Origin of the sequence: Xanthomonas arboricola pv. juglandis (assembly GCF_905367715.1) — a bacterium.
Taxonomy (GTDB): domain Bacteria; phylum Pseudomonadota; class Gammaproteobacteria; order Xanthomonadales; family Xanthomonadaceae; genus Xanthomonas; species Xanthomonas arboricola.
This window is the reverse complement of sequence record NZ_HG999362.1, coordinates 2,920,406-3,373,151: the sequence shown is the minus strand read 5'-3', so window position 1 is coordinate 3,373,151 and position 452,746 is coordinate 2,920,406. Positions and strand designations below refer to the sequence as shown.

Genomic DNA, 452,746 nt, shown 5'->3' with positions numbered 1-452,746 from the left:
GGTAGTTCAGCGGCTTGCCGGCGGCCAGGTCGCGGGTAATCGCCAGGTTGATCAGCAGCGCATCCATGTCGCCGGGCTGCAACTTCACCGGGCCACGGCGGTCCGGCTTGATGTCGCCGCCCCAGGTGGCCTGGCTGGTTTTCCAGTCGTAATTGGCGGTGACGTTGCGGCGCTTGACCATCATCGACGAGGTGTCGTTGCTGCTGACCGGACGCAGTTGTCCGTTGCTCTCTTCGAACACCGTGCTCTGGGTCAGGTTGGCCAGCTGGTTCTGGATGGTGAGCGTATAGCGCCACTGATTGGCGCCGGCGGCGGCCAGGGTCATGGTGCCGTTGGCCTGCATGCCCATGTAGTTGGCCGAATAATCGGCCTGGAACGGCTGCATGGCGAACGCGGGCAGGCTGGCCACGGCCAGTGCGGCAGCGGCAATCAGCGAACAGGTGCGGGAAACGGTGTGCATGGGTCAGGCTCCTTGATATTCGACCAGGCGTAGATCGACCTGATCCTCACCTTTGTCACGTTGCAGGATGCGCACCGGCGTGGGAACGCCGTTGGCGATCCAGAGGATGGTTTCGTTGTCGCCGCTGTTGACGCGGTACACGCGCAACGCGTCGTAGCTCAGGTCGCCGACCTGCACCACCTCGGTGGCATCGGCGACCTTGTAGTCGTACTTGCGCACCCGGCCGACATCGACGTAGCGATAGCTCAGGCTGCGTCCGGGTTGCGCGTCGCGCATCAGCGACAGGTTCAGCGACAGCGCGCTCTGGTCGCCGCGCTGCAGGGGAATCGCCTGCTGGCGCTCCTTCTTCAGATCGCCGTCCCACTGGGCGCTGGCGGTTTGCCAGTTGTAGACGCCAGTGACCTTCTTGCCGAAGAACATCGCCTTGCGCACCGTGCTCTGGCTCAACGGTACATAGGTGTCGCCATCGACACGGAAGACCGTGCTCTGTTCCAGATTGAGTCCCAGGATGCTGGCAAAGCCCTTGCGGCCGCGCACCGACATGTCGATACGCCACTGGCTGCCTTCGCCGTTGCTGACCTGCATGGTGGCATCGCCGGCTTCCTTGCCGCGGTAGAACGCCTGGTAGGTGGCCACGAAGGGTTGCAGTGGCGGCGGCGTCCAGGTGCTGGCAGGCAGGGCCGCTGCAGAGGCCGGCGCCGCTGGTGGCACCGCAGCTGGAGCAGGGGCCGCTGGCGCGGGCACGGCAGGCGCCTGTTGCGCACGGCCGGCACCGGCCGGGGCGAGCAGGGCGGTGGTCAACAGCGCGGTCGCGATCGGGAGGAGTTTCATGCGCTGGAAGGGAGGCACGGGGCCGCCAGGATGTCCGAGACAGGATGAGGAGGGCGTATCCGCATTCAGGCGAGTGCGGTGTCAGCGGACTCTAGTCGCAGTGGCGTAAACAGGCACTGACCGTCGATATGGACGCCATCGCCACGCACCTCCACACGCCCACTGGCGAGCAGGTCCAGCATGGCCAGCAGCAGCGGGTGCTCGCGCGCCAGCACACGCGCGGCCAGCTGCTCGGGGCTGTCGTCGGGCAGCACCGGCACGCGCGCCTGCGCGATCACCGTGCCGGCGTCCAGTTCCGGCACCACCAGGTGCACGCTGGCGCCATGTTCGGTATCGCCGGCTTCCAGTGCGCGGGCATGGGTATGCAGGCCGCGGTATTTGGGCAGCAGCGAGGGGTGGATGTTGAGCATGCGCCCGGCAAAGCGGCGCACCAGCGGCTCGCCGAGGATGCGCATGTAGCCGGCGCAGATCACCCAGTCCGGCTGCGCGGCGGCGATCGCATCGCCCAGCGCAGCGTCGAAGGCCGCACGGTCGGCAAAGTCGCGCGGACTGGCGCTCCAGCGCAATGCCTCATCGACCTTGTGCAGTGCCGGCGCCTGTGGGCGGTCGGAAAACACGCCGACGACCTCGGCCGGCAGCCGGCCGCTGGCGATGGCATCAAGAATGGCCTGCAGGTTGCTACCACGGCCGGAGGCCAGGACGGCCAGACGCAGGCTCATGGGGTTGGATTCGCTGAAGTCATGGGGCAGTGCGCTTCACGCGGCGGTGGCGGTCGGAGCGAACAAGGCCTTGACCTGTGGGCGCAGCAGCACCACCAGCGTAAACACGCCGACGACGGTACCGAATGGCATGAAGGAGCAGGAAATGCCGGCCACGATCAGGCACAGCAGATGCCGTCTGCGCTGGGCGATGCAGCGGCCCGCGTAGGCCATGAACGCCGCCAGCGTCAGGCCGCAGCCAATGAACACAGCCGCGAACACCACGAAGAACCAGCCGAACAATCGCGGATCCATCAATGGTGCGTCCGCACTGGCATGTGTCATGGGCAGGTGCCCGGTGATGATTGCAATGCCCATGAACAGATGGATCAACGGGAAAAGCGAAAACAGCGCAGTGATCGCGGCCAGCACATAGTGAAAGACCGACAGCAGTTTCAGGTGCTGGAGATCGTCAGCGCTGGCCGATGCCGGCAGTGCGCGTGGGGAAGCGTCCATGCAGCTCTCCTCGATCAACCGATCCGCACGCGCTCGTCGCCCTGCGCCGGGACCACCTGGCCGATGCGCCAATGCGCCAGCGACTGCGCATCCAGCGCCTGTTCCAGCGCGGCAGCCTGCTCGGGGGCGGCGATCAGCACGAAGCCGATGCCGCAGTTGAAGGTGCGCCACATTTCGGCATCGGCCACCGCGCCTTCGCGCTGCAGCCAGGCGAATACCGGCGGCAGCGTCCAGGCCTTGGCGTCGATGTCCAGGCCCAGGCCGTCGGGGATCACCCGGATGATGTTTTCGGTCAGCCCGCCGCCGGTGATGTGCGCCATGGCGTGGATCGTCTCGCCGTGCGACTTGAGCAGCGCCAGGATCGGCTTGACGTACAGCGCGGTCGGCGCCATCAGCGCATCGATCAGCTTGACGCCGTCGTCCAGCACCAACTCGGCGGGTGAGCCGGCACGTTCGTAGATCTTGCGGATCAGCGAGTAGCCATTGGAATGCGGGCCGGACGAGGCGATGCCGATCAGCACGTCGCCCGCGCGCACCTGCGCACCGTCCAGCAGCTGCGATTTTTCCACCGCGCCGACGGTGAAGCCGGCCAGGTCGTACTCGCCCGGCGGATACATGTCGGGCATCTCGGCGGTTTCGCCGCCGATCAGGGCGCAGCCGGACAGCTCGCAGCCGCGCGCAATGCCGCCGACCACCGCCGCGGCGGTGTCCACGTCCAGCTTGCCGGTGGCGAAATAATCCAGGAAGAACAACGGCTCGGCGCCCTGCACCAGCACGTCGTTGACGCACATGCCGACCAGGTCGATGCCGATGGTGTCGTGTCGGCCCAGCTGCTGCGCCAGCTTGAGCTTGGTACCGACGCCGTCGGTGCCGGACACCAGCACCGGCTCGCGGTACTTGCCGGACAGGTCGAACAAGGCGCCAAAACCGCCCAGGCCACCCATCACCTCCGGCCGGAAGCTGCGCTTGACCAGCGGCTTGATACGTTCGACCAATGCATTGCCGGCATCGATGTCGACACCTGCCTCACGGTAGGTCATGGGCGAGGGATTGGAAGGCGTTGGGCTGGTCACGGGCGGGGAGGGCTCGGCTGTAAAGGCGGCGATTTTAGCAGCCACGTTGGCGCTGGCGTCCCATTCGGGCAACAATTCACCCGGATACGCTTACGTCATGGAACCGTCGATGCGCCGCAGTCTCGCTTTCTTTCTCGCCCTCGTGGTCGCCATGCCCCTCGCGCCAGCCTTTGCGCAGGCCGATCTACGCACCGAAGGCGACGTCGCCAAGGCGCAAAGTGCCTACGAGGCCGAAGTGCCGGTCAACAGCCAGAGCGAGTCCGATCGCCCCGGTGCGCTGGCGCGCGCGCTGGGCGCGGTGCTGGGCAAGGTCTCCGGCGACCGCGGCGTGATGAGCCGCCCCGGCGTCTCGCAGGCATTGCGCGGCGCGCCGGGCTATGTCGAAAACTACGATTACCGTCAGGACCAGGGCACCTCGCGCACCGGCGCGCCGACTTTCCGCACCGTGCTGGTGGCGCGCTTCCGGCAATCGGACGTGGATGGCCTGATCGCCGCGCTGGGTCTGCCGGTGTGGCCGCTGCCGCGGCCCAAGCCGGTGCTGTGGCTGGCCATCGACGACGGAAGCGGCCCGCGCCTGGTCGGCGTGGCGCAGGCCAATGCCGCGCGCAGCGTGCTGGACCGGGCGATCGAGCGCGGCTACCGGCTCGGCCTGCCTGGCGGTGCCGCCGCCGAGCAGGTGCTGGCCGGCGCGATCTGGCGCAAGGACACCGCCGCAGTGGCACGCGCCTCGGCCAAGTACAGCCCGCCGATGCAGTTGATCGGCAAGCTCTACCGCAATGACGCCGGCTGGACCGCCGATTGGGTCTTCGTCGACAACGGCAACGTGCTGTCCAGCTGGACCAGCAGCGACGCCGACGCGCGTCGCGCGATGGCTGCCGGTGCCGATGGCGCCGCCGATGCGCTGGTCAAGCGCTACGCCAAGCGCGTGGATTCGGGTGTGCCCGGGGTCTACCGCGCGGTGATCACCGGCATCAGCAGCGCCGACGATTACCTGCGTGTCTCTGCCGCACTGCAGGGCGTCTCGGTGGTGCGTAGCATCCGCCCGGTCAGCGCCAATGGCGACCGCATGGAAGTGGATCTGGAATTGCTCACGGGCATTTCCGGCCTCAACCGTATGCTCGGCGACAACAGCCCGTTGGTGCCCGTTTCGGTACCGACCGAGGGCCCGATCATTCTCGAAAACGAGCACGCCGAGTACCGCCTGAAATGACTTTGACTCCCGAAGCCGAGATCGCCCTGTTTCTGCGTCGCCTGAAATGGGTGGCGGTGACCGTCGGCGTGTTGTGGGTGGTATCGCTGCTGTCGCCGATCCTGACGCCGTTCGTGCTGGCGCTGCTGCTGGCCTGGTTGGGCGACCCGCTGGTGGACCGCATCGAGCGCGCCGGCCGCTCGCGCAACATCGCGGTGGTGCTGGTATTCGTGCTGGCGCTGCTGTTATTCGTGCTGGCGCTGATGATCCTGGTGCCGATGATCGAGCGCCAGATCATGACCCTGATCGACGCGCTGCCGCAGATGCGTGCCTGGGCCATCAGTACCGCGATCCCGTGGCTGGAAGCCAAGACCGGCGTGGAGCTGATGGGCTGGCTGGACCCGGAGCGCCTGATCGACTGGATCCGCAGCCACTGGGAGCAGGCCGGTGGCGCCGCCAAGACCTTCTTCGGCTACGTGCAGCGGTCGGGCTTTGCGATGGTGACATGGGTGATCAACCTGGCATTGCTGCCGATCCTGGCGTTCTATTTCCTGCGCGACTGGGACCGCCTGGTCGAGCGTGTGGCCGCGGTCATTCCGCGCGCCTACATCGGCACCGTGAGCCGGCTGGCGCAGGAATCCAACGACGTGCTGGGTGGCTTCATCCGCGGCCAGTTCCTGGTGATGCTGGCGCTGGGGGCGATCTACGCCGCCGGCCTGTCCATCATCGGGCTCAATCTGGGCCTGTTGATCGGCATCATCGCCGGCCTGATCAGCTTCATTCCGTATCTGGGCGCCACCACCGGCATTGTGCTCGCCCTGCTGGCGGCGGTGGTGCAGGCGCAGGGCTTCGACCTGAAGCTGCTGATCGGCGTCGGGGTAGTGTTCACCGTCGGCCAGCTGCTGGAAAGCTATGTGCTGACGCCGCGCATCGTCGGCGACAAGATCGGCCTGCATCCGGTAGCAGTGATCTTCGCGGTGATGGCGGGCGGCCAGTTGTTCGGCTTCCTCGGCATGCTGCTGGCGCTGCCGGTGGCGGCGGTGGCCAATGTACTGCTGCGCTATGCGCATGAGCAGTACACGCGCAGTGATCTGTATGCGGGCGAACGTGCCGGCATCGTGCTGCAGTCCACCAACGAGCGCAGCGTGATCATCGACCCAGGCAAGGACACCGATCGGCTGTGAGCGTTCCGCAGTTGCCACTGGCGCTACGCGCGCCGCCCGATCAGCGATTCGATAGTTACATCGCCGCGCCCGACGGCCTGCTGTCGCAACTGCAGGCGTTGGCGGTCGGACAGGTGAGCGACTGGCTGTATCTGGCCGGCCCCGCCGGCACCGGCAAGACGCATCTGGCGTTGTCGTTGTGCGCGGCCGCCGAGCAGGCCGGGCGCGCCCCGGCGTACCTGCCTCTGCACGCCGCCACTGGCCGGTTGCGCGATGCGCTGGAAGCGCTGGAAGGGCGCAGCCTGGTCGCACTGGACGGCGTGGAAAGCATTGCCGGACAGCGCGACGACGAAGTGGCGCTGTTCGATTTCCACAACCGCGCGCGCGCTGCCGGCACCACCTTGCTGTACACCGCGCGGCACATGCCCGACGGCCTGGCCTTGGTGTTGCCGGATCTGCGCTCGCGGCTGTCGCAATGCGTCCGCATCAGCCTGCCGGTACTCGATGACGCAGGGCGCGCGGCGGTGTTGCGCGATCGTGCGCAACGGCGCGGACTGGCACTGGACGAGGCGGCAATCGACTGGCTGCTGACCCATAGCGAACGCGAACTGGCAGGGCTGGTGGCATTGCTGGACCGGCTGGATCGCGAATCGCTGGCTGCCAAGCGCCGCATCACCGTGCCGTTCCTGCGGCGGGTGCTGGAGGATCGCGGCTCTTAGGGCGGCTGACGGAAGTACTGCGCTCAGCGCCAGGTAGGCGCAGGTTGCTTCGTGCTTCCCTTCAGGCACATCTAAAGCAGTGTCCGGACATTCGAGGCACATCGACTGAAGCTTGTAGAGCAGCTGATCTGCGCGTTGGCTGCATGGCCCTTGCCCGCCCACCGTCGCGGGACACGCCGCAAGTACGTCCTTGTAGGCTCTTACGCGGCATCCATGCCGCGTAAGGTCCCGCGACGGTAGGCGGGCAAGGACCTGTCGGGATGGTCGGTGCGCATGGACAAGAGCAGGAGCGGCGCCGGTGGGTTGGCTGCAAGCCCGTCGAGATGGTCGGTGTTCGTGGTTCGAGCAATGCGAGACGCGCGGCTGGATATTTGCAGCGGCGTGGTTGCGATCAGCCGCCGTCGTGCAGCAACCGGGCATCCAGCTCCGCCAATCGCTGCGGCGTGCCGACATCGGTCCAGCGCCCGGCGTGGTGGATGCCATCGATCAGGCCTGCTGCCATCTGCGCGCGCAGGATCGGCGCCAGCGCGAAGCGTGGTGCCGTGCCGGTGTGCTCCGGGAGCTGGCCGATGACCGATTGCCAATCGCGCAGCAACGCCGGTCGATACATGCCGATGCCGGCGTAGGTCAGGGTCGCGGGTAGATCTGCACGCACCTTGCCATCGGCATCCAGCGCAAAGTCTGCGCGCGCCGCATAGGCGGGTTGATCGACCAGCACCAGCTGGGCCAAACCTGTCGGCGCACTCGACAGCCGCGCAAAATCGAAATCGGTCCAGATATCGCCGTTGACCAGCAGGAACGGGGCATCGCCCAGCAACGGCAACGCGTGCAGCATGCCGCCGCCGGTTTCCAGCGGGCTGTCGCCCTCGAAGGAGTACGTCAACCGCAGCCCGAACGCGCTGCCATCGCCCAGTCCCTGCGGAAACTGCTCGGCCAGCCACGAGGTATTGATCACCACCTCGTCCACGCCCAGCGCGGCCAGCTTACGCAGATGCCAGACGATCAGCGGTGTGCCGCCGACCGACAGCAGCGGCTTGGGCGTGCGCTCGGTCAACGGACGCATGCGCTCGCCGAAACCGGCGGCGAAGATCAGTGCCTTCATGCGCCGGCCTGCGCGGAGTGTGCCGCCAGGGCAGGTTTGACCAGGTCTTCCAGCAGGCCGATCAGCGGCGCAAGTTCCGGATGACGCGGCAACACCTCGTCCAGATAGACAATGAAACGCGGCACGTTATCCAGATACCAGTGCTTGCCGTCGCGATGGCTCAGGCGCGAGAAGATGCCGAGATTCTTCAGGTGCCGCTGCACGCCCATCCAGTCCGCATCGCGCAGGAATTGCGCCAGCGGCGGCACCGGCAATCCGGCCGCTGCGGCACGCGCGTGGTAGCGCTCCAGCCAGCCATCCACGCGCGCCAGCGGCCAACTCACCGAGGTGTCCTTGAACAGACTGATCGGGTCGTAGGCGATCGGCCCGATCACGCAATCCTGGAAATCCAGCACCGCCGGCCCGTCGCCGACCGGCATCAGATTGCGCGGCATGAAATCGCGGTGGGTAAAGACGCGCGGCTGCGCCAGTGCATTGTCCATCAAGCGGCGCTGCACCAACTGCAGCTGCTCGGCCTGGCCGCAATCCAGCTGCAGGCCCAGGTGGCGGCCAAGAAACCATTCTTCGAACAGTCCGGCGTCGCGTTGCAGCAGCGCCTCGCCGAACACGCCGCTGTCGGCAGGCGGCGCAATGCGCTGCAGCAGCAGCAACTGGCTGATCGCAGCATCCAGCAGCGCGTCGGCATTGGCGTCGGTCAGCACCTGCGCCAGGGTCGGCACGCCCAGGTCTTCCAGCAGCAGGAAGCCGGTTTCAAGATCCTGCGCAAGCACCTGCGGTACGCGCACGCCGTGGGTGCCGAGCAGGGCATGCATGCGCAACCAGGGCGCCACGTTTTCCAGTGCAGGTGGCGCATCCATCAGGATGCGGTCCACGCCGCGTCCTTGGGTACGCCAGTAACTGCGGAATCCCGCATCGACCGAGGCACGTTGCAGCGTGACCTCAGGGTCGTTCAACGCCTGCCGCGCCCATTGCAGGCGGAGCGCAGCGCGCGCGGTATCGGGAGTCAACGATGACGTCATGGGTAAATGCTGTGTCGTGAAGTGAGGCGCAGCCAGGTCGGCAGCGACGCCGGGTCGATCAACGCTTGCTGCCGCTGAACAGCCGGAGCAGCGCCAGGATCGCGATCGCACCCAGCAACGCGCCGAGGAAACCGGCCGGTTCGCCGGCGTGGTACCAGCCCATGTAGCGGCCGAACCAGCTGGCCACCAATGCGCCGGCGATGCCCAGGACGATGGTCAGCAGGCAACCCAGTCGCTGCGTGCCGGGCGTAATGAAACGGGCAAGCAGCCCGACCACGAAGCCGACCAGAATGATGTAAAGCCAGCTGTCGCTACCGAAGAGATTGTTCATCGCAGGCACTGAGGGAAGTGGGATCGGCAGACTAGCATTCGCTGCCGTGGCAACCACATGTGCAGCGCCGACTGCGACGAAGGCGTTGGGGTTATGTCCATGCGCGTGCCGCAGCGCACCGCAATGCCATTGGACCGCCCCGGCATGCGCGGGGCGGTCCAGGGGTCAATCAGCAGCAGCCATGCCCACCATGACGGGTTCCGCTATCGGCCGCCACCGGCGAGCCGCTGGTCTCGCCGCGCAGGCAGGCGGCGTGGTGCTCGGCGATCACCTTGGACACGCAGGCCGTGACCCGCTTGCCCATCGGAATATGCAGGAACTCGTTGGGGCCATGCGCATTGGAATGCGGGCCGAGCACGCCGGTGATCATGAACTGCGCGCCGGGGAACTTCTCGCCCAGCATGCCCATGAACGGGATCGAGCCGCCTTCGCCCATGTACATCGCCGGCTTGTCGAAGAATGCCAGGCTGGCGTCGTCGATGGCCTTTGCCAGCCATGGCGCCATCTCGGGCGCATTCCAGCCCGATGATGCCTTTTCCAGTTCCAGCGTCACCTGTGCGCCGTTCGGTGTGTCGCGCAGCAAGGCCTCTTTCAGCAGTTCGCCACAGGCCTTGCCGTCGGCGGTCGGCGGCAGGCGCAGCGACAGCTTCACCGCGGTCTGCGGACGCAGCACGTTGCCGGCCGACGCCAGCGGCGGCATGCCATCCACACCGGTGATCGACAGCGCCGGGCGCCAGGTGCGGTTCAACACCAGCTCGGTGAGGTCGTCATGCATCGGCACCAGGCCCTCGACCATCGGAAACTTGTCGAAGATGGCGGTATCCAGCGTCGCCGCCGCGGCCTTGGCCTGCGCCAGCCGTTCGGCCGGCACCTGCACATGCAATCCGTCCAGCAGGATGCGGCCGCTGGCTTCGTCCTCGATCCGCGACAGCAACTGGCGCAGCAGGCGGAAGCTGGACGGCACCACGCCGGAGGCATCGCCCGAATGCACGCCTTCCTCCAGCACCTTTACGCTCAGGTTGCCGCCGGTCAGCCCGCGCAGCGAGGTGGTGCACCACAACTGCTCATAGTTGCCGCAGCCCGAATCCAGGCACACCACCAGCGATGGCTTGCCGATGCGTGCGGCCAGATGGTCAACATAGGCCGGCAGGTCGTAGCTGCCGGATTCCTCGCAGGCCTCGATCAGCACCACGCAGCGCGCATGCGGCAGGCCCTGGGTGCGCAGCGCCAGTACCGCCGCCAGCGAACCGAAGATCGCATAGCCATCGTCGGCGCCACCGCGCCCGTACAACTTGTCGTCGCGCAGCACCGGCTCCCATGGGCCGAGGTCGGCATCCCAGCCGGTCATTTCCGGCTGCTTGTCCAGGTGGCCGTACAGCAGCACGGTGTCGTCGCCCGATTCGGCGCCGGTTGCCGGAATCTCGATGAAGATCAACGGCGTGCGGCCTTCCAGGCGCACCACCTCCACCTGCATGCCCTCGATGGCCTGCGCGCGCGCCCAGGTTTCCATCAGGGTGACCGCCTGCTCCATATAGCCGTGCGCGACCCAGTCGGCATCGAACATCGGCGATTTATTGGGGATGCGGATGTAATCGACCAATTGCGGGACGATCTCGCGGTCCCAGGTTTCGCTGATGAATTGGTCGATCTTGGCGCTGTCCATGGAGACTCCGAATACGTGACGTAACGGCACATTCTACGCCCGTGCCTGGGGGTAGGTATTTCCCTACAAGGCGGCGCGCAGTTCACCGGCTGTGTGAAAAGTTCGTTGGCGATAGGATTGCTGCATGTGGCGCGGGACACTGGCTCCGCCGGCAGGAATGCTGGCTAGGACCATCACCCAAGCCACAAGGAGCGTTGCAATGAAGTCATTTACCGTAGCCCTGAAGTCCCTGCTACTGGCGTTGCTGTTGTCCTCGAATGCGTATGCACTCGACAAGGTCGATATCAACACCGCGTCTGCTGAGGAATTGGACAAGGTGCTGACGAACGTCGGGCGATCAAAAGCCGAGGCAATCGTCGAGCACCGTCAGGCAAACGGTCCCTTCAAAAGTGCCGAGGAACTGGCACTGGTCAAGGGCATCGGACTCAAGACGGTCGAACGGAATCGAGACCTGATCGAAGTAGGAGCCACGATGGCTCCCGCCAAGAAGGCTGCCAAGGGGGCGGCGGTGAAACCGGTGGGACGGCGTTAATGGGAAAGGATCCGAGATACGGTTCGACGCGAGGATGCGTGGCCGCAACCTAACTGGACAGGATGTCCGGGGGATGGCTGGATGCCGACAAGGACGTGGAATCGCCCGGTGTTGCACTTGGATGTGCAGCCGGGCGTTTTTCGTTTTGGGCCCGCGTGGGTCGCGAGCGCACGCAAGCGTTTGTAACTGCGGGAAAGCAGTGCTCGCCGCATGAAGCGCTACTTACTTCGTGAGGCACCAACCGCTTCGTGGGTCTCGGCCACACCCTCCAGTTGAGGCTTGGCATTGAGCCTAGGGCACATCAGCAGCCCTGAAGCACCGCATGACGGCTTGGCGCTGCGCTTGCGGCACAATGCGCCCATGCAGCTGACAGACCTGAGCAGCCGGGTGATTCCGGCCACCGAGTACCGCCGTGAGCGGTGGCGCAATCAATTGGGCTGGACGCGCGAGATCCTGCGTCTCGGCGACGCCGATGCGTGGTCGCTACGCCTGTCGATTGCCGAGATCGAGCAGGACGCGGCGTTTTCCGCATTCCCGGGCATCGATCGCGAGCTGGTGCTGTTGCACGGCAATGGCATGCGGCTGCAGTTTGGCGATGCTGCCAGCGGTATGGGCAGCGATACCAGCACTGACACCGGCACCCGCACAGGCACCGGTGCAGGCATTGGCATCGGCACGGCTACTAGCGGCGGCGTCAGCAAAAGCGATAGTGGCAGTGGCAACGGCAATGGCAATAAGGGCAGTGGCGCTGACCAGGGCGTCCATGACGCCAGCGCCGGCGCCGGTGGCGATGTTCCTGGCAGCAGTCATCGCAGTTGCGAATTGCTGCCGCCACACCAGCGCGTCCGATTTGCAGGCGAGGAAACGGTACATGCGACCCTGCTCGACGGGCCGACCCAGGATTTCAACCTGATGTGGCGGCGCGATCTGGTGCAGACCGAACTGCTGCACCGGCCGCTGGTCGGCACCATGCTGTTTTTCGCCGACCCGGGCAGCGCCTGGGCGATCCACCTGCTAGCAGGCCAGGCCAGCTTTGGGCGCGAGAGTGACCTGCCACCATTGGCTGCCGGCGATACCGCATGGCTGAGTGCCTCCACGCGCAGCCGCTATGTGCTCGATGGCGGCGGCGAGCTGCTGGCGATCCGGGTGAGCCCGGTCTAGGGCGTTTCACGTATCTGCGAGCAGGGCGCGCCCCACTCGGCACGCGTCCGGATGCGTTCGTGTCAACGCGGACAAGCGACGGCATCGCTGTGCCACCTGGCTAGGGAACAGTGCATGGGCCGGGAGTGGTTCCGGCAATTCCAGGGGGAAATCAATGAGTACCATCAGCTCGGTCGGAGCCGGCTATGCCGCCTACCCGGCCTATGCAAGCCGCAGCGCGAGCACCGGCAACAGCGCATCCGACGCGCAGGCGGAAAAAACCAATCCACTGACACAGTTGTTCAAATCCATCGATAGCGACAGCGATGGCAGCCTGACCGCGTCCGAGCTGTCGACCGCGCTGTCGTCCAATAGCGATGACGACAGCAAGATCGACATCGATGGGCTGCTGAGCATGCTCGATCAGGATGGTGGCGGCACCGTCAGCGAGAGCGAACTGGCGCAGGCCTTGCCGCCGCCTCCGCCGCCGCCGGGTGAGCAAGGAGAGGATATGCAGTCGTTGTTTGCCGGCCTGGACAGCGATGGCGACGACAGTGTCAGCAGCGGTGAATTGAGCACGCTGGTCAATGGCGACAGTGCGTCGAGCACGCAGCTGCTGGACCTGCTCGACAGCGACAAGAGCGGGGCGCTGAGTCTGCAGGAGCTGCAGGAGGCGATGCAGCCGCGCGATCCACCGCCGCGACCGCCGTCATCGGCCGATGCATCCGGCAGCGACGGGACGCAGCAGGCCTATGCAGCGTTGGTGCAGATGGCCGTGGGGCAGTACCGCAGCATTGGCGGCAGCGCGACAACGAGCAATCTGGTCGATCTGGCAGCGTAATGCGGTGATCGAGAGATAACGGTGACGCCGGAGCGGTAGCGGTGTATCCAGCGCGCGGTGCAGCGATGGTGCTGCGTGCCCTGTCGATGCAGCACTGCGTCAGCGGGGAATTTCGTCGCGGAAGGCGTTGGACCAAAGACTGCTTCTCGCATCGCGGATGCATCACTGGATGCGCCCTCTGTGAAGTTTGGGCTGTGAACTACTGCTTTCTTCTTGGGGCAATCCGGCTGTGAACTCTGGGCAATGCGATTGCTTTCTTCTTCGCCATTGGCCGCCTGACAAATGCCACAAGCAGTTGTCGGCGGCCGATAACGGTCGGGAGCATAGGGAAGAGCAGATGGCTGCAGCAACGGCGCGCAGCGTTGGATCAGCCGGTGCGGTTGACGGGCAGCCACCGCAAGCAGGGATGTTGCGGATTTCAGCAGCAGACGCGCTGCGGGCACCTGCGTAATCGTTTTGTTGATCGCTTTGGCAGTGCCGCACGCGATGGTTCAGTACACGTCGCGGCGATAGCGACCGTTGCGTAGCAGTTGCTGTCTGACATCGGCTCCGAGGATGCAATCCAGCGTGTGGTCGAGTTCGGGCGCCATACCACGCAGGCTGCCGCAGACGTAGATGCAGGCATCTTGATCGATCCAATGACGCAGGCGGTCGGAGGCTGCGGCCAGTGCGTGTTGGACGTAATGCGGGGGCTGCTGCTGATCGCGCGAGTAGACAAGATCCAAGCGCTCGATCCAGCCATCCTGATGCCACTGCTGCAGCTCGTCGGCATACAGCGCGTCGTGCGCGGCATTGCGTTCGCCGAACAGCAGCCAGTTGCGATGCGCACCGGCTGCGATGCGTGCACGCAGATGCGCGCGCAGACCGGCGATGCCGGTGCCGTTGCCGATCAGCAGCATTGGTTGTTCGGGTGCAGGCGGGTGGAAGCCGGGGTTGCTGCGCAAGCGCAGCGCGATGGCTGCGCCGATCGGTGCATGGACGCAGAGCCAGCCGCTACCCAGCCCCAGGTTGCCGTCGGCGTGCCGATGCTCGCGCACCAGCAGTTCGGCATGGCCTTCCTCGGGGATGGAGGCAAGCGAATAGTCGCGATGGGGCAGGGCGGCCAAACTTCGCACCAACGCATCTGCGTCCAGTGGTGAAGTTGTGCCTGTGGCTGTTCCCGTAGCTGTATCAGTGCCTTTACCTATATCCGTGATTGGGTCGATTCTGGCTTCGGCTTCGGCATCGGCGCCAGCACCAGCACTATCGCCGAGGCTGGCACCGGCACCCACATCGATACCGAAAGCGGCATCGGCATCGACGGGAAGTTGCGCGCCGCCGAGCCAGTCGCGCAGGGGGCGGCCGTCGATCTGCTGCGCGCCATCGTAGTGGTTGCGCCGCAGCCAGGACTCCACCGCATCCGGGGCGTGACGCGGTGCGATCTCCCCGATATCGCCTGCGCTCCACTGCGGCAATGCGCCGTCGCATGGCGTCAGGCGCAGTCGGTAAATCGGCGCACCCGCGCTGCCGGGATTGACGTGGACACGTTCGCGTAGCTGCCAGGTGGTGTAGGTCGGCAGGCTCCAGTCGGGTTGCGTCGCGAGTGCGGGCGCCAGTTCCGCCAGACGGCGTTGCCAGTGCTGCAGGGCGTTCGGGTCAGCGTTATCGACCTCGACGCGTTCGAACAGGCGAGTGGCGCCGCGCGCCTGCAGGCGATCGTCGAGGCGTCGGCCGAACGCGCAGTAGTGCGTGTAACCACGGTCGCCGAGCGCCAGCACTGCGTACTGCACGGCGGTCAGATCCTGCGCGTGGTCGGCACGCCAGGCGCGCTCGGCGGCCTGCGCATGGTCGGGCGCATCACCCTCGCCGGTGGTGCTGACGATGCACAGCAGCCGCGGCACGCGTGCGAGTTGATCGCTGTCGACGGCTTCGATCGGCAGCGCGTGCGCGCCGACGCCTGCCGATTGCAACGCGGCAACGCTGCGTTGCGCCAGTTCACGCGCAAATCCGGTCTGGCTTGCCCAGACGATCAACACGCCGCTGGCGTCTGCGCGTTGTGCGCCGACGCGCTTGCGAGCACGCAGCAGCACGACCGCACACAGGCCCAGATACAGCGCCAGGCCGTGTGTGGCCAGTTGCCAACGATGCGGCGTGGGTGCGCTCCACCATGCGCCCTCATGCAGGCCGGCCAGCCAGCCGACGATGACCGCAAGCGCCAGCAGAACCAGCCCGTTGCCCAGCCACACGCGTGAGGTGGCGCTGCTCATGACGCGGACAGGTGGCGTTCGAATGCCGGGCTCATGGATTCGAGCAGGATGCCGTCCTTGCGTGCCAGGAATCGCACGGCCAGTTCCGCCTTGCGTGCATGGGCAAGACCGGCATCGGCGCCAAGCACGGTCATCGCGGTGGCCCAGGCGTCGGCCCGCATCGCATCAGGTGCGAGTACGGTGACCGCCGCAGGGGCATGCGGAACGGGCGCGCCGGTGCGTGGGTCGAAGGTGTGCGTGTAGCGCGTGCCATCGGCATCGAAGCGGTGCCAGCGATCGCCGGAGGTGGCGACCGCCAGGCCATCCAGCGCCAGCACGCGTGGTGGCAGCGCGCTGCCGGCGTCTTCGTCGGGGGCGGATTCGACCAGCACGCGCCAAGCGCTGCCGTCGGGTTTGCGTCCGTAGCCGAACAATTCGCCGCCGACCTCGATCAATGCACTGTCGATACCCGACTGCAGCAATGCGCGATGCACGCAGTCCACACCGAAGCCCTTGGCGATGCCGGACAGATCCAGCGCCGCTGCGCCAGGCTGCAGCACACGCCTGCCATTCAGCTGCAGGCGTTGCCAGCCGCAACGCAGGCTCGCCAATGCGATCGCCTGCGCTTCCGGCACGCGCTGGCGCGTGTCCGCCGCGCCGAAGCCCCATAGCTCGACCATCGGGCCGACGGTGGGGTCGAAGGCACCCTCGCTGGCCTGTGCGATCTCCAATGCTGCGCTCAGCACTGCGTGGAATTCGTCCGGCAGGTGGTGCCAGCTGCCCGCCGGTGCGCGGTTGTAACGGCTGATATCCGAATCGGCCTCCCAGGTACTCATCTGCGCGACCACACGATTCAGCGCGGTCTGGATGCACGCATGCAAGGGGTGCAGATCGCGCCCGCGCGGCGCCACCAGCTTCACGCTCCAGGTGGTGCCCATGCTGCGGCCGCCGAGCGTGGCAATGGCGTGGTCGGCGGAAGACGATGCGGACATGGACGGATCTTATGAAGATGGGGCGGCAGGGTGCACGCTGCGTGCGCTCCTGCCGCGTGCCGGCAGATTACTGCGGCAACACTTCCAGGGTGGCGACATAGCCCAGGCGGCGCTGCTTGGCCTGCGGCAGCGAGGTCTTGGTGTCTTCGGTGGTGGTTTCCAGCCAGTACATGCCCGGCTCCGGCCAGGTCACGCTGAAGCCGCCCTTGGCATCGGTTTTGAGCTTGATCTCGTTCTGCGCATCGCGATAGCGAGTGCCGCCGCGCACGATCTCGATCTCCAGCCCGGCCGCCGGTTTGCCATCCAGCTGCAGCGTGAATTGCGCCGCTTCACCGGCGACCAGATCGTTGGGATGGGTCACCGGAACCAACTCGATGCCCTTGCCGGCGGGCTTGAAGACCGTGGTGGTCGGCGCACCGCGGGTGACGAAGGTCTCCACCCGGTTGAAGGACTGCGAGACCTGCAGATCCTGCGCGTTCTTCGGCACCTCGGTGGCGAAGCGGGTTTCGTCGCCACGCCAGCGCTTGGGCTTGCCGTCTTCCTTCCAGCTGGCGAACAGGCCGGCGTTGACGATGCTCAGCTTGTAGGTGCCGGGCTGGGTGAGCTGCAGGTCGAACACGCTGCGGTACTTGCCGGTGGCCGGATTTTCCGGCTTGAGCGCGGTGCCATCGGGCGCGGTGATGCTCAGGTTGTCCAGGCGCAGCGGCACGTGGTTGAAGTAGAACAGGTCGTTGGACACCGCTGCATCCACGGTGATCCACGGCGCCTCACCGGCGATGACGGTCTGCGACGGCAGCAACCAGGCCTTGTGGGCGAGTGCGCTGAGCGGCAGTGCGGCGAGCATGGCGATCAGGACGAGCGAACGTTTCATGACAACTCCTTGAAGGACGATGAGGACGGTGGGTCACGTGTCTGATCAGCGCGTAGGTATGGCGCTGCGTGGATGCGTGGGAAGCGAATGTGTCTGGCAACGCGATGCACTGCGCAGCTGCGCCGTGGCCGGCCGCGGATGCTGCGCGCGGCCGCCACCAGCAGGCAATGCTCAGGGTTTGGCGACCAGGCTGACGGCGCCGAGCTCGCTGCTGCCGCTGGCCTTGGCGGTCTGCGCAGACTTTGCTGGCCAGGTAAAGGGCACCTTGACCAGTTCGCGGCCGCCGACCTCGCGCGCGGCTTCCACCACCAGCGTGTACTGGCCGGGCGGCAGCGACTTCAACGCGCCCTTGGTGTCGGAGAACGACAGCGCATGCGCGCCGGCCGGACGGGTGGGGCCGGTGACGCCGTCGACCGGCACCTCGAGGGTGCGCCCGCTCTTGCGCCACCACTGGCGCAGGTCCGGCAGCCACTTGGTGCCGTGGCCTTCGGCGGTGTCCTTGGATTGATACCAGACCGCCAGATTGGCGGCGACCTTCTGGTCCGCACCTTCCAGCCAGATCGCCACGTACGGGCGGTGATATTCGGCGACGTTGAGCTTGGGGATCTCGACGTTGATGTCGAGCGTGGCGGCGTATGCCGGCATGGCGAGCAGGCCGCTCAGGGCGATGGTCAGGGTGGCGCGCATGATCGTCTCCGGTAGGAAAAAGTCAGTGGATCAACAGCAGGGCGAGCAGCAACGGAATCAGCAGACCCAGGCCGACCAATGGCCAGGTCATGCGGCGCTGGCGCGCATGCAGATGCAGCAGGAACAGCCCGGTGATGCAGAACACCAGGCAGGCGATGGCGAACACGTCGATGAACCAGCCCCAGGCTGGCCCGGCATTGCGTCCCTTGTGCAGATCGTTGAGATAGGCGATGGCACCGCGCCCGGTACGCTCGTATTCGATCGCGCCGGTGCTGCGGTCCAGGCTCAGCCAGGCATCGCCACCAGGACGCGGCAGCGCCAGATACACCTCGTCGGCCGACCATTCGCCGGCACGGTTACCGATGCTGATGTCCAGCTCACGCCCCAGCCACTGCGCCACGCGCGGCGGCAGTGGGGCCTCGCCGTCTTCGCGGCTGCCCAGGGACTTGAGCAGGGCCGGCGGCAGCGTGAGCGTGCGGTGTTCGGTCGAGGGGCTGGCTTCGATGCGCGCGGCATGGTTCAAGGTCAGCCCGGTGATGGTGAACAGCAGCATGCCGATCAGGCACAGCGCCGAACTGATCCAATGCCACTGATGCAGCATGCGCAGCCAGAAACCGCGGCGTTGCTGGGTGGCGGCAAGAGTGTTGTTGGAGGTCGCCATGGCGCGCTCAGGCCACATCCACTGCGAGCGACGGCTGCAGGTGCGATTGCCGCGCGGCCACTTCGCTCAGCAAGGCGCGCAGACGTGGCTGCGTTGCACCCGCAAGCAACGGGGTAAGTTGTTGCAGGAAGCCGGCATGCCCGCCGGCGATCGCACGGCGCATCCATCGCTCGGCCTGATCGATGTCGCCGGCGTCCGCGAGCAAGGTGGCGTAACCGGCCTGGCCGCGAAAATCGCCTGCTTCGGCAGAGCGGCGGTACCAGTGGCGCGCGGCGATCGGATCGGCAGCGCAGGCCAGGCCCTGGTCGAGATAGCGCGCCACGAAGTTCATCGACTTGGCATGCCCGCGTTCGGCGGCGGTGCGATACAGCGTCAACGCCTGCGCGTGGTCCTGCGCCACGCCGCGGCCGGAGCCGTACAGATGCGCGAGGTTGTACATGCCCCAATCCAGCCCATGCTCGGCGGCGCGGCGGTACCACAGCGCCGCCAGCACCGCGTTGCACGCGGTGCCGAAGCCCAGTTCGTGGCAGCGCCCCAGCTGGTTCATCGCTTCCGCATGCCCGGCATTGGCGGCGACCTCGTACCACAGCATCGCCATGGCCGGATCGGCGGGGATGCCGCGGCCTTCGGCGTAGAGCTGGGCGAGCAGCAGTTGCGCGGTCAGATCCTGGCGCTCGGCGGCCTTGCGCAGCAGCGCTACCGCGCGATCGGGCTGCGTGTGCAACAGCTCGATCAGCTGCGCCGGGTCCAGTGCGGGCTCAGACATCGGCCCATTGCCGCAACAGGTTGTGATACACGCCAGTGAGCTGGATCAGCGACGGATGGCCGGGGGTGTCCTGGGTGAGCCGCCGGATCGACACATCTAGTTCGAACAGCAGGCGACGCTGCGCATCGTCGCGCAGCATGCTTTGCGTCCAGAAGAAACAGGCGACACGGGCGCCGCGGGTCACCGGCATCACCCGATGCAGGCTGGTGCCGGGATAGATCACCAGGTGCCCGGCCGGCAGCTTCACCGACTGCGTGCCGTAGGTGTCTTCGATCACCAGCTCTCCGCCGTCGTAGCTGTCCGGGTCGCTGAGAAACAAGGTGGCCGAAACATCGGTGCGCACGGGATCGGCGCCGCCGCGACTGCGGTCGTAGCGGATCGCATTGTCGATGTGGTAACCGAACGATTGCCCGCCGCTGTAGCGATTGAACAGCGGCGGATAGATGCGCCGCGGCAAGACCGCCGAAAAGAACGTAGCGCTGCGCGAGAGTGCGTCCAGCACCAGCGCGCTGGCCTCGCGTGCGACGGCGCTGTCTTCGGGCAGTTGTGCGTTGTCCTTGGCCTGCGCCGACTGATGGCCGGCGGTGATGCGGCCGTCCGCCCAGTCGGCCGCGTCCAGCCGCGCGCGCAGCTCGGCGAGCTGGGCGGGGCTTAGCACATCGGGAATGGGCAGCAACATGCGGTGGTCTCCACGCCGCCCGCGTTGTGCGGGCGGCGTGTCAGTGGGTCAGAAACTGAAGGTGGCGCTCAACACCGCCGAGCGGCCTTCGCCCGGAAGTGCCCAGCCACTGCCGGCGGTGACGGTGCCGGCCGCATTGACGGTGAGGTTGTTGCGCACGCTGGTGTAGTACTCCTCGTCGAACAGGTTGTTGACGTTCAACTGCAGGCTGAGCCAGTCGTTGACGCGCAGGCCGACCATCGCGCGGTGCACCCAGTAGTCGTCGGTCTTGCGATAGGCCGCGGCCGAGGCGTTGTTGGGATAGAAACCGCCCTGATAGGTGACGCCGTAGCCGAAGGTCCACTGATTGAGCGTGTAGGTCGTCCAGATGTTGCCGGCATTGCGCGGGGTCTGCACCAGGTCGCGTCCGGCCACCGGGTCGCCGGTGAGGCTCTCGGTGCGGTTGGACACGCTCTGCAGCACTTCGCTGTCCAGGAAGGTGTAGTTGGCGAAGATCGACCAGCGGTCGGTCAGGTAACCGGCGGCGCCGAGCGCGATGCCATCCACGCGTGCCTTGCCATCCAGCACCTGCTCGGGGATCAGCGGATCGCCGCTGTTGACCTTGTAGTTTTCGCGCTCGTTGCGGAACAGCGCAGCGGTCAGTGCCAGACGCTGGTCCAGCACGTCCCACTTGCCGCCCAGTTCGATGTTGACCGCCGTCTCCGGCTCGACATTGCAGTTGGCACCGGCGGTGGCTGTGGCGATCGGCGTGCACGAGCCGTTGACCGAGGCCTTGGACGGGGTCTTGCTGTTGGCGTAGGACAGATACAGGCTGGCGTTCTCGGCCGGCTTGAACACCAGGCCGGCGCGATACGAGAACAGGTCCTCTTCGCTGCCGGCCGGGAAGCCCGCGCTCACACCGGTGACGTTGCCGGCGGCGTTGACGGTGTAGGTGGTGCTGTCGCCTTCGTTGTGCTCGTAGCGGCCGCCCAGGTTGAGCATCCACTGTTCGTTGAACTGTAGCGTGTCGAACAGGTAGACCGCCTGATTGGTCAGGCTGCCCTTGCTGCGCCCGGTGCGGAAATAATTCTGCGGGCCGGTCCAGATGTTGTACGGATTGTCGAATGACTGCACCGGATAGGTGATGCCGGTGGTGGAGCCATCGGCATTGCGGAAGGTGGTGCCGCTATTGAGTTCGAAGTCTTCCTTGCTGAAGGCCACGCCTGCGACCACGCGGTGCTCGATGGCGCCGGTGTGCAGGGTGGCGGTCAGGTCGGTCTGGCTGTGCGCGATGAAGTTTTCCGTCTCGCGGACCAGGCCGCGCGGGCCGCTGTTGGGGTTCCAGCTGGCCGCTGGCTGGCCGACGCAGGCGCGGCCGGTGTACGGGTCGGTGCCGTTGGGCAGGCACCAGGTGCCCTGCGGTGCGGTGGCATTGGTGGTCTGGTCGACGCGCTGCACGCGCGCCAGGCTGCGCAGTTTGACGTTGTCGTCGAAATCCATTTCCAGCACGCCGGTCAGCATGTCCACGTCGATTTCCTGACGCGAGGTGTTGCGGTAACCGAAGAAGGTTTCCGGGTCCACGCCCGGCAGCGGGCCGTCGTTGAACGGGCTGAGTGCGAACGGCACGCCGTACTGCGGCAGGTTGTTGTCGTGCTGGTGCAGGTAGCTCAGGGTGAAGCGGGTATCCGAGCCCAGGCCAAACGCCACCGACGGCGCAAAGCCCCAGCGATGACGGAACTCCTCATCGCGCCCCGGCACGTCCTGGGTGTGGCCCATCGCGTTCAGGCGCACCGCGGTGCCGTTTTCGAAGTCGTAATTGCTGTCGGCAGTCAGCCGGCCATAGCGGTCGCTGCCGCCACCGACCACGACGTTGGTGAAGTCGCCCTGGCCGGCGGTCTTGGTGACCAGATTGATGTTGCCGCCAACCGAGCCGGCGCCGGACATCGCCGAGTTGGCGCCGTTGATCAGCTCCACCGCTTCCAGGTTGAAGGTGTCGCTGCGGCTGTACTGCGCGCTGTCGCGCACGCCATCGGTGGTGATGTCGCTGCTGGCGGTGAAGCCGCGCAGGTTGATGCTGTCGCCATAGCCACCGCCGCCTTCGCCGGCGCCGAAGGTGATGCCGGGCAGGGTGCTGAGCACATCGCGCAGCGACAGCAGGTTCTGCTGGTCCATGGTCTGCTTGGTGACCACGGTGATCGTCTGCGGCGTGTCGCGCAGCACCTCGGTGTACTTGGGCGAGGACGGCTTCTGCGCGCGTTCCTGCTGCACCCGGATGGCGTCCAGATCGACCGCGCCCGGAGGCGCCGACGCATCGCCAGGCTGGGCGAAGGCAGGAGCGGACAACGTCAGCAGCACGGCCGAGGTGAGCGGGGAAATCCTGGGAGTCATGAGGCGTCTCGAAGAGGAAAGCGAGGCTCCGGCCTGGCGATGGCTCGGCGGATGCGGGAAGGGAAGCGGATCGGGGAATGCGCGCCCGCTAGCCCGAGGCGGCCAGTCGGCCCGACCAGTCTCCGGACACGCACAGGCGCTGCGCAGCAAGGCGCATGCGGGGCAGGATCGGGAAAAAAGTGTCGAACAGAGCTGGGCGCATGGGATCGCAGGGCAGGCCAGTTGTTAAGAAGGCCTGAAGGGCTGCGATCTTAAATGCAAATCATTCTTCTTTGCAATCTTTGTCGACTGGCGCCATGCACCGGGCAATCGCGCTGGCTGAGGTGTCAGGCCATTGCGGCGATCGATGCGGGCTTGCATGGGGAACCGCGCGGGTTTGCGCCTGCTGGCGGGCCGAGGTGTCGCTTGCACGACTGGTCGCGCTCGCTGGCGTGGCAGCGCGTCCTTTTCCTGCGGGGCGCGGATCTGCGCAAGCCCGGGCACGCGCCGGACGGGACCGAGACTGCGGATCAGCGTCCTGAGCGGTCTGCGCTCATGGCGACCGTGTCACCCACGGGTCCGGCTGGTGTCAGCGGTCGTCGCGGGTCCAGATGCCGCCGTGTTCGCGCTTGACCGGGAACTTGGGCACCGCGGTGTAGGCTGGTGCGCACAGCGGGCGGCCGTCGCGGATGTCGAAGCGGGCGCTGTGCAGCAGGCACTCGATGCTGCCTTCCGCCGGGTCGAACGTGCCCGGCGACAATTCGTAGTCTTCGTGGCTGCAGCGGTCTTCCAGCGCGTACAGCTCGCCGTCGAGGTTGAAGATGACGATCGGGGTGTCGGTCACCTCATCCCAGACGGTCTGCAGCTCGCCGGGCAGCAGCGCCTCGCTGGCGCAGACAAAGGTCCAGGTGTCGCTCACGGCGCTGCGCCGCCAAGCGGTTTTTCCAGCACCTCGAAGCGCAGGTCCTGGCGCAGCGGCACACCGAAACGCGCGTCGCCATACGGGAACGGTTTGAAGACGCCGGTGCGGCGATACCCGCGTCGCTCGTAGAACGCGATCAGCTCGTCGCGGATGTCGATCACCGTCATGCGCATCACCGGCAGCTGCCACTCGGTGTAGGCGATACGCTCGGCCTCGGCCAGCAGCGTCTTGCCCAGCCCGCTGCCCTGCAGCGAGGGATCCACCGCAAACATGCCGAAGTAGCCGGCACCGTGGTCGTCGGCGATATGCGCGCAGGCCAGCAGGCGCCCGTCCTGTTCGACCAGCAGCACCAGGCTGCGGTCGCGCAACAGGTCCTCGCGCAGCACCCCAGGATCGATCCGCGCGCCGTCGAGAAAATCGGCCTCGGTGGTCCAGCCAACGCGGCTGACATCGCCGCGATAGGCCGAGGTCACCAGCGACACAAGGGCGTCGATGTCGTCGACGGTGGCGGTACGGAAGGTGGTGGTCTGCATGGGTGCAGTTTAGCGGGAGTCGGGAGTCGGGATTGGGGAATCGGGATTGGGGAATCGGGAATCGGGAATCGGGAATCGGGAATCGGGAATCGGGAATCGGGAATCGGGAATCGGGAATAGCGTTGCGCCGCTCGATGAGCTACTTCCAACGTGTCGAACTGCATCAGTATGCGGGAGAGCCGCTTTTCCGATTCTCCATTCCCGATTCCCGATTCCAATCAACCCAGCAGGCGACGCACCTTCACCAACGCAGCAACGAAGCGCTCGATCTCGTCATGCGTGTTGTAGAACGCCAGCGAGGCGCGGCAGGTGGCGGCGACGCCGTAGTACTGCAGCAGCGGGTGCGCGCAGTGCTGGCCCGAGCGGACCGCGACGCCTTCCAGGTCGAGCAGGGTGGCCAGGTCGTGCGCATGCGCGCCCTCGATCAGGAACGACACAACAGCGGCCTTGTCCGGCGTGGTGCCGAAGATGCGCAGGCCGTCGATGCGCTGCAGTTCTTCGGTGAAATGCGCCAGCAGCTCGGCCTCGCGCGCTTCCACGTGCGCCAGCCCGACCGACTCCAGGTAATCGACTGCCGCGCCCAGGCCGATGAAACCGGCGATGTTGGGCGTGCCGGCTTCGAACTTGTGCGGGGCATCGTTGAACACCGTGCCCTCGAAACTGACTTCCTTGATCATCTCGCCGCCGCCCAGGAACGGCGGCATCGCCTGCAGGTGTTCGCGCCGTGCCCACAGCGCGCCGGTGCCGGTGGGCCCGCACATCTTGTGGCCGGTGATGGCGTAGAAATCGCAGCCGATGCCGGCCACGTCGATACGCCGATGCGGCGCGGCCTGCGAGCCGTCCACCACGGTGACGATGCCGCGCTTGCGCGCCTCGCGGCAGATCTCGCGCACCGGATTGACCGTGCCCAGCACATTGGACACATGCGTGATCGCCAGCAGCTTGACCTCCGGCGTCATCGCCTTGCGCAAGGCATCCAGATCCAGCGCGCCGTCCGGGGTGATCTCGGCCACGCGGATGCTCGCGCCGGTGCGTTGCGCCACCAGTTGCCACGGCACGATGTTGGCGTGGTGCTCCATGCGCGAAATCAGGATCACATCGCCAGCGCCCAGGCGCGGCAGCGCCCAGGAATAGGCCACCAGATTGATTGCAAAGGTCGTGCCGCTGCACAGCACCAGTTCGTCGGCGCGCACGTTGAGAAAGCGGGCGAGCTTGCTGCGCGCGCCTTCGAAGGCGTCGGTGGCCTCGGTGCCCAGCGCATGCACCGCGCGGCTCACATTGGCGTTCTGGCGACGATAGAACTCGTCGGTCGCGGCGATGACCTGCAGCGGCTTCTGCCCGGTGTTGGCGTTGTCGAAATAGATCAGCGGCTTGCCATGCACCTGCCGCATCAGCAGCGGAAAATCCGAGCGCACGCGCTCCCAGTCCGGCGCGGCCAGTTGCGTGGCGGCGGGCGCGTTCATGCCACGCCTGCCGAGGCCAGTGCGCGGTCTAGCTGCAGCGCCAGCACCGCACTCAGCGCGGCGGGGAGCACGCGCAGCGGCTCGTGGCAGAACGCCGCGCTCAACAAACGCTGCGCCTCGGCCTGCGGCAGACCGCGCGAGCGCAGATAGAACAAGGCGTTGTCGTCGAGCTGGCCGACGGTGGCGCCATGCGCGGCCTGCACTTCCTCGGCATCGATCACCAGCACCGGCTGGGTGTCGATCTCGGCATTGGCCGACAGCAGCAGGTTCTTGTTCGACAGTCGCGCGTCGGTGCCATCGGCGCCCGGACGGATGTTGATGCCGCCGTGGAAGACCACCCGGCTGCGATCGGCGCCCACGCCGCGCCAGACCAGCTCGCAGGTGGTGTCGCGTGCGATGTGCGCGATGCCCAGCCGTGTATCGACATGGCGGCGGCCGTTGCCGAGCAGCACGCCATTGGCGGTGAGCTGGGCATTATTGCCTTCCAGGCGCACGTTGAGCTCGTGGCGCGACAGGTTGGCACCCAGTTCCAGGTCCACTCGCTGGTAGCGCGCATTGCGCGCCAGCACCGCATCGGTGCGCAGCAGCGACGTTGCGTGCGCGCTGTCGGCCTGCATGCGGGCATGCGACAGCACCGCATCCTGGGCCAGATGCACATGCATCAGGCTGTTGTGCAGATGCGCGGCATCGCCGACATGCAGGTGGTGCTCGACCACGTTCAGTGCCGCGCCGGCGCGTAGTTCGATCAGATGGCGGTGGTGCCAGGACAGGTCGTGCTCGCCGGCCACGCCGATGAAGACCAGATGCAGCGGCGCCTCGATCTGCGCGCCGTCCTGCACGCGCACCAGCACGCCTTCGTCGGCAAGTGCGGCGTTGAGACGCGCAAAGATTTCATCGCTGCCGTCGAAACGGCGGCCGAGCAACTGCTGCGCCTCGTCGCCGGCGGCCAGCGACGCAGACAAGGTGTCCAGCTGCACGCCATCCGGCAGCGTCGACAGGTCGCTCAATGCGTCAGACGGGCGGCCGTTGACGAACACCAGCCGCGGCGACGGGATCTCGTCCAGCAGCGCGGCGTCGATCAGCGTCGGCACCAGCGGCGCGGGCTGGAAGCTGCGCCGCTCCAGCTGCCGCAGCGAGGTGTATTTCCAGGCTTCGGCGCGCGGGCCGGGCAGGCCGGCCTGCAGCGCGGCATCGAGTTCGACCCGGCGCGCATCGTTACCGCTGAAGCCGCGGGCGAGGGATTCCAGCAGGGCGCTCATCAGGCAGCCGCCTCGGGCACCACGCGGTCCTTCAGGAAGTGGTAGCCGTGCTTTTCCAGCTCCAGCGCCAGTTCCGGGCCGCCGCTCTGCACGATGCGGCCTTCGGCCAGCACATGCACCACGTCCGGGGTGATGTAGTCGAGCAGGCGCTGATAATGGGTGATCACCAGGAACGAACGCTCCGGCGAGCGCAGCGCGTTGACGCCGTCGGCCACGCTCTTGAGCGCATCGATGTCCAGGCCCGAATCGGTCTCGTCCAGGATGGCGAGCTTGGGCTCGAGCACGGCCAGCTGGAAGATCTCGTTGCGCTTCTTTTCGCCACCGGAGAAGCCTTCGTTGACGCCGCGATGCAGCAGCTCATCCTTCAGATGCAGCACGGCCAGTTTCTGCCGCACCAGCTTGAGGAACTGCATCGAATCCAGCTCGTCCTCGCCACGTGCCTTGCGCTGTGCATTGAGTGCGGCGCGCAGGAAATAGGTGTTGTTGACGCCGGGGATTTCCACCGGGTACTGGAAGGCCAGGAACAGGCCGGCGGCGGCGCGTTCTTCCGGCGGCAGCTCGAGCAGGTCCTTGCCTTCGAACTGCACTGTGCCGGCGCTGACTTCATAGCCGTCGCGCCCGGCCAGCACGTTGCCCAGCGTGGATTTGCCCGCGCCATTGGGCCCCATGATGGCGTGCACCTGGCCCGGCTGGATGTCCAGCGACAGGCCCTTGAGGATGTCTTTGCCGGCGATGCTGGCGTGGAGGTTGTTGATCGTAAGCATGGGAATAGGGAATCGAGAATAGGGAATGGGTAATGCGTAATGCGAGACGTTGGCGCGGCAAGGAGCAGGAAAGAGAACCGATACCGATTCTCCATTCCCCACTCCCGATTCCGTTGGCGTCAGCCGACGCTGCCTTCCAGCGAGACTTCCAGCAGCTTCTTGGCTTCCACCGCGAACTCCATCGGCAGCTCGCGGAACACCTGCTTGCAGAAGCCGTCGACGATCAGCGACACCGCGTCTTCCTGGCTGATGCCGCGCGCGCGGCAATAGAACAGCTGGTCGTCGCTGATCTTGGAGGTGGTGGCCTCGTGCTCGACGGTGGCGCCGGGATTCTTCACCTCGATATAGGGGAAGGTGTGCGCGCCGCACTGCTTGCCGATCAACAACGAGTCGCACTGGGTGTAGTTGCGCGCGCCGTCGGCATTGCGGTCCACCTTGACCAGACCGCGATAGGTGTTCTGCCCGCGGCCTGCACTGATGCCCTTGCTCACGATCTTGCTCTTGGTGCGCTTGCCGATGTGGATCATCTTGGTGCCGGTGTCGGCCTGCTGACGGTGATGGGTCAGCGCCACCGAGTGGAACTCGCCGACCGAGTCGTCGCCGAGCAGCACGCAGGACGGATACTTCCAGGTGATCGCCGAGCCGGTTTCGACCTGGGTCCAGGTGACCTTGCTGCGCGCGCCACGGCATTCGGCACGCTTGGTGACGAAGTTGTAGATGCCGCCGCGGCCTTCCTCGTCGCCCGGGTACCAGTTCTGCACGGTCGAATACTTGATCTCGGCATCTTCCAGCGCCACCAGCTCGACCACCGCCGCGTGCAGCTGGTTTTCGTCGCGCATTGGTGCGGTGCAGCCTTCCAGATACGACACATAGGCCTTGTCCTCGCACACGATCAGGGTGCGCTCGAACTGCCCGGTATGGCCGGCGTTGATGCGGAAGTAGGTGCTCAGTTCCATCGGGCAACGCACGCCCGCAGGAATGAACACGAAGCTGCCGTCGGAGAACACCGCCGAGTTGAGCGCGGCGAAATAGTTGTCGCCGACCGGCACCACGCTGCCCAGATACTGTTTGACGATCTCCGGATGTTCCTTGATCGCCTCGGACATCGAGCAGAAGATCACGCCCTTTTCGGCCAGTTCCTTGCGGAAGGTGGTGCCGACCGAGACCGAGTCGAACACCGCATCCACCGCCACGCCGGCCAGCCGGGCGCGCTCGTGCAACGGCACGCCGAGCTTGTCGTAGGTGTCGAGCAGTTCCTTGGGCACGTCGTCCAGCGAGGCGTACTTCGGGCCCTTGGGCGCGGAGTAATAGCTCAGCGCCTGGAAGTCGATCGGCGAGACCTTCAGCTTCGCCCATTCCGGCATCGGCATCTTCAGCCAGTGGCGGTACGCCTCAAGACGCCAGTCGGTCATCCATTGCGGCTCGTCCTTCTTGGCCGACAAGGCACGGATGACGTCCTCGTCCAGGCCGGGCGGGAGCGAGTCCGATTCGATCTCGGTGATGAAGCCGGCGTCGTAGCGTCGGCCCAGCCGTTCGATAATTTCGGCATTCTGCGGGGGTGCAAGTTCGGTGGCCATCGGGCTGCCTACAGGGTCAGGTGGTCGCGACGCGTGCGGCGATGGAACGCCGACGGCTGTCGCCAGGGAGAGAGAGGGGCTGCAACATCTGTGCGAGCGTGACGCGACGCAATGCATCGCCGACCACGTCGTTGATCAGGCGCCAGTTGGAACGCACCCCGCATGTCTGCGCGATGCCGCACTGGCTGTGGTCCTGGCTGCATTCGGTGATCGCCAGCGGGCCTTCCATCGCCTCGACGATTTCCACCAGCGTGATCTCGCTGGCCGCGCGCGCCAGCCGGTAGCCGCCGTGCACGCCGCGCAGCCCTTCGACCAGGCCCGCCTGCGACAGCGGCTTGAGGATCTTGCTCACGGTCGGCGCTTCCAGGCCGGCCTGCTCGGCAAGTTCGCTGGCGCTGAGCACCTGGCCGCAGCGCGCTGCCAGGACGGTCAACACGACGGTGGCGTAATCGGTGAGTTTGGTGACGCGCAACATGAGGAAGGCGATAAATCCGAAAGCGGACCGAAATTGTACGCTTTTAGCCGGGGCAGGGCCACCTGCCTGGTTCAGCCGCCGGCAAGCAGCAGCCGTTGCGGGTACTGCTGCGCTTGTGCTTGGCGCATCGTCGCGCTGCAGTCACAATGAGCGGCCCCATCACTGGACCCCTTCATGTCGCGCAAAGTTGCCGCCCGCAAGTCACGTATCCACGGCAATGGCATGTTCGCCCTCGCCGCGCTCCGCAAGGGCGAGCGCATCATCCAGTACAAGGGGCGCCTGCGCACGCACGCGGAAGTGGATGCCGATGACACCGGCGATGTGGAGAGTGGCCATACCTTCCTGTTCACGCTCAGCGACGACTATGTGCTGGATGCCAATTACGAAGGCAATGTCGCGCGTTGGATCAACCACAGCTGCAATCCCAATTGCGAAGCGGTGATCGAAGAGGCCGAAGGCGACGACCGCAGCAAGGACAAGATCTTCATCGAGGCCAAGCGCGCGATCAAGGCCGGCGAAGAGCTCACCTACAACTACGGCATCACCCTGGCCGAGCGGCATACGCCGCGTTTGAAGAAGATCTGGGCATGCCGCTGCGGGTCGAAGAACTGCACCGGCACGATGCTGCAGCCCAAGCGCTGAGTACCGGTGTTCCAGCGTCGCACTGACGCGGCGCACACATCGATTCACTCATGCGCAACAGGCGCACGCCTAGCGTGCGGGCTTCTTTTCAGTAAGGAGTCCCCGCATGTCGTATTCGCTCTCCGGCAAGACCATCGCAGTGCTGGCCACCGATGGCTTCGAACAATCCGAACTCATTGAGCCCAAGCGCCTGCTGGAATCCTGGGGCGCCAAGGTCGACGTGATTGCGCCCGGCGACGCTGCGCAGATCCGCGCCTGGAACAAGAACGACTGGGGCGATTCGGTGCCGGTGGACCAGCGCCTGGATCAGGCCAAGGTCGACAACTACGATGCGCTGGTGCTGCCTGGCGGGGTGCTCAACCCCGATACCTTGCGCGGCGACGCCAAGGCGATCGCATTCATCCAGGCCTTTGCCAGCGCCGACAAGCCGGTTGCCGCGATCTGCCACGGCCCGTGGCTGCTGGTGGAAAGCGAGCTGGTTCGCGACCGTGACGTCACCTCGTGGTCGTCGGTCAAGACCGACCTGCGCAATGCCGGCGCACGCTGGCAGGATGCGGAGGTAGTTGTCGACGGGTCGCTGATCACCAGCCGCAAGCCCGACGATATCCCGGCCTTCACCGCTGCAGTGGCCAAGGCCCTGGTGGCCTGATCGGTCCCTTGCAACGTTGAGATGAAAACAAAGGCCCAGCGTGTGACGCCGGGCCTTTGTCTTGATTCGATGGCCGTTCGCGCAGGTTAGAGCGACGGCATGACGGCGCGTTTCAAGTCTTGCGTCGCAACTGGCGCGTCAACCTATTTCCCGGACAGTGCAGCGGCCGGCACCAGTTGCTCGATGTTCTGGTTGAAATTCACCGCGACGCGGCCGTTCTGGATGCCGACCGACTCCACCTGCACATTGCCCATCACCGCCGCGATGGCCGGGTCGATACGATAGATCGGCTCCTTGCGCGCGTAATCGGCGAGCCAGGCATTGAGCAGCTGGCGGGTGCTGTGGTCGAGTTTTGCACCGGCGTTGGCCGGGCGGAAATCATCGATGGTGGGTTGGTCGAGATAAAAGCCCTGCTTGGCCGTGTCGTAGCGCAGTGCGCTGGTCAGGGTCACATTGCCGACCGGCGCAGGCGCGCCGCCGGCAGTGGCGAGCGCCAGGTCGAAGGCCATCTTGAGCCGGTCGCCCGGCGGCAGCGACAGTGCCGGATTGCTGACCGTCATCTCCACCAGGCCGCCCAGCGCATCGTGCGTCTGCGGGAAGCGGCCACCCAGGAATTGCTGCAGGTCGCTGCCCTGTACGCTGATCTGGTGTCCCTGGATCTGCGGCGTTGCCCACGCGCTGGTCGTGGGTAGCGCCAGAGCGAGGGCAAGCATGGATCCGGCAAGCGAACGCAGTTTCATCGGGTGACTCCGGCAACAGGTGCGATCACATTAGTCGTTGCCGGTGAACCGTGGGTTAGCGCAATACCGGGTGCAGGGTGGCCGAGTAGATCTCCCAGTCGTCGCTGCCGCTGCGCGGCTGCAGCCGGTAGGCGCCGACCAGGCGTTGGGTGCCGGTGTCGGTGCGCACGATCAGTTGCACCGGCACTTCGATCCGGCGCGGGGGCTGTTCCTGATCCAGTGCGATGGGCGCGTCGTTGTTGATACGCATCGACTGGATATTGCCGATACCGCGCAGCGCCGCATCGTCCGGCACCGGCGCAGGGCGACCGCCGCTCCACAGTGCATCGGCATCGCCACGTGCCGCACCTGGCAACGCGCCCAGGTATCGCTGCACGGTCGCGCTTGCTTTGGCGAAGTTGGCGCGCGCAACCGCATCCTCAGGGGTGGCATCGCTTGTGGGTCGCGCGGGCGTGTTGTCTGTGGTGGCGGCACCCGGCGTTTGCGTCGCCGCGGCAACGTGCGAGGACGCTGCCGCGTTGCTCGTTTCTTCGTCAGCGCTGCGATGGCAACTGCAACCGGCGATTGCCGTTGCCAGCATGACAATCCCCAACCCACGCATGGCGCATCTCCCGTCCCCGATGCGCGCAGTGTAGCGGTCGCCGCGACGCCGGTCTCAGGTGCCGGCGGCCGGCTGCACGCGTTGCAGGCGTTCCAGCAGCAACTGCAGTCTTGGCCGCAAGGCCTCCAGTGCATCGCTTGGCTGCGCGCGCGGGCGGGCGGCCAGGTCTTCCAGCAGCTGCGAGCCGACCGTCAGCGCCGCGCATTCGTCGCTGCTCAGATCGCGTCTCAGATGCAGCTCCTCGAGCAGCCGCATCCAGTCGGCCCGCGAGCGCTGTTCGAATTCGATGGTGCAGCGATCGCTGCAGGGGCGGCCATCGCTCTCGATGGGCGTGACCGTAATGCGATAGCGTTTTCGGGACATGGAGGGGGGGCGTCGTTCCTTGGGCTGACTCCACCATAGGCGTAGCCAGCAACGGCCTCGATAGCTCAGGCCATGACGCAGTGTTCCAGCATGCTCACTGTGCAGGCTGTGGCACGGGTTTGCGCAGCAGCGGCAGTGGATCGTACGCACCGTTGCGCCCATAGACACCATAGTGCAGATGCGGCGGCGTGCCGCGCGCGTTGCCGGTGGTGCCGACCATGCCGAGCGGTGTGCCGGGCTCGACGACATCGCCAACGGCAAGCCCGGCGGCCCAATCGTCCAGGTGCGCGTAGTAATGGCGTTCCATCGCCGGCCCGAGCACCCAGACCTGCTTGCCGCCCAGGCCTTGATCGCGGATGGCGCTGACCACCCCGCGTGTCGAGGACAGCACCGGCGTGCCGCGCGGCGCGAAGATATCCAGGCCGGCATGGCGTCGGTCGCGACCGCGCGGTGCGCCGAAGGTGTCGGCGATGCGGCGCGCCTGCACGCCTTCGACCGGAACCGACAATCGCACGGGTGGCGGCATGCGCGACAGCTCCCAACTGGTACGCAGTTGTTCGGCAATCGGCAACTGCCATGCCCAGCGTGCGGCCACACCCAGGGCGCACAGCAGCGCGATCGACACCAGCAGCCGGCGCACCCGGCGCGCGGGGCTGCGGGTTGCCGATGACGGCGGTGTGGCTGGGCGAGGAGACGACGGATCGGTCACATGCACCTGCTGCGTTGCAAATCAGCGTGCAGGGTAGGCAAGCGGCGATGAGCGGCATGTGGGGAGTGATGCGGGCGGTCACGCGCGCGCAAAAAAAAGACGGCCCGCAGGCCGCCTTCGTGACAACGCAGGCGTGCTCGATTAGAGCGCGGCGTCCTTCAACTTCTTCAGCAGGCGAGCCTTGACCTTGAAGCTGGCCGGCTTCGCTGCAAAAGTCTGCTCTTCCTTGGTGAACGGGTTGATGCCCTTGCGCTTCGGCTTGGCCGGCACATGGACGCTGGTCAGCTTCAGCATGCCCGGCAGGGTGAACGAGCCGGCGCCCTTCTTGCTCAGCGACGAATGAGCGGCCGATTCCAGCGTAGCCAGAACGGCGCGGACGTCCTTCGGAGCCAGCTGGGTGGATTCGGCAATGTGCGCGACCAGGCCGGTCTTGCTCAGCGCTTCCTTGATCGGCTTCGGCGCAGCGGACTTGGCAGCAGCGGCCTTGGCCGGCTTTGCGGTCTTGGTCGCGGCGACCTTTTTCACTGCCTTCTTGGGGGCAGCCTTCTTAGCGGCGGTTTTTGCCATGAGTTATGTGTTCCGTGATCGTTGGTGGTGTTGGGTCTGCCGACCCAGTCGGCAACGCGAAATGTAGGGCAACTGCTGCGCGCCGCCAATAGGGAAACGATGAAACAACCGAAAAAAAGCGTCTTTTGACGGGGATTCGTTCACCGGCGGCAGAAAACCTCCGCGAAAGCGCTGTCGACACGGCTGCGATGCGCAGGGCGATGCGGTGTCTGACGCATAGCAGCAGATCGTTTGCGCGAAGCCATGTGTGCGTTTTGCATCATGCTCGGCGCTGAGGATTGGCTACGGCGTGCAGCTGGCGGTGGCGTTCGCTGCCGCGATCAGCGTTGCTGCGTGGCTACGCGTTGCAGGAGACGTCTGGCGTCGCTGGCTGTTGGTGCGTGATTCCTGAGGCCTTGTTTTGACCCGACGAGCCGCTGCGTTTGTCTCGCTGCTGCCGTGTGCGCCCGTCGCGTGCGCCGGGTTTTTTCGCGCCTGACAGGCGCCGACGCGCTGTATGTGGTGACGGCTTAACTACGCAACTGCAGCTGCACTCCCGCGAGCGGCACGGCCGGCCGCTGCAAGACATTTCTGCTTTGGACGATGTCCTATCAACGGTCGACTAATCATTGGCCGCAGACAGGCTGCGGCCGCGCTCGGTCGCTGCGGCAATCGCCTTGGCGGTGAGCGCTTCGAACTGGCCGGCCTGAAATGTCTCGATTGCCGCCTGCGTGGTGCCGTTGGGCGAGGTCACCCGGCGGCGGAGCAGCGCCGGTGCTTCGCCCGATTCGGTCAGCATGCGCGAGGCACCGAGCAGGGTCTGCAGCACCAGCGTGCGTGCGGTGTCGGCTGGCAGGCCTTGCGCCTGTGCGGCGGCTTCCATCGCTTCGGCCAGCAGAAACACATAGGCCGGCCCGCTGCCGGAGACCGCGGTCACCGCATCCATCTGCGCCTCGTCGTCGATCCAGACGGTGACGCCGGCGCTCTCCAGCAGGCCGGTTGCCTGCGCGCGTTGCGCGTCAGAGACGCGTGGATTGGCATACAAGCCGGTGACGCCGGCACCGAGCAGGGCGGGTGTGTTGGGCATTGCACGCACCACCGCAAGCTCGCCGCCGGACCAGCGCTCCAGCTGCGGAGCGGTGATGCCGGCGGCGATGGACAGCAGCAGCGGCTGCTGCGCCTGCGCAAGATCGGCCAGCTGCGCGCAAACCGCTGGCAGCACCTGCGGCTTGACTGCCAACACCCAGATGGCTGCGCCGTCCACGGCGCTGCGCGCCTGCTCCACCGCATGCACGCCGAAGTCGCGCGACAGCGCATCGCGCAGTTCGGCCACCGGCTCGGCGACGCGGATGCTGGCCGCGGGCACACCTTGGCGGATCAGCCCGGCAATCAGGCTGCGCGCCATGTTGCCGCCGCCGACGAATGCGGTGATTGCAGCAGAAGGCGCGGGCGAGGAGGGCAGAGTCATTGCGACACCTTAAGTAAGAGGAAACGGCGATGTGCTACGCGAGGCCGATCGGAATCGAGGGTCAGGACGCCGCGGCAGCCGACGAGCCGCGTTCGCCGAACAACGCAGTCCCGACCCGCACCATGGTCGCGCCGGCCGCGATCGCTTCGGCAAAATCCGAGCTCATGCCCATCGACAAGGTATCTACCTGCGGGTAGCGGCGCTTGAGCTCTTCGAACAGTGCCTGCATGCGGGTAAACGCCGCCATGCGGCGCGCCTGCTCGGGAAACGGCGCGGGGATCGCCATCAGGCCGCGCAATTGCAGCCGCGGCTGCAGCGCGATTGCCGCGGCCAGGCCGTCGACCGCCTCCGGCGCGCAACCATGCTTGCTGTCCTCGTCGTCGATGTTGACCTGGATCAGCACATTCAACGGTGCGCGACCGGCCGGCCGGTGGTTGGCCAGCGGCGCGATCAGCTTGGCGCGGTCCACGGTCTGCACCCAGTCGAACCACTGGCTGGCCAGTTCGGCCTTGTTGGATTGCAGGTGGCCGATCAGATGCCACTCCAGTCCCAGCGTCTGTAGTTGGGCGATCTTGGTTTGCGCTTCCTGCACGTAGTTTTCGCCGAATGCGCGCTGGCCCTGCGCCGCCAGCGTGGCAACCGCGTCTGCCGGCCGGGTCTTGGACACCGCCAGCAGGCGCACATCGGCGCGTGCGTGCCGAGCCGCGGCGGCGTGGATGGCATCGAGAATCTGCTGCAGCGACGAAGCCGGCACGTGGCAATCCAGGCGGGAAAGGAACGCTATAGTGCCGCCCCCGGCTGCGTCCTTCCAGCCGGCGCGTCGGATCGGGCTGGCCGATGACGCTGCAATGGCGCCAGCCCGCGCCGAACCCGCCCACAGGCGGGGCGTGCTGGCGATTGGCACGCAGCTGGCCCAGGCAAGGACCGTGCCCGCACCGCGGCCGCAAACCAACGCCTTCAGGCGCGCCCGACGGCGCCGGCCTGAACCGGCCGCGCGCCGCTTCCCGCCAGCACCCAGAACGCTATACTGCCGCTCGGGGAGTACCTTCCAATCGCAGCCTAGGGGAAAAGCAGCGCATGGATATCGCTGAACTATTGGCGTTTTCCGTCAAAAACAAGGCATCGGACCTGCATCTGTCGGCCGGCTTGCCGCCGATGATCCGTGTCGATGGCGATGTCCGTCGCATCAATATTCCGGCCCTGGACCACAAGCAGGTGCACGCGCTGGTCTACGACATCATGTCGGACAAGCAGCGTCGCGATTACGAGGAATTCCTCGAGGTCGACTTCTCGTTCGAGATTCCGTCGCTGGCACGCTTCCGCGTCAACGCGTTCAACCAGAACCGCGGCGCCGGTGCGGTGTTCCGCACCATTCCTTCCGAAGTGCTGACGCTGGAAGACCTGGGCTGCCCGCCGATCTTCCGCCAGTTGATCGACCAGCCGCAGGGCCTGATCCTGGTCACCGGCCCGACCGGTTCGGGCAAGTCGACCACGCTCGCCGGCATGATCGACTACATCAACAAGAACGAATACGGCCACATCCTCACCGTCGAGGATCCGATCGAATTCGTGCATACCTCGCAGAAGTGCCTGATCAACCAGCGCGAAGTGCACCGCGATACGCACGGCTTCAACGAGGCGCTGCGCTCGGCGCTGCGCGAAGATCCGGACATCATCCTGGTCGGCGAATTGCGCGACCTGGAGACCATCCGTCTGGCGTTGACCGCCGCCGAAACCGGCCACCTGGTGTTCGGCACCCTGCACACCAGCTCGGCGGCCAAGACCATCGACCGCATCATCGACGTGTTCCCGGCCGGCGAAAAGCCGATGGTGCGCTCGATGCTGTCCGAGTCGCTGCGCGCGGTGATTTCGCAGGCGCTGCTGAAGAAGGTCGGCGGCGGACGCACCGCCGCCTGGGAAATCATGGTCGGCACTCCGGCCATCCGCAACCTGATCCGCGAGGACAAGGTGGCGCAGATGTATTCCTCGATCCAGACCGGCCAGCAATACGGCATGCAGACGCTGGACCAGCATCTGCAGGACCTGGTCAAGCGCAGCCTGATCACGCGCAACCAGGCACGCGAGTACGCCAAGGACAAGCGGATATTCGAGTGATTCGGGAATAGGGAATCGGGAAAGGGGAATCGCGAAAGCACGCACCCCTGACCGGTCCCGGCTCCCGGCTTTTCCAATTCCCGATTCTCGATTCCCCATTTCCGGCTCCGAAGGAGCACGCCATGAGCACCATCGACTTCACCTCCTTCCTCAAGCTGATGGCGCACCAGAAGGCGTCGGATCTGTTCATCACCTCGGGGATGCCGCCGGCGATCAAGGTGCACGGCAAGATCAGTCCGATCACCCAGACCCCGCTGACCGCGCAACAGAGTCGCGATCTGGTGTTGAACGTGATGACGCCGTCGCAGCGCGAAGAATTCGAAAAGACCCACGAGTGCAATTTCGCCATCGGCGTGTCCGGGGTCGGGCGCTTTCGCGTGAGCTGCTTCTACCAGCGCAACCAGGTCGGCATGGTGCTGCGCCGGATCGAAACGCGCATCCCCACGGTGGAAGAGTTGAGCCTGCCGCCGGTGATCAAGACGCTGGCGATGACCAAACGCGGCATCATCATCTTCGTCGGCGCCACCGGCACCGGCAAGTCCACCTCGCTGGCGGCGATGATCGGTTACCGCAACCAGAATTCCACCGGGCACATCATCACCATCGAAGACCCGATCGAATTCGTGCACAAGCACGAGGGCTGCATCATCACCCAGCGCGAAGTCGGCATCGATACCGACAGCTGGGAAAACGCGCTGAAAAACACCCTGCGCCAGGCGCCGGACGTGATCATGATCGGCGAGGTGCGCACCCGTGAAGGCATGGATCATGCTGTGGCCTTCGCCGAAACCGGCCATCTGGTGCTGTGCACCCTGCACGCCAACAACGCCAACCAGGCGATGGACCGCATCATCAACTTCTTCCCGGAAGACCGCCGCAACCAGTTGCTGATGGATCTGTCGCTCAATCTCAAGGGCGTGGTCGCGCAGCAGTTGATTCCGACCCCGGATGGCCGCGGCCGCCGCGTGGCGATGGAGATCATGCTGGGCACACCGCTGGTGCAGGACTACATCCGCGACGGCGAGATCCACAAGCTCAAGGAGATCATGAAGGAGTCCACCAACCTGGGCATGCGCACCTTCGACCAGAGCCTGTTCGAGCTGTACCAGGCCGGTGAGATCAGCTACGAAGACGCGCTGCGCTACGCCGACTCGCAGAACGAGGTGCGCCTGCGCATCAAGCTGTCGCAGGGCGGCGACGCCAAGACCCTGGCGCAGGGCCTGGATGGCGTGGAGATCGCCGAGGTTCGCTGAGCGCCTGCAGGAGCGCTGCACGCCGTGGCGGATGGCCAGGCGTGCATGGAAGGAAGCGGGATGGTCTGCGCTGAATCCGATCCAGCGTGCTGCTTGCAGCTGTTTCGCACGCGATGCCGGCGGCGGGCGCCGCCATGGCCGATGACCGTGCAACGTCGCAACGCACACGTGGGGTGATGTTTCAGATGTAACCAGGCGGGCCGATAGTGTCTAATATCCGCACCCCACCGCAGTGCCCAGCCCGTGAGCCTTCCCGATTCCGATCTCCGTCCGGAGCAACAGCCGTTGCCCGACGACGGCACAGTGATGACTTCCGGTCCGTTGACGCCGCCACCGGATTCGGCCGGCACCCCGGCTGACGACCACGCGTTTCACCACTCGGTGGCCGAGGACGTGCAGGGCATGGTGCTGGCGACGCTGGTGGCTTCGCTGGGCCTGGCGATCTTCGCCAAGGGCGGCCTGATGATCGGCGGCATGGCCGGCGTGGCGTTTTTGCTGCATTACGCGCTGCACTGGAACTTCGGCCTGGTGTTCGTGCTGGTCAACCTGCCGTTCTATTGGCTGAGCGTGCGCCGCATGGGCTGGGAATTCACCCTGAAGACCTTTGCCGCGGTGGGCGCCTGCGGTGCGCTCACCGACCTGCTGCCGCGCTGGGCCGATTACGCGCACATCAACACGCTGTTTTCGGCGATCGTCGGCGGCGCGCTGGCGGGCCTGGGCATCCTGTTCTTCATCCGCCATCGCGGCAGCCTGGGCGGCATCGGCATCCTGGCGGTGTACCTGCAGCGCGAGCGCGGCTGGAGCGCCGGCAAGGTGCAGATGAGTTTTGATGCGATGCTGATGCTGGTCGCCTTCAGCGTCCTCACCCCGGACAAGGTGCTGTACTCGGCGCTGGGTGCGTTGATGCTGAGCCTGGTGCTGATGTTCAATCACCGCCCGCATCGTTATATGGGCGTTTGATTCAACGCGCCGTTGGTGACGCTGCGATCGGCAGCGGCACCCATCACGCCGAAGCGGTATATGCGCATGCCCGCGGCAGCTGCGGCAGGGCAACTGCCTGCCGGCGTCTGCGCGCTGATGCCGCCGTTAGGCCTTGCCGTGCTGCAGCCACGGCGGCGACAGCGCCTGGATGCGTTTAAACACCGGGCAATCGGCATGGTGCGCGCCGGGCAGGTAGCCCAGGCTCATCAGGAACTCGCCGGTGATCTCGCCGCCGGTGAAGCGGAAGGTCTTCTTGAACAGCTTGACCCAGGCGGCTTTGTCGAGCGGATGCTGTGCATCCAGCCATTGCGCGAAACTGCCGTGCGAGGCGCGTAACTGCTGGATGACCTGCGCATTGTGGATGGTCGCCAGCACCTTCAACCGGTTGCGGATGATGCCGGCGTCGCCGAGCAGCCGCGCAATGTCGCTCTCGCCATAGGCGGCCACCGTGTCCACGTCGAAGCCGTCGTAGGCGCGCTGGAAGTTGCTGCGCTTGCGCAGGATGGTTTCCCAACTCAGCCCGGCCTGATTGATCTCCAGCACCAGGCGCTCGAACAGCTCGCGCTCCTCGCGCTGCGGAAAGCCGTATTCGTGGTCGTGGTAGTGCCCGTGGACCGGATGCCCGGGGGCGATGCTGCAGTAGCCGCTCATGAGATGCCTGTTGTAGGTGGAGCAGGTGTAGGTGGACCAGCGGCCGGCGCGATGGCCGGGAGTCCGGCCCGCCACGATAGCGACCAAACAGCGACGCGTGGGTGCACGCATCGACTGCGGTGCCGTAGCAGATCGATCGCAGCACGGCGCAGCCTCGAGGTCCGCGCCGCGCAGCCGCCAGCAATCTGAACGGGCCGGCCTTGCCTGCCGGCTGCCATCGGTGGTGTCTGCAGGGCCGCTGTCCATCGGCGGCATCGGCAGTCCGGTGCCGCCGGCGTGCAGCAAGTATGGCAGCGGCTCTGCGCGCGGCGAAGCGAACGGCTAGAATGCGGCCATGTCTGTTTTGCCCACGCCTCTGGCCAACCAACTGCTGATCGCGCTTCCGGCGCTGTCCGACCCCACCTTTTCGCGCAGCGTCGCGCTGATCTGCCAGCACGACGAGAACGGCGCCATGGGCGTGCTGGTGAACCGGCCCTCCGAATACACGCTGGGCGAGGTCCTGTCGCAAATGGGCATCGATACCGTCGACGAGCACCTGCGCGAGCAGATCGTGCTCAGCGGCGGGCCGGTGCACCCGGAGCGCGGTTTTGTCATCCACGACGATGCGCGCGACTGGGATTCCAGCCTGGAAGTGGGGCAGGGTGTCTACCTGACCACCTCGCGCGACATTCTCGAAGCCATGGCGGCCGGCGAAGGCCCGCGCAATGCGCTGGTGGCGCTGGGCTGTGCCGGCTGGGGGGCGGGCCAGCTGGAATTCGAACTGGGCGAGAACAGCTGGCTGACCGCGCCGTCGGATGCCAATGTGCTGTTCGCCACCGCGCTGGAAGATCGCTGGCAGACCGCTGCCGGGCGCATCGGCGTGGACCTGTTCCGGCTGACGGATTATTCCGGGCATGCCTGAGGCGGGCGCGATCCGCCCGGATGGCACGGTGCTGGGCTTCGACGTGGGATCGCGCCGCATCGGCGTGGCCATCGGCACTGCGCTCGGCGCCGGTGCGCGTGCAGTTGCCGTCATCAATGTGCATGCCAATGGCCCGGACTGGGTCGCGCTGGATCGCGTGCACAAGCAATGGCGCCCCGACGGCCTGGTGGTCGGCGACCCGCTGACCCTGGACGACAAGGACCAACCCGCACGCAAGCGTGCGCATGCCTTCGCCCGCCAACTGCGCGAGCGCTATGCGCTGCCGGTGGTGCTGATCGACGAGCGCTCCAGTTCGGTCGAAGCCGCGCAGCGCTTCGCGCGCGAGCGCGCCGACGGGCGCAAGCGCCGCCGCGATGCCGAGGCGCTGGACGCGATGGCGGCCGCGGTGATCGTCGAACGCTGGTTGGCCGCGCCCGACCAAGCCACTCTTCTTCCCTGACACTCCCGACCTGCGATGACCACCATGCAACTCGATTCGGACGGACGCCTGCGCCACCTGCTCACCCTGGAAGGACTGCCGCGCACCACGCTGCTGCAGCTGCTTGATCGTGCCGGCCAGATCCGCGATGCGGCGGTAGGGCGCGTGGGCAAGCGCAGCGTGCTCGCTGGCACCGCGGTGTGCACGCTGTTCTTTGAACCGTCCACGCGCACGCGCAGCTCGTTTCATCTGGCTGCGCAGCGACTCGGCGCGGACGTGCTCAACTTCGATGCCTCCACCTCGTCCACCCGCAAGGGCGAGACCGCGCGCGACACGCTGAAGAACCTCGAGGCGATGGGCGTACGCGGCTTTGTGGTGCGCCATCCCGACGACGGTGCGGTGGAAGCGCTGGCCGCGGCCGCAGGCGAGGGCACTGCCTTGATCAACGCCGGTGACGGACGCAGTTCGCATCCCACCCAGGGCCTGCTCGACATGCTCACCTTGCGTCAGGCCAAGGGCACCGATTTTTCCAAGCTCAAGGTGGTGATTGTCGGTGATGTGAAGCACTCACGCGTTGCGCGCTCGGACCTGCATGCGCTGCGCACGCTGGGCGCCGGCGAGATCCGCGTCTGCGGTCCGGCCAGCCTGCTGCCCGACGACGACATGCTGGATGGTTGCGTGGTCGGCCAGGACTTCGACGCGATGCTGGAAGGTGCCGGCGCCTTGATGATGCTGCGCCTGCAGCGCGAGCGCATGGAAGAGGGCCTGGTGCCGTCGCTGGAGCAGTACCACGCCGACTACGGGCTGACCCGCGAGCGCCTGGCACGCGCCGGCCGCGACGCCGCCGTGCTGCATCCGGGCCCGATCAACCGCGGTGTGGAAATCACCGACGAAGTCGCCGACGGCGCGCAATCGTGCGTGCTGCGCCAGGTCGCCAACGGCGTGGCGGTGCGCATGGCCGTACTGGAAACCCTGCTGGGTTGAGCGAGCCCGGCGACGCGACCGCGCACCCACAATGCGGTCGCGGTCGCCGCCGGCCGAGCGTCTTCGCGCAGACGCTCGCAAAACCCTTGCCATCAGAACGCGCACACGGCCTGCTCTTACGATTCCTGATTCCTGATTCCTGATTCCTGATTCCCGATTCCCGATTCCCGATTCCCGATTCCCGAATCCAGGCACCACGCCATAACATCCACTCGCCTATCGTGGCCGCTCCTTTCATCGCAGGAGATCGCAATGGGTATTTCGCGTCACGCCACCGCTCACTGGGAAGGCGACCTCAAGACCGGCAAGGGCCAGCTCAGCACGCCGCAAAGCGGGCTGATGGACAAGACCCGCTACGCCTTCAGCAGCCGCTTCGGCGACGAGAAGGGCACCAACCCGGAAGAGCTGATTGCCGCCGCGCACGCCGGCTGCTTCACCATGGCACTGTCGGCACAACTGAGCGAAGCGGGTTTTCCGCCGACCTCGCTGGATACGCGCGCAGACGTGGATCTGTCGATGGAAGGCGGCCCGCAGCTGTCGCAGATCCGCCTCAAGCTCAAGGCCGTGGTGCCGGGGATTGACGAAGCCAAGTTCCGCGAGCTGGCCGACACCGCGAAGAAGAACTGCCCGGTGTCCAAGGCGCTGAGCGCCGTGCCGATCAGTCTGGAAAGCGAATTTTCCAACCAGGCGTGATCCCCTTGCGTGCGCCGGCGATGGCTGTCGGCGCACGCAGCTGGCGGCGACCTGAATAGGGCGTTGCAAGGGCGGTTTGGTTCAGGGCGGTTTCACTGGCGCAGGCCGAGCATCGGCAGCGTGTCCTCCCTGTGAAGCTGCTGCAATGAAAACTCTTGTGCTTGGTGCTCTGGTGATGGGTCTGGCAGTTGCAGGCAATGCAACGGCGCAGCGCTATGACAGCGGCTACAACGGACGTGGCAGCTATGAGGATGGTCGTTACGAATATGCGCGGGTAGTGCGCGTGGACCCGATCATCGTGACCGATTCGTACAACGAGCGCAGCAGCGAACGCTGCTACAACCGCCCGGCCGATGGCTACTACACCCGCAACGACGGCTACTACCGCGATGGCGGCAGCTATGGCCAGGCCGGTGTATCCAACCGTGGCGTGGCCAGCGTGATCGGCGGTATTGCCGGTGCGGTACTTGGTAGCCAGGTCGGTGGTGGCAATGGCCGCCTGGTCGGCACCGCGGTCGGCACCATGGCAGGCGTCGCAGCGGGCCGCTCGATCTACGAAGCCAATAATCGCAACTACCAGGGCAATGTCAGCGTCTGCGAGCCGGTGTCCTACCGGCGCGAACGCGATCGTGTCGATGGCTATGACGTGACCTACGAATACGCGGGCCGCACCTATCACACGCGTAGCGACTACAACCCCGGCGACCGCATCCGCGTGCGCGTGGACGTGCGCCCGGACTGACCGCTGCGGTGCCGCACGCTGCGGTCAGGCGATCGACATGGCCGGTTGAATGACGAAAACGCTGCGGGCGACCGCAGCGTTTCTTGTTTCCGCGCAGGCACTCTTCAGCCTGCGGGATCAGGTGCGATCACGCCCAATCCAGCGTGCCGCGGATCACCGTCTGCACCTGGCCGCCAGACCACACATCGCCATTGGCGTCGATGCGCAATTCCAGCAAGGCGTCGAAGCCGATCTCGCGGCCCTGGCTGACCACGTAGCGACGTTCTTTGCCAGGCAATGCCTGGCGGCCGTCCAGCCAGGCGGCGAGCACTGCATTGGCCGCGCCGGAGGCGGCATCTTCGAAGCGCCGGCCATTGCCGACGAAGGCGCGTACCGCCAGATCGTAGGCACCGGGCGCTGCGGCGCGGGCATAGGCGAACACGCCCATGCTGCCGGTGGATTCGGCCAGCGCGGCGATCGCGTCCCAATCCGGCTGCAGGCCGCGCAGCGCCGCTTCGCTGGCCAGTTCCACCACCCACCAGGTGCGGCCGCCGTCCATCAAGGCGGGCGGCAGGCTGCCGAGTGGCCAGCCGCGCACCGCATCGCGCAGGCGCGGGTCGTCGGCCTCCACCTGCTCGGCCACGCGCGCACGCGGGGTGCGGATGGCGATGCTGCGATGGCCCGCGATCTGCTCCACGCGCAGCGGCAACTGGCCGGCGATGCCATCCTGGATCAGCACGCCGTCGTCGGGCGCGGCCAGGCCGGCTTCCAGCACCGCGTGGGCGGTGCCGACGCTGGGGTGGCCGGCAAACGGCACTTCCTTTTGTGGCGAGAACATCCGCAGCCGATAGCTGCTGTGCGCATCCGGCGCCGCAAACACGAAGGTGGTTTCCGGCAGCTTGGTCCAGCGTGCGATGGCCTGCATCGCGGCATCGTCCAGGCCTTGGGCATCCAGCACCACTGCCAGCGGGTTGCCGCTGCCGGGGCGGGCGGAGAACACATCCAGTTGCAGGAAACGGCGGGTGGTCATGGTGGCGGGTCCGCGAACAGGGCGCGGCAGCTTACCAATCGATGCGGCCTTCGATCACTTGCCTGGTCGTTCCGCCGATCCAGACTTCGCCTTCGTGATCCACCTCCACGTGCACACGGCCGTCGCGGCCGACTTCGCGCCCCTGGCTGGCGACATAGCGCGACACCTGGCCCGGCACGCGGCCTTCGCCGTGCAGGCGCGCGGCAATGCAGGCATTGGCGCTGCCGGTGACCGGATCTTCCGGGATGCCGTCGCCGGGGCAGAAGGCGCGCACCACGAGGTCCGCATCGCCATTGGCCTGCGGGGCGTAGATGGCCAGGCCGGTGGCTGCGCTGGCCTGGGTCAGGCGGCTGATCGCCGCCAGATCGGGCATCGCCTGGCGTACCGCCTGCGCGTCGGCCAGTTCCAGCAGCCACCAGCCGGGGCCGTTGTTCCACAGTGCGGCCGGGCGTTCGGCCATGCGCAGGCCGGCGCAGGCCTCGTGCAATGCCGCAACATGCGCATCGCCGGTTTCGACTGCTTGCGCACGCGGTGCCCGCAGCCGCACCAGCAGGGCGCCATGCCGGTCGATCACCTCTACGGGCAGTACGCCGGCGGCGCATTGCTGGCGCATCCGGCCATCAGGCTTGAACGCCACCAGCCCGTGCGTTGCCGCCGCCCACGCCGCACCCACGCTGGGATTGCCGGCGAACGGCAGCTCGGCGCGTGGCGTGAAGATACGGATGTGGTAATCCGCATCGGGCGCGCTGACCGGCAGGAAAAAGATCGTCTCCGACAGGTTCAGCCAGGCGGCCATCTGCTGCATCTGCTCTGACAACAACGTCTGTGCATTAAAGACCACGCCCAACGGATTGCCGTGGCCATCCTGGCCGCCGAACACATCCAGTTGCAGGTAGCGGTGCTTGCTCATGGGGAATGGATCTCGGTCGATGGAAGGCGCGTCGATGGTTGCAGCGCAAACCGTTGCGGTGATGGCCGTGGCTGCCGGCAGGCTGTGACCGTACACGGGGTCATGCGGGCGGCATTGGCAGTAGAATCGGAGGTTCCGCCCGGCGTACCGGGCGTCTTCCCCCTCATCCTAAACGCCTATCTCCATGTCAGCTCCCCACTCTACCGATCGTTGGATCGTCCTCAAGTTCGGCGGCACCTCGGTGTCGCGTCGTCATCGCTGGGACACGATTGGAAAACTGGCGAGCAAACGGGCCAACGAGACCGGCGGCCGCGTGCTGGTGGTGGTGTCCGCGCTGTCGGGCGTGACCAACGAACTCACCGCGATTGCCGATGGCGCCGCCGACAGCGCGCAGCGCGTGGCGGCGCTGGAGCAGCGCCATCGCGAGTTCCTGGCCGAGCTGGAACTGGATGCCGATGCAGTGCTGGGCGAGCGTCTTGCCGCGCTGCATGCATTGATCGGCGATGCGCGCGCGGCAACGCGCACGCTGGACTGGCAGGCCGAGGTGCTGGGGCAGGGCGAGTTGCTGTCTTCCACCATCGGTGCGGCGTATCTGCACGCCAGCGGCCTGGACATGGGCTGGCTGGATGCGCGCCAGTGGCTGTCGGCGCTGCCGCCGCAGCCCAATCAGAGCGAATGGTCCAAGCGCCTGTCGGTGTCCTGCCAGTGGCAGTCCGACGCCGACTGGCGCACGCGTTTCGATGCGCAGCCCACGCACCTGTTGATCACCCAGGGCTTCATTTCGCGGCACGCCGATGGCGGCACCGCGATCCTGGGGCGTGGCGGTTCGGATACCTCGGCGGCGTATTTCGGTGCGCTGCTCGGCGCCAGCCGGGTGGAAATCTGGACCGATGTGCCCGGCATGTTCAGCGCCAACCCCAAGGACGTGCCGGACGCGCGGCTGCTGACCCGCCTGGACTATTACGAGGCGCAGGAAATCGCCACCACCGGTGCCAAGGTGCTGCATCCGCGGTCGATCAAGCCATGCCGCGATTCCGGCGTGCCGATGGCGATCCTGGATACCGAGCGCCCCGATCTGCCGGGCACCAGCATCGACGGTAATGCCGAGCCGGTGCCGGGCGTCAAGGCGATCAGCCGGCGCAACGGCATCGTGCTGGTGTCGATGGAAGGCATCGGCATGTGGCAGCAGGTGGGCTTCCTGGCCGATGTGTTTACGCTGTTCAAGAAACATGGCCTGTCGGTGGACCTGATCGGTTCGGCCGAGACCAATGTCACCGTGTCGCTGGACCCGTCCGAGAACCTGGTCAACACCGATGTGCTGGCGGCGTTGTCGGCCGATCTGTCGCAGATCTGCAAGGTCAAGATCATCGTGCCGTGCGCGGCGATCACCCTGGTCGGGCGCGGCATGCGCTCGCTGCTGCACAAGCTCTCCGACGTGTGGGCCACGTTCGGGCAGGAGCGCGTGCACATGATCTCGCAGTCGTCCAACGACCTGAATCTGACCTTCGTCATCGACGAAGCCGATGCCGATGGCCTGCTGCCGATCCTGCATGCGGAATTGATCGACAGTGGCGCGATGCCGGTGAGCGAAGGCGAGGTGTTCGGGCCGCGCTGGCGCGAGATCATCGGCTCGGTGCGCCCGCGGCCCACGCCGTGGTGGCACGCCGAGCGCGCGCACCTGCTGACACTGTCCAAGGCCGGCACGCCGCGTTACGTCTATCACCTGCCCACGGTGCGTGCGCGGGCGCAGGCGCTGGCGCAGATCGCGGCAGTGGATCAACGCTATTACGCGATCAAGGCCAATGCGCATCCGGCGATCCTGATGGCGCTGGAACAGGCCGGGTTCGGGCTGGAATGCGTTTCGCACGGCGAGCTGCGCCGCGTGTTCGATACCTTGCCCGAGCTGTCGCCGCGACGCGTGCTGTTCACCCCGAGTTTCGCGCCCAAGGCCGAATACGAAGCCGGATTTGCGCTGGGCGTGACCGTCACTGTGGACAACGTCGAAGCATTGCGGCGCTGGCCGGAGGTGTTCCGTGGCCGCAACGTGTGGCTGCGCATCGACCTGGGGCACGGCGACGGCCATCACGAGAAGGTCAACACCGGCGGCAAGGCGTCCAAGTTCGGCTTGTCGTCCACGCGCGTGGATGAGTTCGTGGAAGTGGCGCGCACGCTGGAGGTCACCATCACCGGCGTGCATGCGCACCTGGGCAGTGGCGTGGAGACCGGCGAACACTGGCGGATGATGTACGACGAACTGGCCGGCTTCGCGCGCCGCATCGGCACGGTGGAGACCATCGATATCGGTGGCGGCCTGCCGATTCCGTACAGCGCCGAAGACGAACCGTTCGATCTGGAGCTGTGGGCCAAGGGCCTGGCCGAGGTCAAGGCGGTGCATCCGGGCTACCGGCTGGCGATCGAGCCGGGCCGTTACCTGGTGGCCGAAGCCGGCGTGCTGCTGGCGCAGGTGACCCAGGTGATCGAGAAGGACGGCGTGCAGCGCGTGGGCCTGGATGCAGGCATGAACACGCTGATCCGCCCCGCGCTGTACGACGCCTGGCACGACATCGAAAACCTCAGCCAGCTCGACACGCCGGCCGATGGCAGCTTCGATATCGTCGGGCCGATCTGCGAATCCTCCGATGTGTTCGGCAAGCGCCGTCGTCTGCCTGCCGCCACCGCGCCGGGTGATGTGATGCTGCTGGCCGATGCCGGTGCCTACGGTTACTCGATGGCCAGCACTTACAACCAGCGCGAATTGCCGCGCGAAGAGGTGATCGATGCGCCCGCAGGCTGAGTTCATTGCACTCAGTACGCTGGCCGGTGGCGCTGCGATCGTGTTCGCCACCGCGCTGCAGCAACTGAGTTTGGGCATGCCGTGGAGCGACACCTTCAAATGGGCGCTGCCCGCGCTGGTCGCCGCCGGTATCGGCGCATGGTTGGCTGGGCGTTGGCAACGTCGGCGCGATGCGCGCGGTCCCACGCGTCGCAGTGGCGGGATGGCGGTGCGCACGGTGCTGTTGAGCGCGCTGAGTTATGTGCCGGTGGTGGCGCTGTATGTCGCCATCGCCTTCGCGGTGTCCGGCGATGCAGCGGCTGCACGTCCGGATGTGCTGTTGCTGGCGGTGCTGTTCGGTTGCCTGCCGCTGCTGTGGGCTGCGGTGCCGTTTTCCATGATTGAATATGTCCTGTGCCGGCGTTATCTGCGTCGCGTACGTGTTCCTGCAGGTAGTCCATGAGCGCTTTCGACAAACACCAGATTTCCACCTTCCGTTTCGTGCGTTGCGCACTCGACGCGCAGACCGGCGTGGCGACGCTGGTGTATGCCTTCGATCAGGGGCCGGAACTTGTGGAAACCGTTGCCGTGCCCGGCGCGCCATTCGTGCTGGACGGCACGCGTGCCGCCGCCGTGCAGCAGGCCTTGCAGTTGCTGCACCTCATCGCGGGCGTGAGTTACTACAAGGCCGCAGTGCCGCCGACCATTGCCATCGACAGCTACAGCATCGATGCCGATACCGCTGCGCTGGTGGAAAGCGTCTACCTGCACGGCCTGGGCGAGTTCGCCTATCGCAATGGCTTGAACCTGCACGGCAAGATCCACTTGCCGGTGGCTGCACCGGCTGCCGGCGATGCGCCGGCGTTGGGCTTGCGCGAGCACGCCCTGGTTGCGATCGGTGGCGGCAAGGATTCGCTGGTCAGCATCGAAGCGCTGCGGCATGCCGGCATCGACCAGACCGTCAGCTGGATCGGCGGCTCGCAGCTGATCCGGGCCTGCGCCGAGCGCACCGGTCTGCCGGTGCTCAATATCGGCCGCGTGCTGGCGCCGGAATTGTTCGAGCTCAATCGCCAGGGCGCCTGGAACGGGCATATCCCGGTCACTGCGGTGAACTCGGCCATCCTGGTGTTGTCGGCCTTGTTCAATGGCGTGGACCAGGTGGTGTTTTCCAACGAGCGTTCGGCCAGTTACGGCAGCCAGATTCCCGGCACCGGCGAGGTCAATCACCAGTGGTCCAAGGGCTGGGCGTTCGAGCAGGCGTTCGGCGATTACGTGCAGCGGCACGTGGCGGCCGACCTGCGGTACTACTCGTTGCTGCGGCCGTTGTCGGAGCTGGCGGTGGCGCGCCAGTTCGCCAAGACCGATCACTACGACGCGCATTTTTCCAGCTGCAACCGCAACTTCCACATCATGGGCGAGCGCCCGGTGCATCGCTGGTGCGGGGTCTGCCCGAAGTGCCATTTCGTGTTCCTGGCATTGGCACCCTTCATGCCCAAGACGCGGCTGGTCAAGATCTTCGGGCGCAATCTGCTCGACGATGCAACCCAGGCCGGCGGCTACGATGCGCTGCTGGAATTCCAGGACCACAAGCCGTTCGAATGCGTCGGTGAAGGGCGCGAATCGCGCGCGGCAATGGCGGTGCTGGCCAGCCGTGCCGAATGGAAGGAGGACGCGCTGGTGCTGCGTTTCATCCGCGAGATCCAGCCACAGCTGGACCAGCAGGCGCTGCAGCTGGAGCCGTTGCTGGCCATCGACGGCGAGCACCGGATTCCGTCGGCGCTGTGGGAGCGCGTGCGTGCGAATTTCGCAGCTTGAGGGCAAGGCGGTTGCGTTATGGGGCTGGGGGCGCGAAGGACGCGCCGCGTATCGCGCACTGCGCGCCGCGTTGCCGACGCAAACGCTGACGGTGTTCTGCAACGCCGACGAAGCGCGCGAGCTCGAGACGCTGGCCGATGCTGCGTTGCACGTGGAAACCGACGCCAGCGCGCAGGCGCTGGGCCGGTTCGAGGTGGTGGTGAAATCGCCCGGCATCAGCCCGTATCGCCCCGAGGCGCACACCGCCGCAACCGAGCACGGCACGCAATTCATCGGCGGCACCGCGTTGTGGTTTGCCGAGCATGCGCAGCCTGACGGCTATGTGCCTGGCGCCATCTGCGTCACCGGCACCAAGGGCAAGAGCACCACCACCGCGCTGCTGGCGCATCTGCTGCGCGCGGCCGGCCATCGCACCGCCCTGGTCGGCAATATCGGCCAACCCTTGCTGGAAGTGCTGGCGCCGCAACCGCCGCCGGGCTATTGGGCGATCGAGTTGTCCAGCTATCAGACCGGCGAAGTGGGGCGCAGCGGCGCGCGTCCGGAATTGGCGCTGGTGCTGAACCTGTTTCCCGAGCATCTGGACTGGCATGGCGACGAGGCGCGCTACGTGCGCGACAAACTGGCGCTGGTCACCGAAGGCCGCCCGCGCATTGCCTTGCTCAATGCTGCCGATCCGCATCTGACCCAACTGCAGTTGCCCGACAGCGAGGTGCGCTGGTTTAACCATCCCGATGGCTGGCATCTGCGCGGCGATGTGGTGTATCGCGGCGAGCAGCCGGTGTTCGACACCGCCAACGTGCCGCTGCCCGGCGAACACAATCGGCGGAACCTGTGCGCGGTGCTGGCAGCGCTGGAAGCCCTGGGGCTGGACGCGGCGGCGCTGGCGCCGGCCGCAGCGAGCTTCCGCCCGTTGCCGAACCGCCTGCAGCTGCTCGGCAGCGTGGACGGCATCAGCTACGTCAACGACTCCATCAGCACCACCCCGCATGCCTCACTGGCGGCGCTGGCCTGCTTTGCGCAACGCCGCGTGGCCTTGCTGGTCGGTGGCCACGATCGCGGGCTGGACTGGCAGGATTTTGCCGCGCAGATGGCGCAGCAGGCGCCGCTGGAAATCGTCACCATGGGTGCGAACGGGCCGCGGATCCATGCGTTGCTGGCTCCGCTGGCCGCGAGCGGTCGTTTCGGCCTGCATGCCGCCGCCGACCTGGAACACGCGATGCGGCTGGCGCGCCAGGCGCTGGGCGAGCAGGGCGGTGTGGTGCTGCTGTCGCCGGGTGCGCCCAGCTTCGGCGCCTATAGCGATTACGTTGCGCGCGGCCGCCATTTCGCCCAGCTGGCCGGGTTCGATCCGGCGGCGATCAGCGCGATTCCCGGCTTGGGCGTGCAGTAGCGCTGCGTTGCGCGCACGCGGAGCGACGGCGCCATCCGCCACGGGGTTTTTCGACGGCCGTGGCAGAACGTCGACGCGATCGGTCCGTCGGCGTCCACGCTGACCCGGTGTGCACGGCGGCAGCGCCTACACTCGCCGGACCTTCCCGGGAGCAGGCACATGCACAAGCAATGGAGATGGCGTGGCGTTGGGTTGTTCGGTGTCTTGGCGTCGCTGGCGTTGCCCGCCGCCGCAGCGATGCAGGCCAAACCGCTGGAATGGACGGTCGGCAAGGACACCTTCAGCGGCGTGCTGGTCTACGACGACGCCGGTACCGCCAAGCGCCCAGGGCTGGTGATGGTGCCGAACTGGCGCGGCGTCAACGATTCGGCGGTCACCAAGGCCAAGCAACTGGCCGGCGACGACTACGTGGTGCTGGTTGCCGACGTCTACGGCAAGGGCAAGCGTCCGGCCAACGACAGCGAGGCCGGGCAGTTTGCCGGCGCGCTGAAGAAGGACCCGCCGACGTTGCGCGCCCGCGCGCTGAAGGCGGTGGATGTACTCAAGGCGCAGGCCGGCAAGGCGCCGCTGGATGCATCGCGCATCGGTGCGGTGGGGTTCTGCTTCGGCGGCACCACGGTGCTGGAGCTGGTGCGCGCCGGTGCGCAGCTGGCCGGTGTGGTCAGCCTGCACGGTGGCATCGCCACGCCCAGCCCGGCGACGGCCGGTTCGGCCAGGACGCCGCTGCTGGTGCTCAATGGCGCCGACGACAAGAGCGTGAGCAAGGCGGACATCGCCGCCTTCGAAACCGAGATGAATGCGGCCGGCGCGGACTGGCAGTTCGTCAATTTCAGCGGTGCGGTGCATTGCTTTGCCGAAGCCGATGCCAACAGCCCGCCAGGCTGCCTGTACAACCCGCGTGCGGCGAAACGTGCCTACCGCATGCTCGGCGATTTCTTTGACGAACGCTTTGGCGATTGACGAGGTGGCCAGAGGCGGCTGACCGCCGCACTGGCAGTCGTCGGATGTGGCGGGTGGCGTGCGGACACGCGGTGCGGGAGCGAGATGCCGATCCCGTATATGGATCGGATCGCGCACGCAGCGTCGGTGTGTGATGCGTTCAGAGGCCGTGTGACAAGGCGCCGCAGTCCCGGCATGGGTTGCGGCAGCGTTTCCGCCGGAAAGGCGAGGGTGACCGTCGGCTGTCAGCCCCTTCAGTGAGCGCGGCAGGCGAACCTGCCGCCACCCGGCTCAATGCGTGCGTTGCACCGCATACCGCGCCAGGCCGCGCAATGCGGCAACTGCGGGGCTGGGCGGCAACGTGTCCAGCGCCTGTTCGGCGGCGGCAGCATATTCGGCGGCACGCTGGCGGCTGTAATCCAGGCCGCCGGTGGCATGAATCGCCGCCAGCACTTCGGGCATTGCGCTCGCATCGCCTTGTTCGACGATCTGGCGCAGGCGCTCCCGGGTGCTCGCATCCGAGTGCGCCATGGCGTGGATCAGCGGCAGGGTCGCCTTGCCTTCGGCCAGGTCGTCGCCAAGGTTCTTGCCCAGGTCCGCGGCATCGGCAGCGTAGTCGAGCACGTCGTCGGCAATCTGGAAGGCAAAGCCCAACTGCATGCCGTAGTCGTACAGGCGCTGCTGCACCTGCGCATCCGCGCCCGAGGCCAGCGCGCCCAGGCGCGTGCCGGCGGCGAACAGCACCGCGGTCTTGCGCTCGATCACGCGCAGGTAGGCGGCTTCGTCGGTGTCGGGGTTGTGCACGTGCAGCAGCTGCAGTACCTCGCCCTCGGCGATGCGGTTGGTGGTATCGGCCAGGATCTGCATGACTTCCATGCGATCCAGCTCCACCATCAACTGGAAGCTGCGCGAATACAGGAAATCGCCGACCAGCACGCTGGGCGCATTGCCCCATAGCGCATTGGCAGTGCTGCGCCCGCGGCGCAGGTCCGATTCGTCCACCACGTCGTCGTGCAGCAGGGTGGAGGTGTGGATGAACTCGATGATCGCCGCCAGTTGATGGTGCTCCGGGCCGGAGCCGCCAGCGGCGTGGCCGGCCAGCATCACCAGCATCGGACGCAGGCGTTTGCCGCCGGCGGAGATGATGTGATCGGCGATCTGGTTGATCAGCACGACGTCCGAGGCCAGACGGCGGCGGATCAGCGCGTCGACCGCGGCCATGTCGGGCGCGGCGAGGGACTGGATCTGGGGCAGGCCCAGGACGGTGGGGAGGTCTTCGGCGATGGTCATGCGCAGGCGTTCGTGATGTGCGCCGATTATAGGTGTCTGGGCCAGATCCGTCCCGCTGGCCGTGTCCAAAGGCCTCCGGCGTGGCCGCAAACCCTTGCGGCACCAGCGTCGGGCCTGTCGGCGAGCGCCCGGATTCCGACCTGCCGGCGCGGCATTTCCCCGCCCGGCGCTGCGGCGATCCGCCGGGACCGTGGCCGGCAGGTGCGGTAACATTGGCACCAAGACATTCACCGCCGCGCCCATTGGCGCCGGCGCACCATCTCGGAAGCATCTATGGCCCGCGGCATCAACAAAGTCATCCTCGTCGGCAACCTCGGCAACGATCCCGACACCAAGTACACCCAGGCCGGCATGGCGATCACGCGCGTGAGTCTGGCCACCACCAGCATGCGCAAGGACCGCGATGGCAACAACCAGGAGCGCACCGAGTGGCACCGCGTGGTGTTCTTCGGCAAGTTGGGCGAGATCGCCGGCGAGTACCTGCGCAAGGGCTCGCAGGTGTACGTCGAAGGCGAACTGCGCTACGACAAGTACACCGGCCAGGACGGCGTGGAGAAGTACAGCACCGACATCGTCGCCAATGAGATGCAGATGCTCGGCGGCCGTGGCGAAGGCGGCGGTGGCGGCATGGGCGGCGATCGCCCGCAGCGCAGCCAGGCGCCGCGCCAGCAGCAAGGCGGTGGCGGTGGTGGTCAGGGTGGCGGTCAGGATTACGCCCCGCGTCGTCAGCAGCCAGCCCAGCAGCAGTCGGCACCGCCGATGGACGATTTTGCCGACGACGATATCCCGTTCTGATCGGCAGCCAGCCTGTTTGTCATTCAGAAGGCCCGCATCGCGCGGGCCTTTTGCTTGCGGGTTGCTGATTGCATCGACGCAGGCCGGGCTGTTCCGAAGCTCCCTGGACGTGCAGACCTGGCCAGTACGACGGCGCCGCTCACCAATCTCGACCAAACGTTGCTAACAGCATCTCGCGCGCAATCGTCAGGTGGCTGAGAACGCCGCGCATCCATGGTGTGTCTGCCTGACACACACCGATTCCGGACATAGGCCGCGCCCGCCTGGCGTTGCGCTCAGTTTTTACTGCCAGTTGCGCTACGCCGACGTCCGGTCGCGGCCGTTCTGCTTGGCGCGATACAAGGCCGAGTCGGCGTCGTGCACGAAGGCATCCGGGGTGCGTGGCGTTTCGCCCGGTTCGAACGTCGCTACGCCGACGCTGACGGTGACGTGCGCGCTGGTCGGGCTGGACAGGTGCATCAGCCCGAGCCCGGCGACGGCGCTGCGGATTGCGTCGGCCAGCCGCAGTGCGCCGGCGGCATCTGTCTGCGGCAGGATCATGCCGAACTCTTCGCCGCCGTAGCGCGCGGCAACGTCTTCGCTGCGCCGTGAGCAACCGGCAATCGCGCCTGCGACCAGGCGCAGGCAGGCGTCACCGTTAACGTGGCCGTAGGTGTCGTTGTAGAGCTTGAAATGATCGACATCGATCATCAGCACCGACAGCGGTGCCTGTCGATGCACAGCCTGCTGCAAGGCACGCGAGAGCCGGTGGTCGAACGCACGGCGGTTGGCAATGCCGGTGAGTGCATCGATCCAGGCTTCGGAGCTGAGCTTGTCCTCGTTGCGATGCATGCGGCGCAACTGCAGATCCAGCCAGATGCCGACGCCCAGCAGCAACGCGCATCCCAGTGTGGCGATCACGATCCGCTGGCGCACGGATTGCCGCCAGTTGGCCAATGCATCATCGACCGCGACCCCGGTCAATACGGTCAATGGATAGGCCTGCGCTGGCGCGAAACTGGAAATGCGCTCCACGCCGTCGATCGGCGAACGATAGGTGGCCGTGCCGTGCCTGCGCGCGCGCATGGTGACGTAGATCGAGGTGCCTGCGATCGAGGTGCCGATCACGCCCGGTTTGTCGGGCCGGCGTACCAGCACGATGCCGTCGTCATTGGTCATGCCGATGGTGCCGTTCGGGCCGACCTCGAAGGTGCTGTAGTAGTTCTGGAAATACTTCAGTTGCAGCGTGACCAGGACCACGCCGGCAAATTCGCCGCGGGGGGTGTTTAGGCGCCGGCTCAAGGTGAGCACCCAACTGCCATCGGAACGGCTCTGCACCGGCGGCCCGACCAGCGACAAGGCGTCGCGATGGTCGCGGTGATATTTGAAATAAGCGCGGTCGGCGTTGTTGTGCTTCCTGGGCGTGCTGTCCAGTGACGAACTCACCCAGTCGCCGTCGGCCGCATAGATGAAGATGCCATGCAGCCGGTCCGAGCGACGCGCTTCATGCACCAGGAAGTCATGCATGACCAGTCGCGCGCTGGCCGAGCCCTGGTCGTGCTCCACCCGCGAAACCAGCCCCGACAGCACGGCGTCGGCGATCGTCAGGGTGTCGCTGGCATGCTGCGCCAGCGAATTGGCGAGGTTCAACGATTGCGCTTCGGCGGTACGCAGCGCACTCGTGCGCTCGTCGTGGATGGACCAGTATTCCGAACCAAGCAGCAACAGGCACGAAATGCTCAGCACAAAGTGCAATGCGATGCGTTGTGCTCGTTGCCGTCGCCGCTTGCCGGGTGATGTCACGGGAGTTACCTGTCTGGACATCAGGACGTTGCAACCGCCGTGCCAGCTTAGCTGTGGGCGCCGCGTGGAATCGTTTGCATCATGTGGCGCAATGCCGATCTGTGATTGATGCCTCACGCGTTGCACCGCAGTTTGCCCGGCGTGCGACTGCGCTGCTGTCCAGCCTGCTGTCGTTACGCGCTTGATGCTGCGACGAAATCGCCATCCCACAACAGAGCCGAAAGCCAGCTCGACTGCATGCGGATAACGCCCGGCGTGTTATCCCGAAGATCGATCACAGCAAGGAGCGCCCCATGCGCGCGATTCGTTTAGCTCAGCCTGCAGGCCTGAATGCATTACATGGTGTTGCCTTGCCCGACCCCGGGCAGCCGGCACGCGGTCAGATCAGGGTGCGGCTGTATGCAAGCTCGTTGAATTTCCACGACCTTGGCGTGGTGTCGGGGCAGATGCCGACCGCTGACGGCCGCATCCCCATGTCCGACGGTGCCGGCGTGGTCGAGGCCGTTGGGCCTGAGGTGGATGAGTTCGCCGTTGGCGATCATGTGGTGTCCACCTTCTTCCCCGAGTGGCTGGACGGCGAGCCGCTGCATGCCGGCTTTGCCACCACACCCGGCGATGGCGTCGATGGCTATGCACGCTCTGCGGTGGTGGCCGCCGCCCATGCGTTCACCCATGCCCCGGCCGGCTACAGCCATGCCGAAGCGGCGACCCTGACCACGGCCGGCGTTACCGCATGGCGCGCCCTAGTGGTCAACGGCGGACTCAAGGCCGGCGATAGCGTGCTGGTGCTCGGCACCGGCGGTGTATCGATCTTTGCATTGCAGTTCGCCAAGGCGATGGGTGCCACCGTCATCGCGACATCGTCGTCCGACGAAAAACTGGCCAAGGCGCGCGCGCTGGGCGCAGACCATGTCATCAACTATCGGCAGCATGCCGAGTGGTCGGCGCAGGTGCTGGAGATCACCAATGGCCGTGGCGTGGATCACGTGGTCGAGGTCGGTGGGCCGGGCACGTTGGCGCAATCGATCCGCGCTGCGCGGGTCGGCGGGCATATCGCTTTGATCGGCGTATTGACCGGTGCCGCAGGCCCGGTGCCGACTGCGGAAATGATGGGCCGGCAGCAGCGCCTGCAGGGGCTGGTGGTCGGCAGCCGCACGCATCAACAGCAGCTGGTGCGTGCACTAGATGCCTTGCCGCTGCGGCCGGTGATCGATCGTGCCTTCGCGCTCGACGATATCGCTGACGCCTTCGCGCTGCAGCAGGCGGGCGGCCATCTGGGCAAGATCGTGCTGGAATTCTAGGAGCAGTTGAAAACGTGCCGCGCTTGCCGTGAGGCGGGCGCGGCCGCTGCGTGGGATCGGCAGGTGTCACTCGCACACACTGCAATTCCACGCTATCCACACTCGGCTGACGGCGATCGCCACGCGCTGGCGGCCGCTCAAGAGTTGTCGTTCGCATCCGGATGTTCTCGATACAGCGCATCCGGATTCGGAAGACAAGCATCGCGTGGCGGAGACCGAAGCAAGTACGCTGGCGCAGATGACATCGTCGTTGTCAGCACATGTAAAGGTCTCGAACCACTTCAAGAACCTGAGGCGCGCTGCAAAACGCGAGCTGCCAGCAGCACACACGATCGTTGTGCAGCGAGTACGCAACCCATTCCAGCAATGATGAGCGCGTTTCATAGGCGCATGCAGTCCATGCCGTCAATGCCCGCCTGCAGCGCCTCTAGAATCGGGCCATACCGCCGATTCGCGCCCGCACACACTCGCCGCATGCTCACGCGATTGTGACCGGCCGCGCTGCACATTATTTAAGAACTGTATAAGCCAGCATTGTTGGAGATGCCAGCCATGAGAGATATCAAGATGACCCGTCGCGAGGTACTGATCGCTGGCACGGCGTCGGCAGCCAGCGTTGCCGCAACCCAGTCGATGGCCGCCACTGCAGCCAATGCGATGTCGCAGCGGCAGGCAGTCGAGCCTGCCAACGCATCGAGCCAGGTCGCATTCGAAGTCAACGGCAAGCCGGTGACGCTGACCCTGGACAATCGCACCACCTTGCTGGATGCCCTGCGCGAGCATCTGCATCTGACCGGCACCAAGAAAGGCTGCGACCATGGCCAATGCGGTGCCTGCACAGTGATCGTCGATGGGCAGCGGATGAATTCCTGCCTGTCGCTGGCGGTGATGCATCAGGGCGGCAAGATCACCACCATCGAAGGCCTGGGCACGCCGGACAAGCTGCATCCGATGCAGGCGGCCTTCGTCAAACACGATGGATACCAGTGCGGCTATTGCACGCCCGGGCAGATCTGTTCGGCGGTAGCGGTGCTGGACGAAGTCAAGCGCGGCATTCCCAGCCATGTCACCGACGATCTGACTGCCAAGACCAAGCTCACCACGCCGGAATTGCAGGAGCGCATGAGCGGCAACATCTGCCGCTGCGGTGCGTATTCCAACATCGTCGACGCGATCAATGATGTTGCGGGAGAGCGCGCATGAAGGCGTTTAGCTATGAGCGTGCGACCTCACCCGCCGACGCTGCGGCCAAGGCGGCACGCCAGCCGGGTGCCAAGTTCATCGCCGGCGGAACAAACCTGCTCGATCTAATGAAACTGCAGATCGAGACACCCTCGCACCTGATCGATGTCAACGGGCTGAGCCTGGACACCATCGAAGAGACACCGGATGGTGGCCTGCGCATCGGCGCCCTGGTGCGTAATACCGATCTGGCAGCCGATGCCCGTGTGCGTCGCGATTACGCCGTGCTGTCGCGCGCATTGCTGGCAGGTGCGTCGGGGCAGTTGCGCAATCGCGCCACCACCGCAGGCAATCTGCTGCAACGTACGCGTTGCCCGTATTTCTATGACACCAATCAGCCATGCAACAAGCGCCTGCCGGGCAGCGGTTGCGCGGCGATCGGTGGCTTCAACCGGCAGTTGGCAGTGATCGGCGTGAGCGATGAGTGCATCGCCACCCATCCCAGCGACATGGCCATTGCCATGCGCGTGCTGGACGCGGTGGTCGAAACGGTGCGTCCGGATGGACAGACGCGTGCGGTGCCGTTGTCCGAGTTCTACCGTGCACCCGGCAAGACGCCGCACCTGGAAACCGTGCTGGAACGCGGCGAGCTGATCACCGCGGTGAGCCTGCCCAAACCGCTCGGCGGCATGCATGTCTACCGCAAGGTGCGCGATCGTGCCTCCTACGCATTCGCCCTGGTGTCGGTTGCAGCGGTCGTGCAACGCGACGGCAGCGTGCGGGTCGGCGTCGGCGGTGTCGCCCACAAGCCGTGGCGCAGCGAGGCGGCCGAAGCACAGTCGCGCCAGGGCGCACGTGCGATTGCCTCCGTGCTGCTCGACGGCGCACAACCTACCGAACACAACGCCTTCAAGCTGCCGCTGGTTGAGCGCACCTTGACCGCGATCCTGGCCGACACGAGGGCCTGATATGAAATTCGACACTCCCGCCAGTACCAATCCCATCGACCAGCTCAAGGTGGTCGGCAAGCCGGTCGATCGTATCGACGGTCCGCTTAAGACCACCGGGCAGGCGCCGTATGCGTACGAGCATCACGATCTGCCTGGCCGCGCCGCCTATGGCCATATCGTTGGCGCCGGCATCTCCAAAGGCAGCATTCGCAGCATCGATCTGAGCGCCGCGCGCAATGCACCGGGCGTGCTCGGCATCGTGACTGCGCAAAACGCGGGCAAGTTGCAGAAAGGCAAATACAACACGGCCAAACTGCTCGGCGGCCCGGAGATCCAGCACTACCACCAGGCCATTGCGGTGGTGGTTGCTGAGACCTTCGAGCAGGCACGTGCCGCAGGCCAGCTGATCAAGGTCGACTACGGTCGCCACGTCGGCGCCTACGATCTGGAAAAGGCCCGCGACGGCGCCAAGGTCACCAAGGAGGGCGGGGCGCCGAATAGTGCGGTCGGCAATTTCGATAGCGCCTTCGTGGCAGCGCCGGTGCAGCTGGATGCCGAATACACCACGCCCGATCATTCGCACGCGATGATGGAGCCGCACGCATCGATCGCGATGTGGGAAGGCGACAAGCTGAGCGTGTGGACCTCCAATCAGATGATCGACTGGAGCGCTGGCGATCTGGCCAAGACGCTGGGCATCCCGCGCGAAAACGTGCGTCTGATGTCGCCGTACATCGGTGGTGGCTTCGGTGGCAAATTGTTCCTGCGTGCCGATGCAGTGCTCGCGTCGCTGGCCGCGCGCCAGGTCGGACGCCCGGTCAAGGTGATGCTGCCGCGGCCGCTGATCTTCAACAACACCACGCATCGCCCGGCCACCGTGCAGCGTATCCGCATTGGTGCACAGCGCGATGGCAAGATCACCGCGATCGCGCACGAGAGCTGGTCCGGCGACCTGCCCGAGGGCGGCCCGGAAATCGCGGCCGCGCAGACCCAGTTGCTGTACGCCGGTGCCAATCGGCTGATTTCCACGCGCCTGGCGGTGCTCGATCTGCCCGAAGGCAACGCGATGCGTGCGCCGGGCGAAGCGCCGGGTCTGATGGCGCTGGAAGTGGCCATGGACGAGATGGCCGAGAAACTGGAGATGGATCCGGTCAAGTTCCGTATCGTCAACGATACCCAGGTGGATCCGGAAAACCCGCAGCGTCCGTTCTCGCAGCGTCAGTTGGTCAAGTGCCTGGAAGATGGCGCAAAGCGTTTCGACTGGTCCAAGCGCAAGGCCAAGCCGGCCAGCAGCCGCGATGGGCGCTGGCTGGTCGGGATGGGCGTGGCGGCCGCGTTCCGCAACGCGCCGGTGATGACCTCCGGCGCACGCATGCGGCTGGAGCAGGGCGGCCGGGTGGTGGTGGAAACCGACATGACCGATATCGGTACCGGCTCCTACACCATCATTGCGCAGACCGCTGCGGAGATGATGGGCGTGCCGCTGGATTGGGTAGATGTGCGCCTGGGCGATTCCAGCTTTCCTGCCTCGGCTGGCTCCGGCGGCCAGTGGGGTGCGAACAGTTCAACAGCCGGTGTGTATGCCGCGGCAGTGAAACTGCGCGAAGCCGTCGCCAAGCAGCTGGGGCTGGACCCGGCCAAGGCCGAATTCGCCGACAGCTATGTGCGTGCTGGCGGCAAGCGCATTGCGCTGGGTGATGCCGCGGCCAATGGCGCGTTGGTGGTGGAGGACAAGATCGAGTTCGGTGAGCTTTCCAAGACGCATCAGCTATCCACCTTCGGCGCGCACTTTGTCGAAGTCGGCGTGGATGTCGCCACCGCCGAGGTGCGCATCCGTCGCATGCTGGCGGTGTGCGCGGCCGGACGCATCCTCAACCCCAAGTCTGCGCGTAGCCAGGTCATCGGCGGCATGACCATGGGCGCGGGTGCGGCGCTGATGGAAGAGCTGGCGGTGGACAAGCGGCTGGGCTTCTTCGTCAATCACGACCTGGCCGGTTATGAAGTGCCGGTGCATGCGGACATCCCGCATCAGGAAGTGGTCTTCCTGGAAGAAAGCGACCCGATGTCGTCGCCGATGAAGGCCAAGGGGGTCGGCGAGCTGGGCATCTGCGGCGTGGCGGCGGCGATCGCCAATGCGGTCTACAACGCCACCGGCGTGCGCGTCCGCGATTACCCGGTGACGCTGGACAAGCTACTGCCGCATCTGCCCGAGTTGCTGCGCGCGTGAGTGCGGTGGTGGCCCCGGTCACGCATGCAGCGCCGGCCGAGCCGGCGTGGCCGGCATGGCCGAGCTATGCCCTGCACGATGACCTGCTGCCGACGCTGACCGCCTGGCATCGGGCGGGACAGCGCGTCGCCATTGCCACGCTGATCGACGTGCAAGGCTCCTCGCCGCGCCCGTTGGGGAGCGAGATGGCCATCAGTGCCGACGGCCGGGTGGCCGGCTACGTCTCCGGCGGCTGCGTGGAAGCAGCAGTGGCGCACGAAGCCATCGCCGCCTTGCGCGACGGCATGCCGCGCTGGCTGGACTACGGCGAAGGCAGCCAGGTGCTGGACATCCAGCTCAGCTGCGGCGGCCGTATCGGCGTGCTGGTCTGGCCGGTGCAGGACCTGGGCGAGCATCTGGCACGCTGGCGCAATGCGCGCCAGCATCGTCGCCCGTTCCATGTCGCGCTGGATCGGATCACGGGCGCCGTCCGTTACCCGGTCAGCCCGCAGGACCTGCGTCCCGATGAATTCCTGCGCACACATCGGCCACCACTGCGGCTGGTGCTGGTCGGTGCCGATCCTGCGCTGCTGGTGCTGGTGTCGCTGGCCAGCCAGATGGGTATCGAGGTGCGTGTGCTGCGGCCGCATGGTCCCAGCGAACCACCGCCCGGCCTGGCCGCCGACCATTACGATCGCCGCGCGTTGGGCGAAGGGCTACAGGACCTGCATCTGGATGCGGACACGGCGCTGTACAGCCTGGCGCACGACGGCGACAGCGACCTGCAGGTCGCCTCGCGCGGGCTTGCTTCCAGGGTCGCCTGTATCGGCATCCTGGGCAGCCGCCAGAAGCGGGAGGCACGCCTGCAGGCGCTGCGTGCGCTCGGGCATGACGATGCCGCGCTGGCCAGATTGCGGTTGCCGGCAGGCTGGCGCATGGGGCGCTCCTCCCCGCACACGATTGCACTGGGCATCATTGCCGAAGCCACCCAGGCGGTCGCCGATGGGCAGGCAGCTGCGGCGTTGGCTGGCTAAGAACGGCCATCAAGACGACTGCGCGCACCGCCGTGCGGGCGCGGCCAATAGTCGTATGTACCACTCTTACACTGCGATTGCTCCGCGCCATCTGCACTCGCTTGGCGACTGCTCGCTACATTCCGTTAGCCACTCCAAGCCGTACCGCCGTGAGAACGGGCAGGGCACTGCAATCGCGCGTTTGCATTAACTTCGATATGAATTTCGATGCAGTCGCCAGCAGGGTGGATGCATGGTTGCCGATGAAGTTTCTGGTGCTGAAAAGTAGCAATCTGGAGAATAAGTAATTTTTGATATGCCTTTTAAGGCATGCGCTTGTGATCCGCGCTTCTGCCGGTAACTGCGCCATCCAACGCGGGCAATCAGTCGCTGCCATCCTGATCGCAGCGCTACCGCAGCTCCGCATGTTTCTTCGTCATGCTGGCGCAGCAGTGCAATGCACGCCGGTCGGTTGGTAGACGTGGGAAAGCGTCATTATCTAGATTGGGGAATGCGCTGCATTTAGTCACTCCGCGCGCACAGTTACCTCTTTAGGCTGGCGCATCCCCAATATGCACGCCACGTCGCCATGACCGAGTTACTTGATCACTACGACGACGTCTCCTGCGACGCAGCTCGATTGCTGTCGCGTTTTATCGCCGGTCATTTCGGCCAGGCCCTGAGCAGTGCGCTTGTTGATGCGTGCCCGATGCTGCGCACATCGCGCCATTGTTCGCCGCGCGCGATGGCATTGGACGCATGAGCAGCGATCACGTTGCGCTGCTGCTCGCCGCGGGCGCAGGACGTCGGCTGGGGCGTTCCAAACAATTGCTGCTGCGCGACGGCGAACCGTTGTTGCGGCGTTTCGCACGCGTCGCGCTGCAGACGGCGCCGCGCCGCTGCGTGGTGGTGCTGGGCGCCGATGCCGACGCATTGAGCGAAGTCCTGCAAGGCCTGGAGGTGGAAGTGCTACGTCACGCCGACTGGGCCGCCGGCATGGGCTCCAGCGTGGCGGCGCTGCGCCAGCATGTGCAGGACGATACGTCGCTAAGGCGCAGCCTGATCCTCGGGTGCGACCAGCCCGCGCTGGATACACCGCATCTGCGCGCCTTGCTGGAGGAAGCGGACCGGGCCGAATCCGGATGTGCCACCAGCGGGTACGCCGGTGTGCGTGGCATCCCGGCGGTGGTCACCCACGCGGCCTGGGCCGACGTGCCGCTCCACGGCGACAGCGGCCTGCGCGGCTTGTTCGCCGGCCTGGACGTGCAGACCTTGGGTTGCGTCAGCGCCCCGGCGCTCGCGCTGGACGTGGACACGCCCGCCGACCTGGTCGCAGCGCAACAGCGTGGCTGGGTGGATGCGGATTGAGACACCGTGACGGGTGCTTGACGCGCTATCCGGCAGCCTGGGGGCTAGGTTGTCTTACGACCACAGCACGAGCGCTTCCCTGATCACCAGGACATAGCCCACCACCATTGCGGTCTTGACCGGAAACTGGAACTTCCTGAGCAGATGCATGCGACCCCTCCCCCGAGGCATCTTCAAGAGCGACGAATTCCCCCGCGCCGTCTGCGCCCGTTGACGGCCAGCCGCGACGTCTGTTCGCCGCTCGAGCGCGAATTTAGCGCCAGCTTCGATCGGTGTCACGTAAGAATTTTCCTACCTTCATGCCAGTGTCCGCCCGACGGCGTTGGCATTAGCAAAAAGACATGCTGGCTATGCCGGACGCGGGGCCCTAGGCCACTCTCCCGCGGCCCCTTGAGTAAGGGCGCGCCGGCATCCCGAACGGGACCCCGGCACTCCCATCGCTGGTGCGCTGCGCCATTGCGCGCTGCCCACTTCCGTCGTTGTACCGCTGCATCTGCCGGCCGGAGGCCCTGATGGACGAGTCCCGTTATGTTGTGCGTATTCATCCCGAACAGGGCGGTTGGTGGGTGACCCGGCCGCAGTGGTCGCCGCTGCGTTATCTGCGCGAGCAGGGCGCGCTGGAAAATGCCGAATTGATGGCCAAGCTGCATTGCATGACCACCGGTCAGCCCAGCGGCGTGGTGTTGAAGACCGCCGAAGGCGAGCGCGTGGTGCGTCGCTACGGCTGACCGAACCGGCCGCTTGCAGAAAGCGCAAGGAAGACGCTGACGATCCTGCCCGGGCAGGGTGGCCGACCACACGCACCCGGCAACCCTATCGCAGTGCGCCAGCCGGCGGCCTTGCAGTCACGCCGGTGCTCGCCCGCAGATCCAGTCGACTGGACACGACCGATCGGCCATTCTTGCTGCGATCCGCACCTTGGCGGCCCCTAGTCGAGAATGTCACCCCTAGTGAATGCCGCCGGTTCTGCCTTGATCCAAAACGATATCGTGGTCTTCGGCCTGATCGCCGCCACGTTGGGGGCGGTGTTCTGGACCTCCTCGCGCGAGCAGGGGCTGTGGCGACGCTTCTACGCCGTGGTGCCGGCGCTGCTGCTGTGTTACCTGCTGCCAGGCATCTACAATACCGTTGGCCTGATCGACGGTGCCAATACCCGCCTGTACAACCCGATCGCGCGCGACGTGCTGCTGCCGGCCGCGCTGATCCTGCTCACGCTGAGCATCGACCTGCGCGCCATCCTGGGGCTGGGGCCCAAGCTGGTTGCCATGTACCTGGGCGCGTCACTGAGCATCATGCTGGGCGCGGTGGTGGCGTTCTGGGTGATGGGCTGGGTGCATCCGGCCACGGTGGCCGGCGATACCTGGGCCGGCATGGCCGCGCTGGCGGGCAGCTGGATCGGCGGTGGGGCCAATATGCTGGCGATGCGCGAGGTGTTCGATGTGGATGCCACCACCTTCGGGCAGTTTGCAGTGGTGGATGTGGGCGTCGGTTATGTGTGGATGGCGGCGCTGATCTTCCTGGCCGGGCGCGCGCGCAGCATCGATGCGCGCAGCGGCGCCGATACCCGCGCGCTGGATGCCCTGCAGGAGCGCATGGCGCGGTTCCAGGCCGAACACGCGCGCATTCCCAGCCTGGCCGACCTGATGGTGATCGTGGCGGTGGCATTCGGCGGGGTCGGACTGGCGCACGCGCTGGCCAATCCACTGGCCGCATGGTGCAAGGCCAATCTGCGCTGGTCCAGCCAGTTCAGCCTGGACACGCCGTTCGTGTGGGTGGTGGTGCTGGCGACCAGTATCGGCTTGCTGCTGAGCTTCACCCGCGCGCGCACGCTGGAAGGGGCCGGGGCCTCCAAGGTCGGTTCACTGCTGCTGTATTTCCTGATCGCCTGCATCGGCATGCAGATGGATCTGCTGGCGCTGCTGGACCGGCCCTGGCTGTTCCTGCTCGGGCTGATCTGGATCGCGGTGCATATCGGGTTGCTGTGGGGCCTGGGCCGCCTGTTGCGGGTGCCGTTCTTCTATTTCGCGATCGGCTCGCAATCCAATATCGGTGGGCCGGCCTCGGCGCCGGTGGTGGCCGCTGCGTTCCACCCGGCCCTGGCGCCGGTTGGCGTGCTGCTGGGCACGATGGGCTACGCCACCGGCACGTACCTGGCCTATCTGGTCGGCATCACCTTGCGCGCGATGGCGGGAGCGGGCTGACCGGACCGTCGCAAGGTCGGTGTAGTCGTCGGGAAGGTGTGGCAGGACGTGCCGGGGTTGCCTGGCGGTATCACACATTGGCGCAGTGCCGGATGTACTGGCTACATCCCTTCGGCGAGCGCTTGCGAGGTGTTGTCCGCCACCTCGAGGCGGGCGCTGGCCAGCGCCAGTGCCCGGTCATGATTACTGCTGCAGGCCGCGCCGCTGTGCTTCCTGCTGCGTGCTTTGCTGCGACTGCTGCTGATTGTGCTGCTGCAGCTGATCGACATTGCTGTGCGCCGGCTCGTTGGCCGCAGAGGCGGTCTGCACATGGCTGCGCAAATGCGCCGGGTCGTCCATCCGGCCTTGCACCGCGATCAGGCTGTCGCCGTCGCGGTTGGGCACCAGGTGGTCGATTCGCTGCAGGCCGTCGCTGCTTGCACGCGCGGCCACGCTGGCGGCGGTGTTGAGAAACGCGGTGTCGTCGCGCAGACCCAGGCGTTCGCGCTGGCCATCCAGGCGCACCACCGCGTCGTTGAACAACTGGCTGCCTGCACCTTGCGCCTGCCCGGGCGATTGCATCTCCTGCGCCTTCATCACCGAGTCCATGCCGTGGAGGTCCATGCGGTGCATCAACATTCTGCCCGGCACCAGGCGCTGCCCGAACGACAACGGGTCCGGTTCCGGCAGCTCGATCTGGTGGCCGGCCGCATTGGGCATCGCCCATTTCAGCGGGATGCTGTCTTCCTGCAGATGGGTGAGGATCTCGTTCTTGACGTGGTATCCGCGGATCAACTCGCTGCTGGCGTAGTCCTTGGCCGCCGAGGCATCCAGGCCCTGGCGTTCCAGCGTGCGGTCGTTGACGCCGGCGGCGTTGTAGGTCACGGCGGGGATGTCGTTGACCATCGCCGAAGCGGCCGCCAGGCCGCCGCCGAGCGAATGCCCGGAGATCACTACCTGGTCGCCGAACGCCTGCTTGGCCTGGCTGCCGAGCTGGATGGCAGACGCGTATTGCGCGTCGTCGAAGCCCAGGCCCTGGCCAAGGTTGTGCTTCCAGTCCTTGCCTTCGTCGGTGCCGCAGAAGCCGAGCACCACCTGGCCCTGTTCGTTGCGGTAGAACGCGGCATCGAAACCGCTCTTGGCATCGTGCAGCAGGCCCGGGTCGATGCCCGCCCGTTGCAGGGTGCTGTCATCCATGCGCGTCCAGCCGTTGGGCAGGGGCGCAAAGATTTCGGCGCTGCCTTCGCGTCGCTGCGAGGCAGTGGCGTAGAGGTCTTGCAGCACCGCCGGGAACTGGCGGTCTTCCGGCTGCGGTTGCTGTCCACGCATCGACTCTGCGAATGGGGTGGACGAGGAATTTGACGGGCTCATGCGCGGCTCCTTGCGTTCGTCGTGCGAAAAGCCCGCTTAGCGGCTGCTTTCCACGGGAATGTTGTGGGCGCTCAACCATGCGCGCACGTCCGACCTGGCCTGCTGGCCGGCGGGATTGAGCAGGCGGTCCGGGGTGGTGAAGAAATACGCCTGGAAGGTTTTCTGTTGCGCGTTGCGCAGCGTGGGATCCACCCCGGCCTTGAGCAATTGCAGCACTGCCGGGCTTGCCGCGCCGCTTTGTGCGGCCAGATGCAGCACGCTGTTGCCGGTATTGTCGACGCGCTGTAGATCGGCGCCTGCCTGGATCAACGACGCGATCTGCGCATCGCGCTTGCTCTGCACGGCGCGGAACAACGGCGTCCACCCGGCGCGCGCGCTGACCACATCGACCGGCGCCTTGTGCTGCAACAGGATGTTCAGGTATTCCGCATCCTTCGCCATGGCCGCCATATGCACGACCGTTTCCTGGTCCATGCCCGGCAACGACGGATCTGCGCCGGCATCGAGCAAGGCGGCCAGGGCGCGGGGTTGTTCGTTCCAGATCGCCCACTCGAGCAAGGTGACGTTCTGATCGCCGTGTGCGGCGAGATCGACTGTCGGTGCGAGTGCGCGGATTCGGGCGACATCACCGTGCGCGATGGCGTTGGCGATGTCGGTCAGGCCGGGGTCGCGGAAGGCGACGGTGTGGTCCTGCAGCGTAGCTGACATGGTGGTTTGCTCCTTGGCACCGGGCGAGGCGGTGCATGAGACCGCGAAAAACGAGGTCGCAAGAACGAGCAGGGTGGGGAATCGCGTCTGCATCGAAATCTCCTTCTCCTGATCGCATTCCTGGTGGCACTGCGGTGTGTCCTTCCGCAGCCCGGCCGATCCTAACAGCTGCCTGGACGACGCGCGGTAAGATTTTGTGACATGCCGGCGCCGCAGGTTTCAGTTGTTGAGGCCGTTTGTCGTCGTGGTGTCGGCATGTTGCCGATGCATCACGACGAGTCTCACGCGCGCATGCACTCCGCCACAGCCAACGGTCACAAGACGGCCGGCATAATGGTGCTTTGCGAGCAGATGGGTGCAATGGTCTACGAATTACTGATCAGCGATTGCGATGGCGTGCTTGTCGACAGCGAAATACTAGCCGATCGGGTAATGCGCGAGGCGCTGGCGGCCTTCGTGCCGGCCGAAGCGTTGGAGCAGTTGCTCGGCACAATGTTCGGGCAGACCACGCGTGAGGTATTGCTGCGCGTGCAGGAACAATTCGCAGTAAGGCTGCCAGAGACTTTGCTGGCACAGATCCAGGCGCGTAGCGAAGCCTTGATCAAGGCCGAGGTGCAGCCGATTGCCGGCGTGCGCGATGCATTGGAGCAGATTCCGTTGCCGCTGGCGGTGGCCTCCAACAGCCGCCGTCATAACGTGATCGCCTCGGTCGAACGGGTGGGGCTTACCGCACGCGCGGCGGGGCACATCTTCAGTGCAGACATGGTGGAGCGGCCCAAGCCGGCGCCGGATGTCTATCTGTTGGCCGCACGCACCCTCGGCGTTGCGCCGGAGCGCTGCCTGGTGATCGAAGACAGCCCCACCGGTGCGACTGCCGCATTGGCGGCCGGCATGCAGGTGCTGGGATTTACCGGCGCCAGCCATATTCCGCAGGGCCACGCCGACACCCTGCGTCGCATCGGTGTGCTGGGGGTGTTCGACGATATGCGCGAGCTGCCTGCGTTGTTCGAGCGGCTGGCGCAAAAACGCGCTAGCTGAGAGCTGCCGGCAGTACGTCTTGGACGCAGTGTCGATGGTGGCGCAATCGCAGGCCTCTCGTTTTGCAACCGACCGGGCCGGACCGTGCAATCGGCCTGCAATGACAGAGCTGTTGCGTCGTAGCGTGGCTTGGAGACCGTCAAAAGCTTGGTCCGTCGAGCGCGCGGTGCCGTCACCACTTGCGGGTCACGCCGCAAGTACGTCCGCGGCATTCATGCCGCCACACGGTCCGGCAACCGGCAAGGGCACCGCACCAGAAAGTGGTCGGTTGCTTTTTTGAGAGCTTGTTGCTCGGCTTGGGTGGCAGAATCGGGAATGCCGCAGCACAGGCGTGCGGTCTAGATCAGGCGCCGCTAGCGAGACGTTTGTGGGTTGCGTGCTGAAAGCCCGTCCACCGCTCGGCTCGCGATGGGGTGGTGAGACGCTGGTCGACGCACACCGATCCGACCAATGCACCTCATGCACTGCTTGCAACCACGCACACCGACCCTCTCGACTGGTCCTTGCCCGCCCACCGTCGCGGGACCTTACGCGGCAAGGATGCCGCGTAAGAGCCTACAGGGACGTACTTGCGGCGTGTCCTGCGACGGTGGGCGGGCAAGGGCCCTGTAGCGAAGCCGCAGATCAGCCGCTCTGTCTTGCGGCGCGTCCCGCGATGGTGAGCGGGCAAGAATCCTGCCACCAACCCCAAGCCATCAACGCAACAGGGCGCGATTCGCATCGCGCCCTGTTGCGTTCCGACTCGCCACCTATCCGATCATCCGGTCAGCAGCAGCGAAACCCGCTCTTGCCGCCGTAACGCGCGTCCTGGCGCTCGCGGAAGAAGGTGGGGTAGTCCATCACCGGTTTGTCGGGGTGCTTTTCCAGCATGTGGCGCACGTAGTTGTCGTAATCGGGAATGCCGCAGCACAGGCGTGCGGTCTGGATCAGGCGCCGCCAGATGCGGCGATGCACCTGGTATTGGCTGGCGAGAACGAGTTGGGTGCCCATTACAGGTCCGCCATCTGGTGTGGCTGCAAGGCCACGTACGGGGTTTCGCGATCGCTACGCTGCGGATTGCGGCGCGCAGTCAGGATCGTCTTAATCGCGTAGATCAGGATCGAACCCACCACGAACAGGAACAGCACCGTCAGCCCGGTATTGACGTAGGCATTGGTGACGATCTGCTGCATCTGCGCCACCGTCTTGGCCGGCGCGGTGATGGTGTTGCTGGCGATGGCGTCCTGGTACTTGTGTGCCTGCGCCAGGAAACCCTGCGCCGGGTTGCTGTCGAAGATCTTGATCAGCCCCGCATAAGTGGTGCAGATCAGCAGCCACAGCGCCGGCACCAGGGTGACCCAGGCGTAGCGGTCGCGCTTCATCTTGAACAGCACCACCGTGCCCAGCATCAGCGCGATTCCGGCCAGCATCTGGTTGGAGATGCCGAACAACGGCCACAGGGTCTGGATGCCGCCGAACGGATCGATCACGCCGGTGTAGAGCAGGTAGCCCCACAACGCCACGCAACCGGCGGTGGCGATGATGTTGGCCGCCCACGATTCGGTTTTCTTCAGCGCCGGGATGAAGTTGCCCAGCAAGTCCTGCAGCATGAAGCGGCCCGCACGCGTCCCCGCATCCACGGCGGTCAGGATGAACAGCGCTTCGAACAGGATCGCGAAGTGGTACCAGAATGCCATGGTGTCTTCGCCCGGCAGCAGCTGGTGCAGGATCTGCGCAATGCCCACCGCCAGGGTGGGCGCACCACCGGCGCGTGCCAGGATGCTGTGCTCGCCGATGTCGCGTGCCGTGGCTTCCAGCACGTCCGGGGTGATCGCAAAGCCCCATTCGGACACCTTGGCCGCCACCGCCACCGTGTCGCTGCCGACCAGCGAAGCGGGGCTGTTCATGGCGAAGTAGATGCCCGGCTCGATGATCGATGCGGCCACCAGCGCCATCACCGCCACGAACGATTCCATCAACATGCCGCCGTAGCCGATGTAGCGCATGTGGCCTTCATTGGCGAGCAGCTTGGGGGTGGTGCCCGAAGCAATCAGCGCATGGAAACCGGAGACCGCGCCGCAGGCGATGGTGATGAACAGGAACGGAAAGATGCCGCCCTTCCAGACCGGGCCGTCGCCGGTGGACGCGAACTGGGTCAGTGCCGGCATCTTCAGATCCGGCATGACCACCAGGATGCCGATCGCCAGCGCCAGGATCGTGCCGATCTTGAGGAAGGTGGACAGGTAATCGCGCGGCGCCAGCAGCAGCCACACCGGCAACACCGACGCGACGAAGCCGTAGCCGATCAGCATCCAAGTGATCTGCTTGGCGGTGAAGGTGAACGCCGGGCCCCAGCTCGGATCCGCCGCGACCTTGCCGCCCAGCCAGATCGCGCCCAGCAGCAGGATCAGGCCGACCACCGAGATCTCGCCGATCTTGCCGACCCGGATGTAGCGCATGTACACGCCCATCATCAGCGCGATCGGCATCGTGGCGATGACGGTGAACATGCCCCACGGGCTTTCCGCCAGCGCCTTGACCACCACCATCGCCAGCACCGCCAGGATGATGATCATGATCAGGAAGGCACCGAACAAGGCGATGGTGCCGGGCACCTGGCCCATTTCCTCGCGCACCAGATCGCCCAGCGAACGGCCGTTGCGGCGGCTGGACAGGAACAGGACCACGAAGTCCTGCACCGCGCCGGCAAACACCACGCCGACCACCAGCCACAGCAGGCCGGGCAGGTAGCCCATCTGTGCGGCAAGCACCGGGCCGACCAATGGCCCGGCACCGGCGATCGCGGCGAAATGATGGCCGAACAGTACGTGCTTGTTGGTGGGCACGTAGTCCAGGCCGTCGTTGTTGGCCACCGCGGGCGTGGCGCGGGTGACGTCCAGCTGCATCACCTTGTCGGCGATGAACAGGCTGTAGAACCGGTAGGCGATCAGATAGATCGACACCGCCGCCACCACGATCCACAACGCGTTGATGTGTTCGCCGCGGCGCAGTGCCACGGTGCCCAGACAGAACGCGGCCAGCAGCGCCAGCGCGCCCCAGGCCAGCTTCGAGAACCCTTTCATGCATGCCCCTCAGGAACGATTCACCCAAGGGTCACCCTCTGCCCGCCCGGGGTCAATGGCGCCGTTCCGGGCCGGGGTAAAACTTTAGTTGTAGAGCGTCTTGGCGCCGCCTGCCGGATCGCGCGGCGGTGCCGGCGGGTTTTGGAACGATCGGTTGCGCCGGTCGCGGTTGGGCCGCGTGCCGGCTGCATCCATTATTCGAGCCAGTCATTCACGCAGGGAGAGGTCGATGAGCACCACCACCACCGCAGCGGCACATGTGCTGCGCACCATCCGTGGCATGCCCACCTCCGACGGTGCCGGAGTCAAGCTGACCCGCGTGATCGGCACCCAGCAGCTGCCGGACCTGGACCCGTTCCTGATGCTGGACGAGTTCGGCACCGACAAGGCCGAGGATTACCTGGCCGGGTTTCCCAGCCATCCGCACCGCGGCTTCGAGACGGTGACCTACATGCTGGACGGGCGCATGCGCCACAAGGACAACCACGGCAACGAGGGCCTGCTGACCCCGGGCAGCGTGCAGTGGATGACCGCCGGGCGCGGGCTGATCCACTCGGAAATGCCCGAGCAGGAATCCGGGCGCATGCGCGGCTTTCAGCTGTGGGTGAACCTGCCGGCGCGCGACAAGATGACCGACCCCAAATACCAGGAGTACGCCCCGGAACGCATTCCGGTCGCCCAGCCGGCACCTGGCGTCACGGTCAAGGTGATCGCCGGCGCGGTGGGCGAGGTGCGCGGCCCGATCGTGCAACCGGCCACCGAACCGGTGTACCTGGATATCGCACTGGCACCGGATGCGGCCTGGGACTATGTGCTGCCCAGCGGCCATAACGCGTTTGCCTATGCGTTCGAAGGCGCAGTGACGGTAGGTGAGGGCGACGCCGCGCGTGCGCTGCCGGCGCAGGAACTGGCGGTGCTCGGCGGCGGCGAGCGCTTGACGCTACGGGCCGGTGCGCACGGTGCGCAGCTGATCCTGGTGGCGGGCCGCCCGCTCAACGAGCCGGTGATGCGGCACGGCCCGTTCGTGATGAACACCAAGCAGGAATTGATGCAGGCCTTCGTCGATTTTCAGGAAGGCCGGTTTTGAGCCGGCGCGCTGCAGCCACCGCGGGGTTAGCGGCATGAGTGACCGGCCCGTCAGTGTCAGCACCGGCGCGGTGCCGTACACCGTGAGCATCCACGATGGTCGGCACAGCTGGAGCGGCGACACCCAGCCGGCCAATGGCGGCGCCGACGCCGGGCCGGATCCGGAGTCGCAGGTGTTGGGCGCCCTGGGTGCCTGCACCGCGATCACGGTGTCGATGGTGGCCGCGCGCAAGCAGTGGCCGTTGACGGCGGTGCATGTGCATCTGCATTACACCCAGCGCGGCGCTGCAGGCACGCGGATCACGCGGCAGATCGAACTGGAAGGCACGCTGGATGATGCGCAGCGTGCACGACTGTTGGAGGTGGCCGACAAGTGCCCGATCCATCGCCTGCTCACCGGCGAGGTGCGGATCGAGACGGCATTGCAGGGCAACGGCGACGCGTCAGGTGCGGCGGCGGGCATTTGAGAGCGCAGGCGAGCCGCATGCGGGTGCTCCGCCGGCTCGCCTGAAAGACCGCGTTAGGTCGGCATGCACTGGCGCGTCACGACCGCTTGCCTCAGCGCTGCAGTGCCAAGCTGGCCGGCTGCAAATCCATGTTCTGCACCAGCGACTGCATCGAGGCCAGTTCCTCGGTATTGGCGCCGTCGATCCATAGCTGCGCGTAGCGCTTCTTGCCCAGCTCGACCACGGTGACCCGGCGCGATTCCATGCCCGGCAGCTCGCGGCCGCCCAGGTCGAGCTTGTACCAGTAGAACTCCTCCTGCTGGATCTGGCCTTTCTCCGCGCGTCGGTCGCGCGCCAGCGTCATCGCCGGGTCGCGCGTGGTCAGCATTACGCCGACCACTTGGCGACCGTCGGCGGTCATGGCCTTGCAGACCAGATAGTCCGCGCCTGCAAGCTCGCTCCACTGCAGCCCGGAGGCTGGCGGTAGCGGCGGGCAGACCGGTGAGGTTTGGGCGTGAACGGTGGCGGCGGCCAACAGCAGGCTCAGGCCGACAAGGCAGGATGCGGACTTCATTCAAGTGTTCCCCGGCGTTGGATGTCTGCGCAGGGACAGCGTCGTCGCGCGTGTCGCCGCATCAGCCTGTGCGCTCCCCGCCCGGCTGTGCCCGCACGCAACCTGTCCCCAACCTATGGGGACATCACTACCACAGATGTGGCTGCAAGCTCAAGCGCAATTCGCAGGCCGGGCTGCAATCGGTCGTGCGCACCGGCACTCCCGTTTCGAGACCTGGGTGGGTTGCGCGGCGCTTGCGCGCGGCAGCCGGTGATCAGGGGTAGTTGACCGGCCTGGGCGCCGGGGTTTCCGGCAGCGGGATGAATTCCTTGTCGTCGCCGGGAATGCTGCCGAAGCGACCGGCCTGCCAGTCGTCCTTGGCCTGCTCGATGCGCTCCTTGGAGCTGGAGACGAAGTTCCACCACAGGTGGCGCGGGCCATCCAGCGGCTCGCCGCCGAGCAGCATCGCCTTGAGCGGCGTCCTGGCGCGCAGGCGCCCGCGGCTGCCGGGTGAGGGCACGATCAGATGGCGCGCGGGCACATCGGTGCCATCCAGCTGCGCCTCGCCTTCCAGGATGTAGAGCGCACGTTCGGCGTGGCCGGTGTCCAGGTCGATCTCCGCGTCCGGCTGCAGATCCAGTGCGACATTGAGCGTGCCGCTAAACACCTGCACCGGCGATTCCTCGCCATACGCACGGCCGGCGATCACGCGTAGCCAGACGCCATCGCGGCGTTGCTGCGGCAGGCTGGCGGCGGCGTGGTGATGGAAGGCGGGCGCGGTTTCTTCGGCCGAGCGCGGCAGTGCGATCCAGGTCTGCATGCCGTGCAGCGCATGCGTGCGAGCGCGCTCGGGGCCGGGCGTGCGTTCGGAGTGGGCGATACCGCGGCCGGCGGTCATCCAGTTGACGTCGCCGGGGCGGATCACCTGGTCCGAGCCCAAGGTGTCGCGGTGGCCGATCTCGCCGGCCCACAGGAAGGTGACGGTGGCCAGGCCGATATGCGGATGCGGACGCACGTCGATGCCGTGATCCGGCTCCAGCACCGCCGGGCCCATATGGTCGACGAACACGAATGGGCCGACGCTGCGCGCCTGCAGCGTGGGCACGGCGCGGCGGACTTCCAGCCCGCCGATGTCGTGCACGCGGGGAGCGATCAAGGTGGTCATGGCGGCGGCTCGCGGTGGCTGGAGTGGTCGCCAGCTTTGCATGCGCGCACGCGGCCGGGCGAGCGCTCCACCAAGACAGATCGTCCCGGAGGCAGTGTCACGTACGAGGCAGGCGACGTGTTTTTCAATGGCGAGCGGCGCATGCCGCGCGATGGCAGTCGAGCCGCGTGCAGCGATGTGCCGCAGCGACAGCAGGAATGAAATCTTTCGCGACGATGACGTGTGTTGTTGCAGCAAGCATCGCCGGTCGACTGCGAGAGAGTTCGCGCCGGTATCGCTAGCGCCGATGCGCGCCGGGCCTGGATGCCGCGTACTGGAACGTCGTTGCATGGCGCGCCGGCAGCCGGCACGAGCACGCCGGACTCGTTCATCGCGGACGACGGCTGCAGGCACGCAGCAGGTCGATCGCGATTGACTGCCGCGCGCTAGAACAGTTGTGCGGGCGCCGCGGTGTCCAGGGCGATCTCGCCGCGCCGCGAGGCCAGCCGATCGGCCAGGCGCGTGGGCTCGGGCAGGCGGTAGGCGCGCAGGGTACGCAGCGTCCAGTCGAGCGCGCCTTGCATCGAGACGCGATGGCCCGGCGAGACGATCAGCGGATTGCAGCGCAGCTTGCTGCGTAGCGCCCAGCCGATCTGCGTGCCGCCCAGCAGGATCGGGCTATGGTCGCCGCGCTCGGGTCCCGGCTCGACAAAGCTGCCTGCCAGGCGTTGCTTGGCTACGCCGATGCTGGGCAAGCCGGTCACCACGCCAAAGTGCGCGGCGATGCCGAGCTTGCGCGGATGCGCAATGCCCTGGCCGTCGATGAAGACCAGATCCGGCGGGCGCGAGAGCAGTGCCAGCGCCTGCAGCAAGGCCGGCAGCTCGCGAAAGCTGAGCAACCCCGGTACGTACGGCATCGAGGTGGGCACGCGCGCGACATGCGTTTCCAGCGGCAGCAGCATGTCTGCATCCAGCAGCACCGCGGCCGCGCGCGTGGTCTGGCCGTCGTCTTCGAAGCCGACGTCGAAGCCGGCGAGCAGCTGCGGTGTTGCGCCGGCCTGGTCCTGCAGCACCACGCGGTGTGCCAGTTGCTGTTGCAACTGTCGCGCCTGGATGACGCTGCCATCCCAACCGGCAAAGACGGGATCGATCGTTTGCATGGCTGCAGCATCGCGCGCTGGCCGTGGCGGTGCCGTGCACGCCTGCGATGCGCTGGCTGCCGTTACAATCGCAGGCTGATCGGCCCCCAATCGGAGAACCGTAGTGACCCGCAAACTCGTACTGCTGCGCCATGGCCAGAGCCAATGGAACCTGGACAACCGTTTCACCGGCTGGGTGGATGTGGAACTCACCGAGCAAGGCCGCCAGGAAGCCGCTGCGGCCGGCAAGCTGATGAAGGACGAAGGCCTGCAGTTCGATGTGGCGCACACCTCGGTGCTCAAGCGCGCCATCCACACGCTGCAGGGCGCGTTGAAGGAACTCGACCAGGACTGGTTGCCGGTGTCCAAGAGCTGGCGCCTCAACGAGCGCCACTACGGTGGCCTGCAGGGGCTGGACAAGGCCGAGACGGCAGCCAAGCACGGCGAGGAACAGGTCAAGATCTGGCGCCGTTCCTACGACATTCCGCCGCCGGCGATGGACGTCAACGATCCAGGGCATCCGTGTCACGACCGTCGCTACGCCACGCTGGACCGCAATGCATTGCCGGGTACCGAGTCGCTGGCGACCACGCTGGTGCGCGTGCTGCCGTACTGGCACGACGCGATCGCACCGCAGTTGAAGGCCGGGCAGACCGTGCTGGTGACCGCGCACGGCAACTCGCTGCGCGCGCTGTACAAATACCTCAACGACGTCTCCAACGAGCAGATCCTGGAGCTCAACATCCCGACCGGCATCCCGTTGCTGTTCGAGCTGGACGACAACCTGCAGGTGCAAAGCTTCCGCTATCTGGGCGACCCGGAAGCGGCCAAGCGTGCCGCCGAAGCGGTGGCCAACCAGGGCAAGGCGAAGTAATCGCCGCATCCGCTGGCCACGCTGCGTGCACGGCGCGCAGCGTGGCGTGGGTTTCGCAGCGCGCGTTCGAGTGAGGCGTGCGGGTTTGACACACGGGCGGCGTCTGTTCGCGGATCGAACGGGTACCGCAGGACCGCATGCGTGTGTTCTTGCAGGGGAGACATGATGTCCAGCAAGCGTAAAAGGCAACAGATGAGTGCCACCTACTGCCGCGCGTATCTGGTGACGTTGGGTTTGCTGTTGGGCGGTGGCAGCGCTGCGTTCGCGGTGCTGGCCTGGGGCAGCGTGTCCGCTTCGGCGATCGGCGTGGCGCTGCTGATCTGCGTCATGGGTGTGGCGCTGCTGATGTTTGGTTTTTTGGGGCCGTCGCGGCAGATGGAATCCTGGGCGGAGGCAGCGTCCGGGCATGAGGTCGCGCTGGTGCTGATGGCGCTGGCGTATCCGGTGTATCTGCTGATGGCGCCGATGTACGCACGCAAATGACCGCAGTCGATGGCGCGCTGCTGCGCCGGACTGCTGGGTGGTTTCCGCGGCGGTAGATGGCGCTGGCACGCGCGTGCCCAGCTGACGCGCAGTGTCTTGTCGGTCGTTGTGCGTTCTTCGATAAGGCGCGGCACCGGACGTCAGGGCGTTGCGGTGCCGTTGCGATGATGGTGTGGTTGGTGTGTCTGCGCTGATTGCCTACTTTTTTGACTGCGTCCGACGCGGTCGTCTGCCTTGGAGAATGGAAAGATGTTGAGCAAATTCGCGCCACTGTCGCTTGCGGTGGCCATCGCGGTGACGCTCGCGGCGTGTGGCAGTTCCGACGACAGCGCCAAGCCGGCACCGGCCGCAACGCCGGCCGCACCGACCAGGGTGGATGTGTCCAAGCTCGATGCACCGATCGTGGCCTTCGGCATCAACGATCTGGATCCGGCCATCGACGCGTGCCAGGACCTCAACGGCTTCCTCAACGCCAAGTGGCTCAAGGCCAATCCGGTGCCATCGGACCGCACCAGCTGGGGCAGTTTCGAAGTGCTGGCCGAGCGTTCGCTGACCATCCAGCACGCGCTGGTGGAGCAACTGGCGCGCGGCAACCTGTCGGCCGGTTCGGTGGATGCCAAGATCGCCGACCTGTGGCGCACCGGCTCGGACGAAGCGGCGATCGACAAGGCCGGCATCACGCCGCTGCAGCCGCAGCTGAAGGCGATCGATGCGCTGACCGATGCACCGTCCATCGCCGCGTGGTTGCGCGACAGCTATGCCAAGGGCCAGGGCTTCATGTTCTCGTTCGGCGCCAATGCCGACTACAAGAATTCCGAGCAGATGATCGCCTACGCAGGCCAGGGCGGTCTGGGACTGCCGGAAAAGGGCTATTACACCGATCCGGCGCAGGCCAAGATCCGTGAGCAGTACGTGGCCTACATCGCGCGCGTGCTGGAATTGTCCGGCGTTGCGCCAGCGCAGGCGGCAACCCAGGCCAAGGCGGTGATGGCGTTCGAAACGCGCCTGGCCAATGCCTCGCTGTCGCGCATCGAGCTGCGCGACCCGGCCAAGCGCTACAACCCGGTCGATGTGGCCGGTGCCAATGCGGTCACCCCGCATTTCGACTGGCAGGCGTTCTTCAGCGCGCTCAAGGTGCCGGCCGGGACGTTCTCGCTGAGCCAGCCGGGTTACTTCGCCGAGCTCGATGCGATGCTGGCCGACACGCCGGTGGACACCTGGAAGGCCTACCTGCGTTTCCACAGCGTGGATGAAGCAGCGCCGTATCTGGCCAAACCGTTCGAGCAGGCCAACTTCGATTTCTATGCCAAGACGCTGCGTGGCCAGCAGGACATGCTGCCGCGCTGGAAGCGCACCTTGAACGCGGTCAACGAGGCGATGGGCGAGGCCCTGGGCCAGTTGTACGTGCAGTCCGCGTTCCCGGCCGAGTCCAAGCAGCAGATGCAGCAACTGGTGCAGAACCTCTCGGCGGCGCTGAAGGCGCGGCTGGAAAAACTCGACTGGATGAGCGCGGAAACCAAGCAGCGCGCGCTGGAGAAGTGGGCCAGCTTCACGCCCAAGATCGGCTACCCGGATCAATGGCGCGACTGGTCGGGCCTGGAGACACGTGGCGATGGCTTCCTGGCCAACATGCAGGCTGCGCAGGCATTCAACTATCGCTACATGCTGGACAAGATCGGCAAGCCGGTCGACAAGCGCGAGTGGCATATGACCCCGCAGACGGTCAATGCGTACTACAACGCCACGCGCAACGAGATCGTGTTTCCGGCCGCGATCCTGCAGCCGCCGTTCTTCGACCCCAAGGCCGACCCGGCGTTGAACTACGGCGGTATCGGCGCTGTGATCGGGCACGAGATGATGCATGGCTACGACGACTCGGGCAGCCAGTTCGATGCCAAGGGCAACTTCGATACTTGGTGGACCGATGCGGACCGCAAGCTGTTCACCCAGCGCACCGACCAGCTGGTGGCGCAGTTCGACGGCTATGAGGCGATTCCCGGCGTACACGTCAAAGGCAAGCTGACCCTGGGCGAGAACATCGGCGACCTGGGCGGCCTCACCGTGGCCTACGACGCGCTGCAGATGGCGTTGCAGGAACAACCCGACGCCGGCAAGGACATCGACGGTTATACCCAGGACCAGCGCTTCTTCATGAACTGGGCCACGGTGTGGCGCCGCAACTTCACCGACGGCGAACTGCGCGTGCGCCTGAACACCGATCCGCATGCGCCGGCCAATTTCCGCGCCAATGGCGCGCCGTCGAACATGCCGGCATTCGCGCAGGCATTCCAGTGCAAGCCCGGCGATGCGATGGTGCGTGGGGACAAGGAGCGCGTTGCAATCTGGTGATCGGCGCAACTGCAGCACGCGCGGTTGCGACCGCGCGTGCTGCAAATGCCTTGTTTTGGCGGCTTTGTAGAGCCTGCTTGCGGCTGCGTCTGCACATCGGGCTGCCGGTGCAGCGTCTAGACTGCCGCGCTCCGAATGGCAGGGAGCGGCAGTGACAAGGCGAAAGATCTTCAAGGCGATCGGGATCGGTGCGCTGATCCTGGTGCTGGGCAGCGTGCTGTCGTTGTACGGTTACGGGCGCTTTGCCGATCGTCAGCGCGGTGCGGTGAGCCATGCGTTGCCTGCCACGGCGATTGCCACGCCGATCGACCGGGTCGTCGCGCCGCTGCAGCGGGCACATGCCGGCCAGACCGGCATGGTGATCCTGCCCGACAACGTCGATGCGTTTGCGGTGCGCGCGCTCACCGCGCGTGCGGCCGGGCGTAGCCTGGATCTGCAGTACTACATCTGGCATGCGGACTTCACCGGCAACCTGCTGCACAACGAGCTGCTGCATGCGGCCGATCGCGGCGTGCGCGTGCGCCTGCTGCTGGACGACATGAACATCCATGGCAGCGATTCGGTGCTGGCGGCGCTGGACAGCCACCCGCTGATCGAGATCCGGTTGTTCAATCCCACCCGTGCGCGCGAAGGCACGCTGATGCGCGGCGTGGAGATGGTGCTGCGCATGTTCAGCATCAATCGGCGCATGCACAACAAGGCCTGGATTGCCGATGGCCGGATGGCGGTGGTGGGCGGCCGCAATGTCGGCGACGAGTATTTCGATGCGGCGCGCGACACCAACTTCATGGACATGGACGCGGCATTGATGGGGCCGGCCGTGGGCCAGGCCGAGCAGGTCTTCGATGCGTACTGGAACAGCCCCAACGCCTTGCCGCTGGCCGCGCTGGTGACCGCACAGCCGCAGGCACTGGATGCGTTGCGCGGCAGTCTGGACGCCGGCCTGGCATCGGCACGCGCGCATCCCTACGTGGAGCGGCTGCGCCAGTCGCCGAGCGTGCAGGCCCTGACGAAGGGCCAGCGCCAGGTGCACTGGCTGGAGCAGGCGCGCATCGTCTCCGACCCGCCGGAAAAGGCCGAGGGCGCACCGCCGCAGGCCGACTGGATGACGCCAATCCTGATCGGCGAGATGGCGCGTGCGCAGCGCGAGCTGAAGGTGATCTCACCGTACTTCGTGCCGGGCGAGGAAGGCATGCGCTGGATCGGCCAGTTGCGTCGGCGCAATGTGCGCGTCAGCGTGTTGACCAATTCGCTGGCGGCAAACGACGTGGTCGCCGTCCACAGCGGCTATGCCGGTTACCGCGTGCCCTTGCTTACCCAGGGCGTGCGCCTGTACGAGCTCAAGCCGATGGGCAAGCCGGACGGCAGCCTGTTCGGGTCCAGCGGGGCCAGCCTGCACACCAAGGCTTTCGTGGTGGACGACAGCAGCGGCTTCATCGGCTCGTTCAATCTGGATCCGCGCTCGATGAACCTCAATACCGAGATGGGCCTGCTGTTCAACGATCGCGCAGTGGCCGCGCAACTGGAACAGGTCTACAACCGCAAGATCGGTGCGCCGGTGAGTTACCGCGTGACTCTGGAGCACGGCGAGTTGCGCTGGCACGACGATGCGGCGCAACCGCCCGAGGTGTGGTCGCAGGAGCCGGCAGCCAGCGTGTGGCGGCGTGGCGCGGCGACGGTGATGGGCTGGTTGCCGCTGGAGTCGCAGTTGTAGTTCCGCCGCATGCGCGTGCAGCGCGCTACTGCAGCTGTGTCACGATCTCGCGCGCCATCGCGCCCAGCGGCAGGATGCGGTCGGCGCCGCCGCGTTTGATCGCTTCCTTGGGCATGCCGAACACGATGCTGGTGTGCTCGTCCTGCGCCACCGTGCGCGCGCCGGCCTGACGCATTTCCAGCAGCCCGGCGGCGCCGTCGTCGCCCATGCCGGTCATGATGATGCCCAGCGCATTGCTGCCGGCCGCACGTGCGGCCGAGCGGAACAGCACATCCACCGACGGACGATGCCGGTTGACCGGTGGGCCTTCCATCACTTCGACAAAGTATTGCGCGCCACTGCGGCGCAGCAGCAGATGCTTGCCGCCGGGCGCGATCAATGCGCGGCCCGGCATCACCCGGTCGTTGTTGGCCGCTTCCTTCACCGCGATCTGGCACAGGCCGTTGAGGCGCGCGGCGAAGGCGGCGGTGAATTTCTCCGGCATGTGCTGCACGATCACGATGCCGGGGCAGACGCGCGGCAAGGCGGTCAGCACTTCTTCCAGCGCCTGGGTGCCGCCGGTGGAGGTGCCGATGGCAACGATGCGCTCGGTGGTCTGCGCCAGCGCGCGCCCGCTTTGCGCAGGCAGGATCACATCGGCGGTGTGCTTGACCTCCGCTTCCAGCGGCGCTGCGGCAACCCGCGCGGCCAGCCGTTTGACGTTGGCGCGTGCGGCGCTGCGCACCGTATTGACCAGTTCCTCGGCCGAGTCGGTGAGGAACTGCTTGAGCCCCAGTCGCGGCTTGGTCACCACGGCCACCGCACCAGCGGCCAGGGCATCCATGGTGACGCGTGCGCCTTTTTCGGTGAGCGTCGAACAGATCACCACCGGGGTGGGGCGCTCGCTCATGATCTTGCGCAGGAAGGTGATGCCATCCATGCGCGGCATTTCCACATCCAGCACGATCACGTCCGGCCATTGCTTGCGCATCTTCTCGATCGCCAGCAACGGGTCGGCCGCGGTGGCGATGACCTCGATGTCGGCCGCGTCGTTGAGCACGCCCACCAGCACCTGGCGCACCACCGCCGAGTCGTCGACGACCATGGCCTTGATGGGACTGGGGCTGGCGGCAGGGCGGTTGAGGGCTATCGACACGGCGGATCCTTGGCTCAGGCCTTGCGGAAGATCGAGGGTGCCACCTGGACCAGATCGATGTCGAGTTCGCTCAGGCTTTCCGAATGACCGATGCAGAAATATCCGCCCGACTTGAGGTTGGACAGCACGCGCAGGATGACCTCGCGCTTGGTCTGGCCATTGAAATAGATCATCACATTGCGCAGGAAGATCGCATCGAAGCTGCCCAGCATCGGCAAGGCCGTGTTGAGGTTGGCATGCACGAACTTGACCCGGTCGCGCAGGCGGCGCTCCACCAGCAAAGTGCCGTCGTACTCGCCCTGACCACGCAGGCAATAGCGCTTCAGATACGCCTGCGGAATGCCGTCGATGCGTTGCAGCGCGTAGTGCCCGGTGCGCGCCTTGGCCAGCACGCGGGTGCTGATGTCGCTGCCGACCACTTCGAACGGCCGCCCCTGCAAGGCGTCGTCCAGCACCATCGCCATGCTGTAGGCCTCTTCGCCGCTGGAGCTGGCCGCGCTCCAGCAGCGGAACGGCAGGCCGCCGCGATGTTCGCCGGCCAGCTTGCGCAGCAATTCGAAGTGCTTGGGCTCGCGGAAGAAGTAGGTTTCGTTGGTGGTCAGCAGATCGATTGCGGTCTGGATCTCGGCGCGGTCCTGGCGGCTTTCCAGCAACTGCAGGTACTGCGTGTAATTGCTGAACTGATGTTCGCGCAGGCGCTTGCCCAGGCGGCCGCACAACATGGCCTTCTTGCCCGAGGAAATGCTGATGCCGGCCGCTTCGAAGATGAAGCGCTGGAAGCGGCCGAATTCCTGTTCGGTGATGGCGGTGGACGTGCTCATGTCAGGCGACATCCGCATCGCTGGGCAGTGCGTTGCCGCACAGGCGGGCGATGCGCACGGCGTGTTCGCGCCACCATTCCGACAGCATCGGCCCGGGCATCGGTGAGCCCATCAGGTAGCCTTGCGCCAGGTCGCAGCCCAGCTCGCGCAGCAGGCGCCAGTCGTCCGGGGTTTCCACCCCTTCGGCCACGGCGGTTAGGTCGAGCCGGTGCGCCAGTTCCAGCGTGGATTCGAGCACGGTGCGCTGGCTGCGGCTGCGATGGGCGGCATGCACGAAGCTGCGATCCAGCTTGAGTTCGGTGAAGGGAATGCTGGCCAGGCGCTGCAGCGAGGAAAACCCCGTGCCGTAGTCGTCGATCGACAGGCCGAAGCCATGCAGGCGCAGGCGCGCCAGCATGCTCAGGGCATTGGCCGGCTCGACGATGGCGCTTTCGGTGAGTTCCAGCACCAGATCGGCAGGGCTCAGGCCGTTGTCGCTCAGCTTGCCGCATAGCTGTTCGAGAAAGCCCTGCTCACTGAGCAGGTTGGGCGACAGGTTCAAGGCCAGGCTCAGCTCGAAGCCTTCCGCGCGCCAGTCCACCAGTTGCGCAACCGCCAGGTCGATCACCTGCTGGGTCAAGGCATGGATCAGGCCTTCGCGTTCGGCCAGCGGAATGAAGCGCTCCGGCCCGATCATGTCGCCTTGCGGGCGGCGCCAGCGCGCGAGTGCTTCCACACCGCGCAGGCGGCCATCCCTGAGATCGAGCTTGGGTTGGTAGGCCACGCGGATTTCGCCGCGGCGCATGGCCCGGTCCAGCCGCGATGCCGCCGCGCCACCGCTGGACATCAGCGGCGATATCGCCGGCTGTGCAAACGCAGGCGCGTTCGTGGCCAGTCCCGGTTCGCACTCCAGCACGTTGGCCAGGTCCTGCAGATGCATCGGCTTTTCGATGCCGCCAAGCACGCGCACGCCGGCGCTGCGGCTGAGCTGCATCACCGCATCGATCAGGGCGCCGCCGCGCTGCGAGACCACCACCACCGGCACGCTGTACTTGCCGCGTGCCAGCGCATCGAGCAGCTGCACGCCGTCCATGCCCGGCATTTCTAGATCGATCAGCAGCAGCGATGGTGCAATTGCACTGCCCAGCCAGGCCAGCGCGGCGTGACCGTCGACCGCGCCGTCGACCGCGACGGCGCCGAGCTGGCGGCACAGCGCCATCGCGTGTTCGCGCTGGACCACGCTGTCGTCGACGACCAACACGGGGCCGTCCAGCGCGCAGCTGCAGGAGAGAAGGGTGGGGCGCATGGGAGTCCTTGCGTGCATGCTGGACATGTCAGGCTGCCAGCTCGGCGACAGGCAGCTGGGCGAGTGCGTCGTTGCCCAGCACCGCGTCGGCGTCGAGCAGGATCACGAAGCGTTCGCCGATCCTGGCCATCGCATGGATGCATTCGCGTGCGATGCCGGCGCCAAAACTGGGCGCGCCGGCGATGGTGTCGGGTGCGATCTCCAGCACTTCGCTCACCGCGTCCACCAGCAGGCCGAGCACCTGATGCGTCTGGCCATGGGCAATCTCCACGATCACGATGCAACTGCGCTTGGTGATCGCGCTGGCATTGCGGCCGAAGCGTTGCTGCAGATCCACCACCGGCACCACCGCGCCGCGCAGGTTGATCACGCCGCGCAGCGCCGGCGGCATCATCGGCACGTCGGTGGGGGCGCGGTATTCGATGATTTCCTTGATGCCGAGGATGCCCAGGCCGAACATCTCCGTGCCCAGCAGAAAGGTCAGGTATTGCTGCGGTGCCGTCGATGACGGCGCAACGGTGCGTGTGGTGGTGATGGCTGCGCTGTGCGGTTGCATCGTCGTTTCCTCAGAAGCTGGCGAACTGCGATTCGTCGATCGCATCGGCGGTGGTCGCCACCGCGCTGATCTGGCGCACGTTGCTGCGACGCGGCGGCGTGCTGACCGCGGTGCTGCTGCCATGCGTTGCGATCCGGCGCGGGCCAGGCTTGTTGCTGGGCGATGCCACTGCACGCCCGCTGTTGCCGAGCCGGAAGAAGCCCATCAACTGCTGCAGCTGTTCGGCCTGCGCGCTCATTTCCTCCGAGGTGGCGGCCAGTTCTTCGGCATTGGCCGCGGCCGACTGCGTGGTCTGGTTCAACTGCCCGACGGCGGTGTTGATCTGGCTGACGCCGGCGGTCTGTTCTTCAGAGGCGGCGGCGATTTCCTGCACCAGGTCGGAGGTGCGGCGGATCGAGGGCACCATCTCGCCGAGCACGCGGCCGGCGCTTTCGGCCAGGTCCACGCTGGAGCCGGCCACCTCGCCGATCTCCTGCGCGGCGATCTGGCTGCGCTCGGCCAGCTTGCGCACTTCCGCTGCCACCACCGCAAAGCCCTTGCCGTGTTCGCCGGCACGCGCGGCCTCGATGGCGGCATTGAGCGCCAGCAGATTGGTCTGGTAGGCGATGTCGTCGATGATGCCGATCTTCTTGGCGATGTCCTTCATCGCCACCACGGTGGCGCGCACGGTGTCGCCGCCGTCGGCCGCTTCGCTGGCGGCCTTGGCGGCCATGCTGTCGGTGACGCGCGCGTTCTCGGTGTTCTGCGCGATGGAGGCGGTCATCTGTTCCAGCGAGGCGCTGGTCTCTTCCACGCCGGCAGCCTGTTCGCTGGCGGCCTGGGCCAGCGCCTGCGCGGTGGCGCTGACCTGTTCGGAGGCGCTGGCCAGGTTCTCGGCGTTGCGGTTGACCTCATCGACGATCTCGGTCAGCCGGCTCATGGTGGTGTTGACGTAGCGCTGCATGTCGGCGAACGCGCCTTCGTAGCGGCCTTCCACGGTGTGGGTGAGGTCGCCGTCGGCCATTGCGCCCATCACCTGGATCACCTCGGAAATGCTGCGCAGGTTGCCGCGCGCACGCTCCACGGTGTCGTTGATGAAGGCCTTCTTGCCCGGCAGTTGCGCCAGCGGTGCCTCGAAGTTGCCGCGGCCGAATTCGGCCACCACGCCCATCGCCAGTTTCTTGACCGCGATATGCGCGCCCACCATCTGGTTGATGCCGGTAGCCATGCTGCGGAAATCGCCGTCGAAGCGACTGCTGTCGATCACCACGTCGATGTCGCCGGCCTCGTGCTCGGCCGACATGTGGTTGATCTCGGCGATCAGGCCGGTGAGGTTGCCGCGCACCTGTTCCAGGGTTTCGTTGATGAAGCGCTTCTTGCCCGGCAGCAACGGCAGCTGCGCGGTGAAGTTGCCGCGGCCGAATTCGGCCACGCAGGCGATGGCCTGCTTCTTGACCGCGATGTGGCTGGCCACCATCGCATTGATGCCTTCGGCCATGCGGCGAAAATCGCCGCTGAAACGCTGGCTGTCGATGACCACGTCGATATCGCCGGCATCGTGCTCGGCCGCCATGCGGTTAACCTCGGCGACCATGCCGGTGAGGTTGCCGCGGATCTGCTCGACGATCTCGTTGATGAAGGCCTTCTTGCCCGGCAGGCGTTCCAGCTCGGCGGAGAAGTTGCCGCGGCCGAACTCGGCCACGCACGCCATGGCCTGCTTCTTGACCGCGATGTGGCTGGCGACCATGCGGTTGATGCCTTCGCCCATGGTGCGGAAGTCGCCGTCGAAACGCGCCACGTCGATGCGTGCATCGATCTCGCCGGCATCGTGTTCCTGCGAGACGCGGTTGATCTCCTCGTTGACGTGGGCGATGTTACCTTGCACCTTGCGCAGCGCACGCAGCACCTCGCAGGCCTGCTCATCGCGCAGCTGCGGCAGGGCGACAGCGAAGTTGCCGCGCGCAAAGGCATCCAGCGTGGTGGTGGCAAGCTGCAGCGAGCCGGTCGCGCTGCGGATCGCATGGAGCAGCAGCGCACCGCTGACGAGTGCGGCCAGGACGCTGGCGGCGAGCAGGGCGCCGTGCGACAGCGTCAGCGCAAAGCCGGCGACCACCACCACGACGGGCAAGGCGAGGGCGAGGGCGGCGGTGAACCACAACTGCGTGGCGATCGGGAGACGATGTGACATGGCGGCAGCTTCCTGGGCTCAGGGAACAACGAATGGCGCGGTGATGTGGGGAGTGCTGGTGTGGTGACTCAGGCCGCCAGGGCGTCCTGGTTTGGATGCAATTGCTGCAGCAGGCTGGGCACATCGAGAATCAGCGCGACATCGCCGCTGCCCAGGATGCTCGAGCCACTGATGCCCTTGACCTGCGCGAAGACCTTGGACAACGGCTTGATCACGGTCTGCCATTCGCCCAGCAAGGTGTCCACGACCAGGCCGAAGCGCTGGGCGCCCTGGCGGATCACCACGATGCTTTCGCGCGCCGGCGTCCTGCCGCCGAGCGCGAACAGCTCGCGCAGGCGCACATACGGCAGCACGCTGCCACGCAGGTCGATGTAGTCGCTGGCGTAGTCGGGGGTGAATTCCACGCATTCCTCCACCACGTCCAGCGGCACCACGAACACCGACTTGCCGACACCGACCTGGAAGCCGTTGATGATGGCCAGCGTCAGCGGCAGCCGCACCGAGATGGTGGTGCCCACGCCGGCGCTGCTGTCGATCTCCACGGTGCCGCGCAGCGCGGTGATGTTGCGCTTGACCACGTCCATGCCGACGCCGCGCCCGGACAGGTTGGTGACCTTTTCGGCGGTGGAGAACCCCGGCTCGAAGATCATCGCGAACACCTCGCGGTCGCTGAGCTGGCGGCCCGGTTCGATCAGGCCGCGTTCCAGTGCCTTGGCCAGGATGCGGTCGCGGTTCAGGCCGCCGCCGTCGTCGGTAATCTGGATGACGATGCTGCCGGAGTCGTGATACGCATTGAGGCCAACGGTGCCGCGTGCGGGCTTGCCGCGCGCCACGCGCACGTCCGCCGGTTCGATGCCGTGGTCCATGGCATTGCGCACCAGATGGGTGAGCGGGTCGCCGATCTTTTCCACCACCGACTTGTCCAGCTCGGTGTCCTCGCCGGCCACCACCAGCGCGATGTCCTTGCCGAGTTCGCGCGCCACATCGTGCACCACGCGCTGGAAGCGGCTGAAGGTGCCGCCGATCTTGACCATGCGCAGTTGCAGGGCGCTTTCGCGCACCTCTTCCACCAGGCCGGCCAGGATCGAGGCCGATTCCAGCAACTGCGCGTCGCCGGTGCGCTGTGCGTTGGCATTGGTGCCGGCCACCGCGATGATGAGTTCGCCGACCAGATCGATCATGCGATCGAGCTTGTCGGCGTCGACGCGGATCGAGCGCGCGTCGGTGTTGCGTGCGCCGGTGTCCTGCGGCGCGCGTGCCGGCGCTGCGGCCGGGACGGCAGCCAGCGTGCCGACGACCGGCGCGGCAGCCGCGACCGGCTCGCTGGCAGGCACCGCGCTGGCGTCCATCGGTGCCGGCACCGAGAGGATCTCCAGGTCGCAGTCTTCGCGCACGAACTCGAACACGTCCTCGATCGCGGCACGGTCGGCATCGCTGCGCAGCAGGATCTGGAAGCCCAGATAATTGGCTTCCGGATCGAGCGCTTCGAAGCTCGGCAGCTGGCTGACATCGGTGCTGATCGACTCGACCGAGCCCAGCCCGCGCAGGTTGCGGATCAGCTTGAGCGGCGAGTTGCCGTAGCGCAGTGCGTCGGCGAACAGTTTCAGCGTGATGCGCCAGTAACCGCTCTGTTTTTCCGGGGTGCTGTGCTGGAGGGCGGTGGCGGTGACACCGCATGCGCTGGCCTGCAGGTAGGTCTGCAGTTGTGCCAGCAGGGGTTCGGCCTCTGCCGCCAGTGCGTCGGCATCGGCGTGAGCGGGGTCGGCGGCGGTTTCCACCAGGGCATGGATGTGGTCGCAGCACACCAGCAGCAGCGCGATCAGTTCCGAGCTCAGCGTCAGCGCGTCGTCGCGCACCAGGTCCAGCACGCTTTCCACGACATGGGTGAAGCCGACCAGCTGCGGCAGATCGAACAGGCCGCCCGAGCCCTTGATGGTGTGCGCCGCACGGAAGATCGCGTTGACCGCATCCGGCGAGGACTCGCCACGCTCGGCTTCGAGCAGGTGACGTTCCATGTCTTCGAGCAGGTCCCGGCTCTCGGCCAGGAAGGTCTGCATCAGCTGGTTCATATCCATACGCGTTGCCGGTCCGTTAGTGAATGCGTTCGCCGATACCCGCAACCGCGTGCGGGTACAGCGCTTCGAGCAGGCCGAGCAGTTCGATCACATCGACCACCGCGCGGCTGGAATCGGTCAGCGAAAATGGCCGGCCGTCGGCCTGGATCGCCTGCTTGGTCGCCAGCAGCAACTGCAGGCCGGTGGTGTCGATCTCGCTGACCGCGCCCAGGTCCAGGTGCAATCCGCCCGGATGCAGCAAGGCCGGCTGCAGCAGCGGCTTGAGTTCGGCAGCGCGACGGATGGTCATCTCGCCTTCCAGGGCGAGCGTCAGCGGCGCGGGTAGATCGGACAGTGGCGTGTTCATTGATGCCTCAAGCGATGCGATGGCGCACGGATGCGTGCCATGACGCGGAAGAAGGTCGCTCCGGCGTGGCTTGCGTGGGCAGCTCTGCACACGCGGACATGCCGGTCCATGCAGGTATCGGCGCGTGACAGGAATATTTAGGCCAAATTCAGTGCAGTGACGGATTTGAGAAATCCATCACTGCCTGGGCATTAATTGCTCAGCTTTGTCGCAAGCAGGCTCAGGAAACCAATGTCCTGGACAGTCCTGCAGGACAGATAGCCGCCTTTCAGCCGACTTCTTTAATGCGTGCAGGATGGATCTGTGCACGGCCACTGCCGCGAAAACGCATGAAACAGGCGGCATGCGTCACGGACCGGCGTCGCATGGGCGAAGGGCGTTAGTGGAAATGCCGCACCGGACCGGATTGACTTCGCGCCGCGATCGCAACGCGCCCGACGCCTGCTTGCGTCCTGCACAGTCGAGAGCGCTGCATAAAGCAGGCGCAACCGACCGGGCAGCGCGCTTATCTCGGCGCCAGCATCGTCAGCAGCCCGCGTGCGGCATTGAAGCGGTCCGCGCCTTCCGGCAGCGGCAGCTTGATGCGCAGTTTGTCCGGGCCGTCCATGGTGTAGATCTTGGGCTGCTTCTGGATCATCTGGATCACCGCGACCGGGTCGATCGCCGGTTTTGCCTCGAAGACCAGCCGGCCGCCGTTCTCGCCCAGGTCCAGCTTACGCACACCCAGCGCATTGGCCTGCAGCTTGAGCTCGGCAATCGCGAACAGGTGCTTGACCGGGTCCGGCAGCAGGCCGAAGCGGTCGATCATCTCCACCTGCAATTCGCGCAGCGCATCGGCGTCGCGGGCGCTGGAGATGCGCTTGTACAGCGTCAAGCGCGTATGTACGTCGGGCAGGTAATCCTCGGGAATCAGCGCGGCCACATGCAGCTCGACCTCGGCGCCGCGGACCTCCTCGCCCGCATCCAGATCCGGCAGCTTGCCCTGGCGGATGCTGCGCACCGCGCGTTCCAGCAGCTCGGTGTACAGGCTGAAACCGACCTCGGCCATCTGCCCGCTCTGATCTTCGCCCAGCAGCTCGCCGGCACCGCGGATTTCCAGATCGTGGGTGGCCAGGGTAAAGCCGGCGCCGAGCTCGTCCATGGAGGCGATCGCCTCCAGGCGCTTTTCCGCGTCGGAGGTCATCGAGCGACGATCCGGCACCACCAGGTACGCATAGGCGCGGTGATGCGAGCGGCCGACGCGGCCGCGCAGCTGGTGCAACTGCGCCAGGCCGAAGCGGTCGGCGCGGTTGATGATGATGGTGTTGGCATTGGGGATGTCGATACCCGACTCGATGATCGTGGTCGACAGCAACACGTTGAAGCGCTGCTTCTGGAAATCCAGCATCACCCGCTCCAGTTCGCGCTCGGGCATCTGCCCATGCGCGATACCGATGCGCGCTTCCGGCACCAGTTCGGACAGCTCGCGCTGCATGCGCACGATGCTTTCCACGTCGTTGTGCAGGAAGTACAGCTGCCCGCCGCGACTGAGCTCGCGCTGGAAGGCCTCGCGCAGCAGCGCGTTGTCCCAGGCGGTGATGAAGGTCTGCACCGCCAGCCGGTTCGGCGGCGGGGTGGCGATGATCGACAGGTCGCGCAACCCGGCCATGGCCATATTGAGCGTGCGCGGGATGGGGGTCGCGGTGAGCGTGAGCAGATGCACGTTGGCGCGCATTGCCTTGAGCGCTTCCTTCTGCCGCACGCCGAAGCGCTGCTCTTCGTCGACCACGACCAGGCCCAGGTCCTTGAACTTGACGTCCGGCTGCAGCAGCCGGTGCGTGCCGATGATGACGTCGATCTCGCCGCTGGCGACCTTCTCCAGCTCGGCCTTGATCTCCTTGGTGCTCTTGAAGCGCGACAGCACTTCCACCTTCATCGGGTAATCGGCGAAGCGGTCGCGGAAGTTGCGGTAATGCTGCTCGGCCAGCAGTGTGGTCGGCACCAGCACCGCGACCTGCTTGCCGGCGCTGGCGGCGGCAAATGCGGCGCGCACGGCCACCTCGGTCTTGCCGAAGCCGACATCGCCGCAGACCACGCGGTCCATCGGCTGGCTGCTGCCCAGATCGCGCAGCGTCGCATCGATGGCCGCCAGCTGGTCGGCGGTTTCCTCGAACGGAAAGCCGGCCGCGAACGGTTCGTACATCGCCCGGTCCACCTGCAGCGCCAGACCGGCACGCGCACGTCGGCGGGCCTGGATTTCCAGCAATTCGGCCGCCACGTCGCGGACCTTTTCGGCCGCCTTGCGCTTTGCCTTGGTCCATTGCTCGCCGCCCAGCGAATGCAGTGGCGCGGTCTCGGCCGAGGCGCCGGAATAGCGGCTGATCAGATGCAGCTGCGCCACCGGCACATACAGCCGGTCGCCCTTGGCGTACTCGATTTCCAGGAACTCGCCGGGCATGCCGCCGGCGTCGAGCACGATCAGGCCGCGGTAGCGGCCCACACCGTGGTCCTCGTGCACGATCGGCGCGCCTTCGGACAGCTCGCCCAGATCGCGGATGATCGCTTCCGGCTCACGCCCGACCCGGCGGCTGCGGCGCGGCTGGTTGGCGCGCTCGGGAAACAGCTGGCGCTCGGTCAGCACCGCAATCTGCGGGGCGTCCAGCGCAAAGCCGTCTTCCAGCGGCGCCACGGTGATGCCGAAGCGCAGCTTGGGCGCCGCCAGGAAGGCGGGCAGGTCGGCGACGACCTCCGGCTTCAGCTGCGCGGCGGCCAGCACTTCCATCAAGGCTTCGCGCCGGCCGGCGGTATCGGCGGCCACCAGCACGCGGCCGGGGTAATGGCCCAGGAACGAGGCCAGCGCCTGACCAGCCGGGGCGTCTTTTGCCGCCACCGGCAGCGGCGGCAACGGCTGGTCGCCCAGCGCGGCGGCCTCGTCGATGCGCGGATGGTCGCTGGCCCAGACTTCGATGCGCGCCAGCTTGTTGAGCCGCTCGCGCAGTGCGTCCGGCGACTGATACAACTCGTCCGGCGTCAGCAGCGGGCGTTCCACATCGTGGCGGCGTTGCTCGTAGCGGTCCTGCGCCTGCGCCCAGAACGTGTCGGCCGCATTGGAGACGCCGGTGGCGACCAGCGGCAGCACGCGCTTGTCCAGATAATCGAACAAGGTGGCGGTCTTGCTGAAGAACATCGGCAGGTAATACTCCACCCCCGACGGCGCCAGCCCCGACTTCAGATCCTGATACAGCGCGCTGCGTCGGGTATCCACGTCGAAACGCTCGCGCAGGCAGGCCAGCACACGTTCGACGCTTGCATCGTCCATCGGCACTTCACGGCCGGGCAGCAGCTTGACGGCCTCGACCTTGTCCAGCGAGCGCTGCGATTCCGGGTCGAAGGCGCGGATCGAGTCGATATCCTCGTCCAGCAACTCGATCCGCAACGGCGTGGCTTCGCCCATCGGGAACACGTCGAGCAGGCCGCCGCGCACTGCAAAATCGCCCGGGTCCATCACCTGCGGCACGTTGCGGTAGCCGGCGCTTTCCAGACGGCGTTTTTCCGCATCCAGATCCAGCCGCTGGCCGACCTTGAGATCGAAACTACCGCCGACGATGTAGCTCAGCGGTGCCAATTGCTGCATCAGCGTCTGCACCGGCACGATCACCACGCCACGGGTCAGTGTGGGCAGCCGATGCAGTGCGGCCAGGCGTTGGCTGATGATCTCCGGGTGCGGGCTGAACTGGTCGTAGGGCAGGGTTTCCCAATCGGGAAACGGCACCACCGGCAGCGTCGCGTGCTCGCCGAGCAAGGCATGCAGATCCGCCTCGATCTGATGCGCGCTCTGGTTGTCGCGGGCGATCACCAGCAGCGGGCCGGCATGCGCCTCGGCGGCACGTGCGATCGACCAGGCCAGCGCAGTCGGCGAAGACGGAGCGCGCCAATAGGCGCGGAGCTGGCCGGACTTGGGCAGCGGCGGAGAGGGGAAGGTGGTTGGTGACGGCATCAGCCGGCAATTTTACCAGAGCCCCTACCGCGGCCGGTCCATCCGGCGTGAAAGCCGGCGCCGGGCCACCTGCGCCGCGGTGGTCGGATGTGCGGCGCTCTCGCCATCGACATACCGACCATCCCGACAGGTCCTTGCCCGCTCACCGTCGCGGGACCTTACGCGGCATGGATGCCGCGTAAGAGCCTACAGGGACGTACTTGCGGCGTGTCCTGCGATGGTGGGCGGGCGAGGGCCTTGCAGCCAAGCGACAGATCAACAATTAAAAGCCAGGTGAGTCGGGGGTGCGGCGTCCTCACCGCTCGCGGGACACGCCGTGAATCCGTCCGTGGAGGCTCGGTGGCGGCATCCGTGCCGCCACACGGTCCCGCAATCGGCGAGGACACCGCCCCAGACAGTTGCCGGTTGTTTTGTTGAAAACCATACACACCGACCATCCCGACAGGTCCTTGCCCGCTCACCGTCGCGGGACCTTACGCGGCATGGATGCCGCGTAAGAGCCTACAAGGACGTACTTGCGGCGTTTCCTGCGAGGGTGGGCGGGCAAGGGCCCTGCAGCCAAGCGACACATCAACAACCAAAGCCAGGTGAGTCAAGGGCGCGGCGGCCTTCTCAATCCCGAATCCCCAATCCCGAATCCCGAATCCCAGCCCCTCAGGCATCCAGCTCGAGCACCATCCGCACCAGCTCCGGCGAATCCGGATGCGGCTGCGGCTTGAAGCCCAGCGACTCGGCCAGCTGCAGCATCGGCACATTGCTTTGCAGCACGTCGCCGAACAGGCAATCCAGGTATTTGCGCCGCGCCCACTTGACCAGCTTGCGCATCAGCTGCCGTCCCAGCCCCTGGCCGGCGACGAAGCTGCTGACCAGGATGGTGTACTCGGCCTGGCGGGTGCCCGGCACCAGTGCCGCGCGCGCCACCGCGCCCACCAGCGCCTCGCCCGGCGGCAGCTGTTCGGCGGCCACCAGGACGATCTCGCTCTTGGGATTGGGATGGGTCAGGCGCTGCACCATCTCCGGGGTGATTTCGGCGGAGGAACGCACGAAGCGCGCGCGGATTTCCTCCGGTCCCAACAGGCTGAAGGCGCCCTGCAGCGGCGGACCGTCCTCGGGACGGATCGGGCGGAGCAGGAGCGTGCGGCCATTGGGCAGGCTGAAGTTTTCATGCCAGGGAGGCATGCGATTGCGAATGGCCATGACCGGTGTTCCTTAAAGATCGGAAGATTCTGGCACCAGCCCAGCGCACAACCGTGAATGAATCCGGTGCGCCGCTGGGGGCCGTCAGGGGGTGGCAGTGCTTCCCTCATCACTGTACCGAGCGATACCGTGATCCAGTCGTGAGTATGCAGCCGCGTTCGCCAGCGCGAGCAGGCGTCTGGTACCGGCGACTCAGGCGTCCTGGCGCAGCCACTCCAACCGGGTCGATGCACCTGCCTCGCCCAGGTGCTGCTTCAGCACCGGCAGCGCGGGTGCCAGCACCTGGTCGAACTGCCACGGCGCATTGACGATCAGCAGCCCGCTGCCGGTCAGGCGCAGCGGCGAGTCGTCCGGGCGCACCTGCAGCTCGGCCACCAGCACCGACTTGGCCGGCAGCGTGGCCGCCTTGCGCATGAACGGCTGCAGGCTGCGGCGCAGCTTGATCGGGTACCACACCATGCAGATCGCCTGTGGCCAGCGCGCCAGGGTCTCGCGCACGCTGTGGATGACCTGCGGGTACTCGGCTTCCTGCGCCTCGTAGGGCGGGTCGATGAGCACCAGCCCGCGGCCGATCTTGGTCTCGCCCGCACGCGGCGGCACGAAGGCGCGAATCGCCTCGTAGCCATCGCCGGCATGCACGCGCACGCGGCTGTCCCTGGCGAACAGGCGCTTGAGCGCCTCGGCCTCTTCCGGCTGCAACTCGCAGAACGCCATGCGGTCCTGTTCGCGCAGCGCCTGCGCCGCCAGCAACGGCGAGCCGGGGTAATGGTTGATCTGGATGCCGGCGGTGGGGCGCGCCGGCTTCTGGCCGGGCGTGGCCGGGCGGGCGACGGTGTGGTTGTCGGCCTGCACCGCGCGCAGATAGCGTTCGACCACCTCGGGCAGGGTCGATTCGGCCATCAGCCGCATCACCCCGGCATCGGCCTCGTTGGTCTTGCGGCTTTCCTCGCCGCCGAGCTGGTAACGCCCGCGTCCGGCATGGGTGTCGAGCACGAAGAACGGCGTGTCCTTGCGCTTGAGGGTGTCGATCAGCGCCAGCAAGGCGATGTGCTTGAGCACGTCGGCATGGTTGCCGGCATGGAAGGCGTGGCGATAGTTCATCGCGGCAGTGTACGGGCCGCGCCAGCATGCGGCTATGCTGCGCGCCATGTCCGAGTCCCCCGCCCGCGTGCTCGTCGTCGAAGACGAGGCCGCCATTGCCGATACCGTGCTGTACGCGCTGCGCAGCGAAGGCTATGCGCCCGAACACTGCCTGCTGGGCCGTGACGCATTGGTGCGCCTGCGTGCCGACCCGGTCGACGTGGTGGTGCTGGACGTGGGCCTGCCGGATATCAACGGCTTCGAGGTGTGCCGCGCGCTGCGCGGTTTCAGCGACGTGCCGGTGATCTTCCTGACCGCGCGCAACGACGAGATCGACCGCGTGCTCGGCTTCGAACTGGGCGCCGACGACTACATGGCCAAGCCGTTCTCCCCGCGCGAGCTGGTGGCGCGGGTGCGTGCGCGGCTGCGTCGTCGCAATGTGGCCGCCGTGGCGGAGCCGGGCTGGCAGCCGCATGGCGCGTTTGCGATCGACCGCGAGGGCAGCCGCATCCGCTACGGCGATGCGCTGCTGCCGCTGACCCGCTACGAGTACGCGCTGCTGTCGGCGCTGTTGCAGCGCCCCGGCGCGATCCTGAGCCGCGCACAGCTGATGGACCGCGGCTGGGACGCCAGCGCCGACAGCGCAGACCGCACCGTGGACACCCATATCAAGACGCTGCGCGGCAAGCTGCGCCAGGCCGGCGTGCCGGCCGACCCGATCCGCACCCACCGTGGCCTCGGCTACGCGCTGGAGCTGTAGCCATGGCCGCGCGCAGGCATCGTGGTGTTCTTCGGGCCGGGGCCTGAGATGCGGCTCGGTCTCAAGCTGTTCCTGGGCTTCTTCCTGATCGTCGGGCTGGCCGCGTTCTTCGTGATGCGGGTGTTCGTCAACGAGGTCAAGCCGGGCGTACGCCAGGCGATGGAATCCACGCTGGTGGACGCGGCCAATGTGCTGGCGGAAATGGCCAGCGGCGAGCTGGCTGCCGGCACCATCGCCAGCGGCAGCTTTGCGCGCAACGTGGCGCAGGCGCAGCGGCGCGACCCCAAGGCCTGGGTGTGGCGGTTCCGCAAGAACAACGTGGCCTACCGCGTCACCGTCACCGATGCGCGCGGCGTGGTGGTGTTCGACTCGCTGGGCCGCGATGTGGGCCGTGACAACTCGCGCTGGAACGATGTCTATCGCACCTTGCGCGGCGAATACGGCGCGCGTTCCAGCCCCGAGGTCGATGGCGACCCGACCGCCACGGTGATGCATGTGGCCGCACCGATCTACGCGCCGAATGACCCGGCCAAGTTGATCGGCGTGCTGACGCTGGCGCAGCCCAATCGCAGCATCGACCCGTTCATCGAGGCCAGCCAGCGCAACATCCTGCAACGCGGTGCCTGGCTGATCGGCATCTCTGCGCTGATCGGCATCTGGATGACCTGGTGGCTGATGCGCGGCATCGGCCGGCTCAATCGCTACGCACAGGCGGTGAGCGCGGGCGTGCCGGTGCCGCCGCCGGAGCCGCGCGGCGATGAAATCGGCGACCTGGGCCAGGCGCTGGAAAGCATGCGGCGCAAGCTGGAAGGCAAGGCCTACGTCGAGCACTACGTGCAGTCGCTGACGCATGAGATGAAGAGCCCGCTGGCGGCAATCCGGGGTGCGTCCGAACTGTTGAGCGAGCCACTGCCGGAAGCCGATCGCCAGCACTTTGTCGCCAGCATCCGCGCGCAGGAGCTGCGCCTGACCGAAACCATCGACAAGCTGCTGGCGCTGGCCGAGGTGGAGCAGCACGGCTGGCTGCAGACGCGCGAGCGCATCGCGGTGGCTGGCCTGCTGCAGGCGGCCGTGGATGCCGTGCTGCCGCGCGCGGCAGCGGCCGGCGTGCTGCTGGAACGCGATGCCGCATCCGACACCGCGCGCGGGCAGTACGTGCTGGGCGATGAATTCCTGCTGCGCCAGGCGCTGATCAACCTGCTGGAAAATGCCATCGCGTTTTCACCGCAGGGCAGCACCATCCAGCTGCGTGCGCAGGTGCTGAAGGAACAGGTGCAGCTGGTGGTAGAAGACCGTGGCAGCGGCGTGCCGGACTACGCACTGGAACGGGTGTTCGAGCGTTTCTATTCGCTGGCCCGCCCGCAGACCGGGCAACGCAGCTCCGGCCTCGGCCTGCCGTTCGTACGTGAAGTCGCGCGCCTGCATGGTGGCGAGGCCGCGCTGGGCAACCGCGAGGGCGGCGGTGCGATCGCCACCCTGCGCCTGCCCATCGGCTAAGCGCGGCTAACAAACCGTAGCGCGCAGTCGTAGGTTGGGTGCGGAGCAACCGGAGTGTGAGTGGTACCTGCCGATTCCGCGCACCGGCCGCGCCCGCCTGGCGGCTGTGTAGCAGGTTTGTCGGCGGCTCTGAACCGCATTGCGTGCCGTCAGTGCACAGGCCGGCGGCCGACGGCGGCGGTATCGCGGTGGCACGCAAGCGGCATGCGCCAGGCACATGCCGCATCCGTGTCAGCCGCGCCTCACCACGCGCAGCCGCTGTGTGCTAATGCACCACGTCGGCCCCGATGACGTCCTTGGCGACCACCGACCAGGACAGCTTGCCAAAGCCCTTGTTGCCCCACTCGGTGCCCCAGCTGTTTTCGACGAGCAGCCCTTCGCTGTCGTAGCCCAGCGCGATCACCGCGTGCCCGCCCAGGATCGGCGTCTTGGTGTCGTAGTCGACCTGGTTTTTTGGCGTGAGGTCTTCGAACCCCTGGCGGACATAAAAGCCGATGGCCACCGGCGTGGACGAGGCCAGCGCAAGTTTGATCTGTTCGATCAGGGCCCGCCCGCCATTGCCGTCGCCCGAATACAGCACGGTGTACTTGCGGTACGGCGTGAGGTTCTTGGCGGCGTTGGCGCGGTCGGCCGCGGTGGGTGGGTTCTTCCAGTTGTAGTTGCCCCACGAATAATGCTGCTCGGTGTCGATGCCTTGGGCCAGCGCGACGTCCAGCGGCGCTTCCAGCGTGGAGCCCTCATCGACGCCACCGTTGACCTGACTGTAGAGATACATCGGGGCGAAGCGGGTTTGCGCCTGCTTGTTGGCGTTGGCATACCAACCGGTCAGGGTGTGGGCGGTTGCCCATGACGCACACGACCCCACCTGGCCCTGGTCGCCCGGGGTAATTGCCCAGGCCGTCAGGTCGACCGTGGCGGGCAGGGGTTTGGCGGCGCTGGCAATGCCGAACAACGGAGTGACCGGCTGCATCAACGACGAGGGTTTCAGGCCCATCCCGTGCATTGCCGCCTGTGCGGCGGCGGAGGACAGGCTCAGGGCAGCGAGCAGGCAGAGCGTGAGCGAACGTTGCTTGGTCATGAAGGCAAACTCCAGGCGAGAGAGGGATGCAGTCGTGCGCGTTTCTGGAACCACGGCCTGCAAGCGGGCATGCGTGTGCGGCACCGCCGCTGCGGCGCGTAACGTTGAATGCGGATGCCGCGGAACCACGGAACTGCAACGCCGTGATCAACGCAGACTCGAGAAAAGCAATGACCCCCGTGATGCGCAACTGCACTGGCATCGTTGCGCCTGGCGGCGAAGCGCGCGGCGGTGATGCGAAGCCTTGGCGATGCAACGGAAGCGTGTCCTGGGCCTCTGTTGCATTTTTGATGGGCAAAACCTGCATTTCCTAACGGGATCACAGTGCCGGTCGCCGAGCCTGCCGACCGCCCACTTCACATTCGCTTCAAATTCGCCTCAAACCCCCGACACCGGCGCAACGCACCCTGGCGACCTCCCAGACTGAGGAAGGTCGATGAAATCCCTGAAACTGTTGTTGCGCTTCGCCACCATTGGCGGATTGATCCTGTTGCTGCTGATTCCATTGCTGCTGATCCGCGGCACGGTGCAGGACCGTGCGCGTTACCGCGACGAGGCGGTGGAGCGGGTGGCGCAGAGCAAGGCCGGTGAGCAGCAGTTCATCGCGCCGGTGCGGGTGCTGCCGTTTACCGAGGACGTACAGGTCACCGAGCCGGACGAGCAAGGCAACCCGCGCAAGGTCTGGCGCAAGCGCGACGGCCAGTTGCTGCAGACCCCGCGCACGCTCACCCTGAGTGGCGAGCTGACCCCGTCCGAGCGCAAGATCGGCCTGTTCCGCGTGCAGGTGTATTCGTGGAAGGCCAGGCTCAAGGCCGAGTTCGATCCGTTCGAGTATCCGGCCGTGGCCGGTCGCCGCTATGGCCGGCCGCATCTGGCGGTAGGCATTTCCGATGTGCGCGGCCTGGTCGGCACGCCGAGCCTGCGGGTGGACGGCCGCAGCTTGCCGCTGGAGAGCGGGGCCGGCGGCCTGGTGGGGCGCTCGGCCGGTATTCATGCCGATCTGCAGCCGCTGGGCGATGCGCTGGCCGGCACGCTGGGTGATGGCAAGCTGGTGGAGATGTCGTTCGTGCTAGACGGCACCCGCAGCCTGGCGATCGCACCGATTGCCGACAACAACGACATCGCCTTGCGCTCGGCCTGGCCGCATCCGCTGTTCGGCGGGCGCTTCCTGCCGAATGCGCCGACGATCGGTGCGCGCGGTTTCGATGCGAGCTGGTCGTTGTCGTCGCTGGCCACCGGTGCACAGAGCCAGCTGCAGTCCAGCCAGTCGTCGCTGGATACGCTGGAGGTGCGGCTGGTCGATCCGGTCGACGTGTATACCCAGGCCGACCGCGCCAGCAAGTACGGCATCCTGTTCGTGTTGCTGACCTTTGTGGCGTTCGTGTTGTTCGAGTTGATCAAGCGTCTGCCGATCCATCCGCTGCAGTACCTGCTGGTGGGTCTGGCGCTGGCGATCTTCTTCCTGCTGCTGCTGAGCCTGTCCGAGCACATCGCGTTCTGGCAGGCGTATCTGGTCTCTGCCGCGGCATGTATCGGCCTGCAGTTCTTCTATCTGTCCGGAGTGTTGCGCAGCTGGGCGCGTGCAGCCGGATTCTCGGCGATGCTCACGGCGTTGTACGGGGTGCTCTACAGCCTGTTGATCTCCGAAGACAACTCGCTGCTGATGGGATCGTTGCTGCTGTTCGGCATCCTGGCCAGCATCATGTGGGTGACCCGCAAGCTCGACTGGTACGAGCTTGGCAACAGCCTGCGCTGAGGCCGACATGCGCACGCACGCACAGTTGCACCGGCGGGCGCAGCGTTTGCTGCCCGCCGGGATCGACACGGTGGCGCTGCTTCCCGCAGCGCTGCCGCAGTATTGGGACGCTTCGCCGTTGTCGGCCTTGCCCTTGCGCCGCGACGGACGCCGCGGCGTGATCGGCCTGCGGCTGCATGCAGGCACCGCGCAGGCATTGCGCCTGGGCGGCAGCGGCTTCCTGCAGGCGGCGCAGCGGCAGGACGCGGCGGCAGACAACGCGCGTCCGCGCCGCTACGGGCCGTGGCAGCGGTTTAGCAACGGCAGCTACTGGGCGCGCAGCACCGATGCACTGCTCGGTGTGCTGCTGGCCAGCGAGGAGGCGGCGGTGTGGTTGCTGTGGCAGCAGCCGGCTGCGGCGGCTCCGGGCAATGGCGGCTGGCTGCGCTGACGTGCGGCGGCGCAGCTGCGCCAGGCTGGCTTACCATGGCCGGCATGAGCGGCTCCTCCCTGATCGTTGAAACGGTGCGCGGCACGCAGGTGCTGCCGCATCTGGCTGCGGTGGCGCAACTGCGCATCGCGGTGTTCCGCGCCTGGCCATACCTGTACGAAGGCGACGCCGATTACGAGCGCGGCTATCTGGCCGCCTACGCGGCCTCGCCGGACAGCGTGTTCGTGCTGGCACGCGATGGCGATGCGGTGATCGGCGCCTCCACCGGGCTGCCGCTGCTCGACGACAGCGAAGCCTTCCATGCGCCGTTCCGTGCAGCCGGCATTGACCCGGCCAGCGTGTTCTATTTCGGCGAATCGGTGCTGCTGCCGGACTATCGCGGGCAGGGAATCGGTCACGCATTTTTCGACCAGCGCGAGGCGCATGCACGTGCACTGGGCCGCTTCGCGCTCACTGCGTTCTGCGCGGTGGAACGCGCAGAAAACGATCCGCGCAAGCCGGCCGACTATCGATCCAACGACGTGTTCTGGCGCAAACGTGGCTATGCACCGCAAGCGGACATGCGCGTGCAATTGGCGTGGGCGGAGTTGCAACACGGCGAGATCGACCACAGTCTGCGGGTATGGACGCGGCCACTGCCGCCGTGACCGGGTCACCTCTTACGCCATCGATCAACCGCAACCAGGCCCGTAGATGAAAATTGCCGTCGCCAAATATCCGATCGGCAAACCTGCCGACTTTGCCGCGTTCGCCGCACGCCAGTCCGCGCTGGTGGGCGAGGCTGCCGCCGCCGGCGCACGTCTGCTGGTACTTCCGGAGTATCTGTCGCTGGAGCTGGGCGCGACCTTCGGTACGCAGATTTCTGCCGGCTTGCCGGAGTCGCTGGCGGCGATCCAGGCGCTGCGTGCGCCGTGGCTGGAGCTGTTTGCCGGCCTGGCGCGCCAGCACCAGCTGCATCTGGTGGCCGGCAGCTTTCTGCTCGACCTGGGCCAGGGCCGTTACCGCAACCGCAGCGACTGGTTCACGCCCGACGGCCGGCATGGCTGGCAGGACAAGCTGCAGCTGACCGGCTTCGAAAAGGCCACCGGGCTGATCGAGCCGGGCGATGCGCTGAAGGTGTTCGACCTGGATGGCGTGCGTGCGGCGATCGCGATCTGCTACGACAGCGAGTTCCCGCTGCCGGTGCGCGCGCAGTACGAGGCCGGCGCGCGGCTGTTGATCGTGCCCAGTTGCACCGACACCGCCGCCGGGGCGATGCGGGTACGGGTCGGCTGCCTGGCGCGCGCGCTGGAAAACCGTGTGTTCGTCGCGCAATCGGTCACGGCCGGGCAAGCGCCGTGGAGCCCGGCGCTGGACGTCAATACCGGCGAAGCGGCGGTGTTCGCACCCATGGATGTCGGCTTCCCGGCCGATGGCGTGCTGGCGCAGACCCAGGGCACTGCCGTGTGGGCGTATGCGGAGCTGGATTTCGCCGCCTTCGAGGCCAGCCGCGCGCAGGCGCAGGTCGCCAACGATCGCGATTGGGTCGGTCAATTGGGCGCTCACGTTGTGCGTGCCAGGCTGGCCACGTTCGACTGATAAAGCGCGGCCAGCCACTGCGCGCAGCATCAGGCGAGCGCAGTCGGTGTCTGCGACCAATCGTGCCGACCGTTCCGCGCCGGCCATCACTCTCATTCCTAGCACCATCCAGCAGGTTCCCATGGCCAAGAAAACCCTGATTCCGCACAGCGTCCGTCTCGAGTTCGCGCCTGGCGCGCTGGTGCACAGCAATCTGTCCGGTGCGGCCTTCACCGACGACTGGCTGTGGGTGGCCGGTGACGAGGCCTGCGCGGTGGATCGCCTGCGCAGGCTCGACCCCGTGCAGCGCGAGACGCTGCGCTTCGGCCAGGGGCAGAGCTTTGCGTTGGCCGAGTTGCTGGACCTGCCCGGCGAGGCGGCCGAGGAGGCGGATCTGGAAGGCATGGCGCTGTCGGAGGGATTGCTTTGGGTGATCGGCTCGCATGGGCTCAAGCGCAAGAACGCCAAGCGCAGTCGCGACGATGCCGAAAACGCCAAACGCCTGACCAAGCTCAAGCTCGACGCCAACCGCCGCCTGCTGGCCTGCCTGCCGATCGAGCGCGATGCCGACGGCACCCCGCGCCTAGTGCGCGAAGCCGCCGACGGCCGTCGCGCGCTGCGGCTCAAGGGTGACGCGAAGCACAACCAGCTCACCGAGCTGCTGGCCGACGATCCGCACTTCGGCCCGTTCCTGAAGATTCCCGGCAAGGACAACGGCTTCGATATCGAGGGCATCGTGGTGGACGGCGAGCGCCTGCTGCTGGGCCTGCGCGGGCCGGTGCTGCGCGGCTGGTCGGCGCTGCTGGAGATCCGGGTGCAGGCGCATGGCGACCACCTGCGCCTGGCGCCGCTGGACGAGGACGGCACGCTGCTGCGCAAGCACTTCCTGCAATTGGGCGGGCTGGGCATCCGCGACCTGCATTATTCCGGCGACGACCTGTACCTGCTGGCCGGCCCGACCATGGTGCTGAACGGCGAAATCCGCCTGTTCAAATGGCCGGGCGCGCGTGCGGTGCTGGCCGCCAACCAGGCGCCGGTGCGCTTTCAGCACGAGCTGCTGGAATCGGCGGTGTTGCCGCACGGCACCGACAGCGACCGCGCCGAGGCGATCTGCAACCTTCCCAGCCACCTGGCCGGCGACACGCCCAGCTGGCTGGTGCTGTACGACGCGCCCGGCCCGGCGCGCAGCGGCGGCGATGACGTGGTCTACGGCGACCTGTTGCGCAACCGCTGAGCCGCGCGCGGGCAGGTCTGCGCTGGTCAAGGTAAAATCGGCCGACTCCCGTTTTGCCGAGCGCTCCATGACCTGCCGCACCCGTTTTGCCCCCAGCCCCACCGGTTACCTGCACATCGGCGGCGCCCGCACCGCCCTGTATTGCTGGCTGGAGGCACGCCGCCGCGGCGGGCAGTTCGTGCTGCGCATCGAGGACACCGACCGTGAGCGCAGCACCCAGGCCGCGATCGACGCCATCCTGGAGGCGATGGAATGGCTGGGCCTGGGTTATGACGAAGGCCCGATCTACCAGACCCAGCGCGTCGCCCGCTACCAGGAGGTCGCCGAGCAACTGCTGGCCCAGGGCAAGGCCTATTACGCCTACGAAACCCGCGAAGAACTCGACGCCATGCGCGAGGCCGCGATGGCCAGGCAGGAAAAGCCGCGCTACAACGGCGCCGCCCGCGAGCAGAACCTGCCGTACCGCGACGACCCCAACCGGGTCATCCGCTTCAAGAATCCGGTCGGCGGCACGGTGGTGTTCGACGACCTGATCAAGGGTGTCATCGAGATCGCCAACAGCGAGCTCGACGACATGGTGATCTTCCGCCCGGACGGCTTCCCCACCTACAACTTCGCGGTGGTGGTGGACGATTGGGACATGGGCATCACCGAGGTGATTCGCGGCGACGACCATATCAACAACACGCCGCGCCAGATCAACATCTATGAGGCGCTGGGCGCCCCGGTGCCGAAGTTCGCGCACATGCCGATGATCCTGGACGAGCAGGGCGCCAAGCTGTCCAAGCGCACCGGTGCGGCCGACGTGATGCAGTACAAGGACGCCGGCTATCTGCCGCATGCGCTGATCAACTACCTGGCCCGTCTGGGCTGGTCGCACGGCGACCAGGAGTTGTTCAGTCGCCAGGAATTGCTCGACCTGTTCGACGTCAAGGACGTCAATTCCAAGGCCGCGCGGCTGGACATGGCCAAGCTGGGCTGGGTCAACCAGCATTACCTCAAGACCGACGACCCGGCCAGCATCGCCCCGCAGCTGGAATACCAGCTCGCCAGGCTGGGCATCGATGTCGCCGCCGGCCCGGCCGCCGCCGATGTGGTGGTGGCGCTGCGCGAGCGCGTGCAGACCTTGAAGGAAATGGCCGAAAAAGCCGTGGTCTGGTACCAGCCGCTGGAAACCTACGACGAGGCGGCGGTGATGAAGCACCTCAAGCTGGGCGCAGAAGTGCCGCTGGGCAAGGCGCGCGAACTGCTGGCGGCACAGAGCGAATGGAGCGTGGAGACCGTCTCGGCCGCGCTGCACGACGCGGCTGCCGCGCTGGAGCTGGGCATGGGCAAGGTGGCCCAGCCGCTGCGGGTGGCCATCACCGGCACCCAGGTCAGCCCGGACATTTCGCAGACGGTGTACCTGGCCGGACGCGAGGGCGCCTTGAAACGCATCGATGCGGCACTCATCAAGATAGGGGCGGGCTGACCGCCGGAGCCTGTGATGAAAATCAACGAACACGCCTGCACTGCACCGCATCACCATGTCGACGACGCCAACGGCTTCGTGCGCGCGGTGGAGCGCGCCTGCAGCGAGCGCGGCCTGCGGCTGACGCCGATCCGCGCCAACGTGCTGCGGCTGATCGCCGACGCCGGCAAGCCGGTCAAGGCCTACGAACTGCTGGACTGGGTGCGCGAAGGCAAGGGCGTCGGCGCCGACGCCCCGCCCACGGTGTACCGCGCGCTGGATTTCCTGATGGCCAATGGCTTCGTGCACAAGCTCGAGTCGGTCAACGCCTTCGTCGCCTGCCACCACCCCAACAGCGCCCAGCACTCGGTGCCGTTCCTGATCTGCGATCGCTGCCATAGCGCGGTGGAACTGGAAGACCGCGAGGTGGTGGCGCAACTGGAAGCGCGCGCCAAGGCGCTGGGCTTCCAGCCGCAGGCGCAGACGCTGGAAGTGCACGGCCTGTGCGCCAAGTGCGCGGTGGCCGAGTAAGCATCGCAAGGCAAACCCAGGGCGGTTCACTTGGAGCAGCTAAAAAACCGTCGCGGGCACCTATGCGGCATGGATGCCGTTCAAGAGCTTGCAGGGACGTACTTGCAGCGTGTCCCGCGTCTTTAGGCGGGCAAGGACCCTGCAGCCAGGCAGCAGATCAGCTGGCGTGACAGAGTTTTGTTGGCCGCTCTATAAGTTGCCGGCAGTGCGCAGACCCAGCCATCTGCTGCAGACAAATGCGCTGTTGTTGTCACAGCAACCAAGCTTCGAACATCACACGCGTGCGCGAGTGCCATGCACGCGCATCAGTGGGGTCGCCAGCGACTCATCGCTTACTCAAGCTATCAGACACCATCACTCATCACGCCGCCGCAGCGGTCTTGCATCCATAGCCCGCCAGAAACAGGGCGACCGCGCGCTGCGTCGCTTCACGCAGATACTCGGGCGAGGGATCCTTCAGCGCGCCGAACAGGCAGGGCATCAGGGTTTCCGCCTCCAGCAGCCCGCCGAACTGCCTTGACGCGATCAGGACGTCGGCGCAGCGGATCACGCCGCGATCCATCTGCGTCTGCAGATAGTCGGCCATGCGTTGCATGCCTTCTTCCGGGCCTGCATTGAAGAACAGCGCGCCCACGTCCGACCGCCCCGACACACCGATGATGGTCTGCCAGATGGTGATCGAGCTGGGCTGGCACAGGAAGCCGAGGATGTCCTCGCCGAAGCGCTGCAGCGTCTCGGCGACCGGGCCGCTGCTTTGCGAAAGCGCGTCCAGCAGCGGGTCGATGTAGCGGTCGGACATGTCCTTGGCAAACGCCACGAACAACTCCTCCTTGGACGGGAAATAGCCGTAGAGCGTGCGCTTGGAGCCGCCGACGCGGGCGGCGATCTGCGACATCGAGGCGCCTTCGAAGCCCAGTTCGAGGAACACCTCGCTGGCCGCCTGCACGATGGCGTCGCGTTTTTCTTCGGTTCTGACCCGCATCAACTGACTCCCTTGGGGACTTAAGTATACCGACTGGGCAGGAATGTTTGACGGCCACGGATGCGCTTATTAGGATACCGAACAGTACCGTTTAGATTTAACCATTCTGCGTCCTGTCGGAGACCTCCTCGTGCGTCCTCATGCTTCGTTTCGCCTGCCCCTGCTCGCTGCTGCCGTTGCTGCCACCGTCCTGCTCAGTGCCTGCGGCAGCCCGCCGGGCGGCCCGCCGCCGGAGGAGGGCATGCCCGAAATGGGCGTACTGACCGTCAAGCCGCAGCCGGTGACCCTGACCACCGAGCTGCCTGGACGCACGGTTCCCTACCTGATCGCCGAAGTTCGCCCGCAGGTGGGCGGCATCGTGCAGTCGCGCCAGTTCACCGAGGGCGGTGACGTCAAGGCCGGGCAGACGCTGTACCAGATCGATCCGGCGACCTACCGCGCCAGCTATGCCAGCGCCCAGGCCACCCTGGCCAAGGCGCAGGCCAACCTGCGCACCGCCAGGCTCAAGGCCGAGCGCTACACCGAACTGGTGCAGATCAAGGCGATCAGCCAGCAGGACGGCGACGACACCGCCGCCGCGCTGGGCCAGGCCGAGGCCGACGTGGCCGCCGGCAAGGCCAGCGTGGAAACCGCGCGCATCAACCTGGCCTTCGCGCGCCTGGACGCGCCGATCTCTGGCCGCATCGGCCGCTCCAGCGTCACCCCGGGTGCCCTGGTGACCGCCAACCAGGCCACCGCACTGACCACCATCCAGCAACTGGACCCGATCTATATCGACGTCACCCAGCCCAGCGCGGCCTTGCTACGCCTCAAGCAGGCGATGGCGCGCGGCGAGCTGGAAAAGGCCGGCGACGACGCGGCCAAGGTGTCGCTGCTGCTGGAAGACGGCAGCACCTATCCGCTGCAGGGCCACCTGGCGTTCTCCGATGTCACCGTCGACCAGAACACCGGCTCGATCACCCTGCGCGCGGTGTTCCCGAACCCGAATGCGGAGTTGTTGCCGGGCATGTATGTGCGCGCGGTGCTGCAGGAGGGCATCAAGGAGCAGGGCGTGCTGGTGCCGCAGCAGGCGGTCTCGCGCAATGGCGCCGGCAAGCCGACCGCCTTCGTGGTCGGCGCCGATCACAAGCTGCACCTGCGCGTGCTGGAAACCGACCGCGAAGTCGGCGACCAATGGCTGGTGCGCAGCGGCCTGAAGCCCGGCGAGCAACTGGTGGTCGAAGGCGTCTCGCGCGCCCGCGACGGCATCGAGGTCAAGACCGTGCCGTGGCAGCCCAAGGGCAGGCCGGCTGCCGGTGCCGGCAATGCAGCCGCCGGCACTCCTTCCGCCCCGACCGCACCGCGTGCGGCCAACTGAGGCGGGATCACACGTCATGGCACGCTTCTTTATCGATCGTCCGATCTTCGCCTGGGTGTTGGCCATCATCGTGATGCTGGCCGGCATCCTGTCCATCGCCACCTTGCCGATCGCGCAATACCCCAGCATCGCGCCGCCGGCCGTCGCCATCACCGCCAACTATCCGGGCGCCTCGGCGCAGACCCTGGAAGACACCGTCACCCAGGTCATCGAGCAGAAGATGAAGGGGCTGGACCACCTCAGCTACATGGCCTCCACCAGCGAATCCAGCGGTGCGGTGACCATCACGCTGACCTTCGACAACGGCACCGACCCGGACACCGCGCAGGTGCAGGTGCAGAACAAGTTGTCGCTGGCCACGCCGTTGTTGCCGCAGGAAGTGCAGCAGCAGGGCGTGACGGTGACCAAGTCGGCCACCAACTTCCTCAACGTGCTGGCCTTCACTTCCGAAGACGGCAGCATGAGCGATTCGGACCTGTCCGATTACGTGGCGGCCAACGTGCAGGAAACCATCAGCCGCGTCGAAGGCGTGGGCGACACCACCTTGTTCGGCTCGCAGTATGCGATGCGGATATGGATGGACCCGAACAAGTTGAACAACTTCAGCCTGACCCCGGTGGATGTGCGCACCGCGATCCAGGCGCAGAACGCGCAGGTTTCCGCCGGCCAGCTGGGCGCGTTGCCGGCGGTGCCCAACCAGCAACTCAATGCCACCATCACCGCGCAGACCCGGCTGAAGACCGCCGAGGAGTTCGAGAATATTTTGCTGCGCACGCAGTCCGATGGCTCGCAGGTGCGCCTGCGCGATGTGGCACGCATCGAACTGGGCAGCGAGAGCTACAACACGGTGGGCCGCTATAACGGCAAGCCGGCCGCCGGTCTGGCGATCAAGCTGGCCACCGGCGCCAATGCGCTGGATACGGTGCGCGCGATCGACAAGAGCCTGGAGGAGCAGGAGAAATTCTTCCCGCCCGGCATGAAGGTGCAAAAGCCGTACGACACCACGCCGTTCGTGCGCATCTCCATCGAGCAGGTGGTGCATACGCTGATCGAAGCGGTGGTGCTGGTGTTTCTGGTGATGTACCTGTTCCTGCAGAATTTCCGCGCGACCTTGATCCCGACCATCGCGGTGCCGGTGGTGTTGCTGGGCACCTTCGGCGTGCTGGCGGCGTTCGGTTTCACCATCAACACGCTGACCATGTTCGCGATGGTGCTGGCGATCGGCCTGCTGGTGGACGATGCCATCGTGGTGGTGGAAAACGTCGAACGCGTGATGGGCGAGGAGCAGTTGTCGCCCAAGGACGCCACGCGCAAGTCGATGGACCAGATCTCCGGCGCGCTGGTCGGCGTGGCCCTGGTGCTGGCCGCGGTGTTCGTGCCGATGGCGTTCTTCGGCGGTTCCACCGGCGTGATCTACCGGCAGTTCTCGATCACGATCGTCTCGGCCATGACCTTGTCGGTGCTGGTGGCGATGATCCTGACCCCGGCCCTGTGCGCCACCTTGCTCAAGCCGGTGGAGAAGGGCCATGGTCTGGCGACCACCGGGTTCTTCGGCTGGTTCAACCGCGTGTTCGATCGCGGCAACAACGGCTATCAGGGCGTGGTGCGGCACTTGCTGGGCAAGGGCTGGCGCTACATGCTGGCCTACGCGGTGTTGCTGGCGTTGGTGGTGTTCGGCTTCATGAAGCTGCCGGTGGGCTTCCTGCCGGACGAGGACCAGGGCACGCTGTTCGTGCTGGTGCAGTTGCCGCCCGGTGCCACCGATGCGCGCACCGGCGAGGTGCTCAAGCAGGTGGAGCATCACTTCCTGGTCGATCAGAAGGACTCGGTTGCCGGCATCTTTGCGGTCTCCGGTTTCAGCTTTGCCGGTACCGGCCAGAACGTGGGCTTTGCCTTCGTCAAGTTGCGCCCGTGGGACGAGCGCACCGGCAAGGGCCAGAGCGTCACCGACGTGGCGGGCAAGGCCGGTGCGTTCTTCAGCACCATTCGCGATGCCAAGGTGTTTGCATTCGCACCGCCGGCGGTGTCGGAGCTGGGCAATGCGACCGGCTTCGACCTGATGCTGCAGGACCGCGCCAACCTCGGCCACGAGGCCTTGATGCAGGCGCGCAACCAGCTGCTGGCCGAGCTGTCGCAGGACAAGCGGCTGGTGGCGGTGCGCCCGAACGGGCAGGAGGACACGCCCGAGTTCAAGCTGGAAATCGATTTGCACAAGGCGCAGGCCATGGGCGTGTCGATTGCCGATATCAACAACACCTTCTCCAGCGCCTGGGGCAGTACCTACGTCAACGACTTCATCGACAAGGGCCGCGTCAAGAAGGTGATGCTGCAGGCCGATGCGGTGTACCGCATGAATCCGCAGGACATCGACCGCTGGTTCGTGCGCAACAGCGCCGGCACGATGGTGCCGTTCAACGCCTTCGCCACTGCCAGCTGGAGTTCCGGCTCGCCCCGTCTTGAGCGCTACAACAGCGTTCCGTCGGTGGAGATCCTGGGCATGGCGATGCCGGGTGCTGCGTCCAGTGGCGAGGCGATGCAGATCGTCGAAGCGGCGGCGGCCAAGTTGCCCCCGGGCATCGGCTACGAGTGGACCGGGCTGTCGCGGCAGGAGAAATCCTCGACCGGCCAGACCGGCCTGTTGTACGGGTTATCGATCCTGATCGTGTTCCTGTGTCTGGCCGCGTTGTACGAAAGCTGGGCGATTCCGTTCTCGGTGATCCTGGTGGTGCCGCTGGGCGTGTTCGGCACGCTGCTGGGCGCAATGCTGACCTGGAAAATGAACGATGTGTACTTCCAGGTGGGCCTGCTCACCACGATTGGCCTGGCATCGAAAAACGCGATCCTGATCGTGGAATTTGCCAAGGAACTGCATGAAAGCGGCAAGAGCCTGATCGAGTCCGCATTGGAGGCAGCACGCATGCGCTTGCGGCCGATCCTGATGACATCGCTGGCCTTCATCCTGGGCGTGGTGCCGCTGGTGCTCGGCAGTGGTGCCGGTGCAGGCGCGCAGCATGCGTTGGGTACTGCGGTGATCGGCGGCATGTTGTCCGGCACGATCCTGGCGATCTTCTTCGTGCCGTTGTTCTTCGTGCTCATCAGCGGCTTGTTCAAGCGTCGCGCACAGCCTACTTCGCCCGCACCGCAACCGGCAGGACACTGAGATGACACCGATCCGCATGACATTGACCGCGATCGCGGTGGCCGGCGTGCTGTCCGGATGCACACTGATGCCGCGCTATGCACGGCCCGACGCACCGGTGCCCGAACGCTTTGCCGGCACCGAGCTCTCGACGGCATCCACTACCACCGATACGGCCAGCCCCGGGCAGGCGATCGATATCGCCAACATCGGCTGGCGGCAGGTGTTCACCGACCCGGCGCTACAGCAGGTGATCGCGCTGGCATTGGAGAACAATCGCGACCTGCGCGTGGCCGCGCTCAACATCGAGGTGGCACGTGCGCAGTACCGGGTGGAGCGCGCTGCGCTGCTGCCCGCCGTGCAGGGCACCGGCACCGCCAACAACGCGCGCACGCCGTCGGAGCTGGCCATTCCCGGCCAGCCGCAGGTGTTCCGGACCTACAGCGCCAACATCGGCGTCAGTGCGTACGAGCTGGATCTGTTCGGGCGTGTGCGCAGCCTCAAGGAACAGGCGCTGCAGCAGTTCCTGTCCACCGCCGAGGCACGCCGCAGCACCCATATCAGCCTGGTGGCCGAAGTGGCCACCGCCTATCTGACGCTGGCGGCCGATCAGCAGTTGCTGCAGTTGGCGCAGTCCACCTTGAGCAGCCAGGGCGACAGCTATCGCCTGCAGCAACGCAGCTTCGAGCTGGGTGTGGCCTCGCAGCTCAGCTTGCGCCAGGCGCAGACCACGGTGGAATCCGCGCGTGTGGATGTGGAGCGTTACACCGCGCAAGTGGCGCAGGACCGCAATGCATTGGTGCTGCTGGTCGGCACGCAGGTGCCGGCGGAGCTGTTGCCGCAGGCCTTGCCCGACGGCGCCAGCGTGGACGGCAACGTGCTGGCCAGCGTGCCGGCCGGGTTGCCGTCGCAGTTGCTGCAGCGCCGCCCGGACATCCTGGAGGCCGAGCGCAACCTGCGTGCGGCCAATGCCAACATCGGTGCGGCACGCGCGGCGTTCTTCCCCAGCATCAGCCTGACCGCATCGACCGGCTCGTCCAGCAGCAGTCTGTCCAACCTGTTCGATTCCGGCACCCGCGCCTGGAGCTTCGTGCCCACGCTGACGCTGCCGATCTTCAACGCCGGGCGTAACCGCGCCAACCTGGACATGGCCAAGGCCAACCGCGATATCGAAGTGGCGCAGTACGAAAAGGCGATCCAGAGCGCGTTCCGCGAGGTTTCCGATGCGCTCGCGCAACGCGAGACCCTGGGCCGGCAGTTGCAGGCGCAACAGGCCCTGGTCGATGCCACCGCCGACAGCTACCGGCTGTCGCAAGCGCGCTTCGAACGCGGCGTGGACAGCTACCTGCAGGCGCTGGATGCGCAGCGCGCGCTGTACAGCGCGCAGCAGAACTTGATCACCACGCAGCTGTCGCGCTTCACCAATCTGGCGACGTTCTACAAGGCGATGGGCGGCGGTTGGCTGCAATCGGCCGACCCGGCGGTGGCCACGACCGCGACGGGGCAGCCACGTGGATGACGCCGCTGCCGAGGCCCCGGCGCCCAGGCGCGCACCGCACGACAAGCGTGGCGCGATCCTGCGCGCGGCAGCCGAGCTGTTTCCACGCCAGGGCTTCGACAAGACCAGCATGGACAGCATCGCCGAGCGCGCAATGGTGTCCAAGGCCACGGTGTATGCGCACTTCGCGTCCAAGGAGGTGCTGTTCCGCACCACCCTGGAGGCGCTGGCGCACCAGTCGCCCAATCCCTGGGAGGCACTGTTGAACATGCGCGGGCCGTTGCCCGTGCGTCTGCTCGCCATCGCCGATGCGGTCGTGCGCATGGCGGCCAGCAATGCACTGGGCGATGCCGCCTACGGCCTGGTGCGGCCGCCGGCACTGCCCAGCCAGATACGCGAGGAGATGTGGACGCTGGGCTTCGAACGCTACGACACCACGATGCGTGCGGTGTTGGCGCGCGAAGTGGAGCAGGGCAGCCTGGTCATCGACAATCTGCCGGATGCCTCGGTGCATTTCTTCGGATTGATGACCGGCATGCCGGCCAATGCGGCGCTGCATGGCAGCACGTTGCCAGCACCGGCCGCCACGCAGCACGGGTATGTCGCCAGTGCAGTGGCGCTGTTCCTGCGCGCGTATCGGCCGCAACCGCCCGCGGTGACAGCGGAAGGTAAACGCGAGGTGCCGAGCGGGTTCTAGCGGCGGCGGCAGGGCAGCGCGATGGATAGGTAGTCGGTGGCACGTTGCCTGCGTTCGCATACGCAGAGTTAGCCCGGCAGTGCAGGCGCTGCGCGCGTTGATGAGGCTCGCTCATAAGCGTTAGCGCCGCCTGCTGTGCAATGTGCCTGCGGCCCAGGACTATCGTGGCGCATCGGTGCTGCAGCGGTATTGCCGCCTGCGGCCGACTCATTCGATGCGGCCGTTGCCGCGGGAGCACATGATGCAAACACGACAGTTGGGAAACAGCGGGCTGCAGGTGTCCGCGCTGGGCCTGGGCTGCATGGGCCTGAGCTATGGCTACGGGCCGGCGACCGCGCGCAAGGAGGCCGTTGGCTTGCTGCATGCGGCAGTGGAGCGCGGCGTCACCTTCTTCGACACGGCCGAGGCCTACGGGCCGTTCGCCAACGAGGCATTGCTGGGCGAGGCGCTGGCGGCGCACCGCGACCAGCTGGTGATTGCGACCAAGTTCGGCTTCAAGGACGGACATGCCGACGCCGGGCTCGACAGTCGTCCAGAGCGGATCCGTGCGGTGGCCGAGGCCAGCCTGACGCGCCTGAAGACCGACCGCATCGACCTGTTCTATCAACATCGCGTGGACCCGGCGGTGCCGATCGAAGAGGTGGCCGGCACGGTCAAGGACTTGATCGCCGAAGGCAAGGTCAAGCACTTCGGCCTGTCCGAAGCCGGTGCCGATACCATCCGGCGCGCGCACGCGGTGCAGCCGGTGACGGCGGTGCAGAGCGAATACTCGCTGTGGTGGCGCGAGCCGGAAACCAGCGTCTTGCCAACGCTGGAAGCACTCGGGATCGGCTTCGTGCCGTTCAGCCCGCTCGGCAAGGGCTTTTTGACCGGCGCCATCCAGGCCGACACGCAATTTTCTGCCGACGATTTCCGTAATCAGGTGCCGCGCTTCGCTGCCGAGGCGCGTCAGGCCAACCAGGCGCTGGTCGAACGCATCCAGGCCATCGCTGCCGACAAGGGCGCCACCCCTGCGCAGGTCGCGCTGGCATGGTTGCTGTCGCGCAAGCCGTGGATCGTGCCGATTCCCGGCACCACCAAGCTGCATCGCCTGGAAGAAAACCTGGGCGGCGCCGCCTTGACCTTGAACAACGAGGATCTTGCGCGCATCCAGCAGGAGCTGGATGCGGTAGCGATCGTCGGCGAGCGTTACAGCCCGGAGCGACAGAAGCTGGTCGATCAATAACCCAGCAATCAGCCCGCCAAACCGATGCTGTCGTAGGAGCGCGCTTGCGCGCGATGGGCGTTATCGACAAAGGCCTCGTCGCGCGCAGGCACGCTCCTACACGGGCGCGTCAGCGCACCAGGTTGTGCCGGAAGGCATTGATCACCCCCTTCAACCCGGCCGCAAGCCGACGCTGTCGTAGGAGCGTGCCCGCGCGCGATGGGGCGTTACCGACAAAGGCCTCGTCGCGAGCAAGCGCGCTCCTACACAAGCGTGTCAGCGCGCCAGATCGTGTCGCAATGCGTTGATCACCCCTTAAAACCCGCCGCAAACCGACGCTGTTGTAGGGGCGCGCCCGGGCGCGATGGGGCGTTACCGACAAAGGCCTCGTCGCGCGCAAGCGCGCTCCTACACAAGCGTGTCACCGCACCGGATCGTGTCGCAATGCGTTGATCACTCCTTCAAACCCGCCGCAAACCGACGCTGTCGTAGGAGCGCGCTCGCGCGCGATGGGCGTTATCGGTAACGCGTCGTCGCGCGCAGGCACGCTCCTACAGGGGCGCGTCAGCGCGCCAGGTCGTGTCGCAATGCGTCGATCACTACCGTGAGTGCGCGCGAGGATTGGCGGCGGCTGGGGTAGTAGGCGTAATAGCCGTCGAACGGCTCGCACCAGTCCTCCAGCACGCGGCGTAGCCGGCCGGCGGCGATGTGCTCCAGCACCATGGTTTCCGGCAAGAACGCGAGTCCGCCGCCGGCCAACGCGGCACGCAGGATGGCGCTGCTGCCGTTGAAGGTCCATTGCCCGTCCACGCGTACCTTGACCTCGCGGCCGTCCTTTTCGAAATCCCAGGGCAGCAGGCCGCCATGGGTGGGCAGGCGCAAGCCGATGCAGTTGTGCCGGGCCAGCTCGGCCGGCGAGGCGGGGATGGTGTGGTGCACGAAGTAGCCCGGCACCGCCACCACCGCCATGCGCTGCATCGGACTGATCGGCACCGCGATCATGTCCTTGGCGACCTGGTCGCCCAGCCGGATGCCGATGTCGTAGCGCTCGGCAACGATGTCGGCCAGCCCGTAATCGACGGTGACCTCGATCTTGAGGTCGGGATAGTCGGGCAGTACGTTCGACAACGCCGGCCAGATATAGGCATCGGCAGCGTGGCCGGCGGTGGTGATACGGATGGTGCCGGCCGGCTTGTCGCGGAAGTCGGTGAGCGCGGACAGCTCGTCGTCGATCTCTTCCAGGCGTGGCGCCACGGTGTCGAACAGGCGTGCGCCGGCTTCGGTCATCGACACGCTGCGCGTGGTGCGGGTCAACAGACGGATGCCCAGGCGTGTTTCCAGCGCGCGCACAGTATGGCTCAGCGCCGACTGCGAGACGCCCAGCTGCGCGGCGGCACGGGTGAAGCTGCCCTCGCGCGCCACGGTGACGAAGACCTGCAGATCGTTGAGATTTTCCCGCGCCATTGCTTGCGACGGCCGACTCCAGCGCATGCCATTCATGCCGCTGCATCATGCGCGATGCTGCGTGATGGCTTCAAATCCGAGGTGTCACTGCCGCATTGATGCGCTGTGTTTCTAGGTGCATGCGCGGTTGCCTGGGTAGTGCCGGCGCGCATGCGCGCTACAGTGCAGGCACTTGGATCGAGGAGCACTGCCATGAATCTGTTCGCAACTGCGATGTCGCTGTCGATGATGGCCGCCGTCACGCCCGGTGGTGAGGAGCAACAAGCGATCAGGGTGAGCAAGGCCGGTGGCGCCGCATCTTCAGCCGGCCCGGCCGACTATTTCACCGGCAAGGTGCGCATCGATGCGCCCTTCCAGGCCGATGCGCCGGCGCGGGTGGGCGGCGCCACGGTGACCTTCGAGCCGGGCGCGCGCACCGCCTGGCACACCCACCCATTGGGGCAGACGTTGATCGTCACCGCCGGTGCCGGGCGCGTACAGGAATGGGGCAAGCCGGCGCAGCAGATCCGCCCGGGCGACATCGTGTGGATTCCGCCGGGCGTCAAGCACTGGCACGGCGCCAACGCCACCGTGGCGATGTCGCATATCGCCATCGCCGAAGCGCAGGACGGCTCGCCGGTGACCTGGCTGGAGCAGGTCAGCGAGGCGCAGTACGCGGCCGAGTGACACGGCGCTCAACGATGACGTGGTGCGGTCTGCCGCCTCATCGTTGGCGATGCATGTCGCTTAGTGAGGGGGGGCGTGACTGCGCTCCACTGCGTAACTGCGCACGAATTGGCTTATGCCGCTTGTGTCGCAGCCTGTGCCCCGGCACGCAACCGTTGGGCGTCACGTGCGGGCGGCGCGCCGAGAATGCGTGCGTAGTCACGACTGAATTGCGAGGCGCTCTCGTAGCCGACGCGGAAGCCGGCATCGGCAGCATTCAGCGCTTCGGCCAGCATCAGCCGGCGCGCTTCGTGCACGCGCAGATGCGAGCGATATTCCAGCGGCGTCATCGAGGTGACCGCCTTGAAATGCGCATGAAAGGTGGAGCGGCTCATTGCCGACAGATCGGCGATCTGCTCGATGCGGAAGCGCTGTGCGTAATGCTCGCGCAGCCAGACAATGGCTTTGGAAATCTGGTTGAGCCGGCTGTCGGCGATGGCCATCTGGCGCACCACCGCATTGGCCGGATCGGCCATCAGGCGATAGAGCACTTCGCGCAGGACCAGCGGCGCCAGCGCGGCGATCTCCTGCGGTTGATCGAGCAGACGCGCCAGCCGCACTGCAGCGTCCTGCAATGGCGGCGTGCTGTGGTTGAGCAACAAGCCCGCCTGCGCCGCATCGCGTTGCGGCTCGACCAGCTCCGGGTGGCTGACGGCCAGGTCGCTCAGCACGGAGGTGTCCAGATCCAGGCAGAAACACAGATACGGTTGCGCGGCACTGGCCTCGATCACCGAACCGACGATCGGCAGATCCACTGAGGCCACCAGATACATCTGCGGGTGATAGAGATACGCCGCCGCGCCCAGCATCGCCTGCTTGCGGCCTTGCGCCACCAGGCACAGCATCGGCGTATAGACCATGGGCACCGACACGGTGGGCGAGGCGCTGCGCATGATCTGCAGCCCGGCAATCCGGGTGGCATGCATGCCGTCGCCGGGGGCATGGCGCAGCAGGATGTCGGTCATCTCGGTCAAGGCGGACATGCAGGACTCGGCAATGGCACCAGGCGGCGTGGCCGCGATGCCGTCGATCCTACAAGACCCACTGTCATGGAGCCGGCATGCCTGCCACAGCAGCGGGTAGGGGTAGCGCCGATTGGCGCCGGCACAGACGGTCAGGCCCACGCGCCCGGTGCCTCGAAACGGCAGGCCAGCCACGATCTGGCGCTCACATATGCGCCGTATCATGGGTGTCTGTTTCCGTGACCGCCCAGTCCCATGCCCGCAAAACGTTCGACCATCGCCGCACCGGCAAGCCCGGCCGACTGGAAGGCGCTCGAGGCCGCCGCTACGGCCGAACTTGCGCGCCGCACGGCGCAAGCGCATCAGCAGATCCTGGGATTGTTGAACACGCATGGGCATCTGCTCAGCGAAGCGCAGCGGCGTGGGTTGCACCGGCGCTTGCTGCGTGCGGGACGCTAAACGAGGGCGCTAGGGCGCCAGCGACATCCTTGACGCTAGAGCGACGGTGCCAACGCTCCGGCCGCACGCGCATTGTTGATTGGTGAGTAGAGTGTGCGGTGCCCTCACCACTTGCGGGACACGCCGTGAATCCGTCCGTGGAGGCTCCTTGGCGGCATGCATGCCGTCACGGGTCCCGCAAGCGGCGAGGACACCGCACCAGAAAGGTGGTCGGCGCTCGCATAAAAGCTGCTTGTCGCGCGATGTGCATTGGTCGTTGACTGTTGGGCCGCGCAGGTACATCGCTATCCAAATGCACATGACGCACTGCTTTTGCCCATGCGCACCGACCATCCGACTGGTTGTCGCTGGAGATGCATCAGGCATTGAGCTGGCGCATCGGCATCAAACAACGCGCAGCAGGCAATGTTCGTAATTGTGCACACCGACCATCCCGACAGGTCCTTGCCCGCTCACCGTCGCGGGACCTTACGCGGCATGGATGCCGCGTAAGAGCCTACACGGACGTACTTGCGGCGTGTCCTGCGATGGTGGGCGGGCAAGGGCCCTGCAGCCAAGCGGCAGATCGGCCGCTCTATAGCTGATCTATCCGCGCTATCCAGGCCCTTGGAGTACGGCACATACTTCGCACTGTGGTGTTGTTTGGGGCGCGACTAGATGCTTAAGTCAAAAGCTTGGTCAGTCGAGTGCGCGGTGCCCTCACCACTTGCGGGACACGCCGTGAATCCGTCCGTGGAGGCTCCTTGGCGGCATCCATGCCGCCAAGGGTCCCGCAAGCGGCGAGGGCACCGCACCAGAAAGATGGTCGGTGCTCGCATAAGAGCTGCTTATCGCGCGAAGTGCATTGGTCGTTTGGACGTTGAGCCGACGCATTAGTATCGAACAACTGATTTTCGAACAACGTGCATCGCGCGCTGTTTGCACATGCACACCGACAATCCCGATAGGTCCTTGCCCGCCTACCGTCGTGGGACCTTACGCGGCATGGATGCCGCGTAAGAGCCTACAGGGACGTACTTGCGGCGTGTCCCGCGATGGTGGGCGGGCAAGGGCCCTGCAGCCAAGCGGCAGATCGCCTGCTTTACAGCCGATCTGTCCGCAAAGGCGTAGATCGCCCGCTCTGCCTTGCGGCATGTGCTGCGATGGTGGGCGTGCAAGGGCCCTGCAGCAAACTCGCAGATCGCCGCCACCAGTGATCCAACAGCGCGACTCGACCGAATCCAGCCACTAACCAACCAAGATGTTGATTAGCAGCCACGCATCGATCCACGTCCAGCAAGGACCGGCAGACGCAAGCAACGCGCTCGCGTTCAACCGCCAAGCTCCCACGGCGGCACTTCGCCCAGGCGTTCCTGCAGAAAATCCACGAATGCACGCACACGCGGCGGCTGCAGCTGGCGCGCCGGCATCACCGCGTTGATCTGCGAGGTTGGCGGCGGGTAATCGGCGAGTACCTCGACCAACCGGCCGTTGCGCAGTTCTTCTGCGATATGCCAGTACGAATGCAGCGCAATGCCTTGGCCGGCGACGGCTGCATCGCGGATCAACTCACCGAAATTGCTTTCGAAGCGGCTCTGCATGCGCACGCGCACCAGGCCGCCCTCCGGTGTTTGCAACTGCCAGACATCCTGGCGGCCGTCGCGGCCCATCAGCAGCACGCCGACATGCCCGGCCAGGTCGTCCGGCGTGCGCGGGGTGCCATGGCGCTGCAGATAGTCGGGCGAGGCGGCGAGGGTGCGGCGGTTGTCGGCGATGCGCCGCGCCACCAGCCCGGAGTCGTCCAGCGGGCCGATGCGGATCGCCAGATCGAAGCCTTGCCTGACCAGGTCCACCAGGTCGTCGCTCAGGTGCGCACTGATGTGCACGCGTGGATGACGGGCCTGGAATTCCGGCAGCAAGGGCGAGACGTATTGCCGCCCGAACGAGGCCGACATGGTCATGCGCAGGATGCCGCCGACCGCGTGTGCGCTCTCGCGCAGATCGTCGGCCAGCGCGTCCAGATCCTGCACCAGCACGCGGCCACGCTCGGCCAGGCGCTGTCCTTCGGGGGTGGGGTGCAGCCGGCGTGTGGTCCGGTGCAGCAGGCGCACGCCCAGGTCGCGCTCCAGCCGCTTCAGGCGCTGGCTTGCGACCGCTACCGACAGGTCCAGGCTGCGCGCACCGGCAGTGATCGAGCCGGAATCGAGCACGCGCAGGAACAGCGCGATATCGCCGAGGCGGTCCATGCGATTCTCAATGATTGCTTGATAGTGAATCAGGATAACAGGGGTTTTTGCTTAGGACGCCGGAGCGCAGGCTGTGGGTTGTCTTCCCTGGTCCATGCCCATGTCCGCTTCCGCGCGTTCTTCCCGTTTTCCGCCAGCGCTGCTGGCGCTGACCATCGGTGCCTTCGGCATCGGTACCACCGAGTTCGTGATCATGGGCCTGCTGCAGCAGGTGGCCACCGACCTGGGCGTGTCGCTCAGCGCCGCCGGCCTGCTGATCAGCGGCTATGCACTGGGCGTGTTCGTCGGGGCGCCGGTGCTGACCTTGGCGAGTGCGCGGCTGCCGCGCAAGGCGGTGCTGGTCGGCTTGATGGCGATCTTCGCCCTGGGCAACGTGGCCTGCGCGCTGGCGCCGGATTACACCAGTCTGATGGTTGCGCGTGTGCTGACCTCGCTGGCGCACGGCACCTTCTTCGGCGTGGGCGCGGTGGTGGCGACCTCGCTGGTCCCGGCCGAGCGCCGTGCCTCGGCGATCTCGCTGATGTTTGCCGGGCTGACCGTGGCCACCCTGCTGGGCGTGCCGGCCGGCGCCTGGCTGGGTCTGCAGCTGGGCTGGCGGGCGACGTTTTGGGCGGTTGCGGTCGTCGGCGTGCTGGCCACGGCCGCGGTGGCGCTGTGGGTGCCGGCGAACGCAGGCGCGGCCGCGCCGGTGTCGTGGCGTCAGGAAGTGGCGGTGCTGGGGCGCGGGCAGGTGCTGCTGGCCCTGGCGATCACGGTGGTGGGCTATGCCGGCGTATTCGCGGTATTCACCTATATCCAGCCGTTGCTGGTGGACGTGAGCGGTTTTGCGCAGACGGCGGTATCGCCGGTGTTGTTGGTCTTCGGCGTCGGCATGATCGTGGGCAATCTGCTGGGCGGGCGTCTGGCCGACCGGCGTCCCACCGCCGCGTTGCTGGGCAGCCTGGCGGCATTGGTGGTGGTGCTGGCCGCGATGGGCCTGGTCCTGCACAACAAGACCGCGATGGTGGTGTTCGTCGGGTTGCTGGGCGTGGCCGCCTTCGCCACCGTGGCGCCGCTGCAGTTGCGCGTGCTCGAGCATGCACGCGGTGCCGGCCAGAACCTGGCCTCCAGTCTCAATATCGCCGCGTTCAATCTGGGCAATGCGCTGGGCGCCTGGTTGGGTGGTGTGGTGATCGCCACGCATGCCGGCCTGGTCGCCACGCCGTGGGTCGCCGCGCTGTTGAGCGCGCTCGGCCTGGGCATCGCGTTGTGGAGCGTGCAACTGCAACGCCGGCGTGCCGCCGCGCCGGGCGTGTGTGCGCAGGCGGGTTGATTCGTTTTTAGGCACGAGCGCAGTGACCGCGCAACCGGCGGCCCTGCGCGCTCGCGCGGGTGATCGGCGAGCGGAGCGTGGCGCCTGGCATCGCGCGTGGCCGGATCGACCGACATCGCGCGGATTTTCTTTCGGTTTCAAGGAGCATTGCGATGGAGACACGTTTTCTCGGCCGTTCCGGTTTCAAGGTGCCGGTGCTCGGTCTGGGTGCCGGTACCTTTGGCGGCAAGGGGCCGCTGTTTTCTGCATGGGGCCATACCGATGTGGCGCAGGCGCAGCGCATGATCGACCTGTGCCTGGAGGCGGGCCTGAACCTGTTCGACACCGCCGATGTGTATTCGGACGGTGCCTCTGAAGAGATCCTCGGCCAGGCGCTGCAGGGCCGCCGCGATCAGGTGATCCTCTCGACCAAGACCGGCCTGCGCCTGGGCGATGGGCCCAACGACGCCGGTGCCTCGCGCTTCCGCCTGTTGCGTGCGGTGGATGCCTCGTTGCGACGCCTGCGCACCGACTATATCGATCTGCTGCAGCTGCATGCCTTCGACGCGATGACGCCGATGGAAGAAACCCTGTCCACGCTGGATGCGCTGGTCCGCGCCGGCAAGGTGCGCTACCTGGGCGCGTCCAATTACGCCGGCTGGCAGCTGATGAAGTCGTTGGCGGTGGCCGATGCACAGGGCTGGAGCCGCTTTGTCGCCAACCAGACCTATTACTCGCTGGCCGGGCGCGATTACGAATGGGAGCTGATGCCGCTGGGCATCGACCAGGGCGTGGGCGCGGTGGTGTGGAGTCCGCTGGGCTGGGGGCGCCTGACCGGCAAGCTGCGCCGCGGCCAGGCATTGCCCGAACACAGTCGCCTGCATGCCACCGCTGCCGCCGGGCCGGCGATCAGCGACGAGCGCCTGTTCGACATCGTCGATGTGCTCGGCGCGATTGCCACAGAGACCGGCCGCAGCGTGCCGCAGATCGCCATCAACTGGCTGCTGCAACGGCCCACCGTGAGCACGGTGCTGATCGGCGCACGCGACGAAGCGCAGTTGCGCCAGAACCTGGGTGCGGTGGGCTGGTCGCTGACGGACGCGCAACGCGCGCGCCTGGATGCGGTGAGCGCGGTGGAGCCGCCGTATCCGTACTACCCGTACTGGCGCGGGCACTTTGCCGAACGCAGCCCGCTGCCGGTATGACGCGGGCTGCGCCATCGCGCCACGCTGCTGTCGGTTGGCGGCAGCGTGGCATCCCTTACCGTTGTCGCCTCACAACGGCCGTGCCGCGCGCGGAATCACCTCGGGTATGATCGCGCCCACGCCCTTGCTGCCTTGCAGCTGTTTGCAGTTGTCCAGTGCGGTGGCCACCGAGTCGTAGCCGATCATCGCGCTGCCATCGATGGCCGAGGCATAGATCAGTGTGCCGCCGGTACGTGAGGCCAATCCACCGGCGATGGCTGGGGTGGTATTGAACAGCTTGATCGAGGAGCCCAGCAGGATCAGTTGGCCGCTGCGCGTTTCGAGCGCTGCGGCCACGCGCGGGGCTTGCCCGGCCGGAACCACGGCGGCCGTGCGTGCGGCCGTGCCGGCATCGAGATAGATCGCGTAGCGGTCGAAGCGTGCAACCGGGGCGTCTGTGCTGCTTTGCGACGACGGCACCGCGCGTGCGGCGGTCGTTGCAGGCGCGCCGTCGGCCAGCCTGACCACTGCGCCGGGAATCAGCCGGAAGCTGCTGCGTCCCGCAGCGATGGTCGGCCCGGTCGCCGCAGCGTGCAGGCGTTTGCTGTCGACCAGCTGCGCCGACGCGGGAGCGCAGACGCCGGCTGCAACGACAACGAGCAGCGTCAGTAAGGATGTCTTCATGTCAGTGGCCCACCACGCGCATTTCGAATTCCTCCAGTTGTTCCTTGCCCTGGTCGGCGAGCATGTCGTCGACCTCCAGCGTCCAGCGCCCGGCCGAGGGTTCGTCCAGGAAGGCGTTGCTCGATGTCAGCCAGACCACGGTGCCGTCGGGGGCCTGATCGAGTGTGGAAAACGGCGTCATCACCGTGCTGCGCGTGCCGCTGGGCGACACCAGCACCACCCGCAGGTGACTTGGGTCCTTATGGGTGGCCGAGAAATACAGTTGCACGCCTTCCACCTTGAAGGATTGGGTGATGTTCAATGACAACCTGGCCGGTGCCGCGACACCCCCGATGGTGCTGCTGTTGCCTTCATACACTTTCCAGCTCGTGTCCTGCAGGGCGGGCAGCGAGGTGAAGTGCATTGCACGTTCCACAGCCGCGGCGGCGTCGACCAGCCCGAAGCCATACCAGTTGCTGAAACGATGGCCCGCCGCATTGGTGACCCAACCCGGGTCGATCACGGTGCCGTTGTAGAGGGCCTTGGGTTGAGTTGGGTCGACCTGGGTCGCGGTGGTTGCCAGGATGTATTTGACATCTCGCAGGGTCAGCTGCGGATTGGCGCCCAACATCAAGGCCGCCACGCCCGCCACGGTAGGCGATGCCGCCGAGGTGCCGTTCATGCGCGCGGTGTAGTTGCACGATGCATCGATCCTGGAGCGGCTGCTGTCGAGCGCGTTCTGCATCTGGCGGGTGCGATCACGGTTGTTGCCCGCTGCACAGCCGCTGAGGTCGGTGGTGACGATTGCGGCCTTATAGAAGCGCCGCAGCGGCAGAAGGTTGGTGAGCCCATAAGAGGGCCGGGCCGTTTCCGGGTGCGGATCGAAGGCGCGCTGAAACCCATACTCGCCCCCCAGCCCGGAGACCCACAGTGCAGAGCCTGGAGATGAGTACGACGCCCGCACGCCATCGGCGTTGACGGCACCGGCCACGATCGTGGTGATCAGGTTGTTGAACTGGTCGGTGTTGGCCAGTGCGCAGCCGACACCGAGCTTGCGGGTCTGGTCTGCGCAGCGATCCACCGGATTGCCCTGTGCATCGTTCTCGATAAGGGCAAAGAAGTCATTGCCGGCAGCTTTGACATACACCCCGCCTTTCCCGCCGCGCTGCGCCTGCATCAGTCTTTCGAGCGACTGTTGTCCGTCGACTTCGGTGTAGGGATACACGCGCGACGAACCACCCCAACTGTTGTTGAACACCTCCATGGCGCGCCCTTCCGGCCCGTCGCCCCAGGCGTAGCGAATGTCGACGTACTGCTTGCTGCCATCCGGCTCTGCAATTGCATTGAAGCCAGCCAGCCTGGCCTCCGGTGCAACGCCACGTCCGCCGATCCCGTTCCATCCGCGCTCGGCAATGATGCCCGCAACTGCGGTGCCGTGGTCGCTATCGATCTCGCTCGCCGGTGGCGTCGGGTCGTTGGAGCCGGTCAGGAAATTGCGCGAGCCGTTGGCGACGACATTGTCGACCAGGTCCGGGTGTGCGATCTCCAGGCCGTCATCTATCACCGCAACCTTGACGCCCGCGCCGCGGATGCCCAGCGCGTGCAGGATATCCACGTCCAGGTCCACGCCGGGCAGCGGGCGTCCATCGCCGAACACTGGCTGGCCCTGATTGAGCAGATGCCATTGGTAGCGGAACAGTGGGTCGTCGCCTTGCTGTGTTGCGGCGTTGGCCGCTGCGCTGAACACCTGGGCATCCCCGTGCTGGCTGGCATCCGCCAGGCCGCATGCGGCGAAGCAGGCAAGTGACGCCGAAGTAAGCATCATGTATTTCATGTCAGTGCCCCAGGATGCGAAGCTTGAAGTCTTGCAGCGCCGCAGTAATCGCCGGCTCGGTCATGTCGGTCACTTCCAGCGTCCACACGCCTTGCGCCTTTTCGTCCAGGAAGGCATTGCTGGACGTCAGGTCGATATAGAAGCCGGTATTCGCGTACGCCGAAGCATCGAGCGCTGAAAAGGGCGTGAGCACATAGCTGCGTGTGCCGCTGGGAGATTCCAGGACCACGCGCAGATCGGTCGGGTTGCGATGCGATGTGGCAAGCGACAGTTGCACGCCTTCCACCTTCATTGCTTGCGTGATGCGAATGCGCTGCTTGGCCGGCCGCGCCGGTCCGCCAATCTGGCTTGGGGCGGCAGTGGACGCAATCCATTGAGAATCTCGCACTGGAGGAAGCGGCGTGAAGTCGCCAGCTTTGTAGACCGCCTCGGCACCATCGACCAGGCCGAATCCATACCAGTTGCTGAAGCGATGTCCGGCCGCATTGGTGATCCAGCCCGGATCGATCACGCTGCCCTGATATGTGGCGCGCGGTTGTTGTGGGTCGACCTGGCGCGCGGTGGTGGCCAGGATGTATTTCACGTCCCGGGCGCTGAGGCCGGGATTGACGCCCAGCATGAGGGCGGCGACGCCGGACACGGTTGGCGCGGCGGCGGAGGTGCCGTTGAAGCGGGCCGTGTAGTTGCAGCGGGGGTCGATCTTCGAACTGCTGGTATCCAGCGCATTGGCCGGATCAAGACCGCGATCCTGGTTGTAGCCTGCCGAACAACTGCTCAGGTCGGTCGTCACCAGCGCGGGGCCATACGCAAAGGGCGCTGCATCGGGGGGCAGGCGTTCGCCCGGGTCAGGGACGAAGGCGCGTTGCATTCCTATCAGCCCGCCAAGACCAGACACCCATAGCGCGGAACCGGGCGAAGAATACGCTGCGCGTTTGCCGCTGGCATCGACGCTTGCGACGGTGATGGTGTCAAACAGGTTGTTGAGTGGGTCCAGATTGGCCAGTCCGCAGCCGACCCCTGCCGCGCGGGCGCGCGGGCCACAGAGATCGCGCATGTTCCCGTCCTGATCTGGCATCTGCAGACTGAGGAAATCGTTACCCCCGATCTTGACGTAAACCGCTCCCAGTCCACCGCGGGTCGAGCGCATCAATGCCGCCCATGACGCTTGCTCCTGTTGCGGGAAATCCAGGTAGAACGAGGCCGGCTGGCCCCAGCTGTTGTTGAAGATATCGATGTTTCGACCTTCCGGCCCATCGCCCCAGGCATAGCGCACGCTGGCCAGGTTCCTGGACGAGTCGCGGGCGTCGAAATCGAACCCCGCAAGCCTGGCTTCGGGCGCCACGCCGCGGCCACCACGCCCGTTCCAGCCAACGGCCGCGACAATGCCCGCGACCGCAGTGCCATGAGACAGGAAAGGGTCGATAGGCGTCACGTCATGGGAGCCGGTCTCGAAGTTGTACGAGCCGTTCAGAATGATGTTGTCGGCCAGATCTTCATGACCCAGTTCCAATCCGTCATCCACCACGCCGACGCGGATGCCTTTGCCACGAATCCCAAGGGAATGCAGGACATCCACATCCATATCCACGCCCGCAACCGGGCGGATGTCGCCGATGACCTGCTGTCCCTGATTGGAGATGTGCCACTGATACCGCACCAGCGGGTCGTCGGCAGCCGTACGCAAGGCGGTGGCCGGAGCGGCGGCCACCGCCGTGTACAGTGGGGCGCCGATCAGCAGCGCGCCAACCATGGCGCTGCGGTGATGCTTGCGAACACAGCTCATGCTGTTCTCCGATCGATGGTCGAATGCGTGGGAGGGAGCAAGGCAGCGATGGCAGGTACGCCTTCGCTCGATTGCCGCGTTGTCGATGGATGCGTCCGCGGAGCGGCCCGCCGCGCGCGCGCTCGACGGTCGCCCGGAGGTCTGCTACATCGGCTGCATGACCGACTGTTGCACCACCAGCGCCGCCTGCGTGCCGGGCGTGCTGGCGCGCAGACGGGTCAAGGCCTGCTGCGTTTGTTCGATCGACGGATAGGCGATCACTGCGCTGTTGTCGATCGTCGAGGCGTAGACGACGCGCCCGCCGGAGCTGCGTGCCAGTGCACTGACAGCGCTTGGCGTGGTGTCGGTCAGCTTCAGCTGTGGCTGGACCAGTACGACGCGTCCATTGCGTTCGTTCACCGCTGCGGCGATGGCGCGTTCTGCCGAGCCCTTAGATGTGGACGCAAGCCTGGACGCGCCACGTGCAGCGCTGGTTGACGGAAGGACGATGGCATAGGGGCCGATTCGTGCGGCAACCTTGCCATCGATTGCTGCTGCGCTGCTTGCGCGCGCCTTGGCGGCAGATGCGGGAGCGGCGTTTAAGCGGTCGTTCGGCAGTGGCTCGGAGACCACCACGCCGGGCAGCATGCGATAGGTATCGTTTCCGGATTTGAATTGCTCGCCGGTGGCCGCTGCGCTGAGCGCCTGGGCGTCCATGTACTGGCCGGCATGCGCGAACCCGCACGCGGCCAAGGAAGCAACGAGGACCGAAGTAAGGAGGATGCTTTTCATGTCAGTGCCCCAGGATGCGAAGTTTGAAATTCTGCAGCGCCGCGGTGGTTCGCGGCTCGGTCATGTCGGTGACTTCCAGCGTCCACACGCCTTGCGCTCGCTCATCGAGAAAAGCGTTGGTGGAGGTGAGATCGATATAGAACCCGGTCTTCGCGTACTCGGCCGGATCCAGTACCGAGAACGGGGTGACGACGTAGCTACGCGTTCCGCTGGGCGACTCCAGCACCACGCGCAGATTGGCCGGATTGCGGTGCGAGGTGGCCAATGACAGCTGCACGCCTTCCACCTTCATTGCCTGGGTGATGCGAATGCGTTGTTTGGCTGGTCGTGCAGGTCCACCGATCTGACTTGCAGCAGCGGTGGATGCAACCCATTGCGTGTCGCGTACCGGAGGCAGGGGCTTGAAATAGGTCGCCTCGTAGACGGCTGCGGCGCCGTCGGCCAGGCCGAAGCCATACCAGTTGCTGAAACGATGGCCGGCGGCATTGGTGATCCAGCCCGGGTCGATCACGCTGCCCTGGTAGACCGCGCGCGGCTGCCACGGATCGATCTGGCGCGCGGTCTTGGCCAGGATGTACTTGACATCGCGCGCGGTCAGGCCGGGGTTGGAGCTTAGAATCAGCGCTGTGACACCTGAGACGGTGGGCGCAGCGGCAGATGTGCCGTTCATCAACGCGCTGTAGTTGCAGGATGCGTCGATCCTGGAGGTGCTGCCGGCAAGCGCGTTTTCGACCGTCGCGCCATCCACATTGTCGCCAGCGCTGCAGCCGCTGAGATCGGTGGTGACAATGGCCGGATCGTAGACGAACGGCGCGGTCTCGGGGGAGGCGGTCTGTGCCGCGTTGGGAGAGAACCTGCGCTGGTATCCAAACTCTCCGCCCAGGCCGGAGATCCACAACGCCGAACCGGACGACGAGTAGGAGGCGCGCTTGCCGGTGGCGTCCACGCTGGCGACCACGATGGTAGCGGGAACATTGTTGAGTGGATCGACATTGGCGAGCACGCATCCGACATTCAAGGTGCGCGAAAGTTCGCTGCAAGCATTGACGATGTTGCCCTCTGCATCGCGGATGCGAAAACGCCTGAAGCTGTTGCCGGCTGACTTGATGTAGATGCCACCCAGCCCGCCGCGTGTCGAACGCATCAACGCTTCCCAGGACTGACGCTCTTCCAGCGGAAAGTCGGGGTAGCTGGCCTGGGTCGAACCCCAGCTGTTGTTGAAGATATCGATGGTGCGTGCTTCGGGACCAACGCCCCAGGAATAACTGACTTCTGCGCCGCTGCCGGCCGAGTCGCTCCCCAAAAAATCGAAGCCGGCAAGCAAGGCTTCGGGCGCAACGCCGCGACCGCCACGGCCATTCCATCCAACCGCAGCGATGATGCCAGCGACCGAGGTGCCGTGACCAAAATCCGGGTCGGTCGGGGTGGGGTCGTGCGACCCGTTGCCGAAATTGTGCGAGCCATTCGGGAGGATGTTGTCGCGCAGATCTTCGTGGCCGATCTCCAGGCCGTCGTCCACCACGCCGACGCGGACGCCACGGCCGCGAATGCCCAATGCATGCAGCAGATCCACATCCATATCGACCCCGGGCAGCGGACGGCTGTCGCCGATCACGGCCTGTCCCTGGTTGGACATGTGCCATTGGTAGCGCAGCAATGGATCGCTGCCCTGTGCGCTGGCCTTGGAGCTGGCGGCGGGAGCGGTCACTGGCGTGTCGGCCAGTGCCGAGAGTGGCGCGCTTGTGATCAGTAGGGCAGCGATCAACAGCGCGAGAGGGCACCTGCGATAAGGGTTCATTCCGTTTGAGTCCAGTCAAGGGTAGGCACGATCGATACGACGCAGTTCCCCGTCCGGCCGCTCAGGCGATCGGCCAGCGCAACTGCTTCAACAGAGTCAGGCCGTGCCTATCGAGCCCGAATCAGACGCGTCAGCAAGCGTAGAAAGTGAATCCATACGGCAGCGGCCGCGGCGAGCAAAACCGATCAGGCAGCGCCGAACAGATGCGCTTGGCCGTGCCAGCACGCCGTCAACCTCAGGTGGAATTGAATCGTGCGTGCAGGAGAACCACGCGAAGAGGCAGCAACAGGGTGCATGTCCGTGTATCCCGAAAGAGCCAGTGATACGCATCGGTCCCACACGCTGGACGGATGCGGCCGGGTCATCAGTCGGCTCCCCCGTGCGCGTCCGCGCCGCCGACGCTGGCAATGCGAACGCATTGCCAGCGATCCGATTAGAGATGGCGCAATCCGCGCTCGCAACCCGAGCGCCAGATGACCAGCGCGTGATCCGTTGCGCACTTCATGCAGGACATGCCGATTCACGCTCGCGATGCGACGTTTTTCGCACAGCATTGGCCGCGATCTGTTGCGGTCTATCAATTTTTCATTGACAGAACGCATCGCGATGCGCGGATTTGCTTCGCATCCGGCGCGGGGCAGCACGCGAATTGCGGCGGTGCTGCGCAGGGGGCGCAGTCATGCGATGCCATACGATTCAGCACTGAGATGCTGTGTACGGGCGTGCGGGCGGCATCGCCTGTGCCGCGCCAATAACCCGCATCGTTAACTGCACAGTGGCACAGCTGTTCCTGTACACACATGTGCTGTGGCAACAAAAAGGCGCCGATCCCACATGTGTCCAGGATCGACGCCGTAGTGCCTCGCTGGCTTGATCCTGCCACCTACCAGCGATACGCCACCGACATCTGGTACTGCCGTCCGGCGATCGGCCGGCCCATGAACACGCCACCGGTCGCTGCACCCGGCACACGCACATTGCCTTCGGTCAGGCCCAGCGTGTCGGTGACGTTGCTGCCGCTGGCGGTTACTTCCCAGTGCTCGCCCACATGCAGGTTGGCGCCGATGTCGAGCATGTCGTAGGACGGCAGCCGCTGGCTGTTGGCCAGGTCCGCAAAGCGGTCGCCGATGTAGGAATAGGTGGCAAACACCTTGAGGTCGCCGAACGGCAGCATCCAGTAATAGCTGGGCGTGATGCGGAACTGGCGCTTGGGCTGGCGCATCACCTGGTTGCCGGTGAACTCGCGGTAGTTGCGGTACTTGGCATCCAGCCACACCCCGGTGCCGGCCAGCTCGAAGCCGCCGAACGGGCGGATGGCGCCTTCCACTTCCAGCCCGCGCGCACGCGAGTCGCCCACGGTGGTGAAGTTCTCACCATTGGCCAGGAACGCCTGGAACGGCGAGTTCTTGAAGGTGTTGTAGAACGCGGTCAGGTACAGGTCGTAGCTACTGGCACCGGACTTGAGCCCGAGTTCGTACTGATCCACTTCCTGCACGCGATTCTGGCCATCGCGCAGATTGTCGAAGCCTGGAAACTTCACCCCCGAGTTGACGCGTGCGAACAGGCTGTTGTGCGTATCGAGCGTGAAGTTCAGCCCCGCCGTCCAGGAGAACGCCTCATCGTCCTGGTCGATGCGGCGCGTGCTGGCCAGTGCCAGCGAGGTGGCGTTGTCGTACAGCGTGGCCGGGTTGCCGTCCAGATCGACGGTGGCGGTGTCGTGCACATCGCCGGTGACGCTCTGGCGTTCGTAGCGGGCGCCCAGGTCCAGGCGCAGCCGCGCGTTGAGCTCCCATTCGTCGGCGACGAAGGCGGCGATGTTCTCGCCATCGTAGTTGGCGCGCAGGTTGAAGAACGCGGTACTGGTGAAACCCTGGCGCGTGGCCTGCTGGCCGTTGTCCAGCGCCAGATCGATCCGGCGCGCGTTGTTCTGCGCGGTGAGCAGCATGGTGTTGCCCAGGTACCAGGTGTCTGCCGAGGAATATTTGGCGTAGTACGCGCCCACGGTGAGCGTGTTGCCCTTAAACAATTCGCGGCTCAGGCGCAAATCGTTGGTGACCGAATTCAGGCGCTTGTCCACCGACCACCAGCCGGCTTCCAGCACCTGCTGATTCGGATCGACGACGCCGCCGCCATTGGTGAAGCTACCGCTGCCGGTAGTGCCGTAACTGGCGATGAAATCGCTCAATCGCACCGGTGCATCGCCAGTAAACAACGCATAGGTCGGCGCGCTGCCGCTCATCACGTTGAAGCGGTCGGCAATGGTCCAGTCGCCGGTCTCCCAGTTCAGTTCGCCGCCGAATACATCGATGTTGACGCCGCGGCCGTCGGCCAGATCGCGGCGGATGGTCTGTCCATCCGGCCCGACCAGCAGGTCGACATTGCGGAAGTCGCGGCCGAGCAGGGTGCCGGTCTGCGCATTCAAACCGGGGAAGCTGGACAGGTCGTTGCCGTTGTTGCGCGACAGCAGCGGAATGGCGGTATAGAAGGCATTGTTGTCGTCGGTATGCCGCGCGTAGAACGACAGCTCGCCGCTGTCCCAGCGCTTGCTCAAGGTGGCGCTGAACTGGCCACCCTTGTCGGCGGAAAACTGCGGGTCGCGCACGCCGTCGGTTTCGCGAAAGAAACCGCCCACGCTGTAGTACCAGCCGTTGCCCATCGGCCCGCTGTTGAAGACATCGATGCGGCGCAGCGCGTTGTTGCCGCCGGTCAGGCGTACGCTGCCTTCGGGCTCGTCCTGGCCTTTTTTCTGGATGAAGTTGACCGTCAGGCCCGGTTGACCGTTGGAGAAGATCGGGCTGGAGCCGCCACGCAACACCTCCATGCGCTCGACCGTGTCGTCGACGCGGAACAGCGTGGAATTTTCCAGGAACGACAGGGTCGGCGGCGGAAACAGCGGCGAGCCATCCAGTTGCATGGTCACGAACGGCGCATCGCCTTCGGATGGCATGCCGCGCACGAAGATATTGGCGCCGGTGCCGCCGCCGCTGGGCTCGGCCCATACGCCGGGCACGATCTTCAGCAGGTCCGCAGTGCTCTGCGGCACGGCCTGCTGGATCTGCTCCGGGCTGGCGGTGGTGATCGAGAAGCTGGCATCGCGCTTGGCCAGGCCCTTGAAGCGCGCGGTGCCGCTGACGATCACTGCATCCAGCGTGGTGGCCTCGCTGCGCGGCTCGGCGGTGGACGTCTGCGCATGCGCGGCAGGCGCAAGCAGGGCGCCGATGGCAAGGGACAGGGCATAGCGGGGCATCGATGCGGTCATGAAAGCTCTCCTGGGATGACGTCGCAGCTGGCGGCAATGCGCGCAATCGTGCACGCGCCGCCAAAGGGTGACCGGCAGCACGTCACAGTGGCCGGTCGCGCAACGCAGCGACACACGTCGCGCTGTTGTTCTAACGGAGTTGCCGGCAAAAGCTGTTGTGCGCTGCGGCACTCGGCGCAGGCGATATGCTCGCCATCGATCAATGCGGCAAGGCGCCGGACCGCGCGTGCGCAGTGCACGTGTGTCGCTATCGGACCGCGTGTGGGTCGTTTCAACGCGCACCATAGCGGCAGCCGATGCGAACCATCGCGGCGGCACGATGACCCTTGCGCATGTGCTGCCAGGGACCGTGCAATGGCGCAGCGATGTCGCTGCGGGCATGCGCGCGCTTGCGCCCGTTTTACGCTGCTGCGCGTACCGGCGCGGCTTCGCGGATCGGCAGGTTGATCAGTGCGGCGATGACTGCCAGCAGCATGTCGGCGTACCACATCCAGCTGTAATCGCCGAAGCGCTCCAGCGCCAGCCCGCCCAGCCACGCCCCGAAGAAGCCGCCGATCTGGTGCGACAACAAGGTCAGGCCGAACAAGGTGCCCAGGTAGCGCGGGCCGAACAGTTTGCCGATCAAGCCCGCCGTCGGCGGCACCGTGCCCAGCCAGGTAAAGCCCAGTGCCGCGGCGAACAGGTAGAAGGTCAGTGGCGTCGGCGGCGCGATCAGGTACAAACCGATCAGCACCGCGCGGCTGGCATACAAGGCGCACAGCAGCCACTTCATGCGGATGCGTTCGCCGAGCTTGCCGGCGACCAGGCTGCCGGCCACGTTGAACAGGCCGATCAACGCGATCGACACCGCCGACACGCTGGCGGGCAGGCCGCACAGCGCGATCTCGCCGGGCAGGTGCGTGACCAGAAACGCGATATGCACCCCACAAGTGAAAAAGCCCAGATGCAGGCACCAGTAACTGCGGTCGCGCATGGCAACCTGCAGTTGCGCACGCAAGCCGATGTCGTCGTTTGCGATCGGCGTGTGCGTGCCCGGCGGCGGCGATCTGCGTCGCAGCGGCCAGGCCAGCGGCAAGGTCAGCAAGGAGATCATCGCCAGGCCGGTCATCGCCCTGGCCCAGCCGGCGGCGCCGATCATCAGCTGCACCAGTGGCGCAAACACGAACTGGCCGAGCGAGCCGCCGGCATTGATCAGCCCGGCTGCGAACGAACGCCGCTCCGGTGCGAGCCGGCTGGCAGTGGCGCCGATCAGCACCGAAAAACTGCCGGCGCCCGCACCGGCGGCGGCCAGGATGCCGAGCGAGACGATCAGGCCCCACTCGCTGGCCAGCCACGGGCTCAGTCCCAGGCCCAGCGACAACAGCACGCCGCCAAACAGCAGCACCGGCAGTGGCCCGCGCGCATCGGCGATCGCGCCGAATACCGGCTGCACCGCGCCCCAGACCAGTTGCCCCACCGCCAGCGCGAAGCTGATCGACGCGATGCCGATCCCGGTCTGGCGATGGATCGGCTCCACGAACAGGCCGGTGGTCTGGCGTGCGCCCATCGTCAGCATCAGCATGGCCGAGGCGGTGAGCAGCAGTCCCCACTGCGCGCCGGTGCGGGCGCTCGCAGAGGTGCTCATGCCGCTGCCTCCGCGTCCAGGGCCGCATCCAGTTGCATCAGGGTGGCGTGCAGCTGCGCGGTGGAAGCGCTGCCGAACAGCGTTTCCAGCTGCGTCTGTGCGCGTTGCCAATGCGGCAACGCGCGCACCAGCAGCCCGCGCCCACTGCGGCTCAGTACCACCACTTTCTGGCGTGCATCCTCGCCGCGACGTGCCTGCACCCAGCCCGCCGCCACCAGCGGCTTGAGATTGCGGGTCAGCGTGGTGCGATCCATGCCCAGCGAGTGCGCCAACGCGCCCAACGGCTGTGCGCTGACCAGCCGGCGCAGGATCGAGTACTCGTTGAGGCTCAGGCCCACCTGCGCCAGAGCATGGTCGTACAGCTGCGAGGTACGCCGTGCGGCGCGGCGCAGCTGGAAGCAGGTGCAGGGGCCGGTCCCGGACATGGCGATGCTCCACGAGGATGTTCGCACTTTGCGTGCATATGCACCTATTGGCAAGCGCGTGGCGAATGTGGGGCGCCTGTTCGTCGAAGCAGGATCGATTGAATCCGCGCGGCAAGACCGCCCGACCCGCGCCAATGACGGCACGGGTACATACGCTGGTGCGCACCGGCAGCCTTGCTATCGGCCAACGCCGGCAAGCGGCCTCGGTGTGATCGGTCAGCGGGGCGTCGAGCCAGCCAGTGCAATGCATTGCATCGGCTCGTTACAGGGAGCGATGTGGCGCAGAACAACCATTGCCACGCGAATGCGCGCAGCATTGCAGAACGCCGAGACCGGCAGCCCCGCCGCCGGACATGACGAGGCCGCCCGAAGGCGGCCTCGCTTATGACGGCGGGAGAGAGGTACCGTCAGAAGAACAGGCGCACGCCGAACGAGGCGCTGCGGCCGGGAAGCATCACATCGTCCTTGAGGAAGGAGGTGTGCACACGTGCGTCCTGGTTGGTCAGGTTGTTGCCGTCCAGGAACACTTCCCACGCGTTGCTGCCACGGTCCACGTGGTAAGCCAGATGCGCATCGACGAAGGTATAGCCATCGGTCGGGATTTCGTTCACCGCCACCTTGTCCTGCTTCATGGTGCGGGTGGCGCCGAGCGAGGCGCGCCATGCATCGGCGTTCCAGCGCATCTGCGCGCCGACGCGGCCCGGTGCGATGCGCGGCAGGTTGCCGCCATCCTTCAGGCGCGCACGCACGGTGTCGCCGAACACGCGCAGATCCCACGCGCCGGTGTCGTTGTCGGCCAGATGGAAGGTGGCCTCGCCCTCGAAGCCGTGGAAGACCGCATCGTTCTGCGTCCACTGGCGGATCGGCAGGAAGTCGTTGTCTTCTTCGTTGAACCACTGGCCGCCGGTATCGACGATGTAGACGAAGTCGTTGTAGCGGTTGTAGTACGCGGCGATCTTGGCATCCACCCATGTGTTCTGGAAGTTCAGGCCCAGCTCGGCCTGATTGGCCTTTTCGGTCTTCAGATCCGCATCGCCGATCTCGTAGGCGAGGGTGGCGATATGCGGGCCGTTGGCGAACAGCTCTTCCTCGGCCGGTGCGCGTTCGGCGTGGTCGAGGTTGGCGGTCAGGCGCCACTGTTCGTTGAAACGGAAGCCGCCGCTGGCCGAGAAGCTGGTCGGGGTGAAGTCGCGGTCCACGCCGATGTCGGTGCGGTACTTGACCTTGTCCACGCGCGCGCCGACTTCGGCGGTGACACGCTCCCAGCTGTTGCGCGCAACGCCGAACACGCCGAGCGAGCGGGTGTCGGTCTTGGGCACGAAGGATTCCTCGCCGATCGCCTGGAAGGTGGTGTCGCTGCCCTGCAGGCCGAACGCGGTCTGCCAGCCGCCGCCGAAGGTGAAGGAGGCTTCCACACGGCCTTCGTTGGCACGCTTGGTGAACACGGTGCCGACTTCGGCGCCTTCGAACTCGGTGTGCGCGTAATCGGTGTGGCCGAAGCTGTAGCGCAGCGCGCTGCCTTCGCCCCAGGGATCGGTCAGCCCGCCCTTGAGGTCGTAGCGGTCCTGCTGCAGCTTCAACGACACCCCGCGCTCGCCGATCGTCGGGTCGCCCGGCTCGCCGGGGTTGCCGTAGTTGTCGCGGAAGCGCGAGGCCGACAGGCCGACGAAACCCCAGTCGCCGGACAGCGAGGCACCGACCGAGCCGACCTTGGAGTCGATCCAGCTGTTGAGCTGGCGCCCCTGCGGGGTGTCGTAATCGTTCTGGTTGCGGTACACGCCGTCGGCGTGGATCGACAGGCCGCTGCCATTGCCGGCATCGACGCGGAACATGTCGGTGTTGCCGTCCTTGTCGCCGCCATCGAAGCGCACTTCAGCGCGGCCGCTGAAGCCGTCCACCGGGGTTTCGGCAATGCGCCCGTCGACCACGTTGACCACGCCGCCGATCGCGCCGGAGCCGTACAGCAGCGTGGACGGGCCCTTGAGCACCTCGATCTGGTTGGCCAGGAACGGCTCGATCGCCGGCGAGTGGTCCTGGCTGACCGTGGACACGTCCTGGGTCGACAGGCCATCGCGCAGCACCGCCACGCGCGGGCCGTCCAGGCCACGGATGATCGGCCGGCCGACGCCGGGGCCGAAGTTGGAACTCTGCACGCCGGGCAGGCTGGCCACGGTCTCGCCCAGGCTGGAGCTGCGTACCTCGTCCAGACGCTCGCCGGCCAGCACCTCGACCGGGCGGCTCAACTCGCCGGCCGCATCGCGCAGCGGGCTGGCAGTGACCACGACCTTGTCCAGGTCCTTGATATGGCGGCCACTGGAAGCGGTGGCGTCGTGGCGCGTATCCGAGCTGGGCGGGGTCTGCGGGTCGGCAGCTGCCGGTGCGTCCTCGGCCAGGGCCAGGGCGGGCGTCAGCAGGCTGGTCAGCGCCAGCGAGAGCGTGGAGCGGCGGAACGAGGAAGCGAGGCGAGGGTGCATGGCGGGCCGGACTCTGTGATTGTTACTGTATATCAATGATAAGGCGCAGCTTGGCTGCTGTGCCGACGGCAGGACCCGCTCACCTGCGCGATGCAGCGGTGCGGGTCTGGAACAAGGAAGATGTTATATTATTCCACGTCGCCGCGAGCCCCTGCTGGAAGTCATGCCTCTACCGTCCCTTCGCCATGTGCTCGACCGCTTCGGTGCGACCGGTTCGCTGCTGTGTGCCGTGCATTGCGCGGTACTGCCGCTGGTACTGGCCCTGGCCCCGTCGTTGGGCCTGTCGTTCTGGCTGGGCGATGGGGTCGAACTGGCCATCGTGGTGTTCGTGACGCTGCTGGGGCTGTTCAGCCTGGTGCTGGGCTATCGCCGCCACAAGGCGCTGCACGCGCTGGCGCTGTTGCTGCCGGGCTTGCTGTTGTTGTGGGCCGGCCTGCTCTATGACCCCTTGCACCACGCGGTGGTGCCGCATGCGGTGGTGATGACGCTCGGTGGCGCGCTGGTCGGCATCGCCCACCTGGTCAATCTGCGTCTGAACCACGGGCATGCCCACGTCCACGACGCCAGCTGCGCGCACTAGCCCGGGCTGCGCGGGCAGGGCCTACGTGGTAGGCTTGCCGGCCTTGCGCGAGGGCGCCGCCGGCGTAAACCTCGCCAGACCCGTGTTCAGCGCGGGGATTTTGTATTCAGTATTCACATTCAGGAGTCGACGAACATGGGTAAGGGTGACCGCAAGACCGCCAAGGGCAAGCGCTACAATTCCAGCTACGGCAATTCGCGTTCGCACGCGGTGAGCAAGGTTGTCGTGGGTGCAGCTGCCCCGGTTGCCAAGAAGGGCGTGGTCAAGGCTCCGGCCAAGAAGGCTGTCGCCAAGAAGACCGTTGCCAAGGCCGGCTGATCCTTAGCCCGCTTCGCGACACCAGAACGCGGCGCTTGCGCCGCGTTTTTTTATGCCCGGCATCGGCGCAGACGCGCGCTGCAGCGCTCGCCCGAGCAGCCATTCCGCTACCGGCCTGCGTCGAAGCGGCGACGTGCGCGCCGCTGGCGTCGGTTCGCGCATGGCACGGCAGCGCCGGCCGCAGTGCGCGGCGGTCATGGCCGGCATCTGCACACTGCGGTCGGTCGGTCCTGCGTCGCTCTCCCGCCTGGGATGTTCAGTGCGTCGTTGCCGTAGCCGGCGAGGTGCGGGACGGCGTCGGCGCCAGCAACTGTTCGGCCAGGCCGCGATAGATCGGCGTCTTGCACACCAGCCCGGACATTGCGCGCGCGATCAGCACGGTGGCCAGGATCGGCAGCAGCATCTGGCTGGTGTCGGTCAGTTCCAGCGAGATCACCGCCGAGGTCAACGGCGCCTGGGTCACGCCGGTCAGGTATGCGCACATGCCCAGCAGCACGAAGGTGCGCGGGTCCACACCCGGCATCAGCACCGACAGGTTGTGGCCGATGCCGGCACCCACCGCCAGCGCCGGTGAGAACAGCCCGCCCGGAATGCCGGCCAGGTAGGAGACCAGGTTGGCCAGCAGCTTCATCAGCCCGAATTCGTGGCCGACCACTGCATGGCCTTGCACCAGGCTGCGCGCCTGCTCGTAGCCGGTGCCGAACGCGCCTTGCCCGAACACCAGCGCCAAGCCGACCAGCGCCACCCCGCACAGCGCGGCCAGCAGCACCGGATGGCGCTGGCGCAGCGTTGCCAGCCAGCGCGGTTTGCCGCTGACGCTGGCCAGCACCAGGCGCGCGAAGATGCCGCCGAGCAGGCCGGCCACGCTGCCGCATAGCGCGATCGCCAGCCAGGCCTGGCCCAGCGGCAAGGCCACCGCCACCTTGCCGAAGTAGGTGTAGTTGCCCAACAGGCCCAGCGACACCACGCCACCGACGATCACCGCGGTCAGCAAGGTGCCGGAGAAGCGGTGCTCGAAGCGCCCGCTCAATTCCTCGATCGCAAACACCACCCCGGCCAGCGGCGTGTTGAACGCCGCGGCGATACCGGCCGCGCCGCCGGCAAGCAGGAAATGCGAGAGCTCGCGCGGATCGTGAAACCCGAACCAGCGCCCGAACACATGCATCAGGCTGGCGCCGACATGCACGGTGGGGCCTTCGCGTCCGACCGAGGCGCCACCGAGCAGCGACAAGGTGGTCAGGGCAAGCTTGCCGATCGACACGCGCAGCGACAGATTGGTCTGGCGAAATGCCGCGTCGTCATGCTCCAGCGCCGCGATGACCTGCGGGATGCCGCTGCCACGCGTGGGCCGCATCGCGCCGGAGGTGAGCCAGGCCAGCAGGGCGAAGATGCCCGGCGTCAGCAGCAGTGCCCACCAGATCGAATGCGCGGTGATGCGCTGGAACAACTGGAAGGCGGCGTCGCTGGCCTTGGCGAACACGATCGCCACCAGTGCTACTGCAATTGCGCCACCCCAGAGTGCGGCGCGACGACGCCAGCCTTGGCTGGACAACAACGGCCGCAGCCGAAGCCGGCGCGGCGAGGGATCAGGAGCAGACATGGCGCCATTGTCGCATCCGCGCAGCGCGGCCGCGACGCGTCACTCAGCGGCCGGCGGCCGGCGGCACGCGCAGGGCCGGCAGCAGCGTGGCGGGATTTCCATCATTGGGCGCGGCAGGAATGCCCAGCAGCCGGGTCATCAGCGCATACACATCGACGTTGTCGAAACCCGGCAAGCGCTTGCCCTGCGCCAGATCCGGGCCCTGCGCCAGGAACACCGCGCGCATCGACGGCAGCGCCGGATCGAAACCGTGCGAGCCGCGCATCTGATCGCGCGGGCGCTTGGCCAGCTTGTCCGGGAACAGTGCATCCCAGCCTTCGTGCATCTGGCACACGATCGGCGGAATGCGCGGGTGCGTGCCGTAGTGCCAGCGCGCAGGCAGCTCCGTCTTGCGCCAGCAGTCGTACTGCGCATGCGCACCGAGCAGGCCGGCTTCGGCGCGGGCCTGCTGTCCCGGCAATGGCGCAAAGCCGATCACCTGCCCGTCGGTCACGGCAGTGGCGATGTCCGGGCGCGCCATGTCTTCCACGCTGATCGCATGCCCGGGCGCCACCTCGGCCATGCCGTGGTCGGAGACCACGACGATATTGGTGCGCTCGCGCGTGCCGTCGCGCTGCATGCCGGCCAGCAGCCGGCCGATCGCGCCATCCACCGCACGCACGTTGTCGGCGTATTCGCGCGACTCCGGGCCGTGGTCGTGGCCGGCTTCGTCCACGTGTTCGAAATACAGCGTGACCAGGCGGTTGCGGTCGGCTCCGGAAGCGGCCAGCCAGCCCCGCACTTCGTCCACGCGCGCGTCCAGGCTGGTGCCTTCTTCGTAATGGCGCCAACGCGTGGGGCGCACGCCGCCGATCGGCGCCTCGCTGCCCGGCCACGACCAGGTTGCGGCATGCAGGCCGTGCGTTTCCGCGCCCACCCACAGCGGCTCGCCGCCCCACCAGCGCGCATCGCCGACCGCGTCCTGCTTGCTCAGCCAGAAGCCGCCCAGCGTCGCATCGCGCATGCTGTTATGCACGATGCCGTGGTGATCCGGGCGCAGGCCGGTGACCAGCGTGTAGTGATTGGGAAAGGTCAGCGACGGGTATGACGGCGTCATCCAGCGTGCACGTACGCCGTCGTGTGCGAGCTGCGACAGCGTCGGGGTGATGCCGCGATCGAGCATGTCCGCGCGCAGCCCGTCGATGGAGATCAGCAGCACGCTGTGCGCTGAATCGCTGTGCGGTGCGCCGGCCGGCGCGGGCGCTGGCGTACTGCGCGAAGGGGCGTGGGAACTGCAGGCCGCGAGCAGTGCGAGCGCGGCAAACACAAAACGTCGATCGATCATCGCGCCAGTTTACGGCCTGGCAATGACGTCGCGAAGTCAGCGCATGCCGGTGGCGGATGCGGCGAACAGGTCGTCGGACGCTGCGCTCTGGCGCGGCGACCAGCCTTCCAGCTGCAACAAGGCCTGCTTGGTCGGCAGGCCGCCACCGAAGCCGGTCAGCGCACCATTGGCGCCGATCACGCGGTGGCAGGGCAGCACGATCGGCAATGGATTGCGCCCATTGGCAGCGCCGACCGCGCGGCTGGCGGCCGGGCGTCCCACCGCATGCGCGAGTTGCGCATAGCTCCAGGTCTGTCCGAACGGAATCTGCGCCAGCGTATGCCAGACCTGCAGCTGGAACGGCGTGCCGGTCGGGGCCAGTGGCAGGTCGAAGCTGCGCCGCCCGCCATACAGATAGTCGAGCAACTGCTCGCGTGCCTCGCGCACCAGCGGCGCATCGGGGTCGTGCTGCCAACGCGCGCGGCCGACCGCGTCGTAGCGGTTCTGCGCGAACAGGATGTGGTGCACGCCGGCAGCATCGGCCGCCACGCTGAGTGCGCCGATCGGCGAGGGAAAGGTGTCGTAATACAACGTGCTCATGGGCGGGTGTCCTTGCGATCGACAGCGAGATGCCACAGGTGCAATACGGCGTAGGCGCGCCACGGCCGCCAGGCCTGCGAGCGCGCTTCGGTGGCACGCTCGCTCAGGCGCTCGGGCGTGCCGAGCACCTGCTGCAGGATCAGGTCGCCGGCCGGAAACGCGTCCGGATGCGACAGCGCACGCATGGCGACGTAATGCGCGGTCCACGGCCCGATGCCGGGCAACGCAGTGCAGGCGGCGACGAACTCCGACAGGCGCTGGCCGGCGCCGAAATGCAGCTGCCCTTGCGCGCAGGCCGAGGCCAATGCACGCAGCGTGGCGGCGCGCGCGCGCGGCAGGCCAAGTTGTTCCAGCGGCGCCTCGGCCAGCTGTGCCGGAGTCGGAAAGATGCGGTCCAGGCCGGGCGGCATCTCCAGATGATGGCCGCCATGCCGATCGACCAGCCGCGCCGCTAGCGTTGCCGCGCCGGCGACGCTGATCTGCTGGCCCAGCACGGCGCGCACGGCCACTTCAAAGCCGTCCCAGCCACCCGGCACGCGCAGCCCGGGGCGGCGCGCGATTGCCTCGGCCAGCAGCGGCTCGGTCGCCAGCGTGGCGTGCACCGCCTGCAGGTCTGCATCCAGATCGAACAGCCGGCGCACCCGCCGCACGATCTGCGGAATCTGCCGCGGGTCGGTGGCGCCGATGCGCAGCAGCAACTCCGCACGCTGCGGCGCCGCGCTGACCTCGATCAGGGTTGCGTTGCCCGGCGTGCCGATCACGCGCCGGTAGCCGCTGGCGTCGACCTGTTCGAGGCCGGGAATCGCGCGCCGCTGCAGAAATGCCAGCATCGCCGGCAGATCCAGCGGCGGGCGATAGCCCAGGCGCAGGGTCAACTCGCCACCCGGGACCTCGGCACGCTGCTTGCGTAGCGCCGATGGCGGCATCCCGCAGCCTTCCAGGAACGCGGCATTGAAGCGACGCAGGCTGTTGAAGCCGGCCGCCAGTGCGACCTCGGTGACCGGCAATGCGGTCTCGGTCAGCAGTTGCTTGGCCAGCAGCAGCCGGCGCGTGCCATGCACTTGGATCGGGGTGGCACCGAGCTGCTGCACGAACTGCCGCTGCAGCTGGCGTGCGCTCAGGCCCACCGCGTCGGCCAGGGTCTGCACCGGCTGCTCCTGCAGGGCACCGTCGGCAATCATTGCCAGTGCGCGTTGCACGCTCTCTTCGCCCAGATGCTGCTGCGCCTGCGGCGACAGCTCGGGGCGGCAGCGCAGGCAGGGCCGGTAGCCGGCGGCACTGGCTGCCGCCGCGCTGGGGTAATAGCTGATGTTGCCCGGCTTGGGCGGCGGCGCCGGACAGACCGGCCGGCAGTAGATGCCGGTGCTGCGCACCGCGGTGAAGAACAAGCCGTCGAAGCGTGCATCGCGCGCCAGCCGGGCGCGGTCGCATTGGAGTCGGTCGGGCGTGGCGGTTTGCATGGCGCCAGTCTATGCGCTCGCCCCGGCTCCGGCTGGCCGTTTTCGGACAGGGTTGCAGCGGGCTGCTGCGTTCATGGCAGGGTCAAACGCTTCGCCCATTCAGCCATAGACTGAGGGTGATCTTCGTCGCGGTCCGTTGCCTGACATCATGCTGAAACTGCTCTGCCTGTCCCTTTCATGCGTGCTGGCGCTGGCGGCCTGCGACCGCACCAGTGCCTCGGCCGATGCCGCCGCGACGCAGCAGAGCGGTGCGGGGCAGGGCGATGGCGACCATATGGTGTCGGTGGATACGCCCGAGCCGGTGGCGCCGCCGCCGCGGCCGCGTGCACAGGCCGGCGAAGCCGGCTGGCCGCAGGCGGAGCTGGACGCGGGCAAGGCCTGGATCAGTTGCGCCACCGATTACAGCAGCGAAGCCGGCGACGGCACGCTGCTGCCGGCGCTGGACCGCGCCAGTGTTGAGGCGGCGCTGGCGCCGTGTCGCGACACTGGCCTGCTGCGGGTGCGCTACGCCGGCAAGATCAACGCCGGCTTCGCTGCGTTGGTGTGGCGGCTGGCCGCGGTAGCCGAGCAACTGCGGCTGCCGCATCGTATCCTGGACCTGGATTCCAGCGGCGGGCAGGTGGAAGCGGCGATTCGCGCCGGCGATGTCATCGGCGAATCCAACTGGACCATCTGGGTGCGCGAAGGCTCGATCTGCCACAGCGCCTGCGTGTTCGTGCTGGCCGCCGGCGACAACCGACTGGTGGCCGGCAAGGTCGGCATCCACCGCATGATGCGGATCAGTTCCAAGGCCACCTCGCGCGCGGAACTCAATCGCGAATTGCGCGAGGTCTACGGCAACGTCAAGGATTATCTGGAGCGCAACGGCGTGGCGGTGGCGGTGGCCGACCTGATGATGACCGTGCCCAACCGCAGCCTGCGCCTGCTGACGATGGACGAGCTGCGCGAGTACGGGCTGGATGGCACCAACGCGGTGCAGGACGACCTGGAGCGCATCCGCCAGATGCGCAAGTGCGGCGATGCCTTCGTGCGCCGCAAGGACGCGTTTCTGGTTGCCTTCGACCAGAAGTGCAAGGGCGAGGGCGCCGATCTGGAGGCGGTCAATGCCTGCGGCCTGGCCTTGAAGCAGCGCTTCGGCTTCCCGGATGCGGCCTGCCCGGAAGAAAGCCCGCTGGCCGAAACCGATGCCGCTGCGCTGCCGGCCACCGCCGCAGCGCAGGCCGCGCCGGCGGCCGACGTAGAGGCAGGAGCGCCAACTGCGGCACCTGCCGCAGAGTCGGCTGCCGAACCCGCGCCGGACCCCGCCCAGGGCGAGGGCTGAGCTTCACACCCACCGCACTGCCGGCTGCCTATGGTCGCGGCATACCACGGAGCCGGGGGGCGACATGCTTGGAAAGACGAAAGGCGTTGCGCTGGCATATCTGCCATCGGCGCTGCTGGTGCTGGCCGGATTTGGCGTGGCCGAACTGCTGCAGGTGATCGCTGCGGCCAGCCAGGTGCAGTGGCCGGCGACGCTGGCGGTGTGGTTGAGCCTGGCGGCCCTGATCGCGGCCATCGCGCGCGCGCTGTGGGTCAGTTGGCGACTGTGGCGGCCGCGTGGTGTCGCGGCGGTTCCGCCGGGCGGCGACATCTGATTTTTGAGTCAAGGCGTGCGTTCCCGGCACCCGGCTCGCGCGTCGCTTGCACACTCACCTCACCATGCAGCGCAGGTCGTAAACTGCCGCACCCGCCGCGAACCCTGCGGCGGTTTCCATCCGTTTGCTACGCACAAGGTCATCTGCCCCATGTTCCGTCCTCGTCTGCTTGCTGCACTGCTGTTGGCTCCCTCGCTGGTCCTGGCACAACAGCCGCAGACTGCTGCACGTCCGGCCGCCGCTCCCCAGGCGGCGCCCGCGGCCAGCCCGGCGCAGCAGGCGCAGCTGACCAAACAGAACACCGAGATGACCCAGGCGGCACTGCGGGTGGCGCAGATGGTGGATGCCAACCAGGTGGCCTCGCTATGGGATGGCGCCTCCAGCGTCGCCAAGACCGCGGTCAAGCGCGATGTCTTCGTGAGCCAGATCGGTGCCGAACGTGCACGCCTGGGGTCAGTGGTCGGACGCGGACAGGGCTCGGTGACGCGGGTCAAATACGCTGCCGGCGCGCAGGTGCCCGAAGGCCTGTACGTCAACGTCAGCTTCCCGACCCGGTTTGCCAAGGCCCAGCAGCCGGTGCGCGAGCTGGTGTCGTTCCGCCTGGACGAGGACAAGACCTGGCGGCTTGCCGGCTACAGCCTGCGCGCGTCGATCAAGTGATCTTGCAGCTCATCGGGAGACCCGCGTGGAATTGACCATCGAACTACAGATGCTGGGCTGGGCCATGGTGCTCGGCCTGGTGCAACTACTGGCCGCCTCGGCCAGCATGACCGCCCAGCGCGGGACCAAATGGAACGCCAGCGCCCGCGATGGCGACGCCAAGCCCTTGACCGGCGTCGCGGCGCGGCTGGATCGCGCCTTCCGCAATTATCAGGAGACGTTCCCGATCTTCGCTGCTGCGGTACTGGCGGTGAGCGTTGCCGGCCGTACCAATGCAGATACCGCGTTGGGCGTGCAGCTGTACCTGTGGGCGCGCGTGGCTTACGTGCCGGCGTATGCGGCAGGCATTCCCTATCTGCGCAGCGCAATCTGGGTGGTGTCGTTCTGGGGCATCGTCAAACTGGTGCGGGCGTTGCTGGGCTGGTGACGCAGGCCAGGCTGCGTGCGCGCAGCCTGTGGTTATTGGCTGAGAAAACGCAGCGATAAATCGTGCGCCTGCGACTGTGGTGGGCTGCCTGGTTCGGTTCCTGCTTGATCCTGATCAACGCCGGCTAGCACCACTGCCGTTAAACTGAGAGCCGCTACCAAGACGGCTGCGCTCACCGCCAGGCGTGCGTGCCCGGCGCGGCAGGTGCCACGCGGACATGCCGGTTGCTCTGCGCCGACCGCATCCAGCTGACCACTGCACGCGAGGTCTTGTTAGCTCCTCTGGGTCTCGGTGGTGAAGGAGCGCGGCATGCAATCGGTGGATATCGCAGTCATTGGTGCCGGACCGGTCGGCCTGAGTTTTGCGCGGTCGTTGGCCGGCAGTGGCCTGTCGGTGCTGGTGGTCGACCAGCAGCCACGCGCGCAGCTGGCCGAGCCGGCCTTCGACGGACGCGAAATCGCGCTGACCCATGCCTCGCGTGCGTTGCTGGAGCAACTGGGCATCTGGCCGCAATTTCCCGCCGATGCGATCTCGCCGCTGCGCGACGCCCGCGTCATGGACGGGCATTCGCATTTCGCGCTGACCTTCGCCGCCTCCGCGCGTGGTGCCGGCGATCTGGGCTGGCTGGTGCCCAATCATCTGATCCGTCGCGCGGCCTGGCAGGCGGTGCAGGCGCAAGCTGCGTTGGAGATGCGCTGCTCTTGCACGCTGCAGGCCGTGCAGCAGCAGCGCGACCGCGTGGGGCTGCAGTTATCCGATGGGGAAACGGTGTCGGCGCGCCTGCTGGTGGCAGCCGATAGCCGTTTTTCCAGTACCCGGCGCCTGCTCGGCATCGGTGCGCAGCTGCGTGATTTCGGCAAGACCATGCTGGTGTGCCGCATGCAGCATGCGCTGCCGCATCGGCACGCCGCGTGGGAGTGGTTCGGCTACGGCAAGACGCTGGCGTTGTTGCCGCTGCAGGGCAACCGCGCTGGCGCAGTGCTGACGCTGCCGCCGCGGCAGATAGAGGCTTTGCTGGCGATGAATGAGACCGACTTCAGCGCAGCGGTCACCGAAGCATTCGAACATCGGCTCGGCCCGATGCAGCAGGACGGCAGCCGGCATGCCTATCCGCTGGTGGCGGCGTATGCGCAGCGTTTCGTGGCCGAGCGTGCCGCGTTGATCGGCGATGCGGCAGTGGGCATGCACCCGGTCACCGCGCACGGCTTCAATTTCGGATTGCAGAGCCAGGCGCGCCTGGCCGAGCGTGTGTGCGCCGCTGCCGCCGCTGGGCGCGACATCGGGGCTGCGGCCCTGCTGCAGGGCTACGAGCGGGCGCACCGGCTGGCGACGCGGCCGCTGTATGAAGCGACCAACGCATTGGCCGCGCTGTATACCGACGACCGTGCGCCGGCCCGCCTGCTGCGACGTGGTGCCTTGCGTGCGGCGCATGCGGTGGCGCCGTTCAAGCAGGCGATTGCAGCGCATCTGACCCAGCGCAGCGTTTGACGTATCGAAGTGGGGGCGGGGAGACGCAGTGCGTGCAGCGCTGCGTTGTGGTCCTCATGCGCAGCGGCTTGCAACGGTGTTCGACGCGCGCGGGCAATGCGGTCATCCGCCCGTTAGCACGTGCTCTTGCGGCAATCCGGCGGGCTCGGTCAGCTCGGCTGTCATCAGGCGCGCCGCAGTCGGGCAGCAGCCATCAGGCCGGCGTGCTGACCCGCGCAAGAATCGCATCGATCGCGGTGCGCGCATCGCCGCTGCGCAAGGCGTCTTCCAGCAGTGGAATCACCCAGGCGCAGCCGGCCTTGGTCACGTCTGCGCGCCAGCCGCCGGGCCAGGCTTCCAGCTCGTGCAAGGCCAGCATGCTGCAACCGCCGCGCTCGGCGTGACCGCCACGGATCGACTGCTCGAACCAGAACGGCGTGGGTGAATCGGCGTCGATCGAGAAAATATAGACATCGTGGTCCGGGTCTTCAGCCGAGGGCGCGTTGTTGCGCCAGCTGACCTGCACCACGCTCATTCTGCCGGCTCCGCATCGGGGTCCAGCGCCAGCACGCGGATCTCCACATCGTCCAGTTGCACGCACTGGCCGGGGCGGATCTTGGCGGTCTTGCGCAGTTCCTGCACGCCATCGACGCTGACCGCGCCGCTGGCGACGATCGCCTTGCCCTGCCCACCGCTGTCGGCAATACCCGCCAGCTTGAGTAACTGGTTGAGTTCGATGTACTCGCCGTCCAGGTCGAATTCCAGAAATTGCATGGTGCGCTCGGTGACAGGAAGACGGCGATTATCCGCCCGTCGCAGCCGGCAACACCACCGTGCCGAGCGCAGCGCCGGCAGGTGGAGTCGGGGCAACAACGCAACGCAGACGCGCCAGCGGCGTACACGACGCCGGAGGCGCGGTGCGGGGCGGCACGCTTATTCGCGCCGAAAACGTGCAATCTCGTCCAGCATGCTTTCGGCACGCACGACGCCGGACCCGGCATGCGCGTTGTCGATGCGCTCCAGCCACGGATGGCGTTTGCGCTGCAGCCGTCGATAGCCGAGCCAGGTGCCGATACCGCCGAATACACCTACCAACAGATTGAGCAGCAGCCAGTCGTGCGGCAGGGTCAGGCCGGTCAGCCCGCGCCAGCCGGCGTCGGCCACGGCCACCCACAGCACCCAGAACGCCACGCCCAGCCACGGGGCCACCCGCGTGCGCCAGCGCCGCAGCTGCGCGAGCGCGCGCTGCGTCGGCAGCAGCGGTCCGGCAAAGTCCAGCTGCGCCAGCAGCTGCAGCTGCCGTAGTGCGGAGATCGCCAGTGCAATGCTCCACAGCTGCAGCAGCACGCCGCCGATGATGGCTGCAGCCTGATCGGTGTGGGCAAGCCAGCTGCGCGCGATCACGATGTGCAGCGTCACGGCGCACAGCAATTGCACGGATTGGCTCAGCCACAGCGGGCGCAGGCTGGTGCGCGCCGCGTGGCCACGCACCTGGCTCACGATGTGGCCGATCTGCGTGCTGTGCTGATCCAGGCGGTGTTCCATCGCGTGCCAGGCGCGTTGCATGTCGTCGAGTTCCATCGAATGTTCCTTGGGCGAAGTGGGTGGTCAGAGTTCGGCGCGGATGCGCGCCTTGAGGCGGCTGAGTTTCGTGGCGACGTTGGTTTCGCTGATGCCGAGCACCTCGCCGATCTCGCGGTAGCTGTGCGCGTCCAGGTACAGCAGCATCAAGGCGCGTTCCAGCGGCGGCAGGTGGGCGATGAAGCCGTGGAGCGCGGCGACCTGCTGCGCGTGTGCCGGGTCGCGCGTCAGCGGGTCGGCGATGCTGTCGGCCACCGCCTCCAGCGGGAGCGGGTCCTGCGGCGCGCGGCTGCGGCCGCGCAGATCGCTGATCGCCACGTTCAAGGCAATGCGATACATCCAGGTGGAAAAGCGCCGGCCGGCGTCGTAGCCGGGGAATGCCCGCCATAACTGCACGGTGATGTCTTGCGCCAGCTCGGCGCGGTCGTCCGGGTTCCAGCAATAGCTGGCCGCGACCTTCAGGACGATGCCGCGGTGCTGCTGCAGCAAGGCATTGAAGCGGGTGTGCAGGTCTGTTTCCAGGGACATGGCTCCGGCCGGGTGGGTGGATGACGAGGGTCGAGGAGATGATTCGCCGCAGCGGGCGAATCCTCACAAGCTGAACGGACTGTCACGGAAATTTCGACAGCAGGGGGCCTGAGGGCGCACACTATGCTGCTTTGCGCCTGCCGGCTCCGTGCGGCGCCTCCGGAGTTACCCAATGACCCAAGAATCTCCCGCGCCGCTGCTGTTTGCAGACCTCGGCCTCTCAGACGCTGTGATGAAGGCGGTTGCCGCCGTCGGCTACGAGTCGCCGTCGCCGATCCAGGCCGCCACCATCCCCGCGCTGCTGGCCGGCCGCGACGTGCTAGGCCAGGCGCAGACCGGCACCGGCAAGACCGCCGCGTTCGCGCTGCCGGTGCTGTCCAATGCCGACCTCAACCAGCTCAAGCCGCAGGCGCTGGTGCTGGCCCCAACCCGCGAGCTGGCTATCCAGGTCGCCGAGGCGTTCCAGAAATATGCCGAAGCCATTCCCGGCTTCCGCGTGCTGCCGGTCTACGGCGGCCAGCCCTACGCGCAGCAGCTGAGCGCGCTCAAGCGCGGCGTGCATGTGGTGGTCGGCACCCCTGGCCGCGTGATCGATCACCTGGACCGCGGCACGCTGGACCTGTCCCAGCTCAAGACGCTGGTGCTGGACGAAGCCGACGAAATGCTGCGCATGGGCTTCATCGACGACGTCGAAGCGGTGCTGAAGAAGTTGCCGGAGAAGCGCCAGGTGGCGTTGTTCTCGGCGACCATGCCGCCGGCGATCCGCCGCATCGCGCAGACCTATCTGAAGGACCCGGCCGAAGTCACCATCGCGGCCAAGACCACCACCTCGGCCAATATCCGCCAGCGCTACTGGTGGGTGAGCGGCCTGCACAAGCTGGACGCGCTGACCCGCATCCTGGAGGTCGAGCCGTTCGACGGCATGATCATCTTCGCGCGCACCAAGGCCGCCACCGAAGAGCTGGCGCAGAAGCTGCAGGCACGCGGCATGGCCGCGGCGGCCATCAACGGCGACATGCAGCAGGCCGCCCGCGAGAAGACAATTGCCCAGCTCAAGGACGGCAAGCTCGACATTCTGGTCGCCACCGACGTGGCCGCGCGCGGCCTGGACGTGGAGCGCGTCAGCCATGTGCTGAACTACGACATCCCGTACGACACCGAGAGCTACGTGCACCGCATCGGCCGTACCGGCCGTGCCGGCCGCAATGGCGACGCGATCCTGTTCGTCACCCCGCGCGAGAAGGGCATGCTGCGTTCGATCGAGCGCGCCACCCGCCAGCCGATCGAAGAAATGCAGCTGCCGAGCGTGGATGCGGTCAACGACACCCGCGTGGCACGTTTCATGACCCGCATCACCGAGACCCTGGCCGGTGGCCAGATCGACATGTATCGCGATCTGCTGCAGCGCTACGAGAGCGAGAACAACGTGCCGGCGATCGACATCGCCGCGGCGATGGCCAAGTTGCTGCAGGGCGATGCGCCGTTCCTGCTGACCCCGCCGGTGCGCGGTGCACGCGAGGAATTTGCACCGCGCGAGCGCAACGATCGCGGCGACCGCAGTGATCGCGGCGAGCGTCCGCGCTTCGAGCCGAAGTTCGAGCGTGGCCCGCGTGCCGATGGCGAGCGCGCGGCACGCCCGCCGCGTGCGGAACGTCCGGCATTCGCCAGTGATGGTGCGGGCGCCGAGCGTCCACGTCGCGATCCGGTCGCGCCGCGTGGCGAGCCGGAGTTCGGCATGGAGAGCTACCGCATCGAAGTGGGCCACACCCACGGCGTGAAGCCGGCCAACATCGTCGGCGCGATCGCCAACGAAGCCGGCCTGGAAAGCCGCTACATCGGCCGTATCGACATCCAGGACGATTATTCGATCCTGGACCTGCCGGCCGACATGCCGCGCGAGCTGCTGACGCACCTGAAGAAGGTCTGGGTGTCCGGCCAGCAGCTCAACATGCGCAAGCTGGAAGAAGGCGAGGCGGCCGCGTCGCCGTCCAAGCCGCGCTTCCCGCGCGGCGGCAAGCCGTCCGGTCGCCCGAATGGCCCGAACCGTCCGATGGACCGCGCCGGCGCGCCGCATCGCAAGGGCCCGCCCAAGCCGCGCGGCGAGTAAGCACCGCTGACAACCCGGCGGCGTGCGGCTGCCCGGCCCACCCGGCTGGTCGCCGCAGTCACTATGTTGGTTGATGCATACCGGTGTGCAGGCGTCCTGCGCCGATACCGCGGAGATTACCGGCGGCATCCTGTTAGCCATGCTAAGTTCCGCGCCGACCGTAGCCGGGCGGGCGCAGCCATACAGACTGCGCCGTTGCGGCCGCTACTGCCTTCAGGCGCCCACTGGGCGCCTGAATCGCATGGGCAGCGGCAGTGGGGGCGAGGATGACAATGGCGCAGATGGCGGGCGGCACGAGCGGTGGGCGGACCATGCACCTGATGCGCGGCTGGCTGACGCTTCCCTTGGCCTTGTTGATCGGCATGGCCGTCAGCATGGCGGTGCTCTCGGCGCTGGTGATCGAGATCCAGTCCGGGGCAATGGCCTGGATCGTCGGCCAGAGCCACTGGTCCAATGCCCAGCAGGAGTCGGTGTACTGGCTGGAGCGCTACCTGGGCAGCGGCGATCCGGCCGACCTGCAGGCCGCCTGTCGGGCGCTGGAAGTGCCGCTCGGCGACCGCGCGGCACGCGAGGCGGTCGAGCAGCCGGTGATCGACTGGGCTGCGGTCCATGCCGGGCTGGCCGCCGGCCGCAATGCCCGTGAGGACATGCCGCAAATGGTGCGGCTTTATCGCTACGGCCATGTCTTTCCGTATCTGGGCGACGCCATCGCGATGTGGAAACACACCGACGCCGACCTGCTGCAGCTGAGCACCCTGGCCGACCGGGCCGCCTCCGTGCAGGCCGCCAGCCGCCCGGATCCGCGCGCGCTGCAGGCCTTGCGCGACGAGCTGCACCTGCTCGACGGCCGCATGCGCGGCGATACCGCGCAGTTCCAGGCGCTGCTGGTCCGCTGTGCGCGGCTGCTGCACGATGTGATGGTGGTCTGCAGCCTGGCGACCCTGTTGCTGGTGCTGATCACCTGCGTGCTGGCGATGCGCCGCATCCGCAATTATCTGCTCTCGCACGAAGGCCGCTTCCGCACCGCGTTTCAGCAGGCGGCGCTGGGCATGGTCAAGTTCGACCTGCGCGGCCGCGTGCTCGATGCCAATGCTGCGATGGCCAACATCCTGCGCTACCGGCCGGAGGAACTGCAGGCCTGCACGCTGGCCGAGGTGCTGCATCCGGACCATATCGCACTGGACAGCCGCGGCCTGATCGACTGGCCGACACTGCTGCAGTCGGGCGAGCGGCGCTTGCTGCGCGCCGACGGCGGGGTGATGTGGGGGCGCTGGAGCGCGTCGCTGGTGGAGCCCGGCCCGGAGGAGCCGACCCTGGTGCTGGCAGTGATCGAAGACGTCTCGCATGCGCACGAGCTGGCCGATGAAGTCGCCTTCCATGCGCGCCACGATGCCTTGACCGGCCTGATCAACCGCCGCGAGATCGAACGCCGGCTGCTGCGCCTGATCGAGCCGCCGCAATCGCCGCAGCCCTGCCATGCGCTGTGCTTCGTCGACCTGGATCACTTCAAGCTGGTCAACGACACCTTCGGGCATGCGGTGGGCGACAAGTTCCTGTGCCACTTCGCCGACGTGATCACCATGCAGTTGCGCCCCGGCGACTGGCTGGGGCGGCTGGGTGGCGACGAGTTTGCGATCCTGCTGGCCAATACCGATCTGGCACAGGCGCAGTCCTTGCTGGAGCGCATGCATGCGGTGCTGGGTCAGCCGTGGAGCCACCAGGGCGGACGGCCGCTGACGCCGAGCTGCAGTTTCGGCGTGGTGGAAATCCGCCAGGGCGCCAGCGACGTCAATGCCTTGATGACCGCCGCCGATCTGGCCTGCCATGCGGCCAAGGAAGAAGGGCGCAACCGCATTCGCTGCTTCGGCGAAAACGATCTGGCGCTGGCGCGGCGGCGCCACGACGGCGGCTGGATCAGCGCGGTGCAGCAGGCGATCGCCGAGGACCGGCTGCTGCTGTATGCACAGAAGATCCAGGTGTTGAGCGATCCGGAACGCCTGCAGTACGAAGTGCTGGTGCGCATGCGCGCGCGCGACGGGCGGGTGCTGAGCCCGGGCGAATTCCTGCCCGCCGTGGAGCGCTACGGCTTGGGGCGCATGGTCGACGTGCATGTGCTGGAAACGCTGTGCGCGCAGCTGGCGGCCAGTCCGATGCATGTGGCCACGCTGGACCTGTGCCACGTCAATCTGTCCGCACAGTCGATCGCGCAGCCGGATTTTCTCGATTTCGTGTGGTCCTTGTTCGAGCGCTACCCGAGCCTGGTGCCCAAGCTGTGCATGGAGATCACCGAGACCGCGGTCATCGGCGATCTGGAGCACGCGCAGCGCTTCGTGCAGAGCGTGCGTGCGCGCGGCTGCCATGTGGCGCTGGACGATTTCGGCAACGGCCTGGCCTCGTTCGGCTATCTCAAGCAGTTCACCGTGGATGTCCTCAAGATCGATTGCGGCTTCGTGCGCAACTACGCGCATGACGCGGTGGACCGCGCGGCAGTGCACTCGATCGCGCAGGTGGGCCTGGCGCTGGGGATCGAAGTGGTGGCCGAGGGCGTGGAGTCGGAGGCGGACATTCCCGGCCTGCGCGAGGCCGGTGTCGGCCAGGTGCAGGGTTTCAGCCTGCATCGTCCATGCCCGCTGGACGAGCTGCTGCATGCCGGGCAGCCGCTGTTGGCGCTGTCCTGATCGCAGATTGGTGCACGCGCGCCGCTCCAAATCGCCGATAATCGGCCGATGACGACCCGACTCAACAAATACATCGCCGAAACCGGCTTCTGCTCCCGCCGCGAGGCCGATCGCCTGATCGGCGAACGCCGGGTCACCGTCAATGGCGTGGCTGCCGGCACCGGTGCGGTGGTGGGCGAGGACGACACCGTACTGGTGGACGGCCAGCCGCTGCGCACGCGCGCCGCCAGCAAGCCCGGTGGCCGCAAGCATGTCTATATCGCGCTCAACAAGCCGGTGGGCATCACCTGCACCACCGAAAGTTCGGTCAAGGGCAACATCGTCGAATTCGTCGGCCACGAGCAGCGCATCTTCCCGGTCGGCCGGCTCGACAAGGAGTCAGAAGGTCTGATCCTGATGACCAGCAACGGCAACATCGTCAACGAGATCCTGCGCGCGGAAAATCGCCACCAGAAGGAATATCTGGTGGCGGTCAACAAGCCGGTCACCGATGAATTCCTGCGCGGCATGGCGCGCGGCGTGCGCATCCACAACGAGACCACGTTGCCGTGCCGCACCGCGCGCATTGCCAAGTTCGGCTTCCGCATCGTGCTGGAGCAGGGCTTGAACCGGCAGATCCGCCTGATGTCCGCCGAATTCGGCTACCGCGTAACCCAGCTGCGCCGGGTGCGCATCGACAACATCAAATTGGCCGCGCTCAAGCCTGGACAGTGGCGCAACCTCAGTGATGCGGAGTTGCGCGGACTGCTGCCGCAACGCACCGACTGGTGAGCTTTTCAGGCGCGCTGGACTGAACCGCAACAGCGCGGTGCATCGGCTGTGCAGGCGCAACCCGATGGCCGCGCATGACCGGCTCGGTCATACTTCCGCCGCCGACAGCCAGCTGGGGAGCGGGCAGAGTGATCAAACCGACATTGCCGGACAACGAAGCCGAGCGGCTTGCAGCGCTGCGTCAGTACGAGGTGTTGGACTCGCCGCCCGAGCGTGCCTTCGACGACCTCACCATGATTGCGTCCACGCTGTGCGAGACGCAGATGGCGGCCGTGGTGCTGGTTGACGAACAGCGGCAATGGTTCAAGTCCGCACATGGCGCGCCGCGCAGCGAAGCATCGCGCGACATCTCGTTCTGCGCGCATGCGATCCTGCGCCCGGATGAAGTGATGATGGTCGACGATACCTTGCTCGACCCGCGCTTCCACGACAATCCGATGGTGACCGGCAGCTCTGCGGTGCGCTTCTATGCTGGCGCGCCGTTGGTGACCAGCGAGGGCATGGCGCTGGGCTCGCTCTGCGTCTTCGACCAGACCCCGGCGCATCTGCGCGAAGAGCAGCGCGCCGCCCTGCAGGCATTGTCGCGGCAGGCCGCGCATCTGCTGGAACTGCGCCTGGCCGGCAAGCGCCTGCGCCAGCAACTGCACGAGCGCGAATGGTACGAGCAGCAGCTGGCCGGCTATTACGCGCAAATGGATGCGCTGAATGCCGATCTGGTCGAGCAGACCCGCACCGATCCGCTGACCGGCTTGCCCAATCGACGCGCGTTTGCAGTGGCCTTGGCCGCGGCCATGGAACAGACGCGTGCGGCAGGCCAGCCATTGTCGGTGGCGTTGCTGGACGTGGACCACTTCAAGACCGTCAACGACGTGCATGGGCACGACCAGGGCGATGTGGTGCTGCGCGAACTGTCGGCGTTGTTGCGCGCGCATGTGGCCGGTGCCGGCACCATTGCGCGTTATGGCGGCGAGGAGTTCGTGCTGCTGCTGCCCAACGTGGATCTGCTGCAGGCGCGTGTGCAGTGCGAATACCTGCGCCAGAGCGTGGCGGTGATGACGATCGCGCTGCCGGTGACGGTGAGTATCGGCGTGGCCACGCTGCATCCGCAGGAGAGCGTGGAGGCGGTGATCAAGCGCGCCGACCAGGCCCTGTATGCGGCCAAGCGTGGCGGGCGCGATCAGGTGGTGGCGTTGGGGTAGGTGGCGTGCGCACGCGGGTGCGTCATCGACAAGGCCGGTCGCGGCCTGGGCCGCTGCGACGGTGGCGTTTGTTGGTTGCGCCGTGCGGTCAGTCGACGATGTTCTTCGCCTCGGCAGTGCCGAGCAGCTCCGGGTGCACGATCTTGCGCCGGCGTTCCAGCACCGGATGCAGGAACACCGCGCCGAGAATGATCGCCACGCCGAGATAGAACTGCAGGGTCAGCTCGCGTTGCTCGCCGAGCAGGGCGATCGCCAGCACGATGGCATAGACCGGTTCCAGGTTGGTCACCAGTTGCACCGAGTAGGCGCTGAGATGGCGCAGCGCCACCAGTGCCAGCGCAAACGGCAGCAGCGTGCAGGCCAGCGACAGCACCAGCAGCAGGACGCCGTCGTGCAGGCTGGGGATGATCATCAGGTCGCCATGCAGCGACGGCAGCAGCAACGGCATGGCCGGCGCCAGCACGGTCAGGGTCAAGGTGCCGGCGCCGAGCTCCAGTGCGGTGACGGTGAGCGGGTCGGCATGCGCGACCATGCGCTTGTTGAGCGAGCCGAACAGGCCGACGAATACCGCCGAAATCGCGCCGACCACCACGCCGGCGCGCATGCCATCCGGCACCCCGCCGACCACCAGCGCCACCCCAGGCAGCACCGCCAGGCCGAACAGCAATTCGCGCGGGCGGAAGGGGCGCTGCGTCACCCATGGCTCGATCACGGCGGTGAACACCGGCGCCAGTGCAATGCAGGTCGCCGCCACCGAGGCATTGGCCAGCTTGATCGCGCCGTAGAAGGTCAGCCAGTGCAGGGCCACCAAGGCGCCGATGCCGCAGTAGCCCAGCACCACGCGGCCGGACAGCCCGCGCAGTCCGCGCCACACCCGCGGCAACAGCGCCAGCGCCACCACCACGATCAACATGCGCCACCACACCAGTGGCAACGCGGGCAGCGTGATCAGCTTGCCCAGGATCGCGGTGATGCCCCAGAGCAGGACGCAGAAATGGATTTGCAGTTGCGCCTTGCGCAGGTCGGTCGTGGGCATGCGCCATTGTCGCCGAAGACGCGACGCAACGCCCCTGTCAGCGCGCCCCCAACGCCTGCAGCAACGCCATTGCCGCCGCCGGATTGCGCTCCTTGGCGGCACTGATGAAAAACACGAACACCTCGCGCGGCGTGGCTGCGGCGTGCGTCGATGCGTCGATATGCGGCAGGTCCGCCACATCGTCGCCGCGCCGCCAGGCCTGGATGCGCTCGGCCCAGCGCCCCAGTGCCGGCGCCGGGTAGCCGGCATGCAGGCGCGCCTGGCTGCGCATCAGCCGCGCATAGACAAAGTCGGTGGACAGATCGGCAAAGGACGGGTGCTCGTCCGAATCGGTGAACACCGTGGCCACCCCATGCCGGCGCACCAATGCCAGCAGCGAGGCATCCACTGCATCGTGGTCGCGGATTTCCAGCACATGGCGCAGCACGCGCTTGCCGGCACGTTTGGGCAGCAACGACAGGAAGGCGTCCAGGTCGTCGGCCTGCAGCCGATGCCCTTGTTCGAACTGCCACACCAGCGGCCCCAGCGTATCGCCGAGCTCGACGATACCGCCGATGAAGTCGTCCACCTGCGCCTGGGTGCCGGCCAGGTTGCGCGACTGGGTGATGCGGCGCGGTGCCTTGGCCGAGAAGACGAACCCGGGCGGCACCTGGTCGCGCCACTTCGCGTAAGTGGCCGGTTTCTGCGTCCCGTAATACGTGCCGTTGATCTCGATGGCGGTGACGTGGCGGCTTGCGTATTCCAGCTCGCGGCGCTGCACCAGCCCTTGCGGATAGAACATCCCCTCCCGCCATGGCGCATACACCCAGCCGCCGATACCGACGTGGATGCCATCGAGCGCGGGCGGGGTGGCGGCGAACAGGTCGGTCATGACAGATTCCACGTTGGCGTGAGCGCGCGCCTGGCATGTTCGCAGACGCACAGATGTGGCAAGCCGCCCAGATGATAGCCCCGCCGGCTCCGCGGCGAAGCAGCGCGGCCCCAAACGCTTGCGCGCACTGCCAGACAGGCGCGGCCGTTGGCGCGGGGCGGCATGCAGGCGTTGTGCACTCGATGCAGGCACCGCCCGGCCAGCCGGCGGGGCGATCGGCGGCTTACGCGGACGCGGCCATGCCGCTACCATCGCAGATCGCCACTTTCGGACCGCAGCGATGACCTGGACCACGCCCGATCTGTGTGACCGCTTTCCCGAGGTGAGCATCGCCGAACCGCTGTTCCGCTCCTATGGCGGACGTGCGGCATTCTCCGGGCCGATCGTCACCGTGCGCTGTTTCGAGGACAACTCGCGGGTGCGCGAGCTGGCCTCCACGCCTGGCGACGGCCGCGTGCTGGTGGTGGACGGGCAGGGTTCGTTGAAGCACGCGCTGCTGGGCGACCAGATCGCGATGCAGGCGGTCGCCAACGGCTGGGCCGGCGTGTTGATCCACGGCTGCGTGCGCGATGTGGAGATCCTGGCCACGCTGCCGCTGGGCGTGCTGGCGTTGGGCGCCTGCCCGCGCCGCACCGAGCGCCGCGATCTGGGTGATGTGGATGTGCCGGTGAATTTTGCCGGCGTGGCCTTCGTGCCCGGCCATTGGCTGTATGCCGATGGCAACGGCGTGTTGGTGGCACCGCTGCCGCTGTCGCTGGACAGTGCCGGCGGATCGACCTGAGCGAACGAGAGGACGTGCGACAGTGACCGTGAACCGATGGCTGAGTGGAGGCGTGCTGATGCTGGCAAGCTTGGTGACGACGACGCAGGCGGCCGAGCTTCCCGCCGGCATGCAGCAGTTCGACGCGCAGATGGAACGCGTGCGCAAGCAGTTCGATGTGCCCGGCATTGCGGTTGCCATCGTCAAGGACGGGCAGGTAGTGCTGGAGCGCGGCTACGGCGTACGCGAGATCGGCAAGCCTGCGCCGGTGCAGCCCGACACGCTGTTTGCGATCGCCTCCAACACCAAGGCCTTCACTGCCGCATCGCTGTCGATCCTGGCCGACGAGGGCAAGCTCTCGCTCGACGACAAGGTCATCGACCACCTGCCGTGGTTCCGCATGTCCGACCCGTACGTCAGCGGCGAGATGCGTGTGCGCGATCTGCTCGCGCACCGCAGCGGTTTGAGCCTGGGCGCGGGCGATCTGTTGTTCTGGCCGACCACCAGCTACAGCACCGACGAAGTGGTGCAGCGCCTGTCCAAGGTGCCGTTGAAGGGTGGTTTCCGCGATCGCTACGCCTACGACAACATCCTGTACGCGGTGGCGCAGAAGGTGATCGAGCAGGTCTCCGGGCAGACCTATGCGGCGTTTCTGCAGCAACGCATCTTCGCCCCGGTGGGCATGCGCAGTACGCGCTTCAATGCCGACCATCTGCAACCGGGCGACAACGCGGCAGTGGGCCATGCCAAGTACGACTTCACCGAGTTGCGCACGGTCGCGCCGCTGACCTGGTCCAACAACTCCGGTGCCGGCGGCATCTATTCCAGCGCGCACGACATGGCGTTGTGGATGAAGGTGCAACTGGCCGGCGGCGTTCTGCCCGATGGCACGCCGCTGTTCAGTGCCAAACGGCAGCAGGAGATGTGGTCGATGATCACACCGATCGCGATTGCCGACCCAGCCGTGCCGGAGCTGGCGGCAGCACGGCCCAATTTTTCCGGCTACGGTGAGGGCTGGAGCCTGAGCGACTACCGCGGCCATCGGCTGGTGTGGCACACCGGCGGCTGGCCGGGCATGGTGTCGCGGTTGACGCTGGTGCCCGACCAGCAGCTGGGCGTGGTGGTGCTGACCAATCAGGAGATCGGTGCGGCCTTCAATGCGGTGACCCTGCAGGTGCTGGATGCGTTCTTGCAGGTGCCGGCCACCGATTGGACCGCTGCCTATGCCCAGGCGGTGGCCAAGGCCGACGGCGATGCGGACACCAGCTGGAAGAAGCATCAGGACGCACGCGCAGCGCGCTCCACGCCGTCGTTGCCGTTGCGCAGCTATGCGGCGACCTATCGCGACCCGTGGTACGGCGACGTGGTGATCCGCCAGGACGGCAAGCGCCTGCGTCTGCAGTTTTCCAAGACCGCGCAGCTCGTTGGAACGCTGGAGCATTGGCAGCACGACAGCTTCATCGTGCGCTGGGACGATCGCAGCCTGAATGCCGATGCCTTCGTCAATTTCGCGCTGACCCCGGATGGCGCGGTGCGCGAGATGCGGATGGAGGCGATCTCGCCGCTGACCGATTTCAGCTTCGATTTCCAGGACCTGGTGTTGACGCCGGTGGCAGCGGAGCACGCGGGGCACAAGTGACACATCACTCGTCCTGCAAGCGGGGCACGGTCACTGCACGGAGCGTGTAGTGGCCGGCGACCAATGCAGTATCGGTGTGTCGTCCACGCCATCCCCAACCGGTTGCAGGGCTTTCGGGTGTCATCTGCGCCGCGATGTGGGCTGCAGGATGCATTGATCGTGGCGCGTGCCGGCAACCGGGCTCGGCGGGCATGCGTCACGTGGTCGGGCCTGCCGGTGCAGGCAGGCGTGCCGACGCCCGACGGCGCGTTGGCGCCAGCTGCATGATGCTATCGCCGGCCGGCACGGCTCGTTATGATCCGCGCACTTCTCAGGGATGTTGCCCAACGCATGACCACTCCGCAGATGTCGGTGTATTTCTTCTTGCAGGCTGCGGTGATCCTGCTGATCTGTCGTCTGGTGGGATTGCTGGCTAAGCGGGTGGGGCAGCCGCAGGTAGTCGGCGAGATGATTGCCGGCGTGGCGTTGGGTCCGTCGCTGTTCGGCATGGTGCTGCCGGATATGCAGGCGGCGCTGTTTCCCAAGCAGACGCTGGACGTGCTGTATGTGCTGGCCCAGTTCGGCGTGGGCCTGTACATGTTCCTGGTCGGCACCGACTTCCGCAGCGATCATTTCCGCGCACGCTATCGCAGCGCGATGAGCGTGTCGCTGGCCGGGATCGCGGTGCCGTTCGCATTGGCCTTTGCGATGTGTCCGTGGCTGATCAACGTAGAGGGCTTGTTCTCGGAAAAAGCCAAGTTGATGGAGGCCTCGCTGTTCCTGGGCGCGGCCATTGCGATTACCGCTTTCCCGATGCTGGCGCGCATCATCCACGAGCGCGGGCTGACCAATAGCCCGTTGGGCACGCTGGCACTCACTGCAGGTGCGTTCGACGATGCGGCGGCGTGGTGCATTCTTGCCGTGGTGCTGGCCAGCTTCGGCGGCAGCTGGGGCAGCGCCTATCTGGCCATCGGCGGCGGCGTTGCGTATGCGGCGTTCATGATCTTTGTCGGCCGGCATTTGCTGCGTCGTCTCGAGCGTTACGTGGTGCAGGACCAACCGCTGAGCAATGGCGTGTTGGCGGTCATCCTGATGCTGTTCTGCCTCAGCGCCTGGGCGATGGATGCGATCGGCATCCATGCAGTCTTCGGCGGCTTCCTGCTCGGCGTCTGCCTGCCCAGGGGCGCGTTGACCGAAAAATTGCGCGAGATGATGCAGCCGTTCGTGGTGGTGTTCCTGCTGCCGATGTTCTTCACCTATTCCGGCTTGAAGACGCAGCTGAGCGTGTTGCTGCAGCCGCAGATCATGCTGGCTGGCGTGGCGATTCTGGCCGCATCGTTCATCGGCAAGGGACTGGCCTGCTGGGCCGCCGCACGCATCACCGGCGAGAACAACCGCGATGCGATGGCGATCGGCTCGCTGATGAATGCACGCGGTTTGATGGAACTGATCATCATCAACATCGGGTTGCAGGCCGGTGTGATCGAACAAGGCCTGTTCTCGGTGCTGGTGCTGATGGCGATCCTCTCCACGCTGATGGCCACGCCGCTGTTTAACTGGATCATGCGTCGCCATGCCGACGTGACCGCTGCGGTGCCGAGCCTGCAGCAGCGTTGATGCTCGCAGCGGCCTGGTATGCCAGGCAGCTGCGAGCGCGGCGGCGCAACCGCGCGAACGCCTCAGCGCGACAACGGCAGCTGCACGCTGGCCAACAACCCGCCGCCGGCGCGATTGCCCAGGATCAAGCGGCCATCGTGCGCCTGGCAGATGGCCGAGGCGATCGCCAGGCCCAGGCCGCTGCCACCGGAATGGCGCGCGCGTGAACTGTCCGCGCGCCAGAAGCGGTCCAGCAAGTGCGGCAGCTGCGCAGGCTCAACGCCGGGGCCACGGTCGCCGAGCGTGACCAGCACATGCGCACCATCGCGGCGCAACTCGATATCCAGCACCTTGCCTGCGGCGGCGTAGCGCAGTGCGTTGTCGATCAGGATGGAAAACACCTGGCCCAGGCGATGGCGGTCGGCGTAGACGCGTAGCCCGGAAGGTGCCGGCGCAGTGACCGTCGTGTGCAACGCGCGGATTGTCGGGCCTGCCCATTCCACCCGCTCGACAATCAGCTCATGCAGATCGAAACTGTCCGGCTCCAGCACCAGCTGGCCGGCACGTGCCAGCGACACCAGATGCAGGTCGCCGATCAGCCGGTTGATCTGTTCCAGCTGGCGATGGACCAGGCGCAATTGCTCGGGATTGCGCGGGAAGACCTCGTCCAGCATGCCCTGTACGCGGCCCATCGCTGCGTTGAGCGGGGTGCGCAGTTCGTGTGCCAGCATTGCGCTGGACTCGCGCAGTTCGCGTTCGTACTGCTGCAGTTTGCCGCTCATGGCGTTGAAGTCGTCGGCCAGCGCCGTAAGCTCGTCCGGTGCGCCTGCCACCACCAGCGCGCGTGCGCCGAAGTCGCCATCGCTGACCCGATGCGCGGCCCTGGCCACCTGGGAAAATTGCCGCGACAACGGACGCGATGCAAGCAGCCCGCAGACCAGGATCACCGGGATGGAGAGGGCGACCATGGCCCACAGCATCCACCAGTCAGGGTTGGCCAGCCCGGGCAGAAAATTTTCCACATCGTAGTACTGCTGCAGCAGTTGCCACAGACGTGCCTCGTTGGCGACCGGCTGTTCGCGCAGTTGTTCGATTTCGGTGCGGGCCGCCGCCGGCAGCTTGCCCAGGATCAGGCTGTCGCGCAGGTTGAAGTAGCACCACATGCCAAAGGCGATCACCACCACGGTCACCACTGCCAGTGCGCTCATCCGCAAGCCCACCCACATCCACAGCGGCGCTTGCCGGCGCCAGGCGTTGAAGCGCCGCAGGGCATTCATTGGAAGCGGTATCCCACCGCGCGCACGGTGACCAGCACGCCGGTGATGCCGTGCACCTCCAGCTTGCGGCGCAGGTTGTGGATGTGCGAATCCACCACCCGTTCCAGTGCATCGCTGTCGGGCAGGCAGGCATCGAGCAGTTCGCTGCGGGTGAATGCCTTGAACGGCGTCTTGAGCAGGATGGCGAGCAGGTTGAACTCGGTCGGGGTCAGGTCCAGTGCCAGCTGAGCCCCGGCCGGGTCCTGCACGGTGGCCACCACCGCGGCCAGGTCCACACTCAGGCGGCCATGCCGCAGCGGCTCGCCCGGCGCACGCACCGCCACGCTTCGGCGCAGCACTGCATGGACGCGCGCCACCACTTCCTTGGGGCTGTACGGCTTGACCACGTAATCGTCGGCGCCATAGCGCAGTGCGCCCAGCTTCTCCGGCTCGTCGCCGATGGCGGTGACCATGATGACCGGGGTATCGCTGGCGCGGCGGATCGCCGACAGCACCTCGATACCGCTGAGCCTGGGCAGCATCACGTCCAGCAGCACCAAATCCGGCGCCCACTGACGATGCAGGTGAATCGCCCGCTCGCCGTCTCCGGCAATGGCAACGTCGAAGCCGTCGCGACGCAGATAGGCGTCCAGGATGCTGGCGCTGTCTGCATCGTCTTCCACCAGCAGAACCTTTTTGCCTGTCATGGCGTGTTGCCCTGTCGTCTCGATCAAATCTGGATAATTCCCGCAAACAACCTGGACGCTGCAGGTCGAGGATGTCGGTCGAGATTGGCTCGTGTGCTCCGACATCATGATTCCACAACTGACCGCGCCTCGTTGTTTCCGCGCCCTGCGTAATGCGGCAATCGCCATGTTGCTGGGCGGCTGTTCATTGACGCCGACTTACCAGCGACCGGCGGTGACCGTGCCGGGCACCTTCGGCAGCCAGCAGGCGGTGGCCGCTGTGGGACCGAGCGAGCCGGTGGGGATCGAGCTGAATCTGCAGGAACGCGCGTTTGTGCAGGCGTTCGCACCGGATCGCGATCTGCGCCCGTTGCTGCAACGCGCGCTTGCGCACAACAGCGACTTCCGTCGCGCCGCCTTGCAGGTGGAGCAGGCACGGGCGCAGTACCGTATCGAGCGCGCCGCGCGCGTGCCAAGCATCGGCGTGGGTGCACAACAGGTGCGGCAGCGCTTCGACGATCCGGCCCTGGACGCGCGCTACGCGCAGGATCTGGTCGTTGCCAACGTCGGCATCGGCAATCTCGAGCTGGACTTCTTCGGCAAGCTGCAGGCCATGTCCGAGGCGGCGCGGCAGCGCTATCTGGCCAGCACCCATGGGCGCGATGCGGCACGGGGCGCGCTGGTTGCCGAGGTGCTGCGCGCCTACACCACCGAACGCGCAAGCAGCCAGGCGCTGCAGCAGCTGCAAGCAGCCGATGCCGACAGTGCTGCGCTGCTGGCCATCGCACAGCGGCAGTACCGGATCGGGCTGATCGCGCGCGACCAGCGCGATGGCCAGCAGCATCAGGCCGATCAGGCCCATGCAGCGGCCTTGCAGGGCGCCGACGACCACGCTGCGGCATTGCGCGCGCTGCAACTGCTGGTTGGCTACGACAGCTTGCCGGTGCCGGGCGACCTGCGGCGCCTGATTGCCGCAGATACACCCAGCACGGCGTGGCGTGCGCTTGATTCCTCGTTGTTGCTGCAACGCCCGGACATCCAGCAGGCGGAGCTGGAACTGCGCGCGGCAAACGCCGACATCGGCGCAGCACGCGCCGCGTTCTTTCCATCGATCACCCTGAGCAGCAGCGTGGGCACCGCCAGCGATGGCTTGAACGGGCTGTTTTCCGCCGGCCACGGCATGTGGAGCTTCAGCCCGCAATTGAACCTGCCGTTGTTCGACGGCGGCCGCAACCGCGCCAATCTCGCCCTGGCGCAGCTGCGCCAGCGCGCCGATGTCGCGGCCTACGAACAGGCGATCCAGTCCGCCTTCCGCGAGGTCGCCGATGCGCTCGACGCGCACGCCACCCTGGCCGACTCCGAACCGCGTGCACGTGCGCAGGCCGAGCGTGAGCAATCGCGCATGACACGGCTCAGCAGGCGCGTGGAGGCAGGCCTGGAAGATCGCACCACGCTGCTGACCGAGCGCCTGCGCGCCACGCAGGTGCAACTGGATTACCTGACCACCGCACGCCAACGCCTGTTGAGCCGGATTGCCCTGTTTCAGGCGTTCTACGGCGTTTGCCTGCCATCCCTTTCCTGATCGCTGACGGAGATTTTCATGGCCATCCTGTTTTCCATGCAGCTGCCTCGTGACACCACACTGCGTGCCTGGCCGTTCGTTGCCAGCCTGCTGCTGCCATGCCTCGCGCACGCGCAGACCGATCTGACCGGCAGCTCGCGGCTGTTGGGCGACCACACCGATCTCACCGCGGGCGCGGCAGCGGTTGCGGCACCGCGGTATGCCGGCGCCGAGCGCGCGCGCGTGCAGGCCAACCCGGTGTTGGTGGTCCAGCGCGGCATACTGTTCTTCGACACCGCGCGTGGCGCGGGTCTGCAGTTCCAGAGCGATTCCGGCTTCTATCTGTCGCAGTCGCTGTATTACGACCTGGGCCGCCTGCAACGCGACAGCGACTGGCGTCCGGGTTCGCGCGTGCTGGCCGGCATGGGCGATGTACCGGGGTCGGTCACCGCACGCACACTGGTGATGCAGCGGATCACGCCGTACATGAACGTCAACGCGGAAGCTGAATTCGCGCTCAAACAGGACGCACGGCGCAACCGCTATCGCGCCGGCGTGGAGTTCACCCTGCTGCATGGCGCCAGCGACACGGTGACGCTGGATCTGGATGTGCATGCCGGCGATCGTCGCTTCAATCAGGCCTATTTCGGGGTCACCGACGCGCAGGCGGCGCGGACGCGCTGGCAGGCCTTCAGTGCCGGATCCGGCGTGTACGCCGCTGCGGTAGGCAGCAGCTGGACGCATGCGCTGGGCGATCACTGGGCCACCACCGTGAGCGTGACCGGCACCCGCTATGCGGACAACGCCACGGACAGCCCGCTGGTTGCACGCCGCAGTTTTGTCGGCGGCACGGTTGCAGTGACCTACAGCCGCTGAGCGGCACATGGCAGGGGATAGCGTGATGACGGATGTTCTTCGCACCATGGCGTGTTGCGGTCTGTTGCTGGTGCTGGCCGGCTGCAGCCGGCCGGATGCGCCGGCGGCCGAGACCCCGCGGGCGGTCAAGCTGGAGCGCTTCGGGTCCGGCCGCGATGGATGGCTGCAGGTGCCGGCAGTGGCGCGTCAGCAACAACGGGCCGAGTTGGCGTTCGAGAGCGGCGGACGCATCGCCGCCGTGCTGGTGGATGTGGGCGACCGCGTACAGAAAGGGCAGGTGCTGGCACGCCTGGATGCCGAGCCGCTGCAATTGCGCCAGCAGCAGGCCGACGCCAACCTGCGCGCGGCGATGGCGCAGTCCGGCGAGCGGCAGCTGCAACTGCGCCAGCAGCACGCGATGTTCGACGATGGTGCCAGCTCCGCGGCGACGCTGACCGCCGCCCGCGCGGCGGCGGATGCGGCAACCGCGCAACTGCAGGTGGCAAAGGCCGACCTGGCGCTGGCGCGGCGTGTATCGCGTCTTGGCGAGCTGCGCGCACCCTTCGATGGCGCCGTGGTCGCACGCCTGCAGCAACCGCAGGCCGATGTGGGGTCGGGGCAGGGCGTGTTGCAGCTGGAAGGGCAGGCGCATCTGCAATTGCTCGCCAATCTGCCGCCTGTTGCTGCCGCCGGGCTGACGCCTGGGCAGACTGTGCAGGCCACGCTGGCCGACGAGCCTGCGGTGCCGCTGACATTGCGCCTGCGCAGCCTGTCCAGCCGGCTGGATAACGGTGCCACTGCGCTGGCGATTCTGGAGGTGGTGCGCGCGCCGCACGCGATGCGCAGTGGCGACAGTGTGCTGCTGCGGTTGCCCGCGCAGGCTGCGAGCACGCCCAGTGTGCCACTGTCTGCGGTACTGCCCAGGCTCAATCGCCAACGGGCCAGCGTGTTCGTGTATCAGCCGGCACAGCGGATCGTGCGCGAGCGCGCAGTCGAGCTCGGGTCGATCGTCGGCGGCCGCATCCAGGTCCGGCGCGGGCTGCAGGCCGGCGATCAGGTGGTCAGCGCAGGCGTGGGCTTCTTGATCGATGGCCAGCCGGTGGCGCCGTTGCAGATGCAGACGCAGCTGAGCGGAGGGCAGGCGCCATGATGCTGACCCGGATGGCGATGAGGTCGAGCCGGCTGACCTTGTTCGCGGCAGTGATGATCCTGCTCGGCGGCATCGTGGCGTTCGTCGGTTTTCCCTCGCAGGAAGAACCCTCGGTCACCGTGCGCGACACCATTGTGTCGGTGGCGTTTCCGGGCATGCCCAGCGAGCAGGTGGAAACCCTGTTGGCGCGCCCCCTCGAAGAGCGCCTGCGCGAACTGGCCGGCATCAAGCGCATCGTGAGCATGGTGCGGCCAGGCAGCGCGATCGTGCAGCTGACCGCCTACGACGATGTGCAGGATCTGCCGGCGTTGTGGCAGCGCGTGCGGGCCAAGGCCGCCGAGGCGGGTGCGCAACTGCCTGCGGGCACGCAGGGACCGTTGGTCGACGATGACTTCGGACGGGTGTCGGTGGCATCGATCGCAGTCACCGCACCAGGCTATTCGATGAGCGAGATGCGTGGGCCGCTGCGGCGCCTGCGCGAGCAGCTGTATACCCTGCCTGGCGTGGAGCAGGTGGCGTTGTACGGGCTGCAGGACGAGCGCGTGTATGTGGCATTCGATCGCGCGCGGCTGCTGGCGACCGGACTGAGCCCTGCCAGCGTGATGGCGCAGTTGCGCTCGCAGAATGTGGTGGCCTCCGGCGGGCTGGCGACGGTGTCCGGGCTGGCGATGACGGTTGCGACTTCCGGGGAGATACGCTCGCCTGCGCAGTTGCGGAACCTGTTGCTGACCTTGCCGACACCCAATGCCAATGGCGTGCGCCAAGTGGCGTTGGGCGAGCTGGCGCAGGTACAGGTGATGCCTGCCGATCCGCCGGAAAACGCTGCCGTCTACCAGGGCCAGCCGGCGGTGGTGGTGTCGGTCTCGATGAAGCCCGGCAGCAATATCGCCGACTTCGGTAAAACGCTGCGCGCCAAGCTGGACCAGACCGCGCAGGAATTGCCCGCAGGTTTTGCGCAGCACGTGGTCACCTTCCAGGCCGACGTGGTCGAGCGCGAGATGGGCAAGATGCACCACGTCATGGGCGAGACCATCGTCATCGTCATGGCGGTGGTGATGCTCTTCCTGGGCTGGCGCACCGGCCTGATCGTCGGCGCGATCGTGCCGTTGACCATCTTCGCCTCGCTGATCGTCATGCGCGTGCTGAGCGTGGAGCTGCAGACGGTGTCGATCGCGGCGATCATCCTGGCGCTCGGCCTGCTGGTGGACAACGGCATTGTCATTGCCGAAGACATCGAACGCCGCCTGGTTGCCGGAGAACAGCGCCGTCAGGCCTGCATCGACGCCGGCCGCTCACTGGCCACCCCGTTGCTGACCTCATCGTTGGTGATCGTGCTGGCGTTCTCGCCGTTCTTCTTCGGCCAGACCAGCACCAACGAATATCTGCGCTCGCTGGCTACCGTGCTCGGGGTGACCTTGCTGGGCTCGTGGCTGCTCAGCATCACGGTGACGCCGCTGTTGTGCATGTATTTCGCCAAGGCACATGTCGCACACGGCAGCGAACAGGAACCGTCGCGCTTTTATCGTGGCTACCGCCGCCTCATCGAGCGCGTGCTGATGCACAAGGCGCTGTTTATCGCCGGCATGGTGGCGATGCTGGCGGTGGCGGTCGCGGTGCTGGTGTCGATTCCCTACGATTTTCTGCCCAAGTCCGATCGTTTGCAGTTCCAGATGCCGGTGACCTTGCAGGCAGGCAGCGATACGCGTGAAACCCTGCGCACGGTGCGCGCGCTGAGCCGCTGGTTGGCCGATCGGCGCGCCAACCCGGAGGTGGTGGACAGCATCGGCTATGTCGCCGATGGCGGACCGCGCATCGTGCTGGGCCTCAATCCTCCGCTGCCGGCGGCCAACATGGCGTACTTCACCGTGAGCGTGCGCCTGGGCACCGATCTCGATGCGGTGATAGCGCGGGCACGTGCGCATGTCCGCAGCCACTTCCCCACGGTGCGCGCCGAGCCGAAGCGGTTTTCGCTGGGCGCGACCGAAGCCGGCATGGCGGTGTATCGCGTGGTCGGCCCCGACGAGACAGTACTGCGCAGCGCCGCCGCTGCGATTGCAAAGGCGCTGCGCGCGTTGCCGGGCACCGTGGATGTGCAGGACGACTGGCAGGCGCGCATTCCGCGCTACGTGGTGCAGGTGGACCAGCTCAGGGCGCGGCGTGCCGGGGTGAGCAGCGAGGACATTGCGCAGGCGCTACAGGCGCGCTACAGCGGCGTGGATGCCTCGTTGTTGCGCGACGATGGCAGCTCGGTGGCCGTGGTGTGGCGTGGCAGTGCGCAGGAACGCGCCGCCGACGGCACACCTGGCGACACCCTGGTGTACCCGCGAGCCGGCGGTGCGCCGGTGCCGCTGGCGGCGGTCGCCACGGTGCTGCACGACAGCGAGCCGTCGGCGATCCAGCGGCGCAACCTGAGCCGTGCGATCACCGTAACCGCACGCAACCCGCAGTTGACCGCGACCGAGATCGTCGAGCGCCTGTCGGTGCCGATAGCCGCGCTCAAGCTGCCGCCCGGTTATCGGCTGGAGATCGGTGGCGAGCTAGAGGATTCTGCCGAGGCCAACCAGGCCCTGCTCCAATACATGCCGCACGCACTGGGCGCGATCCTGTTGCTGTTCGTGTGGCAGTTCAACTCGTTCCGAAAGCTGCTGATCGTGTTGTCGGCAGTCCCGTTCGTGCTGATCGGTGCGGCACTGGCCCTGGTGATTACCGGCTATCCGTTCGGTTTCATGGCGACCTTCGGCTTGCTGGCGCTGGCCGGCATCATCGTCAACAACGCGGTGCTGCTGCTGGAACGCATCGAAGCCGAGCTTGCCGATGGCCTGCCACGCCGCGAAGCGGTGATCGCCGCGGCGGTCAAGCGCCTGCGCCCGATCGTGATGACCAAGCTCACCTGCATCGTCGGCTTGATTCCGCTGATGCTGTTTGCCGGGCCGCTGTGGACCGGAATGGCCATCACCATGATCGGTGGCCTGGCGCTGGGCACGCTGGTGACGCTGGGCTTGATCCCGATCCTGTATGACCTGTTGTTCGGCCTGCGACTGCCGGCGCGTGCAGCGGGTGTGGCGTAAATCCGGGCGGGCGAGGGCGGCGGCGCAATGATGCTGGCGTGACGGTGGGCGGCATCGTCGATGCGTGATCGCGCGACATGCTGCACATCGCACATCGCACATCGCACATCGCACACCGCACACCGCACACCGCACACCGCACACCGCATGGTGCAGCGCTGACGGGGCGGGCCATGCAGGCGTGGGCCGCTGCCGCCATACTGGCGACTGAGAGACACGACCAAGACCCGATGACCAAGGCCAAGAAGAAAGTTGCACAGCAGGCGGTACCCACGCCTGCGCCGGTATATCAGCTGCATGTTTCGCTGCTGGACAGCGCGCCGTTGATCTGGCGCCGCGTGCTGGTAGCCGGAGCGCTGCGCCTGGCCACGTTGCATCGTGTGTTGCAACCGGTGATGGGCTGGAGCGGTGCGCATCCGTACGAATTCGACCTGGGCGGCGGCCGCTACGGCGAGTCCGGGCTGGATGTGCCGGAGCGGCCACGGCTCAAGCATGCCGCCCGGGTCAGCATCGAAAGCGCGGTGGGCGAGCTGGAGCGGTTCGACTATTTCTACGGTGCCGGCGCGGGTTGGCAGCACCGCGTCCAGGTCGAGGCGATCCTGCCGCCGGATGCGAGCCTGCGCGCGGCCCGTTGCGTGGACGGCGCCAATGCCTGCCCGCCGGAGAGCAGCAAAGGAATCGACAGCTACCAGGCCTTGCTGCGGATCATCGCCGACCCGCAGCATGCGCAACATGTGCAGGAGCTGGCCACCCTGGGCGGGCGCTTCGATCCGGGCCATTTCGATCTGGTCGAGGTCAACCGCCTGCTCGCACGTGTCCGCGAGTGAGCGCGACCGACGCCGCATGACCTGGGCCATCGGAACCGATGCGACGGGACCGGTTGCCTGCCGCGCACAGCGCAGCCTGCCGTGCAGGTGATGCTGCAGCAACCCGACGCCAGCGCCACTGCAGCTTGACGCGCGATCAGCTAGCCTGATCTCCCGGTTTTTCCCGAAAGTGTCTGCGATGTTCCGCTGGTTCGAATCCCTGATCGATGTCTTCCCGCCAATCGAGCGGGAAATGCCGCCGCGCAGCGTGTGGCGGTTCTATCTGCATTATCTGCGGCCTTTGTGGCCGATCCTGCTGGCCACGCTGATCGCCGGTCTGCTGCTGGCCCTGGTGGAAGTGGCGATGTTCGACTTCCTCGGGCGCATCGTCGACATGCTGGCCGAGCGACCGGGAGCGGACTTCTTCCGCCGTCATGCCGGTGAATTGCTCTGGATGGCGGCTATCACGCTGGTGGCACGCCCGCTGTTCACCGGGCTGCACAACCTGCTGGTCAACCAGGCAATCGTGCCGGGCCTGAGCAACCGCTCGCGCTGGCTGATGCACAACTACGTGGTACGGCAGAGCCTGGGCTTCTTCAACAACGATTTCGCCGGCCGGATCGCCAACCGGGTGATGCAGACCGGGACCTCGCTGCGCGAATCGGCGGTGCAGATGGTCGATGCGCTCTGGTACATCGTGGTCTATACCGGCAGCGCGCTGTGGCTGTTTGCGCAGGCCGACCCCTGGCTGATGCTGCCGCTGCTGATCTGGCTGGTGGTGTATGTCGCGCTGATGGCGTTCTTCGTGCCGCGCATGAAGGCACGCGCGTGGATCGCATCGGATGCACGCTCCAAGGCCACCGGGCGCATCGTCGACGGTTACACCAATATCTCCACGCTCAAGCTGTTCGCCCATGCCGGCCGCGAACAGGCCTATGTGCGCGATGCGATCGACGAGCTGGCGGTGAAGCATCGCGGGCAGACGCGCGTGACCACCACGATGGATACCGCTATTGCGGTGGCCAACGGCTTCCTGATCGTGGGCACCTGCGGGCTGGCGTTGTGGCTGTGGAGCCGCGGCCAGATCAGCGTGGGCGCGATCACGCTGGCCACCGGCCTGGTGATCCGCATCCACAACATGTCCGGCTGGATCATGTGGACGGTCAACGGCATCTTCGAAGACATCGGCAGCGTGCAGGACGGCATGCAGACCATCTCGCAGCCGGTGCTGGTGCAGGACGCGCCCGACGCCGTGCCGCTGCAGGTGACACACGGCCAGGTGCAGTTCGAGCACATCCATTTCCATTACGGCAAGCGCGGCGGGGTGATCGCCGGGCTGGACCTGCAGGTGCGCGCCGGCGAGAAGATCGGCCTGGTCGGGCCGTCGGGCGCGGGCAAGTCGACCCTGGTCAACGTGCTGCTGCGGCTGTACGACCTGGAGCAGGGGCGCATCCTCATCGACGGGCAGGACATTGCCCAGGTCACCCAGGAAAGCCTGCGCGGGCAGATCGGCCTGGTCACCCAGGACACCTCGCTCCTGCATCGTTCGATCCGCGACAACCTGCTGTATGGCAGGCCGCAGGCCAGCGACGCGCAGATGCTGGAAGCGGTGCGCAAGGCACGCGCGGAAGGTTTCATCGACACGCTGGTCGATGGCGAAGGCCGGCGCGGATTCGATGCCTATGTGGGCGAACGCGGGGTCAAGCTGTCGGGCGGTCAACGGCAGCGCATCGCGATTGCGCGCGTGCTGCTGAAGGATGCGCCGATCCTGATCCTGGACGAGGCCACCTCGGCGCTGGACTCGGAAGTGGAAGCGGCGATCCAGGACAGCCTGGACGCGTTGATGGGCAACAAGACCGTCATCGCGATTGCGCACCGTCTTTCCACCATCGCGCGCATGGACCGGCTGGTGGTGATGGATGCCGGACGCATCGTCGAGACCGGCACGCATGCGCAACTGATCGCGCAGGGCGGCCTGTATGCACGCCTGTGGGCGCGGCAGACCGGCGGGTTTGTTGCGGCGGATGGGTGAGAGGGCTTTAGTGGGTTGCACAAACGTGCAACCACCGCAGCAACAAGCCCCTCTCCTGCCGTGTCTTGGAGCGCCCGCGCCGCAAGCGCGGGCCGGGGCTTGGGGTGAGGGTACGGGGCGAAGCCACTCGCTGATTTCGGCCACACCAGGCTTCGCCCGTACCCTCATCCGCCCCTTTGGGGCACCTTCTCCCGAGGGGAGAAGGTTCACTTGTTCTCCCCTCGGGAGAAGGATCAATCACTCGATCGGCTGGTCCAGCATCAACTCGCGTGCAAAGCGCACCGGCGGGGCGCCGTAGGACAGCATCTGGTCGTGGTACGCCTTCAGGTTGAAGTCCTTGCCCAGCTTGTCCTGCACCGCCTTGCGCGTGTCCAGATGTTCCTGCACGCCGACGAAGTAGGTCGGCAGCTGCGCGGACGACAGCTGCGCTCGCACCCACTTGCCCGCCGCTTCGCTTTCCTGCTGGAAGGTGTCGTGGGTCATCAGGTGCATCGCCTTGTCGCGTTCCCAGCCATCCACATGCACGCCTTGATCGAGGATGGCGTTGGCAATGGTGCGCAGGTAGAACTTGAGCTGCACCAGGTGGAACAGCGGGTCGTTATCCAGATAGCCCTGTTCCTGCATCATGCGTTCGGTGTACACCGCCCAGCCTTCGGCGAACATGCCCGAGCGCAGCACCGCGCGCAGCGTGGAGGGGAACTTGGCCGAATGCCAGCCTTCCAGGTAATGGCCCGGGGTGCCTTCGTGGATGCTGAGCAGGTGGATCATGCGGCTGTTGTATTCGCGCAGGAACGAATCGACCTGCTGGTCGTTCCAGTCGTCGGGAATCGGCGAGACCGCATAGAAGGTCTTGAGGTTCTTGTCGAGCGGGCCGGGCGAATCGCAGTACGCCACCGCCACGCCGCGCTGGAATTCCGGCATCAGGATGATGTCCACCGGCGAATCGGGCAGCGTCATCAGATCCTTCTGGCGTACGAACTCGGTGGACTGCGTCAGGGCGGCCTTGGCGTCGTCGACCACCTTGTCGCGTGCCGGCTTGTCGGCATAGGCCAGTTCCAGCGCCGCCTCGATCGCGGCCTGCTGCTGGTCGTCGTTGGGCGTCTCGGGCAGTTTGGGTGCACCGGGCTTGTCCTTGAGCACCGTGCGGGCAATGCCGTACATCTCGCTGCGGACGCGCTTGAGCTCGGACTCGGCGCGCTGCTTGATCTCGGCGCGCGACAACGACGACAGCAGCGCGAATTTCAGCTTCTGGTCGTAGATCTGCGCACCGACGCGGAAGTCGCCCTTGGCATTGGGCACCAGCACGGTATCCAGCCAGGTCTGCTGCTCGGCCACGGCCTTGCGCAGATCGTCGATGGCGGCTTGCGCGCGGGCCGCTTCGATCGGGCCGAGCTGGCCGATATTGGGCGCGATGAAGGTGTCGACGATGCTGAGGATGCCCTTGTTCTGCTTGGCCACCGTTTCGGCATGGATCTTCGGCACGCGGGCCGGGTCCAGGTTTTCGCGCGCCTGCGCAAAGATGCCGGGAATCTTCTCCATGCGCTGCGTGGCGGAGCTCAGGCGTTCGGACAGCGGCGCGAAGTCGCGCGCCATCAGGCCATACAGCGCGCTGCCGGCCAGGCCGTTGTAGACCTGCGGGTCCCAGGCCCAGCTCTGCAGCACCTCGGTGTTCCAGATTTCCGATTGCAGCTGGTTGCGCAAAATGGCCGCATCGACCTGGTTCTCGCGCGACAGCTTGGCCACCTCGATGGCATCCAGCTCACTCAATAGCTTCTTGCCGGCCTCCAGGCTGCGCTGGCGGCCGGCGGTGCTGAGATCGTCGATCTGCGTGTCGAAGCGGTGATCGCCGGTCTGGGTGGCGGTGACCGGCGACAGCTGCATCCAGGTGTCGAGCGCGCGCTTGGACAGCGCCGCAAAGCGCGCATCCGGCGTCTGCGCAGCCTGCGTCGCGGCATCGGGGGTGCCGGCGCGCGGCGATTCGGGCTGCTGCTGGCAGGCGCTGAGGCCGGCGAGCAGGGCGAGGACAAGCAGACGTTGACGCATGGTGGATTCCGATGGAAGCAATCCGCCAGCATAGGCATGTGCGCGCTTGTCCGCATCCGCCATTGGTTTAGAGTGGCCGCTTTCAAGGAGGATCACCATGCACGACGCCGACAGCTGTCATTGCGGACGCATCGCGTTCGACCCGCACACCGATGCGCCTATCACCGAGGCGTACGAGCGTAATTGTGCGTCATACCGTCGCCGTGGCGGCATGCTGCGGCCCGGCATGCGCGCGCCATTGCACCTGCAGGCGGCGCCCGATATGCCGGGAGTCCATCGCTTCAACCGGCAGCATGCCGATTACCAGCACTGCCCGCGGCGCGGCAGTGCGCCTTTCAGTACGGGCGTGCGTTGCAGGACTGGCGAGGCCAGTGTGGCGGTCAAGCTGCGCGGTGTGTCCGCGCCGGGTCTGGCCGCGCAGAGCATGCACGCGGCCGATGGAGTCAGCCGATGAGGCGCCGGATGCAGTGGTACGCGGTCGGCTTGCTGCTGGGCTGGGCGCTGAGCGGGTGTGCCAGGCCGTCTGGTGAGATGGCGGCAGACGGCAGCGCGCCGGCGCCGGCACCGCCCGCCGCGCAAGGCAATGCGCTGGCGTATGAGCACGATGTACGCATCGAGCTGCCGGCCGATCAGATCGATCAACGCATCGCCGCGGTACGCACCGCCTGCCAGTCGGCGCAGTTCGGCGACTGCGCGCTGCTGGCGGTGGAACAAACCGGTGGGCGCGACCCCAGCGGCAGCGTCAGCGTGCGGTTAGCTCCGGACGGCATCGAGCCGATGGTGCAACTGGCCGGCCAGCATGGCGATGTCGCCGCGCGCAGCACGCGTGCCGAGGATCTGGCGCAGCAGATCGCCGATACCGGGCTGGCACAGGCGCGCCTGCAAAAGGAACATGCGCGCCTGCTCGAACTGCAGCAACGCCGCGACCTGGCCGTGACCGATCTGCTGGCCCTGTCCAAGCGGCTTGCCGAGATCGAGGCCGAAGCGCAGCAGACCCAGCAGAACGCCGCCCAGCAGCAACGGCGCGTGCGCACGCAGTTGCTGACGCTCAATTTCCGCGGCACCGGAGGCGAGCAGGGCAGGGGCGAGATTGCCGAGGCGGCAGCCGAGTTCGGCCAGGTCTTCGCATCCAGCGTGGCCTTCGTGATCCGCGCAGTGGCAGCGTTGCTGCCGGTGCTGGTGCTGGGGTTGCTCGTCGGCTGGCTGCTGCTGCAGGCATGGCGCTGGCGTGCGCGGCGGCGCCGGATGTCCTGATCCACTGCGTAGCTGGTCGGCGATGCCGCATTAGCTGCGCATGTTGTAGAAAGGGCGCTTATGTCAGGCAGTTACTCGACGCGTTGCGTGGTAGCACGTCGATCCCGCTTGCGCTGTTTGCACGCGATCCGCGATCGCGGTACAGCGCGTGGTGTGCAACATCTCCAGACACCGACTGCGCGCAAGCGCAGCGCAGTCGGTACGGAGCGGGCTCAGCCTTCGTCGAATTCGTACTCGACAAACACATCCAGCTGCAGGGCCAGTTCCTGCACAGCGTCGCGCACCTTCTGCGCAGTGGCATCGTTGCCGGCTTCCACTTCGAACTCGTGGCTGCCCGGACCTTCATCGTCGGACAGGCCGGCCGAGCTGGAATCGTCGTCGTCCAGGTGTGGCATCAGGTCGTCGACTTCTTCCACGTGCTCGATGCCTTCGATGCTCTGCAGCAGGTTGGCGATGGCACGCGCGTCGTCGTCGGTGCCGGTGATACGCATGCGAAGGGTAGGCATGGGTGTGTCCTGGGGATTGGGGAGCTAAAGCCTAGGCACCGACAGGACAAAACGAGGTGATGGTGCGCGTTGCCTGCTCCATCGAGTAGGTAAGCCGTCGAGCGCTCTTGCCGCCCGCGATAGGCCCCTTTCCGGTGGGGTGACTAAAGCAACGCTTGTGCGCCACTGACGCGCGCGTCTTCAAATCCCCCGGCGCAAGTAAAAAGCCCCTCTCCTGCGGGAGAGGGGTTGCGGTGAGGGTACGAGGCGAAGCCACACTTGCCCTCAAACTCCGCCAAGCTTCGCTAGTACCCTCATCCGCCGCATCGGGGCGCTTCTCCCGGAAGCAACAACAACAGCCGCTCCAGGCTTCGCTGCTACCTCTTCGTACACCTTCTCTCCGTGAAGGAGGACGATGTCCCGGAGGCAGAGATGCAGAGGTAATGCTCGCGCAGGGGGGTAAGGACGATTGCTGCGCAACCTCATTCCGTTGCCGACGTTTTGCGTGATCGTCGATGCGCGCGCGGCGTACTCGACGTCTCGCTTGCCGGCAACGCCACCAGCTCCGCCGGCAGTGCCGGCATCGGGGTGCGCTCGTCCAGCGCCTCGCGCTTGAGCCAATCGATAAACGCCATTGCCGCAGGGCCGGGGACGCGGTGGCTGGGGTGCACGATGTAGTAGGCGTAGCGTGCCTTGAGGGTGGGGCCGGGCAGGCGTACCAGCTCGTAACGCTGCAGATACGGTTGGGCGATGTGCTTGCGCGCCAGGACCGCGCCCAGGCCATAGACGGCCGCGCGCATCGCGTCGGTGCTGTCGTTGAAGGTGTGCATCGGCGGCAGCGTGGTGCCGCGCACCTGGGCGGCACGGAACCAGTCGCGCCAGCCCTGCGGCGACATGTCGGTGAGCAGCGGCAATTGCGCGATCTGCGCCGGCGTGCGTAGCGCAGCGACCTCCGGCAGTGACGGTGAGGCCACCGGAAACAGTTCGTCGTCCATCAGATGATGCGAGGTCAATCCGGGCCAGGCGCCCTGGCCATAGCGGATGCCGAGATCCGGGCCGCCTTCTTCGAAGCGCGAAAACGCCGCGTCCGATTGCAGATCCATGCGGATATGCGGATGCGCGCGACAGAAGCGCGGCAGCCGCGGCAACAGCCAGCAGTACGACAGCGAGCGCAAGGTGGTCACGCGCAGCGGGATGGCATCTTCGCGCGGATGCAGGTTGCCGGCCACCGAAGCGATCTCGGCCAACGCAGCGGTAGCGGCGTCAGCCAGCTGGCGGCCCTCGGCGGTGAGCTTGACCCCGCGCGGCAAGCGCTGGAACAGGGTCACGCCAAGCAGCGCTTCGAGCTTGCGCACATGGTGGCTGACCGCACTGGCGGTCAGATGCAGTTCTTCGGCGGCATGCGCGAAGTTCTGGTGGCGCGCGGCGGCGGCGAACACGCCCAGCGCGGGCAGCAGGGTGGGGCGCAGGTTCATCGAGGCATGAGTGAGATTTGTGGCTCGCCTCGATACTACGCGCTTGTCGCGCCTGCGGTTGCAACCGATGCTGCAGTACCCCATCGCGATGATCGTGCCATGTCCGTCTGCCTGCCTCATGTTGTCTCTTGCGGTTTCAGCACATCACGGCAGCGTGCGCAGGTGCGGCCATGAGCGCGCAACCGGCGACGCAACCGGCGGTTGCGGCACGCGAATGGCGCACCCCGCTGGAGCTGGGGTTTCTCGGCATTGTCTGGGGCTGCTCGTTCCTGTTCATGCGTGTGGCCGCACCCAGGTTCGGCACCGTGGCGCTGGTGGAAATCCGCCTGGCGCTCGGTGCGTTGGTGCTGTTGCCGTTCCTGTGGCTGGCGCGCGAGCGCTTCCCGCTGCGTCGCTGGCCGATGCTGGCGGCGATCGGCGTGCTCAACTCCGCGTTGCCGTTCCTGCTGTTCGCCTGGGGCGCGCAACATGCGCCGGCCGCGGTCGGTGCGATCTGCAATGCGATGACGGTGCTGTTCACCGCATTGATCGCCTTCCTGTTCTTCGGCGAGAAGATCGGCACGCGTCGCGCGCTGGCCTTGCTGATCGGTTTCATCGGCGTGCTGGTGCTGGCCACCGGCAAGTCGGCCGGGTTGAGCGTGGGGCCGGCGGCACTGGCGGGCGCCACCGCGTCGCTGCTGTACGGCATCGGCTACAACCTGGTGAAGCGCCACATGGGCGATTTGCCGCCGGCCGCATCGGCGGCGTCCACGTTGGGTTGCAGCGCGTTGTTGCTGGCACCGCTGGCCTGGTTGCAGTGGCCAACCACGCCGGTGCCGGCTGTGGCGTGGGCCTGCGCCACCGCGCTGGGCGTGGTGTGCACCGGGTTGGCGTTCCTGATGTATTACCGCCTAATCCAGCGCATCGGCCCGGCGCGCGCCTCCACGGTGACCTATCTGGTGCCGGTGTTCGGCGCACTGCTGGCATGGTCACTGCTGGGCGAGCCGCTGACCTGGACCATGCTGGTGGCCGCGGTGCTGATCCTGGGCAGCGTCGCCTTCAGCCAGCGTGCCCGCTAAGCACGCGCACCCGCTTTTACGAATCCCCAATCCCCCACCTCCCAATCCCGAACTAGCCAGCCGGCGGCGTCCGCACCGGCAACGGCACATTGCACAGATCGATATGCCCGGCCGGGCGCTTGTAGAAATCGTCCTTGCGATTGCGGCGCGCTTCTGCCACATCGCGGAAGGTCTGGCTGTCGGTGCGCAGTAACTGCAGTGGCGTGCGTTCGGGCATGGGCACCTCGCTGGCCAGGCGAATGGCGCGAATCGGCGAGCGCTGCGCGGGGTCTTCGTAGAAACCCATCGGGTCCGGGCCGCGCGGGATCACGCTGAGCAACTCCATGCCCTTGACCACGCGGCCGACCACGGTGATGTTGCGGTCCAGCTGGCGCGGCGATTGCCCGGTGACCACATACAACTCGGCGCCGATGCTGCTGTCTTCGTCGTTGTTGCGGCCGGCGCCCAGGGTGCCGTAGCAATGCGCCAGCCAGGTCTTGCCGCTGGCGCTGTCGCGCCCGACCGGGAAGCCGTCGACAAAGCCCACCTGCGCCGCCCAGCCATCGCTGTCGGGCAGGCGCTGGAAATCCAGGCCCTGCGACGGGCGTTCGAATTCGGCCGGCAGGTGCGTCTTCGCCGAGCCCAGCGACTTGGCCTTGGCCGGCGTCTCGCCATCCGGATCGCCGAACTGCACCACGAAGTTGTCCTGCGAACGGTAGATGCTGAGCCCGTCCCAGAAGCGCTCGTGCGCCAGGGTGCGGATGTTGCCCACGTGCGCGGGCGCAAACTGCGGCGCCAGCTCGATGATCACCCGTCCGCCATCCAGCTCCAGGTACAGCGTGCGCTCGGGGTCGAGCACGCGCCACGCGCTGGCCGGCGAGGCATCCAGGATCTGCTGCGGGCTGCGATAGGCCGCGTTGGCGGCAGCGGGTAACACCAGGGCAAGCAGGCAGGCGGAAGCAACAGTGCGCAGAAGCATGAAGGCAGCCAGCGGGAGGGATGCCCGATTCTTGCCGACCGCGCGCCCGGACGCAAAGCGTCTGGACGCAAAGTGCATGTACGCATAGCACGACGCCGGCGGAATGCGCCGGCGTCGTGCTGTCACGCGCATGCCTGCTGCAGCTGTGCGCTTACGGGTTGTTGCGCACGTGCGGGCTAGTGTGGTGAACGTTGGCGCCATGGTCGTTGCGGAACAGCGGGACCAGCTGCCACAACGCAGAGATGCCGACCAGCGTGTAGACCACACGCGACAGCAGGGCATCCTGGCCGCCGAACAGCGTGGCGACCAGATCGAACTGGAACAGGCCGACCAGGCCCCAGTTCAAGCCGCCGACGATAAGAAGCACCAGGGTGATGACGTTGAGCGTTTTCATGAAGACAGACCGTGTGGGTTGGGAGACCCCAGAGTCCGCATGCCGCGCGCAACACCTCGTGAGCGTACGCGAGGGCATGACGGGCTTGCGCACGCCACGATCACGTCCAGCCGACGCGCGTGAAACCCATGCAGCGTGTTGAACATCCGGCAGCACGCCGAACGCCCAGTGTCAGCGTGCCGGTTTGCGCCTGACGTACAACTGCTTGCGCACCCGTGCCACCACCTCGCCCTGGCGGTTGTGCACCACGTTTTCGAACCAGCGCAGATGTTTTTCGCCACTGGCGGTGGCGGCGCGCAACTCGGCCAGCACGCTGTCGTCGATGACGAACTCCGCGCTCACCGTGCCGCGCCCGGGTTTGACGAACTCGATGCTGCCGGCCTTGTCCCACACGTAGTAGTCGCGCCCCAGGTTCTGCATGGTCAGCAGCATCCAGAACGGGTCGGTCATCGCGAACAGGCTGCCGCCGAAATGGGTGCCAACGTAATTGCGATTCCACGGCCGCTGGCGCAGTTCCACGCGTGCGTAGCGGTAGTCGGCTGACAACGCGGTGACATGGATCCCGGCGAACAGGTACGGCGGCCACAGGTTGATACCGAGCTTGAACAGTGAAGCACGCATGCGGCCAGGGTCCATGGCGGGGCGGGCCCGTAGCATACCATTCGCATGCGTATGGAAGCTGTGGCGGTGACGGCAGCGCCCGGCCGGCTTGCAGACCGGGCGCCGTGGTGCCGGCGGTGCTTAGAACACCAGCGACGACATCTTGCGGCGGTAGCGGCCGACCAGGTCTTCGTCCTCGATCACCCGGAACGCATCGATCAGGCTACGCCGCGGCAGGTTGTCGTCGAAGGCGCGGTCCTGCCGCAGCATTTCCAGGAACTGCTCCAGCGCGGCCTCGTCGTGGCCGTCGAGCAGGTGGCGCACGCCAAGCAGATGGCGCGCGCGCAGGTCGGCGCCGTTGGCGGCAACGGCGGCCTGCAGTGCGTCGGCGTCCGGCGCGTCCTTGAGCACATTGGCAAAGCTCAGCCGGGCCTTGGCGCGCACCGCACGGTCGTCGGTGGCCAGGTTGGCGGGCAGGGCGTCGATCAACTGCTCGGCCTCGGCGGTGTCGCCGGTCTTGAGCAGCGCCAGCGCCAGGTCCAGCTTGAGTTCGTCCTTGTCCGGCTCGGCGGCGATCGCCTCACGCAGCGCGGCGATCTGATCCTGCGGATCGAGCGGGGCCGGCGGCAGTGCTTCGGCGACCTGCGGCTCGGCCGGCAGCACGCCGTGCTGGGTCAGGAATTCGCGCACCTGGCCTTCCGGCATCGCGCCCGGGAAGCCGTCGACCAGCTCGCCGCCCTTGACCAGGAACACCGTCGGCACCGAGCGGATCTGGAACGCGGCGGCGATCTGCTGCTCCTTGTCCACATCGACCTTGGCCAGCTCGAAGGCACCGTTGTAGTCATCGGCGAGCTTTTCCAGGATCGGCGTCAACGACTTGCAGGGGCCGCACCAGGTGGCCCAGAAGTCCACCAGCACCGGTGTCGTCAACGATTTCTGCAGGACCTCGGCCTCGAAGGTGTCGGTGGTGGCATCGAATACGTGCGGCTTGTCGGACATGGGCTTCCAGAAGTGATTGCGGCAACAGTGGGAGGTAATGGTGGCAAACCGGGCCGACACAAGGCTGGCCGGCCCGGGCGCATGGCGCGTGGCCGGCCGTCACGCCGGCAGGGGTTCACGCCACGCGCGCCCGGCACGACAATGTCGCGTCCTGGTGGCGCAGCCTGCGCCCCGCGTTGGAGCAAGGCAATGACACGCATCGATGGCACCCAGCGCTACCTGGGCCTGGTCGCCGCAACCGTATTCGTGCTGGCGGTGGCCGGCTTCGGCGTGGCACTGCCCGGTTACCTGCAGGCCAGTCACCCGGTGGCATTGCTCGGTGCCAACGGGGTGCCGCATGCGCTGGGCTTCAACCTGCTGGCGTTCGTGCTGGTCGGTGCGCTCGGCATGGCCACCGGAGTCAGCCTGCTGGCGCGCATGCCGGCCAGGTCCAGCTGGAGCCTGCGCGTGGGCGGGCAGTTGATCGTGCTGGCCGGGCTGGCCTTTCTCGGCATGGGCGCCTTGCCCCTGGATCCCACCGATCTGGACGGGCGCGCCAGCCAGGCCCATGCCACCGCCTGGCTGTTGTGGGCGGTGGCGTTCGTGCCGGGCATGTTGCTGCTTGCTGCGGCGCTGCTCAACCAGCCCGGCACCCGCGCACTGGCATGGCTGAGCCTGGGCGCGGGGCTGCTGGTGGCGGTGCTGGCGTTCGGCCCGCCGGGCCTGCTGCGGCAGGCGATCGCCCAGCGCCTGGCGTTCCTGGCCTGGGTCGGCTGGCTCGCCGTGGCAGCCTGGCGCTGGCCGGCCAGACCCGCCACCTGAGGCAAGCGTTTGGAGCACCTGCTGCACTGCGGTACCCTGTGCCGCTTTGCACCGCCCGAGCATCCGCTCCCAATGTCCACCGTCGAACCGAACGCCTACGACCCGCAGCAGGTCGAAACCTCCGCCCAGCAGTTCTGGGATGCCACCCACGCCTTCCAGGTCGACGAAACTTCGGACAAGCCGAAGTTCTATTGCCTGTCGATGCTGCCGTACCCGTCCGGTGCGCTGCACATGGGCCATGTGCGCAACTACACCATCTCCGATGTGGTCAGCCGCTACAAGCGCATGACCGGCCACAACGTGATGCAGCCGATGGGCTGGGACGCGTTCGGATTGCCTGCGGAAAACGCGGCGATCAAGAACAAGACCGCACCGGCCAAGTGGACCTACGCCAACATCGACCACATGCGCGGCCAGCTCAAATCGCTGGGCTATGCGATCGATTGGTCGCGCGAGTTCGCCACCTGCACGGCCGAGTACTACGTGCACGAGCAGCGCATGTTCACCCGGCTGATGCGCAAGGGCCTGGCCTATCGCCGCAACGCAGTGGTGAACTGGGACCCGATCGATCAGACCGTGCTGGCCAACGAGCAGGTCATCGACGGCCGCGGCTGGCGCTCCGGCGCGCTGGTGGAAAAACGCGAGATCCCGCAGTGGTTCCTGCGCATCACCGACTACGCGCAGGAACTGCTCGACGGCCTGGACCAGCTGGACGGCTGGCCGGATTCGGTCAAGACCATGCAGCGCAACTGGATCGGCCGCTCGGAAGGGCTGGAGATCCAGTTCGACGTGCGCGACACCGATGGCGCTGCACTGGACCCGCTGCGCGTGTTCACCACCCGCCCAGACACGCTGATGGGCGTGACCTTCGTGTCGATCGCCGCCGAGCATCCGCTGGCGTTGCATGCGGCCAAATCCAATCCGGAGCTGGCCGCGCTGCTGGAAACGCTCAAGCACGGCGGCGTCTCCGAAGCCGAGCTGGAAACCCAGGAAAAACGCGGCATGGCCACCGGCCTGACCGCGGTGCATCCGATCAGCGGCGAGCAGGTGCCGGTGTGGGTGGCCAACTTCGTGCTGATGGGCTACGGCACCGGCGCGGTGATGGCGGTGCCCGGCCACGACCAGCGTGATTTCGAGTTCGCCAACAAGTACAAGCTGCCGATCGTGCAGGTGGTCAAGCTGCGCGAGCCGCGCAACGACGACGAGCAGCGCTGGGACGCCAGCCAGTGGCGCGACTGGTACACCGACAAGAGCCGCCCGCTGGAGCTGATCAATTCGGCCGAGTTCGACGGCCTGGATTTCGGCGGCGCCTTCGAGGCACTGGCCGAGCGTTTCGAGCGCAAGGGCCAGGGCCAGCGCCGGGTCAATTACCGCCTGCGCGACTGGGGCGTGAGCCGCCAGCGCTATTGGGGCTGCCCGATCCCGGTGATCTATTGCGCCAAGTGCGGCGCGGTGCCGGTGCCGGAAGACCAGTTGCCGGTGGTGCTGCCCGAGAACGTGGAATTTGCCGGTACCGGTTCGCCGATCAAGACCGACCCGACCTGGCGCCAGACCACCTGCCCGGACTGCGGCGGCCCGGCTGAGCGCGAGACCGACACCTTCGACACCTTCATGGAGTCGAGCTGGTACGTGGCGCGCTACACCAGCCCCAACGCACGCGACATGGTCGACCGCCGCGCCAACTACTGGATGCCGGCCGACCTGTACGTGGGCGGCATCGAGCACGCGATCCTGCACCTGATGTACTTCCGCTTCTATCACAAGCTCATGCGCGACGCGCGGCTGGTGGACAGCGACGAGCCGGTGACCAACCTGCTCACCCAGGGCATGGTCATCGCCGACACCTTCTATCGCGATGCCGATAACGGCGGCAAGGACTGGATCAATCCGGCCGACGTGGAGATCCAGCGCGACGAGCGCGGCCGCGTCACCGGCGCGGTGCTGATCGCCGACGGCCAGCCGGTGCACATCGGCGGCACCGAGAAGATGTCCAAGTCCAAGAACAACGGCGTGGACCCGCAGTCGATGGTGGCCAAGTACGGCGCCGACACGGTGCGGCTGTTCTCGATGTTCGCCGCCCCGCCGGAGCAGTCGCTGGAGTGGAACGAGGCCGGCGTCGATGGCATGGCGCGCTTCATGCGCCGGCTGTGGGTGCAGGTGCACAAGCATGTGGGCGAGGGCGCTGCCGCCGCACTGGACGCCGCCGCACTGAGCGCCGAGCAGAAGGCGATCCGCCGCAAGACCCACGAAACCATCGGCAAGGTCAGCGACGACTATGGCCGCCGCCACAGCTTCAACACCGCGATCGCCGCGGTGATGGAACTGTCCAACGCGTTGGCCAAGTTCGACGACGCCAGTGCGCAGGGCCGTGCGGTGCGCCAGGAAGCCCTGGAAGCGATGGTGCTGCTGCTCAACCCGATCACCCCGCACGCCAGCCACACCCTGTGGCAGGTGCTGGGCCACGGCGAGACGCTGCTGGAAGATGTCGCGTTTCCGCAGGTCGATGCCGCCGCGTTGGTGCGCGACGCGCTGACCCTGGCGGTGCAGGTCAACGGCAAGTTGCGCGGCACCATCGAGGTGGCCGCCGATGTCGGACGCGAGCAGATCGAAGCGCTGGCCCAGGCCGAGCCGAACGCGGCCAAGTTCCTGGAAGGGCTGAGCGTGCGCAAGATCATCATCGTGCCCGGCAAGATCGTGAATATCGTGGCGGGCTGATCGTTGCCGATCGCCGGTCCGGGCAGTGTCGCGGACCGGTGTGGCGACGCGCAGTTGAGATTGCCGCAGTGGCGTGTGGTCATTCATTTCACTGGCGCGTGACGACGCGTTTTGTCATTCCCGGGCGCCGCGTTTTTCGCGGCGCCCTCTCAAGCCCCGTTCACGCGGTGTCGGGCAGGCTAGCCGCCTGTTGCCGCCGCCGGGGCGCTCATCCAGACTGTGCCCATGATTCGATTTCCTACTGCCTTCGCTGCGTCCCTCGTGCTGGTCTCGAGCCTCACCGCCTGCGGCTTCCATCTGCGCAACTCGCTGGCGCTGCCGCCGGACACGCCCGCGGTGAAGGTGCAGTCCGCGGTGCAGTACAGCGAGCTGGCCAAGTTGCTGCGGCGTGGCCTCAAGGCCGCCGGCGCCACCCTGGCCGATGAAGATGCCAAGACTGGCTTTGCGCAGGTGCAGGTGTTGTCCGAGCGTTGGGGCGATCTGCCGATCGCCATCGACAGCCAGGGCCGCGCGCAGGAATACAGCCTGCGCTATGCGGCCATCTTCACCGTCACCACCGCCAACGGCTCGGTGCTGGTGCCGCAGCAGGTGATCGAGCTGTCACGCGACTACGTGTCGCCACCGGTGGATGCCACCGGCACCGCGACCGAGCGCGAGATCCTCGCCAACGAATTGCGCAAGGACATGTCGGCCTCGATCCTGCGTCGCATCGACAGCGTCGTGCGCGCGCGTGTGGAGCGCGGCGAGACGCTGGAAAGCACGCCCAGCGCGCCGCTGCAGCCGGCCACCACACCGCCGGTGCAGCCGTCCACGCCGGAATCGAGCGTGCCGGCTTCGCTGCCGCCCGCGTCTTCGTCGAATAACTGAGCAGCTGGTGATCATCCCGTCCGCGCATCTGCCGGGCAACCGCGCACGGTGTGCGGAGTTGGCTTGCGCCAGGCGCATGTCGCGCTTGCTGCGCGGTGAGCATGCCCCGACGATCGCTGCCGACGCTGTCTTGTGCGTGACGGTGCAGTGGCGTGTGCCTTCGTAGTGATGGAACTTAGGTAGTCATGGAACTTCGCCCAGAACAGCTCGCCGGCCAGTCCAATCAGCCGCTGCAGCCGGTCTACCTGATCGCCGGTCCGGAGACCTTGCGCGTGCTGGAGGCAGCCGATGCGGTGCGCGCGCGCGCGCGCGCCGAAGGCATCAGCGAGCGCGAGGTCTTCGATGCCGATGGCCGGGAGTTCGACTGGAACCAGCTGGATGCGACCTTCAACGCGCCCAGCCTGTTCAGTCCGCGCCGGCTGGTGGAAGTGCGCCTGCCCAGCGGCAAGCCGGGCAAGGACGGCGCCGAGGTCATCACCCGCTTTTGCGCCAACCCGCCGCCGGATGTGGTGCTGTTGATCACCGCCAACGACTGGAGCAAGGCGCACCAGGGCAAATGGGCCGATGCGATCGGCCGCATCGGCACCATTTCGGTGGCCTGGGCGATCAAGCCGCACGAGCTGTCGGACTGGATCGAGCGCCGCCTGCGTAGCCACGGCCTGCGTGCCGACGCTGCGGCGGTGCAGCGCCTGAGCGAGCGGGTGGAAGGCAACCTGCTGGCCGCCGCGCAGGAAATCGACAAGCTGGTGCTGCTGGCCGATGGCAAGGTGCTGGACCTGGAGGCGATGGAGTCGCTGGTCGCCGATGCCGCGCGCTACGACGTGTTCCGCCTGGCCGAAACCACGTTCTCCGGGCAGCCGGCCGCAGCGATCCGCATGCTCGCCGGCCTGCGCGCCGAGGGCGAAGCGGTGGCCGCGCTGATGCCGATCCTGATCAAGGAACTGCTGCGCACTGCGTCCTTGGCCAAGGTGCAGGCCAACGGCGGCAACCTCGCTGCCGAAATGAAGGCGCAGGGCCTGTGGGAATCACGCCAGGCGCCGTTCAAGCGCGCGCTGCAACGGCACCCCGAACCGCGCCGCTGGGAGCGCTTCGTCGCCGAAGCCTCGCGAGTCGATCGCATGGCCAAGGGCCGTGCCGACGGCGACCCCTGGGTCGGCCTGGAACGCCTGCTGGTGGCCGTGGCCGAATCCCGCGCGGTGAGATTGCTGGCGTGAAAGCCGGCGATGCCGCCAACGGCGATGCGCGACCCGCCTCCCCACGCAGCGCAACCCCCGACCAGGCCGCAGCTGCGGCCCCCACCTCTCCGCCCACCGATTCCCACCCGGCAGCGCCGAACCCACGCTCTTCCGATTCCCGAATCCCGATTCCCCAATCCCCGCTCCACCTGTACTACGGCGGCACCTTCGATCCGGTCCACCTGGGCCACCTCGCCATCGCCTGCGCCGCGCGCGACGAACTGGGCGCGTTGGTGCACCTGGTACCGGCCGCCGACCCGCCGCACCGTCCCGCACCCGGCGCCACCGCAGCGCAGCGCGCGCGCATGCTGGAGCTGGCGCTGGCCGACACCCCCGGGCTGGCGCTGGACACCCGCGAGCTGCAACGCGCCAGCCGCGACCGTGCGCCGTCCTACACCGTCGACACCTTGCGCGCGCTGCGCGCCGAGCTCGGCCCCACGACACCGATCGCCTGGCTGCTCGGTGCCGATGCCTTCATGGGGCTGAGCAGCTGGCATCAGTGGGAAGACTTGTTCGAACTGGCGCACTTCGTCATTGCCGCGCGTCCGGGCACGACGCTGGACCTGGCCGATGCGCCGCAGCTCGTCGCGGCAGTGCAGGGCCGCTGGGCCGCCAGGGCGGGCGAACTGGGCATCTCGCCGGCCGGCCGCCTGTGGTCGCTGCAGCAGCCGTTGCGCGGTGAATCGGCCAGCGCGGTGCGCTTGCGCATCACCGCCGGCGGTGACTGGCAGGCGCTGGTACCGACGTCGGTGGCGGCATTTATCGCGCACGAAGGCCTCTATGGCTTAGTCCCGCCGACTAGCTGAACACGCAGCCGGCCGGACCGGCCTATAATTCACGCCAATTCCATCGAGTTGCCCGCTTTGACCACCCAAGCCCAAGTCATCAAGACCTCCATCCCGAATCCGCCGCCGTCCGTGCCGGCCCTGCTGGCCACCGTGCGCGAGGCCGTGGAGGAGCTGAAAGCCAAGGACGTGGTCGAGATCGATGTGCGCGGCAAGTCCAGCGTCTGCGATTACATGGTGGTCGCCTCGGGTACCTCGACCCGCCATGTGAAGTCGATCGCCGAAGAAGTGGTCAAGTTCGCCAAGCGGCTGGACGTGATGCCGCTGGGCGTGGAAGGCGAGCGCGAGGCCGAGTGGGTGCTGGTGGACCTGGGCGACGTGGTGGTGCATGTGATGCTGCCGCGCGTGCGCGAGTTCTACGCGCTGGAGCGTCTGTGGACGGTGGGCGACCAGCGTCCGGACGACGCGGAAGCCGATCCCGAAGAGTGAGTGAGCCGGGCATGCCACGCAATGCCCGACCCCCGACCGATGCGCCTGCCTCGCAGGCGCTGCAACAACTGCGCAGCCAGGGCGCGCACGCCTCCGGCGCGCCGCTGTCGCCGGCACGCAAGCGCTTCGACCGATTGCTGCGCGACCTGGAATGGCATCGTGCCGACCTGCAGGCCTGGCAGCTTGCACTGTCGCAGTGGCGCGAGCGTTACCACGCCGAATTGCAGCCCTTGCTCGACCACCGCCGCGCTGCCGACATCGCCCTGGTCGAAGAGCTGGACCATGCGTATGCCACGGTCAAGCTGGGCAAGGCCGACCGCGCCTTCCTGTCCGAGTTGCTGTGCGATATCGCCGCCCCGCTGATCGAGGCCGGCCACGCGTCACTGCGGCCGATCTACGACCGCCACAGCGCAGCCGGTTACGACCAGGAAGTCGCCGAATCCGATGCGCTGATGAAGCAGATCCTCGGCCAGGCCTATGGGCTGGATGCCGACGAGCTGGATGGCATCGATTCGCCCGAGCAGCTCTACGAGCGCGTCAGCGAGCGCCTGCAGCAGGAGCGTGCGCAGCAACAGCAACGCCACACGCAACGGCGCAAGCGTGCCGAGCACAAGGCAGTTGGGGAGAATGCCGAGCCGCCTCCGTTGCGCGAGCTGTATCGCAAGCTGGCCGGCAATCTGCACCCGGACCGCGCAAAGGGCGCCGACGACCATGCCGCGCGCACCATCCTGATGCAGCGGCTCAACGCGGCCTACAAGGCCGGTGATCTGCTGGGTCTGCTCGAACTGCAGGCCGAGATCGGCCTGATGGACGCCCAAGGCGTGGATGCGATGAGCGCCGCGCGCCTGCAGGACTACAACCGCGAGCTGGATCGGCAGTGCAGGCAGCTGCAGCAGCAGGTGCAGCAGCAGTCGGACGAGTTTTGCGCCGAATACGGGCTGGAGCTGCCGTCGCGCCCCAAGCCGGAGCGACTGGGCCGCTTGATGGCCCAACTCAAGCGCGAGGTCGAAGACGACCTGCTGGACGCGCGCCGTGGCCTGCGCGAGCTGGAAGACCCGCAATCGTTCAAGCGCTGGTTGAAGCGGCAGCGCGCCATGGCGGGCGCGCCCGACGCGCCCTGGTTCTGATCCCGGCCTTTATGGTGGTTGTCGGCTTGCACACCCGCCACCGCGGGCGCGCGTGCGTGCGGCGCGCAGCCTCGGCTGGACACGCAGCCAGCCATGCAATCGGAACGCGTGCATGCGCGGCGTCGTGCCGGCGGCCGGAGCAACGCTGCCGAACGGAGGCCGGTCCGTTCGGCAGCGCTGGCCGTTGCCCTGTGCCTAAGACAGCCAGCTCAGGGCCGCAGGCTCACAACGGCCCGCGCTCCCACGGCCCGGTGATCGCCAGGGTGATACCCGGGGTCTGGATGTTGACGAACAGGGTGCGCGCCAGCGGATCCCAACAGGCGCCGCAGAACTCGGTATCGCGGTAGTCGCCCTCGGCAATGGTCTTGCCGGCATCGGCGATCTGCTGCGAGGTGAGCTGCACATTGTTCTTGGCCAGATAGAACGATTCGCCGCCGCGGGTCAGCCCGAGCAGCCGCGCGCCGGGGCCGTATTCGTCCGGGCTTTCGCCGCCGTCTTCGCACAGCACCACGCCGCCGCGCGCGCTGACGGTGACGTTGTCCGGGTTGTGCGCGGCCAGCTGATTGCCGCTGACGAACAGGGCGCTCAGGCGCTGGGTGAACAGGTCCAGCACCCACACCGCGCCGTTGCCGTAACCGCGGCGGCCCTGCGCATCCACGCCGGTGCTGGTGTCGACGATGAAGAGCTTGCCGTAGCTGTACCAGATGCCTTCGCCACGGCTCATGCGCAGCGCGCCGTCTGCCCAGGCCTGCGCAAATGGCCCGCTCAGGGTGTCGTTGGCGCCGATGTCGGCAAAGCCGGCCGGCGCCGCGATGCTGTCCAGATCCGGCTCTTCGATGTCCACCCATTCCAGCTGGAACTGCTGGCCGATGCTGGCCACGGTGAGATCGGCATTGCGCCGCCCGCGCACGCGTGCGGCCTGCAGCCGGCCACCGTTTTACAGCGAGCCATTGCGCCCACGGCGGTCGTTGGGAATGAAGCGGTACAGCCCGGCCTTGTTGCGATCGTCCTCGGTGAGATAGACGATGCCGGTGCGCGGATCGATCGCCACTGCCTCGTGGCTGAAGCGGCCCAGCCCGACCAACGGGCGACCAGTGGTGCGCTGGCTGTCCGGGTCCACTTCGAACACGTAGCCGTGCTTGCGGCCGGTGCTGGACACCGCATTGGTCTTGATCTCCTCGCAGCTCAGCCAGGTGCCCCACGGGGTCGGGCCGCCGGCGCAGTTGACCAGGGTGCCGCCCAGGCTGGGCTCGAGGCTGCCCCAGCCGCGGCGGCCGTAACTCAGCGTGGTGGTGCCGCCGCCGGCCAGTTGGGTGCCGCTGACGATGCCGGTGTCGTACATCGCCGGTGCGCGGAACGGGGTGGTCGCACCGCGTTCGTGGTTGCGGATCAGCACGTATTCCAGGCCGCGCAACGGGTCGCTGCCCGGACGCCAGTCGGGCCGACGCAGGCAGACCACGGCCATGCCGTCATGGCGGTCGGGGCAGGGCTGGCCATCGTCCATGCGGTCGCCGCTCCAGCCGAACGAGCGGTAGCTGAAACCGCGCGGCAGCTGTAGCAGTGGCAGTCCGGTGCTCTGGTCGGCGACCGGTGCGAGCGGGCCATACCGGCTGGGCACCGGGGCAAGTTGCAGCGGCGGCGAGGAACTGTTGGCGGCCTGGGCCTGGCGCGACTGCAGCGCACTCAAACTGCCAAGCGCACCGGCGGCCATCACGGCAGCGCTGCCCTTGAGCACCTGGCGGCGGGCGGGATCGAAAATCGGCATCGAACGACTCCTGCGGGCTGGGTAGTGCGCCGACCCTAGAAGCCCGCTGTAACCGCACCATGACACCGGTGTGATCGACCCGGTTCCGATGCCCAGGCTGTGACGCGGATATCATGTCGTCATGAAATGCCGACTTATCGCTACCGGCGAGCGCGCACCGGCCTGGGTGGCGCAGGGCTTTGCCGAATATCAGAAACGTCTCTCGCACTGGATGCCGCTGGAGCTGGTCGAGATCGAACCCGGCCTGCGCGGCAAGGGCCGCGATGCACAACGCGCCATCGACGACGAAGGCCGCCGCGTGCTCGCCGCGCTGCCCAAGAACGCCTACGTGGTTGCGCTGGACATCCCGGGCCGCCCGCTCAGTTCGGAACAGCTGGCCCAGCGCATGGAACACTGGCGCGGGCAGGGCCGCGATCTGGCGTTCCTGATCGGCGGCCCCGAAGGTCATGCCGCCGAGGTGCTGAAAACCGCCAGCGAAAGCTGGTCGATCGGCCCGCTGACCCTGCCGCACATGCTGGTGCGCCTGATCGTCGCCGAGCAGCTGTACCGTGCTGCGGCGATGCTGGCCAATCACCCGTATCACCGCGCCTAAGCGGCATGCGCGAGGGCAGTATGCCGCGTCTCGCCGCTGCGCTTTCGAGATGGGTGTGCGGGCGAGTAGACGCGCGCATCCTCAATCCGATCCGCGAGACCGCACGTCGTCGCGTGCACGCAAGGCGCACTGCAACGATGCGCATGCAACAGCTGAAACCGTGGCCTTGCAGCAGTTGGCTGCGCAACGCCAGACCATGCGGCGACCGGGCGTCCGGGTCGCCGCAGGTGATGACGCATCAGTTCAACGAAAAACTCACCGGCACCAGGCCGTAGGCCTGCACGGCCTGGCCGTTCTGCATCGCCGGCTGGAAGCGCCAGTTGCGCAGCACCTGGCTACGAGCCGCCAGATCGAGCGCGCGATGACCGCTGCTGGTCTGCACGCTCACCTCGGCCGGGCGCCCATCGGTGCCGACCAACACGCGCAGCAGCACCGTGCCCTGCTGCCCGGCACGCAGTGCCGCCACCGGGTAACTCGGCGCCGGTGAACTCAGATACTGCAACTGGCCCGCCTCGACCGGGCCGCTGGGCGCGGCAATCGCCGGCGTGCTGTCAGACACCGCCTCCGAGACCGCAGCTAAGGCGAACGTTGCGTTGTCGACCACCGCGGGCTGACTGATCACCGGGGTCTGCACCTGCACCGGCACCGGGGTCGGCGATGTATGCGTTGCCTTCGGCTTGAACTTCACCTCGATCGGAAACACCGGTGGCGGCGGCGTCTCGATGGTGATGGGCATGACCCAGCGTTCTTTCGGTGCGGGCTGCTGCGGAATTGCCCGGTACGAGAGCGGTATCAACAACAACCCGCCGGCGAGTAGATGCAAGGCCACCGCCGTGCTCATCGCCAGAACGCGCGAGGTGTCGATGCCGGTGGATCGGGAAGAAACCTGCGATTGCGTGCGAACCATCATCCACCTCCAGAACGGAACTGCGGAAAGGACCAGCGCGACCCGGACGCACTACACCATCCGGTAGCGTAGGTTTACCGCGAGCCTTGCGCGGGCACAAGCGATTTCGACGCGCTGGAGGTCGGCTGGTCGATTCGCCCCGGTCGCATCGATCCGCACACATTTGGCACGTCTGACTCGTGTCGGAAGCGGGGCAGGTGTCCTCGCAAGGCGAGGCAACACAACTTTTGGCGTGCCCAATAAAAAACTGCCCTCGAGGAGGGCAGTCTGGAAAGCAAACCGAACGCGGTTGCGGTCAGGTCAATGACCCAACTCGAACGTCACGTCCAGGTTGATCGATAAGGTGCTCTCGCCCGGGGCGACCTGGGTGTCCATCTCGGCCTTGGCCGAGCGCATCGAGGCGGCCATCATCATCGGACGCACGCCGCCGCCGCTGCGGCCTTCGGAGATGCTGACGATGCGGCGCACCTTCAGGCCCAGCGACTTGGCGTAGGTGTCGGCGCGGGCCTGGGCCTTCTTCAGCGCGGCCACGCGGGCCTCGTCGTAGGCCGGTTCGGGCTGGTCGACCGAGAAGCTGGGGCCGTTGATGTCGTTGGCGCCCTGGGCGACCAGCGCGTCCAGCACCTTGCCCAGGCGCGAGATGTCGCGGACCTTGAGGCTGACCGTGTTGCTGGCCTGGTAGCCGTTGATCTTGGGCGCCTCGTTTTCCTTGTAGGTGTACTGCGGGCTGAGGTTGATGCCGGTGGTCTGCACGTCCTTGTCGGCGATGCCGGCGGTCTTGATCGCGGCCATGACCTTGCTCATCTGTTCGGCGTTCTGGCGCATGGCGGCGTTGCCGTCGGCGGCCTGGGTGACCACGCCTGCAGACAGCGTGGCGATGTCCGGTATGCGCTTGGCGTCCGCTTCGGCCGACACGTTGAGCAGGGTGCCGTCGTTGGGAATGGTGTAGCTCGGAGCGGTCTGGGCGTGGGCGGTCATGGCGGTTCCGGCAGCGATGGACAGGGCCAGCAACAACGGTTTGAGGGTGGTACGCATGAGATCTCCTTGTCTGTAGGGGAAGCGTGTTGCCGGTTCGATGAACATGTTGTGAGTCGAACGCGACCACTGCCGCCCGGATCGGCAAGCGGGTGGGGAGGGGCAACAGGTATGCTGGACGGATGCTCTATCTCGCCTCCCGGTCGCCGCGCCGGCAAGAACTGCTGCAACGCTTGGATGTGCCTTTCCAGACCCTGCAACTGGACGTGCCCGAACTGCGCGCGCCCGACGAATCGCCTGCGCAATACGTGCAGCGCGTCGCGCTGGACAAGGCGCGTGCCGGCCTGGCGCAGGTGCAGGCCAGCGACCCCGATGCGATCGTGCTCGGCTCCGATACCGAGGTGGTGCTGGGCGAACGGGTATTCGGTAAGCCGGCCGATGCGGACGATGCGATCGCCATGCTGAGCCTGCTGTCCGGGCGTACCCACCAGGTGCTCACGGCCGTGGTTCTAGTCTGCGCGCAACGCGCCCCGGTGCAGACGCTGGTGGTGTCGGAGGTGACCTTCGCGTCACTCGATGCTGCGCAGATCGCCGCGTACGTGGCGTGCGGCGAGCCGATGGGCAAGGCCGGCGCGTATGCGATCCAAGGCCGCGCCGAACGTTTTATCAGCCATCTGTCCGGCAGCTATTCCGGCGTGATGGGATTGCCGCTGTTTCACACCTCGCAGTTGCTCACAGCCCTCGGAGCGCATTGATGTCGGAAGAGATCTTGGTCAACGTCACCCCGCGCGAAACCCGCGTCGCGGTGATCGAGAACGGCATGCTGCAGGAGCTGCATATCGAGCGCGGCTGGCGCCGGGGCGTGGTCGGCAATATCTACAAGGGCAAGGTGCAACGGGTGATGCCGGGCATGCAGGCGGCATTTGTCGAGCTGGGTCTGGAGCGCGCCGCGTTCCTGCACGCCAACGACGTGGTGCGCCCGGCGCCGGCACCGGCCAGCGTGGTCGATACCGAAGAGACCCCGATCCCGCCGCCGCCGGCGGCCGCGGTGCCGATCGTGGAACTGCTGCGCGACGGCCAGGACATCGTGGTGCAGGTGGTCAAGGACCCGATCGGCACCAAGGGCGCGCGGCTGACCACGCAGATCAGCATTCCTTCGCGCTACCTGGTGCTGCTGCCGCAATCCAAGATCGTCGGGGTGTCGGCGCGGATCGAGGACGAGGCAGAGCGGCTGCGTCTGAAGACCATCGTCAGCGAGGTCTCGGCCCAGCACGGCGGTTTCGGCTACATCATCCGCACCAACGCCGAAGGCCAGCCGGCCGAAGCGCTGGCCGAGGACATCGCCTACCTGTCGCGGGTCTGGAACGTGGTCGAGCGGCGCGGCCGCGAGGCGCCGCCGTGCAGCATCATCTACGAAGACCTGAGCCTGCCGTTGCGTGCGGTGCGCGATCTGATCCGCCGCGACGTGGAAAAGGTCAAGGTCGACTCCAACGAGACCTTCGTGCAGTTGCAGGCCTTCGTGGCCAAGTACATGCCGGTGCTGGCCGAGCGGCTGGAGCTGTATACCGGCGACCGGCCGATCTTCGACCTGTACGGGGTCGAGGACGAGATCGGGCGCGCGCTGAACAAGCAGGTGCCGCTCAAGTCCGGTGGCTACCTGGTGATCGACCAGACCGAGGCGATGACCACCATCGACGTCAACACCGGTTCGTTCGTCGGCCAGCGCAATCTCGAGGAAACCGTGTTCCGCACCAACCTGGAGGCCGCGCAGGCGGTGGCGCGGCAGCTGCGGCTGCGCAACCTGGGCGGCATCATCATCATCGACTTCATCGACATGGACGATGCCGAGCACCGCCGCCAGGTGCTGCGCACGCTAGAGAAAGCGCTGGCGCGCGATCACGCCAAGACCACCGTGTACGAATTCTCGCCGCTGGGCCTGGTCGAGATGACCCGCAAGCGCACCGTCGAAAGCCTGGAGCGGCAGCTATCCGAAACCTGCGGCCAGTGCAGCGGGCGCGGCACCATCAAGACCGCCGAGACGGTGACTTACGAGATCTTCCGCGAGATCACCCGCGCGGTACGCCAGTTCGATGCCGCGCGGCTGCTGGTGATCGCCTCGTCGAAGGTCGTCGCCCGCATCACCGACGAAGAGTCGGCCGCGGTGGCCGAGCTGGAGGAATTCCTCGGCAAGAGCATCCGCTTCCAGTCCGACGACCAGTATCTGCAGGAGCAGTTTGATGTGGTGCTGCTGTGAGCCGGGGAATGGAGAGTCGGGAATCGGGAATGGGGGTGGAGCGAAAGGCGCTCTGCGGGGTAACGGTGACATCTTTAGAATGGCGTCGCGCGCGGATGGATGATCGTGTGCGCGGCGCGGTTTGTGCTCCTGCGATTCCCTATTCCCTATTCACCATTCCCCGCCGTTAATGCCCACCCCGCTGCGCCGCCGTCTCCGTCTGTTTCGCCGCTATGCGATCACTGCCACTGCGCTTGCGCTGGTGGCGATCGCGTTGCTGGTGGGTGCGGCCAGCCAGGCGTTGCCGTTGGCCGAGCAGCGGCCGCAGCAGATCGCCGCGTGGCTGAGCGAGCGCGCCGGCCAGCCAATCGCGTTCGATCGCCTGCAGACCGAATGGACCCGGCGCGGCCCGTTGCTGCGGCTGGATGGCCTGCGGATCGGCCCGCATGGCGAGGTGCGCGTGGGCCAGGCCGAAATCCTGCTGGCGATGTACGCCGGCCTGTTGCCCGGCCACTCGCTGACCGAGGTGCGTCTGCGTGGCCTGGCGCTGACGCTGCAACGTAGCGACGATGGCGTGTGGTCGGTGCAGGGCCTGCCGGCCGGGCGGCGTTCGGACCCGTTGGAAGCGTTGCGCCGGCTCGGCGAGATCCAGGTGGCCGAGGCGCGCCTGCGCGTGGCCGCGCCGTCGATCGGCGTGGACACCACGCTGCCGCGCATCGACCTGCGCCTGCGCGTCAACGGCTCGACGGTGAAGGTCGGCAGCCGCGCCTGGATCGACCTGCAGCGCGCACCGCTGACCACGGTGATCGCGTTCGATCGCGACAGCGGCGACGGCAGCGCCTATGCACAAGCCGACCCGGCCGATCTGGCCGCCTGGGCGGCGTTGCTGCAGTTCGGCGGCATGCGCGTGGACGGCGGCGGCGGACGCCTGCAGGCCTGGGCGCAGTTGCGCGCGCGCCGGATCACTGCAGTCACCGTGGATGCCGATCTGCAGCAACTGCGATTGTCCGGGGCGGCATTGCCCGAGCAGACCGCACGCCGCACGTTGGTGTGGGAGCGGCTGCAGGCGCGCGCGCGCTGGCAGACCATCGACGGCGGCTGGCGCATGGATGCGCCGCTGCTGCGCTTGGGCCAGGCGGCCAGGCTGCAGCGGCTGGACGGGCTGAGCGTTGCCGGCGGGCGCCGTTATGCGGTGGTGGGCAAACACCTCGATGTCTCGGGCCTGATCGCGGCGGCCGCCTTGAGCGAGCAACTGTCGCCTGGCCTGCGGCGCTGGCTGAGCCTGTCCCGGCCGCAGTTGCGCCTGGCCGATCTGCAGATCGCAGGCGAGCAGGGCGGAGCGGTGCGCGCGCAGGGCCGGATCGAGGAACTGGGCTTTCTGCCGGTGGGCAATGCGCCGGGCATCAGCGGCCTGCGCGGCCGGATCGATGGCGATGCGCAGGCGATCCAGCTCGACCCCGCGCCGGATGCCACGCTGCGCTTCGACTGGCCGACCGGGTTCGGAGTGGTGCACGAGTTGCAGCTGGCCGGCAGCATCGTGGGCTGGCGCGACGGTGCCGGCTGGCAGGTCGCCACGCCGGCGTTGCGCGTGCAGGCCAGGGACTATGGTGCCAGCGTGCGCGGCGGGCTGTGGTTCCAGAACGATGGCAGCCGCCCGCGCATCCAGCTGGCCACGCAACTGGACGATGTTGCCTTGCCGGTGGCGCGCAAGTTCTGGATCCGCTCCAAGATGAGCAAGGCGGCCATCGACTGGCTGGACACGGCGGTTGCCGGTGGCGTGATCACCGGCGGCACCGGCCTGGTCAGCGGCGATCTGGACGACTGGCCGTTCGACAACAACGACGGCCGGTTCGAGGCGTTCGGCCAGATCCGCGACGGCGTGATCCCGTTCAATCCGGACTGGCCGGCGATGGAGCAGGTGCAGGCCGATCTTCGCTTTATCGGCAACGGATTTTCCCTGCAGGGCAAGGGCGAGCTGGCCGGCGCGCCGATCGCGTCGCTGGAGGCGGGCATTCCCAGCTTCGCCACCTCCGAGCTCTACGTGCGCGCCTCCACCCGGGCCGATGCCGCGCAGCTGCTGGGCATGTTGCGCAAGAGCCCGCTGGAGCAGCGCTACGGGGATACTTTGCGCAACCTCACGGTGTCCGGCCCGGCAGCGGTGAGCTTCGACCTGCTGCGTCCCCTGCGCACCGGCGGTGTGGGCGGCCATCTGCAGGGCACGGTCGCGCTGCAAGGCGCCAGGCTGGGCGATGCGCGCTGGAACTTGGCTTTCGACCAGGTCAGCGGACAGGCCGAGTACCGCGACAGCGGCTTTGCCGCCGAGCGCCTGAGCGTGCAGCACCAGGGCCGCGGTGGCGAGTTGTCGTTGCGTGCCGGTGGCTTCGTGCAGGACCCCAAGCAGGCCTTCGAGGCGCGCTTTGGCGCCACCCTGGATGCGAAAGAGCTGTTCGACCGCGCGCCGCAGATGGAATGGTTGCGCCCGTACGTGCATGGCAGCGCACCGTGGCAGGTTGGCGTGGACGTGCCGCTGACCTTGCCGGGGCAGGCCGACGCGCAGGCGTTGCTGACGCTGCGCTCGCAGCTGGTCGGCACCACCCTGGATCTGCCCGCACCCCTGGACAAGGCGGCCACGCAGCCGCTGGACACGCAGGTCAGGGTGGCCTTGCCGGTGGGCGATGGCGACATCGACGTGGCCTTCGGCAAGCTGGTCGCGCTCAAGGCCAGCAGCCAGGGCAGCCAGACCGGCGTGCGCGTGGTCATGGGCACCGACACGGTCACCGAGCGGCCGCCCGCCAACGGCCTGGTGGTCACCGGCCGCACTGCCTCGCTGGATGCGATCGACTGGATCAGCCTGGCGCGCGGCAGCAGCGAGCCGGATATGCCGCCACTGCCGGGCCAGCCGGCAGCACCGAAACAGGACGCCGTGCCATTGCAGCAGGTGGATGTGCAGGCCGACCGGTTGCTGATGATCGGCGGCGTGTTCCCGCAGACGCGCCTGCGCCTGCGGCCGACCCGCGACGCGGTGGCGGTGACCCTGGACGGCCCGTCGCTGGCCGGCCAGCTCAGCGTGCCCAATGCCGATGGCGCCGCCGTGCAGGGCAAGCTGAGCACGGTGCACTGGCAGCCGGTGGCCGCACCGGCCGAGCCGGCCGCACCCGAGCCGGGCGATCCGCTGGCCGGGGCCTTGCCGGAACCGGCGCGCCGTGCGGTGGCCGAGTTCGACCCGGTCTCGATCCCGCCGCTGTCGCTGGATATCGACGACCTGCAGGTCGGCAAGATGACCCTGGGCGCGGCCACCCTGCGCAGCAGCCGATTGACCGACGGCATGCAGGTGGACCAGCTGCAACTGCGCTCCAACGACCAGAACATCGGCCTGACCGGCGCCTGGCGCGGCAAGGGCGATTCCGCCAGCACCCGGCTGTCGGCACGGGTGGACAGCCGCAATCTCGGCAACCTGCTGCAGAACCTCACCCTGGGCGGCCAGCTGCGCGGCGGCGAAGGCCAGCTGGAACTCAATGCCGGCTGGCAGGGCTCGCCGACCGGGTTTGCGCTCGGTTCGCTGGATGGCGATCTCAAGATCGACGTGCGCAATGGCCAGCTGCTGGAAGTGGACCCCGGTGCCGGCCGCGTGCTCGGCCTGCTCAGCGTGGCGCAGCTGCCGCGCCGGCTGATGTTCGACTTCCGCGATTTCTTCTCCAAGGGGCTGGCCTTCAACAAGCTGGACGGCCAGGTGCGCTTCGGCGAGGGCTTCGCGCGCACCGATGCAATCCGCATCGAAGGCCCGGCCGCCGACATCGCCATCCGGGGGCAGACCGACCTGCGCGCGCAGACCTTCGACCAGACCGTGGACGTGAACCCCAAGGCCGGCAATCTGCTCACCGTGGTTGGCGCCGTGGCCGGCGGCCCGGTCGGGGCGGCGGTGGGCGCGGCCGCCAATGCGGTGCTCGGCAAACCGCTGGGGGCGATCGGTGCCAAGACCTATCACGTCACCGGGCCGTGGAAGGATCCGCAGGTGGACGTGGTGGAACGCGAAGTGCGCGAGCGTGCGCCTGGCAAGCCGCCGGCAGAAGGCGCGCCCACGGCAACGCCAGGCGCGCCCGGTCGGTCGCCACGCTGACGCGCCCGATTGCGGGCGCGCTGGCGTGTGCTGGTGCTGAGTCGTCGCGGGCACTCAGGCATTGCGGCAAGTCGATCGAACGCGGCACGCGCGTCAGCGGGCACGTCCCGCGCGCCGATGCAGCGATGCACTCAGTCGAGCGGACTGTCGCCCTCGCAATCGGCGCGCACGAACATCGGCAGACGCAGGCGCGAACGGTGGCCCTGCACCGGCGCCTGATCGGCATCGGCGACGCCACGGAAATAGCCGCGTTGCCATTTCTCGCGCGCGGCGGCCGACTGCGCATCCGGCAGTTCCTGCAGAAACTGCGTGCGGCTGCGCGTCCAGTCGGCATGCTGCTGGGCCAGTTGCGGCGCCTCGGACAAGGGCTTCCACTGCGGCTGCACCTGTTCGATCAGTTGGCGCGGCAGCGGGAACAGATGGCAGAACGGCTCGCCGGCCTCGAAGCGCACTTGCCCGGGCCGGGTGAACTTCCAGTTCATGGTGAAGGTGTACGGGCTCCAGTCGGTTTCGACCATGCCGCTCAGCGCGCCGATGCCGTCCTTGGGCCGGTTCAATGGCCCGGTGACGAACAGATCCATGCCGGCATCGGTGCGAAACAGGCAGGGCACGTGGAAGGTCAGCACGCCGTAGCCGAAGTGGCTGAGCGCCGGTGAAGCGGCGCCGGCATCGGCATCGATCCGGATCGCATCCAGGCCGTCGCGCCCGTCCCAATTCGCCTCGAAACCGGCCTGGCACAGCAGCTCCCAGCCATGCGCATTGGCGATCGCCAGCGGCAGGCAGCGGTAGGCATAGCGCTGGTCGGTGGCGTCCATCCAGTCGCGCTCGTGCGGGGCAGGGCGGATGTCCAGCGTATGGCCATCCAGGACGTGGGCGGTGAGCTTCATGCGCGGGCGTCGGCGTGGCGATGGACCCGCGATGATAGCCGTGCCGCATGTTCAGCCGAACGACTTGTCTCCCCGGCGCGCGGGCCCCATCCTGACTACATGACCGATAACGCTCTCACTCTGGCCGAAACCCGGCTGCTGCTTCCTTCCGGCCTGGACACCGGCCATCTCGACCGCACCTTTGGCGCCCTGCTGGGCCCGGGCATCGACTTCGGCGACCTGTACTTCCAGCATTCGCGACGCGAGAGCTGGAGCGTGGAAGACGGCATCGTCAAGGACGGTGCGCATTCCATCGAACAGGGCGTGGGGGTGCGCGCGATTGCCGGCGAGAAGACCGGCTTCGCCTATTCCGATGACATCCAGCGCGACGCCTTGCTGGAGGCGGCGCAGTCCGCACGAGCAATCTCGCGCGAGGGCGGTGCGCAATCCATCCGCTCGCTGGTGCGCGGCAACGGCCGTGCGCTGTACCCGGCCACCGACCCGATCGACGACATGGACAGCGCGACCAAGGTCGATCTGCTGCGCCGTATCGACCAGTACGTGCGCGCCGCCGACCCGCGCGTCAAGCAGGTGATGGTGAGCCTGTCCGGCGGGGTGGACACGGTGCTGATCGCGCGCAGCGACGGCGTGCTTGCCGCCGACGTGCGCCCGCTGGTGCGGCTGAACGTGCAGGTGATCGTCGAGCAGGGCGGGCGGCGCGAGTCCGGTTACTCCGGCGGCGGTGGCCGTTACGGCTATGCCGAACTGTTCGCCGATGGCCGCCCGGAAGGCTTCGCCCGCGAAGCGCTGCGTCAGGCGCTGGTCAACCTGGATGCGATTCCGGCGCCGGCCGGCGTGATGCCGGTGGTGCTCGGCCCGGGTTGGCCCGGCGTGCTGCTGCACGAGGCGGTGGGGCATGGCCTGGAAGGCGACTTCAACCGCAAGGGCACCAGCGTCTACGCCGGCCGTATCGGCGAGCGCGTGGCCTCGCCGGGCGTGACCATCGTCGATGACGGCACCCTGGATGGCCGCCGCGGCTCGCTCAATATCGACGACGAGGGCACGTCGACCCAGTGCACCACGTTGATCGAAGATGGCGTGCTGGTCGGCTACATGCAGGACACCCACAACGCGCGCCTGATGGGCGTGGCGCCGACCGGCAACGGCCGGCGTGAATCGTTCGCGCACCTGACCATGCCGCGCATGACCAACACCTACATGCGCGCCGGCCAGCACGATCCGCAGGAAATGATCCGCTCGGTGAAAAAGGGCATCTACGCGGTCAACTTCGGCGGCGGCCAGGTCGACATCACCAGCGGCAAGTACGTGTTCTCGGCCACCGAGGCCTATCTGATCGAAGACGGCAAGGTCACCGCGCCGGTCAAGGGCGCCACGCTGATCGGCAACGGCCCGGAGACCATGCAGAAGGTGCGCATGATCGGCAACGACCTGGCGCTGGACGAAGGCGTGGGCGTGTGCGGCAAGGACGGGCAGAGCGTGCCGGTCGGCGTCGGCCAGCCGTCGCTGCTGATCGACGGCATCACCGTTGGTGGAACGCAGGCCTGAGATGCGGGGATTTGGGAATCGGGATTCGGGATTCGGGATTCGCAACAGCAGGAAGCGCCACGCGTGGCGGGTTCCGCTTGGGTGGATCCGGGAGCCGGGATCTGGGATTGGCAACGGCCGGGATGGCCGTTGCGGGGCTGGGTGGATTGGGCGGAGGCTTACTCGTCGGCGTCCGACGCCGGTTCGTCGTCTTCCAATCCCGATTCCCCACTCTCCAATCCCTGCTCCTGAGACAGCTCGCGCAGCACCTGGAACAGCTCGCGGTAGGCGCGCGGCGGTTTGTTCTTGGCCCGCTCGTGGATGGCATTGCGCACCAGCTGGCGCAGTTGTTGACGGTCGGCGGCCGGGTAGGTTTCCAGCAGTTCGGCCAGCGCCACGTCGCCTTCGGCGAGCAGGCGCTCGCGCCAGCGCTCGACGCGGTGGATCGCGGCCACTTCGCGGCGCGCGGTGTCGCTGTTGGCATCCAGTGCATCGCGGATTGCGGCCAGCGTTTCGTCGTCCTCGCGGCGCATGTGCTTGGCCAGAAACGCCAGCTGGCGCTTGTGCGCGATATGCGAGGTGATGCGCTTGCTCTCCTCGATATGCGGGATCAGCGATTCGGGCACCGGCAATTTGGCCAGCTGCGCCGGAGTGAGCGCCACCAGCTTTTCGCCCAGGTCGAAGATTTCCAGCGCCTCGCGCCGCTGCTGGCTGCGGCTGGCGCCGCGGAATTCACCGGTGTCTTCGTCGCGTCCGCGCATTGCCATCCATCCGAAACAAGAAGTTATTCATCATTGAGACTAGGATAAAGCATTGAACGCACTCTCCTCTGAAACACGTGTCCAGGACGACAGCCTGCAGCGCCTGGACGCGCTCACCGACATCGCGCAGCGCCTGCTCGAGCGCGCCCGTGCCGCCGGCGCCACCCAGGCCGAAGTGAGCTGCAGCGAAGAGCGCGGGCTGGACGTCAACGTGCGCCTGGGCGATGTGGAAACGGTGGAATCCACCCGCGACCGCGGCATTGCGGTCACCGTGTACTTCGGCAAGCGCAAGGGCAGCGCCAGCACCGCCGATCTGCAGGATTCCAGCCTGGAATCTACCGTAGCCCAGGCCTGCGCGATCGCCCGTTACACCGAAGACGACGTGGCTGCCGGCCTGGCCGATCCGGAACTGATGGCGCGCGACTTCCCCGAGCTGGACAGCTGGCACCCCTGGGCGCTGGACGCCGACACCGCGGTGGACTTGGCGCTGGCCTGCGAGAGCGCCGGGCGCGATGCCGATGCGCGGATCAGCAACTCCGACGGAGCCTCGGCCAGCACCGGGCTCAGCCTGTCGGTCTACGCCAACTCGCATGGCTTCATCGGCCGCGAGCGCGGCACCCATCATTCGATCAGCTGCGCGCTGATTGCCGGCCAGGGCGACGGCATGCAGCGCGATGGCTGGTACAGCAGCGCGCTGGCGCGCGAAGACCTGGAGGCGCCGGAAGCGATCGGCCGCCACGCCGCCGAACGTACCCTGGCGCGGCTGCAGCCACGCTCGCTGCCGACCGGCCAGTTGCCGGTGCTGTTCGCGCCGGAAGTGGCGCGCTCGCTGGTCGGGCATCTGCTCGGCGCGGTCTCCGGCGGCGCGCTGTATCGCCGCGCCAGCTTCCTGCTCGACAGTGTCGGCAGCAAACTGTTCCCGGACTGGTTCAACATCGAAGAACTGCCGCACCTGCGCCGCGGCCTGCGCTCGGCCGCCTTCGATGGCGAAGGCGTGGCGACGCGGCGTTCGGCATTGATCAGCGACGGCGTGCTGCAGCGCTATGTGCTGGGCAGCTACTCGGCACGCAAGCTGGGCCTGCAGACCACCGCCAACGCCGGCGGCGTGCACAACCTGCAGGTCACCGCCAACGCCGGCGACCTGGCTTCGCTGGTTGCCGGCATGTCGCGCGGCCTGCTGATCACCGAGCTGATGGGCAACGGCGTCAATCCGGTGACCGGTGATTATTCGCGCGGCGCCGGTGGCTTCTGGATCGAGAACGGCGTGATCGCCTATCCGGTCGACGGCCTGACCATCGCCGGCAATCTGCGCGAGATGTTCGCCGGCATCGAGGCGGTCGGCAACGACGTCGATCCGCGCTCGCACGTCAAGATCGGCTCGGTGCTGCTCAACCGCATGACGGTGGCAGGCGATAGCTGAGCGCGGCCGAGCAGGGCTGCTGCGCCAACTGCACAGCGCCCGGCGCGCGCGCGTCTTGCCGCTCTGCCTGGCGGTAGCCGCCGTGCACCGCCGAGACCATGTCTTCCCGCACTGGTGGCTGGCTGAATCGTTGCTATAGTCCGCCGCACCACAACCATGCATGGGGAGACATGATGAGCGAATTCGAGTCACACGCCGTACCGCCGCCGCCGCCGATCGGGACCAACACGCCGTCGGAGGAGCGCACCCTGGCGCTGGCCGCGCATTTGCTCGGCATCCTGACGTCCTTCATCGGCGCGCTGGTGATCTGGCTGATCAGCAAGGATGCCAGCCCGTCCAAGCCGTTCGCCACCGATCAGGCCAAGGAGGCGTTGAACTTCCAGATCACCGTGATCATTGCCTATGTGGCTGCGGTGATCCTGACCATCGTGTCGTTCGGCATCCTGTTCTTCGTGCCGACGCTGGTGTGGATCGCCAACCTGGTGCTGTGCATCCTGGCCGCGGTCAAGGCCAACAACGGCGAACACTACCGTTATCCGTTCACGCTGCGCCTGATCAAGTAATCCGGCGCGGTACGAATGACAAAGGCCCGGCAGCGATGCCGGGCCTTTGTCGTTTCAGGCGATGATGCGATCAGTTCTGCGCCGGGGTGTTCTCGGCGAAGTACTCGTGGCTGTCGGCATTGGTGATCGCCTGGGCCGGGTTGCTGATCGCCAGGCTGCGCGCGCCGGACTGCCCGTAGACACGGTCCTGGGTGCCGGCGACGACCGTGAAGTGGCTGGTCTCGTGCACCAGCGTGCCGGCCTTGGAGTCGGTGCCGGTTGTCGACGCACTCCAGAACGCATTGCAGACATGGATCTCGTACGGCTGGTTCGGATAGACGTAGGCGAAGGCGTCCGCCAGATCCGCTTCGCAGCTGCAGTTGATCGTCAGCTGGCCGTTGTTCTGGTCCAGCGCGTTGTCGATGTTGACGAAGTTCGAGCTGACCCGGCTGTAGCGCGAGGCGTTGTAGGCGCCGAACCAAGTGGTGTAGCGCGCGCCGGTGCTGCCGGCATTGAGGTAGTTGCGCGCGTTCTGCGAGTAAGTACGCGCGGCAGTGACGGCACTGGCGGCCTGGTTGGTGCGGGTGGTGCTGCAGTTGAGGTAGTTGATGCCATTAACCACGGCGGTCGGACCGATTGCGAGCTGGCGTTGCACGCCGCGACGCGCGCCATCCAGCCAGACGGTGAGCGGTGTGCTGGTGGCCACGGCCGGCTGGCCGTTGGCCGCCTTCATCAGACTGCCGTCGGACAGCGAGGCGTATTGCAGCGACGAACGGACCTGGATGGTGTAGTTGCCACTGGTCGACAGATCGTAGGCGCCGGCCAGATCGACCTCGCCCTTGACGCTCTGGCCGGGCTTAAGGATGGTGAAGTCGGCCGCCTTGGGCAGGCCGCGCTTGACCAGGCGTCCGGTGTAGGCCACCGGCGCGCCATCGCGGCTCACTTCCAGGATGCCGTTGTCCAGCGTCTGCAGCGGTAGTTGATAGGTGGGCACGCGGGCGATCTGGCTGCCGTTGTTGGTGACGGTCACCGCGATCTTGCCCTGATGTCGCCCGGCCTGATCGGCGACCGGTGCCAGTTCGATGGTCAACGGGACCGGGCCGCGCACGGACTGCGCCTGCGCCGAACCGAGCACGCCAACAACGGCCAACGTACCTGCTGCAAACGATGCGAGAAAAACGTTCTTCACCAGTGACTCTCCATGTGGTCGGGGGATGTCCGCGGACGCGGGCAGGTCAACCTAGGCAGAGCGAGCAGACGCAACAAGAGAATCGATTGCTGCCGTTTTTGGCCTGCTGGTGGCTACGCAATGACAAATATGGACATCGATGGCGACAATTCAGCGGAGAATTGCGGATCGGTTCACGCTTTTCGGCCGGTTTGCGGAAATTTACATGTGAAAAATGTATGGAAAGAGAATTTACGTTCTGTGACACAGCGCAGCACTTGCAGGGCGGTGCGCTGCAACCGCACCGTGCGCTGGCGCACGGTGTGCGCAAAGGCCGGTGCGACCGGCTGATCACTGCGGGCTGCTGGAGTCGAACGTGCTGCCGTAATCGCAGTGCGTGGTGACATTGCAGCCGCTGCAGTGGCCTGCTCACCCTGCGCATTGGCGGTGCCGGTGCTCTGTTGCCAGACATCAACACGCGGGGCGCGGCGCGGCTGCACGGCCGCTCGAACGAACGCAGCGCGCTAGTGCGCGCGGTCCACCGCAAACCGGCCCAGCGTCGCCAGCGTGTCGCCGGGCGCACCGTAGGGCTGCAGGATGTCGTGCATGCGGGTGGCCAGTTCGGCCAGCTTGGCCTTGGCGCCGTCCATTCCGAGCAGGGCAGGATAGGTGGACTTGGCCTGCGCGGCGTCCTTTCCGGCGGTCTTGCCCAGCTGCGCCGAGCTCGATTCCACATCCAGGATGTCGTCGCGAACCTGGAACGCCAGGCCCAGCGCATCGGCAAACGCATCCAGGCGTTGCTGGTCGTCGGCTGCGGCGGCGCCGGTCAGCGCGCCCATGCGCACCGCGGCGCGGATCAGCGCGCCGGTCTTGAGGGCGTGCATGCGCTCGAGATCGCGCAGCGATTGCAACTGGCCGGTGGCATCGATATCCAGCGCCTGGCCGCCGCACATGCCGGCAGCGCCTGCGGCGGTGGCCAGACTCTGCAGCCAGCCGACCCGCAGCTCCGCGCTGACCGGGGCCGCAGCCAGCAGCTCGAAGGCGCGCGTCTGCAGCGCGTCGCCGGCCAGGATCGCCGTGGCTTCGTCGAAGGCGATGTGCACGGTGGGCTGGCCACGGCGCAAGGCGTCGTCGTCCATTGCCGGCAAGTCGTCGTGCACCAGCGAATAGGCGTGGATCAGCTCCACCGCCACTGCGGGCGTGTCCAGGCGGTCCTCGTCGGCGCCGAACAGCGCGCCGGTCGCATACACCAGCAGCGGACGCATGCGCTTGCCGCCGCCCAGCACCGCGTGCCGCATCGCGGCGTGCAGTCGCTGCGGCGCCAGGGTGGGGCTGGGCAGACTGGCCTCCAGGCTGCGTTCGGTGCGGCCGATCCAGTGCTCGAACAACGCCGAACTCACCTCAGCCGCCGTCCTGCGACGGCGCCTGGAAGTCTTCGGCCAGATCGGGGCGCGCGGGGTCGGTCAGCATGCGCACGCGCAGTTCGGCCTGTTCCAGTGCCTGCTGGCAGTCGCGGTACAGGCCGATGCCGCGCTCGTAGGCGGTGAGCGATTGCTCCAGGCTCTGGTCGCCGACTTCCATCTTCTGCACCAGTTGCTCGAGTTCTTCCAGCGACTGTTCGAAGCGGGCGACCGGGGATGTTTCGTTCAAGGATTTTTTGACCATCGTCAAAGTGTGCGGCGCGCAGGCAGGCGGGTCAATTCGCAGTGGCGTGGTCGCGCCATCGCAGGGATGCGCCATGCGCACACAGCCAGTCGCTCAATGCCGCCGAGACGATGCAGTCGCCGGCTGCCAGCACCTGGCCATCGGCCCACAGGACCGGCAGGCGCGCGCGTTGCCAGGGCGGTAGATTCAGCGCCTGCAGCAGGTGCTTGAGCCGGTGCGAGTGCGCGCGCTGTGGCAGCACAATGCGTTCGCCACCCTGGCGTGCGCGCACCAGCAGCGGTTGCGCGAAGCGCAGGCCGGGTGCGCCGTGCAACTGCAGTTGCGCGCCATCCGGCAGTGGCAGCGGGGTCGTGCCATCCCAGCAGGCCTGCCATGACGCCGGCCACGCGCTGTGAGGACGCAGCAGATACAGGCACTGGCGCCAGCGCCGCACCTGCACCTGTTGCCAGGCAAAGCAGGCCTGCCGATCCGGCGCGGCGTCGTAGATTTCCTGCTCCAGGGCGGCAACGCCGTGCGCAGGCAGCGGTGGCACCTGCGCTGCAGCCACCCAGGCGCGCAGCAGCCGCGGCCGACGTGTTGCCGGCTGCGCACGCAAGGCCTGCAGATCCAGTGCGCCGGCGGCGGTCAGCAGGCCGGGCAGCAGCGCGGTGTCCTCCTGCAGCAGCAGGTCGCTGGCATCGGCGCTCAGCTGCGCGCTGCGTGCCAGTGCCTCGGCGGCCTGCGGCCAACGCTGCTGCAGTACGGGCATCAGCTGGGTACGCAGGAAGTTGCGGTCGTGGCGGGCATCGGCATTGCTGGGGTCTTCGATCCACTGCAGGCGATGTGCCTGCGCATACGCCAGCACCTCGGCGCGCGCGTGCGCCAGCAGGGGGCGCCACAGCATGCCGGCGGCGAAGGGACGCTGCGCGCGCATCGCCGCCAAGCCGTCCGGGCCGGAAGCGCGCAGTGCGCGCAGCAGGAAGGTTTCGGCCTGATCACCGCGATGGTGCGCCAGCGCCAGCCATTCGCCGGGCGCCAATGCCGCGGCAAACGCGGCGTGGCGTGCATGGCGTGCCGCCGCTTCCAGCCCCAGGCCGCTGTCGCGCGCGACCTGCACGTGCGCGATCTGCAGGGGGACGTGCAGGGCGTCGCATTGGCGCTGGCAATGCGCGGCCCAGGCGTCGGCATCGGCATGCAGGCCATGATGCACGTGCACTGCACGCAGCCCCGTGTCGCGATAACGCGGCGTCGCTGCCAGCAGGTGCAGCAAGACGCTCGAATCCACGCCGCCGCTGTAGGCGACCAGCACCGGGCCGGGCGGCACTGCGGGTGGCAGCAATCCGGTCATCGATGCAGGTGGCGTGCTGCGACGCTGCATCCGCACGCGGGCGGCGGGGTATGCCGCGCCACCACCGTCCGCGCTGCGCGCAGCCTGCCCATCAGCGCTTGGCCGCAGTCTCGAACGTGGCCGACTGCGGCAACTCCACCGGCACGCCGGCGCTGTCGCAGGTACCGGCCTTGCACAGGCGCTCGCGCAGGCGCGGGGTGGCCTGGACGATGACGTGGTAGATCACGTTCTCCTCCAGCGTGCCGCGGAAGGCGGCGCTGCCCGGGCCGGTGGCCCAGATGCCGACGTCTTCGCCGCCATGGCTTTCGGACTTGGTCGGCACCAGCGATTCCTGCATGTAGCTGGGCGCCTCGGTATCGACATGGGTCAGGTCCGGGCGGCCGGCGGCCGGCTCGCTGTTGCTGGGTTCGTGCGGGTACTTCTTGGGGCCGGCCGGCTGTGCGTTGCTGGCGCCGGTGTAGCCGGGGCCGTTGGCATAGCTCAGCGTGGTGTAGGGCTGGCCGGCCAGGTCGGTGGCCAGCTGGCTGCGGTCGCCTTCTTCGCCGCCGGTGCCGCGTACCTTGCCCAGGATCGGGTTGCCGCGCACCGGGTAGCCGACGAAGTTGAGCGTATGCGAATGGTCGGCGGTGACGATGATCAGCGTGTCCGGCGGCGCGGTCTGCACGGCAGTGCGTACTGCATCGGACAGCGAGACGGTTTCGTCGAGCGCGCGGTAGGCATTGCCGGCGTGGTTGGCGTGATCGATGCGGCCGCCTTCGACCATCAGCACGAAGCCGTTCGGGTCGCGCGACAGCGACTGGATCGCGGTGCGGGTCATCTCGGTCAGGCTGGGCTCGCCCTGCGGGGTGCGATTGCGGTCGTGATCGAACTGCATGTGATCCGGCTCGAACAGGCCCAGCAGTGCGGGCGCGCCGGTGGCCGCCTGCAACTGTTGTTCGTTCCACACATAGGCGCCCTGCGGGTGTGCCTGCTTCCACTCGGCGACCAGGTCGCGGCCGTCCAGGCGCAGGCCGACCTTGTCGTCGTATTCCGGATCGCGTTCCTGCACGGTCTGGAACTGGCTACGTCCGCCGCCCAGCACCACTTGCGGGCCACGCCCGAAGCGCGCGCTGGACAGTAGTTGCTGGGCGATGTCCTGGCAGCCGGCAGTGCGGGCGGACTCGGGCAGGTCGGTATCGTTTTCCCAGTTGCGGTCCGGCGAATGTGCATAGGTCGCCGCCGGGGTGGCGTGGGTGAGGCGGGTGGTGGTGACGATGCCGGTGGCCATGCCGGCGCTGTCGGCCAACTGCAGCCAGCTCAACAAGCCCTTGCCCAGGCTGTCGGCGCAGTCGCTGCGGTTGCCGCTGCTGACGCCGATCGCACCCATATGCGTTTTCACCCCGGTGGTGATCGCGGTCATGGTGCCGGCCGAATCCGGCGTCTGCGAATCGGTGTTGTAGGTCTTGCTGAAGGCGGTGGCCGGGAACTGCTCCCACGACAGCAGGTTCTCCTCGCCCGGCCCGCCCTTGCGCTGGCCATCCAGGATGCGTGCTGCCGCCACCGTGGTCAGGCTCATGCCGTCGCCCAGGAACAGGATCACGTTGCGCGCGCGCCCGGCCATCGCGCCATTGCCGGCTGCGCGCGCGGCGCCCGAGCGGTACCACCATTGCGGCGTCTCGCCGGCGGGATGCGCCACCTGCGGCACCTCCACGCGCACGGCGGCGGGCGCGGATGCGCTGGTGCCGGCGCTGGAGGCGCAGGCGGCGACACACACGGTGGTCAGGGCGGCGAGGGCAGGCAGGCGGTAACGCATCGGCATCGAACTCGTGACTGAATCAGCGCGCATTATGCCGGGATGCCTGGTGTCACACAGATGACACGCCGCTGTTCCAGTCGTGGCCTCGCGGGCGGCGCGGGCCTGGGCTATGGTGCATGCACTCTCCCCCCGGATGATTCGACGCATGACATTGGTCTCGGCCTGGTTGCGCATTCCGTTCTGGCAACGCGTGGTGGCCGGCTTCGTGCTCGGCGCGCTGGCCGGCTGGGCCATGGGGCCGGCGGCCGATGTGTGGTTCGGCCCGCTCGGCGATCTGTACGTCACCCTGATCAAGATGATCGCGATCCCGCTGGTGTTCTTTGCGGTGATCAATGCGATCTCCTCGCTGCACGGGCAAAAATCCGTCGCCGCGCTCGGTGGGCGCACCTTCCTGTGGTTCGTCATCACCGCTGCGCTGGCGGTGGGCGTGGGCCTGGCGGTGGGCACGTTGATGCAACCCGGCGCCGGCCATTTCAGCCTGAGCGTGGATTCGGCCTGGAAACCGCGCGATGTGCCCAGCCCGATCAAGGTGCTGCTGGACGTGGTGCCCTCCAACCCGTTCTACGCACTGACCGGCATCGGCACCAAGACCAATGCGGCCGGCGAAACGGTACTGGCTGCCGGGCGCGGATCGATCCTGCCGGTGATCTTCTTCGCCGCGCTGCTGGGCTTTGCGATGGTCAAGCTCGGCGAACGCGTGGCCGAGGCACGCAAGCTCACCGCGCAGTTGAGCGACATCATGATCCAGGTCACTCGCTTCGTGCTGGAGATGACCCCGCTCGGCACCTTCGGGCTGATCGCCAGCCTGGTCGGCAGCTATGGCTTCGAGAAACTGCTGCCGTTCGGCAACTTCGTGCTGGCGCTGTATGTGGCCTGCGCGATCCATATCGTGGTGGTCTACAGCAGCCTGTTGTTGCTGCATGGATTGAATCCGTGGAAGTTCTTCCGCGGCGCGGCGCCGGGTATGCAGGTGGCCTTCGTCAGCTCGTCGAGCTTTGCCGCGATGCCGGTGGCGATGCGCTCGATCACGCACAACCTGGGCGTCAGCAAGGACTACGCCGCGTTCGCAGTGCCGCTGGGTGCCAGCATCAAGATGGATGGCTGCGGTGCGATCTTCCCAGCCCTGTGCGCGGTGTTCATCGCCCAATACACCGGCGTGCCGCTGACCGCCAACCAGTACTTCGTGGTGTTGATCGCCTCGGTGCTGGGCAGCTTCGGCACCGCCGGCGTACCCGGCACCGCAGTGATCATGGCCACGGTGGTGTTGAGCGCGGCCAATCTGCCGCTGGAAGTGATCGGCTACCTGTACGCGATCGACCGCATCCTCGACATGATGCGCACCATGACCAACGTGACCGGGCAGATGCTGGTGCCGGTGCTGGTGGCCAAGGAAACCGGCCTGCTCGACAAGGCGGTCTACGAGTCGGCCTCGACCAATGTGGGGCTGGAAGATCCGCTGACCGATCGCGCGCCGACGCAGCGCTGACCGCCGCCGATGCGCGCTGGATTTCCCACGCTGCGTGATCGCCTGCAGCAGTTGCCCGAGTTGCACTGCGTCGAGGGCGTGTTGGTGCAGCGGTCGTTGGCCGATGACCCGTTCGAGCAGCAGTATCTGCAGGTTCGGCGCAAGGAAGGCCGGCTCTACACCGATGCACAGGTGCGCAGCCTGCCGCGTCCCGGCGGCAAACTCGGCACGAGTCTGGAATGGCAGGTGCGCGCGCTGTCCAGCGCCTTGCTGGTCCAACACCTGCGCGCGCAGGCAGGCGAGGGCGCCATTGCCGAACTGGGCTGCGGCAACGGCTGGCTGTCGCAGCTGCTGGCGCAGTCGCTGCAGCGCGACGTCTGCGGCATCGACGTCAACCGCACCGAGCTGAACCAGGCCGCGCGCGTGTTCGGCCACGACCAGCGCCTGAGTTTCATCGCCGCCGACATCCAGACCCTGGCGCTGCCACGCGATCTCTTCGATGTCATCGTGATCCCGGCCTGCATCCAGTATTTCGCCGACCCTGCGGCATTGGTCGTGCGCCTGCTCGCTCAACTACGCGACGGCGGCGAGCTGCACATCCTCGACAGCCCGCTGTATGCAGATGCGCAAGCCGCCAACGCAAGCGCCGCGCGCAGCCTGCGTTATTTCACCGAACTGGGCGTTCCGGCGCTGGCCGCGCACTACCACCAGCACACCTACGCCAGCTTCGAGCGCTTTGTGGTGCAGCGACTGTTCGACCCGCGCCGCCCGGGTGCGCGCCTGCGAAGAATGCTCAGAATGAAACAACCCCACTTTCCGTGGCTGTGCCTGCGCAGGCAGGACAACCTGGATGCGCTGCGTTCCTGAGTGAAGCGTCGGTCCTGCCGGACGCGGCGTCAGGCGTTTGGCCCGGGCGCGCTGACCTCCCACCCGCATGGCACACTGCCAGCTCATCCATTGACGGGGGCGGGCGGTGATTGGCCAACAGCGTGATCTGACATTTCGTTTTCTGGCCGAGCCCAGCGACGTCAACTTCGGCGGCAAGGTGCATGGCGGCGTGGTGATGAAGTGGATCGACCAGGTCGGCTTTGCCGCGGCCAGTGGCTGGAGCGGGCATTACTGCGTCACCGTGGCGGTGGGCGGCATTCGCTTCGTGGCGCCGGTGCGGATCGGCGATCTGGTCGCGGTGTCGGCCAAGCTGGTCTACACCGGCCGCACCAGCATGCACTTCGCCATCGATGTGCGAGCGCGCAGCCCGATGGGCGGCGACTCGCGGCTCTGCACGCATTGCATCATCGTGTTCGTGGCGATGGACCCGGATGGTGTCACGCCGGTGGAAGTGCCTTCCTGGCGGCCGGACACGCCAGAGGATCAGCGCCTGGCCGAATACGCGCTCAAGGTGATGGAGCTGAGCAAGGGCATCGAGGACACCATGGCGCATTACCAGGCCGATGCCGCGCGCTGATCGCGGTGGCAAGGTGCGCGGTGCTGCGTACGTGACCCGGATGCGTGCGCGGCGACGGCAGGGAGCTTCCGCGCAAAGACCGTTCACCACGCAAAAGGCCGCGGGATCTCCGCGGCCTTTCTGTCGTGCAGTGGATCAGGTGCTCGGGATCACAGCACCCGACGTGCCTGGATGAACTTCTCGCTCCAGTAACCGCTGGCCAGCGAATCCACCCGCACGTCCTTGCCGCGGCTGGGCGCGTGCAGGAACTTGCCATCGCCGACCACCAGGCCCACATGGTCGATGCGGCCACGCCTGCCGAAGAACACCAGATCGCCTGCCTTGAGCGCGTTGGGGTCCTTGATCAGCTCAGCAGACTCGTCGCGCGCGATGTCGCGTGACACGCGCGGCAGGTCGATGCCTAGGGCGGTCTTGAACACATAGCCGACCAGGCCGCTGCAGTCGAAACCTTCGGTGGACTCGCCGCCCCAGACGTACGGGGTGCCGAGCAGGGCCATGGCGCGTTGCAGGATCACCTGCACACGGCTGTCGGCCACGGCGTTCTGGGCAGCATTGGCTGCGCTCTGGGAGACGTCGTAATTGGCCAGCAGGCGGCTGAGGTCACCGGCGAACATCGCCGAGCGGTCCATCAGCGGAATGGCGTCGTTGGCGGCCAGGTGCGGAAGCAGGGCGGCCAGTGTTGCGGTGGCAGCGGCGTCGGCGCGGCTGCGGGTTGCGGCTTTCTCGGCGGCGACGGCGCTGTCTGGCGTGGTCGTCTGCGGAGCGGATGCGGTGCCGTTGGCGGTCTGGGCCAGGGCGGGTAGGGCTGCGAGCCAAAGAGCAGTGGCGCATAGCAGGCGGAGCGGTTTCCGGGGCGGAAGCGGTGCGGCGCCAGTGTTGATCTGTTCGTCGTTCGTCACGCGGGAATCACAATTCTGCTGTCGATGCGGGATGATGCCTTGGTGAAAGAATCGTTACGTTCAAAAAAGGTTAAATTTCCGTTTTATAAAATGTGATGCACGTCACATATCAGGGCAAAACCCGCTTTGAGCCTGAATAATGGTCACGCCAGTAGGCGCCATCCAGGAAATCCAAGCGGACGGTACCGCCGGTGTTCGGGGCATGTACGAAGCGGCCTTCACCGACATAAATGCCGACATGGGTCACGTTGCCGCTGGAGCCGAAGAAGACCAGGTCGCCGGTGGTCAACTGCTCCGGTGGAATGCGCGGGCCCTGCACCGCGGCCAGCTCACGCGAGGTGCGTGGCAGCGATAGCGCCAGCACATCCTTGTAGACATAGGTGACCAGCCCGCTGCAGTCGAAGCCGGTTTCCGGCGTATTGCCGCCAAAGCGATATGGCGTGCCGACCAGGCCCAGCGCACGCATCAGGATGTTGTTGGCGGCGGCCGGGTTGGACGGCGGCACCTGCGGCCAGACACGCGGTGCCGGTGGCGGGGTGGCGGCCGGTCGACGGACCGGCGCCTGTGCGCAACCGCCCAGCAGCACGAGCAGGCCCAGCAACGAACTGGCCGCGGCGCGGCGGGCGCGGGCGGCGAAAACTGGCGTGATATGCATGGAGCCGGGATAATGGGCGGTTCGAAAGGTCGCCATGATGGCGGCGCACCCGGCGGCCGACAAGCCGTCCTCCACCGTCTGCCACCGGGCAGCCTATCCAGAGCCAGGCATGAAGATCGAAAAAGACAGCGTCGTCCGCTTCCACTACACCGTTTCCGAGCTCGGCCAGGAGCCGATCGAGAGCTCCAAGGAGCGTGACCCGTTGGCGATCATGATCGGCCACGGCAACATCATTCCGGGCCTGGAAGCGGCCATGATGGACAAGGAAGCCGGCGACAGCTTCGGCGTGGACGTCAAGGCCACCGAAGCGTACGGCGAATACCGCGAAGGCCTGAGCCAGCGCGTGCCCAAGAAGCACTTCGGCGCCACCAAGCTAGTCCCGGGCACCCAGGTGGTGCTGCAGACCAACTTCGGCCCGCGCGCAGTGACGGTGCAGAAGGTCGGCATGAGCGTGGTCGACGTCGATCTCAATCACCCGATGGCCGGCAAGGACCTGCACTTCGACGTGGAGATCATCGAGGTGCGCGAAGCCACCCAGGAAGAGCGCGACCACGGGCATGTGCATGGCGAAGGCGGCCATCACCACTGAGCGCAGTCGTCACACGGCCTGTGTGGCAGGCGGACCGATGCGGGCTATCTGCAGGATCGGCATGCACCGCACGGTGATGCTGGCTTGCACGCGCCGATCGTGTCCGTGTGACCAGCGTTGGCTGGATGTGTTCCCGCGGCCCGCCATCTCGGCGGGCTGTTTGCATGTTGCGCGCCGCGATCGCCGCGCCGCGCTGCCAGCGCCGAGATGACTCCGCGCGATCCCCTGCTGCCCATCGCAACCAGCGAGCGAATCGCGGTGCTCGACGTGCTGCGCGGTTTTGCGCTGCTGGGCATCCTGCTGATGAATATCGAAGCCTTCGTCGGTCCGCTCGATCTGGCGGTCACCGGCGTGGAGCCGCATTGGCACGGCGCCGACCGGGTTGCCGATGCGCTGGTGTACCTGTTGGTGCAGGGCAAGTTCTACACGCTGTTCTCGCTGCTGTTCGGCATGGGCTTTGCGGTGATGGCGCAACGCGCCGCGCAGGCCGGGCGCGGGTTGTTGGGCACCTATCTGCGTCGTACCGTCGGGCTGCTGGTGATCGGCCTGCTGCATGCGTTGCTGCTGTGGTCCGGCGATGTGCTGGTCACCTACGCCTTGCTGGCCTTGTTGCTGCTGGCCACACGCTCGGTGCCGACGGTGACGCTGCCGTGGTTTGCCGCGCTGGTCTACTGTTGCGCGCCCGCGTTGATGCTGCTGTACGGCGTCGCAGGCACCTTGATGCAGCTCGACCCGGCGGCTGCCGTTGAATGGAAGGCCGCGGTGGCCGATGCGGCGCAACAGGCGGCAGCGAACGTGCAGGCACAGCGCGCCGCCTTCGGGAGCGGCAGCTATGCGCAAGCGACGCTGCAGCGCTGGCACGACCTGCGGCAGGCGATGACCGGGCTGAGCATCAATGGCCCGGCGATGCTCGGTATGTTCCTGCTGGGCAGCTGGTTTGTGCGCAGTGGCGCGATCGCCGCGCCCGAGCACTTCCCGCGCCTGTTTCGGGCCCTGCGCTACGGCGTGCTGCCGCTCGGGCTGGGCGTGATGGGGGTGAGTTACGCGCTGGAGCCGTGGATCGATCCGGCGCGGCTGGATCTGCGCCTGTCAGGTGCATTCGCGTTGTCGTTGATTGCCGGCCCGCTGATGAGCCTGGGCTATGCGGCGTGGGTGGTGCGCCTGGCGCCGCGCCTGGCATGGCTTGCGCCCGCCGGGCGCATGGCGCTGACCAATTACCTGATGCAGTCGCTGGTGTGCACGTGGATCTTCTACGGTTATGGGCTGGGCTATTTCGAGCAGCTGCCGCGCGTATGGCAGCTGCCGTTCGCGCTGGCGCTGTTTGCGCTGCAGGTGGTGCTGAGCCAGCTGTGGTTGCGCTGGTTCCGCTTCGGGCCGATGGAATGGCTATGGCGCAGCGTGACCTATCTGCGTGTGCCGCCGATGCGTCGCAGCGACGCGCGCGTGGGGTAGTGCGCACATGAGCGCCGCGCCTGTCGATGTGGTGGTGGTCGGTGCCGGCGCCATTGGGCTGGCGACTGCGCTGGCACTGGTCGAAGCGGGCCGGCAGGTGCACGTGCTCGATGCCGGTGCGGTGGGGGCGGCGACGTCGTACGGCAACTGCGGCACCATCACGCCGAGCCATGCGCCGCCGCTGGCAGCGCAGGGCATGATCGCGCAGGCGCTGAAGTGGATGCTGACGCCGGACGCGCCGCTGTATATCCGGCCACGTTTGGACCCGGCGCTGTGGCGCTGGTTGCTGCAGTTCGCGCAGCGCTGCAATACGCGTCACTGGCAGGCCAGCGCGCAGGCGCGCGCGGCGTTGCTGGGCGATGCGCGGCAACGCTTCGACGACTGGGTCGAGCGCTATGCGCTGGACTGCGAATTTCGCAGCGATGGGCTGGACTACGTGTTTGCCGATGCGCGCCGCTTTGCGCACTATCGCCACGAGTGCGGCGTGCTTGCGCAGTGGGGTATCCAGGCCGAAATGATCGACGGTGCCGACTACGTGCGGCAGGATCCGGCATTCCGCGCCGGCATTGCCGGTGCGATCCATTTCCCCGGCGATGCGCATCTGCGCCCGGAGCGTTACACCGCAGAACTGGCAAGAGTGCTGCGCGCGCGTGGTGCGGTGATCCAGGCGCAGTGCCGCGTCGATGCGGTGGTGCCGGACGCACGTGGCGCGTGCGTGCACACCACGCGCGGGCGACTGCAGGCGCGCGAGGTGGTCATCGCTACCGGCCCATGGTCGCCGCTGCTGGCGGCGCAACTGGGATTGCGTCTGCCGGTGCAGGCCGGCAAGGGTTATTCGATCACCTATAGCGCCCCGGCGCTGATGCCGCGTCGCCCGGTGGTGCTGAAGGACCGGTGGGTGTTCGTGGTGCCGTGGCGCGATCGCCTGCGGATCGGTAGCACGATGGAATTCTCCGGGCACGACACCCACCTCAATCCCACGCGCCTGGCGGCACTGGAGCGCGCAGCGGCCGATTATCTGCATGCGCCGGCCGGTCCGGCGGTGATCGAGCGCTGGTATGGATGGCGGCCGATGACCTGGGACGACGTGCCGGTGCTGGGCGCGGTGCCGTGCCGTCCTCACGTCTGGCTCGCAGCCGGACATGGCATGCTCGGCATCAGCATGAGCACTGCAAGCGGACAATTGATGGCCGACCTGATCACGGGCCGCGCACCTGCGCTGGACCCGCATCCCTACCGGGCGGAGCGCTTCGCATGAGTGCCCGGTACGACTACGACGTGGTGATTCTGGGGGGCGGCTCCGGTGGACTGGCCGCTGCGTTTCGCGCAGCCAAGTATGGCGCGCGCGTGGCGATGATGGAGCCGAACGAATTGGGCGGCACCTGCGTCAATCTCGGCTGCGTGCCGAAGAAGGCGATGTGGCTGGCGGCCGATCTGGCCGGCAAGATCGAGTTGGCCGGGGCGCTGGGTTTCGATGTGCCGCGACCGACCCTGGCGTGGCAGGAACTGGTCACGCACCGGCAGGGCTATATCGGCAACATCCACGCCAGTTATCGGCGCCGCCTCAACGAAGATGGCGTGGTCATGATTCCGCAGCGCGGTGTGTTGCAGGATCGCCATACCATCATGGGCGGTGACGGCGTGCCGGTGACCGCCGAGCACATCGTGATCGCCACCGGCGCGCATCCGCTGCGCCCGGACATCGAAGGTGCCGAGCACGGTGAGGTGTCCGACGATTTCTTCAATCTCTGTCATGCACCCGCGCAGGTAGCGATCATCGGCGGCGGCTATATCGCGGTGGAAATCGCCGGCCTGCTGCAAGCGCTGGGCAGCCGTGTGCATCTGTTCGTGCAGGGCGAGCGGTTGCTGGAACGCTTCGATGCCGAGCTGACCCTGCAACTGGCCGACAACCTGCGGCATCTGGGCGTGCGCCTGCATTTCGGTTTTTCCACCACCGGCCTGGAGCGCGATGCAGAAGGCAAGCTGCGCGTGCATGGGCATCCCGCGCACCCCAGCGAGCAGGGCAACGACGTCTTCGACAAGGTGTTTTTCGCCACCGGCCGGCGTGCCAACACGGCAGGGCTGGGTCTGGAAGAGGTCGGCGTGCGCCTGGGCGACAAAGGCGAGGTGGTGGTGGACGAAGGCCAGACCACCAGCGTGCCGAACATCCATGCCATCGGCGATGTCGGCGGCAAGGTCGGACTGACGCCGGTGGCGATCACCGCGGGGCGCAAGTTGATGGATCGCCTGTTCGGCAAGCAGCCGGATGCGCGCATGGACTACGAAGGCGTGCCGAGCGTGGTGTTCTCGCATCCGCCGCTCGGGCAGGTCGGGTTGACCGAGGAGCAGGCACGCGCGCGGCACGGCAGCGCGGTACGCATCTACCGCAGCAACTTCCGCCCGATGTTGCACGCGCTGGCCGACGCGCCGCAGCGCAGCCTGTTCAAGCTGGTCTGCGTGGGCGAACAAGAGCGCGTGGTCGGCGTGCATCTGCTGGGCGAGAGCGCCGACGAAATGCTGCAGGGCTTTGCGGTGGCAGTGAAGATGGGTGCGACCAAGCGCGACTTCGACGAGACCGTGGCGATCCATCCCACCTCGTCGGAAGAGATCGTGTTGATGCACTGATGCACTGATGCATTGGTGCGGCAGTTGTGACCGGGCCGACGAGGGCATCAGCGCTCTGCCGGATGCAGGGACTGACGTCGGCCCCTGCGTGTCACAACTTGCGGCAGCCCCGCGTGACACTGCACACCACTCCTGCACCCGACGTAAGTGCGCTTGACGCAGGTCAGGCCCCCGCAAGCAAACGGATCAAAGCCCCTCTCCCCTCGGGAAAGGGGTGAGGGTCCGGCACGTTCGATGCATCACTCAGCTGCCGATCTGCCGTCCCAGCCGGCCATGCCTCATCCGGCCATGCGTGGAAGTTGACCGCGCTGATTGTCCGCCGTGCCTCGTGCCGCCCGAACCCTCACCTCAATCCCGCTTCGCGCTGTCGGCCAAGGCGCGTCAAGACACGCGCAGCGACAGCGCGCAAACACTGCCTCCTCGCTCGGACGGAAGAGGGATTTCAATCCCATAGCTGGCATCCTTGCGCGATGTCCAAGCTCCGCAAGCCAACGAGTCGTCGATCCGCCAATCCATCTGCGCGCGCCGCCTCCAACGCCGAGCCGCTCTCCGGCGAACAGGCGCGACTGCGCATTCTTGCAGCGATTCGGGCAATACCTTCCGGCCAGGTTGCCGGCTATGGCGAGGTCGCACTGCGCGCCGGCCTGCCCGGGCGGGCGCGGCTGGTGGCGCGCGTGCTCAGCGGCAATGATGATCCGCAGCTGCCCTGGCACCGGGTGCTGCGCAGCGATGGCCGGATCGCGTTGCCGGAAGGCTCGTCCGGCTACCGTGAGCAATGCCGGCGGCTGCGTGCCGAAGGCGTGGTGGTCGAGCAGGGCCGGGTGCGCCGTGCGAGTGCCGCGCAGCGGCTGGACGCCGCCGTGTGGGGACCTTCATAAGCCTGCCGTTATGATGGTTGGCATTCCGAAGGATGCCGTCATGCCCCAACTGCCGCCCGTCACCAAAGCGTTGTTGATCGCCAATATTGGCTTGTTCCTGCTGCAATGGGCACTGGGCGACCTGGGCGCCGGCGTGCTGCCCTCCGATGCGGCGCTGTCCTCGTTGATGCTATGGCCGATTTCCAACGGCTTCGATGCGTTCTCGCCCGGCGCCAGCTTCATGCCGTGGCAGTTGCTGACCTATGCGTTCCTGCATGGCGGTTTCAACCATCTGTTCTTCAACATGCTGGCGCTTTTCATGTTCGGCGCGGCGCTGGAGCAGACCTGGGGGCAGAAGCGCTTTCTGACCTATTACCTGGTGTGCGTGGCCGGTGCCGGCGTGTGCCAGTTGCTGATGGCCTGGTTCACCCAGAGCGGGGCGCCGGTGGTGGGGGCGTCGGGTGGTGTGTTCGGTCTGTTGCTGGCCTACGGCATGCTGTTCCCCAATCAGCGGGTAATGCTGCTGTTTCCGCCGATTCCGATGAAGGCGCGCACCTTTGTGATCGTGTTCGGTGCAATTGAACTATTCCTGGGTGCGACCGGCTGGCAGCCGGGCGTTGCCCACTTCGCGCATCTGGGCGGCATGCTGTTCGGCTGGCTGATGATCCGTTACTGGCGCGGGCAGTCGCCGTTTGGCGGCAGTGGCGGCAAAAAGGGCGGTGGCAAGGGACGCAAGCCGCCGCTGCGTGTGGTGCGCTGAGGCGTGGCAACACCCTGATTCGTAGGAGCGGCCCTGGCCGCGATGGGGCGTTACCGGTAAAGCTTCATCGCGGCCGGGGCCGCTCCTACCAAGCGTGCGCTGTCATAGATGAAATGCCAGGCACAAAAAAAGAGCGCGGAGTCCGCGCTCTTTTTTATTGCCTGCCACTGCGTGTTGATTGCCAGTGACTTCCTGGCGCTTGAATCAGCGCCAGATCTTCAACTGCTCGGCGTCAACGCGCTGCATCGGCTGGCCGGCCTTGCAGCTGAACGCCGCACCGAACTCCGGCAGGTTGGACAGCGGGCCGTTGGTGCGCCACTGGCCCGGCGCCCGGATGTCGGCGCTGGCGCGCTGCACCGCTTCGTTCGGCGACAGCTGCTGGGCCCACAAGCCGGCCCAGGCAGTGAAGAACGCCTGCTTGTCGGCCTCGGTGGCCGCGGGCTGTGCCTTGCTGAAGGCCTGCCAGGCCAGTTCGATGCCGGCCAGGTCGGCCAGGTTTTCTTCGGCGGTCTGCGCACCGTTGACCTTGACGTTGGGCACGCCCGGGTACGGGTAGGCACCAAACTGGCTGGCCACCTTGTCGGTCAGCAGGGTCCAGCTGGTCTTCTCGGCCGGCGTCCACCAGCTGCGCAACTCGCCCTTGGCATCCACCAGCGAGCCCTTGGCGTCGATGGCGCGGGTGATTTCGTGGGCGACCAGCGCGCCGTAAGCGCCGTACTGCGCGGCCGGCGTGCTGCCGGCGGTGAGCACCGGCGGCTGCAGCACGGCGGCGGTGATGATCAGGCGGTTCTGCGCAATGTCGTAGGCCACTGCCGGCTGCTGCGGCAGCACGTCCCAGCGCCGGTCGGCGTTGCCCTTGCCGATGCGCTTCATCTCCTCGCGGTGACGCCAGGTCGAGGCAATCAGCATGTTGCCGCCAAAGCTGCCGCGGCCCATCGGCTGCACGGTGTAATCCAGATCACGACGCGGCGCGCCGACTTCGATCTTCATCGCCGCCAGCTTGGCCTTGGCTTCGGCGATCACCTCACCGTTGCCCCAGCCGGTGCGCTCCAGCGCGGCCAGCTGCGCGTCGCGCACCTGGTCGGCGATGGCTTCGGCCTGGCGGCGCGTGTCGCTGCTCAGGTAACGCGCCACGTATTCGCGGCCGAGCATCGGGCCGGCGGCGATATTGATCGCGTCCAGCACCTGCTGCCAGCGCTGCGGCGGCAGCGCATCGCCACGCAGCAGACGGCCGCGGAACTGGTACTCGGCATCGTGGAAGCTCTTGGACAGGTACGGCGCCATCGCATCGCCCACGCGCCAGCGCAGATAGGCCTTCCACTGCTCCGGCTTGATGCTGACGATCATGCTGTCGAGCTGCTTGAACATGGCCGGGTCGGCCATCGACACCAGGTCGTCCTTGACGCCCTGCGCTTCCAGGAAGTCGGCCAGGCGCAGATTCTTGTACTGCTTGGTCAGCTCCTTGGTGGCGATCGGGGCGTAGTTGTTGAACGGGTTGTTGATGCCCTGCACCGACTGCGCGCTGCGCGCCAGCGCGGTCTCGATCTGCAGCACCGAGGCGGCATCGGCGTCGAGCCGGTCGGCCGGGGTGCCGGTCAGCGCCAGGATCTGCTTGACGTAGGCGCGGTAGCGGCCCATCAGCGCCTGGGTGTCGGCATCGGTGCGGGTGTAGAACGCCGGGTCCGGCAAGCCCATGCCGCCCTGCATGAAATACCCGATGTGGCGATCCAGCGCCTTCAGGTCCACGTCGGGGCCGAAGTTGAAGCCGACCGGGATGCCGACCTGATGCAATGCTGCGATGGAAGCGGGCACATCCTTGGCCTTCTTGATCGCGTCGATGCGCGACAGCAAGGGGGCGATAGGGTTGGAGCCGTCCTTTTCGACGGATGCTTCGTCCAGGCCGCTGGCCCAGAAGTCGCCGAGCAGCTTCTGCACATTGCCCTGCGGCGTCTTCATCGATGCATCCAGCAACTCGCGTTGCTGCTGCAGCGCGCGCTCGGACAGCTGGCCCAGCGCGGTGACGGCACCGGCCTGCGGCACCGGGTTGGCCTTGAGCCAGCCGGCATTGGCGTAATCGTAGAAATTGGTGCAGGCCGCCGACACGGCCGGCGCCTTGGGAGCAGCTTTCTTCTTGCGAGCGGCGTCGGCGTCGGGGGCGGACAGCAGCGTGATCAGGCTGAAGCCAAGAGCGAGGGCAAGCGGACGAATGGTGGGCATCGAGAAGAAGGGTGGCCAGATTGAAGTCGGCGGAGTTTAGCAAGGCTGCGCCCCGTGCAGGCGGGCGCGAGCTGCCGTCGACCCTCGGTGCCGGCCGCTTGCATGAACGCGACAGGCCCGCGGGTGCGGGCCTGTACGTGTTGCGTTGCTGCTGGAAGCGATTGCAGGCGGCACCTGCACCGAATTACCAGATCACCACGCGGTCTTTCTCCGGGCGCACCATTGCATCGCCCGGCTTGCAGGCGAAGGCGGTGGCGAACTGCGGCATGTTTGACGGTGATGCGATGGCGCGCAGGTTGTCCGGTGAGTGCGGGTCGCTCGCCAGGTAGACCAGTTGTTGCTGCTCGCGCGTCTGTCCGCGCCAGTTGCGCGCAAAGCCCAGGAAAAACCGCTGCTCGGGGCTGTAACCGTCGATGCGCGCGACCCGCTCGGGATGCTGGCGCAATGCAGTCTGCAGGGCGTCGTAGGCAATATTGATACCGCCCAGGTCGGCAATGTTCTCGCCGAGGGTGAGCTTGCCGTTGACATGCAGCTTGGGGTGGCTGGGCAGCGGAACATAGGCATCGAACTGCTTTACCAGGGTATCGGCACGCTGTTCGAATGCCTTGCGATCCTGCGCCGTCCACCAATTGACGTTGTTGCCCGCACCATCGAACTGGCTGCCTTGATCGTCGAAGCCATGCGTGGCTTCGTGCCCGATCACCGCGCCAATGGCGCCATAATTCAGGGCATCGTCGGCATTGGCATCGAAGAACGGCGGTTGCAGAATGCCGGCCGGGAAATTGATGGTGTTGGTGCTGGGGCTGTAGTACGCGTTGACCGTCTGGGGCGTCATCGACCAACGCTTGCGATCGGTGGGCTTGCCGATTTGAGCGATGTCATAGCGGTAGTTGAACTTGGCAGCCGCCTGCAGATTGCGGTAATACGCCCCCGGCACGATGTCCAGCCCCGACCAGTCTCGCCAGGTATCGGGGTAGCCGATGTTGGGCAGGAACGCGTTCCACTTGGCGAGCGCCTTTGCCTTGGTTTCGGCGCTCATCCAATCCACGTTTTCGATGCGCGTCTTGAGCGCGGCGCGGACGTTGTCGACCAGTTCGGCTGCGCGTTGCTTGGCTTCGGGCGTGAAGACTTTGGCGACGTAGAGCTGGCCAAGGCCTTCGCCCATGGCGGAGTCGAGCGCGCGCAGGACGCGTTTCCAGCGTGGGCGTTGCTCCGGCTGCCCGGACAGAGCCTTGCCGTAGAAAGCGAAGTTGTTGTCGACAAAGGCCTTGCTGAGATGTTTGGATGCATCGTCGATGGTGTGGAAGCGTAGATACGCCTGCCACTGTGCAATCGGCGCACTCGCCAACTGGTGGTCGAACGCAGCGAAGAAGCGCGGTTGCGACAGCGAGAAGCCGGCACCGACATCCACGCCTTGCGCGGCAAAGAAATCTTTCCACGAAAAGTGCGGGGTGAGCGCGTCTGCCTCGGCAACGCTGACGAAGTTGTACTGGTTCTTGGGTTGGCGTGCGTCGGTCGGCGAAAGCGACGCAGCAGCCAGGCGCGATTCCAGCGCCATCACGTCCTTGGCCTGTGCCTTGGCCGCATCGGCATTGCTGCCGGTGAGCTCGAACGATTTGGCGATGTAGGCCAGATAGGCTTCCCGGATGGGGGCGTACTCGGCGGCGGTGTAGTAGTCCTTCGTTGGCAGGCCGAGGCCGCCTTCGTTGGCGAAGGCGATTTGCTGGTCTGCCTTGTGGAAGTCCGCGCTCGCGCCGAACTGGAAAACCTGGCCGTCGCCCTCCGCGTAGCGGCTCGCGATGTATTTGGCGACATCGCCCGGGGATTTCAGCGCCCCAATCGTCTCCAGCAACGGACGGATGGGTTGGTCTCCCGCTGCCTCGATTGCGGCCTCGTCCATGCCCGAGGCATAGAGCAGGCCAAGCTTGCGTGTGAGCGGGTCGGTCTGCGTATCTACCTGCTTCGCGGCGCTTTCAACAATCTCACGCTGCGTCGTCAGGCTCTTTTCTGTCAGCTCGTCGAACATGCCCCAACTGGTGCGGTCGGCCGGAATCGGATTGGCCTTGGCCCAGGCGCCATTGACGAAGTCGTCCAGGTTTTGGCACGCGCTGGCTGCCGGGCCCAGCTCGCTGATATCGAATGCGGGTTTGCTGGCTGTCGTGGCCGGCGGCGCGGCAGGCGCCGAAGTGGCCGCTGATGCCGGGGCGCCATCTGCATCGGAGGCGCGCTTGCAGCCAGGCAGGGCGACCAGCAGGGCCAGGGCAAGGGTGGAGGTCTTGAGCAAGGGCATATCTGGCATCGGCGAGGAAATGGACTCCGAGCATAAGCGGACGCCGCCTTGCGAGCGCCGGGTTTGAGGTTTGTTGAGCTTGGCCTGGAGACACCGGTTCACGAAGCGCATCCGTTCACCGGGTGCAGCCACGGCAATCCAGGCCGGCGCTGCACAAGCGCTTGTCTCCGGCGTGCCTGCTAAAGCGCTCCCGGGCGAATGGCAGCCTGCTTGGTTGCCGGAATGGCGTGTCGATTTCCGGTTGGGGCACAGGCGCTGCCAGTACGGACGAAAGAGGTTTACGCACCCGCCAACGGCGCCACGGCGCACACAAAAAAAGCGGCGATCCGAAGATCGCCGCTCGCTCTTACCAATGTCGCGTAATTACCAGATCACGACCTGCTGATCGCCTTGACGCACCATCGCATCGCCGGCCTTGCACGAGAATGCGGCGGCAAACGCCGGCATGTTCGACGGCGCGCCGATGGCGCGGAAGTTGGCCGGCGCATGCGGATCGGTCTTCAGGCGCACCACCAGTTCTTCCGGAGTGAAGTTGCGGCGCCACACTGTTGCCCAGTTGAGGAAGAAGCGCTGGTCACGGGTGATGCCGTCGGTCTTGGGATCGTCCTTGCCGGCGGTGGCGGTCTTCATCGCGTCGTAGGCGGTGTTGAGGCCGCCCAGGTCGGCGATGTTTTCGCCCAGGGTCAGGTCGCCCTTGACCTTGTCGCCGGCCGGGGTGCGATAGCCATCGAACTGCGCCACAAGCTTGCCGGTGCGCGCCTTGAACGCGTCCAGATCCTTCTGCGTCCACCAACCCGGATCGGCGATGAAGTTGCCATCGGCACCGAAGCGGCTGCCCTGGTCGTCGTAGCCGTGGGTCATCTCATGCCCGATCACCGCACCGATGCCGCCGTAGTTCATTTCCTCCGGCGCATTCGGGTCGAAGAACGGCGGCTGCAGGATCGCGGCCGGGAACACGATCTCGTTCTGCAACGGGTTGTAGTAGGCGTTGACGGTCTGCGGGCTCATGCCCCATTCGGTCTTGTCCACCGGCTTGCCGATCTTGGACAGGTTCCACTTGTAGTTGTACTCGGACGCGGCCATCACGTTGCCCAGGTAGCTGTCGCGGCTGGTGTTCAAGCCGTTCCACTCGCGCCACTTTTCCGGGTAGCCGATCTTGGGCGTGAAGCTCTCCCACTTGGCGATCGCCTTGGTCTTGGTCTCCGGGCTCATCCAGTCCAGCTTTTCGATGCGGGCCTTCAGCGCGGTGCGCAGATTGGTCACCAGGGTTTCCATCTTGGCCTTGGAATCGGCCGGGAAGGCGACCTTGACGTACATCTGGCCCAGCGCTTCGCCGGTCTGGCCATTGATGGTCGCCAGCACACGCTTCCAGCGCGGCTTGATCTGCTTCTGCCCGCGCAGGGTCTGGTTGTAGAACGCGAAGTTCTCATCCACAAACGGCTGGCTGAGGAACGGCGAGGCACCATCGACGGTGTGGAAGCGCAGGTAGGCGCGCCAGATCGCCGGATCGGTGTCGGCGATCATCTTGCTCACTTCCTGGTGGAAGGCCGGGATCGCCAGCGAGAACATCTCCGGCGTGGCCACGCCCTGCGACTTGAAGAACTCGGTCCACGACCAGTTGGGGGTCAGCTTGTCGGCATCGGCCGGCGAGATCGGGTTGTAGGCCAGCGAGGCATCGCGCGACATCTGGGTGCTGGTCTTGGAGACCTTGGCCAGACGGGTCTCGAACGCGACCACCTGCTTGGCCTGCGCGGCAGCATCGGCCGCGGCCACGCCGGACAGTTCCAGCACCTTGGCCACGTGCGCCTGGTAGGCCTCCAGCTTGGCCTTGTTGGCGGCGCTGGTGTAGTACTCCGGATCCGGCAGACCCAGGCCGCCCTGCATGGCATAGGCGATGTTCTGGCTGGATTTCTTGAAGTCGGCCTCGGCGCCGAAGCTGAAGAGCTCGTTGTTGCCCTTGGCGGCGCTGCTGCGCAGATAGTCGACCAGCTTGGCCTGGTCGTTGATGGCGTCGATCGCGGCCAGTTCCGGCTTCAGCGGCTCAATGCCCTGGGCGTTGATCTTGGCCTCGTCCATGCCGGTGGACCACAGGTCGCCGACGATCTTTTCCACGCCGGTGGCGCTGGTGTCGGCCGCGGCCTGTTCGACCAACTGCTGCTGGATCGCATTGGAGCGCTCGTCGAGCATCTCGAACGCGCCCCAGCTGGTGCGATCGCTCGGTACCGGGTTGGCGGCCAGGAACTTGGCGTTGGCGTACGCATTCAAATCCGTGCAGGCGTTGCCGTTGGTATCCAGGTCGGCGGCGGTGAACTGGTTCACGGCCGGCAGCTTGCTCTGGTCCAGGGTCAGCGTCTTGGGAGCCGCCGGGGTGGTTGCGGCGGTGTCGGCCGCGGGCGCGGCCGGCGCGGCGTCTTCGGATTTCTTGCAACCGCTCAGCGCGGCGGCCACGGCCAGGGACAGGGTCAACAAATGAGGTGTACGAATCACAAAGGGCTCCAGGAGCAGATGTGGGAAGCCCCGTCGCCGGGGCTGTGGCCGGCACTCTACGCCTGCCCAGCCGATAGGCATGGTGTCGAAGGTCATGGGTGCGGGGGGAGGCCACCGATGCACGCTGGCTTTGTTACGTTTCGCTGCCGCCCAGACCAAAAAAAAAACGGCCCCTTGCGGGGCCGTGGAGAACATGCAGCACAATGCCTGCTGACGCCTTGCTCAGTGCTCAGAAGTCATACGATGCCGACAGGCGGACAAAGCGTGGCGGGTTGAAATACGTACCCATGCCATAAGTATTGGAAACCGTGTAGCGATCGTCCCCATAAACGGCTTCGGTACGGGTCTCGTCACGATCGTTGATGACGTTGAACATCTGTAATCCGATGGCGAGCTTATGGTCAGCAAACGCCGGGCGATAGGTCACGCCCAAATCCAGATTGGTCAGCCAGGGAGTCCGGCCTGCATCGCCTGGACGGGATGGTGTCCCTGCGCAGTAGTGGTAGCCGGATTCATAGCCGATGGGATCCTGTTCGCCCTGGCCGAAATAGCCCAGGCAGGACTTGGGCGTTCCCGACAGAACTCGAACCGTTGCCGATGCCATCCACTCGGGCGTGAACTGATACGCGCCGAACGCCTTGAGCTGGTGACGGCGATCGTTGGCCAGGCTGCCGCCTGCGTAGTACATCAACTCTGCCGAATCCCAGTCCTGGGTCTTCGAAACGTCCGCTTGGCCCAGATCGGATTTCACCTGGCCTTCGGTATTGCCGTACAGGTGCGACCAGGTGTAGTCGACGCGAGCGAACCATTTCTCATCGAAGGGATGCTCCAGGAACAGGTCGACCGACACATAGTTGCGTTTGGCGCCGCTGGTGAAGCCCCAGTCGTCCTGGGACATGCGCACCTGGGTCCGACCGGAACCATCGTTATTGGCCAGGTTATAGGTGTTGGTTTCGCCCGGATTGAACATCACGCAACCGGGAATGGCCACCGACGAGGAGTCGATGCCACTCGCTTCCAGCTTGTCTGCCATCTTGCCGGTATCGCACACGTCGTCGATAGCTGTCTGCAACTTGCGGTAGGTCACCTTCGCGCCGGAATTCCACTTTTCGCCAAGGGTCTTTTCGAAGCCAACCAGGAACTCATCCTGGTACTGCGACTTGAGATCGCTGGGCGCGAAGGAGTTGGGATCAGGCGTCTGCCCATACTCTCCATTGGAGGAGACCGGTCCGGGACCCAGGGCTCTCAGGCCGGTCGGCTCGCCGTTGGCATCCAGGCCGCTGTAGGCGAAATATTCATCGGTGTAGGTGGAGGCCGATGCGCCACGGACGGCAACGCTATTGGGCAGGGCCAGGTAGTAGCGCCCTGCGTTTGCATACAGTTTCAACGACGAGTCGCCGAACACGTCCCAGCTCACGCCCAGCCGCGGGGCCCACTGGTCGCCACTGTCGACATACGGCGCGCCTGCGCTGTTGAAGTTGGTGAACTTGTCGTTGCGGATGCCGAGCAGTACCAACCAGTTGTCGCTCACCTGCCAGCGATCTTCCAGATAGTACGCCTTCTGTTCCACGGCCATGCTGGTGGTGGTGGTGAAGATGCGCCGCTGCGCGTAGTAACCGTCGCCACCGGAGGGGCCAACACCCAGGCTTGGGCGGATATCGATGTTGGGATTGGACTGGCGGGCAAACAGCCACTGGTATCCCGGGCCAGTGGTCCGCACGCCTTCGTCGGAGGCATTGAAGTACATGTTGTCCACACCGGCGGTCAGGTCATGATCGCCAAGCCGGTATTCAAGTTCAAGCCGCAGGCTGCGCGTCTTGTTCTGCGGGCGATCGGCCTTGGTGCGGTTGCTGGCCTGGTCGTTGGTGATGGGTGTGCCGCCGGTCAGCGCCGGGTTCTGATTGGTCACATTCTGCAGATAAGGCAGTTCCGACACATACGGATTGGCTTGCAGATTGTCCTGCCGGCTACGACCCCAGGTGGCATTCAAGGTCAGGTCATCCGTCAGGTACCCGGTGTACTTGAAGATGTCGTAGCGGTCCTTGATCTTGTAAGTGTCGGCAAAAGTGCCGCTACGGCCGCCACCGGACAAGGTGTCGTAATCGAAATCGGTGTAGTAACCGCCGCGGCGATCGGTGCTCTCGATGCGCGTGTACTCGAGGATATTGCTGTCGTTGATGTTCCAGTCGATCTTGCCGTAGAACTTGGGTGCGCTGTAGGCGTAGTTGTTACGTCCCAACACGCTGGCCGCGCTCGAGTTGGTGGACACGCCATCGGTCTTGTCCGATTCGCCCGCGACGAAGACGAATAATTTGTCCTCGATCAACGGGCCGCCCGCGTAGGCGCTGTAGACGGTACGAGTGGCACCATCGTCCTTGCGGCTGCGATACAACGTGCCGGGCTGGTCGGGATTGGTGTACTCAAATCCGTCCGGGAGCGTGTTATTGGGGAAACGCACGTTCTCAGGCGAGCTGGCCAGCGACTTGGGTTCCCAGACGGCCTGTGCGCCAAAATGCCATTCGTTGGTGCCGCGCTTGCCGACCTGGTTAATCACACCGCCGGTGGAGCGGCCGTAACGGGCGCTGTAGCCACCGGTATAGGTTTCCTGCTGGTCGATCGCACCATAGGGAAGGCTGACACCGCCGAGATTGCTGAGCGGATTGCTGACATTGAAGCCGTTGATGTAGTACGCGTTTTCGGTCACACCTGCGCCACCGAACGAAACAACCGAGCGCGAGCCGTTGTCAAATGCTCCGCTACCCGCGACAGCACCAGGCGCCAGCAGTGCGATTGCCTCTGCGCTGCGGCCGAGCGGCAGCACTGCGAGCTGTTGGGAGGTGATCACCGAGCGCGCGCTAGTCGAACTCACGTCAATTTTTGGCGCGTTCGCGGCGGTGACCGTGATGGCGCCAAGTGTGGTCGCATCTGCGTTGCCTGCTCCAGCGTTTGCGCCAGCAAACGACACCTCGGTCCCGGATCCGACGCGCAACTGCACGTTCTTGCGGGTGTCGACGACCTGATCGCCACGCTTCAAGGTGACGGTGTAAGCGCCGACCGGCAAAGAGCCGAGGTTGTAACGACCATTGGCGTCGACGGTGATCGTCCGGCTGAGGCCGGTGTCGCTTTGAACGACGATGGTGCTGCCGGCTTCCGAGGGAGCGCTACCGTAGATGCTGCCGGTCGTGCTTTGTGCATAGACCGCGCCATTGGCGAGACAGGCGCCGAGCACAACTGCCAGAGCGGTGCGCTTGAGGGCATGGCGACGAAATTGATTGCTCATTCCTAACCTTTCAGCTGGGTATCGGGAGAAGTGGCGGTCATCGAAGAGTCAGATGGCCTTAACCCGAACGTAATGAATCTGTGTGCAGTGTCGCAAGCCTTTTGAATGATTCGTTAATGAAAAGGGCAAGATCCGCATCAAATGTGCGGATCTGTGCACAAATTGTCGGGTGTGCGAACAAGGGCGTACTTTGCTTGCCCGGGCATTCATTTTTGTCAGTGCGCACGATGCGGCGTGAAATTAGGCGCGATCAACCGAACGCTACTTGGTAAATGTACCTGCGGTCAGTTGTCGAGCCTGGTTAAATGGTTTCATCTGCAATATCAATTAAAAAAAGACCCCGTCGAACGGGGTCTTTTCGATGCATCGTCAACAGGCCTCAGAATCGGACAGTGGTGCCCAGATAGAAGAACCGGCCGATGTTGTCGTACAACGCGGAGGTGAAGTCCGAACCGAAGTAGTTGCGCGGCGGATCCTTGTCGAAGGCGTTATCGATGCCGAGGTAGACGTCAATCTTCGAGCCGGGGAACTGATAGCCGAACTGGAAGTTGTGGTAGGTGTACGAGCCGTTCTTGATCGGGCTGGCCGAGCCCGGATTGCTGTTGTAGCTCTCCGGCGTCACGCGCAAGTTGCCGTCCACATAGTTCATGTCCCACGAGGCACGCCATTCGTTCCAGTTGTACTTGGTTTGGAACTGCGCGCGCCAGCGCGGGTCGGTCACGTAGGTCACGTACTCGTCGTATTCGGCCGGGAAGTCCTGGAACACCCATTCGCGCGACTGGATCAGGCGCGTACCGACAAGGCGCAGCACGGTGTTGCCTTCGCCGAGCTGGAAGCGGTAGTCCATTTCCAGATCCACGCCCACACGCCGCGAGCGTGACAGGTTTTCGTTGAGCGCCTGCCAGCCGATGATGCTGTGCTCGGGATAGATGCGGCCCTGCGGGTCGGTGAATCCACCCAGCGGGGCGCGCTGCACGAAGCCGCAGAAGCTGTTGTTGATGCCGCCTGGATTGTCCACGCAGCGCGTGGCATTGGTCTCCGCGGTCACGGTGCCGATCGCGTCCTGCAGGTCGATGCGCCAGTAGTCGATCGACATGCCGAAGCCGTCGAAGAACTCCGGTTGCCACACCAGCCCATAGGACAGGCTGCGCGCGCGCTCCGGCTTCAGTTCCGGGTTGCCGCCGCTCACGCCGGGGCGAGTGGAGGTGAAGGTATCGATCCAGCCCACCGGCACGCCCAGCGCACTGCAGTTGGCCTGGCGTAATGCCACATCGCCCGCGGTGCCCGGGCGGTTGGTGTTGGTCGGCAGGTAGTTGCAGGGATCGTTGATGGTGGCGAAGTTTTCGCTCTGCGAGTCGTACAGCTCACCGATGCTGGGCGCGCGCACTGCCTGTGCCACGGTGCCGCGCAGACGCAGCGACGGGATGATGGTCCAGTCCAGGCCCACGTTCCAGGTCTTGGTCGAGCCGATGCTGTCGTAGTCCGAATAACGCCCTGCCACATCCAGCGCCAACCGGTCCACGCCCGGCAGGCCGGCAAGCAACGGAATGGTGCTCTCGACGAAGATTTCCTTGACGGTGTATTCGCCACCGCTGTTCGGAATGGCGTTGAGGAAAGTCGCGCCCGAAGCCGCCAGCGGATCGGTGATTTCCTCGCTCTGTTCCTTGCGGTATTCCACGCCACCGGCAAACCCGATGTCACCGGCCGGCAGCGACAGCAGGTTGCTGTTGGCCACCGATGCGCTGAACACGGTCTGCTGGATCTTGGCCTGCGAGCGCGCGGTGGTGTTGAACCATGCGGCTGCTTCCGGGGTCACTGCGCCATTGCCGAACACACTGAACGGCACGCAGCCTTCGCGCGCCAGCGCCGAATAGACGCGGTTGGTGTGGGGATTGATTGCGTTCGGATCCAGCGTGGTGCGGCAGACGATGTTGCCGCTGGCATCACGTGCGGCATCGATACCGGCTTGCCAGCGCTCGTTGATGCGGTTGTTGAGATTCAAGCGGTCGACCGTGGTCTTGCCGTAGTTGGCGGACACGTCGTAGGTCCAGTTGTCGGTGAAGTTGCCTTCGGCACCGAGCACTGCGCGATAGGTCTTGCGTTCGATGTTCTCGCCGCGACGGCCGGCATCGACATTGAAGCGGTTCATCAGGATCTGCGTGGCACCGCGCGAATCCATCAGCGCACCGAGTTCGGGGCTGACATACGGATTCTGGCGGCGCACGCGCAGCGAGCTGTCGAAGGCCGGCTGGCCGAAGAAGTCCGAATCGGTCTCGCTGTACTTGCCTTCGAAGAACAGGCGATGGTTCTCGCTGACCTCGAAGTTGATCATGGTATTGACGCTCTTGCGATCGAAGCCGGGCTGCAGGTCGGCGACCGCATTCAGATCGACGAAATCGCAATCCACGCACGAGGTGTTGCTGACCACCGTGCCGTTGTAGCGGTTGCGGCGGAAGCTGCCGTCCTGGTTGAACAAGTAGCGGTTGCCATAGCTGGCCGGGTTGCGGAAATCGAAGGTGCCCAGGTTGAAGGTGCCGCCGTAGGACGTGGAATGATTGCCGCCCGGGCCGCTGAGCACGTTCTGCGGATTGCGCTCGCTCGGCGGTTGGCCCGGATCGAACGCGGGGTTCGGAACCGACACCAGGTACTCGCGGCCGATGGCGCGGTTGCCGCGACCGAAGCGGTCCTGCTTGCTGTATTCGCCCGACACCGCGATGTTGCCACGGCCGTCCGCAAAGTCGCTGCCTGCCGAGAAGCTGGCGAAGGAGCGGTTGTAGTTGCCCTCATCGGCCAGGCCGGTCTGCGCGCGCGTCTCGAATCCGGTGAAGGTCTTCTTGAGGATGAAGTTGACCACGCCGGCGACTGCGTCGGCACCGTAGACGGCCGAGGCACCACCGGTGATGACTTCGACGCGTTCCACCCATTCCACCGGAATCGTGTTGACGTCCACCGCAGTCGAGCCCGGGCTGGAACCCACGTGGCGACGGCCGTTGACCAGTACCAGGGTGCGGTCCACGCCCATGCCGCGCAGGTCGAGCAGGCCCAGGCCGGCGGTGCCGATGAAGCGGGTGGAATTGCCCAGCGTGTAGCTCGGTGCCAGCGCCGGCATGCGCGCCATCAGGTCGCTGATGGTGGTCGCGCCGGTGGCGCGGATTTCCTCGGCACTGATCGCGGTGACCGGCGAGGGCGTGACAAAGCCGGTACGCGCAATGCGCGAGCCGGTGACAGTGACCTTGTCCAGATCGGTGGTCCCGGGTCCCCCCCCGTTTTCTGATTGCGCGGCAGCCTGGCCGGCAGAAGCGGCCAGCACGGCAAACAACGCGGTGCTCAAACGATGACGCGGGGTGTGTTGCGGAAGACGGCTCGACATGACCTTGCGGATTCCTCGCTGGGATTTTGCGAAACAGCTGTGCTCGCTGAGCGCTGGCTGAACTGAATCCCGAACGTAACAATTCCTTAATCATGTGTCCACATTTGTGAAATTTGTCGCTATTTGACACATGTGTGAGCGCGAAGCGCCGATGTCCGGTAGTGGCTTGAAACGCATCTGCCTGTGGCCGAGCCGGTAAACTGCCGGTCTTCCCATGCGCTGCGCCTGGCGATGCAGCCATCGCTGTGTTGGCAGCGCACGACGAATCAGGCAGGCAATGACGACGATGGTGCAATACGCTTCAAGCAGGGCGATCGACCCCTCCCGGAGCGCACGCGCATGAGCGGCGAGCGCAGAATCCCCGCGCATGCGGTGCAGGGGGAGCTGGCGCCGCATCCACGCATCCGCAATGTGATCGCGGTGGGCTCCGGCAAGGGTGGGGTGGGTAAATCCACCACCGCGGTAAATCTGGCGCTGGCCTTGCGTCAGCAGGGCGCGCGCGTCGGCATACTGGACGCGGACATCTACGGGCCGAGCGTGCCGGCGATGCTGGGCCTGAGCGGGCGGCCGGACAGCCCGGACAACAAGTCGATCGAGCCCTTGCGCGCCTTCGGGATCGAGGCGATGTCGATCGGCTTGCTAGTCGATCAGGACACGCCGATGATCTGGCGCGGGCCGATGGCGACCTCGGCACTGACCCAGCTGTTCAACGACACCTTGTGGGACGACCTGGATTACCTGCTGATCGACCTCCCGCCAGGCACCGGCGACATCCAGCTGACCTTGTCGCAGAAGATCCCGGTGGCCGGCGCGGTCATCGTCACCACGCCGCAGGACATCGCCACACTGGATGCGCGCAAGGCCTTGAAGATGTTCGAAAAGGTCGAGGTGCCGGTGCTCGGCATCGTCGAGAACATGGCGGTGCACACCTGCAGCCAGTGCGGCCACCGCGAACACCTGTTCGGCGAAGGCGGCGGCGAGCGCATGGCCGCCCAGTACGGCGTGCCCTTGCTGGGGTCGTTGCCGCTGGCGATCGCGATCCGCGAGCAGGGCGATGCGGGCCAGCCGATCGTGGTGGCCGCGCCGGAGTCGGCGGCAGCGCAGGCCTATCTGGCCGCTGCCGCGCGTCTGTCCGAGGAGCTGGGCAAGCGGCCGCGCGCCAGCATCCCGATTTCGGCTTCGCTGCTGTAGCGCGCAGGCCGGCGCTGGTGCCGGTCGCTTGCTAGAATTCGCTGCCTTTCGCGCGGGCCGCTCGGTCTGCCGCCTTCCGTCTTCAAGGAACACCGCATGAGCATCAAGAGCGACCGCTGGATCAAGCGCATGGCCGAACAGCACGCGATGATCGAGCCGTTCGAACCCGGCCAGATCAAGCACGACGCCGCCGGCCAGCGCATCGTCAGCTTCGGCACTTCGAGCTACGGGTACGACGTGCGCTGCTCGCGCGAGTTCAAGATCTTCACCAACATCAACTCGACCATTGTCGACCCGAAGCACTTCGATCCGGGCAGCTTTGTCGATATCGAATCGGATGTGTGCATCATCCCGCCCAACAGCTTCGCGCTGGCACGCACGGTGGAATACTTCCGCATCCCGCGCGACACCCTGGTGGTGTGCCTGGGCAAGAGCACCTATGCGCGCTGCGGCATCATCGTCAACGTGACCCCGCTGGAGCCGGAGTGGGAAGGCCACGTCACGCTGGAATTCAGCAACACCACGCCGCTGCCGGCGCGTATCTACGCCAACGAAGGCGTGGCGCAGATGCTGTTCTTCCAGTCCGACGAAGTCTGCGAGACCTCGTACAAGGACCGCGGCGGCAAGTACCAGGGCCAGACCGGCGTGACCCTGCCGCGCACCTGATGCAGTGGAGCAGCCGCGGCCTTCAGCAGGTCGCGGTGGCCCGCTCGCGGTAGCGCAGCAGTTGGCGCACGACGGCGGCGATCAGCAGTGCCGGCCACCAGGTCGACACCAGGTTGCCCAGGTCGATACGGGCCAGCCCGAGGTTGTCCAGCAGAAACAGCGTGCCTAGCGTGATCAGGAACAGGGCGGGAATCAGGCGATAGTGCATGGCAATGTCCTCGGTAGGTGTGCGCCCATGCTGCGCGCAACACGCCGGCCGATCAGGTGCCGGAAGTCAACACTTGCGGATGACAGATGTCATGTCGGCCAGGTCATGGCTGCATTGGTGGCCGTGTCGTGTTCGCTGGCAGTCTCGGGGATACAGGAGCCTGGCTTTGTAGGGGTGCAGTCGGCTAGCGCATGAGGCTTCGCGCGTCCCCTCATCCGCCCCTTCGGGGCACCCTCTCCCGATGGGAGAAGGGATGTCGGCGCTCTGACCAGGCGCTGGGGCTGATCGACTGCTGGAATCGCTCCATTCCATATTCATGGGCGCTAACGCCCATCACGCGCACGGGCGAGAGCCGCGCCTCAAGGCGCATTGCCGCATTCAATCAGTGACAGATCAGCAGCTACGGCCGGGTAGTTCGGGAATCAACAGCGCCAGAAGCGCGCTCTCACGATTCCCCAATCCCGATTCCCGATTCCCGGCTATTTGCCGCGCCCAAACAACATCCCGACACCGCAGGCGACCAACGCCGCCGGCCACCATGTGGCGATCAGCCGGCCAAGACTGACATTGGTCCAGCCCAGGTTGTTGGCCAGGAACAGCAGGCCGACGAGGATCAGGATCAGCGCGGCGACGACATTGGATTTCATGCGGACAGGTGGTTGTGAGACGGGCGCCTATCGTAGCCGCTGCGCCCACGCAGCGACATGCTGGGACAGCGCATCGGCCTCGAAGCGCTGCGCGCTGCCGCTGCCCCAGACCGGGCCAGGCCAGGCCGCATCGCCCGGATGCCGGCCGACCAGATGCACGTGCAGCTGCCGCACGATGTTGCCCAGCGCGCCGATATTGAGCTTGGCGACCCCGGGCTCGACCCGCAGCAACTGCGAGAGCTGATTGATCTCGGCCAGCAACAGACGCTGCTGGCCGCCATCCAGATCGATCCACTCGCTGACATCGGCGACCCGCGGCACCAGCACCAGCCACGGGAAGCGGCTGTCGTCCATCAGCCGCACCTGCGACAGCGGTCCGTCGGCGACGAACACGCTGTCTGCGGCCAGCCGCGCATCGAGCTGGAAGCCGCTCGCCCCGGACGTGCCGGCTGCAGTCCCGCTCATCCCAGATGCGCTTCGAAAAAGCCCAGGGTGCGCTCCAGCGCGCGCTCGGCGCTGTCGGCGTCGTAGTGGGTGGGGTCGATGCTGCGGTTGAAAGCGTGGCCGGTCGGATACACGAAGGTTTCCATCTGCGGCAGCTTCTCGCGGTGGGCCTGGATCGCCTCGGGCGGAATGCTGGTGTCCTGCTCGCCGAAGTGGAACATCACCGGCGCCTTCGGAGTTTCGTCCAGCAGCTGGGTGTTGCGGCCGCCGTAGTAGCTCACCGAGGGCAGGCCCAGGCGGATCGCCGACAGCAGCGCCACCGAGCCGCCCCAGCAATAGCCCACGGTGCCGACCTTGCCGGCGCGGCCGAGCAGGGTGGCGGCGGATTTGACCACCTCCACCGCGCGCTCCAGGCCGACCGCATTGGCCAGTGCCAGGCCGCGCTGCAGGCTCTCCTGGTCGTAGGGCAGCTGCACGTCCTTCTCTTCCAGGTCGAAGAAGGCCGGCGCCAGCACTTCGTAGCCGCGTGCGGCGTAGTCGTCGGCCACCGCGCGGATATGTTCGTTGACGCCGAAGATCTCCTGGATCACCACCAGGCCGCCGCGCGGGCTGGAGGTCGGGGTGGCGTGCCAGGCGGCGACCTGGCCGTCGGGGGTGTCGAGCGTGGTCCAGTGACCCATGGGAACTCCTGCTGCGGTAGGGGAAGGCGCGCATTATCGACCGGATCGGCGGCGCTGCAGGTGAGGGTCTCGCTAAGATGACCTTGCCTGCCCGCAGCGCGGTTCAGAGCGCTGCCCGCGCGCCGCTATAATTGCTCCACTCAGGCCCCAGGCCGCTCCGTTCCCAGGCTCCTGCTTCCATGTCCCAGCTGAACCCCAAAGTCGGCTTCGTCAGCCTTGGCTGCCCGAAGGCGCTCGTCGACTCCGAACGCATCCTCACCCAGTTGCGCGTGGAGGGCTACGACATCGTGCCCAGTTACGACGCTGCCGACGTGGTGGTGGTCAACACCTGTGGCTTCATCGACTCGGCGGTGACCGAGTCGCTGGACGCGATCGGCGAGGCGATGAACGCCAACGGCAAGGTGATCGTCACCGGCTGCCTGGGCAAGCGCCCGGAACAGATCCGCGAGGCCTACCCGCAGGTGCTGGCGGTGTCCGGCCCGCAGGACTACCAGAGCGTGATGGAGGCGGTGCACGCCGCATTGCCGCCGCGCCACGACCCGTTCGTGGATCTGGTGCCCGACTACGGCATCAAGCTGACCCCGCGGCATTACGCGTATCTGAAGATCTCCGAAGGCTGCAACCACCGTTGCAGCTTCTGCATCATTCCCTCGATGCGCGGCGATCTGGCCTCGCGTCCGGTCGATGAGGTGCTGCGCGAAGCCGAACGCCTGGTCCGTGGCGGGGTCAAGGAACTGCTGGTGGTCTCGCAGGACACCTCGGCCTACGGCGTGGACCTGAAATATGCCGAGCGCCCGTGGCGCGATCGCATGTACCAGACCCGCATGAAGGCGCTGTGCGAAGGCCTGTCGGAACTGGGCGTGTGGACGCGGCTGCACTACGTGTATCCGTACCCGCACGTGGACGATGTGATTCCGCTGATGGCCGAAGGCAAGCTGCTGCCGTACCTGGACATCCCGTTCCAGCACGCCAGCCCGCGCATCCTCAAGCTGATGAAGCGGCCCGGTGCGGTGGAAAAAACCCTCGAGCGCGTGCAGCGCTGGAAGGCGATGTGCCCGGAGATCACGGTGCGCTCCACCTTCATCGTCGGCTTCCCCGGCGAGACCGATGCCGAATTCGAATCCATGCTCGACTTCCTGGATCAGGCCCAGCTCGATCGCGTCGGCGCGTTTGCGTATTCGCCGGTGGAAGGTGCCAGCGCCAACGCGTTGCCGGACCCGGTGCCGGAAGAAGTGAAGCAGGAGCGTCTGGCGCGCTTCATGGCCAGGCAGGCGGAGATTTCCGCCGCGCGGCTGGAGGCCAAGATCGGCAGCGTGCAGCAGTGCCTGGTCGACCTGATCGAGGACGATATCGCGGTGGCGCGCTCACGCGCGGACGCCCCGGAAATCGACGGCTTGGTGCATATCCAGAACGGCGGCGAGCGCGGCTTGAAGGTCGGCGACCTGGTCGATGTGGAAATCACCGACAGCGACGAGCACGATCTGTTCGGCGATGCATTGCCGGCCAATGTCGCAATCCAGCAGGGACGTCCGTTGAATCTGCAGATGGTGTAACTGGACGCTGGTTCTTACACATCTGTCCGTAGGAGCGCACTTGTGCGCGATGGGGCTTTATCGATGACGCCCCATCGCGCGCAAGTGCGCTCCTACATGCAGGTCAGCAGAGTGCGATCACTCGCCTACTGAGTGGCGTAATCCACCGACACCACCACGAAGGTGTGCTTGCCCGACGGCAACTGAGCTTCGAACTCGTCGTCCACGCGTTTTTTCAGCAGGGCGCGCGCCAAGGGCGAGTCGATGCTGATCCAGCCGCGTCCAGCGTCGGTTTCGTCCGGGCCGACGATGCGGTAGTGCAGCAGCTCGCCGCTGTCGGCGTCCTCCAGTTCGACCTGTGCGCCGAAGAACACCGCGCGCGGATCGGTCGGTGCGGTATCCACCACGCGTAGCGCTTCCAGCCGCTTGCTCAGATAACGCACGCGGCGGTCGATCTCGCCGAGCTGCTTCTTGCGATAGGTGTACTCGGCGTTCTCCGAGCGGTCGCCTTCTGCCGCGGCGGCAGCCAGCGCACGCACCACCTCCGGCCGACGCACGCGCCACAGCTCTTCCAGCTCGGCCTTGAGCCGGGCGTGGCCCTCGGGCGTGATCAGTGCGGTGCTTTTTTCGGCGGGCGGGCGCCAGCGGCTCATGGGCGGTGTATCCGACAGCGGGGCCGCGATGCTAGCGCGCATGGCCGGCTTGCGCATCTGCCGCCGCACGGCGAAGCTTTGCGCTTTCTGGGACACGGACGTTGTCATGTTGCTGATGCCGCTGCACAAACCCTGGTCGCGCCAGAACATTCCCTGGGTGACCCTGCTGCTGGTGTTGTTCAATGTGGTGGTCTACCTGGGCTATCAGCGCAAGGACGATGCGCTGGTCGAAAACGCGGTGCGCTACTACGTCGAGTCCGGCCTCGGTGCAGTGGAGGCGCAAGCCCACGAGCGCTATCTGCAGCAAACCGACGACACCAAGTTGCGCGCTGCGCGCCAGGGCAAGCTGGGCAGCGTGCCTGCGCGGCAACGCCTTGCGTATCTGGCGCACCTGACGATGCACGACCTGGCCTTTACAGAGGCATTGCGCAGTGGCGCATTGTTCAAGGACGAGCAGCGTCTGCGCGAATGGCGCACATTGCGCGCGCCCTACGATGCGCGCCTGTCCAAGGTGTTCACGCTGCGGCATCTGCAGCGTAGCTCCGAGTGGTCACCTGCGAGGATGCTGACGGCCACCTTCCTGCATGGCAGCTTCGATCATTTGCTGGGCAACATGCTGTTTCTGCTGGCGCTGGGCACCTTGCTGGAAGGCGCGATTGGCAGCGGCTGGTTCCTGCTGCTGTATCTGCTCGGCGGGTTCGGCGCCAGCGCGGCCAGCTTGTGGTGGCGCTGGGGCGCGCCGGGCGGCGGCCTGGGCGCCTCCGGTGCGATCGCTGCCTTGATGGGCGCGTTCTGCGTAGTCTGGGGCAGGCGCAAGGTGCGCTTCTTCTATTGGTTCTTTGTGGTATTCGATTACGTACGCGGGCCGGCGATCCTGCTGCTGCCGCTGTGGCTGGGCTGGGAGCTGTACAGCCTGCTATGGAGCGACAACGGCAGCGTCGCCTTTGAGGCACACGCCGGTGGGCTGGTCAGTGGCGCGCTGCTCGGTGTCGTACTGGTGCTGTTGCGGCGCACGCGCCCGTCCTTCATGCAGGAGAGCGAGGCAGTGCTGGTGGACGATCGCTGGGAGCGCGCGCAGCGGCACCTGGGACGCATGGAGAACGTGGAAGCCGAGCGACTGTTGGCGGAGCTGGCCAGCGAACAACCGCATAACCTGGACGTGGCGCTGGCGCGCTACCGCACCGCGCGCAATGCCGGCCGCAACCAGGACAGCCTGCAGCACGCGCAGACGCTGTTGCAACTGCACACGCACCACGTCGAGCAGACGCGCATCCAGCTGACAGTCGCTGCCGAACTGGGCAAGGCCGGGATCGGGTACGCGCCATCGGCGCGCACGGCACTGATCGGCGCATGCCTGCGCACGGGATTGTTGGCCGATGCCGAACGTCTGTTGAAGGAAGGCGAGTCGGGGATGCCGCGCGCCGAGCTGGCGCACCACTGGTTCGTACTGGCCCTGCGGCACGGCGAGCTGCAGGACGGCGCACAGCGTACGCGCTTGCTGCGTCAGCTGCTGGAGCAGTTTCCCGAGCAGGCACAGGCCAGCAAGGCGCGCTTTTTGCTCGAGAACGGGTGAGTGGTTTCTGATTGATCCGTGTTGCCAACGCAAGCGGTGAGGGCGCCGCGCGCTCGACTCACCGAGTTTTTGACCTGGCATTTGACTGCACTTGAAAGACACTGCTACGCGAGGGCCGGGTTGCTGTTGTGTCTTCTGCCTCGAGCAGAATTATCTAGCGCGGATGGATGAGTTGCAGAGCGGTGGATCTGCAGCCTAGCTGCAGGGCCCTTACCCGCCCACCATCGCAGGACACGCCGCAAGTACGTCCGTGTAGGCTCTTACGCGGCATCCATGCCGCGTAAGGTCCCGCGACGGTGGGCGGGCAAGGACCAGTCGAGATGCTCGGTGTGCAGGGCTGCGAGCAGTGCATGTCGCAAGATGCGCCAATTTTGGGGATTTACCTGTCGCCTTTAAAATTTTGTTGGCTGTTCAAGCTGGTTGAATCGCCACCGCTTTCAGCGCGGCTTCCAGCTTCGTGCGCAGTGCATCGTCGTCGCATTGAGTCAGTGCGTTTTGCAGCACTGCGCGCGCCTGCTCATCGCGGCCGAACCGTTCGCCCAACAGCAGGCCGGCATCCAGCGACCAGGCCGGCATCATCCGATCGCGCGGCCATGCGGCGATTGCCGCAAGCAAGCCGTCGGTCGCCAGCTGGAATTGCCCGGCCATCTTGGCGCGCTCGGCCAGCAAGGTGGCGTGCTCTGGCGTCAGCGGGGTAAACGTGGAGTCACCGTCCAGCGCTTCGCGCTGCAGTGCGAGCGCGCGACGCTCCTGTTTTTCCTGCAGCAGGCGGTTGATGTACTGGCGGGTGTGCTCGCGCAGTTCATCGTTGCGATGGTGTTGACGCAGCAGGCGTTGATACAGCTCGTGCACCGCCAGGCTCACCGCACGCGAACGCACCGCCCCGCGCAGGGCCTGGAATGCCTCGTCGGAGTGTCCGTCGCGCAGGTATTGTTCGGCTTCGTCGAGCAGGCGTTGATCGGGGTCTTCGCGCTCGAACGTCGCATCGCCGCTGGGCACGTAGCCGAGTTCTTCGTGGTACTGGTAGACCAGATACCCCATCAGGTGGAAGCTGGCGAACAGGCTCCAGATCGAGGCGATCACCATCGTCGCCTCGCGCACGATCGGCGGCAGATACTTCACCGCGATGAAGATCGCCGCAGTGGCGCTGCCCTGGATCACGTACAGCAAACCGTATGCAGCCAGGTACGGCCAGCCGATGCGCACTGCCATGTCGATCGACACGGCCGGATTGAGGGCGCGGCGCAGGCTGCCGTCGATGGCCAGCGCAATCATCATGCCCGGCAGCAGCAACTGGGCTGCAAGATAGGCGATGGTCAGGCCAGGCTTGCCCGCCAGTACGCCCGCCGCACCAATGACGATGCCCAGCGCAAGCGCCAGCAGGACCAGCCGCAGCACCGCGCTGTCGAAGCTGTTGTAGCCCAGCCGGGGAGCGTCGGCTTGCCCGTCGGCGGTATGGCGCAGGATGTCGAAGGCATAGGTGTAGGTCGCCATGCCCAGCACGCCGGCGACCACCAGTTTCAGGATGCCGGGCAGCACCAGCAGCGCGCTACACAGCGTCAGCGCAATCAATGCGTACAGCGCCGAGCCGCGCAGCGGATAGGTGGCAATGGCGGGAATGCGGGTCCAGAACGGTGCCGGCGCGGCCTGCGCGGCAACCTTGCGTGCGCGAAAACGGTCTTCCATGACGCTCCCCAGGCGTGTGATGTGACCGGATTGTGCGGTGGCGTGCGCCGTCACGCAATTGGGGGAGGGCAAGCCAATTAAACCTGGAATGGGCACAGGCCGGCGACATGTCGCCGGCACGGTCTGGATATTGCTGGCCATGCGTCAGTGGCAGCACTGCATTGGAGCTCGCTGTGTCCGATAGCATCGGACGCGCATCGACAGACCGCCGATGCATTGCGTGCGTGATCTGTCTGACGCACCGGGAGAGCGATAGGTAAAATAATAGCCCGCCGCAATCTCGCGGCCAGTACGAGCGACCGGGCGCGCCGCGCCCCTGGCATTGCCGTCGCTCGCATCACAAGGAGTGTCGCTTGAATCCCTCTGCCACTGGCAACCCGCAGGTCCGCATTCGCAGCATTGATGTGCTCTCGGACAATTGGTATGTGCTGCGCAAGGTCACGTTCGATTTCCAGCGCAAGGACGGCCGCTGGCAGACCCTGTCGCGCGAGGCCTACGATCGTGGCAATGGCGCCACCATCCTGCTGTATAGCCGCGCCAAGCAGACGGTGATGCTCACCCGCCAGTTCCGCCTGCCCACACTGCTCAACGGCAATCCCGACGGCATGCTGATCGAAGCCTGCGCCGGCCTGCTCGACCGGGACGATGCGCTGACCTGCATTCGCAAGGAAACCGAAGAAGAAACCGGCTACCGCATCGACAACGTGCGCAAGGTGTTCGAGGCCTTCATGAGCCCTGGCTCGGTCACCGAACGCCTGTACTTCTTCGTCGGTGAATACTTCGACGGCGACAAGGTCAGCGAGGGCGGCGGACTCGAAGAAGACGGCGAAGAGATCGAGGTACTGGAACTGTCGCTGGATACGGCGCTGGCGATGATCGGCTCAGGCGAAATCGCCGATGCCAAGACCATCATGCTGCTGCAGTACGCCAAGTTGCAGGGTGTGCTGACTTAACTCGAGCATGAGCTTTGCTGGAGCACGGGCGTTGCCAGGCGGCGGAGATATCGCGTCGGAGTTTTGCAATGACTGCAAAGTTGCGCTTCTAGCGCGTCAGTGCCCGTGGTACGTAGAAGCAGAACTGTAGATAGCCAGCCTATTGAAAAAGACTGGCCTTTACTGGCCACAGTCCTTCGCGCAAACCAGGGTGTGCCGTTGTCAGCGCACCCTTCTGAGCACCTTGTCGTCGTATTCCGGTGATCTGCCGCTGTGGCAGTTATGGCCGTCTTGAGCGAGAACGTAGATGGGGTGCTTGTGGTCCGAGGGGAGAAGATCCTCTTCGACGGCAAACCCGTAGATGTTCGGTCCGACCATCGGATCGTCGACGTCCATGAAGTTGAGCACCAGACAGCTACCGATCGCCTCGTCCATGTCCCAGGCGCCGGTAATCGTTCGGGGTGGGCCGTTCAGCTGGTTGCCAGCGATGCATGTGGTTTTTAACGTGTAACGCTGCATGTTTCCGCTCGGAGTCGGCATCGAAAGAAAAAGCTCGGCGCGGACAGTCTGGCAGTCTTGCGTGTAGGAGGTGAGTTGCCCTGTGTAGGTGCCAGTCAGTACCTGCTGCCGCTTTAGAGGCCAAAGGTCACTCTGATCTTTCTGTTCAGCTGAGGCCGTGCTGACGACGACAAGCACGATGGCAATCGTGCAGGCCAGCAGGGTCTTCTTGGCCTCCTTGCTCATGGTGCCTCCTCATTGGATGTCTGGGTTCAGCGCTTCCCGCCAAAAATACTACCGAAGATGCCGCGCACGATTTGCTGGCCGATCCTGTTGCCGATCGTACGCGAGGTCTGCTTGGCCATCGTCTCAAGCATGCCCTGGCGGCGGCTGGTGCCGAACACCGCGTCCTTGACCACCTTGCCGAAGCCGCTGTCGTGCGCATCGTCGTCTTCGCGGGTGCGTGCCGGCGGTGCTGCGTTGTTTTCGGCGACCTGTTCGACGCGGCGCGCCAGCAGTTCGGCAGCAGATTCTCGGTTGATCGCGGTGTCGTAGCGGGTGCCGACCGGGCTGGCAGCGCGCACCTGCGCGCGTTCGGTCTCGCTGATGGCGCCCATGCGGCAGCGTGGCGGGGCGATGAGCGTTTGCTGCACCGGTGCCGGCACGCCCTTGCCTTGCAGCGGCGACACCAGCGCTTCGCCGGTGCCCAGGCTGGAGATCGCCGTGGCCACATCGAGTTTGGGATTGGCCACGAAGGTCTGCGCCGCGGTCTTGACCGCCTTCTGGTCGCGCGGGGTGAACGCGCGCAGGGCATGCTGCACGCGGTTTCCGAGCTGGCCGAGGATGTTGTCCGGAATGTCGTCGGGAAACTGCGAGCAGAAATACACGCCCACGCCCTTGGAGCGGATCAGCCGTACCACCTGCTCGATCCGCTGCACCAGCGCAGCCGGCGCATCGTCGAACAGCAGATGCGCTTCGTCGAATACGAACACCAGCTTGGGGTGTTCCAGGTCGCCCACCTCGGGCAGACGCTCGAACAGTTCCGACAGCAGCCATAGCAGGAAGGTGGAATACAGCTTCGGCTTGAGCACCAGTTGATTGGCCGCCAGGATGCCGATCACGCCGCGGCCGTCCGCAGACACGCGCATCAGGTCAGCCAGCTCCAGCGCCGGCTCGCCGAAGAAGTGCTCGCCGCCGTCCTGCGCCAGCCGCAGCAGGGCGCGCTGGATCGCGGCCACCGACTGGCTGGAGACCAGCCCGTAACTGGTGGACAGTTCCTTGCGTTCTTCCACCACCAATCCAAGCAATGCACGCAGGTCGTCCAGGTCCAGCAACAGCAGGCCGCGGTCGTCGGCCAGCTTGAACACGATGTCGAGCACGCCGGACTGGGTGTCGTTGAGTTCCAGAATGCGCGCGAGCAGGGTAGGGCCCATCTCGCTGACGGTGGTGCGCACCGAGTGGCCGAGCTGGCCGTACAGATCCCAGAACACCACCGGGCTGGCGGCCGGCGCGTAGTCGGCGATGCCGATCTCCGTGGCGCGCTGCAGCACGCCGGCGGCGCCATCGCCTGCCACCGCCAGGCCAGCGACATCGCCTTTCACGTCGGCCAGGAACACCGGTACACCCATGCGCGAGAAGCCTTCGGCCAGGGTCATCAAGGTCACGGTCTTGCCGGTGCCGGTGGCGCCGGCCACCAGTCCGTGGCGATTGCCGAAACGCCCTTCCAGCACGACCGGGATGTCGTCGGTGACGCCTTTGCCGAGCAGGAACGAGGCCATAGCGTAGATCCGGTGGGAAACGCCGGATTCTAGCGGGCAATCCGGCCGGGCAGACCGGGCGGGGCTTGGCCCCGGATTTCGACCGCGCTGTCCAGCCACCAGCCGCCCACAGGCAGTGCAATGACACAGCCGGTGTGCCCGCGGCTTGCCGCCCTTCCCCAAGGCATTCCAGGCCCGCTGCGCCACTGCCAAGCTAACGGCCCACTGACCCTGCCGGCCCCGCCGCCTTGCCCCGGTGTCGTCCCGGCGGCTACCCTGCCTGCCTTTCCGCTGTACTGCCTACGATGCCGCTCGCTCATTTTGGTTTGCGCCCATGGCCGGTTCTGGTCGTGGTGGCGCTGATGTCTGTCGTCCCCGCTGCCCACGCCATTTCCAAACGCGACACGGAGAAGGCCGCCGTGCTCGATGCCCGCATGGCCGCCGCCGAAAAGCGTTACCGCGATGCGCTGGTGCTGGTGAACAACTCCGACCCCAAGGGCACCGCCGAAGGCGATGCCGCGCTGGAGGACATGGAAGACGTCATCGACGCCTGCATCAAGCAGCGCGGCTGCCTGGTCGCCAATCAGCTGGCCACCTACAAGCGCCTGCTGAAGGCGCGCGCCGATGCCGAAGCGCCGGCCGCCGAAGATCCGCAGGACGACGACACCCTGCTGCAGGCCGACCCGGACCACCTCGGCCCGGCGGCGAACGGCGTGCCCGAGGCGGCGCGTGCTGCCACGCTGCTCAACGACCAGCGCCACGATTTCGACAAGATGGTGCAGTACAACCCTGCGGTGCAGGCCGGCATCCGCCGCTGGCTGACCGACATGCGCCCGGCGCTGCTGACCAGCTACGAGAACTACAGCAACCTGCGCGGGGTGATGTGGCCGGAATGGCAGAAGCGCGGCCTGCCCGAGGCGCTGCTGTTCGGCATCATGGCCAAGGAATCCAACGGCAAGGTGCACGCCAGCTCGCGTGCCGGCGCGGCCGGGTTGATGCAGTTCATGCCGGCCACCGGGCGTCGCTTCGGGCTGGGCCCGGACGGCACCGGCTTCGACACGCGCTTCGATGCACGCAGCGCCGCCGAAGCCAGCGCCGCCTACCTCAACGAGCGCATGGCCGGGCTCAACCGCAACATCGAACTGGCGCTGGCCGCCTACAACGGTGGCGAAGGCCGTGCCGCGCGCGTGTTCTCGCAGAGCGGCGGGCGCGGGTTCTGGGAGCAGGACGTCTACAACCAGTTCCCGGCCGAAACCAAGGACTACGTGCCGATGGTGATCGCTGCGGCTTGGATCTTCCTGCACCCGCGCCAGTACGGCGTGGACTTCGCCAAGCTCGACGCGCAGCCGGCCACGCTGAAGCTGGCCAAGTCGACCACCATCTACGAACTCACCATCTGCCTGGGCAGCATGGGCACGCGCGACGGCTACATGCGCGCATTGCGCAACCTCAACCCGCGCTATGAATCCGATGGCTGGATCCCGGCCGGCACCGTCATCAACGCCACCAACCGCATCGTCAGCCTGTACACGCGATACTGCGTCAACGGCCCGCGCGCGGATCTGGCGCGCACGCTGATCACCGCCGATCTCAACAGCGCAATCGTGCGCAGCAGCAGCGCCCCCGAGTACGTGCCCAGCGTGGCGGTGGGCGATGTCAGCCCGATGGCCGGCGTGCCGACCACCGTGGCCACCGGCCAGCCGGCGATCGCCAAGCCCAAGGCCAAGCAGGCGCGCAGCTACACCATCGCCAGGGGCGACACGCTCGGCCGCGTCGCGCAGAAGTACCAGTGCGAGATCAAGGAGCTGGCCAAGGCCAATGGCCTGAAGGCGCCGTCGTATGCGCTCAAGCCAGGGCAGAGCATCAAGCTGGCCGGCTGCGATCGCTGAGCAGCGCTTGCAGTACCACGTCAGTTAGAACACGGCCAGCTGCTTCGGCAAGCTGCGCCGGGCCGCGCTCCGTTAGAAGCGGTCGGGCGCCCCGTAGGAGCGGACCTGGCCGCGACAAAGCAGCCCCGGTAGCTCCAGCACAGGCAAGGCAGTTCCGAATCGGGGGCTGGAGTGCCAAAGGCGCAAGCCCCCAGCCTCACTGCGCATGCCATGTCGCGGTCGGGCCCGCTCCTACACCCGCATCGTCTTGTTGGGAGCCGGAGTGGGCAGCAGTCCTGTAGCGAGCGAGCCTGAGTGCGATGCCGCTGTCATGGTGGCGTTTCGCCGTGGACAAGTGTTCTTGCTCGGAACAGGCCGTCGAGCTGATCAGCGGGATCATTGGCCAGTGCGGGCGTACCGCATCGGGGCACTGCGCCGGGCTGCGCCGTTGTAGGAGCGGACCTGGCAGCGACGAACCAGTCCGGCTAGTTCCAGCGCAAGCGAGGACGCTCTACATCGAAGACTGGGAGTGCGACATGCGTCTGCGCATTGAACGTCGTCGAGAAGGCCCTGTCGCGGTCAGGCCCGCTCCTACGAGGGCGTCGCTGCGTTGCATCACTTGCGCGCAGAGGCGGGCAATCGTAGGTGCGCGGCGGTGATCAGCCCGCCTGGCGACGGGCGAGCGCTTGCCCCAGGCGCACCGATGTCTCCGCGGCAAGTCCGCCATCGAGCTTTGCGACACCGGGCGGCAGCAGCACGATCACGGTCGAGCCGTAATTGAAGCGCGCCATCTCCGCAAACCGCTCCAGCACGATGCCCTTGCCGCGATAGTCCTTGCGCGTGATGCGGTCGCCGTAGCGCGGGATCTCCACGCCGCTCCACACCGTTTCCACGCCCGACACCAGCAGCGCGCCCACCATCACCGAGACCATCGGGCCGAAGTCGGTGTCGAAGTGGCAGACCAGGCGCTCGTTGCGCGCGAACAGCCGCGGCACGTTGCGCACCGCATCCGGGCCGACGCTGAACAAGCGGCCGGGCACGTGCACGGTCTCGCGCAGGGTGCCGGTCCACGGCATATGCACGCGATGGTAGTCCTTGGGCGAGAGGTAGACGGTGGCGAACAGGCCGTCGTTGAACGGCAACGCCGCTTCGGCGTCGCCGAGCAACTCGGCGGCAGTGAACGACTGCCCCTTGGCCTGGAAAATGCGGCCGTTCTCGATCGGGCCGAGCTGGCTGATGCGGCCGTCGGCGGGCATCAGCAGCGCCGCAGGATCGGCGTCGGGCACGCGTGCGCCCGGCTTCAAGGCGCGGGTGAAGAATGCATTGAAGGTGGGATAGGCGCGCGGGTCCGGTTCCAGTGCCTCGCCCAGGTCCACGCCGAACTTGCGCGTGACCGTGTCGATCAACCATTGCTTGGTGGACGGCGTATCGGAATAGGCCAGCGCGCGCGCCAGCGAGGACAGCAACCGGTGCGGCAGCACGTAGGTCAGGGAGGTGACGAGACTCACGGAGCGGTTACCTTGGTCAGTTGCTGGAGGTCGGCGGCGATCGCCTTGGGGTCGAGCGGGGGACGGATCAGGCCGGCCAGGCGGCCCTGCGGGTCGAGCACGGCGATGCCGGCCGAGTGATCCATGCTGTAGTCGTTGGGATTGTCCGCAAAGCCCTTGCCCGGCACTTTCTGGAACACGAAGCCCAGCGCGGTGGCGAAGCGCTGCAGCGCCGGCACCTCGGCGGTGGCGGCCAGGGTGTCCTTGTGGAAGGCATGCGCATATTCGCCCAGGCGCGCCGGCGGGTCGCGCTGCGGGTCTACCGACACGAACAGCACGCGCGGGCGCAGGCCATCGGGGATGCTTTCCCACTGCTGCTGCGCCACCGCCAGATCGGTCAGCGTGGTCGGGCAGACGTCCGGGCAAAAGGTGAAGCCCAGGAACACCAGCGTCCAATGTCCCTGCAGCTCACCGGGTACCAGCTGGGTGCCGTCGGACTGGCGCAGGCTGAACTGCGGCAGCGTGCGTGGCTGCGGATAAAAGGTGATGGTGCGGGTGGGCGGCCAGGGCGAGCTGGGCGCGGCGCCGAGAAACTTCTGGCCCAGCAACAGCCCCAGGCCGGCGGCCAGCGCCACCAGCAGCACGATGCCGGTATTGCGATTGAACATGGCGGTTTCCAGTGCAACGGACGCTCATGATACCGATCCGACCTCTATAATCGTGGGCCGATTCCTCTTTAGTTGTTGCCATGACTGCCGCCGCGGCCGACGAACTGCACACCATCATCGACCTGATCCGCTACGGCACCAGCCGTTTCAATGCAGCCGGTCTGACCTTCGGCCATAGCTACGACAATGCGCTGGACGAGGCCACCCAACTGGTCCTGCACAGCCTGCATCTGCCGCACGATCTGGGCCCGGCCTATGGCCAGGCGCGCCTGCTGCGCTCGGAAAAGGAGCAGGTGCTGGGCCTGTTCGAGCGCCGCATCAACGAGCGCGTGCCGGCGGCATACCTGACCGGCGAGGCCTGGTTCGCCGGGCTGAGCTTTAAGAGCGATGCGCGTGCGCTGGTGCCGCGGTCGCCGATCGCCGAGCTGATCGAGGCCGGCTTCGAACCCTGGCTGGGCGGACGCGAAGTCACTCGCGCGCTGGACCTGTGCACCGGTTCGGGCTGCATCGCGATCGCCATGGGCCACTACAACCCGCAGTGGGACGTGGACGGCGTGGACATCAGCGACGACGCGCTGGCACTGGCCGCCGAAAACAAGGCGCGCCTGCATGCCGACAATGTCACCCTGCTCAAGTCGGACCTATTCGCCGGGCTGGGTGGCCGCCAGTACGACCTGATCGTCACCAATCCGCCGTATGTCACCAACGACGAAACCGACGCGCTGCCGCAGGAGTATTCCTACGAGCCGGAGCTGGGTCTGCGTGCGGGCGACGACGGCCTGGATCTGGTGCTGAAGATCCTGCGCGATGCGCCGCAGCACCTCAGCGAAGATGGCCTGCTGATCTGCGAAGTGGGCGAGTCCGAGCAGCACCTGATCAAGCTGTTGCCGGAAGTGGATCTGGCCTGGGTCGAGTTCAAGGTGGGGCAGATGGGCATCTTCGCGGTCGAATGCCGCGAGCTAATCGCGCACGGCGCGCGCATCGCCGAGCTGGCCAGTGCGCGCTGAATCGTCCATCGCGCGGCCGCAGCTGAGCGATCTGCTGTTGCTGGTGCCGGTGTCCATCTTCGGCGTCGGCATTCCGCTCAGTTTGATCGACGTGGTGTACCGCCTGTTCGACCCGATGTACGGCGGTCCCTTGCCACAGCGCTTGTTGAGGGCGGGGGCGGAGATCGGCTTCGGCCTGATGGCGTTTTTCGGCCTGGTGTCGGCGTGGATCGTGGTGGTCAGTTCGGATGCGGCCTTGCGTGCGCATCGGCGCCGCACGCTCATTGTGGCACTCGGCCTGCTGGTCGGAACTGGCGTTGCGCTGCACCTGCTCGCCGATTGGCTGCTGAGTGGGCGCATTAAGCTGGATGTCTTTGCGCTGGTGTTCAGCGGCCTGTTCGCGGTGGCACCGATGCTGGTGGCGGCACGTCACCTGCCGCGCATCCTGCGCGCCACGCCACCTGCTGCAATGTTGAGAGGATGCCGTCATGGGCAGTAACAGTTTCGGCCGCCTGTTGACGGTCACCACCTTCGGCGAGTCGCACGGGCCGGCGATCGGCTGCGTGGTCGACGGTTGCCCGCCGGGCCTGGAGATCGCACCGGAAGAATTCACCCGCGATCTGCAGCGGCGTGCATCCGGCAAGAGCCGGCACACCTCGGCACGCCGCGAAGCCGACGAGATCGAGATCCTGTCCGGCGTCTATGAAGGCCGCACCACCGGCACGCCGATCGGCCTGCTGATCCGCAACACCGATCAGCGCAGCAAGGACTACAGCAACATCGCCCAGCAGTTCCGTCCCGGGCACGCCGACTACACCTATTGGCAGAAGTACGGCATCCGCGATCCGCGCGGCGGCGGGCGTTCGTCCGCGCGCGAGACCACCATGCGTGTGGCCGCCGGGGTGATCGCCAAGAAGTGGCTCAAGCAGCGCTACGGCGTGCTGGTGCGCGGATTTCTATCGCAGCTGGGCGAGATCCGCCCGACCGGTTTCGACTGGAATGCGGTCGAGGACAACCCGTTTTTCTGGCCGCATGCCGAGCAGGTACCGGAGCTGGAGACCTACATGGACGCGCTGCGCAAGTCCGGCGACTCGGTCGGCGCGCGCGTGGACGTGGTGGCCGGTGGCGTGCCGGCGGGCTGGGGCGAGCCGATCTACGGCAAGCTCGATGCCGAACTGGCCGCCGCCTTGATGAGCATCAATGCGGTCAAGGGCGTGGAAATCGGCGACGGCTTCGCCAGCGCCGCGCAGAAGGGCACCGAACACCGCGACCTGATCACCCCGGAAGGCTTTCTCAGCAATCATGCCGGCGGCATCCTGGGCGGCATTTCCACCGGCCAGGCGATCACCGCCTCGATGGTGCTCAAGCCGACCTCCAGCCTGCGCCTGCCCGGCGCGACCGTGGACGCGGACGGCGCGGTGGTCGATGTGATCACCACCGGCCGCCACGACCCCTGCGTCGGTATCCGCGCCACCCCGATCGCCGAGGCGATGATGGCGCTGGTGCTGATGGACCAGGCCTTGCGTCATCGCGCCCAGTGCGGCGATGTCGGCGAGGTGGCGCCACGCATTCCCGGTCAGGCCGATGTCTGAGTCGCCCCGCGCCAAGGTGTGGGTCAGCCAGCCGCTGTTCGACGATGTCGTCGCGCAGCTGGGCGAGCATTTCGAGCTGACCACCACCGCGCGCGTCACCGCGTATTCGCCGGCCGAGCTGGCTGCGCGGCTGGCATCGCTGGACGGTGCGCTGATCACCCTCAACGAGCGTATCGGCGCGGCGGAAATCGCCTCTGCACCGCAACTACGCGCGATCGCCAACGTCGGCGTGGGCTACAACAACCTGGATCTGGATGTGCTCAGCGCAGCCGGCATCCTGGCCAGCAATACCCCGGATGTACTGACCGAGACCACGGCCGATCTCGGCTTTGCCTTGCTGATGGCCACCGCGCGCCGCATCACCGAAGCCGAGCGCTGGCTGCGCGACGGGCAGTGGGGGCAATGGTCGTTCAAGACCATGCTCGGTGCCGATATCCACGGCAGCACGCTGGGCATCCTGGGCATGGGCCGGATCGGGCAGGGCATCGCCCGCCGCGGCGCGCATGGCTTCGGCATGCGCGTGCTGTACCACAACCGCAGCCAGCTGCCGGCCACCACCGAACAGGCGCTCGGCGCGCAGTACGTGGACCGCGATACGTTGCTGGCGCAGTCCGATCACCTGGTGCTGGTGCTGCCGTACACCAAGGACTCGCACCACATCATCGATGCCGCGGCGCTGGGCAAGATGCGCCCCACCGCCACGCTGGTGAACATCGCGCGCGGCGGCCTGGTCGATGAAATCGCGCTGGCCGATGCGCTCGCCAACGGGCGCCTGGCCGGCGCCGGCCTGGATGTCTACGAAGGCGAGCCGTCCGTCCGTCCCGAGCTGCTGGCCCTGCGCAACGTCGTGCTCACCCCGCATATCGGCAGCGCCAGCCTGGCCACGCGCCGCGCGATGGTGCAGCTGGCGGTGGACAACCTGATTGCCGCGCTGGGCAAAGGCGCCAATGCCGGCCATCCGCCGAGCGCGCTGAATGCCGATGCGGTGGCTGCTGCCAAACAGGGCGGCGCGCGCGCTGGCGTAGCGACCATCACCGGCACCGGCAAAACCATCACGACCAAACGATAGGGAACCTCCGCGGCCAGCTTTGGAGGTTCCCCGAACCCACTGCGCAAGCGCGTTCCCCACTTTCCTTATTCGATAAAGACAATCTCATGAGCAACGAAAACCGTCGTTTTAACGTCGCGGTCGTGGGCGCCACCGGCGCTGTCGGCGAGACCATGCTGAGCATCCTAGCCGAGCGCAACTTCCCGGTCGCCACCCTGTACGCGCTGGCCTCGGCGCGCTCGGCCGGCGGGCGGGTGGAGTTCAGTGGCGGCAAGGTCGATGTGCTGGACCTGGCCGACTTCAATCCCGCCGGCGTGGACATCGCGCTGTTCTCCGCAGGCGGCAGCGTGTCCAAGGAGTACGGCCCCAAGTTCGCCGCCGCCGGCGCGGTGGTGATCGATAATTCCTCCGCGTTCCGCTACGACGACGACGTGCCGCTGGTGGTGTCGGAGGTCAATCCCGAAGCGCTGAAGCAGCGCCCGCGCGGCATTGTCGCCAACCCCAATTGCTCGACCATGCAGATGCTGGTCGCGCTCGGCCCGATCCACCGCAAGTACGGCATCGAGCGCATCAATGTGGCGACCTACCAGTCGGTCTCCGGCGGCGGGCGTTCGGCGATGGAAGAACTGGGCAAGCAGACCAGCGAGCTGCTGAGCTTCCAGCAGATCGACCCGCAGCGTTTCCCGGTGCAGATCGCCTTCAACCTGATTCCGCACATCGACGACTTCCAGGACAACGGCTACACCAAGGAAGAGATGAAGCTGGTCTGGGAGACGCGCAAGATCCTCGGCGACGACTCCATCCAGGTGAATCCCACCGCGGTGCGCGTGCCGGTGTTCTACGGTCACTCCGAAGCGGTGGCGATCGAAACCCGCGACAAGATCAGCGTCGAAGACGCGCGCGCGCTGCTGGCCGCATCGCCCGGCGTGGAAGTGGTGGACGAGCGCAAGCCTGGCGGCTACCCGACGCCGGTCACGCATGCCTCCGGCAAGGACGCGGTGTTCGTCGGCCGTATCCGTGAGGACCTGTCGCATCCGCGCGGCCTGAATCTGTGGATCGTCTCGGACAACATCCGCAAGGGCGCCGCGCTCAATGCCGTGCAGCTGGCCGAGCTGGTCGCACAGGAAGGCTGACGCGGTAGTTCCGTAGGAGCGCGCTGGCGCGCGATGAAGCTCTCCCAGTGAAGCCTCATCGCGCACAAGTGCGCTCCTACCCATGCACTGTCGATGGCCTGCAGCATGCATGTCGCATCGCGGCATCGCGGCGGCATCTGCGCTCTGCGTCGGGTCGCCGACTTTTTCGCTCATGCAGCGGCTATATTGATGCCCATGAAACATAGGGGCGGGGGCGCGATGCGTCCGATACAAGGGATAGGTGCGCTGCTGCTGATGGCCTGCAGTGGCGCTGCCATGGCGTTGGGCTTGGGCGATATCCGGGTGCTGTCCAGGCCCGGGCAGCCGTTGGTGGCCGAGATTCCGGTCATCTCCAACGAGCCGGGCGAACTCGACAACGCACGCGTGGCGCTGGCATCGGCCACCACGTTTGCACGGGTCGGCCTGGAGCGCCCGCAGGGCCTGGTCAGCAACCTGCAATTCCAGTTCGCGCAGGACGCGCGCGGGCGTGCGGTGATCCGTGTGACCAGCAGCCAGGCAGTGGAGCAGCCGGCGATCAACTTCCTGATCGAGGTGGAGTGGGGCCAGGGCCGGCTGGTGCGCGAGTATTCCGCATTGGTCGATGCGCCCAACACCGCCGCGGCGATCGCCGAGCCAGGCATTGAGGCGCCGCGCGCCGGGGCCAGCAACGCCATCGCACGCGCACCGGCCGCCGCGCCCGCAGCCGCTGCCGAACGCGCCGGGCAGGCCGCCGACGCGGCGGCGCCCGGCGCACGTTCCAGCACGCGTGCTGCCGCGCCGGTGCCGGCCGGCGATGCGTTGCCGGCGGTGCGCTCGGGCCAGACCTTGTCGGAGATCGCTGCCGCGGTGGCCCGTTCCAGCGGGCATTCGCTCGACCAGACCATGCTGGCGCTGCTGCGTACCAACCCGGACGCCTTCATCGGCGGCAACATCAACCGATTGAAGCAGGGCGCAGTGCTGCGCACCCCGCAGGAGGATGCGCTGGCGCAGGTCGGCGCCGCCGAAGCGGCGGTGATGGTGCGCGAGCAGGCCGCGCAGTGGCGTCAGGCGCGCTCGGCGGTTCCGCAGCCGGCCGAGGCCGGCGCTGCCGCTGCAACACCCGCGCCTGCCGCAGCGGCGGCCTCGGCAGGTGCCGGCGCGCGGCTCGAGATCGCCCCTGCTGTGGCGAGTCAGACCAATACCGCCGGCGCCACGTCCGGCACCAGTGCCGAAGGCGAGGGCGACATGGCGGCCAACCAACAGTTGCAACAGGCCAGGGAAGACATCGCCACCCGCGATGCGGAATTGCAGGATCTGCGCACCCGCGTGGCCGATCTGGAAAAGCTCAAGCAGCAACAGCAAGCCTTGATCGCCATGAAGGACACCGACTTGGCGGCCGCGCAGAAGCGGCTGTCGGAGACGCCCGCTGCGGCACAGCAGGGCAGCGGGTTCCCGCTGTGGCTGATCGGTGGCCTGGTATTGATCGTCGCGGCGGTCGTCGCCTGGCTGGCGGCGCGCCGGCGCAAACCCTCGCCGCTGCCGCCGTTGCCGCGGCGTCAGTTCGATTTCGTGCCGGTCGGTGCCGCGGCAGACGCCGCCGAGCCGCAGGACGATGCGCAGGCCACCGTGCCCAGCGAGCACGATGTGCTGCACGACCCCGAATTCGAGCAGGCCGATCTGCGCGAAGAAGAACGCGCCCAGCAGACGCAGCAACCGCTGTCCGATGTGCTGCGCCGCGAGCCGCTGTTGTCCGAGCCTGCCGCCGCGCCGCCGGTGGTCGCCAGCGAGGACTGGCGCTCGCTGCGCGCAACGCCGCCAGCGCCGCCGGTAGAGCAGCCTGCGTTCGTCGCGCCCGAGGACGCGGTGCCGGAGCCGCCAAGCTCCGCGCACGCGCAACCGGAAGACGGCCAGCTGCCGTACGGTGACGTTGCGCATGCCAGCAATGATCTGGCGCTGGGCATGCCGTCCGCGTCGGTCGCCACGCAGGACCGCCTGGATGTCGATCCGGCCCCCATCGCGCCGGCCGCTGCGTCCAGCGCGGTGAACAGCAGGGAATTCGTCTCGGCAGGGCGCGATCGTCTGGAGCTGGCCGTGGCCTACATGGACCTTGGCGACAGGGACACCGCGCGCGGCCTGTTGCTGGAAGTCGCGGCAACCGGCGACGAGGCCAGCCGCGCCGAGGCCGCCGAACTGCTGGAACGCCTGGCATGAGCCCGGCGCTGGACAGCATGGCCGCCGCACGCGAGCGCCGCATCGATTACGTGGAATTCGCCTCGCTCGATCTGGAGGCCAGTCGCGCCTTTTTCGAAGCCGTGTTCGGCTGGCAGTTTCAGGCCTATGGCCCGGATTATCTGGCCTTCAACGACGGTCGTCTGGACGGCGGTTTCTATCGCGTCACCGCCGCAGCGCCGGCAGACGCTGGCCCATTGGTCGTGCTGTATGCCGACGCGCTGGAGCCCATGGCCGAGCAGATCCTTGCCGCCGGTGGCGAGATCGTCAAGCCGGTGTTCGGCTTTCCCGGCGGCAGCCGCTTTCATTTCCGCGAGCCGGGCGGTAACACGCTGGCAGTGTGGTCCGAGCGCGCGGTCGGCTAGTCCGCGCGCTCCATCGATTCGATAACAGGCAGGTTCCGATGCGTTACGCGCTGGGCGTGGAGTACGACGGCAGCGAGTTTCAGGGCTGGCAGCAGTTGGGGGAACATGGCGGGCCGAGCGTACAGGCCAGCCTGCAGGCGGCGCTGTCCTCGGTGGCCGATGCCCCGGTGCAGGTGGTGTGCGCAGGCCGCACCGATGCCGGCGTGCACGGCGAATGCCAGGTGGTGCATTTCGACAGCGATGCGCGCCGCGCGCCGCGTGGCTGGATGCTGGGCACCACCGCGCGCCTGCCGCCCTCGATCGCGGTGCGCTGGTGCGTGCCGGCCGCCGCCGACTTCCATGCGCGGTTTTCCGCACGCGCACGCCGCTACCGGTATCGCCTGCTGAATCGGCAGATACGCCCGGCGCTGTATCGCCAGACCTTGAGCTGGGAACGGCGCCCGCTGGATGCCGATGCCATGCACGCAGCCGCGCAGGCCTTGCTGGGCGAGAACGACTTCAGCGCATTTCGCAGCGTGCAGTGCCAGGCTCTGCATGCACGCCGCAACCTGCAGGCCATCAGCGTGCAACGCATCGGCGAGGTGGTGGAGGTGCAGGTCCAGGCCAATGCATTCCTTCATCACATGGTGCGGAATATTGTTGGCTCGCTGATCCTGATCGGAACCGGGGAACAACCGGGCGACTGGATCGCGACGTTGCTGGCCGGCCGCGACCGCACGGTGGCCGGGCCGACAGCGCCGCCACAAGGCCTGGTCTTCGTCGGGCCGCTGTATCCCGCAGAGTGGCATCTGCCCGCTGAGGTAACCCAATGAATCGATCGTTGTACCGCACCCGTATCAAGTTCTGTGGCATGACCCGCGCCGGTGATATTCGACTGGCCGGCGAGCTGGGTGTGGACGCGGTAGGTTTCATCTTTGCGCATGGCAGCCCGCGCCGCGTGGCGCCGGCCGAAGCCCGCGCGATGCGCCAGGCCACTGCGCCGATGGTCGATGTGGTGGCGCTGTTCCGCAACAACTCCAAGGAAGAAGTGCGCGAGGTGGTGCGCACCGTACGTCCGACCTTGCTGCAGTTCCATGGCGAGGAAGACGACGCGTTCTGCCGCAGCTTCAACCTGCCGTATCTGAAGGCGGTGCCGATGGGCAGCGGCGGGATGAATGGCGAGGACGCCAACGCGCGAACCTTGCAGCTCGCCTTCCCCAATACCGCCGGTTTCCTGTTCGACAGCCATGCGCCCGGCGCAGGCGGCGGTACCGGCAAGACCTTCGATTGGTCGCGCCTGCCGACCGGCCTGCATCGCCCGTTTCTGCTGGCCGGCGGCATCACCGCCGACAACGTATTCGATGCGATCGTGGCAACGCTGCCGTGGGGCGTGGATGTGTCCAGCGGCGTGGAGCTGGCGCCCGGAATCAAGGACGGCCACATGATGCGCAAGTTCGTCGAAGAAGTGCGCCGGGCCGATTGTCACGAGATGGGGTGAGTTGGGGAATCGGGAATCGGGATTGGGGAATCGGAGTAGGCAGTCTGCTTCGTCGTTTTGATTGCCCTAGATTTTTCGTGTCCTCCGATGATTGCTTAGTCGTAGTCTCTCCGATCACTGAGCGTTCCAATCAGACGCTTGCGGCATCCGTGGTGCGCTGCTGATCTTCTGAAAGTGCGCTACGCAACCAGCCGGCGAGCTGGTCGATGCGCGGGTCCGGGTTGCGCCTTGCGGCGCACAGCACCCAGCGGCCGCGGGTTGGCGTGAAGCCCCAGGGCGCCAGCAGGCGTCCGGCGGCCAGGTCCGCGGCAACCAGCGGTTGCGGTGCGATCGCCACGCCCAGGCCGGCGGCGGCGGCTTCCAGCAGGTAGACCAGATGTTCGAATTCGGTGCCGAAGCGCAGCGCTTCGGCTGCCACGCCGTGGCTTTGTGCCCATTCCGGCCAGGCCTGCGGGCGCGAGCGGGTGTGCAGCAAGGCGTGATCGAGCAGGGCGGCAGGCGCTCTGCCAGCGAGCTGTGTCGCCGATGCGAGCTGCGGACTCAGCACCGGACCGATCCACTCCACCCCCAGCTCGTGCACCTGCCAGTCGCCCGGCCAGGGCGGGGTGTCCAGCAGCAGTGCCGCATCTAGCCCGTCCAGATCCGGGCCGGGCGCCTGCTCGTTGGCCGACAGGTGCAGGCGCACCTGCGGCAGATCCCGCTGCAGCCGGCCCAGCCGCGGGATGACCCAGCGCGCGAGCAGGCTGCCCGAGCAGCCCAGTACCAGCGGCGCCTCGCTAGTGGGGCGCCGCAATGCCGCCCAGGTGTCGCCGATCAGCGCAAAGCCCTCACCGGTCGCATCACGCAGCCGGGCGCCGGCAGGCGTCAGCACCAGGCCACGGCCCTGGCGGGTGAACAGCGCCGCGCCCAGGGCCTGTTCCAGCGAGCGCACGTGCCGGCTGATGGCGCCATGGGTCACGTGCAACTCCTGCGCGGCCCGGCTGACGCTCTGCAGACGCGCGGCGGATTCGAACGCGCGTAGCGCTGCCAGCGGTGGAAGCAGGATGCTCATATGTGAGTCCAGGTCACAGGTTGCGGCAATCTTATCGATTTATCGCGCGCCGTGGCTGCGCTACAGTAATGCTTCTTGTATGACCGCATCGCTGCAGAGGATTCCCATGTCGGCCCAGCCCATCAGTGACTTTCACGCCTATCCGGACGCTGCCGGCCACTTCGGCAAGTTCGGTGGCCGGTTCGTCGCCGAGACCTTGATCGGCCCGTTGCAGGAACTGGCTGCCGCCTACGACCAGGCGCGCCAGGATCCGGCCTTCATTGCCGAGTACGACAAGGACCTCAAGCATTACGTCGGCCGGCCCAGCCCGATTTACCACGCCGAGCGCCTGAGCCGCGAAGTGGGCGGCGCGCAGATCCTGCTCAAGCGCGAGGACCTGAACCACACCGGCGCGCACAAGATCAACAACACCATCGGCCAGGCCCTGCTGGCCAGCCGCATGGGCAAGACCCGCATCATCGCCGAGACCGGCGCCGGCCAGCATGGCGTGGCCAGCGCCACGGTCGCCGCGCGGCTCGGCCTGGAGTGCGTGGTCTACATGGGTGCCACCGACATCGAGCGGCAGAAGATCAACGTCTACCGCATGAAATTGCTGGGTGCCACGGTGATCCCGGTGACCTCCGGCTCGGCCACGCTCAAGGATGCGCTCAACGAGGCGATGCGCGACTGGGTCACCAACGTGCAGGACACCTTCTACATCATCGGCACCGTGGCCGGCCCGGATCCGTATCCGCGCATGGTGCGTGACTTCAATGCGATTGTCGGCCGCGAAGCGCGCGTGCAGATGCTGGAAGACTTCGGCCGCTTGCCGGATGCGATCAGCGCCTGCGTCGGCGGCGGCAGCAATGCGATCGGCCTGTTCCATGCCTTCCTCAACGACCCGGGCGTCAAGATCTACGGCGCCGAAGCGGCCGGCGACGGCATCGCCAGCGGCCGTCATGCGGCGTCGATCGCGGCCGGGCGCCCCGGTGTGCTGCATGGCAACCGCACCTATGTGATCTGCGACGACGACGGCCAGATCACCGAAACCCATTCGATCTCCGCCGGGCTGGATTACCCGGGCGTGGGCCCGGAGCATTCGTTCCTGTCCGACAGCGGCCGCGCGGTCTATCAGGGCATCACCGACGACGAAGCGATGGCCGCCTTCCATCTGCTGGCGCATACCGAAGGCATCCTGGCCGCGCTCGAATCCAGCCACGCGGTGGCGCAGTCGATCAAGCTCGCGCGCGAGATGCCCAAGGACGCATTGATCCTGTGCAACCTGTCCGGCCGCGGCGACAAGGACGTGCACACCATCGCTGCGCGCGAAGGCGTGCAGGTCTGATGCCACTGCGGCGCGTCACGGTGACCGCGCTGGCCGACCAACCGGGCGAGCAGGAGCTGCTGTTCGCCTGGCTCGACCACTGGGCGCCGCAGATCCGCAGCTGCTCGGAGAACAGCGGCTGCGGCTGCTGCCTGGACAGTTTCGACCTCGAGGTCGAGGCCCAGGCATTGGCCGAACTGCCGCCTGCCATGTACCAGGACATCCATTGAAGCGGTCGCACCGCTTCTAAACTTTTGCAAGGTCTTTCAATGCGTCGTATCGACGAAACCTTCCAGCGCCTGCGCGCCGATGGCCGCAAGGCGCTCATCCCCTTCATCACCGCCGGCGACCCGTCGCTGGAAGCCACCGTGCCGGTCATGCACGCGCTGGTGCGTGCCGGTGCCGACGTCATCGAACTGGGCGTGCCGTTTTCCGACCCGATGGCCGACGGCCCCACCATCCAGCGCAGCTCCGAGCGCGCGCTGGGCCGTGGTGCCGGCCTGGCCTATGTGCTGGAGGCGGTGCAGGAATTCCGCCGCGAAGACGCCACCACACCGGTGGTGTTGATGGGTTACCTCAACCCGATCGAGATCCACGGCACCCGGCGCTTCGCCGAAGCCGCCGTCGCTGCCGGTGTGGATGGCCTGCTCCTGGTCGATCTGCCGCCCGAAGAAGCGGCCGAGACCCGCACCATCTTCACCGAGGTCGGCCTGGCCCTGATCGCGCTGGCCTCGCCGACCACCAGCGAGCAGCGTCTGGACATGTTGTGCAGCAGCGCCCAGGGCTATCTGTACTACGTCAGCTTCGCCGGCGTCACCGGCGCCTCGAATCTGCTCGACACCCATGCCGCCAGCGACCGCCTGCGCCAGCTGCGTCGGCGTGCCGGCGCTCCGGTGGTGGCCGGCTTCGGCATCAAGGACGCCGCCAGCGCCGCCGCGATGGCCGTCGACGCCGAAGGTGTGGTGGTTGGTAGCGCCCTGGTCGCCGCGCTGGCCGAAGCCACCGACGTCCGCAGCGCCCGCGAACGCGCCGAAGCCTTCCTGGCCCCACTGCGCCAGGCGCTCGACCAGGCCTGAAACCAACGCCGCGTTCTCCTGCAGGGGGAGACGGCGCGGCCTGCGCGCCACTGGTGCGCAGGCCTTTAAGCGCCCGCGCGGCAGGCACGGGCCGGGCCCGCCGGCCCTGCATTTAGCCTCCGCGCTACCTCGGCTTTCCCGCGGCGCGTTAGACTGTCACCCCTCTGCGGCCCGCATGGCCGCCCTGCATGGATTGTCATACACGCATGAGCTGGCTCAGCAAATTGATGCCCTCCGGCATCCGCACCGAGAACACCCCGGCCAAGAAGCGCAGCGTCCCCGAGGGCCTGTGGGAGAAGTGCAGCAACTGCGGTAGCGCGCTGTACGGCCCCGAGCTCGAGGAGAACCTCGAGGTGTGTCCCAAGTGCGACCACCATATGGCGATCCGCGCGCGCGCGCGTCTGAACTCGCTGTTCGATCCCGACACCGCGACCACCGAGATCGCCGCCCAGCTGGGCCCGGTCGACGTGCTGAAGTTCAAGGACCAGAAGCGCTACGGCGAGCGCATCAAGGCCAGCCAGAAGAGCAGCGGCGAGTACGACGCACTGATCGCCATGCGCGGCACGCTCAAGGGCAATCCGCTGGTCGCCGCCGCCTTCGACTTCGCCTTCATGGGCGGTTCGATGGGCTCGGTGGTCGGCGAGCGCTTCGCACGCGCGGCCGAAGTGGCGCTGGAAGTCGGCTGCCCGTTCGTGTGCTTTTCCGCCAGCGGCGGGGCGCGCATGCAGGAGGGCTTGTTCTCGCTGATGCAGATGGCCAAGACCTCCGCCGCGCTCGGTCGCCTGCGCGAAGCCGGCCTGCCGTACATCTCGGTGCTGACCCATCCCACCACCGGTGGCGTGTCGGCCTCGTTCGCGATGCTGGGCGATATCAATATCGCCGAGCCGCATGCCCTGATCGGCTTCGCCGGCCCGCGCGTGATCGAGCAGACCGTGCGCGAGACCCTGCCGGAAGGCTTCCAGCGTTCGGAGTTCCTGCTCGACCACGGTGCCATCGACCAGATCTGCGACCGCCGCGACCTGCGCGACCGCATCGCCGATCTGACCGCAATGATGATGCGCCAGCCGCATCCGCAGGACGCGGCCGCATGAGGCCAGTGGTTGCGCGCATGCGCGACACCGTCGCACGCGCCGCTGCGCGTGCGTCCACCCGTAGGCAGGAACACCGCAACGCATGAGCAGTCGCAAGTATTTTGGAACCGACGGCATCCGCGGTCGGGTCGGGCAGGGCGTGATCTCGGCCGATTTCGTGCTGCGGCTGGGCAACGCGCTCGGTCGGGTGCTGACCCAGGGCCGCAGCAAGCGCCCGCTGGTGCTGATCGGCAAGGACACCCGGATTTCCGGCTACATGTTCGAAGCCGCGTTGGAAGCCGGCCTGGTTGCCGCCGGCGCCGACGTGCAACTAATCGGCCCGATGCCGACCCCGGCCATCGCCTTCCTGACCAACACCCTGCGTGCCGATGCCGGCGTGGTGATCAGTGCCTCGCACAACCCGCACTACGACAACGGCATCAAGTTCTTTTCTGCCGAAGGCGAGAAGCTCGACGACGCCACCGAAGCGGCGATCGAGGCCGCGCTGGACGAGCCGTTCCACACCGTGGAATCGGAGCGCCTGGGCAAGGCGATCCGCACCCGTGATGCGATCGGCCGTTACATCGAGTTCTGCAAGGCCAGCGTGGCGCGCGGATTCACTCTGCACGGCCTGAAGATGGTGCTGGATTGCGCGCATGGCGCGACCTATCACATCGCGCCGATGCTGTTCCGCGAGCTGGGTGCGGACGTGGTCGTCATCGGTGCCGCACCGGACGGGCTCAATATCAATGCCGGTGTCGGCTCTACCCATATCGACAACCTCGCCGCCAAGGTGCGCGAGAGCGGTGCGCAGCTCGGCATCGCCTTCGATGGTGATGGCGATCGCGTGCTGATGGCCGACGATCAGGGCAACCCGGTCGATGGCGACGATCTGCTCTACGTGCTCGCGCGCTCCTGGCAGGCCAGCGGCCGGCTCACCGGCACCGTGGTCGGCACCTTGATGACCAACTACGGTCTGGAACAGGCGCTGGCCGCATTGAACATCCCGTTCCAGCGCGCCAAGGTCGGCGACCGCTACGTGCATCAGGCCCTGGTCGAGGGCGGCGGCACGCTGGGCGGCGAAACCTCCGGCCACCTGCTGTGCCTGGATCGCGCCACCACCGGCGACGGCATCGTCAGTGCGCTGCAGGTGCTCGAGGCGCTGGGGCGCGACGGGCAGAGCCTGCGCGAGGCCCTGAGCAGCCTGAGCAAGGTGCCGCAGAAGACCGTCAATGTGCGGCTAGGGGGCGGGGCGGCCAAGGCGATCGTGGAGGCGGCCGGCGTGCAGCAGGCGCTGCAGCAGGCGCAGGCCGCCGTGCAGGGCCGTGGGCGCGCGTTCCTGCGTCCGTCCGGCACCGAGCCGGTGGTGCGCGTGACCGTGGAAGCCGACGACGCCGGCCTGATGCAGGACACGCTCGACCGTCTTTCCGGAGCCGTGCGTGACGCGGCGTGAGTCGCTGATCATTGGTGTGTGCGTGGTCTTTGCCAAGGCCGCGACGTTCTACCTGTTGTATCGCCTGCTGTCCTGAGCGGCAGGCCTTCCTTTCGACTTCCCGACTTCAACTGCAGATATCCGTATGAGCGCCCGCATCCCGACCCTGGACATCACCCGTTTCGACAGCGACCGCGACACCTTCGTCGCCGAGCTCGGCGCGGCCTATCGGCAGTGGGGCTTTGCCGGCATCCGCAACCACGGCATCGCGCAGGCTGACATCGACGCGGCGTATGACGTGTTCAAGGCGTTCTTCGCCCTGCCCGAAGAGGTCAAACGTCGCTATCACGTGGAAGGCAGCGGCGGTGCGCGCGGCTACACCGCGTTCGGCGTGGAGACCGCCAAGGATTCCAAGCATTTCGATCTGAAGGAGTTCTGGCACATCGGTCGCGAGATCGCGGACGATTCGCCGTACCGCGCGGTGATGGCGCCGAACCTGTGGCCCGAAGAAGTCCCCGGCTTCCGTGAGCGTGGCTATCGCCTGTACCAGCAGCTGGACCACCTGGGCTCGCGTGTGCTGTCGGCACTGGCGCTGCATATCGGCCTGCCGCAGGACTATTTTGTCGACAAGACCAACAACGGCAACTCGATCCTGCGGCCGATCCACTATCCGCCGATCACCAGTGACGACATCCCCAATGTGCGCGCCGGTGCGCACGGCGACATCAATTTCATCACCCTGCTGGTCGGCGCCAGCGCGGCCGGGCTGGAAGTGCGCTCCAACGATGGCGAGTGGGTGCCGTTCACTGCCGACGCCGACACCATCGTGGTCAACATCGGCGACATGCTGCAGCGCCTGACCAACCACGTGTATCCGTCCACCATCCATCGCGTGGTCAATCCGCCGGGCGAACAGGCGCGCAAGCCGCGCTATTCGGTGCCGTTCTTCCTGCACCCCAATCCGGATTTCCTGATCGACGTGCTGCCTTCGTGCATCACCGCCGACAATCCGAGCCGCTACCCCGAGCCGATTACCGCGCACGGTTTTCTGGAAGAACGTCTGCGTGAGATCAAGCTGAAGTAATCCGTTCGCAGCCGCGACAGCGCAGCCAGCGGCTGCGCTCGCAGCATCGGCGATGACCTCCGCCACAGTTTGATTCATAAAATTCCGCTGGCGGCCGGTTAAAGCTTGCATTCACCTCAGCCGATAACCCAGTCTGATCGCTAGCGCGACGTCGGATTCGCCTGGCGTGCGCTGCCGATTGCACTAGGCTTGGGGGGCGCATGCGGACGCAGTGGTTCAAACGGATCGGCCCGGTTGCGGGGTTGCTGGCGTACTGCGCCGCAAGCTGTGCGTTGGCGACGCCGCTCAGCGTCACCGTTGTCGATGCCAACGGCATGTTGGTCGATGCGGTAGTGAGTCTGGAGCCGGCACGTCCGGTGGCCGCCGGCGGGACGCCCAGAACCGTCGAGATGGACCAGATCAACTCGCAGTTCGTGCCTGCGGTGCTGGCGGTGCGTACCGGCACCCTGGTGCGGTTTCCCAACAACGACCAGATTCGCCATCAGGTCTATTCGTTCTCTGCCGCAAAGCGTTTTGAGTTGCCGCTGTTCCAGGGCAGTACTGCCGCGCCGGTGCGCTTCGACCAGGCTGGGCTGGTGACGGTGGGCTGCAATATCCACGACTGGATGCTGGGCTATATCGTGGTGGTGGACACGCCGTATTTCGGCAAGACCGGCAGCGACGGTCGCGTGCAGCTGGATGCGCCGGCAGGCAACTACACCTTGCGGGTCTGGCATCCGCGCATCAAGGGCACCGCGCTCGCCGAGCCAGTGGCGCTTGCGCGCGAGGCGGTGCAACGGCGCGTGACCTTGCAGACCAGCGGTCCCGCACCGGCGGTGGCGCCACCGGATGCGCGGGTGCGCGCGCTGCAGGACAAGTTCCGCCGCGCCGACCCGCAGAAGCCCAAGCCATGAAGGCCATGCGCCTGCATACCCGCATCGCGGCGTTTCTGGTGCTGGTCGTGCTCGCCACGCAGGGGTTGACCTTCATCGCGGTGCAGGTCGCCACCGAGCGCAGCGTCAAGGCGCAGCTCGGCGAAGAGCTGCAGATCGGCGAGCGCGTCTGGCAACGCATCAATCTGCGCCGCGACGAACAACTACTGCAGTCGGCCTCGGTGCTGGCCGACGATTTCGGTTTCCGCGCGGCCGTGGCCAGCGGCGATGTGCCGACCATGCAATCGGCATTGCGCAACCACGCTGCGCGCATGTCGGCGCAGACCGCACTGCTGCTGGCGCCGGATGGCGAATTTTTGACCGGGCTTGCCGATCTGCCGCAAGCCGAACAGCTGCGCGCAGTGCAGACCCTGCTGCAGCAGGCGCAGCGCGATGGGCGTGCGGTGGGCGTGGTCGCACTGGACCGACGCATCGTGCGGCTGGCGGTGGTGCAGGTACTGGCACCGAGCCGGGTGGGCTGGATCGCGATCGGCAACGAATCCGGCGACGGTCTCGCGCAGGATTTCCGTTCCACCACCGGGCTGGATGCGACCTTCTTCACCGATGGTCCGCCGGTGCGTGTGCTGGCGTCCACGCTGGAGCCGGCCGCGCGCGCCGAGTTTGCGCAGCAGTTGCCGACCGCCGAACGCGCACAGGGCGCGGCGGTCGCGTTGACGCTGGCCGAGTCGCGTTACCTGGTCAAACTGCAGTCGATCCAGGGCGACAGCCATGTGCGGGTCGCGCTGCAGGCCTCGCTGGATCGCGCGGTGGCGCCTTATCGTGTGCTCAAATTGCGCATCCTGCTGCTGGCGGGCCTGGCCACGGCTGCGGCGCTGGGTGTGGCGATCTTCCTGGCGCGCAGCGTCAGCAGGCCGGTCGCGCAGCTGGTGCAGGCAGCGCGGCGCATCCAGCGCGGCGACTACCACACTGCGGTCGAGGTGCCCTCGGGGCGGGAACTGGCCGAGTTGGCCGACAGCTTCGGGCGCATGCAGCAGCAGATCGCCAGTCGCGAGCAGCACATCCTGCATCAGGCGCGCCACGATGCCCTGACCGGTCTGCCCAATCGCATCTGGTTGCTGGAGCGGTTGAAGGACGTGGTGGAGCAGACCGTGGCCTCCGGCGGCACGGCCGCAGTGCTGATCCTGGATCTGGAACGTTTCAAGGAACTCAACGACAGCCTGGGCCACGATTTCGCCGACCAGGTCCTGGTCGAAGCAGGCCGCCGCCTTGCCGATGTGGTGCAGGAACCCAATCTCGTCGGGCGGCTGGGCAGCGACGAATTCATGGTGGTGGTGGCGCAGACCGATGTCACCACCGTGCAGCAGGATGCACAGCGCTTGCTGCTGCAGTTGCGCCGCCCGCTGGCGCTGCCGCAGGCGCGCATCCAGCTGGAAGCCAGCATCGGCATCGCCCTGATTCCCGAACACGGCGCCGATCCGGATACCTTGTTGCGGCGCGCGGACATCGCACGGCGCCAGGGCGGCAACGTCACCACCGTCGGCGCCAGCGTGTATCGCCTGGGCCAGGACGAGCAGCATCTGCGCCGGCTGCGCCTGACCGGCGATCTGCGCCAGGCCATCGGCGGCAACGAGCTGACCTTGCGCTTCCAGCCCAAGATCTGCCTGCGCAACGATCGCGTCGAACAGGTCGAGGTGCTGGTGCGCTGGCAGCATCCGGTGCTCGGGGCGATCGGCCCGGATGAATTCATTCCGCTGGCCGAGCACTCCGGCGTGATCCATCCGTTGACCCGCTTCGTGCTGGAGGAGGCGCTGCGCTGCCAGGCGCAATGGCGCAGGCAGGGGCTGGAACTGGGCATGGCGATCAATCTCTCCGCACTGGATCTGTCCGACCCCGGCCTGCCCGATTACGTGCGTGGCCGTCTGGAACATCACGCGGTGCCGGCGCAGTCGGTGACGCTGGAACTGACCGAAAGCGCGCTGATGCGCGATGTCGAATCGGCGCTGCACATGCTGCATCAGCTGCGCAGCGTCGGCGTGCGCCTGTCCATCGACGACTTCGGCACCGGCTATTCCTCGTTGGCGCAGCTCAAGCGCATGCCGGTGAACGAATTGAAGATCGACAAGAGCTTCGTCATGCAGCTGGCCGAGGGTACCGACGATGCGTTCATCGTGCGCAGCACCATCGATCTGGGGCACAACCTGGGCTTGAGCGTGATCGCCGAAGGCGTGGAGAACGCCATCGCGCTGGGGCTGCTGCGCGGTTACGGCTGCGACATGGTGCAGGGCTATCTGTATTCGCCGCCACTGGAAGAAGTGCCGCTGGTCGCCTGGTGCATGCGACAACTCGATCTGGCGCCGGCGGTGCAGGCAGGAGTGCATCGATGAGCAAATGGCGGGGCGCGCTGCTGTCGGTGGCGCTGGCCGGGCTGGCCAGCGCGCCCGCGTCGGCGGTCGCCGGCGACGGGCGTCTGCTCGCCACCGGTGGCGTGTCGATGATCGAAGGCAGCAGCGGCGGCGGCATCGTGCCGTGGGCCACGCTGTCGGGCTACGGCACCCGCGACGAACTCGGCAGCGTGCTGTTTGCCACGCATGTGGACAGCGGCGATTACCGGCTCGACGTGCAAGGTGCCGCGCTGACGGTCGGCAACCGGCTGGAACTTTCGCTGGCGCGGCAACGGCTGGATCTGGGCACCCTGCAGGACCGGCTGGGCCTGCCATGGAATGCGCTTGGCCAGGACGTGTTCAGCGCCAAGCTGCGGGTCCACGGCGATCTGGTCTACGGACATGCGCCGCAGGTCAGCGTGGGCGTGCAGTACAAACGCCTGCGCAATGGCACGCTGCCGCTGGCGATCGGCGCGCGCGACGATCACGGCACCGATGTGTATGTCAGTGCCAGCCGGTTATTTCTGCAGGCCGCGGGCGGCTATCAACTGCTGCTCAACGGCACGCTGCGCGCGACCCGCGCCAATCAGACCGGCTTGCTTGGTTTCGGCGGCGATCGTCGCAACGCCTATCGGCTGGTCGGCGAAGCCAGCGCCGCCGTCGTGCTGTCGCCGGCGTGGGTGGTCGGCGTGGAATACCGCGACAAGCCCGACAACCTCGGCTTCGCCCGCGAACAGGCCTGGGCGGATGCATTCGTGGCCTGGTTTCCCAGCAAGCATGTGTCCCTGACCGCGGCCTGGGCCGAGCTTGGCGACATCGCCACGCTCACCGACCAGCGCGGTCCCTATCTCTCCCTGCAGGTGGCGTTCTGATGAATCGACGGCTGCGCTGGCCCTTGCTATGCATGCTGGCGCTGATGAGTGCCTGCGCCACCACGCAACCGCGCCCCACGCTCTATGACGAACTCGGCGGGCAGGCCGGCATCGAAGCGCTTGTAGAGACCATGCTGTCGCGCATCGCCGACGACCAACGCATCGTCGACAAGTTCGCGCGCGTCAACATCGTGATGCTCAATGAGCGCTTGGTGCAGAAGTTCTGCCATGTCGCCGACGGCCCGTGCCCGGATACCGCCAAGTCGATGCAGCAGGCGCACGCGCACCTGGCCATTCGCGAAGGCGACTTCAATGCGCTGGTGGAGGATCTGAACTGGGCGATGGATCAGCGCAAGATTCCGCGCCGCACGCAGAACCGTCTGCTGGCGCGGTTGGCGGCCATGCATGGCGAAATCGTCAATCACTGAGGGTGTCGCACCGCTGCCGCGCGCAGCGATGGGCGCGCCTGGTCGCTCCTCGTGACAGCATGTTTCCAGCCACGGACTGCGGCTCTGGGCGGGGCCGTTCATAGCATCCGACGTCCGCTCGCGACGTATTGCCAGTCGCCCTGCGCTGCAGACAGGAGGGAGGCCGCGGCCGGTACCGGTGGTGACCATGGCAACGGACAAGCTGGCTGCTGCAAACGCCGCGCAGTCACGGGTGTGTGGCTGCGCAGGCAAGACGCTGCAGGCAGCCGATGCGCCGCCGCCTCTCACTGCAACGGACGCACCCGCTGCGATCCGCGCGCCATCAGGCGCAGTGCGAGCGCATGCGGCACCACGCGCAAGGCCGCATTGACCAGACGATAGCGCCAGCCCGGCACCGCCAGTACCTGGCCGCGTTCCAGCGCGGCAATGCCGTACTCGGCCACGTCGTCGGCCTGCAGCCACGCCCAGCGGGGCAGGGTGGACATTGCCGCGCGGGTGCCGGTGACATCATGGAACTCCGACCAGGCAAAGCCGGGACACAGCGCGCAGACCTTGACCGCGCAGTCTGCGTTCTCCAGTGCCAGCGATTCGCTGAAGCGCAGCAGGAAGCTCTTGCTGGCTGCGTACAGCGTCTGCCCGTCGGCACTCGGCGTCAGTGCGGCGAACGAGGCCACATTGAGGATGCGGCCCTGGCCGCTGGCGCGAATCATCGGCAAGAGCCGCCAGGTCAGTTCGCACACCGCGCCCACCATCACCTGCAGAAAGCGTGCATGCGTGGCCCAGTCGTTGTGCAGATAGCGGCCCGGCACGCCGTAGCCGGCGTTGTTGACCAGGGTGCCTACCGTCCAGCCATTGCGCTGGATCTGTGCAACCAATGCTTCGACCGCGGCGGGATCGCCCAGATCGGCCGGCACCACTTCCACCCGCACCAAGGGCCGCAACTCTTCGGCCAGCGCCTGCAGCCGGTCGACCCGGCGCGCGGTCAGGATCAGCGGCACGCCACGCCTTGCATAGGCACGCGCAATCTCGCGGCCGATGCCGCTGGAGGCGCCGGTGACCAGCGCGAAGACAGGCGAAACGGACATGGCAGGTTCCTGGTGGAGGAGGGGGAGGACAGGCAACGGACAGAAGTGTGCCGGCTGCCGACAGGGCATGGGCTATTCTGTCGCCTGTCTTCCACTCAGGAACCTGCGCCTGATGCGTCGAAAGATCGTTGCCGGAAATTGGAAGCTGCATGGCAGCCGCGCCTTCGCCACCGAACTGGTGGCCCAGATCGCCGCACACATGCCCCTGAAGGGTGTCGATGTCGTCATCCTGCCGCCACTGCCTTACCTGGGTGACCTGATTGAGGATTTCGAGGAACACCATCTGTGTTTCGGTGCCCAGGACGTCAGCAGTAACGAGAAGGGCGCCTACACCGGGGAAGTCTCGGCCACGATGCTGGTCGATGTCGGCGCCGAGTACGGGCTGGTCGGCCACTCCGAACGGCGCCAGTACCATCGTGAGAGCAGCGAGCTGGTGGCGCATAAATTCGCCGCCGCCATGCATGCCGGCCTGATCCCGGTGCTGTGTGTGGGCGAGTCGCTGGAGCAGCGCGAGGCCGACCAGACCGAGGCGGTGCTGCGCGCCCAGCTCGAGCCGGTGCTGGCGCTGGTGGGCAGCGCGGGCTTCGCCCGCGCCGTGCTCGCTTACGAGCCGATCTGGGCCATTGGCACCGGCCGCACCGCCAGCCCGGAGCAGGCGCAGGCGGTGCACGCGTTCCTGCGTGGCGAAGTCGCGAAGGCGGATGCTAGAATCGCCGATTCTCTGCCCATCCTGTACGGGGGCAGTGTCAAGCCCGATAACGCCAGCGAGCTGTTTGCCCAGCCCGATGTCGATGGCGGGCTGGTCGGAGGCGCCTCGCTGGTCGCCGAGGATTTCCTGGCCATCGCGCGTGCGGCGGCCGCTTGTTAACCCATTAAGTTTTGTCCGGGGACGGATTTCGAAATGCTGATGTTGATCCTCAATGTGGTCTACGTGCTGGTCGCGCTGGCGATGATTGCGCTGATCCTGATGCAGCGTGGTGCAGGTGCGGCAGCCGGTTCCGGCTTCGGCGCCGGCGCGTCGGGCACCGTGTTCGGCTCGCAGGGCGCGTCGAACTTCCTGTCCAAGTCGACCAAGTGGCTGGCGGTGGTGTTCTTCAGCATCAGCCTGTTCATGGCGTGGTACGCCACCCACGGCGCACGTCCGACCGACCAGAACCTGGGCGTGATGTCGCAGTCGGCCACCCCGGCGCCTGCCGCCGCGGGCGAGCTGACTCAGCCGTTGCCGCAGGCGCCGGCCGCCGGCGCAGTCCCGACCGCTCCTTCGCAGCCAGTGCCTGCCGCAACTCCGGCTGCAACGCCGGCGCAGTCCGCACCGGCACAGCAGGTGCCCGCGGCACGCGAAGAAAACGCTTCAGAACCAGCACAAAAACGCTGAAGCCGGTTACAATACGCTGCGCACTGGGATGCCCAGCGGCGTAACGTATGCCCAGGTGGCGGAATTGGTAGACGCACTACCTTGAGGTGGTAGCGACTTAGGTCGTAGGGGTTCGAGTCCCCTCTTGGGCACCATTGTTTGGCTGCAGTTCCTGCGCATCGCTGGTCGCGCGCGGGGTCTGCCTATACCCCATGCCGGCACGCGGCGCGTGCGGGCAGAGGCAAGAGAGAATCGCTGTGCTGGCCGAATATTTGCCGAGTCTGCTGTTTCTGATCGTCGCCACCGGTATCGGCATCGTGCTGATGCTGGTCGGTCGATTCCTCGGTCCGCGTAGTCCGGACCCGCGCAAGCTCTCGCCTTACGAGTGTGGCTTCGAAGCCTTCGAAGACGCGCGCATGAAGTTCGACGTGCGCTACTACCTGATCGCGATCCAGTTCATCGTGTTCGATCTGGAAATCATCTTCATCGTGCCGTGGACGCAGGTGTTCATGGAGATCGGCGCACGTTCGTTGGTCACCATGGGTCTGTTCGTCGGCATGTTGTTCCTCGGCTTTATCTACGTGTGGAAGAAGGGAGCGCTGGAATGGGAGTGATTCAGACCCTGGATCGTCTGATGACCAACCCGATGCCGGAAGGCCGGGTGGAAGACATCCTGCGCCCGGAAGGCGAAAACCCGCTGCTCGAGAAGGGCTACGTGACCACCAGCGTCGATGCGCTGCTGAACTGGGCGCGCACCGGCTCGATGTGGCCGATGACCTTCGGCCTGGCCTGCTGCGCGGTCGAGATGATGCATGCCGGCGCCGCGCGTCTGGATCTGGACCGCTACGGCGTGGTGTTCCGCCCGTCGCCGCGCCAGTCCGACGTGATGATCGTGGCCGGCACGCTGGTCAACAAGATGGCCCCGGCGCTGCGCAAGGTCTACGACCAGATGCCGGACCCGAAGTGGGTCATCTCGATGGGCAGCTGCGCCAATGGCGGCGGCTACTATCACTATTCGTATTCGGTGGTGCGCGGTTGCGATCGCATCGTGCCGGTGGACATCTACGTCCCCGGTTGCCCGCCGACCGCCGAGGCGCTGGTATACGGCATCCTGCAGCTGCAGAAGAAGATCTGGCGTACCCAGACCATCGCGCGCTGACACCCGTCTTCTTCTACTGAGAGCAGCCAAGCCCCCATGGCAGAGCAAGCATCTTCCTTCACTGACCGACTTGCGGCACGTTTCGCCGGTGCGCAGATCGCCGTGGCATTGCCGCGCGGCGAAGTGACGCTGGAAGTCGCTGCGGCCGATTGGCACGCCACCTGTCTGGCCCTGCGCGACGAGCTCGGTTTCGAGCAGCTCAGCGACCTGTGCGGCGTCGATTACCTGGGCTACGGCAGCGACGAGTGGGATACCGCCGACGTGTCGTCGCAGGGCTTCAGTCGCGGCGTCGAGGGCAAGGCCGTCGGTCGTTTCGCCTGGGGCGAATTTCCCAGTCAGGAAAGTTCCGACGGCACCCATCCGCAGCACATGCCCAAGCAGCGTTTTGCGGTGGTCGCGCAGCTGATCTCCTACCAGCACAACCAGCGTCTGCGCGTGCGTTGCTACGCACCGGACGAACAGGTGCCGGTGGTGGCATCGTTGACCGATATCTGGCCCGGCGTGAACTGGTTCGAACGCGAAGCCTTCGACCTGTTCGGCATCGTTTTCGATGGCCATCCGGACCTGCGCCGCATCCTGACCGACTACGGATTTGTCGGCCATCCGTTCCGCAAGGATTTCCCGCTGATCGGCAACGTCGAAGTGCGTTACGACGATGAGCGCAAGCGTGTCGTGTACGAGCCGGTGACCTCGGTCGAGCCGCGCGTTGGTGTGCCGCGCGTGATCCGCGACGACGCCCGTTATGAGACTGCCGCTGGTGAAGTGGGCAAGTCGGAGACCGCCAAGTGAGTGAGTTCCGCCAGGCAACCGATGCCTTCGCGAGCAATCCTGTCGAAAGCAAGCAGGAAATCCGCAATTACACGATGAACTTCGGCCCGCAGCATCCTGCGGCGCACGGCGTGCTGCGCCTGATCCTGGAGATGGACGGCGAGACCGTGGTGCGTGCCGATCCGCATATCGGCCTGCTGCACCGTGGCACCGAGAAGCTGGCCGAATCCAAGCCGTTTAACCAGTCGGTTCCTTACATGGACCGCCTGGATTACGTGTCGATGATGTGCAACGAGCACGCCTACGTGCGCGCGATCGAGTCCCTGATGGGCATCGAAGTGCCCGAGCGTGCGCACTACATCCGCACCATGTTCGACGAGATCACCCGCATCAAGAACCACCTGATGTGGGTCGGTTCCAACGCGCTCGACCTGGGCGCGATGGCGGTAATGCTGTACGCGTTCCGCGAGCGCGAAGAATTGATGGACGTCTACGAGGCGGTCAGTGGCGCGCGCATGCACGCTGCCTACTACCGTCCCGGCGGCGTGTATCGCGATCTGCCCGATCGCATGCCCAAGTACAAAGAGTCCCGCTGGCACAAGGGTGGGGCACTGAAGAAGCTCAATGCGGCGCGCGAAGGCTCGATGCTGGACTTCCTCGAGGATTTCACCAATACGTTCCCGTCGCGTGTGGACGAGTACGAGACGCTGCTGACCGACAACCGTATCTGGAAGCAGCGTACCGTCGACGTCGGCATCATCAGCCCGGATCTGGCGCGTGCCTGGGGCATGACCGGTCCGATGCTGCGTGGCTCGGGCATCGAGTGGGACCTGCGCAAGAAGCAGCCATACGCCAAGTACGACGCGGTGGAGTTCGACGTGCCGGTCGGCACCAATGGCGATTGCTACGACCGCTATCTGGTACGCGTGGCCGAGATGCGCGAGTCCAACCGCATCATCAAGCAATGCGTGAAGTGGCTGAAGGCCAACCCCGGCCCGGTCATGGTCACCAATTTCAAGGTCGCTCCGCCAAGCCGCGAAGGCATGAAGGACGACATGGAAGCGCTGATCCATCACTTCAAGCTGTTCAGTGAAGGCTACTGCGTGCCGGCCGGCGAAACCTATTGCGCGGTCGAAGCGCCCAAGGGCGAGTTCGGCTGCTACCTGATGTCCGATGGCGCCAACAAGCCGTTCCGCGTGCATCTGCGCGCGCCGGGCTTTGCGCATCTGTCGTCGATGGACGCAGTGGTGCGTGGCTATCTGCTGGCCGACGTCGTGGCGATGATCGGTACTTACGATTTGGTTTTCGGTGAGGTTGACCGATGAAGGCGACGGGTAATTTCGAAGCGGCGCGCGACGTCGATCCGCAGGTGGTGCTGAGCGACAAGACGCGCGCGCACATCGATCACTGGTTGAGCAAGTTCCCGCCCGATCGCAAGCGTTCGGCCGTGCTGCAGGGCCTGCACGCTGCGCAGGAGCAGAACCAGGGCTGGCTGACCGACGAGCTGATTGTCGGCGTTGCCAAGTATCTGGACCTGCCGCCGGTGTGGGCCTACGAGGTCGCCAGCTTCTACTCGATGTTCGAGACCGAGAAGGTCGGCCGCCACAACGTGGCGTTCTGCACCAACATCAGCTGCTGGCTCAACGGCGCCGAAGACCTGCTGGCGCACGCGGAGAAGAAACTGGGTTGCAAGCTGGGGCAGTCGACGGCCGATGGCCGCGTCTACCTCAAGCGCGAAGAAGAGTGCCTGGCGGCCTGCTCTGCAGCGCCGATGATGGTCATCAACGGCCATTACCACGAGCACCTGACGAAAGAGAAGGTCGACGCGCTGCTGGACGGGCTGGAGTAAGACATGGCACATCATCACGCACCCTCAGGCCCGGTTGGTCCGGCGCCGTTGCCGCATCAGGTCGTCTACACGACGCTGCACTACGACACCCCGTGGTCGTACGAGAGCTATCTGAAAACCGGTGGCTATGCCGCGCTGCGCAAGATCCTCGAAGAGAAGATCGCGCCGGCCGACGTCATCGAGATGGTCAAGGCGTCCAACCTGCGCGGTCGTGGCGGCGCGGGCTTCCCGACCGGCCTGAAGTGGTCGTTCATGCCCAAGGGCACGATGCAGAAGTACATCCTGTGCAACTCGGACGAATCCGAGCCGGGCACCTGCAAGGACCGCGACATCCTGCGTTACAACCCGCACTCGGTGGTGGAGGGCATGGCGATCGCCTGCTACGCCACCGGCTCGACCGTGGGCTACAACTACCTGCGTGGCGAGTTCCACCACGAGCCGTTCGAGAACTTCGAGCTGGCGCTGGCCGATGCCTATGCCAACGGCTGGCTGGGCAAGAACATCCTCGGCAGCGGCGTGGATATCGATATCTACGGTGCGCTGGGTGCCGGCGCCTACATCTGCGGCGAAGAAACCGCGCTGATGGAATCGCTGGAAGGCAAGAAGGGCCAGCCGCGCTACAAGCCGCCGTTCCCGGCCAACTTCGGCCTGTACGGCAAGCCGACCACCATCAACAACACCGAGACCTATGCGTCGGTGCCGGCGATCATTCGCAACGGCCCGGAATGGTTCCTGGGGCTGAGCAAGACCAAGAACGGCGGCCCGAAGATCTTCTCGGTGTCCGGCTGCGTGCAGAAGGGCGGCAATTTCGAAGTGCCGCTCGGCACCACCTTCGACGAACTGCTGGAAATGGCCGGTGGCCTGCGTCCGGGCCGCAAGCTCAAGGGCGTGGTGCCTGGCGGCGTGTCGATGCCGGTGCTGAAGGCCGACCAGGTCGCCGGGCTGCAGATGGACTACGACACCTTGCGTGCGCTCGGCACCGGCCTGGGGTCGGGTGCGATCGTGGTGCTGGATGACAGCGTGTGCTGCGTGCGCTTCGCCTGCCGCATCTCGCAGTTCTTCCACAAGGAATCCTGCGGCCAGTGCACTCCGTGCCGCGAGGGCACCGGCTGGATGCACCGCGTGCTGGAGCGCATCGTTGCCGGCAAGGCCACGATGGAAGACCTGCATCAGCTGCGCACCGTTGCCGGCCAGATCGAAGGACACACCATCTGCGCCTTCGGCGAGGCGGCGGCGTGGCCGATCCAAGGCTTCCTGCGCCAGTTCTGGGACGAGTTCGAGTACTACATCGTCAACGGTCGTTCGATCGTCGACACGCACGTCGGAGTGGCCGCATGAGCGCCCAACCAGTGAACCCGAACGTGCCACCGGACCATGTCACCGTCGAGATCGACGGCCAGTCCCTGGTGGTGCCGAAGGGTTCGATGATCATCCAGGCGGCCGACAAGGCCGGCATCCCGATCCCGCGCTTCTGCTACCACGAGAAGCTGCCGATCGCGGCCAACTGCCGCATGTGCCTGGTGGACGTCGAGAAATCCCCGAAGCCGTCGCCCGCCTGCGCCACGCCGGTGATGGACGGCATGAAGGTCACCACGCGTAGCGAAAAGGCGCTGAAGTACCAGCGCAGCGTGATGGAATTCCTGCTGATCAACCATCCGCTGGACTGCCCGATCTGCGATCAGGGCGGCGAGTGCGAGTTGCAGGACGTGTCGCTCGGTTACGGCCGTTCGGTCAGCCGCTTCAACGAGCGCAAGCGCGTGGTGCCGGACGAGGACATCGGTCCGCTGGTTGCCACCGAAATGACCCGCTGCATCCAGTGCACCCGCTGCGTGCGTTTCACCGCAGACATTGCCGGCACCTACGAGCTGGGTGGCATGTATCGCGGCGAGAACCTGCAGATCGGCACCTACGACGGCAAGCCGCTGACCACCGAAATCTCCGGCAACGTCATCGACGTCTGCCCGGTCGGCGCGCTGACCAACAAGGTGTTCCAGTTCCGTGCGCGTCCGTGGGAGCTGATGGCGCGCGAGTCGCTCGGCTATCACGATGCGATGGGCTCGAATCTGTTCCTGCACGTGCGTCGCGGCGAAGTGCTGCGCACCGTGCCGCGCGAGAATGAGGCGGTCAACGAGTGCTGGCTGTCCGATCGCGATCGTTATTCGCATCAGGGCCTGTATGCGGAAGACCGTGCGGTCAAGCCGCTGAAGAAGGTCAACGGGCAGTGGACCGAGGTGAGCTGGGCTGAGGGTCTGGCCGCCGCGACGCAGATCCTGCGTGACAACGCCGGCGATCAGCTCGGTGTGCTGGTGCATCCGTCCACCTCCAATGAAGAGGGCGCCTTGCTCGCACGTCTGGCCGAAGGCCTGAACAGCGGCAATCTGGATCACCGCCTGCTCAATCGCGATTTCTCCGATGCCGCGGTGGCCGAAGCGTTCGCCACGCCGCTGGCCGAGATCGAGCGCGCCGATGTAGTGGTGCTGTTCGGCACCAACGTACGTCACGAGCTGCCGTTGCTGCATGCCCGCCTGCGCAAGGCCAGCATCCAGAACGGGACGAAGATCCATTCGGTCAACCCGGTCGATTTCGATTTTGCCTTCACCCAGGCAAGCCGCACGGTCGTTGCGCCGTCGCAGCTGGCCGGTGCCCTGGACGATGTGGCGTTGCGCGATGCGGTCAAGGGCGCCACGCGCGCCGTGATCGTGGTCGGCGCACTGGCTGAGAACCACCCGCAGGCTGCCGCATTGCGTGCCGCTGCACGCGACTTTGCCACTGCAACCGGCGCCTCGCTGTGCCGCATCCCGCAGGGTGCGAACGCGGTCGGTCTGGTGTCGCAGGGTGTGCTGCCGACCGCACGCGATGTCGCCGGCATGCTGGCGCAGCCGCGCCAGGCCTACGTGCTGTATGGCATCGAGCCGGGTCTGGATTTCGCCGATGCCGCCGCTGCACGCAGCGCCCTGGCGGGTGCCAAGGTGGTCGCGTTCAGCCAGTTTGCCTGCGCCTCGACGCGCGACGTGGCCGATGTGATCCTGCCGATCGGTGCGCTGCCGGAAATCGACGCATCGCTGACCAATCTGGATGGCCGCGTGCAGACCGCACGTGCCGCCGGTCGCCTGCCGGTCGAAGCCCGCGAAGGTTGGCGCGTACTGCGTGCACTTGGTGGCGAACTGGGTCTGGCCGGTTTCGAATTCATCGATCTGGTCGGCCTGCGTGCCGGCATGCAGAACCGTTCCGTCAGCCCTGTCGCCTCGGCACAGCCGGCTGCGAGCAGCGACGGGCTGGAAGTTGCCGCCACCGCTGCGATCTATCGCACCGATGCGGTGGTGCGTCGCGCCGCCGCGCTGCAATCGCATCCGCTCAACATCGCGCCGTGTGTGGCGATGCATCCGGAGCAGGCTGCGCAGTTGCAGGTCGGCGCTGGTCAGATGGTCAAGGTCGGTACCGACGCCGGTAAGGCGACGTTGCCGGTAGTGCTGGACAAGCGCGTCGCACCGGGCACGGTGTGGATCGAATCCGGCCATGGCGCAACCGCGCCGCTCGGTGCCGGTCGTGTAACGGTGGTGGCTGCATGAACGAATTGCTGTTGAACCTGGTCGATCCCCTGCACCAGTGGTTTGTCGGTCTGGGCGATGGCGGCGTGGTGCTGTGGACCGTGCTGAAGATCCTGCTGATCACCGTGCCGGTGATCGTGTCGGTGGCCTTCTACGTGGTCTGGGAGCGCAAGCTGATCGGCTGGATGCACGTGCGTCACGGGCCGATGTACGTGGGCATGGGTATCTTCCAGGCCTTCGCCGACGTGTTCAAACTCCTGTTCAAGGAGATCGTGCAGCCAAGCAGCTCGCACAAGGCGATGTTCATCATCGCGCCGCTGCTGACCCTGGCGCCGGCCTTCGCGGCCTGGTCGGTGGTGCCGTTCGACGCGCAGCTGGTGCTGTCCAACGCCAACGTCGGTTTGCTGTATCTGCTGGCGATGACCTCGCTGGGCGTGTACGGCATCATCCTGGCCGGCTGGGCATCCAACTCCAAGTACGCGTTCCTGGGTGCGATGCGCTCGGCCGCGCAGGTGGTCAGCTACGAAATCGCGATGGGCTTTGCGCTGGTCGGCGTGATGATCGCTTCCGGCAGCGTCAATTTGAGCCAGATCGTGTTCGCGCAGGCGGGCAGCTCCGGCTTCTTCGACTGGTTCCTGATTCCGCTGTTCCCGCTGTTCATCGTGTACTGGGTGTCCGGCGTCGCCGAAACCAACCGCGCGCCGTTCGACGTGGTGGAAGGCGAATCGGAAATCGTCGCCGGCCACATGGTGGAGTACTCGGGCGGTGCGTTCGCGCTGTTCTTCCTGGCCGAATACGCCAACATGATCCTGGTCAGCTTCCTGATCTCGATCTTCTTCCTCGGCGGCTGGTTGAGTCCCATCCAGGGTTGGGTCAACGCGGATATCTCGCCGTGGATCGACTGGGTGTGGAAGGGCGGTTGGCCGTGGCTGCTGATGAAGGTGTTCTTCTTCGCCAGCGCCTACATCTGGTTCCGTGCCAGCTTCCCGCGCTACCGCTATGACCAGATCATGCGTCTGGGCTGGAAGGTGTTCATTCCGCTCACGATCGTGTGGATCGCAGTGACGGCGTTGATGGTGTTTTACGGCGTGATCCAGAAGGGCGTGTAACTGATGAACAAGATCACCCATTACTTCAAGAGCCTGCTCCTGCTCGAACTGCTAGGCGGCCTGTGGCTGACGTTGAAATACACGTTCAAGCCCAAGTACACAGTGCTGTATCCGATGGAGAAGTTCCCGCAGTCGCCGCGTTTCCGTGGCCTGCACGCATTGCGTCGCTATCCCAACGGCGAAGAGCGTTGCATCGCCTGCAAGCTGTGCGAAGCGGTGTGCCCGGCGCTGGCAATCACCATCGACTCGGCCAAGCGCGAGGACGGCTCGCGCCGCACCACGCGCTACGACATCGATCTGTTCAAGTGCATCTTCTGCGGCTTCTGCGAAGAAAGCTGCCCGGTGGACTCGATCGTCGAGACGCACATCCTCGAGTACCACTTCGAGAAGCGTGGCGAGAACATTGTCAACAAGCCGCAGCTGCTGGCGATCGGAGACCGGTTCGAAACCGAGATCGCCGAGCGTCGCGCTGCCGATGCCGCCTTCCGTTGAGGTCATGATGGACTGGGTCACTATTGCTTTTTACGCCTTCTCCGCCGTCGCGGTCGTGTCCGCCGGTGCGGTGATCAGCGTGCGCAACCCGGTGTACGCCGTGTTGTGCCTGATCCTCACCTTCTTCTCGATGGCATGCATCTGGTTGCTGGTCGGCGCCGAGTTCCTCGGCGTGACGCTGGTGCTGGTCTACGTCGGCGCGGTGATGGTGCTGTTCCTGTTCGTGGTGATGATGCTGGACATCGACACCAGCCGCCTGCGCGAAGGGTGGGTCAAGTACATGCCGGTCGGTGTCATCGTGGCGGTTGCCATGCTGGCGCAGATGGTCACCCTGATCGGGGTCAAGGCGCGCAGTGCCGCACCGTTCCCGGCCGATAACGCCGCCGCGCAGGCCGCCGACGTGTCGAACCTGACCTGGCTGGCCAAGACCCTCTACACCCAGTTCCTGCTGCCGTTCGAGTTCGCCGCGGTGATCCTGACCGTGGCTGTGGTGGCCGCGGTGATGCTGACCCTGCGCAAGCGCACCGGCATCAAGCACCAGAATGCGGGCGAGCAGTCGCGGGTGAAGGCGGGTGATCGTCTCCGCATGGTCAAAATGGCGGTTGAAAAGCCGGTACAGGTCGCGCCGAAGCTCGATGCGGCCGACGGACAGGAGGCGAAGTCTTGATTACCTTGGGCCACCTGCTGGGACTGGGCGCGGTGCTGTTCTGCATCTCCCTGGCCGGCATCTTCCTCAACCGCAAGAACGTCATCGTGCTGCTGATGTCGATCGAGCTGATGCTGCTGTCAGTCAACGTCAACTTCATTGCGTTCTCGCGCGAGCTTGGCGACCCCGCCGGTCAGCTGTTCGTGTTCTTCATCCTGACCGTTGCCGCCGCGGAGGCTGCGATCGGCCTTGCGATCCTGGTGACTCTGTTCCGCACGCGCCGCACGATCAATGTGGCCGAAGTCGATACGTTGAAGGGCTGACCTGTAGATGGAAATCACTCTCTCCAAGAGTCTGTTGATCGCGGTGGTGCTTGCACCGCTGGTCGGCAGCATCATCGCCGGCCTGTTCGGTCGCCAGGTAGGGCGCAAGGGCGCGCAATACGTCACCATCCTGGGTGTGGCGGTCAGCTGCGTGCTGTCGTGCCTGACGCTGTATCAATTGGTGGAGCAGGGCGCCAGCCCGTTCAACCAGAACCTGTACACCTTCTTCGATGTCGGTAACTACTCGGCGCATGTCGGCTTCATGGTCGATCGCCTGACCGCGATGATGATGGTGGTGGTGACCTTCGTGTCGCTGCTGGTGCACATCTACACCATCGGCTACATGGAAGAAGACCCGGGTTACCAGCGCTTCTTCAGCTACATCTCGTTGTTCACCTTCTCCATGCTCACGCTGGTGATGAGCAATAACTTCCTGCAGCTGTTCTTCGGCTGGGAAGCGGTGGGTCTGGTGTCCTACCTGTTGATCGGTTTCTGGTTCAAGCGCCCGACCGCCGTGTTCGCCAACATGAAGGCGTTCCTGGTCAATCGCGTCGGCGACTTCGGCTTCATTCTCGGCATCGCCGGTGTGCTGCTGTGGTTCGGCTCGTTGGACTACTCCACCGTGTTCGCCAATGCGACCACCATGGCCGGTGCCAAGGTGCAGCTGTTCGCAGGCCACGAATGGAGCGTGATGACGCTGATCTGCATCTGCTTGTTCATCGGCGCGATGGGCAAGTCGGCCCAGGTGCCCCTGCATGTGTGGCTGCCGGACTCGATGGAAGGCCCGACGCCGATTTCGGCACTGATCCATGCCGCGACGATGGTCACCGCCGGCATCTTCATGGTCGCGCGCATGTCGCCGCTGTTTGAGCTGTCGGAAACCGCGTTGAACTTCATCCTGTTCATCGGTGCGACCACGGCCTTCTTCACCGGCCTGATCGGCATCGTGCAGAACGACATCAAGCGCGTGGTTGCGTATTCCACGCTGTCGCAGCTGGGCTACATGACCGTTGCGCTGGGCGTTTCGGCGTATTCGGCCGCCGTGTTCCACCTGATGACGCATGCCTTCTTCAAGGCGCTGCTGTTCCTGGCGGCCGGTTCGGTCATCATCGGCATGCACCACGAGCAGGACATGCGCAAGATGGGCGGGCTGCGCAAGTACATGAAGGTGACCTACTGGACCAGCGTGATCGGTACCTTGGCGCTGGTCGGTACGCCGTTCTTCTCCGGCTTCTACTCCAAGGACACCATCATCGAGGCAGCCGCACACCATGCCCATGAGTCGCATAGCTGGATCGCGACCTATGGCTACTGGGCAGTGCTCGGCGGCGTGCTGGTGACCAGCTTCTACAGCTTCCGCCTGCTGTTCCTGACCTTCCACGGCAAGGAACGCTTCCGCGATGCCCATGCGCACGATGCGCATGCACATCACGACAGCGCGCACACCGATGCGGAGGCGCAGGTCCACGCGCACGACAGTCATGCGCACGACGTACATGCACACGATACGCACGGCCACGACGACCACGGTCATGGCCACCATGGTGCCCACGAGCCGCACGAATCCAAGTGGGTGGTGACGCTGCCGTTGATCCTGCTGGCGATCCCGTCGGTGGCGATCGGTTTCTTCACCATCGGTCCGATGCTGTTCGGCACCGACTGGCAGGGCCACCACGCCGCGCATGCGCTCAAGGGGCAGGCAGTGTCGTTCTTCACCGGCATCGTCGATTTCTACGATCCGGCGCGTGACACCGTCGGCGCACTGGCCGAAGAGTTCCATGGCCCGGTCGCCTTCGCCCTGCATGGCATGATGGCGGCACCGTTCTTCTTGACGGTCGCCGGTCTGCTGCTGGCTGCGCTGTTCTATCTGTGGAAGCCGGAACTCGCCACCAAGTCGCGCAAGGCGTTCGCGCCGGTGGTGTGGCTGCTGGAAAACAAGTACGGCTTCGACAAGCTCTGGATCAATGGCTTCGCCGGTGGCGGCGTGGTCCTTGGCAAGGCGTCACGTGCCATCGATACCCATGTGGTCGACGGTGTAGTCGTCAATGGTTCTGCCCGACTGATCGACCTGGCTGCAAATCTGCTGCGTCGCACGCAATCCGGTTTCCTCTATCACTACGCCTTCGCAATGATCATCGGTTTGATCGCCTTGTTGGCGGTACTGATGCATTTCTGGCGTTGACCTGTACGGAATAAGAAAACGTGTCGAACTGGCCTTTACTGTCTATCTTGATCTGGCTGCCGATTATCGGTGGCGCCTTGATCCTTGCGTTGCGCAACGCCGAGACTGCCCGCTGGGCATCGTTGGCGGTGGCGGTGGCGACCTTTGTGCTGAGTCTGCCGCTGCTGGGCTACGACACCGCCAATGACGCCATGCAGTTCATCGAACTGCATGCCTGGATACCGGCCTACAACATCGGCTACAACCTGGGCGTGGACGGCATCGCGGTCGCGTTGATCGTGCTGACCACGCTGGTGACGGTGCTGGCGCTGATCGGTGCCTGGCGCTCGATCGACAAGCGCGTCAATCAGTACGTCGCCGCTTTCCTGATTCTGGAAGGCGTCACGGTCGGCATCTTTGCCGCGACCGACGCGATGCTGTTCTATGTCTTCTTCGAAGCCATGCTGATCCCGATGTTCCTGATCATCGGCGTCTGGGGCGGTCCGCGGCGCATCTACGCGGCGATGAAGTTCTTCCTGTACACCTTCCTCGGCTCGGTGCTGATGCTGGTGGGCCTGGTCTACCTGTATCTGAAGGGCGGCAGCTTCCAGCTGGCCGACCTGTACGCGCTGCAGCTGACCGCGAAGGAGCAGACCTGGATCTTCTTCGCCTTCCTGATCGCGTTTGCGGTCAAGGTGCCGATGTTCCCGGTGCACACCTGGCTGCCGGATGCGCACGTCGAGGCGCCGACCGCCGGCTCGGTGATCCTGGCTGCGATCGCGTTGAAGATCGGTGGCTACGGCTTCCTGCGCTTCAACCTGCCGATCGTGCCGGATGCGAGCCACGAGTTCGCCTGGCTGGTGATCACGCTGTCGCTGATCGCGGTGGTCTACGTCGGTCTGGTGGCCCTGGTGCAGGACGACATGAAGAAGCTGGTGGCGTATTCGTCCATTGCGCACATGGGCTTTGTCACCCTGGGCACCTTCATCGCCTTCACCCTGGTGCGTGAGTACGGCAGCACCGATGCCGCCCGCCTGGGCCTGCAGGGTGCGATGGTGCAGATGATTTCGCACGGCTTCGTGTCCGGTGCGATGTTCTCCTGCATCGGCGTGCTGTACGACCGCATGCATACCCGCCGCATCGCCGATTACGGCGGCGTGGTCAACGTGATGCCGTGGTTTGCGACGTTCTCCATGCTGTTCTTCATGGCCAATGCCGGCCTGCCGGGTACCAGTGGTTTCGTCGGCGAGTTCATGGTGATCCTGGCCAGCTTCCAGAAGCACCCGTTGGTCGCTTTCGCTGCCGCCACCACGCTGGTGATTACCGCCGCGTATACGCTGTGGCTGTACAAGCGCGTGTTCTTCGGCGAAGTGGCCAATGCCCATGTGGCCGAGCTGAAGGACATCAATGGCCGTGAGGCGTTCGTGCTGGGGGTGTTCGCCGTTGGCGTGCTGGCCCTGGGCCTGTATCCGAAGCCGCTGACCGATCTGATGGAACCATCGATCGCCAAGCTGGCTACCCAGATTGCCGCGTCCAAGCTGTAACAGCTTGCCGTACGTTTTGATTTCCAGGATTTGATGATGACCACGCCAACGCTCGCGCCGTTGACCACCGCTGACCTGGCTCCGCTTGTTCCGGAGCTGGTGCTGATCGGCGGCGCCTTTGCACTGCTGATGCTCGACCTGTTCGTGAGCCAGCGGAACAAGGTCTGGACCCACCTGTTCTCCGTCGCCGTGCTTGCGGTGGTGTTCGCGCTATTGGCGACCGGTACGGGCGGGCATGGCGAGATCTTCCACGGCATGTTCGTGCGCGACACTGCGGCCGACGTGATGAAGACGGTGATCGTGCTGGTCAGCGGGCTGAGCCTGGTCTACGGCTGGACCTACCTGCGCGAACGCAATCTCTATCAGGGCGAGATCCCGGTGCTGGTGTTGTTCGCCACCGCCGGCATGATGCTGCTGACCTCGGCCGGCAGCCTGCTGATGGTGTACCTGGGCCTGGAACTGCTCGCGCTGTGCTCGTACGCATTGGTCGCCTCCAATCGCGACAACGGCCTGGCCACCGAAGCGGCGATGAAGTACTTCGTGCTCGGTTCGTTGGCCTCCGGTCTGCTGCTGTACGGCATGTCGCTGGTCTATGGCGCCACCGGTACGTTGAGCCTGAGCGGCATTCATGACGCGATCGAAGGCTCCAACGAGCGCACGCTGCTGCTGACCGGCACCATCTTCATGATCGCGGGCGTGGCCTTCAAGCTGGGTGCCGCGCCGTTCCACATGTGGTTGCCTGACGTGTACCAGGGCGCGCCGGCGCCGATCGCCTTGTTCATCAGCTCTGCGCCCAAGCTCGCTGCCTTCGGTATGGCGTATCGCCTGCTCGAGGTCGGCATGGGTCCGCTGTCGCCACAGTGGCATCTGTTGATTGGCGGCCTGTCTGCAGTGTCGCTGGTGATCGGCAACCTGATGGCAATTGCGCAGAGCAACCTCAAGCGCATGCTGGCGTACTCGACCGTCTCGCACATCGGCTTTCTGTTGATGGGCGTTGCCGGCGGTGGCGAGGAAGGCTATGCGGCGGCAATGTTCTACGCGGTGAGCTACACCATCATGTCGACTGCCGCGTTCGGCGCGATCATCGCGTTGTCGCGCAACGGCTTCGAAGCCGAGAACATCGACGACTTCAAGGGGCTCAATGCGCGCAATCCGTGGATGGCCGGCCTGGTGCTGTGCATCATGGCCTCGCTTGCGGGTATCCCGCCGTTCCTGGGTTTCTGGACCAAGCTGGCGGTGCTCGGCGCAGCGGTGAAGGGCGACATGCTGTGGCTGGCCCTGGTCGGCGTGCTCTGCGCGGTGATCGGCGCGTTCTACTATCTGCGTGTCATCAAGGTCATGTACTTCGATGAGCCTGTGGGCGAGCCGCTGCCGGCCAACAACGATCGTGTGCTGGGGACCGTGCTTGGCGTCAACGCGCTTGCGTTGCTTGCGCTGGGCCTGGCCTGGAGCCCGATCATGGTGTGGTGCCAGCGTGCATTTGCAGGCCTTGCCTGAGTCACGCGTCCTCGCATGACCTCGCAGCGCGTGTGCCACACGCGTCTTCGAGGGAGGGCTGAAATAAAGTCGTGATTGCTGTTTCGTTTTTGTTGCAATGCGGTTATCATTTGCCGCGACGTTGAAGACCCCCAGGGTTTTCAATCGATGAAAAACTAGGGCTTGCAATTGCCGCTCAAGTTCTTCATAATTCCGCTTCTGCTGCGGGGTGGAGCAGTCTGGCAGCTCGTCGGGCTCATAACCCGAAGGTCGCAGGTTCAAATCCTGCCCCCGCTACCAAGTTTTGAAGTACTGCTTTAATGCAATGCCTTAGGGCAGTACTTCAGTTTCTTGGATCGCAAAGACGCATGTTCCCGTCTTTGCGCCGACCCTGAGAGGTCGGGCTTTTTTCACGCAAGGGGCCCATCGGGCCCCTTGTTTTTTCCGGAACCGGAAAGTTTGCTGCCGGTTGCCGGGGTTCTACTGGCAATCATCTGATCAGGGCAGTCTGTGAGCGAAAAAGCGACCGAAATCGCGAATATGCTGAGTCCAACGGTTGAGTCCTTGGGCTTGGAACTGCTGGGTGTGGAATATCTTCCCGCTCCAGGTGGCGCCACATTGCGCCTGTACATCGATGTGCCGCTGGCCGAGCAGCCCGAGCGTGTCATCAACGTCGACGACTGCGAGCGTGTGAGCCGCGAAGTCTCGGCCCAGCTCGACGTCGAAGACCCCATCACCGGCAACTACACGCTCGAGGTGTCCTCGCCGGGTGTGGACCGTCCGTTGTTCACGCTGGAGCAGTTCGGCCGTCACGTTGGCGAGTCCGCCAAGATCGTGCTGAAGCTGGCGCAGGATGGCCGGCGCCGCTTCCAGGGCCAGATCGTGCGGATCGACTCCGAGGCGGACGCGGTGGTGTTCGCCGTCGACGGCAAGGATGTGCAGATCGGCTTCGACAACATCGACAAGGCGCGCATCCTGCCGGATTGGGTCGCCCTGGGCCTGGCCCCGCAAAAACCGAACAAGCCCGGCCCGAAAAAACCCGGGCACGACAAGAAGAAACCATCCAACGAGTCGGCGGCTGGCAAGCCGCGCGCGGAGTGACGAAATGAGCAAGGAACTTTTGCTGGTAGTGGATGCGGTGGCCAACGAAAAGGGCGTGCCGCGCGAAGTGATCTTCGATGCGATCGAGGCCGCGTTGGCTTCCGCAGCGAAGAAGCGCTATCCCGACCAGGACGTGCTGACGCGCGTGACCATCGACCACAAGGACGGTAACTACGAAACCTATCGTCGTTGGGAAGTGGTTGCCGACGATGTCGTGATGGAATCCCCGGATCGCCAGGTGCGTCTGATGGATGCCGTCGACGAAGCCGACGGCGTGGATGTGGGCGACTACATCGAAGAACAGATTGAAAACCCGGACTTCGGCCGTATCGCGGCGCAGGCTGCCAAGCAGGTAATCGTGCAGCGTGTGCGCGAGGCCGAGCGTCAGCAGGTGGTCGATGCCTGGAAGGATCGCGTTGGCGAGTTGATCACCGGTGTGGTCAAGCGCGCCGAGCGCGGCAACATCTTTGTCGATCTGGGCGGCAATGCCGAAGCCTTCATTCCCAAGGACAAGGGCATTCCGCGCGACGTGCTGCGCCCGGGCGACCGCGTGCGCGGCTATCTGGCCGAAGTGCGTTCCGAGCCACGTGGCCCGCAGCTGTTCATCAGCCGCGCCGCGCCGGAATTCATGATCGAGCTGTTCAAGCTCGAAGTACCGGAAGTAGGCCAGGGCCTGGTCGAGATCAAGGCCTGCGCACGCGATCCGGGCGACCGCGCCAAGATCGCGGTGATCGCGCACGACACCCGCACCGATCCGATCGGCGCGTGCATCGGTATGCGTGGTTCGCGCGTGCAGGCGGTGTCCAACGAGCTCAATGGCGAGCGCGTGGACATCGTGCTGTGGAACGAGAACCCGGCCAACTTCGTCATCAATGCGATGGCGCCGGCCGAAGTGCAGTCGATCATCGTCGATGAAGACAAGCACTCGATGGATCTGGCCGTGGCGGAAGACCGCCTGGCTCAGGCGATCGGCAAGGGCGGCCAGAACGTGCGTCTGGCCAGCCGCCTGACCGGTTGGCAGCTCAACGTGATGACCGCCGACCAGGTGGCCGCCAAGTCCGAAGCCGAGCAGACCTCCGCGCGCCAGTTGTTCATGGATCGCCTGGAAGTGGACGAAGAAATCGCAGCGATCCTGGTGACCGAAGGATTCAATACGGTCGAAGAAATCGCCTACGTGCCGGTCGGCGAGTTGCTGGCGGTGGAAGGCTTCGACGAAGACATCGTCGAAGAGTTGCGCGCCCGCGCCCGCGATGCGTTGCTCAACGCTGCGCTGGCAGAAGAAGAAGGCCTGGAAGGAACTCAGCCCACCGAGGACCTGCTGGCGCTGGAGGGGATGGACGAGGAAACGGCCTTTGCTCTGGCCGAGCACGGCGTGCGCACCAGCGAGGACTTGTCCGACCTGGCAGCGGACGAGATCGTCGACTTCGGCATCGAGGGTCTGACCCAGGAGCGCGCCGCGGCGCTGATCCTGGCGGCCCGCGCCGAGGAGATCGCCCGTTTGGAGCGCGGCGAATGAGCCGGCAATGAACCGCGCCCTGACCCCATCAGGGCTTAGAATCAGCGTTTCCCTTGCTCTGGGCGAGGGGGCGCCAACCAGATCATAGGATCCGAATGTCGCAGCAAACCACCATCCGCAAGCTTGCCGAACTGGTCAATACGCCGGTCGATAAACTGCTGGTTCAACTGGCCGAGGCCGGAATGAAGTTCAGCGGTCCCGACCAGGTCGTGACCAGCACCGAGAAGATGAAACTGCTTGGCTTCCTGCGTCGCACGCATGGCAAGGCCGAGACGCCTGCCGAGGCGGCGAGCGAAGCAGCCAAGAAGATCACCCTCAACCGGCGCAAGCTGCAGGAAGTCACGGTCAGCGCCGGCCGCACCAAGACCACGGTCAACGTGGAAGTGCGGCAGAAGCGCACCTACGTGAAGTCCGAAAACGAAGGCGGTGGCCGTCCTGCGCCTATGACGCCGGACGAAGAGCGCGCCGATATCCTGGCCAAGCTCGCCGCATCGCGTCAGCGCAATCTCGACGAGCAGCAGGCGCTGGCCGAAAGCGACCGCGTGCGCGACGAAGCGATCCAGCGCAAGCGCGAAGAAGAACAGGCTGCGCGCGACCGTGCCGAAGCCGAGCGCAAGGCTGCCGAGGAAGCCGCTGCGGCTGCCAGTGCGCCGGCGCCGGTGGCTGCCGCACCCGCACCGCCTGCAGCACCTGCCGCACGCGCGCCGTCGTCGCCGTCTGCGCCGCGTCCGGCTCGTCCGGCTGGCGCATCGCCGGCATCGCGTCCGGCCACGCCTGCGCGTCCGGACGACCGCTCCAATGCGGCCAAGCACAAGACGCGCGGTTCGCACGTCATGGTGGCCGGTGTCGAAGACGACGATGCGACCAAGCGTTTTGCCGGGCAGTTGCATCTGTCCGCGGCCGATCGTGCGCGCCGTTCCAACGTGCGCGGCAAGCCGACCGGTCGTCCGGGTTCGTCGTCCTCGCGTCGTGGCAACGACAACGGTCGTGGCGGCAACCAGGGCAATAGCGGTCCGCACGGGTTCGAGCGTCCGACGGCACCGGTGGTGCGCGAAGTGGCGATCGGCGAGACCATTACCGTGGCCGACTTGGCGCAGAAGCTCGCGCTCAAGGGCGGCGACGTGGTCAAGGCGTTGTTCAAGATGGGCGTCATGGCGACCATCACCCAGAGCATCGACCATGACACCGCCGCGCTGGTGACCGAAGAACTCGGCCACAAGGCCGTGCGTGCCGACAATGCCGACTTCGAGGATGCGCTGCTGGCGCATGCCGAGGATGCGCAGGGCGATGCCACGCCGCGTCCGCCGGTGGTGACCATCATGGGTCACGTCGATCACGGCAAGACCTCGCTGCTGGATTACATCCGTCGCACCAAGATCGCCTCCGGCGAAGCCGGTGGCATCACCCAGCACATCGGTGCGTACCACGTCGAAACCGGCCGTGGCGTCATCAGCTTCCTGGATACGCCCGGCCATGCCGCGTTTACCTCGATGCGTGCCCGTGGCGCCAAGATCACCGACATCGTGGTGCTGGTGGTTGCAGCCGATGACGGCGTGATGCCGCAGACCAAGGAAGCGGTGGCGCATGCCAAGGCGGCAGGCGTTCCGCTGATCGTGGCGGTAAACAAGATCGACAAGGCCGGTGCCGATCCGCTGCGGGTCAAGAACGAATTGCTGGCCGAGAACGTGGTGGCCGAAGAGTTCGGCGGCGATACCCAGTTCATCGAAGTGTCGGCCAAGGTCGGTACCGGTGTGGACACGCTGCTGGACGCGATTTCGCTGCAGGCTGAAGTGCTGGAACTCAAGGCAGTGGCCGAAGGCCGCGCCAGCGGTACCGTGATCGAATCCTCGCTGGACAAGGGCCGCGGCCCGGTGGCCACGGTGCTGGTGCAGCAGGGCGCGCTGAAGCGTGGCGATTACCTGGTGTGCGGCATCCAGTACGGCCGCGTGCGTGCGCTGTTCGACGAGACCGGCCACCAGCCGGCCTCGGCCGGCCCGTCGATCCCGGTGCAGGTGCTCGGCCTGTCCGGCGTGCCGGAAGCCGGCGACGACTTCGTGGTCGTCGACGACGAGCGTCTGGCCAAGGACGTGGCGCAGCAGCGCGAAACCAAGCGTCGCGAGTCGCGTCTGGTGGCCTCGGCCAGCAACCGCATGGAAGACATCCTGGCCCAGATGGGCAAGGGTGAAGGCCAGCAGGTGCTGAACCTGGTGATCAAGGCCGACGTGCAGGGCTCGGTGGAAGCGCTCAAGCAGTCGCTGGTGGCGTTGTCCAACGACGACATCCGCATCAACGTGATCCACTCCGGCGTGGGCGGCATCACCGAATCCGATGCGAATTCGGCAGCGGCCTCCAAGGCCACGGTGATCGGCTTCAACGTGCGTGCCGACGCCTCGGCCCGCAAGATCGTCGAGTCCAACGGCATCGATCTGCGTTACTTCTCGATCATCTATGACGTGATCGACCAGGTGAAGCAGGTGGCGTCCGGTCTGCTCGGTGTGGAAATCCGCGAAGAAATCATCGGTATCGCGCAGGTCCGCGACGTGTTCCGCAGCTCCAAGTTCGGCGCGGTTGCAGGCTGCATGATCATCGAAGGCGTGGTGAAGCGCAGCAAGCCGATCCGCGTGCTCCGCGACAGCGTCGTGGTGTTCGAGGGCGAGCTGGAATCGCTGCGTCGCTTCAAGGAAAACGTCGAGGAAGTGCGCAACGGTACCGAGTGCGGTATCGGCGTGAAGGCCTACAACGACGTCAAGGCCGGCGATCAGATCGAGTGCTTCGAGCGTATCGAAGTCGCCCGTACGCTGTAACGGCTGCCGGGGCCTGCGGGCCCCGGACTCCGCCAGGCGGAGTTGCAACGCAAGTTCTGCAAGGCGAGGGCGGCATGGCCGCCCGCGTCCGTTTTTGGCTTCGGTGCCAACTGGCCCTCCGAATCAACCAGGTCCATGACCATGCCAACCAAATCATTCCATCGCACCGACCGCGTTTCGGCGCAGGTGCGTCGCGACCTCGGCACGATCGTGCACGCGGCCGTGCGTGACCACGGCCTGCCGTCGGTCAGCGTTTCCGACGTCGAAATCAGTCGCGACCTGGCACATGCCAAGGTGTTCGTCACCGCGCTGCAGCAGGAGCGTTCGGCCGAAGCGGTCAAGGGGCTCAAGGAAATCGCCGGTCAGTTGCGTACGCAGCTGGCGCGCGCGATGAAGCTGCGCCACGTGCCCGAGCTGCATTTCCATTACGACGATTCGGTCGACCGCGGCGAGCGCATCGACAACCTGCTGCGTGACCTGGACGATGTCGGCCCCGAGGCCGCGTCCAGCGACGAGGACGCCGAGCAGCGCTGAGCGCTGCCGGCCGGCCGCCTGTCGATCAGCGGCCCTGATTTCAACGGGCGCGCACAGTGCCCGATTCGAGCACCGATCTGTTGAAACCCCGTATCGTCTATCGCCCGTTGCACGGCATCCTGTTGCTCGACAAGCCGGCTGGAGTCAGCTCCAACACGGCATTGCAGTCCGCGCGCCGTTTATTGCGTGCCGAAAAGGGCGGCCACACCGGTAGCCTGGATCCGCTGGCCACCGGCCTGCTGCCGCTGTGTCTGGGCGAGGCCACCAAGATTGCCGGCCTGCTGCTCGGTTCGGCCAAGGCCTATGACGCCGAGATCGTGCTGGGTGTCACCACCGATACCGACGATGCCGATGGTCAGGTGTTGCGCGAGCGTGCGGTGCCGACACTGAGCGAAGACGCGCTGCGTGCAGCGCTGACGCCCTTCATCGGGCGCATCCGCCAACAGGCGCCGATCTATTCCGCGCTCAAGCAGGGTGGCGAGCCGCTGTACGCCAAGGCTCGCCGGGGCGAGGTGATCGAGGCGCCGGTGCGCGAGGTCGATGTGCATGCGATCGATGTGCTCGGTTACGCCGCGCCGCGGCTGCAGTTGCGTGTGACCTGCGGCTCGGGCACCTATATCCGCAGCCTGGCGCGCGATCTGGGCGAGGTGCTTGGCTGCGGTGCGCATATCGCCTCGCTGCGCCGGCTCTGGGTGGAGCCGTTTCGTGCGCCGCAGATGATCACGCTGGAAGCGCTGTCGGCAGCCCTGGAAGCGGGCACCGAAGCGCAGGAGCTGTTGCTGCCGATCGAGGCCGGACTGGCCGATTTTGCGCGGATCGTGCTCGATGCGGCACATGCGGCACGTTTTCGCATGGGCCAGCGCCTGCGTGATCCCGCATTTCCGACCGGCCAGGTGGCCGTGTTCGGACCCGACGGAATCCCCTCAGGGCTAGGCCTGGTGGACGCGGAGGGGCGTTTGTCGCCGCAGCGATTGTTCAATGGACTGAACGAAGCGGTGGCTTGTTAAGTTTTAGTCAACTTGTTCCCGGGCCCGCACGACGTTACAATTTTGCGGCCCCGATCGGGGCACCTCCAGCGCCAAGCGCGCTCATCCCTAGCAAACGGCGAGTCCGGCGGTGCGTCATGCACGTTCCTGCCGACCACGCATCTATCGAGTAAACATCATGTCCGTCGACACCCAGAAAGTTATTGAAGACAACAAGCGCAGCGCCCAGGACACCGGTTCGCCGGAAGTGCAGGTCGCGCTGCTGACCGCACGCATCGAGCTGCTGACCGGCCACTTCAAGACCCACAAGAAGGATCACCACAGCCGTCGTGGCCTGCTGCAGATGGTCAACCGTCGCCGCAGCCTGCTCGACTACCTGAAGAAGAAGGACAACGAGCGTTACAAGTCCTTGATCGAGAAGCTCGGCCTGCGCCGCTAATCGAGTCATACCGCCGCGGCGCAGCGATGCGCCGCGGCTTTGTTTTGGTCATTCGCATCACGTTATCTGCAGCATGCAGTTCATGGGCCGGAGCCTCCCGGCCGCCCGTTCTCGGCATGGGTCGACGACGGTCCAACGAAGACAGCAACACCTAAGGGAAAAAACCTCCGTGGCAAAAATCACCAAAACCTTCCAGTACGGCAAGCACACCGTCACCCTGGAGACGGGCGAAATCGCTCGCCAGGCAGGCGGCGCCGTCATCGTCAAGTTTGACGACACCGTACTGCTGGTCACCGCCGTCGCCGCCAAGAGCGCGCGCGAAGGGCAGGACTTCTTTCCTCTGACGGTTGATTATCAGGAGAAGTTCTACGCCGGCGGCCGCATCCCGGGCGGCTTCTTCAAGCGCGAAGGACGTGCGACCGAGAAGGAAACGTTGATCTCGCGCCTGATCGATCGCCCGATCCGTCCGCTGTTCCCGGAGGACTACAAGAACGAAGTGCAGATCATCGCCACCGTGATGTCGATGAACCCGGACATCGACGGCGATATCGCCGCGCTGATCGGCGCATCGGCCGCGCTGTCGCTGGCCGGCACCCCGTTCAACGGCCCGATCGCTGCGGCGAAGGTCGGTTACAAGAATGGCGAATACATCCTCAACCCGACCGTGACCGAGCTGAAGGATTCGCAGCTGGAGCTGGTCGTGGCCGGTACCGCCAATGCGGTGCTGATGGTCGAGTCCGAAGCCGAGCTGCTGTCGGAAGAAGTGATGCTGGGCGCGGTGACGTTCGGCCATCGCGAGATGCAGAAGGTCATCAACATCATCAACGAGCTGACCGTCGAAGCCGGCACCAAGCCGTCCGACTGGGTGGCTCCGGCCAAGAATGACGGCATGATCGCTGCGCTGAAGGAAGCGGTGGGCGAGCAGCTCGCGTCGGCCTTCCAGGTGCGTGACAAGCTGCAGCGCCGCGACGCAATTTCGGCGATCAAGAAGGACGTGCTGGGTGCGCTGGCACCGCGCGCCACGATTGAAGGCTGGGCTGCCGGTGACCTGTCCAAGGAATTCGGCGAGCTGGAATACCAGACCATGCGCGGCTCGGTGCTGAGGACCAAGGTGCGCATCGACGGCCGTGCACTGGATACCGTGCGTCCGATCAGCGCCAAGGCTGGCGTGTTGCCGCGTACCCATGGCTCGGCGCTGTTCACCCGCGGCGAGACCCAGGCGATCGTGATCACCACGCTCGGCACCGCACGCGACGGTCAGGTCATCGACGCCGTCTCGGGCGAGTACAAAGAAAACTTCCTGTTCCATTACAACTTCCCTCCGTACTCGGTGGGCGAGTGCGGTCGTTTCGGTGCGCCGAAGCGTCGCGAGATCGGCCACGGCCGTCTGGCCAAGCGCGGCGTGCTGGCAGTGATGCCGAGCCTGGAAGAATTCCCGTACACCATCCGCGTGGTCTCGGAAATCACCGAGTCCAATGGTTCGTCCTCGATGGCATCGGTCTGCGGCAGCTCGCTGGCGCTGATGGACGCCGGTGTGCCGATCAAGGCGCCGGTCGCCGGTATCGCGATGGGTCTGGTCAAGGAAGGCAACGACTTCGTCGTGCTGTCGGACATCCTGGGTGACGAAGATCACCTCGGCGACATGGACTTCAAGGTGGCCGGTACTGCCGAAGGCGTGTCCGCGCTGCAGATGGACATCAAGATCGAAGGCATCACCGAAGAGATCATGAAGCAGGCATTGCAGCAGGCCAAGGCCGGCCGTCTGCACATCCTCGGCGAGATGGCGCATGCCCTGACCACTCCGCGCCAGGAACTGAGCGATTACGCGCCGCGTCTGCTGACCATCAAGATCCACCCGGACAAGATCCGCGAAGTGATCGGCAAGGGTGGCTCGACCATCCAGGCCATCACCAAGGAAACCGGTACGCAGATCGACATCCAGGACGACGGCACGATCATCATCGCCTCGGTCAACGCCATTGCTGCGCAAGCTGCGAAGTCGCGCATTGAGCAGATCACCTCGGACGTGGAGCCGGGCCGCATCTACGAAGGCAAGGTCGCCAAGATCATGGACTTCGGTGCGTTCGTCACCATCCTGCCGGGCAAGGACGGCCTGGTGCACGTCTCGCAGATCTCCAGCGAGCGCGTGGAAAAGGTCGGCGACAAGCTGAAGGAAGGCGATCTGGTCCGCGTCAAGGTGCTGGAAGTGGACAAGCAGGGCCGTATCCGTCTGTCGATCAAGGCAGTGGAAGAAGGCGAGGGCGTTCCGCCGTCGGCCGAGTAATCGCCGCTGGTTGATGCGTCACGAAAAAGAGGGCTTCGGCCCGCTTTTTTGTTGGGTGTTCAGCAAGGGCGCCTGACTTGATCCTCCTCCTGCGGGAGAAGGTGACCCGCAGGGGCGGATGAGGGTACGGGCGAAGCCTCGCGTGGCTGAGCCTTGGTCAAGGCTTCGCCTTCGTACCCTCACCCCAACCCTCTCCCGATGGGAGAGGGGCTTTGATCCTTGCTTACCCGGGCTGCTGTGTCGGCGCGGGCTGTGTTTCCGGACGCGGCGGCACCACGCGCGGGAAACCCGGTGGCATCGTGGTGGGCAAGGTGGTTGGCGAAGGCAGCGGTTCGACCGGTGGTGGCGCGGTCATCAGCGCATCCGGGCGCAGCTTCAACAGGGCCGCCCAGTCGCGTCGATTGAAATCGCAGAGTTCTTCGTGTGCCGGCGTGCACTCGCTGGCGATGCCCAGGCCGTCCTCGCTCTGGTCCTGGCTGCCGTCAGATTGGGGTGTCGGCAACACCACGCGGCCTGCGCGGTCCAGCGGCATCTTGCGCATCATCACCGTGTTGAACACATTGCCGCCGATCAGGTACAGGGTGCGATCGCCACCGACGTTGGCGGCGATCACCACGTCGCAATGCGATTGCCACGGCATCGGCGCGCTGCCGCCAAGCCCGGCCTTGAGGCCGGCGTAGCCGAGCGCAGCGCTGCGCCCGCGCAGCAGGCACAGCAGATCGCCGGGGGCGGGTTTTTCCACCGCCGGGTCGGTGAACTGGTACGGGCCGCTGGCGCCATCGTTGTAGGCGCTGCGGATGTAATCCAGATGGCGTGCAGAGCGATGGAAACCGCTCAGACCGGCCTGCGTCATCACCCAGGAGATGAAGGCGGCCGACCACGGGTTGTCGACCAGGAACGCGCGGCAATCGCTGGCGGTATAGCGCGTGCCATCCAGGGCCGCGCAACTCGATGCGCCGGGGCGGCCGCCCATCGATGCCAGCGTGCCGCTGTCGCGCCAGTAGCCGGCCACGCGTTGCCACGCGACCACGCCGTGGTCGGCCAGATAGCCCGATTCGGCTTCGGTCACGCCCAGGCTGGCCAGACGGCCCTTGGCGTCGATAAACGGGTGCTGCCACAGGCGATGCTCGTTGCAGGCACTACGCACGATGGCGATTGCTGCAGGGCTGGTGCCGAAGCGCGGCGGTACATCGCAGACTTCCGCGGCGGCCGCGGTGCCGCCCCATGCGGCCAACACCAGACAGAGCCACGGCCAAGGTTTTACAGTCATCGCAGATCCTGCACAGAACAATCGCAGCAGGCTGACAGAGCCGGCTGCGGGCACGCGTGAAATCAGCGCGGTGGTGGGCCGAGTTTGAGCGACAGATCGACCGCCTGCACGTGCTTGGTGAGCCCGCCGATGGAGATGCAATCCACCCCATCGGCCGCAATGGCGGCAATGCCGGCCAGATCCACGCTGCCGGAGACTTCCAGCGGAATGCGTTGTTCGCGCGGCAGGGCGGCAACGATGTGCACCGCGTCGCGACGCATTAACGAGTCGAAATCGTCGATCAGGATGCGCGTGCAACCGACCTGCAAGGCCTCGTGCAGCTGCTCCAGCGTTTCCACCTCGACCACCAGCGGCAACTGCGGTTGCTGCGCACGTGCGGCATGCACGGCGGCGCTCAGCGAGCCGGCGGCGCGGATATGGTTTTCCTTCAGCATCACCGTGTCGAACAGGCCGATGCGGTGATTGTCGCCACCGCCGCAGCGCACCGCGTATTTCTGCGCCATGCGCAGGCCCGGCAGCGTCTTGCGCGTGTCCAGGATGCGCGTGCCGGTGCCGGCCACGGCAGCCACGTATGCAGCGGTGGCGGTCGCGGTGGCCGACAGCGTCTGCATGAAGTTGAGCGAGGTGCGCTCGGCGCTGACCAGGCTGCGGCTGCGGCCATGCAGCAGCGCCAACACCGTGCCGGCGGTGACGTGCTGGCCTTCGTGCACCTGCCAGTCGATCCGCACCTGCGGATCGAGTGCGCGGTGCGTGGCGTCGAACCATGGCCGCCCGGCGATCACGGCGTCCTGCTTGCACAGCAGGTACGCGCTGTCTGGCTGATCGGGCAACAGTGCCGCGGTCACATCGCCGCTGCCGATGTCTTCGGCCAGCGCGCGCGCCACATCGGCGTCCACCAGCGCGGCCGGTGGTGCCTCCGGCACGGTGGTGCGTACGGAAGGATTCACTTTTCGGGGAAGTCGGCGATCTGCGCAGTGCCGATAGCTTCTTCGGCCAGCAGCACCGGAATGCCGTCATCGACGCGGAAGATCTGCTTGCGGTCGCGCGTGATCAGCGCCTCGCGCAGTGGCTGTGTCTGCGCGGTGCCGTCGGCACGCTGCAGGGTTCCGCCAGCAATGGCGGTGTTGAGTGCCTCCAGGCCCTTGCCGTCGAGCAGCGAGAGCGGCTGGCGGGTGTCGGGCGAGCACAGCAGGTCGAGCAGTTTGCGATCCATCGAAGTCTTGTCTTGCGTGGAAGATGGCTAGAATACGTCTTTACCGCAGGGCAGGGCCATGACCTCCAACCACTCCGCGCCGCTGGTCGGCATCGTGATGGGTTCCCGTTCCGATTGGGAAACCATGCAACACGCAGCTCAGAAGCTCGATGCGCTGGGCGTGCCTTACGAAGTCAAGGTGGTCTCGGCGCACCGCACACCGGACGTGTTGTTCAGCTATGCCGAGCAGGCTGGCGCACGCGGTCTGCGCGCGATCATTGCCGGCGCCGGTGGCGCGGCGCATCTGCCGGGCATGCTGGCGGCCAAGACGGCGGTGCCGGTGCTCGGTGTGCCGGTACAGTCCAAGGCGCTCAACGGCATGGATTCACTGCTGTCGATCGTGCAGATGCCGGCCGGGATTCCGGTGGCGACGTTTGCGATCGGCAATGCCGGCGCGGCCAATGCGGCCTTGTTCGCCGCTGCGATGCTGGCGCCCGAGCAGGCGCAGATCGGTCAGGCACTGGCGCAGTTCCGCGCCAGGCAGACCGACGATGTCATGGCCAGCGACGACCCGCGCCAATGACCACGGTCGGCATTCTGGGTGGCGGCCAGTTGGCCCGCATGCTGGTGTTGGCCGGTGCGCCGCTGGGCTTGCGGTTTGCGGTGTTCGACCCGGCCACCGATGCCTGCGCAGGGCAGGTGGCGCCGCTGCAGGCGGGCGCCTTCGACGACACCGCCGCGCTTGCCGCATTCGCCGCGCACGTGGATGTGATCACCTTCGATTTCGAAAACGTGCCGGCCGCCGGCGCGCAGCAGTTGGCCGCGCAGGTGCCGGTGTTTCCCAGCGCTGCCGCGTTGGCGGTGGCGCAGGACCGGCTCAGCGAAAAAACCCTGTTCCGCGAGCTCGGCATTCCGGTACCCGAGTTCGCCGCCATCGACGACCGTGCAGGGCTCGACGCTGCATTGGCCCGTATCGGCACGCCGTGCGTGCTCAAGACACGTCGCTTCGGCTACGACGGCAAGGGCCAGTTCCGCATCAAGACGCTGGCCGATGCCGATGCCGCGTGGGACGCGCTCGGCGCGCAGGCGGCGAAGGTCGGGCTTATCGTGGAGGCCTTCGTGCCGTTCGAGCGCGAGGTCAGCGTGGTGGCAGTGCGTGGGCGCGATGGCGAATTCCGCGCTTGGCCGCTGACCGAGAACTGGCATGTGGACGGCGTGCTCTCGGCCAGTCTTGCGCCGGCGCGGGTGGATGCCGGCTTGCAGGCTGCGGCAGAGACGCATGCGCGTGCGATCGCCGAGCGGCTGGACTACGTCGGCGTGTTCGCGCTGGAACTGTTCGTACGCGATGGTCAGTTGCTCGCCAACGAGATGGCGCCGCGCGTGCACAACTCCGGGCATTGGACCATCGAAGGTGCCGAGACCTCACAGTTCGAAAATCATGTGCGCGCCGTGCTCGGTCTGCCGCTCGGCAGTACCTCGATGCGCGGGCATGCCTGCATGCTCAACTGGCTGGGCGCGATGCCGGACGCGACTGCATTTTTGGCGGTGCCCGGTGGGCATTGGCACGATTACGGCAAGCAATCGCGCGAGGGCCGCAAGGTCGGCCACGCCACACTGCGCGCCGAGACGCCGCAGGCGCTTGCGCAGGCACTGAGCGAAGCAGGCACCGCGCTGCAGCGTGATGCGCAGGTCGGACCGGTGCTAGCGCGTTTGAGCGAAGGGTGATTCGCAGAGCCATCGCTGGCACTGCTGGCCTCGCCGATGCGCAGGTCTGTGGCGAAGATGCACGCAGTGCGCGATGCCGCCGGACGCTGTTGCAACAGGTCACCTGATCGTTGACCTGTTGCAACGGCGCAAGCGGCTAACCCAACCGGCTGGTCACGAACTCCCAGTTGATCAGCTTCCAGAACGCGTCCAGGTACTGCGCGCGGTCCTGCCGGTAATCCAGGTAATAGGCGTGCTCCCAGAGGTCGCAGGCGAGCAGCGGGGTGTCCGGCCCGGTGAGCGGCGTGGACGCATTCGGCGTGGCGACGACCGCCAGTGCACCATCCGGGCGCTGCACCAGCCACACCCAGCCCGAGCCGAAGCTGCCCAGGGCGACGCGGTTGAATTCCTGCTTGAAATGCACGAAGTCGCCGAACGATTTGGCGATGCGGTCGGCCAGCCGGCCCAGCGGCTCGCCGCCGCCGCGTGGGCGCAGGCACTGCCAATAGAAATTGTGGTTCCACACCTGCGCAGCCAGATGGAACAGCGTGCCTTGTGCCTGCGCGATGATGTCTTCCAGCGTCAGCTCGGCGAACTCGCTGTCTTCGATGCGCGCATTGAGCCGATCGACCTCGCTGCGGTGACAGACGCCGTGGTGCGCCTCCAATGTGGCGGCGGACAGATGCGGCTCCAGGGCGACGCGGGAGTAGGGCAGTGCAAGGTGTTCGATCGGCATGATGGCAAGGGCAGCGAAGGGAGTGCGGCGACAGGTCGCGCTGAAGGCTTACAATGCGCGCCTTTGCGGAAGTCTATCCGACCCGGCGGTCGGGCCTGCCGCTCCCAGTCAGGAGAGTCCAATGCCGGTGATGGAACGGATCCAGGCCGAAGTCGAACAACACCCGATCGTGCTGTTCATGAAAGGCACCCCGCAATTTCCGATGTGCGGTTTTTCCAGCCGCGCCGTGCAGGCCCTGGTGGCTGCCGGCGCCGATCAGTTACGCACGATCAACGTGCTGGAAGAGCCCGAAGTGCGCGCCAATCTGCCGCGCTATTCCAACTGGCCGACCTTCCCGCAACTGTTCATCCACGGCGAGCTGATCGGCGGTTGCGACATCACGCTGGAATTGTTCGAAGCCGGCGAGCTCAAGCGCATCGTCAGCGAGGCCTACCAGCCGTGAGTCTGGCGCAGGCCCGGCCCGACGCGGCGGCACTTGCCGGCCGCGTGGTGCTGATCACCGGCGCAGCTGGCGGGCTGGGGAGCGCGGCGGCGCAGGCGTGTGCATCCGCCGGTGCGACCGTGGTGTTGCTCGGCCGCAAGCTGCGCCCGCTGGAGCGCGTCTATGACGTGCTTGCCAAGCTGGGTCCGGAGCCGTTGCTGTATCCGCTGGAGCTGGCCGGCGCCACGCCGGACGACTACGCCACGCTCGCGCAGCGGCTGCAGTCCGAGCTCGGTGGCCTGCACGGCCTGCTGCACTGCGCCGCCGATTTTGCCGGCTTGACTCCGGCCGAACTCGCGGCGCCTGCCGACTTCGCACGCAACCTCCATATCAACCTCACCGCGCGCGCCTGGTTGACCCAGGCCTGCCTGCCGCTGTTGCGGCAGCAAGGCGATGCGGCGGTGGTCTTCGTCGTCGATGACCCGGCACGTGTTGGCCAGGCGTACTGGGGTGCCTATGGCGCTGCCCAGCATGCACAGCGTGGCCTGCTCGCCAGCCTGCATCACGAAACCACCGCCGGCCCGGTCCGCATCAGCGGATTGCAGCCCGGCCCGATGCGCACCGCCTTGCGCGCGCGCGCCTTCACCCATCAGGAAGACAGCGAAGCGCTGGACCCCACGCGCTATGCCGCCGCCTGCGTCACCTTGTTGTCCACGGCCGGTGGCGCGCACCGCGGCGCGATCTGGAGTCCTTCCGCATGACCATTCTTTCGGCGGCACTGCTGCTGTTTCTGATCCTCGACCCGCTGGGCAACATTCCGGTGTTTCTCAGCGTGCTCAAGCCGCTGCCGCCCAAGCGCCAGCGCTTCGTGCTCGCGCGCGAGTTGCTGATCGCCCTGTTCGTGCTGATGGCGTTCCTGTGGGGCGGCAAGTACGCGCTGGAGCTGATGCATCTGCGCCAGGAATCGGTGGCGATCGCCGGCGGCATCGTGCTGTTCCTGATCGGTATCCGCATGATCTTCCCGCGCCCGGAAGGCCTGATGGGCGAGATCCCCGACGGCGAGCCCTTCATCGTGCCGCTGGCGATCCCGCTGGTGGCCGGCCCGTCCGGCATGGCCGCAGTGATGCTGATGGGCAGCAACGAACCCACCCGGCTATGGGATTGGAGCCTGGCGCTGATGATCGCCTGGATCGGTGCATCCACCATCCTGGCCTCGGCCCCGCTGTTGTACAAACTGCTCGGTCATCGCGCACTGACAGCGATCGAGCGGCTGATGGGCATGTTGCTAGTGGCCATTTCGGTGCAGATGTTCCTGGACGGGTTGGGGACTTACTTCAAATTGCCGGTATCGATCTGAGTCCAGTCGGTGATAGACGGGCAGGGTGCGTGGGACGACCTATGAATGCCCGGCGGGAACTTGAAGCCGCGTTGCTGACCCGTGGAGGCACAAGCGGTCGGCGGCGCCAGACGGCTTCAGTGGGAGATGGCTTCCAACTGCCATCGCTACGCTTTTAGACCAAACGACGCCCGGCACCCGACAAGCCAGTTCGATTGCGCGACGCCGGTCGCGAACGCCACGCGACTTTGCGCAAGCTGGCGTTTACGCCTTCACATGCGAAGTTCATGTTGCACTGCGCGAACTTTGTCACGTCGCCGTCACAATCAGGCCTTAGCGTGTTAATCTGTTGTTAACCGTTGCGGCAGCAACCAGCCGCGCGGCAAGGGACCCCAGATCATCGGCAGCCCACCCCCGGGAACGGTTGGGCTGACTGCGCCTTTTTGTCACTGCCCAACCTGTATCGAGGCTACCGAAATGACCCACCCCCGCTGTCTCCGCATGTCCAAGCTGACGCTTGGCCTTGTTGCCGCACTCGCCGCCGCCCCCGTGTTCGCCCAGAGCACCTCTGCCGGCGTCGCTGGCTTGGTGACCAGCAGCGCCGGTCAACCGGTGCCGAATGCCGAAGTGACGATCACCCACGTCGAATCGGGCACGGTCAGCCGCGCCACCACCGATGCCAGCGGACGCTACAACGCGCGCGGCCTGCGTGTGGGTGGGCCGTACACGATCACCATTACCAAGTCGGGCGAAGGCACCAAGACCGAAGAGGGCGTGTACCTCAACCTCAATCAGGTTAATAGCGTCGATGCTTCCCTTGGTGGTGACGTCACCACGCTTGGCGCGGTGCAGGCCATCGGTGGCGACTACGGCTCGGCGCTGTTCAGCGCCAACAAGATGGGCACCGGCACCAACGTGACCCGCGAGCAGATCGAATCGCTGCCGTCGATCAACCGCAACCTGCAGGACTACGTGCGCCTGGATCCGCGTGTTGCGCAGACCGACAAGGCGCGTAACGAGATTTCCGTGGGTGGCCAGAATCCGCGCTTCAACCTGATCCGTGTCGACGGTATCAGCACCAACGACGCATTCGGTCTCGAATCCAATGGTTTGCCGACGCCGCGCCAGCCGTTCTCGATGGATGTCATCGACGAAATCTCCGTCGACGTCGCCAATTACGACGTGACCATTACCGGCGCTACTGGCGGTGTGATCAATGCAGTGACCAAGTCCGGTACCAATGAGTTTCACGGTTCGGTCTACGGCACCTACCGCGAGAACGATTGGTCGGGCAAGAACCAGAATGATATCCGCCCGCAGCTGTTCGATAACGAAGCCACCTACGGCCTGACCCTCGGCGGCCCGATCGTCAAGGACAAGCTGTTCTTCTTTGCCAATTACGAAAAGTACAAGGGCAAGGGTGTTTTCACCGGAGCCTCCGGTTACGGTCCGACCGGCTCGGGTGCGAGCAACATCGTTCCGATCTCACAGGCGCAGGTCGATGAGATCATCGACATCTCGCGCAATGTCTATGGCTTCGATCCGGGAACTCTCGCCCTGCCGGCGCTGGATTCGGATTCGGAGGAAAAGGGCTTCAAGCTCGACTGGAACATCTCCGACAAGCATCGCGCTTCGTTCCGCTATGGTGAGAGCGAGCAGAGCACCGCCAACCTCAATGGCTTTGGCAACCAGGCGCTGTCGCTGAATTCGTATCACTACGTCCGCGACTTCAGCCTCAAGACCTATACGGCCCAGTTGTTCAGCGACTGGACCGATACCTTCTCGACTGAAGCCAAGGTCTCCTACCGCGATTATTCGGCGGTGCGTACGGCTGCTTCGCAGCTGCCGGCCGTGGCAGTGCGCATCGGTAATAATACTGTCAATCTGGGGACCGAGCAGAGCACTCAAGCGAACGAACTGCGCACCGAAACCTGGAATGCCTTCTTCGCCGGTACGCTGTTCTTGAACGACCACACCGTCAAGTTCGGCTTCGACTACGAAGACAACGATCTGTTCAACCTGTTTGGGCAGCGCGTCTTTGGTTCCTACACGTTCAATTCGATTTCGGATTATCGCAACAATATTGCCCAGAACTATCGTTACTCGCGTTCCAACAGCGGCAATATCGACGATATCGCTGCCGACTGGGGCATGCGGAACGTAGGCGTATTCGTGCAGGATACCTGGGCAGTCAATAACAATCTGACGCTGACCTTCGGTCTGCGTTACGACGAGCCGATGGTGAAAAACAGCCCTGCCTACAACGCGGCAGCGTCTACGGTGTTTGGCTTCCGTAACGACCAGACGATCGACGGCAATGGTCTGTTTGAGCCGCGCTTCGGTTTCAACTACACCTTTGATAGTGATCGCCCGACGCAGCTGCGTGGCGGTGTAGGCCTTTTCCAGGGTGCCGCAGCAACGGTATGGCTTTCGAATCCGTATTCCAACACCGGTTTGGCGTACACGGATTACAACTTCTCCAGCCCGGCACTGGTGCGTGATAACGGTATCCGTTTCACCCCGGACATCAATAATCAGCCGACCGGCACGACGGTTGCGGGTAGCACGCAGTCGGTCGATTTCGTTGATGGCAAGTTGGGCCAGCCTTCGGTATGGAAAGCGAACCTCGCGTTCGATACCGAGCTTCCGTGGTATGGCATCGTTGCATCTGCCGAGGCCGTGGTGACTCAGGTCAACGAGGCCATCTACTATCAGCAGCTGAATCTGGGTGCGGCGAGTGCAATCGGACAGGATGGCCGCAACATCTACTGGAATGCCAATGGGCTTCGGCCCAGCAGCTGGAACATCAATGGCCAGCAGCCCAGCGGCGTTTCGGTGGATGCACGCGGTAATCGTGACCGCCGGTACAACGATGCGCTGATCGCACGTCCGACCGACAAGGGGGGGAGCGAGAGTTTCACCCTCGGTCTGAACAAGCCCTTCAACGGCGGCGATTGGTCGTGGGGCCTGTACTACACATACACCGATGCCGATGAAGTCAGTGGTCTGACCAGTTCGACTTCGGGCTCGCAGCTCGGTAACAATGCGGTGTTCCAGGCCAATGAAAACGTTGCCTCGACTGCAGCCTATGAGGTCAAGAACAGCATTCTCGGCACCTTGAACTGGAAGCATGCGTTCTTCGGCGATTACGAAACCAAGCTCGGCCTGATTTACCAGGGTCGCAATGGTCGTCCGTACAGCTACACGTTCGATAACGATGCCAATGGCGATGGTCGCTTGAACGATTTGCTGTACATCCCGGCCGGTCGCGGCGATGTGCTGTTCGGCAGCGCGGCAGAAGAGCAGGCATTCTGGAGCTACATCGAAGGCAACGAGTATCTGGCTGCCCGGCGTGGTCAGGTTGCCGAGCGTAATGGCGCGCGCAACTCCTGGATCAATCAGTTCGATCTGCATATCGAGCAGGAGATTCCTGGCTTCTTCAAGGACAACAAGGCATCCGTGTGGCTGGACGTCATGAACGTCGGCAACCTGCTCAACAAGAAGTGGGGCCGCGTCGAAGAGTATGGCTTCCCGGGCATGCGCGGTGTCGTGGAGTACGGCGGTATCGATGCAGCCAGCGGCAAGTACGTGTATCGCTTCAATACGCCGGATCAGTCCACGGTGTATGACGATCGCGGCATCTCCCGTTGGGCGCTGCAGCTGGGCTTCCGCTACCAGTTCTAAAGCTGGCTAGCGGTTCGAAGCTTGCAGAAACGGCCGGGTTCTCCCGGCCGTTTTCTTTTGTGCGGGTGAGTACGCTAAAGTTCTGAGATACGACAGGAGCAAGCTATGGAACTCAGCAGTACGGCAGCACGGGCGCTGCCGGTGGTGGATGCGCGGATCTACCCGCGCGGTGGCCTGGACGTGTTGTCCAAGGCGGAAGTTGCGCGTCTGCGTGATGCCTCCAGCGGTGGCATGCACGAGCTGTTGCGCCGCTGCGCGCTGGCCGTGCTGACCAGCGGCAGTGCGTCGGACGACCCGCGCGCCGCGCGCGATCTGTATCCGGATTTCGATATCCAGGTGAACCAGCAGGACCGCGGCATTCGCATCGATCTGAGCAACGCACCGGCGATGGCCTTTGTCGATGGCGAGATCATCCGGGGTGTTGCCGAACTGCTGTTCGCCGTGGTGCGCGACCTGGCTTACATGGCAATCGAGCTGGAGGCCCAGCGCGGGGATCTGGATACCAGCGAAGGCATCACCAACGCGGTGTTCGGGCAGCTGCGCAATGCGCGGATCCTGCAGCCGTCGGACCCGAACCTGGTCGTGTGCTGGGGTGGCCATTCCATCTCGCGCGACGAGTACCTCTACACCAAACAGGTGGGCTACGAGCTTGGCCTACGGGGGCTGGACATCTGCACCGGCTGCGGCCCAGGCGCCATGAAGGGCCCGATGAAGGGCGCCACCATCGCGCACGCCAAGCAGCGCAAGCATCACACGCGCTACATCGGCGTCACCGAGCCGGGCATCATTGCCGCCGAGTCGCCGAACCCGATCGTCAACCACCTGGTGATCATGCCGGACATCGAGAAGCGCCTGGAAGCCTTCGTCCGCATCGGCCACGGCATCCTGGTGTTTCCGGGCGGCGTCGGCACGGCAGAGGAAATCCTCTACCTGCTCGGCATCCTGCTGCGCGAAGAGAACGCCGACCTGCCGTTCCCGCTGATCCTGACCGGCCCGACCATCGCCGCGCCGTATTTCGAGCAGATCGACCGCTTCATCCGGCTCACCCTGGGCGAAGCTGTCGCTTCCCGCTACGAGATCATCGTCGGCGACCCGGTTGCCGTGGCGCGTCGCATGGCCGAAGGCATCCACGACGTGCGCGCGCACCGCAAGGAACAGAAGGATTCGTACTACTTCAACTGGTCCGTCCACATCCCGCTCGAGTACCAGCAGCCGTTCGAACCCAGCCACGAGGCCATGGCCGCCCTCGACCTGCACCACGGCCGCCCAGCGCCCGCGCTGGCCGCCGACCTGCGGCGCGCCTTCTCCGGCATCGTCGCCGGCAACGTCAAGGAAGATGGCATGCGCCGCATCGAGGAATTCGGCCCCTTCGAAATCCACGGCGACCCGGACATCATGCAGGCCCTGGATGAGCTGTTGCGCGGCTTCGTCGAACAGCGCCGGATGAAGATTTCGGGGGACTACCGGCCTTGTTATCGGGTGGTGACTTAAGCGCCTAGACGATAGGCGGCCGGGGCGGTTTGACGCCTGTCGGCCCTGGCCGTCCGCCTGTCGGTCTCGTGCTTGTCCTACAGCCCGTCAGAGTTCATGCTCTTCAGCAATAACGCTGGGGAGCGTCTTGATGTTCGTTGTCCGAACGCGCGGATTCACATTGATCGAGCTCATGGTAACCGTCGCGGTGCTAGCCATCACCGCAGCGATCGCATACCCGAGTTTCCAAGGCGTCGTGCGCTCAAATCGGGTGGCTGCGTCAAATAACGAAATGATGGCATTGCTCACGCTGTCCAGAAGCGAAGCCATCCGGAACGGCCAAGGCAGCGGCATCTGTGGCAGTGCGAATGGGACAGCCTGCAATGGGAGCTGGAGTGCAGGGGTGATGGCCTGGAGCGACACAAATGGAAACGGGAGTTATGACTCAGGTGAAACCGTGCTCCGTTATTCGTTGGGAAATCCAAGGCTGGTCGTCCAGGGGCCAACGACGGGGACGGTCATTGCGTTTGATGCGCGGGGGCGCCGCCGTGCTGCTGCCGATCAACAGGTTACATTGCAACCTGATCAATGTGGCGGGCAACCGTTAAAACGCTCATTAACAATCAATGCGTCCGGGCAAATTCGAAGCAAAAAAGAGACCTGCATATGAGCCAGAATCATCTCTCTCATAGGCGTTCTGCAGCGGGCTTCACCCTGATCGAAGTGCTGATTGCCATTCTCATACTCGCATTTGGGTTGCTAGGGTTTGCACTGCTGCAGACCATGAATGTGCGGTTTGTTCAAAGCGCCAATTACCGGACGCAAGCGACCAATCTGGCCTACGACCTAATTGATCAGATGCGATCCAATCGTTATCAGGTTGGTCAATATACTGCCGCCACATTCGCTGCCGGGGCCGTGACGGCGACTGGCGCCTGCGTATATCCAACAGGCCAGACCGTATCGGTAAGCCAGAATATAACAAGATGGCAATGTCAGGTGGCCAAGGCGCTTGGAGATAAGGCGGCTGCTACAGTTACCTATGTTAATGGCGTCGCCACTGTGGTGATAAGTTGGGGTGATCAGCGCTGGGACAAGGAAAATCCTGAGACAGTGACGAGCTTTGCGTTGCGTACGGAGATCTAAGGGAATGAACTTGCGTTCGCGAATGTCCGGCCTTTCATTGATCGAGCTAATGATTGCGTTAGTGATCGGGTTAGTGCTTTTATTAGGGGTAATCCAAATATTTTCAGCTTCACGCACGGCCGCCCAACTATCTGAAGGTGCTTCACGGGCGCAGGAGAACGGACGTTTTGCGCTTGATTATCTAGCCCGAGATATTCGCATGGCGGGCCACTTTGGGTGCGTCAACGATCAAGCGCAATTCGTTAAGGGGGAGGGGGATCCCAGGGTCAATCTCTCTGCGACAACAGGAAGCGGGAGCCCTTTAGATTTCTCGGTATCGGTTCAAGGCTACGAAGCACCAGGCACAGCTCCAGGGGGGCAAATAACGATCGGTGGCAGTGCGAATTCGATAGTAGGTTTGCCGGCCTCTATTCAGAATTTGAGCCCCGCGCCGAGACCGGGCAGCGACATCATCGTATTGCGTTATCTTTCTGCCGAAGGCGTGCCTGCGACAGGTATCGCAGCAGCTGGTTCCAATAGCACCTTGACTATGGATGCGACACGTTGGGCACGCCTGACCGACGATGGCGTAGCGGCTCCCACCTTATTTGGAATAGCGGACTGTGCACATGCGGATGTATTTGCTGGCACCACGACTGCAGGATCCGTAACGGCCAGTGGCGTCAATCTTTCAGGGCGATATGTGGTGCAGCCCACTGGTCAGACAATGGTGTACCGCGCCGAGTCCCTGGTGTATTACGTTGCCAATAGTCCCGATACCGGCGAACCCGCGCTAAGGCGTGCTCGCGCGGGGAGCAATGGCATCTATGTCAGCGAGGAATTGGTTGAAGGAATAGAAAGTTTGCAATTTCTATATGGATTGGATACGACGCCGTCGATTGCAACTCAGACGCCGCCTGTTGGTAATATCACCGAGCAACGTGTGGCGAGTGGAGTTTCCACTGGAGCCGATGCGGCGGCCGCCAACCAGTGGCGTCGCGTTGGGCAAGTGCAGGTCGGTATCCTTGCTCGCAGTCCGACGGCAGCGGCTGCAAGTACTCAAGTCGAGGCCAGTCGGTTGGGAGTGCTGGGTGTCACGGTCATTCCGCCGACGACCAACGACGGACGCTATCGCGCTAGTTACGAGCTATCCATCGCCCTCCGTAATCGCCTTTTCGGTAACTGAAAATGCAGACCAGACATCTCACGCGAGATCGAGCACGTAATTACTCGGCGGCAACTCAGCGCGGTGCAGTTTTGTATGTGGCGTTGATCATGCTGGTGTTGCTTGCATTGATTGGCATTGCAGGCATTCAGGTCTCTGGAATGCAAGAAAAAATGGCGGCCAATTATAGGGCGGTGAATCGTGCTTTCGAGGAGGCTGAAGGTGTGGTCAGAAACGCTGAAAACTCCGTTGAAAATATTTCCAATCGAACGACGGCGCCGACCGGTACCACGAGTTCAGTTGCTTCTGGAGACATCAATCGAGTCTGTGACGATGGCTTTGACCCTATGCAGTGGGCGCAGGCGCAGACCTCGGCTCGCGCGGTCAATGTTCGCCAGATAGATCAATGCATTCAGGGGGAAGCAAACATCGGAATGGGACAACCTGTCGATCCTGCATCTCCTGTTTTTCAGATCACCGGCGTTGCCGCTGATGATCAGAATAACGCGAGTTCCGAGGCGGCCGTAGACACTATCTTCAAGCTTTGAAGAGAAGCACATGACCTTGCATAAAAAGAAAGTAATTTTTGCTTCTGCCGCCGCCGCGGTTGGCCTGGCGTGCTTCGTCTACGCGCTAATCGCTGCGCAAGGTCAAGGCGTCCTTGCTCAGGCGCCAATGAATAATCAGGTGCAGACGCCGCCTGCATTCATCATGGCTGTCGACGATTCCGGGTCGATGACGTTTCAAACCCAATTTCCAGGGCAGGATGGCCAGGGCTGCTGGAGTACAGCGCAATATACGTTTTTCTCAAGCCCCGGAGTGCTTAATACGGAAGATACGAGAAGCGTTGGATGTGGTTACAACCACGTGCTTCCTGGCGTCCGTATCGATGAAAACCGATTGGGTGTTCCTCCGTTGGATAGTCTTGGTTTCGCGCGTTCGGCTGCCTACAATCCAACGTATTATGATCCGACAGTCAAATACGAGCCGTGGATCAATAACGATGGCACTCCCTTTCCTCAGGCTGACCCGCTGAATACCCGTATTAATCCGCTGCAATCCGCGACCGTCGCGTTGGCATCGAATTACATGGGTGAGGATTTCAGTAGTAGCTTTCGAATTCAGAACAGGATGGTGCTGCCCCGAGGTACAAGTTACAGGCAGCGCTTTAGGGATAATAACAATAATCTCTATTTCGGAGCTGAGACAACGACGACAACTGATGTCACTTGGAATGGTGGTTCGCAGACACTGCTGATAAGGTTTTGGCCTGCAACCTTTTTTGTTCCTTATACTAGTAATAATGATGCTCGGCCAGTCCTTCCTGGCTCTGCCTCAGCGTATGACTCAGTGCCGCGCGAGCGTGTACGAGATGTGTGCGGAACGGGCTGCGACATGTGGAAATACACGATCGGCACAACCAATACCGTTGCCTTGCAAAATTTTGCAAATTGGTTTTCTTTCTACGGTAATCGCAATAGGGCGATTATTGCGGGCATGACTAGGTCGCTGGCTGACGTCAATAATATGCGGGTGGGATTCTTTCGCATTAATCAGCACACTAGCTACGATGCCATTACGGACAGGCTGCCAATGCGAAATATGGCAACGGCAAGTGAAAAGGCGGCGCTTTACAATTCGATCCTCGCATTGCCTGCGAGCGGGGGTACACCAAATCGCCAAGCGGTAAACGCCGCAGGGGTTCAATTCCAGCGCACAGATAGCGCTGCCCCAGTCCAATTGGCTTGCCAGAAAAATGCCGTAATGCTTTTTACTGATGGCTACAGTAACCAGGATGGGCCGCAGGTCAGTAATGCGCAAGGCGACGGTGGAATGGGAGCCCCATTCGCTGACGGTTACGACAATACTATGGGGGATATCGCTGCAAAGTACTATAATAATATTAACGGCGGATCGCCCATTCGGCCGGACCTGGCCTCCGGTCTTGTGCCTGTACCAAGCTCCTGTGGCACTGCAAACGCTAATGTAAGGTTGGATTGCCAGAAGAATCTGCACGTAAATTTTTACGGTATTACGCTGGGTGCGCGAGGGAATTTGTTCAATCCCGATGTGGTGCAGGATGCTTACACCACCCCAGCGATTTACCAAAATTGGCCGCCGCGTGAAAATGATGAAAGAAGCACCGTTGATGACATCTGGCACGCGGCAACGAATACTCGCGGTCAATATATAAACGCGAAGACTCCGGCGGAAATTACAGCTGCGATGCGAAGAGTTCTCTCTTCGGTGACATCTGGTTCGTCTCCGTCGGGGACGCTTGCGCAGAGCGGTGCGCGTATCGGTGCTGGCTCGTTCTCAGTAGTGCCCAACTACGAAATTGCCAATGAGGGCACCGATTGGTTCGGCCGTCTTACCGGCTATACCGTTTCTATCAATCCAGCGACTCGGGTCGCAGTGACCACGGCAGCGTGGGAGGCAAGTTCAAGAATGCCGTCTGCCGCGGCACGCAATGTTTTGGTCAGCAAGGCAGGATCAGTTAGCGCCTTCAATGCGACTAATGTTTCTCTTGCGGATCTTTGTAACAAATCGACGTCGCTGTACCCCGGCATGTCGCTGTGCACCGAGTCGGACCTTTCCGCACTGGGTGCAACCGCAGCTACCGCTACCGCGTACCTACGTGGGGATGCGTCTGGGGAAGTCCGCAGCGGTGGTCGCTTACGTGATCGAACCACTGTGCTTGGCGATATCGTCAATTCGACGCCTGTCATCAGTTCTCCATTGGATGACTATGGCTATCGTGGTTTGGCGGGGACACCTGGAAGTACTTATGGCGCTTACTTGGATTCCAAGAAGGCCAACAGAAATTATATGGTCTATGTTGGTGCCAACGATGGCATGTTGCATGGCTTCGATGGCGGCATGAATGCAAATGGAGTAATGAATTCGAATGGCGGTGTAGAGCGATTCGCTTATATTCCGTCAACTGCGCTCGGTCACATGGGTAATTTGCTGCTTCCTTACGATCCAACAGATCAAAGTGACCAAGACTTTGACCATCGCTACTATGTAGATGGGCCGCTGACCGTATCGGATGCTTACTATGGTGGATCCTGGAAGACAGCTCTTGTAGGGACCGCAGGTGCAGGCGGACGCAGCATTTTTGCAATGGACGTCACGACGCCGACAAGTATTTCGGCGGGCAATCGTCTTTGGGAAATCAGCGACCTTGATAGCACGTTGCCTGCGTCAGTCCGTAACAACATAGGTTATGTGCTTGGTAAGCCGGTTATCGTTCCAGTTTCTAACGCATCCGGCGCTGTGACATGGAAAGCGATTTTTGGCAATGGCTATAACAGTGCCAGTGGGAAAGCTGTTCTCTTTGTCGTTGATATCAAGGCAGGCGCACCCACGATTACAATGATCGAAGCCGCAGAGAGTGGAGGCGGTGTCGCCGGAAGCAACGGTCTTGGCAACATCGTTGTTGTTGATCGCTGGGGCGGTGCCAGCCAAGCTGATCGGGTCCGTGATGGATATGCGGACACTGTTTATGCAGCCGATCAAAAAGGAGCCATTTGGAAGTTTGATCTTCGTAGCACGGTGACATCTGTTTCCGTCCCGCTCTTTACAAGTCGTACTTCAACCGAGAACGGCTCTACCTATCGTCAGCCGATTACCGGCGGACTTGCTGCTACTGCTGGCGATAACGGCGGTGTCATGCTTTTCTTCGGAACTGGAAGCTTCTCATTTGTAAATGATCCATTCGATACTGCTATCCAGTCGTTGTATGGGATCAATGACGTCTTCGCTGGAGCAATCACGAGTGCGTTGACGCGCACCAACCTGCAAGCCAATACAATCTCCAGTTCTGGTGGTACGCGGAGTCTGGTGTTGGGAGCAAGCCCGGCGGGTGGGCGTGGCTGGTATGTCGATCTGCCAGCCGGCGAGCGTATGGTGGGAAATCCAAGCGTCGCATCGGGTATTGTTTTTATTCCGACCTATGTCCCCAATCCAAACAGCGTGGGATGTGCTGCCCAGGGTAGCAATTGGCTATTTGGGTTGAATACTAGGACCGGTGCGGCCGCACTGGATGTAGCGCGCCGTAATTCGCCTACAGGTGCTTCGTTTGCTTCGGGAACTGCCGCGACTTCGTTGACAACGCAAGGAACTACTCCAGTGAAGGACGTCGGCATATCAGCGATTCCGCGGTTGACTCCAGCAGAGTCTGGCGGAGCGCCCCCGCCTGGGGGGAGCTCCTGCTGGATGGTGATAAGCGTTGCCGGTGCCGACCCGATGTATGTTCCCTATCCGTGCGGGCGTCAGTCCTGGAGGCAGGTGCAATGAGATCTTCTTGGGCCAGACAAACCGGTGCCCGTGGTAGGGGTGCGTCACTGCTGATTTCCCACGGTTTCACCCTGATCGAGCTAATGATTGTCGTCGCGGTTGTGGCGATTTTGGCTGCCATTGCCTACCCGAACTACTCTGAGTACGTGCGTAAGTCTCGCCGTGCGCAGGCCAAGGCAGATCTTGTCGAGTATGCGCAGCTGGCCGAGCGCTATCACACTGTGCAGAATACGTACGTCGGCTTTACTTTGCCCAATCCTGTCTCGCCTCGGGAGGGTGGAACAGCCGCCTACAACCTGCCGTCGCCGCAGGTGACTCAGTCCACCTTTGTGATTACTGCGACCCCGACCAATGTCCAGTCAGCCGACAAGTGCGGAACCCTGAGTATTGATCAGGCTAGTCGCAAGACCAACTCGAAGGGTGCCTTGTCGGACTGCTGGTGAGAGCGTGAGTTCGGGGACGTTGATGACTGTTGCAATGCCCCAAAATCTTGCTATAATGCCGACCCCGCCCGAATAGCTCAGCCGGTTAGAGCACTTGACTGTTAATCAGGGGGTCGTTGGTTCGAGTCCAACTTCGGGCGCCAAAAACATCAAGGGCTTGCGATCACTCGCAAGCCCTTTTTTGTTGCGCCGGGAAAATTGCCGGGAAAATTCGTAGGTCTCACGCCTCCGATGGCTTGACCAGGTCAGCGAATGCCAACGCCTCGTCGGTAGGCAACGCCGGTGGCGCAATCACCTGCAACTCGTGGTCGTAACGGTGTGTCATCTGCGGCGTGGTGTGGCCTGCTGCGTCCTGCTTGTGCGCCCGCGTACCGCGTGTGTCGGTGATGCCGCGATGCTTGAGGCCATGCAGCGTGAAGCGCGCTTCTTCCTTGATCACGCCGGCCTCGATCGCAGCCGTGATCAAGCGCTGCCAGGCCGTCTTCAATGTCGATCGTGCCAAGGGTGTGCCGGTCTGGGTGACCAGCAGGCCGCGCTGCTCGGGGCGCAGGGGGACCGGTCGTTTGTGCGCATGGGTCCGTTGAGCACGGTAGTCCCGCAGCCAGATCCATGCCCATCGCAGATCGTCGTTCCAGGCGGTGATGTTGTCGCGAGAACCCTTGCGGCGCGTACAGCGCACTCCCTGCTGCAGGGCGTCCGCGTCTGTCAGGTCGGTCACCTCGACACCGCGCAGACGTGCGTTATAGGCCAGGACCATCACCGCCGGCATGTAGGGCGGGACCGCTCCCTTCGCGTGGAGCGGTAACGCGGCGCGTGACTTGGCGAACTCAAGCACCGCCGTGAACGATTGCGGATCCGGCATCTTTGCATCCGCACGCTCTTTCGCACCGCGCACTCCGCTGGCCGGATTGGTCTTGCAATGGCCGATGCGTATGCCCCAGGCAAACAGCCGGTGCAGATACCGCAGCGTGTGATTGGCCGTGGACGGACGGGCAAGCAACGCGGGTTGCACAGCGCCTGCTTCCCGCCCCTTGGCGAGCGCTTCTACCAGGCGCTGCACCAGGGGGACGGACAGACGATCCACCTGCAGGCTCCCGAACAGACTGCCGTCCTTCAGCAGGTAGCCGCAGGCCACCTCGGAATGGCGATCATAGTCATCGCGGGTGCTGCGAGACAGGTCGCGGTACTCGGTGGAGAGCTTGAACGCGTTGGCCAGGTACTGCAGGGAACCAACCAGGCCGGTACCACGGGATGCCTCCCTGGCCGCGTGGAGGTCGGAAAGCCGCGCATCCGCGTAGGCAATGGTGCGCTTCCTCGTTGGACCGCCCTCGGGATGCGGTTCGATGATGTACCAGCGCCCATCTGCCCAGTAGACGCCCTTTGGGAGGGCGTCCTGGTCTATGTGCCTGGGGATATCCGGGTTGAACTTGCGCTTCCTGCCGCGTCCCATCAGATCAGCTCCTTGTTGTGTGGCTCAGCGGTGTTCTGGGCCAGCCCCACTGCAGCGTTGAGCGCGTCCAGGGTTGTCCAGATTCCGCCCCTTCCGTCGTACCTGTAGAGAATTCCCTGCTCGCGTGCCCAGCGCACTACCGTGGATGCGCGGGGAGCAGGACCGGCCGGCGAGCAGAGGCGACGCAGATCCTCGAACGTAATCACCGGACTGCTCACGCGCCTTGTCCCCCGATCCACTCGCGCCTGCGCCGCCATTGCTCGCGCATTGCCTCCACGAGCAAGTCAGCCGCGGCGTAGCCGCGCCGGGCGGCGATGCGGAGCCGGAGCTCCCGCACCTTGGCCGCATCCACGTAGCCCTGCCGAAGCCAGTGGCGCGCCTCGCAAGCCCTGCGAAATCCTTCCATATTCGCGCCATCGATCATCGCTGGCGTGTGCCAGTGAAGCGCAGGCCGAGCTGCACGACGTTTGGGGCGCAGTGACGTGGCTGGCGTGGTGCGCGGATCCGATGCGCTCGGCGCCATTCGATCATGGCCAGCTCGTAGCTGGGATGCTTCTGCGTGCGCCCACACACGCACTCGATGAAATGCCCGCCGCCCGCCTCGGGGCGGCGGGCATCGAGCATATGGCGAGCCAGGTGGCCGTTCTTGCAGGGCGGCAGAGGACTATCGTGGTCGACCTGACGTTGCGTCACGGTACCTCCAGGCGCAGCACGCGCTCGGCGTCCCGGAGATGCTGCACGGTGTCGGAGTCGATCCGGTCGAGCGCCTGGGCAATGGTGTAGTCCATCTCGGCCAGCCAATCGGCCCGATTCAGCACCAGAGCGGCGGTCAGCGCCTCCCCGGTGGACAAGGTGCCAGGCTCTCCCACACGCGCGGCAGCGCGGGCAATTTCGATCGTGCGCTCCAAGTTCATGGCTGCGTCCTCCATGCAGCGCCGAGCTGGGCGCGTGCTTCTGCGACACGCATGAGACGCAAGCCCCAGCGTAGCGACCACGTTTGCGCCTGCTGTTCGTTGCAGGTCAGGATCAGCTGCCCGAAAGGTTCCAGCCGATCAGCTCGGAACGTGAACAACAAATCGTCCAGTTCGATGACCTCCTGCAGGCCGAGTTGCTGACACAGCACCTCGGCGTTGAGCGATTTGCAGCTGCCCTGCGGGGCTAGAAGGATGACGGACTCAGCCATGAGCAGCCTCCCGCCGCACAGCCATGCGGGTGCGGCGATGCAGGCGCTGCGGCACCTGTCCAACAGCCAGGCCGGTCTGCGTGAGGCGTGGACGGCGCGAGGCCCACAGCTTGTAGACCAGCGCGCCGCCGGCGGCTGGCGCCAGGATCATCGCCAAGGCGAGCAACTCAACCATGCGCCACCTCCTGCGCGGCCCGGGCCACAGCAGCGGCGGCAGCGGCAGTCGGTCGGCGCGGCAGCATGTTGGCCAGGTCGAAGGGGAAGTCTAGGCCGTCCATGAACTCGGCCAACTCTGTGCTGATCCGGTCTTCCGCCGTTGTCCACAGGCGGGGGCCGTCGATGAGTTTCCAGCCGGTGCCTGTGCCGCGACGCCGCTCCCAGGACTGACGCTCCTGGCGGAGTGGTCCCATGTCCAGGGTGGCAGTGACCACAACCGCACCATGCGTGACGTGCATGGTGATGGTCGCCGAGCAGTCGCCGATGCCGCGATCGTAGGCGACGACGGCCGGCGTGCTAGCCTCCGCGCCAGGTCCGGTGCTCAAAACCAACGGACGTGCTGCCGTGGCTGGACGTGTTCCAGTGTGCTGTTGCATATCGACTCTCCTGAGTTGCGTTGGTGGAGGGCCTTGGGGCGGTGTTACAGCACCGCCCGCCGGCCCGCTGTTGCGGGGTTAGATCAGGTCGGCGCCGGATGGCGGGATGCTGGGGTCAGGCTCACGCAGACGCTGCGCGCCGTTGAGCACATCAAGTAGTTCGTGGCGGATGTACTCGGCCACTGCTGCCGGTCCGTCGTGATTGATGCCTGCCTCGATCGCGACATCATTGGTCAGCGCCGCGAGCAACGCGGCCGCGTGGTACGCGCGCCAGAGGCGGTATTGCTCCTCTTCGTTGATCGAGAAATCGGCGTCCGTCGGCAGCTGTATGTTCGGGTGACCAGCGTCCATCAAGCCACCTCCAACGCGGGCAAGCGATCGATTACCCATTCCTGCAGCGCGGCAGCCTCGGCTTCCGGCATCACAACGTGCAACGAGCCAATGGCCAGGCCAGTGCCGTCATCGACCAGGAACAACTCGGAAGCCTTTTCGATCGCGCTGCAGGCGAACATGACCGGTGGGCGGTCATGCAGGCTGTCGGCGTACAGTTCGGCCAGGACGTCGGTCGCCCGGATCTGCAGGAGCAGGTAGACGCCGGGGGCGACGCGCAGCGCTTTATGCAGGTCGCGGCGGCTCACTGGCGCACCTCTACCAGGTCGGCATTGGTGCTGGAAATGGCGGCCTCGACATCGGCCAGCGTCAGTGCTTCGGGCGCTTTGCCCATGGCCTGCAGCTTCGCCTGCAGGGCGAGCCAGGCGGTGTGGTTCCAATCGAGGGTGTCGGCAATCAGGCCGAAGTAATGGGCGATCTGACGCGCGGCATTGGCCGGCGCTTCTTGAGCGTCGTAGGTCATGGTGCAGGCTCCGTTGTAGTTGGAGTCCGCCACGACGCTGTCAAACGAGGTGGCGGACGGTGCGCGGTTGACAGACCGGTCAACGGAACCGGCAGGCCCGAAGGCCTCCGCACACCGCCCGCCATAGAACTGGCCGGCAAACGCCCGCGACTGCACAGCGAGCGAAAAAAAAGCGCCGTGCATCGGTCGATGGGCGCTGGTGCGCCGTTGATTCAGGCTGTCAAACCCGGTCGCCGATTGTGCGGCGACGGAGTAATGGTTGCTCCGCTCCTGGGCGGATGTCAACGAAAATTTCTCAAAATCTCCCACACGTGCGAGCGCGCTCATTTTTGGAACACCCAGCACTTCACAGTGGTGCCGACGCCGGTCAGATCGTCCTTGAGGACGGCGCTGTTGACCGCCACGTTCGCGCCGATGAACTTGTGCCGGCGCGAGTCGCCAAGCAGCGCTCGCAGCACCTTGAGATCGGGCACGGACTGACTGAACTGAGCAGCCCGCGCAGCGAAGTGATTGAGGTTGATCGCAATGCGCTGCGCGTCGCGGCTGTGGTTGACCACAGCTTTGCCGTGTCCGGTGGCTTCGAGGTATTCGTAGACCTCCCAGAACTCGTTGACCATCGCGTGGTCCGCACTAATCGCCTTCTGCCGTTCCAGGGCCATTTCCAACAGCGCGAGCCGTGTCTGCTCGACCATGTCGTCAGGGATGGTGATGACCAGGCGCAGGCAGTCGAACAGCGCCAGCATCTGAGCGTGGTTCTTGATGACGCGTTCCAGGCGCAGATCCTGCTGTGCGCGCAGCTTGGCCTCGAAGACCTTTACGCGCTCGGCGAACAGATCGAGGATGGCGCGTTCCTGGCGGATGGCACGCACAAGGAAGTGGCTGACTTCTTCGACCTGCAGCGCGTTGAGGTTGTCGGCCGCGATACGGCTTTCTGTGGTTACCTGCGGCCGTTTGAAGTGCAGCTTCACGATGCGCGTGAGGATCGCCTCGCTGGCGTCCACCGCAGCGTTCTGGGTGATCACGATCGTGCCGCGAAACGGCGGCTCGTAGGTCTCGTTGCCGCCGTTGCGCACGCCACGGGTTGCCAGGGTGCCGCCGCCGAAGAAGTCTTTCAGCTCATCCCACTCGAACGTCTTGGAGTGCGCTTTGTCAGGCTCACTGCGGTCGGCCTCCAGCAGGACGACGGGCATGCCGGACACCTGGCCCATGGCGCGCGCACGGCCAGCCTTGGACGACTTGGCCGGGTCGAAGCCCTCGTAGTCCGAGCGGCCTAGCAGCTTCCACAGGAACGTCAGCAGCGTGGTCTTGCCGGCACCGGCCTCACCAGTGGCTTCAAGGAACGGAAAGCTCTTGTGCCCGGCGCGGATCTGCTCCGCGAACAACGAGCCAAACCAGAACGTCATGGCGACCATGCCGTGCGTGCCGAAGCACTGCCATAGCCACGGCAGCCAGTCCACACGGAATGCCTCGGCGTCGCGCTGAATCTCCAGCCGGATGGACTTCTGCGTGGTCTTCAAGCGCAGCTTGTCGAACTCGAAGTAGTCTTCTTCGTTGGCCGTTACCAGCTCACCGTCGCGTACCGCCAGGTCGCCGAGCAGATAGGCGCGGTGCTCTTTGCTGTAGCCCACGAAGTCGATGGCGTCCACCGTCTTGATCGCCTCGGTCTGCTCTTCGATCAGACGGTCCAGCTGGTGGCCGGTACCGGTGAACATGGCGCCGGCGGCCAGGGAGATCAGGCGCTTCTTGAACTCTGACGCGCTGGCGACATGACCACCGGTAAAGGTGCCTTTTACGCTGGGACCGTCGTGCGGAAAATCGACGCGGAAGTAGTACCAGCTCTCGTCCGTGACCTCCTGCCGCTGGAAATACAGCGCCTCCGGGTAGCAGTTGGCGATCTTCTGCACAGAACAGGCGGCACGCTTGATCTTCCTCAGATCCTCGGCCGCGACCTCGTCACCGTCGTCGGCATCGGTGTCTCCCAGCTTCTCTTTACGCAGTTTGTCGAAGCGCTGCGTGTCGAAATCGAACCAGTACAGGCGGGAGCGATACTCCAGCCAGAAGTCGTTGCGGCCGTCGTGCTCGAACATCAACAGGCCTTTGTCCACCGCCGTGCGGGCCACGAGCAGGTCGCCTTGGTAGCGGGCTTCTTTGACGTCGTTGTCCCATTGCTTGGGATCGTCGGACGCGATCGCGCGCAGATGCAGGTCGTTCCAGTCGGTCTTCTTGCCGTCGTGCTGGAGGATCTGCGCCGCCCGCGAGTCAAAGCCTAGAGCCGCTGCGCGTTTGATGTGCTTGTGCGTGTACGCACGGGCGCCCGGCTCGTTGTCCAGTGCCCACACGAGCGTCGGAAGATCGGCCATGCGTGCCTTGGCCAACTCGCGCAGCGATTCGTCCGGAAATGCGTTGGATGACATGGCCGACACTGCACACAGGCCGTGCTGCAGGAGCGCGATCGCATCGAAGATGCCCTCGACGATCCACACCTCGCGCGCGGTCTGCATGGCTGTCAGCGATGCAGGCGCCGCCCACCACACCCCTGCATAGCTCTGGCCTGGCGCAAAGCGCGCCTTCTGCTTGCCGAAGCGATGCGGACGATCAATCAGGCGCTCCCACCAGCCGCCCTTGACCAGCGCAAAGCGCACAGTCGCGGTGCCCGCGCTGATCTTGCGATCGTAGTGGCTGTCCTGGGTGTAGAGGCCTTTCAGCGGCGCCAGGTCAAAGCCACGCGAGAACTGCAGGTACGCATCGGCCGCAGCGTTGGGAGCCGCTGCCGTTGGCTGGAAGCGCTTGGACCAGTCGTCGAACAGGTCGTCGTACAGATCCTTGACGTGCAGCTCGCGCCCGCACTTGGATTGGCGGCCGCACTTCACCACCCAAGGCTTGAGATGGTTGGTGTAAAGCTCTTTCTTGCTGCACGACGGGCATTTACCGCCGCGCATGTACTCGGTCCCACTACGGTGCTTGAGTCCGTAATCCCGTTCCAGCCGGGACAGCACCTGTTGCCGCAGATCCTCTTGCATTGAACTTCCTTAGACGCCGAGCGAGCGCCGAGGCGCGAGCGGAGCTGTGGCGTTGTCGATCACGACGTAAGCGCCGCCGGCACGGCGGTGCGCGTCAACGGCAGCAGCGAGCAGTCGTGCTTCTTCGTGCTTGGCGTGCGGCGCTATGCGCTGCGGGACATTGCTGGCCGCATCAACGAATCGCGGCTCCTGTGCGGTGAACCAGCTATTGGCATGCCTCACGAGCCGACCTCGGTGTTTGTGTGGTGGAGATGGAACAAAGCCGCCGCGGCGTCGGTCAGCGCGACAAGGCGCTCGTCGAAGGCGTCAGAGGTAGCAAGGCCTTCGCGCATGAGCGCCGCAACTAGAACTGCGCCGAAGCGCTGATTTGTCTCCGGCGCGGCAGTGCGGCCGATGTAGCCGTGCTCGGTTTTCACCAAGCCGCCGTGGATGAGCGCAACTTCCAGGCAAAGCTTCGCCGTGGGCGGCAATGCCGCCCAATCAATGGTCTTTCGCATTAGGGATGCCTCAGAGGTGAGGGAAGAACTGCTCGCCGCCGACGGGAAGCAGGTCTAGCTGGCGGTCGCCTAGCGATTCGCGGTAGGCCTGCAGCGCTTGGGCGCGCTGATACGCCGGTGTTGGTGGAAGCTCGCTGTGTGAGGTGGGCACACCGCTGGGGCTGGCAATCCCAGTCAACTCCGAATGGCCTGTGTAGGTCGCTCCACACATCGGGTTCTCGCACACGTAGGAGTCATGCCGGAGGAACTTGTGTGCGAGGACGCTGGTGCGCTTGATGAGACGTGCACTGCACGCTTCGCAGCGAAACACGATTTTTTTCCGACCAAACATGCTCACCCCCTTGAGCTCTTAGCGGTTGGGATTTCTGTGGCACTATTGGGTGGTGCCTTGAGGCCTAGGGCGATCGCCGCCTTGTGAGACTCGCCATATTTGCCTTGAGAACGGCCCCGGAGCAGGTCATGCACAATCGACCGATCCACGCCGTTCTGTCTGGCGAATGCCGAGACCGTGATGCCATTTGCTTCGAGCCACTGCCGCGCCTGTTCCGGGCTGCGGGGCGTGAACTGCTGCATTTGACTCTTCCGGGGCATGTGGCGGTTCCGTCTACTTTTGGGAATTTTGTGGACTTAACTCAACATTGTCAAGTAAGGAAATGCCTGTAATGACCGTAGGGAAACGCCTGAAGGAAGAGCGCAAGCGACTTGGCCTAACGCAGGACGAGATGGCTGTGCAACTCGGCCTCACGCGCTACGCGCAACTGAACTTCGAGAAAGACATCAACCTGCCCGGCGGAGCTTATCTACTGGCCGCGCTAGACCATGGCGTTGATGTCATGTACGTGCTGTCTGGACATCGGGCGCAGTTGGACCCTGCTGATAGGCTCCTGCTGTCTGCGTTCAAAGATGCAGCACCGGCTGCTCGCAACGCTGTGCTTGCGGCATTGGGCTTGGTCAGCGATGCCTCGTCTTCCAATACAGGCGCCGGCCCGGTCCTGTCGTTCGACAACAGTGACGTGGGCCAAGTGGTTTCCACAACAGCGATCGTTGATCAAAGCAACATGCAGATTGTCGTTGGTGGACGCAAAAAAAAGAGCAAGTGATCAGCATCGCGATTGGGCAGCTGCTCGTGAGAAATTTGCCGTTATCGGCTATACCTGCGTGAACTGTAGAGCTTGCTAGCTCGCAAAGAAAAAGCCGCCGGTTTGTGCCCGGCGGCTTTTGTAGGTGTCGGCACTTAGCTCCTTGCGATCCAATCGCCGCCATCCTGACAGCGCGAGAGGGGCTGACATCCGCACTTAAATCAAAACCTGTGTGCCTCTCCTCACGGTTGCTACGGTATCGAATTGAAGGCTCAATCGCGCGAGCAGATTCATGTCGCCTTTGTTGGCCTAGTCGAGATGGTGGAGTTTGGTGCAGCCTGCACCTCAGCTGCGCGGGCGTCAGTCCATGCTCTCGGGCCAGCGTCTTGAGTATTATTCTGTTTCTTGTTTATTTGGCTAGAGGTGCCACTGGCGGCCTCGGTAATAGAGAGGCATCTTGATAAATCTAATACACAAAAGCGGGCCATCTGTGATGGCCCGCTCCCTCTACTTAGAGCGCTGCAATTTCTTTTTTATCTGAAGATTGAGACTGAGATTCTAAGCAGTTGACAACTGTTGTATCAGTAGTTGTAGCTTTTTTAAGGCAAGACGCTGAAGTCTTTGCACTCGACCTCAAGTCGATTTGCGAAATGCGATCGATCGCGCCTGAATCTAGCGCTTGGTTTGCAACGGCGCGCATACGGTCTCGCGAGCCGGGGTCTTTTAGCGTGTCATAAGATGGTGCTGCATTAATTAGGCTCATTCCGAAATCTGCATACGCTCTGTCCACTATTACTTCCGAGGACGGTATCGTGCCCTTTGTTGGCGAGATAAGATCGTACGCCGCACTAAGCTTGTTTGAATTAATTTCGTCGGCACTCGCTAGTGATTTTGACATAAAAGAAAAAGTAAAGATGGCGCCGACCACCACCCCGCAGCTAGCAGTAATAAGGTGTGTAATTATTTTGCTGACAGTCATATTGATTGCTCCTATCAAAACTCAACTTTGCATTTATCAGCAACGCCGTTAACCATGGTGCAAGTTATAAAAGGCCCATTCATGTTCTTGCCCATGTAGTACGTCACCATGCCCTGAGAAGGCGTATTAGGCTGGACTGTAACAGATGCGCCCCCGCCTGGCAGAGCTGAAGAATCGTTAGCGATGGCGCTTCCGTCCGCCCGTTTAGCCGTTCCTTCGATCACTCTCAAGGCGCCGGGAGCAAGCACATTGGTTTGGAAGCAAGCCGTGTCACCATTTCCGAATACCACACAGCCAGTCGGGCCACGGCCATAATATGACTTCAGTGCGGAGAACAGACTTGTTAGCGAGCCTGCTGCCCAAGCTGGATTGTTGATAGTGAGGGCAGTACGCACAACTTGGTCTAAGGCCGGGTTATGGTCATGGTAGCCAGACTGATAACTATCAAAGTAGTGCGTTGAGTTGTCGGGTACCACGAAGACCTGATCTTTGGAAATTCTTGTGATTGCAACAAATTGTTGCCTTTCTACATCACTTGGGGTCATGCCATATGTCGAATACCTTCCTCCAGAAGACGTAACCATCCCTTTATTTGATTGGGCTGTGTAAGAGCTAGAAGTTGAGACGCCAATAACGCCTGTTCCATTGGCCGTCCGAAAATCAAGCCGCCTTACAGAGGCGGGATTACTACCGTCAGTATCTACTGCAGGTAACGATAAAGGTTGCTCGCCAGCGGGGGTGTATGTAACTTCAACCCAAAAAAACTGTTCTGTTCCTGGGTTGACAACACCGTAGTAAGCCGTGCCACGGTTTTGTCCGTGTCGACTTTGAGCAACGCTTTCAAACTGAGGCAGGGTCGTACAGTTGTCGCAGACAATCCAAGCTTGAGCTGCCGCTTCTCCATGAAGGCCTAGCAAGCCAATTCCCAGTAGCAATAACGAATTCCAAATTTTCATTTAATTTCCTTTGAGGGCACACCGCCCGCCAAGACTTTGACGCATTGTTCACGAGCAGTTCAAGGAATACTTTAGGTCTAATTTGGAATAGCTCGAGGTAGTTTTTGGTCCTCTGTCACATCTGTCCGGCGATGCGTAGCGATCACTACTAGTCGACCGAGCTTTCAAATTGCGCAACGCTGCTGAAGCCGCTTCCAGCTATGGTGTGAGTAGTCCTAGAAATTATCCAGCGTTGCGAATCAATCTCACGTTTGAAGCCGCTGATCTTCACGATTTGCTCCGGGGAAAGATCGGCCCGGCCTGTGGCTAGCGTGTATTCGAACTTGGCCATGCCGCGCTTCACGCGCTCCAGCTCTGCATGCGCGTGTTGACGAGCCGTAGCTTCATTCGCGAATGACTCGCGCAAGCGCTTGGCGTTGTCGTCTGTGCCAACCAACACCGACTGCCGCCGCGCCTTGCCTTTGTCCACCCAGTACGCCCGCACACCGGTGTAAGCATCACGGTCGGCGACCGAATAGCGGTGCTGGTCGCCGTCGCGCCGCGTCAGGGTGACAGTCGGCAGTGGCTTGCCGGTCGCGGAGGTGCCGGCCCCGATTGGCGAAAACACCAACGCACCTGCCTTCACCGTTGCCACTGCATCGAAGCGCTGCCCCAGGCGGGTGAGCAGATTCATATCGCTTTCGTTGGCCTGGTCGAGATGCGGCAGCTTGGTGCGTGCCAGTGCCTCAGCGACGCGCGGGGTCAGTCCATGCTCGCCGGCTAGCGTGTTGAGCACTGCGCCCAGCGTGGTGTTGTGCCAGCTGCGCTCGCGCCGCGTGCGCATATTGGCGGTCAGATCCGCACTACGCGCGCGCACGGTGATGATGTCCGGTGCACCGCTGTATTCCACCTCGTCCACGATGAAGGTGCCTTTGTCGACCAGGCCGGTGGCTTTCCAGCCCAAGGCTACGGCCAAGCGCACGCCGCGTTTGGGCAGCGCCATCTTGCCGTCATGGTCGTGGATGCGCAGATCCAGTTGGTCGGCTTCGCCGCCTCGGCATTCGGTGAGGGTGAGATCGAGCAGGCGCGGTGCGATGCGCTCGGTGAGGTCGGTCCCGTCGAGCACTACGCGCCACTGCGGAATCGGGTAGCTCATGCGGCGGTCGCCTCGGGCGCAACGTCGTCGGTGCGGCGCAGGCTCAGCTGGAACTCGACGCGGCGCGGCGTGCCATCCGGGAAGAACAGCGTGGCCGTCTCGTTGACCGCCAGCACCACATACGGCCCATACACCCAGCCGGTGCCGTCGACCAGCGGTAGCGGCTCGCCGTCGGCAGCAAGTCTGCGGAGCGTGGTCAGCGATCCACGCGAGCCGGTCAGGTCCGGTGCGATCAGGCCCGACAGCTCGATCGTTTCATCGCCTGGACCCAGGAACTGGCTGGCCGCTCGCGCGCCAACACGCTCGCTGGTGGGGTGGCGCCAACTCATCTGCCGCTGCAGCTGCAGATAGGCGGCGCTATCGAGGGCAAACACAAACGTGCCGTAAGACATCATCATCGGGTGGATCCTTAGTCGTCGCGCAGGCTGGAACGGCGGGTGGCCACCGCGCGCCGTTCGCGCTCTTCGATCTGGCGCGCGACTTCGCGCGCCAGTGCGGTTGCATCCATGCCGGGCGCGGCATGGACGTGGATGACGTAGCTGTTGCCGCCTGCAGGCGCGCTGGCGGCGCGTACAGGGGCCGACAGCGGCGCACGGCTGTCGATCGCCGCCACGGGCGCTGTGGCCGTCGCCAGGGCCAGTTCTGCGCCCACGGCACGCATCCGGTTGCCAAGCGCCATGACGGCCTGCACAGGCGCGCCCTGGCCGCGCTGCAGGCCCACGGTGAGGCCTTGCATGGTGAAGTCGCCCAGCTGGGCGAACACGCGCGAGGGGCTGTGGATACCCAGCAAGCCCTTGAAGCGATCGACCACGCCGGTGCCGACGCTGGCGATCGCATCGCCGGCCGCGCCGAGCTTGGAGCGGATGCCCTGGACAAGGCCGCTGATCATGTCGGCGCCAGCCTGCAGCATCCGGGCCGGCCAGTTGGCCAACTGCAGGTTGATGCCGGCCCACAGCTGCAGCAGCCCTTGGCGGATGCGATCGCCGTTGCCGGTGAACACGCCCACGATCAGCGACCACGTGCCCTGGACGGTTTGCCACACGCCGCCGAGGATCTGCTTGACTACCGGCAGTACGAACACAAACGCCTGCACCAGCCAGCCGATCGCCTTGATCGCCAGCTGCAGCTGGGTGACCAGCACTGCCCCCAGGATCTGCCCGAAGCCGCGACCGGCCTGCGTTGCACCGTGCAACTGCGCAGTGGTGGCCTCGAAGGGCGTCAGCAGCTGCTTGACCCATGCCCAGGCCTGACCCATCGCTGCGGCCACGGTGTCCCACACCGGCGCCAGTGGCGCGAGCGCGGCCTTCAGCTCGGCGAGGACCGGCGCGGCGACATCGACGATGCCTTGCCAGACGCCAATGGCGAAGGCCTTGATCGGCCCCCAGTACTTCCACACCAGCAGCGCCACGGCAGCGACGGCCGCGCCGATGGCCAGCACCGGCAGGCTGACGCCGCCGAGCAGCGGCAGCAGCAGGCGGGCGCCATTGGCGAGCATCGGCAGTACGCGGCCGCCGAACGCCAGCCCCTGCCGCAGCAGCGCACCGAAGCCGCCACCGCCCGACAGCAGCGCGACGGCGCCGTGGATCTGCGAGAACGCCATCGCGGCCACGCCGCCGGCCACCAGCAGGCCGCCGAGGATCGTGACCAGCGCGGCGCCGGCGATCGCCGTCTTGGCGATCGCACCCACCAGCACCGGATTGGCGCGGACCCACGTCGTGACCTGGCCGACCACCGCAGCCGTGCGCTCGGTCAGTTGCTTGAACTGCGGCAGCAGCACCTGGCCGATCGACTGGTACACCACCACCGCGGTGTTCTTCAGCAGCTGCAGCGAGTTGGCCGAGGTGGCCACCCGCGATGCGTACTCGGCAGACATCGAGCCGCCGTACCGCTGCGCATCGGCGACCTTGGCGAAGTTGCCCTGCAGCAGCTCCAGATTGGTCAGCAGCGGTGCGATCGCACCGATCGACTCGCGTCCGAACAGCTGCGTCATGGTCGCGGCCTGCTCGGCCTTGGGCAGTGCGCGCAGCTTCTGCAGCACCGACATGATGGCCCCGCCGGCATCCTTCTGCATGACCTGGGCCATGGTCGTGGCCTTGATGCCCAGCTTGTCGAAGGCCTCGCGCTGGCTCTTGGTGGCCGACTCGCCCGAGGCCAGGGTGAGCAGCATGTTCTTGATGCCGGTGGCCGAGACTTCCGACTCGATGCCCATGCCGGCGACGGTGGCGCCCAGCGCGGCCAGTGGCCCGCTCTGCAGGCCGGCGACTTCGCCGAGGGCACCAATGCGGTTCACCACCGCGCTGATCTTGTTGACGCTGGCAGGTCCCGTGTTCCCGAGATAGTTGATCTTGTCGGCCAGTACGACCACCTCGTCCTGGCCCATCCGGAAAGCGGTGCGCCAGGTGGCCATGGTCTGGCCGGCGTCCTCGGCGCTGCTGTCGAAGGCCACGCCCATCTTGGCCGCGTCCTCGGCGAAGCGGACCAGTTCCTGGCGCGGGATCGCGGCCTGGCCGGCGGCCGCCACGATCTTGGCAATCTCGGCCGGCAGCATGGGCAGGCGCATCGAGAGGTTCTCGACATCGCGGCCCATCTGCAGGAACTGCTGCGGCGTTCTGAAGTCCACGACCTTGCGCACGTCGGCCATGGCCGATTCAAACTCCATCGCATCGCTGATCGGCAGCACCGCGGCGCCCAGTGCGCGCTTGCCGGCGAACGCCATGCCGGCGCCGTAGGCACTCGCCTGTAGGCCAGCGCTCTGGATGCGGGCGCTGCGACGCTGAGCAGTATCGATCGCCACCAGGCGCTGCTGCTGGGCGCGCATCGCGGTGTTGGTGCTGTCAATCTCGCTGCGCAAACGGCGCTCATGCGTGACCAGCTCGCGCGTACTGATCCCGGCCGTTTCCAAGCGACCACGCAGGCGCTGCAGACCGGCCTCCTGCGCACCGTGCGCGGTCTTGAGTTCGCGTGCGGTGCGCACGGCGCGCTCGAACTCGGCATTCATGGCAGCGGTGGGCGTGCCGGTCGCCTTGATCTGCTGGGCGAGCGTGCGCACCGACTGCCGCTGTGCATCGAGCGCAGCCTTGGCGCGCTGCGCCATGGCCACCTGCTCGCGGTAGGCGCCGATGTCGCGGTGCTGGCTGTTGAGCTGACGCAGCGCATCGCGCTGGTTGCGCAGTGCGGTGGCAACGCCACGGCTGCCACTGAGCACGCGTTTGAACGGGCCAGTGGCGCGATCGACGGCGGCCAGGATGACCTGCAGACGCAGATTGTCGGAGGCCGCCATTTAGGCGGCCTCGTTCGTGGGGTGGTGCATCATTCGGCTCCGCTTCGCAGGCGGGCACGCTCGCGCCACGCCGTGAGTTCGTGCAGCGACCAGCCGTCCATTTCAGACGGGGGCCAGTGGAAGATGGCCGCGATGTCGGCCATCGCATCCTCTACGCAGTTGGGGAAACCGCTTCCCTCTGTGCCTTCGGCAAGAAAAAAAGCGCGATTTCCTGGCCGACAGCCAGCAGGTCGGCCGGATCCATTGCGTTGACATCGGCGGTGGTCAGCGTGGGCGAGGAGATGCGCGGCAGCAGTGTTGCCAGCGCAGTGACATCCATCTGCAGCAACTCGGCGAGCTTGAGACCGCGCAGCTCACCGGCGCCCGGCTTGCGCACCTTGAGGTCGGCGATAGTCTGCTCGCCGCGCGTAATGGGCTGATCGAGGGGAATGGCTGGGGAAAAAGTCGGGGTCATCGGAAGGTCTCAGGGCGGAGGCCTGGCGGCGCCAGGCCGGAAGGGTCAGGCGCCGATAGCGCGGCGGTGCGGGGCGAGCAGGTCCACGCCGTTGACGATCTCGATCATGTTCATCAGATCGATTTCGATTACGGTGGAGCCATTGATCATCAGCTTGTAATAGCTGGCGGAGGTCTTGACGGAGAACTCGGTGTCGTCGCCGGACTTACCGGTGCCGGGATCAATCTCTTTGTGACGGCCGCGCACCACAAATTCGACGGCATCCACCGCGCCGCTGTCGTCGCGCTGGTAGGCGCCGGCAAAGCGCAGCTGCACGGCATTGTGCGTGGTGGCGCCGTACTGATTCAGTACGCTGCGCATCATGCCGCCGCACTTCCATTCGAGCTCGATCTTCTCCTGGCCGAAGTCAATGTCGACCGGGCCATTCATACCGCCGCCACGATATTCCTCCATCTTGCGGGACAGCGTGGGCAGCTTCACTTCGACTACCTGGCCGAGATAGCTCTCACCGTTATTGAACAGGTTGAGCGCTTTGAGTTTCTTGGGCAAAGCCATGCGTTTCTCCGGGAATCAAAGGCGGGTGCGTTACGCGTTGACGCGTTCGGCAAAGTCGGCCAGGTAGCTGGTGGTGATCTTCTGGTACAGCTGCAGGTTCTCCAGCGGCGGCACTGGCGTGTAGTCGTAGTCGATGCGCAGCGCGCCATCGGCGAGCGTGGTGGCGCTGTTGACGGTGCCGTCGAACCAGGCGCTGGCATCGATCAGGTAGCCGGACGCTTTCAAGTCGCGGAACTTGGCGTTGATGTCTTCGACGATGTCTTTGACCAGCGAGGGATGCATCGGCTTGTCGACGTAGAAAGCCACGCCCTCGGCGATGGTGTCGGCCAGGACCTGCGCGGTACGCGTGGCTGTCTCGAAGGCGAACATGTTGTCCTCCGCGCATGTGCGCGACCCCCAGAAGCGTTGCCCGTTGAAGGTCACCAACGTGGTGATGTCGCCCTCGTTAAGCACACCCGCATCGGTAGCCGGATCCTGCAGATCCCAGTGCACGTCCTTGGAAATGCCGGTGACGCCGGCCACGGGCACATTGGACAGGCTCTTGTGCCAGCCCTGTTCGGTGTCGATCTTCGCGCGCAGGCCGAGCGCACGTGCGGTGGCATATGCTGCCGTCGTGGTGCTGGTGGCGGTATCGAAGGCCATGAAGTCCGGCCAGATCAGCATCAACTCGCGATCGCCGAACTGCCCACGGTAGGTAATGGCCTCGGCCACGGTCTCGGCGACCGGCCGCACGTAGGCCATGGCACGCAGCTTCTTGGCGATGGTCGCCAGTGCCTTCGCCACCGGCAGCGTGTCCAGACCCGGCGCTCCCAGTATGCGCGGGCGCACGCCAAGCTGTGCTTGCGCGGCGAGCAGCGCATACAGGCCGGTGTAGCCGCTGGACTTGGCCTCGCCGATGACGTTGGAGGAGGTCTTGTCCGCATCTTCGCCTTCGGCCACACGCACGACCACGGTCACCGGATTGGTCTGATCGGCGATGCCCTGCAGGGTGTCGCGCAAGGTGCCCTTGGTGCCGGCACTGGCGATGGCACCCAGCACGTTGGTGACCAGCACGGCCTTGTTGAGCGGAAAGACCTTCTCGTCCGCATCGGACGCGGTAGCGACCAGGCCGACAATGGCGGTAGAGACGGTGCGGATCACGCGCGTACCAGCGCTGACTTCGATGACGCGGACGCCGTGGTGGTAAGAAGTAGACATAGGTTCCTCGATCAGGACGAGCGGAAGCGGAGCGGGATGGTCATGCGCGAGCGCGCATTGGCGGGAGCAACGTCGGTGCGCTCGCCTTCGACGGTCAGCAAGAAGCAGCCAGGCGCATCGCCGATGACCAGGTCGATCTGGGTCAGGCGCAGGCGCGGCTCCCAGCGCATCAAGGCGGTGGCGGTGGCGCCGTAGAGCAGCGTGCGGGTGGCGCCGTTGAACGGCTGGTCGATCAGCTCAGGCAGCAGCGAGCCGAAGTCGCGGCGCTGCTCGCGCGTGCCGATGGGTGTGGTGAGGATGCAGGCGATCGACTGGGCCAGGTGCTGCTCGCCCTCGGTTACACGGCCGGTGGTGGCATCCACGCCGATCACTGCGGGCCACCGCTGAGCGCGCTGCCGGCCGTCACGCCGGTGGTCTTGTGGTTCTTGAGGCTGATCCCGCCGCCGATGACGTCAGTGGTCGCCTTCGCGGTACCGGCGATGGTCGCATCACCGTTGAGCATGGTCTCGCCGTTGACGGTCAGCGGGCCATTGAGCGTGATGCCGCCATCGGCGGTAATGGACGCGGTACCGCCGCTGGGCAGCGTGGCCTGCAGCGCATGCGCCTCGGTGTCGTATTGGATCTGCGCGCCATCGGCAAAGCGCAGCACGTGGAGGGTGTCGGACGCGGCAGGCGCTGCGAATTGGTCGGAGTACAGGCCGCGTAGCACCAGGCCATCGGCCATGTCGCCGGCCGGCGACAGCACCACGACTTGTTCGCCGATCGCCGGCGCCGACCAGATGATGGTGGTGCCGGCCAGGGTGACCACCCAGGGTAGATAGTCGGTCAGCATCTCGCCGACCTGCACGCGGCATCGCGCGGTGGCAAGATTCACCTCGGCAACGGTGCCGAGGCGAATGGCGTTACTCAGTGCGGAGGATGCGTTGCCCATGCAGTCATGGTCGACGCGCGCGCGCAGGATGACATCGCAGTTGTGCTGTAGCCGCGTGATCTACGCAGCGCGACGGTGCTACAAATTCGTAGGCGGCTCAGGTGCGATGACTTCGCGCTGGGTGAACTGCGCGTCGAAGTAGTACAGCCCATCACCGCGATTGAAGTACATGCCGGGTTCGCACACGGTCTTGTCTTGGAGTGGGCGGAGCTCGAAACCTTCAACGGTGAAGGCGCTATCGGAAACGATGATGTTGACCACCACGTCGGTCCCGGTTTGGATCATCGCGTAACGTCCAATCGTCATCTCAGCACCACTCAATGAAAACGAAGCCGGGGCACCCGGTGGCCCCATCCTTTCCGAACGTGCTGGCAGAAGCACCGGCGGACACACCACCGCCGCCTCCGCCACCGGCACCGAACCCAAAGCCCCTGCGGCTAGCCGACGTGGTATCGCCCGCACTGCGGCCGCCAGGACCACCGCCACCAAACGCGCACGACCCTCCTGTGCCAGCAGAGCCATAGGGAGCAGTCGTTGCGATCGTTGCGGAGTCACCGCCAGCTGGGTAGCCATCTCCACCGGTCGCACCGCCAACCTGGTTGGCACCGACGAGTCCGCCACCACCACCCTGGCCACCGGCCAAGGTGACGAGATTCCCGATGACGGTTGCACCGCCGGTACCACCGGCGGCCCCAGCTGTACCGTCCGTGCGTGAGCCTGCGCCAGCTGATCCACCAGCACCGATGACGATCGGATGGCTCCCCCCAGGTGTGACCGCAAAGCGCACGCGCTGAATCGACTGTCCAGCTCCACCACCACCGCCGCCAGTTGCTGTGTATGTCCCGGATCCGTTTGACTTCTCTGCACGGGTTCCACCACCGCCACCACCACCGCCTCCGGCGCAAGCGTTGACGTAGATCGCGGTCACGCCTGCCGGCACAACAAAGTTGCCAGATGCCTCGAATCGCGCACGACCGCTGCGGCTGTCGATCGCGGCTTTCAATGCGTCCGGTGTGACGGCACGTTGCGCGTCTGTGCCTGCAATGGCCTCTGCACGGGTGGCAAGCTCAGCGATGCCTTCCTTCTCGGTGGTCGCGGCCGGATTGGTGAAGTTGGCATTGCCGAACGTTACCGAAGACACCGTAACGCCAGAAAACAGGATATCGGCCGACATCAGCAGGTCCGAGGCCGCGGCCTTTTCCATGATCAGCTCGGGCTGGGAGTAGCTGCCCAGCAGCGTGCCGTTGTCCAGATACAGTCCAAAGCCGCGTACCTCATAGGTGGCACGGCTCGTGTCGCTGACACTGACATGGATGGTGGTGGACGATGTGGTGCCGCCCGAGATGCTGGAAAGCGCTAGGTGCTGACCTGGGACTGTATTCAGGTCCTCCGTTGCAGCGAATGCAGCCGCAGTGAAACCGATGCTGGTCACCTTGACGGCATTGGTGCCGTTCTTCTCGGCGTTGATCAACGCCGAGCGACCGGCTGTGGTGAGGATCAGTTGTAACGCCATGGCTTATCCTTGCGCCGTCATCGACAGACGGCGATAGTTGATGATGCGAATACCTGTAACCAGCGAGACATTGCCGGTGGCTTGCAGGCCCTGCACGAACCCGAAGTGCGAGCGGACCGGTTTGGTACGCTCGACCTCGGCAATGACCTCATCGACAAACCGAGCGCTCGCAGCTCGCCCATCGGAGCCGTTGAGCGTGAGCGTCAGCTCGAAGGTGTGCGGCTGGCCGTGTGGCCGCTGCTGCCACCACTCGCGGATGGTCACTGCACCCCCGAACGAGGCCACCACCATGCGCACGCTGTTGGCGGTGCCCTTGCGGCGCTGGATCGCCATGGCGCTGCGCAGGCGCGAGCGCTTGACCGCATCACTCCAGTCGGCCTTCCAGTCATCGACCGATAGCGTCCACGCCAACCATGGCAGGTGGCCGATGGGGCAGGTGTCCGGATTCCACAGGTCCGGGTACGGCAGCGGGATGGCTTCCAGGCGCTCGGCCACGGCGGCCAGGGCGCGCTCCATGGGCGTTGCATTGGGCGGCAGCGGGGAGTTACTCATCGATGCCGGCATGCACGATGTCGATCGCGGTGCAGTAGGCGGCCTGCGTGCGGCTGATCCGGATGTCCGCTGCAGGCGAGTCCAGTTCTATGCGCTGCACACCATCGGCGAACAGCTTGGCCTTGATGGCTGACTCCGGGACATCACGGCCGATGCGGTGTGCCTCATCCAGATACGCCCTCAGGCTGCGCAGCGACTCACGCATGACCACTGCCGAGTCAGGGCCGGCATAGGTGTAGACGCGCCCACGGATGGCATACGGGACGATCTGGGCGCTCTGGACCGTGACACTGTCGGTCAGCGGGCGCACGTCATCGTTGGTGAGAATCGCAGCGACCTGGTCTAACAACGCCTGTGGAGCCGTACCATCGCCGGTGCGCGACTGGATGGTGACCAGCACTTGCCCGGGTGCGGGGCTGGTTGCACTGGCGTCCATGACGTCGGCGGCCGCGCTGAGCGCGTGGTAGATGTAGGCGCCCTCGGGGCCGGCAACGCTGAAGCCCTCCGGCGCCAGTTGGATCCGGCGGCGGAAGTCCATGTCCGACTCAAAGGTCGGTGGGGTGCCGCTCTCAGGTTGGCCCGGATCAAGCACCAGGCGTGCGACGCCGAACAATGCGCCCAAGTGATCGAGGTTGGTGCCGGTCGCGAAGGCCAGCATCGTCTGCTGGGCCTTGTCGTTTGCGCGCTGGCGAATCAGCAACTCGCGGGCTGCGAACAGCTGCAGGAGCTTGTAGACCGGATCCGATTCAGTCAGTGCCGAGAATTCCGGCATGAGTCGACGAAACTGGGCAAGTGCCTCGGCGAAGATCGTCTCGAAGTCGAGCGCTTCGATTAGGTCTGGAGCTCGAAGTTTAGAAAGATCGACGGCGGTAAAAGAAGCCATGTTCGGGGGACGAGAGAGCCTATCCCAAGGCTCTCTTATCCTTGCCTCTAAGCCCACCTGCCCCCGACGTATCTATGGTTGCTACATGTCTCGATCTCGCATGGGAGTGCATTGACGACGTCAAGCAGCTCAATCTTGAACTGATGTCTGCGTCGACATGCTCGTGCCGCTGGTATGTGCGCTGGCGTGTTTGAGTACCTTGTCTATGTTGTCGAGTTGATCCATGTTTTTGAACCAGCTCGCTCCCCACTTTGATTTGAGCCCACGCGCGGCAAGAGATGAACGAATACGTCGAGCAACTGACAGCATGCCAGCCTCACTGATGCCTGGCAGATAAATAGCGAACTCACCTTGCGAGAGATGCGCCAGGCCATCCTGCGGCCGAGTTGCCGCTTTCAGCAGCCCTGCGGCGATCTCTATTTCCTTCCGCTTTCCTGCATCCTTGCCCGCACTACTGACATCTAGATCGAAAAGTAGGACCCCACCTTGCTCACCACGCTGCAGCTCGGTTGCGTTTTGTAAGAGGCCTTGAAAGGCTGCGAGGTCATAGAGTCCTGTCAGGAAATCAACCGTTTGCACCTCTCGAACATCTTGCGCGGCTGGTTGAGTCTCGGAGAGGTGCTGCGCCCAACTGCTTGCAAGGACACGTCCAAACGTCTCTGCTACAGGGAGCAAGTGGGACAATTCCCCATCAACTACGTGGGCATCTATGCCGCACAGCATCCCTTCCATTTTGCCGGGAATCTTGATCGGCACGCCGAGATAGCTGGAAATACCAAGCTCGATAGCGATTGGCGCACCTGCCAGATGATCTATCTTGCTCAAGTCCGGCGCACATTGTGGGCCACCCCTGGAAATGACCCGCCGACACACTGACTCGGACCAGTTCAAGAATTGATCGACCTTAAATCCAAAGTTGGAATCGGTGCATGCCCGGATGATCCAGTAGTCATTCTTAACCTCTGCAAATATCCAGGTTCTAAGTGGCGTGAGTTGGGACAGACAGGTGAGGATCTCGTCGACTGTCTCGCTAGTTGACGTGAACGGGAGTTGGTTTTTAAGTGCGCCGGGCATACGGAACTTTCCCTGTTTTCCCACTATCGGCAAGGCGCCGACACTCTGTAGGGTCGCTCAATATCATGACGACTTTGCACGATTGCTTGGAGCAGGATCGATCGCGATATTCGTTACACCCGCCGACCTTGTATGGAGCACAAAAGCCAACGACGATGAGTCCACACGGCAGCGAACAACCCTCAATCAGAATTTGATTCATATTTGGTGAGGCAATCCTTCACCAGATCAAGCAGAGTCCTGAACGTATAGGGTTTCGCCAAGAAGAAGGTAGCTTCTGGCAGTTGCGAGTCGTCGAACGAGTAGCCCGAGGTGAGGATAGCGGGAGTCCTGACGCCCGTCTCACGCAACTCGCGAATGAAGGATTGACCATCAATCTGGCCCGGTATCTTCAGGTCTGAGAGGATTAGATCGAATGATCGACCAGACTTAAGAACCTCCAATGCCTGCACAGGGCCCTCGACGCTTTGGAAATCATACCCGCCCACGGCGAGTGTCATCTCACAAACAATGCGGAGATTTGCATCATCTTCGACAATGAGGACTGTGGGTTGCGTAGTGGCGGACACGGCATTATTTCTCTCGAAGGGAGCCAGCTGTGCTTGGTGGCTCTTCCGTGATGTCATCTGCCAGTCGCAACCGAATGTTAAGGTTGCGTGTGGGAACGTTAAATATACGTGAATTTGCTACGCCAGGTGGTCGGCGAGTAGCTGCTGCATTCTTAGCCGGTCTTGGGCGTTCCATCCGAGGAGTGGTCTTGCTGCGAACCGCACCGTCGGGCCATGGCGACGGACTTGATCGACACGCCCTTCCTGATGCACACGGGCGATGCGCGATACGCGCCCCACGAATCCAATGCTCACAGAGTTGGGGTTGGCGCTGACCTTGAAGTGTTTAGCCTGGCGCAGCTTGGCAAACATCTTCGCGCGTTTGACGCGTCCGGCCTTCTGCCGCAGCTGCTGCTTGCGTGGTGCGTACGGCGTGCCATCTGGCGCTTGCTGCTTGCCGATGCGTTGGCTCTGCGAGCGCCTCAGCTCCGTGCCGATCTTCCGGGCCAGCGTGCGGCGTTCACCGGGCTGCAGGCGAGCCAGCAACGGCCCGGCCCAGTTCTCCAGCGCGGTCAACTCATCCATGTGGGATCGATCACCGGCTCGGGCGCATGGGTGATGTCGTAGCCGCCGCCGTCCTTCGCGGTCACCACCACGCGTTCGGTCAGTGGCAACTTGATCGACAAATCCACGGCATCGTTGGTGAGGATGTCCGCCTCGAAGGCGATGTCGCCACGGCGCGCCGGATTGGACAGCAGCTCGGACTGGTTGACCTGCACCCATTCCAGCAGCGGCAGCATCACGCTGTCGGGGTGGCCGGCGTAGTCGGTCAAGATCAGGTTGAGCGTGTACTGGTACTCGAACGATAGCCCCAGCTGGAACGTGCTGACCAGGCTGCCGGCGTCGATAAACACCAGCAGCCGATCGGCATCACGTGCCAGGTCTGGCAAGGCCGCGACCAGATGCGCGCGCAGGCTGGCGGGCTTGATCATGGCGCAGGCTCCAGCGTGTGCAGGTCGATCCAGTCCTGCAGCGCGCTTAGCTGCGCGGCGGTGGCGTGGCAGCTGGTGTAGTTGTCGGCGACGGTGCCGGCAATGCCAGAGAGCGTAATGCCGGCGGCCGGCGCATCAGGATCTCCGGTGGACGGCCCGGCAGGCTGGCCCGAGGCGGCGGCGTCGTGCAGCCGCACAAAGCCAGCAGGGATAGCGCAAGCAGCGTCTGCTTTTTGGGTGACATAGATCGGGATCTCGCGGGTGATGGTGGCGCCGGCTTCGCGCACGATTTGCACGCGGTCGACGTACTCGACAACGACCTTTGTGGAACTCTTTGCGCTGTCGCGCTCGGCGATAGCGGAAACTTTTGCGTCTAGAGCTTGCTTGCGTTCGCGTTGTGCGGTGCTGACGCGCTGCTCCTGCCACACGCAGCCACCGACGAGCACTACAATCAGCGCCAGCAGGAGGATCAGGCGCGTGACCATCAGCTCACGCCCAGTATCTGCAGGGCGCGCTGCGTGCGCGTAACGCGATCGCCGTGGCCTTCGGGCAGGCGCTTGGCGCGCACGTTGCCCAGGTTGATCTTGCGGCCCAGGCCGAGCACATCGCCGGCATCGGCCAGCACGTTGAGGCCGTTGTCGTGCCAGTACGCCGCCGCACCCAGTGCGCTCGGCTCAATCTGCAGCAGCAGATCCGGCTGCTCTTCCACCGGCAGCTCGATCAGCACGCCGATACGGCGGTAGTTGCCCCGGAAGGTGTGTTGCATCGGACCACGGCCCCGGTGGCGATAGCCATCTCCGCTGGCTTCGTTGCCGTTGCCCAGGCGGTTGGCGTAGACGAAGTTGGCCAGGCCGACCGGATTGCGCAGAAACTTGGGTGCTTGTGCTGGCGTGATGCGTGCGCCGAATACTTCCAACAGCCGTGCGCTGGTGGTGTAGGTCAGCCCTTCTTCCATGCGCGACAGGCTCAGGCTTTCGTGGCCGACCTGGCCGAGCCAGTGCGCGGCACGGCGCTTGGTGGTGATGCCGAAGCGATTGGCAGCGGCGAGCAGCGGGCCATGCCAGCGCTGAGCGCGTTGCGCCGAGCACTGCATGATCGAGGCGAGCTGGGTATCGGTGAACATCAATCGACCTTCAGGATGCGCGCCACATTGCCCTGGGCGCGGTAGGTGAGCACCGCCAGCACGATCAACGTGCCCAGGTGCCAAAGACTGACTTGCGAGCCGGCGCCGGCCAGCAGGATGTGCAGTGCCTGGCCGCCGGTGCTGGCGATCAGCAACCACGCGCACCAGCCCGCGCCGCGTCGATGGCGCGCATCGACCGGGCGGTGGTAGGTAAGCAGGCGGACGCAGATGGCGAGCGAGGCCATCAACGTCAGGACGGTGACCAGGCTATGCACTGGGCGGACCTCCACGACGTAGGAAGGAAAAGTCGAAGGACTTGCTCTTTTCGATCAGGCCCAGCGTGACGGTGATCGCGCAGGCCGCGCTGGCGAAGGCGGCCACGCCACTGGACTTGATCGGCAACCAGCGCAGGATTTCCGGCGCCAGCTGGTAGCCGGCGATCACGCTCACCGGGAAATAGATCAGCCGCGCCAGCAGTGGTTGCTTGGCGGCGGACACCACGAACAGCGCGCCGCCGGCGAAGGCGCCGATCAGTGCATCGCCGTCGATGCCAGGCAGCACGGAGGCAAGGCCCACACCGGTGGCGATCAAAAAGCCGCTCGATACGGAGGTGGGTTCGGTCATCAGATCAGTCCCATAGCTGCACAAGCGGCGTCATCGCCGCTGTGGTGGTGGTTACCTCGGGCAACTCCACTGGCGTGCCATGCGGCAGCACGGCGCCCAGTTCGGCCAGGCCGGGATTGAGGAGGTAGGCGCGCTCGACCAGGCCGGCCGTGCTGCCCAGGTGGCGCCAGCACAGCAGGTCGACGGTGTCGCCTTGCATGGCGTGCACGCGCATCAGATGAGCTCCACCGTGCTGCGCGGCAGGTTCTGCAGGTCGCGCACGGCCCAGCGCTGGTCGCGGCGTAGCTCGGTGATGCTCGGTGACAGGTCATCGGCGCGCTGGTTGGCGCTGTCGGTCGCGTCGAAGCTGCGATAACGCTCTGCCACCTCGACCGCCGTGGCACACGCGACGGCGCGCAGGTACAGCTGCACGCGGCGCGAGACGCCGTCGACGGTGGTGCTGGGTACATCGGCCAACGCGGCCCAGCCGGCGGACTGCTGCGTCTGCGCCCAGGTCTGCAGCTCATCGTTGACCGCCAACATGGCGGCGATGATCGCGTGGCGCAGGCGTGCATCAGTGACGGTGCCATCCAGGCGCATGCTTGCCCGCACACTCGCCGGTGCGATCGCTGGCCAGAACGGCGCATTGGCGATCGCATCGGGCGTGGCGCTGGTGGTGCCGGTGGCAGTGAATCCGCTCATGGATGGCTCGGAAGAGATCGCCGGTGGTCGGGGCGTCACCGCAGCGGTGCAGTGCTGTGGATCAGCCCCGAGCCGGCGAGGGTTGCGGGGACGCTCGGTTATGCGCTGGTGCCCGCAGGCTCAGCGCTGAACTTCTTCAGGAGCCGCTCGGCGCGCTCCAGATCCTTCTTGCCGCCGCAGCTGCCGTGCAGTGCGATGGCGCGCTGCAGGTCGGCCACAGCGGCAGCGGCGATCGGCTGCGCCTGGTCGGCGGGCGTCTCGTCGGTGATGCCAGCCAGCGATGCGCGGGCCAGCGCCAGGTGCAGCTTGGCGCGCACCTCGTCGGGCATGTCCTGCTCGGCGGTCAGCGTGGCGGTGTCGGCCAGGACGGCCGCATCGAACGGCTGGCCGGTCTTCTGTGCCGACAACGCCGCCTCGGCCACTTCCTCGGCCAGTACGCAGCCCACGGTGCGGGAGAAGCGGTCGGGCATCTGCAGGCCGTGCTTGAGCACATAGGCGCCCAGCTCCAGCGCGCCGGCATAGTCGCCGGCGTCAATGCGCCACACCATGCACGTCATGACGACCTCGTCCTGCGCGCCCTGGCCGCCGGCCAGCACGCCGGCCAGATATGGCACGTAGGTCGGCAGCAGCTGCACCTTGAGTGCCGCCTTGCCCTGGGTGGACTGGATCTGCTTCAGCCGCAGGCGGTCGCTCTGCAGCTGCGCCATGTGCTGCTCGTAGGCGGTGGCGCCGGCCATCAGGTGGTGCGGTGCACGCTGGGCTGCCTCCAGCTCGGCGAGCACGCGGCTGTGGTGACGCTTGGCGGGACTGTCGGCCATGGCTTAGGCCTCGATCTCGATGTGCTCGACCACGCAGCCCAGACCGTAGTCCTCGACCACGTAGGCGTCGTTGGAGGACTCGTAGTTCTCGATGCGATCGCGCTCCGGCGCTTCCTTGATGTGACGGCGACGGCCGCCGGTCTGGTAGTAGATCGACAGGTTGGCCAGCGAGGTGACCATCAACGCGCCGTCCGGCAGGTACGGCACCTCGGCCACCTGCAGGCCGCCGACGCGGCGCTGGCTCAAGATCAGGTCGGTGGCAATCTTCTCGCTGGCCGGCTGGTCCTTATTGACCATCGGGAAATACTTGTCGTGCATCAGGTCGCGGCCCAGCACCACCACCAGGCTCGGATCCTTGCGGTGCCACGGGTCGAGCAGGTTGCTCACCACGTCATACACCAGCGCGTCGAGGTTGCCGTAGTCGGCGCCGGCACCGCCGATCACGACCTTGCCTGCCGTCTTGCCGCTTGCCAGCACGCGCTGGGCGGCGTTGGTGCGGTACTGCTGCAGCCAGCCGATGTTGACGTCTTCCAGCAGCGGGAACGCGGCGCGGTCGGTGTCGGCAGCAGCGTGCGTGCCGTTGAAGCCGATCTGCAGACGGTCCAGCGCCTGACGCTTGACGATGGCGTCGCGCAGACGCGCCTGGAAGTCGGGGAACTTGGCCCAGGTATCGAGCAACGCATACGGAATCGCGGTATCGAAGTCGGTCTTCTTGGCGACGTACTCGTTCTTGTCGAGCGCGGCCATGTTGCGCGGGGTGCGGGTCTTGCCGGCACCGGTATCGGTGCGGCTGGCGATGCTGCCGGTGACACCGATGCCCACCTTCTGGCCGGACAGTTCGTCCACCGGGATGATGTTGATCTTGGACAGGAATTCGCTCGACTCCTGCATGCGCGTTTCCAGCTTCTGCTGCACGGTCGGATCGACTGCGAAGGAATGGAAAGCGGAGGTGATGCCGTTGAGCTTGGCGATCTGCTCGGCGAACTGGTTGAACTGAAGGCGGGTGGCGTTTTGCATGGTGGCTCCGAAGGTGTGGCGCTGCGGCGTGTGTGTGGTGTGGGATCAGCAGTCGGTCAGCACGGCCGCGCCGCTGCCGGTGACCACCGGCCGTGCGGGCTGCGCGGGGTCGGGCTGCTGCGACAGCGACTCGCGCAGCTGCGCCAGGTCGTTCGCCAGCTGCTCGTGCTTGGTCTTCTGCTCGGCGTGTTCGGCCTGCAGGCGGTTAAAGCGTTCGTCCTGGCCGCGCACGTGCTCGGCGATCTCTTCGACGCCCTGGCCGAGGTCGGCGAACTGTTCGGCGGTGATGCTGGTGGCGTCTTCGCTCTTGAGCGCGGTGCGGATCCGGCTGAGCAGATTGGCGACCGGGCCTTCGCTGACTTCGCTGAATTCCAGCGCGGTTTCCTCGGCGACGGTGAACAGATTGCCCGGTGACTGCTTGCGATCGGCCAGTGGGTTGGCGTCCGGGTTCTGGCTGGCGAAGCTGAGCATGGAGGTGCCCAGGCTGGCCGGCGAATCAGTCACGGCCAAGCCGACCAGATACGCCTTGCCGGTGTTGGCGAACTTCTCCTGCACCTCGATGCTGGTGTAGAGCTTCTGCTTGGACTTGTTGATGGTGATCAGGTCGGCGGTCGGCTCGATCTGTGCAAACAGCGCCAGACGCTTGGTGCCGTCGATCTCCACCTCTTCGGCCTTGACGGCGGTGACATCGCCATACGCACGGAACGGCGAGTCCGGCAGCAGGCTGCGCATGTGCTCGATCCAGATGCGGGCGTTGTAGGTCTCGCGGTTGTAGGTGACGGCCATGTCGTCGATCCAGCTGCGCTGAATCGTGCGGCCATCGGTGGTGGCGCCTTCGACGGCCACGCGGAACCAGTTGGAACGAAACTTCTTGGCCTTGGCCGACATGGGTGTCCTCTGCGCTGGATGCGTTTGCGATGACCCATGGTCAAACGCGAGGCACAACGCAGCAACGCAATCACCGTGTAAACCCGGCGATTACGCGTCGTTGAACTGTCGGGATTAAGAGGTGGGCCGCACCCTGGTCGGCATGCAAAGCGTTGCCACCCAGCTCCCGATGGACACCCGCAGACAGGCCAAGTTCCTGTACTGGATGGGATGGCGCGTGACCGAAATTGCGCAGGCCATCGGCGAGAACGAGAAGACTGTACACAGCTGGAAGTCGCGTGACGAGTGGGATCGCGCAGACAACGTTGAGCGCATCGGTGGCGCGCTCGAGGCGCGGCTTGTCGTGCTGATCATGAAGCCGGAAAAGTCCGGCGGCGACTTCAAGGAAATTGATCTGCTGCACCGGCAGCTTGAGCGTCAGGCGCGCATCCAGCGCTACCAGGGCGGCGGCAACGAAGCCGATCTGAATCCGGCTGTCGCCAATCGCAATGCTGCGCCAAAGAAGAAGCCCAAGCGCAACGACTTCACTGAAGAGCAGATCGAACAGCTGACGACGGCGTTCGTCGACGGCTGCTTCGACTATCAGCGCGACTGGTACCGCGCCGGCAACCAACGTACCCGCATCATCCTCAAGTCGCGTCAGATCGGTGCCACGTACTACTTCGCCCGCGAGGCGCTGATCGATGCGCTCACCACCGGGCGCAATCAGATCTTCCTCAGCGCCTCCAAGGCGCAGGCGCATCTGTTCCGTGGCTACATGCAGCAGTTCGTGCGCGAGACGATCGACGAGACGCTCTCCGGCGGCGATAGCATCGTGTTTCCGAACGGCGCCGAGCTGTTCTTCCTGGGCACCAATGCACGCACCGCGCAGGGCTACCACGGCAATTTCTACTTCGACGAATTCTTCTGGACCTACGGGTTCAACGAGTTGGAGAAGGTTGCCAGCGGCATGGCCATGCACCAGAAGTGGCGCAAGACCTACTTCAGCACGCCGTCCAGCATGGCGCACGAGGCCTACACCTTCTGGACCGGCGAGCGCCGTAACAAAGGCAAGCCGGCCGCACAGCGGATCCAGATCGATGTCTCGCACGATGCGCTGGCCGGTGGGCGCCGCTGCCAGGACCGCGCCTGGCGGCAGATCGTCAACATCCTCGACGCCCAGCGCCGTGGCTGTGACCTGTTCGACATCGATGAGCTGCGCGAGGAATACAGCCCGGACGCCTTTGCCAACCTGTTGATGTGCGAGTTCGTTGACGACGGCGCCAGCATCTTCCCGCTGGCAATGCTGCAGCCGTGCATGGTCGACAGCTGGGTCGAGTGGGGCCAGGATTACAAACCGTTCGCCGCGCGCCCTTACGGCGATCGCGCGGTATGGATCGGCTACGACCCGGCCGAGACCGGCGACACTGCCGGCCTGGTCGTGGTGGCGCCACCGCAGCTGCCCGGCGGCAAGTTCCGCTTGCTGGAGCGGATCCAGTTCAGGGGCATGGACTTTGCCAAGCAGGCCGCCGAGATCGAGCGCATCACGCGCCGGTACTGGGTGACCTATATCGGCATCGACACCACCGGCATGGGCAGCGGCGTGGCGCAGCTGGTGAAGCAGTTCTTCCCGAATCTGGTCACCTTCAGCTACTCACCCGAGGTCAAGACGCGCCTGGTACTCAAGGCGTTCGACGTGATCCACAACGGGCGGTTGGAGTTCGACGCCGGCTGGACCGACGTGGCGCAGTCGTTGATGGCCATCCGCAAGACGATGACGGCCAGCGGCCGGCAATCCACCTTCACCGCCGGCCGCTCGGAAGAGACCGGCCACGCGGACCTGGCGTGGGCACTGTTCCACGCGCTGCAGAACGAACCGCTGGAGGGGCGCACCGCGCGCAACTCCGGCTTCATGGAGATCTCTTGATGTTGACCGACCAGCTGCCCGCCACCGCGCCTGCAGCGCCTGCCGTGCCCACACGTGCCGAGGCCTTTACCTTCGGCGACCCGACGCCGGTGCTCGATGGGCGCGGCGTGCTGGACTATCTGGAGTGCTGGCAGAACGGGCGCTGGTACGAGCCGCCGGTGGCCCTGGACGGCCTGTCCAAGACCACGCGCAGTAATCCATTCCTGCAGTCCGGTCTGATCTTCAAGCGCAACATGCTGGCGCGCACCTTCAAGCCGCACCGGCTGCTGACGCGCGAGGCCTTCGAGCAGCTGTCGCTGGACTGGATCACGCTGGGCAATGGCTACCTCGAGCGCCGCCGCAACCGCATGGGCGGTGCGCTGTCGCTGGCTGCACCACTGTCCAAGTACATGCGGCGCGGCATCACCGAGGGCGAGTACTTTCAAGTGCGCACCTGGCACGACGAACACGTGTTCGAGCCGGGCAGCGTGTTCCAGTTGCGCGAAGCCGATGTCGATCAGGAGCTCTACGGTCTGCCCGAGTGGATGCCGGCGATGCAGTCGGCGCTGCTCAATGAGTCGGCCACGCTGTTCCGCCGCAAGTACTACAACAACGGCTCGCACGCCGGCTTCATCCTGTACCTGACCGACCCGCAGCAGAGCCAGGAAGACGTCGACGCACTGCGCAACGCCATGAAGGGCGCAAAGGGGCCGGGCAACTTCCGCAACCTGTTCCTGTACTCGCCAGGCGGCAACAAGGACGGCCTGAAGCTGATCCCGGTCAGCGAGGTGGCGGCCAAGGATGAGTTCAGCGGCATCAAGGGCATCACCCGCGATGACATGCTGGCCGCGCTACGGATTCCGCCACAACTTATGGGCATCGTGCCGCAGAATGCCGGCGGCTTCGGATCCATCCGCGAGGCCGCTGCCGTCTGGGCCGCCAACGAGCTGGAACCGCTGCAGGCGCGCATGTTGAAGATCAACGACTGGGTGGGCGATGAAGTGATCTCGTTCACCCCGTACGCGCCGCCAGCGGCCGCGTAATCCTTTCCCACCGCAAGACCACGCAATGCTCAAGAATCTCCGTTGTGGCGAATGCGCCCGCCTGCTGTGCAAGGCCGGCGCCTTCGATGAAATCCAGATCAAGTGCCCGCGCTGCGGCACGCTCAACCACCTGAAGGCCGAGAGCCTCACCTCCGATCGCCGCGAGCGAATCCCAGAAGGCTCTCACCATGAAAAATCAGCTCCTGCAGGGCGACGCCCTGACCATCCTGCCCACGCTCGAAGCGAATTCATTCGACGCGCTGATCACTGACCCGCCATATGCGAGCGGTGGCCTGCACGCGGCCGCACGGGCCAAGCCGCCATCTCAGAAGTACGTCCAAGGCGGTGGCGCCCAACTGCATGCCGACTTTGTTGGGGACGAGCGCGACCAACGCTCGCACCTGAGATGGATGCACCTGTGGTTATCTGAGTGCGCGCGCGTGCTCAAGGACGGCGCGCCGGTGCTGTTGTTCACCGACTGGCGCCAGCTGCCGCTGACCACCGACGCGCTGCAGATCGCTGGCTTCACCTGGCGCGGCATCACCGTCTGGGACAAGACCGAAGGCGTGCGGCCGCAGTTGGGGCGCTTCCGCAATCAGGCCGAATACATCGTGTGGGGCAGCAAGGGCAACATGCCGCTGGATCGCCGCGCGCCGGTACTGCCTGGGGTCATCCGTGAGTCGGTACGTAAGGCTGACAAGCACCATCTGACCGGCAAGCCCACAGAATTGATGAGCCAGCTGGTTCGGATCTGCGAGGTGGGCGGCCGGATTCTGGATCCGTTCGCTGGTAGTGGCACAACTCTAGTTGCAGCTGGATTACAGGGCTACAGTTGGACGGGTATTGAGCTAACTAGCCATTATTCTCAGGTCGCTAAGGAACGGGCATCTGTTTAGCGGCTTGCTGGGATGGGGGCGATAGCCCCCTTTTTGGCAGCGCCGCCCGACCTTTGACCACCAATGCTTCCCATTGCCAAGGCAATTCCAAGTAGGCCAACCGCCATAAAGCCTAGCCAGAAAGCCTGTTTAACCCGCTTGTATTTCTTAGCGCAAATTTTTGCGATGTCAAAATTGTGGTATATCCGAGTCTCCAGAAGTGATTGCTCATCCTGGTCAGAAATTTGCAGATAAAAATCCCGAGCATTTTCTAGGTTTGCTGCCGTGCCAAAGAAAAAAAGATTGGTGCTTCTGCTGGAGAACAACTTTGGGGCAATCCCGATAAATGCAAAGATCGCAGATGCAACTGATAGTGCCAACGAAATCAAGGTAACTGAGGCAATAATCAGGTCGCTCGGTTGTTTGAGTAATGGGGAGTGTTCTCGATTGGTCAAGATGAATGCTGCTAGTGCGCTCGATATGGCAAATGCCCATGCGGCCTTGGTATCAGCGAGCTGTATATATGCGCTTATATACAATTGTTGCGAGTCTACGAATTTTTGGTGAGGTTCCGCTGGCGATGGCAGCCCTCTTTTGTTCGTAACAGAGTTGGTTGATTTGGCTGGCCGCCTGGAGTCGTTCATGTCCATCGCCCCAAATAATACCAATAAACATATGGCTGTCTACTGTGTGTATAGTGATAGCCCGTGTTATGGGTTGAGGCGAGTACATAATTTTTCCACGACGCATCAAGGTTCAACGCAATGGCATTTCCAATCATGATTTCGTTCGCTTTAGCTACATGAAGCATCTTGCACGCCAAGTTCGCGGGCGTTCCAATTGCAACAATGTCATTAAATCCTTTGGCCGCGCCAACCCGTGCGATAGTTACTGGGCCATGATCTAGGCAAATCCTGAATTCGAAAGGTGCTATGCCGCGTCTTTCGATATGTGGATTAAGCGAACTAGCCGCCGTATGAAACATTGTAAGAGCCGCGGAGAGGGCGCGTTGCTGCACCGAAAAGCTGTCGCTCACCGTTTGAACGAAGTAAGCCATGAGTCCGTCGCCCGTATTCTTCTCTACGGTTCCACCGAAGTCCTCAATGATGCGTATCATCTCACTAAAAAAAAGCGATATCGCGCGAAGCAATCGTTCTTGGTCTTGTGTGGTCTCCTGTGGGCGGGATGTGAACCCGCAGATGTCTAGAAAAAGAATGGTGGCGTTTAAGCTGCGACCGTCATATATGGCTAGATCGTCATTTTCGGGTATTACGCGGCCCGTAGGGATAGCTGGGCGAGCGTCGATTCGTCGTAGACTTGATTGTATTCGCGCGTCTTGCTTCGCCTGGTATGTTGCATCAATGCGTTCAATTGGCATTAGCTAATCTCGTAAATTCGATAGGCTACTTCGGTTTCATCAAATTTTAGTTCGCCCTTCGGAGTCGTCCTCTCTAGCCACTGGACGTGTATGAGCTCATAAAGGTCGCGACCTATTCTCATGGTATTGGGTAAAGCAGTCTGCTCAATCTTGACCGCCAAATTGAGCGCGTTGCTTGCTACATGTGTCCATTTGTAGCCCATGTCGTCAATAGCTTTGGGCTGAACGCTCGCAACCCCATAGTCGGCACCAACTCGAATATTTAGTACAGGCAAGTTAGCAGTCTTTAGGGTGGGTCGAATAGCTTCCTCAGTCAGCCTCAGCATTGAGACGCCCAAGTCTACAATGTTGTCGCACTGGCAATCGAATGAAGGGTGATCGAGATATGCAATAAAGCCGTCGCCAGTCGGTTTTAGCACTGTGGCATTGAATTGCCCAGCCAATATCTTTAGTTCATTAATCAAGATGTCAGCGGATTTATCAAAGCGGTCTGGATCCCTAAGGCGAAGGCTAGTGGAGGAACATATGTCCACCGAGAGAAACGCTAAGCTCCGCTTGTGCCTCACATTTGGAAGCTCTTTGTGTTGAGCGGGGGCAGTGCTAGGGCGTCGCATAACTTTACCCGCAAGCGAATCTCCTATCGCTGCCTTGCGTTCTCCTGCATAGGCCGGGGTCGAAAGTATGCGCGGACTCAGGCTAAAGATTGGCAGGCCTGCAAGTTGCTCAGCGAAGTCCTCGAAGGGAACAAGCAAATCCAGGTAGCGATCTAAGTAAAGCTTCTTGCCATCAATTCCGACCTCGTCGTAACGGCGAGGATCGGGGATCGCCTTAAAGCTTGCGGTCCGGGTCTCTTCGTTGATCGATATGATTTCTATCTGCATGTCAAGCCGTCCCAGCTTTTTAGCAGTGCACCGCCTGTCTTCCAGCTCGTCCATATCTTCCTCCCTACGCCATCTCGATTGTATGTCTACGCTCTGCTGGTGGCGATCAAGTGAGCGCGCGCAATCGTCGCCCCGCCACGCCTGCGGTCTTCATGCATGGTTTTCGCTGCACCCCCGCAGGGTGGGCCTAGACCGTGCTGCTGTTACCGATCCGTGCGATTGAAGGAGGCCTTTCCTCCCTGCAGATCCCTGCGCGCCTGGGGGGCTTTGCGAGGGCGACCTGCTGCGATCCGTTGCTAGGCCTCCCGGCGCATTTCGGCAAATGACCATCGGAACCAGGTAATCGGTAATCCGGAACCTGAAACAAGACCTAAGCGATTGATGTCAATGGGAATTTCTGGATTACCTTTTGGGGTGATTTAAGGTAATCGGGCTCCCATAGAAAAGTTATGTGATTGAAATTTAAGGTTATTTTTTGAGAGGGTGATTACCTCCCCAAAAGGTAATCCCATTACCTCTCAATTACCCTTTAATTACCTTTGAGAGAAATTCATAAGTTATTGATAAATATGGATATATCTGCATTCTTAGATGCTGGTTACCTAAATTACCTCTCCCCGGTGGTCATCTGAAAAATTGAGATTGGGCCGCGCTAGAGTGGGTTGCCACACCACCTGCTACGACCGGTTCCCCCCGCAATGTCGCTGACCCACGATGCTCCGCAGGCAAACCTCGATCCCGTCGACGCGGCGGGCGGGAAGCGCTGGTGGGTGGTAGACCAGGCCGTGGCCATGCTTAAGCGCGGAATCCGGTTGGCCAACAAGTGCAGTGGTCAGCAGCACACCTTATATATGTCGGTCACTGCTGCATGAGCGCGATCGATGCCGGCGACGAACCTGTCCTGCCGCCTGGCTTCCGCTGGGACAGGCCTTGGCAGGGCGCGATGGAGTCATCGACAGCGCTCTTCTTCGAGGGTGAAGAGGTAGCCAGGTTGGTGCAGAGACTCACTGGCGAGTGGTACGTGCTGCTGGAGCGCCAAAAGCCGGTGCCGCCTGGCCAACCCTTCGCACCCTTTGTCCAGCGTGACTGCAGCAGCTTAGACCAGGGGCGGCGTGGCACCGTTATGTGGGCAGTGCGCCATGAGGCCAGGATCCGAGCTGAGGTGACCGCCCAGAGAACGCGTTCTTGAGCAACTTAGGGCGAGGGCGGCCGCCGCAAGCGTCGGGAAAATTGGCAGGACGCCTACGCGTGCACTAGGCCTCCGGCGTCAGCCGCTGGGAAAAATAAGTGAGGCAAGTCGCTGATTTGTAAGCTCAGTAGCGCTAACTGTTAATCAGGGGGTCGTTGGTTCGAGTCCAACTTCGGGCGCCAAGATGTTGAAGAGGCCGCGACTAGTCGCGGCCTCTTTGTTTTTGCTGAAACTCACCGTGCAGGGCAGGTGGTTGGTTGCCTGTAGCGGACAGACCGCGTTCGCCCTGAGTTGTTGACGATGACATCTGCCAGGCGCTGCGCACGCGTGCAGAGGCTGATCGTGATGTTGGTGCCGCTGTTGCGGCCGTTCGGAAGAAATCGCACAAGCGATCGGCCGATCGTTCCAGTAATGCTGATGCCTTCGCTCGCAGCATACTGCTCGACCCGCAGGATCGAGTCCGCGTCCGCAGGCTGCCCATTACGCGTTGGGTCTTTGAAAAGAATCCAGCCCTGACCCCAGTCGCTGTCAGGTCGGCAATTGGCACCGTCGACGGATGGACAGACGCTAATTGGCAGGCGATGGGTGATGGCCAGGCTCCTGGCCATCGCCAAATGTGCGGTGAGCAAGTGAACCCGTGCCTGTGCGCGCTGCCACTCGATCAGACCTTTGAAGTTGGGCAGGCCGATGGCCGCCATGATCCCGATGATCGCCATCACGATCATCAGCTGTACTGCCGTGTACCCTTTTGTGGACGAACAAGTCACTGCTTTCACCGTCCTGCTCCTCGGCTCGGAGCAAGCAGTCTCTACGGCGTCCAAGGCTCAGGTAAGGTCGGCTCCCACGTGGTGAGGTGTCAGACTTTTACCGAAAGTGGCCTCCGCCATTCGTGCAGTCCTCCCCCGAGACCCGCTCCATGACCGACCGTTTCCAGCTCGTATCCCCGTACTCCCCAGCCGGCGATCAGCCTGCCGCCATCGACAAGTTGGTAGCCAGCTTCGACGCCGGTCTGGCCAAGCAAACCTTGCTGGGCGTGACCGGCTCCGGCAAGACCTACACCATTGCCAACGTGATCCAGCAGGTGCAGAAGCCGACCCTGGTGATGGCGCCGAACAAGACGCTGGCGGCACAGCTGTACGGTGAGTTCAAGTCGTTCTTTCCGCACAACGCGGTGGAGTACTTCGTCAGCTACTACGACTACTACCAGCCCGAGGCCTATGTGCCGTCGTCGGACACCTTCATCGAGAAGGACAGTTCAATCAACGAACACATCGAGCAGATGCGTTTGTCGGCGACCAAGACCTTGCTGTCGCGTCGTGATTCGCTGGTGGTGGCCACGGTGTCAGCGATCTACGGCCTGGGCGCGCCGGAAGACTATCTGTCACTGCGCTTGATCCTGTCGGTAGGCGAGCACATCGATCAACGTCAGTTGATCCGCCATCTCACCGATCTGCAGTACACCCGTAACGAATTCGAGCTGACCCGCGGCGCGTTCCGTGTGCGCGGCGAGGTGCTGGACGTCTTCCCGGCCGAATCCGACACCGAGGCGTTGCGGATCGAGTTGTTCGATGGCGACATCGAGCGGCTGACGCTGTTTGATCCGTTGACCGGTGAAACGCTGCGCAAGCTGCAGCGCTACACCGTGTACCCCAAGACGCATTACGCGACCACGCGCGAGCGCACGTTGAGCGCGGTGGACACGATCAAGGACGAATTGAAGGAACGGTTGGAGCAGCTGTATTCGCAGAACAAGCTGGTCGAAGCGCAGCGCCTGGCGCAGCGCACCCAGTTCGATCTGGAAATGATGGCCGAGGTCGGCTTCTGCAACGGTATCGAAAACTATTCGCGGCATCTCACCGGCAAAGCGCCCGGCGAGCCGCCGCCGACGCTGTTCGACTACTTGCCGCCGGACGCGCTGCTGGTCATCGACGAGTCGCATGTGACCATTCCGCAGATCGGTGCGATGTACAAGGGCGACCGCTCGCGCAAGGAAACGCTGGTGGAGTTCGGTTTCCGTCTGCCGTCGGCACTGGACAACCGGCCGCTGCGTTTCGAGGAATGGGAGGCGCGCTCGCCGCGCAGCATCTATGTGTCGGCCACGCCGGGCCCTTACGAACTGCGCGAGTCCGCGGGCGAGATTACCGAGCTGGTGGTGCGCCCGACCGGTTTGATCGATCCGGTGGTCGAGATTCGTCCGGTCGGAACGCAGGTGGACGACCTGATGTCCGAAATCCACGAGCGCATCAAGCTCGGCGACCGCGTGTTGGTGACGACGCTGACCAAGCGCATGTCCGAGAACCTCACCGAGTACCTCGGCGAGCACGGCATCCGCGTGCGCTATCTGCATTCGGATATCGACACGGTGGAGCGCGTGGAGATCATTCGCGACCTGCGTCTGGGCAAGTTCGACGTGCTGGTCGGCATCAATCTGCTGCGCGAGGGCCTGGATATGCCGGAGGTCTCGCTGGTGGCGATCCTGGATGCGGACAAGGAGGGCTTCCTGCGTTCGACCGGCTCGCTGATTCAGACCATCGGCCGCGCAGCGCGCAACCTGCGCGGCAAGGCCATTCTGTATGCCGACAAGATCACGCGTTCGATGCAGGCCGCGATCGACGAGACTGACCGCCGCCGCGAGAAGCAGGTCGAGTACAACCTGGAACATGGCATCACGCCTAAGTCGGTGGCGCGTCCGATCTCCGACATCATGGAAGGTGCGCGCGAGGATGCCGCCGAGAAGAAGGCAGGTAAGGGGCGCTCGAAGTCGCGTCAGGTGGCGGAGGAAATGCCCGATTACCGCGCGATGGGGCCTGCCCAGATCGCCGGCAAGCTCAAGAGCCTGGAGCAGCAGATGTACCAGCACGCCAAGGACCTGGAGTTCGAGGCGGCCGCGCAGATTCGCGACCAGATCCAAAAACTGAAAGCTGCCAGCCTGGCGTAGGGCAGGGCGACAGCGCTAAAGTTCGAGCGCAGGGAGGGCTTGTGGTGATCCAAACCCTGCGCTAGAATGCGCGCCCTGCACAGCGCAATGCTGACGCAGGAAACGGGCGGTTAGCTCAGCGGTAGAGCACTACCTTGACATGGTAGGGGTCACAGGTTCGAACCCTGTACCGCCCACCACTCCAAGTCCAGACGGCACGGCGACTTGAGTGGTTTCAACATCGGCAGCGACTGCTGCCGCGGATCCCAAAGTGATTTACGCAGCAGCTCTTGCAGCTTCCGCGTGTCTGTATTTCGTCTTCGACGATCGCTTCTACTTCCTTCTGTGCATCGCCCTGGCGTGTTGGACGAATTTCGTGCAGCGGCCGGGCATTGCCGGCGGCGGAGCGGTGGCCTAGCAAGCCGGGCGCTCTTTCGCTCCTGAGTAATAGGTCCTGGCGCCAGGCCAAGCTTCCGCTCCGCGTGTCATTTCGTCGCAGCGCTAGTCACCCATCCACGAAGCGGCAGGTAGTTCTTTTTAACGCAAGGCACGTGCGTGACTCTGAAAGCACTTCAAGCGCTCACTGAATTCCACCGGCGGTGACGCATCCCGATCGTCGCCTCGCGTCGAATGCGCGCGCGGTTGTGCCGGCTTGGCCGAAACCGCTTTCTCCATCACACGTCTTGCTTTAGCATCGCCTCCGCGCTGACGAAAAGGAAGGCTGGCGATGGACGAGTATCAGCACACCGTGCTGACCAGGGGCGGGTACCGTGTCGTGGCAATCACCCGGGAAGACACCTACGCGCCCGACGCCGTGGTGGCCTATGCCGTGGTAACGGATGCCGGAACCCGGATCACGCCGGATCTTTCCCTGGATCAGGCCAGAGTCTGGATCGACTCGCTCGTCGAGAGTGAGAGTGGTGGACGCAGGTCGGATCTGGTCGATCACAAACCCGTCGTCCGTCGCTAAGTGCCGTTGAGAAGTAAGCCAAGGAGTAGGGGCGCGTGTCCAAAGCCAAACTAATTGCAATCGCCACCGTGGTGACATTGCTTGTTGGATATTTCCTGTCCGGATATCTGACGCTTCTGTTGTTGCGGCTCGATACCGGGCTGTACGCGTGGGATACCTACTACCGCTATGTCAAGGCGCTGGGCCTGCCGGAAGTGGCGCCTTACGCAACCAAGATCAAGATGTCCGGCATTCTCGGCTTTGGCCTGCCCGGGATCATCTGGGCCATCACGGTCGTGCTCCTGGTCAAGCCGAAGGCGCGGGCGCTGCATGGCGACGCGCGCTTTGCCGGAGCGGCAGACCTTTCCAAGCACGGTTTGTTCAAGCCGAGCGGCAACGGCATCGTGGTGGGCAAGTTCAACGGCAAGCTTGTACGGCTGAGCGGGCAACAGTTCGTGATCCTCGCCGCGCCAACGCGCTCCGGCAAGGGCGTCGGCGTGGTCATTCCCAACCTGCTGGAGTACCAGGAATCGGTAGTGGTCCTGGACATCAAGCAGGAGAACTTCGACCTCACCAGCGGCTGGCGGGCCAGTCAGGGGCATGAGGTGTTCCTCTTCAATCCCTTCGCCGAGGACCGTCGCACCCATCGCTGGAATCCGCTGACCTACGTGTCCAGCGATCCTGCCTTCCGCGTGTCGGATCTGATGAGCATTGCTGCGATGCTGTATCCGGACGGGTCGGATGACCAGAAGTTCTGGGTCAGCCAGGCGCGTAATGCCTTCATGGCGTTCGCCCTGTATCTGTTCGAAAACCAGGACGAAGAGTTGTCGCTCGGCTTCCCGGGCGGGGCAGGGGCTCCCACGCTTGGCGGCATCTATCGCCTCTCGTCCGGGGATGGTACAGACCTCAAGAAGTACCTCAAGTCGCTGTCCGAGCGCAGGTTCCTCAGCAGCAATGCGCGCTCGGCATTTGCCAACATGCTGTCACAGGCCGATGAGACTTTTGCGTCCATCATGGGCACCCTGAAAGAGCCGCTCAACGCATGGATCAACCCGGTCCTGGATGCGGCAACCAGCGCGGACGACTTCCTGCTCACCGACCTGCGCAAGAAGAAGATGACGATCTACATCGGCATCCAGCCCAACAAGCTGGCCGAAAGCCGGCTCATCATCAACTTGCTCTTCAGTCAGATCATCAACCTCAACACCCGCGAGCTTCCGAAGTCCAATCCGGAGCTGAAGTACCAATGCCTGCTGTTGATGGACGAATTCACCTCGATCGGCAAAGTGGACATCATTGCCACCGCGGTAGCCTACATGGCGGGTTACAACCTTCGCCTGCTGCCGATCATCCAGAGCATGGCGCAGCTGGACGCCACCTACGGCAAGGATCTGTCGCGCACCATCATCACCAACCATGCGCTGCAGATCCTATACGCCCCGCGCGAGCAGCAGGATGCGAACGATTACTCCGAGATGTTGGGCTACACCACTATCAAGAAGAAGAACATCACCCGCGGCAGGGAAACCACCCGAAGTGTCTCCGAGGAGCGACGTGCGTTGATGCTTCCGCAGGAGCTGAAGGCGATGGGCAACGAGAAGGAGGTCTTCCTGTACGAAGGCATCCCTCATCCGGTGAAATGCGACAAGATCCGCTACTACGAAGACCGCTATTTCACCGCGCGCTTGCTGCCTAAGACAGACGTGAAAACGCTTTCCATCAGGTTGTGACGGTCGTCGCACAACGGCTGCGAAGGGGCGCCGGTAATTCTTGACTCATGTGTTCGTTAAGGGCAAAGTTACCCAGAATTCGCGCAGTGTTGATTTTTTGTTAAGAGGGGCGGCGCCGGACGGGGTCGTACAGGAGTAAGGCTATGGATGGTTCTTCGGCGTATTCATTTTTACCGGGTGTGCGCATGCATGGCGCTGACTGGCCTGTTCGGGCTGGTTCGGGCGGCCACGCACACTCGATCGAGTCATCAGAGGCAGATCCCCTCCGTCACCCGAAGGTGAGCGGAGCTGTTGTGCTGTCCGTCTTAAGCCCGAAATCTCACGAGTTGGAGAAGTCAGAGTGAATCCGATGTCTGTGTCCAAGCTGTCGCTGGTCTTGGTGGTCGCTGCGTTGGTCGGGGCCTGCGCGACCAAGCCTGCTCCCGATTTTGGTGGACGTTGGAAGCACGTCAATCACTTTGACGAAGCACCTACCGAGATTCCGCTCTACACCTCTTATACGTATCAGGCCACGCCGATGGACGGCACGTTGAAGACGATGCTGGAACGGTGGGCCACGGATTCCAACATGCAGCTGTCCTACAACCTGCCTTCGGACTACACCCTGATCGCCCCGGTTTCCAATATCAGCACCACCAGCGTGCAGCAAGCCGCCACCGAGCTGAGCGCGGTGTACGCAGCGCAAGGTGTGTCGGTTTCGGTCTCCGCCAACAAGTTGCTGGTACAGCCGGTGCCGGTGTCGTCTGGAGCCAAGCTCTAAGAGCTGAACTGCTGATCCGATGCTCCCAGCATTCGGGTCGGTGAGCCAGCTCAAGCCTCCCATGTGTCCGCGCACGTCGCGGCGATAGTTTCAGGCCTGACAAGGCCCTACGGTGACGGATCTAGACATGTTGCGTAAGAAGGTCAGTGAAAAGGACGGATCTGCCCAAGTGGGTGCGGCCGTCCAGAAAGCGGTGAACTACGAGGTCAGCATCGCCGATCTCGCACGCCGCAGCGAAAAGCGTGCATGGATGGTGGCGACCGTTTCCATGATCATTACCGTTATGACGGCCGGCGGCTACTACTACATGCTGCCTCTGAAAGAGAAGGTGCCGTACCTGGTGATGGCTGACGCCTACTCGGGAACCAGCACGATTGCAAAACTCGAGGCGAATTTTGGTGGTCGGACGATCAGTACCAGTGAGGCGTTAGCGCGCAGCAATATTGCCCGGTTCATTATTGCCCGTGAATCATTCGATCTCTCAATCATCGGTCAGCGCGACTGGAATACTGTATCGGCAATGGGTGCCACGAATGTTGTGAATGAATATCGGGCGCTGCACTCCGCGAACAATCCGTTGCGGCCCTTGAATACGTACGGAAAGCTGCGTGCCATTCGCATCAACATTCTGAGTATTACGTTGATTGGCGGAAAAGGACAGCCCTACAAAGGGGCGACCGTACGTTTTCAACGGACTGTGTACGACAAGAATTCGACGGTCTCTACGCTGCTTGACAACAAGATCGCGACAATGGGCTTTGTCTACCAAGATAATCTGGAGATGAGTGACAGCCTGCGAGTCGAAAATCCTCTAGGCTTCCGAGTAACTGATTACCGGGTAGACAACGACTACTCCTCGTTGCCAGCTGCTCCTGCCGGTGGGGCCTTGATCAACCCGCAGCCTCAGTCAGCGGCACAGCAGGTTGGTACTGGCATGATCGATCCTGGCGCGGCAAACGCCTCTGGTGCAGTTCAGCAGGGGGGCGTCCCGTTGCAGCAGGGAGCACTTCCGCAGGGTGGCATGCCTCAACAGCAGATGCAGCCCGCCTTTCCCGATCAAATGCAGCCAGCAGCTCAGCCTGCGGCGCAGCCCGCGATTCAACCCCAGGGGATGCAGAACAATGTCAATGGAGCGAGTGGTCGATGAAACTTTTTAATCGGTACAGCGCTGCGTTATTTTCAGCACTGCCACTTGCAATATGCGCTTTCTCGGTTGCCGCTCAAGTGGTTCAGGAGTATGAGTATGCTCCGGACCGCATCTACCAGGTGCGCACCGGTCTTGGCATTACCACTCAGGTCGAGCTAAGCCCGAACGAAAAGATCCTGGATTACAGCACAGGCTTTACTGGTGGTTGGGAACTGACGCGGCGCGAGAATGTTTTTTATCTCAAGCCCAAGAATGTCGACGTCGATACGAACATGATGATTCGTACGGCAACGCATTCCTACATTCTTGAGCTCAAGGTGGTTGCAACGGACTGGCAGCGCCTCGAGCAGGCGAAGCAGGCTGGCGTTCAATATAAGGTCGTGTTCACCTATCCGAAGGACACAAGCTTCAACAATGTCGAAGACGCGGATACGTCGAAGAAAGGCCCGTTGTTGAATGCCAAGATTTTGAAAGATCGGCGTTATTACTACGACTACGACTATGCGACACGTGCCAAGAAGTCCTGGCTTATTCCAAGCCGCGTCTATGACGATGGCAAGTTCACCTATATCAATATGGATTTGACGCGGTTTCCGACCGGGAATTTCCCGGCAGTTTTTGCCCGCGAAAAGGAACACGCGGAGGATTTTCTCGTCAATACCACGGTGGAGGGCAACACCCTGATCGTGCACGGGACTTACCCTTTCCTGGTGGTTCGCCATGGCGATAACGTCGTCGGTCTGCGAAGGAACAAGCAAAAGTGAACTCGAATATTCCAAACAGCCCTGATGAGCGCTCCCCGCACAATGGCGGGGAAGAGCTGCGCAACGGTGAGTACAACGAGCGCAACAATCCTTACTTTGCGCGTCAGCAGGCAGGTGCCGAACCGGACCTTGACGCCAATGAACCGGTGTTGCGTTCCAGCGACATCAAGCGTCTGAATCGCAAGGCACTGGTGTTTCTGGCTGCCATTGCCGCGTTGTTGATTCTCGTCATCTTCTGGCTGGCGACACAAAGCGGAGAGGATTCTCCCCCGCCGAAACAGCGTACGGAGACGGTGGTTGCGCCAGCGTTGCCGCAGAACATGACTGCGCCGGTGGATGAGGCGCCAGTTCCACTCGCCCAGCAACCCAGCTTGCCGCCCCTGCCGCCAATGCCGACTGATGACAGCGAAGAGGGCAGCTCAGCGCCGGAGCGTCAGCGCGGCCCGACATTGCTGGAGCGCCGTATCCTTGCCGAATCTGCCGCAAACGGCGCCGGCATGCCCGGGCAAACGGCCGCTCAGCCCGCACCTGGCCAAGAAGAAAGTCCTGTTACGCTGGCTAAGCCGATCAGCAACCCGGATGGCTTGTTGGTACGTGGCACCTACATCCGTTGCATCCTGGAGACCCGGATCATTTCCGACTTCGGTGGCTACACCTCGTGCATCGTGACCGAGCCGGTGTATTCGATCAACGGCCACAACCTGCTCTTGCCGAAGGGTTCGAAGATGCTCGGCCAGTACGGCGCCGGAGAGCCGACGACCAGGCGCCTGCAGGTCGTGTGGGATCGCGTCACCACGCCGACCGGGCTGGATGTCACGCTGGTCGGCCCTGGTATCGACACGCTCGGCAGCGCCGGCCATCCGGGTGATTACAGCGCGCATTGGGGTAACAAGATTGCATCGGCGCTGTTCATCAGCTTGTTGAGCGATGCATTCAAGTATGCAGCTGCTGAATATGGCCCAGAAACGACCACAATCGGTGTTGGCAGCGGAATCGTCACTCAGCAGCCCTTCGAGAGTAATACTGCTCGCAGCATGCAGCAGCTCGCCGAGCAGGCTGTGGAAAAGTCTGGGCGTCGTCCGGCAACCTTGACGATCAATCAGGGCACCGTGTTGAACGTTTATGTTGCCAAGGACGTCGATTTCTCGGCGGTCCTGCCGAAGTGAATGAAAAGCCTGCCATGACGATCGATGATTCCCCGACGGCGCGCATTTCGAATGATTTCCTGGATTACCAGTACTCTGTGCTGGGCATCCTGGACTACCTGAATTCGCCTGACGTGACTGAAATCTGCATCAATCGGCCTGGCGAGCTGTATCTTGAAACGATCCATGGGTGGCAGCGGGTCGACGTGCCATCCTTGACATATGACCGTGCCCGCCAGTTCTGCACGGCGGTGGTGAACGAAAGCAACACCGGGCAGCGTATTACCGATGCAGATCCCGTGGTCTCGCTGACGTTTCCTACAGGGCAGCGTGCGCAGTTTGTCATGCCGCCCGCGTGCGATGCAGGCAAGGTGTCCATCACCATCCGGCTTCCCTCCAAGCACACCAAATCGCTCGAGCAATACAAGCACGACGGGTTCTTCGATGAGGTGCTGGAGCAATCGGCTGATGTCAGCGATCACGATCAAGAATTGCTGGAGTTGCGCCGCAAGCGCGATTACGCAGAATTCTTCAAAAAGTGCGTGCTGTACAAGAAGAACGTCGTCGTTGCCGGAGCGACCGGTAGCGGCAAGACCACCTTCATGAAGGCGCTCGTCAATCACATTCCAAGCGAAGAGCGCCTGGTGACGATCGAGGACGCACGTGAGTTGTTCATCAGTCAGCCCAATTCCGTGCACCTGCTGTACTCGAAGGGCGGGCAGAGCACCAGCAACGTAACGGCTAAAAGCTGCATGGAAGCCTGTCTGCGCATGAAGCCGGATCGCATTATCCTGGCCGAGTTGCGTGGTGATGAGTCGTTCTACTTCATTCGTAACTGCGCATCCGGGCATCCGGGTTCCATTACCAGTTGCCATGCCGGAAGTGTCGAGCAAACGTGGGACCAGCTGGCGTTGATGGTGAAGGCATCGAGCGAAGGCTCCGGTCTGGAATTCGAGGTGATCAAGCGTTTGCTGAGAATGACCATCGATATCGTGGTTCATATCAAGGCACACGCGGGGCGCCGGTTCATCACAGGCATCGACTTCGATCCCTTGAGAACCCTGCGCGGTGGTTGAAAGGTCAATCCTTTGGTTGGGGCTGGTTCGGTTTTGCAAGGAGTAATGACATGTTGCCTGGCATGGAACTGATGGGGTGCACTGGACTTGCTGTTCCTGGCGAGGTGATGCAGCACGTTGTCCGTGTCGAGTCCTCGCGCAATCCGTATGCCATCGGCGTGGTTGGCGGGCGGTTGGTGCGTGAGCCACGGGGGTTGGCTGAAGCAGTGGCCACTGCCAAGATGCTGGAGCAGAAGGGCTACAACTTCTCCCTCGGACTAGGCCAGGTCAATCGCTACAACCTGCAAAAATACGGGCTCACCAGTTATGAGATGGCATTTGATAAATGCCCCAATCTAGTCGCTGCTTCGAGGATTCTGGCGGAGTGCCATTCGCGCTCCGGCGCCAATTGGGGCAAGTCGTTCAGCTGTTACTACTCCGGCAACTTCGAGACCGGCTTCAAGCACGGTTATGTCCAAAAGATCTATGCATCCATTCGTCAGTCGGTAGCATCCTCCTCTGGAGCCGAGCCCATTGCGGTCGTGCCGACGCGCCAGGTGCAGTTGCGGCCTGCCAACCCGTTGCGGCAAGCGGCCGCCGAACTGGCAGATGCGATCGTGTCAAGGCGTATTCAGGATTTTTCCGGTTCGGGCCACACGGCGGCTTCACCGTCGGGGCCTATGCTATCCGCACCTTCAGCACCTTACTCTCTGCCGAATCGGGCCACCCCCGTGGCTCCAGCAGCGGAGAACGAGTTGTATGTGATAAAGCCGACGGGCCAAGGGCGTGGGGTAGCGTTGCCCGCTGTCGCACCGCAAGCCTTGACGCAGACCGACCAACCCGTAACTCCCGTCTCCGTGCCGCGTGCACCACAGACGGCTTCGCAAGTAGATAGCGCATTTGTTTTTTAGGATGGAAGATCGCCAAGGATATGGCTGCTGGACCCCCTCTGTTCCCAAGGAGTTAGACATGAAGTTTGAAATTGACAAGAAGACAATGGCAGATGCCAAGATGGTTGGCACTCAGGCGCTGAAGGCACTGGTGTTCATTTCGCTGCTGATGGTGGCAGGTGGCGCAGCGGCTGATGGAAACGGTCTCGCAGACACCGATACGCGCGTCTGCGGCTTTCTGAACAACGTGACGAAGCTGCTGAACATGGGTTCGATCGCGGTGGTTACCATCGCGGTTATCGTGGCTGGTTACCAGATCGCCTTCGCACACAAGCGCATCTCCGAAGTGTCCCCCATCCTCATCGGCGGCGTTTTAATCGGTGCTGCTAGCCAGATTGCCAAGATGATCCTGCAGAACAAGGACGCGAACGCCGGGGACTGCTCGGGAGTCGGTGCCTCGCTGATGCAGATCGTTCAGCACTATGCATAAAGACGTACTCTTCCGCGGCTGCACCCGCCCTGCGATGTTCTTGGGGGTGCCTTACATCCCGTTCTTCATTGGTGCGGGCGGCGGCTTGCTGTCGGGGATGTACTTCAATCTTTGGTATCTGCTCAGTATCCCGGTCATCATTTTCGTCATGCAGCAAATGGCGAAACGAGACGAGATGATTTTCAGATTATTGGGTCTACGCTGGTTGTTCCGGATGCGCGTGCGCAATCTCCAACGCTATTCCGGGATGTGGGTTTTCACTCCTAACGAATATCGCAAGACTCCCCCGGGAAAATCGCGATGAGCAAGTGAAAATGTCAACCAACCCCATGCGCTCAATCCGCATGGGGTTGGTGTTTTAGCTGGTTCTTGGTGTGATGCTTTTCCTCTTACCTGGTAATACCCATGTTCAGTCCAGACAGTCCGATCGGCGAATTTGTTTCCATCTCGACACATGTCGCTCCGTCCGTCGTCAAGACGACAGGTGGCGACTATCTGTTGATCTGGCATCTGGCCGGCTTGCCCTTCGTTGGGCGGGACGAATTTGAACTTGAGCAGCGGCACAATACGTTCAATCGGTTGTTGCAAACCTTGCGTGCACCGGATTTCGCCAATATCGCGTTCTGGGTTCATGACGTTCGCCGTCGTCGCAAGATCGGTACCGGCGGGCGCTTCAAGCAATCGTTCAACCAGACGCTGTCCGACGAGTATTACGCGGCGCTATCCTCGCAAAAAATCATGCAGAACGAGTTGTACTTGAGCATGATCTATCGTCCTGTCGTTACCGGGCGACGTCTGGTCGAAAAGTCTGTCAATCCAGACAAGATCAGGGCTGAGGAAGAGCAGGCCATCTCCAAGATCGTCGAGTTGGCCACGAACGTTGAGGCGGTGCTGAAGGATTATTCACCTTACCGTCTTGGCATGTATGAAGCCAAGAATGGTGTCGTGTTTTCGGAGACACTGGAGTTTCTCGGCTACCTGCTCAATCGCATTGATGAGCCAGTTCCTGTACTGCAGGCGCCCGTGCCCGCCTACCTGCCTGTCAGCAAGCACATGTTTGCCAACAAGACCGGCGATTTTGTCATTCGCACCCCGGATGGCATCAATCACTTCGGCGCCATCCTCAATATCAAGGAGTACGCCGATGGAACCTATCCGGGCATTCTCAACGGTCTGAAGTATCTCGACTTCGAGTATGTCATGACGCATTCCTTCAGCCCGGTTGGGCGTCACGATGCCTTGAAGGTATTGGAACGCACCAAGGGGATGATGATTTCTTCGGGTGACAAGTCGTCCAGCCAGATCCGCGACCTGGACTTGGCGATGGATGATGTGGCCTCCGGAAACTTCGTGTTGGGCGAGTACCACTTCACCCTGGCGGTGTATGCCGATAGCCAGGAGAAGTTGGCAAGGCAGATCGCCACGACCCGCGCCGAATTGTCCAATGCCGGTTTCGTCTCGGCCAAGGAGGATCTGGCGATCGCCTCGTCGTTCTATGCGCAGCTGCCGGGTAACTGGCGCTTCCGCACGCGTATCGCCAACTTGAGTTCGCTCAACTTCCTCGGTTTGTCGCCGTTGCATAACTTTGCCCAGGGCAAACAGCACAACAACCCTTGGGGCGATTGTGTCACCACCCTGCAGACCACCAACGGCCAGCCGTATTATTTCAATTTCCACGCAACCCACCCGGCCGAGAACTCCCTGGGTGAGAAGGCGATCGGCAATACGATGGTCATCGGCAAGTCCGGTACCGGCAAGACGGCGCTGATCAACTTCCTGTTGAGCCAGGTGCAGAAGTTCGATCCGATCCCGACGATCTTCTTCTTCGACAAGGATCGCGGCGCGGAGATCTTCGTACGTGCCTGTGGCGGCAATTATCTAGCCTTGGAGAACGGCTCCCCGACCGGCTTTAACCCGTTCCAGTGCGAGCGCAATGAGGCTAATACCCAATTCCTTGCTGAGCTGATCAAGGTGCTCGGTGGCAAGGCCGAGTACAGCGCCCGCGAGGAGGAAGACATCTACCGCGCGGTGGAAGGCATGCTGGACACGCCCATGCACTTGCGCAGCATGAGCAACTTCCGCAAGAGCCTGCCCAATATGGGCGACGACGGGCTGTATGCGCGCCTGCGTCGTTGGACCGCCGGCAATTCGCTGGGCTGGGTGTTCGATAACCCGGTGGACACCATAGACCTGACGCGCGCATCGATCATCGGCTTCGACTACACCGACGTGATCGACAACGCCGAAGTGCGCGTGCCTGTGATCAACTATCTGCTGCATCGCCTGGAGGCGCTGATCGACGGGCGTCCGCTGATCTACGTGATGGACGAATTCTGGAAAATCCTCGATGGCAAGGGTGGCCTGAAGGAGTTCGCCAAGAACAAGCAGAAGACCATCCGTAAACAGAACGGCCTGGGCATCTTCGCCACGCAGAGCCCGGAAGACGCCCTAGCGAGCGACATCGCCGCAGCGCTGATCGAGCAGACCGCTACGATGGTGCTGCTGCCCAACCCCAACGCCAGTCGCGACGATTACATGGAAGGACTCAAGCTCACCGATGCCGAATACCAGGTGGTCGTCTCGCTCGATGAGCGCTCGCGCTGCTTCCTTGTCAAGCAAGGCCATGCCTCTGCGGTGTGCCAGCTCAACCTGCGTGGGATGGACGACGCACTGTCGGTCATTTCGTCCTCGACCGACAACATCGAGATCATGCATCAGATTCTGTCGCGCAAGGCCGACAAGTTAGGCGTGAGCGTTGACCAACTAACTCCGGAGCAGTGGCTGGAGGACTTCTATGCCAACCGCAAGGGTTCGGGCAAGCGCAAGTCGGTCAAGGACAAGGAAGTTGAAGATGCGTAACTCCGATATCACTCAATACATTCACTCGGCAACATATCCATCTGTGTCACAGGAGGCGAAAAACACCATGGCAACCAAGTTCAGACATTTTTCTCGCGTGTTCACGGGACTGGTGCTGCTCTGCATGGCCGGAGCCGCCAGTGCGCAGTGGGAAGTAATCGACAACAAGCTAAATACAACGACCGAAAAGATGCTTGAGAATCAGAAGGTCGGCAAGGGCGAAGGCGAAGAGTCCAGTGGCAAGGAGGTCGAAAAGCCGAAGGAGGCGCTAAAGAAGGTAGCTGACGACTTTGGTGTTTCGGGGTGTGCGTCCTCCACGTCTGGAACGCCGGTGTCCAGCGTGCAGAAGCAGGTCTGCGAGTTGACCCAGCGCACGCGCAACGCGCAATACAACTATATGGTGGCGATGAATGAGATCACCACCGAGCGGCTGAAGCGTCTGCGTAAACTGGAGAAGGATCGAGCTGGGATCAAGGATGGGCAAATTGGCTTGCTGGAAAGCAACACCAATAAGCTGCTGGCGTTGAAGGCGATGATGGATATCGACCGTCAGCAGATGGAGTCGGCTATGTTTGCCTACGACAGGCGTCTGGCCTATTTAACCGACAAGCAGACCGGTGCGGCGTTGGCAGCGATGAGTGGCACAAAGCCACCGGATCCGGAGGGCGAATCCTCCTGGTGGTCTCAGATCACCGGCGATTTGTGGAGTCTTGGCAAGACGGCCATCGCTGGCGCGGCGATGAAGGGTGCATTCGAGACCATCAAGAGCAAAGAGCCTGACGGCTACCGGCAATTGGCAATCGACAAGGATTGATGCGCACTCACTGTGGTGGAGCGTGTAGGCAATAGACTCAACTTCGGGCAATAGCTGCCCACGGCGTAGCCGTCTCAGTGGATGTGGTGACATATGAATCTCAGTGATTTCTTGACGAACATCGCCAACTACGAATTTTTTCGTCTGATCAATAAGTACCTACGCGACGAGATCGCGATTTTCCAGTGGGAATTGTTGACGCGGACGACGGCCTGGGTAGGCATGGTGGCGTTGACGGTGCTGACGCTATGGATCTTGATCCAGGGCTACCGCCTAGCGACGGGCCAATCTCGTGAAGCCGCGATGGGTCTGGTGGTCACAGCTCTGCGCGCTGCGCTGATCATCGGGTTGGCGACGAGCATGGCCAAGGGCTCGCCGCAACTTTACTGGAGCTTGACCGACGGGATCAGCGCAGCGATTACCAAGACGGTGACCGGCGACTCGGACAGCCCGTACGAGGCGATCGACAAGAACCTGATGTTGATGCAGATGGCGCTGGCTGGGTTGGATCAGATCAAGACAGGCGGCGATAAAGAAAGCGAAGACGCCAAGAACCGGGCGCGCTGGTTTACTGGTATCGGCATGGCCGGCCCCGGCGTGGTGGCAGGCTCAATGCTGCTGTTGAACAAGCTGGCGATGGCGATGGTGGTGGGGTTTGGCCCGCTGTTCATCCTGTGCCTGTTGTTCCAGGCGACCAAGTCGCTGTTCAGCAAATGGCTGCTATATGGATTAGGCACCATGTTTTCATTGTCTGTGCTGACCTTTACCGTGAGCTTGGCGACCAAGGTGGTTGGGGCGGTGGGTGTGGCGTTTCTTGCGAAGTGGGCGGTCAGCGGCGGCAATGGTGAAGGCATCAGCAGCATGGCGTTGCAGCAGGGAGGAGTGGGCTTGGTGTTGACTACCTTGATACTTACCGCACCACCGATGGCGGCAGCGTTCTTCCAAGGCACGCTGGGCCAGTTTGCCCCGTATTCGGCGATTGGCTCGCTGGGTTCGTCCGATGCGGCGTCCAATGCCAATAGGCAGGGGGCTAACGCTCAGCAGTCTTACACACCACCCACTCCAAGTCGCGAAAGTAGTTCTGCTAACAGCAATATTCAGCAGGCAAACCAAGTCGGCACACGGAACAGTAGTGGTGAGATGAATTCTCCAACGAGCAATAGCGGTGATCGTGGTCTTGCTCAGAGGTAAATCATTAAATTACGGTGGCGCTATGAAGCGATTTTTTTTACCAATCTCAATATTGCCCCTAATTGCTTTTTCCGGGGGCGTGTATGGGCAAACTCGATGCCCAATGGGTGTTCAGATGGGAAGCATTCAATGCATTCCCGACACGCCCGAAATGGGAGGTCAACAAATCCCATCTCCTAAACCAATGCCCAACGGGGAGTGGATAAAAACCTGGGGTGCAATTGTTAACTCCAAGCAAATTTCTAAGGCGTGGGCTTCAGTCGGCAAACCTACTAAGAAAAGCGCAGAGGATGATGCTTTAGATCAATGTGGCTCGGAAGGTTTTCAAGAGTGCTACGTTAGCTTTACATATATGAATCAATGTGTCGCTCTTGCATCACCAGCATCCGGGAACACGGGAAGTGGCGTCTCTTCTGCTGCTGATATCAATGTGGCTTCCAGAAATTCTTTAAATACTTGCCAAAAGAAAGGTGGGGTTAATTGTTCTGTAATATATAAAGAATGCACAGAGCCTTTCTTTAGAAAATATTGAGCTGCGTGCTAGTTAATTTAAATTTTATAATGGTGAATTACTATTTTTGCGTGAGATTTAACGCATTCCTTATGGGCGGCGGCATCGGCATGGCACTGTAGCAAGGAGGGAGGAGGATTGGTGGTGACCACACTGATCATCACGGCACCACCAATGGCCGCAGCCCCCTTCCAGGGCACGCTGGGCCAGTTCACGGCGTACTCGGCGCTGGGGCAGTTGGATCGGGCAGGTCAGTCGCCGGCAGCTGGGCGGCCTTATGAGCCGGGGGCGCCGGCTAGTAATACTGATAATCGGCGCGCCGAGGATTACAGTGGTACACCGACCGTAATGCGTAGAGATTCTGCTCCGCCTCAAGAGCAGAGTGCAGGCAATCGTGGTCTTGCGCAAAAATAAATATTTAGGTGGTTAAAATGAATCGTTTATGGTTGACTATTTTTTTTAATATATTATTAGTCGGCGTTGCTTCTGCACAAACTGCTTGCCCTGTAGGTGTCCCTCCGGGAAGTCCCCAATGTGGCCCCGATTCCGGCACATCGAGAGGTGATGCTCCCGCGCCTCCTTCGAGGCCAACAGGTGAGTGGATTAAAACATGGGGTGCAATTGCTCGTTCTAACTCTACTGGCGAAGCTGGAAGCGCTGTAGGTAAGTTTTCCGAACGTGAAGCGCAGCAAGCGGCAATTCGACAATGTGCTTTAGGAGGGGCGGGAGACTGTGAGGTCCGACTGAGCTATCAGAATCAGTGTGCTGCACTGGTATCATCCCCATCTAGAAGTTTTTATCAGTCATCTGCTACAGAAAAGATCGCTATTGGGTTGGCGGTTAAAAGCTGTGAGGGAAGTAATAGCGGTCCATGCGAAGTGGCGTATTCTGAGTGTTCCAAGCCAATATTTAGAAAGTTTTAATGGGTCTTTATGTGTTGGACTTCTCTTTAAATAGGGGTTGGATGTTCGGTTTTTCTGAGTCAGCCTATAAAAAAATTGATCTGGAAGGGTTCTTATGATGGGGCGGTCACCAGTAATAATAGTGGCGGGAGCGCTGTATTTAGCTTGCATCATCTCGATCACAGCCTGCAGTCCTGGTAACACTTCGTCCGCAGAGGCTGGCGGAGCGAAGTTATCCGCTGAAGATCAAACTGGCAAAAAGCCTGAATCCTCGCCGCAAAAGGACTTGAAAATGCCGTCTGCCGTCAATGCCAAGCTCAACGACCAAGGCGAGATAAACGCAGATATCAACGGCATTGCTATTTCAATCAAGGCGCAGCGTTGTAGCGAAGATAGTCCAGGGATCATGCTATGTAACCGTTCGCCGGTCGTGGAGGTGACATTCCCCGGAGCCAAGCCGATTGCACTGGAGCCTGAGGCATTGTACGTGGATAGTAATTCCACGTTCTATCATGGTCCGCTAGACGACACCTACAAAAAAAACCGCCACTCAATCATTCTGGCCGATATCAATGGCGATGGGTACGAAGATGTAGTGGTGTGGTCTGGAAAAGAGGGTAATTATGGTGGTCCCTCTTACAGTGTCTATCTTTTCGATGCTGCGCAGAAAAGCCTTGTTTTCAATCAGTCGCTATCCGATATTACGGTAATGGCCAACGGCTTATTCTCTGTGAAAGGAAATATGCTGACGTCTACTTCTGGTGATGGATGTTGTATCCACGTCTTCGATACCTACGAGCTTAAGAATAACGAGGTAGTGCTGATAGAGCGGTTAACCGAAGACACGAATGATCCGGCCAATCCGAAGAAAAAGATTGAGCGGCTTCAAGGCGGTGAAATGAAGGAGGTGTCCAATTAGGAAGTGATTGGTAATTGGTAGTGAGTACATGCAACGCATCTTCCGGTCGGCAATGCCGATAGATGCAACAACAAATTCTAATGACATGCACGTACGGAGAATACTATGAGCGATGGACGTGGTCGGAGCACCGAAGGCTTTGGTGTGGATCGGGAGTCTTCTGTTAGGTTGATCGTCAAAACCGCTCTTGAGAACGGTGTGACAGATCCAAAGCAAATATCGTACATGTTGGCGACGGCTCAACATGAGACGCGTAATTTTCAGGCGCCTGAAGAAGATTTCGGACGCAGCCAAGCGCGCAAGCTTGGATATAGCGGCGGCGAGGAGTTCTATGGCCGTGGTTACGTACATCTTACCCACGACTACAACTATGCGAAGTTCGATAAGTTGCTAGGCCTTAACGGTGAAATGGTCCGCAACCCGGACATGGCCAAGCAACCGGAAATCGCTGCAAAGGTTCTAGTTGTAGGTATGCGTGACGGCTTGTTTACAGGCAAGCCTCTTGATCGCTACATCGATAATGATAGCCACGACGTCTACAACGCGCGACGCGTTGTCAACGGAGTTACTCCTAGCAAACCCTGGAGCGTGAAGGCAGCCAAGGAATGCGAGGAGTATGCGGGAAATTGGGAACGTCGCGTTCCCGATTTGATAGAAAGCGTCAAGCGCGATGGTGTCGACCTCAAGCACAGCGTGACGTCTGGTTCGACATCCCATCAAGTTTCGAAGTCCAATGATGGCAAGCTCGAACAAGGCGAGCGCGGCGAACAAGTGAAGCATTTGCAGGGCCAACTTGCGCAACTCGGCGCCGTTGGCCGCGATGGCAAACCCTTGAAGCCTGATGGCGACTTTGGCGGCAACACCAAGCACGCGGTTGAGCAATTCCAGCGCGAGCACGGGTTGCAGATAGACGGCGTCGCAGGTCAGCAGACCCAGGCCGCTTTGGCTAAGGCGTTGACCCAGGCGGCACCCAAGCAACCTGAGCACACGGCCGCGCCTGCTGCGCCGGCACAGGCAGCGTCCAGCCCCTTGTTGTCTGACCTGCGCCATCCCGATAACGCGATGTACAACGGTGCAGTGAGCAAGCTCGAAGCGCTGGGGGAACGTGGCGGCTTTGCCAACCGCAAGGAACTCGAGCAGGCAGCCGGCCAAATCGTGTTCGAGTCAAAGGTCAGCGGTCTCCAACGCATCGACCATGTGGTGCCCAATAAGAGCGGCGACGGCTTCTTCGCAGTGCAGGGCGAGATGACCGACCCAGCAATGCAGCGGGTTTTTGTGGATCGCAGCCAAGCGCAGAATCAGCCGTTGGAAAACAGCAGCCGGCAAGCGGCCGAGGAAAGCCAGCGTCAGGCCACCCAGGTGCAGACCCAGGAAACTGCTTCGCGCTCGATGTCCATGTAAGTCGGGCGTATTGGTCGTTGCACTTCAGCGAGCTGGTAAATCGCCAAGGCGATCAGGAATATCCGCCTTGGCTCTATTTCCTGCGACCTGCGCGAAGAGATCGCGATCTTCCAGTGGGAATTGTTGCAGCGAACGACGGCTTGGGTGGGGATGGTGTCCCTAACAGTGTTGACGCTGTGGATCTTCATCCAGGGCTACCGCGTCGTCACCGGCCAGTCGCGCGAAGCGGCGATGGGGTTGGTGGTGACGGCACTGCGGGCGGCGCTGATCATCGGATTGGCCACTAGCATGGCCAAAGGCTCTCCGCAGTTGTACTGGACGCTGACCAACTGGATCAGCTCGGTGATCACGCAGACGGTGACGGTGACTCTGAGAGTCCTTATGAGGCGATCCGTTTATTGTGGTTGGTGAACCATTACTTGGTTGACCGTGTATATCGTTCAGCGTGCAGAACATGTCTATTTTCAGGCACGCAGACGATGCTCTCATGCCGCATACGACGCTTCATTAACTGTGTGACCTGAGCAAAAAGCCGCTGAGTCGTTACACAGGTGGCTGCTCATGAATACGTATGCACGGGCACACTCTGAGTCTATTACGCCGCTACGCTAACGCTCTTGGCTGGGTGCTCATCTCTGCGCCCACATTGGCCCGGGAGGGGCGTACATGTCGCAGACACCATGGTGGCGCGGGGCCGTCATCTATCAGATTTATCCGCGTAGTTTTCTGGATTCCAATGGCGATGGGGTGGGCGATCTGCCCGGGGTCATCGCCAAGCTCGACTACATCGCCGGGTTGGGCGTGGATGCGATCTGGATCTCGCCGTTCTTCAAGTCGCCGATGGCCGATTTCGGCTACGACATCGCGGACTATCGTGCGGTGGATCCGCTGTTCGGGACGTTGGACGACTTCGATCGGCTGCTCGACAAGGCGCATGGCCTTGGCTTGAAGGTGATGATCGACCAGGTGTTGAGCCACACCTCGATCGCGCATGCATGGTTCCAGGAGAGCCGGCAGGACCGGACCAACGCGAAGGCGGATTGGTACGTGTGGGCCGATCCGCGCGAGGACGGGACGCCACCCAACAACTGGTTGTCGCTGTTCGGTGGAGTGGCGTGGCAATGGGAGCCGCGGCGGGAGCAGTATTATCTGCACAACTTCCTGGTGGATCAGCCGGACCTCAATTTTCACAACGCCGAGGTGCAGCAGGCGACGCTGGATAACGTGCGCTTCTGGCTGGATCGTGGGGTGGATGGGTTCCGCCTGGATGCGATCAACTTCTGCTTCCACGATGCGCAGCTGCGTGACAATCCGGCCAAGCCGGCCGACAAGCGGGTGGGGCGCGGGTTCAGTGCCGACAACCCTTACGCGTATCAGTACCACTACTTCAACAACACGCAGCCGGAAAATCTAGCTTTCCTGGAGCGCTTGCGCGGACTGCTAGATCTTTATCCGAATGCAGTGAGCCTTGGCGAGATCTCGTCGGAGGACTCGCTGGCGACCACTGCCGAGTACACCGCTCATGGCCGCCTGCATATGGGCTACAGCTTCGAGCTGCTGGTGCAGGACTACAGTGCTGCTTATATCCGCGAGACGGTGAGCCGGCTCGAAGCCACGATGCTGGAAGGTTGGCCATGCTGGGCCATTTCCAATCACGACGTGGTGCGCGCGGTAACACGCTGGGGCGGGGCCGATGCGTCGCCGGCGTTCGCGCGGATGGTGGTGGCGATGCTGTGCTCGCTGCGCGGCTCGATCTGCCTGTATCAGGGCGAGGAGCTGGGCCTGGGCGAGGCGGATGTGGCGTTCGAGGATCTGCGCGATCCGTATGGCATTACCTTCTGGCCAACCTTCAAGGGTCGCGATGGCTGCCGCACGCCGATGCCATGGACGGCTGCGCCGTCGGGAGGCTTCAGCAGCGGCAAGCCGTGGTTGCCGCTGGCTGAGGAGCATCGTACGGCTGCGGTGAGCGTGCAGCAGGACGATCCGTTGTCCGTGCTCAGCGCGGTGCGGCAGTTCCTGGCTTGGCGCAAGGGCGAGCCTGCGTTGTGCGAAGGTGCGATCACGTTCTACGACACCGCCGAACCTGTGCTGATGTTCCGGCGCGAGCACGACGGCCAGGTGATGTTGCTGGCATTCAATCTGTCGGCCGATGCAGCCGAGCTTGTGCTGCCGGCTGGCGCGTGGAAGCAGGTCGATGTGCCCGGCGTGGAGCGCGGAGCCATCGAACATGGCCACCTACGCCTGACCGGGCATGCGGTGCTTTGCGCGATCGAGGGTGGTTGACGGTGTGTCGCGCCTGCTAACTGTTGGTGCGTGATTGTCTGGAACGCAGCGAGGCATTCCTTTGGGGAATGCCTCGCTTTTTTTGTAGTTGATGATTGCTTGGTTTGCCAAGCATTTATAGCGTTACGCCAGCTGTGCGGCTATTCCCTGTCGATCAGGTCCTTGCTCTGTGGATGAGGCAGGGTGTGCTGTTCTCCACGCCAGTCGGGTGTTTTGACCAGAAGGCCGAACAGGGATTGCGATTGACTGTGAGGACGTCAGCGTTTACCGGCGGCCTTGCAGCAGTGGCTTGGATTCGTGTTGGTGCAGGTAGGCGCTGATGGTGCCTGGATTGGTTCCGTTTTAGTGCTACAAGCGACTGCTATGCGCAGGGGAGTGCTGATGCGCAATGGTTGCGTGATTTCGGCCGACCCTATGTGCTTTGCAGAGGGCGATGCAAGCTTGGATTCTGAAAATTTGGAATTAAAAGAAAGCCCGCCGGCATGACGTCGGCGGGTTTTCTCCGTTCGATATTGCTGCTTCCCATGCTCAGAGAAAGGTTCGATGCCTTATGGGCAGCAGAGCCGTATCCAAGGTGACGGCGCAGGCAGTAGAAGAGCGGCGGGATTGTGCTTGGTGGATGCACGCCGTGCTTGTGCCGAACCCTCACCCCAACCCCTCTCCCGGCGGGAGAGGGGCTTTGGTGTCCCGGTGGAGAGGTCTGGCGCCGGGGTCGGGCAGCCTGGTGATACGCCGGTTATCACTTAGGTAGCGTAGCCACAGTTAGCGATGTGGCCACAGGTAACAATGTAGCTACAAGAAACGTCGTAGCCACAGATAACGATCCAGCCACAGATAACGATGTAGCCATCAGCGCCTCGCCTGCAGGTCACCTCGCGTCAGAACTTGTAGTTGACGCCCAGCACGAAGGTGCGGCCCCATTCGATGTATTCCAGCGGACGGTCCTTGGTTTCGGCATAGGTGCGGTAGGGCGAATTGCTGAGGTTGCTGGCCTGCAGCAGCACGGTCAGGCCGGCAAGATCGCTGCTGTCGTTGAAGCTGTAGCTGATCTGCGCGTCGGTGATGTTTTCGCCGACCACGTAGCGCAGCGTGCGGTTGCCGTTGAAGTTGCCGATCTCGCCGATGAAGTCCGAGCGACGGCGCTGGCTGACGCGTGCTTCGAAGCCCTTGTGCTCGTAGTAGGCGGTGAGGTTGTAGACGCGTTCGGACAGGCCGGGCAGGCTGATTTCGCCGTCACCGACGCTGGAAGCACTTTCCGGGTCGCGGATCTTGACGTCGCTGTCGTTGAAGGTGGCGCTGGCCTGGATGCCGAAACCTTCCAAGGGAGCGAAGACCAGATCCAGCGGCAGCGAAGCGGTGAGTTCGACGCCGCGCAGCGTGCCGCCCTTGCCGTTGAACGGGGCGCTGAAGGTGCCGGTGGTCAGTACTGGCGCCGAGCCCGGCGGCGGCACATAGCCGGCCACCAGCGCGGAGAAGTCGTAGTTGTCGCGGCTCTGGGTGTAGATGTAGCTCTTCAAGTCCTTGTAGAAAAAAGCGGCGGCCACGTAGGCGCGCTCGGCGAAATACTTTTCGTAGGAAAGGTCGATGGCGTTCGCGCGCCAGGGGTCCAGCATCGGGTTGCCGCCGCTGGCACCGGGGCGGCCGGTGGAGGTGTCGACGCCGAATTCCAGCGAGGCGCGCAGTTGATCCACGCGTGGGCGTGCGACCTGCTTTGCCATCGCAAAGCGCAGTGTCTGTTCGTACGGGAACTGGAAGGCCAGATTCAGGCTGGGCAGCCAGTCGCGATAGGTCTTGCCGTCGTCGATCGGGCGCACTTCGCTGCCCGCCGGCTGCGACGCGTCCCAGTAGTTGGCGCGCGAGGATTGATCTGCGCTCTGCAGCTGCACGCCGATATTACCGCGCACGCCCACATCGCCCCATTCGGTATCGAGATTGGCACGCAGCCAGGCGGTAGTGATCTTCTCTTCGACGGTCCAGGCCTTGGACACCAGGAACGAAGCATCGTCGCTGGGATTGAACAGCATGTAACGCGAGACCACAGCCGGGACGTTCCAGGCGGGCAGGGTGCCGATGCCGGCAAAGCCCAGGTTGACCGGCGCGTATTGCAGGTCCGGTGCGATGGTGGACTCACCCTGCGCGCCAAGGGTGATGTTGCCTTCCGGCTGGGTTTTCTGTTTTTCGCGATTGGCGTAGTTGACGCCGACATCCAGGTCCGAGAACCAGCTCAGCGCTTCGGGCATCGGGAAGCTGGCCTGCAGGCGTGCGCCCTTGAGCACATCTTCCACGCTCGGCACCTTGCCGTAGCCGGAGCCGTAGATGGTGTTGGTGAGAAACAGCTGATCGGGATTGGAGTAATCCATTCCCGGCGCCAGCTGGGAGAAACCGTTGCCGACAACCGATACGCCGACGGTATCCAGCTGCGGCATCGGTGCGCGCTGGAGATTGTTTTCCAGGTTCAGTTCGTCGCGCGTGGCCTTGGAGTAATTGAGATCGGCAGTGATCTTGACCGCACCGGCAGTGATTTCGTTGTTCCAGCCGAACGCATCGATGGTGTCTTCGCGCTTGTTGTACATGCCGCGCACCAGCGGATAGACGCCACTGGCGTCGCCGCCGGTAAAGCTGTTGCTGTCGTTGACGCGCACGTTGCTGATGTTCAGGCCCGGCGTGTAGCCACCGTTGTAGTTGCTCAGGTTGAGCTCGAACTGGTTGGCGGTGTCGATCTGCTCGGCCTTGGTGTGGAAGGCGTCGAGCGTGCTGGTCCAGGCATTGGACGGGCGGTATTGCAAGGTGGCCATGACGCCGTCGCGCTTCTGGTTGCCGGTGCGGCGCAATGCCTTGATGCCGTCGGAGAAATACACGCCGTCGGTCACGCCGGGGCGCGGGCGCTGTGCGTTGACCGGCTGCCATGGTTCGTACAGGCCGACCTGATTTTCCTGGATCGGCATGTCGGTGTGTGCGTAGCCGATGGTCAGGCCGATGGTGCGGTCGGCGAACTGGTCGATGTAGCTGACATTGAAGCGATTGCCGTACGGATCGACATTGGCGGCCTTGCCCAGCGAATTGCGCTGGTAACGACCACCGATGGCGATCACCCGCTCGTTGTAGCTGAGCGGGCGTGCGGTCTGCATGTCGACGGTGCCGGACAGGCCCTGGCCGACCAGGCCGGCGTCGGGCGTCTTGTAGACGGTGACGCCGCTGACAAGTTCGGACGGGTACTGGTCGAATTCCACGCTGCGGTTATCGCCGGTGCTGACCACTTCGCGGCCGTTGAGCAGGGTGGTGGAGAAGTCCGGCGACAGCCCGCGCACGCTGATGACCTGTGCGCGACCGGCCACACGTTGCGCTGCCAGGCCAGGCAGGCGTGCGAGCGACTCGGCGATGCTGACGTCGGGCAGCCGGCCGATATCTTCGGCCGAAATGGCTTCCACGATCGAGGTCGAATCCCGCTTGACCGAGATGGCACCTTCGATCGCGCGGCGCAGGCCGGTGACCTGGACCTTGTCCAAGTCGGTCACCCCGCCGGCGGTTTGTTCGGTGTCGGTTGCTTGCGCCGGCGTTGCCGATTGCGCGGCAGCCAACGTCGGTGCCATGGCAACGGCCAGGGCGATACTCAGCGCAGAGCGCTTGTGCTTCAACATTTTCCCCTCCCAGGTACATGTTGTTCTTTGATTTTTCGATCCGGCAGACGCCTGGATGCATTGCATCGCGCGCCATTACGGACATCACGACTGCGACGTATGGTAGACACGGCACCTGGGTGCAAACGGGCACTGCATACGTATTCAACCCGGCTGATGGCGCTGGAATCGATTCCATGCAGGCTTCGCTGCAGCGCGGTAGACCCCTGGCCTGTCGTGAGGCAACGCCAATGCGCAATCTGCAGCGGCTGCCGCACCGCTGCGTGATGCACTCGACCGCGTTGAAGGTCTCTTCAACCCGTTGCGACCAGGTCAGCGCCTGCCATCCACCGGCACGAAGCGAATCGCTTGCCCACCACCTGGCGCAAGACGCAGTTCCAGCGTGTCGGCGCTGCTGACCTGGCGTTGTTCGCTGACAAAGGCGAATGGGTTGCTGACATAGTCCGCACCGTCGCCGTCGCGATAGATCTGCGCGGTGTAGCGCACGCCGGGTTCAAGGAATCCCAGCGGCACCTGCAGCAGCCGGCCATGCTCGTCGGTGATGCTGCCCAGGAACCAGTCGCGGCTATGCCGGTCCTTGCGCGCGATGGTGACGTAGTCGCCGACTTCGCCATTCAAGGCGCGGGTCTGATCCCAATCCACCGCCACGTCTTCGATGAAGCGGAAGGCATCGCGGTGCTGCAGATAATGCTCGGGCAGATCGGCGGCCATCTGGATCGGACTGTAAAGCGTCACGTACAGCGCCAGCTGGCGCGCAAGCGTGCTGGGAATCGCCTGGCCGTTGCGGCCTTTCAAGCTGACGATGCCGGGCGTGTAATCCATCGGCCCGGCGAGCAGGCGGGTGAACACCAGGTTGACCTCGTGCTCGGGCGGATTCGGTGGCTGGCCCCAGGCATTGTATTCCATGCCGCGCGCGCCCTCGCGCGAGATCCAGTTGGGATAGGTGCGGCGCAGGCCGGTGTCCTTGATCGGTTCGTGCGCATTGACCGCCAGGTGGCGCGCGGCAGCTTCCTGCACCACGCGCAGATGATGGCGCGCCATCCATTGGCCGTCGTGCCATTCGCGCAGCGGTGTGCCGCCTGCCGGGTTGCGACGTTCCACCTGGCCGTCGTCGCAGACATAGCCGGTCTTGACCGAGTCCACGCCGAACCGGGCGTACAGGTCCATCGCTTCGGCAATCTGGTCTTCGTAATGATCCACTGCGCACCCCGTTTCATGATGGCCGATCAGATGCACGCCCTTGCCGGCGGCGTATTTGCTCAGTGCGGGCAGGTCGAAATCCGGTGTCGGCCTGGTGAAATCGAAACTGCCGCCATTGCCGAACCATTCGCCGTCCCAGCCCGGATTCCAGCCTTCCACCAGCACGCCACGAAAGCCGTGTGCCGCAGCGAAGTCGATATAGCGCTTGGTGTTGGCAGTGGTGGCGCCGTGTGTCGGCCCGGTCGCCCAGGTCTGCTGGTTGAGATGCATTGACCACCACACCCCGACATATTTGGACGGCTTGACCCAGCTCACATCGCCCAAGGCATTCGGCGCGTTGAGGTTGAGGATCAGGTTGGATTCCACCAGCCCGGTGGCCTGGTCGGCGATCTGCAGCGTGCGCCACGGCGTATCGAACGGCAGCTTGCGCCGCACCTTCCAGCCTTCGGCGGCGGGCGACAGCTGCGCGCGCAGACGCTGGCCTTCGGTACGGCGCAGCCACATGCCGGCGTAGTCGACCAGCGCCGCCTCATGCAGCGCGACATGCAGCCCGCTGTCGGTGCGCAAGGTGAGCGGCGTATGTGCCAGCGCAACCTGGTTCAACGGCGTGCGCTGATACAGGTATTCGTAGTGGATCGGCTCGCCTGCCGGAATCCACCATGCCTCGGACGGTTGCGCGATGGCGAATTCGGTGACTTCCTCGTCGATGATGGCTTCGCGCAATCCCGCTTGCTCGGGAAAGTGATAGCGCAGGCCGATGCCATCGTCGTACACGCGCAAGATCACATCGAAGCGGCGTTGCGCGCCGCTGCGTTCGCCCAGGCTGACGCTTAGTTCGTTGTAGTGGTTGCGCACCAGGCGCGTCTCGCCCCAGGGTTGTTCCCAGGTATCGTCATGAGCTTGGCGTGCTTGCGAGAGGACGACCAGGCCGCGGTCCAGCCGCCCGTCGCGCAACTGGAAACCCAGGCGCGAGCGTTCCAGTACCGGCTGGCCCAGGCGTTGCACGCGGTAATAGGGCATGCCGCCGTCCACTTCCAGCGTGACCTGCAAGACGTTGCCGGGCGAATCGGCACTGATGGCGATGCGCTCGGCCTGCGCGATGCCCGCAAGACTACCAAGCAACAGGACAAGCAGTCGCGCACTGCATGCGGCGCGCTCTATCGAACGCACGCGATGTGAAACCAGCGGCATATCCCCTCCCAAGGCGGCCGTTGCGTCAGCGGCGACTATGCAGCGCTGTGGCGTGGATGGACCATGCTGCACTGCAGCCATTGCCATGAATACGTATGCATTGATGCGGAACCCCGGAGCGCGCGTCTACCATGGCGTCACGGCACCTGGGAGGGGCCGCGCCCGTGGCACGCCAGTGCCGCGCACTACAACGCGTGCAACGAGGGAGGGAGGCCGACGGTGCAAGCCGTCTGGCCGCTTCGATGCTGAAGATGATCTGCATGGCTGCAACGCTCGGCGTTGCGGCAAGCTCGCCGGTGTTGGCCGATGAGCTGGAATTCCAGGGCCGCCGTGCGCAAGCGCAGGCGCTAGAAGACGGCGGTTTCGTGCTGCGCTGGCCGCAGGGCGAGCGCCGCATCGGGCCGCAGCCGATGCGCACCCATACCGCCAGTCCGTTGTTCGACGCCCTGTTCGCCATGGCGCAGCAGGAAATGGCCGACGACCGTGTCGAGGCGATCCGCGATCCGGCTTTCAACGACGGCAAGCCAGTGCCGTGCGCGTGTTTCGAAACCGGTGAGCGCTGGCCTTACGTATGGACGCGCGATGTCAGCTTCGCCGCCGATCTGGCATTGGCGCGGCTGGAGCCGGAGCGCACGCGCAATGCGCTGCGCTTCAAGCTGTCGGCGGCGCGCGACGGGCAGACGCCGGGGGTATTTGTTGCGCAGGACACCGGCTCCGGTGGCAGCTGGCCGATCAGCAGCGACCGCGTGGTGTGGTTCCTTGCCGCGCGCGGCCTGCTGGATGATAAGGCGTTCGCTGAAGAGGTGTGGGAGGCGTTGCAGGCCACCCTCGCGCAGGATCGTGACGCGGTCTTCGATGCGCAGATCGGCCTCTACCGCGGCGAAACCTCGTTTCTGGATTGGCGCGAGCAGACCTACCCAGAGTGGACGCGCCAGGATGTGCGCTTCATTGCCGAGTCCTTCGCCCTGTCTACCAACGTGTTGCACTACCAGGCCCTGCGCCTGGCCGAGCAGCTGGCGCGCCAGCATGGCGATGCGCGTGCGTCCAGGTACGCCCAGTGGGCCGATGCGCTGCGTCAGGCCATCGCCACGCGCTTCTGGGATGCGCCAAGCAATCAGTATGTGAGCTATCTGGGCAATGCGGCGCATCCGGTGCGCTATGCCAAGGTCGATCTGCTCGGCGTGTCGCTTGGCGTGCTGGCCGAGGTGTTTCCGAAGGACCGTGCGCGTGCCGCGCTGCGCGGGTATCCGCTGGTTGCCGGCGGCAGCCCGGTGGTGTGGCCGCAGGACGCCGAACAGCCGATCTATCACAATCGCGCCGTCTGGCCCTTCGTCAGTGCGTACGCGCTACGCGCCGCACGCCAGCTGGACGACGCGCCGCGCATTGCGCTGGAGCTGCATGCGTTGATGCGCGGCAGCGCGCTGGCTGGCTCCAACATGGAAAACTACGAGATGCAGAGCCTGGCGGTGCATGTGGAGGAGGGGCCCCGCAGTGGCCCGGTGGTGAATTCGCCGCGCCAGTTGTGGTCGGTTGCCGGCTATCTCTCCGCGGTGCTGGAAGGCGTGTTCGGCATTGGCGCCGATGGCAGTGTGACGCCGAAACTGCCGCGTACGTTGGTGCCGTTGTTGTTTGGCGATCGCCAGCAGATCGTGCTTGAACAGGACGCCCGACGCTATGTGCTGCAGCGGCCGACGGCGAGTGGAGGTGAGTTGCTGGTGGCGGGGAAGGTCGAGCAACAAGGCCAGACCACGTTGGTGCATCTGATCGGCCGTAAGGCCGATACCACCGCCCCGCCGCAGCCAGGCCAGGTGTTCTCACCGAGCACGCCGGAGGCCCCCGTCGCGCAACGGCAGGGCGACGGCTATCGCATCGTGATTCCGGCTGGGGCGACGCTGTACATGGATGGGCATGCGTTGGACGCCACGCAGCACTGGGACCTGCGCGAGGACGGCCTGCTGCACGTGCTCAGCCTGACCCGTCGCGCCGATGGCCTGGAGTCGCTGCACAGCCCCGCGTTGACGCTCGGCCCGTTGCAGGAAGTGCCGGGTAGCGAGGCCTGGGTTTGGACTGCCACGCGCGCGGGCCAGCACCGCGTATCGCTGCGTTATCGCAATCCCAACGGGCCGATCAATACCGGCGTCACTGCGGCGGTCAAGCGGCTGCTGCTGGAATGCCCGGGGCAGGCCACGCAGTCGCAGGTCGTGGTGATGCCGCATAGCGTGGGCGAGCAGCTGTCCACGCAGGTCAGCTTCACTGCGGTGGCCGGGCAGCAGTGCAGGTTCCGGCTGGAAAACGGCTTCAACATGAGCGCGCTCGCGCATTTTGCGCAGTACAACGGCGGCCGCGGCGGTCGCGATGGCGTGGTCAACACCGCGCAGGTGAGCGCGCTGCTGGTCGGCCCCGCAGCGAGCACGGAGGCTGCGCAATGACCGCCAAGCCACGCCTGAGTTTCTGGCAGATCTGGAACATGTGTTTCGGCTTTCTCGGTATCCAGTTCGGCTTCGCGTTGCAGAACGCCAACGCCAGCCGCATCTTCCAGACCCTGGGGGCGCAGGTCGACGATGTGCCCGGTCTGTGGATTGCCGCACCGCTCACCGGTCTGATCGTGCAGCCCATCATCGGCTACCTGTCCGACCGCACCTGGACGCCATGGGGGCGCCGGCGCCCGTATTTCATGGTCGGCGCGGTGTTCACCACACTGGCCTTGCTGGTGATGCCCAACGCGCCGATGCTGTGGATTGCCGCAGGCACGTTGTGGGTGCTGGATGCATCGATCAACATCTCGATGGAGCCATTCCGCGCCCTGGTCGGCGATCAACTGCCACCGGCGCAGCGGCCCACCGGCTATGCGATGCAGAGCTTCTTCATCGGGGTCGGCGCGATTGTGGCCAGTTTCCTGCCGTGGTTGCTCACGCATTGGGGTGTGGCCAATACCGCGCCGCCAGGACAGTTGCCTGACAGCGTGCGCTATGCCTTCTACCTCGGTGCCGCGGTGCTGTTCCTGTCGATCAGCTGGACGGTGCTGCGCACGCGCGAATACAGCCCGCAGCAGCTGGCCAGTTTCGACGATGCGCATCCGCCTGTAGCGGCTGCAGCGGTCGCCGGCACCTTGCCACCGCAGCGTGCGAGCGTGCTCTGGTGCGGCATCGGTGTGCTGCTCGCCGCTGCGATCGCCTGGCAGCACGGCGACCGCATGCTCTACGTGCTGGCCGGCTTATGCATCGCCTACGGTGCGCTGCTTGCGTTGGCGCGCGTGCTGCCATCGACCGGCATGCTGGTGGCGATCGTGCAGGACGTGCGCAGCATGCCGCTGACGATGCGACGCCTGGCCTGGGTGCAGTTCTTCTCCTGGTTCGCGCTGTTTGCGATGTGGATCTACACCACCGCGGCGGTTACCCAGGTGCACTTCGGTGCCAAGGACACCGCATCGGCAGCCTACAACGAAGGCGCGAACTGGGTGGGCGTGTTGTTCGGCGCCTACAACGGGTTTGCGGCGTTGGCGGCATTGGTCATTCCATTGCTGGTGCGTGCGATCGGCCTGCGTTGGAGTCATCTGTGCAACCTGTGGCTGGGTGCGGCCGGGCTGTTGTCGATGCTGGTGATCCGCGACCCGCAGTGGCTGCTGCTGTCGATGCTGGGTGTCGGCTTTGCCTGGGCCTCGATCCTGTCGCTGCCCTATGCCTTGCTATCCGACAGCGTGCCCGCCGCCAAGATGGGCGTGTACATGGGCATCTTCAATTTTTTCATCGTGATTCCGCAGCTGGTCGCGGCCAGCGCCCTGGGCTTCGTGCTGCGCGTCTGGCTGGGCGGTCAGCCGATCCATGCGCTGGCCATCGGTGGCGCCAGTTTGCTCATTGCCGGTGTGTGCGTGGTGCGGGTTCCAATGGCCTCGGGAGGGCAGTGATGCGGCAGGTGATGATGGCTGGATTGATCGTATCTGCAGGAGCGGCGAGCGCGGCGGCTGCACCCGGCCATTACTACGGCACGCTGGAGCCGTTCGCTGCCGACGCGGTGTATTTCGTGGTGACCGACCGTTTCGTCAATGGCGACCCCGGCAACGACCAGCGCGACCAGGGCGGTGCGCATCGCACGTTCGATGTGCCGACGCCTTGCGCAGATGGAGTCGGCGACAACATCGGTTACCTGGGGGGCGACTTCAAGGGCATCGTCGAACATGCCGACTACATCCGCGACATGGGCTTTGGCGCGGTATGGATCACGCCGATCGTCGACAATCCGGATGAGGCCTTCACCGGCGGCAAGCCGATCAGCTGCGGCAGCACGCTCAGCGACCACGGCAAGACCGGCTATCACGGCTACTGGGGCGTGAACTTCTACAAGCTCGACGAGCATCTGCCCAGCCCGGGCCTGGACTTTGCCGGCTTCACCCGCGCCATGCATGCCAACCGCTTGAAGGTGGTGCTGGATATCGTGGGCAATCACGGCTCGCCGGCCTATAGCATGCCGGTGGCGCAGCCGGGCTTCGGCAAGCTGTACGACGCCGATGGCCGCCTGGTCGCCGATCACCAGAATCTGCCACCGGCGCAGCTGGATCCGCAGCGCATTCCGCTGCACGCGTTCTACAACACCGGCGGCGGCCTGGCCGAGCTGTCCGATCTCAACGAAAACAATCCTGCAGTGCTCGATTATCTGGCCGGCGCGTATCTGCAGTGGATGGAGCAGGGCGCCGACGCATTCCGTATCGACACCATCGGCTGGATGCCCGACCGCTTCTGGCATGCCTTCGTTGCGCGCATCCGCGAAAAACGTCCGGGGTTCTTCATGTTCGGCGAAGCCTTCGATTACGACGCCAACAAGATTGCCGGGCATACCTGGGCGCGCAATGCCGGCGTCAGCGTGCTGGATTTCCCGTTGAAGCAGCAGCTGTCCGCTGTCTTCGGGCATGAGCAGGCCGGGTTCGAGAAGCTTGCCGCGCCGCTGTTTCTACGTCAGGGGCCGTATGCCAACCCGTACGAGCTGATGAGCTTCTACGATAACCACGACATGGCGCGCCTGGATGCCAGCGACACCGGCTTCATCGACGCGCACAACTGGCTGTTTACCGCGCGCGGCATCCCGGTGATCTATTACGGCTCGGAGACCGGCTTCATGCGCGGGCGTGCCGAACATGCAGGCAACCGCAATTACTTCGGTGCCGAGCGCATCCGCGCTGCACCGCACAGCCCGATCTTCGGCCCATTGCAGCAGATCGCGCGGCTGCGTCGCGATACCCCGGCATTGCAGCGCGGCGTGCAGGTGGATGTGCTGCTACGCGGGGATCACGCGGCGTTTTTGCGGGTCTATCAGCATGCGGGCACCAGCCAGACGGCGTTGGTGCTGCTCAACAAGGGCGATGCGGCGGCGAACATCGAGGTGACGCGTTTTCTGCAGCCCGGCACCTGGCGCGACGCGATGAGTGGCGAGCGGGTGCCGGTGCAGCGTCGGCTGCTGGCGCCGGTGCCCGCGCATGGGGTGCGGGTGCTGCTGTCGGACGCGCCGATCACCGACCGGGCCTTGCGCAGGCAGCTCGACGCGCAGATGGCCGAGCAAGCCACGCGCGACGCCCGCAACAGGTAGGAGCGCACCCGGGCGCGAGGGGCATTGCCGGGAACACCCCGTCGCGCCCGGGTGCGCTCCTACGAGGTGTCACATCGCGGGCTGTCGCGCACGCTCCAACGAATCCCGAATCCCAAGCCTCGGCGCCCAGCGATTCCGTTGGCCACCTGACCGCATGTCAGCTTGAGAGCTTTCCCGGCCGACGGTGATTTCGATCCTGGTCACGCTGTGGGCCGCGGCTGGACGGGGCCGCCCGCAACAGGTAGGAGCGCACCCGGGCGCGACGGGCATTACCGGGAACGCCCTGTCGCGCCCGGGTGCGCTCCTACGAGGCATCAATGGCTGCGGCCGATCCCGCGCAGCCCGCCACGTATGCTCCAACGACTCCCGACTCCCGACTCCCGACTCCCTAATCCCAATTCAACGCCTGACAGCCCCATCAGCGGCCCGGCCAAGCACCGCCTCGCCGGTCTCCGCGCCAGACGGTCTCCAGCCCAGCGGAGGCTGCAGCCCACTGCTACGCGACGAATCACGCAGCGCCAGCCTCACCGGAATCGTGCGGCTCTGCGCCGCTTCGCCGCGAATCAGCGCCACCAGGCTTTCCACCAGCAGCGTCCCGGCCTGCTTGGTGTCCTGCTGCACCGTCGACAGCGCCGGCGCCACCGACGCCGCCAACGCGATATCGTCGAAGCCGCTCACCGCCACATCCTGCGGCACCCGCAGGCCGCGCTCGCGCAAGGCGCGCATGGCGCCGATCGCAATCAGGTCGCTGGCCGCACACACCGCATCGAATGCCTTGCCGCTGTCGAGCAGCGCCAGGCACGCGGCATGGCCGGACGACTCGGTGGTGATCGCATCGAACTGCAGCGCGCGATCGGCCACCAAACCCTGCTGCTTCAGCGCAGCCACGTAGCCGCGGTAGCGCTCTTCGAATTCGGGATAGTGGTTGGACGCGTGGCCGAGAAAGGCGATGCGGCGACATCCCTGCGCCAGCAGATGTTCGGTGATATCCAGCCCGCCCTGGTAATTGTCGCTGCCGATCGAAATGCCCGGCTGCCCCGGCAGCGCCGCGCCCCAGCGCACGAAGTGGGTACCTTGTTCGACCAGCAACTGCAGCCGCTGGCGCGACTGCTGATAATCGCCGTAGCCGAGCAGGATGATGCCGTCGGCCTTGTTGCTGTCTTCGTAATCGGCCTGCCAGTCCTTGGACAGCTGCTGGAACGACACCAGCAGGTCGTAACCCTGCAGCGCGCAGGCGCGGGTGATCGAGCCCAGCATCGAATGGAAGAACGGGTTGATCAGCGAATCGTCGGCGGTGGGGTCTTCGAAGAACAGCAGCGCCAGCGTGCCGGCATTGCGCAGCCGCAGCGACGAGGCGTTCTTGTCGACCTTGTAGTTCAACTCCTTGGCGATGCGCAGGATGCGCTTGCGGGTTTCTTCGTTGACCATCGGGCTGCCGCGCAGTGCGCGCGACACGGTCGGCTGCGACACGCCGGCCAGGTAGGCGATATCCAGCGAGGTGGCTTTACCCTTGATGGTCATGGTCGGCACTGGCAGCACAGGTGGCCGGCATCATGCCACGCGCCCGCCGGCCCCGTGCCGGCATGCGCAACACCGGGCTGATTGGTTTACCATTCGCCTCCAAGACCCCTTGCGAGAAGGTGGCCCGCGCCCCGCGCCGGCCCAGCGTGCGACATGAGCACTACCACCGCCCACCGCTGATTCCGGCCGCGCCAGTCCGCAGGGCGCCCCCACGGCGTTCGTTCTGCCCCACCTCTCGCCATACCCTTATCCGAGCCTGTCCCGTAACGGGCAGATCTCCCTTGCAGCCGCCGCGCTGCAGCCAGCACAGACCTCATCCTTGCCCATGATCAACATCACGCTCCCCGACGGCAGCCGCCGCGAATTCGAATCCCCGGTCTCGGTGATGCAGGTCGCCCAGTCGATCGGCGCCGGCCTGGCCAAGGCCACCATCGCCGGCCAGGTCGACGGCCAGCTGGTCGATGCCAGCGACGTCATCGACCACGATGCCAGCCTGCGCATCATCACCGCCAAGGACGCCGAAGGCGTGGAGATCATCCGCCACTCCTGCGCGCATCTGGTCGGGCATGCGGTCAAGCAGCTGTACCCGGAGGTCAAGATGGTGATCGGCCCGGTCATCGCCGAAGGCTTCTACTACGACATCTACAGCGAACGCCCGTTCACGCCGGACGACATGGCCGCGATCGAGCAGCGCATGCAGGAATTGATCGCGCAGGACTACGACGTGATCAAGAAGGTCACCCCGCGCGCCGAGGTGATCGAGGTATTCGCCCAGCGCGGCGAGGAGTACAAGCTGCGCCTGATCGAGGACATGTCCGACGACATCACCGCGATGGGCCTGTACTACCACCAGGAATACGTGGACATGTGCCGCGGCCCGCACGTGCCCAACACGCGCTTCCTCAAGGCGTTCAAGCTGACCCGCATTTCCGGCGCCTACTGGCGCGGCGACGCCAAGAACGAGCAGCTGCAGCGCATCTACGGCACCGCCTGGGCCGACAAGAAGCAGCTGGACGCCTACATCCTGCGCATGGAAGAAGCCGACAAGCGCGACCATCGCCGCATCGGCAAGCAGCAGGACCTGTTCCATCTACAGGAAGAGGCGCCGGGCCTGGTGTTCTGGCATCCCAAGGGCTGGTCGCTGTGGCAGGTGGTCGAGCAGTACATGCGCAAGGTCTATCGCGACAGCGGCTACGGCGAAGTGCGCTGCCCGCAGATCCTGGACGTGTCGCTGTGGCAGAAATCCGGCCACTGGGACAACTACCAGGACGCGATGTTCTTCACCGAGTCGGAGAAGCGCACCTACGCAGTCAAGCCGATGAACTGCCCGGGTCACGTGCAGGTGTTCAACCAGGGCCTGCACAGCTACCGCGACCTGCCGATCCGCTACGGCGAATTTGGCGCCTGCCACCGCAACGAGCCCTCGGGCGCGCTGCACGGCATCCTGCGCGTGCGCGGCTTCACCCAGGACGACGGCCACGTGTTCTGCCTGGAATCGCAGATCGAAGCCGAAGTCACCGCCTTCCATCAGCAGGCACTGGCGGTCTACACCGCGTTCGGCTTTGAGGACATCGAGATCAAGATCGCGCTGCGCCCGGAAAAGCGCTTGGGCGACGACGTCACCTGGGACAAGGCCGAAGCCGCGCTGCGCAGCGCGCTGGGCGTGTGCGGGGTGGAGTGGCAGGAGCTGCCGGGCGAGGGCGCCTTCTACGGCCCCAAGATCGAGTACCACCTCAAGGACGCGATCGGCCGCACCTGGCAGCTGGGCACCATGCAGGTCGATTTCATGATGCCGGGCCGCCTCGGCGCCGAGTACGTGGACGAGCACAGCCAGAAGAAGCATCCGGTCATGCTGCACCGGGCGATCGTCGGCTCGATGGAGCGTTTCATCGGCATTTTGATCGAACACCACGCCGGCGCCTTCCCCGCCTGGCTCGCCCCGGTCCAGGTCGTTGTCGCAAATATCACCGATGCCCAGGCAGACTATGTCGACTCGGTTCGGAAAACCCTTGCAAATCAAGGCTTCCGTGTGAACGCCGATTTGCGTAACGAGAAGATCGGATATAAGATTCGCGAGCATACGCTGCAACGCGTGCCTTATCTCCTCGTCGTCGGTGACCGCGAGAAGGAAAACGGCGCCGTCGCCGTGCGGACACGTTCGGGAGAGGACCTCGGGACCATGACGGTCTCGGCCTTCATCGAACGTCTGCAGGCAGAGCAGGCAGCGTGAGCCAACCCCGGCCGGTCTGGATGATCCGGATGCGCCGGTTCGATTCCCCTGGGAGATTGCAATATCAGTACCCCTGACAACAAACAGAACCGCAAGAACCAAGAAATCCGTGTGCCGCGCGTCCGCGTGATCGGCAGTGACGGTGAGATGGTCGGCGTGTTGTCGCGCGACGAAGCGCTCGCCAAGGCCGAGGAAGAAGGCCTGGATCTGGTCGAAATCCAGCCGCAGGCCGATCCGCCGGTCTGCAAGATCATGGATTTCGGCAAGTTCAAGTTCGAGCAGCAGAAAAAGGCCAACGAGGCCAAGAAGAAGACCAAGCAGGTCGAGATCAAGGAACTCAAGTTCCGTCCGGTCACCGACGAGGGCGACTACCAGATCAAGCTGCGCAACATGCGCCGCTTCCTGGAAGAGGGCGACAAGGTCAAGGTCAACATCCGCTTCCGTGGCCGTGAAATGAGTCACCAAGAACTGGGGCGCGAAATGGCGTCCCGGATCGAGGCCGACCTGGGCGAAGACATCGTCATCGAGTCGCGCCCGCGCCTGGAAGGGCGCCAGATGGTCATGATGATCGCGCCGAAGAAGAAGATCTGATCCCGCGCTGAGACGGGCCCCGCCGGGGTCCGTCCGGCCGGCGACAGCATTCATTTGCAAGAATTCCCGGTAACGGGCATACTGCGCGGCCCGGTTTTGCCGGGGCGCCGCGCAAGCGGTACAGGACCTGTCCGGATCGTGTTCGATCAAGGACTTACAAGCAGGCAAGGGCATGGATGGAAAGCGTGGTCGCAAGACTGCCGCCCGGGTCAGTGACAAAACACCATCAAGGACATTGCAATGCCCAAGATCAAGACCAACCGGGCGGCGGCCAAGCGTTTCCGCAAGACCGCCTCCGGCAAGTACAAGTGCGGCCACGCAAACCGTAGCCATATCCTCACGAAGAAAGCGACCAAGCGGAAGCGCAACCTGCGGCAGACGAACCACGTCCGCGCCGAGGATGCAGGCCGTCTCGATCGTATGCTTCCCTATCTCTGAGGACTGAACCATGGCACGAGTAAAGCGTGGTGTGCAGGCGCGCCGCCGCCACAAGAAAATTCTGACCCTGGCGAAGGGCTACTACAATGCCCGTCGCAAGGTTTTCCGCGTCGCCAAGCAGGCGGTCATCAAGGCGCAGCAGTACGCCTATATCGGCCGCAAGCAGAAGAAGCGCGTGTTCCGTTCGTTGTGGATCACCCGCATCAACGCGGCTGCCCGCATCAATGGCCTGAGCTACAGCCGTTTCATGAACGGCCTGCTGAAGGCGGGTATCACCCTGGACCGTAAGGTGCTGGCCGATATCGCCGTGCACGATGCCGCCGGCTTTGCCGCGCTGGCTGAGAAGGCCAAGGGCGCGCTGGCGGCGTAAATGCAGGTCCCTCTGCAAGAGCCCGCACATCCATGTGCGGACTTTTGAAAGGGTAGTTTCTTGTCGGGGTTTGCGCATTCGTGTGCAGGTCTCCGGCGAGGGCAAGCAGATATGCAGGGGGAAGGGCGCGAGTCCTTCCCCTTTTGCGTTTTTAGATGGCCGGCATTGCTGACTGGATACAGGGCAAGACCAGATTTGAGTGGCAATGCGTTCCGGTGCATCCGGAAACACCGTTCGGTTGACGCAGTTGAGGCGCGAGTGCAATGAGTGAGATTCAATCCCTGACCGAGCGTGCGCTGGCCGATGTCGCCGCCGCGCAGACGCCGGACCAACTGGAAGCCTTGCGCGTCGCATTGCTGGGCAAGAGCGGCAGCATCACCGCCCAGCTCAAGCAGCTCGGCACGCTGCCGGCCGATCAGCGAAAGGCCGCTGGCGAAGCGATCAACCTGTCGCGCGATGCGCTGACCGCGGCGTTGTCCGAGCGCAAGCACACGCTGGAAAACGCCGCGCTGGACGCACGGCTGGCCGGGGAGCGGATCGATGTCACCTTGCCGGGGCGCCGCAGCGAACGCGGTGGACTGCACCCGGTCACGCGCACGCTCGAGCGTATCGTCGAGATCTTTGCGCGCCTGGGCTATGAGTTGTCCGATGGTCCGGAGATCGAGGACGACTGGCACAACTTCGAAGCCCTGAACTTTCCGCCGCACCATCCGGCGCGCGCGATGCACGACACGTTCTATTTCGGCGATGGCCGCCTGTTGCGCACGCATACCTCCGGCGTGCAGGTGCGCTACATGGATGCGCACAAACCGCCGCTGCGCATGATCGCGGCCGGCAAGGTGTACCGCTCCGATTCGGACCAGACCCATTCGCCGATGTTCCATCAGGTCGAAGGCCTGCTGGTCGACGAGCACTCCAACTTCGCCGATCTCAAGGGCACCTTGTCCGAGTTCGTACGGGCGTTCTTCGAGCGCGATTTCGAGATGCGCTTCCGCCCCAGCTATTTCCCGTTCGTGGAACCGGGCGCGGAAGTGGATATCGCCTGGCAGCAGCCGGACGGCAGCACGCGTTGGCTGGAAGTGCTCGGCTGCGGCATGGTGCACCCGAACGTGCTGCGCAGCGTCGGCATCGATCCGGAGCGCTACACCGGCTTCGCGTTCGGCCTGGGCGTGGAGCGCTTTGCGATGCTGCGCTACGGCGTCAACGACCTGCGTGCATTCTTCGAAAACGATGTGCGTTTTCTCAGGCAGTTCGCCTGACGGCGGGGAATCGGGAATTGGGAATCGGGAATCGCTGGAGCCACGTGCTCCTTGGATTCCGTTCCGCAGGCCCGACGCCCCCGCTTTTGCGATTCCCCATTCTCCATTTCCGATTCCCGGCTCCTCATGAAATTCTCTGAAAATTGGCTGCGCAGCCACGTTCCCATCCAGGCGAGCCGCGACGAGCTTGCCGCGACGCTGACGGCGATCGGTCTGGAGGTCGAAGAGGTCACGCCACTGGGCGAGGCGCTGGGGCAGGTGGTGGTGGCGCGTATCGTCGAGGCGGTGCGTCATCCGGAAGCCGATCGTCTGCAGGTCTGCAGTGTCGACGCAGGGCAGGGCGAGTTGCTGCAGATCGTGTGTGGCGCGCCCAATGCGCGTGCCGGGCTGGTGGCACCGCTGGCGCTGGTCGGTGCGCAGATCGGCGCGCTGACCATCACCGCGGCCAAGCTGCGCGGGGTGGCGTCCAACGGCATGCTGTGCTCGGCCAAGGAGCTGGGGCTGGACAGCGATGCGTCCGGCCTGTTCGAGCTGCCCGACGATGCGCCGGTGGGTCAGGCGCTGGCCGAGTACCTGGGCCTGCCCGATGCCAGCATCGAGATCAAGCTGACGCCCAATCGCGCCGACTGCTTCAGCGTGCGCGGCATCGCCTTCGATGTGGCGGCCGCATGCGCCAGCGAAGTGGTGGCTTTTGAAGCAGGTGCAGTGGCGCCAGTGTCCACGCGCACGCTGATGGTGGAATTGCATGCCGGCAACGCCGCGCCGCGCTATTGCGGACGGGTAATCGAAGGCATCGACCCGGCCGCAAAAACGCCGGTGTGGCTGGCCGAGCGGCTGCGTCGCAGCGGCGTGCGTCCGGTCTCGCTGCTGGTGGATATCACCCAGTACGTGATGCTGGAACTTGGCCAGCCGATGCATGCGTTCGATCTGGACACCCTGCAAGGCCCGATCGGCGTGCGCCATTCGCGCAGCGGCGAGCAGCTGGCGTTGCTGGACGGGCGTCAGGTCACGCTGGACGACAGCTTCCTGACCATCACCGATGCCGACCGCCCGGTCGCATTGGCCGGCCTGATGGGCGGCCTGGATACCCGCGTCACCGAGACCACGCGCAACGTGTTCCTGGAGTCGGCGTACTTCGATCCGGCCGCAATCATGGGGCGTGGCCGCAAGTTCGGTCTGCATACCGATGCCGGTCATCGCTTCGAGCGTGGTGTGGATCCGGCATTGCCGCCGCAAGCGATCGAAGTGGCGACGCGGCTGGTGCTGGAACTGGCCGGTGGTACGCCGGGCCCGGTGGTGCATGCGCAATTGCCGGAGCATCTGCCGCAGCCGGCGCGCATCCTGCTGCGGCGCGCGCGGATCGCGCGCGTGCTCGGTATCCAGATTGACGATACCGAGGTCGTGCGCATTTTGAGTGCGCTCGGCATGCAGCTGGAGGCGGTTGCCGAAGGCTGGCAGGTGGTGGCGCCGAGCCGTCGCTTCGATATCGCCATCGAAGAGGATCTGATCGAGGAATTGGCGCGTATCCACGGGTACGACCGCGTACCGATCACGCTGCCGGGCGGGGCAAGCCGGATTGCGATGCCGAGCGAAACCCAGCTCGATGAGCTCAGCGTGCGGCGCCAGCTGGTGGCGCGCGAGCTGCAGGAAACCATCAATTACGCTTTCGTCGACGCCACCTTGCTGGAGCGCTGGCAGCTGACCGACGGCCTGGTGCCGTTGGCCAATCCGCTCAGCGCCGAGCTGGCGATCATGCGTCCGCGCCTGTTGCCGGGCCTGGTGGCGACGCTGGGCCGCAATGCCGCCCGCCAAGCCGGGCGCGTGCGCCTGTTCGAGCTGGGCAAGGTGTTCGCGGCCGCGTCCGATGCCGGCGCCGCCCCGCAGGAGTCGCAGCATGTCTCCGCGGCCGTGTGTGGCGATGCCCTAGCGCTGCAATGGGGCGAGCCCGCGCGCAAGGTGGACTTCCACGATCTGAAGGGCGATCTGATGGCGCTGGCGGCGGCCAGTGGCGCGGTGCTGGAATTCCAGCCCTCTGCCCAACCCTTCGGGCATCCGGGGCGCTCGGCCGACATCCATCGCGATGGCGTGTGCATCGGCTGGATCGGGCAGGTGCATCCGCGCCTGGCCAAGGCGTTGGACATCGACGTGGACGTGATCGCGTTCGAGCTGCAACTGACGGCGTTGGTCAAGCGTGCGCTGCCGCGTGCCGGCGAGCTGTCGCGGTTCCCCTCGGTGCGTCGCGATCTGGCCTTCCTGGTGCCGGAAGAGGTGAGCTGGGCGGCGCTGTCGAGCAGCGTGCGCACCACCGTCGGGCCGTTGTTGCGGGAGGTGCAGCTGTTCGACCGCTATGTCGGGCAGGGGGTCGAGCCAGGTTTCAAGAGTCTGGCTATGGGCTTGATTTTGCAGGATAACTCGCGCACTCTCACCGACCGGGACGTCGACGCAGTCGTTGCCGATGTGGTGGCCGTGATCGAGCGCGAGCACCGCGCCCGGATCCGGAGTTGAGGCGGTAACCAGGGGATTGGCATGGCATTGACGAAAGCGGAGATGGCCGAACGTCTGTTCGACGAGGTCGGTCTCAACAAGCGCGAGGCAAAGGAATTTGTCGACGCGTTCTTCGATGTGCTGCGCGATGCGCTGGAGCAGGGCCGTCAGGTGAAGCTGTCCGGTTTCGGCAACTTCGATCTGCGGCGCAAGAATCAACGGCCCGGTCGCAATCCCAAGACCGGTGAGGAAATTCCGATCTCGGCACGCACGGTGGTGACCTTCCGTCCGGGCCAGAAGCTCAAGGAGCGGGTGGAGGCTTATGCTGGATCCGGGCAGTAATCGCGAACTACCGCCAATCCCGGCCAAGCGCTACTTCACCATCGGCGAAGTCAGCGAGCTGTGCGACGTCAAGCCGCATGTGCTGCGCTACTGGGAAACCGAGTTTCCGAGCCTGGAACCGGTCAAGCGGCGCGGCAACCGGCGCTACTACCAGCGCCACGACGTGCTGATGGTGCGCCAGATCCGTGGCCTGCTGTACGAGCAGGGCTATACCATCGGCGGCGCACGCCTGCGCCTGGAGGGCGATGGCGCCAAGAGCGAGTCGGCGCTGAGCAACCAGATCATCAAACAGGTGCGCATGGAACTGGAAGAGGTCCTGCAACTGCTGCGCCGCTAGGAAAACGCTTCACAAAGCCGCTATAATCGCAGGCCGCCCTCGTGGCGGATGCAACATCTTCGGGGTATAGCGCAGCCTGGTAGCGCACTAGTCTGGGGGACTAGTGGTCGTCGGTTCGAATCCGGCTACCCCGACCAAACACGGAGCCCATGTCTTCACGGACATGGGCTTTTTGTTGCGCCGCAACATGCAATTCCTGGCCTGTCATGTGGGTGACACGATATGTCCATCGGCATATTGCAGAGCAGCATGAAGCGACCGGCCGAGCCCGGTTGTTTGCGGTTCCGCTCGCTATGGACCTGGGTCACGGAACGCTGCTAAGTATCCGAAAATGCTCCAGATCATTAGCGCTGGATTAGTAACTGGATCACGTTTTGTTAACGCCGCAACGACGAACTTGAATCAATAGTCCAACGCCGTCAAAAAAATGGCGAGCAGCGTCTTGCGATGCGTTGGTTCTATGCCATAGTGCACTGCAACACGTCACACCTGTCGTGATCCCAAGCGTCTTGGGATGAATTTCTCTGTCGTACGTTCTTGCTGGCGTGTTGGCCGGTTGAATGCTGCGCGAGGTCCTGTCCCACCCAACCGAGGCAGCCAGCCACACGCATGAAAAAACTGATCGGACGATTTTGCCAAGGCCTCAGCCTGGCGTTGATCTGCTCGATGGCACTGGGCGCATGCAGCACCGGTCCGAAGATGGCGGATTCCCTGCCGCTTCCGGATCCGCTCGCGATGTCTGCAGTGCAACCGGAGTATCGACTCGCCCCAGGCGACTTGCTGTTGTTCAAGGTGTTCCAGGTCGACGATCTGGAGCGGCAGGTCCGCATCGATCAGAACGGCCACATCTCGCTGCCGTTGATCGGCGACGTCAAGGCAGCCGGCCTGGGTGTCGGCGAGCTGGAAAAGCTGGTGGCAGAACGCTACGCCGCCGGTTATCTGCAGCAGCCGCAGGTGTCGGTGTTCGTGCAGGAATCCAATGGTCGCCGGGTCACGGTGACCGGTGCGGTCGACGAGCCGGGCATCTATCCGGTGATCGGCGCCAACCTGACTCTGCAGCAGGCCATCGCGCAGGCCAAGGGCGTTAGCACAGTGGCCAGCCGCGGCAACGTCATCGTGTTTCGCACCGTCAACGGTCAAAAGATGATCGCCAGATTCGATCTGACCCAGATCGAGAAGGGGGCCAACCCGGACCCTGAGATCTACGGCGGCGACATCGTTGTGGTGTACCGCTCGGACGCACGCGTCTGGCTGCGCACCATGCTGGAACTGACCCCCCTTGTGATGGTGTGGCGCGCTTACCGATGAGTATGAATTCAGACAATCGTTCTTCCCCGTCTCATCGTCATGGGCATCTCGAGCTGGCCGACGTGGGCTTGCTCGACTACTGGCGCGCTCTGGTGTCGCAGCGCTGGTTGATCATTCTGATCACCGTCGCGGCAGTGGCACTGGCGTTTGGCGTCACCCTGCTGATGCCGGAAAAGTACCGCGCCACCAGCACGCTGCAGATTGAGCGCGACTCGCTCAACGTGGTGAATGTCGACAATCTGATGCCGGTGGAATCGCCGCAGGATCGCGATTTCTATCAGACCCAGTACCAGCTGCTGCAGAGCCGCTCGCTGGCTCGTGCGGTGATCCGCGAAGCCAAGCTCGATCAGGAGCCGGCGTTCAAGCAGCAGGTCGACGAAGCGCTGGAAAAGGCTGCTGCCAAGAATCCGGAAGCCGGCAAGTCGGTGGACTCGCGCCAGGCCATCATCGAGCGCAGCCTGACCGATACGCTGCTGGCCGGGCTGGTGGTCGAGCCGATCCTCAATTCGCGCCTGGTCTACGTCAACTACGATTCGCCGGACCCGGTGCTTGCTGCCAAGATCGCCAACACCTACACCAAGGTCTTCATCGTCAGTACGCAGGAACGCCGCATCAAGGCGTCCTCGTTCGCGACCAAGTTCCTGGCCGAGCGCCTGGAGCAGTTGCGCGACAAGGTGGAGGACTCGGAGAAGAATCTGGTCTCCTATTCCACCGACGAGCAGATCGTGTCGGTGGGCGACGACAAGCCATCGCTTCCGGCGCAGAACCTCAGCGACCTCAATGCGATGCTGGCATCGGCACAGGACACCCGCATCAAGGCCGAGGCAGCCTGGCGTCAGGTCAGCAGCGGTGACGCAATGTCGCTGCCGCAGGTGCTGAGCAACCCGCTGATCCAGAGCCTGCGCGGCGAGCAGATCCGCTTGAACACCGAATATCAGCAGAAGCTGTCGACCTTCAAGCCGGACTATCCGGAAATGCAGCGCCTGAAGGCGCAGATCGAAGAGTCGCGTCGCCAGATCAATGGCGAGGTCCTCAATATCCGCCAGTCGCTGAAGGCGACCTACGACGCATCGGTGCATCAGGAGCAGTTGCTCAACCAGCGCATCGCCGGATTGCGTAACGATGAGCTCGATCTGCAGAGCCGCAGCATCCGCTACAACATGCTCAAGCGCGACGTCGATACCAATCGCCAGCTCTACGATGCGCTCCTGCAGCGCTACAAGGAGATCGGTGTGGCGAGCAACGTCGGCGCCAACAACGTGACCATCATCGATACCGCAGACGTGCCTACGTCTAAGACTTCGCCGAAACTCAAATTGAACCTCGCTTTGGGCTTCATCTTTGGCGTATTCCTGGGCGTGGCTGTGGCACTTGTGCGCTACTTCCTGCGTGGCACGGCAGCGCAGACGCGGTTGGACTGACATCGTCGTGTTGCACAACGATGGTTAATTGAAGTGACAACTGATTCAGCGTGGAAAAGGTTGGATCCCGTATGTTTCGGGCTCCTTCGTTTGAAAGTTTGTCTCTGTTGAAACAAAGGGCTGTCGTGCGATCTGGGGTCGGTAGGTATTACCGCGGTGATCGCTCGACGGAGATGATTGAAAGCTCGCGTGCGTTTCGTATGTTCCCCCGCATGCGCCGTATCGAGTTTGGAGGACATCCCCATGCTTTTGGCAGACTTGAGTAGCGCGACTTACACCACATCCTCGCCGCGATTGTTGTCCAAGTATTCGGCTGCAGCCGATCTGGTCCTGCGCGTCTTCGACCTCACCATGGTCGTGGTCTCCGGGCTGATCGCCTATCGCATCGTCTTCGGCTCCTGGGTGCCTGCGGCACCGTACCGGGTCGCCATTGCCACCACGTTGTTGTACTCGGTGATCTGCTTTGCGCTGTTCCCGTTGTATCGCAGCTGGCGCGGTCGCGGGCTGTTGAGCGAGCTGATGGTGCTGGGCGGTGCATTCGGCGGCGTGTTTGCGCTGTTCGCGGTGCACGCGTTGATCGTGCAGGTTGGCGAGCAGGTCTCGCGCGGCTGGATCGGCCTGTGGTTTGTCGGTGGCCTGGCCTCGCTGGTGGCAGCCCGCACGGTGCTGCGCGGCTTCCTGAATCACCTGCGCACCCAGGGTGTGGATGTCCAGCGGGTGGTGGTGGTGGGTCTGCGTCACCCGGTGATGAAGATCAATCACTACCTCAGCCGCAATCCCTGGGTCGGCATGAACCTGGTCGGCTACTTCCGCACACCGTACGACATCGCCGTGACCGAGCAGCGTCAGTCGCTGCCGTGCCTGGGCGATCCGGACGCGCTGATCGAGTACCTGAAGGACAACCAGGTCGAGCAGGTGTGGATTTCGCTGCCGCTGGGCGAACGTGACCACATCAAGCAGTTGCTGCAGCGCCTGGATCGCTATCCGATCAACGTGAAGCTGGTGCCGGACCTGTTCGACTTCGGTCTGTTGAACCAGTCCGGCGAGCAGATCGGCAACGTGCCGGTGATCAACCTGCGCCAGGGCGGTGTGGACCGCGACAACTACTTCGTGGTCGCCAAGGCGCTGCAGGACAAGATCCTGGCGGTGATAGCGCTGATGGGCCTGTGGCCGCTGATGGCTGCGATTGCGGTCGGTGTGAAGATGAGTTCGCCGGGTCCGGTGTTCTTCCGCCAGCGTCGCCATGGCTTGGGCGGTCGCGAGTTCTACATGTTCAAGTTTCGCTCGATGCGTGTGCATGACGACCATGGCACCACCATCCAGCAGGCGACCAAGAACGACACCCGTATCACCCGTTTCGGTGCGTTCCTGCGCCGCAGCAGCCTGGACGAGTTGCCGCAGATCTTCAACGTGCTCGGTGGCAGCATGTCGATCGTGGGTCCGCGCCCGCACGCTGCGCAGCACAATACCCATTATGAAAAGCTGATCAATCACTACATGCAGCGCCATTACGTCAAGCCGGGCATCACCGGTTGGGCGCAGGTCAATGGATTCCGTGGCGAAACCCCGGAGCTGCGCACGATGAAGAAGCGCATCCAGTACGACCTGGACTACATCCGTCGCTGGTCGCTGTGGCTGGATATCCGCATCATCGTGCTGACCGCAGTGCGTGTGCTCGGACAGAAGACCGCGTACTGATGATGGCGGGGAGTGTGCGACCTGGCGCGTCGAGCGCCGCGGGCGGCTGCATCGCAGCCGCCCCTCTCAAGCAGGCGTCTGCATGCTGATCCGAATGAGCGACGAGGCCCGCGTTCGCTGGCACAACCTGCTGATCGAACTGACGCTGCTGGTTGGCGTCGGTTACAACCTGGTGCTGGCGCTGATCAACGCGAACGTGTTCACCGTACGTCCGGTGATCACCTACGCAGTCGAGTTCATGGTCTACGCCGCGTGTTTCCTGCTCGGCCTGGGCTCGATGAGCCGCAAGCGCATTGCATTGATCATCAGCGGCCTGGGGCTGATCGTCACCTTGATGTTCGTGCGCTTTCTGGTGAACTGGCAGATCGATCCCAAGTTCTTCCGCGACGCGCTGGTGGTGTTTGCGTTCGTGGTGCTTGGTTCGGCTTATACCGGGTCGGTGCCCAAGCTGTTCGTGCGCATGACCATCATCGTGTCGTTGGTTGCGGCCTTCGAACTGGCGATGCCCAGCGCCTATGGCGATCTGGTCAACCCGAAGAGCTTCTTCGTCAACGCGCGCGGCATGAGCGCGGAAGGGTTCTGGAACGAAGACAGCAACCTGTTCGTTAGCGCCACGCGACCGGGCGAGCGTAACTTCCTGCCGGGCTCCAATCTTCCCCGCGCCTCCTCGATGTTCATCGAGCCAGTGACGATGGGTAACTACATCTGCTTCTTTACCGCGATCGTGCTGGTGTTCTGGCGCTGGATGCGACCCTCGATGCTGATCCTGTCGGTCGGTTTGATCGGTTTCATGGTCGTGGCCTCCGACGGCCGACTTGCGGCGGGCACCTGCGTGCTGATGGTGCTGCTGTCGCCGCTATTGAAACGCCTGGATCAACGGCTGGCGTTCCTGGTCTTTCTACTCGTGATCATGACGGCGTGGCTGTTGGTGTGGATCACCGGGATCACGGCCTATCAGGACAACACGATGGGCCGGATCTTCTTCACCGTCAATTCGATGAACAACCTGTCCTTCAACTCGTGGATGGGCCTGGATTTTGCGCAGGCATACCGTTACTTCGACAGCGGCATTGCCTACTTCATCGCATCGCAGTCGATCGTCGGCGTGCTCGCCTTCCTGCTGTCGTATTCGTTCCTGTTGTTGATGCCGAGCAAGGAAGGGCAGTTGTTCAAGAACCTGGCAATCTTTGCATTCGCGCTGAGCCTGCTGGTGTCCAACGGCTACTTCTCGATCAAGACGTCGGCATTGTGGTGGTTCGTGTGCGGCTGCCTGTGGCACATGCGGCCGACCTGGTCTGCTGCCAGCGCTACGCAGCTGCCCAGACAGGATTCGGCCGACGAGGATGCGCGATTGCCACTGCCCGCGGGAGGCACGCGATGAGTGTGGCGGCAACGCAAGCACCGCAGCCGGTTGCACCGGTGGTCGGCGCGTACGTTGCCACCGGCGGGCGCAGCCGCGACCCGCGTATCGATGCCACCAAGGCCCTGGCGATTCTGTTGGTGGTGTTCTGCCACGCCAAGGGCGTGCCGCATGCGATGACGTTGTTTGCCTACAGCTTTCATGTGCCGCTGTTTTTCATGGTGTCCGGCTGGCTGGCGGCGGGCTATGCGTCGCGGACCACCGGCTTGCCGCAGACCATCAGCAAGCAGGCGCGCAGTCTGTTGCTGCCGTATGTGACGTTTTATCTGCTCGGTTACGCGTACTGGTTGCTGACGCGCAATATCGGCGAGAAGGCGGCGCGCTGGGGCAGCCATCCGTGGTGGGAGCCGATCGTGGCGATGTTCACCGGCATCGGCCCCGATCTGTATGTGCAGCCCCCGCTGTGGTTCCTGCCGGTGATGCTGGTGACGGTGCTGAGCTATGTAGTACTGCGGCGCTGGCTGTCGCCGGTGGTGATCGCGGTGGCGTCGTTGATCCTGGCCTGGTGCTGGATGCGCTGGTTTCCGGGCCAGCAGGTACGGCTTTTTTTCGGCCTGGACGTTCTACCGGTGTCGCTGTGCTTCTACGCGCTGGGCGCCTTGCTGATCCACGTTTCCGCACGTCTGCCGAGCTCCTTGCCGGTCAGCGCGCTGGCGACGGTGCTTCTGGCGTTGCCGGTGGCCTGGCTGGCCGATCGTAACGGCCGCATCGACGTCAACATGCTGGAGTTCGGCCGCAACCACGCCGGATTTGTGGTTAGCGCAGTACTCGGCTCGCTGATGGTGATCTGTGCCGCACGGTTGGTACAGGGCTGGGCCTGGATACAGTGGATCGGCCGCAATACCTTGCTGATCCTGTGCACCCATATGCTGGTGTTCTTTGTGCTCTCCGGTGTCGCGGCGCTGGCCGGCGGATTCGCTGCCTCGCGTCCGGGCCCGGGCTGGGCAGTGTTCGTGACGGTGTTTGCGCTGCTCGCGTGCGTGCCGCTGCGCTGGTTGCTGATGCGTTTTGCGCCGTGGACCCTGGGTGCCCGCCCGGTGGCGGCATGAGCGGCGCTGCGCCATGACCACCGCACCGTATTCTAACGCGTCCAGGCACGACGGCCTGGGTGCCAAGGCCGCGCCAGCGCCTGCATTGACCCGCGATTGGCAGATCGATGCAGCAAAGGCGCTGGCCATTGTCCTGGTGGTGCTGGGGCATGCCAACGGCATGCCGGCCGCCTACAAGTTGTTTGCCTACAGTTTTCATGTGCCGCTATTTTTCGTGCTGTCCGGCTGGGTGGGCGAGCGCTTCGGCCGCCGCGCAATGACGGTGGCGACGATCGCGAAGTTGGCGCGCACGTTGCTGGTTCCCTATGTCGCGTTTTTCCTGGTGGCTTACGCCTGCTGGTTGCTGATGGGAGTGACCAGCCGCGCGGCGCATCCATCGCATGTGCTGCCGTGGTGGAATCCGTTTGTCGGCCTGTTCTGGGCCAACGGCACGCGTCTGTACGTGCTTCCGGCGTTGTGGTTCCTGCCGGCCTTGTTCGTCACCACGCTGGCCTATATCGCCTTGCGTACGCGCCTGACGACGGCGGCTCTGGCAGCAGTCAGTCTGTTGCTCGCCTTGGCATGGGCAGGCTGGTTTCCGTCGTTGCACCTGCGGCTTCCGTTGGCGCTGGATGTATTGCCTGTCGCGCTGTTCTTCATCGCCGTGGGCGGGTGGCTGTCGCGCTATGCCGATGCACTGCGCGCGCTTGGCGCCTCGGTGTGGGCGTTGGCACTGCCGGTGCTGGCGGCAGCATGGTGGTGGCTGGCCGGATGGAACGGGCAAGTGGATGTGAACAATCTGCAGTTCGGGCATTCCGCTGCGGTGTTCCTGCTGGTCAGCCTGCTGGGCACCGCGATGACCTTGTGCGTGGCGTATTTCGTTCGACAGTGGCGTTGGCTGCAGTGGATCGGTGGCAATACCTTGCTGATCCTGTGCACGCACACATTGGTGTTCCTGGTGCTCACCAGTGTGGTGGCACGAACTGGTGTGATCGCTCGCAGCCTGATCGGCACACCGGCCTGGGCGATGGGCCTGAGCGCGTTTGCTGTCGCTGTCAGTGTGCCGATGCGCGCGGTGTTGGTGCGCGTTGCGCCGTGGATGTTGGGATTGAAACGTAAATGACGAGCTTCCAGAATGATCAGCCGAGCATGCAGATGTGTCTGCGTCGCTGGCACAGGAGATTGGCGTAATGAAAGTGGTGCATGTCGTCCGCCAATTCCATCCTTCGATCGGAGGCATGGAGGAAGTCGTTCTCAATGTGGCCCGTCAACACCAGGCCACCAGTGCCGATACGGTGGAGGTCGTGACCCTGGATCGGGTGTTTACCGATCCGGGTGCGCAACTTGCGCAGCAGGAAACCTATCAAGGCTTGCCGATCCGACGCATCGGTTATCGCGGCTCGTCGCGTTATCCGTTGGCGCCGTCCGTGCTGAGCGCGATCCGCTCGGCCGATCTGGTGCATCTGCACGGCATCGATTTTTTCTACGACTATCTGGCGCTGACCAGGCCGCTGCATGGCAAGCCGATGGTGGTGTCCACGCACGGCGGGTTCTTCCACACCGCGTATGCCTCGCGGATGAAGCAGCTATGGTTTCAGACGCTCACCCGCACCTCGGCATTGGCGTATGCGCGGGTGATCGCCACCAGCGAGAACGACGGCGAGCTGTTCGCCAAGGTGGTGTCGCCGGCGCGTTTGCGGGTGATCGAAAACGGCGTGGATGTGGAGAAATACGCAGGGCAGGGCGCAGCGACGCCGGGACGGACCATGATGTATTTCGGCCGCTGGTCGGTGAACAAGGGCCTGATCGAAACCCTTGAGCTGCTGCAGGCGGTATTGCAGCGCGACCCGCAGTGGCGCCTGATCATCGCCGGACGCGAATATGATTTGAACGAGGCCGACCTGCGCAAGGCGATCGCCGAGCGGGGCTTGCAGGACAAGGTGCAGCTCAGCATGTCGCCGTCGCAGGAGCAATTGCGCAGCCTGATGCAGCAGGCGCAGTTCTTCGTCTGCCTGTCGCGCCATGAAGGCTTCGGCATCGCTGCGGTCGAGGCGATGAGTGCCGGCCTGATTCCGATCCTCAGCGCTATTCCGCCGTTCGTGCGTCTTGCCAGCGAATCGGGGCAGGGCGTGATCGTCAACCGCGACCGGATCGATGCGGCCGCAGATCAGGTGCAGGCGCTGGCGCTGCAGGCGGATGCGGATTTCGATACGCGTCGTGCAGCGTCGATGGCGTACGTGAGCCGCTACGACTGGAAGCATGTGGTCGGGCGTTACATCGACGAGTACCACACCGCGTTGGGCAGCCGCCGTACTCGGGAGGCAGTGCGATGAGCGCGCCTGCATCGGCAGCGATTGTGCGTGCGTCCGCGCAGCCGCAGGTCACCGTGCTGTTCTCCACCGAGAAGCCCAATGCCAGCACCAATCCGTATCTGACCCAGCTCTACGCATCGCTGCCCGCCGCAGTGCAGCCGCGCTTCTTTTCGATGCGCGATGCGTTGTTGTCGCGCTACGACGTGCTGCATCTGCATTGGCCGGAATATCTGTTGCGCCATCCCAGTGCGGTCGGCACTTTGGCCAAGCAAATGTGTGCGGCGCTGTTGCTGCTCAAGCTGCAGCTGACCGGCACGCCGGTGGTGCGCACCTTGCACAACCTGGCACCGCACGAGGATCGCGGCTGGCGCGAGCGCGGCTTGTTGCGCTGGATCGACCGGCTGACGCGTCGCTGGATCCGCATCAACGCGACCACGCCGCCGCGACCGCCATTCACCGACACCATCCTGCACGGCCATTATCGCGAGTGGTTTGCAAAGATGCCGCAAGGCACGCCGGTTCCGGGGCGGCTGCTGCATTTCGGCCTGATCCGCCCGTACAAGGGCGTGGAAACGCTGCTGGAGGTGATGCGTCAGGTCGACGATCCGCGCCTGAAGCTGCGTATCGTTGGCAACCCGGCCACGCCGCAGATGCGCAGCCTGGTGGAAGAGGCCTGCGCGCAGGATCCGCGTGTGAGCGCCTTGCTGGCTTATGTCGAAGAACCGGTGCTGGCACGCGAAGTCAGCGAGGCCGAGCTGGTGGTGCTGCCGTACCGGCAGATGCACAACTCCGGCACCTTGTTGCTGGCGTTGTCGCTGGCGCGCCCGGTGCTGGCACCGTGGAGCGAATCCAATGCGGCGATTGCCGAAGAAGTGGGGCCGGGCTGGGTGTTTCTCTATGAAGGCGAATTCGATGCGGCGCTGCTGACCGGCATGCTGGACCAAGTGCGTGCCGCGCCGCGCGGCCCGGCGCCGGATCTCTCGCAACGTGACTGGCCACGGATCGGACAGCTGCATTACCGCACCTACCTGGAAGCGCTCGGCAAGGATGGAGACGCCGCGCTGTGACCGCAGAGATCCCAACGATGAATTCTCCCACGCCGCCGCCACAGCGCAGCCTCGGTTCGCGCGCCGCCGGTGGCGCAGCGGTGACCATGATCGGCCAGTCGGCCAAGATGGTCGTGCAGTTCGGCGGCATCATCCTGCTGGCGCGCCTGCTGACGCCTTACGACTACGGCCTGATGGCAATGGTCACCGCGATTGTCGGTGCGGCCGAGATCCTGCGCGATTTCGGCCTGTCTGCCGCTGCCGTGCAGGCCAAGCATGTCAGCCGCGAGCAACGCGACAACCTGTTCTGGATCAACAGCGGGATCGGCTTGTCGTTGTCGGTGGTGGTGTACGCCTCTGCCCATGTGATCGCCAATTTCTATAAAGAACCGGCGTTGGTGACGATCTCCCAGGCGCTGGCGGTGACCTTCCTGATCAACGGCATGACCACGCAGTACCGCGCGCACCTTAGCCGCGGGCTGCGGTTTGGCCAGGTTGCGCTCAGCGATGTGGGATCGCAGGTGCTGGGCCTGGGCGCGGCCGTCGCTGCCGCCTTGCTGGGCTGGGGCTATTGGGCGCTGGTGGTGCAGCAGGTGGTGCAGGCGGTGGTCAATTTCATCATCGCGGCGAGCTGTGCACGCTGGTTGCCGGGCGGGTACCAACGCTCGGCGCCGATGCGCGACTTCATGAGCTTCGGCTGGAACCTGATGGCTGCGCAGTTGCTGGGCTATGCCAGCCGCAACGTCGGCCAGGTCATCATCGGTTGGCGCACCGGCCCGGATGCACTGGGCCTGTACAACCGTGCGTTTCAGTTGTTGATGATGCCGTTGAATCAGATCAACGCGCCGGCCACCAGCGTGGCGTTGCCGGTGTTGTCGCAGCTGCAGGACGACCGCGAACGCTTCAGCGCCTTCCTGCTGCGCGGGCAGACGGTGATGGTGCATCTGATCGTCGCGCTGTTCGCCTTCGCCTGCGCGCTGGCCATGCCGCTGATCGTGCTGGTGCTCGGCGAGCAGTGGCGCGAGGCGGTGCCCCTGTTCCAGGTGCTGACGCTGGGCGGTATTTTCCAGACCGCGTCCTATGCAACCTACTGGGTGTTCCTTGCCAGGGGCCTGATGCGTGCGCAGTTGCTGTTCTCGCTGGTCAGCCGCATCGTGCTGATCGGCTGCATCTTCGTTGGCTCGCGCTGGGGCGCGATGGGCGTGGCGATCGGCTACTCGTTCGGCCTGCTGGTGACCTGGCCGTTGTCGCTGGTCTGGGTCGGCAAGATCTCCGACGCACCGGTGGTTGCACTGTTCACCAATGCGGTGCGTGCGATGACTGCGTATGGCGTGGCGGGAGTGTGCGCGTATTACGCATCCATCACCGTCGGTGGCCCGCTGTGGCAGCAGCTGGCTGTCGGTGCGGCCGCGATGGCGGCGGTCTGTCTGCTGGCGTTGGCGATCTGGCCGGCGTTCCGCCGCGATGTCGTTGCCATCCTCAACATCCGCAAGTTGCTGAAGCAGGCCAAGGCACGCCAATGAGATCGACATCGTCTTCGCCTGCGTTCTTGCATGCTTACTCCCACTCATTCATAGGACACGGCCCATGAGCGATACACCCGCCGCCGCTTCCGGCATTCGCCGGCCTTGCTATCTGGTCTTGTCCGCCCACGATTACCGCACGCCACGGCGCGCCAACATCCACTTCATCACCGATCAACTCGCGCTGCGCGGCACCACGCGGTTTTTCTCGCTGCGCTATAGCCGGCTGTCGCGCATGAAGGGCGACATGCGGCTGCCGCTGGACGACACCGCAAACACCGTGGTGTCGCACAAGGGCGTGGAGTGCTACCTGTGGCGCACGACGGTGCATCCCTTCAACACGCGCCGCGCCTGGCTGCGTTCTGTCGAAGATGCGATGTTCCGCTGGTATGCCGCGCACCCGCCACGCCAGTTGCTGGACTGGATGCGCGAGGCGGACGTGATCGTGTTCGAAAGCGGTATCGCGGTGGCCTTCATCGAGCTGGCCAAGCGCATCAATCCGGCAGCGAAGCTGGTCTATCGCGCTTCCGACGGCCTGAGCACAATCAATGTCGCGTCCTATATCGAGCGCGAGTTCGATCGGGTTGCACCGACGCTGGATGTGATCGCATTGGTGTCGCCGGCAATGGCGGAGGAAGTGGCAAGCCGCGACAACGTCTATCACGTCGGCCACGGTGTGGATCACAACCTGGATCAGCTGGGTGACCCATCGCCGTATGGCGAAGGCATCCATGCGGTTGCGGTGGGCTCGATGTTGTTCGATCCGGACTTCTTCGTGGTTGCCAGCAAGGCGTTCCCGCAGGTCACGTTCCATGTGATCGGCTCGGGCATGGGCCGGCATCCCGGCTATGGCGACAACGTGATCGTCTATGGCGAGATGAAGCACGCCGAGACCATCGGCTACATCAAGCATGCCCGTTTCGGGATCGCACCTTATGCATCCGAGCAGGTGCCGGTGTATCTGGCCGATAGCTCGATGAAGTTGCTGCAATACGATTTCTTCGGCCTGCCTGCGGTGTGTCCGAATGCCGTCGTGGGGCCGTATCAATCGCGTTTCGGCTACACTCCCGGCAACGGTGAGTCGGTCATTGCGGCCATCAGTCGCGCGCTGGAAGCACCGCGCGTGCGTTACCGCCAATGCCTGAATTGGTCCGACACCACCGACCGCGTGCTGAATCCCGGTGCGTATCCAGAAACCCGTTTGTACCCGCAGCAAGATGGCGCAGCTGTGCGTGCTTTTTCGGAGGCCGCGCTCTCGCACTGATGCGGCGCACCCAACTTTAGAAGGAGACTGCTCGTTATGGCCAATGCTTTGCTGCAGAAATGGATCGAACATGCGGAACGCCGTGCCTTGTTCTGGTGGCAGCCGAAGAACGCTGGCGTCAACATGGGCGATCATCTGTCCAAGGTGATTGTGTCCTGTGTGCTCTCCTTGCAGGACAAGACGCTGATCGAGAAGCGTGATCTCAGCAAGAAACTGATCGCCATCGGGTCCGTGCTGCATTTTGCCAAGGACGGCGACACCGTCTGGGGCAGCGGCATCAACGGCAAGATTCCTGCCGAGCGCAATACCTTCAGCACGCTCGATGTGCGTGCAGTGCGCGGTCCGAAGACGCGTCAATTCCTGCTCGATCGCGGGATTGCGGTGCCGGAAGTCTATGGCGACCCCGGTCTGCTGACACCGATGTTTTTCCCGGCCGATGCACTGGGAACGGCGAACAAGCGTCCCTTCGCCATCGTTCCGCATTTCAACGAGCCAGTCGAGAAGTACAGCGCGTACGCGGACCATCTGGTGTTTCCCAACGTCAAGCCTGCAACCTTCATGAGTGCGTTGCTGGGCGCCGAGTTGGTGATCAGCAGTTCGCTACACGGGCTGATTCTTGCCGAGGCATACGGGATTCCGGCGGTGTACCTGGATTGGGGCAACGGCGAGGATCGCTTCAAGTACGACGACTACTACAACGGCACCGGACGCATGCAGTGGCACTCGGGCAACAGCGTGGAAGAGTGCCTGAAGCTTGGCGGTAACGGCGATTTCGATCTGGAAAAACTGCAGGCCGGGCTGTTGGCCGCGTTTCCTTACGACCTTTGGTGATTCGATGATGCAGGGCCGGCATGTGGATACGGAGACGACAGCAACCGCCAACGCAGCGATGCCGCAGGGCGTGGTGATTCCGCTTGGCGGATTTCCGGTGCTCTCCACTACGCAGGAAGCATTTGCACTGGAGTTGTTTCACGCATTGGCCGCCCGGCAACCACGCCGGGTATTTTTTGCCAACACCAATTTCATCGTGCAATGCCAGGCACTGCGGCTGCGGATGCGCGAGCCCAGCGTGCGCATCGTCAATGACGGCATCGGCATGGATCTGGCAGCGCGCCTGATCCATGGCCGCCGCTTTGCCGGCAATCTCAATGGCACCGACCTGATTCCGTATCTGTGTCGCGAGGCCGCGCAGCCGCTCAAGTTCTTCCTGCTCGGCGGTCGTCCGGGCGTGGGCAAGACCGCTGCCGCGACCTTGACCGGAACCCTGGGTCAGCAGGTGGTCGGCATGTGCGACGGCTACGGCGAATTTGCCGCCGCCGGCGAGGGCCTGGCCGAGCGCATCAATCGCTCGGGCGCCGATGTGCTGCTGGTGGCCTTCGGCAACCCGCTGCAGGAGCGCTGGATCCTGGACCACAGCCATGCCTTGAACGTCCCGCTGGTGTTCGGGGTCGGCGCGTTGCTGGATTTCCTGTCCGGCACCGCCAAGCGTGCGCCGGATTGGGTACGGCGCCTGCATATGGAATGGATGTACCGGCTGCTCAACGAGCCGCGTCGCCTGCTCAAGCGCTATAGCTGGGATCTGCTGGTGTTCTTCCGTACCTGCCTGCGTGCGGGCAAGCACCTGCCGTGATGCATGCGCGGGGTCGGCTGGCTTAGCATGTAGGCATGCATCCGACCGCCGCCAACCTGATCCGTTCGCTCGAACTCGCCCCGCATCCCGAGGGCGGGCATTTCCGTCGCGTGTATGCGTCTGCGCGCCAGGTGAGCGAGGGCGGCCAGCCGCGCCCGGCGCTGACCGCCATCCGCTTCCTGCTTGCTGCCGGCGAGTCCAGCGCCTGGCATCGCGTCGATGCGGAAGAAAGCTGGCATTGGCAGCAGGGCGATGCGTTGGAACTGTCGATCTACGACGAGGCCAGCGGGCAGCTGCAACGCCTGATCCTGGATGCTGCCGAGCGCGGTGAGCCGATGCACGTGGTGCCGGCAGGGTGCTGGCAGGCGGCGCGGTCGCTTGGCGATTTCACCCTGGTGGGCTGCACGGTCTCGCCGGGATTCGTCTGGGAAGGATTCGCGCTGCTCGACGGCGCCTCGCCGCTGGCTGCGCACCTGGCCAGCCTGGATCCACGCTGAGCCATCGACGGCTGCGGCGGCTGCGGCGGTGAACATTTCCCTAACGCGGCCATGGCCGGCTTGGCGTAGTGTCCGCGTTCTCACACAGGGGGCGAGACGTGATGCGAGGCCAGCGGGCGGGGTGGGGCGTGGGAATGATGCTGGTGGCGTTGCTGGCGTCGGCCAGCGATGGCACGAAGCCGCCGCCGGCCGCGCCATCGCCGCCGGCCGTGGTCGATCTGGAAGCGATGGTGGTGCGCGGCGTGCAACCCGGCCCGGGCCTGTGGAAGGTCAGCAAGGGCGATCATGTGCTGTGGATCCTGGGCACCGTGTCGCCGCTGCCGAAGCGGCTGCAGTGGCAGTCGGCCGAGGTGGAGACGATCATCGGCCAGTCGCAGCAGGTGCTGATGGCCCCGACCGTCCAGATCGATGCGGACATGGGGTTCTTCGGCAAACTGACCCTGCTGCCCTCGGCGATGAAGGCGATGAAGAACGAGGACGGCCGCGAACTGCGCGAGCTGCTGCCGGCTGATCTGTATGCGCGCTGGTCGGTTGCCAAGGCACGCTATCTCGGCAGCGACCGTGGGGTGGAGCGCAAGCGCCCGATGCTTGCCGCCGGCGAGTTGTATCAGGCAGCGATCAAGCGCTCCGGCCTGGCGCGCTCGCCGGTGATCTGGTCGGTGGTGGAGCGTGCCGCCAAGCGCGCCGGGATCAAGCCGACCCCCACCGCGCTGGATTACAAGATCGCCGACCCGCGCCAGGCCATCAAGGAGTTCCGCGCCGGTGGCATGGACGATACCGCGTGCTTCCGCAGCATCCTGGTCACCGTCGAGCGCGACCTGCCCACGATGGTCGAGCGCGCCAACGCCTGGTCGGTGGGCGACATCGAGGCACTGCGGCAGTTGCCACGCGAAGATCCGCAGGCCGCCTGCATGAGCGCCATGGCCAGTTCCGGCGCCGCCAGGAAGCGCGGCATCGACGATCTGGAACGGCGCATGCGCGAGCACTGGCTGAGCATCGCCACCACCGCGCTGCAACGCAATCGCAGCACCTTCGCGGTGCTGCCGATCAGCCGGCTGACCGCGGCCGATGGCTATCTGGCGCGGTTGCAGGCGCTGGGATATGCGGTGGAAGCGCCTTGACACGTTGGCACGACTGCCCGGCGGTTGTGGTCTGGAACGAGGTGGCGATCGACTGACCGATCGCCGTCCTCGCAGGCAGGCGATGCGCGGCGCGCGCTGCGGCGATCGATCGGCTCGGCCCACGCCAGCCACGGTATGCTGCGCGCCTTGTCCAACGAGACCTCCGTGTTGAACGCATTGCCGCTGCGCATTCTGGGCACCGGGCGCCATGTCCCCGCCACGGAGGTGACCTCGCAACAGCTGGATCAACGCTGGCAGCTGCCGGCAGGCACCACCTTCGCGCGCTCGGGAGTGGCCACGCGCCATTACGTGGGCGAGGGCGAGACGGCTTCGTCGATGGGTGCGACGGCGGCGACCCAGGCGCTGGTAAGCGCGGGCATCGACCCCGGTCAGGTCGATTGCCTGATCTCGGCCTGCAGCGTCATGGAGCAGCCGATTCCCTGCCAGGCGGTGCTGATCCAGCGCGCGCTCGGGCTGGGCGATTCGGGCATTCCGGCCTTCGACGTCAATGCGACCTGCCTGAGCTTTCTGGTGGCGCTGGACATGGCCGCGAATGCGTTGGCGCTCGGGCGCTACCGGTGCGTGTTGATCGTTTCCAGCGAGGTGGCGTCGGGCGGGCTGGATGCATCGACGCCGGCCACCGCCGGCTTGTTTGGCGATGGCGCGGCCGCGGTGGTCGTGGGGCGCAGCGCCGCCGATGACGGCTCGGCACTGCTGTCCAGCCGCTTGTCCAGTTATGGCGATGGCGCGGAGCTGTGCCGCATTCGCGGCGGCGGCACACGCTATCCGCGCGGCGAAGAACAGTCGCCCGAGGCCTTGCGCAGCTTCAGCATGGATGGGCGTGGCGCCTACCGGTTCGCGGCACGCCATCTGCCTGCATTCTGGGAACGGCTGCTGGGCGAGGCCGGCATCACCACGGCAGCGTTGCGCTGCCTGGTCCCGCACCAGGCCTCCGGTGGCGGCCTGGATCATGTGGTGCAGGCGCTGGGGCTGCGCCCCGATCAGGTGATTCGCATCCTGCAGACCTCCGGCAACCAGGTCGCCGCCTCACTGCCGCATGCTCTGCATCACGCCCGGATCGAACAGCGCATGCAGCGTGGCGATCTGGTTGCGCTGCTCGGCACCGGTGCCGGGCTGGCGATCGGTGGCATGGTGTTGCGGTACTAGGGCGTGGCATGTTCCGACCAGGTCGCGCCCTGATGCCGCCACGCGTGTCGCTCGAGTTGCTGCGCATCGGCCATTGCCGCCACTGCGAGCGCATGGTGCGTGCGGACGGCCACTGGCATGCCGTGGAATTCCCCGCGTTGAGCGTGCTGATCCGGCATCCGCAGCGCGGCGCGCTGTTGTACGACACCGGGTATGCCGAGCATTTTTTCCGCGCGACCGATCCCTGGCCCGAGCGCCTGTATCGCTGGACCACGCCGGTGCACCTGCCCGCGCACGAAACGCTGGGCGCACAGCTGGCACGCCGTGGCGTGCAGCTGGAGGAGATCGCCTGGTGCCTGATTTCGCACTTCCATGCCGACCATGTCGGCGGTCTGCGCGATCTGCCCAACGCGCGCTTCCTGTGCCTGCGCGCCGACTATCAACAGTTGCGCAGTTGTTCGCGCATCGGCGGCCTGCGGCGTGCCTTGTTGCCGCAGCTGCTCCCCGAGGATTTCGATCGACGCCTGCAGTTTGCCGAGCAGGCGCCGTTGCGTGCGTTGACCGGCGCCTGGCAAGGTCTGGGCGCGGCCTACGATCTGTTCGCAGACGGCAGCGTGCTGGCCGTGCCGTTGCCCGGACACGTGCCCGGGCAGATGGGCCTGTGGTTGCGCGATCAACACGACCGCGAGGTATTGCTGTGCGCGGACGCGGTGTGGTCGTCGGCGACCTGGTCTGCGCTGCAGTGGCCTGCCTGGCCCACACGTTTGTTGATGCACGACTGGCGCGCGTTCCGGCGCACCGTGCAGCAGCTGCACGCGCTGTCGCATGCACACCCGGAGTTGGCCATCCTGCCGTCGCATTGCCAACCCAGTCTTGACCGTTATCAACCGGAGTGGCGATGAGCCTGCGTATTCTCGTGACCGGTGCATCCGGCTTTGTCGGTGGTTCCTTCCTGCGACGTTTCCAGGGGCAGCCGGGTGTGGAGATCCACGGCATCGGTCGTCGCGCCAGCGATCTGCCCAACTACCATCGCATCGATCTGAGCCAGCCGTTCTCGTTGCAGTGGCAGCCGGATGTGGTGATCCACGCTGCGGCATTGGCCTCGCCGTGGGGCACGCGCGCGCAGTTCCAGTTGCACAACGTCCAGGCCACCGCCAACGTCATCGACTTCTGCAAGCGCCATGGCTGCCCGCGTCTGCTGTATGTGTCGTCCAGTTCGGTGTTCTATCGCGAGGAGCATCAATATGACCTCAGCGAGGACAGCCCGATCGGGCCGACGTTCGTCAACACCTACGCGCAGACCAAATACCTTGGCGAAACGCTGCTGGAGCAGTATCCGGGCGACAAATCCGTGCTGCGCCCGCGTGCGGTGTTCGGGCCGGGAGACACGGTGCTGTTCCCGCGGGTGATTGCCGCTGCGCGCAAGGGTGCGCTGCCGCGCTTCGTCGGCCAGACGCAGCCGGTGATCGGCGACCTGATCTACATCGATACGCTGTGCGATTACCTCTATCGCGCTGCGACCGCGCCGCAGTTGCAGCCGGCCTACAACCTCACCAATGCGCAGCCGGTGGATCTGCAGCAGTTGCTGTTGGACCTGCTCACGCGCCTGCAGCTGCCGCTGCCGCGACGCGAGGTGCGCATCGCCACTGCACTGCGCATGGCCAGCGTGGTGGAGGCGGCGTATCGCGTGCTGCACCTGCGCGGCGAGCCGCCGATCACGCGCTTCGGCGTGGGTGCGTTCGCCTATTCCAAGACCTTCGATCCACGACGCACGCTTGCCGATCTCGGGCCGCCCAGCGTCAGTCTGGAACAAGGCATCGAGGCATTCGTGCGTTGGCAGGCGGCGCAGTGGGCGTAGTCGTTCCGATAGTGGCAGCCGCCTACCTGGCGGTGCTGACGGTCAAGACGGCTGCAGTGCTGTGGGTGCTGCGTGGTGCGCTCAAACTGCCACCGGGTGGCGCCACCGCAACCCAGGCCGAGGTGGCGATCCTGCAGCCGGTGCTGGGGGGCGATGCGCATTTGCAGCAGGTGCTTGCGGCCAACCTGCAAGCGCTGCCGGACGCGCAGTTTGTATGGCTGCTGGATGCAGACGATATCCCGGGAAACAGCGTTGCCGACGCCTTGGTCGCGCTGCATCCGCATGCACGCATCCAGCGCATGCGGGTGCCGGCCGCGCCGGCCGGGATCAACCCCAAGGCCTGGAAGCTCGAGCACGCGCTGGCGCATGTGCGCGCGCCGATCAGCCTGGTCCTCGACGACGATGCACAGCTGAGCGCCAGCGCGCTCGCACGCCTGCTGCAGGATCTGACCGACGCCGATATGGTCACCGCGTTGCCGTACTATCAGGACAGCGCCACGCTGCCAGGCCGGCTGTTGTCGCAGTTCGTCAACAACAATGCGGCACTGACCTATCTGGGCTGGTTGCCGTTCGCCGCGCCGCTGACCATCAACGGCATGTGCTATGCCGCGCGTACCGAGCAACTGCGTGCCTGGGGCGGGTTTGCCGCGTTACTGCAGCAGCTCACCGACGATCTGGCCATTGCCACCTTGGTGCGTGAGCGCGGCGGGCGACTCCGCCAATCCGTCGCGCCGGTGGCGATGCGCACCGCGATGCCGGATCTGGCCAGCTACGCACGCCAGATGCATCGATGGATGCTGTTCGCGTCGATCCTGCTGCGTCGGCAGAGCGTGGGCGTGCGTTCGGCGATCGGCGTGCTGCAGGGGCTGCCGCCGTTGCTGCTGCTGGCCTTGCTGGCCTGTGCCTGCGTGCAGGCGAGCTGGCCGGCGCTGGCCTGGGTGCTGGGCACCGTGCTGCTGCGTGCGCTGCTGCTGTGCCTGGTGCAATGGCGGGTGAGCGGTGCGGTTCGCCACCGTCCATTGCTGTCGGTTGTTGCGGAGTGCCTGCAGCCGCTGCATCTGCTGCATGCTGCGCTGGTGCGCACGATCCGCTGGCGCACCCGGCGTTATCGCGTGTTGCCGGATGGGCGCTTTCGTGCGGACTGACGGCGCCAGCCTGCAGATCGCCTTCCTCACCGGGCAAAGCGATCCGGAGAGCTGCGCATTGAGCATGCAGCAACGGCATTTTCTGCAGCAGCTGCAAGGCCCGGGCCGGCGGCTGATCGACTGCAATTATCCGTATCGCCTTGATAGTCCACCGCACCGGCACATGCCGCTGTGGCGCGCCAGCGTGTCCAACGCGCACCAGTATCTGGCCGCACGCGCCGCACGCGTTGCCGATGCGGATCGCACGCGCGTGGTGGCGCTGCTGGAGCAGGCGCCGACGACGGTACTGCTGGCCGGCAGTTGTGGCCTGCAGCTGCTGACAGCCTTACGGCTGCCGCAGGCGCTGCGCACGCGGCTTGCGGTGTTCGCCTATGGCCCGGTGTGCAGCAATACGCCTGGCACGTTCGGGCAGCTGCGCGTCGTCCAGGGCAGCGGCGACTGGATCTCGCGCGCGCTGTTCGCCGGTGCGCCCGATCTGACGCCTGCCTGCGGGCATCTGCACTATCTGCGCGATGCGACAGTGCTGGCCGAGTGCCAGGCCTTTATCGCGCGGGTCGAGCAGGCAGTACAGGGGAGGGGACATGCGCATTGATCTGATTGCGCCGCCGTATAGCGGGCATCTGCATCCGATCCTGGCGATCGCCCGGCAGCTGGCGCCACATCACGATGTCCAGGTCATCAGCACGCCGGCGGCACTGGCGCGCATCCGTGCATGCGGGCTGAGCGCGGTCGGCGTGCTGGATGCGCAAGCCGACCAGCAGTTGCTCGATATCGCCAATCCACCGCATGCGGTAGGCCACAATCCCTTGCGGCTGCGCCGACAGTTGCACAGCGCGCTTGGCCTGATGGCGCGGGTGGGCGATGCGGTACGGCAGCGCTGGCGCGAGCGGAGGCCGGATCTGGTGATCGCCGATTTCACCCTGCCTAGCGCGGGGTTAGCGGCGCAGGCGATGGGGATCGCCTGGTGGACCAGCATGCCGTCGCCATGCGTGATCGAAACCGGCGACGGGCCTCCGGGGTATTTCGGTGGCCTGCTTCCGCCATCCACGGCAGCGCAGCGGATCTGGCAGGCGATGGCGCGGCGGCTGACGCGTGGCTTCAAACGGAGCCTGCACCTGTGTTACCGCCGTCAGATGCGCGCATCCGGATTGCCGGCGATCTATCGCAGCGATCGCAGCGAGGCGGTGTATTCGCCGCACTGCATCCTGGCCCTGGGGCTGCCGTCGTTCGAGTTGGCACGGCGCTGGCCGGCGGCGGTGCGCTTCGTCGGGCCGCAGCTGTGCACGCCGCCCGCAGCGGTTGCGCCGCCGCAGTTCGTCCCCGGTCGTCGGCATGTGCTGGTGACGCTGGGCACGCATCTGCAATGGGTCAAGCAGCGGATGGACCAGGTGCTGCGCGCCGTCGCAGTGCGGTTTCCGCAGGTGATCTTCCACTTCAGCGATGGCGATACCGCCACGCCGCCAGCGCAGACGCACGGCAACTACCAGCGCCTGCCGTACGTGGACTACGCGCAGCAGCTGCATCGCTACGACCTGGTGGTCCACCATGGCGGTGCCGGCATCCTGTATGCCTGCCTGGCCGCGGGCTTGCCGTCGATCGTCTACCCGCTGGATTACGATCAGTTCGACCATGCCGCGCGCCTGCAGCGCGCAGGTGCGTCGTGGTGGCTGCGCGAGCTGGACGGTCTGCCTGCGCTGTTGCGCGAGGCACTTGCCGCCACCGAGCTGCCAGCGGGCGTGCGCAGATTGCAGACAGAGCTGCATGACATCGATGCGCAGGCGCGCATCCTGCGGCTGGTGGGGGCGTTTGCACGCACTGGGGCGGTGCCGCAGGTCTGATGCGTTATCGCGCGGGATCGGTCGTGTTGCGAGTCACGCATCAGCGTCAGCACGCGGCATACGGCATTACCGGCACAGGCAGGCGATTCTGCAAACGCCTGCCGCAACTGCCGCCGCGTGTGACCCGCGCAGGCTTCAGCCTGCAGCGGCATTCAACGCGGGCGGCTTGCCTGCCATCAGCTGCGGCCAGCGCTTGAGCACCGCAGCGCGGATGCCGGCCTGGTCGATGCCGGCCTCGGCCAGCAGGTCTTCGCGGCTGGCGTGGTGCTGGAAGCTGTCCGGCAGGCCCAGGTGCAGCATCGGCATGGTGACCGCTTCGGCGTTGAGCAACTCGGCCACGCCGGAACCGGCGCCGCCGGCAACGACGTTGTCTTCGATAGTGACGAAGCCTTCGTGGCTCTTGGCCAGCTCCAGCAGCATGGCTTTATCGAGCGGTTTGACGAAGCGCATGTTGACCACGGTCAGGCCAAGCTCGCGGCCGACCGCTTCTGCCGCATCCACGCTGGCGCCGAAACCCAGCAGGGCGATGCGTGTGCCGCTGTGACGCAGCTGCGCCTTGCCGATCGGCAGGCTGGTGAGCGATGCATCGAGTGCGCTGCCCGGGCCGGTGCCGCGCGGGTAACGCACTGCCGCCGGGCCTTCGTAACGCACGCCGGTGGTGAGCATCTGACGGCATTCGGCCTCGTCGGCCGGCGCCATCACCACCATGTGCGGGACGCAGCGCAGGAAGCTCAGGTCCAGGTTGCCGGCATGGGTGGCGCCGTCCGGGCCGACCACGCCGCCGCGGTCGATCGCGAACAGCACGTCGAGCTTCTGCACTGCCACGTCGTGCACCAGCTGGTCGTAGCCGCGCTGCAGGAAGGTGGAGTAGATCGCCACCACCGGTTTGGCGCCCTGGGTCGCCATGCCGGCGGCTAGCGTCACCGCGTGTTGCTCGGCGATTGCCACGTCGAAATAGCGCTGCGGGTATTCCTTGCTGAAACGCACCAGGCCCGAACCCTCGCGCATCGCCGGGGTGATCACCAGCAGCTTGGGTTCGGCCGCGGCCATGTCGCAGACCCAGTCGCTGAAGACATCGGTATAGGTCGGCTTCTTGACGCCGGCCTTGGCGACCAGGCCCTTGCTTGGATCGAACGGACCGACGGCGTGGTAACCGATCTGATCGCCTTCGGCCAGTTCGTAGCCCTTGCCCTTGGTGGTGATCACATGCAGCAGCTGCGGGCCCTTGAGCGTCTTCAGGGTCTTCAGTGCGCCGACCAGGCCAGGCAGGTCGTGGCCGTCGATCGGGCCGGTGTAGTGGAAGCCCATTTCCTCGAACAGCGTGGACGGCACGAACATGCCCTTCCAGTGTTCTTCCCAGCGCCGCACGAAGCGCGCGGTGGGGTTGTTCTTCTTGTCGCCGAGGATCTTCTTGCCGCCCTCGCGGATGGCGTTGAGGGTGCGGCTGCCGCTGGCACGCCCCAGCATCTTGGTCAGTCCGCCGACCGCTTCGGAGATCGACATGCGGTTGTCGTTGAGGATCACCAGCAGGTTCGGCTCCGGGTCCATGCCGCCGGCATGGTTGAGCGCCTCGTAGACCATGCCGGCGGTCATCGCGCCGTCGCCGATTACCGCCACCACCTTGCGCTCGTCACCGCTGCGCTGCGCGGCGATCGCCATGCCCAGCGCGGCCGAGATCGAGGTCGAGGAATGCCCGACACCGAAGGTGTCGTAGACGCTCTCTTCGCGCTTGGGGAACGGCGCCACGCCGTCCTTCTGCTTGACCGTGTGGATCTGGTCGCGGCGGCCGGTAAGGATCTTGTGCGGGTAGGTCTGATGGCCCACATCCCACACCAGCTGATCGACCGGGGTCTGATACAGGTAGTGCAGGGCGACGGTGAGTTCGATCACGCCCAGGCCGGCCGCAAAATGCCCGCCGCTCTTGCCCACCGATTCGATGAGGTAGGCGCGCAGCTCTTCGGCGATCGCGGTCAGATCGGCCTCGTCGAAAGTGCGCAGATCGTCGGGGGTCTGGATGCGGGACAGGCGCGGATAGCGGGTGGAGTCGATCATCATCGTGTCAATGTTCTGAAGCCGTATTGTCCTCCCCATGCGAAGGCCCGGCAAGCAAACCGGTTCAGCTGTCAGCGGGAAGTGATGACCGAGCCTGCTGGCAGCGCAGGCGCGCGCGCCGGGTTCCAAGGGCTGCGGCAATCTGCCGCACCCGGGCCAGCGGCCTGGGGGATAGGTCAGGGTTGCCTGGCCGTCGTATGGCTTGCGGGTGGAGCCGGCGCACAGGGGAGAACGGGTAGGAGGCCATACGAGGCAATGCGCCGTCGTGAGCCGATACGCTCGACACCGTCGACGATGCCTTTCTCTCGATCGGCCATTGCCAACGGTCGTATTTGGCGCTCGGAGCATCGCGCCGAGCCGGCATGGCGGACTACAGCGACAGTTTCGAGCGCTTGGGCAACTGCGCGCGCAGGAACGCCATCTGGTCGGAGAGGATGTTGCGGTTGGACAGGATCAGATGTTCGATCCAGCTCGGCCGGTACGGCACGGCCAGCAACGGCATATGCGCCTGCTGTGGTGTCCGGTTGGCCTTGCGCGAGTTGCACTGGAAGCAGGCGGTGACCACGTTCTCCCAGCTGTCGCGGCCGCCCTTGGAGACCGGCATGACGTGATCGCGGGTCAGCTGCGGGCGACTGAAGTGCTGGCCGCAATACATGCACAGCTGCGAGTCGCGCGCGAACAGGGCGGTGTTGCTGAGCGTCGGCGTCGGGTCCAGCGCACGCGAACGCGCGTGCCCGCGCGCTGCGATGATGGGATGCAATTCCAGCACGCTGCGCGCGCCGGTCAGGCGCGAGATGCCGCCATGGATCTGCATGCAGGGCTCGCCCAGCGTCCAGGACACCGCATCGCGTGCGTACAGACAGGCGGCGTCCTGCCAGTTGATCCAGTCCAGTACGCGACCATGCGCATCGAGCGACAGCAGGCGCAAGGTGGGAAGTTGCTGGATCGCAGCGACAGCGCTGCCCGCGACCGGAGCAGAAGAGCCTCCAGGGAAGATCACATCACCTGCGTGCGTGTCTGTCTCCATCGGGAAAACAGCTTATACCCGATCGTTGACAGTTTGTGTATTGCAGCGACTGGCTTTGGCGCGCGTCTTGCAATCACTTGCAGTCAGAGGTCAGCACGTCTCCGCCCAGCCGCCCCGGCCGCCGCGCTGTGCAACCATGTTCTGACGCCTTGCAGGCCTTGCTTAGCCGTAGGAGCGCACCCGGGCGCGACATCTCGCCGATCGATACCGCCTCATCGCGGCCAGGTCCGCTCCTACGACAGCGGCTGAATTCTGCGATGTTGGCGTAGATGCTCGCCCGGGCGCGACGTCTCGCTGATCGGTGCCGCCTCGTCGCGGCCAGGTCCGCTCCTACGACAGCGGCGGAATCCTGCGGTGTTGCCGTAGGAGTGCACCCGGGCGCGACGTCTCGCCGATCGGTACCGCCTCATCGCGGCCAGGTCCGCTACGACAGCGGCAGCCCGCCGCGATGATGCACTTGCTCAGGCCTCGCCGAACAACTCTGCTTCCAGCGTCATCAACGGCGCTGCGCCGCTGCGGATGGTGGCGGCATGGGTCAGCGTACGCGGCAACACGCGTGCGAAGTAGAAGCGGGCGGTTTCGCGCTTGGCGCGCTTGAACTCCTCGCTGTGCGCGGAGGCATCGGCAGCGGCCACGCTGCGCGCCCACCAGTACGCCAGCACCACGTAGCCGGAATAGAACAGGTAGTCGTAGCTGGCGGCACCGAGTTCGTCCGGGTTGCGGGCGGCGCGATCGAGCACGTCGCGGGTCAGCATCGCCCACTCGCTGCACTTGTCGCGCAGCGGCTTGATGAACTCGGCCAGCGCGGCATTGCCTTCCTGCGCATTGGCGAAGGTTTCCACATCGGCCAGGAACAGCTTCAGTCCCGCCGCCTGGCTGGCAGCGGTCTTGCGGCCGATCAGATCCAGCGCCTGGATGCCGGTGGTGCCTTCGTAGATGGTGGTGATGCGTGCGTCGCGGGCCAGCTGCTCCATGCCGTATTCGCGGATGTAGCCGTGGCCGCCGAAGCACTGCAGCGCGTGGTAGGTGTTCTCGATCGACCACTCGGTCTGGCAGGCCTTGGAGATCGGGGTGAGGAAGCTCACCAGGGTCTCGGCGTCGGCGCGTTCCTGTTCGGTGGTGCCGCGGTGGGCCACATCGACCAAGCTGGCCGCGTGCAGCGCGAGCAGGCGGCTGCCTTCGGTCAGCGACTTGATGGTCAACAGCATGCGGCGCACGTCCGGGTGCACGATGATCGGGTCGGCCGGCTTGTCGGGGAATTTGGCACCGCTGAGCGCGCGCGATTGCAGGCGCTCGCGGGTGTAGCGCAGCGCGTTCTGATACGCGCGTTCGGACAGGCCGATGCCCTGCAGGCCCACGCTCAGGCGTGCGGTATTCATCATCGTAAACATGGCCTGCAGGCCCTTGTGCGGCTGGCCGACCAGATAACCCTGCGCGCCTTCGAAGTTCATCACGCAGGTCACCGAGCCCTTGATGCCCATCTTGTGCTCGATCGAGCCGCAGTGCAGCGTGTTGCGCTCGCCCACAGTGCCGTCGCGATCCACCTTGAACTTGGGGGTGACGAACAGCGAGATGCCCTTGGCACCGGCAGGCGCGTCGGGCAGTTTGGCCAGCACCAGATGCACGATGTTGTCGGTGAGGTCGTGCTCGCCGGCGGTGATGAAGATCTTGGTGCCGGTGATGGCGTAGCTGCCGTCGGCGTTGGGCTCAGCGCGGGTCTTGAGCAGGCCCAGATCGGTGCCGCAATGCGGCTCGGTCAGGCACATGGTGCCGGTCCAGCGGCCGTCGGTCAGCGGCTTGAGGAACGCTTCCTGCTGCCACGCCTCGCCGTGCTGGCGCAGCGCTTCGCTGGCGCCGTGCGAGAGCAGCGGGAAATTGCCCCACGCCAGGTTGGCCGAGTTGATCATTTCGCTCAGCGGCACGCCCAGGGTGTGCGGCATGCCCTGGCCGCCGAACTCCGGCTCGGCGGTCAGGCCGTTCCAGCCGCCTGCCACGAACTGGTCGTAGGCCGCACGGAAGCCGGGCGGGGTGGTCACCGCGTGGGTGCTCTTGTCGAAGGCACAGCCGATTTCGTCGCCGATGCTGTTGAGCGGCGCCAGCACCTGCGCGGTGAAGCGGCCGGCTTCTTCGAGCACGGCGTCGATGATATCGGTGCTGGCGTCGGCATAGCCGAGCCGGGCGAACAGGGCCTGCGCGCCGAGTACGTCGTGCAGGGCGAAGCGGAAATCGGTCAGCGGGGCGGTGTAGCTGCTCATGCGGGATCCTTCAAATCGAGTGCGGGAAGGCGTGCGCGTCAGCGCAGCACGCCGTTGAGGCCGGGGGCCGGGCTGAGCGTGTTGCGCGATTGCACCGCGAACTCGCGTTGTTTCTTGTCCTGCGGGGTGGCCCACACCGTGCCCTTGAGCGTGTACGGCAGCGAGCGGCCGCCGGCAAGCACATCGGCCACAGTGAGGCGGCCCAGCGAGGTCGGCTGCACGCTGACGGTCACCACGTCGGCGGTTTCCGGGCCGATCGAGATACCGACGCTCTGGTCGAGCTTGCCGGCCAGCTGATCGCCGGCAGAAATTTCCAGCGCCACGCGCTCGAACTGCATCGGGATGCTGCTGTAGTTCTGCAGCCGCAGATCGACCGACCAGGAGCCATCGGCACGCACGGTCAGTTGCTGGATGCTGGCGGCCGGCTCGGACACGCGTCGGACCGCACCGCCGCAGGCGCTCAGCAGCAGGCCGCAGGCCAGCGACACGATCAGGAGACGGTAGGCACGACGCATGTACGGAAGTCCTTGGCGGGATAAGGCGGCGCCAAGAATACTACGCAGTACGGTTGCTGCCTTGCTGCCTCGCGGCGTGTCCGGGTGCAGGCGTCGCGGCACATCACGCGGCGCGGCCTGCTTTCAGGCCGCTGGCGTCAACGCAAGGGCGCAGCCACGATCAGCGGCGACAGGTCGTAGCCCATCTGCGTGGCCTGACGCTTGAGTTGCTCCAACTGCGCGCGCTGCATCTGTGGCGAGCGCGACAGGATCCACAGATACTTGCGATCCGGTTCGCCGACCACCGCCCATTGGTAATCCGGGTCGAGTGCGATCACCCAGTAGTCGGCCCACACCAGCGGCAACCAGCTCAACCACTCCGGCGCAAAGCGCACCTGCAGCTGCCCGGGCCGGCCCTCGACCGGCCGTGCCACTCCCTCGGCCTGGGTCAGCTCGCCATCGGCGCTGCGGCAGCCGTTGCGCACGCCGATCAAGCCATCGTCGCGCAAGGTGTAGCTGGCGGTGATGTCGCTGCGGCACTTCTTCTGGAACGACACCGGAAGATGCGCGATCTCGTGCCACTGCCCGGCGTAGCGGGAGATGTCCAGTTGCGGCACTGCGCGTACCGGCTGTTGGGCCGCGGCCATCAACGGCAGCAGCATGGCGAACGACAACAGCAGGCGGGGCAGGCGCATGACAATCTCCTCGGGACCTGCGCAGGCTAGGCCATGCCGCCCGCCGCGCGGCGTGAACCGGTGCAGGAAAGCACGGTCGCCGCGCCGGCCCGCAACAAAGTTCATCACAATGCTTGCTCAAACTGCGCCTGCTCGCTATGATGCGCGTCCTCGCAACGCAGGCAGCATGTTGCGATAGTGGCCGAGTAGCTCAGTTGGTAGAGCAGGGGATTGAAAATCCCCGTGTCGGCGGTTCGATTCCGTCCTCGGCCACCATTTCCAAGCCTTCGTTCGCAAGGCTTCCCGGCAATCGCCGGATGTGCAAACTCTCTTCCCTGTTTTTGTTGACGCCAAGTTGCAGCGATTGCTGCGGATGGATTGCTTGCGTTTGCCGGCAGACCTGTCGCCTGCGGCTGGGCGAACTGCTGTGTTGCTCCGTACTGTGACGCCAGCCCCTGGGCGGCGCGTGCGCTCCAGCTGCTGAGCAGCGCCCGATTGTTCCTTCTCCCCTAGGGAGAAGGTGCCCGACGGGCGGATGCGGGTACGGCCCGCCCTTGAATGGGCTTGGCAGATTGCGTCCGGTGAATGACCCAAGGGGTTGGAGCCGGATCGCGCGCTGCCGGATCGCGGTGGTTTTTCCACGTGGTCTTCAACTGCGCGTGGCGATACTTCCGCACATGACGCACAAGACACTTCGACGCACGTTGATCCACGGCTACTGCGGGGAGTTCCGCGTGGAAACCATGGAAAGTCAGGCTCCTGGACAGACGCAGTGGTCGTCGACGGCGTTCGTGTATCACCGCGACCATCCCTCGCCGATCGCCACGATCGAAGGCGCGGGGCAGGGCGAATACCGCGGCGATGCGCGCGAGCAGGCGCTGCGTGTGGGCTCCTGTCTCGCCGAGTTTCTGGATCCGAAGGAATACCGGCCCTGAGGCCTGGTGCCGGCACTGTGGCGTCAGGCTTTGTTGGACCGTGTCTGTACTGTTAAAACGTGCCACCGCGTCGTGCACTGGTGCATCGCTGGAAACGAAGAAGCAGCGATTGCCGCGCATGGACACCGGCGCTGCTGGCGATCAGCGCCCCGCAGGCCTGGCAGCGCGGGCTCGCTTACAACGTGCCGCCGGTGATGCCGCTGATGATGAACTGCCGTTCTTATCCGTGTGCCATTGCACTGGCAGACACGCTCGTATTTTCGAACCCGCGGCCGAGCGATCTGCGGCCCAACTGATGCAACGCGCAGCATCGACTACGCAGGCGCGATGCTCGCATGGTGCCCCACCAGCCGGCCGACCTGGATAGCCGCGTATGCTGGCGTCCCATGCAGATGAAGGAACGGCGATGACGACGCGATGCTTGTGGTTGGCCCTGGCACTGGCACTGGCACTGACAATGGCCGCAGTCGCGCCGTGCACCGCAGCGACGACACTGCCGGCCGCTGCGTCCAGGCTGCTGCCTGTCGGGCAGACGGTCATCGGCCTTGCCGAGGCGGATCTGACCGCCGATGGGCGGCCGGATTATGTGGTGGCCCTGCGCGCCAAGGCAGAAGATGCGCGCAAGACAAACAGCGACCCGGCGCCGGCGCGGACCCTGCTGGTGTTGGTGGCGACTGCCGACGGCAGCTTTGTGATTGCCGGGCGCAATACGCGGGTGATCTTCAAGGCCGACGAAGGCGGGCAGTGCGATCCGTTTCTGGACGGCGAACAAGGCCTGGTGGCGAAGGGCGCCTACTTCACCGTGCAAAATGGCGTGGCCTGCGGCCAGCACTGGACCGACTACATCACCTTCCGCTACGACCGTGCGCGCGGCGAGTTCTTGTTCCACAAGCGCGTGCTGGAAAGCTGGGAGATGAATACCGACAACGCGCCCGATGCCGATGCAATGCGCATGAGCGAGCACAAGGAGATCAAGGCCGATCCGCGCAAGCCGATTGCACTGTTTGCCTATACGCCTGCACCCGAGTGACGCGGCAGGGTGATCAGCCGCCTGCCGGCCACCAGTTGTCCATGTTGCGCCGGTAGACGAACAGGCGCGGCGCCTTGGCCACCTGGGCTGCGGCCTGGCGGTCGCCGGCGACCAACGAAAACCCGATGTCCGCCAGCATGCGCGAGAGCGCGTTGGCGTTGCCGCGGCCCGGATCGCTGATGACGATCTCGCACGAAGGCCTGGCCAGCGCGGGAATGAGGCTGGCCAACATGGTGGCGTGGCGGCTCTCGTAGAGCACGTCGCTGGCAATGATCATGTCGAACTGGCCCATGTTCGGCGCGCCGGCGTCCCAGTCGAGCCGGCGATACGGCACCGAGTCCAGGGAGTTGAGTGCGGCGTTGTACGCCAGGAACACCTCTGCCAGCGGGTGATGATCGCTGGCGACCACGTCGGCGCCGCGCCGGCGCAACACCAGGCTGGCCAGCCCCAGGCCGCAGCCGAGTTCGAGAATGCGCCGGCCTTCGATCGGGCGCGTGGCCATTGCTTCGGCCAGTAGCTGGCCGGCAGGCCAGACCTGCCCGAACAGGCTCCACTGCGCCGAGGAGATGCCGGCATCGGCCGCACTCTCGTCCGGATCGGCGTATTGCTGTTTATCGGCAAGTGCGCGGATGACGTAGGTCAGTTGCCCGAAGGTCAACTCGTGAATCTGGGTCTGGTAGCCCGGCATGGTGGCATCGCATGATTGCCAGAGCCTGCGCTGGCTGGAAAGACGCGCGCAACGGCGCCAGAACGGCCGAATGAAGCGCAAGAGCTGCTTGCTGCCCGCGCATGCTACGGCAAAACGACCGATGCACCTGCCTGCCAATGCTCGCCCGCCGTGCCTTCATTAGCCCGCTTTCAGCAAGCGACGGCGCAGGCAATGGCGCACAGCGGCGCGCTTGCAAGCAAGCCGGTGCCTGCCGCTATGGTCGCCGCATTCCACGGGCAAGGTGCGGCGATGAAGAACTGGATATTCCTGGCAATCGCGATCTGCGCAGAAGTCACCGCCACTGCGGCGCTCAAATCGAGCGAAGGCTTCACGCGCATGTGGCCATCGCTGCTCACCGTGCTGGGCTACGGCATTTCGTTCTATTTCCTGGCGCTGACGCTGCGCGTGATCCCGGTCGGCATCGCCTACGCCATGTGGTCGGGCGCGGGCATCGTGTTGATTTCGCTGGTGGCCTGGTCCGTGCACGGACAACGGCTGGATGCGCCCGCGCTGCTGGGCATGGGCCTGATCGTGGCCGGTGCGGTGGTCATCAACGTGTTTTCGAAGGTGGCGCCGCATTAGCGTGTGCTGCCTCCCGCACGCCGGGTTGCATCGGCGGGCGCGGCCGTACGGGAAAGGCTCATGGATGTGAGGGATCAACTCACCGGCCCCAACTAGACTATCGCCACGGGAATGGCCCCGCGGAGAACATGCACTTGAACGATCCTGGTAACGGAGAGCTGCGGGCGCCTCATATCAGCGAATCTCGCAGCCTGCCTGTGGAGAAGCATCGCTCGGATATCTTTTTTGCCGCGGTGGAAACCACGCGGATGCCGATGACGGTCACCGACCCGCACCTGCCCGACAATCCGATCGTGTTCGCCAACCGGGCGTTCCTGGAAATGACCGGGTATTCGTCCGAGGAGATCATCGGCAACAACTGCCGTTTCCTGCAGGGCCCGGAAACCGATCCGGCCAGCGTGCAGGACGTGCGCGAGTCCATCGAGCAACGCCGCGAATTCGCCACCGAGGTGCTGAATTACCGCAAGGATGGCTCCTCGTTCTGGAACGCGCTGTTCGTCTCGCCGGTGTTCGACGAGCAAGGCAACCTGGTCTACTTCTTCGGTTCGCAGCTGGACGTGAGTCGTCGCCGCGATGCCGAGGACGCCTTGCGCCAGGCGCAGAAGATGGAAGCGCTGGGGCAGTTGACCGGCGGCATCGCGCATGATTTCAACAATCTGCTGCAGGTGATGTCCGGGCATCTGGAAGTGATCCAGATGATGGTCTCCGGCGATGCCGCCAGGAATGCCGAACGCATCGCCTTCAGCGCCGAACATGCCGCAACGGCCGCGGCCAAGGCGGCCACCCTGACCCAGCAATTGCTGGCGTTTTCGCGCAAGCAGAAATTGCGGGGGCGGGTGGTCAATCTCAATGGCCTGGTGTCGGGCATGAACAACATGGCCGAGCGCACGCTGGGGGGCGGCATCAGCCTGCGGCAGTCGCTGGAAGATGGGCTGTGGAACTGCCAGATCGACACCACCCAGGCCGAAGTGGCGCTGTTGAACGTGCTGATCAATGCGCGCGATGCGATGGCGCAGTCCGAGCGCAAGGAAGTGACCGTGCAGACCCAGAACGTGGAAATCACCAGCCACGATCTGGCCATGCACCACCAGTTGGCGCCGGGTCGCTATGTGAGCATTGCCGTCAGCGACACGGGCTTGGGCATGCCGCCGGAGGTGGCCAGCCGCGTCATGGAGCCGTTCTTTACCACCAAGGACGAGGGGCAGGGCACAGGCCTGGGTCTGTCGATGGTGTACGGCTTCGTCAAGCAGTCCGGCGGCACCGTGCGCATCTACAGCGAAGTGGGCGAAGGCACCACGGTGCGGTTGTATTTCCCCGCATCCAACGAGTTCGAGAACGACCTGCAGGCCGTCAAGAGCCGTGCCATCGACAAGGGCGGCAGCGAAACCATCCTGGTGGTGGAAGACAAGCAGGACGTGGCGGTGGTGGCCAGGATGTTCCTGGAAAACGCCGGTTACCGCATTCTCTCTGCAGCCAGCGGGCGCGAGGCGATCGAGTTACTCGAGCAGCATGCGGAAGTGGATGCGCTGTTCACCGATCTGATCATGCCCGGCGGCATGAATGGCGTGGTGCTGGCCCGCGAGGCGCGGCGCATGCTGCCCAGGATCAAGGTCCTGCTGACCACCGGCTATGCCGATGCCAGCATTCAGCGCACCGACGTGGGCGGCGCGGAGTTCGACGTGGTCAACAAACCGTATACGCAAAAGGAGCTGCTCAAGCGGATCCGCATGCTGCTGGACGGGCCGACCGGCGTCGGTTGAGGCGCACGCATCCGGGCAGTGCGATGCCTGGATGTCACCTGCAGATGGGCGCAGTGATCGTGTAGCGGGGGCTGCGCTGCAGGTCTATCCTGCGCTGCGCTCTTTTTGTCCTGTCTAAAGCCGCGGCCAGCAGTGCCCGGCCCGAAGGAAGTGTTGCGCAGGATCTGGAGGGCAGATGTGATGCACGCCGATCCCGGTCACCGGCCGCGCCTGTCCGGCAGTGAGCGCAGTGGTCTGTTGGCCGCGCTGAATCCCGACGTGCTTACTCTTCGCCCATCGGCGCGACATAGCCATCCGGCTTGTCGGCGTTGCGTTCGAACAGGAACTTCTGCAACTCGGCTTCGAGAAACGCGCGATGCTTGGGGTCGCGCGGCGACAGCCGGTTTTCGTTGATCAGCATGGTCTGATGCGCCAGCCAGGCCTGCCATGCGCTCTTGCCGATCTGCGCGAACACGCGCTGGCCGAGCTCGCCGGGATACGGCACAAAATCCAGGCCTTCGGTGTCACATTGCTGGTACTGGCAGAACACGGTGCGGGACATGCGGATTCCTTTGAGTGCGCGCCTAGAGGGCGTCGAGCAGTTTGCGGATCGGCGCCGGCAGGCCCAGCGATGCGAGATCGGCGCGGGCGACCCAGCGCAGGTCGTCATTGTCGCGTACCGCCGGGCGCAGTGCGACCTTGCCGAGGTGCAAGGGCTGCAGATGCAGGCGGTAATGACTGAAGGTGTGCACGATCAGCGGCAGTTCGTCGGCGCGGTCGTAGTTGCCATCGATGTGTTTGTCGAACCATGCGCGCATGCCGCTGTCGGTCTCGGCCTGCGGCAGCGTCCATAGCGAGGCCCAGATGCCGGTCGGCGGGCGGCGCTGCAGCAGGATCTGCCTGTCTGCGTTTTCCAGCAGCAGCGCGGTTGCTTCGCGCTCGGGCAACGCCTTGCCGGGCTTGGGCGTGGGCAGTGCGTCCACCAGGCCATCGCGGCGCGCCACGCAATCGTCCTGCAGCGGGCACAGCACGCAGGCCGGCTTGGCGCGCGTGCATAGCGTGGCGCCGAAATCCATTTGCGCCTGGGTGTAGTCGGCCAGGCGGCCGGCCGGCACCTGCGCCACATGCGTCGTCGCCAGTTGCCATAACTGCTTTTCGATCGCCGGCAGGCCGGGGTAGCCGGCAATGCCGTGGAAGCGCGTCAGCACGCGTTTGACGTTGCCGTCCATGATCGCGAAGCGGTCGTTCCAGGCCTGGCTGAGGATCGCGCCGGCGGTGCTGCGGCCGATGCCGGGCAACGCCAGCAACGCATCGAAATCGCGTGGCAGCTCGCCATCGTGCAGGGTGACGCATTGCCGGGCTGCGGCATGCAGGTTGCGTGCGCGTGCGTAGTAGCCAAGCCCGGCCCAATGCGCCATCACGGTGTCGTTGTCGGCCGCGGCCAGGTCGGCCAGGGTCGGAAAGCGGGCGACGAACTTGTGGAAATACGGAATGACCACCGCGACCTGGGTCTGCTGCAGCATGATTTCCGACAGCCACACCCGGTAGGGCGCGCGCGGGTGTTGCCAGGGCAGGTCGTGGCGGCCGTGGCCGTCGAACCAGTGCAGCAGGCGGTCGACGAAGGCGTCAGCGGTGGCAGTGGCGTGATCGGCTGGCATGGGGTCTGCTGGCGAAGGAAGGCGGTGACGGCGGGCGGATGACGCCCGGCTGTGCGCGTATGGCGATGGGCCGATCAGTGCAGCGGAAACGCAAGTCCAACCCGGCATTGGTCGCAGAAGAAGCCTTCATCGCCAGGCCAGTGCGGTGCGGCCGGTGCATGGTAATGAACCAGCTCCGCGTTGCGCCGCGCCTGCTTGCGCAACGCCGCCGGCAATGGCTGGGCGAACTCCAGGGCACGCCCGGCGCGCGACCAGTCGCCGGACACGTCCCGCACCGTGCAGCCTGCCTGCAGCGCCTGCGCGCACAACGCTTGCAGATGCGGGCAGGCCTCTGTCACTCAGCTGCCCAGGGCTTCCGGCAGCAGGGCATCGACGAAGGCGACCGGGTCGAACACGCGCAGGTCTTCCGGGCGTTCGCCGATGCCGGCGAAGCGGATCGGGATATTGAACTCGCGCGCCAGTGCGAACACCACGCCGCCCTTGGCGGTGCCATCGAGCTTGGTCACGACCAGGCCGGTGACGCCGACCGCGGCATGGAACTGGCGCAGCTGCGAGATGGCGTTCTGGCCGGTGGTGCCGTCGATGACCATCAGCACCTCGTGCGGTGCGGCAGCATCGATCTTGCCGAGCACGCGGCGGATCTTGCCCAGCTCGTTCATCAGCCCGGTCTGGGTGTGCAGGCGGCCGGCGGTGTCGGCGATCAACACCTCGGTGCCACGCGCCTTGGCGGCCTGCAGCGCGTCGAATGCCACCGAGGCGGCATCGGCATTCTGCCCCTGCGCGATCACGGCCACGCCGTTGCGATCGCCCCAGGCCTGCAGCTGCGCCACCGCCGCGGCGCGGAAGGTGTCGCCGGCGGCCAGCATCAGGCTGTTGCCGTCGTCCTTGAAGCGCTTGGCCAGCTTGCCGATGGTGGTGGTCTTGCCGACGCCATTGACGCCGACGGTGAGCACCACGAAGGGCTTGGCCGAGCGGTCGATGACCAGCGGTTTGGAGACCGGCTGCAGCAGCGCGATCAGATCGGCGCGCAGGGCCTTGAACATCGCCTGCGCATCGGCGAACTCGCGCGACTTCATGCGCTTGCGCAGCCCTTCGACCAGGGCGGTGGTCGCGCCGATGCCGACGTCGGCGGTGATCAGCGCGGTTTCGATTTCGTCGAGCAGGTCGTCGTCGAGCTTGGGGTTGCGCGAGAACAGACCGCCGAAGCTGCGCGCGAAGCTGCTGTTGCGCAGACGGTCGCGCCAGCCCGGCTTGCCGGCCGGAGCGGCCGGTAGCGCATCGCGCTGGCCGACGATGCTGTCGTTGTCGGAACTGGCCGGCACTGGGGCGCTGATCACGGCCGGGGCGACGACGCTGGGCGCGGCGGCAGGCAACGGGGCAACGGCCGGTGTCACTGCGGGAGCAGCTGTTGCGGCGGCAGGTGTCACGACAGCGGGTGTAACCACAGTAGGCGTGGCAGCAGGCGTCGCGGTCGACGGTACGACTGCGGGCGCGGCGCCTTGCGCAGGCGTGCCTGCCGGCTGCGCGGGTGCGCTGTGCGGCTGTACGACAACCGGTGGCGGCACCACTACCGTGGGAGCGTGCGGCGCGGCAGACGGAACCGGATCGGGCAGCGCCTGCAATGCCTCAGGCGTCGGCGTGGCCGACGGCGTGGGTGTGTTGGGGACTGCGGCAATGCTCTGCGCCTGGCCAGTGCGCGTGGCGATGTCCTGGGCAAGTTGGTCGGCTGGTGCCGCGGCAGGCGGCGTTGCGGCGGGCGTCGGCGTTACCGCATCGCTGCGCGCGGGTGCGGCAGGCGCGGGTGATGCTGGTGTGGCCGATGTGCCAGGTTCGGCAGTCGGCATTGCCTCGGCCGGCGATGCCGGGGTGGCGGCAGACGGCGCGGTGGGGAATGCGGCTGCCAGTTCTTCCAGGCTATAGCGCGAGGTACGCGCGCTGTCGGGCGTGGTTGGCTTGTTACGGCGGAAAAAGCTGGCCATTGGCAACGCGGTAGGGGAAACCAGAAATTCTACCATCCGGGCCCAGGGTCGCCTTGACGCGACCTTCAGCGCGACCCCGCTTGTGCCACCTCCTGCGCACCGCGACAGCGTTGCGACAATCCGGGCAAACCGCATCGCCGCGGTATCGCCAATGCTGCCGAATTCGGCATTTGTGCCAGCGGTGTGTCAGCGTGTGTTTGCGTGCCTACAACTGCCCCTTGAGCGCTCGGTAATCGCGCGGGGTCATGCCGACGGTTGCCTTGAACTGACGCGCGAATGCGCTCTGGTCGGCAAAGCCGCAGCGTTGCCCGATGCTGGCGATGCTGTCGTCGCCGTACAGCAGCCGCATCGCCGATTCGATCCGCAGCTTGGTCAGCAGTTGCTGCGGAGTCACCTGGAACACGCGGCGGAAGTGCCGTTCCAGCTGCGCCACCGACAGGCCGGCCAGGTCGGCCAGGCTCTGCACCCGCAGGTTGTCGCCGAAGTTGGCCTGCATGTGATCCATCACCTGGCTCAGGCGCTCGTATGCCGAGTGCCGGCTGTCGGGCTGGCCCAGATCGCGCGAAATGCCGACCACGCCAATCACTTCATTGGCCTCGCATAGCGGGCGTTTGAAGGTCAGGCACCAACCGGGCAGGCGGTTGGGATACAGATGCACCTCCAGCTGGTTGTCGATGAGCTCGCCACACAGCACGCGGCGGTCCTGCATCATGTAGCTGCCGCCCAGCGGCAGCGGGAACACTTCCAGTGGCGAGCGGCCGATGATTTCGCTGCGCAATTTGCGTCCGAGCCGGCGCACCAGCGTCAGGTTGCAATGGGTGTAGCGGCCCTCGCTGTCCTTGATGAAGAACACCACGTCCGGCAGCGCATCGAACAGCGTCTGCATTTCCAGCGCGGGAAGGTTGAGGTCCATCGGCGTCATGGTGGCGGTCACGATTGACGGCTGCACGAAAGGCGCGGCCCTGTATTGATCCTAGCGCAAACGCGGGGCTGTGAACCGGGTTGTCGATTGTGCGGATTTCCGCATTTGCAACTCGCATTGGACGCTAGTCGTCCGCCAGCCGGCAGTGGGAGCATGGGCCATGCACACCATCGACGTCATCGACTCCCATACGGCCGGCGAACCTACCCGCGTGGTCCTCTCCGGCTTCCCCGATCTGGGCGATGGCGATCTGGCGCAATGCCGCGAGCGGTTTGGCCGCGATTTCGACCAGTGGCGCAGCGCGATCGCCTGCGAACCGCGCGGCTCGGACACCATGGTCGGCGCCTTGCTGCTGCCGGCCCGCGATCCCAGCGCCTGCACCGGAGTGATCTTCTTCAACAACGTGGGCTACCTGGGCATGTGCGGGCACGGCACCATCGGCGTGGTGCGTACGCTGGCCGAGCTGGGGCGCATCGCGCCGGGCCAGCACCGCATCGAGACGCCGGTCGGCACGGTCGGCGTGGAACTGGCCGAAGACGGCACGGTGTCGGTCGACAATGTCGACAGCTATCGCGTCGCGACCGACGTGGACGTGGACGTGCCCGGTTACGGGCCGGTGCGTGGCGATGTGGCCTGGGGCGGCAACTGGTTCTTCATCACCGGGCAGGCGCCGTGTGCGCTGGACCTGGCACATCAGCGCGAGCTGACCGCCTATACCGAGGCGATCCGGCTGGCGCTGGAAGCGGCCGGCATCACCGGCGAGGCCGGTGGCGAGATCGACCATATCGAAATCAACGGCAGCGCACCCGACGGCAGTGGCGTGGCGCGCAACTTCGTGCTGTGCCCGGGGCTGGCCTACGACCGTTCGCCGTGCGGCACCGGCACCAGCGCCAAGCTGGCCTGCCTGGCCGCCGACGGCAAGCTGGCCGAAGGCGAGCGCTGGGTGCAGCAGGGCATTCTGGGCAGCGCCTTCGAAGGCAGCTATCGCCTCAGCGGGCGCGGCATTGCGCCACGCATCAGCGGGCACGCCTACATCACCGCACGCGCGCAGCTGCTGATCGACCCGGCCGACCCGTTCGCCTGGGGCATCGTGGCCTGATGGACGAAGTGCGGCCCGCATCGGAGGGAGTTGGCAGCGCGCCGGCCGCCGATGCGGCGCCGTCGGCAGCGTCCACGCGACGCAGCTACGACCTGATCGTGGTGGGCGCGGGCATCGTTGGCGCGGCCTGCGCCGAGGCGGCCGCGTGCGAAGGGCTGCGCGTGGCGATCGTCGAGCCCGGGCCGATCGGCGGCGGTTCCACCGCGGCGGCGATGGGGCACCTGGTGGCGATGGACGACGACCCGGCCGAGCTGGCGTTGTCGGCGTATTCGCTGCGGCTGTGGGAGCGCTTCGCACAACTGAGCGAGGCCGAATTCAGCCGCTGCGGCACGCTGTGGGTGGCCCGCGATGCGCGCGAACTGGCGGCGGTGCCGGCCAAGATCGCGCGGCTGGCGGCGGCCGGCCTGCATGCCGACGCGATCGATGCCAGCCAGCTGTATGCACTGGAGCCGCAACTGGTGGCGGGCCTGGCCGGCGGCATGCTGGTGCCGGGTGAGGCCGTGGTGTATCCGCCGCGGGTGGCGCGGCATCTGGTGAGCCTGGCCTGCAAGGCGGGCGCGCAGCTGTTTGCCGGCCGCAAGGTGGAGCAGTTGCAGGTGCATGGGGTGCGTCTGGACGATGGCCAACTGCTGGCCGGCCCGGTGCTGGTGGCCAGCGGGGTGGCCTTGCCGCAGTTGTTGCCGGAGCTGGCACTGCGCCCGCGCAAGGGCCATCTGGTCATCACCGACCGGCATCCTGGCTTGATCCGGCATCAGCTACTGGAACTGGGCTATGCCGATTCGGCGCATGGCGCCGACGCCACCAGCGTGGCCTTCAATGTGCAGCCGCGGCCGACCGGGCAGATCCTGATCGGCTCCTCGCGCCAGTTCGGTGAGCACGACCGCGCGCTGTCGCTGCCGGTGTTGCAGCAGATGCTGCAGCGCGCATTCGCCTATCTGCCGGTGCTGCGCGAGTTGCAGGCGATCCGGGTGTGGACCGGGCTGCGCCCGACGACACCGGACGGGCGCCCGTATCTCGGGGCGGTGCCCGGCCGGCGCGATGTGTGGGTGGCCGCCGGTCATGAGGGGCTGGGCGTCACCACGGCGCTGGGGAGTGCCCGGGTGATCGTGGACAGCCTGCTTGGGCGCACGCCGGCCATCGACCCCAGCCCGTACGCTCCGGCGCGCGCCGTGCATGGTGCAGCCGCATGAGCGCGACGGTGCGCCTGCACGTGGATGCGCAAGCGGTCGAGGTGCCGGCCGGCGCCAGCGTGGCCGCTGCGGTGGCGCTGGCGACGCTGCAGTTCCGGCAGTCATGCAGCGGCCAGCCGCGCGCGCCGTTGTGCGGCATGGGCGTGTGTTTCGAATGCCGGGTGCGCATCGACGGCATCGGCCAGCAACGCGCCTGCCTGGTGGATGCGCGCGACGGCATGCAGGTACGCACCGATGGCTGAGCGCGTGCAGCATTTCGATGTGCTGGTGATCGGCGCCGGCCCGGCCGGTCTGGCGGCAGCGCAGGCAGCGGCCAGTCATGGCGTGCGGGTGGGCGTGGTCGACCTGCAGCCGCGTGCCGGCGGGCAGGTGTGGCGCAACGATGTGCGGCACGGCGCGCCGGCCGATGCGCGCGCGCTGTTGCGGCAGGTGCAGGGCGCGGCGTCGATCACGCTGCTGACGCAAACGCAGATCCTGCTGGCGCAGCCGGGCTGGCTGCTGGCCGATGGCCCGCACGGTTCCCTGCAACTGCATTACGCCGCCCTGGTGCTGGCCACCGGCGCGCGCGAATTGCTGCTGCCGTTTCCGGGCTGGACCTTGCCCGGCGTCACCGGCGCCGGCGCGGCGCAGGCGCTGGCCAAACAGGGCTGGCCGCTGGCCGGCAAGCGTGTGGTGGTCGCCGGCAGCGGCCCGCTGCTGCTGGCCAGTGCGGCCACCTTGCAACGGCATGGCGCGCAGGTGCTTGGCATCCACGAACAGACATCAGCGGCCGCGTTGCGGCAGTTTGCGCTGCAGCTGTGGCGCTGGCCGGGCAAGGCGGCGCAGGCGGTGGCGCTGCGCCTGCAATTGCGCGCGGTGGCGTATTGCGCCGGCAGCTTTGTCGTTGCCGCACACGGCGACACGCAACTGCGCGAAATCGAGATCGAAGGGCCCACCGGCCGCACGCGTGTTGCCTGCGATCAACTGGCGGTGGGCTATGGCCTGGTGCCGAACACCGAGCTCGCACAGCTGCTCGGTTGCCGGCTGGACGCGTACGGCGCGCATCAACAGGTGCATGTGGACGCACTGCTGCGCACCAGCGTGCGGCAGGTCTTTGCAGCGGGCGAGGCCTGCGGCATCGGTGGACGCGATTGCGCGCTGATCGAAGGCGCGATGGCCGGGCACATGGCTGCCGACGCGCCGGACGCTGCGCTGCGCCTGCAGCCGCGGCGACGTGCCGCGCGTGCGTTCGCCGAGGCGCTGCAACAGCAGTTCGCGCTTGATCCACGCATCCGCACGCTGGCGCAGCCCGACACGCTGGTGTGCCGCTGCGAAGACGTGCCGCTGGGCGCGCTGGACAACTTCAACGATGCACGCGATGCCAAGCTCGCTTCGCGCTGCGGCATGGGCGCCTGTCAGGGCCGCATCTGCGGCACCGCGCTCACCGAACTGGGGCGTTGCCCGCCCGCGCTTTCCACCGACGCCGGCCGCCGGCCGCCGTTGTTCCCGGTCCGCCTCGCGGCGCTGGCCGACCCGTTCACTTCCGACTCGCAAGGGAATCATCCATGAGTATTGCTGCGTTCTGGCATGGCGTGCTGCCGGCCATCACCACCCCGTTCACCGCCTCCGGCGAGATCGATCACGACTTCCTCGCCAAGCACGCCAATCAACTGGTCGACGCCGGCTGCACCGCGATCGTGCCGCTAGGCTCGCTGGGCGAGGCGGCCACCTTGAGCGTGGACGACAAGCTGGCCGTGCTCAAGACACTAGTCAGCGCATTGAACGGCCGCGTTCCGGTGGTGCCGGGCATCGCCAGCCTGGCGACCGGTGAGGCGGTGGCGCTGGCCAAGGCGGCCAAGGACCTCGGTTGCGGCGGGCTGATGGTGTTGCCGCCCTACGTCTACTCCACCGACTGGCGCGAGATGGGCGCGCATGTGCGCGCGGTGATCGCCGCCACCGACCTGCCGGTGATCCTGTACAACAACCCTGTGGCCTACAAGACCGATTTCGGCCCGGCGCAGATCGCCGAGCTGGCCGCCGAATTCCCCAACCTGCAGGCAGTGAAGGAATCCTCGGGCGACGTGCGCCGCTTCGCCGCGCTGCAGGAGCTGCTGGGCGATCGTCTGGCGCTGCTGGTGGGCATGGACGATGCCATCGTCGAGGGCCTGAGCATGGGCGCCAAGGGCTGGATCGCCGGCCTGGTCAACGCCTACCCGAAGGAATCGGTGCGCCTGTTCGAACTCGCGCGCGACGGCGGCTACCCGGCGGCGAAGGAACTCTACGACTGGTTCCTGCCGCTGTTGCGCCTGGATACCGTGCCCAAGTTCGTGCAGTTGATCAAACTGGTGCAGGAAAAGGTCGGCCTGGGCAGCGAGCGCGTGCGCGCGCCGCGTCTGGTGGTCGACGGTGCCGAGCGCGAGGCCGCGCTCAAGGTCATCGACCACGCCATTGCCACTGCGCCCAAACTGTCCTGACGATGAGCTCGCGCTGCACGCCACCGGATGAGCGCCGCGCACGGATGCACGCGCGGACGCGGTGGCCGGCGTAGCGCGAGGTGGGTCGATGAGGATGTCGCATCAGCGCGGCATCCTCGTCGTTTTCTGGTCGGCCGCTGCCGCACGGTGCGCAGGGTCTGTCCTCATGCAACCGAAGGTGCCGCAATGAACGAGACGCTCCAATCCCCGCCCATCCAGCAGGCCGAGGTATTGCTGGCCGGCCGGTGGCAACCCAGCCGCGCGGCGAGCGCCAGCTTCCGTGCCGCCGACCCGAGCACGGGTGAGGCGATCGGGCCGCAGTTTCCGGTCAGCGGTGCGGAGGATGTCGAAACCGCGGTTGCGGCAGCGCAAGCGGTTGCAGCGGAACTTGCCGCGGCACCGGTCGAACGGATTGCCGCATTCCTGGACGCCTACGCCGACGCGCTGGATGCCGATGCCGACACCCTGGTGGCGCTTGCCCACGCAGAAACCGCATTGCCGGCACCCACACGCTTGCGTGGCAATGAGCTGCCGCGCACCAGCGGGCAGTTGCGTCAGGCCGCCCAGGCGGTGCGCAGCTATAGCTGGACCCAACCCATCATCGACACCGCTGCCGATCTGCGTTCGCATCTGGCGCCGCTCGGCAAGCCGGTGGTGGTGTTTGGCCCGAACAATTTCCCGTTCGCCTTCAATGCGATTGCCGGCAGCGATTTCGCCTCGGCCATTGCCGCGCGCAACCCGGTGATCGCCAAGGCGCATCCGCTGCATCCGGCCACCAGCAAGCGCATGGCGCAGCTTGCGCACACAGCCTTGCTTGCGGCGGGCCTGCCGGCTGCGGCGGTGCAGTTGCTGTATCACTTCGACAACGCCACCGGCCTGCGGCTGGCCGGCGATGCGCGGCTGGGGGCGATCGGCTTCACCGGCAGCCGTGCGGGCGGGCTGGCGCTGAAGGCCGCCGCCGATGCGGCCGGCGTGCCGTTCTATGCCGAGCTGTCCAGCGTCAACCCGGTGTTCCTGCTGCCGGGCGCACTGGCCGAACGCGGCGCGGCGCTGGCGCAGGAATTCTTCTCCTCGTGCACGCTGGGCAGCGGCCAGTTCTGCACCAATCCCGGGGTGGTGGTGGTGCCGCAGGGCGAGGCCGGCGATGCGTTCGTGGCCGCGACCACGGCGCATTTCGAGGCCGCCATGCCGATGGTGCTGTTTTCCAGCGCAGGCGTGGAAGGCGTGCAACACGGTGTGGCAGCGCTGCGCGCTGCCGGCGCCGCACTGCTTGCCGGCGGGCACACCGGCGAAGACGGCTATCGCTACGCGCCGACCTTGTTGAGCGTGGATGCGCAGGCCTTCCTCACCAGCCCGCATGCGTTGCAGACCGAGGCCTTCGGCCCGGTGAGCCTGCTGGTGCGTGCACGCGACGTGGCGCAGATGACGCAAATCGCCGCTGCATTCGAAGGCAACCTCACCGGCACCCTGTATCGCGCAGCCGATGGCAGCGACGATGCGGCCTGGCAGGCCATCGCCCCGGTGCTGCGGGCGCGGGTGGGGCGCTTGATCAACAGCAAGATGCCGACCGGCGTGGCGGTGAGTGCGGCGCAGAACCATGGCGGGCCGTTCCCCAGCACCGGGCACCCGGGGTTCACCGCAGTGGGCATGCCCGGTTCGATCCGCCGCTTCGCCGCCTTGCACAGCTACGACGCGGTGCCGGACGCCCTGCTGCCGGCCGACCTGCGCCAGCGCAATCCGGGTGGCGTGGCGCGCCTGGTCGATGGGCAATGGAGCACCGCCGACCTTGGAGCCGGCGCATGAGCAGCCAGATCGGCGGGTTGTCGCTGGAACAGGCGCGCGCGCAATTGACGCCGTGGACGCAGCGTGCCGCGCCGATCGCCGCGCAGGAATACGCACAGCGCATCGAACGCGCACGCCGCCTGATGCGCGCGCACGGCGTGGATGCGTTGTTGATCGGCGCCGGCACGTCGCTGCGCTATTTCACCGGCGTGCCTTGGGGCGCGAGCGAGCGCCTGGTCGCGCTGCTGCTCACGCTGGACGGCGACCCGGTGCTGATCTGCCCCGCGTTCGAAGAAGGCTCACTGGATGCGGTGCTGAAGATCGCGGTCGCCAAACATCTGTGGGAAGAACACGAGGACCCGTACGCGCTGGTGGTGCAGGTGATGGACGACCGCCACGCGCATGCGCTGGCGCTGGATCCGGGCATCGCCTTTGCCGTGCACACCGGCCTGCGTGCACACCTGGGCACGGCGATCCGCGATGCCGCGGCCATCATCGACGGCTGCCGCATGTGCAAGTCGCCGGCCGAACTGGCGCTGATGCAGCAGGCCTGCGACATGACCCTGCTGGTGCAGCGGCTGGCCGCCGGCATCGCCCAGGAAGGCATCGGCACCGACCAGCTGGTGCGCTTCATCGACGAAGCGCATCGCGCGCTGGGCGCGGACAACGGTTCGACCTTCTGCATCGTGCAGTTCGGCCATGCCACCGCGTTTCCGCACGGCATTCCCGGCGTGCAGCACCTGCGTGCAGGCGAGCTGGTGCTGATCGACACCGGCTGCACCGTGCAGGGCTATCACTCCGATATCACCCGCACCTGGATCTACGGCGCGCCCGACGACGCGCAACGGCGCATCTGGGATCTGGAACAGGCGGCGCAGGCAGCCGCGTTTGCGGCGATCCGCCCCGGGCTCGCCTGCGAAGCGGTGGACCAGGCCGCGCGCAGCGTGCTGGAGGCCGCAGGGCTGGGGCCGGATTACCGCTTGCCGGGATTGCCGCACCGCACCGGCCATGGCTGCGGCCTGGCGATCCATGAAGCGCCGTATCTGGTGCGCGGCAATGCGCAGCCGCTGCAGCCGGGCATGTGCGCCAGCAACGAGCCGATGATCGTGGTGCCCGGTGCGTTCGGGGTACGCCTGGAAGACCACTTTTACGTCACCGATACCGGCGCGCAGTGGTTTACGCCGCCGTCGCCGGCGATCGACCAACCGTTTGCATGAGCCGGCCCAGGCTCACGCACGCGTAGGAGCGCACCCGGGCGCGACGGGCAGTCCCGATAAAGCCGTCGCGCGCAAGCGCGCTCCTACAGCCGCCATTGCATCTTGGAGTAACTGCATGAACCACCTGCGTCCCGTCGCCATCGGCCTGCTGGCCGCCGCCTTGTTCACAGCCTGCAAGCCGGCGCCGCCGGCAGCGGAAACGGCGGCTGCAGCCACCGCTGCGCCAACCGGCGAGCAAGCCGCCAAGGCCTTCGATGCGCTGCTGGACAAGCAATGGCAGTACCAGTTGCAGCACAACCCGGAGTTCGCCAGCATCATCGGCGACAAGCGGTACAACGATCGTTGGAGCGACTACTCGCTCGAGGCCGTGCAGGCCGAACGCACCGCCACTGCCGAGCTGCTCACGCAATTCGAAGCGATCGACAGCAAGACGCTGGACGAACAGCGCCAGCTCAGCCTGCAGATGATGCTCGGCCAGTTGCGCGACAAGCTGGAAGGCATCGACCTGAAGACCTATGCGATGCCGCTGGAGCCGATCGGTGGCATCCAGCTGGGGCTGGCCGGTTACGGCGATGCGTTTCCGTTCGAGAACGCCAAGGATTATCAGGACTACATCAAGCGCCTGCAGACGATTCCAACGGTGATCGACCAGGTGATCGCGGTGTCGCGGCAGGGCGCCAAGGAGGGGCTGGTGCAGCCACGTTATCTGCTGGAGCGCCTGCCCGAGCAGATCGACAAGATCGCCGCGCTGACCGGCGAGCAGAGCCCGTTCGCCTCGCCGCTGAAAAAACTCGATGCCGCGGTGCCGGCCGACCAGCGCGCTGCGCTGCGCGCGCAGTTGCTGGCCGCAATCGAGCAACAGGTGCGCCCGGCCTACGCCAAATTGGCCGCGTTCGTGCGCGACGAATACGCCGCGCAAGGGCGTGCGCAGGAAGGCCTGTGGTCGCTGCCCGATGGCGAACGCCGCTATCGCTATGCCATCCATACCCAGACCACCACCGACATGGCGCCGGAGGAGATCCATCAGATCGGCCTGAAGGAAGTGGCGCGCATCGAAGGCGAGATGACGGTAATCGCCAAGGCGCAGGGCTTTGCCGACCTGGCCAGCTTCCGCAAGGCGGTGGACACCGACAAGCGCCACTTCGCCAGCTCCGGCGAGCAGATCCTGCAGCAGTACCGCGATTACATCGCCGCGATGGAACCCGAGTTGCCCAAGCTGTTCGGCCATTTGCCGAAGACGCCGCTGGAAGTGCAGGCGATGCCGGCATTCCGGCGCAGCGCGCCCGGCGCCGAATATTGGCAGAGCAATCCGGAAGGCACCAAGCCTGCCATCGTCAAGGTCAACACCAGCGACTTCGCCAGCCGCACGCTGGTCAATATCGAAACCACTGCCTATCACGAGGGCGTGCCGGGCCATCACCTGCAGATCTCGCTCGCCCAGACGCTCCCATTGCCGCCGTTCCGGCAGCAGGCCGGCTACAACGCCTATATCGAAGGCTGGGCGCTGTACGCCGAGCGCCTGGGCAAGGAGATCGGTTTCTTCAAGGACCCGTACAACGACTACGGCCGGCTGTCCGGCGAGCTGTTGCGCGCCAATCGCCTGGTGCTCGACACCGGCGTGCATTACAAGCGCTGGAACCGCCAGCAGATGGTGGATTTCTTCCACGCGCATCCGTCCGATGACGAGCCCAGCATCCAGTCCGAAACCGATCGCTATATCGTCTGGCCGGGCCAGGCCCTCGGCTACAAGCTGGGGCAGCTGCAGATTCTTGCGCTGCGTGCGGAGGCGGAAAAAGAACTCGGCGATCGCTTCGATGTGCGCGCCTTCCACGATGCGGTGCTCGGCGGCGGCGCAATGCCGCTGGCGATGTTGCAGCAGCGCGTGCGCCAGTGGATCGCGCAGGCCAAGGCGGCGCCGGAGGCACGCGGATGAAGACCAGCAGCGTCTGGCGCGCGAGCGCATTGAGTGTATTGATTGCAGCCACTCTGGGCGGCACCGTGTCGCAAGCACAGGCCGCAGCACCTGCACCCGCAGCAAGCACGCAAGACAGTACAGCGGCACGCTTCAAGGCGCTGTACACGCGCGAATGGCGCTGGCGCCAGGCGCAGCTGTCCGGCGCGGTGGATGAAGACAACCAGGCCACCCAGGACAGGCAGTCCGACCATCTGCCCAAGGTCGATGTGGCCACGCAAAATCTGCGCACCGCGTACTGGCAACAGACGTTGAAGGAGCTGGATGCGATCCCGGCAACGCAGTTGCCGGCCGAAGATCAGGTGAGCTACCAAGTGTACCGGCAGCAGCTGCTGGTGCTGCTGGATCAGCAGCACTTCCGCGCCTGGGAAATGCCGTTCAACAGCGACTCGGCATTCTGGAGCGACCTGGGCTTCAGCGCCGAGGCCAAGCTGCGCACGCGCGAGGACTACCAGCGCTATCTGAAGATGCTCGCCGATATCCCGCGCTATTTCGCCGAGCACACCGACAATATGCGTGCCGGCCTGGCGCGCGGTTTCAGCCAGCCCCGGGTGACCCTGACCGGGCGCGACCAGTCCATCGCCGACGTGGTGCAGGCCAAGGGCGAGGCCAATCCGTTCTACGCACCGTTCAAGCAGATGCCGGCCACGCTGCCTGCCGATGTGCAGGCGCGATTGCGCCAGCAGGCGGTGCAGACCATCGATACGCAGGTGCTGCCGGCCTACGCGAAGCTGCTGGACTTCATCCGCAACGAGTACCAGCCGCGCGCGCGCACGACGCTGGCCGGCGAGGCCTTGCCGGACGGGCAGGCGTATTACCGCGCTCAGATCCGCGAATTCACCACGCTGGAGTTGAGCCCGGAGCAGATCCACCAGATCGGTCTGCAGGAAGTGGCCAAGCTGCGCACGCAGATGGATCAGACCATCGCTGCCAGCGGCTTCAAGGCGCCGGCCGGGCAGGCAGTGTTTCCGGCCTTCCTGCAGTTCCTGCGAACAGACCCGCAGTTCTATGCCAAGACGCCGGAACAGTTGCTCAAGCAGGCCGCCTGGATCGCCAAGCGCGTGGACGCCAAGGTGGGCGATTACATCGGCCGGCTGCCGCGCCGACGCTTCGCGATCGAGCCGGTACCGCCGGAACTGGCGCCGTTCTACACCGGCGGGCGTGGCGGCCCGGGCATCTATCTGGTCAACACCTACAACCTGCCGTCGCGGCCGCTGTACAACCTGACCGCACTGACGCTGCACGAGTCCTCGCCCGGCCACGCGCTGCAGATGCCGCTGGCGGCAGAGGCGCAGGGGCTGCCGGAGTTTCGCCGCTACGCCTACATCTCTGCCTATGGCGAAGGCTGGGCTCTGTATTCGGAGTACCTGGGTCAGGAAATGGGCATGTACGACACGCCCTATGACCGCTTCGGCTATCTCACCTACCAGATGTGGCGCGCCTGCCGCCTGGTGATCGATACCGGCATCCACCACAAGGGCTGGACGCGTGCGCAGGCGCAGGCCTACCTGCGCGACAACACCGCCTTGAGCGAGCACGAAGTCACCGCCGAGGTGGACCGCTACATCGCCTGGCCGGGGCAGGCGTTGTCGTATTACCTGGGCGAGCTGAAGATCCTGGAGCTGCGGCGCAAGGCCGAAGCCGCCCTGGGCGAAAAATTCGACCTGCGCCATTTCCATGATGCGGTGCTGCAGACCGGCTCGGTGCCATTGCCGGTGCTGGAGGCGCGCATCGACCGCTTCATCGCCGACGGTGGTGTCTCGCCGTATGCCGCCGAAGATGCTGCCGGGCCGGCGGTAGCAGAGGCCAAGGCCGCTGCCAGCGACTGATCCAGGACATCACCAGCCGACGTTCTTCGCTACACCAACCGCGTATCCACGCTTCGGGGCGACCAATGACCACACACGGTGCGACCACGCAGGGCAAGTTCCACAAGCGACTCAGCCTGACCGACCTGACCTTTATCGGGCTGGGTTCGATCTTCGGCTCGGGCTGGTTGTTCTCGGCCAGCCATGTCTCTTCCATTGCCGGGCCGGCCGGCATCCTGTCGTGGATCCTTGGCGGCATCGCGGTGTTGCTGCTCGGCCTGGTGTATTGCGAACTCGGCGCCGCGCTGCCGCGTGCCGGTGGCGTGGTGCGCTACCCGGAGTATTCGCATGGCGCCTTGCTCGGCTCGTTGACCGGCTTCATCACCCTGATCGCGTTTTCCAGCCTGATCGCGATCGAGGTGGAGGCGGCGCGCCAGTATGCGGCGGCGTGGTTTCCGCTGCTCAACCAACCCGGCGGCAGCCATCCCAGCGTGTGGGGCTGGCTGGTGCAACTGGCCTTGCTGGTGCTGTTCTTCCTGCTCAACTATTTCAGCGTCAAGACCTTCGCGCTGGCCAACAACATCGTCAGCATCTTCAAGTTCCTGGTGCCGATTCTGGTGATCGTGCTGCTGATGAAGCACTTCAATCCGGGTAACCTGAGCGTGCACGGGTTTGCGCCTTCGGGCATGGCCGGGGTGGAAGCGGCGATCTCTGCCGGTGGCATCATCTTTGCCTACCTGGGCCTGACCCCGATCGTGTCGGTGGCCAGCGAGGTGCGCGATCCGCAGCGCAATATTCCGATCGCCCTGATCCTGTCGGTGGCCTTGTCCACGG

Annotated in this window: 414 protein-coding genes, 6 tRNA genes, 2 other RNA genes and 3 pseudogenes (2 of these 425 cut by a window edge); 244 read left to right on the top strand and 181 right to left on the bottom strand. The window is 65.2% G+C overall.

Features of this window, described 5'->3' with window-relative positions:
• The 5 genes from KHN93_RS14750 to purM all read right to left on the bottom strand — a co-directional run.
• Positions 1 to 460 carry the 5' portion of a DUF3108 domain-containing protein gene (locus tag KHN93_RS14750; protein WP_016904621.1) on the bottom strand. The gene continues 224 nt to the left of window position 1, outside the view, so 460 of the gene's 684 nt are visible here — the first part of the coding sequence; its start codon is at positions 458 to 460; the stop codon falls past the left edge of the window.
• A 3-nt stretch (positions 461 to 463) separates the two neighbouring features.
• Positions 464 to 1,291 (bottom strand): DUF3108 domain-containing protein, encoded by an 828-nt coding sequence (locus tag KHN93_RS14745; RefSeq protein WP_166768846.1) that lies wholly within the window; start codon positions 1,289 to 1,291, stop codon positions 464 to 466.
• A 65-nt stretch (positions 1,292 to 1,356) separates the two neighbouring features.
• Positions 1,357 to 2,010, bottom strand: coding sequence for a phosphoribosylglycinamide formyltransferase (purN, locus tag KHN93_RS14740; protein ID WP_211920542.1), 654 nt, complete (start codon positions 2,008 to 2,010; stop codon positions 1,357 to 1,359).
• 36 nt (positions 2,011 to 2,046) lie between these two features.
• The gene (locus KHN93_RS14735; RefSeq protein ID WP_211920540.1) at positions 2,047 to 2,505 is read right to left on the bottom strand and encodes a hypothetical protein; all 459 of its coding nucleotides are present in this window, start codon (positions 2,503 to 2,505) and stop codon (positions 2,047 to 2,049) included.
• Between the two features lie 14 nt (positions 2,506 to 2,519).
• The gene (purM, locus tag KHN93_RS14730) at positions 2,520 to 3,653 is read right to left on the bottom strand and encodes a phosphoribosylformylglycinamidine cyclo-ligase (protein WP_172454259.1); all 1,134 of its coding nucleotides are present in this window, start codon (positions 3,651 to 3,653) and stop codon (positions 2,520 to 2,522) included.
• Between the two features lie 22 nt (positions 3,654 to 3,675).
• Here purM and KHN93_RS14725 point away from each other — a divergent pair, with 22 nt between their 5' ends.
• From KHN93_RS14725 to hda, 3 genes are read left to right on the top strand one after another with little or no spacing between them, the layout of a single operon-like run.
• Positions 3,676 to 4,788 (top strand): DUF2066 domain-containing protein, encoded by a 1,113-nt coding sequence (locus KHN93_RS14725; protein WP_016904626.1) that lies wholly within the window; start codon positions 3,676 to 3,678, stop codon positions 4,786 to 4,788.
• Positions 4,785 to 5,951: an AI-2E family transporter gene (locus tag KHN93_RS14720; RefSeq protein WP_016904627.1), complete on the top strand. Its 1,167-nt coding sequence runs from the start codon at positions 4,785 to 4,787 to the stop codon at positions 5,949 to 5,951. Before KHN93_RS14725 ends, KHN93_RS14720 begins: the two co-directional genes overlap by 4 nt.
• Positions 5,948 to 6,649 carry a DnaA regulatory inactivator Hda gene (gene hda, locus KHN93_RS14715; protein WP_104559780.1) on the top strand — a complete coding sequence of 234 codons (702 nt, stop codon included), beginning with the start codon at positions 5,948 to 5,950 and terminating at the stop codon, positions 6,647 to 6,649. The genes KHN93_RS14720 and hda overlap by 4 nt, the downstream gene beginning before the upstream one ends.
• A gap of 391 nt (positions 6,650 to 7,040) precedes the next feature.
• On the opposite strand, the gene murU is transcribed toward hda, so the two are convergent.
• The 4 genes from murU to KHN93_RS14695 all read right to left on the bottom strand — a co-directional run bounded on the left by murU (position 7,041) and on the right by KHN93_RS14695 (position 10,764).
• Positions 7,041 to 7,751 carry an N-acetylmuramate alpha-1-phosphate uridylyltransferase MurU gene (gene murU / locus KHN93_RS14710; protein WP_104559340.1) on the bottom strand — a complete coding sequence of 237 codons (711 nt, stop codon included), beginning with the start codon at positions 7,749 to 7,751 and terminating at the stop codon, positions 7,041 to 7,043.
• Complete coding sequence (locus KHN93_RS14705; RefSeq protein ID WP_104559341.1) at positions 7,748 to 8,770, bottom strand: aminoglycoside phosphotransferase family protein; 1,023 nt, start codon at positions 8,768 to 8,770, stop codon at positions 7,748 to 7,750. Before KHN93_RS14705 ends, murU begins: the two co-directional genes overlap by 4 nt.
• A gap of 58 nt (positions 8,771 to 8,828) precedes the next feature.
• The gene (locus tag KHN93_RS14700) at positions 8,829 to 9,101 is read right to left on the bottom strand and encodes a GlsB/YeaQ/YmgE family stress response membrane protein (RefSeq protein WP_054591453.1); all 273 of its coding nucleotides are present in this window, start codon (positions 9,099 to 9,101) and stop codon (positions 8,829 to 8,831) included.
• A 169-nt stretch (positions 9,102 to 9,270) separates the two neighbouring features.
• On the bottom strand, positions 9,271 to 10,764 hold the full coding sequence (locus KHN93_RS14695) for a M20 family metallopeptidase (protein WP_211920538.1): 1,494 nt from the start codon (positions 10,762 to 10,764) through the stop codon (positions 9,271 to 9,273).
• A 157-nt stretch (positions 10,765 to 10,921) separates the two neighbouring features.
• On the opposite strand from KHN93_RS14695, the gene KHN93_RS14690 reads away from it, so the two are divergent.
• The 3 genes from KHN93_RS14690 (at position 10,922) to xopAW (ending at position 13,277) form a co-directional block, all read left to right on the top strand.
• The gene (locus KHN93_RS14690) at positions 10,922 to 11,296 is read left to right on the top strand and encodes a ComEA family DNA-binding protein (protein ID WP_016904771.1); all 375 of its coding nucleotides are present in this window, start codon (positions 10,922 to 10,924) and stop codon (positions 11,294 to 11,296) included.
• A 360-nt stretch (positions 11,297 to 11,656) separates the two neighbouring features.
• The gene (locus tag KHN93_RS14685; protein ID WP_104559723.1) at positions 11,657 to 12,457 is read left to right on the top strand and encodes a HutD/Ves family protein; all 801 of its coding nucleotides are present in this window, start codon (positions 11,657 to 11,659) and stop codon (positions 12,455 to 12,457) included.
• A gap of 154 nt (positions 12,458 to 12,611) precedes the next feature.
• Entirely contained in the window at positions 12,612 to 13,277 is a 666-nt protein-coding gene (xopAW, locus tag KHN93_RS14680; RefSeq protein WP_104559343.1) for an EF-hand domain-containing protein, read from the top strand.
• A gap of 491 nt (positions 13,278 to 13,768) precedes the next feature.
• Here xopAW and KHN93_RS14675 read toward each other — a convergent pair whose 3' ends face one another.
• The 15 genes from KHN93_RS14675 to KHN93_RS14605 form a co-directional block, all read right to left on the bottom strand.
• The gene (locus tag KHN93_RS14675; protein WP_211920536.1) at positions 13,769 to 15,523 is read right to left on the bottom strand and encodes a flavodoxin domain-containing protein; all 1,755 of its coding nucleotides are present in this window, start codon (positions 15,521 to 15,523) and stop codon (positions 13,769 to 13,771) included.
• A complete protein-coding gene (locus tag KHN93_RS14670) occupies positions 15,520 to 16,494 on the bottom strand; it encodes an FAD:protein FMN transferase (RefSeq protein WP_211920534.1) in 975 nt (324 codons plus the stop codon). The genes KHN93_RS14675 and KHN93_RS14670 overlap by 4 nt, the downstream gene beginning before the upstream one ends.
• Before the next feature lie 67 nt (positions 16,495 to 16,561).
• The gene (locus KHN93_RS14665) at positions 16,562 to 17,365 is read right to left on the bottom strand and encodes a DUF4198 domain-containing protein (RefSeq protein ID WP_211920532.1); all 804 of its coding nucleotides are present in this window, start codon (positions 17,363 to 17,365) and stop codon (positions 16,562 to 16,564) included.
• 171 nt (positions 17,366 to 17,536) lie between these two features.
• The gene (locus KHN93_RS14660; RefSeq protein ID WP_039526195.1) at positions 17,537 to 18,052 is read right to left on the bottom strand and encodes a DUF2271 domain-containing protein; all 516 of its coding nucleotides are present in this window, start codon (positions 18,050 to 18,052) and stop codon (positions 17,537 to 17,539) included.
• A gap of 22 nt (positions 18,053 to 18,074) precedes the next feature.
• On the bottom strand, positions 18,075 to 18,713 hold the full coding sequence (locus KHN93_RS14655) for a PepSY-associated TM helix domain-containing protein (protein ID WP_047129069.1): 639 nt from the start codon (positions 18,711 to 18,713) through the stop codon (positions 18,075 to 18,077).
• Positions 18,714 to 18,720: 7 nt separating this feature from the next.
• Positions 18,721 to 19,479 carry a tetratricopeptide repeat protein gene (locus KHN93_RS14650; RefSeq protein WP_211920530.1) on the bottom strand — a complete coding sequence of 253 codons (759 nt, stop codon included), beginning with the start codon at positions 19,477 to 19,479 and terminating at the stop codon, positions 18,721 to 18,723.
• Positions 19,472 to 20,158, bottom strand: coding sequence for a Fe2+-dependent dioxygenase (locus tag KHN93_RS14645; RefSeq protein ID WP_211920528.1), 687 nt, complete (start codon positions 20,156 to 20,158; stop codon positions 19,472 to 19,474). The genes KHN93_RS14650 and KHN93_RS14645 overlap by 8 nt, the downstream gene beginning before the upstream one ends.
• A gap of 48 nt (positions 20,159 to 20,206) precedes the next feature.
• A complete protein-coding gene (locus KHN93_RS14640) occupies positions 20,207 to 22,525 on the bottom strand; it encodes a TonB-dependent receptor (RefSeq protein ID WP_166768833.1) in 2,319 nt (772 codons plus the stop codon).
• A 568-nt stretch (positions 22,526 to 23,093) separates the two neighbouring features.
• Entirely contained in the window at positions 23,094 to 23,423 is a 330-nt protein-coding gene (locus KHN93_RS14635; RefSeq protein ID WP_024938766.1) for a non-heme iron oxygenase ferredoxin subunit, read from the bottom strand.
• Positions 23,420 to 23,959: a GNAT family N-acetyltransferase gene (locus KHN93_RS14630; protein WP_211920526.1), complete on the bottom strand. Its 540-nt coding sequence runs from the start codon at positions 23,957 to 23,959 to the stop codon at positions 23,420 to 23,422. The genes KHN93_RS14635 and KHN93_RS14630 overlap by 4 nt, the downstream gene beginning before the upstream one ends.
• 218 nt (positions 23,960 to 24,177) lie before the next feature.
• Positions 24,178 to 25,422: a cysteine desulfurase gene (locus KHN93_RS14625; protein ID WP_102253733.1), complete on the bottom strand. Its 1,245-nt coding sequence runs from the start codon at positions 25,420 to 25,422 to the stop codon at positions 24,178 to 24,180.
• Entirely contained in the window at positions 25,419 to 26,681 is a 1,263-nt protein-coding gene (sufD, locus tag KHN93_RS14620) for a Fe-S cluster assembly protein SufD (protein ID WP_104559352.1), read from the bottom strand. The genes KHN93_RS14625 and sufD overlap by 4 nt, the downstream gene beginning before the upstream one ends.
• A complete protein-coding gene (gene sufC / locus KHN93_RS14615; protein WP_039519836.1) occupies positions 26,681 to 27,445 on the bottom strand; it encodes a Fe-S cluster assembly ATPase SufC in 765 nt (254 codons plus the stop codon). Before sufC ends, sufD begins: the two co-directional genes overlap by 1 nt.
• A 119-nt stretch (positions 27,446 to 27,564) precedes the next feature.
• Positions 27,565 to 29,022: a Fe-S cluster assembly protein SufB gene (sufB, locus tag KHN93_RS14610; RefSeq protein ID WP_016902344.1), complete on the bottom strand. Its 1,458-nt coding sequence runs from the start codon at positions 29,020 to 29,022 to the stop codon at positions 27,565 to 27,567.
• Between the two features lie 16 nt (positions 29,023 to 29,038).
• Positions 29,039 to 29,497 carry an SUF system Fe-S cluster assembly regulator gene (locus tag KHN93_RS14605; protein ID WP_016902345.1) on the bottom strand — a complete coding sequence of 153 codons (459 nt, stop codon included), beginning with the start codon at positions 29,495 to 29,497 and terminating at the stop codon, positions 29,039 to 29,041.
• Between the two features lie 174 nt (positions 29,498 to 29,671).
• Here KHN93_RS14605 and KHN93_RS14600 point away from each other — a divergent pair, with 174 nt between their 5' ends.
• Both KHN93_RS14600 and KHN93_RS14595 read left to right on the top strand, forming a co-directional pair.
• Entirely contained in the window at positions 29,672 to 30,139 is a 468-nt protein-coding gene (locus tag KHN93_RS14600; protein WP_016902346.1) for an SET domain-containing protein, read from the top strand.
• A 106-nt stretch (positions 30,140 to 30,245) separates the two neighbouring features.
• Positions 30,246 to 30,788: a type 1 glutamine amidotransferase domain-containing protein gene (locus KHN93_RS14595; RefSeq protein ID WP_211920524.1), complete on the top strand. Its 543-nt coding sequence runs from the start codon at positions 30,246 to 30,248 to the stop codon at positions 30,786 to 30,788.
• A gap of 143 nt (positions 30,789 to 30,931) precedes the next feature.
• Here KHN93_RS14595 and KHN93_RS14590 read toward each other — a convergent pair whose 3' ends face one another.
• The 7 genes from KHN93_RS14590 to KHN93_RS14560 all read right to left on the bottom strand — a co-directional run bounded on the left by KHN93_RS14590 (position 30,932) and on the right by KHN93_RS14560 (position 35,969).
• A complete protein-coding gene (locus KHN93_RS14590) occupies positions 30,932 to 31,528 on the bottom strand; it encodes a YceB family lipoprotein (protein ID WP_016902348.1) in 597 nt (198 codons plus the stop codon).
• Positions 31,529 to 31,583: 55 nt separating this feature from the next.
• On the bottom strand, positions 31,584 to 32,108 hold the full coding sequence (locus KHN93_RS21790) for a hypothetical protein (protein ID WP_425512209.1): 525 nt from the start codon (positions 32,106 to 32,108) through the stop codon (positions 31,584 to 31,586).
• A 75-nt stretch (positions 32,109 to 32,183) separates the two neighbouring features.
• Positions 32,184 to 32,492 (bottom strand): DUF3861 family protein, encoded by a 309-nt coding sequence (locus KHN93_RS14580; RefSeq protein ID WP_065032567.1) that lies wholly within the window; start codon positions 32,490 to 32,492, stop codon positions 32,184 to 32,186.
• Positions 32,493 to 32,586: 94 nt separating this feature from the next.
• The gene (locus KHN93_RS14575; RefSeq protein WP_211920522.1) at positions 32,587 to 33,207 is read right to left on the bottom strand and encodes a M23 family metallopeptidase; all 621 of its coding nucleotides are present in this window, start codon (positions 33,205 to 33,207) and stop codon (positions 32,587 to 32,589) included.
• 135 nt (positions 33,208 to 33,342) lie between these two features.
• Positions 33,343 to 33,768 carry an HU family DNA-binding protein gene (locus KHN93_RS14570; protein WP_026064288.1) on the bottom strand — a complete coding sequence of 142 codons (426 nt, stop codon included), beginning with the start codon at positions 33,766 to 33,768 and terminating at the stop codon, positions 33,343 to 33,345.
• 601 nt (positions 33,769 to 34,369) lie between these two features.
• Positions 34,370 to 35,215 (bottom strand): pyrroline-5-carboxylate reductase, encoded by an 846-nt coding sequence (proC, locus tag KHN93_RS14565; protein ID WP_047129058.1) that lies wholly within the window; start codon positions 35,213 to 35,215, stop codon positions 34,370 to 34,372.
• Positions 35,216 to 35,276: 61 nt separating this feature from the next.
• Positions 35,277 to 35,969, bottom strand: coding sequence for a YggS family pyridoxal phosphate-dependent enzyme (locus tag KHN93_RS14560; RefSeq protein ID WP_104559355.1), 693 nt, complete (start codon positions 35,967 to 35,969; stop codon positions 35,277 to 35,279).
• Positions 35,970 to 36,292: 323 nt separating this feature from the next.
• On the opposite strand from KHN93_RS14560, the gene KHN93_RS14555 reads away from it, so the two are divergent.
• The 3 genes from KHN93_RS14555 to KHN93_RS14545 all read left to right on the top strand — a co-directional run bounded on the left by KHN93_RS14555 (position 36,293) and on the right by KHN93_RS14545 (position 39,543).
• Entirely contained in the window at positions 36,293 to 37,330 is a 1,038-nt protein-coding gene (locus KHN93_RS14555; protein ID WP_003489919.1) for a type IV pilus twitching motility protein PilT, read from the top strand.
• A gap of 122 nt (positions 37,331 to 37,452) precedes the next feature.
• The gene (locus tag KHN93_RS14550; RefSeq protein ID WP_016902355.1) at positions 37,453 to 38,583 is read left to right on the top strand and encodes a PilT/PilU family type 4a pilus ATPase; all 1,131 of its coding nucleotides are present in this window, start codon (positions 37,453 to 37,455) and stop codon (positions 38,581 to 38,583) included.
• 285 nt (positions 38,584 to 38,868) lie between these two features.
• Positions 38,869 to 39,543, top strand: coding sequence for a YitT family protein (locus tag KHN93_RS14545; protein WP_016902356.1), 675 nt, complete (start codon positions 38,869 to 38,871; stop codon positions 39,541 to 39,543).
• Positions 39,544 to 39,669: 126 nt separating this feature from the next.
• On the opposite strand, the gene KHN93_RS14540 is transcribed toward KHN93_RS14545, so the two are convergent.
• On the bottom strand, positions 39,670 to 40,215 hold the full coding sequence (locus tag KHN93_RS14540; protein WP_104559356.1) for a DNA-3-methyladenine glycosylase I: 546 nt from the start codon (positions 40,213 to 40,215) through the stop codon (positions 39,670 to 39,672).
• Positions 40,216 to 40,549: 334 nt separating this feature from the next.
• Between KHN93_RS14540 and KHN93_RS14535 the strand changes: the two genes are divergently transcribed.
• The 5 genes from KHN93_RS14535 to KHN93_RS14515 all read left to right on the top strand — a co-directional run bounded on the left by KHN93_RS14535 (position 40,550) and on the right by KHN93_RS14515 (position 43,974).
• The gene (locus tag KHN93_RS14535) at positions 40,550 to 41,116 is read left to right on the top strand and encodes a YqgE/AlgH family protein (RefSeq protein ID WP_011051924.1); all 567 of its coding nucleotides are present in this window, start codon (positions 40,550 to 40,552) and stop codon (positions 41,114 to 41,116) included.
• Positions 41,109 to 41,576: a Holliday junction resolvase RuvX gene (gene ruvX, locus KHN93_RS14530; RefSeq protein ID WP_024939388.1), complete on the top strand. Its 468-nt coding sequence runs from the start codon at positions 41,109 to 41,111 to the stop codon at positions 41,574 to 41,576. The genes KHN93_RS14535 and ruvX overlap by 8 nt, the downstream gene beginning before the upstream one ends.
• Before the next feature lie 15 nt (positions 41,577 to 41,591).
• A complete protein-coding gene (locus tag KHN93_RS14525) occupies positions 41,592 to 42,539 on the top strand; it encodes an aspartate carbamoyltransferase catalytic subunit (protein ID WP_211920520.1) in 948 nt (315 codons plus the stop codon).
• A gap of 252 nt (positions 42,540 to 42,791) precedes the next feature.
• Positions 42,792 to 43,232: an OsmC family protein gene (locus KHN93_RS14520; RefSeq protein ID WP_016902361.1), complete on the top strand. Its 441-nt coding sequence runs from the start codon at positions 42,792 to 42,794 to the stop codon at positions 43,230 to 43,232.
• A gap of 145 nt (positions 43,233 to 43,377) precedes the next feature.
• A complete protein-coding gene (locus tag KHN93_RS14515) occupies positions 43,378 to 43,974 on the top strand; it encodes a glycine zipper 2TM domain-containing protein (protein WP_047129054.1) in 597 nt (198 codons plus the stop codon).
• 127 nt (positions 43,975 to 44,101) lie between these two features.
• On the opposite strand, the gene KHN93_RS14510 is transcribed toward KHN93_RS14515, so the two are convergent.
• Positions 44,102 to 44,983, bottom strand: coding sequence for a PhzF family phenazine biosynthesis protein (locus tag KHN93_RS14510; protein ID WP_104622966.1), 882 nt, complete (start codon positions 44,981 to 44,983; stop codon positions 44,102 to 44,104).
• A 31-nt stretch (positions 44,984 to 45,014) separates the two neighbouring features.
• The gene (locus tag KHN93_RS14505; protein ID WP_211920518.1) at positions 45,015 to 45,893 is read right to left on the bottom strand and encodes a PhzF family phenazine biosynthesis protein; all 879 of its coding nucleotides are present in this window, start codon (positions 45,891 to 45,893) and stop codon (positions 45,015 to 45,017) included.
• Between the two features lie 184 nt (positions 45,894 to 46,077).
• Between KHN93_RS14505 and KHN93_RS14500 the strand changes: the two genes are divergently transcribed.
• The 5 genes from KHN93_RS14500 (at position 46,078) to KHN93_RS14480 (ending at position 52,831) form a co-directional block, all read left to right on the top strand.
• Complete coding sequence (locus tag KHN93_RS14500; RefSeq protein WP_211920516.1) at positions 46,078 to 48,687, top strand: bifunctional aspartate kinase/diaminopimelate decarboxylase; 2,610 nt, start codon at positions 46,078 to 46,080, stop codon at positions 48,685 to 48,687.
• Positions 48,671 to 49,129 carry a hypothetical protein gene (locus KHN93_RS14495; RefSeq protein WP_211920514.1) on the top strand — a complete coding sequence of 153 codons (459 nt, stop codon included), beginning with the start codon at positions 48,671 to 48,673 and terminating at the stop codon, positions 49,127 to 49,129. Before KHN93_RS14500 ends, KHN93_RS14495 begins: the two co-directional genes overlap by 17 nt.
• A complete protein-coding gene (murL, locus tag KHN93_RS14490; RefSeq protein WP_211920512.1) occupies positions 49,126 to 50,481 on the top strand; it encodes a UDP-N-acetyl-alpha-D-muramoyl-L-alanyl-L-glutamate epimerase in 1,356 nt (451 codons plus the stop codon). The genes KHN93_RS14495 and murL overlap by 4 nt, the downstream gene beginning before the upstream one ends.
• A complete protein-coding gene (murD, locus tag KHN93_RS14485) occupies positions 50,462 to 51,871 on the top strand; it encodes a UDP-N-acetylmuramoyl-L-alanine--D-glutamate ligase (protein WP_211920510.1) in 1,410 nt (469 codons plus the stop codon). Before murL ends, murD begins: the two co-directional genes overlap by 20 nt.
• A gap of 159 nt (positions 51,872 to 52,030) precedes the next feature.
• Positions 52,031 to 52,831, top strand: coding sequence for a dienelactone hydrolase family protein (locus KHN93_RS14480; protein ID WP_211920508.1), 801 nt, complete (start codon positions 52,031 to 52,033; stop codon positions 52,829 to 52,831).
• A 270-nt stretch (positions 52,832 to 53,101) separates the two neighbouring features.
• Here KHN93_RS14480 and KHN93_RS14475 read toward each other — a convergent pair whose 3' ends face one another.
• Positions 53,102 to 54,100, bottom strand: a complete 999-nt coding sequence (locus KHN93_RS14475; RefSeq protein ID WP_024939379.1) for a polyprenyl synthetase family protein — start codon at positions 54,098 to 54,100, stop codon at positions 53,102 to 53,104.
• 273 nt (positions 54,101 to 54,373) lie between these two features.
• Between KHN93_RS14475 and KHN93_RS14470 the strand changes: the two genes are divergently transcribed.
• Positions 54,374 to 54,895, top strand: a complete 522-nt coding sequence (locus KHN93_RS14470; RefSeq protein ID WP_024939378.1) for a single-stranded DNA-binding protein — start codon at positions 54,374 to 54,376, stop codon at positions 54,893 to 54,895.
• 297 nt (positions 54,896 to 55,192) lie between these two features.
• Here KHN93_RS14470 and KHN93_RS14465 read toward each other — a convergent pair whose 3' ends face one another.
• Positions 55,193 to 56,698 carry a sensor domain-containing diguanylate cyclase gene (locus KHN93_RS14465; protein ID WP_211920506.1) on the bottom strand — a complete coding sequence of 502 codons (1,506 nt, stop codon included), beginning with the start codon at positions 56,696 to 56,698 and terminating at the stop codon, positions 55,193 to 55,195.
• Between the two features lie 272 nt (positions 56,699 to 56,970).
• Between KHN93_RS14465 and KHN93_RS14460 the strand changes: the two genes are divergently transcribed.
• From KHN93_RS14460 to KHN93_RS14415, 10 genes are all read left to right on the top strand, one after another.
• Complete coding sequence (locus KHN93_RS14460) at positions 56,971 to 57,978, top strand: zinc-dependent alcohol dehydrogenase family protein (RefSeq protein ID WP_211920504.1); 1,008 nt, start codon at positions 56,971 to 56,973, stop codon at positions 57,976 to 57,978.
• 552 nt (positions 57,979 to 58,530) lie between these two features.
• Positions 58,531 to 59,181 carry an aldehyde dehydrogenase iron-sulfur subunit PaoA gene (gene paoA, locus KHN93_RS14455; RefSeq protein ID WP_047126891.1) on the top strand — a complete coding sequence of 217 codons (651 nt, stop codon included), beginning with the start codon at positions 58,531 to 58,533 and terminating at the stop codon, positions 59,179 to 59,181.
• Complete coding sequence (locus tag KHN93_RS14450) at positions 59,178 to 60,128, top strand: FAD binding domain-containing protein (protein WP_104559367.1); 951 nt, start codon at positions 59,178 to 59,180, stop codon at positions 60,126 to 60,128. Before paoA ends, KHN93_RS14450 begins: the two co-directional genes overlap by 4 nt.
• A 1-nt stretch (position 60,129) precedes the next feature.
• A complete protein-coding gene (gene paoC, locus KHN93_RS14445) occupies positions 60,130 to 62,337 on the top strand; it encodes an aldehyde oxidoreductase molybdenum-binding subunit PaoC (protein WP_104559368.1) in 2,208 nt (735 codons plus the stop codon).
• Positions 62,334 to 63,350, top strand: coding sequence for an XdhC family protein (locus tag KHN93_RS14440; RefSeq protein ID WP_211920502.1), 1,017 nt, complete (start codon positions 62,334 to 62,336; stop codon positions 63,348 to 63,350). The genes paoC and KHN93_RS14440 overlap by 4 nt, the downstream gene beginning before the upstream one ends.
• Positions 63,351 to 63,405: 55 nt before the next feature.
• A non-coding RNA gene (locus tag KHN93_RS14435) (sX9 sRNA) lies at positions 63,406 to 63,481 on the top strand.
• A gap of 437 nt (positions 63,482 to 63,918) precedes the next feature.
• Positions 63,919 to 64,092, top strand: coding sequence for a hypothetical protein (locus tag KHN93_RS14430; protein ID WP_157789087.1), 174 nt, complete (start codon positions 63,919 to 63,921; stop codon positions 64,090 to 64,092).
• Positions 64,089 to 64,697: a nucleotidyltransferase family protein gene (locus tag KHN93_RS14425; protein ID WP_211920500.1), complete on the top strand. Its 609-nt coding sequence runs from the start codon at positions 64,089 to 64,091 to the stop codon at positions 64,695 to 64,697. The genes KHN93_RS14430 and KHN93_RS14425 overlap by 4 nt, the downstream gene beginning before the upstream one ends.
• Before the next feature lie 512 nt (positions 64,698 to 65,209).
• The gene (locus KHN93_RS14420; RefSeq protein ID WP_024939372.1) at positions 65,210 to 65,425 is read left to right on the top strand and encodes a hypothetical protein; all 216 of its coding nucleotides are present in this window, start codon (positions 65,210 to 65,212) and stop codon (positions 65,423 to 65,425) included.
• 222 nt (positions 65,426 to 65,647) lie between these two features.
• A complete protein-coding gene (locus KHN93_RS14415; protein ID WP_181098295.1) occupies positions 65,648 to 66,898 on the top strand; it encodes a DUF819 family protein in 1,251 nt (416 codons plus the stop codon).
• A gap of 183 nt (positions 66,899 to 67,081) precedes the next feature.
• Here KHN93_RS14415 and KHN93_RS14410 read toward each other — a convergent pair whose 3' ends face one another.
• Both KHN93_RS14410 and KHN93_RS14405 read right to left on the bottom strand, forming a co-directional pair.
• Positions 67,082 to 68,248 (bottom strand): Tle-like phospholipase domain-containing protein, encoded by a 1,167-nt coding sequence (locus KHN93_RS14410; RefSeq protein WP_039526235.1) that lies wholly within the window; start codon positions 68,246 to 68,248, stop codon positions 67,082 to 67,084.
• A 36-nt stretch (positions 68,249 to 68,284) separates the two neighbouring features.
• Entirely contained in the window at positions 68,285 to 69,049 is a 765-nt protein-coding gene (locus KHN93_RS14405; protein WP_211920498.1) for an ankyrin repeat domain-containing protein, read from the bottom strand.
• Positions 69,050 to 69,289: 240 nt separating this feature from the next.
• On the opposite strand from KHN93_RS14405, the gene KHN93_RS14400 reads away from it, so the two are divergent.
• Positions 69,290 to 69,994 carry an HAD family hydrolase gene (locus tag KHN93_RS14400; RefSeq protein WP_212579655.1) on the top strand — a complete coding sequence of 235 codons (705 nt, stop codon included), beginning with the start codon at positions 69,290 to 69,292 and terminating at the stop codon, positions 69,992 to 69,994.
• A gap of 765 nt (positions 69,995 to 70,759) precedes the next feature.
• Here KHN93_RS14400 and KHN93_RS14395 read toward each other — a convergent pair.
• Both KHN93_RS14395 and KHN93_RS14390 read right to left on the bottom strand, forming a co-directional pair.
• Positions 70,760 to 70,984 (bottom strand): YbdD/YjiX family protein, encoded by a 225-nt coding sequence (locus KHN93_RS14395; RefSeq protein WP_016904074.1) that lies wholly within the window; start codon positions 70,982 to 70,984, stop codon positions 70,760 to 70,762.
• Entirely contained in the window at positions 70,984 to 73,056 is a 2,073-nt protein-coding gene (locus tag KHN93_RS14390) for a carbon starvation CstA family protein (protein WP_039526240.1), read from the bottom strand. The genes KHN93_RS14395 and KHN93_RS14390 overlap by 1 nt, the downstream gene beginning before the upstream one ends.
• A gap of 229 nt (positions 73,057 to 73,285) precedes the next feature.
• Here KHN93_RS14390 and KHN93_RS14385 point away from each other — a divergent pair, with 229 nt between their 5' ends.
• Positions 73,286 to 74,143: a pirin family protein gene (locus tag KHN93_RS14385; RefSeq protein WP_016905027.1), complete on the top strand. Its 858-nt coding sequence runs from the start codon at positions 73,286 to 73,288 to the stop codon at positions 74,141 to 74,143.
• A gap of 34 nt (positions 74,144 to 74,177) precedes the next feature.
• A complete protein-coding gene (locus tag KHN93_RS14380; RefSeq protein WP_047129037.1) occupies positions 74,178 to 74,609 on the top strand; it encodes an OsmC family protein in 432 nt (143 codons plus the stop codon).
• 91 nt (positions 74,610 to 74,700) lie between these two features.
• Here KHN93_RS14380 and KHN93_RS14375 read toward each other — a convergent pair whose 3' ends face one another.
• The 3 genes from KHN93_RS14375 to nfi all read right to left on the bottom strand — a co-directional run bounded on the left by KHN93_RS14375 (position 74,701) and on the right by nfi (position 77,445).
• A complete protein-coding gene (locus KHN93_RS14375) occupies positions 74,701 to 75,162 on the bottom strand; it encodes a hypothetical protein (protein ID WP_047129036.1) in 462 nt (153 codons plus the stop codon).
• A gap of 253 nt (positions 75,163 to 75,415) precedes the next feature.
• The gene (locus KHN93_RS14370) at positions 75,416 to 76,306 is read right to left on the bottom strand and encodes a pirin family protein (protein ID WP_211920496.1); all 891 of its coding nucleotides are present in this window, start codon (positions 76,304 to 76,306) and stop codon (positions 75,416 to 75,418) included.
• 425 nt (positions 76,307 to 76,731) lie between these two features.
• A complete protein-coding gene (nfi, locus tag KHN93_RS14365) occupies positions 76,732 to 77,445 on the bottom strand; it encodes a deoxyribonuclease V (RefSeq protein WP_211920493.1) in 714 nt (237 codons plus the stop codon).
• A gap of 103 nt (positions 77,446 to 77,548) precedes the next feature.
• Between nfi and gpmA the strand changes: the two genes are divergently transcribed.
• The 4 genes from gpmA (at position 77,549) to KHN93_RS14345 (ending at position 82,844) form a co-directional block, all read left to right on the top strand.
• Entirely contained in the window at positions 77,549 to 78,298 is a 750-nt protein-coding gene (gene gpmA / locus KHN93_RS14360; protein WP_016904068.1) for a 2,3-diphosphoglycerate-dependent phosphoglycerate mutase, read from the top strand.
• Positions 78,299 to 78,463: 165 nt separating this feature from the next.
• A complete protein-coding gene (locus KHN93_RS14355) occupies positions 78,464 to 78,781 on the top strand; it encodes a hypothetical protein (RefSeq protein WP_104559728.1) in 318 nt (105 codons plus the stop codon).
• Positions 78,782 to 79,030: 249 nt separating this feature from the next.
• Positions 79,031 to 81,130, top strand: coding sequence for a M13 family metallopeptidase (locus tag KHN93_RS14350; RefSeq protein ID WP_211920491.1), 2,100 nt, complete (start codon positions 79,031 to 79,033; stop codon positions 81,128 to 81,130).
• A gap of 151 nt (positions 81,131 to 81,281) precedes the next feature.
• Positions 81,282 to 82,844: a phospholipase D family protein gene (locus KHN93_RS14345; RefSeq protein WP_211920489.1), complete on the top strand. Its 1,563-nt coding sequence runs from the start codon at positions 81,282 to 81,284 to the stop codon at positions 82,842 to 82,844.
• A 25-nt stretch (positions 82,845 to 82,869) separates the two neighbouring features.
• Here the strand turns inward: KHN93_RS14345 and KHN93_RS14340 are convergent, their stop codons facing one another.
• The 10 genes from KHN93_RS14340 to KHN93_RS14295 all read right to left on the bottom strand — a co-directional run bounded on the left by KHN93_RS14340 (position 82,870) and on the right by KHN93_RS14295 (position 97,503).
• Positions 82,870 to 83,997: a protein-glutamate methylesterase/protein-glutamine glutaminase gene (locus KHN93_RS14340; protein WP_026064711.1), complete on the bottom strand. Its 1,128-nt coding sequence runs from the start codon at positions 83,995 to 83,997 to the stop codon at positions 82,870 to 82,872.
• Positions 83,994 to 84,800: a CheR family methyltransferase gene (locus KHN93_RS14335; RefSeq protein WP_024939356.1), complete on the bottom strand. Its 807-nt coding sequence runs from the start codon at positions 84,798 to 84,800 to the stop codon at positions 83,994 to 83,996. Before KHN93_RS14335 ends, KHN93_RS14340 begins: the two co-directional genes overlap by 4 nt.
• Position 84,801: 1 nt before the next feature.
• Positions 84,802 to 86,085: an EAL domain-containing response regulator gene (locus tag KHN93_RS14330; protein ID WP_024939355.1), complete on the bottom strand. Its 1,284-nt coding sequence runs from the start codon at positions 86,083 to 86,085 to the stop codon at positions 84,802 to 84,804.
• 28 nt (positions 86,086 to 86,113) lie between these two features.
• Positions 86,114 to 86,641 carry a chemotaxis protein CheW gene (locus tag KHN93_RS14325; protein ID WP_211920487.1) on the bottom strand — a complete coding sequence of 176 codons (528 nt, stop codon included), beginning with the start codon at positions 86,639 to 86,641 and terminating at the stop codon, positions 86,114 to 86,116.
• Between the two features lie 10 nt (positions 86,642 to 86,651).
• Entirely contained in the window at positions 86,652 to 88,808 is a 2,157-nt protein-coding gene (locus KHN93_RS14320) for a methyl-accepting chemotaxis protein (RefSeq protein WP_211920484.1), read from the bottom strand.
• 68 nt (positions 88,809 to 88,876) lie between these two features.
• Positions 88,877 to 90,883, bottom strand: a complete 2,007-nt coding sequence (locus KHN93_RS14315) for a chemotaxis protein CheA (protein ID WP_039526255.1) — start codon at positions 90,881 to 90,883, stop codon at positions 88,877 to 88,879.
• A gap of 16 nt (positions 90,884 to 90,899) precedes the next feature.
• A complete protein-coding gene (locus tag KHN93_RS14310) occupies positions 90,900 to 91,229 on the bottom strand; it encodes an STAS domain-containing protein (protein ID WP_016905011.1) in 330 nt (109 codons plus the stop codon).
• Between the two features lie 505 nt (positions 91,230 to 91,734).
• Positions 91,735 to 95,205: a transcription-repair coupling factor gene (mfd, locus tag KHN93_RS14305; protein WP_211920482.1), complete on the bottom strand. Its 3,471-nt coding sequence runs from the start codon at positions 95,203 to 95,205 to the stop codon at positions 91,735 to 91,737.
• 654 nt (positions 95,206 to 95,859) lie between these two features.
• Complete coding sequence (locus KHN93_RS14300) at positions 95,860 to 96,402, bottom strand: GNAT family N-acetyltransferase (RefSeq protein ID WP_024939889.1); 543 nt, start codon at positions 96,400 to 96,402, stop codon at positions 95,860 to 95,862.
• A gap of 192 nt (positions 96,403 to 96,594) precedes the next feature.
• The gene (locus tag KHN93_RS14295) at positions 96,595 to 97,503 is read right to left on the bottom strand and encodes a 23S rRNA (adenine(2030)-N(6))-methyltransferase RlmJ (RefSeq protein ID WP_016902309.1); all 909 of its coding nucleotides are present in this window, start codon (positions 97,501 to 97,503) and stop codon (positions 96,595 to 96,597) included.
• 34 nt (positions 97,504 to 97,537) lie between these two features.
• Here KHN93_RS14295 and creB point away from each other — a divergent pair, with 34 nt between their 5' ends.
• Together creB and creC are read left to right on the top strand one after the other, a co-directional pair.
• A complete protein-coding gene (gene creB, locus KHN93_RS14290; protein WP_211920480.1) occupies positions 97,538 to 98,242 on the top strand; it encodes a two-component system response regulator CreB in 705 nt (234 codons plus the stop codon).
• Between the two features lie 48 nt (positions 98,243 to 98,290).
• The gene (creC, locus tag KHN93_RS14285) at positions 98,291 to 99,739 is read left to right on the top strand and encodes a two-component system sensor histidine kinase CreC (RefSeq protein ID WP_211920478.1); all 1,449 of its coding nucleotides are present in this window, start codon (positions 98,291 to 98,293) and stop codon (positions 99,737 to 99,739) included.
• A 265-nt stretch (positions 99,740 to 100,004) separates the two neighbouring features.
• Here the strand turns inward: creC and KHN93_RS14280 are convergent, their stop codons facing one another.
• On the bottom strand, positions 100,005 to 100,817 hold the full coding sequence (locus KHN93_RS14280; RefSeq protein ID WP_211920476.1) for a C1 family peptidase: 813 nt from the start codon (positions 100,815 to 100,817) through the stop codon (positions 100,005 to 100,007).
• Positions 100,818 to 101,253: 436 nt separating this feature from the next.
• On the opposite strand from KHN93_RS14280, the gene creD reads away from it, so the two are divergent.
• The 7 genes from creD to KHN93_RS14245 all read left to right on the top strand — a co-directional run bounded on the left by creD (position 101,254) and on the right by KHN93_RS14245 (position 107,775).
• Positions 101,254 to 102,573 (top strand): cell envelope integrity protein CreD, encoded by a 1,320-nt coding sequence (creD, locus tag KHN93_RS14275; protein ID WP_047129027.1) that lies wholly within the window; start codon positions 101,254 to 101,256, stop codon positions 102,571 to 102,573.
• A 7-nt stretch (positions 102,574 to 102,580) separates the two neighbouring features.
• Positions 102,581 to 103,003, top strand: a complete 423-nt coding sequence (locus KHN93_RS14270) for a hypothetical protein (RefSeq protein WP_211920474.1) — start codon at positions 102,581 to 102,583, stop codon at positions 103,001 to 103,003.
• A 35-nt stretch (positions 103,004 to 103,038) separates the two neighbouring features.
• Positions 103,039 to 103,650 carry a GNAT family N-acetyltransferase gene (locus KHN93_RS14265; protein WP_104559730.1) on the top strand — a complete coding sequence of 204 codons (612 nt, stop codon included), beginning with the start codon at positions 103,039 to 103,041 and terminating at the stop codon, positions 103,648 to 103,650.
• Between the two features lie 46 nt (positions 103,651 to 103,696).
• Positions 103,697 to 104,581, top strand: coding sequence for a carbon-nitrogen hydrolase family protein (locus KHN93_RS14260; RefSeq protein WP_024939896.1), 885 nt, complete (start codon positions 103,697 to 103,699; stop codon positions 104,579 to 104,581).
• A 121-nt stretch (positions 104,582 to 104,702) separates the two neighbouring features.
• Entirely contained in the window at positions 104,703 to 105,794 is a 1,092-nt protein-coding gene (locus KHN93_RS14255) for a DUF3616 domain-containing protein (protein WP_104559386.1), read from the top strand.
• Between the two features lie 67 nt (positions 105,795 to 105,861).
• Positions 105,862 to 107,265: a glutamate--tRNA ligase gene (gene gltX, locus KHN93_RS14250; RefSeq protein WP_024939898.1), complete on the top strand. Its 1,404-nt coding sequence runs from the start codon at positions 105,862 to 105,864 to the stop codon at positions 107,263 to 107,265.
• Between the two features lie 15 nt (positions 107,266 to 107,280).
• Entirely contained in the window at positions 107,281 to 107,775 is a 495-nt protein-coding gene (locus tag KHN93_RS14245; RefSeq protein WP_104600288.1) for a transcriptional repressor, read from the top strand.
• A 361-nt stretch (positions 107,776 to 108,136) separates the two neighbouring features.
• Here KHN93_RS14245 and KHN93_RS14240 read toward each other — a convergent pair whose 3' ends face one another.
• Positions 108,137 to 108,757 carry a TetR/AcrR family transcriptional regulator gene (locus KHN93_RS14240; RefSeq protein ID WP_104601294.1) on the bottom strand — a complete coding sequence of 207 codons (621 nt, stop codon included), beginning with the start codon at positions 108,755 to 108,757 and terminating at the stop codon, positions 108,137 to 108,139.
• 130 nt (positions 108,758 to 108,887) lie between these two features.
• On the opposite strand from KHN93_RS14240, the gene KHN93_RS14235 reads away from it, so the two are divergent.
• The 5 genes from KHN93_RS14235 to KHN93_RS14215 all read left to right on the top strand — a co-directional run bounded on the left by KHN93_RS14235 (position 108,888) and on the right by KHN93_RS14215 (position 116,673).
• Positions 108,888 to 110,114: an efflux RND transporter periplasmic adaptor subunit gene (locus tag KHN93_RS14235; protein WP_211920472.1), complete on the top strand. Its 1,227-nt coding sequence runs from the start codon at positions 108,888 to 108,890 to the stop codon at positions 110,112 to 110,114.
• Positions 110,115 to 110,130: 16 nt separating this feature from the next.
• Positions 110,131 to 113,274, top strand: a complete 3,144-nt coding sequence (locus KHN93_RS14230) for an efflux RND transporter permease subunit (RefSeq protein WP_211920470.1) — start codon at positions 110,131 to 110,133, stop codon at positions 113,272 to 113,274.
• 1 nt (position 113,275) lies between these two features.
• Positions 113,276 to 114,772, top strand: a complete 1,497-nt coding sequence (locus KHN93_RS14225) for an efflux transporter outer membrane subunit (protein ID WP_211920468.1) — start codon at positions 113,276 to 113,278, stop codon at positions 114,770 to 114,772.
• Positions 114,765 to 115,448, top strand: coding sequence for a TetR/AcrR family transcriptional regulator (locus KHN93_RS14220; protein ID WP_211920466.1), 684 nt, complete (start codon positions 114,765 to 114,767; stop codon positions 115,446 to 115,448). The genes KHN93_RS14225 and KHN93_RS14220 overlap by 8 nt, the downstream gene beginning before the upstream one ends.
• Before the next feature lie 241 nt (positions 115,449 to 115,689).
• Positions 115,690 to 116,673, top strand: coding sequence for an aldo/keto reductase (locus KHN93_RS14215; RefSeq protein ID WP_211920464.1), 984 nt, complete (start codon positions 115,690 to 115,692; stop codon positions 116,671 to 116,673).
• A 543-nt stretch (positions 116,674 to 117,216) separates the two neighbouring features.
• Here the strand turns inward: KHN93_RS14215 and KHN93_RS14210 are convergent.
• Positions 117,217 to 118,116, bottom strand: coding sequence for a LysR family transcriptional regulator (locus KHN93_RS14210; RefSeq protein WP_212579653.1), 900 nt, complete (start codon positions 118,114 to 118,116; stop codon positions 117,217 to 117,219).
• A gap of 192 nt (positions 118,117 to 118,308) precedes the next feature.
• Between KHN93_RS14210 and KHN93_RS14205 the strand changes: the two genes are divergently transcribed.
• Positions 118,309 to 118,782 (top strand): (R)-mandelonitrile lyase, encoded by a 474-nt coding sequence (locus KHN93_RS14205; RefSeq protein ID WP_065049873.1) that lies wholly within the window; start codon positions 118,309 to 118,311, stop codon positions 118,780 to 118,782.
• Positions 118,783 to 118,895: 113 nt separating this feature from the next.
• Here the strand turns inward: KHN93_RS14205 and KHN93_RS14200 are convergent, their stop codons facing one another.
• The gene (locus KHN93_RS14200) at positions 118,896 to 119,804 is read right to left on the bottom strand and encodes an AraC family transcriptional regulator (RefSeq protein WP_212579652.1); all 909 of its coding nucleotides are present in this window, start codon (positions 119,802 to 119,804) and stop codon (positions 118,896 to 118,898) included.
• Positions 119,805 to 120,038: 234 nt separating this feature from the next.
• On the opposite strand from KHN93_RS14200, the gene KHN93_RS14195 reads away from it, so the two are divergent.
• The gene (locus tag KHN93_RS14195; protein WP_039522385.1) at positions 120,039 to 120,242 is read left to right on the top strand and encodes a hypothetical protein; all 204 of its coding nucleotides are present in this window, start codon (positions 120,039 to 120,041) and stop codon (positions 120,240 to 120,242) included.
• A 1,310-nt stretch (positions 120,243 to 121,552) separates the two neighbouring features.
• Here the strand turns inward: KHN93_RS14195 and KHN93_RS14190 are convergent.
• Complete coding sequence (locus KHN93_RS14190) at positions 121,553 to 122,467, bottom strand: LysR family transcriptional regulator (RefSeq protein ID WP_211920462.1); 915 nt, start codon at positions 122,465 to 122,467, stop codon at positions 121,553 to 121,555.
• A gap of 100 nt (positions 122,468 to 122,567) precedes the next feature.
• On the opposite strand from KHN93_RS14190, the gene KHN93_RS14185 reads away from it, so the two are divergent.
• Together KHN93_RS14185 and KHN93_RS14180 are read left to right on the top strand one after the other, a co-directional pair.
• Complete coding sequence (locus KHN93_RS14185) at positions 122,568 to 123,779, top strand: MFS transporter (RefSeq protein WP_211920460.1); 1,212 nt, start codon at positions 122,568 to 122,570, stop codon at positions 123,777 to 123,779.
• Between the two features lie 152 nt (positions 123,780 to 123,931).
• Positions 123,932 to 124,963 (top strand): aldo/keto reductase, encoded by a 1,032-nt coding sequence (locus tag KHN93_RS14180; protein ID WP_211920458.1) that lies wholly within the window; start codon positions 123,932 to 123,934, stop codon positions 124,961 to 124,963.
• A gap of 69 nt (positions 124,964 to 125,032) precedes the next feature.
• Here the strand turns inward: KHN93_RS14180 and KHN93_RS14175 are convergent, their stop codons facing one another.
• From KHN93_RS14175 to KHN93_RS14135, 9 genes are all read right to left on the bottom strand, one after another.
• Entirely contained in the window at positions 125,033 to 125,626 is a 594-nt protein-coding gene (locus KHN93_RS14175) for a hypothetical protein (RefSeq protein ID WP_211920456.1), read from the bottom strand.
• A 1-nt stretch (position 125,627) separates the two neighbouring features.
• Positions 125,628 to 127,439 carry a S8 family serine peptidase gene (locus KHN93_RS14170; protein WP_425600151.1) on the bottom strand — a complete coding sequence of 604 codons (1,812 nt, stop codon included), beginning with the start codon at positions 127,437 to 127,439 and terminating at the stop codon, positions 125,628 to 125,630.
• A 1-nt stretch (position 127,440) separates the two neighbouring features.
• Entirely contained in the window at positions 127,441 to 129,189 is a 1,749-nt protein-coding gene (locus KHN93_RS14165; RefSeq protein WP_212579650.1) for a S8 family peptidase, read from the bottom strand.
• Positions 129,190 to 129,366: 177 nt separating this feature from the next.
• Complete coding sequence (locus tag KHN93_RS14160) at positions 129,367 to 129,993, bottom strand: hypothetical protein (protein WP_211920454.1); 627 nt, start codon at positions 129,991 to 129,993, stop codon at positions 129,367 to 129,369.
• 1 nt (position 129,994) lies between these two features.
• Positions 129,995 to 131,758: a S8 family peptidase gene (locus tag KHN93_RS14155; RefSeq protein WP_211920452.1), complete on the bottom strand. Its 1,764-nt coding sequence runs from the start codon at positions 131,756 to 131,758 to the stop codon at positions 129,995 to 129,997.
• A gap of 916 nt (positions 131,759 to 132,674) precedes the next feature.
• Complete coding sequence (locus tag KHN93_RS14150; RefSeq protein ID WP_104559397.1) at positions 132,675 to 135,050, bottom strand: TonB-dependent receptor; 2,376 nt, start codon at positions 135,048 to 135,050, stop codon at positions 132,675 to 132,677.
• 400 nt (positions 135,051 to 135,450) lie between these two features.
• A complete protein-coding gene (locus tag KHN93_RS14145) occupies positions 135,451 to 136,674 on the bottom strand; it encodes an MFS transporter (RefSeq protein ID WP_211920450.1) in 1,224 nt (407 codons plus the stop codon).
• Positions 136,671 to 137,099 (bottom strand): MarR family winged helix-turn-helix transcriptional regulator, encoded by a 429-nt coding sequence (locus tag KHN93_RS14140; RefSeq protein ID WP_211920448.1) that lies wholly within the window; start codon positions 137,097 to 137,099, stop codon positions 136,671 to 136,673. Before KHN93_RS14140 ends, KHN93_RS14145 begins: the two co-directional genes overlap by 4 nt.
• Before the next feature lie 407 nt (positions 137,100 to 137,506).
• Positions 137,507 to 139,573: a TonB-dependent receptor gene (locus KHN93_RS14135; protein ID WP_211920446.1), complete on the bottom strand. Its 2,067-nt coding sequence runs from the start codon at positions 139,571 to 139,573 to the stop codon at positions 137,507 to 137,509.
• A 163-nt stretch (positions 139,574 to 139,736) separates the two neighbouring features.
• Between KHN93_RS14135 and KHN93_RS14130 the strand changes: the two genes are divergently transcribed.
• Both KHN93_RS14130 and KHN93_RS14125 read left to right on the top strand, forming a co-directional pair.
• The gene (locus KHN93_RS14130; RefSeq protein WP_024939915.1) at positions 139,737 to 140,153 is read left to right on the top strand and encodes a MerC domain-containing protein; all 417 of its coding nucleotides are present in this window, start codon (positions 139,737 to 139,739) and stop codon (positions 140,151 to 140,153) included.
• A gap of 135 nt (positions 140,154 to 140,288) precedes the next feature.
• Positions 140,289 to 140,471, top strand: a complete 183-nt coding sequence (locus KHN93_RS14125) for a 30S ribosomal protein THX (RefSeq protein ID WP_016904806.1) — start codon at positions 140,289 to 140,291, stop codon at positions 140,469 to 140,471.
• 256 nt (positions 140,472 to 140,727) lie between these two features.
• Here KHN93_RS14125 and KHN93_RS14120 read toward each other — a convergent pair whose 3' ends face one another.
• The 4 genes from KHN93_RS14120 to KHN93_RS14105 are packed head-to-tail and all read right to left on the bottom strand — an operon-like array spanning position 140,728 to position 145,434.
• Positions 140,728 to 142,071 (bottom strand): chloride channel protein, encoded by a 1,344-nt coding sequence (locus tag KHN93_RS14120; protein ID WP_211920444.1) that lies wholly within the window; start codon positions 142,069 to 142,071, stop codon positions 140,728 to 140,730.
• 43 nt (positions 142,072 to 142,114) lie between these two features.
• A complete protein-coding gene (locus tag KHN93_RS14115) occupies positions 142,115 to 143,395 on the bottom strand; it encodes an alkaline phosphatase family protein (RefSeq protein WP_211920441.1) in 1,281 nt (426 codons plus the stop codon).
• A gap of 36 nt (positions 143,396 to 143,431) precedes the next feature.
• Positions 143,432 to 143,974: a methylated-DNA--[protein]-cysteine S-methyltransferase gene (locus KHN93_RS14110; RefSeq protein ID WP_104625752.1), complete on the bottom strand. Its 543-nt coding sequence runs from the start codon at positions 143,972 to 143,974 to the stop codon at positions 143,432 to 143,434.
• The gene (locus KHN93_RS14105; RefSeq protein ID WP_211920439.1) at positions 143,971 to 145,434 is read right to left on the bottom strand and encodes an AlkA N-terminal domain-containing protein; all 1,464 of its coding nucleotides are present in this window, start codon (positions 145,432 to 145,434) and stop codon (positions 143,971 to 143,973) included. Before KHN93_RS14105 ends, KHN93_RS14110 begins: the two co-directional genes overlap by 4 nt.
• 148 nt (positions 145,435 to 145,582) lie before the next feature.
• Between KHN93_RS14105 and KHN93_RS14100 the strand changes: the two genes are divergently transcribed.
• The 6 genes from KHN93_RS14100 to ubiM all read left to right on the top strand — a co-directional run bounded on the left by KHN93_RS14100 (position 145,583) and on the right by ubiM (position 149,643).
• Complete coding sequence (locus tag KHN93_RS14100; RefSeq protein WP_211920437.1) at positions 145,583 to 146,755, top strand: COG3904 family protein; 1,173 nt, start codon at positions 145,583 to 145,585, stop codon at positions 146,753 to 146,755.
• Positions 146,756 to 146,819: 64 nt separating this feature from the next.
• Positions 146,820 to 147,068, top strand: a complete 249-nt coding sequence (locus KHN93_RS14095) for a hypothetical protein (RefSeq protein ID WP_039526321.1) — start codon at positions 146,820 to 146,822, stop codon at positions 147,066 to 147,068.
• 150 nt (positions 147,069 to 147,218) lie between these two features.
• Positions 147,219 to 147,728, top strand: coding sequence for a DUF4019 domain-containing protein (locus KHN93_RS14090; protein ID WP_211920435.1), 510 nt, complete (start codon positions 147,219 to 147,221; stop codon positions 147,726 to 147,728).
• A 25-nt stretch (positions 147,729 to 147,753) separates the two neighbouring features.
• Complete coding sequence (locus tag KHN93_RS14085; RefSeq protein WP_039522329.1) at positions 147,754 to 148,155, top strand: MAPEG family protein; 402 nt, start codon at positions 147,754 to 147,756, stop codon at positions 148,153 to 148,155.
• A 202-nt stretch (positions 148,156 to 148,357) separates the two neighbouring features.
• Positions 148,358 to 148,433, top strand: a non-coding RNA gene (locus KHN93_RS14080) — sX9 sRNA.
• A gap of 31 nt (positions 148,434 to 148,464) precedes the next feature.
• On the top strand, positions 148,465 to 149,643 hold the full coding sequence (ubiM, locus tag KHN93_RS14075) for a 5-demethoxyubiquinol-8 5-hydroxylase UbiM (RefSeq protein WP_211920433.1): 1,179 nt from the start codon (positions 148,465 to 148,467) through the stop codon (positions 149,641 to 149,643).
• A 193-nt stretch (positions 149,644 to 149,836) separates the two neighbouring features.
• Here the strand turns inward: ubiM and KHN93_RS14070 are convergent, their stop codons facing one another.
• From KHN93_RS14070 to KHN93_RS14055, 4 genes are all read right to left on the bottom strand, one after another.
• The gene (locus KHN93_RS14070; protein WP_104559404.1) at positions 149,837 to 150,157 is read right to left on the bottom strand and encodes a hypothetical protein; all 321 of its coding nucleotides are present in this window, start codon (positions 150,155 to 150,157) and stop codon (positions 149,837 to 149,839) included.
• On the bottom strand, positions 150,154 to 150,396 hold the full coding sequence (locus KHN93_RS14065; protein ID WP_024939760.1) for an RNA-binding S4 domain-containing protein: 243 nt from the start codon (positions 150,394 to 150,396) through the stop codon (positions 150,154 to 150,156). The genes KHN93_RS14070 and KHN93_RS14065 overlap by 4 nt, the downstream gene beginning before the upstream one ends.
• Before the next feature lie 159 nt (positions 150,397 to 150,555).
• On the bottom strand, positions 150,556 to 151,203 hold the full coding sequence (locus KHN93_RS14060) for a hypothetical protein (RefSeq protein WP_211920431.1): 648 nt from the start codon (positions 151,201 to 151,203) through the stop codon (positions 150,556 to 150,558).
• Between the two features lie 27 nt (positions 151,204 to 151,230).
• The gene (locus KHN93_RS14055; RefSeq protein ID WP_104553004.1) at positions 151,231 to 151,731 is read right to left on the bottom strand and encodes an RNA polymerase sigma factor; all 501 of its coding nucleotides are present in this window, start codon (positions 151,729 to 151,731) and stop codon (positions 151,231 to 151,233) included.
• Positions 151,732 to 151,903: 172 nt separating this feature from the next.
• On the opposite strand from KHN93_RS14055, the gene KHN93_RS14050 reads away from it, so the two are divergent.
• The 4 genes from KHN93_RS14050 to KHN93_RS14035 all read left to right on the top strand — a co-directional run bounded on the left by KHN93_RS14050 (position 151,904) and on the right by KHN93_RS14035 (position 158,486).
• Positions 151,904 to 153,838: a DEAD/DEAH box helicase gene (locus tag KHN93_RS14050; RefSeq protein ID WP_039522317.1), complete on the top strand. Its 1,935-nt coding sequence runs from the start codon at positions 151,904 to 151,906 to the stop codon at positions 153,836 to 153,838.
• Positions 153,839 to 154,110: 272 nt separating this feature from the next.
• Positions 154,111 to 156,516: a putative bifunctional diguanylate cyclase/phosphodiesterase gene (locus KHN93_RS14045; RefSeq protein WP_211920429.1), complete on the top strand. Its 2,406-nt coding sequence runs from the start codon at positions 154,111 to 154,113 to the stop codon at positions 156,514 to 156,516.
• Between the two features lie 48 nt (positions 156,517 to 156,564).
• On the top strand, positions 156,565 to 157,287 hold the full coding sequence (locus KHN93_RS14040) for a pseudouridine synthase (protein WP_016903964.1): 723 nt from the start codon (positions 156,565 to 156,567) through the stop codon (positions 157,285 to 157,287).
• Between the two features lie 74 nt (positions 157,288 to 157,361).
• Positions 157,362 to 158,486 carry a GGDEF domain-containing protein gene (locus KHN93_RS14035; protein ID WP_208406724.1) on the top strand — a complete coding sequence of 375 codons (1,125 nt, stop codon included), beginning with the start codon at positions 157,362 to 157,364 and terminating at the stop codon, positions 158,484 to 158,486.
• An 88-nt stretch (positions 158,487 to 158,574) separates the two neighbouring features.
• Here KHN93_RS14035 and KHN93_RS14030 read toward each other — a convergent pair whose 3' ends face one another.
• Positions 158,575 to 159,522, bottom strand: a complete 948-nt coding sequence (locus tag KHN93_RS14030; protein WP_024939754.1) for a DMT family transporter — start codon at positions 159,520 to 159,522, stop codon at positions 158,575 to 158,577.
• 37 nt (positions 159,523 to 159,559) lie between these two features.
• On the bottom strand, positions 159,560 to 160,393 hold the full coding sequence (locus KHN93_RS14025; RefSeq protein ID WP_211920427.1) for a DUF72 domain-containing protein: 834 nt from the start codon (positions 160,391 to 160,393) through the stop codon (positions 159,560 to 159,562).
• Between the two features lie 280 nt (positions 160,394 to 160,673).
• On the opposite strand from KHN93_RS14025, the gene rraA reads away from it, so the two are divergent.
• The 3 genes from rraA (at position 160,674) to KHN93_RS14010 (ending at position 164,388) form a co-directional block, all read left to right on the top strand.
• A complete protein-coding gene (gene rraA, locus KHN93_RS14020) occupies positions 160,674 to 161,174 on the top strand; it encodes a ribonuclease E activity regulator RraA (RefSeq protein ID WP_024939752.1) in 501 nt (166 codons plus the stop codon).
• A 22-nt stretch (positions 161,175 to 161,196) separates the two neighbouring features.
• Complete coding sequence (locus KHN93_RS14015) at positions 161,197 to 162,792, top strand: serine hydrolase (RefSeq protein ID WP_211920425.1); 1,596 nt, start codon at positions 161,197 to 161,199, stop codon at positions 162,790 to 162,792.
• Positions 162,793 to 163,122: 330 nt separating this feature from the next.
• The gene (locus KHN93_RS14010; RefSeq protein WP_211920423.1) at positions 163,123 to 164,388 is read left to right on the top strand and encodes a cation:proton antiporter; all 1,266 of its coding nucleotides are present in this window, start codon (positions 163,123 to 163,125) and stop codon (positions 164,386 to 164,388) included.
• A gap of 62 nt (positions 164,389 to 164,450) precedes the next feature.
• Here KHN93_RS14010 and KHN93_RS14005 read toward each other — a convergent pair whose 3' ends face one another.
• Both KHN93_RS14005 and KHN93_RS14000 read right to left on the bottom strand, forming a co-directional pair.
• Complete coding sequence (locus tag KHN93_RS14005) at positions 164,451 to 165,644, bottom strand: sensor histidine kinase (protein WP_104559409.1); 1,194 nt, start codon at positions 165,642 to 165,644, stop codon at positions 164,451 to 164,453.
• Entirely contained in the window at positions 165,641 to 166,330 is a 690-nt protein-coding gene (locus KHN93_RS14000; protein WP_047128993.1) for a response regulator, read from the bottom strand. Before KHN93_RS14000 ends, KHN93_RS14005 begins: the two co-directional genes overlap by 4 nt.
• A gap of 106 nt (positions 166,331 to 166,436) precedes the next feature.
• Between KHN93_RS14000 and KHN93_RS13995 the strand changes: the two genes are divergently transcribed.
• The 6 genes from KHN93_RS13995 to KHN93_RS13970 all read left to right on the top strand — a co-directional run bounded on the left by KHN93_RS13995 (position 166,437) and on the right by KHN93_RS13970 (position 175,781).
• On the top strand, positions 166,437 to 167,891 hold the full coding sequence (locus KHN93_RS13995; protein ID WP_146092502.1) for an efflux transporter outer membrane subunit: 1,455 nt from the start codon (positions 166,437 to 166,439) through the stop codon (positions 167,889 to 167,891).
• A 36-nt stretch (positions 167,892 to 167,927) separates the two neighbouring features.
• Entirely contained in the window at positions 167,928 to 168,746 is an 819-nt protein-coding gene (locus tag KHN93_RS13990) for a MipA/OmpV family protein (protein ID WP_308669916.1), read from the top strand.
• 25 nt (positions 168,747 to 168,771) lie between these two features.
• Entirely contained in the window at positions 168,772 to 169,875 is a 1,104-nt protein-coding gene (locus KHN93_RS13985) for an efflux RND transporter periplasmic adaptor subunit (RefSeq protein ID WP_211920421.1), read from the top strand.
• Positions 169,872 to 172,943 carry an efflux RND transporter permease subunit gene (locus KHN93_RS13980; RefSeq protein WP_104594423.1) on the top strand — a complete coding sequence of 1,024 codons (3,072 nt, stop codon included), beginning with the start codon at positions 169,872 to 169,874 and terminating at the stop codon, positions 172,941 to 172,943. The genes KHN93_RS13985 and KHN93_RS13980 overlap by 4 nt, the downstream gene beginning before the upstream one ends.
• Positions 172,944 to 173,173: 230 nt before the next feature.
• Positions 173,174 to 173,770, top strand: a complete 597-nt coding sequence (locus KHN93_RS13975) for a plasmid pRiA4b ORF-3 family protein (RefSeq protein WP_211920419.1) — start codon at positions 173,174 to 173,176, stop codon at positions 173,768 to 173,770.
• A gap of 178 nt (positions 173,771 to 173,948) precedes the next feature.
• Positions 173,949 to 175,781: an ABC transporter ATP-binding protein gene (locus KHN93_RS13970; protein WP_102253798.1), complete on the top strand. Its 1,833-nt coding sequence runs from the start codon at positions 173,949 to 173,951 to the stop codon at positions 175,779 to 175,781.
• A 237-nt stretch (positions 175,782 to 176,018) separates the two neighbouring features.
• Here KHN93_RS13970 and KHN93_RS13965 read toward each other — a convergent pair whose 3' ends face one another.
• A complete protein-coding gene (locus tag KHN93_RS13965) occupies positions 176,019 to 177,824 on the bottom strand; it encodes a DUF885 domain-containing protein (protein WP_211920417.1) in 1,806 nt (601 codons plus the stop codon).
• A gap of 46 nt (positions 177,825 to 177,870) precedes the next feature.
• Here KHN93_RS13965 and KHN93_RS13960 point away from each other — a divergent pair, with 46 nt between their 5' ends.
• A complete protein-coding gene (locus tag KHN93_RS13960) occupies positions 177,871 to 178,278 on the top strand; it encodes a GFA family protein (protein ID WP_244812122.1) in 408 nt (135 codons plus the stop codon).
• Positions 178,275 to 179,078, top strand: a complete 804-nt coding sequence (locus KHN93_RS13955; protein WP_104559416.1) for a DUF4349 domain-containing protein — start codon at positions 178,275 to 178,277, stop codon at positions 179,076 to 179,078. Before KHN93_RS13960 ends, KHN93_RS13955 begins: the two co-directional genes overlap by 4 nt.
• 212 nt (positions 179,079 to 179,290) lie before the next feature.
• Here KHN93_RS13955 and KHN93_RS13950 read toward each other — a convergent pair whose 3' ends face one another.
• Together KHN93_RS13950 and KHN93_RS13945 are read right to left on the bottom strand one after the other, a co-directional pair.
• The gene (locus KHN93_RS13950; protein WP_005994696.1) at positions 179,291 to 179,584 is read right to left on the bottom strand and encodes a hypothetical protein; all 294 of its coding nucleotides are present in this window, start codon (positions 179,582 to 179,584) and stop codon (positions 179,291 to 179,293) included.
• 461 nt (positions 179,585 to 180,045) lie between these two features.
• A complete protein-coding gene (locus tag KHN93_RS13945; RefSeq protein WP_047126821.1) occupies positions 180,046 to 181,038 on the bottom strand; it encodes a LysR substrate-binding domain-containing protein in 993 nt (330 codons plus the stop codon).
• 170 nt (positions 181,039 to 181,208) lie between these two features.
• On the opposite strand from KHN93_RS13945, the gene KHN93_RS13940 reads away from it, so the two are divergent.
• Positions 181,209 to 182,096, top strand: a complete 888-nt coding sequence (locus tag KHN93_RS13940; RefSeq protein ID WP_047126820.1) for a DMT family transporter — start codon at positions 181,209 to 181,211, stop codon at positions 182,094 to 182,096.
• Between the two features lie 52 nt (positions 182,097 to 182,148).
• Here the strand turns inward: KHN93_RS13940 and KHN93_RS13935 are convergent, their stop codons facing one another.
• From KHN93_RS13935 to trxA, 4 genes are all read right to left on the bottom strand, one after another.
• Complete coding sequence (locus tag KHN93_RS13935) at positions 182,149 to 183,054, bottom strand: peptidylprolyl isomerase (RefSeq protein ID WP_039523066.1); 906 nt, start codon at positions 183,052 to 183,054, stop codon at positions 182,149 to 182,151.
• 151 nt (positions 183,055 to 183,205) lie between these two features.
• Positions 183,206 to 183,448, bottom strand: coding sequence for a DUF378 domain-containing protein (locus KHN93_RS13930; RefSeq protein ID WP_024939739.1), 243 nt, complete (start codon positions 183,446 to 183,448; stop codon positions 183,206 to 183,208).
• Positions 183,449 to 183,619: 171 nt separating this feature from the next.
• Positions 183,620 to 184,069 carry a DUF4442 domain-containing protein gene (locus KHN93_RS13925; protein WP_104559737.1) on the bottom strand — a complete coding sequence of 150 codons (450 nt, stop codon included), beginning with the start codon at positions 184,067 to 184,069 and terminating at the stop codon, positions 183,620 to 183,622.
• A gap of 120 nt (positions 184,070 to 184,189) precedes the next feature.
• The gene (trxA, locus tag KHN93_RS13920) at positions 184,190 to 185,047 is read right to left on the bottom strand and encodes a thioredoxin (RefSeq protein WP_104559418.1); all 858 of its coding nucleotides are present in this window, start codon (positions 185,045 to 185,047) and stop codon (positions 184,190 to 184,192) included.
• Positions 185,048 to 185,236: 189 nt separating this feature from the next.
• Here trxA and KHN93_RS13915 point away from each other — a divergent pair, with 189 nt between their 5' ends.
• The 7 genes from KHN93_RS13915 to KHN93_RS13885 all read left to right on the top strand — a co-directional run bounded on the left by KHN93_RS13915 (position 185,237) and on the right by KHN93_RS13885 (position 193,066).
• Positions 185,237 to 185,848: a DUF998 domain-containing protein gene (locus KHN93_RS13915; RefSeq protein ID WP_039522279.1), complete on the top strand. Its 612-nt coding sequence runs from the start codon at positions 185,237 to 185,239 to the stop codon at positions 185,846 to 185,848.
• A gap of 72 nt (positions 185,849 to 185,920) precedes the next feature.
• A complete protein-coding gene (gene leuS / locus KHN93_RS13910; protein WP_104559419.1) occupies positions 185,921 to 188,563 on the top strand; it encodes a leucine--tRNA ligase in 2,643 nt (880 codons plus the stop codon).
• A gap of 225 nt (positions 188,564 to 188,788) precedes the next feature.
• A complete protein-coding gene (locus KHN93_RS13905; RefSeq protein WP_024939734.1) occupies positions 188,789 to 189,430 on the top strand; it encodes an LPS-assembly lipoprotein LptE in 642 nt (213 codons plus the stop codon).
• A 185-nt stretch (positions 189,431 to 189,615) separates the two neighbouring features.
• The gene (gene holA / locus KHN93_RS13900) at positions 189,616 to 190,644 is read left to right on the top strand and encodes a DNA polymerase III subunit delta (RefSeq protein WP_047126816.1); all 1,029 of its coding nucleotides are present in this window, start codon (positions 189,616 to 189,618) and stop codon (positions 190,642 to 190,644) included.
• Entirely contained in the window at positions 190,641 to 191,471 is an 831-nt protein-coding gene (gene nadD / locus KHN93_RS13895) for a nicotinate-nucleotide adenylyltransferase (protein ID WP_104559420.1), read from the top strand. Before holA ends, nadD begins: the two co-directional genes overlap by 4 nt.
• Before the next feature lie 57 nt (positions 191,472 to 191,528).
• Positions 191,529 to 191,939, top strand: coding sequence for a ribosome silencing factor (gene rsfS / locus KHN93_RS13890; RefSeq protein WP_016903759.1), 411 nt, complete (start codon positions 191,529 to 191,531; stop codon positions 191,937 to 191,939).
• 11 nt (positions 191,940 to 191,950) lie between these two features.
• Positions 191,951 to 193,066 carry a J domain-containing protein gene (locus KHN93_RS13885; RefSeq protein ID WP_211920415.1) on the top strand — a complete coding sequence of 372 codons (1,116 nt, stop codon included), beginning with the start codon at positions 191,951 to 191,953 and terminating at the stop codon, positions 193,064 to 193,066.
• 223 nt (positions 193,067 to 193,289) lie between these two features.
• Here the strand turns inward: KHN93_RS13885 and KHN93_RS13880 are convergent.
• Positions 193,290 to 194,831 (bottom strand): annotated as a pseudogene (locus KHN93_RS13880) (alkaline phosphatase PhoX).
• A gap of 121 nt (positions 194,832 to 194,952) precedes the next feature.
• Here KHN93_RS13880 and rlmH point away from each other — a divergent pair.
• The gene (gene rlmH / locus KHN93_RS13875; RefSeq protein ID WP_016903756.1) at positions 194,953 to 195,423 is read left to right on the top strand and encodes a 23S rRNA (pseudouridine(1915)-N(3))-methyltransferase RlmH; all 471 of its coding nucleotides are present in this window, start codon (positions 194,953 to 194,955) and stop codon (positions 195,421 to 195,423) included.
• A gap of 238 nt (positions 195,424 to 195,661) precedes the next feature.
• Here the strand turns inward: rlmH and KHN93_RS13870 are convergent, their stop codons facing one another.
• Positions 195,662 to 196,270 carry an energy transducer TonB gene (locus KHN93_RS13870; RefSeq protein ID WP_425512698.1) on the bottom strand — a complete coding sequence of 203 codons (609 nt, stop codon included), beginning with the start codon at positions 196,268 to 196,270 and terminating at the stop codon, positions 195,662 to 195,664.
• Between KHN93_RS13870 and KHN93_RS13865 the strand changes: the two genes are divergently transcribed.
• Complete coding sequence (locus KHN93_RS13865) at positions 196,158 to 196,397, top strand: hypothetical protein (protein WP_181141843.1); 240 nt, start codon at positions 196,158 to 196,160, stop codon at positions 196,395 to 196,397. The genes KHN93_RS13870 and KHN93_RS13865 overlap by 113 nt on opposite strands.
• 233 nt (positions 196,398 to 196,630) lie before the next feature.
• Here the strand turns inward: KHN93_RS13865 and KHN93_RS13860 are convergent, their stop codons facing one another.
• Entirely contained in the window at positions 196,631 to 197,365 is a 735-nt protein-coding gene (locus KHN93_RS13860; protein WP_104559424.1) for an SIMPL domain-containing protein, read from the bottom strand.
• Between the two features lie 122 nt (positions 197,366 to 197,487).
• Between KHN93_RS13860 and KHN93_RS13855 the strand changes: the two genes are divergently transcribed.
• The 3 genes from KHN93_RS13855 to KHN93_RS13845 all read left to right on the top strand — a co-directional run bounded on the left by KHN93_RS13855 (position 197,488) and on the right by KHN93_RS13845 (position 203,655).
• Complete coding sequence (locus KHN93_RS13855; RefSeq protein ID WP_047128979.1) at positions 197,488 to 198,060, top strand: Maf-like protein; 573 nt, start codon at positions 197,488 to 197,490, stop codon at positions 198,058 to 198,060.
• Complete coding sequence (gene rng / locus KHN93_RS13850) at positions 198,060 to 199,559, top strand: ribonuclease G (RefSeq protein ID WP_024939725.1); 1,500 nt, start codon at positions 198,060 to 198,062, stop codon at positions 199,557 to 199,559. The genes KHN93_RS13855 and rng overlap by 1 nt, the downstream gene beginning before the upstream one ends.
• A 169-nt stretch (positions 199,560 to 199,728) precedes the next feature.
• The gene (locus KHN93_RS13845) at positions 199,729 to 203,655 is read left to right on the top strand and encodes a YhdP family protein (protein WP_104559425.1); all 3,927 of its coding nucleotides are present in this window, start codon (positions 199,729 to 199,731) and stop codon (positions 203,653 to 203,655) included.
• A 131-nt stretch (positions 203,656 to 203,786) separates the two neighbouring features.
• Here KHN93_RS13845 and KHN93_RS13840 read toward each other — a convergent pair whose 3' ends face one another.
• Positions 203,787 to 204,542 (bottom strand): DUF6065 family protein, encoded by a 756-nt coding sequence (locus KHN93_RS13840; RefSeq protein ID WP_104559426.1) that lies wholly within the window; start codon positions 204,540 to 204,542, stop codon positions 203,787 to 203,789.
• Positions 204,543 to 204,641: 99 nt separating this feature from the next.
• Here KHN93_RS13840 and tldD point away from each other — a divergent pair, with 99 nt between their 5' ends.
• Complete coding sequence (gene tldD / locus KHN93_RS13835) at positions 204,642 to 206,087, top strand: metalloprotease TldD (RefSeq protein WP_104559427.1); 1,446 nt, start codon at positions 204,642 to 204,644, stop codon at positions 206,085 to 206,087.
• 158 nt (positions 206,088 to 206,245) lie between these two features.
• Here tldD and yjgA read toward each other — a convergent pair whose 3' ends face one another.
• Complete coding sequence (gene yjgA / locus KHN93_RS13830; RefSeq protein WP_104559428.1) at positions 206,246 to 206,827, bottom strand: ribosome biogenesis factor YjgA; 582 nt, start codon at positions 206,825 to 206,827, stop codon at positions 206,246 to 206,248.
• A gap of 52 nt (positions 206,828 to 206,879) precedes the next feature.
• Here yjgA and pmbA point away from each other — a divergent pair, with 52 nt between their 5' ends.
• Together pmbA and KHN93_RS13820 are read left to right on the top strand one after the other, a co-directional pair.
• Positions 206,880 to 208,247, top strand: coding sequence for a metalloprotease PmbA (gene pmbA, locus KHN93_RS13825; protein ID WP_104559429.1), 1,368 nt, complete (start codon positions 206,880 to 206,882; stop codon positions 208,245 to 208,247).
• A gap of 98 nt (positions 208,248 to 208,345) precedes the next feature.
• Entirely contained in the window at positions 208,346 to 208,810 is a 465-nt protein-coding gene (locus KHN93_RS13820; RefSeq protein WP_181141802.1) for a DUF4870 domain-containing protein, read from the top strand.
• A gap of 70 nt (positions 208,811 to 208,880) precedes the next feature.
• On the opposite strand, the gene KHN93_RS13815 is transcribed toward KHN93_RS13820, so the two are convergent.
• The 6 genes from KHN93_RS13815 to KHN93_RS13790 form a co-directional block, all read right to left on the bottom strand.
• A complete protein-coding gene (locus KHN93_RS13815) occupies positions 208,881 to 209,978 on the bottom strand; it encodes a M35 family metalloendopeptidase (protein ID WP_039522258.1) in 1,098 nt (365 codons plus the stop codon).
• A gap of 173 nt (positions 209,979 to 210,151) precedes the next feature.
• A complete protein-coding gene (locus KHN93_RS13810) occupies positions 210,152 to 210,457 on the bottom strand; it encodes a hypothetical protein (RefSeq protein ID WP_146096650.1) in 306 nt (101 codons plus the stop codon).
• A gap of 24 nt (positions 210,458 to 210,481) precedes the next feature.
• Positions 210,482 to 211,357, bottom strand: a complete 876-nt coding sequence (locus KHN93_RS13805) for a polyprenyl synthetase family protein (protein WP_065032482.1) — start codon at positions 211,355 to 211,357, stop codon at positions 210,482 to 210,484.
• Position 211,358: 1 nt separating this feature from the next.
• Positions 211,359 to 211,622: an exodeoxyribonuclease VII small subunit gene (locus tag KHN93_RS13800; protein ID WP_016903977.1), complete on the bottom strand. Its 264-nt coding sequence runs from the start codon at positions 211,620 to 211,622 to the stop codon at positions 211,359 to 211,361.
• Positions 211,623 to 211,653: 31 nt separating this feature from the next.
• On the bottom strand, positions 211,654 to 212,949 hold the full coding sequence (gene tilS, locus KHN93_RS13795) for a tRNA lysidine(34) synthetase TilS (protein ID WP_211920413.1): 1,296 nt from the start codon (positions 212,947 to 212,949) through the stop codon (positions 211,654 to 211,656).
• Between the two features lie 91 nt (positions 212,950 to 213,040).
• The gene (locus tag KHN93_RS13790) at positions 213,041 to 214,747 is read right to left on the bottom strand and encodes an alkaline phosphatase family protein (protein ID WP_167707086.1); all 1,707 of its coding nucleotides are present in this window, start codon (positions 214,745 to 214,747) and stop codon (positions 213,041 to 213,043) included.
• Between the two features lie 142 nt (positions 214,748 to 214,889).
• On the opposite strand from KHN93_RS13790, the gene KHN93_RS13785 reads away from it, so the two are divergent.
• From KHN93_RS13785 to KHN93_RS13775, 3 genes are all read left to right on the top strand, one after another.
• Entirely contained in the window at positions 214,890 to 216,230 is a 1,341-nt protein-coding gene (locus KHN93_RS13785) for a dicarboxylate/amino acid:cation symporter (protein ID WP_039522251.1), read from the top strand.
• Positions 216,231 to 216,239: 9 nt separating this feature from the next.
• The gene (locus KHN93_RS13780; RefSeq protein ID WP_104554027.1) at positions 216,240 to 217,076 is read left to right on the top strand and encodes a class I SAM-dependent methyltransferase; all 837 of its coding nucleotides are present in this window, start codon (positions 216,240 to 216,242) and stop codon (positions 217,074 to 217,076) included.
• 106 nt (positions 217,077 to 217,182) lie between these two features.
• A complete protein-coding gene (locus KHN93_RS13775; RefSeq protein ID WP_016903982.1) occupies positions 217,183 to 217,674 on the top strand; it encodes an acyl-CoA thioesterase in 492 nt (163 codons plus the stop codon).
• A gap of 149 nt (positions 217,675 to 217,823) precedes the next feature.
• Here KHN93_RS13775 and KHN93_RS13770 read toward each other — a convergent pair whose 3' ends face one another.
• Together KHN93_RS13770 and KHN93_RS13765 are read right to left on the bottom strand one after the other, a co-directional pair.
• A complete protein-coding gene (locus KHN93_RS13770; RefSeq protein ID WP_016903983.1) occupies positions 217,824 to 218,573 on the bottom strand; it encodes a C40 family peptidase in 750 nt (249 codons plus the stop codon).
• A gap of 109 nt (positions 218,574 to 218,682) precedes the next feature.
• Positions 218,683 to 219,291 (bottom strand): C40 family peptidase, encoded by a 609-nt coding sequence (locus tag KHN93_RS13765; protein WP_175430018.1) that lies wholly within the window; start codon positions 219,289 to 219,291, stop codon positions 218,683 to 218,685.
• Positions 219,292 to 219,337: 46 nt separating this feature from the next.
• On the opposite strand from KHN93_RS13765, the gene KHN93_RS13760 reads away from it, so the two are divergent.
• The 6 genes from KHN93_RS13760 to KHN93_RS13735 all read left to right on the top strand — a co-directional run bounded on the left by KHN93_RS13760 (position 219,338) and on the right by KHN93_RS13735 (position 225,511).
• On the top strand, positions 219,338 to 219,817 hold the full coding sequence (locus KHN93_RS13760) for an FKBP-type peptidyl-prolyl cis-trans isomerase (RefSeq protein ID WP_024939526.1): 480 nt from the start codon (positions 219,338 to 219,340) through the stop codon (positions 219,815 to 219,817).
• Between the two features lie 207 nt (positions 219,818 to 220,024).
• Positions 220,025 to 221,269 (top strand): DUF418 domain-containing protein, encoded by a 1,245-nt coding sequence (locus KHN93_RS13755; RefSeq protein ID WP_104554028.1) that lies wholly within the window; start codon positions 220,025 to 220,027, stop codon positions 221,267 to 221,269.
• A 7-nt stretch (positions 221,270 to 221,276) separates the two neighbouring features.
• Positions 221,277 to 222,527 carry an NAD(P)/FAD-dependent oxidoreductase gene (locus KHN93_RS13750; protein ID WP_104559434.1) on the top strand — a complete coding sequence of 417 codons (1,251 nt, stop codon included), beginning with the start codon at positions 221,277 to 221,279 and terminating at the stop codon, positions 222,525 to 222,527.
• Positions 222,524 to 223,894: a glutathione-disulfide reductase gene (gorA, locus tag KHN93_RS13745; protein WP_104559435.1), complete on the top strand. Its 1,371-nt coding sequence runs from the start codon at positions 222,524 to 222,526 to the stop codon at positions 223,892 to 223,894. The genes KHN93_RS13750 and gorA overlap by 4 nt, the downstream gene beginning before the upstream one ends.
• Before the next feature lie 470 nt (positions 223,895 to 224,364).
• Positions 224,365 to 224,772, top strand: coding sequence for an MGMT family protein (locus KHN93_RS13740; RefSeq protein ID WP_104559436.1), 408 nt, complete (start codon positions 224,365 to 224,367; stop codon positions 224,770 to 224,772).
• A 40-nt stretch (positions 224,773 to 224,812) separates the two neighbouring features.
• Complete coding sequence (locus KHN93_RS13735) at positions 224,813 to 225,511, top strand: rhomboid family intramembrane serine protease (RefSeq protein ID WP_039512199.1); 699 nt, start codon at positions 224,813 to 224,815, stop codon at positions 225,509 to 225,511.
• Positions 225,512 to 225,715: 204 nt separating this feature from the next.
• Here KHN93_RS13735 and KHN93_RS13730 read toward each other — a convergent pair whose 3' ends face one another.
• The 5 genes from KHN93_RS13730 to KHN93_RS13710 form a co-directional block, all read right to left on the bottom strand.
• Positions 225,716 to 227,728, bottom strand: a complete 2,013-nt coding sequence (locus tag KHN93_RS13730) for a M13 family metallopeptidase (RefSeq protein ID WP_102253838.1) — start codon at positions 227,726 to 227,728, stop codon at positions 225,716 to 225,718.
• A 184-nt stretch (positions 227,729 to 227,912) separates the two neighbouring features.
• Positions 227,913 to 230,018 (bottom strand): M13 family metallopeptidase, encoded by a 2,106-nt coding sequence (locus KHN93_RS13725; protein WP_212579649.1) that lies wholly within the window; start codon positions 230,016 to 230,018, stop codon positions 227,913 to 227,915.
• Between the two features lie 363 nt (positions 230,019 to 230,381).
• Complete coding sequence (locus KHN93_RS13720; RefSeq protein ID WP_039526432.1) at positions 230,382 to 232,484, bottom strand: M13 family metallopeptidase; 2,103 nt, start codon at positions 232,482 to 232,484, stop codon at positions 230,382 to 230,384.
• A gap of 250 nt (positions 232,485 to 232,734) precedes the next feature.
• A complete protein-coding gene (locus KHN93_RS13715) occupies positions 232,735 to 235,785 on the bottom strand; it encodes a TonB-dependent receptor (protein ID WP_211920411.1) in 3,051 nt (1,016 codons plus the stop codon).
• 379 nt (positions 235,786 to 236,164) lie between these two features.
• On the bottom strand, positions 236,165 to 239,155 hold the full coding sequence (locus KHN93_RS13710) for a TonB-dependent receptor plug domain-containing protein (RefSeq protein ID WP_211920409.1): 2,991 nt from the start codon (positions 239,153 to 239,155) through the stop codon (positions 236,165 to 236,167).
• Between the two features lie 339 nt (positions 239,156 to 239,494).
• Here KHN93_RS13710 and apbC point away from each other — a divergent pair, with 339 nt between their 5' ends.
• Entirely contained in the window at positions 239,495 to 240,346 is an 852-nt protein-coding gene (gene apbC / locus KHN93_RS13705; RefSeq protein WP_211920407.1) for an iron-sulfur cluster carrier protein ApbC, read from the top strand.
• Positions 240,347 to 240,442: 96 nt separating this feature from the next.
• Positions 240,443 to 241,012 carry a dCTP deaminase gene (gene dcd, locus KHN93_RS13700; RefSeq protein ID WP_010366727.1) on the top strand — a complete coding sequence of 190 codons (570 nt, stop codon included), beginning with the start codon at positions 240,443 to 240,445 and terminating at the stop codon, positions 241,010 to 241,012.
• A gap of 22 nt (positions 241,013 to 241,034) precedes the next feature.
• Here the strand turns inward: dcd and KHN93_RS13695 are convergent, their stop codons facing one another.
• From KHN93_RS13695 to KHN93_RS13680, 4 genes are all read right to left on the bottom strand, one after another.
• Positions 241,035 to 241,220: a LiaF transmembrane domain-containing protein gene (locus KHN93_RS13695; protein ID WP_211920405.1), complete on the bottom strand. Its 186-nt coding sequence runs from the start codon at positions 241,218 to 241,220 to the stop codon at positions 241,035 to 241,037.
• A gap of 479 nt (positions 241,221 to 241,699) precedes the next feature.
• The gene (locus KHN93_RS13690; RefSeq protein WP_006452352.1) at positions 241,700 to 241,867 is read right to left on the bottom strand and encodes a LiaI-LiaF-like domain-containing protein; all 168 of its coding nucleotides are present in this window, start codon (positions 241,865 to 241,867) and stop codon (positions 241,700 to 241,702) included.
• A 27-nt stretch (positions 241,868 to 241,894) separates the two neighbouring features.
• A complete protein-coding gene (locus KHN93_RS13685) occupies positions 241,895 to 242,332 on the bottom strand; it encodes an HIT domain-containing protein (protein WP_211920403.1) in 438 nt (145 codons plus the stop codon).
• Complete coding sequence (locus tag KHN93_RS13680) at positions 242,329 to 242,991, bottom strand: dienelactone hydrolase family protein (protein WP_016905084.1); 663 nt, start codon at positions 242,989 to 242,991, stop codon at positions 242,329 to 242,331. The genes KHN93_RS13685 and KHN93_RS13680 overlap by 4 nt, the downstream gene beginning before the upstream one ends.
• 179 nt (positions 242,992 to 243,170) lie before the next feature.
• Here KHN93_RS13680 and rimO point away from each other — a divergent pair, with 179 nt between their 5' ends.
• Positions 243,171 to 244,544, top strand: a complete 1,374-nt coding sequence (gene rimO / locus KHN93_RS13675) for a 30S ribosomal protein S12 methylthiotransferase RimO (RefSeq protein WP_039526445.1) — start codon at positions 243,171 to 243,173, stop codon at positions 244,542 to 244,544.
• 125 nt (positions 244,545 to 244,669) lie between these two features.
• Here rimO and greB read toward each other — a convergent pair whose 3' ends face one another.
• Positions 244,670 to 245,176, bottom strand: coding sequence for a transcription elongation factor GreB (gene greB / locus KHN93_RS13670; RefSeq protein ID WP_039523053.1), 507 nt, complete (start codon positions 245,174 to 245,176; stop codon positions 244,670 to 244,672).
• Positions 245,177 to 245,282: 106 nt separating this feature from the next.
• Between greB and KHN93_RS13665 the strand changes: the two genes are divergently transcribed.
• Complete coding sequence (locus KHN93_RS13665; RefSeq protein WP_211920401.1) at positions 245,283 to 246,749, top strand: rhomboid family intramembrane serine protease; 1,467 nt, start codon at positions 245,283 to 245,285, stop codon at positions 246,747 to 246,749.
• 411 nt (positions 246,750 to 247,160) lie between these two features.
• Here KHN93_RS13665 and KHN93_RS13660 read toward each other — a convergent pair whose 3' ends face one another.
• A complete protein-coding gene (locus tag KHN93_RS13660; protein ID WP_212579648.1) occupies positions 247,161 to 248,435 on the bottom strand; it encodes a hypothetical protein in 1,275 nt (424 codons plus the stop codon).
• 353 nt (positions 248,436 to 248,788) lie between these two features.
• Between KHN93_RS13660 and nudK the strand changes: the two genes are divergently transcribed.
• On the top strand, positions 248,789 to 249,388 hold the full coding sequence (nudK, locus tag KHN93_RS13655; RefSeq protein ID WP_065032468.1) for a GDP-mannose pyrophosphatase NudK: 600 nt from the start codon (positions 248,789 to 248,791) through the stop codon (positions 249,386 to 249,388).
• Between the two features lie 201 nt (positions 249,389 to 249,589).
• On the opposite strand, the gene KHN93_RS13650 is transcribed toward nudK, so the two are convergent.
• On the bottom strand, positions 249,590 to 250,111 hold the full coding sequence (locus KHN93_RS13650) for a hypothetical protein (RefSeq protein ID WP_211920399.1): 522 nt from the start codon (positions 250,109 to 250,111) through the stop codon (positions 249,590 to 249,592).
• A gap of 26 nt (positions 250,112 to 250,137) precedes the next feature.
• Positions 250,138 to 251,643: a helicase HerA-like domain-containing protein gene (locus KHN93_RS13645; protein ID WP_211920397.1), complete on the bottom strand. Its 1,506-nt coding sequence runs from the start codon at positions 251,641 to 251,643 to the stop codon at positions 250,138 to 250,140.
• Positions 251,644 to 251,927: 284 nt separating this feature from the next.
• On the opposite strand from KHN93_RS13645, the gene KHN93_RS13640 reads away from it, so the two are divergent.
• Complete coding sequence (locus KHN93_RS13640; protein WP_024939546.1) at positions 251,928 to 253,511, top strand: transglycosylase SLT domain-containing protein; 1,584 nt, start codon at positions 251,928 to 251,930, stop codon at positions 253,509 to 253,511.
• Between the two features lie 638 nt (positions 253,512 to 254,149).
• Here the strand turns inward: KHN93_RS13640 and asd are convergent.
• Positions 254,150 to 254,998 (bottom strand): archaetidylserine decarboxylase, encoded by an 849-nt coding sequence (asd, locus tag KHN93_RS13635; RefSeq protein WP_102584815.1) that lies wholly within the window; start codon positions 254,996 to 254,998, stop codon positions 254,150 to 254,152.
• On the bottom strand, positions 254,995 to 255,645 hold the full coding sequence (locus KHN93_RS13630; protein ID WP_054592520.1) for an SCO family protein: 651 nt from the start codon (positions 255,643 to 255,645) through the stop codon (positions 254,995 to 254,997). The genes asd and KHN93_RS13630 overlap by 4 nt, the downstream gene beginning before the upstream one ends.
• A gap of 80 nt (positions 255,646 to 255,725) precedes the next feature.
• On the opposite strand from KHN93_RS13630, the gene prmB reads away from it, so the two are divergent.
• The 9 genes from prmB to KHN93_RS13585 all read left to right on the top strand — a co-directional run bounded on the left by prmB (position 255,726) and on the right by KHN93_RS13585 (position 264,454).
• Positions 255,726 to 256,652, top strand: a complete 927-nt coding sequence (gene prmB / locus KHN93_RS13625) for a 50S ribosomal protein L3 N(5)-glutamine methyltransferase (RefSeq protein WP_016903701.1) — start codon at positions 255,726 to 255,728, stop codon at positions 256,650 to 256,652.
• Positions 256,642 to 257,130, top strand: coding sequence for a hypothetical protein (locus KHN93_RS13620; RefSeq protein WP_104606014.1), 489 nt, complete (start codon positions 256,642 to 256,644; stop codon positions 257,128 to 257,130). The genes prmB and KHN93_RS13620 overlap by 11 nt, the downstream gene beginning before the upstream one ends.
• A complete protein-coding gene (gene aroC, locus KHN93_RS13615; protein ID WP_104606015.1) occupies positions 257,120 to 258,223 on the top strand; it encodes a chorismate synthase in 1,104 nt (367 codons plus the stop codon). The genes KHN93_RS13620 and aroC overlap by 11 nt, the downstream gene beginning before the upstream one ends.
• Entirely contained in the window at positions 258,216 to 259,292 is a 1,077-nt protein-coding gene (locus tag KHN93_RS13610) for a 2-hydroxyacid dehydrogenase (protein WP_211920395.1), read from the top strand. The genes aroC and KHN93_RS13610 overlap by 8 nt, the downstream gene beginning before the upstream one ends.
• An 86-nt stretch (positions 259,293 to 259,378) precedes the next feature.
• On the top strand, positions 259,379 to 260,404 hold the full coding sequence (locus KHN93_RS13605) for an aspartate-semialdehyde dehydrogenase (RefSeq protein WP_211920392.1): 1,026 nt from the start codon (positions 259,379 to 259,381) through the stop codon (positions 260,402 to 260,404).
• Positions 260,405 to 260,623: 219 nt separating this feature from the next.
• Positions 260,624 to 262,594 (top strand): motility hub landmark protein FimV, encoded by a 1,971-nt coding sequence (locus KHN93_RS13600; protein WP_211920390.1) that lies wholly within the window; start codon positions 260,624 to 260,626, stop codon positions 262,592 to 262,594.
• Entirely contained in the window at positions 262,591 to 262,977 is a 387-nt protein-coding gene (locus KHN93_RS13595; protein WP_039522207.1) for a VOC family protein, read from the top strand. Before KHN93_RS13600 ends, KHN93_RS13595 begins: the two co-directional genes overlap by 4 nt.
• A gap of 38 nt (positions 262,978 to 263,015) precedes the next feature.
• Positions 263,016 to 263,789 (top strand): tRNA pseudouridine(38-40) synthase TruA, encoded by a 774-nt coding sequence (truA, locus tag KHN93_RS13590; protein ID WP_046343355.1) that lies wholly within the window; start codon positions 263,016 to 263,018, stop codon positions 263,787 to 263,789.
• Positions 263,786 to 264,454: a phosphoribosylanthranilate isomerase gene (locus KHN93_RS13585; RefSeq protein WP_016903693.1), complete on the top strand. Its 669-nt coding sequence runs from the start codon at positions 263,786 to 263,788 to the stop codon at positions 264,452 to 264,454. The genes truA and KHN93_RS13585 overlap by 4 nt, the downstream gene beginning before the upstream one ends.
• A 130-nt stretch (positions 264,455 to 264,584) precedes the next feature.
• Here KHN93_RS13585 and KHN93_RS13580 read toward each other — a convergent pair whose 3' ends face one another.
• The gene (locus tag KHN93_RS13580) at positions 264,585 to 265,505 is read right to left on the bottom strand and encodes a LysR family transcriptional regulator (protein ID WP_104559449.1); all 921 of its coding nucleotides are present in this window, start codon (positions 265,503 to 265,505) and stop codon (positions 264,585 to 264,587) included.
• 106 nt (positions 265,506 to 265,611) lie between these two features.
• Between KHN93_RS13580 and trpB the strand changes: the two genes are divergently transcribed.
• The 10 genes from trpB to KHN93_RS13530 all read left to right on the top strand — a co-directional run bounded on the left by trpB (position 265,612) and on the right by KHN93_RS13530 (position 276,023).
• Positions 265,612 to 266,829 (top strand): tryptophan synthase subunit beta, encoded by a 1,218-nt coding sequence (gene trpB, locus KHN93_RS13575; RefSeq protein ID WP_039522203.1) that lies wholly within the window; start codon positions 265,612 to 265,614, stop codon positions 266,827 to 266,829.
• Positions 266,829 to 267,038 (top strand): hypothetical protein, encoded by a 210-nt coding sequence (locus KHN93_RS13570; protein WP_104559450.1) that lies wholly within the window; start codon positions 266,829 to 266,831, stop codon positions 267,036 to 267,038. The genes trpB and KHN93_RS13570 overlap by 1 nt, the downstream gene beginning before the upstream one ends.
• A gap of 39 nt (positions 267,039 to 267,077) precedes the next feature.
• Entirely contained in the window at positions 267,078 to 267,884 is an 807-nt protein-coding gene (trpA, locus tag KHN93_RS13565) for a tryptophan synthase subunit alpha (protein WP_039522200.1), read from the top strand.
• A gap of 206 nt (positions 267,885 to 268,090) precedes the next feature.
• Complete coding sequence (gene accD / locus KHN93_RS13560; protein ID WP_016902982.1) at positions 268,091 to 268,975, top strand: acetyl-CoA carboxylase, carboxyltransferase subunit beta; 885 nt, start codon at positions 268,091 to 268,093, stop codon at positions 268,973 to 268,975.
• Between the two features lie 82 nt (positions 268,976 to 269,057).
• Positions 269,058 to 270,407, top strand: a complete 1,350-nt coding sequence (gene glmM, locus KHN93_RS13555; protein ID WP_047128948.1) for a phosphoglucosamine mutase — start codon at positions 269,058 to 269,060, stop codon at positions 270,405 to 270,407.
• A 124-nt stretch (positions 270,408 to 270,531) separates the two neighbouring features.
• Entirely contained in the window at positions 270,532 to 271,470 is a 939-nt protein-coding gene (locus KHN93_RS13550) for an isopenicillin N synthase family dioxygenase (protein ID WP_104559451.1), read from the top strand.
• Between the two features lie 200 nt (positions 271,471 to 271,670).
• Positions 271,671 to 272,363, top strand: coding sequence for a methylamine utilization protein (locus tag KHN93_RS13545; protein ID WP_104559452.1), 693 nt, complete (start codon positions 271,671 to 271,673; stop codon positions 272,361 to 272,363).
• Positions 272,360 to 274,726 (top strand): putative bifunctional diguanylate cyclase/phosphodiesterase, encoded by a 2,367-nt coding sequence (locus tag KHN93_RS13540; RefSeq protein WP_104559453.1) that lies wholly within the window; start codon positions 272,360 to 272,362, stop codon positions 274,724 to 274,726. Before KHN93_RS13545 ends, KHN93_RS13540 begins: the two co-directional genes overlap by 4 nt.
• Entirely contained in the window at positions 274,723 to 275,595 is an 873-nt protein-coding gene (locus KHN93_RS13535) for a DUF3034 family protein (protein WP_181141808.1), read from the top strand. The genes KHN93_RS13540 and KHN93_RS13535 overlap by 4 nt, the downstream gene beginning before the upstream one ends.
• On the top strand, positions 275,595 to 276,023 hold the full coding sequence (locus KHN93_RS13530; RefSeq protein WP_016902989.1) for a group I truncated hemoglobin: 429 nt from the start codon (positions 275,595 to 275,597) through the stop codon (positions 276,021 to 276,023). The genes KHN93_RS13535 and KHN93_RS13530 overlap by 1 nt, the downstream gene beginning before the upstream one ends.
• Before the next feature lie 284 nt (positions 276,024 to 276,307).
• Here the strand turns inward: KHN93_RS13530 and KHN93_RS13525 are convergent, their stop codons facing one another.
• A complete protein-coding gene (locus KHN93_RS13525) occupies positions 276,308 to 277,108 on the bottom strand; it encodes an SDR family NAD(P)-dependent oxidoreductase (RefSeq protein ID WP_102251725.1) in 801 nt (266 codons plus the stop codon).
• 112 nt (positions 277,109 to 277,220) lie between these two features.
• On the opposite strand from KHN93_RS13525, the gene tpiA reads away from it, so the two are divergent.
• The 25 genes from tpiA (at position 277,221) to pnp (ending at position 303,201) form a co-directional block, all read left to right on the top strand.
• The gene (gene tpiA, locus KHN93_RS13520) at positions 277,221 to 277,976 is read left to right on the top strand and encodes a triose-phosphate isomerase (RefSeq protein ID WP_212579647.1); all 756 of its coding nucleotides are present in this window, start codon (positions 277,221 to 277,223) and stop codon (positions 277,974 to 277,976) included.
• 33 nt (positions 277,977 to 278,009) lie between these two features.
• Entirely contained in the window at positions 278,010 to 278,483 is a 474-nt protein-coding gene (secG, locus tag KHN93_RS13515; RefSeq protein ID WP_024937981.1) for a preprotein translocase subunit SecG, read from the top strand.
• Between the two features lie 49 nt (positions 278,484 to 278,532).
• Positions 278,533 to 278,617, top strand: a tRNA-Leu gene (locus tag KHN93_RS13510).
• A 102-nt stretch (positions 278,618 to 278,719) separates the two neighbouring features.
• Positions 278,720 to 279,076: an NADH-quinone oxidoreductase subunit A gene (locus KHN93_RS13505; RefSeq protein ID WP_003485539.1), complete on the top strand. Its 357-nt coding sequence runs from the start codon at positions 278,720 to 278,722 to the stop codon at positions 279,074 to 279,076.
• Positions 279,067 to 279,621: a NuoB/complex I 20 kDa subunit family protein gene (locus tag KHN93_RS13500; protein WP_016944318.1), complete on the top strand. Its 555-nt coding sequence runs from the start codon at positions 279,067 to 279,069 to the stop codon at positions 279,619 to 279,621. Before KHN93_RS13505 ends, KHN93_RS13500 begins: the two co-directional genes overlap by 10 nt.
• A 36-nt stretch (positions 279,622 to 279,657) precedes the next feature.
• Complete coding sequence (locus tag KHN93_RS13495) at positions 279,658 to 280,410, top strand: NADH-quinone oxidoreductase subunit C (protein WP_104559455.1); 753 nt, start codon at positions 279,658 to 279,660, stop codon at positions 280,408 to 280,410.
• The gene (locus tag KHN93_RS13490) at positions 280,407 to 281,714 is read left to right on the top strand and encodes an NADH-quinone oxidoreductase subunit D (RefSeq protein ID WP_016902995.1); all 1,308 of its coding nucleotides are present in this window, start codon (positions 280,407 to 280,409) and stop codon (positions 281,712 to 281,714) included. The genes KHN93_RS13495 and KHN93_RS13490 overlap by 4 nt, the downstream gene beginning before the upstream one ends.
• The gene (gene nuoE / locus KHN93_RS13485) at positions 281,711 to 282,238 is read left to right on the top strand and encodes an NADH-quinone oxidoreductase subunit NuoE (RefSeq protein WP_016902996.1); all 528 of its coding nucleotides are present in this window, start codon (positions 281,711 to 281,713) and stop codon (positions 282,236 to 282,238) included. The genes KHN93_RS13490 and nuoE overlap by 4 nt, the downstream gene beginning before the upstream one ends.
• A gap of 3 nt (positions 282,239 to 282,241) precedes the next feature.
• Positions 282,242 to 283,576: an NADH-quinone oxidoreductase subunit NuoF gene (gene nuoF, locus KHN93_RS13480; protein ID WP_024937978.1), complete on the top strand. Its 1,335-nt coding sequence runs from the start codon at positions 282,242 to 282,244 to the stop codon at positions 283,574 to 283,576.
• Positions 283,573 to 285,807, top strand: a complete 2,235-nt coding sequence (nuoG, locus tag KHN93_RS13475) for an NADH-quinone oxidoreductase subunit NuoG (RefSeq protein ID WP_104559456.1) — start codon at positions 283,573 to 283,575, stop codon at positions 285,805 to 285,807. The genes nuoF and nuoG overlap by 4 nt, the downstream gene beginning before the upstream one ends.
• On the top strand, positions 285,804 to 286,895 hold the full coding sequence (gene nuoH / locus KHN93_RS13470) for an NADH-quinone oxidoreductase subunit NuoH (protein ID WP_024937976.1): 1,092 nt from the start codon (positions 285,804 to 285,806) through the stop codon (positions 286,893 to 286,895). Before nuoG ends, nuoH begins: the two co-directional genes overlap by 4 nt.
• 3 nt (positions 286,896 to 286,898) lie before the next feature.
• On the top strand, positions 286,899 to 287,387 hold the full coding sequence (gene nuoI / locus KHN93_RS13465) for an NADH-quinone oxidoreductase subunit NuoI (RefSeq protein ID WP_002810206.1): 489 nt from the start codon (positions 286,899 to 286,901) through the stop codon (positions 287,385 to 287,387).
• A 4-nt stretch (positions 287,388 to 287,391) separates the two neighbouring features.
• Positions 287,392 to 288,054: an NADH-quinone oxidoreductase subunit J gene (locus tag KHN93_RS13460; protein ID WP_172837831.1), complete on the top strand. Its 663-nt coding sequence runs from the start codon at positions 287,392 to 287,394 to the stop codon at positions 288,052 to 288,054.
• Positions 288,051 to 288,356, top strand: coding sequence for an NADH-quinone oxidoreductase subunit NuoK (gene nuoK / locus KHN93_RS13455; protein ID WP_006450557.1), 306 nt, complete (start codon positions 288,051 to 288,053; stop codon positions 288,354 to 288,356). The genes KHN93_RS13460 and nuoK overlap by 4 nt, the downstream gene beginning before the upstream one ends.
• Before the next feature lie 7 nt (positions 288,357 to 288,363).
• Entirely contained in the window at positions 288,364 to 290,538 is a 2,175-nt protein-coding gene (nuoL, locus tag KHN93_RS13450; protein ID WP_102581424.1) for an NADH-quinone oxidoreductase subunit L, read from the top strand.
• 20 nt (positions 290,539 to 290,558) lie between these two features.
• Entirely contained in the window at positions 290,559 to 292,061 is a 1,503-nt protein-coding gene (locus tag KHN93_RS13445; protein WP_039526502.1) for an NADH-quinone oxidoreductase subunit M, read from the top strand.
• Positions 292,062 to 292,097: 36 nt separating this feature from the next.
• Positions 292,098 to 293,558, top strand: a complete 1,461-nt coding sequence (gene nuoN / locus KHN93_RS13440) for an NADH-quinone oxidoreductase subunit NuoN (protein ID WP_211920388.1) — start codon at positions 292,098 to 292,100, stop codon at positions 293,556 to 293,558.
• Between the two features lie 202 nt (positions 293,559 to 293,760).
• Positions 293,761 to 293,837, top strand: a tRNA-Met gene (locus KHN93_RS13435).
• Positions 293,838 to 294,047: 210 nt separating this feature from the next.
• The gene (rimP, locus tag KHN93_RS13430; protein WP_211920386.1) at positions 294,048 to 294,638 is read left to right on the top strand and encodes a ribosome maturation factor RimP; all 591 of its coding nucleotides are present in this window, start codon (positions 294,048 to 294,050) and stop codon (positions 294,636 to 294,638) included.
• A gap of 4 nt (positions 294,639 to 294,642) precedes the next feature.
• Positions 294,643 to 296,154: a transcription termination factor NusA gene (nusA, locus tag KHN93_RS13425; protein ID WP_016903006.1), complete on the top strand. Its 1,512-nt coding sequence runs from the start codon at positions 294,643 to 294,645 to the stop codon at positions 296,152 to 296,154.
• A gap of 95 nt (positions 296,155 to 296,249) precedes the next feature.
• Positions 296,250 to 298,958, top strand: coding sequence for a translation initiation factor IF-2 (infB, locus tag KHN93_RS13420; RefSeq protein WP_039522179.1), 2,709 nt, complete (start codon positions 296,250 to 296,252; stop codon positions 298,956 to 298,958).
• Positions 298,959 to 299,099: 141 nt separating this feature from the next.
• On the top strand, positions 299,100 to 299,492 hold the full coding sequence (rbfA, locus tag KHN93_RS13415) for a 30S ribosome-binding factor RbfA (protein ID WP_024937968.1): 393 nt from the start codon (positions 299,100 to 299,102) through the stop codon (positions 299,490 to 299,492).
• A gap of 80 nt (positions 299,493 to 299,572) precedes the next feature.
• Positions 299,573 to 300,499 (top strand): tRNA pseudouridine(55) synthase TruB, encoded by a 927-nt coding sequence (truB, locus tag KHN93_RS13410; RefSeq protein WP_104559742.1) that lies wholly within the window; start codon positions 299,573 to 299,575, stop codon positions 300,497 to 300,499.
• Between the two features lie 157 nt (positions 300,500 to 300,656).
• Positions 300,657 to 300,917: a 30S ribosomal protein S15 gene (gene rpsO, locus KHN93_RS13405; protein ID WP_003485583.1), complete on the top strand. Its 261-nt coding sequence runs from the start codon at positions 300,657 to 300,659 to the stop codon at positions 300,915 to 300,917.
• A 169-nt stretch (positions 300,918 to 301,086) separates the two neighbouring features.
• Positions 301,087 to 303,201 (top strand): polyribonucleotide nucleotidyltransferase, encoded by a 2,115-nt coding sequence (pnp, locus tag KHN93_RS13400; RefSeq protein WP_211920384.1) that lies wholly within the window; start codon positions 301,087 to 301,089, stop codon positions 303,199 to 303,201.
• Positions 303,202 to 303,424: 223 nt separating this feature from the next.
• Here pnp and KHN93_RS13395 read toward each other — a convergent pair whose 3' ends face one another.
• From KHN93_RS13395 to KHN93_RS13385, 3 genes are all read right to left on the bottom strand, one after another.
• The gene (locus KHN93_RS13395; RefSeq protein ID WP_047124257.1) at positions 303,425 to 304,471 is read right to left on the bottom strand and encodes a DUF2272 domain-containing protein; all 1,047 of its coding nucleotides are present in this window, start codon (positions 304,469 to 304,471) and stop codon (positions 303,425 to 303,427) included.
• 62 nt (positions 304,472 to 304,533) lie between these two features.
• Positions 304,534 to 305,418: a carboxylating nicotinate-nucleotide diphosphorylase gene (nadC, locus tag KHN93_RS13390; RefSeq protein ID WP_211920382.1), complete on the bottom strand. Its 885-nt coding sequence runs from the start codon at positions 305,416 to 305,418 to the stop codon at positions 304,534 to 304,536.
• Complete coding sequence (locus KHN93_RS13385; RefSeq protein WP_024937963.1) at positions 305,415 to 305,684, bottom strand: Trm112 family protein; 270 nt, start codon at positions 305,682 to 305,684, stop codon at positions 305,415 to 305,417. The genes nadC and KHN93_RS13385 overlap by 4 nt, the downstream gene beginning before the upstream one ends.
• Before the next feature lie 58 nt (positions 305,685 to 305,742).
• Here KHN93_RS13385 and purE point away from each other — a divergent pair, with 58 nt between their 5' ends.
• Both purE and KHN93_RS13375 read left to right on the top strand, forming a co-directional pair.
• Complete coding sequence (gene purE / locus KHN93_RS13380; RefSeq protein WP_039510673.1) at positions 305,743 to 306,246, top strand: 5-(carboxyamino)imidazole ribonucleotide mutase; 504 nt, start codon at positions 305,743 to 305,745, stop codon at positions 306,244 to 306,246.
• Positions 306,243 to 307,388, top strand: a complete 1,146-nt coding sequence (locus tag KHN93_RS13375) for a 5-(carboxyamino)imidazole ribonucleotide synthase (protein ID WP_211920380.1) — start codon at positions 306,243 to 306,245, stop codon at positions 307,386 to 307,388. The genes purE and KHN93_RS13375 overlap by 4 nt, the downstream gene beginning before the upstream one ends.
• Before the next feature lie 136 nt (positions 307,389 to 307,524).
• On the opposite strand, the gene KHN93_RS13370 is transcribed toward KHN93_RS13375, so the two are convergent.
• Positions 307,525 to 308,103 carry a superoxide dismutase gene (locus KHN93_RS13370; RefSeq protein ID WP_104559461.1) on the bottom strand — a complete coding sequence of 193 codons (579 nt, stop codon included), beginning with the start codon at positions 308,101 to 308,103 and terminating at the stop codon, positions 307,525 to 307,527.
• A 121-nt stretch (positions 308,104 to 308,224) separates the two neighbouring features.
• Between KHN93_RS13370 and grxD the strand changes: the two genes are divergently transcribed.
• The 12 genes from grxD (at position 308,225) to KHN93_RS13310 (ending at position 322,192) form a co-directional block, all read left to right on the top strand.
• Entirely contained in the window at positions 308,225 to 308,545 is a 321-nt protein-coding gene (gene grxD, locus KHN93_RS13365) for a Grx4 family monothiol glutaredoxin (RefSeq protein WP_104559462.1), read from the top strand.
• Positions 308,542 to 309,285 (top strand): SDR family NAD(P)-dependent oxidoreductase, encoded by a 744-nt coding sequence (locus KHN93_RS13360; protein WP_104559463.1) that lies wholly within the window; start codon positions 308,542 to 308,544, stop codon positions 309,283 to 309,285. Before grxD ends, KHN93_RS13360 begins: the two co-directional genes overlap by 4 nt.
• A complete protein-coding gene (locus KHN93_RS13355) occupies positions 309,282 to 309,881 on the top strand; it encodes a YhgN family NAAT transporter (protein WP_006450537.1) in 600 nt (199 codons plus the stop codon). The genes KHN93_RS13360 and KHN93_RS13355 overlap by 4 nt, the downstream gene beginning before the upstream one ends.
• A gap of 456 nt (positions 309,882 to 310,337) precedes the next feature.
• Positions 310,338 to 313,544: a TonB-dependent receptor gene (locus KHN93_RS13350; protein ID WP_167705559.1), complete on the top strand. Its 3,207-nt coding sequence runs from the start codon at positions 310,338 to 310,340 to the stop codon at positions 313,542 to 313,544.
• A 105-nt stretch (positions 313,545 to 313,649) separates the two neighbouring features.
• Positions 313,650 to 315,035, top strand: a complete 1,386-nt coding sequence (gene ppnN, locus KHN93_RS13345; protein WP_016901083.1) for a nucleotide 5'-monophosphate nucleosidase PpnN — start codon at positions 313,650 to 313,652, stop codon at positions 315,033 to 315,035.
• Between the two features lie 130 nt (positions 315,036 to 315,165).
• The gene (locus KHN93_RS13340) at positions 315,166 to 315,684 is read left to right on the top strand and encodes a GspH/FimT family pseudopilin (protein WP_104559465.1); all 519 of its coding nucleotides are present in this window, start codon (positions 315,166 to 315,168) and stop codon (positions 315,682 to 315,684) included.
• Complete coding sequence (gene pilV, locus KHN93_RS13335) at positions 315,681 to 316,160, top strand: type IV pilus modification protein PilV (RefSeq protein ID WP_047128931.1); 480 nt, start codon at positions 315,681 to 315,683, stop codon at positions 316,158 to 316,160. Before KHN93_RS13340 ends, pilV begins: the two co-directional genes overlap by 4 nt.
• Positions 316,161 to 316,164: 4 nt before the next feature.
• Positions 316,165 to 317,325 (top strand): PilW family protein, encoded by a 1,161-nt coding sequence (locus KHN93_RS13330; RefSeq protein WP_104559466.1) that lies wholly within the window; start codon positions 316,165 to 316,167, stop codon positions 317,323 to 317,325.
• 2 nt (positions 317,326 to 317,327) lie between these two features.
• Positions 317,328 to 317,852, top strand: coding sequence for a pilus assembly PilX family protein (locus tag KHN93_RS13325; protein ID WP_104559467.1), 525 nt, complete (start codon positions 317,328 to 317,330; stop codon positions 317,850 to 317,852).
• A 10-nt stretch (positions 317,853 to 317,862) separates the two neighbouring features.
• Positions 317,863 to 321,606: a pilus assembly protein gene (locus KHN93_RS13320; protein WP_104559743.1), complete on the top strand. Its 3,744-nt coding sequence runs from the start codon at positions 317,863 to 317,865 to the stop codon at positions 321,604 to 321,606.
• A gap of 83 nt (positions 321,607 to 321,689) precedes the next feature.
• On the top strand, positions 321,690 to 322,049 hold the full coding sequence (locus tag KHN93_RS13315; protein ID WP_228960938.1) for a type IV pilin protein: 360 nt from the start codon (positions 321,690 to 321,692) through the stop codon (positions 322,047 to 322,049).
• A 66-nt stretch (positions 322,050 to 322,115) separates the two neighbouring features.
• Positions 322,116 to 322,192, top strand: a tRNA-Asn gene (locus tag KHN93_RS13310).
• A 77-nt stretch (positions 322,193 to 322,269) separates the two neighbouring features.
• Here the strand turns inward: KHN93_RS13310 and KHN93_RS13305 are convergent.
• The 15 genes from KHN93_RS13305 to KHN93_RS13250 all read right to left on the bottom strand — a co-directional run bounded on the left by KHN93_RS13305 (position 322,270) and on the right by KHN93_RS13250 (position 330,218).
• A complete protein-coding gene (locus KHN93_RS13305) occupies positions 322,270 to 323,499 on the bottom strand; it encodes a site-specific integrase (protein WP_211920378.1) in 1,230 nt (409 codons plus the stop codon).
• A gap of 214 nt (positions 323,500 to 323,713) precedes the next feature.
• Positions 323,714 to 323,923, bottom strand: coding sequence for a DUF7696 family protein (locus tag KHN93_RS21570; protein ID WP_047126756.1), 210 nt, complete (start codon positions 323,921 to 323,923; stop codon positions 323,714 to 323,716).
• On the bottom strand, positions 323,920 to 324,192 hold the full coding sequence (locus KHN93_RS13300) for a hypothetical protein (RefSeq protein ID WP_053045217.1): 273 nt from the start codon (positions 324,190 to 324,192) through the stop codon (positions 323,920 to 323,922). The genes KHN93_RS21570 and KHN93_RS13300 overlap by 4 nt, the downstream gene beginning before the upstream one ends.
• Entirely contained in the window at positions 324,189 to 324,413 is a 225-nt protein-coding gene (locus tag KHN93_RS13295) for a hypothetical protein (protein ID WP_053045216.1), read from the bottom strand. The genes KHN93_RS13300 and KHN93_RS13295 overlap by 4 nt, the downstream gene beginning before the upstream one ends.
• Complete coding sequence (locus KHN93_RS13290) at positions 324,410 to 324,682, bottom strand: hypothetical protein (RefSeq protein WP_053045215.1); 273 nt, start codon at positions 324,680 to 324,682, stop codon at positions 324,410 to 324,412. Before KHN93_RS13290 ends, KHN93_RS13295 begins: the two co-directional genes overlap by 4 nt.
• Entirely contained in the window at positions 324,675 to 324,857 is a 183-nt protein-coding gene (locus KHN93_RS13285; protein ID WP_211920376.1) for a hypothetical protein, read from the bottom strand. Before KHN93_RS13285 ends, KHN93_RS13290 begins: the two co-directional genes overlap by 8 nt.
• Positions 324,850 to 325,275, bottom strand: coding sequence for a hypothetical protein (locus tag KHN93_RS13280; RefSeq protein WP_047126753.1), 426 nt, complete (start codon positions 325,273 to 325,275; stop codon positions 324,850 to 324,852). Before KHN93_RS13280 ends, KHN93_RS13285 begins: the two co-directional genes overlap by 8 nt.
• 78 nt (positions 325,276 to 325,353) lie before the next feature.
• Positions 325,354 to 325,626: a hypothetical protein gene (locus KHN93_RS13275; RefSeq protein WP_211920374.1), complete on the bottom strand. Its 273-nt coding sequence runs from the start codon at positions 325,624 to 325,626 to the stop codon at positions 325,354 to 325,356.
• On the bottom strand, positions 325,626 to 325,913 hold the full coding sequence (locus KHN93_RS13270; protein WP_047126751.1) for a hypothetical protein: 288 nt from the start codon (positions 325,911 to 325,913) through the stop codon (positions 325,626 to 325,628). Before KHN93_RS13270 ends, KHN93_RS13275 begins: the two co-directional genes overlap by 1 nt.
• Entirely contained in the window at positions 325,910 to 326,128 is a 219-nt protein-coding gene (locus KHN93_RS13265) for a hypothetical protein (protein WP_047127682.1), read from the bottom strand. Before KHN93_RS13265 ends, KHN93_RS13270 begins: the two co-directional genes overlap by 4 nt.
• A gap of 323 nt (positions 326,129 to 326,451) precedes the next feature.
• On the bottom strand, positions 326,452 to 329,148 hold the full coding sequence (locus KHN93_RS13260) for a toprim domain-containing protein (RefSeq protein ID WP_211920372.1): 2,697 nt from the start codon (positions 329,146 to 329,148) through the stop codon (positions 326,452 to 326,454).
• Between the two features lie 9 nt (positions 329,149 to 329,157).
• The gene (locus KHN93_RS21720; protein ID WP_053045212.1) at positions 329,158 to 329,370 is read right to left on the bottom strand and encodes a hypothetical protein; all 213 of its coding nucleotides are present in this window, start codon (positions 329,368 to 329,370) and stop codon (positions 329,158 to 329,160) included.
• Positions 329,367 to 329,645, bottom strand: a complete 279-nt coding sequence (locus KHN93_RS13255; RefSeq protein WP_211920370.1) for a hypothetical protein — start codon at positions 329,643 to 329,645, stop codon at positions 329,367 to 329,369. The genes KHN93_RS21720 and KHN93_RS13255 overlap by 4 nt, the downstream gene beginning before the upstream one ends.
• A 10-nt stretch (positions 329,646 to 329,655) precedes the next feature.
• A complete protein-coding gene (locus KHN93_RS21565; protein WP_039408425.1) occupies positions 329,656 to 329,976 on the bottom strand; it encodes an ogr/Delta-like zinc finger family protein in 321 nt (106 codons plus the stop codon).
• Between the two features lie 2 nt (positions 329,977 to 329,978).
• Positions 329,979 to 330,218 carry a DNA-binding protein gene (locus tag KHN93_RS13250; protein ID WP_223571140.1) on the bottom strand — a complete coding sequence of 80 codons (240 nt, stop codon included), beginning with the start codon at positions 330,216 to 330,218 and terminating at the stop codon, positions 329,979 to 329,981.
• 89 nt (positions 330,219 to 330,307) lie between these two features.
• On the opposite strand from KHN93_RS13250, the gene KHN93_RS13245 reads away from it, so the two are divergent.
• Complete coding sequence (locus tag KHN93_RS13245) at positions 330,308 to 330,745, top strand: helix-turn-helix domain-containing protein (protein WP_211920368.1); 438 nt, start codon at positions 330,308 to 330,310, stop codon at positions 330,743 to 330,745.
• A gap of 490 nt (positions 330,746 to 331,235) precedes the next feature.
• Here KHN93_RS13245 and KHN93_RS13240 read toward each other — a convergent pair whose 3' ends face one another.
• The 28 genes from KHN93_RS13240 to KHN93_RS13105 form a co-directional block, all read right to left on the bottom strand.
• A complete protein-coding gene (locus KHN93_RS13240; protein WP_146095103.1) occupies positions 331,236 to 331,703 on the bottom strand; it encodes a hypothetical protein in 468 nt (155 codons plus the stop codon).
• A 14-nt stretch (positions 331,704 to 331,717) separates the two neighbouring features.
• Positions 331,718 to 332,659, bottom strand: a complete 942-nt coding sequence (locus tag KHN93_RS13235; RefSeq protein WP_211920366.1) for a hypothetical protein — start codon at positions 332,657 to 332,659, stop codon at positions 331,718 to 331,720.
• Positions 332,660 to 332,807: 148 nt separating this feature from the next.
• Positions 332,808 to 333,794 carry a phage late control D family protein gene (locus KHN93_RS13230; protein ID WP_104554049.1) on the bottom strand — a complete coding sequence of 329 codons (987 nt, stop codon included), beginning with the start codon at positions 333,792 to 333,794 and terminating at the stop codon, positions 332,808 to 332,810.
• Positions 333,791 to 334,192 (bottom strand): phage tail protein, encoded by a 402-nt coding sequence (locus tag KHN93_RS13225; protein ID WP_104554050.1) that lies wholly within the window; start codon positions 334,190 to 334,192, stop codon positions 333,791 to 333,793. The genes KHN93_RS13230 and KHN93_RS13225 overlap by 4 nt, the downstream gene beginning before the upstream one ends.
• Positions 334,193 to 334,203: 11 nt before the next feature.
• Positions 334,204 to 337,074, bottom strand: coding sequence for a phage tail tape measure protein (locus KHN93_RS13220; RefSeq protein ID WP_211920364.1), 2,871 nt, complete (start codon positions 337,072 to 337,074; stop codon positions 334,204 to 334,206).
• 29 nt (positions 337,075 to 337,103) lie between these two features.
• Complete coding sequence (locus KHN93_RS13215) at positions 337,104 to 337,217, bottom strand: GpE family phage tail protein (protein ID WP_005922203.1); 114 nt, start codon at positions 337,215 to 337,217, stop codon at positions 337,104 to 337,106.
• An 8-nt stretch (positions 337,218 to 337,225) separates the two neighbouring features.
• Entirely contained in the window at positions 337,226 to 337,528 is a 303-nt protein-coding gene (locus tag KHN93_RS13210) for a phage tail assembly protein (protein WP_211920362.1), read from the bottom strand.
• Between the two features lie 45 nt (positions 337,529 to 337,573).
• Positions 337,574 to 338,083, bottom strand: coding sequence for a phage major tail tube protein (locus KHN93_RS13205; RefSeq protein ID WP_006450505.1), 510 nt, complete (start codon positions 338,081 to 338,083; stop codon positions 337,574 to 337,576).
• A gap of 30 nt (positions 338,084 to 338,113) precedes the next feature.
• A complete protein-coding gene (locus KHN93_RS13200; RefSeq protein WP_211920359.1) occupies positions 338,114 to 339,280 on the bottom strand; it encodes a phage tail sheath protein in 1,167 nt (388 codons plus the stop codon).
• Positions 339,281 to 339,291: 11 nt separating this feature from the next.
• Positions 339,292 to 339,651, bottom strand: a complete 360-nt coding sequence (locus KHN93_RS13195) for a GPW/gp25 family protein (RefSeq protein WP_211920357.1) — start codon at positions 339,649 to 339,651, stop codon at positions 339,292 to 339,294.
• The gene (locus tag KHN93_RS13190; protein WP_211920355.1) at positions 339,648 to 340,211 is read right to left on the bottom strand and encodes a phage baseplate assembly protein V; all 564 of its coding nucleotides are present in this window, start codon (positions 340,209 to 340,211) and stop codon (positions 339,648 to 339,650) included. Before KHN93_RS13190 ends, KHN93_RS13195 begins: the two co-directional genes overlap by 4 nt.
• Positions 340,212 to 340,289: 78 nt before the next feature.
• Entirely contained in the window at positions 340,290 to 340,517 is a 228-nt protein-coding gene (locus tag KHN93_RS13185; protein ID WP_211920353.1) for a hypothetical protein, read from the bottom strand.
• Between the two features lies 1 nt (position 340,518).
• Positions 340,519 to 341,724 (bottom strand): glycine-rich domain-containing protein, encoded by a 1,206-nt coding sequence (locus KHN93_RS13180; RefSeq protein WP_211920352.1) that lies wholly within the window; start codon positions 341,722 to 341,724, stop codon positions 340,519 to 340,521.
• 3 nt (positions 341,725 to 341,727) lie between these two features.
• Positions 341,728 to 342,276, bottom strand: a complete 549-nt coding sequence (locus KHN93_RS13175) for a phage tail protein I (protein WP_211920351.1) — start codon at positions 342,274 to 342,276, stop codon at positions 341,728 to 341,730.
• Positions 342,269 to 343,159, bottom strand: coding sequence for a baseplate assembly protein (locus KHN93_RS13170; protein WP_211920350.1), 891 nt, complete (start codon positions 343,157 to 343,159; stop codon positions 342,269 to 342,271). Before KHN93_RS13170 ends, KHN93_RS13175 begins: the two co-directional genes overlap by 8 nt.
• Positions 343,160 to 343,288: 129 nt before the next feature.
• Positions 343,289 to 343,984 carry a diguanylate cyclase domain-containing protein gene (locus KHN93_RS13165; protein WP_244812121.1) on the bottom strand — a complete coding sequence of 232 codons (696 nt, stop codon included), beginning with the start codon at positions 343,982 to 343,984 and terminating at the stop codon, positions 343,289 to 343,291.
• 431 nt (positions 343,985 to 344,415) lie between these two features.
• Complete coding sequence (locus KHN93_RS13160; RefSeq protein ID WP_211920348.1) at positions 344,416 to 344,802, bottom strand: response regulator; 387 nt, start codon at positions 344,800 to 344,802, stop codon at positions 344,416 to 344,418.
• Between the two features lie 117 nt (positions 344,803 to 344,919).
• A complete protein-coding gene (locus tag KHN93_RS13155; protein WP_211920347.1) occupies positions 344,920 to 345,366 on the bottom strand; it encodes a phage virion morphogenesis protein in 447 nt (148 codons plus the stop codon).
• The gene (locus tag KHN93_RS13150; RefSeq protein ID WP_211920346.1) at positions 345,354 to 345,773 is read right to left on the bottom strand and encodes a phage tail protein; all 420 of its coding nucleotides are present in this window, start codon (positions 345,771 to 345,773) and stop codon (positions 345,354 to 345,356) included. The genes KHN93_RS13155 and KHN93_RS13150 overlap by 13 nt, the downstream gene beginning before the upstream one ends.
• Positions 345,770 to 346,258 (bottom strand): hypothetical protein, encoded by a 489-nt coding sequence (locus KHN93_RS13145; protein ID WP_211920345.1) that lies wholly within the window; start codon positions 346,256 to 346,258, stop codon positions 345,770 to 345,772. The genes KHN93_RS13150 and KHN93_RS13145 overlap by 4 nt, the downstream gene beginning before the upstream one ends.
• Positions 346,258 to 346,896 (bottom strand): glycoside hydrolase family 19 protein, encoded by a 639-nt coding sequence (locus KHN93_RS13140; protein ID WP_211920344.1) that lies wholly within the window; start codon positions 346,894 to 346,896, stop codon positions 346,258 to 346,260. The genes KHN93_RS13145 and KHN93_RS13140 overlap by 1 nt, the downstream gene beginning before the upstream one ends.
• On the bottom strand, positions 346,896 to 347,171 hold the full coding sequence (locus KHN93_RS13135; protein WP_005922189.1) for a phage holin family protein: 276 nt from the start codon (positions 347,169 to 347,171) through the stop codon (positions 346,896 to 346,898). The genes KHN93_RS13140 and KHN93_RS13135 overlap by 1 nt, the downstream gene beginning before the upstream one ends.
• Positions 347,164 to 347,520, bottom strand: a complete 357-nt coding sequence (locus KHN93_RS13130; RefSeq protein ID WP_005929454.1) for a phage holin family protein — start codon at positions 347,518 to 347,520, stop codon at positions 347,164 to 347,166. Before KHN93_RS13130 ends, KHN93_RS13135 begins: the two co-directional genes overlap by 8 nt.
• A gap of 4 nt (positions 347,521 to 347,524) precedes the next feature.
• Entirely contained in the window at positions 347,525 to 347,734 is a 210-nt protein-coding gene (locus tag KHN93_RS13125) for a tail protein X (RefSeq protein WP_211920343.1), read from the bottom strand.
• A complete protein-coding gene (locus KHN93_RS13120) occupies positions 347,734 to 348,201 on the bottom strand; it encodes a head completion/stabilization protein (protein WP_211920342.1) in 468 nt (155 codons plus the stop codon). Before KHN93_RS13120 ends, KHN93_RS13125 begins: the two co-directional genes overlap by 1 nt.
• A gap of 98 nt (positions 348,202 to 348,299) precedes the next feature.
• Positions 348,300 to 349,019, bottom strand: coding sequence for a phage terminase small subunit (gpM, locus tag KHN93_RS13115; RefSeq protein ID WP_211920341.1), 720 nt, complete (start codon positions 349,017 to 349,019; stop codon positions 348,300 to 348,302).
• Positions 349,020 to 349,022: 3 nt separating this feature from the next.
• Complete coding sequence (locus KHN93_RS13110) at positions 349,023 to 350,036, bottom strand: phage major capsid protein, P2 family (RefSeq protein WP_211920340.1); 1,014 nt, start codon at positions 350,034 to 350,036, stop codon at positions 349,023 to 349,025.
• A 45-nt stretch (positions 350,037 to 350,081) separates the two neighbouring features.
• The gene (locus tag KHN93_RS13105) at positions 350,082 to 350,924 is read right to left on the bottom strand and encodes a GPO family capsid scaffolding protein (protein ID WP_211920339.1); all 843 of its coding nucleotides are present in this window, start codon (positions 350,922 to 350,924) and stop codon (positions 350,082 to 350,084) included.
• A 142-nt stretch (positions 350,925 to 351,066) separates the two neighbouring features.
• On the opposite strand from KHN93_RS13105, the gene KHN93_RS13100 reads away from it, so the two are divergent.
• Genes KHN93_RS13100 through KHN93_RS13085 form a run of 4 tightly spaced genes read left to right on the top strand, consistent with a single transcriptional unit; the run spans position 351,067 to position 354,748 of the window.
• Entirely contained in the window at positions 351,067 to 352,830 is a 1,764-nt protein-coding gene (locus tag KHN93_RS13100) for a terminase ATPase subunit family protein (RefSeq protein ID WP_212579646.1), read from the top strand.
• The gene (locus KHN93_RS13095) at positions 352,830 to 353,852 is read left to right on the top strand and encodes a phage portal protein (protein ID WP_211920337.1); all 1,023 of its coding nucleotides are present in this window, start codon (positions 352,830 to 352,832) and stop codon (positions 353,850 to 353,852) included. Before KHN93_RS13100 ends, KHN93_RS13095 begins: the two co-directional genes overlap by 1 nt.
• A 25-nt stretch (positions 353,853 to 353,877) precedes the next feature.
• Positions 353,878 to 354,123, top strand: a complete 246-nt coding sequence (locus KHN93_RS13090) for a Com family DNA-binding transcriptional regulator (protein WP_211920335.1) — start codon at positions 353,878 to 353,880, stop codon at positions 354,121 to 354,123.
• Positions 354,041 to 354,748 (top strand): DNA-methyltransferase, encoded by a 708-nt coding sequence (locus tag KHN93_RS13085; protein WP_211920333.1) that lies wholly within the window; start codon positions 354,041 to 354,043, stop codon positions 354,746 to 354,748. The genes KHN93_RS13090 and KHN93_RS13085 overlap by 83 nt, the downstream gene beginning before the upstream one ends.
• Here KHN93_RS13085 and KHN93_RS13080 read toward each other — a convergent pair.
• From KHN93_RS13080 to KHN93_RS13070, 3 genes are read right to left on the bottom strand one after another with little or no spacing between them, the layout of a single operon-like run.
• The gene (locus tag KHN93_RS13080; RefSeq protein ID WP_211920331.1) at positions 354,745 to 355,371 is read right to left on the bottom strand and encodes a Pycsar system effector family protein; all 627 of its coding nucleotides are present in this window, start codon (positions 355,369 to 355,371) and stop codon (positions 354,745 to 354,747) included. The two genes, KHN93_RS13085 and KHN93_RS13080, sit on opposite strands and share 4 nt — an antisense overlap.
• Positions 355,368 to 356,105: an adenylate/guanylate cyclase domain-containing protein gene (locus KHN93_RS13075; protein WP_211920329.1), complete on the bottom strand. Its 738-nt coding sequence runs from the start codon at positions 356,103 to 356,105 to the stop codon at positions 355,368 to 355,370. The genes KHN93_RS13080 and KHN93_RS13075 overlap by 4 nt, the downstream gene beginning before the upstream one ends.
• On the bottom strand, positions 356,105 to 357,040 hold the full coding sequence (locus tag KHN93_RS13070; protein ID WP_211920327.1) for a hypothetical protein: 936 nt from the start codon (positions 357,038 to 357,040) through the stop codon (positions 356,105 to 356,107). The genes KHN93_RS13075 and KHN93_RS13070 overlap by 1 nt, the downstream gene beginning before the upstream one ends.
• Before the next feature lie 644 nt (positions 357,041 to 357,684).
• Between KHN93_RS13070 and KHN93_RS13065 the strand changes: the two genes are divergently transcribed.
• On the top strand, positions 357,685 to 357,858 hold the full coding sequence (locus KHN93_RS13065; RefSeq protein WP_211920325.1) for a hypothetical protein: 174 nt from the start codon (positions 357,685 to 357,687) through the stop codon (positions 357,856 to 357,858).
• Positions 357,859 to 358,408: 550 nt separating this feature from the next.
• Here the strand turns inward: KHN93_RS13065 and KHN93_RS13060 are convergent.
• Positions 358,409 to 358,951 carry a GspH/FimT family pseudopilin gene (locus KHN93_RS13060; RefSeq protein WP_228599799.1) on the bottom strand — a complete coding sequence of 181 codons (543 nt, stop codon included), beginning with the start codon at positions 358,949 to 358,951 and terminating at the stop codon, positions 358,409 to 358,411.
• A gap of 140 nt (positions 358,952 to 359,091) precedes the next feature.
• Between KHN93_RS13060 and uvrB the strand changes: the two genes are divergently transcribed.
• The 22 genes and pseudogenes from uvrB (at position 359,092) to KHN93_RS12955 (ending at position 380,902) form a co-directional block, all read left to right on the top strand.
• Positions 359,092 to 361,113 carry an excinuclease ABC subunit UvrB gene (gene uvrB, locus KHN93_RS13055; RefSeq protein ID WP_104559469.1) on the top strand — a complete coding sequence of 674 codons (2,022 nt, stop codon included), beginning with the start codon at positions 359,092 to 359,094 and terminating at the stop codon, positions 361,111 to 361,113.
• Positions 361,114 to 361,217: 104 nt separating this feature from the next.
• Positions 361,218 to 361,292, top strand: a tRNA-Val gene (locus KHN93_RS13050).
• Positions 361,293 to 361,819: 527 nt separating this feature from the next.
• Entirely contained in the window at positions 361,820 to 362,062 is a 243-nt protein-coding gene (locus KHN93_RS13045; protein WP_065031748.1) for a hypothetical protein, read from the top strand.
• A 35-nt stretch (positions 362,063 to 362,097) separates the two neighbouring features.
• Positions 362,098 to 363,771 carry a type IV secretory system conjugative DNA transfer family protein gene (locus KHN93_RS13040; protein ID WP_104559470.1) on the top strand — a complete coding sequence of 558 codons (1,674 nt, stop codon included), beginning with the start codon at positions 362,098 to 362,100 and terminating at the stop codon, positions 363,769 to 363,771.
• Between the two features lie 349 nt (positions 363,772 to 364,120).
• On the top strand, positions 364,121 to 364,531 hold the full coding sequence (locus KHN93_RS13035; RefSeq protein ID WP_016901077.1) for a TcpQ domain-containing protein: 411 nt from the start codon (positions 364,121 to 364,123) through the stop codon (positions 364,529 to 364,531).
• Positions 364,532 to 364,658: 127 nt separating this feature from the next.
• On the top strand, positions 364,659 to 365,678 hold the full coding sequence (locus KHN93_RS13030) for a VirB8 family type IV secretion system protein (RefSeq protein WP_181141809.1): 1,020 nt from the start codon (positions 364,659 to 364,661) through the stop codon (positions 365,676 to 365,678).
• Positions 365,675 to 366,442 (top strand): TrbG/VirB9 family P-type conjugative transfer protein, encoded by a 768-nt coding sequence (locus tag KHN93_RS13025; protein WP_104559472.1) that lies wholly within the window; start codon positions 365,675 to 365,677, stop codon positions 366,440 to 366,442. The genes KHN93_RS13030 and KHN93_RS13025 overlap by 4 nt, the downstream gene beginning before the upstream one ends.
• Positions 366,439 to 367,608 (top strand): TrbI/VirB10 family protein, encoded by a 1,170-nt coding sequence (locus KHN93_RS13020; protein ID WP_104559473.1) that lies wholly within the window; start codon positions 366,439 to 366,441, stop codon positions 367,606 to 367,608. Before KHN93_RS13025 ends, KHN93_RS13020 begins: the two co-directional genes overlap by 4 nt.
• A gap of 14 nt (positions 367,609 to 367,622) precedes the next feature.
• Positions 367,623 to 368,663: a P-type DNA transfer ATPase VirB11 gene (gene virB11, locus KHN93_RS13015; RefSeq protein ID WP_016901071.1), complete on the top strand. Its 1,041-nt coding sequence runs from the start codon at positions 367,623 to 367,625 to the stop codon at positions 368,661 to 368,663.
• 62 nt (positions 368,664 to 368,725) lie between these two features.
• Entirely contained in the window at positions 368,726 to 369,553 is an 828-nt protein-coding gene (locus KHN93_RS13010) for a lytic transglycosylase domain-containing protein (RefSeq protein WP_181141839.1), read from the top strand.
• 58 nt (positions 369,554 to 369,611) lie between these two features.
• Complete coding sequence (locus tag KHN93_RS13005) at positions 369,612 to 370,022, top strand: TrbC/VirB2 family protein (RefSeq protein WP_065046828.1); 411 nt, start codon at positions 369,612 to 369,614, stop codon at positions 370,020 to 370,022.
• Positions 370,015 to 370,326 carry a VirB3 family type IV secretion system protein gene (locus KHN93_RS13000; protein WP_016901062.1) on the top strand — a complete coding sequence of 104 codons (312 nt, stop codon included), beginning with the start codon at positions 370,015 to 370,017 and terminating at the stop codon, positions 370,324 to 370,326. Before KHN93_RS13005 ends, KHN93_RS13000 begins: the two co-directional genes overlap by 8 nt.
• A gap of 101 nt (positions 370,327 to 370,427) precedes the next feature.
• Positions 370,428 to 372,881 (top strand): VirB4 family type IV secretion/conjugal transfer ATPase, encoded by a 2,454-nt coding sequence (locus tag KHN93_RS12995; RefSeq protein WP_211920323.1) that lies wholly within the window; start codon positions 370,428 to 370,430, stop codon positions 372,879 to 372,881.
• Entirely contained in the window at positions 372,874 to 373,695 is an 822-nt protein-coding gene (locus KHN93_RS12990; protein ID WP_244812120.1) for a hypothetical protein, read from the top strand. The genes KHN93_RS12995 and KHN93_RS12990 overlap by 8 nt, the downstream gene beginning before the upstream one ends.
• Before the next feature lie 93 nt (positions 373,696 to 373,788).
• Entirely contained in the window at positions 373,789 to 374,886 is a 1,098-nt protein-coding gene (locus tag KHN93_RS12985; protein ID WP_211920321.1) for a TrbL/VirB6 family protein, read from the top strand.
• Positions 374,861 to 375,418: a DUF4189 domain-containing protein gene (locus tag KHN93_RS12980; protein WP_244812119.1), complete on the top strand. Its 558-nt coding sequence runs from the start codon at positions 374,861 to 374,863 to the stop codon at positions 375,416 to 375,418. The genes KHN93_RS12985 and KHN93_RS12980 overlap by 26 nt, the downstream gene beginning before the upstream one ends.
• A gap of 102 nt (positions 375,419 to 375,520) precedes the next feature.
• Positions 375,521 to 375,701, top strand: a pseudogene (locus KHN93_RS21785) (type IV secretion system protein); the annotation flags it as partial.
• Positions 375,702 to 375,828: 127 nt separating this feature from the next.
• Entirely contained in the window at positions 375,829 to 376,320 is a 492-nt protein-coding gene (locus KHN93_RS12975) for a DUF4189 domain-containing protein (RefSeq protein ID WP_211920319.1), read from the top strand.
• Positions 376,321 to 376,441: 121 nt separating this feature from the next.
• Positions 376,442 to 377,218 (top strand): FG-GAP repeat protein, encoded by a 777-nt coding sequence (locus tag KHN93_RS12970; RefSeq protein WP_244812118.1) that lies wholly within the window; start codon positions 376,442 to 376,444, stop codon positions 377,216 to 377,218.
• A gap of 105 nt (positions 377,219 to 377,323) precedes the next feature.
• Entirely contained in the window at positions 377,324 to 378,619 is a 1,296-nt protein-coding gene (locus KHN93_RS12965) for a peptidoglycan-binding protein (RefSeq protein ID WP_211920317.1), read from the top strand.
• A gap of 39 nt (positions 378,620 to 378,658) precedes the next feature.
• A pseudogene (locus KHN93_RS12960) lies at positions 378,659 to 379,011 on the top strand (type IV secretion system protein); the annotation flags it as partial.
• A 274-nt stretch (positions 379,012 to 379,285) separates the two neighbouring features.
• Positions 379,286 to 380,902, top strand: coding sequence for an alpha-glucosidase family protein (locus KHN93_RS12955; RefSeq protein ID WP_211920315.1), 1,617 nt, complete (start codon positions 379,286 to 379,288; stop codon positions 380,900 to 380,902).
• Positions 380,903 to 381,780: 878 nt separating this feature from the next.
• Here the strand turns inward: KHN93_RS12955 and KHN93_RS12950 are convergent.
• Complete coding sequence (locus KHN93_RS12950; RefSeq protein WP_211920313.1) at positions 381,781 to 384,540, bottom strand: TonB-dependent receptor; 2,760 nt, start codon at positions 384,538 to 384,540, stop codon at positions 381,781 to 381,783.
• 312 nt (positions 384,541 to 384,852) lie between these two features.
• Positions 384,853 to 386,931, bottom strand: a complete 2,079-nt coding sequence (locus KHN93_RS12945; RefSeq protein ID WP_211920311.1) for a glycoside hydrolase family 97 protein — start codon at positions 386,929 to 386,931, stop codon at positions 384,853 to 384,855.
• Between the two features lie 242 nt (positions 386,932 to 387,173).
• On the opposite strand from KHN93_RS12945, the gene KHN93_RS12940 reads away from it, so the two are divergent.
• From KHN93_RS12940 to KHN93_RS12930, 3 genes are read left to right on the top strand one after another with little or no spacing between them, the layout of a single operon-like run.
• Complete coding sequence (locus tag KHN93_RS12940) at positions 387,174 to 389,360, top strand: alpha-L-rhamnosidase-related protein (protein WP_211920309.1); 2,187 nt, start codon at positions 387,174 to 387,176, stop codon at positions 389,358 to 389,360.
• Positions 389,357 to 390,835 carry an MFS transporter gene (locus KHN93_RS12935; RefSeq protein WP_211920307.1) on the top strand — a complete coding sequence of 493 codons (1,479 nt, stop codon included), beginning with the start codon at positions 389,357 to 389,359 and terminating at the stop codon, positions 390,833 to 390,835. Before KHN93_RS12940 ends, KHN93_RS12935 begins: the two co-directional genes overlap by 4 nt.
• Positions 390,836 to 390,846: 11 nt before the next feature.
• Entirely contained in the window at positions 390,847 to 392,508 is a 1,662-nt protein-coding gene (locus KHN93_RS12930; protein WP_212579643.1) for an alpha-amylase family glycosyl hydrolase, read from the top strand.
• 399 nt (positions 392,509 to 392,907) lie between these two features.
• On the opposite strand, the gene KHN93_RS12925 is transcribed toward KHN93_RS12930, so the two are convergent.
• Positions 392,908 to 394,029 carry a LacI family DNA-binding transcriptional regulator gene (locus KHN93_RS12925; RefSeq protein ID WP_161961054.1) on the bottom strand — a complete coding sequence of 374 codons (1,122 nt, stop codon included), beginning with the start codon at positions 394,027 to 394,029 and terminating at the stop codon, positions 392,908 to 392,910.
• Between the two features lie 325 nt (positions 394,030 to 394,354).
• Between KHN93_RS12925 and thrS the strand changes: the two genes are divergently transcribed.
• The 29 genes from thrS to KHN93_RS12780 all read left to right on the top strand — a co-directional run bounded on the left by thrS (position 394,355) and on the right by KHN93_RS12780 (position 424,335).
• Positions 394,355 to 396,259, top strand: a complete 1,905-nt coding sequence (thrS, locus tag KHN93_RS12920; RefSeq protein ID WP_053054121.1) for a threonine--tRNA ligase — start codon at positions 394,355 to 394,357, stop codon at positions 396,257 to 396,259.
• A gap of 48 nt (positions 396,260 to 396,307) precedes the next feature.
• Positions 396,308 to 396,850 carry a translation initiation factor IF-3 gene (infC, locus tag KHN93_RS12915; protein WP_080639730.1) on the top strand — a complete coding sequence of 181 codons (543 nt, stop codon included), beginning with the start codon at positions 396,308 to 396,310 and terminating at the stop codon, positions 396,848 to 396,850.
• A 240-nt stretch (positions 396,851 to 397,090) separates the two neighbouring features.
• Positions 397,091 to 397,288: a 50S ribosomal protein L35 gene (rpmI, locus tag KHN93_RS12910; RefSeq protein WP_002811096.1), complete on the top strand. Its 198-nt coding sequence runs from the start codon at positions 397,091 to 397,093 to the stop codon at positions 397,286 to 397,288.
• Positions 397,289 to 397,298: 10 nt separating this feature from the next.
• A complete protein-coding gene (gene rplT, locus KHN93_RS12905; RefSeq protein ID WP_016903313.1) occupies positions 397,299 to 397,658 on the top strand; it encodes a 50S ribosomal protein L20 in 360 nt (119 codons plus the stop codon).
• 263 nt (positions 397,659 to 397,921) lie between these two features.
• On the top strand, positions 397,922 to 398,917 hold the full coding sequence (gene pheS / locus KHN93_RS12900; RefSeq protein ID WP_016903312.1) for a phenylalanine--tRNA ligase subunit alpha: 996 nt from the start codon (positions 397,922 to 397,924) through the stop codon (positions 398,915 to 398,917).
• Positions 398,918 to 399,043: 126 nt separating this feature from the next.
• Positions 399,044 to 401,422 carry a phenylalanine--tRNA ligase subunit beta gene (gene pheT, locus KHN93_RS12895; protein WP_211920305.1) on the top strand — a complete coding sequence of 793 codons (2,379 nt, stop codon included), beginning with the start codon at positions 399,044 to 399,046 and terminating at the stop codon, positions 401,420 to 401,422.
• A 21-nt stretch (positions 401,423 to 401,443) separates the two neighbouring features.
• On the top strand, positions 401,444 to 401,743 hold the full coding sequence (locus KHN93_RS12890) for an integration host factor subunit alpha (RefSeq protein ID WP_002811076.1): 300 nt from the start codon (positions 401,444 to 401,446) through the stop codon (positions 401,741 to 401,743).
• Positions 401,724 to 402,080: a MerR family transcriptional regulator gene (locus KHN93_RS12885; RefSeq protein WP_005995911.1), complete on the top strand. Its 357-nt coding sequence runs from the start codon at positions 401,724 to 401,726 to the stop codon at positions 402,078 to 402,080. Before KHN93_RS12890 ends, KHN93_RS12885 begins: the two co-directional genes overlap by 20 nt.
• Positions 402,081 to 402,140: 60 nt before the next feature.
• Positions 402,141 to 402,217, top strand: a tRNA-Pro gene (locus KHN93_RS12880).
• 472 nt (positions 402,218 to 402,689) lie between these two features.
• Complete coding sequence (locus KHN93_RS12875; protein ID WP_016903310.1) at positions 402,690 to 403,388, top strand: polysaccharide biosynthesis/export family protein; 699 nt, start codon at positions 402,690 to 402,692, stop codon at positions 403,386 to 403,388.
• Positions 403,370 to 404,809, top strand: coding sequence for a GumC family protein (locus tag KHN93_RS12870; protein ID WP_026064516.1), 1,440 nt, complete (start codon positions 403,370 to 403,372; stop codon positions 404,807 to 404,809). The genes KHN93_RS12875 and KHN93_RS12870 overlap by 19 nt, the downstream gene beginning before the upstream one ends.
• A 243-nt stretch (positions 404,810 to 405,052) precedes the next feature.
• Positions 405,053 to 406,507: an undecaprenyl-phosphate glucose phosphotransferase gene (locus KHN93_RS12865; RefSeq protein ID WP_039522126.1), complete on the top strand. Its 1,455-nt coding sequence runs from the start codon at positions 405,053 to 405,055 to the stop codon at positions 406,505 to 406,507.
• 94 nt (positions 406,508 to 406,601) lie between these two features.
• A complete protein-coding gene (locus tag KHN93_RS12860; RefSeq protein WP_212579642.1) occupies positions 406,602 to 407,888 on the top strand; it encodes a polysaccharide biosynthesis protein GumE in 1,287 nt (428 codons plus the stop codon).
• Positions 407,885 to 408,976, top strand: coding sequence for an acyltransferase family protein (locus tag KHN93_RS12855; RefSeq protein ID WP_211920303.1), 1,092 nt, complete (start codon positions 407,885 to 407,887; stop codon positions 408,974 to 408,976). Before KHN93_RS12860 ends, KHN93_RS12855 begins: the two co-directional genes overlap by 4 nt.
• A gap of 13 nt (positions 408,977 to 408,989) precedes the next feature.
• Positions 408,990 to 410,078, top strand: a complete 1,089-nt coding sequence (locus KHN93_RS12850) for an acyltransferase family protein (protein ID WP_104594348.1) — start codon at positions 408,990 to 408,992, stop codon at positions 410,076 to 410,078.
• Positions 410,079 to 410,145: 67 nt separating this feature from the next.
• The gene (locus tag KHN93_RS12845) at positions 410,146 to 411,288 is read left to right on the top strand and encodes a glycosyltransferase family 4 protein (RefSeq protein WP_211920301.1); all 1,143 of its coding nucleotides are present in this window, start codon (positions 410,146 to 410,148) and stop codon (positions 411,286 to 411,288) included.
• Entirely contained in the window at positions 411,285 to 412,334 is a 1,050-nt protein-coding gene (locus tag KHN93_RS12840) for a glycosyltransferase (protein ID WP_211920298.1), read from the top strand. Before KHN93_RS12845 ends, KHN93_RS12840 begins: the two co-directional genes overlap by 4 nt.
• A gap of 17 nt (positions 412,335 to 412,351) precedes the next feature.
• A complete protein-coding gene (locus tag KHN93_RS12835) occupies positions 412,352 to 413,836 on the top strand; it encodes a lipopolysaccharide biosynthesis protein (protein WP_047128908.1) in 1,485 nt (494 codons plus the stop codon).
• Positions 413,837 to 413,900: 64 nt separating this feature from the next.
• Positions 413,901 to 415,100 carry a GumK N-terminal domain-containing glycosyltransferase gene (locus KHN93_RS12830; RefSeq protein WP_211920296.1) on the top strand — a complete coding sequence of 400 codons (1,200 nt, stop codon included), beginning with the start codon at positions 413,901 to 413,903 and terminating at the stop codon, positions 415,098 to 415,100.
• Positions 415,101 to 415,136: 36 nt separating this feature from the next.
• Positions 415,137 to 415,931, top strand: a complete 795-nt coding sequence (locus KHN93_RS12825) for a polysaccharide pyruvyl transferase family protein (RefSeq protein WP_039522111.1) — start codon at positions 415,137 to 415,139, stop codon at positions 415,929 to 415,931.
• Between the two features lie 4 nt (positions 415,932 to 415,935).
• Positions 415,936 to 416,730: a WecB/TagA/CpsF family glycosyltransferase gene (locus KHN93_RS12820; protein ID WP_016903299.1), complete on the top strand. Its 795-nt coding sequence runs from the start codon at positions 415,936 to 415,938 to the stop codon at positions 416,728 to 416,730.
• Positions 416,731 to 416,765: 35 nt separating this feature from the next.
• Entirely contained in the window at positions 416,766 to 417,227 is a 462-nt protein-coding gene (locus tag KHN93_RS12815) for a cupin domain-containing protein (RefSeq protein WP_053054115.1), read from the top strand.
• A gap of 101 nt (positions 417,228 to 417,328) precedes the next feature.
• On the top strand, positions 417,329 to 418,348 hold the full coding sequence (locus KHN93_RS12810; RefSeq protein WP_167705904.1) for a TraB/GumN family protein: 1,020 nt from the start codon (positions 417,329 to 417,331) through the stop codon (positions 418,346 to 418,348).
• 135 nt (positions 418,349 to 418,483) lie between these two features.
• Complete coding sequence (locus KHN93_RS12805; protein WP_211920294.1) at positions 418,484 to 419,515, top strand: 3-oxoacyl-[acyl-carrier-protein] synthase III C-terminal domain-containing protein; 1,032 nt, start codon at positions 418,484 to 418,486, stop codon at positions 419,513 to 419,515.
• A gap of 32 nt (positions 419,516 to 419,547) precedes the next feature.
• Entirely contained in the window at positions 419,548 to 420,396 is an 849-nt protein-coding gene (locus KHN93_RS12800; RefSeq protein WP_039526610.1) for an MBL fold metallo-hydrolase, read from the top strand.
• The gene (locus KHN93_RS12795; RefSeq protein ID WP_211920292.1) at positions 420,393 to 421,352 is read left to right on the top strand and encodes an NAD-dependent epimerase/dehydratase family protein; all 960 of its coding nucleotides are present in this window, start codon (positions 420,393 to 420,395) and stop codon (positions 421,350 to 421,352) included. Before KHN93_RS12800 ends, KHN93_RS12795 begins: the two co-directional genes overlap by 4 nt.
• A complete protein-coding gene (locus KHN93_RS12790; RefSeq protein WP_184352385.1) occupies positions 421,343 to 422,497 on the top strand; it encodes a glycosyltransferase in 1,155 nt (384 codons plus the stop codon). The genes KHN93_RS12795 and KHN93_RS12790 overlap by 10 nt, the downstream gene beginning before the upstream one ends.
• Positions 422,475 to 423,089 carry a hypothetical protein gene (locus KHN93_RS12785; RefSeq protein ID WP_211920290.1) on the top strand — a complete coding sequence of 205 codons (615 nt, stop codon included), beginning with the start codon at positions 422,475 to 422,477 and terminating at the stop codon, positions 423,087 to 423,089. Before KHN93_RS12790 ends, KHN93_RS12785 begins: the two co-directional genes overlap by 23 nt.
• On the top strand, positions 423,079 to 424,335 hold the full coding sequence (locus KHN93_RS12780; RefSeq protein WP_211920288.1) for a glycosyltransferase: 1,257 nt from the start codon (positions 423,079 to 423,081) through the stop codon (positions 424,333 to 424,335). Before KHN93_RS12785 ends, KHN93_RS12780 begins: the two co-directional genes overlap by 11 nt.
• A 135-nt stretch (positions 424,336 to 424,470) precedes the next feature.
• Here the strand turns inward: KHN93_RS12780 and dxs are convergent, their stop codons facing one another.
• The 5 genes from dxs to KHN93_RS12755 all read right to left on the bottom strand — a co-directional run bounded on the left by dxs (position 424,471) and on the right by KHN93_RS12755 (position 430,858).
• Positions 424,471 to 426,387 carry a 1-deoxy-D-xylulose-5-phosphate synthase gene (gene dxs / locus KHN93_RS12775; RefSeq protein ID WP_039529840.1) on the bottom strand — a complete coding sequence of 639 codons (1,917 nt, stop codon included), beginning with the start codon at positions 426,385 to 426,387 and terminating at the stop codon, positions 424,471 to 424,473.
• A 370-nt stretch (positions 426,388 to 426,757) separates the two neighbouring features.
• Positions 426,758 to 427,414, bottom strand: a complete 657-nt coding sequence (locus KHN93_RS12770; protein ID WP_026064924.1) for an HNH endonuclease — start codon at positions 427,412 to 427,414, stop codon at positions 426,758 to 426,760.
• A 461-nt stretch (positions 427,415 to 427,875) separates the two neighbouring features.
• On the bottom strand, positions 427,876 to 429,669 hold the full coding sequence (locus KHN93_RS12765; RefSeq protein WP_104559500.1) for an acyl-CoA dehydrogenase C-terminal domain-containing protein: 1,794 nt from the start codon (positions 429,667 to 429,669) through the stop codon (positions 427,876 to 427,878).
• 38 nt (positions 429,670 to 429,707) lie between these two features.
• Entirely contained in the window at positions 429,708 to 430,184 is a 477-nt protein-coding gene (locus KHN93_RS12760) for an LEA/WHy family protein (RefSeq protein ID WP_104559501.1), read from the bottom strand.
• A 137-nt stretch (positions 430,185 to 430,321) separates the two neighbouring features.
• Entirely contained in the window at positions 430,322 to 430,858 is a 537-nt protein-coding gene (locus tag KHN93_RS12755) for a lipocalin family protein (protein WP_039815120.1), read from the bottom strand.
• Positions 430,859 to 431,037: 179 nt separating this feature from the next.
• Between KHN93_RS12755 and KHN93_RS12750 the strand changes: the two genes are divergently transcribed.
• The 3 genes from KHN93_RS12750 (at position 431,038) to KHN93_RS12740 (ending at position 432,802) form a co-directional block, all read left to right on the top strand.
• Positions 431,038 to 431,113, top strand: a tRNA-Phe gene (locus KHN93_RS12750).
• 401 nt (positions 431,114 to 431,514) lie between these two features.
• On the top strand, positions 431,515 to 431,772 hold the full coding sequence (locus KHN93_RS12745) for a hypothetical protein (protein ID WP_024937906.1): 258 nt from the start codon (positions 431,515 to 431,517) through the stop codon (positions 431,770 to 431,772).
• A gap of 457 nt (positions 431,773 to 432,229) precedes the next feature.
• Positions 432,230 to 432,802, top strand: a complete 573-nt coding sequence (locus KHN93_RS12740) for a hypothetical protein (protein ID WP_104559752.1) — start codon at positions 432,230 to 432,232, stop codon at positions 432,800 to 432,802.
• A gap of 13 nt (positions 432,803 to 432,815) precedes the next feature.
• Here KHN93_RS12740 and KHN93_RS12735 read toward each other — a convergent pair whose 3' ends face one another.
• A complete protein-coding gene (locus KHN93_RS12735) occupies positions 432,816 to 433,490 on the bottom strand; it encodes a class I SAM-dependent methyltransferase (protein WP_104559503.1) in 675 nt (224 codons plus the stop codon).
• A 270-nt stretch (positions 433,491 to 433,760) separates the two neighbouring features.
• Between KHN93_RS12735 and KHN93_RS12730 the strand changes: the two genes are divergently transcribed.
• The gene (locus KHN93_RS12730) at positions 433,761 to 434,093 is read left to right on the top strand and encodes an SMR family transporter (RefSeq protein ID WP_212579641.1); all 333 of its coding nucleotides are present in this window, start codon (positions 433,761 to 433,763) and stop codon (positions 434,091 to 434,093) included.
• A gap of 134 nt (positions 434,094 to 434,227) precedes the next feature.
• A complete protein-coding gene (locus KHN93_RS12725; protein ID WP_211920286.1) occupies positions 434,228 to 435,853 on the top strand; it encodes a hybrid sensor histidine kinase/response regulator in 1,626 nt (541 codons plus the stop codon).
• A gap of 262 nt (positions 435,854 to 436,115) precedes the next feature.
• On the opposite strand, the gene KHN93_RS12720 is transcribed toward KHN93_RS12725, so the two are convergent.
• The 5 genes from KHN93_RS12720 to KHN93_RS12700 all read right to left on the bottom strand — a co-directional run bounded on the left by KHN93_RS12720 (position 436,116) and on the right by KHN93_RS12700 (position 440,391).
• Positions 436,116 to 436,394 (bottom strand): oxidative damage protection protein, encoded by a 279-nt coding sequence (locus tag KHN93_RS12720; protein WP_104622843.1) that lies wholly within the window; start codon positions 436,392 to 436,394, stop codon positions 436,116 to 436,118.
• Between the two features lie 22 nt (positions 436,395 to 436,416).
• A complete protein-coding gene (mutY, locus tag KHN93_RS12715) occupies positions 436,417 to 437,490 on the bottom strand; it encodes an A/G-specific adenine glycosylase (protein ID WP_211920284.1) in 1,074 nt (357 codons plus the stop codon).
• 74 nt (positions 437,491 to 437,564) lie between these two features.
• The gene (locus tag KHN93_RS12710) at positions 437,565 to 437,828 is read right to left on the bottom strand and encodes a hypothetical protein (protein WP_211920282.1); all 264 of its coding nucleotides are present in this window, start codon (positions 437,826 to 437,828) and stop codon (positions 437,565 to 437,567) included.
• Positions 437,829 to 439,469: a signal recognition particle-docking protein FtsY gene (gene ftsY / locus KHN93_RS12705; RefSeq protein WP_211920280.1), complete on the bottom strand. Its 1,641-nt coding sequence runs from the start codon at positions 439,467 to 439,469 to the stop codon at positions 437,829 to 437,831. It lies immediately after the preceding gene.
• A 205-nt stretch (positions 439,470 to 439,674) separates the two neighbouring features.
• Positions 439,675 to 440,391: an AraC family transcriptional regulator gene (locus tag KHN93_RS12700; protein WP_024937898.1), complete on the bottom strand. Its 717-nt coding sequence runs from the start codon at positions 440,389 to 440,391 to the stop codon at positions 439,675 to 439,677.
• Positions 440,392 to 440,551: 160 nt separating this feature from the next.
• Between KHN93_RS12700 and KHN93_RS12695 the strand changes: the two genes are divergently transcribed.
• The 10 genes from KHN93_RS12695 to KHN93_RS12650 form a co-directional block, all read left to right on the top strand.
• On the top strand, positions 440,552 to 441,490 hold the full coding sequence (locus KHN93_RS12695) for a proline racemase family protein (protein ID WP_039522084.1): 939 nt from the start codon (positions 440,552 to 440,554) through the stop codon (positions 441,488 to 441,490).
• A complete protein-coding gene (locus tag KHN93_RS12690) occupies positions 441,490 to 442,680 on the top strand; it encodes an NAD(P)/FAD-dependent oxidoreductase (protein ID WP_244812116.1) in 1,191 nt (396 codons plus the stop codon). The genes KHN93_RS12695 and KHN93_RS12690 overlap by 1 nt, the downstream gene beginning before the upstream one ends.
• On the top strand, positions 442,677 to 442,922 hold the full coding sequence (locus KHN93_RS12685) for a 2Fe-2S iron-sulfur cluster-binding protein (protein WP_006451839.1): 246 nt from the start codon (positions 442,677 to 442,679) through the stop codon (positions 442,920 to 442,922). The genes KHN93_RS12690 and KHN93_RS12685 overlap by 4 nt, the downstream gene beginning before the upstream one ends.
• The gene (locus tag KHN93_RS12680) at positions 442,915 to 444,228 is read left to right on the top strand and encodes an NAD(P)/FAD-dependent oxidoreductase (protein WP_211920278.1); all 1,314 of its coding nucleotides are present in this window, start codon (positions 442,915 to 442,917) and stop codon (positions 444,226 to 444,228) included. The genes KHN93_RS12685 and KHN93_RS12680 overlap by 8 nt, the downstream gene beginning before the upstream one ends.
• Positions 444,225 to 445,133 carry a dihydrodipicolinate synthase family protein gene (locus tag KHN93_RS12675; protein ID WP_104554140.1) on the top strand — a complete coding sequence of 303 codons (909 nt, stop codon included), beginning with the start codon at positions 444,225 to 444,227 and terminating at the stop codon, positions 445,131 to 445,133. Before KHN93_RS12680 ends, KHN93_RS12675 begins: the two co-directional genes overlap by 4 nt.
• Before the next feature lie 186 nt (positions 445,134 to 445,319).
• A complete protein-coding gene (locus KHN93_RS12670) occupies positions 445,320 to 446,936 on the top strand; it encodes an aldehyde dehydrogenase family protein (RefSeq protein WP_211920276.1) in 1,617 nt (538 codons plus the stop codon).
• Positions 446,933 to 448,132, top strand: a complete 1,200-nt coding sequence (locus KHN93_RS12665; RefSeq protein WP_126962872.1) for a M24 family metallopeptidase — start codon at positions 446,933 to 446,935, stop codon at positions 448,130 to 448,132. The genes KHN93_RS12670 and KHN93_RS12665 overlap by 4 nt, the downstream gene beginning before the upstream one ends.
• 115 nt (positions 448,133 to 448,247) lie before the next feature.
• Positions 448,248 to 450,065, top strand: coding sequence for a DUF885 domain-containing protein (locus tag KHN93_RS12660; protein ID WP_211920274.1), 1,818 nt, complete (start codon positions 448,248 to 448,250; stop codon positions 450,063 to 450,065).
• A complete protein-coding gene (locus KHN93_RS12655; protein WP_211920272.1) occupies positions 450,062 to 451,933 on the top strand; it encodes a DUF885 domain-containing protein in 1,872 nt (623 codons plus the stop codon). Before KHN93_RS12660 ends, KHN93_RS12655 begins: the two co-directional genes overlap by 4 nt.
• Before the next feature lie 65 nt (positions 451,934 to 451,998).
• Positions 451,999 to 452,746, top strand: partial view of an APC family permease gene (locus KHN93_RS12650; protein ID WP_047128891.1) — the 5' end (the start) only. 839 nt of this gene lie beyond the right edge of the window; only the first 748 of its 1,587 coding nucleotides appear in the window; the start codon lies at positions 451,999 to 452,001; its stop codon lies beyond the right edge, outside the window.

What these genes read in the sequence shown, in the direction of transcription:
- KHN93_RS14745 (WP_166768846.1), bottom strand. Translation starts at nt 1,291, where the DNA reads ATGAAACTCCTCCCGATCGCGACCGCGCTGTTGACCACCGCCCTGCTC.
- purN (WP_211920542.1), bottom strand. Translation starts at nt 2,010, where the DNA reads ATGAGCCTGCGTCTGGCCGTCCTGGCCTCCGGCCGTGGTAGCAACCTG.
- KHN93_RS14735 (WP_211920540.1), bottom strand. Translation starts at nt 2,505, where the DNA reads ATGGACGCTTCCCCACGCGCACTGCCGGCATCGGCCAGCGCTGACGAT.
- KHN93_RS14725 (WP_016904626.1), top strand. Translation starts at nt 3,676, where the DNA reads ATGGAACCGTCGATGCGCCGCAGTCTCGCTTTCTTTCTCGCCCTCGTG.
- KHN93_RS14720 (WP_016904627.1), top strand. Translation starts at nt 4,785, where the DNA reads ATGACTTTGACTCCCGAAGCCGAGATCGCCCTGTTTCTGCGTCGCCTG.
- murU (WP_104559340.1), bottom strand. Translation starts at nt 7,751, where the DNA reads ATGAAGGCACTGATCTTCGCCGCCGGTTTCGGCGAGCGCATGCGTCCG.
- KHN93_RS14705 (WP_104559341.1), bottom strand. Translation starts at nt 8,770, where the DNA reads ATGACGTCATCGTTGACTCCCGATACCGCGCGCGCTGCGCTCCGCCTG.
- KHN93_RS14700 (WP_054591453.1), bottom strand. Translation starts at nt 9,101, where the DNA reads ATGAACAATCTCTTCGGTAGCGACAGCTGGCTTTACATCATTCTGGTC.
- KHN93_RS14695 (WP_211920538.1), bottom strand. Translation starts at nt 10,764, where the DNA reads ATGGACAGCGCCAAGATCGACCAATTCATCAGCGAAACCTGGGACCGC.
- KHN93_RS14690 (WP_016904771.1), top strand. Translation starts at nt 10,922, where the DNA reads ATGCTGGCTAGGACCATCACCCAAGCCACAAGGAGCGTTGCAATGAAG.
- KHN93_RS14685 (WP_104559723.1), top strand. Translation starts at nt 11,657, where the DNA reads ATGCAGCTGACAGACCTGAGCAGCCGGGTGATTCCGGCCACCGAGTAC.
- xopAW (WP_104559343.1), top strand. Translation starts at nt 12,612, where the DNA reads ATGAGTACCATCAGCTCGGTCGGAGCCGGCTATGCCGCCTACCCGGCC.
- KHN93_RS14675 (WP_211920536.1), bottom strand. Translation starts at nt 15,523, where the DNA reads ATGAGCAGCGCCACCTCACGCGTGTGGCTGGGCAACGGGCTGGTTCTG.
- KHN93_RS14670 (WP_211920534.1), bottom strand. Translation starts at nt 16,494, where the DNA reads ATGTCCGCATCGTCTTCCGCCGACCACGCCATTGCCACGCTCGGCGGC.
- KHN93_RS14665 (WP_211920532.1), bottom strand. Translation starts at nt 17,365, where the DNA reads ATGAAACGTTCGCTCGTCCTGATCGCCATGCTCGCCGCACTGCCGCTC.
- KHN93_RS14660 (WP_039526195.1), bottom strand. Translation starts at nt 18,052, where the DNA reads ATGCGCGCCACCCTGACCATCGCCCTGAGCGGCCTGCTCGCCATGCCG.
- KHN93_RS14655 (WP_047129069.1), bottom strand. Translation starts at nt 18,713, where the DNA reads ATGGCGACCTCCAACAACACTCTTGCCGCCACCCAGCAACGCCGCGGT.
- KHN93_RS14650 (WP_211920530.1), bottom strand. Translation starts at nt 19,479, where the DNA reads ATGTCTGAGCCCGCACTGGACCCGGCGCAGCTGATCGAGCTGTTGCAC.
- KHN93_RS14645 (WP_211920528.1), bottom strand. Translation starts at nt 20,158, where the DNA reads ATGTTGCTGCCCATTCCCGATGTGCTAAGCCCCGCCCAGCTCGCCGAG.
- KHN93_RS14640 (WP_166768833.1), bottom strand. Translation starts at nt 22,525, where the DNA reads ATGACTCCCAGGATTTCCCCGCTCACCTCGGCCGTGCTGCTGACGTTG.
- KHN93_RS14630 (WP_211920526.1), bottom strand. Translation starts at nt 23,959, where the DNA reads ATGCAGACCACCACCTTCCGTACCGCCACCGTCGACGACATCGACGCC.
- KHN93_RS14625 (WP_102253733.1), bottom strand. Translation starts at nt 25,422, where the DNA reads ATGAACGCGCCCGCCGCCACGCAACTGGCCGCGCCGGACTGGGAGCGC.
- sufD (WP_104559352.1), bottom strand. Translation starts at nt 26,681, where the DNA reads ATGAGCGCCCTGCTGGAATCCCTCGCCCGCGGCTTCAGCGGTAACGAT.
- sufC (WP_039519836.1), bottom strand. Translation starts at nt 27,445, where the DNA reads ATGCTTACGATCAACAACCTCCACGCCAGCATCGCCGGCAAAGACATC.
- sufB (WP_016902344.1), bottom strand. Translation starts at nt 29,022, where the DNA reads ATGGCCACCGAACTTGCACCCCCGCAGAATGCCGAAATTATCGAACGG.
- KHN93_RS14605 (WP_016902345.1), bottom strand. Translation starts at nt 29,497, where the DNA reads ATGTTGCGCGTCACCAAACTCACCGATTACGCCACCGTCGTGTTGACC.
- KHN93_RS14600 (WP_016902346.1), top strand. Translation starts at nt 29,672, where the DNA reads ATGTCGCGCAAAGTTGCCGCCCGCAAGTCACGTATCCACGGCAATGGC.
- KHN93_RS14595 (WP_211920524.1), top strand. Translation starts at nt 30,246, where the DNA reads ATGTCGTATTCGCTCTCCGGCAAGACCATCGCAGTGCTGGCCACCGAT.
- KHN93_RS14590 (WP_016902348.1), bottom strand. Translation starts at nt 31,528, where the DNA reads ATGAAACTGCGTTCGCTTGCCGGATCCATGCTTGCCCTCGCTCTGGCG.
- KHN93_RS21790 (WP_425512209.1), bottom strand. Translation starts at nt 32,108, where the DNA reads ATGCTGGCAACGGCAATCGCCGGTTGCAGTTGCCATCGCAGCGCTGAC.
- KHN93_RS14580 (WP_065032567.1), bottom strand. Translation starts at nt 32,492, where the DNA reads ATGTCCCGAAAACGCTATCGCATTACGGTCACGCCCATCGAGAGCGAT.
- KHN93_RS14570 (WP_026064288.1), bottom strand. Translation starts at nt 33,768, where the DNA reads ATGGCAAAAACCGCCGCTAAGAAGGCTGCCCCCAAGAAGGCAGTGAAA.
- proC (WP_047129058.1), bottom strand. Translation starts at nt 35,215, where the DNA reads ATGACTCTGCCCTCCTCGCCCGCGCCTTCTGCTGCAATCACCGCATTC.
- KHN93_RS14555 (WP_003489919.1), top strand. Translation starts at nt 36,293, where the DNA reads ATGGATATCGCTGAACTATTGGCGTTTTCCGTCAAAAACAAGGCATCG.
- KHN93_RS14550 (WP_016902355.1), top strand. Translation starts at nt 37,453, where the DNA reads ATGAGCACCATCGACTTCACCTCCTTCCTCAAGCTGATGGCGCACCAG.
- KHN93_RS14540 (WP_104559356.1), bottom strand. Translation starts at nt 40,215, where the DNA reads ATGAGCGGCTACTGCAGCATCGCCCCCGGGCATCCGGTCCACGGGCAC.
- KHN93_RS14535 (WP_011051924.1), top strand. Translation starts at nt 40,550, where the DNA reads ATGTCTGTTTTGCCCACGCCTCTGGCCAACCAACTGCTGATCGCGCTT.
- ruvX (WP_024939388.1), top strand. Translation starts at nt 41,109, where the DNA reads ATGCCTGAGGCGGGCGCGATCCGCCCGGATGGCACGGTGCTGGGCTTC.
- KHN93_RS14525 (WP_211920520.1), top strand. Translation starts at nt 41,592, where the DNA reads ATGACCACCATGCAACTCGATTCGGACGGACGCCTGCGCCACCTGCTC.
- KHN93_RS14520 (WP_016902361.1), top strand. Translation starts at nt 42,792, where the DNA reads ATGGGTATTTCGCGTCACGCCACCGCTCACTGGGAAGGCGACCTCAAG.
- KHN93_RS14515 (WP_047129054.1), top strand. Translation starts at nt 43,378, where the DNA reads ATGAAAACTCTTGTGCTTGGTGCTCTGGTGATGGGTCTGGCAGTTGCA.
- KHN93_RS14510 (WP_104622966.1), bottom strand. Translation starts at nt 44,983, where the DNA reads ATGACCACCCGCCGTTTCCTGCAACTGGATGTGTTCTCCGCCCGCCCC.
- KHN93_RS14505 (WP_211920518.1), bottom strand. Translation starts at nt 45,893, where the DNA reads ATGAGCAAGCACCGCTACCTGCAACTGGATGTGTTCGGCGGCCAGGAT.
- KHN93_RS14500 (WP_211920516.1), top strand. Translation starts at nt 46,078, where the DNA reads ATGTCAGCTCCCCACTCTACCGATCGTTGGATCGTCCTCAAGTTCGGC.
- KHN93_RS14495 (WP_211920514.1), top strand. Translation starts at nt 48,671, where the DNA reads ATGCGCCCGCAGGCTGAGTTCATTGCACTCAGTACGCTGGCCGGTGGC.
- murL (WP_211920512.1), top strand. Translation starts at nt 49,126, where the DNA reads ATGAGCGCTTTCGACAAACACCAGATTTCCACCTTCCGTTTCGTGCGT.
- KHN93_RS14480 (WP_211920508.1), top strand. Translation starts at nt 52,031, where the DNA reads ATGCACAAGCAATGGAGATGGCGTGGCGTTGGGTTGTTCGGTGTCTTG.
- KHN93_RS14475 (WP_024939379.1), bottom strand. Translation starts at nt 54,100, where the DNA reads ATGACCATCGCCGAAGACCTCCCCACCGTCCTGGGCCTGCCCCAGATC.
- KHN93_RS14470 (WP_024939378.1), top strand. Translation starts at nt 54,374, where the DNA reads ATGGCCCGCGGCATCAACAAAGTCATCCTCGTCGGCAACCTCGGCAAC.
- KHN93_RS14465 (WP_211920506.1), bottom strand. Translation starts at nt 56,698, where the DNA reads ATGTCCAGACAGGTAACTCCCGTGACATCACCCGGCAAGCGGCGACGG.
- KHN93_RS14460 (WP_211920504.1), top strand. Translation starts at nt 56,971, where the DNA reads ATGCGCGCGATTCGTTTAGCTCAGCCTGCAGGCCTGAATGCATTACAT.
- paoA (WP_047126891.1), top strand. Translation starts at nt 58,531, where the DNA reads ATGAGAGATATCAAGATGACCCGTCGCGAGGTACTGATCGCTGGCACG.
- KHN93_RS14450 (WP_104559367.1), top strand. Translation starts at nt 59,178, where the DNA reads ATGAAGGCGTTTAGCTATGAGCGTGCGACCTCACCCGCCGACGCTGCG.
- paoC (WP_104559368.1), top strand. Translation starts at nt 60,130, where the DNA reads ATGAAATTCGACACTCCCGCCAGTACCAATCCCATCGACCAGCTCAAG.
- KHN93_RS14430 (WP_157789087.1), top strand. Translation starts at nt 63,919, where the DNA reads ATGACCGAGTTACTTGATCACTACGACGACGTCTCCTGCGACGCAGCT.
- KHN93_RS14425 (WP_211920500.1), top strand. Translation starts at nt 64,089, where the DNA reads ATGAGCAGCGATCACGTTGCGCTGCTGCTCGCCGCGGGCGCAGGACGT.
- KHN93_RS14420 (WP_024939372.1), top strand. Translation starts at nt 65,210, where the DNA reads ATGGACGAGTCCCGTTATGTTGTGCGTATTCATCCCGAACAGGGCGGT.
- KHN93_RS14410 (WP_039526235.1), bottom strand. Translation starts at nt 68,248, where the DNA reads ATGAGCCCGTCAAATTCCTCGTCCACCCCATTCGCAGAGTCGATGCGT.
- KHN93_RS14405 (WP_211920498.1), bottom strand. Translation starts at nt 69,049, where the DNA reads ATGCAGACGCGATTCCCCACCCTGCTCGTTCTTGCGACCTCGTTTTTC.
- KHN93_RS14400 (WP_212579655.1), top strand. Translation starts at nt 69,290, where the DNA reads ATGGTGCTTTGCGAGCAGATGGGTGCAATGGTCTACGAATTACTGATC.
- KHN93_RS14395 (WP_016904074.1), bottom strand. Translation starts at nt 70,984, where the DNA reads ATGGGCACCCAACTCGTTCTCGCCAGCCAATACCAGGTGCATCGCCGC.
- KHN93_RS14390 (WP_039526240.1), bottom strand. Translation starts at nt 73,056, where the DNA reads ATGAAAGGGTTCTCGAAGCTGGCCTGGGGCGCGCTGGCGCTGCTGGCC.
- KHN93_RS14385 (WP_016905027.1), top strand. Translation starts at nt 73,286, where the DNA reads ATGAGCACCACCACCACCGCAGCGGCACATGTGCTGCGCACCATCCGT.
- KHN93_RS14380 (WP_047129037.1), top strand. Translation starts at nt 74,178, where the DNA reads ATGAGTGACCGGCCCGTCAGTGTCAGCACCGGCGCGGTGCCGTACACC.
- KHN93_RS14375 (WP_047129036.1), bottom strand. Translation starts at nt 75,162, where the DNA reads ATGAAGTCCGCATCCTGCCTTGTCGGCCTGAGCCTGCTGTTGGCCGCC.
- KHN93_RS14370 (WP_211920496.1), bottom strand. Translation starts at nt 76,306, where the DNA reads ATGACCACCTTGATCGCTCCCCGCGTGCACGACATCGGCGGGCTGGAA.
- nfi (WP_211920493.1), bottom strand. Translation starts at nt 77,445, where the DNA reads ATGCAAACGATCGATCCCGTCTTTGCCGGTTGGGATGGCAGCGTCATC.
- KHN93_RS14355 (WP_104559728.1), top strand. Translation starts at nt 78,464, where the DNA reads ATGTCCAGCAAGCGTAAAAGGCAACAGATGAGTGCCACCTACTGCCGC.
- KHN93_RS14350 (WP_211920491.1), top strand. Translation starts at nt 79,031, where the DNA reads ATGTTGAGCAAATTCGCGCCACTGTCGCTTGCGGTGGCCATCGCGGTG.
- KHN93_RS14335 (WP_024939356.1), bottom strand. Translation starts at nt 84,800, where the DNA reads ATGAGCACGTCCACCGCCATCACCGAACAGGAATTCGGCCGCTTCCAG.
- KHN93_RS14330 (WP_024939355.1), bottom strand. Translation starts at nt 86,085, where the DNA reads ATGCGCCCCACCCTTCTCTCCTGCAGCTGCGCGCTGGACGGCCCCGTG.
- KHN93_RS14325 (WP_211920487.1), bottom strand. Translation starts at nt 86,641, where the DNA reads ATGCAACCGCACAGCGCAGCCATCACCACCACACGCACCGTTGCGCCG.
- KHN93_RS14320 (WP_211920484.1), bottom strand. Translation starts at nt 88,808, where the DNA reads ATGTCACATCGTCTCCCGATCGCCACGCAGTTGTGGTTCACCGCCGCC.
- KHN93_RS14315 (WP_039526255.1), bottom strand. Translation starts at nt 90,883, where the DNA reads ATGGATATGAACCAGCTGATGCAGACCTTCCTGGCCGAGAGCCGGGAC.
- KHN93_RS14310 (WP_016905011.1), bottom strand. Translation starts at nt 91,229, where the DNA reads ATGAACACGCCACTGTCCGATCTACCCGCGCCGCTGACGCTCGCCCTG.
- mfd (WP_211920482.1), bottom strand. Translation starts at nt 95,205, where the DNA reads ATGCCGTCACCAACCACCTTCCCCTCTCCGCCGCTGCCCAAGTCCGGC.
- KHN93_RS14300 (WP_024939889.1), bottom strand. Translation starts at nt 96,402, where the DNA reads ATGGCCATTCGCAATCGCATGCCTCCCTGGCATGAAAACTTCAGCCTG.
- KHN93_RS14295 (WP_016902309.1), bottom strand. Translation starts at nt 97,503, where the DNA reads ATGAACTATCGCCACGCCTTCCATGCCGGCAACCATGCCGACGTGCTC.
- creB (WP_211920480.1), top strand. Translation starts at nt 97,538, where the DNA reads ATGCTGCGCGCCATGTCCGAGTCCCCCGCCCGCGTGCTCGTCGTCGAA.
- creC (WP_211920478.1), top strand. Translation starts at nt 98,291, where the DNA reads ATGCGGCTCGGTCTCAAGCTGTTCCTGGGCTTCTTCCTGATCGTCGGG.
- KHN93_RS14280 (WP_211920476.1), bottom strand. Translation starts at nt 100,817, where the DNA reads ATGACCAAGCAACGTTCGCTCACGCTCTGCCTGCTCGCTGCCCTGAGC.
- creD (WP_047129027.1), top strand. Translation starts at nt 101,254, where the DNA reads ATGAAATCCCTGAAACTGTTGTTGCGCTTCGCCACCATTGGCGGATTG.
- KHN93_RS14270 (WP_211920474.1), top strand. Translation starts at nt 102,581, where the DNA reads ATGCGCACGCACGCACAGTTGCACCGGCGGGCGCAGCGTTTGCTGCCC.
- KHN93_RS14265 (WP_104559730.1), top strand. Translation starts at nt 103,039, where the DNA reads ATGGCCGGCATGAGCGGCTCCTCCCTGATCGTTGAAACGGTGCGCGGC.
- KHN93_RS14260 (WP_024939896.1), top strand. Translation starts at nt 103,697, where the DNA reads ATGAAAATTGCCGTCGCCAAATATCCGATCGGCAAACCTGCCGACTTT.
- KHN93_RS14255 (WP_104559386.1), top strand. Translation starts at nt 104,703, where the DNA reads ATGGCCAAGAAAACCCTGATTCCGCACAGCGTCCGTCTCGAGTTCGCG.
- gltX (WP_024939898.1), top strand. Translation starts at nt 105,862, where the DNA reads ATGACCTGCCGCACCCGTTTTGCCCCCAGCCCCACCGGTTACCTGCAC.
- KHN93_RS14245 (WP_104600288.1), top strand. Translation starts at nt 107,281, where the DNA reads ATGAAAATCAACGAACACGCCTGCACTGCACCGCATCACCATGTCGAC.
- KHN93_RS14240 (WP_104601294.1), bottom strand. Translation starts at nt 108,757, where the DNA reads ATGCGGGTCAGAACCGAAGAAAAACGCGACGCCATCGTGCAGGCGGCC.
- KHN93_RS14230 (WP_211920470.1), top strand. Translation starts at nt 110,131, where the DNA reads ATGGCACGCTTCTTTATCGATCGTCCGATCTTCGCCTGGGTGTTGGCC.
- KHN93_RS14225 (WP_211920468.1), top strand. Translation starts at nt 113,276, where the DNA reads ATGACACCGATCCGCATGACATTGACCGCGATCGCGGTGGCCGGCGTG.
- KHN93_RS14215 (WP_211920464.1), top strand. Translation starts at nt 115,690, where the DNA reads ATGCAAACACGACAGTTGGGAAACAGCGGGCTGCAGGTGTCCGCGCTG.
- KHN93_RS14210 (WP_212579653.1), bottom strand. Translation starts at nt 118,116, where the DNA reads ATGGCGCGGGAAAATCTCAACGATCTGCAGGTCTTCGTCACCGTGGCG.
- KHN93_RS14205 (WP_065049873.1), top strand. Translation starts at nt 118,309, where the DNA reads ATGAATCTGTTCGCAACTGCGATGTCGCTGTCGATGATGGCCGCCGTC.
- KHN93_RS14200 (WP_212579652.1), bottom strand. Translation starts at nt 119,804, where the DNA reads ATGTCCGCCTTGACCGAGATGACCGACATCCTGCTGCGCCATGCCCCC.
- KHN93_RS14195 (WP_039522385.1), top strand. Translation starts at nt 120,039, where the DNA reads ATGCCCGCAAAACGTTCGACCATCGCCGCACCGGCAAGCCCGGCCGAC.
- KHN93_RS14190 (WP_211920462.1), bottom strand. Translation starts at nt 122,467, where the DNA reads ATGGACCGCCTCGGCGATATCGCGCTGTTCCTGCGCGTGCTCGATTCC.
- KHN93_RS14185 (WP_211920460.1), top strand. Translation starts at nt 122,568, where the DNA reads ATGTCCGCTTCCGCGCGTTCTTCCCGTTTTCCGCCAGCGCTGCTGGCG.
- KHN93_RS14180 (WP_211920458.1), top strand. Translation starts at nt 123,932, where the DNA reads ATGGAGACACGTTTTCTCGGCCGTTCCGGTTTCAAGGTGCCGGTGCTC.
- KHN93_RS14175 (WP_211920456.1), bottom strand. Translation starts at nt 125,626, where the DNA reads ATGAAGACATCCTTACTGACGCTGCTCGTTGTCGTTGCAGCCGGCGTC.
- KHN93_RS14170 (WP_425600151.1), bottom strand. Translation starts at nt 127,439, where the DNA reads ATGAAATACATGATGCTTACTTCGGCGTCACTTGCCTGCTTCGCCGCA.
- KHN93_RS14165 (WP_212579650.1), bottom strand. Translation starts at nt 129,189, where the DNA reads ATGGTTGGCGCGCTGCTGATCGGCGCCCCACTGTACACGGCGGTGGCC.
- KHN93_RS14160 (WP_211920454.1), bottom strand. Translation starts at nt 129,993, where the DNA reads ATGAAAAGCATCCTCCTTACTTCGGTCCTCGTTGCTTCCTTGGCCGCG.
- KHN93_RS14150 (WP_104559397.1), bottom strand. Translation starts at nt 135,050, where the DNA reads ATGACCGCATCGATGCCCCGCTATGCCCTGTCCCTTGCCATCGGCGCC.
- KHN93_RS14145 (WP_211920450.1), bottom strand. Translation starts at nt 136,674, where the DNA reads ATGAGCACCTCTGCGAGCGCCCGCACCGGCGCGCAGTGGGGACTGCTG.
- KHN93_RS14140 (WP_211920448.1), bottom strand. Translation starts at nt 137,099, where the DNA reads ATGTCCGGGACCGGCCCCTGCACCTGCTTCCAGCTGCGCCGCGCCGCA.
- KHN93_RS14135 (WP_211920446.1), bottom strand. Translation starts at nt 139,573, where the DNA reads ATGCACCCTCGCCTCGCTTCCTCGTTCCGCCGCTCCACGCTCTCGCTG.
- KHN93_RS14130 (WP_024939915.1), top strand. Translation starts at nt 139,737, where the DNA reads ATGCCTCTACCGTCCCTTCGCCATGTGCTCGACCGCTTCGGTGCGACC.
- KHN93_RS14125 (WP_016904806.1), top strand. Translation starts at nt 140,289, where the DNA reads ATGGGTAAGGGTGACCGCAAGACCGCCAAGGGCAAGCGCTACAATTCC.
- KHN93_RS14120 (WP_211920444.1), bottom strand. Translation starts at nt 142,071, where the DNA reads ATGTCTGCTCCTGATCCCTCGCCGCGCCGGCTTCGGCTGCGGCCGTTG.
- KHN93_RS14115 (WP_211920441.1), bottom strand. Translation starts at nt 143,395, where the DNA reads ATGATCGATCGACGTTTTGTGTTTGCCGCGCTCGCACTGCTCGCGGCC.
- KHN93_RS14110 (WP_104625752.1), bottom strand. Translation starts at nt 143,974, where the DNA reads ATGAGCACGTTGTATTACGACACCTTTCCCTCGCCGATCGGCGCACTC.
- KHN93_RS14105 (WP_211920439.1), bottom strand. Translation starts at nt 145,434, where the DNA reads ATGCAAACCGCCACGCCCGACCGACTCCAATGCGACCGCGCCCGGCTG.
- KHN93_RS14100 (WP_211920437.1), top strand. Translation starts at nt 145,583, where the DNA reads ATGCTGAAACTGCTCTGCCTGTCCCTTTCATGCGTGCTGGCGCTGGCG.
- KHN93_RS14095 (WP_039526321.1), top strand. Translation starts at nt 146,820, where the DNA reads ATGCTTGGAAAGACGAAAGGCGTTGCGCTGGCATATCTGCCATCGGCG.
- KHN93_RS14090 (WP_211920435.1), top strand. Translation starts at nt 147,219, where the DNA reads ATGTTCCGTCCTCGTCTGCTTGCTGCACTGCTGTTGGCTCCCTCGCTG.
- ubiM (WP_211920433.1), top strand. Translation starts at nt 148,465, where the DNA reads ATGCAATCGGTGGATATCGCAGTCATTGGTGCCGGACCGGTCGGCCTG.
- KHN93_RS14070 (WP_104559404.1), bottom strand. Translation starts at nt 150,157, where the DNA reads ATGAGCGTGGTGCAGGTCAGCTGGCGCAACAACGCGCCCTCGGCTGAA.
- KHN93_RS14065 (WP_024939760.1), bottom strand. Translation starts at nt 150,396, where the DNA reads ATGCAATTTCTGGAATTCGACCTGGACGGCGAGTACATCGAACTCAAC.
- KHN93_RS14060 (WP_211920431.1), bottom strand. Translation starts at nt 151,203, where the DNA reads ATGGAACTCGACGACATGCAACGCGCCTGGCACGCGATGGAACACCGC.
- KHN93_RS14055 (WP_104553004.1), bottom strand. Translation starts at nt 151,731, where the DNA reads ATGTCCCTGGAAACAGACCTGCACACCCGCTTCAATGCCTTGCTGCAG.
- KHN93_RS14050 (WP_039522317.1), top strand. Translation starts at nt 151,904, where the DNA reads ATGACCCAAGAATCTCCCGCGCCGCTGCTGTTTGCAGACCTCGGCCTC.
- KHN93_RS14045 (WP_211920429.1), top strand. Translation starts at nt 154,111, where the DNA reads ATGGCGCAGATGGCGGGCGGCACGAGCGGTGGGCGGACCATGCACCTG.
- KHN93_RS14040 (WP_016903964.1), top strand. Translation starts at nt 156,565, where the DNA reads ATGACGACCCGACTCAACAAATACATCGCCGAAACCGGCTTCTGCTCC.
- KHN93_RS14035 (WP_208406724.1), top strand. Translation starts at nt 157,362, where the DNA reads ATGACCGGCTCGGTCATACTTCCGCCGCCGACAGCCAGCTGGGGAGCG.
- KHN93_RS14030 (WP_024939754.1), bottom strand. Translation starts at nt 159,522, where the DNA reads ATGCCCACGACCGACCTGCGCAAGGCGCAACTGCAAATCCATTTCTGC.
- KHN93_RS14025 (WP_211920427.1), bottom strand. Translation starts at nt 160,393, where the DNA reads ATGACCGACCTGTTCGCCGCCACCCCGCCCGCGCTCGATGGCATCCAC.
- rraA (WP_024939752.1), top strand. Translation starts at nt 160,674, where the DNA reads ATGACCTGGACCACGCCCGATCTGTGTGACCGCTTTCCCGAGGTGAGC.
- KHN93_RS14010 (WP_211920423.1), top strand. Translation starts at nt 163,123, where the DNA reads ATGACCACTCCGCAGATGTCGGTGTATTTCTTCTTGCAGGCTGCGGTG.
- KHN93_RS14005 (WP_104559409.1), bottom strand. Translation starts at nt 165,644, where the DNA reads ATGAATGCCCTGCGGCGCTTCAACGCCTGGCGCCGGCAAGCGCCGCTG.
- KHN93_RS14000 (WP_047128993.1), bottom strand. Translation starts at nt 166,330, where the DNA reads ATGACAGGCAAAAAGGTTCTGCTGGTGGAAGACGATGCAGACAGCGCC.
- KHN93_RS13995 (WP_146092502.1), top strand. Translation starts at nt 166,437, where the DNA reads ATGATTCCACAACTGACCGCGCCTCGTTGTTTCCGCGCCCTGCGTAAT.
- KHN93_RS13990 (WP_308669916.1), top strand. Translation starts at nt 167,928, where the DNA reads ATGCAGCTGCCTCGTGACACCACACTGCGTGCCTGGCCGTTCGTTGCC.
- KHN93_RS13985 (WP_211920421.1), top strand. Translation starts at nt 168,772, where the DNA reads ATGACGGATGTTCTTCGCACCATGGCGTGTTGCGGTCTGTTGCTGGTG.
- KHN93_RS13980 (WP_104594423.1), top strand. Translation starts at nt 169,872, where the DNA reads ATGATGCTGACCCGGATGGCGATGAGGTCGAGCCGGCTGACCTTGTTC.
- KHN93_RS13975 (WP_211920419.1), top strand. Translation starts at nt 173,174, where the DNA reads ATGACCAAGGCCAAGAAGAAAGTTGCACAGCAGGCGGTACCCACGCCT.
- KHN93_RS13970 (WP_102253798.1), top strand. Translation starts at nt 173,949, where the DNA reads ATGTTCCGCTGGTTCGAATCCCTGATCGATGTCTTCCCGCCAATCGAG.
- KHN93_RS13965 (WP_211920417.1), bottom strand. Translation starts at nt 177,824, where the DNA reads ATGCGTCAACGTCTGCTTGTCCTCGCCCTGCTCGCCGGCCTCAGCGCC.
- KHN93_RS13955 (WP_104559416.1), top strand. Translation starts at nt 178,275, where the DNA reads ATGAGGCGCCGGATGCAGTGGTACGCGGTCGGCTTGCTGCTGGGCTGG.
- KHN93_RS13950 (WP_005994696.1), bottom strand. Translation starts at nt 179,584, where the DNA reads ATGCCTACCCTTCGCATGCGTATCACCGGCACCGACGACGACGCGCGT.
- KHN93_RS13945 (WP_047126821.1), bottom strand. Translation starts at nt 181,038, where the DNA reads ATGAACCTGCGCCCCACCCTGCTGCCCGCGCTGGGCGTGTTCGCCGCC.
- KHN93_RS13940 (WP_047126820.1), top strand. Translation starts at nt 181,209, where the DNA reads ATGAGCGCGCAACCGGCGACGCAACCGGCGGTTGCGGCACGCGAATGG.
- KHN93_RS13935 (WP_039523066.1), bottom strand. Translation starts at nt 183,054, where the DNA reads ATGCTTCTGCGCACTGTTGCTTCCGCCTGCCTGCTTGCCCTGGTGTTA.
- KHN93_RS13930 (WP_024939739.1), bottom strand. Translation starts at nt 183,448, where the DNA reads ATGAAAACGCTCAACGTCATCACCCTGGTGCTTCTTATCGTCGGCGGC.
- KHN93_RS13925 (WP_104559737.1), bottom strand. Translation starts at nt 184,069, where the DNA reads ATGCGTGCTTCACTGTTCAAGCTCGGTATCAACCTGTGGCCGCCGTAC.
- trxA (WP_104559418.1), bottom strand. Translation starts at nt 185,047, where the DNA reads ATGTCCGACAAGCCGCACGTATTCGATGCCACCACCGACACCTTCGAG.
- KHN93_RS13915 (WP_039522279.1), top strand. Translation starts at nt 185,237, where the DNA reads ATGACACGCATCGATGGCACCCAGCGCTACCTGGGCCTGGTCGCCGCA.
- leuS (WP_104559419.1), top strand. Translation starts at nt 185,921, where the DNA reads ATGTCCACCGTCGAACCGAACGCCTACGACCCGCAGCAGGTCGAAACC.
- KHN93_RS13905 (WP_024939734.1), top strand. Translation starts at nt 188,789, where the DNA reads ATGATTCGATTTCCTACTGCCTTCGCTGCGTCCCTCGTGCTGGTCTCG.
- holA (WP_047126816.1), top strand. Translation starts at nt 189,616, where the DNA reads ATGGAACTTCGCCCAGAACAGCTCGCCGGCCAGTCCAATCAGCCGCTG.
- KHN93_RS13885 (WP_211920415.1), top strand. Translation starts at nt 191,951, where the DNA reads ATGCCACGCAATGCCCGACCCCCGACCGATGCGCCTGCCTCGCAGGCG.
- rlmH (WP_016903756.1), top strand. Translation starts at nt 194,953, where the DNA reads ATGAAATGCCGACTTATCGCTACCGGCGAGCGCGCACCGGCCTGGGTG.
- KHN93_RS13865 (WP_181141843.1), top strand. Translation starts at nt 196,158, where the DNA reads ATGACCCAGCGTTCTTTCGGTGCGGGCTGCTGCGGAATTGCCCGGTAC.
- KHN93_RS13860 (WP_104559424.1), bottom strand. Translation starts at nt 197,365, where the DNA reads ATGCGTACCACCCTCAAACCGTTGTTGCTGGCCCTGTCCATCGCTGCC.
- KHN93_RS13855 (WP_047128979.1), top strand. Translation starts at nt 197,488, where the DNA reads ATGCTCTATCTCGCCTCCCGGTCGCCGCGCCGGCAAGAACTGCTGCAA.
- rng (WP_024939725.1), top strand. Translation starts at nt 198,060, where the DNA reads ATGTCGGAAGAGATCTTGGTCAACGTCACCCCGCGCGAAACCCGCGTC.
- KHN93_RS13845 (WP_104559425.1), top strand. Translation starts at nt 199,729, where the DNA reads ATGCCCACCCCGCTGCGCCGCCGTCTCCGTCTGTTTCGCCGCTATGCG.
- KHN93_RS13840 (WP_104559426.1), bottom strand. Translation starts at nt 204,542, where the DNA reads ATGAAGCTCACCGCCCACGTCCTGGATGGCCATACGCTGGACATCCGC.
- tldD (WP_104559427.1), top strand. Translation starts at nt 204,642, where the DNA reads ATGACCGATAACGCTCTCACTCTGGCCGAAACCCGGCTGCTGCTTCCT.
- yjgA (WP_104559428.1), bottom strand. Translation starts at nt 206,827, where the DNA reads ATGCGCGGACGCGACGAAGACACCGGTGAATTCCGCGGCGCCAGCCGC.
- KHN93_RS13820 (WP_181141802.1), top strand. Translation starts at nt 208,346, where the DNA reads ATGTCTTCCCGCACTGGTGGCTGGCTGAATCGTTGCTATAGTCCGCCG.
- KHN93_RS13800 (WP_016903977.1), bottom strand. Translation starts at nt 211,622, where the DNA reads ATGGTCAAAAAATCCTTGAACGAAACATCCCCGGTCGCCCGCTTCGAA.
- tilS (WP_211920413.1), bottom strand. Translation starts at nt 212,949, where the DNA reads ATGACCGGATTGCTGCCACCCGCAGTGCCGCCCGGCCCGGTGCTGGTC.
- KHN93_RS13790 (WP_167707086.1), bottom strand. Translation starts at nt 214,747, where the DNA reads ATGCCGATGCGTTACCGCCTGCCTGCCCTCGCCGCCCTGACCACCGTG.
- KHN93_RS13785 (WP_039522251.1), top strand. Translation starts at nt 214,890, where the DNA reads ATGACATTGGTCTCGGCCTGGTTGCGCATTCCGTTCTGGCAACGCGTG.
- KHN93_RS13780 (WP_104554027.1), top strand. Translation starts at nt 216,240, where the DNA reads ATGCGCGCTGGATTTCCCACGCTGCGTGATCGCCTGCAGCAGTTGCCC.
- KHN93_RS13760 (WP_024939526.1), top strand. Translation starts at nt 219,338, where the DNA reads ATGAAGATCGAAAAAGACAGCGTCGTCCGCTTCCACTACACCGTTTCC.
- KHN93_RS13755 (WP_104554028.1), top strand. Translation starts at nt 220,025, where the DNA reads ATGACTCCGCGCGATCCCCTGCTGCCCATCGCAACCAGCGAGCGAATC.
- KHN93_RS13750 (WP_104559434.1), top strand. Translation starts at nt 221,277, where the DNA reads ATGAGCGCCGCGCCTGTCGATGTGGTGGTGGTCGGTGCCGGCGCCATT.
- gorA (WP_104559435.1), top strand. Translation starts at nt 222,524, where the DNA reads ATGAGTGCCCGGTACGACTACGACGTGGTGATTCTGGGGGGCGGCTCC.
- KHN93_RS13740 (WP_104559436.1), top strand. Translation starts at nt 224,365, where the DNA reads ATGTCCAAGCTCCGCAAGCCAACGAGTCGTCGATCCGCCAATCCATCT.
- KHN93_RS13735 (WP_039512199.1), top strand. Translation starts at nt 224,813, where the DNA reads ATGCCCCAACTGCCGCCCGTCACCAAAGCGTTGTTGATCGCCAATATT.
- KHN93_RS13730 (WP_102253838.1), bottom strand. Translation starts at nt 227,728, where the DNA reads ATGCCCACCATTCGTCCGCTTGCCCTCGCTCTTGGCTTCAGCCTGATC.
- KHN93_RS13725 (WP_212579649.1), bottom strand. Translation starts at nt 230,018, where the DNA reads ATGCCCTTGCTCAAGACCTCCACCCTTGCCCTGGCCCTGCTGGTCGCC.
- KHN93_RS13715 (WP_211920411.1), bottom strand. Translation starts at nt 235,785, where the DNA reads ATGAGCAATCAATTTCGTCGCCATGCCCTCAAGCGCACCGCTCTGGCA.
- KHN93_RS13710 (WP_211920409.1), bottom strand. Translation starts at nt 239,155, where the DNA reads ATGTCGAGCCGTCTTCCGCAACACACCCCGCGTCATCGTTTGAGCACC.
- apbC (WP_211920407.1), top strand. Translation starts at nt 239,495, where the DNA reads ATGAGCGGCGAGCGCAGAATCCCCGCGCATGCGGTGCAGGGGGAGCTG.
- dcd (WP_010366727.1), top strand. Translation starts at nt 240,443, where the DNA reads ATGAGCATCAAGAGCGACCGCTGGATCAAGCGCATGGCCGAACAGCAC.
- KHN93_RS13695 (WP_211920405.1), bottom strand. Translation starts at nt 241,220, where the DNA reads ATGCACTATCGCCTGATTCCCGCCCTGTTCCTGATCACGCTAGGCACG.
- KHN93_RS13690 (WP_006452352.1), bottom strand. Translation starts at nt 241,867, where the DNA reads ATGAAATCCAATGTCGTCGCCGCGCTGATCCTGATCCTCGTCGGCCTG.
- KHN93_RS13685 (WP_211920403.1), bottom strand. Translation starts at nt 242,332, where the DNA reads ATGAGCGGGACTGCAGCCGGCACGTCCGGGGCGAGCGGCTTCCAGCTC.
- KHN93_RS13680 (WP_016905084.1), bottom strand. Translation starts at nt 242,991, where the DNA reads ATGGGTCACTGGACCACGCTCGACACCCCCGACGGCCAGGTCGCCGCC.
- rimO (WP_039526445.1), top strand. Translation starts at nt 243,171, where the DNA reads ATGTCCCAGCTGAACCCCAAAGTCGGCTTCGTCAGCCTTGGCTGCCCG.
- greB (WP_039523053.1), bottom strand. Translation starts at nt 245,176, where the DNA reads ATGAGCCGCTGGCGCCCGCCCGCCGAAAAAAGCACCGCACTGATCACG.
- KHN93_RS13665 (WP_211920401.1), top strand. Translation starts at nt 245,283, where the DNA reads ATGTTGCTGATGCCGCTGCACAAACCCTGGTCGCGCCAGAACATTCCC.
- KHN93_RS13660 (WP_212579648.1), bottom strand. Translation starts at nt 248,435, where the DNA reads ATGGAAGACCGTTTTCGCGCACGCAAGGTTGCCGCGCAGGCCGCGCCG.
- KHN93_RS13650 (WP_211920399.1), bottom strand. Translation starts at nt 250,111, where the DNA reads ATGAGCAAGGAGGCCAAGAAGACCCTGCTGGCCTGCACGATTGCCATC.
- KHN93_RS13645 (WP_211920397.1), bottom strand. Translation starts at nt 251,643, where the DNA reads ATGGCCTCGTTCCTGCTCGGCAAAGGCGTCACCGACGACATCCCGGTC.
- KHN93_RS13640 (WP_024939546.1), top strand. Translation starts at nt 251,928, where the DNA reads ATGCCGCTCGCTCATTTTGGTTTGCGCCCATGGCCGGTTCTGGTCGTG.
- KHN93_RS13630 (WP_054592520.1), bottom strand. Translation starts at nt 255,645, where the DNA reads ATGTTCAATCGCAATACCGGCATCGTGCTGCTGGTGGCGCTGGCCGCC.
- prmB (WP_016903701.1), top strand. Translation starts at nt 255,726, where the DNA reads ATGACTGCCGCCGCGGCCGACGAACTGCACACCATCATCGACCTGATC.
- aroC (WP_104606015.1), top strand. Translation starts at nt 257,120, where the DNA reads ATGGGCAGTAACAGTTTCGGCCGCCTGTTGACGGTCACCACCTTCGGC.
- KHN93_RS13610 (WP_211920395.1), top strand. Translation starts at nt 258,216, where the DNA reads ATGTCTGAGTCGCCCCGCGCCAAGGTGTGGGTCAGCCAGCCGCTGTTC.
- KHN93_RS13605 (WP_211920392.1), top strand. Translation starts at nt 259,379, where the DNA reads ATGAGCAACGAAAACCGTCGTTTTAACGTCGCGGTCGTGGGCGCCACC.
- KHN93_RS13600 (WP_211920390.1), top strand. Translation starts at nt 260,624, where the DNA reads ATGCGTCCGATACAAGGGATAGGTGCGCTGCTGCTGATGGCCTGCAGT.
- KHN93_RS13595 (WP_039522207.1), top strand. Translation starts at nt 262,591, where the DNA reads ATGAGCCCGGCGCTGGACAGCATGGCCGCCGCACGCGAGCGCCGCATC.
- truA (WP_046343355.1), top strand. Translation starts at nt 263,016, where the DNA reads ATGCGTTACGCGCTGGGCGTGGAGTACGACGGCAGCGAGTTTCAGGGC.
- KHN93_RS13585 (WP_016903693.1), top strand. Translation starts at nt 263,786, where the DNA reads ATGAATCGATCGTTGTACCGCACCCGTATCAAGTTCTGTGGCATGACC.
- KHN93_RS13580 (WP_104559449.1), bottom strand. Translation starts at nt 265,505, where the DNA reads ATGAGCATCCTGCTTCCACCGCTGGCAGCGCTACGCGCGTTCGAATCC.
- trpB (WP_039522203.1), top strand. Translation starts at nt 265,612, where the DNA reads ATGTCGGCCCAGCCCATCAGTGACTTTCACGCCTATCCGGACGCTGCC.
- KHN93_RS13570 (WP_104559450.1), top strand. Translation starts at nt 266,829, where the DNA reads ATGCCACTGCGGCGCGTCACGGTGACCGCGCTGGCCGACCAACCGGGC.
- trpA (WP_039522200.1), top strand. Translation starts at nt 267,078, where the DNA reads ATGCGTCGTATCGACGAAACCTTCCAGCGCCTGCGCGCCGATGGCCGC.
- accD (WP_016902982.1), top strand. Translation starts at nt 268,091, where the DNA reads ATGAGCTGGCTCAGCAAATTGATGCCCTCCGGCATCCGCACCGAGAAC.
- glmM (WP_047128948.1), top strand. Translation starts at nt 269,058, where the DNA reads ATGAGCAGTCGCAAGTATTTTGGAACCGACGGCATCCGCGGTCGGGTC.
- KHN93_RS13550 (WP_104559451.1), top strand. Translation starts at nt 270,532, where the DNA reads ATGAGCGCCCGCATCCCGACCCTGGACATCACCCGTTTCGACAGCGAC.
- KHN93_RS13545 (WP_104559452.1), top strand. Translation starts at nt 271,671, where the DNA reads ATGCGGACGCAGTGGTTCAAACGGATCGGCCCGGTTGCGGGGTTGCTG.
- KHN93_RS13540 (WP_104559453.1), top strand. Translation starts at nt 272,360, where the DNA reads ATGAAGGCCATGCGCCTGCATACCCGCATCGCGGCGTTTCTGGTGCTG.
- KHN93_RS13535 (WP_181141808.1), top strand. Translation starts at nt 274,723, where the DNA reads ATGAGCAAATGGCGGGGCGCGCTGCTGTCGGTGGCGCTGGCCGGGCTG.
- KHN93_RS13530 (WP_016902989.1), top strand. Translation starts at nt 275,595, where the DNA reads ATGAATCGACGGCTGCGCTGGCCCTTGCTATGCATGCTGGCGCTGATG.
- KHN93_RS13525 (WP_102251725.1), bottom strand. Translation starts at nt 277,108, where the DNA reads ATGTCCGTTTCGCCTGTCTTCGCGCTGGTCACCGGCGCCTCCAGCGGC.
- tpiA (WP_212579647.1), top strand. Translation starts at nt 277,221, where the DNA reads ATGCGTCGAAAGATCGTTGCCGGAAATTGGAAGCTGCATGGCAGCCGC.
- secG (WP_024937981.1), top strand. Translation starts at nt 278,010, where the DNA reads ATGCTGATGTTGATCCTCAATGTGGTCTACGTGCTGGTCGCGCTGGCG.
- KHN93_RS13500 (WP_016944318.1), top strand. Translation starts at nt 279,067, where the DNA reads ATGGGAGTGATTCAGACCCTGGATCGTCTGATGACCAACCCGATGCCG.
- KHN93_RS13495 (WP_104559455.1), top strand. Translation starts at nt 279,658, where the DNA reads ATGGCAGAGCAAGCATCTTCCTTCACTGACCGACTTGCGGCACGTTTC.
- nuoE (WP_016902996.1), top strand. Translation starts at nt 281,711, where the DNA reads ATGAAGGCGACGGGTAATTTCGAAGCGGCGCGCGACGTCGATCCGCAG.
- nuoF (WP_024937978.1), top strand. Translation starts at nt 282,242, where the DNA reads ATGGCACATCATCACGCACCCTCAGGCCCGGTTGGTCCGGCGCCGTTG.
- nuoG (WP_104559456.1), top strand. Translation starts at nt 283,573, where the DNA reads ATGAGCGCCCAACCAGTGAACCCGAACGTGCCACCGGACCATGTCACC.
- nuoH (WP_024937976.1), top strand. Translation starts at nt 285,804, where the DNA reads ATGAACGAATTGCTGTTGAACCTGGTCGATCCCCTGCACCAGTGGTTT.
- nuoI (WP_002810206.1), top strand. Translation starts at nt 286,899, where the DNA reads ATGAACAAGATCACCCATTACTTCAAGAGCCTGCTCCTGCTCGAACTG.
- KHN93_RS13460 (WP_172837831.1), top strand. Translation starts at nt 287,392, where the DNA reads ATGATGGACTGGGTCACTATTGCTTTTTACGCCTTCTCCGCCGTCGCG.
- nuoL (WP_102581424.1), top strand. Translation starts at nt 288,364, where the DNA reads ATGGAAATCACTCTCTCCAAGAGTCTGTTGATCGCGGTGGTGCTTGCA.
- nuoN (WP_211920388.1), top strand. Translation starts at nt 292,098, where the DNA reads ATGACCACGCCAACGCTCGCGCCGTTGACCACCGCTGACCTGGCTCCG.
- nusA (WP_016903006.1), top strand. Translation starts at nt 294,643, where the DNA reads ATGAGCAAGGAACTTTTGCTGGTAGTGGATGCGGTGGCCAACGAAAAG.
- infB (WP_039522179.1), top strand. Translation starts at nt 296,250, where the DNA reads ATGTCGCAGCAAACCACCATCCGCAAGCTTGCCGAACTGGTCAATACG.
- rbfA (WP_024937968.1), top strand. Translation starts at nt 299,100, where the DNA reads ATGCCAACCAAATCATTCCATCGCACCGACCGCGTTTCGGCGCAGGTG.
- rpsO (WP_003485583.1), top strand. Translation starts at nt 300,657, where the DNA reads ATGTCCGTCGACACCCAGAAAGTTATTGAAGACAACAAGCGCAGCGCC.
- KHN93_RS13395 (WP_047124257.1), bottom strand. Translation starts at nt 304,471, where the DNA reads ATGACTGTAAAACCTTGGCCGTGGCTCTGTCTGGTGTTGGCCGCATGG.
- KHN93_RS13385 (WP_024937963.1), bottom strand. Translation starts at nt 305,684, where the DNA reads ATGGATCGCAAACTGCTCGACCTGCTGTGCTCGCCCGACACCCGCCAG.
- purE (WP_039510673.1), top strand. Translation starts at nt 305,743, where the DNA reads ATGACCTCCAACCACTCCGCGCCGCTGGTCGGCATCGTGATGGGTTCC.
- KHN93_RS13375 (WP_211920380.1), top strand. Translation starts at nt 306,243, where the DNA reads ATGACCACGGTCGGCATTCTGGGTGGCGGCCAGTTGGCCCGCATGCTG.
- KHN93_RS13370 (WP_104559461.1), bottom strand. Translation starts at nt 308,103, where the DNA reads ATGCCGATCGAACACCTTGCACTGCCCTACTCCCGCGTCGCCCTGGAG.
- grxD (WP_104559462.1), top strand. Translation starts at nt 308,225, where the DNA reads ATGCCGGTGATGGAACGGATCCAGGCCGAAGTCGAACAACACCCGATC.
- KHN93_RS13355 (WP_006450537.1), top strand. Translation starts at nt 309,282, where the DNA reads ATGACCATTCTTTCGGCGGCACTGCTGCTGTTTCTGATCCTCGACCCG.
- KHN93_RS13350 (WP_167705559.1), top strand. Translation starts at nt 310,338, where the DNA reads ATGACCCACCCCCGCTGTCTCCGCATGTCCAAGCTGACGCTTGGCCTT.
- ppnN (WP_016901083.1), top strand. Translation starts at nt 313,650, where the DNA reads ATGGAACTCAGCAGTACGGCAGCACGGGCGCTGCCGGTGGTGGATGCG.
- KHN93_RS13340 (WP_104559465.1), top strand. Translation starts at nt 315,166, where the DNA reads ATGTTCGTTGTCCGAACGCGCGGATTCACATTGATCGAGCTCATGGTA.
- pilV (WP_047128931.1), top strand. Translation starts at nt 315,681, where the DNA reads ATGAGCCAGAATCATCTCTCTCATAGGCGTTCTGCAGCGGGCTTCACC.
- KHN93_RS13330 (WP_104559466.1), top strand. Translation starts at nt 316,165, where the DNA reads ATGAACTTGCGTTCGCGAATGTCCGGCCTTTCATTGATCGAGCTAATG.
- KHN93_RS13325 (WP_104559467.1), top strand. Translation starts at nt 317,328, where the DNA reads ATGCAGACCAGACATCTCACGCGAGATCGAGCACGTAATTACTCGGCG.
- KHN93_RS13320 (WP_104559743.1), top strand. Translation starts at nt 317,863, where the DNA reads ATGACCTTGCATAAAAAGAAAGTAATTTTTGCTTCTGCCGCCGCCGCG.
- KHN93_RS13315 (WP_228960938.1), top strand. Translation starts at nt 321,690, where the DNA reads ATGATTGTCGTCGCGGTTGTGGCGATTTTGGCTGCCATTGCCTACCCG.
- KHN93_RS13305 (WP_211920378.1), bottom strand. Translation starts at nt 323,499, where the DNA reads ATGGGACGCGGCAGGAAGCGCAAGTTCAACCCGGATATCCCCAGGCAC.
- KHN93_RS21570 (WP_047126756.1), bottom strand. Translation starts at nt 323,923, where the DNA reads ATGATCGATGGCGCGAATATGGAAGGATTTCGCAGGGCTTGCGAGGCG.
- KHN93_RS13295 (WP_053045216.1), bottom strand. Translation starts at nt 324,413, where the DNA reads ATGAACTTGGAGCGCACGATCGAAATTGCCCGCGCTGCCGCGCGTGTG.
- KHN93_RS13290 (WP_053045215.1), bottom strand. Translation starts at nt 324,682, where the DNA reads ATGGCTGAGTCCGTCATCCTTCTAGCCCCGCAGGGCAGCTGCAAATCG.
- KHN93_RS13285 (WP_211920376.1), bottom strand. Translation starts at nt 324,857, where the DNA reads ATGGTTGAGTTGCTCGCCTTGGCGATGATCCTGGCGCCAGCCGCCGGC.
- KHN93_RS13280 (WP_047126753.1), bottom strand. Translation starts at nt 325,275, where the DNA reads ATGCAACAGCACACTGGAACACGTCCAGCCACGGCAGCACGTCCGTTG.
- KHN93_RS13275 (WP_211920374.1), bottom strand. Translation starts at nt 325,626, where the DNA reads ATGGACGCTGGTCACCCGAACATACAGCTGCCGACGGACGCCGATTTC.
- KHN93_RS13265 (WP_047127682.1), bottom strand. Translation starts at nt 326,128, where the DNA reads ATGACCTACGACGCTCAAGAAGCGCCGGCCAATGCCGCGCGTCAGATC.
- KHN93_RS13260 (WP_211920372.1), bottom strand. Translation starts at nt 329,148, where the DNA reads ATGCAAGAGGATCTGCGGCAACAGGTGCTGTCCCGGCTGGAACGGGAT.
- KHN93_RS13255 (WP_211920370.1), bottom strand. Translation starts at nt 329,645, where the DNA reads ATGCGAAAGACCATTGATTGGGCGGCATTGCCGCCCACGGCGAAGCTT.
- KHN93_RS21565 (WP_039408425.1), bottom strand. Translation starts at nt 329,976, where the DNA reads ATGTTTGGTCGGAAAAAAATCGTGTTTCGCTGCGAAGCGTGCAGTGCA.
- KHN93_RS13250 (WP_223571140.1), bottom strand. Translation starts at nt 330,218, where the DNA reads ATGCAGCAGTTCACGCCCCGCAGCCCGGAACAGGCGCGGCAGTGGCTC.
- KHN93_RS13245 (WP_211920368.1), top strand. Translation starts at nt 330,308, where the DNA reads ATGACCGTAGGGAAACGCCTGAAGGAAGAGCGCAAGCGACTTGGCCTA.
- KHN93_RS13240 (WP_146095103.1), bottom strand. Translation starts at nt 331,703, where the DNA reads ATGACTGTCAGCAAAATAATTACACACCTTATTACTGCTAGCTGCGGG.
- KHN93_RS13235 (WP_211920366.1), bottom strand. Translation starts at nt 332,659, where the DNA reads ATGAAAATTTGGAATTCGTTATTGCTACTGGGAATTGGCTTGCTAGGC.
- KHN93_RS13230 (WP_104554049.1), bottom strand. Translation starts at nt 333,794, where the DNA reads ATGAGCTACCCGATTCCGCAGTGGCGCGTAGTGCTCGACGGGACCGAC.
- KHN93_RS13225 (WP_104554050.1), bottom strand. Translation starts at nt 334,192, where the DNA reads ATGATGATGTCTTACGGCACGTTTGTGTTTGCCCTCGATAGCGCCGCC.
- KHN93_RS13220 (WP_211920364.1), bottom strand. Translation starts at nt 337,074, where the DNA reads ATGGCGGCCTCCGACAATCTGCGTCTGCAGGTCATCCTGGCCGCCGTC.
- KHN93_RS13215 (WP_005922203.1), bottom strand. Translation starts at nt 337,217, where the DNA reads ATGGCCGACATCGCGGCCATCTTCCACTGGCCCCCGTCTGAAATGGAC.
- KHN93_RS13210 (WP_211920362.1), bottom strand. Translation starts at nt 337,528, where the DNA reads ATGACCCCGACTTTTTCCCCAGCCATTCCCCTCGATCAGCCCATTACG.
- KHN93_RS13205 (WP_006450505.1), bottom strand. Translation starts at nt 338,083, where the DNA reads ATGGCTTTGCCCAAGAAACTCAAAGCGCTCAACCTGTTCAATAACGGT.
- KHN93_RS13200 (WP_211920359.1), bottom strand. Translation starts at nt 339,280, where the DNA reads ATGTCTACTTCTTACCACCACGGCGTCCGCGTCATCGAAGTCAGCGCT.
- KHN93_RS13190 (WP_211920355.1), bottom strand. Translation starts at nt 340,211, where the DNA reads ATGGGCAACGCATCCTCCGCACTGAGTAACGCCATTCGCCTCGGCACC.
- KHN93_RS13185 (WP_211920353.1), bottom strand. Translation starts at nt 340,517, where the DNA reads ATGACGATTGGACGTTACGCGATGATCCAAACCGGGACCGACGTGGTG.
- KHN93_RS13180 (WP_211920352.1), bottom strand. Translation starts at nt 341,724, where the DNA reads ATGGCGTTACAACTGATCCTCACCACAGCCGGTCGCTCGGCGTTGATC.
- KHN93_RS13175 (WP_211920351.1), bottom strand. Translation starts at nt 342,276, where the DNA reads ATGAGTAACTCCCCGCTGCCGCCCAATGCAACGCCCATGGAGCGCGCC.
- KHN93_RS13170 (WP_211920350.1), bottom strand. Translation starts at nt 343,159, where the DNA reads ATGGCTTCTTTTACCGCCGTCGATCTTTCTAAACTTCGAGCTCCAGAC.
- KHN93_RS13155 (WP_211920347.1), bottom strand. Translation starts at nt 345,366, where the DNA reads ATGGATGAGTTGACCGCGCTGGAGAACTGGGCCGGGCCGTTGCTGGCT.
- KHN93_RS13150 (WP_211920346.1), bottom strand. Translation starts at nt 345,773, where the DNA reads ATGATCAAGCCCGCCAGCCTGCGCGCGCATCTGGTCGCGGCCTTGCCA.
- KHN93_RS13145 (WP_211920345.1), bottom strand. Translation starts at nt 346,258, where the DNA reads ATGGTCACGCGCCTGATCCTCCTGCTGGCGCTGATTGTAGTGCTCGTC.
- KHN93_RS13140 (WP_211920344.1), bottom strand. Translation starts at nt 346,896, where the DNA reads ATGTTCACCGATACCCAGCTCGCCTCGATCATGCAGTGCTCGGCGCAA.
- KHN93_RS13130 (WP_005929454.1), bottom strand. Translation starts at nt 347,520, where the DNA reads ATGACCGAACCCACCTCCGTATCGAGCGGCTTTTTGATCGCCACCGGT.
- KHN93_RS13125 (WP_211920343.1), bottom strand. Translation starts at nt 347,734, where the DNA reads ATGCGCGTGCACGCCATGCAAGGCGACACCGTCGACCTGCTGTGCTGG.
- KHN93_RS13120 (WP_211920342.1), bottom strand. Translation starts at nt 348,201, where the DNA reads ATGAGCGGATTCACTGCCACCGGCACCACCAGCGCCACGCCCGATGCG.
- gpM (WP_211920341.1), bottom strand. Translation starts at nt 349,019, where the DNA reads ATGGCCGACAGTCCCGCCAAGCGTCACCACAGCCGCGTGCTCGCCGAG.
- KHN93_RS13110 (WP_211920340.1), bottom strand. Translation starts at nt 350,036, where the DNA reads ATGCAAAACGCCACCCGCCTTCAGTTCAACCAGTTCGCCGAGCAGATC.
- KHN93_RS13105 (WP_211920339.1), bottom strand. Translation starts at nt 350,924, where the DNA reads ATGTCGGCCAAGGCCAAGAAGTTTCGTTCCAACTGGTTCCGCGTGGCC.
- KHN93_RS13100 (WP_212579646.1), top strand. Translation starts at nt 351,067, where the DNA reads ATGCAAAGCGTTGCCACCCAGCTCCCGATGGACACCCGCAGACAGGCC.
- KHN93_RS13095 (WP_211920337.1), top strand. Translation starts at nt 352,830, where the DNA reads ATGTTGACCGACCAGCTGCCCGCCACCGCGCCTGCAGCGCCTGCCGTG.
- KHN93_RS13090 (WP_211920335.1), top strand. Translation starts at nt 353,878, where the DNA reads ATGCTCAAGAATCTCCGTTGTGGCGAATGCGCCCGCCTGCTGTGCAAG.
- KHN93_RS13085 (WP_211920333.1), top strand. Translation starts at nt 354,041, where the DNA reads ATGAAAAATCAGCTCCTGCAGGGCGACGCCCTGACCATCCTGCCCACG.
- KHN93_RS13080 (WP_211920331.1), bottom strand. Translation starts at nt 355,371, where the DNA reads ATGAACGACTCCAGGCGGCCAGCCAAATCAACCAACTCTGTTACGAAC.
- KHN93_RS13075 (WP_211920329.1), bottom strand. Translation starts at nt 356,105, where the DNA reads ATGCCAATTGAACGCATTGATGCAACATACCAGGCGAAGCAAGACGCG.
- KHN93_RS13070 (WP_211920327.1), bottom strand. Translation starts at nt 357,040, where the DNA reads ATGGACGAGCTGGAAGACAGGCGGTGCACTGCTAAAAAGCTGGGACGG.
- KHN93_RS13065 (WP_211920325.1), top strand. Translation starts at nt 357,685, where the DNA reads ATGTCGCTGACCCACGATGCTCCGCAGGCAAACCTCGATCCCGTCGAC.
- uvrB (WP_104559469.1), top strand. Translation starts at nt 359,092, where the DNA reads ATGACCGACCGTTTCCAGCTCGTATCCCCGTACTCCCCAGCCGGCGAT.
- KHN93_RS13045 (WP_065031748.1), top strand. Translation starts at nt 361,820, where the DNA reads ATGGACGAGTATCAGCACACCGTGCTGACCAGGGGCGGGTACCGTGTC.
- KHN93_RS13035 (WP_016901077.1), top strand. Translation starts at nt 364,121, where the DNA reads ATGTCTGTGTCCAAGCTGTCGCTGGTCTTGGTGGTCGCTGCGTTGGTC.
- KHN93_RS13030 (WP_181141809.1), top strand. Translation starts at nt 364,659, where the DNA reads ATGTTGCGTAAGAAGGTCAGTGAAAAGGACGGATCTGCCCAAGTGGGT.
- KHN93_RS13025 (WP_104559472.1), top strand. Translation starts at nt 365,675, where the DNA reads ATGAAACTTTTTAATCGGTACAGCGCTGCGTTATTTTCAGCACTGCCA.
- virB11 (WP_016901071.1), top strand. Translation starts at nt 367,623, where the DNA reads ATGACGATCGATGATTCCCCGACGGCGCGCATTTCGAATGATTTCCTG.
- KHN93_RS13010 (WP_181141839.1), top strand. Translation starts at nt 368,726, where the DNA reads ATGGAACTGATGGGGTGCACTGGACTTGCTGTTCCTGGCGAGGTGATG.
- KHN93_RS13005 (WP_065046828.1), top strand. Translation starts at nt 369,612, where the DNA reads ATGAAGTTTGAAATTGACAAGAAGACAATGGCAGATGCCAAGATGGTT.
- KHN93_RS13000 (WP_016901062.1), top strand. Translation starts at nt 370,015, where the DNA reads ATGCATAAAGACGTACTCTTCCGCGGCTGCACCCGCCCTGCGATGTTC.
- KHN93_RS12995 (WP_211920323.1), top strand. Translation starts at nt 370,428, where the DNA reads ATGTTCAGTCCAGACAGTCCGATCGGCGAATTTGTTTCCATCTCGACA.
- KHN93_RS12990 (WP_244812120.1), top strand. Translation starts at nt 372,874, where the DNA reads ATGCGTAACTCCGATATCACTCAATACATTCACTCGGCAACATATCCA.
- KHN93_RS12985 (WP_211920321.1), top strand. Translation starts at nt 373,789, where the DNA reads ATGAATCTCAGTGATTTCTTGACGAACATCGCCAACTACGAATTTTTT.
- KHN93_RS12975 (WP_211920319.1), top strand. Translation starts at nt 375,829, where the DNA reads ATGAATCGTTTATGGTTGACTATTTTTTTTAATATATTATTAGTCGGC.
- KHN93_RS12965 (WP_211920317.1), top strand. Translation starts at nt 377,324, where the DNA reads ATGAGCGATGGACGTGGTCGGAGCACCGAAGGCTTTGGTGTGGATCGG.
- KHN93_RS12955 (WP_211920315.1), top strand. Translation starts at nt 379,286, where the DNA reads ATGTCGCAGACACCATGGTGGCGCGGGGCCGTCATCTATCAGATTTAT.
- KHN93_RS12950 (WP_211920313.1), bottom strand. Translation starts at nt 384,540, where the DNA reads ATGTTGAAGCACAAGCGCTCTGCGCTGAGTATCGCCCTGGCCGTTGCC.
- KHN93_RS12945 (WP_211920311.1), bottom strand. Translation starts at nt 386,931, where the DNA reads ATGCCGCTGGTTTCACATCGCGTGCGTTCGATAGAGCGCGCCGCATGC.
- KHN93_RS12940 (WP_211920309.1), top strand. Translation starts at nt 387,174, where the DNA reads ATGCTGAAGATGATCTGCATGGCTGCAACGCTCGGCGTTGCGGCAAGC.
- KHN93_RS12935 (WP_211920307.1), top strand. Translation starts at nt 389,357, where the DNA reads ATGACCGCCAAGCCACGCCTGAGTTTCTGGCAGATCTGGAACATGTGT.
- KHN93_RS12930 (WP_212579643.1), top strand. Translation starts at nt 390,847, where the DNA reads ATGATGGCTGGATTGATCGTATCTGCAGGAGCGGCGAGCGCGGCGGCT.
- KHN93_RS12925 (WP_161961054.1), bottom strand. Translation starts at nt 394,029, where the DNA reads ATGACCATCAAGGGTAAAGCCACCTCGCTGGATATCGCCTACCTGGCC.
- thrS (WP_053054121.1), top strand. Translation starts at nt 394,355, where the DNA reads ATGATCAACATCACGCTCCCCGACGGCAGCCGCCGCGAATTCGAATCC.
- rpmI (WP_002811096.1), top strand. Translation starts at nt 397,091, where the DNA reads ATGCCCAAGATCAAGACCAACCGGGCGGCGGCCAAGCGTTTCCGCAAG.
- rplT (WP_016903313.1), top strand. Translation starts at nt 397,299, where the DNA reads ATGGCACGAGTAAAGCGTGGTGTGCAGGCGCGCCGCCGCCACAAGAAA.
- pheS (WP_016903312.1), top strand. Translation starts at nt 397,922, where the DNA reads ATGAGTGAGATTCAATCCCTGACCGAGCGTGCGCTGGCCGATGTCGCC.
- pheT (WP_211920305.1), top strand. Translation starts at nt 399,044, where the DNA reads ATGAAATTCTCTGAAAATTGGCTGCGCAGCCACGTTCCCATCCAGGCG.
- KHN93_RS12890 (WP_002811076.1), top strand. Translation starts at nt 401,444, where the DNA reads ATGGCATTGACGAAAGCGGAGATGGCCGAACGTCTGTTCGACGAGGTC.
- KHN93_RS12885 (WP_005995911.1), top strand. Translation starts at nt 401,724, where the DNA reads ATGCTGGATCCGGGCAGTAATCGCGAACTACCGCCAATCCCGGCCAAG.
- KHN93_RS12875 (WP_016903310.1), top strand. Translation starts at nt 402,690, where the DNA reads ATGAAAAAACTGATCGGACGATTTTGCCAAGGCCTCAGCCTGGCGTTG.
- KHN93_RS12865 (WP_039522126.1), top strand. Translation starts at nt 405,053, where the DNA reads ATGCTTTTGGCAGACTTGAGTAGCGCGACTTACACCACATCCTCGCCG.
- KHN93_RS12860 (WP_212579642.1), top strand. Translation starts at nt 406,602, where the DNA reads ATGAGCGACGAGGCCCGCGTTCGCTGGCACAACCTGCTGATCGAACTG.
- KHN93_RS12855 (WP_211920303.1), top strand. Translation starts at nt 407,885, where the DNA reads ATGAGTGTGGCGGCAACGCAAGCACCGCAGCCGGTTGCACCGGTGGTC.
- KHN93_RS12850 (WP_104594348.1), top strand. Translation starts at nt 408,990, where the DNA reads ATGACCACCGCACCGTATTCTAACGCGTCCAGGCACGACGGCCTGGGT.
- KHN93_RS12845 (WP_211920301.1), top strand. Translation starts at nt 410,146, where the DNA reads ATGAAAGTGGTGCATGTCGTCCGCCAATTCCATCCTTCGATCGGAGGC.
- KHN93_RS12840 (WP_211920298.1), top strand. Translation starts at nt 411,285, where the DNA reads ATGAGCGCGCCTGCATCGGCAGCGATTGTGCGTGCGTCCGCGCAGCCG.
- KHN93_RS12835 (WP_047128908.1), top strand. Translation starts at nt 412,352, where the DNA reads ATGAATTCTCCCACGCCGCCGCCACAGCGCAGCCTCGGTTCGCGCGCC.
- KHN93_RS12830 (WP_211920296.1), top strand. Translation starts at nt 413,901, where the DNA reads ATGAGCGATACACCCGCCGCCGCTTCCGGCATTCGCCGGCCTTGCTAT.
- KHN93_RS12825 (WP_039522111.1), top strand. Translation starts at nt 415,137, where the DNA reads ATGGCCAATGCTTTGCTGCAGAAATGGATCGAACATGCGGAACGCCGT.
- KHN93_RS12820 (WP_016903299.1), top strand. Translation starts at nt 415,936, where the DNA reads ATGATGCAGGGCCGGCATGTGGATACGGAGACGACAGCAACCGCCAAC.
- KHN93_RS12815 (WP_053054115.1), top strand. Translation starts at nt 416,766, where the DNA reads ATGCATCCGACCGCCGCCAACCTGATCCGTTCGCTCGAACTCGCCCCG.
- KHN93_RS12810 (WP_167705904.1), top strand. Translation starts at nt 417,329, where the DNA reads ATGCGAGGCCAGCGGGCGGGGTGGGGCGTGGGAATGATGCTGGTGGCG.
- KHN93_RS12805 (WP_211920294.1), top strand. Translation starts at nt 418,484, where the DNA reads ATGCTGCGCGCCTTGTCCAACGAGACCTCCGTGTTGAACGCATTGCCG.
- KHN93_RS12800 (WP_039526610.1), top strand. Translation starts at nt 419,548, where the DNA reads ATGCCGCCACGCGTGTCGCTCGAGTTGCTGCGCATCGGCCATTGCCGC.
- KHN93_RS12795 (WP_211920292.1), top strand. Translation starts at nt 420,393, where the DNA reads ATGAGCCTGCGTATTCTCGTGACCGGTGCATCCGGCTTTGTCGGTGGT.
- KHN93_RS12785 (WP_211920290.1), top strand. Translation starts at nt 422,475, where the DNA reads ATGGGCGCTTTCGTGCGGACTGACGGCGCCAGCCTGCAGATCGCCTTC.
- KHN93_RS12780 (WP_211920288.1), top strand. Translation starts at nt 423,079, where the DNA reads ATGCGCATTGATCTGATTGCGCCGCCGTATAGCGGGCATCTGCATCCG.
- dxs (WP_039529840.1), bottom strand. Translation starts at nt 426,387, where the DNA reads ATGATCGACTCCACCCGCTATCCGCGCCTGTCCCGCATCCAGACCCCC.
- KHN93_RS12770 (WP_026064924.1), bottom strand. Translation starts at nt 427,414, where the DNA reads ATGGAGACAGACACGCACGCAGGTGATGTGATCTTCCCTGGAGGCTCT.
- KHN93_RS12765 (WP_104559500.1), bottom strand. Translation starts at nt 429,669, where the DNA reads ATGAGCAGCTACACCGCCCCGCTGACCGATTTCCGCTTCGCCCTGCAC.
- KHN93_RS12760 (WP_104559501.1), bottom strand. Translation starts at nt 430,184, where the DNA reads ATGCGTCGTGCCTACCGTCTCCTGATCGTGTCGCTGGCCTGCGGCCTG.
- KHN93_RS12755 (WP_039815120.1), bottom strand. Translation starts at nt 430,858, where the DNA reads ATGCGCCTGCCCCGCCTGCTGTTGTCGTTCGCCATGCTGCTGCCGTTG.
- KHN93_RS12745 (WP_024937906.1), top strand. Translation starts at nt 431,515, where the DNA reads ATGACGCACAAGACACTTCGACGCACGTTGATCCACGGCTACTGCGGG.
- KHN93_RS12740 (WP_104559752.1), top strand. Translation starts at nt 432,230, where the DNA reads ATGGCCGCAGTCGCGCCGTGCACCGCAGCGACGACACTGCCGGCCGCT.
- KHN93_RS12735 (WP_104559503.1), bottom strand. Translation starts at nt 433,490, where the DNA reads ATGCCGGGCTACCAGACCCAGATTCACGAGTTGACCTTCGGGCAACTG.
- KHN93_RS12730 (WP_212579641.1), top strand. Translation starts at nt 433,761, where the DNA reads ATGAAGAACTGGATATTCCTGGCAATCGCGATCTGCGCAGAAGTCACC.
- KHN93_RS12720 (WP_104622843.1), bottom strand. Translation starts at nt 436,394, where the DNA reads ATGTCCCGCACCGTGTTCTGCCAGTACCAGCAATGTGACACCGAAGGC.
- mutY (WP_211920284.1), bottom strand. Translation starts at nt 437,490, where the DNA reads ATGCCAGCCGATCACGCCACTGCCACCGCTGACGCCTTCGTCGACCGC.
- ftsY (WP_211920280.1), bottom strand. Translation starts at nt 439,469, where the DNA reads ATGGCCAGCTTTTTCCGCCGTAACAAGCCAACCACGCCCGACAGCGCG.
- KHN93_RS12700 (WP_024937898.1), bottom strand. Translation starts at nt 440,391, where the DNA reads ATGACGCCGATGGACCTCAACCTTCCCGCGCTGGAAATGCAGACGCTG.
- KHN93_RS12695 (WP_039522084.1), top strand. Translation starts at nt 440,552, where the DNA reads ATGCACACCATCGACGTCATCGACTCCCATACGGCCGGCGAACCTACC.
- KHN93_RS12690 (WP_244812116.1), top strand. Translation starts at nt 441,490, where the DNA reads ATGGACGAAGTGCGGCCCGCATCGGAGGGAGTTGGCAGCGCGCCGGCC.
- KHN93_RS12685 (WP_006451839.1), top strand. Translation starts at nt 442,677, where the DNA reads ATGAGCGCGACGGTGCGCCTGCACGTGGATGCGCAAGCGGTCGAGGTG.
- KHN93_RS12680 (WP_211920278.1), top strand. Translation starts at nt 442,915, where the DNA reads ATGGCTGAGCGCGTGCAGCATTTCGATGTGCTGGTGATCGGCGCCGGC.
- KHN93_RS12675 (WP_104554140.1), top strand. Translation starts at nt 444,225, where the DNA reads ATGAGTATTGCTGCGTTCTGGCATGGCGTGCTGCCGGCCATCACCACC.
- KHN93_RS12670 (WP_211920276.1), top strand. Translation starts at nt 445,320, where the DNA reads ATGAACGAGACGCTCCAATCCCCGCCCATCCAGCAGGCCGAGGTATTG.
- KHN93_RS12665 (WP_126962872.1), top strand. Translation starts at nt 446,933, where the DNA reads ATGAGCAGCCAGATCGGCGGGTTGTCGCTGGAACAGGCGCGCGCGCAA.
- KHN93_RS12660 (WP_211920274.1), top strand. Translation starts at nt 448,248, where the DNA reads ATGAACCACCTGCGTCCCGTCGCCATCGGCCTGCTGGCCGCCGCCTTG.
- KHN93_RS12655 (WP_211920272.1), top strand. Translation starts at nt 450,062, where the DNA reads ATGAAGACCAGCAGCGTCTGGCGCGCGAGCGCATTGAGTGTATTGATT.